The sequence below is a fragment of the Pseudomonas sp. LBUM1664 genome, assembly GCF_059695895.1.
This window is the reverse complement of the sequence record NZ_CP166791.1, coordinates 626,974-1,088,346: the sequence shown is the minus strand read 5'-3', so window position 1 is coordinate 1,088,346 and position 461,373 is coordinate 626,974. Positions and strand designations below refer to the sequence as shown.

At 59.5% G+C, this 461,373-nt stretch carries 413 protein-coding genes, 14 tRNA genes, 6 rRNA genes and 10 pseudogenes (2 of these 443 cut by a window edge); 169 read left to right on the top strand and 274 right to left on the bottom strand.

Features of this window, described 5'->3' with window-relative positions; all coding sequences use genetic code 11:
* On the bottom strand, window positions 1-243 hold the start of the coding sequence (hemA, locus tag ACA047_RS05095; RefSeq protein WP_497357227.1) for a glutamyl-tRNA reductase. It extends 1,047 nt beyond the left edge of the window; only the first 243 of its 1,290 coding nucleotides appear in the window; it begins with the start codon at window positions 241-243; its stop codon lies off the left edge, out of view.
* A gap of 172 nt (window positions 244-415) precedes the next feature.
* On the opposite strand from hemA, the gene ACA047_RS05090 reads away from it, so the two are divergent.
* The 9 genes from ACA047_RS05090 to ACA047_RS05050 all read left to right on the top strand — a co-directional run bounded on the left by ACA047_RS05090 (window position 416) and on the right by ACA047_RS05050 (window position 7,813).
* The gene (locus ACA047_RS05090; protein WP_497357225.1) at window positions 416-2,140 is read left to right on the top strand and encodes a tetratricopeptide repeat protein; all 1,725 of its coding nucleotides are present in this window, start codon (window positions 416-418) and stop codon (window positions 2,138-2,140) included.
* Between the two features lie 4 nt (window positions 2,141-2,144).
* On the top strand, window positions 2,145-2,762 hold the full coding sequence (gene lolB / locus ACA047_RS05085; RefSeq protein ID WP_497357223.1) for a lipoprotein insertase outer membrane protein LolB: 618 nt from the start codon (window positions 2,145-2,147) through the stop codon (window positions 2,760-2,762).
* Between the two features lies 1 nt (window position 2,763).
* A complete protein-coding gene (ispE, locus tag ACA047_RS05080) occupies window positions 2,764-3,615 on the top strand; it encodes a 4-(cytidine 5'-diphospho)-2-C-methyl-D-erythritol kinase (RefSeq protein ID WP_497357221.1) in 852 nt (283 codons plus the stop codon).
* A 36-nt stretch (window positions 3,616-3,651) separates the two neighbouring features.
* A tRNA-Gln gene (locus tag ACA047_RS05075) sits at window positions 3,652-3,726 on the top strand.
* A 46-nt stretch (window positions 3,727-3,772) separates the two neighbouring features.
* Window positions 3,773-4,714, top strand: a complete 942-nt coding sequence (locus ACA047_RS05070) for a ribose-phosphate pyrophosphokinase (RefSeq protein WP_003171603.1) — start codon at window positions 3,773-3,775, stop codon at window positions 4,712-4,714.
* A 143-nt stretch (window positions 4,715-4,857) separates the two neighbouring features.
* A complete protein-coding gene (locus tag ACA047_RS05065; protein ID WP_497357219.1) occupies window positions 4,858-5,460 on the top strand; it encodes a 50S ribosomal protein L25/general stress protein Ctc in 603 nt (200 codons plus the stop codon).
* A 166-nt stretch (window positions 5,461-5,626) separates the two neighbouring features.
* Window positions 5,627-6,211, top strand: a complete 585-nt coding sequence (gene pth, locus ACA047_RS05060; protein WP_003185374.1) for an aminoacyl-tRNA hydrolase — start codon at window positions 5,627-5,629, stop codon at window positions 6,209-6,211.
* A gap of 22 nt (window positions 6,212-6,233) precedes the next feature.
* Window positions 6,234-7,334 (top strand): redox-regulated ATPase YchF, encoded by a 1,101-nt coding sequence (ychF, locus tag ACA047_RS05055; protein ID WP_497357217.1) that lies wholly within the window; start codon window positions 6,234-6,236, stop codon window positions 7,332-7,334.
* Window positions 7,335-7,531: 197 nt separating this feature from the next.
* Entirely contained in the window at window positions 7,532-7,813 is a 282-nt protein-coding gene (locus ACA047_RS05050) for an Arm DNA-binding domain-containing protein (RefSeq protein WP_497357215.1), read from the top strand.
* A 59-nt stretch (window positions 7,814-7,872) separates the two neighbouring features.
* On the opposite strand, the gene panB (ACA047_RS05045) is transcribed toward ACA047_RS05050, so the two are convergent.
* Genes panB (ACA047_RS05045) through ACA047_RS05015 form a run of 7 tightly spaced genes read right to left on the bottom strand, consistent with a single transcriptional unit; the run spans window position 7,873 to window position 14,916 of the window.
* Window positions 7,873-8,697 carry a 3-methyl-2-oxobutanoate hydroxymethyltransferase gene (gene panB / locus ACA047_RS05045; RefSeq protein WP_497357213.1) on the bottom strand — a complete coding sequence of 275 codons (825 nt, stop codon included), beginning with the start codon at window positions 8,695-8,697 and terminating at the stop codon, window positions 7,873-7,875.
* Between the two features lie 42 nt (window positions 8,698-8,739).
* Window positions 8,740-9,537, bottom strand: coding sequence for an alpha/beta fold hydrolase (locus ACA047_RS05040; RefSeq protein ID WP_497357211.1), 798 nt, complete (start codon window positions 9,535-9,537; stop codon window positions 8,740-8,742).
* Window positions 9,534-10,742, bottom strand: coding sequence for an MFS transporter (locus ACA047_RS05035; RefSeq protein WP_497357209.1), 1,209 nt, complete (start codon window positions 10,740-10,742; stop codon window positions 9,534-9,536). Before ACA047_RS05035 ends, ACA047_RS05040 begins: the two co-directional genes overlap by 4 nt.
* A gap of 6 nt (window positions 10,743-10,748) precedes the next feature.
* On the bottom strand, window positions 10,749-11,930 hold the full coding sequence (locus ACA047_RS05030) for an acyl-CoA dehydrogenase family protein (protein WP_497357207.1): 1,182 nt from the start codon (window positions 11,928-11,930) through the stop codon (window positions 10,749-10,751).
* Between the two features lie 40 nt (window positions 11,931-11,970).
* A complete protein-coding gene (locus ACA047_RS05025) occupies window positions 11,971-13,098 on the bottom strand; it encodes an acyl-CoA dehydrogenase family protein (protein WP_497357205.1) in 1,128 nt (375 codons plus the stop codon).
* Between the two features lie 29 nt (window positions 13,099-13,127).
* Window positions 13,128-13,388 carry a phosphopantetheine-binding protein gene (locus tag ACA047_RS05020; RefSeq protein ID WP_497357204.1) on the bottom strand — a complete coding sequence of 87 codons (261 nt, stop codon included), beginning with the start codon at window positions 13,386-13,388 and terminating at the stop codon, window positions 13,128-13,130.
* Entirely contained in the window at window positions 13,375-14,916 is a 1,542-nt protein-coding gene (locus ACA047_RS05015) for an AMP-binding protein (protein WP_497357202.1), read from the bottom strand. The genes ACA047_RS05020 and ACA047_RS05015 overlap by 14 nt, the downstream gene beginning before the upstream one ends.
* Window positions 14,917-15,008: 92 nt before the next feature.
* Here ACA047_RS05015 and ACA047_RS05010 point away from each other — a divergent pair, with 92 nt between their 5' ends.
* Both ACA047_RS05010 and ACA047_RS05005 read left to right on the top strand, forming a co-directional pair.
* The gene (locus tag ACA047_RS05010; RefSeq protein WP_497357200.1) at window positions 15,009-15,938 is read left to right on the top strand and encodes a LysR family transcriptional regulator; all 930 of its coding nucleotides are present in this window, start codon (window positions 15,009-15,011) and stop codon (window positions 15,936-15,938) included.
* A 97-nt stretch (window positions 15,939-16,035) separates the two neighbouring features.
* Window positions 16,036-16,743, top strand: a pseudogene (locus ACA047_RS05005) (OprD family outer membrane porin); the annotation flags it as partial.
* Window positions 16,744-16,751: 8 nt separating this feature from the next.
* Here the strand turns inward: ACA047_RS05005 and ACA047_RS05000 are convergent.
* Window positions 16,752-16,913 carry a hypothetical protein gene (locus ACA047_RS05000; protein WP_497357198.1) on the bottom strand — a complete coding sequence of 54 codons (162 nt, stop codon included), beginning with the start codon at window positions 16,911-16,913 and terminating at the stop codon, window positions 16,752-16,754.
* A gap of 375 nt (window positions 16,914-17,288) precedes the next feature.
* Here ACA047_RS05000 and ACA047_RS04995 point away from each other — a divergent pair, with 375 nt between their 5' ends.
* Window positions 17,289-17,474 carry a hypothetical protein gene (locus tag ACA047_RS04995; RefSeq protein WP_497357196.1) on the top strand — a complete coding sequence of 62 codons (186 nt, stop codon included), beginning with the start codon at window positions 17,289-17,291 and terminating at the stop codon, window positions 17,472-17,474.
* Window positions 17,475-17,987: 513 nt separating this feature from the next.
* On the opposite strand, the gene ACA047_RS04990 is transcribed toward ACA047_RS04995, so the two are convergent.
* The gene (locus ACA047_RS04990; protein WP_497357194.1) at window positions 17,988-18,560 is read right to left on the bottom strand and encodes a LuxR C-terminal-related transcriptional regulator; all 573 of its coding nucleotides are present in this window, start codon (window positions 18,558-18,560) and stop codon (window positions 17,988-17,990) included.
* 152 nt (window positions 18,561-18,712) lie between these two features.
* Here ACA047_RS04990 and ACA047_RS04985 point away from each other — a divergent pair, with 152 nt between their 5' ends.
* Genes ACA047_RS04985 through ACA047_RS04975 form a run of 3 tightly spaced genes read left to right on the top strand, consistent with a single transcriptional unit; the run spans window position 18,713 to window position 22,814 of the window.
* A complete protein-coding gene (locus ACA047_RS04985; RefSeq protein ID WP_497357192.1) occupies window positions 18,713-19,888 on the top strand; it encodes an acetyl-CoA acetyltransferase in 1,176 nt (391 codons plus the stop codon).
* Between the two features lie 2 nt (window positions 19,889-19,890).
* Window positions 19,891-21,432, top strand: coding sequence for a class I adenylate-forming enzyme family protein (locus tag ACA047_RS04980; RefSeq protein ID WP_497357190.1), 1,542 nt, complete (start codon window positions 19,891-19,893; stop codon window positions 21,430-21,432).
* A 41-nt stretch (window positions 21,433-21,473) separates the two neighbouring features.
* Entirely contained in the window at window positions 21,474-22,814 is a 1,341-nt protein-coding gene (locus tag ACA047_RS04975; RefSeq protein ID WP_497357188.1) for an MFS transporter, read from the top strand.
* A gap of 274 nt (window positions 22,815-23,088) precedes the next feature.
* Here ACA047_RS04975 and ACA047_RS04970 read toward each other — a convergent pair.
* Window positions 23,089-23,327, bottom strand: a pseudogene (locus ACA047_RS04970) (IS66 family transposase); the annotation flags it as partial.
* Window positions 23,318-23,461, bottom strand: a pseudogene (locus ACA047_RS04965) (LysR family transcriptional regulator); the annotation flags it as partial. The pseudogenes ACA047_RS04965 and ACA047_RS04970, both read right to left, overlap by 10 nt.
* Before the next feature lie 410 nt (window positions 23,462-23,871).
* On the opposite strand from ACA047_RS04965, the gene ACA047_RS04960 reads away from it, so the two are divergent.
* Complete coding sequence (locus ACA047_RS04960) at window positions 23,872-25,263, top strand: aminotransferase-like domain-containing protein (RefSeq protein ID WP_497360228.1); 1,392 nt, start codon at window positions 23,872-23,874, stop codon at window positions 25,261-25,263.
* Window positions 25,264-25,266: 3 nt separating this feature from the next.
* Here the strand turns inward: ACA047_RS04960 and panB (ACA047_RS04955) are convergent, their stop codons facing one another.
* Window positions 25,267-26,082: a 3-methyl-2-oxobutanoate hydroxymethyltransferase gene (gene panB / locus ACA047_RS04955; RefSeq protein WP_497357186.1), complete on the bottom strand. Its 816-nt coding sequence runs from the start codon at window positions 26,080-26,082 to the stop codon at window positions 25,267-25,269.
* A gap of 305 nt (window positions 26,083-26,387) precedes the next feature.
* Here panB (ACA047_RS04955) and ACA047_RS04950 point away from each other — a divergent pair, with 305 nt between their 5' ends.
* The 3 genes from ACA047_RS04950 to ACA047_RS04940 all read left to right on the top strand — a co-directional run bounded on the left by ACA047_RS04950 (window position 26,388) and on the right by ACA047_RS04940 (window position 30,605).
* A complete protein-coding gene (locus tag ACA047_RS04950) occupies window positions 26,388-27,701 on the top strand; it encodes an MFS transporter (RefSeq protein ID WP_497357184.1) in 1,314 nt (437 codons plus the stop codon).
* Window positions 27,702-27,764: 63 nt separating this feature from the next.
* A complete protein-coding gene (locus tag ACA047_RS04945) occupies window positions 27,765-29,168 on the top strand; it encodes an amidase (protein ID WP_497357182.1) in 1,404 nt (467 codons plus the stop codon).
* A gap of 78 nt (window positions 29,169-29,246) precedes the next feature.
* Complete coding sequence (locus ACA047_RS04940) at window positions 29,247-30,605, top strand: OprD family outer membrane porin (RefSeq protein ID WP_497357180.1); 1,359 nt, start codon at window positions 29,247-29,249, stop codon at window positions 30,603-30,605.
* 81 nt (window positions 30,606-30,686) lie between these two features.
* Here ACA047_RS04940 and ACA047_RS04935 read toward each other — a convergent pair whose 3' ends face one another.
* The gene (locus tag ACA047_RS04935) at window positions 30,687-31,163 is read right to left on the bottom strand and encodes a tautomerase family protein (protein ID WP_497357178.1); all 477 of its coding nucleotides are present in this window, start codon (window positions 31,161-31,163) and stop codon (window positions 30,687-30,689) included.
* 95 nt (window positions 31,164-31,258) lie between these two features.
* On the opposite strand from ACA047_RS04935, the gene ACA047_RS04930 reads away from it, so the two are divergent.
* Window positions 31,259-32,221 (top strand): GlxA family transcriptional regulator, encoded by a 963-nt coding sequence (locus tag ACA047_RS04930; protein WP_497357177.1) that lies wholly within the window; start codon window positions 31,259-31,261, stop codon window positions 32,219-32,221.
* Window positions 32,222-32,271: 50 nt separating this feature from the next.
* Here the strand turns inward: ACA047_RS04930 and ACA047_RS04925 are convergent, their stop codons facing one another.
* Entirely contained in the window at window positions 32,272-32,880 is a 609-nt protein-coding gene (locus ACA047_RS04925) for a LysE family translocator (protein ID WP_497357175.1), read from the bottom strand.
* A gap of 94 nt (window positions 32,881-32,974) precedes the next feature.
* On the opposite strand from ACA047_RS04925, the pseudogene ACA047_RS04920 reads away from it, so the two are divergent.
* Window positions 32,975-33,884 (top strand): annotated as a pseudogene (locus tag ACA047_RS04920) (LysR substrate-binding domain-containing protein).
* A 104-nt stretch (window positions 33,885-33,988) separates the two neighbouring features.
* Here the strand turns inward: ACA047_RS04920 and gstA are convergent.
* Complete coding sequence (gene gstA / locus ACA047_RS04915) at window positions 33,989-34,600, bottom strand: glutathione transferase GstA (protein WP_497357173.1); 612 nt, start codon at window positions 34,598-34,600, stop codon at window positions 33,989-33,991.
* Window positions 34,601-34,720: 120 nt separating this feature from the next.
* On the opposite strand from gstA, the gene ACA047_RS04910 reads away from it, so the two are divergent.
* Window positions 34,721-35,665: a transcriptional regulator GcvA gene (locus tag ACA047_RS04910; protein ID WP_497357171.1), complete on the top strand. Its 945-nt coding sequence runs from the start codon at window positions 34,721-34,723 to the stop codon at window positions 35,663-35,665.
* Between the two features lie 72 nt (window positions 35,666-35,737).
* Here ACA047_RS04910 and ACA047_RS04905 read toward each other — a convergent pair whose 3' ends face one another.
* The 3 genes from ACA047_RS04905 to ACA047_RS04895 form a co-directional block, all read right to left on the bottom strand.
* Window positions 35,738-36,325 (bottom strand): hypothetical protein, encoded by a 588-nt coding sequence (locus tag ACA047_RS04905; RefSeq protein WP_497357169.1) that lies wholly within the window; start codon window positions 36,323-36,325, stop codon window positions 35,738-35,740.
* Between the two features lie 4 nt (window positions 36,326-36,329).
* The gene (locus ACA047_RS04900) at window positions 36,330-36,773 is read right to left on the bottom strand and encodes a DUF3592 domain-containing protein (RefSeq protein ID WP_497357167.1); all 444 of its coding nucleotides are present in this window, start codon (window positions 36,771-36,773) and stop codon (window positions 36,330-36,332) included.
* Between the two features lie 157 nt (window positions 36,774-36,930).
* Window positions 36,931-38,148 carry an MFS transporter gene (locus ACA047_RS04895; RefSeq protein WP_497357165.1) on the bottom strand — a complete coding sequence of 406 codons (1,218 nt, stop codon included), beginning with the start codon at window positions 38,146-38,148 and terminating at the stop codon, window positions 36,931-36,933.
* Between the two features lie 330 nt (window positions 38,149-38,478).
* Between ACA047_RS04895 and ACA047_RS04890 the strand changes: the two genes are divergently transcribed.
* Entirely contained in the window at window positions 38,479-40,536 is a 2,058-nt protein-coding gene (locus ACA047_RS04890) for a methyl-accepting chemotaxis protein (protein WP_497357163.1), read from the top strand.
* Between the two features lie 103 nt (window positions 40,537-40,639).
* Window positions 40,640-40,716: transfer RNA gene (locus ACA047_RS04885), tRNA-Met, on the top strand.
* Between the two features lie 160 nt (window positions 40,717-40,876).
* On the opposite strand, the gene ACA047_RS04880 is transcribed toward ACA047_RS04885, so the two are convergent.
* Window positions 40,877-41,362 carry a GNAT family N-acetyltransferase gene (locus tag ACA047_RS04880; protein WP_497357161.1) on the bottom strand — a complete coding sequence of 162 codons (486 nt, stop codon included), beginning with the start codon at window positions 41,360-41,362 and terminating at the stop codon, window positions 40,877-40,879.
* A gap of 126 nt (window positions 41,363-41,488) precedes the next feature.
* Window positions 41,489-42,229 carry an SDR family oxidoreductase gene (locus ACA047_RS04875; protein WP_497357159.1) on the bottom strand — a complete coding sequence of 247 codons (741 nt, stop codon included), beginning with the start codon at window positions 42,227-42,229 and terminating at the stop codon, window positions 41,489-41,491.
* Window positions 42,230-42,377: 148 nt separating this feature from the next.
* On the opposite strand from ACA047_RS04875, the gene ACA047_RS04870 reads away from it, so the two are divergent.
* Together ACA047_RS04870 and ggt are read left to right on the top strand one after the other, a co-directional pair.
* Window positions 42,378-42,677 (top strand): DUF2867 domain-containing protein, encoded by a 300-nt coding sequence (locus ACA047_RS04870; RefSeq protein ID WP_497357157.1) that lies wholly within the window; start codon window positions 42,378-42,380, stop codon window positions 42,675-42,677.
* A 134-nt stretch (window positions 42,678-42,811) separates the two neighbouring features.
* A complete protein-coding gene (gene ggt / locus ACA047_RS04865) occupies window positions 42,812-44,650 on the top strand; it encodes a gamma-glutamyltransferase (RefSeq protein ID WP_497360226.1) in 1,839 nt (612 codons plus the stop codon).
* Between the two features lie 23 nt (window positions 44,651-44,673).
* Here the strand turns inward: ggt and ACA047_RS04860 are convergent, their stop codons facing one another.
* The 4 genes and pseudogenes from ACA047_RS04860 to ACA047_RS04845 form a co-directional block, all read right to left on the bottom strand.
* Window positions 44,674-44,892 carry a helix-turn-helix domain-containing protein gene (locus ACA047_RS04860; protein WP_497357155.1) on the bottom strand — a complete coding sequence of 73 codons (219 nt, stop codon included), beginning with the start codon at window positions 44,890-44,892 and terminating at the stop codon, window positions 44,674-44,676.
* Window positions 44,893-44,899: 7 nt separating this feature from the next.
* Complete coding sequence (locus ACA047_RS04855; RefSeq protein WP_497360224.1) at window positions 44,900-45,454, bottom strand: DUF2975 domain-containing protein; 555 nt, start codon at window positions 45,452-45,454, stop codon at window positions 44,900-44,902.
* A gap of 93 nt (window positions 45,455-45,547) precedes the next feature.
* Window positions 45,548-45,976: pseudogene (locus tag ACA047_RS04850) on the bottom strand (methyl-accepting chemotaxis protein); the annotation flags it as partial.
* A 111-nt stretch (window positions 45,977-46,087) separates the two neighbouring features.
* Window positions 46,088-46,774 (bottom strand): annotated as a pseudogene (locus tag ACA047_RS04845) (PAS domain-containing protein); the annotation flags it as partial.
* Between the two features lie 304 nt (window positions 46,775-47,078).
* Between ACA047_RS04845 and ACA047_RS04840 the strand changes: the two are divergent.
* The 3 genes from ACA047_RS04840 (at window position 47,079) to ACA047_RS04830 (ending at window position 50,473) form a co-directional block, all read left to right on the top strand.
* Entirely contained in the window at window positions 47,079-48,497 is a 1,419-nt protein-coding gene (locus ACA047_RS04840) for a short-chain fatty acid transporter (protein WP_497357153.1), read from the top strand.
* A 112-nt stretch (window positions 48,498-48,609) separates the two neighbouring features.
* Entirely contained in the window at window positions 48,610-49,770 is a 1,161-nt protein-coding gene (locus tag ACA047_RS04835) for a hypothetical protein (protein ID WP_497357151.1), read from the top strand.
* Between the two features lie 175 nt (window positions 49,771-49,945).
* Window positions 49,946-50,473 (top strand): SET domain-containing protein, encoded by a 528-nt coding sequence (locus ACA047_RS04830; protein ID WP_497357149.1) that lies wholly within the window; start codon window positions 49,946-49,948, stop codon window positions 50,471-50,473.
* An 11-nt stretch (window positions 50,474-50,484) separates the two neighbouring features.
* On the opposite strand, the gene can is transcribed toward ACA047_RS04830, so the two are convergent.
* Window positions 50,485-51,129 carry a carbonate dehydratase gene (gene can, locus ACA047_RS04825; RefSeq protein WP_497357147.1) on the bottom strand — a complete coding sequence of 215 codons (645 nt, stop codon included), beginning with the start codon at window positions 51,127-51,129 and terminating at the stop codon, window positions 50,485-50,487.
* Between the two features lie 132 nt (window positions 51,130-51,261).
* On the opposite strand from can, the gene ACA047_RS04820 reads away from it, so the two are divergent.
* Window positions 51,262-51,669, top strand: coding sequence for a serine kinase/phosphatase (locus ACA047_RS04820; protein WP_497357145.1), 408 nt, complete (start codon window positions 51,262-51,264; stop codon window positions 51,667-51,669).
* A gap of 65 nt (window positions 51,670-51,734) precedes the next feature.
* Here ACA047_RS04820 and rimI read toward each other — a convergent pair whose 3' ends face one another.
* Window positions 51,735-52,187: a ribosomal protein S18-alanine N-acetyltransferase gene (gene rimI / locus ACA047_RS04815; RefSeq protein WP_497357143.1), complete on the bottom strand. Its 453-nt coding sequence runs from the start codon at window positions 52,185-52,187 to the stop codon at window positions 51,735-51,737.
* Window positions 52,180-52,965, bottom strand: a complete 786-nt coding sequence (locus tag ACA047_RS04810) for an energy transducer TonB (RefSeq protein WP_497357141.1) — start codon at window positions 52,963-52,965, stop codon at window positions 52,180-52,182. The genes rimI and ACA047_RS04810 overlap by 8 nt, the downstream gene beginning before the upstream one ends.
* Window positions 52,966-53,146: 181 nt before the next feature.
* Here ACA047_RS04810 and mksB point away from each other — a divergent pair, with 181 nt between their 5' ends.
* Genes mksB through mksF form a run of 3 tightly spaced genes read left to right on the top strand, consistent with a single transcriptional unit; the run spans window position 53,147 to window position 57,955 of the window.
* The gene (mksB, locus tag ACA047_RS04805) at window positions 53,147-54,427 is read left to right on the top strand and encodes an Mks condensin complex protein MksB (protein WP_497357139.1); all 1,281 of its coding nucleotides are present in this window, start codon (window positions 53,147-53,149) and stop codon (window positions 54,425-54,427) included.
* Entirely contained in the window at window positions 54,417-55,118 is a 702-nt protein-coding gene (gene mksE, locus ACA047_RS04800) for an Mks condensin complex protein MksE (protein ID WP_018604588.1), read from the top strand. Before mksB ends, mksE begins: the two co-directional genes overlap by 11 nt.
* Window positions 55,115-57,955 (top strand): Mks condensin complex protein MksF, encoded by a 2,841-nt coding sequence (gene mksF / locus ACA047_RS04795; protein ID WP_497357137.1) that lies wholly within the window; start codon window positions 55,115-55,117, stop codon window positions 57,953-57,955. The genes mksE and mksF overlap by 4 nt, the downstream gene beginning before the upstream one ends.
* Window positions 57,956-58,046: 91 nt before the next feature.
* On the opposite strand, the gene ACA047_RS04790 is transcribed toward mksF, so the two are convergent.
* The 14 genes from ACA047_RS04790 to ACA047_RS04725 all read right to left on the bottom strand — a co-directional run bounded on the left by ACA047_RS04790 (window position 58,047) and on the right by ACA047_RS04725 (window position 73,422).
* Entirely contained in the window at window positions 58,047-60,350 is a 2,304-nt protein-coding gene (locus ACA047_RS04790) for a PqiB family protein (RefSeq protein ID WP_497357135.1), read from the bottom strand.
* Complete coding sequence (locus ACA047_RS04785; protein ID WP_497357133.1) at window positions 60,343-60,966, bottom strand: paraquat-inducible protein A; 624 nt, start codon at window positions 60,964-60,966, stop codon at window positions 60,343-60,345. The genes ACA047_RS04790 and ACA047_RS04785 overlap by 8 nt, the downstream gene beginning before the upstream one ends.
* The gene (locus ACA047_RS04780; RefSeq protein ID WP_497357131.1) at window positions 60,953-61,612 is read right to left on the bottom strand and encodes a paraquat-inducible protein A; all 660 of its coding nucleotides are present in this window, start codon (window positions 61,610-61,612) and stop codon (window positions 60,953-60,955) included. The genes ACA047_RS04785 and ACA047_RS04780 overlap by 14 nt, the downstream gene beginning before the upstream one ends.
* 149 nt (window positions 61,613-61,761) lie before the next feature.
* Window positions 61,762-61,877 (bottom strand): 5S ribosomal RNA (gene rrf / locus ACA047_RS04775).
* Between the two features lie 153 nt (window positions 61,878-62,030).
* Window positions 62,031-64,922: ribosomal RNA gene (locus ACA047_RS04770) — 23S ribosomal RNA — on the bottom strand.
* 235 nt (window positions 64,923-65,157) lie between these two features.
* Window positions 65,158-65,233: transfer RNA gene (locus ACA047_RS04765), tRNA-Ala, on the bottom strand.
* A 30-nt stretch (window positions 65,234-65,263) separates the two neighbouring features.
* A tRNA-Ile gene (locus ACA047_RS04760) sits at window positions 65,264-65,340 on the bottom strand.
* A gap of 81 nt (window positions 65,341-65,421) precedes the next feature.
* A 16S ribosomal RNA gene (locus ACA047_RS04755) occupies window positions 65,422-66,958 on the bottom strand.
* The 16S, 23S and 5S rRNA genes sit together here with 2 tRNA genes alongside, the layout of an rRNA operon.
* A 485-nt stretch (window positions 66,959-67,443) precedes the next feature.
* Entirely contained in the window at window positions 67,444-68,064 is a 621-nt protein-coding gene (gene msrQ / locus ACA047_RS04750; protein ID WP_497357129.1) for a protein-methionine-sulfoxide reductase heme-binding subunit MsrQ, read from the bottom strand.
* A complete protein-coding gene (gene msrP / locus ACA047_RS04745; protein ID WP_497357127.1) occupies window positions 68,064-69,077 on the bottom strand; it encodes a protein-methionine-sulfoxide reductase catalytic subunit MsrP in 1,014 nt (337 codons plus the stop codon). The genes msrQ and msrP overlap by 1 nt, the downstream gene beginning before the upstream one ends.
* A 63-nt stretch (window positions 69,078-69,140) precedes the next feature.
* A complete protein-coding gene (gene pssA, locus ACA047_RS04740; protein ID WP_497357125.1) occupies window positions 69,141-69,998 on the bottom strand; it encodes a CDP-diacylglycerol--serine O-phosphatidyltransferase in 858 nt (285 codons plus the stop codon).
* Between the two features lie 143 nt (window positions 69,999-70,141).
* Entirely contained in the window at window positions 70,142-71,158 is a 1,017-nt protein-coding gene (gene ilvC, locus ACA047_RS04735; protein WP_003185459.1) for a ketol-acid reductoisomerase, read from the bottom strand.
* A gap of 45 nt (window positions 71,159-71,203) precedes the next feature.
* Complete coding sequence (gene ilvN / locus ACA047_RS04730; protein ID WP_003176102.1) at window positions 71,204-71,695, bottom strand: acetolactate synthase small subunit; 492 nt, start codon at window positions 71,693-71,695, stop codon at window positions 71,204-71,206.
* Window positions 71,696-71,697: 2 nt separating this feature from the next.
* Window positions 71,698-73,422 carry an acetolactate synthase 3 large subunit gene (locus ACA047_RS04725; RefSeq protein ID WP_497357123.1) on the bottom strand — a complete coding sequence of 575 codons (1,725 nt, stop codon included), beginning with the start codon at window positions 73,420-73,422 and terminating at the stop codon, window positions 71,698-71,700.
* A 402-nt stretch (window positions 73,423-73,824) separates the two neighbouring features.
* On the opposite strand from ACA047_RS04725, the gene ACA047_RS04720 reads away from it, so the two are divergent.
* A complete protein-coding gene (locus tag ACA047_RS04720; protein ID WP_497357121.1) occupies window positions 73,825-74,247 on the top strand; it encodes a DUF4124 domain-containing protein in 423 nt (140 codons plus the stop codon).
* Between the two features lie 6 nt (window positions 74,248-74,253).
* On the opposite strand, the gene ACA047_RS04715 is transcribed toward ACA047_RS04720, so the two are convergent.
* The 3 genes from ACA047_RS04715 to mrcB are packed head-to-tail and all read right to left on the bottom strand — an operon-like array spanning window position 74,254 to window position 77,634.
* Complete coding sequence (locus tag ACA047_RS04715; RefSeq protein WP_497357119.1) at window positions 74,254-74,583, bottom strand: YqcC family protein; 330 nt, start codon at window positions 74,581-74,583, stop codon at window positions 74,254-74,256.
* On the bottom strand, window positions 74,583-75,299 hold the full coding sequence (locus tag ACA047_RS04710; protein WP_497357117.1) for a tetratricopeptide repeat protein: 717 nt from the start codon (window positions 75,297-75,299) through the stop codon (window positions 74,583-74,585). Before ACA047_RS04710 ends, ACA047_RS04715 begins: the two co-directional genes overlap by 1 nt.
* 16 nt (window positions 75,300-75,315) lie before the next feature.
* Complete coding sequence (mrcB, locus tag ACA047_RS04705; protein ID WP_497357115.1) at window positions 75,316-77,634, bottom strand: penicillin-binding protein 1B; 2,319 nt, start codon at window positions 77,632-77,634, stop codon at window positions 75,316-75,318.
* Between the two features lie 117 nt (window positions 77,635-77,751).
* On the opposite strand from mrcB, the gene ACA047_RS04700 reads away from it, so the two are divergent.
* The 3 genes from ACA047_RS04700 (at window position 77,752) to ACA047_RS04690 (ending at window position 80,245) form a co-directional block, all read left to right on the top strand.
* Window positions 77,752-79,308, top strand: coding sequence for a bifunctional aminoglycoside phosphotransferase/ATP-binding protein (locus tag ACA047_RS04700; protein WP_497357113.1), 1,557 nt, complete (start codon window positions 77,752-77,754; stop codon window positions 79,306-79,308).
* A 90-nt stretch (window positions 79,309-79,398) separates the two neighbouring features.
* A complete protein-coding gene (locus tag ACA047_RS04695; RefSeq protein WP_497357111.1) occupies window positions 79,399-79,740 on the top strand; it encodes a pentapeptide repeat-containing protein in 342 nt (113 codons plus the stop codon).
* Between the two features lie 232 nt (window positions 79,741-79,972).
* Entirely contained in the window at window positions 79,973-80,245 is a 273-nt protein-coding gene (locus ACA047_RS04690) for a TfoX/Sxy family protein (protein ID WP_232201597.1), read from the top strand.
* Between the two features lie 246 nt (window positions 80,246-80,491).
* Here ACA047_RS04690 and ACA047_RS04685 read toward each other — a convergent pair whose 3' ends face one another.
* The 4 genes from ACA047_RS04685 to ACA047_RS04670 are packed head-to-tail and all read right to left on the bottom strand — an operon-like array spanning window position 80,492 to window position 84,041.
* Complete coding sequence (locus ACA047_RS04685; protein ID WP_497357109.1) at window positions 80,492-81,340, bottom strand: ChaN family lipoprotein; 849 nt, start codon at window positions 81,338-81,340, stop codon at window positions 80,492-80,494.
* A gap of 21 nt (window positions 81,341-81,361) precedes the next feature.
* Window positions 81,362-82,129: a heme ABC transporter ATP-binding protein gene (locus tag ACA047_RS04680; RefSeq protein WP_497357107.1), complete on the bottom strand. Its 768-nt coding sequence runs from the start codon at window positions 82,127-82,129 to the stop codon at window positions 81,362-81,364.
* Window positions 82,129-83,112, bottom strand: a complete 984-nt coding sequence (locus tag ACA047_RS04675; protein WP_497360222.1) for a FecCD family ABC transporter permease — start codon at window positions 83,110-83,112, stop codon at window positions 82,129-82,131. The genes ACA047_RS04680 and ACA047_RS04675 overlap by 1 nt, the downstream gene beginning before the upstream one ends.
* 50 nt (window positions 83,113-83,162) lie before the next feature.
* Window positions 83,163-84,041, bottom strand: a complete 879-nt coding sequence (locus ACA047_RS04670) for a heme/hemin ABC transporter substrate-binding protein (RefSeq protein ID WP_497357105.1) — start codon at window positions 84,039-84,041, stop codon at window positions 83,163-83,165.
* A gap of 170 nt (window positions 84,042-84,211) precedes the next feature.
* Between ACA047_RS04670 and ACA047_RS04665 the strand changes: the two genes are divergently transcribed.
* On the top strand, window positions 84,212-84,529 hold the full coding sequence (locus tag ACA047_RS04665) for a Rieske (2Fe-2S) protein (RefSeq protein WP_497357103.1): 318 nt from the start codon (window positions 84,212-84,214) through the stop codon (window positions 84,527-84,529).
* On the opposite strand, the gene sfsA is transcribed toward ACA047_RS04665, so the two are convergent.
* Window positions 84,485-85,240 (bottom strand): DNA/RNA nuclease SfsA, encoded by a 756-nt coding sequence (gene sfsA / locus ACA047_RS04660; protein ID WP_497357101.1) that lies wholly within the window; start codon window positions 85,238-85,240, stop codon window positions 84,485-84,487. The genes ACA047_RS04665 and sfsA overlap by 45 nt on opposite strands.
* Window positions 85,240-86,412 carry a pyridoxal phosphate-dependent aminotransferase gene (locus ACA047_RS04655; RefSeq protein ID WP_497357099.1) on the bottom strand — a complete coding sequence of 391 codons (1,173 nt, stop codon included), beginning with the start codon at window positions 86,410-86,412 and terminating at the stop codon, window positions 85,240-85,242. Before ACA047_RS04655 ends, sfsA begins: the two co-directional genes overlap by 1 nt.
* Before the next feature lie 327 nt (window positions 86,413-86,739).
* Here ACA047_RS04655 and dksA point away from each other — a divergent pair, with 327 nt between their 5' ends.
* The 15 genes from dksA (at window position 86,740) to ACA047_RS04580 (ending at window position 106,654) form a co-directional block, all read left to right on the top strand.
* Window positions 86,740-87,183, top strand: a complete 444-nt coding sequence (gene dksA, locus ACA047_RS04650; protein WP_497357097.1) for an RNA polymerase-binding protein DksA — start codon at window positions 86,740-86,742, stop codon at window positions 87,181-87,183.
* Window positions 87,184-87,399: 216 nt separating this feature from the next.
* On the top strand, window positions 87,400-88,290 hold the full coding sequence (gene gluQRS / locus ACA047_RS04645) for a tRNA glutamyl-Q(34) synthetase GluQRS (RefSeq protein ID WP_497357096.1): 891 nt from the start codon (window positions 87,400-87,402) through the stop codon (window positions 88,288-88,290).
* A gap of 78 nt (window positions 88,291-88,368) precedes the next feature.
* Complete coding sequence (locus ACA047_RS04640; RefSeq protein WP_003176118.1) at window positions 88,369-88,545, top strand: hypothetical protein; 177 nt, start codon at window positions 88,369-88,371, stop codon at window positions 88,543-88,545.
* The gene (locus ACA047_RS04635; protein ID WP_497357094.1) at window positions 88,529-91,483 is read left to right on the top strand and encodes a sensor histidine kinase; all 2,955 of its coding nucleotides are present in this window, start codon (window positions 88,529-88,531) and stop codon (window positions 91,481-91,483) included. The genes ACA047_RS04640 and ACA047_RS04635 overlap by 17 nt, the downstream gene beginning before the upstream one ends.
* Window positions 91,484-91,505: 22 nt before the next feature.
* Complete coding sequence (locus ACA047_RS04630) at window positions 91,506-92,939, top strand: sigma-54-dependent transcriptional regulator (RefSeq protein WP_497357092.1); 1,434 nt, start codon at window positions 91,506-91,508, stop codon at window positions 92,937-92,939.
* 716 nt (window positions 92,940-93,655) lie between these two features.
* On the top strand, window positions 93,656-95,053 hold the full coding sequence (locus ACA047_RS04625; protein ID WP_497357090.1) for a polynucleotide adenylyltransferase PcnB: 1,398 nt from the start codon (window positions 93,656-93,658) through the stop codon (window positions 95,051-95,053).
* A 3-nt stretch (window positions 95,054-95,056) separates the two neighbouring features.
* The gene (gene folK / locus ACA047_RS04620) at window positions 95,057-95,542 is read left to right on the top strand and encodes a 2-amino-4-hydroxy-6-hydroxymethyldihydropteridine diphosphokinase (RefSeq protein WP_497357088.1); all 486 of its coding nucleotides are present in this window, start codon (window positions 95,057-95,059) and stop codon (window positions 95,540-95,542) included.
* A 276-nt stretch (window positions 95,543-95,818) separates the two neighbouring features.
* On the top strand, window positions 95,819-96,619 hold the full coding sequence (gene panB / locus ACA047_RS04615) for a 3-methyl-2-oxobutanoate hydroxymethyltransferase (RefSeq protein ID WP_497357086.1): 801 nt from the start codon (window positions 95,819-95,821) through the stop codon (window positions 96,617-96,619).
* Entirely contained in the window at window positions 96,616-97,476 is an 861-nt protein-coding gene (gene panC, locus ACA047_RS04610; RefSeq protein ID WP_497357084.1) for a pantoate--beta-alanine ligase, read from the top strand. The genes panB (ACA047_RS04615) and panC overlap by 4 nt, the downstream gene beginning before the upstream one ends.
* Window positions 97,477-97,657: 181 nt before the next feature.
* Entirely contained in the window at window positions 97,658-98,038 is a 381-nt protein-coding gene (panD, locus tag ACA047_RS04605) for an aspartate 1-decarboxylase (RefSeq protein WP_003228271.1), read from the top strand.
* Window positions 98,039-98,296: 258 nt separating this feature from the next.
* Window positions 98,297-99,961: a glucose-6-phosphate isomerase gene (pgi, locus tag ACA047_RS04600; RefSeq protein ID WP_497357082.1), complete on the top strand. Its 1,665-nt coding sequence runs from the start codon at window positions 98,297-98,299 to the stop codon at window positions 99,959-99,961.
* 242 nt (window positions 99,962-100,203) lie between these two features.
* The gene (gene acs / locus ACA047_RS04595; RefSeq protein ID WP_497357080.1) at window positions 100,204-102,141 is read left to right on the top strand and encodes an acetate--CoA ligase; all 1,938 of its coding nucleotides are present in this window, start codon (window positions 100,204-100,206) and stop codon (window positions 102,139-102,141) included.
* 146 nt (window positions 102,142-102,287) lie between these two features.
* Entirely contained in the window at window positions 102,288-103,304 is a 1,017-nt protein-coding gene (locus tag ACA047_RS04590) for a class I SAM-dependent rRNA methyltransferase (RefSeq protein WP_497357078.1), read from the top strand.
* Between the two features lie 118 nt (window positions 103,305-103,422).
* Window positions 103,423-106,356 carry a DUF748 domain-containing protein gene (locus ACA047_RS04585; protein ID WP_497357076.1) on the top strand — a complete coding sequence of 978 codons (2,934 nt, stop codon included), beginning with the start codon at window positions 103,423-103,425 and terminating at the stop codon, window positions 106,354-106,356.
* 1 nt (window position 106,357) lies between these two features.
* A complete protein-coding gene (locus ACA047_RS04580; RefSeq protein ID WP_497357074.1) occupies window positions 106,358-106,654 on the top strand; it encodes a DUF2845 domain-containing protein in 297 nt (98 codons plus the stop codon).
* A gap of 300 nt (window positions 106,655-106,954) precedes the next feature.
* Here ACA047_RS04580 and ACA047_RS04575 read toward each other — a convergent pair whose 3' ends face one another.
* Window positions 106,955-107,308, bottom strand: coding sequence for a BON domain-containing protein (locus ACA047_RS04575; protein WP_497357072.1), 354 nt, complete (start codon window positions 107,306-107,308; stop codon window positions 106,955-106,957).
* A gap of 290 nt (window positions 107,309-107,598) precedes the next feature.
* Entirely contained in the window at window positions 107,599-108,009 is a 411-nt protein-coding gene (locus tag ACA047_RS04570; protein ID WP_497357070.1) for a pilin, read from the bottom strand.
* 223 nt (window positions 108,010-108,232) lie between these two features.
* Between ACA047_RS04570 and pilB the strand changes: the two genes are divergently transcribed.
* The 5 genes from pilB to yacG are packed head-to-tail and all read left to right on the top strand — an operon-like array spanning window position 108,233 to window position 112,857.
* Window positions 108,233-109,933, top strand: coding sequence for a type IV-A pilus assembly ATPase PilB (pilB, locus tag ACA047_RS04565; RefSeq protein ID WP_497357068.1), 1,701 nt, complete (start codon window positions 108,233-108,235; stop codon window positions 109,931-109,933).
* A gap of 2 nt (window positions 109,934-109,935) precedes the next feature.
* Window positions 109,936-111,153, top strand: coding sequence for a type II secretion system F family protein (locus ACA047_RS04560; protein ID WP_497357066.1), 1,218 nt, complete (start codon window positions 109,936-109,938; stop codon window positions 111,151-111,153).
* Between the two features lies 1 nt (window position 111,154).
* Window positions 111,155-112,024 carry a prepilin peptidase gene (locus ACA047_RS04555; RefSeq protein ID WP_497357064.1) on the top strand — a complete coding sequence of 290 codons (870 nt, stop codon included), beginning with the start codon at window positions 111,155-111,157 and terminating at the stop codon, window positions 112,022-112,024.
* A gap of 12 nt (window positions 112,025-112,036) precedes the next feature.
* On the top strand, window positions 112,037-112,660 hold the full coding sequence (coaE, locus tag ACA047_RS04550) for a dephospho-CoA kinase (protein WP_497357062.1): 624 nt from the start codon (window positions 112,037-112,039) through the stop codon (window positions 112,658-112,660).
* Complete coding sequence (gene yacG, locus ACA047_RS04545; RefSeq protein WP_497357060.1) at window positions 112,657-112,857, top strand: DNA gyrase inhibitor YacG; 201 nt, start codon at window positions 112,657-112,659, stop codon at window positions 112,855-112,857. Before coaE ends, yacG begins: the two co-directional genes overlap by 4 nt.
* On the opposite strand, the gene ACA047_RS04540 is transcribed toward yacG, so the two are convergent.
* Together ACA047_RS04540 and ACA047_RS04535 are read right to left on the bottom strand one after the other, a co-directional pair.
* Window positions 112,854-113,069, bottom strand: coding sequence for a hypothetical protein (locus ACA047_RS04540; RefSeq protein ID WP_497357058.1), 216 nt, complete (start codon window positions 113,067-113,069; stop codon window positions 112,854-112,856). The genes yacG and ACA047_RS04540 overlap by 4 nt on opposite strands.
* A 63-nt stretch (window positions 113,070-113,132) precedes the next feature.
* Window positions 113,133-113,819, bottom strand: coding sequence for an energy-coupling factor ABC transporter permease (locus ACA047_RS04535; RefSeq protein WP_497357056.1), 687 nt, complete (start codon window positions 113,817-113,819; stop codon window positions 113,133-113,135).
* A 143-nt stretch (window positions 113,820-113,962) separates the two neighbouring features.
* Here ACA047_RS04535 and ACA047_RS04530 point away from each other — a divergent pair, with 143 nt between their 5' ends.
* The 4 genes from ACA047_RS04530 (at window position 113,963) to ACA047_RS04515 (ending at window position 116,755) form a co-directional block, all read left to right on the top strand.
* On the top strand, window positions 113,963-114,589 hold the full coding sequence (locus ACA047_RS04530; protein ID WP_497357054.1) for a DUF1780 domain-containing protein: 627 nt from the start codon (window positions 113,963-113,965) through the stop codon (window positions 114,587-114,589).
* Window positions 114,586-115,113 (top strand): MOSC domain-containing protein, encoded by a 528-nt coding sequence (locus tag ACA047_RS04525; RefSeq protein WP_497357052.1) that lies wholly within the window; start codon window positions 114,586-114,588, stop codon window positions 115,111-115,113. The genes ACA047_RS04530 and ACA047_RS04525 overlap by 4 nt, the downstream gene beginning before the upstream one ends.
* Window positions 115,114-115,165: 52 nt before the next feature.
* On the top strand, window positions 115,166-115,339 hold the full coding sequence (locus ACA047_RS04520) for a DUF3094 family protein (protein ID WP_039593877.1): 174 nt from the start codon (window positions 115,166-115,168) through the stop codon (window positions 115,337-115,339).
* Between the two features lie 117 nt (window positions 115,340-115,456).
* A complete protein-coding gene (locus ACA047_RS04515) occupies window positions 115,457-116,755 on the top strand; it encodes an NAD(P)/FAD-dependent oxidoreductase (protein WP_497357050.1) in 1,299 nt (432 codons plus the stop codon).
* Window positions 116,756-117,055: 300 nt separating this feature from the next.
* Here the strand turns inward: ACA047_RS04515 and ACA047_RS04510 are convergent.
* From ACA047_RS04510 to rluD, 7 genes are all read right to left on the bottom strand, one after another.
* A tRNA-Pro gene (locus tag ACA047_RS04510) sits at window positions 117,056-117,132 on the bottom strand.
* Window positions 117,133-117,226: 94 nt separating this feature from the next.
* Window positions 117,227-117,302, bottom strand: a tRNA-Lys gene (locus tag ACA047_RS04505).
* 5 nt (window positions 117,303-117,307) lie between these two features.
* Window positions 117,308-117,384, bottom strand: a tRNA-Pro gene (locus ACA047_RS04500).
* Window positions 117,385-117,391: 7 nt separating this feature from the next.
* Window positions 117,392-117,467: transfer RNA gene (locus ACA047_RS04495), tRNA-Asn, on the bottom strand.
* Window positions 117,468-117,879: 412 nt separating this feature from the next.
* Complete coding sequence (gene clpB / locus ACA047_RS04490; protein WP_497357048.1) at window positions 117,880-120,444, bottom strand: ATP-dependent chaperone ClpB; 2,565 nt, start codon at window positions 120,442-120,444, stop codon at window positions 117,880-117,882.
* A gap of 129 nt (window positions 120,445-120,573) precedes the next feature.
* On the bottom strand, window positions 120,574-121,299 hold the full coding sequence (pgeF, locus tag ACA047_RS04485) for a peptidoglycan editing factor PgeF (RefSeq protein WP_497357046.1): 726 nt from the start codon (window positions 121,297-121,299) through the stop codon (window positions 120,574-120,576).
* On the bottom strand, window positions 121,296-122,258 hold the full coding sequence (rluD, locus tag ACA047_RS04480; RefSeq protein ID WP_497357044.1) for a 23S rRNA pseudouridine(1911/1915/1917) synthase RluD: 963 nt from the start codon (window positions 122,256-122,258) through the stop codon (window positions 121,296-121,298). Before rluD ends, pgeF begins: the two co-directional genes overlap by 4 nt.
* Window positions 122,259-122,409: 151 nt before the next feature.
* Between rluD and ACA047_RS04475 the strand changes: the two genes are divergently transcribed.
* From ACA047_RS04475 to ACA047_RS04460, 4 genes are all read left to right on the top strand, one after another.
* Entirely contained in the window at window positions 122,410-123,426 is a 1,017-nt protein-coding gene (locus ACA047_RS04475) for an outer membrane protein assembly factor BamD (RefSeq protein ID WP_497357042.1), read from the top strand.
* A gap of 163 nt (window positions 123,427-123,589) precedes the next feature.
* The gene (locus ACA047_RS04470; protein WP_497357040.1) at window positions 123,590-123,823 is read left to right on the top strand and encodes a PP0621 family protein; all 234 of its coding nucleotides are present in this window, start codon (window positions 123,590-123,592) and stop codon (window positions 123,821-123,823) included.
* Window positions 123,813-125,402: a sensor histidine kinase gene (locus tag ACA047_RS04465; protein WP_497357038.1), complete on the top strand. Its 1,590-nt coding sequence runs from the start codon at window positions 123,813-123,815 to the stop codon at window positions 125,400-125,402. Before ACA047_RS04470 ends, ACA047_RS04465 begins: the two co-directional genes overlap by 11 nt.
* Window positions 125,399-126,745 carry a sigma-54-dependent transcriptional regulator gene (locus ACA047_RS04460; RefSeq protein WP_497357036.1) on the top strand — a complete coding sequence of 449 codons (1,347 nt, stop codon included), beginning with the start codon at window positions 125,399-125,401 and terminating at the stop codon, window positions 126,743-126,745. Before ACA047_RS04465 ends, ACA047_RS04460 begins: the two co-directional genes overlap by 4 nt.
* 187 nt (window positions 126,746-126,932) lie before the next feature.
* Here ACA047_RS04460 and ACA047_RS04455 read toward each other — a convergent pair whose 3' ends face one another.
* From ACA047_RS04455 to ACA047_RS04420, 8 genes are all read right to left on the bottom strand, one after another.
* On the bottom strand, window positions 126,933-127,298 hold the full coding sequence (locus ACA047_RS04455; RefSeq protein WP_135847230.1) for a DUF6124 family protein: 366 nt from the start codon (window positions 127,296-127,298) through the stop codon (window positions 126,933-126,935).
* Between the two features lie 531 nt (window positions 127,299-127,829).
* Window positions 127,830-128,930 (bottom strand): glycine oxidase ThiO, encoded by a 1,101-nt coding sequence (gene thiO, locus ACA047_RS04450; protein ID WP_497357034.1) that lies wholly within the window; start codon window positions 128,928-128,930, stop codon window positions 127,830-127,832.
* A 56-nt stretch (window positions 128,931-128,986) separates the two neighbouring features.
* Window positions 128,987-129,388, bottom strand: coding sequence for a type IV pilin protein (locus ACA047_RS04445; RefSeq protein ID WP_497357032.1), 402 nt, complete (start codon window positions 129,386-129,388; stop codon window positions 128,987-128,989).
* Between the two features lie 10 nt (window positions 129,389-129,398).
* Window positions 129,399-132,512 (bottom strand): pilus assembly protein, encoded by a 3,114-nt coding sequence (locus ACA047_RS04440; RefSeq protein ID WP_497357030.1) that lies wholly within the window; start codon window positions 132,510-132,512, stop codon window positions 129,399-129,401.
* Window positions 132,499-132,978: a pilus assembly PilX family protein gene (locus tag ACA047_RS04435; RefSeq protein ID WP_497357028.1), complete on the bottom strand. Its 480-nt coding sequence runs from the start codon at window positions 132,976-132,978 to the stop codon at window positions 132,499-132,501. Before ACA047_RS04435 ends, ACA047_RS04440 begins: the two co-directional genes overlap by 14 nt.
* 11 nt (window positions 132,979-132,989) lie before the next feature.
* Window positions 132,990-133,703, bottom strand: a complete 714-nt coding sequence (locus ACA047_RS04430; protein WP_497357026.1) for a PilW family protein — start codon at window positions 133,701-133,703, stop codon at window positions 132,990-132,992.
* A complete protein-coding gene (gene pilV, locus ACA047_RS04425) occupies window positions 133,700-134,158 on the bottom strand; it encodes a type IV pilus modification protein PilV (protein WP_497357024.1) in 459 nt (152 codons plus the stop codon). The genes ACA047_RS04430 and pilV overlap by 4 nt, the downstream gene beginning before the upstream one ends.
* Window positions 134,155-134,628 carry a GspH/FimT family pseudopilin gene (locus ACA047_RS04420; RefSeq protein ID WP_497357023.1) on the bottom strand — a complete coding sequence of 158 codons (474 nt, stop codon included), beginning with the start codon at window positions 134,626-134,628 and terminating at the stop codon, window positions 134,155-134,157. The genes pilV and ACA047_RS04420 overlap by 4 nt, the downstream gene beginning before the upstream one ends.
* A gap of 128 nt (window positions 134,629-134,756) precedes the next feature.
* Between ACA047_RS04420 and ACA047_RS04415 the strand changes: the two genes are divergently transcribed.
* A complete protein-coding gene (locus tag ACA047_RS04415; protein ID WP_497357021.1) occupies window positions 134,757-135,251 on the top strand; it encodes a GspH/FimT family pseudopilin in 495 nt (164 codons plus the stop codon).
* Here the strand turns inward: ACA047_RS04415 and ispH are convergent.
* The 6 genes from ispH to murJ form a co-directional block, all read right to left on the bottom strand.
* A complete protein-coding gene (ispH, locus tag ACA047_RS04410) occupies window positions 135,248-136,195 on the bottom strand; it encodes a 4-hydroxy-3-methylbut-2-enyl diphosphate reductase (protein WP_497357019.1) in 948 nt (315 codons plus the stop codon). The genes ACA047_RS04415 and ispH overlap by 4 nt on opposite strands.
* 109 nt (window positions 136,196-136,304) lie before the next feature.
* Window positions 136,305-136,742: an FKBP-type peptidyl-prolyl cis-trans isomerase gene (fkpB, locus tag ACA047_RS04405; RefSeq protein WP_497357017.1), complete on the bottom strand. Its 438-nt coding sequence runs from the start codon at window positions 136,740-136,742 to the stop codon at window positions 136,305-136,307.
* Window positions 136,735-137,247, bottom strand: a complete 513-nt coding sequence (gene lspA / locus ACA047_RS04400) for a signal peptidase II (RefSeq protein ID WP_497357015.1) — start codon at window positions 137,245-137,247, stop codon at window positions 136,735-136,737. The genes fkpB and lspA overlap by 8 nt, the downstream gene beginning before the upstream one ends.
* On the bottom strand, window positions 137,240-140,071 hold the full coding sequence (gene ileS, locus ACA047_RS04395; protein WP_497357013.1) for an isoleucine--tRNA ligase: 2,832 nt from the start codon (window positions 140,069-140,071) through the stop codon (window positions 137,240-137,242). Before ileS ends, lspA begins: the two co-directional genes overlap by 8 nt.
* A 13-nt stretch (window positions 140,072-140,084) precedes the next feature.
* Window positions 140,085-141,023, bottom strand: a complete 939-nt coding sequence (ribF, locus tag ACA047_RS04390; protein WP_497357011.1) for a bifunctional riboflavin kinase/FAD synthetase — start codon at window positions 141,021-141,023, stop codon at window positions 140,085-140,087.
* A 129-nt stretch (window positions 141,024-141,152) separates the two neighbouring features.
* Complete coding sequence (murJ, locus tag ACA047_RS04385) at window positions 141,153-142,691, bottom strand: murein biosynthesis integral membrane protein MurJ (RefSeq protein ID WP_497357009.1); 1,539 nt, start codon at window positions 142,689-142,691, stop codon at window positions 141,153-141,155.
* A 254-nt stretch (window positions 142,692-142,945) separates the two neighbouring features.
* Here murJ and rpsT point away from each other — a divergent pair, with 254 nt between their 5' ends.
* The gene (gene rpsT / locus ACA047_RS04380; protein WP_003185593.1) at window positions 142,946-143,224 is read left to right on the top strand and encodes a 30S ribosomal protein S20; all 279 of its coding nucleotides are present in this window, start codon (window positions 142,946-142,948) and stop codon (window positions 143,222-143,224) included.
* A gap of 119 nt (window positions 143,225-143,343) precedes the next feature.
* Here rpsT and ACA047_RS04375 read toward each other — a convergent pair whose 3' ends face one another.
* From ACA047_RS04375 to rplU, 5 genes are all read right to left on the bottom strand, one after another.
* The gene (locus tag ACA047_RS04375) at window positions 143,344-143,808 is read right to left on the bottom strand and encodes a CreA family protein (RefSeq protein ID WP_497357007.1); all 465 of its coding nucleotides are present in this window, start codon (window positions 143,806-143,808) and stop codon (window positions 143,344-143,346) included.
* Window positions 143,809-143,817: 9 nt separating this feature from the next.
* Window positions 143,818-144,936 (bottom strand): glutamate 5-kinase, encoded by a 1,119-nt coding sequence (gene proB / locus ACA047_RS04370; RefSeq protein ID WP_039593901.1) that lies wholly within the window; start codon window positions 144,934-144,936, stop codon window positions 143,818-143,820.
* 203 nt (window positions 144,937-145,139) lie between these two features.
* Window positions 145,140-146,363 (bottom strand): Obg family GTPase CgtA, encoded by a 1,224-nt coding sequence (gene cgtA / locus ACA047_RS04365; RefSeq protein WP_497357005.1) that lies wholly within the window; start codon window positions 146,361-146,363, stop codon window positions 145,140-145,142.
* A gap of 190 nt (window positions 146,364-146,553) precedes the next feature.
* Window positions 146,554-146,811: a 50S ribosomal protein L27 gene (gene rpmA / locus ACA047_RS04360; RefSeq protein ID WP_003176049.1), complete on the bottom strand. Its 258-nt coding sequence runs from the start codon at window positions 146,809-146,811 to the stop codon at window positions 146,554-146,556.
* Between the two features lie 35 nt (window positions 146,812-146,846).
* Window positions 146,847-147,161, bottom strand: a complete 315-nt coding sequence (gene rplU / locus ACA047_RS04355; RefSeq protein WP_003176051.1) for a 50S ribosomal protein L21 — start codon at window positions 147,159-147,161, stop codon at window positions 146,847-146,849.
* 239 nt (window positions 147,162-147,400) lie between these two features.
* Here rplU and ACA047_RS04350 point away from each other — a divergent pair, with 239 nt between their 5' ends.
* The 3 genes from ACA047_RS04350 (at window position 147,401) to ACA047_RS04340 (ending at window position 149,295) form a co-directional block, all read left to right on the top strand.
* Window positions 147,401-148,369: a polyprenyl synthetase family protein gene (locus tag ACA047_RS04350; RefSeq protein WP_497357003.1), complete on the top strand. Its 969-nt coding sequence runs from the start codon at window positions 147,401-147,403 to the stop codon at window positions 148,367-148,369.
* A 123-nt stretch (window positions 148,370-148,492) separates the two neighbouring features.
* Complete coding sequence (locus tag ACA047_RS04345; RefSeq protein WP_497357001.1) at window positions 148,493-148,834, top strand: zinc ribbon domain-containing protein YjdM; 342 nt, start codon at window positions 148,493-148,495, stop codon at window positions 148,832-148,834.
* A gap of 203 nt (window positions 148,835-149,037) precedes the next feature.
* A complete protein-coding gene (locus ACA047_RS04340; RefSeq protein ID WP_497356999.1) occupies window positions 149,038-149,295 on the top strand; it encodes a PA4570 family protein in 258 nt (85 codons plus the stop codon).
* Window positions 149,296-149,421: 126 nt separating this feature from the next.
* Here the strand turns inward: ACA047_RS04340 and bamJ are convergent, their stop codons facing one another.
* The 4 genes from bamJ to ACA047_RS04320 form a co-directional block, all read right to left on the bottom strand.
* On the bottom strand, window positions 149,422-150,039 hold the full coding sequence (bamJ, locus tag ACA047_RS04335) for a BamJ family beta-barrel-assembly machinery protein (RefSeq protein WP_497356997.1): 618 nt from the start codon (window positions 150,037-150,039) through the stop codon (window positions 149,422-149,424).
* Between the two features lie 206 nt (window positions 150,040-150,245).
* Window positions 150,246-150,734 carry a TIGR00645 family protein gene (locus tag ACA047_RS04330; RefSeq protein ID WP_497356995.1) on the bottom strand — a complete coding sequence of 163 codons (489 nt, stop codon included), beginning with the start codon at window positions 150,732-150,734 and terminating at the stop codon, window positions 150,246-150,248.
* Window positions 150,735-150,864: 130 nt separating this feature from the next.
* Window positions 150,865-151,206 carry a PA4575 family protein gene (locus tag ACA047_RS04325; RefSeq protein ID WP_497356993.1) on the bottom strand — a complete coding sequence of 114 codons (342 nt, stop codon included), beginning with the start codon at window positions 151,204-151,206 and terminating at the stop codon, window positions 150,865-150,867.
* 274 nt (window positions 151,207-151,480) lie between these two features.
* Window positions 151,481-153,919 carry a Lon protease family protein gene (locus ACA047_RS04320; protein ID WP_497356991.1) on the bottom strand — a complete coding sequence of 813 codons (2,439 nt, stop codon included), beginning with the start codon at window positions 153,917-153,919 and terminating at the stop codon, window positions 151,481-151,483.
* A 275-nt stretch (window positions 153,920-154,194) separates the two neighbouring features.
* Here ACA047_RS04320 and ACA047_RS04315 point away from each other — a divergent pair, with 275 nt between their 5' ends.
* The 4 genes and pseudogenes from ACA047_RS04315 to ACA047_RS04300 all read left to right on the top strand — a co-directional run bounded on the left by ACA047_RS04315 (window position 154,195) and on the right by ACA047_RS04300 (window position 157,667).
* The gene (locus tag ACA047_RS04315) at window positions 154,195-154,683 is read left to right on the top strand and encodes a DUF3015 domain-containing protein (protein ID WP_497356989.1); all 489 of its coding nucleotides are present in this window, start codon (window positions 154,195-154,197) and stop codon (window positions 154,681-154,683) included.
* Window positions 154,684-154,772: 89 nt separating this feature from the next.
* Complete coding sequence (locus ACA047_RS04310) at window positions 154,773-156,626, top strand: Lnb N-terminal periplasmic domain-containing protein (RefSeq protein ID WP_497356987.1); 1,854 nt, start codon at window positions 154,773-154,775, stop codon at window positions 156,624-156,626.
* A 113-nt stretch (window positions 156,627-156,739) separates the two neighbouring features.
* On the top strand, window positions 156,740-157,096 hold the full coding sequence (locus ACA047_RS04305) for a hypothetical protein (RefSeq protein ID WP_497356985.1): 357 nt from the start codon (window positions 156,740-156,742) through the stop codon (window positions 157,094-157,096).
* A 71-nt stretch (window positions 157,097-157,167) separates the two neighbouring features.
* Window positions 157,168-157,667 (top strand): annotated as a pseudogene (locus tag ACA047_RS04300) (GreA/GreB family elongation factor).
* 214 nt (window positions 157,668-157,881) lie between these two features.
* Here the strand turns inward: ACA047_RS04300 and ettA are convergent.
* Window positions 157,882-159,546 carry an energy-dependent translational throttle protein EttA gene (gene ettA / locus ACA047_RS04295; protein ID WP_123344840.1) on the bottom strand — a complete coding sequence of 555 codons (1,665 nt, stop codon included), beginning with the start codon at window positions 159,544-159,546 and terminating at the stop codon, window positions 157,882-157,884.
* A 270-nt stretch (window positions 159,547-159,816) separates the two neighbouring features.
* On the opposite strand from ettA, the gene ACA047_RS04290 reads away from it, so the two are divergent.
* Together ACA047_RS04290 and glyA are read left to right on the top strand one after the other, a co-directional pair.
* Window positions 159,817-163,665 (top strand): sensor domain-containing protein, encoded by a 3,849-nt coding sequence (locus tag ACA047_RS04290; protein ID WP_497356983.1) that lies wholly within the window; start codon window positions 159,817-159,819, stop codon window positions 163,663-163,665.
* Window positions 163,666-163,822: 157 nt separating this feature from the next.
* Window positions 163,823-165,076, top strand: a complete 1,254-nt coding sequence (gene glyA, locus ACA047_RS04285; protein WP_497356981.1) for a serine hydroxymethyltransferase — start codon at window positions 163,823-163,825, stop codon at window positions 165,074-165,076.
* 151 nt (window positions 165,077-165,227) lie between these two features.
* Here glyA and yjiA read toward each other — a convergent pair whose 3' ends face one another.
* The 3 genes from yjiA to ACA047_RS04270 form a co-directional block, all read right to left on the bottom strand.
* Window positions 165,228-166,196 carry a GTPase gene (gene yjiA, locus ACA047_RS04280; RefSeq protein WP_497356979.1) on the bottom strand — a complete coding sequence of 323 codons (969 nt, stop codon included), beginning with the start codon at window positions 166,194-166,196 and terminating at the stop codon, window positions 165,228-165,230.
* A gap of 147 nt (window positions 166,197-166,343) precedes the next feature.
* The gene (locus tag ACA047_RS04275; protein ID WP_003201656.1) at window positions 166,344-166,541 is read right to left on the bottom strand and encodes a YbdD/YjiX family protein; all 198 of its coding nucleotides are present in this window, start codon (window positions 166,539-166,541) and stop codon (window positions 166,344-166,346) included.
* A 16-nt stretch (window positions 166,542-166,557) separates the two neighbouring features.
* On the bottom strand, window positions 166,558-168,624 hold the full coding sequence (locus tag ACA047_RS04270; RefSeq protein WP_497356977.1) for a carbon starvation CstA family protein: 2,067 nt from the start codon (window positions 168,622-168,624) through the stop codon (window positions 166,558-166,560).
* Window positions 168,625-168,782: 158 nt separating this feature from the next.
* Here ACA047_RS04270 and ACA047_RS04265 point away from each other — a divergent pair, with 158 nt between their 5' ends.
* The gene (locus ACA047_RS04265) at window positions 168,783-169,139 is read left to right on the top strand and encodes a PilZ domain-containing protein (RefSeq protein ID WP_497356975.1); all 357 of its coding nucleotides are present in this window, start codon (window positions 168,783-168,785) and stop codon (window positions 169,137-169,139) included.
* A gap of 77 nt (window positions 169,140-169,216) precedes the next feature.
* Here ACA047_RS04265 and radA read toward each other — a convergent pair whose 3' ends face one another.
* The 3 genes from radA to ACA047_RS04250 all read right to left on the bottom strand — a co-directional run bounded on the left by radA (window position 169,217) and on the right by ACA047_RS04250 (window position 172,885).
* On the bottom strand, window positions 169,217-170,584 hold the full coding sequence (gene radA / locus ACA047_RS04260) for a DNA repair protein RadA (RefSeq protein WP_497356973.1): 1,368 nt from the start codon (window positions 170,582-170,584) through the stop codon (window positions 169,217-169,219).
* Between the two features lie 59 nt (window positions 170,585-170,643).
* A complete protein-coding gene (locus ACA047_RS04255) occupies window positions 170,644-171,171 on the bottom strand; it encodes an ankyrin repeat domain-containing protein (RefSeq protein WP_497360220.1) in 528 nt (175 codons plus the stop codon).
* 172 nt (window positions 171,172-171,343) lie between these two features.
* Window positions 171,344-172,885, bottom strand: a complete 1,542-nt coding sequence (locus tag ACA047_RS04250) for a catalase (protein WP_497356971.1) — start codon at window positions 172,883-172,885, stop codon at window positions 171,344-171,346.
* Between the two features lie 285 nt (window positions 172,886-173,170).
* Here ACA047_RS04250 and mscL point away from each other — a divergent pair, with 285 nt between their 5' ends.
* Window positions 173,171-173,584 (top strand): large-conductance mechanosensitive channel protein MscL, encoded by a 414-nt coding sequence (gene mscL / locus ACA047_RS04245; protein ID WP_497356969.1) that lies wholly within the window; start codon window positions 173,171-173,173, stop codon window positions 173,582-173,584.
* Window positions 173,585-173,674: 90 nt separating this feature from the next.
* Here the strand turns inward: mscL and ACA047_RS04240 are convergent, their stop codons facing one another.
* Window positions 173,675-174,451, bottom strand: coding sequence for a ferredoxin--NADP reductase (locus tag ACA047_RS04240; protein ID WP_497356967.1), 777 nt, complete (start codon window positions 174,449-174,451; stop codon window positions 173,675-173,677).
* Between the two features lie 289 nt (window positions 174,452-174,740).
* Here ACA047_RS04240 and ACA047_RS04235 point away from each other — a divergent pair, with 289 nt between their 5' ends.
* Entirely contained in the window at window positions 174,741-175,454 is a 714-nt protein-coding gene (locus ACA047_RS04235; RefSeq protein ID WP_497356965.1) for an autoinducer binding domain-containing protein, read from the top strand.
* Window positions 175,455-175,635: 181 nt separating this feature from the next.
* Window positions 175,636-176,760 (top strand): methyltransferase, encoded by a 1,125-nt coding sequence (locus tag ACA047_RS04230; protein WP_497356963.1) that lies wholly within the window; start codon window positions 175,636-175,638, stop codon window positions 176,758-176,760.
* Between the two features lie 40 nt (window positions 176,761-176,800).
* Here the strand turns inward: ACA047_RS04230 and ACA047_RS04225 are convergent, their stop codons facing one another.
* From ACA047_RS04225 to ACA047_RS04215, 3 genes are read right to left on the bottom strand one after another with little or no spacing between them, the layout of a single operon-like run.
* Window positions 176,801-176,965: a DUF2474 domain-containing protein gene (locus tag ACA047_RS04225; protein WP_497356961.1), complete on the bottom strand. Its 165-nt coding sequence runs from the start codon at window positions 176,963-176,965 to the stop codon at window positions 176,801-176,803.
* A gap of 22 nt (window positions 176,966-176,987) precedes the next feature.
* The gene (gene cydB, locus ACA047_RS04220; RefSeq protein ID WP_497356959.1) at window positions 176,988-177,995 is read right to left on the bottom strand and encodes a cytochrome d ubiquinol oxidase subunit II; all 1,008 of its coding nucleotides are present in this window, start codon (window positions 177,993-177,995) and stop codon (window positions 176,988-176,990) included.
* 3 nt (window positions 177,996-177,998) lie between these two features.
* Window positions 177,999-179,435: a cytochrome ubiquinol oxidase subunit I gene (locus ACA047_RS04215; RefSeq protein ID WP_497356957.1), complete on the bottom strand. Its 1,437-nt coding sequence runs from the start codon at window positions 179,433-179,435 to the stop codon at window positions 177,999-178,001.
* A gap of 404 nt (window positions 179,436-179,839) precedes the next feature.
* Between ACA047_RS04215 and ACA047_RS04210 the strand changes: the two genes are divergently transcribed.
* Complete coding sequence (locus ACA047_RS04210) at window positions 179,840-181,078, top strand: MFS transporter (RefSeq protein WP_497356955.1); 1,239 nt, start codon at window positions 179,840-179,842, stop codon at window positions 181,076-181,078.
* Here ACA047_RS04210 and ACA047_RS04205 read toward each other — a convergent pair.
* From ACA047_RS04205 to ACA047_RS04195, 3 genes are read right to left on the bottom strand one after another with little or no spacing between them, the layout of a single operon-like run.
* The gene (locus ACA047_RS04205) at window positions 181,075-183,276 is read right to left on the bottom strand and encodes a xanthine dehydrogenase family protein molybdopterin-binding subunit (protein ID WP_497356953.1); all 2,202 of its coding nucleotides are present in this window, start codon (window positions 183,274-183,276) and stop codon (window positions 181,075-181,077) included. The two genes, ACA047_RS04210 and ACA047_RS04205, sit on opposite strands and share 4 nt — an antisense overlap.
* Window positions 183,276-184,277 (bottom strand): FAD binding domain-containing protein, encoded by a 1,002-nt coding sequence (locus ACA047_RS04200; RefSeq protein WP_497356951.1) that lies wholly within the window; start codon window positions 184,275-184,277, stop codon window positions 183,276-183,278. The genes ACA047_RS04205 and ACA047_RS04200 overlap by 1 nt, the downstream gene beginning before the upstream one ends.
* A complete protein-coding gene (locus ACA047_RS04195) occupies window positions 184,274-184,807 on the bottom strand; it encodes a (2Fe-2S)-binding protein (RefSeq protein WP_497356949.1) in 534 nt (177 codons plus the stop codon). The genes ACA047_RS04200 and ACA047_RS04195 overlap by 4 nt, the downstream gene beginning before the upstream one ends.
* 191 nt (window positions 184,808-184,998) lie before the next feature.
* On the opposite strand from ACA047_RS04195, the gene ACA047_RS04190 reads away from it, so the two are divergent.
* Window positions 184,999-185,277 (top strand): type II toxin-antitoxin system RelE/ParE family toxin, encoded by a 279-nt coding sequence (locus tag ACA047_RS04190; protein ID WP_497360218.1) that lies wholly within the window; start codon window positions 184,999-185,001, stop codon window positions 185,275-185,277.
* Between the two features lie 14 nt (window positions 185,278-185,291).
* Window positions 185,292-185,579: a HigA family addiction module antitoxin gene (locus tag ACA047_RS04185; RefSeq protein WP_497356947.1), complete on the top strand. Its 288-nt coding sequence runs from the start codon at window positions 185,292-185,294 to the stop codon at window positions 185,577-185,579.
* Window positions 185,580-185,585: 6 nt separating this feature from the next.
* Here the strand turns inward: ACA047_RS04185 and ACA047_RS04180 are convergent, their stop codons facing one another.
* Both ACA047_RS04180 and ACA047_RS04175 read right to left on the bottom strand, forming a co-directional pair.
* On the bottom strand, window positions 185,586-186,152 hold the full coding sequence (locus ACA047_RS04180; RefSeq protein WP_497356945.1) for a DJ-1 family glyoxalase III: 567 nt from the start codon (window positions 186,150-186,152) through the stop codon (window positions 185,586-185,588).
* A 112-nt stretch (window positions 186,153-186,264) separates the two neighbouring features.
* A complete protein-coding gene (locus ACA047_RS04175; RefSeq protein WP_497356943.1) occupies window positions 186,265-186,720 on the bottom strand; it encodes a DUF4879 domain-containing protein in 456 nt (151 codons plus the stop codon).
* A gap of 204 nt (window positions 186,721-186,924) precedes the next feature.
* Here ACA047_RS04175 and ACA047_RS04170 point away from each other — a divergent pair, with 204 nt between their 5' ends.
* From ACA047_RS04170 to ACA047_RS04155, 4 genes are all read left to right on the top strand, one after another.
* The gene (locus tag ACA047_RS04170; protein ID WP_497356941.1) at window positions 186,925-188,220 is read left to right on the top strand and encodes an NCS2 family permease; all 1,296 of its coding nucleotides are present in this window, start codon (window positions 186,925-186,927) and stop codon (window positions 188,218-188,220) included.
* Window positions 188,217-189,296 (top strand): tRNA (uridine(54)-C5)-methyltransferase TrmA, encoded by a 1,080-nt coding sequence (gene trmA, locus ACA047_RS04165; RefSeq protein ID WP_497356939.1) that lies wholly within the window; start codon window positions 188,217-188,219, stop codon window positions 189,294-189,296. The genes ACA047_RS04170 and trmA overlap by 4 nt, the downstream gene beginning before the upstream one ends.
* Window positions 189,297-189,604: 308 nt before the next feature.
* Complete coding sequence (gene aroQ, locus ACA047_RS04160; RefSeq protein ID WP_497356937.1) at window positions 189,605-190,045, top strand: type II 3-dehydroquinate dehydratase; 441 nt, start codon at window positions 189,605-189,607, stop codon at window positions 190,043-190,045.
* 5 nt (window positions 190,046-190,050) lie between these two features.
* The gene (locus ACA047_RS04155) at window positions 190,051-190,902 is read left to right on the top strand and encodes a shikimate dehydrogenase (RefSeq protein WP_497356935.1); all 852 of its coding nucleotides are present in this window, start codon (window positions 190,051-190,053) and stop codon (window positions 190,900-190,902) included.
* A 58-nt stretch (window positions 190,903-190,960) separates the two neighbouring features.
* On the opposite strand, the gene ACA047_RS04150 is transcribed toward ACA047_RS04155, so the two are convergent.
* Window positions 190,961-191,638, bottom strand: coding sequence for a TetR/AcrR family transcriptional regulator (locus ACA047_RS04150; protein ID WP_497356933.1), 678 nt, complete (start codon window positions 191,636-191,638; stop codon window positions 190,961-190,963).
* Window positions 191,639-191,739: 101 nt separating this feature from the next.
* A complete protein-coding gene (quiC, locus tag ACA047_RS04145; RefSeq protein ID WP_497356931.1) occupies window positions 191,740-193,641 on the bottom strand; it encodes a 3-dehydroshikimate dehydratase QuiC in 1,902 nt (633 codons plus the stop codon).
* A 269-nt stretch (window positions 193,642-193,910) separates the two neighbouring features.
* Here quiC and ACA047_RS04140 point away from each other — a divergent pair, with 269 nt between their 5' ends.
* Window positions 193,911-195,248, top strand: coding sequence for an MFS transporter (locus ACA047_RS04140; RefSeq protein ID WP_497356929.1), 1,338 nt, complete (start codon window positions 193,911-193,913; stop codon window positions 195,246-195,248).
* Between the two features lie 60 nt (window positions 195,249-195,308).
* Here the strand turns inward: ACA047_RS04140 and ACA047_RS04135 are convergent, their stop codons facing one another.
* Entirely contained in the window at window positions 195,309-196,187 is an 879-nt protein-coding gene (locus tag ACA047_RS04135) for a DMT family transporter (RefSeq protein WP_497356927.1), read from the bottom strand.
* Between the two features lie 94 nt (window positions 196,188-196,281).
* Window positions 196,282-197,058: an IclR family transcriptional regulator gene (locus ACA047_RS04130; protein WP_497356925.1), complete on the bottom strand. Its 777-nt coding sequence runs from the start codon at window positions 197,056-197,058 to the stop codon at window positions 196,282-196,284.
* Window positions 197,059-197,298: 240 nt separating this feature from the next.
* On the opposite strand from ACA047_RS04130, the gene ypfJ reads away from it, so the two are divergent.
* Window positions 197,299-198,189 (top strand): KPN_02809 family neutral zinc metallopeptidase, encoded by an 891-nt coding sequence (ypfJ, locus tag ACA047_RS04125; protein WP_497356923.1) that lies wholly within the window; start codon window positions 197,299-197,301, stop codon window positions 198,187-198,189.
* Window positions 198,190-199,137 (top strand): alpha/beta hydrolase, encoded by a 948-nt coding sequence (locus tag ACA047_RS04120; RefSeq protein WP_497356921.1) that lies wholly within the window; start codon window positions 198,190-198,192, stop codon window positions 199,135-199,137.
* A gap of 70 nt (window positions 199,138-199,207) precedes the next feature.
* Here ACA047_RS04120 and ACA047_RS04115 read toward each other — a convergent pair whose 3' ends face one another.
* From ACA047_RS04115 to ACA047_RS04105, 3 genes are all read right to left on the bottom strand, one after another.
* Window positions 199,208-199,801 (bottom strand): HAD family hydrolase, encoded by a 594-nt coding sequence (locus tag ACA047_RS04115; RefSeq protein WP_497356919.1) that lies wholly within the window; start codon window positions 199,799-199,801, stop codon window positions 199,208-199,210.
* A complete protein-coding gene (gene tesB / locus ACA047_RS04110; protein ID WP_497356917.1) occupies window positions 199,798-200,667 on the bottom strand; it encodes an acyl-CoA thioesterase II in 870 nt (289 codons plus the stop codon). The genes ACA047_RS04115 and tesB overlap by 4 nt, the downstream gene beginning before the upstream one ends.
* A 105-nt stretch (window positions 200,668-200,772) precedes the next feature.
* Window positions 200,773-201,342 carry a GNAT family N-acetyltransferase gene (locus tag ACA047_RS04105; protein ID WP_497360216.1) on the bottom strand — a complete coding sequence of 190 codons (570 nt, stop codon included), beginning with the start codon at window positions 201,340-201,342 and terminating at the stop codon, window positions 200,773-200,775.
* A 73-nt stretch (window positions 201,343-201,415) separates the two neighbouring features.
* Here ACA047_RS04105 and ACA047_RS04100 point away from each other — a divergent pair, with 73 nt between their 5' ends.
* The gene (locus ACA047_RS04100; protein WP_497356915.1) at window positions 201,416-202,336 is read left to right on the top strand and encodes a histone deacetylase family protein; all 921 of its coding nucleotides are present in this window, start codon (window positions 201,416-201,418) and stop codon (window positions 202,334-202,336) included.
* A gap of 226 nt (window positions 202,337-202,562) precedes the next feature.
* Window positions 202,563-203,798 (top strand): TIGR03862 family flavoprotein, encoded by a 1,236-nt coding sequence (locus ACA047_RS04095; RefSeq protein WP_497356913.1) that lies wholly within the window; start codon window positions 202,563-202,565, stop codon window positions 203,796-203,798.
* 131 nt (window positions 203,799-203,929) lie between these two features.
* On the opposite strand, the gene rhlE1 is transcribed toward ACA047_RS04095, so the two are convergent.
* The 5 genes and pseudogenes from rhlE1 to ACA047_RS04070 form a co-directional block, all read right to left on the bottom strand.
* Window positions 203,930-205,267: an RNA helicase RhlE1 gene (rhlE1, locus tag ACA047_RS04090; RefSeq protein WP_497356911.1), complete on the bottom strand. Its 1,338-nt coding sequence runs from the start codon at window positions 205,265-205,267 to the stop codon at window positions 203,930-203,932.
* Window positions 205,268-205,351: 84 nt separating this feature from the next.
* Window positions 205,352-205,743 (bottom strand): annotated as a pseudogene (locus ACA047_RS04085) (EamA family transporter); the annotation flags it as partial.
* A 200-nt stretch (window positions 205,744-205,943) separates the two neighbouring features.
* Window positions 205,944-206,555, bottom strand: coding sequence for a 3'-5' exonuclease (locus ACA047_RS04080; protein WP_497356909.1), 612 nt, complete (start codon window positions 206,553-206,555; stop codon window positions 205,944-205,946).
* Window positions 206,556-206,577: 22 nt separating this feature from the next.
* Window positions 206,578-207,057 (bottom strand): LabA-like NYN domain-containing protein, encoded by a 480-nt coding sequence (locus ACA047_RS04075; protein WP_008012653.1) that lies wholly within the window; start codon window positions 207,055-207,057, stop codon window positions 206,578-206,580.
* Window positions 207,058-207,185: 128 nt separating this feature from the next.
* Window positions 207,186-207,959, bottom strand: a complete 774-nt coding sequence (locus tag ACA047_RS04070) for a DUF2076 domain-containing protein (protein WP_497356907.1) — start codon at window positions 207,957-207,959, stop codon at window positions 207,186-207,188.
* Window positions 207,960-208,140: 181 nt separating this feature from the next.
* Between ACA047_RS04070 and ACA047_RS04065 the strand changes: the two genes are divergently transcribed.
* Together ACA047_RS04065 and ACA047_RS04060 are read left to right on the top strand one after the other, a co-directional pair.
* Window positions 208,141-208,803, top strand: a complete 663-nt coding sequence (locus ACA047_RS04065) for a DUF7847 domain-containing protein (protein WP_497356905.1) — start codon at window positions 208,141-208,143, stop codon at window positions 208,801-208,803.
* Window positions 208,804-208,891: 88 nt separating this feature from the next.
* Complete coding sequence (locus ACA047_RS04060; protein WP_497356903.1) at window positions 208,892-209,971, top strand: endonuclease/exonuclease/phosphatase family protein; 1,080 nt, start codon at window positions 208,892-208,894, stop codon at window positions 209,969-209,971.
* 153 nt (window positions 209,972-210,124) lie between these two features.
* Here the strand turns inward: ACA047_RS04060 and hrpB are convergent, their stop codons facing one another.
* Complete coding sequence (gene hrpB, locus ACA047_RS04055) at window positions 210,125-212,641, bottom strand: ATP-dependent helicase HrpB (RefSeq protein ID WP_497356901.1); 2,517 nt, start codon at window positions 212,639-212,641, stop codon at window positions 210,125-210,127.
* A 95-nt stretch (window positions 212,642-212,736) separates the two neighbouring features.
* Between hrpB and pmcY the strand changes: the two genes are divergently transcribed.
* Window positions 212,737-213,156 carry a periplasmic Zn2+ metallochaperone PmcY gene (gene pmcY, locus ACA047_RS04050; protein ID WP_497356899.1) on the top strand — a complete coding sequence of 140 codons (420 nt, stop codon included), beginning with the start codon at window positions 212,737-212,739 and terminating at the stop codon, window positions 213,154-213,156.
* Between the two features lie 28 nt (window positions 213,157-213,184).
* Window positions 213,185-214,081: a cation diffusion facilitator family transporter gene (locus ACA047_RS04045; RefSeq protein ID WP_497356897.1), complete on the top strand. Its 897-nt coding sequence runs from the start codon at window positions 213,185-213,187 to the stop codon at window positions 214,079-214,081.
* Between the two features lie 66 nt (window positions 214,082-214,147).
* Here ACA047_RS04045 and ACA047_RS04040 read toward each other — a convergent pair whose 3' ends face one another.
* Complete coding sequence (locus ACA047_RS04040; RefSeq protein ID WP_497356895.1) at window positions 214,148-215,131, bottom strand: DUF6515 family protein; 984 nt, start codon at window positions 215,129-215,131, stop codon at window positions 214,148-214,150.
* A gap of 417 nt (window positions 215,132-215,548) precedes the next feature.
* Here ACA047_RS04040 and ACA047_RS04035 point away from each other — a divergent pair, with 417 nt between their 5' ends.
* Together ACA047_RS04035 and ACA047_RS04030 are read left to right on the top strand one after the other, a co-directional pair.
* Window positions 215,549-216,028 carry an Lrp/AsnC family transcriptional regulator gene (locus tag ACA047_RS04035; RefSeq protein WP_025215622.1) on the top strand — a complete coding sequence of 160 codons (480 nt, stop codon included), beginning with the start codon at window positions 215,549-215,551 and terminating at the stop codon, window positions 216,026-216,028.
* Window positions 216,029-216,129: 101 nt separating this feature from the next.
* Complete coding sequence (locus ACA047_RS04030) at window positions 216,130-216,339, top strand: DUF2788 domain-containing protein (protein WP_007937369.1); 210 nt, start codon at window positions 216,130-216,132, stop codon at window positions 216,337-216,339.
* Here the strand turns inward: ACA047_RS04030 and ACA047_RS04025 are convergent.
* The 4 genes from ACA047_RS04025 to ACA047_RS04010 all read right to left on the bottom strand — a co-directional run bounded on the left by ACA047_RS04025 (window position 216,334) and on the right by ACA047_RS04010 (window position 222,834).
* Complete coding sequence (locus ACA047_RS04025; RefSeq protein WP_497360214.1) at window positions 216,334-216,900, bottom strand: pseudouridine synthase; 567 nt, start codon at window positions 216,898-216,900, stop codon at window positions 216,334-216,336. The genes ACA047_RS04030 and ACA047_RS04025 overlap by 6 nt on opposite strands.
* 148 nt (window positions 216,901-217,048) lie before the next feature.
* The gene (gene amn / locus ACA047_RS04020) at window positions 217,049-218,548 is read right to left on the bottom strand and encodes an AMP nucleosidase (protein WP_497356893.1); all 1,500 of its coding nucleotides are present in this window, start codon (window positions 218,546-218,548) and stop codon (window positions 217,049-217,051) included.
* 177 nt (window positions 218,549-218,725) lie between these two features.
* On the bottom strand, window positions 218,726-220,375 hold the full coding sequence (locus ACA047_RS04015) for an acyl-CoA dehydrogenase family protein (protein ID WP_497356891.1): 1,650 nt from the start codon (window positions 220,373-220,375) through the stop codon (window positions 218,726-218,728).
* 74 nt (window positions 220,376-220,449) lie between these two features.
* Entirely contained in the window at window positions 220,450-222,834 is a 2,385-nt protein-coding gene (locus ACA047_RS04010; RefSeq protein WP_497356889.1) for a 7TM diverse intracellular signaling domain-containing protein, read from the bottom strand.
* 418 nt (window positions 222,835-223,252) lie between these two features.
* Between ACA047_RS04010 and ACA047_RS04005 the strand changes: the two genes are divergently transcribed.
* The 4 genes from ACA047_RS04005 to ACA047_RS03990 all read left to right on the top strand — a co-directional run bounded on the left by ACA047_RS04005 (window position 223,253) and on the right by ACA047_RS03990 (window position 226,776).
* The gene (locus ACA047_RS04005) at window positions 223,253-224,050 is read left to right on the top strand and encodes a hydroxymethylpyrimidine/phosphomethylpyrimidine kinase (protein WP_497356887.1); all 798 of its coding nucleotides are present in this window, start codon (window positions 223,253-223,255) and stop codon (window positions 224,048-224,050) included.
* Window positions 224,051-224,067: 17 nt separating this feature from the next.
* A complete protein-coding gene (gene thiE / locus ACA047_RS04000) occupies window positions 224,068-224,694 on the top strand; it encodes a thiamine phosphate synthase (RefSeq protein ID WP_497356885.1) in 627 nt (208 codons plus the stop codon).
* Window positions 224,695-224,720: 26 nt separating this feature from the next.
* Window positions 224,721-226,004 (top strand): glutamate-1-semialdehyde 2,1-aminomutase, encoded by a 1,284-nt coding sequence (gene hemL / locus ACA047_RS03995; protein WP_497356883.1) that lies wholly within the window; start codon window positions 224,721-224,723, stop codon window positions 226,002-226,004.
* 217 nt (window positions 226,005-226,221) lie between these two features.
* The gene (locus ACA047_RS03990) at window positions 226,222-226,776 is read left to right on the top strand and encodes a tetratricopeptide repeat protein (RefSeq protein WP_497356881.1); all 555 of its coding nucleotides are present in this window, start codon (window positions 226,222-226,224) and stop codon (window positions 226,774-226,776) included.
* Between the two features lie 138 nt (window positions 226,777-226,914).
* On the opposite strand, the gene ACA047_RS03985 is transcribed toward ACA047_RS03990, so the two are convergent.
* Window positions 226,915-227,244 (bottom strand): DUF1820 family protein, encoded by a 330-nt coding sequence (locus ACA047_RS03985; protein ID WP_003185742.1) that lies wholly within the window; start codon window positions 227,242-227,244, stop codon window positions 226,915-226,917.
* Window positions 227,245-227,377: 133 nt separating this feature from the next.
* Between ACA047_RS03985 and miaB the strand changes: the two genes are divergently transcribed.
* From miaB to lnt, 5 genes are all read left to right on the top strand, one after another.
* Window positions 227,378-228,706 carry a tRNA (N6-isopentenyl adenosine(37)-C2)-methylthiotransferase MiaB gene (miaB, locus tag ACA047_RS03980; protein WP_497356879.1) on the top strand — a complete coding sequence of 443 codons (1,329 nt, stop codon included), beginning with the start codon at window positions 227,378-227,380 and terminating at the stop codon, window positions 228,704-228,706.
* A gap of 204 nt (window positions 228,707-228,910) precedes the next feature.
* Window positions 228,911-229,921 (top strand): PhoH family protein, encoded by a 1,011-nt coding sequence (locus ACA047_RS03975; protein WP_497356877.1) that lies wholly within the window; start codon window positions 228,911-228,913, stop codon window positions 229,919-229,921.
* A complete protein-coding gene (gene ybeY, locus ACA047_RS03970; protein ID WP_497356875.1) occupies window positions 229,914-230,372 on the top strand; it encodes an rRNA maturation RNase YbeY in 459 nt (152 codons plus the stop codon). Before ACA047_RS03975 ends, ybeY begins: the two co-directional genes overlap by 8 nt.
* A 40-nt stretch (window positions 230,373-230,412) precedes the next feature.
* Window positions 230,413-231,252: a CorC family transporter gene (locus ACA047_RS03965; protein ID WP_245138152.1), complete on the top strand. Its 840-nt coding sequence runs from the start codon at window positions 230,413-230,415 to the stop codon at window positions 231,250-231,252.
* Window positions 231,253-231,279: 27 nt separating this feature from the next.
* Window positions 231,280-232,803 carry an apolipoprotein N-acyltransferase gene (lnt, locus tag ACA047_RS03960; protein ID WP_497356873.1) on the top strand — a complete coding sequence of 508 codons (1,524 nt, stop codon included), beginning with the start codon at window positions 231,280-231,282 and terminating at the stop codon, window positions 232,801-232,803.
* A gap of 142 nt (window positions 232,804-232,945) precedes the next feature.
* On the opposite strand, the gene ACA047_RS03955 is transcribed toward lnt, so the two are convergent.
* Together ACA047_RS03955 and ACA047_RS03950 are read right to left on the bottom strand one after the other, a co-directional pair.
* Entirely contained in the window at window positions 232,946-233,707 is a 762-nt protein-coding gene (locus tag ACA047_RS03955) for a YdcF family protein (RefSeq protein ID WP_497356871.1), read from the bottom strand.
* Between the two features lie 103 nt (window positions 233,708-233,810).
* Window positions 233,811-234,131 carry a hypothetical protein gene (locus ACA047_RS03950; RefSeq protein WP_497356869.1) on the bottom strand — a complete coding sequence of 107 codons (321 nt, stop codon included), beginning with the start codon at window positions 234,129-234,131 and terminating at the stop codon, window positions 233,811-233,813.
* Window positions 234,132-234,411: 280 nt separating this feature from the next.
* Here ACA047_RS03950 and leuS point away from each other — a divergent pair, with 280 nt between their 5' ends.
* From leuS to ACA047_RS03925, 5 genes are all read left to right on the top strand, one after another.
* Window positions 234,412-237,018 carry a leucine--tRNA ligase gene (leuS, locus tag ACA047_RS03945; protein WP_497356867.1) on the top strand — a complete coding sequence of 869 codons (2,607 nt, stop codon included), beginning with the start codon at window positions 234,412-234,414 and terminating at the stop codon, window positions 237,016-237,018.
* Between the two features lie 90 nt (window positions 237,019-237,108).
* Window positions 237,109-237,714, top strand: coding sequence for an LPS-assembly lipoprotein LptE (locus tag ACA047_RS03940; RefSeq protein ID WP_497356865.1), 606 nt, complete (start codon window positions 237,109-237,111; stop codon window positions 237,712-237,714).
* A 53-nt stretch (window positions 237,715-237,767) separates the two neighbouring features.
* On the top strand, window positions 237,768-238,805 hold the full coding sequence (holA, locus tag ACA047_RS03935) for a DNA polymerase III subunit delta (RefSeq protein WP_497356863.1): 1,038 nt from the start codon (window positions 237,768-237,770) through the stop codon (window positions 238,803-238,805).
* 179 nt (window positions 238,806-238,984) lie between these two features.
* A complete protein-coding gene (arfA, locus tag ACA047_RS03930; protein WP_260958219.1) occupies window positions 238,985-239,149 on the top strand; it encodes an alternative ribosome rescue factor ArfA in 165 nt (54 codons plus the stop codon).
* Between the two features lie 72 nt (window positions 239,150-239,221).
* A complete protein-coding gene (locus tag ACA047_RS03925; RefSeq protein ID WP_497356861.1) occupies window positions 239,222-240,544 on the top strand; it encodes a lytic murein transglycosylase in 1,323 nt (440 codons plus the stop codon).
* A gap of 46 nt (window positions 240,545-240,590) precedes the next feature.
* Here the strand turns inward: ACA047_RS03925 and ACA047_RS03920 are convergent, their stop codons facing one another.
* The 13 genes from ACA047_RS03920 to ACA047_RS03860 form a co-directional block, all read right to left on the bottom strand.
* Window positions 240,591-241,541: a S66 peptidase family protein gene (locus ACA047_RS03920; protein ID WP_497356859.1), complete on the bottom strand. Its 951-nt coding sequence runs from the start codon at window positions 241,539-241,541 to the stop codon at window positions 240,591-240,593.
* 786 nt (window positions 241,542-242,327) lie between these two features.
* Window positions 242,328-243,350, bottom strand: coding sequence for a lipoyl synthase (gene lipA / locus ACA047_RS03915; protein ID WP_497356857.1), 1,023 nt, complete (start codon window positions 243,348-243,350; stop codon window positions 242,328-242,330).
* A 1-nt stretch (window position 243,351) separates the two neighbouring features.
* The gene (lipB, locus tag ACA047_RS03910; RefSeq protein ID WP_497356855.1) at window positions 243,352-243,999 is read right to left on the bottom strand and encodes a lipoyl(octanoyl) transferase LipB; all 648 of its coding nucleotides are present in this window, start codon (window positions 243,997-243,999) and stop codon (window positions 243,352-243,354) included.
* Complete coding sequence (locus ACA047_RS03905; RefSeq protein ID WP_123343933.1) at window positions 243,999-244,274, bottom strand: DUF493 domain-containing protein; 276 nt, start codon at window positions 244,272-244,274, stop codon at window positions 243,999-244,001. The genes lipB and ACA047_RS03905 overlap by 1 nt, the downstream gene beginning before the upstream one ends.
* Before the next feature lie 80 nt (window positions 244,275-244,354).
* Window positions 244,355-245,512, bottom strand: coding sequence for a D-alanyl-D-alanine carboxypeptidase family protein (locus tag ACA047_RS03900; RefSeq protein ID WP_497356853.1), 1,158 nt, complete (start codon window positions 245,510-245,512; stop codon window positions 244,355-244,357).
* Between the two features lie 169 nt (window positions 245,513-245,681).
* Window positions 245,682-246,707 carry a septal ring lytic transglycosylase RlpA family protein gene (locus tag ACA047_RS03895; protein WP_497356851.1) on the bottom strand — a complete coding sequence of 342 codons (1,026 nt, stop codon included), beginning with the start codon at window positions 246,705-246,707 and terminating at the stop codon, window positions 245,682-245,684.
* Entirely contained in the window at window positions 246,707-247,717 is a 1,011-nt protein-coding gene (gene mltB, locus ACA047_RS03890) for a lytic murein transglycosylase B (RefSeq protein ID WP_497356849.1), read from the bottom strand. Before mltB ends, ACA047_RS03895 begins: the two co-directional genes overlap by 1 nt.
* A 17-nt stretch (window positions 247,718-247,734) precedes the next feature.
* Window positions 247,735-248,838, bottom strand: coding sequence for a rod shape-determining protein RodA (rodA, locus tag ACA047_RS03885; RefSeq protein ID WP_497360212.1), 1,104 nt, complete (start codon window positions 248,836-248,838; stop codon window positions 247,735-247,737).
* 31 nt (window positions 248,839-248,869) lie between these two features.
* The gene (mrdA, locus tag ACA047_RS03880; RefSeq protein ID WP_497356847.1) at window positions 248,870-250,765 is read right to left on the bottom strand and encodes a penicillin-binding protein 2; all 1,896 of its coding nucleotides are present in this window, start codon (window positions 250,763-250,765) and stop codon (window positions 248,870-248,872) included.
* Window positions 250,766-250,775: 10 nt separating this feature from the next.
* Complete coding sequence (gene rlmH, locus ACA047_RS03875) at window positions 250,776-251,243, bottom strand: 23S rRNA (pseudouridine(1915)-N(3))-methyltransferase RlmH (RefSeq protein ID WP_003185785.1); 468 nt, start codon at window positions 251,241-251,243, stop codon at window positions 250,776-250,778.
* 9 nt (window positions 251,244-251,252) lie between these two features.
* Complete coding sequence (rsfS, locus tag ACA047_RS03870; protein ID WP_497356845.1) at window positions 251,253-251,747, bottom strand: ribosome silencing factor; 495 nt, start codon at window positions 251,745-251,747, stop codon at window positions 251,253-251,255.
* A gap of 71 nt (window positions 251,748-251,818) precedes the next feature.
* Window positions 251,819-252,535, bottom strand: coding sequence for a nicotinate-nucleotide adenylyltransferase (gene nadD / locus ACA047_RS03865; RefSeq protein WP_497356843.1), 717 nt, complete (start codon window positions 252,533-252,535; stop codon window positions 251,819-251,821).
* Window positions 252,504-253,775: a glutamate-5-semialdehyde dehydrogenase gene (locus ACA047_RS03860; RefSeq protein WP_497356841.1), complete on the bottom strand. Its 1,272-nt coding sequence runs from the start codon at window positions 253,773-253,775 to the stop codon at window positions 252,504-252,506. The genes nadD and ACA047_RS03860 overlap by 32 nt, the downstream gene beginning before the upstream one ends.
* A gap of 197 nt (window positions 253,776-253,972) precedes the next feature.
* Between ACA047_RS03860 and ACA047_RS03855 the strand changes: the two genes are divergently transcribed.
* Both ACA047_RS03855 and ACA047_RS03850 read left to right on the top strand, forming a co-directional pair.
* Window positions 253,973-254,659, top strand: a complete 687-nt coding sequence (locus tag ACA047_RS03855) for a DNA-3-methyladenine glycosylase (protein ID WP_497356839.1) — start codon at window positions 253,973-253,975, stop codon at window positions 254,657-254,659.
* Between the two features lie 221 nt (window positions 254,660-254,880).
* Entirely contained in the window at window positions 254,881-256,197 is a 1,317-nt protein-coding gene (locus ACA047_RS03850) for a bifunctional DedA family/phosphatase PAP2 family protein (protein WP_497356837.1), read from the top strand.
* A gap of 54 nt (window positions 256,198-256,251) precedes the next feature.
* Here ACA047_RS03850 and ACA047_RS03845 read toward each other — a convergent pair whose 3' ends face one another.
* Genes ACA047_RS03845 through ACA047_RS03835 form a run of 3 tightly spaced genes read right to left on the bottom strand, consistent with a single transcriptional unit; the run spans window position 256,252 to window position 257,937 of the window.
* On the bottom strand, window positions 256,252-256,842 hold the full coding sequence (locus ACA047_RS03845) for an LON peptidase substrate-binding domain-containing protein (protein WP_497356835.1): 591 nt from the start codon (window positions 256,840-256,842) through the stop codon (window positions 256,252-256,254).
* Between the two features lie 10 nt (window positions 256,843-256,852).
* Window positions 256,853-257,569 (bottom strand): LrgB family protein, encoded by a 717-nt coding sequence (locus tag ACA047_RS03840; RefSeq protein ID WP_497356833.1) that lies wholly within the window; start codon window positions 257,567-257,569, stop codon window positions 256,853-256,855.
* Window positions 257,566-257,937: a CidA/LrgA family protein gene (locus tag ACA047_RS03835; protein ID WP_497356831.1), complete on the bottom strand. Its 372-nt coding sequence runs from the start codon at window positions 257,935-257,937 to the stop codon at window positions 257,566-257,568. Before ACA047_RS03835 ends, ACA047_RS03840 begins: the two co-directional genes overlap by 4 nt.
* Window positions 257,938-258,128: 191 nt before the next feature.
* Between ACA047_RS03835 and ACA047_RS03830 the strand changes: the two genes are divergently transcribed.
* From ACA047_RS03830 to ACA047_RS03820, 3 genes are all read left to right on the top strand, one after another.
* On the top strand, window positions 258,129-258,584 hold the full coding sequence (locus ACA047_RS03830; protein ID WP_497356829.1) for a MaoC family dehydratase: 456 nt from the start codon (window positions 258,129-258,131) through the stop codon (window positions 258,582-258,584).
* Window positions 258,585-258,686: 102 nt separating this feature from the next.
* A complete protein-coding gene (locus tag ACA047_RS03825) occupies window positions 258,687-260,405 on the top strand; it encodes a C13 family peptidase (RefSeq protein ID WP_497356827.1) in 1,719 nt (572 codons plus the stop codon).
* A 27-nt stretch (window positions 260,406-260,432) separates the two neighbouring features.
* The gene (locus tag ACA047_RS03820) at window positions 260,433-261,074 is read left to right on the top strand and encodes an oxidoreductase (RefSeq protein ID WP_497356825.1); all 642 of its coding nucleotides are present in this window, start codon (window positions 260,433-260,435) and stop codon (window positions 261,072-261,074) included.
* Window positions 261,075-261,248: 174 nt separating this feature from the next.
* Here ACA047_RS03820 and ACA047_RS03815 read toward each other — a convergent pair whose 3' ends face one another.
* From ACA047_RS03815 to ACA047_RS03800, 4 genes are all read right to left on the bottom strand, one after another.
* Entirely contained in the window at window positions 261,249-261,533 is a 285-nt protein-coding gene (locus ACA047_RS03815) for a YceK/YidQ family lipoprotein (protein ID WP_497356823.1), read from the bottom strand.
* Complete coding sequence (ubiX, locus tag ACA047_RS03810; RefSeq protein ID WP_440799682.1) at window positions 261,526-262,173, bottom strand: flavin prenyltransferase UbiX; 648 nt, start codon at window positions 262,171-262,173, stop codon at window positions 261,526-261,528. Before ubiX ends, ACA047_RS03815 begins: the two co-directional genes overlap by 8 nt.
* The gene (mpl, locus tag ACA047_RS03805; protein WP_497356821.1) at window positions 262,170-263,519 is read right to left on the bottom strand and encodes a UDP-N-acetylmuramate:L-alanyl-gamma-D-glutamyl-meso-diaminopimelate ligase; all 1,350 of its coding nucleotides are present in this window, start codon (window positions 263,517-263,519) and stop codon (window positions 262,170-262,172) included. Before mpl ends, ubiX begins: the two co-directional genes overlap by 4 nt.
* A gap of 216 nt (window positions 263,520-263,735) precedes the next feature.
* Window positions 263,736-265,640 (bottom strand): sigma-54-dependent Fis family transcriptional regulator, encoded by a 1,905-nt coding sequence (locus ACA047_RS03800; RefSeq protein ID WP_497356820.1) that lies wholly within the window; start codon window positions 265,638-265,640, stop codon window positions 263,736-263,738.
* 394 nt (window positions 265,641-266,034) lie between these two features.
* On the opposite strand from ACA047_RS03800, the gene exaC reads away from it, so the two are divergent.
* The 10 genes from exaC to ACA047_RS03750 all read left to right on the top strand — a co-directional run bounded on the left by exaC (window position 266,035) and on the right by ACA047_RS03750 (window position 276,428).
* Complete coding sequence (gene exaC / locus ACA047_RS03795; RefSeq protein ID WP_497356818.1) at window positions 266,035-267,555, top strand: acetaldehyde dehydrogenase ExaC; 1,521 nt, start codon at window positions 266,035-266,037, stop codon at window positions 267,553-267,555.
* A gap of 272 nt (window positions 267,556-267,827) precedes the next feature.
* Entirely contained in the window at window positions 267,828-269,198 is a 1,371-nt protein-coding gene (gene eat, locus ACA047_RS03790; RefSeq protein ID WP_497356816.1) for an ethanolamine permease, read from the top strand.
* A 160-nt stretch (window positions 269,199-269,358) separates the two neighbouring features.
* On the top strand, window positions 269,359-270,753 hold the full coding sequence (locus tag ACA047_RS03785; RefSeq protein ID WP_497356814.1) for an ethanolamine ammonia-lyase subunit EutB: 1,395 nt from the start codon (window positions 269,359-269,361) through the stop codon (window positions 270,751-270,753).
* 27 nt (window positions 270,754-270,780) lie between these two features.
* Complete coding sequence (eutC, locus tag ACA047_RS03780) at window positions 270,781-271,605, top strand: ethanolamine ammonia-lyase subunit EutC (protein WP_497356812.1); 825 nt, start codon at window positions 270,781-270,783, stop codon at window positions 271,603-271,605.
* 106 nt (window positions 271,606-271,711) lie between these two features.
* Window positions 271,712-272,173 (top strand): GNAT family N-acetyltransferase, encoded by a 462-nt coding sequence (locus ACA047_RS03775; protein ID WP_497356810.1) that lies wholly within the window; start codon window positions 271,712-271,714, stop codon window positions 272,171-272,173.
* A gap of 322 nt (window positions 272,174-272,495) precedes the next feature.
* Complete coding sequence (locus ACA047_RS03770; RefSeq protein ID WP_497356808.1) at window positions 272,496-273,143, top strand: DedA family protein; 648 nt, start codon at window positions 272,496-272,498, stop codon at window positions 273,141-273,143.
* A 6-nt stretch (window positions 273,144-273,149) separates the two neighbouring features.
* Window positions 273,150-273,962, top strand: coding sequence for a M90 family metallopeptidase (locus ACA047_RS03765; protein WP_497356806.1), 813 nt, complete (start codon window positions 273,150-273,152; stop codon window positions 273,960-273,962).
* 111 nt (window positions 273,963-274,073) lie between these two features.
* Window positions 274,074-274,601 carry an inorganic diphosphatase gene (gene ppa, locus ACA047_RS03760; RefSeq protein ID WP_354339288.1) on the top strand — a complete coding sequence of 176 codons (528 nt, stop codon included), beginning with the start codon at window positions 274,074-274,076 and terminating at the stop codon, window positions 274,599-274,601.
* A 195-nt stretch (window positions 274,602-274,796) separates the two neighbouring features.
* Window positions 274,797-275,528, top strand: a complete 732-nt coding sequence (locus ACA047_RS03755) for a LexA family transcriptional regulator (protein WP_497356804.1) — start codon at window positions 274,797-274,799, stop codon at window positions 275,526-275,528.
* A 609-nt stretch (window positions 275,529-276,137) separates the two neighbouring features.
* Window positions 276,138-276,428 carry a hypothetical protein gene (locus ACA047_RS03750; RefSeq protein ID WP_497356802.1) on the top strand — a complete coding sequence of 97 codons (291 nt, stop codon included), beginning with the start codon at window positions 276,138-276,140 and terminating at the stop codon, window positions 276,426-276,428.
* A 122-nt stretch (window positions 276,429-276,550) separates the two neighbouring features.
* Here the strand turns inward: ACA047_RS03750 and ACA047_RS03745 are convergent, their stop codons facing one another.
* Entirely contained in the window at window positions 276,551-276,910 is a 360-nt protein-coding gene (locus ACA047_RS03745) for a DUF6124 family protein (RefSeq protein WP_497356800.1), read from the bottom strand.
* A gap of 608 nt (window positions 276,911-277,518) precedes the next feature.
* On the opposite strand from ACA047_RS03745, the gene ACA047_RS03740 reads away from it, so the two are divergent.
* Window positions 277,519-278,430 carry a restriction endonuclease gene (locus ACA047_RS03740; protein ID WP_497356798.1) on the top strand — a complete coding sequence of 304 codons (912 nt, stop codon included), beginning with the start codon at window positions 277,519-277,521 and terminating at the stop codon, window positions 278,428-278,430.
* A gap of 163 nt (window positions 278,431-278,593) precedes the next feature.
* On the opposite strand, the gene ACA047_RS03735 is transcribed toward ACA047_RS03740, so the two are convergent.
* The 23 genes from ACA047_RS03735 to tssA form a co-directional block, all read right to left on the bottom strand.
* On the bottom strand, window positions 278,594-278,953 hold the full coding sequence (locus ACA047_RS03735; protein WP_497356796.1) for a DUF6124 family protein: 360 nt from the start codon (window positions 278,951-278,953) through the stop codon (window positions 278,594-278,596).
* 595 nt (window positions 278,954-279,548) lie between these two features.
* Window positions 279,549-280,823 (bottom strand): glycoside hydrolase family 68 protein, encoded by a 1,275-nt coding sequence (locus ACA047_RS03730; protein ID WP_497356794.1) that lies wholly within the window; start codon window positions 280,821-280,823, stop codon window positions 279,549-279,551.
* Window positions 280,824-281,300: 477 nt separating this feature from the next.
* Window positions 281,301-281,660, bottom strand: coding sequence for a DUF6124 family protein (locus tag ACA047_RS03725; protein WP_497356792.1), 360 nt, complete (start codon window positions 281,658-281,660; stop codon window positions 281,301-281,303).
* 621 nt (window positions 281,661-282,281) lie between these two features.
* Window positions 282,282-282,971: a two component system response regulator gene (locus ACA047_RS03720; RefSeq protein WP_497356790.1), complete on the bottom strand. Its 690-nt coding sequence runs from the start codon at window positions 282,969-282,971 to the stop codon at window positions 282,282-282,284.
* Entirely contained in the window at window positions 282,952-286,086 is a 3,135-nt protein-coding gene (locus ACA047_RS03715) for a response regulator (protein ID WP_497356788.1), read from the bottom strand. The genes ACA047_RS03720 and ACA047_RS03715 overlap by 20 nt, the downstream gene beginning before the upstream one ends.
* Window positions 286,083-290,018, bottom strand: a complete 3,936-nt coding sequence (locus ACA047_RS03710) for a type VI secretion protein IcmF/TssM N-terminal domain-containing protein (protein ID WP_497356786.1) — start codon at window positions 290,016-290,018, stop codon at window positions 286,083-286,085. The genes ACA047_RS03715 and ACA047_RS03710 overlap by 4 nt, the downstream gene beginning before the upstream one ends.
* Complete coding sequence (locus ACA047_RS03705; protein ID WP_497356784.1) at window positions 290,018-290,686, bottom strand: DotU family type IV/VI secretion system protein; 669 nt, start codon at window positions 290,684-290,686, stop codon at window positions 290,018-290,020. Before ACA047_RS03705 ends, ACA047_RS03710 begins: the two co-directional genes overlap by 1 nt.
* Window positions 290,683-292,065: a type VI secretion system baseplate subunit TssK gene (gene tssK / locus ACA047_RS03700; RefSeq protein WP_497356782.1), complete on the bottom strand. Its 1,383-nt coding sequence runs from the start codon at window positions 292,063-292,065 to the stop codon at window positions 290,683-290,685. The genes ACA047_RS03705 and tssK overlap by 4 nt, the downstream gene beginning before the upstream one ends.
* Before the next feature lie 61 nt (window positions 292,066-292,126).
* The gene (tssJ, locus tag ACA047_RS03695) at window positions 292,127-292,741 is read right to left on the bottom strand and encodes a type VI secretion system lipoprotein TssJ (protein ID WP_497356780.1); all 615 of its coding nucleotides are present in this window, start codon (window positions 292,739-292,741) and stop codon (window positions 292,127-292,129) included.
* Window positions 292,738-293,328: a hypothetical protein gene (locus tag ACA047_RS03690; RefSeq protein ID WP_497356778.1), complete on the bottom strand. Its 591-nt coding sequence runs from the start codon at window positions 293,326-293,328 to the stop codon at window positions 292,738-292,740. The genes tssJ and ACA047_RS03690 overlap by 4 nt, the downstream gene beginning before the upstream one ends.
* A 177-nt stretch (window positions 293,329-293,505) precedes the next feature.
* Window positions 293,506-293,913 (bottom strand): DUF4150 domain-containing protein, encoded by a 408-nt coding sequence (locus ACA047_RS03685; RefSeq protein WP_497356776.1) that lies wholly within the window; start codon window positions 293,911-293,913, stop codon window positions 293,506-293,508.
* A gap of 10 nt (window positions 293,914-293,923) precedes the next feature.
* A complete protein-coding gene (locus ACA047_RS03680; protein ID WP_497356774.1) occupies window positions 293,924-294,571 on the bottom strand; it encodes a DUF3540 domain-containing protein in 648 nt (215 codons plus the stop codon).
* 10 nt (window positions 294,572-294,581) lie between these two features.
* Window positions 294,582-295,517 (bottom strand): pentapeptide repeat-containing protein, encoded by a 936-nt coding sequence (locus ACA047_RS03675; RefSeq protein WP_497356772.1) that lies wholly within the window; start codon window positions 295,515-295,517, stop codon window positions 294,582-294,584.
* Window positions 295,518-295,540: 23 nt separating this feature from the next.
* Complete coding sequence (locus ACA047_RS03670; protein ID WP_497356770.1) at window positions 295,541-298,531, bottom strand: type VI secretion system Vgr family protein; 2,991 nt, start codon at window positions 298,529-298,531, stop codon at window positions 295,541-295,543.
* Window positions 298,532-298,632: 101 nt separating this feature from the next.
* The gene (locus ACA047_RS03665; RefSeq protein ID WP_497356768.1) at window positions 298,633-301,419 is read right to left on the bottom strand and encodes a DUF2169 family type VI secretion system accessory protein; all 2,787 of its coding nucleotides are present in this window, start codon (window positions 301,417-301,419) and stop codon (window positions 298,633-298,635) included.
* The gene (gene tssH, locus ACA047_RS03660) at window positions 301,409-304,132 is read right to left on the bottom strand and encodes a type VI secretion system ATPase TssH (RefSeq protein WP_497356766.1); all 2,724 of its coding nucleotides are present in this window, start codon (window positions 304,130-304,132) and stop codon (window positions 301,409-301,411) included. Before tssH ends, ACA047_RS03665 begins: the two co-directional genes overlap by 11 nt.
* Entirely contained in the window at window positions 304,133-305,140 is a 1,008-nt protein-coding gene (gene tssG, locus ACA047_RS03655; protein ID WP_497356764.1) for a type VI secretion system baseplate subunit TssG, read from the bottom strand.
* Window positions 305,104-306,819 (bottom strand): type VI secretion system baseplate subunit TssF, encoded by a 1,716-nt coding sequence (gene tssF / locus ACA047_RS03650; protein ID WP_497356762.1) that lies wholly within the window; start codon window positions 306,817-306,819, stop codon window positions 305,104-305,106. Before tssF ends, tssG begins: the two co-directional genes overlap by 37 nt.
* A gap of 3 nt (window positions 306,820-306,822) precedes the next feature.
* Entirely contained in the window at window positions 306,823-307,242 is a 420-nt protein-coding gene (gene tssE / locus ACA047_RS03645; protein ID WP_497356760.1) for a type VI secretion system baseplate subunit TssE, read from the bottom strand.
* A gap of 71 nt (window positions 307,243-307,313) precedes the next feature.
* The gene (locus ACA047_RS03640) at window positions 307,314-307,802 is read right to left on the bottom strand and encodes an Hcp family type VI secretion system effector (protein WP_497356758.1); all 489 of its coding nucleotides are present in this window, start codon (window positions 307,800-307,802) and stop codon (window positions 307,314-307,316) included.
* 158 nt (window positions 307,803-307,960) lie between these two features.
* Window positions 307,961-309,445 (bottom strand): type VI secretion system contractile sheath large subunit, encoded by a 1,485-nt coding sequence (tssC, locus tag ACA047_RS03635; protein ID WP_497356756.1) that lies wholly within the window; start codon window positions 309,443-309,445, stop codon window positions 307,961-307,963.
* Between the two features lie 3 nt (window positions 309,446-309,448).
* Entirely contained in the window at window positions 309,449-309,946 is a 498-nt protein-coding gene (tssB, locus tag ACA047_RS03630) for a type VI secretion system contractile sheath small subunit (protein WP_497356754.1), read from the bottom strand.
* Between the two features lie 99 nt (window positions 309,947-310,045).
* On the bottom strand, window positions 310,046-311,611 hold the full coding sequence (gene tssA, locus ACA047_RS03625; RefSeq protein WP_497356752.1) for a type VI secretion system protein TssA: 1,566 nt from the start codon (window positions 311,609-311,611) through the stop codon (window positions 310,046-310,048).
* A 562-nt stretch (window positions 311,612-312,173) separates the two neighbouring features.
* Between tssA and ACA047_RS03620 the strand changes: the two genes are divergently transcribed.
* Entirely contained in the window at window positions 312,174-313,190 is a 1,017-nt protein-coding gene (locus ACA047_RS03620; RefSeq protein ID WP_497356750.1) for a helix-turn-helix domain-containing protein, read from the top strand.
* Here the strand turns inward: ACA047_RS03620 and ACA047_RS03615 are convergent.
* From ACA047_RS03615 to ACA047_RS03555, 13 genes are all read right to left on the bottom strand, one after another.
* Entirely contained in the window at window positions 313,185-314,462 is a 1,278-nt protein-coding gene (locus ACA047_RS03615; protein WP_497356748.1) for an MFS transporter, read from the bottom strand. The two genes, ACA047_RS03620 and ACA047_RS03615, sit on opposite strands and share 6 nt — an antisense overlap.
* A gap of 1,337 nt (window positions 314,463-315,799) precedes the next feature.
* Window positions 315,800-317,347: an IS66 family transposase gene (gene tnpC / locus ACA047_RS03610; RefSeq protein ID WP_201189251.1), complete on the bottom strand. Its 1,548-nt coding sequence runs from the start codon at window positions 317,345-317,347 to the stop codon at window positions 315,800-315,802.
* An 81-nt stretch (window positions 317,348-317,428) separates the two neighbouring features.
* Window positions 317,429-317,764, bottom strand: coding sequence for an IS66 family insertion sequence element accessory protein TnpB (gene tnpB, locus ACA047_RS03605; protein WP_201189253.1), 336 nt, complete (start codon window positions 317,762-317,764; stop codon window positions 317,429-317,431).
* Window positions 317,761-318,093 carry an IS66-like element accessory protein TnpA gene (gene tnpA / locus ACA047_RS03600; protein ID WP_207203826.1) on the bottom strand — a complete coding sequence of 111 codons (333 nt, stop codon included), beginning with the start codon at window positions 318,091-318,093 and terminating at the stop codon, window positions 317,761-317,763. Before tnpA ends, tnpB begins: the two co-directional genes overlap by 4 nt.
* Before the next feature lie 73 nt (window positions 318,094-318,166).
* Entirely contained in the window at window positions 318,167-318,517 is a 351-nt protein-coding gene (locus ACA047_RS03595; RefSeq protein ID WP_497356746.1) for a DUF6124 family protein, read from the bottom strand.
* A gap of 654 nt (window positions 318,518-319,171) precedes the next feature.
* Window positions 319,172-320,176, bottom strand: coding sequence for a hypothetical protein (locus tag ACA047_RS03590; RefSeq protein WP_497356744.1), 1,005 nt, complete (start codon window positions 320,174-320,176; stop codon window positions 319,172-319,174).
* 229 nt (window positions 320,177-320,405) lie between these two features.
* Window positions 320,406-321,818, bottom strand: a complete 1,413-nt coding sequence (locus ACA047_RS03585; RefSeq protein WP_497356742.1) for an aldehyde dehydrogenase family protein — start codon at window positions 321,816-321,818, stop codon at window positions 320,406-320,408.
* Entirely contained in the window at window positions 321,815-322,873 is a 1,059-nt protein-coding gene (locus tag ACA047_RS03580; RefSeq protein ID WP_497356740.1) for a homoserine dehydrogenase, read from the bottom strand. Before ACA047_RS03580 ends, ACA047_RS03585 begins: the two co-directional genes overlap by 4 nt.
* Before the next feature lie 356 nt (window positions 322,874-323,229).
* Window positions 323,230-323,667, bottom strand: coding sequence for an Lrp/AsnC family transcriptional regulator (locus tag ACA047_RS03575; RefSeq protein WP_497356738.1), 438 nt, complete (start codon window positions 323,665-323,667; stop codon window positions 323,230-323,232).
* 9 nt (window positions 323,668-323,676) lie between these two features.
* Window positions 323,677-325,056, bottom strand: a complete 1,380-nt coding sequence (gene thrC, locus ACA047_RS03570) for a threonine synthase (RefSeq protein ID WP_497356736.1) — start codon at window positions 325,054-325,056, stop codon at window positions 323,677-323,679.
* Window positions 325,057-325,072: 16 nt separating this feature from the next.
* Window positions 325,073-325,963 carry a LysR substrate-binding domain-containing protein gene (locus tag ACA047_RS03565; RefSeq protein ID WP_497356734.1) on the bottom strand — a complete coding sequence of 297 codons (891 nt, stop codon included), beginning with the start codon at window positions 325,961-325,963 and terminating at the stop codon, window positions 325,073-325,075.
* 60 nt (window positions 325,964-326,023) lie between these two features.
* Window positions 326,024-327,454, bottom strand: a complete 1,431-nt coding sequence (locus tag ACA047_RS03560) for an amino acid permease (protein ID WP_497356732.1) — start codon at window positions 327,452-327,454, stop codon at window positions 326,024-326,026.
* A gap of 151 nt (window positions 327,455-327,605) precedes the next feature.
* Window positions 327,606-328,868, bottom strand: coding sequence for a cystathionine gamma-synthase family protein (locus tag ACA047_RS03555; RefSeq protein ID WP_497356730.1), 1,263 nt, complete (start codon window positions 328,866-328,868; stop codon window positions 327,606-327,608).
* Window positions 328,869-329,192: 324 nt separating this feature from the next.
* Between ACA047_RS03555 and ACA047_RS03550 the strand changes: the two genes are divergently transcribed.
* The 6 genes from ACA047_RS03550 to ACA047_RS03525 are packed head-to-tail and all read left to right on the top strand — an operon-like array spanning window position 329,193 to window position 334,936.
* Window positions 329,193-329,816: a CDP-alcohol phosphatidyltransferase family protein gene (locus ACA047_RS03550; protein ID WP_497356728.1), complete on the top strand. Its 624-nt coding sequence runs from the start codon at window positions 329,193-329,195 to the stop codon at window positions 329,814-329,816.
* 10 nt (window positions 329,817-329,826) lie between these two features.
* Window positions 329,827-331,584 carry a bifunctional alpha/beta hydrolase/class I SAM-dependent methyltransferase gene (locus ACA047_RS03545; RefSeq protein ID WP_497356726.1) on the top strand — a complete coding sequence of 586 codons (1,758 nt, stop codon included), beginning with the start codon at window positions 329,827-329,829 and terminating at the stop codon, window positions 331,582-331,584.
* Entirely contained in the window at window positions 331,584-332,927 is a 1,344-nt protein-coding gene (locus ACA047_RS03540; protein WP_497356724.1) for a phosphatase PAP2/dual specificity phosphatase family protein, read from the top strand. Before ACA047_RS03545 ends, ACA047_RS03540 begins: the two co-directional genes overlap by 1 nt.
* Complete coding sequence (locus ACA047_RS03535; protein ID WP_497356722.1) at window positions 332,917-333,372, top strand: hypothetical protein; 456 nt, start codon at window positions 332,917-332,919, stop codon at window positions 333,370-333,372. The genes ACA047_RS03540 and ACA047_RS03535 overlap by 11 nt, the downstream gene beginning before the upstream one ends.
* 9 nt (window positions 333,373-333,381) lie before the next feature.
* Window positions 333,382-334,002: a lysophospholipid acyltransferase family protein gene (locus ACA047_RS03530; RefSeq protein WP_497356720.1), complete on the top strand. Its 621-nt coding sequence runs from the start codon at window positions 333,382-333,384 to the stop codon at window positions 334,000-334,002.
* A gap of 1 nt (window position 334,003) precedes the next feature.
* Window positions 334,004-334,936: a phosphatidate cytidylyltransferase gene (locus ACA047_RS03525; RefSeq protein WP_497356718.1), complete on the top strand. Its 933-nt coding sequence runs from the start codon at window positions 334,004-334,006 to the stop codon at window positions 334,934-334,936.
* 206 nt (window positions 334,937-335,142) lie between these two features.
* Here the strand turns inward: ACA047_RS03525 and ACA047_RS03520 are convergent, their stop codons facing one another.
* The 6 genes from ACA047_RS03520 to ACA047_RS03495 are packed head-to-tail and all read right to left on the bottom strand — an operon-like array spanning window position 335,143 to window position 345,344.
* Window positions 335,143-335,976, bottom strand: coding sequence for a YfaP family protein (locus tag ACA047_RS03520; protein ID WP_497356716.1), 834 nt, complete (start codon window positions 335,974-335,976; stop codon window positions 335,143-335,145).
* Between the two features lie 3 nt (window positions 335,977-335,979).
* Complete coding sequence (locus tag ACA047_RS03515) at window positions 335,980-337,599, bottom strand: DUF2300 domain-containing protein (protein ID WP_497356714.1); 1,620 nt, start codon at window positions 337,597-337,599, stop codon at window positions 335,980-335,982.
* Between the two features lies 1 nt (window position 337,600).
* Window positions 337,601-342,169 carry an alpha-2-macroglobulin family protein gene (locus ACA047_RS03510; RefSeq protein ID WP_497360210.1) on the bottom strand — a complete coding sequence of 1,523 codons (4,569 nt, stop codon included), beginning with the start codon at window positions 342,167-342,169 and terminating at the stop codon, window positions 337,601-337,603.
* Window positions 342,166-342,825: a DUF1175 domain-containing protein gene (locus ACA047_RS03505; RefSeq protein ID WP_497356712.1), complete on the bottom strand. Its 660-nt coding sequence runs from the start codon at window positions 342,823-342,825 to the stop codon at window positions 342,166-342,168. Before ACA047_RS03505 ends, ACA047_RS03510 begins: the two co-directional genes overlap by 4 nt.
* The gene (locus ACA047_RS03500; protein ID WP_497356710.1) at window positions 342,810-344,519 is read right to left on the bottom strand and encodes a DUF2138 domain-containing protein; all 1,710 of its coding nucleotides are present in this window, start codon (window positions 344,517-344,519) and stop codon (window positions 342,810-342,812) included. Before ACA047_RS03500 ends, ACA047_RS03505 begins: the two co-directional genes overlap by 16 nt.
* A 36-nt stretch (window positions 344,520-344,555) precedes the next feature.
* Complete coding sequence (locus ACA047_RS03495; protein WP_497356708.1) at window positions 344,556-345,344, bottom strand: YfaP family protein; 789 nt, start codon at window positions 345,342-345,344, stop codon at window positions 344,556-344,558.
* A 276-nt stretch (window positions 345,345-345,620) separates the two neighbouring features.
* Between ACA047_RS03495 and ACA047_RS03490 the strand changes: the two are divergent.
* From ACA047_RS03490 to ACA047_RS03470, 5 genes and pseudogenes are all read left to right on the top strand, one after another.
* A pseudogene (locus tag ACA047_RS03490) lies at window positions 345,621-346,742 on the top strand (Fic family protein); the annotation flags it as partial.
* 210 nt (window positions 346,743-346,952) lie between these two features.
* The gene (locus ACA047_RS03485; RefSeq protein ID WP_003185917.1) at window positions 346,953-347,195 is read left to right on the top strand and encodes an exodeoxyribonuclease VII small subunit; all 243 of its coding nucleotides are present in this window, start codon (window positions 346,953-346,955) and stop codon (window positions 347,193-347,195) included.
* Window positions 347,192-348,079 carry a (2E,6E)-farnesyl diphosphate synthase gene (ispA, locus tag ACA047_RS03480; RefSeq protein WP_497356706.1) on the top strand — a complete coding sequence of 296 codons (888 nt, stop codon included), beginning with the start codon at window positions 347,192-347,194 and terminating at the stop codon, window positions 348,077-348,079. Before ACA047_RS03485 ends, ispA begins: the two co-directional genes overlap by 4 nt.
* A gap of 115 nt (window positions 348,080-348,194) precedes the next feature.
* Window positions 348,195-350,093, top strand: a complete 1,899-nt coding sequence (dxs, locus tag ACA047_RS03475; protein ID WP_497356704.1) for a 1-deoxy-D-xylulose-5-phosphate synthase — start codon at window positions 348,195-348,197, stop codon at window positions 350,091-350,093.
* A gap of 143 nt (window positions 350,094-350,236) precedes the next feature.
* Window positions 350,237-352,120 carry a TonB-dependent receptor domain-containing protein gene (locus tag ACA047_RS03470; protein ID WP_497356702.1) on the top strand — a complete coding sequence of 628 codons (1,884 nt, stop codon included), beginning with the start codon at window positions 350,237-350,239 and terminating at the stop codon, window positions 352,118-352,120.
* A 105-nt stretch (window positions 352,121-352,225) separates the two neighbouring features.
* Here the strand turns inward: ACA047_RS03470 and ACA047_RS03465 are convergent, their stop codons facing one another.
* From ACA047_RS03465 to nrdR, 12 genes are all read right to left on the bottom strand, one after another.
* Window positions 352,226-353,023, bottom strand: a complete 798-nt coding sequence (locus ACA047_RS03465; RefSeq protein ID WP_497356700.1) for a cobalamin-binding protein — start codon at window positions 353,021-353,023, stop codon at window positions 352,226-352,228.
* Window positions 353,023-353,442, bottom strand: a complete 420-nt coding sequence (locus ACA047_RS03460; RefSeq protein WP_497356698.1) for an MFS transporter — start codon at window positions 353,440-353,442, stop codon at window positions 353,023-353,025. Before ACA047_RS03460 ends, ACA047_RS03465 begins: the two co-directional genes overlap by 1 nt.
* Complete coding sequence (gene ribA / locus ACA047_RS03455; protein ID WP_497356696.1) at window positions 353,439-354,056, bottom strand: GTP cyclohydrolase II; 618 nt, start codon at window positions 354,054-354,056, stop codon at window positions 353,439-353,441. The genes ACA047_RS03460 and ribA overlap by 4 nt, the downstream gene beginning before the upstream one ends.
* A 109-nt stretch (window positions 354,057-354,165) precedes the next feature.
* Entirely contained in the window at window positions 354,166-354,924 is a 759-nt protein-coding gene (locus tag ACA047_RS03450; protein ID WP_497356694.1) for a substrate-binding periplasmic protein, read from the bottom strand.
* Between the two features lie 11 nt (window positions 354,925-354,935).
* Window positions 354,936-355,439 carry a phosphatidylglycerophosphatase A family protein gene (locus ACA047_RS03445; protein ID WP_210641313.1) on the bottom strand — a complete coding sequence of 168 codons (504 nt, stop codon included), beginning with the start codon at window positions 355,437-355,439 and terminating at the stop codon, window positions 354,936-354,938.
* On the bottom strand, window positions 355,436-356,419 hold the full coding sequence (gene thiL / locus ACA047_RS03440) for a thiamine-phosphate kinase (protein ID WP_497356691.1): 984 nt from the start codon (window positions 356,417-356,419) through the stop codon (window positions 355,436-355,438). Before thiL ends, ACA047_RS03445 begins: the two co-directional genes overlap by 4 nt.
* 18 nt (window positions 356,420-356,437) lie before the next feature.
* A complete protein-coding gene (nusB, locus tag ACA047_RS03435) occupies window positions 356,438-356,938 on the bottom strand; it encodes a transcription antitermination factor NusB (RefSeq protein WP_047229742.1) in 501 nt (166 codons plus the stop codon).
* Window positions 356,935-357,411, bottom strand: a complete 477-nt coding sequence (gene ribH, locus ACA047_RS03430) for a 6,7-dimethyl-8-ribityllumazine synthase (RefSeq protein ID WP_003206025.1) — start codon at window positions 357,409-357,411, stop codon at window positions 356,935-356,937. Before ribH ends, nusB begins: the two co-directional genes overlap by 4 nt.
* Window positions 357,412-357,506: 95 nt before the next feature.
* The gene (gene ribBA, locus ACA047_RS03425; RefSeq protein WP_497356689.1) at window positions 357,507-358,601 is read right to left on the bottom strand and encodes a bifunctional 3,4-dihydroxy-2-butanone-4-phosphate synthase/GTP cyclohydrolase II; all 1,095 of its coding nucleotides are present in this window, start codon (window positions 358,599-358,601) and stop codon (window positions 357,507-357,509) included.
* 16 nt (window positions 358,602-358,617) lie between these two features.
* Window positions 358,618-359,280 carry a riboflavin synthase gene (locus tag ACA047_RS03420; protein ID WP_497356687.1) on the bottom strand — a complete coding sequence of 221 codons (663 nt, stop codon included), beginning with the start codon at window positions 359,278-359,280 and terminating at the stop codon, window positions 358,618-358,620.
* Between the two features lie 45 nt (window positions 359,281-359,325).
* Window positions 359,326-360,456: a bifunctional diaminohydroxyphosphoribosylaminopyrimidine deaminase/5-amino-6-(5-phosphoribosylamino)uracil reductase RibD gene (gene ribD / locus ACA047_RS03415; RefSeq protein ID WP_497356685.1), complete on the bottom strand. Its 1,131-nt coding sequence runs from the start codon at window positions 360,454-360,456 to the stop codon at window positions 359,326-359,328.
* Complete coding sequence (gene nrdR, locus ACA047_RS03410) at window positions 360,453-360,917, bottom strand: transcriptional regulator NrdR (RefSeq protein ID WP_013694316.1); 465 nt, start codon at window positions 360,915-360,917, stop codon at window positions 360,453-360,455. Before nrdR ends, ribD begins: the two co-directional genes overlap by 4 nt.
* Before the next feature lie 129 nt (window positions 360,918-361,046).
* On the opposite strand from nrdR, the gene ACA047_RS03405 reads away from it, so the two are divergent.
* The 3 genes from ACA047_RS03405 to trxA all read left to right on the top strand — a co-directional run bounded on the left by ACA047_RS03405 (window position 361,047) and on the right by trxA (window position 363,233).
* On the top strand, window positions 361,047-361,517 hold the full coding sequence (locus ACA047_RS03405) for a YbaY family lipoprotein (protein WP_497356682.1): 471 nt from the start codon (window positions 361,047-361,049) through the stop codon (window positions 361,515-361,517).
* On the top strand, window positions 361,514-362,167 hold the full coding sequence (locus tag ACA047_RS03400) for a class I SAM-dependent methyltransferase (RefSeq protein WP_497356680.1): 654 nt from the start codon (window positions 361,514-361,516) through the stop codon (window positions 362,165-362,167). The genes ACA047_RS03405 and ACA047_RS03400 overlap by 4 nt, the downstream gene beginning before the upstream one ends.
* A gap of 193 nt (window positions 362,168-362,360) precedes the next feature.
* A complete protein-coding gene (gene trxA, locus ACA047_RS03395) occupies window positions 362,361-363,233 on the top strand; it encodes a thioredoxin (RefSeq protein WP_497356678.1) in 873 nt (290 codons plus the stop codon).
* Window positions 363,234-363,342: 109 nt separating this feature from the next.
* On the opposite strand, the gene ACA047_RS03390 is transcribed toward trxA, so the two are convergent.
* Window positions 363,343-363,693 (bottom strand): hypothetical protein, encoded by a 351-nt coding sequence (locus ACA047_RS03390; RefSeq protein ID WP_497356676.1) that lies wholly within the window; start codon window positions 363,691-363,693, stop codon window positions 363,343-363,345.
* Between the two features lie 131 nt (window positions 363,694-363,824).
* On the opposite strand from ACA047_RS03390, the gene ACA047_RS03385 reads away from it, so the two are divergent.
* The 5 genes from ACA047_RS03385 (at window position 363,825) to ACA047_RS03365 (ending at window position 367,934) form a co-directional block, all read left to right on the top strand.
* Window positions 363,825-364,406: a DUF2796 domain-containing protein gene (locus ACA047_RS03385; RefSeq protein WP_497356674.1), complete on the top strand. Its 582-nt coding sequence runs from the start codon at window positions 363,825-363,827 to the stop codon at window positions 364,404-364,406.
* Window positions 364,407-364,500: 94 nt separating this feature from the next.
* On the top strand, window positions 364,501-365,211 hold the full coding sequence (locus ACA047_RS03380; protein WP_497356672.1) for an ABC transporter ATP-binding protein: 711 nt from the start codon (window positions 364,501-364,503) through the stop codon (window positions 365,209-365,211).
* Between the two features lies 1 nt (window position 365,212).
* The gene (locus ACA047_RS03375) at window positions 365,213-366,478 is read left to right on the top strand and encodes an ABC transporter permease (RefSeq protein ID WP_497356670.1); all 1,266 of its coding nucleotides are present in this window, start codon (window positions 365,213-365,215) and stop codon (window positions 366,476-366,478) included.
* Between the two features lie 11 nt (window positions 366,479-366,489).
* Window positions 366,490-367,008, top strand: coding sequence for a DUF3299 domain-containing protein (locus tag ACA047_RS03370; RefSeq protein ID WP_497356668.1), 519 nt, complete (start codon window positions 366,490-366,492; stop codon window positions 367,006-367,008).
* Window positions 367,009-367,235: 227 nt separating this feature from the next.
* Window positions 367,236-367,934 (top strand): OmpW/AlkL family protein, encoded by a 699-nt coding sequence (locus ACA047_RS03365; protein WP_497356666.1) that lies wholly within the window; start codon window positions 367,236-367,238, stop codon window positions 367,932-367,934.
* A gap of 122 nt (window positions 367,935-368,056) precedes the next feature.
* On the opposite strand, the gene pgnE is transcribed toward ACA047_RS03365, so the two are convergent.
* Window positions 368,057-368,986 (bottom strand): UDP-N-acetylglucosamine epimerase PgnE, encoded by a 930-nt coding sequence (pgnE, locus tag ACA047_RS03360; protein ID WP_497356664.1) that lies wholly within the window; start codon window positions 368,984-368,986, stop codon window positions 368,057-368,059.
* Window positions 368,979-369,863: a sugar nucleotide-binding protein gene (locus ACA047_RS03355; RefSeq protein ID WP_497356662.1), complete on the bottom strand. Its 885-nt coding sequence runs from the start codon at window positions 369,861-369,863 to the stop codon at window positions 368,979-368,981. Before ACA047_RS03355 ends, pgnE begins: the two co-directional genes overlap by 8 nt.
* A gap of 300 nt (window positions 369,864-370,163) precedes the next feature.
* Here ACA047_RS03355 and ACA047_RS03350 point away from each other — a divergent pair, with 300 nt between their 5' ends.
* On the top strand, window positions 370,164-374,477 hold the full coding sequence (locus tag ACA047_RS03350) for a DEAD/DEAH box helicase (protein ID WP_497356660.1): 4,314 nt from the start codon (window positions 370,164-370,166) through the stop codon (window positions 374,475-374,477).
* A gap of 72 nt (window positions 374,478-374,549) precedes the next feature.
* On the opposite strand, the gene ACA047_RS03345 is transcribed toward ACA047_RS03350, so the two are convergent.
* Window positions 374,550-376,640 carry a mechanosensitive ion channel family protein gene (locus ACA047_RS03345; protein ID WP_497356658.1) on the bottom strand — a complete coding sequence of 697 codons (2,091 nt, stop codon included), beginning with the start codon at window positions 376,638-376,640 and terminating at the stop codon, window positions 374,550-374,552.
* A gap of 320 nt (window positions 376,641-376,960) precedes the next feature.
* On the opposite strand from ACA047_RS03345, the gene ACA047_RS03340 reads away from it, so the two are divergent.
* The 4 genes from ACA047_RS03340 to ACA047_RS03325 are packed head-to-tail and all read left to right on the top strand — an operon-like array spanning window position 376,961 to window position 380,976.
* Window positions 376,961-377,887, top strand: a complete 927-nt coding sequence (locus tag ACA047_RS03340; protein ID WP_497356656.1) for a DUF72 domain-containing protein — start codon at window positions 376,961-376,963, stop codon at window positions 377,885-377,887.
* The gene (locus tag ACA047_RS03335; protein ID WP_497356654.1) at window positions 377,884-378,693 is read left to right on the top strand and encodes an endonuclease/exonuclease/phosphatase family protein; all 810 of its coding nucleotides are present in this window, start codon (window positions 377,884-377,886) and stop codon (window positions 378,691-378,693) included. The genes ACA047_RS03340 and ACA047_RS03335 overlap by 4 nt, the downstream gene beginning before the upstream one ends.
* A complete protein-coding gene (gene clsB / locus ACA047_RS03330; protein WP_497356652.1) occupies window positions 378,690-379,988 on the top strand; it encodes a cardiolipin synthase ClsB in 1,299 nt (432 codons plus the stop codon). The genes ACA047_RS03335 and clsB overlap by 4 nt, the downstream gene beginning before the upstream one ends.
* The gene (locus tag ACA047_RS03325) at window positions 379,975-380,976 is read left to right on the top strand and encodes a lysylphosphatidylglycerol synthase domain-containing protein (protein ID WP_497356650.1); all 1,002 of its coding nucleotides are present in this window, start codon (window positions 379,975-379,977) and stop codon (window positions 380,974-380,976) included. The genes clsB and ACA047_RS03325 overlap by 14 nt, the downstream gene beginning before the upstream one ends.
* Window positions 380,977-381,104: 128 nt before the next feature.
* On the opposite strand, the gene ACA047_RS03320 is transcribed toward ACA047_RS03325, so the two are convergent.
* The 3 genes from ACA047_RS03320 to ACA047_RS03310 form a co-directional block, all read right to left on the bottom strand.
* On the bottom strand, window positions 381,105-381,863 hold the full coding sequence (locus tag ACA047_RS03320) for an alpha/beta hydrolase family protein (protein WP_497356648.1): 759 nt from the start codon (window positions 381,861-381,863) through the stop codon (window positions 381,105-381,107).
* Window positions 381,853-382,962 (bottom strand): DUF3182 family protein, encoded by a 1,110-nt coding sequence (locus ACA047_RS03315; protein WP_497356646.1) that lies wholly within the window; start codon window positions 382,960-382,962, stop codon window positions 381,853-381,855. The genes ACA047_RS03320 and ACA047_RS03315 overlap by 11 nt, the downstream gene beginning before the upstream one ends.
* A 196-nt stretch (window positions 382,963-383,158) precedes the next feature.
* Window positions 383,159-384,157, bottom strand: a complete 999-nt coding sequence (locus ACA047_RS03310) for a GlxA family transcriptional regulator (protein ID WP_497356644.1) — start codon at window positions 384,155-384,157, stop codon at window positions 383,159-383,161.
* Window positions 384,158-384,255: 98 nt separating this feature from the next.
* Here ACA047_RS03310 and ACA047_RS03305 point away from each other — a divergent pair, with 98 nt between their 5' ends.
* Window positions 384,256-384,810 carry a cysteine hydrolase family protein gene (locus ACA047_RS03305; RefSeq protein WP_497356642.1) on the top strand — a complete coding sequence of 185 codons (555 nt, stop codon included), beginning with the start codon at window positions 384,256-384,258 and terminating at the stop codon, window positions 384,808-384,810.
* A gap of 127 nt (window positions 384,811-384,937) precedes the next feature.
* Here the strand turns inward: ACA047_RS03305 and ACA047_RS03300 are convergent, their stop codons facing one another.
* Complete coding sequence (locus ACA047_RS03300; protein ID WP_497356640.1) at window positions 384,938-388,243, bottom strand: ATP-binding protein; 3,306 nt, start codon at window positions 388,241-388,243, stop codon at window positions 384,938-384,940.
* 277 nt (window positions 388,244-388,520) lie between these two features.
* On the opposite strand from ACA047_RS03300, the gene ACA047_RS03295 reads away from it, so the two are divergent.
* Window positions 388,521-390,443 (top strand): MAC/perforin domain-containing protein, encoded by a 1,923-nt coding sequence (locus ACA047_RS03295; RefSeq protein WP_497356638.1) that lies wholly within the window; start codon window positions 388,521-388,523, stop codon window positions 390,441-390,443.
* A 106-nt stretch (window positions 390,444-390,549) separates the two neighbouring features.
* Complete coding sequence (locus ACA047_RS03290) at window positions 390,550-391,404, top strand: hypothetical protein (RefSeq protein WP_497356636.1); 855 nt, start codon at window positions 390,550-390,552, stop codon at window positions 391,402-391,404.
* 22 nt (window positions 391,405-391,426) lie between these two features.
* On the opposite strand, the pseudogene ACA047_RS03285 reads toward ACA047_RS03290, so the two are convergent.
* From ACA047_RS03285 to ACA047_RS03275, 3 genes and pseudogenes are all read right to left on the bottom strand, one after another.
* Window positions 391,427-391,519: pseudogene (locus ACA047_RS03285) on the bottom strand (helix-turn-helix domain-containing protein); the annotation flags it as partial.
* Window positions 391,520-391,550: 31 nt separating this feature from the next.
* A complete protein-coding gene (locus ACA047_RS03280; RefSeq protein ID WP_497356634.1) occupies window positions 391,551-393,935 on the bottom strand; it encodes a glycoside hydrolase family 31 protein in 2,385 nt (794 codons plus the stop codon).
* Window positions 393,932-395,248: an MFS transporter gene (locus tag ACA047_RS03275; protein ID WP_497356632.1), complete on the bottom strand. Its 1,317-nt coding sequence runs from the start codon at window positions 395,246-395,248 to the stop codon at window positions 393,932-393,934. Before ACA047_RS03275 ends, ACA047_RS03280 begins: the two co-directional genes overlap by 4 nt.
* 211 nt (window positions 395,249-395,459) lie before the next feature.
* Here ACA047_RS03275 and ACA047_RS03270 point away from each other — a divergent pair, with 211 nt between their 5' ends.
* A complete protein-coding gene (locus ACA047_RS03270) occupies window positions 395,460-396,527 on the top strand; it encodes a LacI family DNA-binding transcriptional regulator (RefSeq protein WP_497356630.1) in 1,068 nt (355 codons plus the stop codon).
* Window positions 396,528-396,760: 233 nt separating this feature from the next.
* On the opposite strand, the gene ACA047_RS03265 is transcribed toward ACA047_RS03270, so the two are convergent.
* Both ACA047_RS03265 and ACA047_RS03260 read right to left on the bottom strand, forming a co-directional pair.
* Window positions 396,761-397,285 carry a single-stranded DNA-binding protein gene (locus ACA047_RS03265; protein ID WP_497356628.1) on the bottom strand — a complete coding sequence of 175 codons (525 nt, stop codon included), beginning with the start codon at window positions 397,283-397,285 and terminating at the stop codon, window positions 396,761-396,763.
* A gap of 9 nt (window positions 397,286-397,294) precedes the next feature.
* Complete coding sequence (locus ACA047_RS03260; RefSeq protein ID WP_497356626.1) at window positions 397,295-398,692, bottom strand: MFS transporter; 1,398 nt, start codon at window positions 398,690-398,692, stop codon at window positions 397,295-397,297.
* A 179-nt stretch (window positions 398,693-398,871) separates the two neighbouring features.
* Here ACA047_RS03260 and uvrA point away from each other — a divergent pair, with 179 nt between their 5' ends.
* Complete coding sequence (gene uvrA, locus ACA047_RS03255; protein ID WP_497356624.1) at window positions 398,872-401,706, top strand: excinuclease ABC subunit UvrA; 2,835 nt, start codon at window positions 398,872-398,874, stop codon at window positions 401,704-401,706.
* 160 nt (window positions 401,707-401,866) lie between these two features.
* On the opposite strand, the gene bfr is transcribed toward uvrA, so the two are convergent.
* The 56 genes from bfr to tyrS form a co-directional block, all read right to left on the bottom strand.
* A complete protein-coding gene (gene bfr, locus ACA047_RS03250) occupies window positions 401,867-402,331 on the bottom strand; it encodes a bacterioferritin (RefSeq protein WP_497356622.1) in 465 nt (154 codons plus the stop codon).
* Window positions 402,332-402,488: 157 nt separating this feature from the next.
* On the bottom strand, window positions 402,489-403,937 hold the full coding sequence (locus tag ACA047_RS03245) for a catalase (RefSeq protein ID WP_497356620.1): 1,449 nt from the start codon (window positions 403,935-403,937) through the stop codon (window positions 402,489-402,491).
* Window positions 403,938-404,159: 222 nt separating this feature from the next.
* Window positions 404,160-404,546, bottom strand: a complete 387-nt coding sequence (gene rplQ / locus ACA047_RS03240) for a 50S ribosomal protein L17 (protein WP_003186009.1) — start codon at window positions 404,544-404,546, stop codon at window positions 404,160-404,162.
* Window positions 404,547-404,588: 42 nt separating this feature from the next.
* A complete protein-coding gene (locus ACA047_RS03235) occupies window positions 404,589-405,590 on the bottom strand; it encodes a DNA-directed RNA polymerase subunit alpha (RefSeq protein ID WP_003186012.1) in 1,002 nt (333 codons plus the stop codon).
* A gap of 22 nt (window positions 405,591-405,612) precedes the next feature.
* The gene (rpsD, locus tag ACA047_RS03230) at window positions 405,613-406,233 is read right to left on the bottom strand and encodes a 30S ribosomal protein S4 (protein WP_497356618.1); all 621 of its coding nucleotides are present in this window, start codon (window positions 406,231-406,233) and stop codon (window positions 405,613-405,615) included.
* 18 nt (window positions 406,234-406,251) lie between these two features.
* A complete protein-coding gene (gene rpsK / locus ACA047_RS03225; protein ID WP_002555466.1) occupies window positions 406,252-406,641 on the bottom strand; it encodes a 30S ribosomal protein S11 in 390 nt (129 codons plus the stop codon).
* Between the two features lie 30 nt (window positions 406,642-406,671).
* Window positions 406,672-407,028: a 30S ribosomal protein S13 gene (rpsM, locus tag ACA047_RS03220; RefSeq protein ID WP_003186020.1), complete on the bottom strand. Its 357-nt coding sequence runs from the start codon at window positions 407,026-407,028 to the stop codon at window positions 406,672-406,674.
* Between the two features lie 130 nt (window positions 407,029-407,158).
* Entirely contained in the window at window positions 407,159-407,275 is a 117-nt protein-coding gene (gene rpmJ / locus ACA047_RS03215) for a 50S ribosomal protein L36 (RefSeq protein WP_002555468.1), read from the bottom strand.
* Window positions 407,276-407,305: 30 nt separating this feature from the next.
* Window positions 407,306-408,634 carry a preprotein translocase subunit SecY gene (gene secY, locus ACA047_RS03210; protein ID WP_030140491.1) on the bottom strand — a complete coding sequence of 443 codons (1,329 nt, stop codon included), beginning with the start codon at window positions 408,632-408,634 and terminating at the stop codon, window positions 407,306-407,308.
* Complete coding sequence (rplO, locus tag ACA047_RS03205; protein WP_063324140.1) at window positions 408,635-409,072, bottom strand: 50S ribosomal protein L15; 438 nt, start codon at window positions 409,070-409,072, stop codon at window positions 408,635-408,637. It abuts the gene before it with no gap.
* 3 nt (window positions 409,073-409,075) lie between these two features.
* On the bottom strand, window positions 409,076-409,252 hold the full coding sequence (rpmD, locus tag ACA047_RS03200; RefSeq protein WP_003186033.1) for a 50S ribosomal protein L30: 177 nt from the start codon (window positions 409,250-409,252) through the stop codon (window positions 409,076-409,078).
* 2 nt (window positions 409,253-409,254) lie between these two features.
* A complete protein-coding gene (gene rpsE, locus ACA047_RS03195; RefSeq protein ID WP_003186035.1) occupies window positions 409,255-409,755 on the bottom strand; it encodes a 30S ribosomal protein S5 in 501 nt (166 codons plus the stop codon).
* Window positions 409,756-409,758: 3 nt separating this feature from the next.
* A complete protein-coding gene (rplR, locus tag ACA047_RS03190; RefSeq protein ID WP_003186037.1) occupies window positions 409,759-410,109 on the bottom strand; it encodes a 50S ribosomal protein L18 in 351 nt (116 codons plus the stop codon).
* A 10-nt stretch (window positions 410,110-410,119) separates the two neighbouring features.
* Window positions 410,120-410,653: a 50S ribosomal protein L6 gene (gene rplF, locus ACA047_RS03185; RefSeq protein ID WP_003176412.1), complete on the bottom strand. Its 534-nt coding sequence runs from the start codon at window positions 410,651-410,653 to the stop codon at window positions 410,120-410,122.
* A gap of 11 nt (window positions 410,654-410,664) precedes the next feature.
* Window positions 410,665-411,057, bottom strand: a complete 393-nt coding sequence (gene rpsH / locus ACA047_RS03180) for a 30S ribosomal protein S8 (RefSeq protein WP_003186040.1) — start codon at window positions 411,055-411,057, stop codon at window positions 410,665-410,667.
* Window positions 411,058-411,267: 210 nt separating this feature from the next.
* Window positions 411,268-411,573, bottom strand: coding sequence for a 30S ribosomal protein S14 (gene rpsN / locus ACA047_RS03175; protein WP_003186042.1), 306 nt, complete (start codon window positions 411,571-411,573; stop codon window positions 411,268-411,270).
* A gap of 13 nt (window positions 411,574-411,586) precedes the next feature.
* Window positions 411,587-412,126, bottom strand: coding sequence for a 50S ribosomal protein L5 (gene rplE / locus ACA047_RS03170; protein ID WP_003186044.1), 540 nt, complete (start codon window positions 412,124-412,126; stop codon window positions 411,587-411,589).
* A gap of 20 nt (window positions 412,127-412,146) precedes the next feature.
* A complete protein-coding gene (gene rplX / locus ACA047_RS03165) occupies window positions 412,147-412,461 on the bottom strand; it encodes a 50S ribosomal protein L24 (RefSeq protein WP_007896770.1) in 315 nt (104 codons plus the stop codon).
* A gap of 11 nt (window positions 412,462-412,472) precedes the next feature.
* Window positions 412,473-412,841 (bottom strand): 50S ribosomal protein L14, encoded by a 369-nt coding sequence (gene rplN, locus ACA047_RS03160; RefSeq protein ID WP_002555479.1) that lies wholly within the window; start codon window positions 412,839-412,841, stop codon window positions 412,473-412,475.
* 23 nt (window positions 412,842-412,864) lie between these two features.
* On the bottom strand, window positions 412,865-413,131 hold the full coding sequence (gene rpsQ / locus ACA047_RS03155; RefSeq protein ID WP_003176419.1) for a 30S ribosomal protein S17: 267 nt from the start codon (window positions 413,129-413,131) through the stop codon (window positions 412,865-412,867).
* Window positions 413,132-413,133: 2 nt separating this feature from the next.
* The gene (rpmC, locus tag ACA047_RS03150; RefSeq protein ID WP_002555481.1) at window positions 413,134-413,325 is read right to left on the bottom strand and encodes a 50S ribosomal protein L29; all 192 of its coding nucleotides are present in this window, start codon (window positions 413,323-413,325) and stop codon (window positions 413,134-413,136) included.
* On the bottom strand, window positions 413,325-413,738 hold the full coding sequence (gene rplP, locus ACA047_RS03145) for a 50S ribosomal protein L16 (RefSeq protein WP_003186052.1): 414 nt from the start codon (window positions 413,736-413,738) through the stop codon (window positions 413,325-413,327). Before rplP ends, rpmC begins: the two co-directional genes overlap by 1 nt.
* 12 nt (window positions 413,739-413,750) lie before the next feature.
* Entirely contained in the window at window positions 413,751-414,437 is a 687-nt protein-coding gene (gene rpsC / locus ACA047_RS03140) for a 30S ribosomal protein S3 (RefSeq protein ID WP_003176422.1), read from the bottom strand.
* A gap of 13 nt (window positions 414,438-414,450) precedes the next feature.
* A complete protein-coding gene (gene rplV, locus ACA047_RS03135; RefSeq protein WP_003103908.1) occupies window positions 414,451-414,783 on the bottom strand; it encodes a 50S ribosomal protein L22 in 333 nt (110 codons plus the stop codon).
* An 11-nt stretch (window positions 414,784-414,794) separates the two neighbouring features.
* Window positions 414,795-415,070 carry a 30S ribosomal protein S19 gene (rpsS, locus tag ACA047_RS03130; protein WP_002555486.1) on the bottom strand — a complete coding sequence of 92 codons (276 nt, stop codon included), beginning with the start codon at window positions 415,068-415,070 and terminating at the stop codon, window positions 414,795-414,797.
* Window positions 415,071-415,086: 16 nt separating this feature from the next.
* A complete protein-coding gene (rplB, locus tag ACA047_RS03125; protein ID WP_003186055.1) occupies window positions 415,087-415,911 on the bottom strand; it encodes a 50S ribosomal protein L2 in 825 nt (274 codons plus the stop codon).
* A gap of 14 nt (window positions 415,912-415,925) precedes the next feature.
* Window positions 415,926-416,225, bottom strand: coding sequence for a 50S ribosomal protein L23 (gene rplW / locus ACA047_RS03120; protein WP_002555488.1), 300 nt, complete (start codon window positions 416,223-416,225; stop codon window positions 415,926-415,928).
* Entirely contained in the window at window positions 416,222-416,824 is a 603-nt protein-coding gene (gene rplD, locus ACA047_RS03115) for a 50S ribosomal protein L4 (RefSeq protein WP_003186057.1), read from the bottom strand. Before rplD ends, rplW begins: the two co-directional genes overlap by 4 nt.
* A gap of 12 nt (window positions 416,825-416,836) precedes the next feature.
* Window positions 416,837-417,472 carry a 50S ribosomal protein L3 gene (rplC, locus tag ACA047_RS03110; RefSeq protein WP_003186059.1) on the bottom strand — a complete coding sequence of 212 codons (636 nt, stop codon included), beginning with the start codon at window positions 417,470-417,472 and terminating at the stop codon, window positions 416,837-416,839.
* Between the two features lie 80 nt (window positions 417,473-417,552).
* Window positions 417,553-417,864, bottom strand: a complete 312-nt coding sequence (gene rpsJ / locus ACA047_RS03105) for a 30S ribosomal protein S10 (protein WP_003186070.1) — start codon at window positions 417,862-417,864, stop codon at window positions 417,553-417,555.
* 156 nt (window positions 417,865-418,020) lie between these two features.
* A complete protein-coding gene (tuf, locus tag ACA047_RS03100) occupies window positions 418,021-419,214 on the bottom strand; it encodes an elongation factor Tu (RefSeq protein WP_215000987.1) in 1,194 nt (397 codons plus the stop codon).
* 30 nt (window positions 419,215-419,244) lie between these two features.
* Window positions 419,245-421,350 (bottom strand): elongation factor G, encoded by a 2,106-nt coding sequence (gene fusA / locus ACA047_RS03095; RefSeq protein ID WP_283554439.1) that lies wholly within the window; start codon window positions 421,348-421,350, stop codon window positions 419,245-419,247.
* Window positions 421,351-421,380: 30 nt separating this feature from the next.
* Entirely contained in the window at window positions 421,381-421,851 is a 471-nt protein-coding gene (rpsG, locus tag ACA047_RS03090; protein WP_003186074.1) for a 30S ribosomal protein S7, read from the bottom strand.
* Between the two features lie 102 nt (window positions 421,852-421,953).
* Window positions 421,954-422,325 carry a 30S ribosomal protein S12 gene (rpsL, locus tag ACA047_RS03085; RefSeq protein ID WP_003186084.1) on the bottom strand — a complete coding sequence of 124 codons (372 nt, stop codon included), beginning with the start codon at window positions 422,323-422,325 and terminating at the stop codon, window positions 421,954-421,956.
* Between the two features lie 216 nt (window positions 422,326-422,541).
* Complete coding sequence (gene rpoC, locus ACA047_RS03080) at window positions 422,542-426,741, bottom strand: DNA-directed RNA polymerase subunit beta' (RefSeq protein WP_497356611.1); 4,200 nt, start codon at window positions 426,739-426,741, stop codon at window positions 422,542-422,544.
* Window positions 426,742-426,805: 64 nt separating this feature from the next.
* Entirely contained in the window at window positions 426,806-430,879 is a 4,074-nt protein-coding gene (gene rpoB, locus ACA047_RS03075; protein ID WP_497356609.1) for a DNA-directed RNA polymerase subunit beta, read from the bottom strand.
* A gap of 220 nt (window positions 430,880-431,099) precedes the next feature.
* Entirely contained in the window at window positions 431,100-431,465 is a 366-nt protein-coding gene (rplL, locus tag ACA047_RS03070) for a 50S ribosomal protein L7/L12 (protein ID WP_497356607.1), read from the bottom strand.
* Window positions 431,466-431,543: 78 nt separating this feature from the next.
* Entirely contained in the window at window positions 431,544-432,044 is a 501-nt protein-coding gene (rplJ, locus tag ACA047_RS03065) for a 50S ribosomal protein L10 (protein WP_122566146.1), read from the bottom strand.
* A gap of 199 nt (window positions 432,045-432,243) precedes the next feature.
* Window positions 432,244-432,939 carry a 50S ribosomal protein L1 gene (rplA, locus tag ACA047_RS03060; protein ID WP_019693883.1) on the bottom strand — a complete coding sequence of 232 codons (696 nt, stop codon included), beginning with the start codon at window positions 432,937-432,939 and terminating at the stop codon, window positions 432,244-432,246.
* Window positions 432,939-433,370, bottom strand: a complete 432-nt coding sequence (gene rplK, locus ACA047_RS03055) for a 50S ribosomal protein L11 (RefSeq protein ID WP_003176435.1) — start codon at window positions 433,368-433,370, stop codon at window positions 432,939-432,941. The genes rplA and rplK overlap by 1 nt, the downstream gene beginning before the upstream one ends.
* 117 nt (window positions 433,371-433,487) lie before the next feature.
* Entirely contained in the window at window positions 433,488-434,021 is a 534-nt protein-coding gene (nusG, locus tag ACA047_RS03050; protein ID WP_497356603.1) for a transcription termination/antitermination protein NusG, read from the bottom strand.
* A 9-nt stretch (window positions 434,022-434,030) separates the two neighbouring features.
* Window positions 434,031-434,399 carry a preprotein translocase subunit SecE gene (secE, locus tag ACA047_RS03045; protein ID WP_419708338.1) on the bottom strand — a complete coding sequence of 123 codons (369 nt, stop codon included), beginning with the start codon at window positions 434,397-434,399 and terminating at the stop codon, window positions 434,031-434,033.
* A gap of 45 nt (window positions 434,400-434,444) precedes the next feature.
* Window positions 434,445-434,520 (bottom strand) — tRNA-Trp (locus ACA047_RS03040).
* 53 nt (window positions 434,521-434,573) lie between these two features.
* Window positions 434,574-435,767, bottom strand: a complete 1,194-nt coding sequence (tuf, locus tag ACA047_RS03035) for an elongation factor Tu (protein WP_497356600.1) — start codon at window positions 435,765-435,767, stop codon at window positions 434,574-434,576.
* A gap of 84 nt (window positions 435,768-435,851) precedes the next feature.
* Window positions 435,852-435,927: transfer RNA gene (locus ACA047_RS03030), tRNA-Thr, on the bottom strand.
* Window positions 435,928-435,953: 26 nt separating this feature from the next.
* Window positions 435,954-436,027, bottom strand: a tRNA-Gly gene (locus ACA047_RS03025).
* A gap of 25 nt (window positions 436,028-436,052) precedes the next feature.
* A tRNA-Tyr gene (locus ACA047_RS03020) sits at window positions 436,053-436,137 on the bottom strand.
* Window positions 436,138-436,279: 142 nt separating this feature from the next.
* Window positions 436,280-436,726 carry a hypothetical protein gene (locus ACA047_RS03015; RefSeq protein WP_497356598.1) on the bottom strand — a complete coding sequence of 149 codons (447 nt, stop codon included), beginning with the start codon at window positions 436,724-436,726 and terminating at the stop codon, window positions 436,280-436,282.
* Window positions 436,727-436,733: 7 nt separating this feature from the next.
* Window positions 436,734-437,483 (bottom strand): pantothenate kinase, encoded by a 750-nt coding sequence (locus ACA047_RS03010; protein ID WP_497356596.1) that lies wholly within the window; start codon window positions 437,481-437,483, stop codon window positions 436,734-436,736.
* Window positions 437,473-438,429: a bifunctional biotin--[acetyl-CoA-carboxylase] ligase/biotin operon repressor BirA gene (birA, locus tag ACA047_RS03005; RefSeq protein WP_497356594.1), complete on the bottom strand. Its 957-nt coding sequence runs from the start codon at window positions 438,427-438,429 to the stop codon at window positions 437,473-437,475. Before birA ends, ACA047_RS03010 begins: the two co-directional genes overlap by 11 nt.
* Window positions 438,430-438,562: 133 nt before the next feature.
* A 5S ribosomal RNA gene (gene rrf / locus ACA047_RS03000) occupies window positions 438,563-438,678 on the bottom strand.
* A gap of 153 nt (window positions 438,679-438,831) precedes the next feature.
* Window positions 438,832-441,723 (bottom strand): 23S ribosomal RNA (locus ACA047_RS02995).
* A gap of 235 nt (window positions 441,724-441,958) precedes the next feature.
* Window positions 441,959-442,034: transfer RNA gene (locus ACA047_RS02990), tRNA-Ala, on the bottom strand.
* Between the two features lie 10 nt (window positions 442,035-442,044).
* A tRNA-Ile gene (locus ACA047_RS02985) sits at window positions 442,045-442,121 on the bottom strand.
* 123 nt (window positions 442,122-442,244) lie between these two features.
* Window positions 442,245-443,781, bottom strand: a 16S ribosomal RNA gene (locus ACA047_RS02980).
* Window positions 443,782-444,274: 493 nt separating this feature from the next.
* Window positions 444,275-445,474 carry a tyrosine--tRNA ligase gene (gene tyrS, locus ACA047_RS02975; protein WP_497356592.1) on the bottom strand — a complete coding sequence of 400 codons (1,200 nt, stop codon included), beginning with the start codon at window positions 445,472-445,474 and terminating at the stop codon, window positions 444,275-444,277.
* Window positions 445,475-445,684: 210 nt separating this feature from the next.
* Here tyrS and ACA047_RS02970 point away from each other — a divergent pair, with 210 nt between their 5' ends.
* Together ACA047_RS02970 and ACA047_RS02965 are read left to right on the top strand one after the other, a co-directional pair.
* Complete coding sequence (locus tag ACA047_RS02970; protein WP_497360208.1) at window positions 445,685-447,112, top strand: peptidoglycan DD-metalloendopeptidase family protein; 1,428 nt, start codon at window positions 445,685-445,687, stop codon at window positions 447,110-447,112.
* Window positions 447,113-447,115: 3 nt separating this feature from the next.
* Window positions 447,116-448,207: an anhydro-N-acetylmuramic acid kinase gene (locus tag ACA047_RS02965; RefSeq protein WP_497356590.1), complete on the top strand. Its 1,092-nt coding sequence runs from the start codon at window positions 447,116-447,118 to the stop codon at window positions 448,205-448,207.
* A gap of 73 nt (window positions 448,208-448,280) precedes the next feature.
* On the opposite strand, the gene erpA is transcribed toward ACA047_RS02965, so the two are convergent.
* Window positions 448,281-448,631: an iron-sulfur cluster insertion protein ErpA gene (erpA, locus tag ACA047_RS02960; protein WP_003177727.1), complete on the bottom strand. Its 351-nt coding sequence runs from the start codon at window positions 448,629-448,631 to the stop codon at window positions 448,281-448,283.
* Window positions 448,632-448,786: 155 nt separating this feature from the next.
* On the bottom strand, window positions 448,787-449,821 hold the full coding sequence (gene argC, locus ACA047_RS02955) for an N-acetyl-gamma-glutamyl-phosphate reductase (RefSeq protein ID WP_497356588.1): 1,035 nt from the start codon (window positions 449,819-449,821) through the stop codon (window positions 448,787-448,789).
* Window positions 449,822-449,955: 134 nt separating this feature from the next.
* On the opposite strand from argC, the gene hemJ reads away from it, so the two are divergent.
* The 6 genes from hemJ to coq7 all read left to right on the top strand — a co-directional run bounded on the left by hemJ (window position 449,956) and on the right by coq7 (window position 454,400).
* Window positions 449,956-450,387: a protoporphyrinogen oxidase HemJ gene (hemJ, locus tag ACA047_RS02950; RefSeq protein WP_497356586.1), complete on the top strand. Its 432-nt coding sequence runs from the start codon at window positions 449,956-449,958 to the stop codon at window positions 450,385-450,387.
* 36 nt (window positions 450,388-450,423) lie between these two features.
* Window positions 450,424-451,392 (top strand): NAD(P)H-dependent flavin oxidoreductase, encoded by a 969-nt coding sequence (locus ACA047_RS02945; protein ID WP_497356584.1) that lies wholly within the window; start codon window positions 450,424-450,426, stop codon window positions 451,390-451,392.
* Window positions 451,393-451,444: 52 nt separating this feature from the next.
* The gene (locus tag ACA047_RS02940; protein ID WP_497356582.1) at window positions 451,445-452,407 is read left to right on the top strand and encodes a DUF805 domain-containing protein; all 963 of its coding nucleotides are present in this window, start codon (window positions 451,445-451,447) and stop codon (window positions 452,405-452,407) included.
* 61 nt (window positions 452,408-452,468) lie between these two features.
* Entirely contained in the window at window positions 452,469-453,257 is a 789-nt protein-coding gene (locus ACA047_RS02935) for an SDR family NAD(P)-dependent oxidoreductase (RefSeq protein WP_497356580.1), read from the top strand.
* A gap of 82 nt (window positions 453,258-453,339) precedes the next feature.
* Window positions 453,340-453,678 carry a histidine triad nucleotide-binding protein gene (locus tag ACA047_RS02930; protein WP_497356578.1) on the top strand — a complete coding sequence of 113 codons (339 nt, stop codon included), beginning with the start codon at window positions 453,340-453,342 and terminating at the stop codon, window positions 453,676-453,678.
* A gap of 74 nt (window positions 453,679-453,752) precedes the next feature.
* The gene (gene coq7, locus ACA047_RS02925) at window positions 453,753-454,400 is read left to right on the top strand and encodes a 2-polyprenyl-3-methyl-6-methoxy-1,4-benzoquinone monooxygenase (protein ID WP_497356576.1); all 648 of its coding nucleotides are present in this window, start codon (window positions 453,753-453,755) and stop codon (window positions 454,398-454,400) included.
* A 94-nt stretch (window positions 454,401-454,494) separates the two neighbouring features.
* Here the strand turns inward: coq7 and speD are convergent, their stop codons facing one another.
* Window positions 454,495-455,289, bottom strand: a complete 795-nt coding sequence (speD, locus tag ACA047_RS02920; protein WP_135847443.1) for an adenosylmethionine decarboxylase — start codon at window positions 455,287-455,289, stop codon at window positions 454,495-454,497.
* 238 nt (window positions 455,290-455,527) lie between these two features.
* Complete coding sequence (locus ACA047_RS02915) at window positions 455,528-455,950, bottom strand: OsmC family protein (RefSeq protein ID WP_003206127.1); 423 nt, start codon at window positions 455,948-455,950, stop codon at window positions 455,528-455,530.
* A gap of 231 nt (window positions 455,951-456,181) precedes the next feature.
* On the opposite strand from ACA047_RS02915, the gene crp reads away from it, so the two are divergent.
* On the top strand, window positions 456,182-456,826 hold the full coding sequence (gene crp / locus ACA047_RS02910) for a cAMP-activated global transcriptional regulator CRP (RefSeq protein ID WP_497356574.1): 645 nt from the start codon (window positions 456,182-456,184) through the stop codon (window positions 456,824-456,826).
* Here the strand turns inward: crp and ACA047_RS02905 are convergent.
* Genes ACA047_RS02905 through ACA047_RS02890 form a run of 4 tightly spaced genes read right to left on the bottom strand, consistent with a single transcriptional unit; the run spans window position 456,823 to window position 460,014 of the window.
* Window positions 456,823-457,524, bottom strand: a complete 702-nt coding sequence (locus ACA047_RS02905; protein ID WP_497356572.1) for a lipoate--protein ligase family protein — start codon at window positions 457,522-457,524, stop codon at window positions 456,823-456,825. The two genes, crp and ACA047_RS02905, sit on opposite strands and share 4 nt — an antisense overlap.
* Window positions 457,525-457,528: 4 nt before the next feature.
* Window positions 457,529-458,365, bottom strand: coding sequence for an indole-3-glycerol phosphate synthase TrpC (gene trpC, locus ACA047_RS02900; protein ID WP_497356570.1), 837 nt, complete (start codon window positions 458,363-458,365; stop codon window positions 457,529-457,531).
* Window positions 458,362-459,411, bottom strand: a complete 1,050-nt coding sequence (trpD, locus tag ACA047_RS02895) for an anthranilate phosphoribosyltransferase (protein WP_497356568.1) — start codon at window positions 459,409-459,411, stop codon at window positions 458,362-458,364. Before trpD ends, trpC begins: the two co-directional genes overlap by 4 nt.
* Before the next feature lie 9 nt (window positions 459,412-459,420).
* Window positions 459,421-460,014: an aminodeoxychorismate/anthranilate synthase component II gene (locus ACA047_RS02890; protein ID WP_497356566.1), complete on the bottom strand. Its 594-nt coding sequence runs from the start codon at window positions 460,012-460,014 to the stop codon at window positions 459,421-459,423.
* Window positions 460,015-460,432: 418 nt separating this feature from the next.
* On the opposite strand from ACA047_RS02890, the gene estP reads away from it, so the two are divergent.
* Window positions 460,433-461,373: the 5' portion of an esterase EstP gene (gene estP / locus ACA047_RS02885; protein WP_497356564.1), read on the top strand. 967 nt of this gene lie beyond the right edge of the window; 941 of the gene's 1,908 nt are visible here — the first part of the coding sequence; its start codon is at window positions 460,433-460,435; the stop codon falls past the right edge of the window.

Sequence of the window (461,373 nt, the reverse complement as noted above, 5' to 3'; positions counted from 1 at the left end):
CTCTTCAAGGCTCAGATCGTGATATTCGGCCAGCCAGCGCAGCACCACATCAGCCGAAAGATGATCCCGTTCTATATAAAGCTCGCTGCGATTGCAGGTAGAGAGGATCGCAGCTTCGCGGCTGTCGGTAAGTCGGCAGAGCTGCTGCAAGGCCTCAACCAGCTGCTCAGGCGTAAAGGCCACGCGCTCGCGGACGTCTACTGAAGCAGTCTTGTGGTTAATACCGAGTGCAAGGAAGGCCATTCAAGGTCGCTGATTGTGACGAGAAGCCGACAATTGTCCTACTTCGCCAGATTCAGAACAACCACTCGATATCTATCGCCCCGGCCCTTACCGTAAATCGACGGGGCGGTTATGTTTGACCGAAGGCTTGTGTCATGATGATCCGACCGCAGGTTAGTCGTCCTCTTCCTATATGAATAGATCTTCCGCGTTGCTCCTCGCTTTTGCCTTGCTCAGCGGTTGCCAGTCCATGGCTCCCGTTTCGACGGACGGTACGCCACCGGTCGAAGACAGCACGCAGGCCCCCGAAAAACCCAAGGTCTACGGCTCGTTCAGCGAAGAAACCATCTTCAGCCTGTTGAGTGCCGAGCTGGCGGGCCAGCGCAATCGTTTCGACATTGCGCTGGACAACTACGTGACCCAGGCCATCAACACTCAGGACCCGGGCATCTCCGAACGGGCGTTTCGCATCGCCGAGTACCTTGGGGCCGATCAGGCCGCGCTGGATACCGCACTGATCTGGGCCAAAAATGCCCCGGACGACCTTGAAGCGCAACGCGCCGCCGCCGTGCAACTGGCGCGAGCCGGGCGCTACGACGACGCCATGGTGTATATGGAGAAGGTCCTGCTGGGCAAGGGCGACACCCATTTCGATTTTCTTGCGTTGTCCGCGGCCGATACCGACCAGGAAACCCGTAACGGCTTGATGAAAAGCTTCGATCGCTTGCTGCAGCGTCACCCGAACAACGGCCAGCTGATTTTCGGCAAGGCCCTGCTGCTGCAACAGGACGGCGACACCCAGGGCGCCCTCACCCTGCTCGAAGACAACCCGCCGGAAGCTGGCGAAGTGGCGCCGATCCTGCTGCGCGCACGCTTGCTGCAAGGCTTGAACCGCGGCGATGAAGCCCTGCCGCTGCTGAAAAAAAGCATCAAGAAATACCCGGACGACAAGCGACTGCGCCTCACCTATGCCCGCATGCTGGTAGAAAACAACCGCATGGACGACGCCAAGGTCGAGTTCTCCAGCCTGGTCCAGCAATACCCTGAAGATGACGATTTGCGTTATTCCCTGGCGCTGGTTTGCCTGGAAGCCAAGGCTTGGGACGAAGCCAAGGGCTACCTAGAAGACCTGATCGCACGGGAAAGCCACGTCGACTCGGCCCACTTGAACCTGGGTCGCATTGCCGAAGAACGCAACGACCCCGAGAGCGCGCTGATCGAGTACGCCCAGGTCGGCCCGGGCAACGACTATCTGCCGGCGCAGTTGCGCCAGGCCGATATTCTGATAAGCAACGGTAAAACGGCCGACGCCCAGAGCCGCCTCGCCGTACAGCGCGACTCCCAACCGGACTACGGTATCCAGTTGTATTTGATCGAAGCCGAAACCTTGTCGGCCAATAATCAGGGCGACAAAGCCTGGAACGTGCTGCAACAAGCCTTGAAGCAGTACCCAGACGATCTGAACCTGCTGTACACCCGCGCCATGCTGGCGGAAAAGCGCAATGACCTGGCCCAGATGGAGAAAGACCTGCGCCTGATCATCCAACGCGATCCAGACAACGCCATGGCCCTCAATGCCCTCGGCTACACCTTGTCGGATCGCACCACCCGATACGATGAAGCCAAGGTGCTGATCGAACAGGCCCACCAGATCAATCCGGAAGACCCGGCGGTGCTCGACAGCCTCGGCTGGGTGAACTTTCGCCTGGGCAACCTCGACGAAGCCGAACGCCTGTTGCGTCAGGCCCTGGAGCGCTTTCCCGACCAGGAAGTCGCCGCTCACCTGGGCGAAGTCCTGTGGGCCAACGGCAAACAACGTGAAGCACGGCAGATCTGGAGCAGGTTCCTCAAGGACCAGCCTGACAGCCCCATTTTGCGCAGCACCATCAAACGCCTGACCGGATCAGAGACCCTTTAAGATTATGCTTTTGCGCCACTTCATCATGTTCAGCTTTATCGCCCTGCTCGCCGGCTGCGCGGGCTTCGGTGCCCGTGAATCCGTCCAGGGCCATGGCAACCCGGCCCAGTGGCGCGAGCACAAGGAACAACTGAGCAGCCTCGACGGCTGGCAGATCGACGGCAAGATCGGCATTCGCGCACCGAAAGACTCGGGCAGCGGCACGTTGTTCTGGTTGCAACGCCAGGACTACTACGACATTCGCCTGTCCGGCCCGCTGGGTCGCGGCGCGGCCCGGCTGACTGGCCGACCAGGCCAGGTCTCGCTTGAAGTCGCCAACCAGGGTCGCTATGACGCGACCACACCCGAAGCCTTGCTGGAAGAGCAACTGGGCTGGAAATTGCCAGTCTCCCATCTGACCTGGTGGGTGCGCGGGCTGCCGGCACCGGACAGCAAAAGCCGCCTGACCCTCGACGCCGACAGCCGCCTGTCGAACCTGGAGCAGGATGACTGGCAAATCGAATACCTGAGCTATGCCCAGCAGAACGGCTACTGGCTGCCCGAGCGAATCAAACTGCACGGCAGCAACCTCGACGTCACACTGGTGATCAAGCAATGGCAGCCGCGCAAGCTGGGGCAATGACATGACCGCTGCACGCCTGACCCTGCCCTCCCCGGCCAAGCTCAACCTGATGCTGCACATCCTGGGTCGTCGACCAGACGGCTATCACGAGTTGCAGACGATTTTTCAGTTTCTGGACTACGGCGACGAAATCACCTTCGCCGTGCGCGACGACGGCGTGATTCGCCTGCACACTGAATTCGACGGGGTCCCCCACGACAGCAACCTGATCGTCAAAGCCGCGAAAAAACTCCAGGAGCAATCCGGTTGTTCGCTGGGCATCGATATCTGGATCGAAAAAATCCTGCCCATGGGCGGCGGTATCGGTGGCGGCAGTTCAAATGCGGCGACGACTTTACTGGGGCTCAACCATCTGTGGCAGTTGGGCTGGGACGCGGATCGCCTCGCGGCCCTGGGCCTGACCCTGGGCGCCGACGTGCCGGTTTTCGTGCGCGGCCACGCGGCTTTCGCCGAGGGCGTCGGGGAGAAACTCACCCCGGTAGAACCCGAGGAACCGTGGTACTTGGTACTGGTGCCGCAAGTATCTGTAAGTACAGCAGAAATTTTTTCAGATCCGCTGTTGACACGTAACTCTCCTCCCATTAAAGTGCGCCCCGTTCCCAAGGGAAACAGTCGGAATGACTGCTTGCCGGTGGTAGCAAGGCGTTATCCAGATGTTCGTAACGCTTTGAATTTGTTAGGTAAATTTACCGAAGCAAAACTCACCGGAACTGGAAGTTGTGTGTTTGGGGGCTTCCCAAGCAAAGCTGAAGCTGATAAAGTCTCGGCCCTTCTTACAGAGACCCTTACAGGGTTTGTAGCGAAAGGAAGCAACATTTCGATGTTGCATCGCAAGCTGCAAGGTCTGCTCTAAAGGAATCGAGTGCTCGGCACTCGCAGCAACAGATACAGGGGCGTCGCCAAGCGGTAAGGCAGCAGGTTTTGATCCTGCCATGCGTTGGTTCGAATCCAGCCGCCCCTGCCATTTTCCTATACTCATCCAGGTTACCCTCAGCCTTCAGGTACTGCGCGTGTCCAAGATGATGGTCTTTACGGGGAACGCTAACCCCGATCTGGCTCGGCGCGTAGTGCGTCAGCTGCATATCCCTCTCGGTGACATTTCTGTCGGTAAGTTTTCCGACGGCGAAATCACTGCCGAGATCAATGAAAACGTTCGCGGTAAAGACGTTTTCATTATTCAGCCGACTTGCGCTCCGACCAACGATAACCTGATGGAACTCGTCGTGATGGCTGATGCCTTCCGCCGTTCCTCGGCTACTCGTATCACTGCTGTTATTCCTTACTTTGGTTATGCCCGTCAGGATCGCCGTCCGCGTTCCGCACGTGTGGCAATCAGCGCGAAAGTCGTGGCTGACATGCTTACCGTAGTCGGCATCGATCGTGTTCTCACGGTTGACTTGCATGCTGACCAGATTCAGGGCTTCTTCGATATTCCCGTGGATAACATCTACGGCTCCCCGGTTCTGGTGGATGACATTGAAGATCAGCGCTTCGAAAACCTGATGATCGTGTCCCCGGACATTGGTGGCGTCGTGCGTGCACGGGCTGTTGCCAAATCCCTGGGCGTGGATCTGGGTATCATCGACAAACGTCGTGAGAAAGCCAATCACTCCGAAGTGATGCATATCATCGGCGACGTCGAAGGGCGTACCTGTATTCTGGTCGATGACATGGTTGATACCGCCGGCACCCTGTGCCACGCGGCCAAGGCCCTGAAAGAGCATGGCGCTGCCAAGGTCTTTGCCTACTGCACACACCCTGTGCTGTCGGGTCGAGCGATCGAAAACATTGAAAATTCCGTGCTGGACGAGCTGGTGGTGACCAATACCATCCCGCTGTCTGCTGCTGCACAAGCCTGTGCGCGTATCCGTCAACTGGATATCGCACCGGTTGTTGCCGAGGCGGTTCGCCGCATCAGCAATGAAGAATCGATCAGCGCGATGTTCCGCTAAGGGCCCTGCCCTTGCCGTGACATCTCGTTGACGAAAAGCGCCCCGCCCCGGCATTGACTGTCGGGGCGGGGCTTTTTTGCCCATATCGCCTTTAGCGCTGGTCGCAAACGCTGGGGCGAATGTGGTTATTTTGGAGATACAACATGAACGATTTTACCCTGAATGCTGAAGTGCGTTCCGACCTGGGGAAAGGTGCGAGCCGCCGCCTGCGTCGTCTCGCGAGCCTGGTTCCAGCTGTAGTCTACGGTGGCGACAAAGCCCCTGAGTCCATCAGCATGCTGGCCAAAGAAGTTGCCAAACTGCTCGAAAACGAAGCGGCTTACAGCCACATCATCGAGCTGAACGTTGGTGGCACCAAGCAAAACGTCGTAATCAAAGCTCTGCAACGTCACCCGGCCAAAGGCCACGTGATGCACGCTGACTTCGTACGCGTAATCGCTGGCCAGAAACTGACCGCTATCGTGCCTGTACACTTCGTCGGCGAAGCTGCTCCGATCAAGAAAGGCGGCGAAGTTTCGCACGTTGTTGCGGAAATCGAAGTGACTTGCCTGCCGAAAGACCTGCCTGAATTCATCGAAGTCGATCTGACTGACGCCGAAATCGGCACGATCATTCACCTGTCCGACCTCAAAGCCCCTAAAGGCGTTGAATTTGTTGCCCTGGCACACGGCGATGACAAGGCTGTTGCCAACGTCCACGCTCCACGTGTTGCTCCAGAAGCTACTGAAGAAGGCGCTGCAGAGTAATTTCACTCTGTCGCCGGAGTGACCGGAAACATCGCGGACTGGAACGTAGCGAGACAGCGGGCGAGAACGCGAAGTTTACTTAACGGTAGATCCGCCATTTTCGTCCACTGTCGCAACACCGTCTGATCGCGACATTGTTATCCACACTCCAGGAAGGGCCCCTATCGTGACTGCCATTAAACTGATCGTTGGCCTGGGAAATCCAGGCGCTGAATACGAACAGACCCGGCATAACGCAGGGGCCCTTTTTGTTGAGCGCATCGCGCACGCACAAGGCGTCAGCCTGGCGGCCGATCGCAAATATTTCGGCCTGACCGGGCGCTTCTCGCATCAGGGTCAGGATGTTCGTCTGTTGATTCCCACCACCTACATGAACCGCAGCGGCCAGGCCGTGGCGGCATTGGCCGGTTTCTTTCGCATCAAGCCCGAAGAAATCCTGGTGGCTCACGACGAGCTCGATCTACCTCCGGGCGTCGCCAAGCTCAAGCAAGGCGGCGGTCATGGTGGTCACAATGGGTTGCGCGACATCATCGCGCAACTGGGCAATCAGAATACCTTTCACCGCCTGCGGCTCGGCATCGGCCACCCGGGTGTTGCCAGTATGGTTTCAAATTTTGTCCTGGGTCGTGCGCCTCGCGCCGAACAGGAAAAACTCGATGCCAGCATCGATTTTGCCCTCGGCGTGCTGCCGGATATCCTCGCCGGTGAATGGAACCGTGCGATGAAAAACCTGCACAGCCAGAAGGCCTGACACTTATCCGAGGGGAAACACCATGGGATTCAATTGCGGCATCGTCGGCCTGCCTAACGTCGGCAAGTCCACCCTGTTCAACGCCCTGACCAAATCCGGTATCGCGGCCGAGAACTTCCCCTTCTGCACCATCGAGCCGAACACCGGCATCGTGCCGATGCCGGATCCGCGCTTGGAAGCATTGGCGGCTATCGTCAACCCCAAGCGCATCCTGCCGACGACCATGGAATTCGTCGACATCGCAGGCCTGGTGGCCGGTGCCTCGAAAGGTGAAGGCCTGGGTAACAAATTCCTGGCCAACATCCGCGAAACCGATGCAATCGCCCACGTGGTGCGCTGCTTTGAAGATGAGAACGTGATCCACGTCTCCAACAGCGTCGACCCGAAACGCGACATCGAAATCATCGACCTGGAACTGATCTTCGCCGACCTCGACAGCTGCGAAAAACAGCTGCAGAAAGTCGCCCGCAACGCCAAGGGTGGCGACAAGGATGCAGTCGTCCAGAAAGGCCTGCTGGAGCAGTTGATCGCTCACTTCACCGAAGGCAAGCCTGCGCGCAGCCTGATGAAGAAAATGAGCACCGACGAGAAGCTGGTGATCAAGGGTTTCCACCTGCTGACCACCAAGCCGGTCATGTACATCGCCAACGTTGCTGAAGACGGCTTCGAGAACAACCCGCACCTGGACGTGGTCAAGGCCATTGCCGAAGAAGAAGGCGCCATGGTCGTTCCGGTCTGCAACAAGATCGAAGCGGAGATCGCCGAGCTGGACGACGGCGAAGAGAAAGACATGTTCCTCGAGGCCCTGAGCCTGGAAGAGCCTGGCCTGAACCGAGTGATCCGCGCCGGTTACGAAATGCTCCATCTGCAAACCTACTTCACCGCGGGTGTCGAAGAAGTCCGCGCCTGGACCGTACGCGTGGGTGCCACCGCCCCGCAAGCCGCTGGTGTGATCCACACCGACTTCGAAAAAGGCTTCATCCGCGCCGAAGTCATCGCCTACGCCGACTTCATCCAGTACAAGGGCGAAGCCGGTGCCAAGGAAGCCGGTAAATGGCGTCTGGAAGGCAAGGAATACATCGTCAAGGACGGCGACGTGATGCACTTCCGCTTTAACGTCTAAGGCTTCTACTGAACCTGAGTGAACCGTACTGAACCTGAAACTGGCCTGAGGCCCTTGTTTTTAGAGGGGGCTGCCAAATATCTAGAGCTCAGTGCGGTTCAGCAAGGGTGATAGTGTTCTAGAGAAAAGCGGGGTGGCATCAGGGGTATCACGATTTCTGGATGGGGGTATTTTCTTCATCTCTCACGGATACCCAAATGCCTAAAGACCTAATCACAGACGCTAAAGTACGCACTGCAAAGCCCGCTGCCGCCCCTTACAAGCTTGGGGATGGCGGCGGGCTTTTTCTTTTGGTGCAGCCAAGCGGTAGCAAGCTATGGCGATGGAAATTTCGACTCGATGGCAAGGAAAATGTTTTTGCTATCGGCTCTTACCCAGAGATTGGTCTTGCCGAGGCGCGCTCAGAACGGTACACAGCTCGCAAACTGACGAAGCTTGGACTTCCTCTATCAGTGCGCGCGCAACCCCTTAAGGTCTGAGTTTTAAGAGGGTGTAGCTCGGACGCTTACCTAGCATTCTGAGTTAAGCAGTATTAATGTCAGCGTTTCACTCCAAAGCAGTGCGAGAGTTCAGGAAAGCAGCCATTGCGGACATCCGATGCGTACTGGCCCACTGCATCGCTGATAACAGCATGGGCATCGACATAACGTTTAGCGAAACGCGGTACGAACTCACCGCCAAGACCCAGGATATCTTCGATCACCAGCACTTGGCCATCGCAAGCGGGCGAGGCCCCGATTCCGATCGTTGGCACGCGCAGTACCTCGGTTAACTCTCGGGCTAGCGGCTCTGCTACCCCCTCCAGCACGATGCAAAAAGCACCTGCTGATTCCATCGCCGTGGCTGCATCACGGATAGAGTTCGCCGATTGATCGTCCATACCTTGGGCTCGGAACCCACCCATGGTGTTGACAAACTGAGGCATCAACCCGATATGCGCTATCACTGGAATGCCTCGTTCCACCAGAAACTGCACGGTGGGCGCCATGACCGCACTACCTTCCACCTTTACCGCTGCGATATTCGCCTCCATCATCAACCGCGCTGCACTGCGGAAAGCCTGAGCCGGTGATTCTTGGTAGGAGGCGAACGGCAGATCAGCCACTACACACGCGCGGCGTGTAGCACGCACTACCGCGCGACTATGTTGTATCGCCTGATCCAATGTGAAATCCAGCGTGTTGGGCTGCCCGTAGGCAACCATCGCGGTCGAATCACCCATCAGGATAACGTCAACAAATTCGTCAACAATCTCAGCGATCGATCGATTGTGCGCGGTCAACGACACGATCTTGCGTTTGCCCTTGTAAGCCCTGATATCTGGTACGGTTAGACGGCGGGTTTCACTGACTGCGGTACTCATGAAGTTAGTTCCTCGCGAAAATAGCGTTGAAGGGAAGACCTCTTAAAACGACGCTGACGCCAAGTCGGCTTTGGGCGACGCGCCCGTCATCTGGTCAAAGAATTCGACTATCAGATCAAGTGTGTGCTCCGTCTGATCAAGATGCGGCGAGTGTCCGCAATCGATCAGGCAATGCTGGGTGACAACTCCGGGTATCTTCCGTTGAATCGCGCTCAGTTGCGCCAGCGTTCCGTACTCGTCCCGATCTCCCTGCAGCAACAAGACCGGGCAACTAATATCGGCCAAGCATTGCTCAATATTCCAGTCACGAAAATGATCGGCCAACCAGACATCACTCCACCCCTCAAATACTGCTTTGGGATCGGGATGAAACAGAGCGAGTTGTCGTTCCAGGTTCCCGGTCAAGAACGATTTTCGCGCGACGTCAATGCCGCTCAATGTGATGGATTCGACGAAAACATGTGGAGCAAGTAGCACCAGCCCCGCAACAGGAGATTTGCTCGCATGGAGCAACGCGATGGAAGCGCCATCGCTATGACCAACCAGCACTGGATTACGAAGCTCCAGTTTTTCCAGCAATTCAGGCAATACCTGCTGCGCCTCCACGTGCATATAGTCTGAACGGCGTGGCAGATCCGCTCGAAACGAGTGACCGTAGCCATAGCGGCTATAAGTGAGCACTCGGCGTCCGGTCATTGCTGCCAGTCGATACGGGAAACGTCGCCACATCGCAATGCAACCGAGCCCCTCATGCAGCAATACAAGCGGAGGACGATCTGACTCACCGTCGATCAGCAAATAATCAATTTCTCCGCCATTCAGTGAGATCGTCGCCATCATTCACCCCCTACCGCAATAGCCAAACCGGGTTCCGGTGCCGGGCCAAGCCCCAAAACCGCACGGCTGCTGAAAATCACCAATATCGTCACTAATCCGCCGAACAGGCCTATGGTTGAAGACATATCCCATACGGACAAAAGCAAGCCCACCCCGACCACGGGCACAATCAATCCCAAATATGCCGCGACGAAAAAGCCCGAACTGACTTCCGCAATACGATCGGCAGGAGACAACATCGTCACCAACCCCAGACCTCCGCGGAGCACCATACCCGCGCCCATCCCTCCCAACACCGCCCCCCCCAGGAACAAAGATAAGGATGCAAAATGAAATGTCAGCCATACACAGGCCAAAGCCAAGGGCAGTAGCAAAACACCCACTGGAACTACTCGACGGGGCGACAATCGCAACACCAACAACTGGCTAATGGCAGCACTGCAAAAAGTCAAAAATACAATGCCTCCGCTCAACAGAAGGCCACTGTGATGCAATCCAACAGCGAGGAAACGACCTGCCAGTGCTGCGAACAAGCCAAGAAAGCTAAATCCGCACAGCACCGACATCGCCACGGCCATAAAGGCTTGCCGCATCTCACTCGGTATCCGCAATCGCTGCAATCGTAACGGTGGGCGAGAACCTCCATGCATCACTGTTTCGGGTAGCCATGGCAACAGCACACTTGGCAACAGCATGAACAGCAGTGCTATATAACTGGCATGGAGCGGATGCGCCGCATTCTCTGCCACCCAGCCAGACAGTAACGCTCCAAGCCCTAGACCACTCATGTTGCTCAAGCTGGAGATCAGAGCCGCGAGTGACCGATTACATAGCAACTCGGTCAGATAGGCAGTCGTGGCACCCACCATCAACCCTACTGCCATCCCGGACAATACTCGTCCAACGAACAAACCGGCTAACGTGGGCCAGAGTAAAAAACTCAACAGACTGGCAAATGTCAACCCGATCCCGAGCCCCAGCACTGCTCGTCTGCCCAACAAATCAGACAATCGACCAAACACCATCAGTTTGAACAGGATGGCTAGTGCGTAGGACGCGAATACCAACGTCACCACAAATGGAGACAAGCCTAATTGCGTGGCATAGAGCGGATACAACGGCGTCGGCAACGTACCCACCATCATTACCACCAACAACAGATAAGTGCTGAGCCAGGCGGCGCGTCCGAATTGGGTTGGAATTCGCATGAGCCACTACCAGTTAATCTGTCGTGCATCGAACAGATTAATCCCCAGTTGGGCCTTGCCTAAGTATTCCAGACAGTCCATTGGCTTGGCCGGCATAACACTGCAAAAGAACGATTCGCGCAGGAATCGTTCCAGCGGTCGGCTACGATTCAATGTGCTCGCACCACAAATCTTAACCGCCGCCATTGCCATCTTCGGCGCAAGCTCACCGATGAAGTACTTAGCAGCATGCACAGCGGCATTCGCCTCTATCGTTCCGCGCCGTTGCACGATGAGTGTGCCAGCCTCATTCAGCAACGCTCGACCCGCGTGTAATTCAGCCGATAGCCTGCCTACTTCCTGATGGATCGCGCTAGATTCAAGTTGGGAAGGCGTGGAACGCACGGCCTCGGTGATGTGTTGCAGCAACGCAGTAGCAATCCCGAGATAAACACCGGTATAACCGGAAATCATCCAATGAGGCTCACGTACCAGCTTGAATAAAGACATCCCTTCGACTGCCAGAAACAAACGCTGGCGGGTCAAAAGCACATTTTCAAAAGTCATGCTGGCGGTCTGGGTACCATTCATGGCAAACCCGTCCCAAACTTGGCCGTAACGCACACCTTCGTCATTGCGACCGACCACGAAGTGGCTGATTTCGCTGTCGCTGTCGTTACCCTCAGGTTTTGCCGTTACTACGATATAGTCTGCAGCGCCTGCCAACGACACGAAAGACTTGTTGCCATTGAGCAGGAAACCGCCTTCATGCGGGCGGTAATGTGTCTGGATACCTCGTAACCGCGCACCACTACCCAGCTCTGACGTTGCAGATGCAAACATCTTGTTGTGCGATATCACCTCATCAAATACCCAGGAGCGAAAGGCATCCGCAGCCGCTGACAGCGATTTCCCCGCCGACTCACATAACGAGCCAAGCGCCACATTGTGCATATTGAATCCCAGCGCAGTTGCCGCGTCATACTGAGCAAGTCGCGCCAGAACCTGGCTATATTCCAAATAATTTAGACCCGCCCCCCCAGCCTCGCGAGGGATCAGCAACCCCAACAGACCAGACTCCTTGATCAGTTGATAGCTCTCGCTACTATCCGATTGTTGGTTATCTACCAACGGAGCCAAGTCGACGAGCCGTGTACCGATGCGATCCACCAACGTGAGAATTTCATCGATTTGATGTGGCAAAGCCATATGCGTTGACCTTATGTATATGATTCAAAAACTCTAGCGCTCAGTTCTCGACTGGCAAACCAGCCTGGCGCGCCACGCTGATACGTAGCAGATCGTTCGCCCCCGCATAGGTCATTGAAGCCAATGGACTGATGAGATCGATCGCCCGACCGGAATCGGCGATGTAAGAACGCACACCACCTAACTGGGCTGCCAATTGCGACAGCCGCGTAAAGTCTTCAGAAACCGATATCTTCACCATCGCAGCCTCACCACTCAATTGACGGATAGTCACTCCGGCATCGATGCGCCGCGCAATGCCGTATAGCAATTTTCGCGAACGATAAAGAGCCATGCTCATGTCGGCCACATGCCCGGCCACCAAGTGGCTGGAACCCATGGATCTTCCAAAATGACTTCGATCCCGGCTCCACTCCACCGTCTGAACCAGCATCCTGCGCATGGGTCCCAGCGCATACCCCATGAGGAGAGCTCGCTCCCAGGTCGTAGTCGCGGTCAATACAGAGAAACCCGCCCCCTCGCCTCCCAACAGGCTGTGCTCCTCCAACCGCACACCGTCAAAGGTCAACACGCCCATCGGTACACCGGGCAATGCGGCCTTGTTCAGCGGCTCACTACGCAATACGCCCGCATCCGACAGGTCAACTAGTGCGACTGATAAATCGAATGGTGATCGCCCCTTACCGGTACGAGCGAACACCAAAGCGTGATCTGCTACCGGGGCAGCGGTAATGAAGCGCTTCTCGCCCGTCAACCGATAACTACCGTCCGCCTGACGTTCAGCCACGGTTTCCATCGACATCGGATCACTACCGCCATGCGCTTCAGTCAGCGCGTGACACAACAGCGTCTCCCCATCTTCCAGGCCTGCCAGTTGTTTCCGCTGCTCGGTATTCAGCCAAGTCTGCATGGGCAATTGCATACCGAACAACTGTGAAGCGAGTGCATAGCAAAGGGCAGGACTCACGCCGCTCATGCCCAATCCTTCCATCACGGCGAGCTTGTTTGTCACCGTGCTATTGGAAGAACGCAGCAGCCCTGTAGCCGCTGCCAACAACCATTGCTCGCGGAAGGTTTTTCCTTCCAACTTAGGCAGCAAAGCCTCCCCTTGGATGCAGCTCTCCTGCACCGTTTGTTCAACTATCTTGTCTTCGTCTCTGAACAGCATCACTCGCCCTCTCTGTTATCGGCACAGACTCAAGCGAGCTCGACCAGGCTGGCTTCAATTACAGCCCATAGCGCGGCAGGCGTGCGAAATGAAGCTGCGACGACTTTGTTTTCAGGGAAAGCTATCTCGAACTTTTTCTCAACGTCGACGACAATGGATATGATCGTGAGAGAGTCCAACCAGCCTTCCTCCAGTAACGCCGTATCCGGTACCACAGTAAGGTCTGCACCTTGGTATTGCGTCAGCAGATTTGACTGAATCAGCGAGCACAGCGTTTCAATGTTCTTCATTACCTATCCCTTCCATGTTTACACTCAACATGCTCAAAGCACGTCGATCTATTTTGCCGTTGGCAGTGGCTGGCAGCTTTCGCGCCATACGAACTCCATCCGGTCGCATCCTCTTCGGCAATGCTCCGCTCAAGCCGCGAACAATGTCATCACGACCTGCACCAGCACTCACCACATGTACCCAGATCTCGCAATCCGGCTCTGTACCTTGGCGAGCCACAACTGCGGCAGTTTCAACGCCCGGCAATGCCAATACCGCACTTTCTATGTCCAGAAGATCAATGCGGTGGCCGCGACGCTTCACCTGATGGTCACGTCGACCTTGCAGATGAAAGCGACCATCCGCCGCCTGATACCCGATATCCCCCGTGCCATAGGCCAACCTTTCCACTCCATCGCGGAAATACACTGCACGGCGGGCATCGCGACATACGCCATCAACCAAATAACCAGCGAACACCGTCGGCCCTGCAACGAAAATCTCACCCTCCGACGCTGCGCGACCGTCGTCACCGATGATTTCGACTTCCACTCCATCAATCGCCCAACCGATCGACGGCAAAACCGTCTCGATACTCGGCAAACTCACCTGTTCTGCGGTGCACACATTGGTTTCCGTAGGCCCATACAGGTTGTAGAACGGCAAGTCGGGGAATGCAGTCAGATAGCGCTTAAGCAGTTGTGGCGGGAACGGTTCACCCGCGTACAACGCAGCGCGTAGTGCAGACGGCCTCGCTTGCTCAATCCCGCCCTGCTGTAGCAGCATCTGATACAAGGTGGGTACTGCGTAGAACACTGAGATACACTGCTCACCCAGCCAACGCGTCACATCGCGAGGAAAAGTCTTGAGATAGTCTGGCAACAGGCAAAGACAGGCTCCAGCCAGTGCGGTCGAGAATAGATCGAAGGTCGTCAGATCGAATGTGAGTGCCGCTTGTGATCCAACACGGTCCTCACAGTCCAGAGCAACTGCGCGTGCCGCCCAGGCAGAAAAATGTAGGACGTTGGCATGGGACAGGCATACACCCTTGGGCGCGCCGGTACTGCCTGATGTAAACAAAACATAGCCACCCTCGCACCCGGCATGTCGAAGTGGTTGTCCTCGCAAGGGGAATAGCCATAGCCCGCCCACTGTGCGAGCGTCGCCAGACTGACCATGAATGGAAACCACCTTAGATGCTGCTGCTTGGCTTGCAGGGGTAGCCAATAAAAAATCCAGGTCGGCGTTGGCCAACATCCGTGCGCCCCGTTCTGCGGGGTCCTTGACATCCATCGGAGCTACTAATGCCCCCTGCCTTAATGCGGCATAAATCGCCACAACAGCGGCTGCGCTCTTCGCAATATAGATGCCTATTCGATCACCGGCATGCACTCCTTCTGCACGCATCAACTCGCATAATTTATTAACCGCTTCGTTCAGTTGTTGATAGTTGAATGACGCGTCTTCCGCTTGTAGCGCGGGCCTCTGTGGATAGCGCTGTGCAGCTTCAACCAGCGTCTGATCAAGCCGAATACAATCATTGAACAAGGTTGGCCTCTACTTCTGATTTGACGTTCCCCGTCTTGGCATCCGGACGTTTTGGAGGACGTATAGTAGGAGGATTTTTCCAACCAGAGTGAGTGAACAATTTTTATAAACTCTATGCGGAAATGGAATACAAGATGGATCTGAAGAACTTGCGCTATTTCGTGGAAGTGACAGAGCATGGAAGCTTCTCGAAGGCATCCCACAATATTCACGTCACCCAATCGGCGCTTAGCAAAGCCGTTCAATTGCTCGAAGAAGAACTGGGTACGACGCTATTGGTTCGCAGCCGTCCAGGCGTGCCGTCACGCTTGACCCCGTCGGGCGAAGTGGTATTCCACCACGCCAAAGGATTACTGAGCCGCAGCAAGCAAATGCTGACCGACGTAAGCTTGCTTAATAGCCTCGTCACCGGCGTCCTTCGGCTGGGGCTACCTCCTTTAGGTAGTACCGATCAAGTAGCGGTCGTGTTGACCGAGTTTCGGCGACGCTTTCCCCAAGTGGAACTCCAATTGCGTGAACAAGGAGGACAAGCCCTGGAAGAGGCCGTTCGCAAGGGCGAGATAGAACTGGCTATCAGTCTGCGACCAGAGGGCGACGACCTGGCTTGGCTTCCGATTTGTGAGGAGCCACTCGTTGTCGTCCTGCCGCCTCGCCACCCACTCGCCAGCCGCCATCGACTGACGCTGCCAGATTTAGCGTATCACCCATGGGTACAGCTACAGGGTGCCTCTATCCTCAATCACCGCATTAAGCACTGTTGCCCTGCTCTGGACGTCAGCCGTCTACAGACAGCCAAGAGCGACAACCTGGCCTTTTGCCTGTCATTAGTGGCCGCGAATGCAGGCCTGATGGTATTACCCAGGCTATTGGCTCAACACCATATCCCGCCAGGCGTGGAAATCGTCCCGCTCGAATGCACCGAACTGCAGTGGCAACTCGTCGTAATCTGGCGCAAAAACGCACAGCTGTCGGTAGCTGCACAGCAATGGCTTGAACTGTTGGCAACCGACGCTGGCCAATAATTTGGCAAATCTTCTCCGTAGCCCCCCGCGCTAAAAAACAAAGGTCTATACAGATGTGACCCAGCGCTTTTGCTGGACAGCGGACGAACAAATTCCCGGCAACCGCGCCTACAGTGGCGCGCTCATCAGCTACCTGGGGGCTACGGTCAAACCGGGTTATGGGCTGGAAGCCAGTGTCTACGCGTCGCGTTTCGAAGACATGTGGGACCAGACCTACGTCGGCGTTACGCACCGCATGGGCGACCCAGGTGATCTGGCCCTCAAGACCGCCTTCAACTACTACCACACCAGTGATTCAGGCAAGAAGAACCTCGGCTACATCGACAACAACGCCGCCAGCCTGGCCTTCACCGCCACTCACCTGACCCATAGCCTGACGCTTGCCTGGCAGCAAGTATTCGGCAACGAGTACTTTGACTATGTGTGGGAATCCACTGGCAACTACATGGCCAACTCGTTATACGCGGACTACAACGGCCCCAACGAAAAGTCCTGGCAACTGCGCTACGACCTGGACTTCACGACCTACGGAGTCCCTGGTCTCACCGCCAGCCTGTGGCACGCCAAAGGCTGGGACATCGACGGCGACCGCTACGGCCGCAATACCGGCTACAACGTGCGCGGCCTGGACGACGCGAAACACAACGAAAACGGTTTGATGCTGGGCTACATCATCCAGTCCGGAAAACTCAAAAACTCGGTGCTGCGCACCATCGTCTACAACCACCGCGCCAGCGGCGGGCAGATTGACGGCAGTTACGACGAGTTCCGCATCGTCGCCAACGTGCCGATCAACCTATTCTGAGGCTCAGTTCAGCGAACACAGTGCTGCATCGCACCCGCCATCGTTTCCTGGCACTTGAGCACCGCCACCGAACGGGGACGGTTGCGGTATACGCAGAGGTCGATGCGAATGCATCCGAGGCTCTCATCAGCAATCGACACGGCCACCAGCCCATCATCCAAGTCCCGCATATCTGCCTCTACCTAGGGCAGAGTCAACACCGCAGCCCGTTGTCGGGCCAGGCTCTTTTGCACCTCCAGGGGACTAGTGGTGAATACGGGTTCGAGCGTTGCGAAATTGCACTCCACTTGACCACCCGTTTGCGTTCGACCTGACCTGTCATTTTCATTCGTTCTAAAGGCTTCTGCTGAACCTGAGTGAACCGGACTGAACCGGACTGAACCTGAAACTGGCCTGAAACCCTTGCTTTTACAAGGGACTGCCAAATATCTAGAGCTCAGTGCGGTTCAGCAAGGGTGATAGTGTTCTAGAGAAAAGCGGGGTAGCATCAGGGGTATCACGATTTCTGGATGGGGGTATTTTCTTCATCCCTCACAGATACCCAAATGCCTAAAGACCTGATCACAGACGCTAAAGTACGCACTGCAAAACCCGCTGCCGCCCCTTACAAGCTTGGGGATGGCGGCGGGCTTTTTCTTTTGGTGCAGCCAAGTGGTAGCAAGCCAAAAGAAATTCGCCCCGTACTGGAAGCTTGTAAAACCTCCGGGGCATGGGCGGCTATTCATGTGTAAGTTGTAGATGCGATTGCAGGTGATTGCTTAGGGTTGCATTGCAGCTCAGAAATCTCCCGAGAGCCCCCATTACTGGGGGCTTTCGCATTTCTACACCTTGCATAAAATTGCATGAGCATGCAGAGAAAAAGCGACTACACCGGTGTATATGATGAAAGAATCCTGAGAAAACGAGTCATTCCATGCACACCGACTCTCACTGCCGGGCTGCAAAACCAAGAGACAAGCTGTACCGCATCGATGTTGCTTTAGAGCATTTGTCGGCAGAGGAAAAATCATCGTTGGTCGAATTGTTATAGGAACAGCGCCCTCCTCTCCCCGATCACAAACGATACCAAAACCCGGCTGCGAGCTCTGGATAGAGCTGCGTCAGATGCAAGACGCTTAGCCATGATCCTCGAATGAGTGAACGGTGAGCGACATAGAGTGCCTTAGGTTGAGCTAGGAAAACCACCGACCTGTACCACAGTGGTTTACGGATGTCATTTCCACTGACGGAACATAATGTGCCCGTCAACTCACAACAATAATCTTCGAAACCAGCTCCGCGCTGTTCTTGGCCTGTAGCTTTTTCATCAGGCGTGCGCGATGGACTTCCACGGTTCTGTGGGAAATCGCCAGTTTTTTTGCCACTTCCTTGCAGGTCAGTCCATTGACGATGTGCATCGAGATTTCTCGTTCGCGGGGCGTGAGATTTACCGTCGCGTGGTGCGGTCGGTCCATGCGTTCGAAGTGCCAAACCATCAGTTTGAACGGATCGTCCAGAGTCAGGGTATAGCCGTGGGACCTGGCCCAGAACACCTCGCCGCTTTTGTGTTGCATGAAGCGTTCATCGGAGTAGGAGCCGCTCTGGCTGTTGAGCAACCAGTTCTGGCAGCGGTTGCCGATGCAATTGTAATCCGCCTGGGAGGGATAGATCAGCAGGGTCAGATCCCCCAGAAGCTCCGCGCGATCGTAGCCGAACAGCTCCAGAAATGCCTCGTTGCAGTCGAGCATCACTCGGTTGCCGGTGATGAGCTGCGGGGCGGGTGACACCTGGAACGCCAGACGTTCAAGGTCTTTGAGTTGCTTTGAGAAGACGGTCATTGGGCATCCTGCCTCGACTTACAATCCCTTAATAACGACACCGTGGGTCAGTGCGGTTACTTATGCGTGTACGTAGTTGCACGAACTAGCGAGCGATCCGGGCAGTAGGTCATTGTAATGAATACCTGATCCAAGCACAGAAGAAAATCACCATGCCCCATTCCGTTTCCATCGTCGCTGCCGCTCACTCCCGTTTTGGTCGTCTGGACGGTTCTACGCTGGAAGACCTTATCGTGCAGGTTACCCGCGAAGCCTTAGCGGATGCCGCCATCGACGCCTCAGAAGTCGGCGCCCTGTTCCTCGGGCATTTCAATTCGGGGATGGTTGCGGATGGTTTTCCCGCTTCATTGATGCTGCAAGCCGACGCAGGCTTGCGCTTCAAGCCTGCCACCCGCTGTGAAAACGCCTGCGCCTCGGGCTCGGCGGCGATTCACGCAGGGATCAACGCGATCCTCTCAGGCTCTGCTGAGCTGGTATTGATCGTGGGCGCCGAGAAGATGACTTCCAACTCTACAGCCGAGGTCACCAAGGCCTTGGCCGGTGCCGGTTATCAGAACGACGCCCAAGAGGCCGGGCTCAGTTTTCCGCAGTTGTTCGGCCTGGCTGCGCAACAGTACCGTGACCGCCACCAGTGCCCGATGGCATCGATGGCCGCCATCGCCACCAAAAACCACTCCAACGCCATGGCCAACCCCTTGGCGCAGATGCACCGGGCCATGGATTTCGAACATTGCAACAACGTGTCCAAAACCAATCCGTATGTGGCGCAGGCGCTGCGTCTGACCGACTGTTCGCTGATCAGCGATGGGGCTGCCGCCATTGTGCTGGCCTCGTCCAGGCGAGCCAGGCAGTTTCGTCGTGAGGTGCTGATTCGCTCGGTGGCTCAAGTCAACGATTTCCTGCCGATTGCCCAGCGTGACATCATCGCGTTTGAAGGCCCACAGCGTGCGATCCATTCGGCTTTGCGGGGGGCTAATGTCACCTTGGGCGATCTGAGTTTTGCCGAGGTCCATGACTGTTTCACCATTGCCGAACTGCTGATCTACGAAGCCATGGGCCTGTCCCCCAAAGGCGAGGGGCACCGAGCGCTGGATGACGGTATTGTGCGGGCGGGCGGGCGTTTGCCGGTGAACCTGTCTGGCGGGCTCAAGGCCAAGGGGCATCCTGTGGGCGCCACGGGGGTATCGATGCACGCTATGGCCTTTTGGCAGTTGACGGGCGAGCCTATCGGCCTGGCCGTGCCGAACCCCGAGTTCGGTCTGTTGTTCAACATGGGGGGCATGGCGGTCGCCAATTATGCCTCGGTGCTTCAGGCTCACAGGGCTTGAGCATGAACATTGCCAACTGGCTGAACGATGCCGGCCGACGCTGGCCAGAACGTCCAGCGTTATTTAAGGGACAGCGGCAGGTCGCCGATTACGCCACGTTTGCCGCTCATGTCCGGAGTCGTGCCGCGCAGCTCATAGACGAGCACGGCATTGCGCCCGGCGACCGTGTGGCGCTGTTCATGAAGAACAGTTGCGAATACCTCGAATTACTCTATTGCGTCTGGTGGATTGGCGCGGTCGCGGTGCCGATCAACTGCAAGCTGCACCCTGTTGAAGCTGGCTGGATCGCCAACGATGCGCAAGCCCGTCTGATCTTCACCGAGGGCGGTAAGGTGTTCTCGCCCGAGATGTTGCCGCAAGGCTGTCGTGAACTGAATGAAGCGGACAGTGTGGTGTGTGCCTCGTTCGATGCGACGACGTTGGAAGATCCTTGCTCTCGTGATACCGATGACCTTGCCTGGCTGTTCTACACCTCCGGCACCACCGGGCGATCTAAGGGGGTGATGCTGTCCCACGGCAACCTGACGGCCATGTCGCTGTGTTATCCGCTCGACGTTGATCCGGTCAGTCCGGATGATGCAGTGGTGTACGCGGCCCCGATGTCCCATGGCGCCGGCCTCTACAACTTTATCCATGTGCGTTGCGGGGCTCGCCATGTTGTCCCCGAATCCCGTGGTTTCAAGGCCGACGAGCTGTTCGAGCTGGCGAGCGGGCTGCGCGATCTCATGCTGTTCGCCGCGCCAACCATGGTCAAGCGCATGGTTGAACAGGCTCGGCGCCAAGGCTACGGCGGCGACGGGATCAAAACCATTGTCTACGGTGGCGCGCCGATGTACCTGAAGGATCTGCAAGAAGCGGTCGAGACCTTTGGCGCGAGACTGGTGCAGATCTATGGTCAGGGAGAGAGCCCGATGACGATCAGCGCTTTGTCGCGTGATTTGATCGCGGATCGAAACCGTCCCGACTGGGCGTCTCTGGCAGCTTCCGTGGGGCGGGCACATTCGTGTATGGAGATCAGGATTCTGGACCCTGAGCACCGGCCGTTGCCTCCCGGCCAGTCAGGGGAAATCGCCGTGCGTGGTCCCACCGTCATGCAAGGCTACTGGCGCAACGACGCGGCGACTCGCCAGACCTTGGTGGATGGCTGGCTGTTAACCGGCGACATCGGCTTTCTTGATCACGCGGGTTATCTGACGCTCACCGATCGCTCCAAGGATGTGATCATTTCCGGCGGCTGCAATGTGTACCCTCGGGAAGTAGAAGAAGTGTTGGCGCAGCACCCGGAAGTATTTGAAGTCTGTGTGGTTGGCGAGCCGGATGTGCTGTGGGGGGAATCGGTGGTAGTGTTCATCGTTCCCCGTTGTGCAGGATCGCTCGATGAGTCTTTGCTCAATGCATGGTTCGTCGACCGCATGGCGTCATTCAAAAAACCGAAGAAGTACGTGTTTTGCACGGAGCTGCCCAAGAACAGTTACGGCAAGATCCTCAAGACCGAGCTGCGCCTCTGGTTGAAGGAGGTCGCGAACGGCACTGCAGTTCCCTGAGTTGTGTTTCCCATGGATAAAATCAGACAGGAGTCCCTCACGTGGGCATTCAACAGAAAAACCCGGCTCGGCAACGGCGTCGGGCGTTTATAGGTGCAACGTCCGGCCACCTGATCGAGTGGTACGACTACGGCGTCTATGGTTTTCTCGCCGTCTATATCGGCAAGGCGTTCTTCGTCTCAGATGACCCGACCACCAGCCTGCTCGCCAGTTTTGCGGCTTTTGCCTTGAGCTTTTTCATCCGGCCGCTGGGGGGACTGTTCTTCGGTCCGCTGGCGGACAAGATCGGTCGGCGCAAAACCCTGATCACCGTGCTGGTGATGATGGCCGGTTCGACCTTCTTGCTGGGGTTGCTGCCGACCTATGCCTCGATAGGGATTGCAGCGCCGATCATTCTGGTGTTGATCCGCTGTGTACAGGGCTTCTCGGCCGGTGGCGAGATCGGCACCATCACCAGCTTCATCTCCGAGTACGCCGGGCCTGGGCGACGCGGCTTCGCCACATGCTGGTTGATGGTAACGGCGGTGCTCGGACTGTTACTGGGCGGTGCCGTGGCCAACGGCATGACCTGGGTCATGGGCGCTGACCTGATGCAAGCCTGGGGTTGGCGCATTCCGTTTCTGATTGCGGCGCCTCTGGGGCTGATCTCGATGTACATTCGCCTGAAGCTCGAAGACAGTCCCGAGTTCCTGGCTTTGCAGCGTACGGGGGAAACCTCCAAGGCGCCTCTGCGAGAAGTCTGGCAGTGGAAACGGGCGATTGCCCTGGTGTTCTTCATCATTACCCTGCACAGCTCGATCTTCTATCTGGTGCTGACCTTTGTCTCGACTTACATGTCGAGCATCCTCAAGTTCGACAGCGGCACGACCTTACTCTATGTCTTTGTTGCCAGCCTATCGGCCGCAGTCGTCATGCCATTCGGCGGCGCGTTCACGGATAAGTACGGGCGTAAGCCGTTTCTGCTGGTGGTCGGTACTCTGGCCACCTTGGCGATGTACTGGCTCTTCAAATCGGCCCCCACGGCGACGCCTGCGTCGTTTATCTACCCGTTGATGGCGGTGGCCATCCTGTTCGGCCTTTACGCCTCGTCGACTTACGCGTTAATGAGCGAGTTGTTGCCCACCCGAATCCGCTCCACCGGTATTGCCGTGGCGTACAACATTCCGGTGGCGGTATTCGGCGGTAGCGCACCGCTGATTTCAACCTGGCTGATCAAGGTGACTGGAGACATCACGTCGCCCTGGTACTTTTACATCGGCACGGGGGTGGTGTCGCTGATTGCGCTGGTGCTGTTGCGCAAGGAGGATTTTGTCGCCTGCGCAAATCCCGCCAAGGTGCCGGGCGTTGGGCGAGCCGATATGTCGTTGGCCCCCGCGCCTTGAGCACGTGAGCGAGCAAGCGCTGCCCAGTTCCTTTATTGCGGCCGGCGGCGCTAAAGCTGTGGATCTCGGAGAAATCAGCATGCACGAATTTCTGGATACCTTTGATGATCAGATGCAGAAACCCCTAGCTTAGACAGCATTTCCCCTGGCCTGTACGATTGTGCTCTGTCCGGTTCGCCTGGTTAAACGGGTATCCACTTATGTGGGCAGTTGGCCGATCTCACTCACCGGCCGGCGCGTCAGCACATTTTTGAGATAGGCATAGGGATCATGCCCATTCATTGAGACTGTAATCCAGAGCTTTGGCGATAGCCGACCCTTCGGGCACAAGATCGCGCTGGGCCAACATCCAGGTATGTAGTGCGTCGATAATGGCCGCCGCTTTTCCCTGACGTATTCGCCAGCGATCTTCGTCGGTCATTTTCCGCACTAGCCGTTCAATTTCATACCGCCAATTGAGTGGAGCGCCCGCTCGGCCAGTTGGCCTTTATTCGTCACGTGCAGATCAACGATGGCTCGACCAGATGCGCTGTGCGTACAGCAATGCCTGCCACACCGCGGACTATCTTGTGAAAGTCGGTTGTTACCAACAGCTCCATCGAGCAACGCGGGTGACGTAAACGACCCGCGGCCTCCAACACGCAAGCGCAGACAGCTGACGTTGGCGCCGCACAAGGTGTATACGGGAATGACTATAAACGCCATAAAACTTACGAAGGAACCATGTTTAAAGGTCTGCAGCCTAAACTCACGCTTTAACGTGTGATTAACGTCTAACGGTGACCGTGGATTTACACGGATCACGATAGACTCAAAAAATCCCCGTAATCACTCGATGATACGGGGATTTTGCTTATGGCCCCCCCCTCCTCCAGTGTGAGCCGCAAGGTTGACTACGCTACCCAGGGGTTCGGCAACACGGGATACGCTGCCGAGTTATGCAAGAATGGTGGTATTGGCAATCACTACAGGGATTGAAGAGCATGCCATTTTCTCTCGAGCATCATCTGTCCAGCGTCGTCGTGAGGCGGTCACACAGGAATTCCAGCAAGTGACCCTGGAGAGCATCAAAGATGCCTCCTTCGCCTATCAGGCGGTGTACCGCTACCTTGTCGAGTTAATCGAGACCACCCGTTCGGAACGTGAACAGCAATTGCCGTCCTTGCGGCAACTGGCCCGGCGCCTGAACGTGTCGGTGTCGACGACCAAGTACGCCTATTCGCTTCTCGAGGACGAGGGGCGGATCTATGCCAAGCCCAAATCCGGTTATTTCACCAAGGCGATGCCGTCCCCCTTATTGAGCGAGGGCTCGCCTAACCTGCTAGACAACGTGTTTTCCAACGCACGCCAACCGGGGATGCTGGCCCTTAGCAGCGACGCGCCGGCGATGCTGTTGTCGCTGGTAAACCCGCTGTTGATGATGGAACGCGAGCTGGCCCGACAATACCCGCGCTCCCACGCGCCGCTCTACCAACCGTTCGGCGAACCCGAGTTGCGCGGCGCCTTGGCCGACCGCTACACCCGTTCCACTCATTGCTACTGGCAGGCCGAGCACGTGTATATCGGCTCGGACCAGCGCAGTGTGCTGGAGTTGTCCCTCAGCGCCCTGAATCTGGATGGCACTGTGGCGCTGGTGGAGTCGCCGTGCTCATGGGCGATCCTGCGCCAATTACAGGCGGCAAAGATTCGCGTGATCGAAGTACCCCTCGGCGAGGATGGACGCTTCAACCTGCCCTCGCTCCATGAACTGCTCAGGCGCGAGCCGATCCGGTTGGCGGTGCTGTCGTCAACCGTGAATATTCCCCAGGGCAACCTGATGCCAGCGCAGGATAAACAGCAGATCTGTCGCTGGCTGGCAGAACGGGATGTCTGGCTGTTCGAAAACGACAGCTACGGCGAGTTCTACTTTTCCCCCAAGCCCGCCCGCTATCGCGATTTTGCCGATCCGGAAAAACTGCTGGTGTTCTCGACCTTCGACAAGATCATCGGCTCGGAAGCGCCCTACGGTTATGTACTGTGTCGTCGACATGGGCCGCAATTGCATCGGCTATTTTGGGAACGCGCGTTTCGTCTGTCGCCAATTCGCCAGAAAGCAATCGCCAAACTTTTCAGTTCCAAGCGCATAGACCAACACTTGATGGTGCTGCGGGCGATGTTGCTGGACCGAATGAAACGGATGAAGGCCCTGCTGGAGGAACACGGCGATGGCCAGTTACGGGTTGTCGTCCCGCAAGGCGGCGCAACATTCTGGCTCGAAGCCATACGTTCGGTGGACATGCAGCGGGTGTTCGAGCGCTTGCTGGCCCAGCGCATCGTTATCGCCCCCGGGGAAATCTTCAGCCAGCAGGGGGCTTGGCGGCACCACTTGCGCCTGAGCTACACCCTCGACTGGAGCAAGGATATTCCCCAGGCCCTGAAGAAACTGGCCCAGGCTATCAGCGAAGAGTAGTCGCTAGAGCCCGTAGCAATGCCGCACTTCAGGGAAGCGGCCATCGCGCACCTCTTCGGCATAACGCTCGCAAGCCTCGCGAATCACGGCGCCGACATCGGCGTACTGTTTGACGAAGCGCGGCACCCGCTCGCCGCCCATACCCAGCACGTCCTCGGTCACCAACACTTGGCCGTCGCAGGCCGGTGAGGCGCCGATGCCGATGGTGGGCACTTTCGACTCCAGGGTGATTTGCCGGGCCACGCCTTCGGCCACACCCTCGAGCAGCAGACTGAAAGCTCCAGCTTCGAGGTTGGCCCGAGCATCTTCGGCAATCACCGCGCCGGCTTCGGCGCTCAGCCCCTGGGCCTTGAACCCTCCCATGACATTGACGAACTGCGGCATCAGCCCGACGTGGGCCATGACCGGAATACCACGCGCCACCAAAAACTCGACAGTACCGGCAAGGGCCTTGCTGGCCTCCAGCTTGACGGCATCGCAACCGGTGCGCGCCAGGACCTGGGCGCAATTGCGAAAAGCCTGCTCGTTAGATTCCTGATAGCTGCCGAAAGGCATGTCGGCGATGACACAAGACAGGCGTGTACTGTCGACCACGGCCCGGGTGTGACCGATGGTTTCTTCGAGCTGCATGCTCAGCGTCGAGGACCGACCATAGCCGACCATTGCAGTGGAGTCACCGACCAGAATGAAATCGACGATAGGGTCGATCAGACGGGCAATAGAGCTGGAGTACGCCGTCAAGGATACGATTTTCTGCTGGCCCTTCATCGCGACCAGTTGCGGAACCGTCAATCGTTTAGTACGGGTATGAATGCTCATCAGTGTCTTCCTGTGGTGATTGAAAACCCCGCGGGATTAAAATCGGCGAAATTACGCTGAGTTTCTTCCATGGCCCGCTCAGTGCCCAAGCTCAGGAAGCGCCCGATTATTGGTTAACCACAAGAAAACTCAATGTACAGATTTGCGCTAAAAAGCAACCCAGATGCATTGTCTGGTTGTCCCAACCGGTAATTGGATGGACCATTGCCCGCTACATACGTGATGGCATTCTCCGAACAGCACGGCCTGTTCAAGGCTTGGTTTCGAATGCTTTCAGGCGCGATTTTTCATATTAGAGTCCCTTTATGACGGCCCATATTTATCCACAATCCGGTCGCTTTTCCCGGTCTGACTACAAGACCCTGGGCCTGGCGGCGCTGGGCGGTGCACTGGAAATCTACGATTTCATCATCTTTGTGTTCTTTGCCCTGACCCTCAGCCAGTTGTTCTTTCCGCCAGAGATGCCTGAGTGGCTGCGCTTGCTGCAAAGCTTCGGGATTTTCGTCACTGGCTATCTGGCACGCCCGTTGGGCGGCATTCTGATGGCGCACTTCGCTGATCGGGTGGGGCGCAAGCGGGTGTTCAGCCTGAGCATCCTGATGATGGCGTTACCCTGCCTGTTGATCGGGGTCATGCCGACCTATGAACAGATCGGTTACTGGGCGCCCTTGATCCTGCTGCTGTTGCGGGTGCTGCAAGGTGCCGCGGTAGGCGGCGAAGTGCCTAGCGCCTGGGTGTTCGTGGCCGAGCATGCCCCAGATGGGCATCGTGGCTACGCCTTGGGTGTGTTGCAGGCCGGGTTAACATTTGGCTATCTGCTGGGAGCACTGACGGCGACTCTCCTGGCGCGGCTCTACAGCCCCGCCGAGATCCTCGACTTCGCCTGGCGTTACCCCTTCCTGCTGGGCGGTGTATTCGGAGTGATCGGGGTCTGGCTGCGGCGCTGGCTGAGCGAAACCCCAGTGTTCATGGCCTTGCAGGCGCGCCGTGAGATGGATGCGGAGTTGCCGTTGCGTACGGTGTTGCGCGATCACCGCAAGTCCATCCTGCCGGCGATGCTTCTGACCTGCGTGTTGACGTCGGCGGTGGTAGTGCTGGTGGTGATCACCCCGACCGTCATGCAAAAAAGCTTCGGCATGAGTGCCAGCCATACGTTCGCGCTGAGCAGCCTGGGCATTGTGTTCCTGAATATCGGCTGTGTGCTGGCTGGATTACTGGTGGACCGGATCGGCGCCTGGCGCGCGGTGCTGGTTTACAGTCTGCTGCTACCGGCAGGGACGGCGGTGCTCTACGCCAGCCTGATCAGTGGCGGCTACGGGATCAGCGTGGCCTATGCCCTGGCCGGCCTGACCTGCGGCGTGGTGGGCGCGGTGCCCTCGGTCATGGTGGGGTTGTTTCCGACTCGGATCCGGGTGTCTGGCATCTCTTTTACCTACAACATTGCCTACGCACTCTGGGCCAGTACCACGCCGCTGTTGCTGATCGGACTGATGCCGTGGAGCCCTTGGGTCTGCGTAGGCTATTGCGTAATCATGGGTACCGTCGGGGCCCTCACGGCATTGTTCTTCGGTGTTCGCTCAGCCTCCTCGGCTGACGTTTCGGTGGTTCCAGGCGCTTGAGCCTGGCCCTTTCGCGCCGCCGGTTGCGGCGCTTGCCCCTGAATATCAAGGACGGCTATCGGCATGAACTACGTCAACGATTTGCATGATCTACCGGCGGTGCAACTGTTGGCGTTGTTCGCCAGCAAGGCGCTGTCGCCTCTGGAGTACTACGATCATTTGCTGGCCCACATCGAGCGCTGGGAACCGCATATTAACGCGTTGTACGCCTTTGACCCGCAACGGGTCCGGGAACAGGCGGCCGCCGCTAGCGAGCGCTGGAGCCGGGGCCGACCCCGAGGCCTGCTCGATGGTGTGCCCGTGACGCTCAAGGAGTTGATCGCGACGCAAGGCGACTGTATTCCCCTGGGTTGCGCCGCCACCGAGTTGATCCCGGCCACATTCGACGCGCCACCGGCGGCGCGGATGCGTGAGGCCGGGGCGATTATCCTGGGCAAGACCTCGGTGCCGGACTACGGCATGTTGTCGTCGGGGCTGTCGAGTTTTCACGGTGTGACACGCAATCCCTGGAACTTGGCGAACAATCCCGGTGGCTCCAGTGCTGGCGCCGCGGCAGCCGCAGCGGCCGGCTATGGTCCGCTGCACGTCGGCACCGACATCGGCGGTTCGGTCCGATTGCCCGCAGCATGGTGCGCCTTGGTGGGGTTCAAGCCGACACTGGGGCGCATCCCCATCGACCCGTATTACACCGGCCGTTGTGCCGGGCCCATGACCCGCAGCATGGATGACTGCGCACTGATGATGCGCTACCTGTCCCTTCCCGATCCGCGGGATGCCACCAGCCTGCTGCCGGAACAAGGCGATTGGGGGCTGGAACCGCTATCGGTCCAAGGGCTGAAAATCGGTCTGATGCTCGACCCCGGCTGCGGCATTCAACCGGACGAACAGGTGTGCTCGGCGGTCCGGGAAGCGGCTCGCCTATTCGAAAGCCAGGGCGCCCAAGTACGTCAGATCAAGCCACTGATGGATCGTACCCTGCTCCAAGGCCTGGACCATTTCTGGCAGGCGCGACAGTGGAGTCAGTTGCAGGCCCTGAGCCCCGAGCGGCTCGATCAGGTCTTACCCTATATTCGCGACTGGGCGGCAGCGGCCCAGAACCTGACCGCCGTGCAGGCGGTTGAGGGGTTCAACCAGACGTTCGAAATCCGCCGCCGGGCAGCCGAGGTCTTTCATGATGTCGACCTGGTGCTATCGCCGACCAACCAGGTCAATGCCTTTGCGGCGCAATGGGCCTCGCCCACCAATGACCCGCGCCTGCCGTTCGAGCACATCGTCTTCACCGTGCCGTGGAACATGGGCGAGCAGCCGGCGCTGTCGATCAACTGCGGTTTCACCGACCAAGGCATGCCGATCGGCCTGCAGATGATCGCCCCGCGCTTCGCTGACCAGTGGTTGCTCCAGCTCGGCAAGGCCTATGAAAACTGGCGCGGCCCGATTCAACACTGGCCCAAGCCGCCGTCCCTCTGAAGCGTTTTGTCTCCCTCACCGTAAAAGGCGCCTGGAGTGGCAGCGTGCGCCTGGTTTTTTCTCTAAAGGCTTATCGAAATGGATTTTCGTGTACTTCTAATGGCCGGCGTAACCGTCGGCAGCCCTTTGCTTGCAACCGCGAGCGAAGCCGTGACCACGCAAGCCGAGGCTCCGGGATTTATCGACGGCAGCCATTTGGGGCTGAACTTGCGCCATTACTATGCCAACCAGCACACCCGACGTTCTACCTACCTGGGGATCAAGAAAGCCGATGGCCTGGAGCGGACCCGCATCCGTGAAACCTGGGTACAGACCGCGATGCTCAACTACAGCTCCGGGTATACCCAAGGGACAGTCGGTTTCGGGCTGGACGCCTCATTGTTCAGTGCCGTCAATCTGGAGCGCGGACATGGGCGTGTCGCCAATGGTGGCGATCGGGTGCTGGTGGACAGCGATGGCGATGCGCTGCCGACTTGGAGCCGATTGGGTATCGGTGATCTGCGGCTGCGTTTTTCCAGCACTGAAATCAAGACCGGTCGCTTGCTCACCGAGAACCCGATTCTGCGCTACAAGGACAATCGCGCCCTGCCCTCGAGCTTTCAGGGCGTAGGCCTGTTCAGCCATGAACTCGATTGGCTGTCATTGCAGGCTGGCAGCTTCGAACGGGCGATTCCACGCACCGGTACTGGCAGCGAAAAACTCACCACCACCTTCGGCAACCGGGCGTATTCGGGGTCACGTATTTCCTACCTCGGCGGGATGGCCAAGACCCCTTACGGCCTGGACGTCAGCCTCTACGCTTCACGCTTCGAGGACATGTGGCAGCAGTCCTACCTGGGATTGACCCAATTGATTGGGGATCGGCGCCAGATAGCGCTCAAGACCGCACTGAATTACTACCATACCGAAGACCAGGGCGAGCAGCGCCTGGGCTATATCGACAACGACGCCTTCAGCCTGGCGTTCACCGCATCGCACCTGGCCCACAGCCTGACCCTGGCCTGGCAGCAGGTGTTCGGCGACGAGTATTTCGACTACGTCTGGGAGTCCACGGGCAACTACATGGCCAACTCCTTGTACTCGGACTACAACGGGCCGAACGAGAAGTCCTGGCAACTGCGCTACGACCTGGACCTGGCGTCCTTTGGCGCGCCCGGCCTAACGACCAGTCTGTGGCACGCCAAGGGTTGGGACATCGACGGCACCCATTACAGCGGCGACCGTAACGGGCGCAATACCGGTTACAACGTGCGGGGCCTGGACAACGCCAAACACAATGAAAACGGTTTAGTGGTGGCGTACACGGTGCAATCGGGCTCGTTGAAGAACGCGGTGTTTCGCACCATCGTCTACAACCATCGGGCCACCGGAGGGCAGATCGACGGTAGTTACGACGAGTTCCGCCTGGTGGTTAATCTGCCTGTGTCGATTTTTTGAAGCGGCTCACCAACACCGACTATCGGCTGTAGATTCAGCCGATAGACGCCAGGAAAACGGACCTTCGCTCTCCTCAGTTCTCTACAGCGCTGTGTCTGCAGGAATGCCACTCTCCTGCTGAGAGAGGTGTCCATAGCCGGCCGCGCGGGTGAAGTCGGCCAAATGCCAAACATCGCCATTCGCCCCCCAGGTTCCATCAATAACATCTTGAACCTGTATTGAAGTCAGCAATTGGCGCTGATCGTCCGTTGCAAGGCTCGATTTTATTGCGCAATGCAATTCACGTACGTAGCGCTGGCGCATGGGTGCATCCAGTACGCCGGCAGGCACCTTGACGATCACAATGCAGGGGATAACCCGGGCATGAGGAGCCACGCCCCCGCACAGCCATTGAGCCGCCTGGACTTCCTCGATGAGCACCCAACACAAGCCACGCTGCTGAGGGGCATCGCCCATGTGTTCATTGGCCATCGCCACGTCGCTCACGCTTCGAAGTAGTTGTTGACGCTGGGTCTCATTAAAAGCGCCGGTAGGCACCTTGATCAGGATGTTGGGCATGACGAAACCTCGTTGTTGACTGGAGGCGCCATTGGGCCAGTGATCACTGCGCTCGAAAAGTGACCGATTTACCATCTTTCGGGCATAATCGGACAATGTACGATTTCACTATTCTCGTCTTTCCCGCAGCGTTCGCCTCAAGCGTCGCGGCCACCTTGGACATCCTCGCCACCGCAGCAACACTTGCGCAGCGGCGAGGCCTTGCCGTGCCACGCTGGCGAGTTTGTGGACCGCAGCCAGGGCTGATTACGCTAGGGCACGGCATGCTATTGCAGGTCGACGAACTGGCTACAGACGTCGAGGACAGCTCTTGCTGGGTCATTCCTGGCCTTGGCATCAGCGACTTCGATGCGCTGCTCAATCGTCTTGATGAAGACTGGGTATCTCAGACGCTGCCAGCGCTGAGGGCGCATGTGACCCAAGGCCATGAAATTGCAGCCTCATGCTCGGCTGTCTTTCTTCTACATGCCGCTGGATTGCTGGATGGCCGACAGGTGACGACCTCCTGGTGGCTCGCCCCTCAGCTGTCGAACATTGCGCCTCATTGCATTGTCGATCCAAATGTCATGGTGCTCTGCGACCCGCCCCTGACGACCGCGGGCGCAGCCTTCGCGCAGACCGACCTGATGCTGCATCTGTTGCGCCGGCGTCTGTCGCCGGAACTCGCCGACTACGTGGGCAAGGCCCTTCTACTCGATGGTCGACAGTTGCAGTCCCCTTTCATCAACCCCGCGATCATGGCCCAAGGCAATACGCTGGTGGCCAACCTCACCGCCTACATAGAAGCACGGCTGCCCCATCCGCCCAGCGTCCCGACGCTTGCGGCGTACGTCGGCATGTCCGAGCGAACACTGTCCCGACATGTTCGAAAAGCGACCGGCCTTCCAACCCGACATTTGATCCAACGCGTGCAACTGAACAGGGCCCGCGTCCTGCTGGAAACCAGCAGGTACTCCGTCGAGTCTATCGCCGAGCAGGTGGGGTACCAGGATGCCACTGCCCTACGGCGACTGATGCGTCGCCTGTTAAACGCGTCGCCCAAACAATTGCGCCAGTGAGCGCTACTCCCGCAAGTCTCGCCCGCCGAAGTCCAATCATTCAAGTCTGTCTATCTACCGGCCGAAGCCATCAGCACGCCGAAGCAAAAGAAGGTGATGCCCGAGAGTTTGCCGACCATCCTGGCGCCTTTGCTCGTGCCGAGCCAGCCTCTCGCGCCGCTGGCCATGAGGGCATATCCGGTATGAACGAGTACGACGAGCAAGCTATAGGACGACACCAGCAAGAAGAACTGGCTGTAGTAGTTACCCTGCGGTTTGATGAACTGAGGGAATACTGCGAGAAAGAAGAAACCGGCCTTGGGGTTCAGCAACTGGATCGACAACGCCTCGACGAATCGACGCCACGGACGCGACGACGTGACCTTGAGTTCGGGGATAAAAGTCTTCGTACGCCACATCTTGAATCCCAAGTGCAACAAGTACAGGGCGCCGATGTATTTGAGAAGGGTGAACGCAGTGGCCGAGGTGGCCAAAATCAGCCCTACGCTACTGGCGCAAATACCCGCCACGACAAAAGCGCCTGACGCGATACCGAAGATACCTGGCAGCGAACCGATCCAGCCATGACGCAGAGCGTTGGAAATCGTCAGTACCACGCCAGGACCGGGGCTGAGCACTGTAAGGGTCGCCAGAATTAGAAACAGCCCGTAACTCGCCATGAAACACTCCACTCAGTCCGACCCTCAGAGTGGCGTGAAGCAAGAACGCTGACAAACGCTTTAATTGCGCCTTGGATGTGACTAAATTAGACACATGATTTCCGATCTCCCGCCCTTGAACGCCGTCCGTGCCTTCGCCGCTGCCGCTCGTCATCAGAGTTTCAGTCGTGCAGCCGAAGAACTGCATGTCAGCCACAGCGCCGTCAGCCGTCAGCCGTCATATCAAGCTGCTCGAAGAACACCTGGGCGTGTTGCTTTTCGAGCGTCGAACCCGACAATCCCTGCTCACGGTGGCCGGCCGGACGTTTTATGAGCAGGTCAGCGTGGCCCTGGCGCAGATCGCTAACGCCGCCACCGCCCTGACCCGAGGCGCTTCGCTGCGCAAGGTGACCATCAACGTGCGCCCATCCTTTGCGGTGCGATGGCTGATCCCGCGGCTGCCAAACTTCATGGCGCTGTATCCGGATATCCAACCCGAAGTCGTCACCAGCACCCTGCCACCGGATCAATCGCGCGAAACATTTGACGTGGTGATTCGCCGTGGACAGACCGGATGGTCATCCAATGTACAACCACATCTATTGCTGGAAGATGACTTGATACTGGTCGTCGCGCCCTCGCTGCTGCAAAGCCTGCCGCTACACAGCGCCCACGATCTAGTCCAGCACACACTGTTATCAGGCAGAACTCGCAACAGCGATTGGCAAAAATGGGCCGAGTACGCTGGGATCGCTCAATTGCACAATCAACCGACCCTGCAATTCGATCACATGCACCTGGTGTTGCAAGCCGCCGTCGATGGACTCGGCATGGCCTTGTGTCCGACGTCATTGCTGGGCAAGGACTTGTCCACCGGGCGCCTGATCTGCCCCTTTCCCTCCTTGCGCCTGCCATTGACCCGCTATTACTACGGCGTCTCCCAGGAGCCGGCGGCCGACACACAGGTCTTTATCGACTGGATGTTTTCCCACGTCCATCAGGACGCGACAGCTCGCGCGTCATGAACCCCAGACCAACCCTGATCATTGCTAAAACCTGGATTCATAACACCTGAACCCTATGACTTCTGGTTTAACGTGTAGCGGTGGCCATGGATCTACACGGTTTTTTAAACCGGCAACGTCGCCTCTTCCGCGGCAATGGCGGCCTGGACACTGGGACGAGCTTCGATTCGCTCCATGAACGACGCCAACACTGGCCAGTCTTTGATCTCGATATTGAAGAATGGCAACCATTTGAGAACGGTGAATAAATAACCATCGGCCAGGCCGAAGGTGCCCATCAGGTAGTCCTGCTGTGCCAGCGCCTGAGTCAGGTACTCAAAACGCTTGAACAGCTTTTGTTTGAAAATGGTCTTGGTTGCCTCTGGAATATCGGCGTTAAACAGCGGAGCACAGCCGCTGTGAATTTCTGACGCAATGAAGTTCATCCACTCCTGCAGGCGAACCCGTTCCCAGGTGCCATTGGCCGGTGCCAGCGTGTGACCGGGAACAAGATCGGCCAGATACTGAACGATGACAGGGCCTTCGGTCAGCACGCTCCCGTTATCCAGCACCAAGGCTGCTACGTAGCCCTTGGGGTTGATATCCAGGAAGCTCAGCCCGTCAGCGGTTTGCTTGGTCTGGTTGTTAACCCGGATCAATTCAAAAGCGATGCCCAGTTCACGCAGCACGATGTGCGGGGAGAGTGAACACGTCATGGGGGCGAAATACAGTTTCATAGCGATGTCCTTAGGGGGCGAGTCTTGAAACGACGCCAGAATCTACGCCCGCCAAAACATTTGCAAAGGACATCTTGAGTGCTAGCTTATGACAAAATCTCATGAGCGCTACAAAGCCTTATGCTTGCCAAAATCCCCTCTCTAAACGGCTTGAAGGCATTCGAGTGCGCCGCCCGGCACATGAGTTTTACCAAGGCTGCCGAAGAATTGAACGTCACTCAAACAGCAATTAGTCACCAGATTCGTCGCCTTGAGGATGAACTGGGGGTTCGACTGTTCTTAAGACTCAAAGACGGCTTGGCCCTGACCAGCGAAGGTCATTCATATTTCCCCGGCGTTCGCGCAGCCTTTCATGAACTGCGGTACGCCACCGAAAGGTTACTGGACACCCGCAATAACAGCGTCTTGACGATCAGCACGCTGGTCTCATTCGCGTCCAAATGGTTGTTGCCTCGCTTGGCGTCATTTCAGCAAGCATTCCCTGATATTGATGTGCGTGTCACGGCGTCCACAGAATTGGTGGACTTTCGCAAAGGCGGAATCGACGCGGCCATTCGTTACGGTTTCGGTGAGTGGAAGGGCTTGCACGCCGACTGGCTGATGTCCGATGAGATTTTCCCGGTGTGCAGCCCCAAGTTACTCGAAGGCCCAAAAGCCTTGAAAAGCCCGGCGGATCTGGCTCATCAGACTTTGTTGCAGGTCAGCGGAGTGACTCGTAATGACTGGAACACCTGGTTGAGCGCCGCCGGCCAACCGCAGAAACTGGCTCAAGGGACAAGACTGACCTTTGACCTGGCAATGATGGCCGTGCAGGCCGCCATTGATGGTTTAGGCGTTTGTATCGGACGCTCGACTTACGTTGATGACGACCTGAGGGCCGGCAAGTTGGTCGCACCGTTCGATCTTAAATTGAAGTCCGACCTCGGCTTTTATCTTGTCACGCCTCTGGAGATGGCTAATTCGCGGAAGGTTGTAGCCTTTAGAACCTGGCTGATCAATCAGGTCCGAGATTCGGAAAACGCTCAAAGCGCATCAACCCGTCACAAGCAAGTCCATGCCCCTTGACCCGCCAGGTTCACTACATTCACCAGGTGCTACGGAACGGATCCAAGGGGTGGCTTGAGGCCCGATTCGCGACTAGAACAGATAGCCTATGTAGATCGCGGCGCCACCACCGGCCTGCACGCCAACGTTCATGCCAGCCATGACCAGCGCCCCCTTGGCCGACTGCGCTAACCGCCGGCTGACCATGGTGGAAGCGATGAGCGAGGTCGCCGGGTTGGCGTTCAGAGCCACCGACAACGCCAACAATTTGGGATCAAGCCCGAACAACAGGGCCGTAGCCGAACCGCCGGCCACCAGACCCGCCCCCACTTCGGTGTACATGCAAGGCCCGGTGATGTCGTCACTGGTCAGGTCACGATTGACCAGGGCGTCGCTGACAAACACCTTGCCAAAGCTGGGAAAAGCCTCCGCCGCGCCGGCTCCACTCACGCCTTTACCCTTGATCTGGATATTGATCTTGCCAAAACGCGGCAGCCGCGCGCCAAATCCGACACCCACTCCGACACCGCCGTAGCGGTAGCTGACGTCCTCGCCCTGGGGCGAACGCAAAATGATCGAACCACCACTGCCCGCCACCATGACCACGGTCAGACCGCCGCCGCTGGCGGTTTGATATTGCCAACGGCTTTCATTGACCGGGATTGGGATGTTGTAGCTCATACGTTCAAAGTCCTTTATGTGAATGAACCGCACCGCGACCGCGCTGACGAATGGCTTTGGCTAGACCGACAAAGGTGAACACCAGGCCCAGGCAACCCAGTACCCCGGAAGGCCCCCACAGTGCGCCCGAGTCATCGACGATGGCGCTGTTAGCCGGCTGCTCGGGCAGGTAATACACCCGCACCGGCTGATTCTGCTGATAGCCGAAGATAAAGCTGCCCTGGGGGTAGGAAATTTTTTCACCACTGCCGGTGGTGAAGGCGATCTCAGGATGCGAACCACCGGCATTCAAGTGGCTGACGATGCCATCGGCGGTCTGTGCGCGGGCGAGAAACGCGCGTCGGTCAAGGGTGAGATCGACAGTAATGCCCAACAAGACGATACCAATCAGGGCAAACAGCAGCCCCAGCAGTGTCTTCCCGATGCGTGACGGAGTGATGTTAGCCATGGCTTGTCTCGGTATTCGTCCATGAAAGAGGGCGGTGAGGATAACAAGAAGCCTCGCTATACCGCATCCCCGGCAAAATTGTTCAGCCTCCTACGGGGCCAGGAGGATGAGTGGGCAACCAGCGAACTGCCCACTCATCCCCACAAACCCCGTACAGTCAGTTTTTCCGGGTCCTGGGCAGGAAAATCGCCAGCACCCCGAACAACGGCAGGAACGAGCACAACCAGTACACATACTCGATGCCATGGATGTCCGCCAGATACCCCAGCAACGCAGCACCAATCCCGCCGAAACCGAACATCAGCCCGAAGAACACACCGGCGATCATCCCGACGTTGCCTGGCACCAGTTCCTGGGCATACACCACAATGGCCGAGAACGCCGAGGCCAGGATAAAGCCGATCACCACGCTGAGAATGCTGGTCCACAGCAGGTCAACGTGAGGCAAGAGCAACGTGAACGGAGCGGCCCCCAGGATCGAGAACCAGATCACCGCCTTGCGCCCTATCCTGTCGCCGATCGGGCCGCCGAAGAAGGTTCCCGCCGCCACCGCACCGAGGAACAGGAACAGGTGCAATTGCGAGGAGGCCACCGACAGACCGAACTTCTCGATGAGGTAAAAGGTGAAGTAACTGGTGAAACTGGCCATGTAGAAAAACTTGGAAAATATCAGCAGCGCCAGCACCACCAGCGCACTCAAGACCCGGCCTTTGGATAAACCGTGAGTGGCCGCCTGGCCTTGCTTGAGCTTGAACAGATTCAAGTGGTTGGCGTACCAGCGGCTGATGCGGTACAGCACGAACAACGCAAACAGTGCGAACAACCCGAACCAGGCCACATTGGCTTGCCCGTAGGGAATGATGATCGCGGCCGCCAGCAAAGGGCCGAGTGCCGAACCGGCGTTACCACCCACCTGGAACGTCGACTGTGCCAGGCCGAAACGCCCGCCCGAGGCCAGTCGGGCGACTCGCGAGGCTTCTGGGTGAAAGGTCGAAGAGCCAACGCCGATCAACGCGGCGGCCAGCAGAATCAAGGCAAAACTGCCGACCATGGACATCATCACGATGCCGATCAGTGTGCACACCGTTCCGGCCGGCAGCAACCAGGGCTTGGGGTGCCGGTCGGTGTGATAACCGACCCAGGGCTGCAGCAAAGAAGCAGTCAACTGGAAGGTCAGCGTGATCAAGCCAACCTGGGTGAAGGTCAAGCCATAACTGGCCTTGAGCATCGGATAAATAGACGGCAGCACCGCCTGGATCAGGTCGTTGATCAAGTGCGCCAACGCCACCGCACCGATAATGCGCATGACCAATGGGCTGCTTTGGGGCGTGGCGGGTATCGACGTCGTGTCGACCTGGGCATTGCTGGTAGCCATGGGGAGTTCCATACGACAGAGAGGTGCACACAGGCAGGTCGATTAATGTGCCATTTTTCGATGCAGCAAGGCTATCCCCTTAGCCTGCTATCGACCTGAAAAAAATGCCGACAACCAAGGTGATAGCGTAACGCCATGGTCTGAATCTTGCCTTGTTATAAAGTCAACAACGCGGCCCCTTACAAAGGGGACCGAGAATGGGAAGTTTCGCTACAGAGCTGGCCTACAGAGCCGATTTGGACAAACTTTCGAGGCCTTTTAAAAGGACATCTGTTCGACACTGTGTCGAAACGCACAAAAACAGTGCGAGGTGTTCAGGGGAGTATGGGCATGCAGGCTTTTCTATCACCGGGAATCAGGTTGCTGGGACGTTTCGGCTTCGCCCGAAAATTCCAGCTATTGTTCCTGCTTTTCATTCTGCCGCTCATGGGCAGCCTGTGGCTCATTGGGCAGGACTATCGCGACAAACTCAGCCTGATTTCCGGAGAACGTGCCGGGGTACGCCAGTTGCTGGCCCTGGATAACCTCGACAACCTACTCGCCGCCCAGCGCAACCGCGCGGCCCGTTGGCGAGCCACGGAAACCAATCGGCAGCCAACACCCGCAACGCTTGCGGCGATGGCGGCTTTCGATGCCGTGCAACCGGCGCTCAACCAAGCCGCCAGCGACCTGGGCACAACCTTGCAAACCGAAGGTGCCGAAGCCGACACCCTCGCCCGCCATCAAGCCCTGCAGACCAGTCTCAACGGCCTGGACTCCAAAAGCCTGGGCGCCGTGGGCTGGTGGCCGGACGGTTATGACCGTTTCACTGCGGCCCTCAGTGCACTGCAAGCCTTGCGCGAGCAGATCGTCATGGACAATCGCCTGACCCTCGCTTCCTGGCTGGAAACCTACCTGCTGACCCAGATCTCCACCCAGCAGACGCCGGACCTGATCGAACGAGTCGGTCGCCTTGCCAGCGTTGGCCAGGCCTCCGTGGTGTCGGGCCAGTTCACCTTGCAGAGCCGCCTGCAACTGCGGGACCTGCGCAGCCGCATCGGTGACGCCCGGGATCAACTGGTCAAAACCGGTGCACTGCTGGAAATACGCCTACCCAGCGAGCTGCAAACCTGGGCCGGACAATACCAAAGCAGCCTCAAGCATCTGGAAACAGGCCTGAAAGTGCTGGATGACGGGGTGTTCGGCGGCTCCATCAACCTCAAGCCGGAAGACTTCGAGAAACACATGGACGCCCTCTTGACAGATCTGGCCGCCTTGCGCCAGCAGTCCCTGGTGGCGCTGGATACACGCCTGGAGCACTACCATGATTCGGCGATCCGCCAGTTCACAGTGGTAGCAACGGTGCTGGGTTGCTTGCTGTTGGCCGCGCTCTACCTCTTCGTCTGCCTGCAAGCGTCCATCCGCCGCAGTACCAGCGGCATCACCTTGTTGGCCGAAGCCCTGCGTGACGGCAACCTCAGCCTGCAAGTGCCGGTGCAGGGCCGCGATGAATTGGCGGCCATCAGCACCGCCCTCAACGTCGCCGTGGTGCAGTTGCGCAACAGCCTACTGGGGGTGGACCACGAGACGTTGCAGTTGAGCAACGCTGTGCGCACCCTCAACACTCACTCCAGCGGCGCCTTGGGAGAAGTCGAGGCCCAGCAGATACAGATCAGCCAGATCGCCGCCGCCGCGACGCAACTGGCCGCCACCTCTCAAGGTGTAGCGAGAAGCTGTGAACAGGCTTCCGACAGCGCCCAGCAGACCCGGCGCATCGCCGCCGACAGCAGCCGCGACAGCCTACGCACCACGGCGAGTATCCAGCAGCTCAACCAGCGGCTCAATGACACCGCCGCCGCCCTGGGCAGGGTCAGTGAACAGGGGCAGCAGATCCAGCTGGTGGTCGACACCATCCGTGGCGTGGCCGAGCAGACCAATCTGCTGGCCCTCAATGCCGCCATCGAAGCCGCTCGCGCCGGGGAACAGGGCCGTGGCTTCGCGGTGGTGGCCGATGAGGTGCGCAGCCTGTCGCAACGCACGCAGACCTCCACGCAGCAGATTGCCGGCACCGTCGACAGCCTGCGCGCCACGGTCAATGAAGCCGTCAGCCTGATGGAAGCCGCTTGCGGCCAAGCCCAGACCGACGCGCAAGCCGTCACCAGCCTCGGCGAACGGCTGGGAGAAATTGCCAGCGCCGTGCAAAGCGTCACCGACACCCTGGCGCAAATCGCCACCGCCGTGGAGGAACAGGCCAGCACGGCCGACGAGGTCAGCGGCAATATCCAGCAGGTCGACCAGGCGGCCATGCGCTTGCTCGAAGGCGCACGGGCCGTGAACCTGGCCGCGGACACCCTGAGCCAGGGCAGCCAGGCCCTGAGCGCCAACACGGGGAGATTTCAGCTCGGCTGACAGGCACTTGCAGCGAGGATGGATAAGCGGTTGAAAGCGCAGAGAAATATTTCAGATTTACGCTTGACACATCTTCGTAGCCAGAGAATAATGCGCGCCACTTGGCTACATAGCTCAGTTGGTTAGAGCATAGCATTCATAATGCTGGGGTCCGGGGTTCAAGTCCCTGTGTAGCCACCAAGTACTAAAAACGGCTTATCGAAAGATAAGCCGTTTTTTTATGCCTTGAGAAAAGCACTGTGGCTACCACTGCAAGATTTTTTTGATCCGCCGTGGCGAGGGAGCTTGCTCCCGCTGGGCTGCGCAGCGGCCCCTTTTGTGAGTGCTTCGCACCAGAAAGCTAAAAAAGCGCAGCCATACTCAACGCGTCCACATAATCGCCATCTCGATAGGCGAATTTTTTATGTGTGCCTTCCACTGTAAAGCCATGCTTCTTATAAAGCGCAATGGCAGGCTCGTTATCAGTGAATACGGTTAACTCCAAACGCGTTATGTTCATCCAGCGCGAAGCGGTCGTGGTCAGCTCTTTTAACATCGCGCCACCAATACCCCGACGATGATAGTTATCGCAGACTCCCATCCAGAAATCAGCCACGTGCTGCCTACGCCCCTGAAACCGATATAGCATCGCACAGCCAACAACCACGCCATCTTGCTCAGCGACCAGAGACAGCCCGGAAGAAACCCGGTTCTCAACCAGCTTCTTGATATCATTGGTTGATTGATATGGCATTCGAAGCGTCCACCAACGAAACGCCGGCTGTTCAAATATCTGAGCCAATGAGGTCCAGTCGCTATCAGCCATGGCACGTACGATCAAGCTCATGCTATCAAGTCCTCTTTCATACCGACTTCAAGCACCTGCCCACCAGATAAGATAATTATCTTTTCAGCATCCACGACGGCCTCCCGTTTGCGTTTTTACCTGTTTAATAGCTGCGACCCAACTTCATCAGCGCATCGTCAAGCCACCATCGACTGCATATTGGCTTCCGGTTACGTAGGATGAATCATCCGACAGCAGAAACAACGCAACCGCCGCCGCCTCGGCAGCGGTACCGACTCTCCTCAACGGCAACTGATTGACCAATCCATCTTCGAACTGCCGGCGGATTTCGTCGGACATGAAGTTTCGAAAGTTGGTATCAATCGGTCCCGGAACCAGCACGTTGACCCTGATCCCCCGCGCGCCCAATGCCGCAGCACAGCAACGAGCCATCGAAATCATCGCCCCTTTGGTCGCCGCATAGACGCTGGCCATAGGGGCTGACTCATAGGCCGAGGTCGAAGACGTCAACACAATGGACGCATTGGGAGAAAGCAGGTCCGTCAACTTGGCGATTTGAAGCAGCGGTCCCCGTGCGTTGGCGTTCATCATCCGATCGAAAAACTCTGCATCCGTGTCCTCGATCGATCCCACTTGCGCGTAGCCGGCATTCAGCCAAAGTCCGTCAAGCCCACCCATTTCTCTGACTTTATCCGCCAGTTGTTGTGTCGCTGCCGGATCCGAGACATCGTTTTTGAATACCAAGGCATCGGCAGGAAGAATATCCGCGGCTTCTTCCAAATGCTGACGGCTAATACCCGTGACAGCCACCAAGCCGCCCTCGTCAGTAATACGCTTGGCGCCCGCCAGCCCCATACCACTGGTCCCCCCAGTAATCAAAATGCGTTTGCCAGAGAATCTGCCCACAAGTCTTCCTCCACGTTTAATGTGAAACTCAATGCCAGTGGTAGTATCGCGCAATTGGATCCATTTGCTGTCGCGACTTGGCAGACGCCCCTCTAGTTTGCGTGCTGCACTTCGCTATCTTCGCCCTCCCTAGGTTGCCCCGCTAGGGATGACGCCGACTCATGGGTTCCAGGCGCATAAACATCTGTCGGCCACCGTAATGAAAGATGATCAGCTGGATTTCTTCACCGTTGCGTCGATAAGCCCGCAAGAGCTTGAGCTTCAGTTGAATGATCGGCACTTCACCGTTTCAGTCTCGATTTATCTGTCAGAGCATCAGCCAGTACAGACCCTCTACGTTACATCAACAGTTACCCCCAACTCCCCCATGGGGAAATGGTATGTAAGGGGCATCGCGCCCTTCCACCGTGCGGTAGTGAAGACCCTGCTCAATCGTCTGGGTGAATAGTCAGTTCACATCACGATATGGATGAAGTTGCCGATCTGCACCAATCGGTGCCATCAGAAGCCGTCCTCCAATACGCCATTGCCCCTATCCGCCCATGCCGATACAGTCCTTCGTTTCAACCAAGGAAGGAGTGCATCGTGCTCAGACCCAACCTCAACCGCCTGTCAGCCGCTTCTCTGCTGGCTGTCGCTCTGATGCTCGGCGCCTGTAAGGCCCCACCCTCCTCCACAACCACCCCGGCATTACCCTCCGCGCCGGAAATCACCTCCGGCTACCGCACCGACCTGCAGACCCGCCACGCCGACAAGCACATGGCCGCCGCAGCCAACCCTCTGGCGGCGCAGGCCGGGCGGGAAATGTTGCGGCGCGGAGGCTCGGCCATTGATGCGGCGATTGCGATGCAGGCGGTGCTGACCCTGGTGGAGCCGCAATCCTCCGGCATCGGCGGCGGTGCGTTCATTGTGCTGTGGGACGGCAAGGCCGTGCGCACCTATGACGGTCGCGAAACGGCACCGGCCGGCGCCACCGAAAGACTTTTCCTGCAAGCTGACGGCAAACCCATGCCCTTTACCGCCGCGCAAATCGGCGGTCGCTCCGTGGGTACGCCGGGGGTGTTGCGCGCGCTGGAACTGGCCCATCGCAAACATGGCCGCCTCAAATGGGCGACGCTGTTCGAGCCAGCCATCGCACTGGCGGAACAAGGCTTCGCAATTTCGCCCAGGCTGCACTCGATAATCGCTACCGACCCGTCCTTGCCGGGCTCACCAGACATGGCCGCGTACTTCCTGAACGCCGATGGCAGCCCGAAAGCGGTCGGCACAGTACTGAAAAACCCTGCATTGGCCAACGTGCTCAAACGCATCGCCAGCGAAGGTCCCGATGCGTTGTACAAAGGGCCGATTGCCGAAGAGATCGTCGCCAAGGTGCAGGGGCACGCGAACTCCGGCAGCCTTTCGCTGAACGACCTCAAGGGCTATACCGCCCGCGAGCGCGCGCCGTTGTGCACCGACTACAAGCGCTGGCAAGTCTGTGGGATGGCGCCACCGTCTTCGGGCGGCATCGCCGTGGCACAGATCCTCGGGACATTGCAGGCCCTGGAGCAGCGCGATAGCCACGCGGCCCTCGGCCCCTTGAAACCGCTCAAGACCGATAAACCCGCCGGCATCGAGCCCGCGCCCGAAGCGGTGCACCTGATCGCCGAAGCTGAACGCCTGGCTTACGCCGACCGCGCCCAATACGTGGCCGACTCGGACTTTATCCCGGTGCCGGTCAAAGGCCTGGTCGATCCAAATTATCTGGCCAGCCGCGCCAGCCTGATCGGCCCACGCAGCATGGGCGTCGCCAAACCCGGCACGCCGCCGGGCATTCAAGTGGCCTACGCGCCGGACCGCTCGCCCCTGCGTATTTCCACTTCGCAAGTGGTGGCGGTGGACGATCAGGGTGGCGCCGTGTCCATGACCACCACGGTGGAATCGGCATTCGGTTCGCATTTGATGGTGCAGGGTTTCATGCTCAACAACCAGATGACCGACTTCTCATTCATACCTGAAGAGAACGGGCAAAAAGTCGCCAACCGCGTCGAACCCGGCAAACGCCCGCGCTCGTCCATGGCACCGACCCTGATCTTCGATCGCCAGAGCGGTGCGCTGCTGGCCGCTGTCGGTTCACCGGGCGGCTCGCAAATCATCGAGTACGTCGCCAAATCGGTGATCGGCCTACTGGACTGGAACCTGGACCCACAAACCGCCATCAACCTTCCCAACTTCGGCAGCCGCAACGGCCCCACCGAACTGGAACAAGGCCAGTTCAGCCCGACGCTGATCCAGGCGCTGAAGGATAAAGGCCACACGGTGAGTGAGATCGACATGACCAGCGGCACCCAGGCGATCGTCCGGGTGCGTGATGCGCAAGGGAAAACATCACTGGCCGGCGGGGCGGATCCGCGGCGAGAAGGAGAAGCGCTGGGGGATTGATCGAATGCCTGGCTCGGACGAAATCATTGCAACTCGCTCTCCGGCTGGTAGATCAACAGATCAGCGGGCTGACATTGTAGATAGTTGCAAATGGCTTCGAGGGTAGCCAGGCGTATGCCCTTGACCTTTCCTTGTTTCAACAAGGAAAGGTTGGCCTCAGTAATGCCTATGGCGGCGGCCAGGTCTTTGGATTTGACCTTGCGCCTGGCCAGCATCACATCAAGTTGAATAACGATGGGCATGGGCATCTCAAACGAAAGTTTTGTTTTCTGAATCGACTTCACTGGCCTGGGACAATATCCGGGCAATGATTGCAATGCACGCTGCAAGAAACAAAGCGACAAAGGACGGGGCGGTAATACTGAGGGTAAGCAATCGCTGGCCGACCGGCGCATTGATCGTCACCAGCAGACTGAGAAAGGGCTCACACAGGAAATCCAACAGCACCCACACCGCGACTGCGCGGCCTGCATTCCCCAGATAAACGGCTGCTTCGCTGGAAAAGTACTGCCCTTGGGCATAACGCTTGAAGAGCTGCCGCAAATTGGCCAACCCGGCCGCCAGGGCCAGCAAAGGGATGCTCGACAAAAGGATCCCGCCAAGGCACTGCCAACCTGTCAACTGCATCGCCTCTCCAGACAAGCTCGACAGCTGGCGCTCGGTCAGGGCAAAACCCAGACCGTAGTGTGATGCGACCTCAGGAAACAGCCAGGCCGCGGCGTTGACCACCATCATCGAGACAATGAAAACAAGCGTTATGGCAGCCATACGTTGGCTGTACAGGGCGAGACGACTTGAACACATGTGAGGCTCCAGCAGAACAAAAGGAGCGCAAAACATAGCCACAAAATTATCGTAAAACAATAATTAATATGTAAAAAACGATAAGTGCATGCCTCAAGTCGACAACTGATTGGCAAACTGGCTCACCGCATCGACCACTTTCTTCGCCCCGTCCTGGATCTCGACAATCACCGTCCCCGCCTCGGCGGCCAGGGCCAGGCCCTGTTCGGCCTGGTGCTGGCCGTCGGTCATCAGCGCCACGGCGTTGCGTGCCATGTCCTGGTTCTGGCGAACCACACCGACGATTTCATCGGTCGCCTGGCTGGTGCGCGACGCCAGTTGCCGCACTTCATCTGCCACCACCGCAAAGCCTCGGCCCTGCTCACCGGCCCGGGCCGCTTCAATAGCGGCGTTGAGCGCCAGCAGGTTGGTCTGTTCGGCGATGCCGCTGATGGTCTTGACGATGGTGCCGATCACCAGGGACTGCTCATTTAACGCCTCGATGCCTTCGCCGGCGGTCTGCATGTGCCGGGCCAGGTCGCGCATCACGTCCACGGCCTGGGTCACGACGGTGGTGCCGCGCTGGGCGCAACTGTCGGTTTGCAACGAGGTGCTGTAGGCAATGTTGGCCGCCTCGGCAACGGCTTTTTCCTGGTTGACCTGGTCAGTGATGTTCGTGGCGAACTTAACCACTTTATAAAGTCGCTCATTGGCATCGAGTACCGGGTTATAGGACGCTTCCAGCCACACCTCACGGCCGTTGCTGTCGATACGCTTGAAGCGGCCGGCCACGAACTCACCGCTGTTCAGGCGTTTCCAGAACTGCTCATAGGCCGCGCTGTTGTATTCCTCAGGCTCGCAAAAAGTGCGGTGGTGCTTGCCCTTGATCTGCGCCAGGCTGTAGCCCATGGCGTTGAGGAAGCGGTCATTGGCCGTGAGGACGTGACCGCCCAGGTCGAACTCGATCACCGCCGTCGAACGCACCAATGCGCCGATGAGGTTTTCATGCTCGCGTGAGCCTTCGATGGTGCGAGTCAGGTCACTGGAATACATTGAAAAATACCGGACGCGCCCGTCAGCAGCCCATACTGGCTGGACGATCGAACGCAGCCAGGCTTCCTGGCCATTGCCTCGCAGCAGGCGCACGGCGCCGGAAAAATGCTCGCCACGGGTCAGCGCCGACGTGAAGCGAATTTGGAACTCGTTGGATTTCAAATAAGCCGGAGCCAGTTCTTGGACAGGCCGGCCAATCAGGTCCTGGCTCTTGTAATGCATTTCATCGAGAAAGTTCTGATTGACCGTTTGCACCCGCCCGTCGGAATCCAGGGTGAGGGCCAGCATTTCGCGGTCCAGGCTTTCCTTCACCTGCATAAGGCTGGACAGTTCTTGGCGAAGAGCCGACAGCTCCTGCTTCAAGCGATTGTTGAACATGGACATGCTCCGACAACAGGAGGGTAAGTGGCTTGTTCTCTTACCATCGGCTCAGCGATTTTTTTCTAAAGCCATAGGCGGGTCTTAAAAATATTCATGGGCTCTCAAACCCTGATAAACCTCCCATGGTCATTGGATTGTTCTACCGTTGGCGCTAACAACTGTGGCCTTACCGCTCCAAATACCCATAACCATAAAAACCGAGGTAATTGCCGTGACCACCGACATCGAAGACAGCCGTTCCGCCCGCTTCGCCTTGCGTTGCTCCAGTTTTGCCGAGCGCTGGTTCCCCGACTCCTGGGTCTTTGCCGCGCTGGCGGTACTGGTGGTCGCGCTGGCCACACAGTTTATCGGCGCCACGCCCACCGCGGCCGCCATGGCGTTCGGCGACGGCTTCTGGAGCCTGATCCCGTTCACCATGCAAATGGCCTTCGTGGTGATCGGTGGTTACGTGGTCGCCAGCTCGCCGCCCGCCGTCAAGCTGATTGATCGCTTGGCACGCATTCCGAAAAATGGCCGCTCCGCGGTGGCCTGGGTGGCACTGATTTCCATGGTCGCGTCGCTGCTCAACTGGGGCCTGTCGCTGGTGTTTGGCGGCCTGCTGGTACGAGCCCTCGCCCGACGCACCGACCTGAAAATGGACTATCGCGCCGCCGGCGCTGCCGCTTATCTGGGCCTGGGCGCGGTGTGGGCCCTGGGGTTGTCTTCGTCGGCCGCGCAATTGCAGGCCAATCCGGCTAGCCTGCCGCCGTCGATTCTGTCGATCACCGGCGTCATTCCTTTCACCCAGACCATTTTTCTCTGGCAGTCCGGGGTGATGTTACTGGCGCTTATCGTCGTTTCGTTGATCATCGCCTACGCCACCGCCCCTGGCCCGAACAGCGCCCGTGACGCCGCCGCTTGCGGGATCGACCCCAGTTTCAGCATGCCGGCATTGCAGCCTCGCACCCGCCCCGGGGAGTGGCTGGAACACAGTCCGCTGCTGACCATCGCCCTGGTGCTGCTGGCCGCCGGCTGGCTGTTCCACGAGTTTTCGACTAAACCGGCGATCAGCGCCATTTCCGGCCTCAATACCTACAACTTCCTGTTCCTGATGCTCGGGGCGTTACTGCACTGGCGGCCGCGCAGTTTTCTCGATGCCGTGGCCCGTGCGGTGCCGACCACCACAGGCGTATTGATCCAGTTCCCGTTGTACGGCTCGATCGCAGCACTGCTGACCACGGTCAAGGGCAGCGACGCTCAGACGTTGGCCCACTACATATCGACCTTTTTCGTACAGATCGCGTCCCATGACACCTACGCCTTGTTGATGGGCATTTACTCGGCGGTACTGGGCTTCTTCATTCCGTCGGGCGGCGGCAAATGGATCATCGAAGCGCCTTACGTCATGCAGGTGGCCAACGACCTTAACTATCACCTGGGCTGGGCGGTGCAGATCTATAACGCCGCCGAAGCGCTGCCGAACCTCATCAACCCCTTCTATATGCTGCCGCTGCTGGGCGTCCTGGGGTTGAAGGCCAGGGACCTGATCGGTTTTTCCTTCGTTCAGCTACTGGTGCACACGCCGCTGGTGCTGGTGCTGCTATGGGCATTGGGGACGACACTGACCTATTTACCGCCGGTGATGCCATAAAGCCATAAAAAAGGGCCGATATTTGCTTCGGCCCACTTTTTCTTCGGTTCGGTCTGTTTCAGTATGGGGGCGCCCTGTTTCGAGGGGCTCACACGCTGAAAAGGATCTGAGCATGTCCAAACTCGTAGTACTTCCTCTTGCCGCCCTGGCCTTCAGTGCCGCCGCCCACGCCGTCGACATAGACGTACAGCTTGGCAGCACCGAACGTGTTACCCGCCTCTTCGCTTATCCCAACAACTGCAACGTCATTTGCTTTCGCGACTGGACGCTGGAACAGACGGTCGAGCATTACCTGACCCAAAGCCTGCAGCGCGACGGCTACAGCACGGCCAAGGTCAGCGTCAAAAGTAATAACGATAAGGTCTATGCCCACATTACCGAGGTACCCAAAGGTTATGGCCAACCGCTGACTGCGCTGCTCGACGCCGGAGACTTGGCGTACAACGGCGCCACAAAACTTAACGGCGATAAAAAATGGGCCTACAACTGGTACCTGTTCCTGCCACTGGGCATGGCCCTGGAAAATCGCAAAAGTGTCGAGTTGCTGCACTTCCCACCGGATTACTCCCTGACCCAGGCCCAGGACTATCTGGAATCGGCCACCACCAATCGTTGGGCCACACTGCTGACCGTCAACGGCATTGCCGCTGAACAGACGCCGGCCTACCAGACCATCATCGACATCGCGCCCATCGCGGCCCCGTCCAATGCCGGCCAGACGTTGGAGGGTGTCTACGATTATTTCAACGACTACCAAACCACCATGGTCAAGCAAGTCAGTCAAAGTGCTAGCGGAGCGGCGCTGCCGATGGTGGCCTTCGGCGCTCCCGTTCGGAACTGGATCAAGACACAGTACGGCCAGACCGTGGGCGTGCTGGGCCTGGCAACCATAAACCCGACTGGGGACGTCAAGGTGCCGGTCCTGGGCTCCAACCATCCGAGCTATATCTGGTACGCCGCCGACCCGGAAAACTATGGCGGTGACGAAGCCAAGGCGGATGCAGCAGGCTTGAAAGTCATGGGCCAGGACCTGAGCACTGCGTGCTGGCAGGCCGGCATGGGCAGCAAACCAGGCACCGACCCGACTGCACAGTTGAACCAATGCACGCAGACCTGGCAGGTGACCCAAAAGGAGAAAACCTGTGAGCTGTTCTATACCTCGGTTCGTAAACTGACCCAGGATGAGGCAGAGAAAAAATGCGCGACGCCTGCGATCAAATCGCAACTGCCGCAACTGAAGGTGCCCATGCCGTTGCCCACTGACTCGGTCTAAACCGTAAGGGCTTTCCCGCGTAAGCCTGCTCTCACGCGGGAAAGCGTCTTTGGCTCCTGTCAGAGTCGACAGTAGATGTCGCTTTCGACTTGGGCGAAGCTATCCGCCCCAGAGCGACCGTTGGCAGGATCGCCAGCGTCAGGAAGTCGAGCGTCCTAAACCGACAAGGACCGTCATGACCCCCTCCATTGCAGATAGAACCCGCTCAAAAAACCGGGATTGCATCTACCCTGAAAAAGAACTCAGCACCCGCCTGGGTTACCCATCGATCCGCGATTTCGAAGTGATTCAAACGACAAACGGGCGCAGCAATGGGATCGTCGCCAGAAAAAGTTTCGTCCCCATGGAGCGCATGTGCAGGGTATCGGGGCTTATCGTGAGCCGCCGACGCCTGCACACGCTGCAGATCTTGCCGGACATACACATGTATGACCCGCGCTTCGCTGGATTGCTGCTGCACTCTTGCAACCCGAATGTCTATCTCGACATGAGCGAACTGTGGTTATGGTCGCTGACCCACATCCACGAAGGTGACTACCTGACGATGGATTACGCCAGTACCGAACAGAAACTCTATCGGCAGTTCGCCTGCCGGTGTGGCTCCTCCAACTGCCATGGCTGGATCACCGGCTATGACGAATCGCCCAACGAGCAGGGAATGAAGTTTCTAAAGCACTGGCGTCATCGCTGCCATCGTGACTGAAGCCCTTTAGATCAGGGCGCACTCACCGGACGCAACCGATACTGCGGCGGCAACTGCTCAAAGCCGCTGATCGTGGTGTCCAGGCTTTTCCAGCGCCCATCCTTGATGCCGTAGATGCAGCCATGAATCGACAGGCTCTGCCCACGGTGCCAGGCGTTCTGCACGATACTGGTATGACCGACGTTGGCCACCTGCTGGATCACGTTGAGTTCGCACAAGCGATCCACACGCTCTTCTTCGGTCGGCAGTTTTGCCAACACTTCGCGGTTCTCGTAATACAGGTCGCGAATCGAACGCAGCCAACCGTCGATCAGGCCCAGTTGGCGGTCTTGCATCGAGGCACGTACGCCGCCACAGCCGTAATGGCCGGTGACAAGGATGTGTTTGACCTTGAGCACGTCCACCGCATATTGAATCACCGACAGGCAGTTGAGGTCCGTGTGCAGCACCACGTTGGCCACATTGCGGTGCACGAACAGATCACCTGGCAGCATGCCGACGATCTCGTTAGCCGGCACACGCGCATCGGAACAGCCGATCCACAGGTACTCCGGGGTTTGCTGACGGGCCAGCTTGGCGAAGAAGTCAGGATCCTCCTGCTTGATCGCATCGGCCCAGCGCGCGTTGTTATCAATCAGATCTTGTAATTCGTTCATGCTGTCTAGCCCTCGAGAATAGTGCGCAACTTTGACAACAGACCACCTGTCGAGGTCACGTCGATGATGCCGTTGGAATTCTCGGCATGGCTGCGGGTCCACCCAGTAGGATCCACAGTATGAGGAATTACCATGAATGATTCACGACGTCCTTTCGATGCGGTGCAACCGGAACCCATCGACGACAACGAAGACCGCATGGGCTCGATGCATGAACTGGAATTCGACGACAAAGAGCCCAGCGCGAAAATCGGTGATGAACTGCCGGAAAACGAACAGCTGATGCCTCGTGAACGCGTCCACGAAGCGGGCCTGACGGGGGCTTCCACCGATGATCACGAACCTACCGAAGACGACATGAGCCCGGAGATACTCATCCGCGAAGACGGCGCCCGGGACGCCCACGAGGCCGGTGACGATGGTCAGGCCGATTGGGATCTGAGCGTGGTGGATGAAAACGATATTGGCGGGGGCGATGGACTGGACGAAGCGCAAATGGCGGATATCGATCCGTTGGATGGCAGCGCTAAGCGAACCTGATCGCTATGCAGGACTGCCGCCATCGCGAGCAGTTCAGTTAGCGAAGATGCTGGCCACGTGACGTTTCAATCCACCAGCGTGCAAGCCATGACGACCGCATCCTCACGCCCACCCACAGCCGGGTAATAATCCCGCCGACGACCAATTTCATTAAAGCCATACCGCTCATACAGCCGGAACGCCGTGCGGTTGCTGTCGCGCACTTCCAGGAAGCACTCACGCGACTCGGCCTTGTAGGCAATGGACATGAGATGCTCAAGCAGGCGCAAGCCCAGGCCACGGCCCTGATTTTCAGGCTTGACGGTGATATTGAGCAGGTGGGCTTCATCCAGGATGATCTGCACCACGCCATGACCCACTTGCTGCTGGCCTTCGAACATCAACCAAATCTGGTATTTGCCCAAGCCGTCGAGAAATATCCCTCGGGTCCAGGGGTGGCTGTAGGCCGCATATTCGATTTTCAGTACAGCGTCGAGGTCCGCCTCGGTCATCGGGCGGAACGATACAGCGTCACTCATTCGATTCTTTCCAACGCGCCATCAGCCGGCGCATGGCTTGCCAGACATCAGCCTTGCGCTGTGGCGTTTCCATTAACAGTTCCAACCCGGGCAACGCCCAGGCCGAGCCCAGGCCTTCGACCTGCAGTTCGCGATTGAACGCTTCGGCATCCGCCTCGCCGGCAAACTTCACCGCCGGCAGGCCAATCAGCCACAGACACACGCAAGGCTGGTCTTCGAGTCGCGCCGAAACGAACCCCTGGACGAAATCCCGCGCTGCTTCCGGCCCCTGATCCATCATTCCGCGAGACAACAGCGGCCAGCGCACCGGTTCGCCGATGATTTGCGGGCTGTCCGGCAGGCCGGCGGCGCGCAACATATCCTTGAGCAGCAGATACGCCGGATCGCGGCTTTGGAAGGGTTCGCCCGTGGGCAGCTCCACCAACAGCAAGCAGCGACCGGCCCGCAGCAATTGCAGGGCGAAACGCGGTGGCGCGACGTGGGCAACCCTGACCGGGGCCGGCGTATCTTCGGGGTCTTCGACCGGTTTGGCGTTGGTGCGGGTCGAGGCCAGGCTCGGGCGTGGCACCTCGATTTTCGGCCGTTCGACCACGGGCGCCACCGGTTCGGCAACTGTCTGGGCCACAGGCGCAGCCAGAGCTGGGGCGGTTTCTACCGGCTCGGGCGTTTCCAACAGCTCGGGCCGCGACGGGGCGGCAAACGGCAATTCGGTGCGCGGCAGCCAGTTGACCACCTGCATGGCGGTCAGATAGGCGCGGCGACGGGACTCGATAAGCAAGGGTCGGCCACTTGTGGATAACTGAAAGTGGGAGGGATTCTACCGCCCTTCGACGCGGATCGCTTCCCCGTTGATTCAATAGTTGATCGATACAAAACGACAGTCCGTCTCAGGGGTGAATCGCAACCGGCCCGATGCAGTACAATCGCCGCTTTTAATTGCCAACCCGACGGCCATTGCGATGATCGAACCCAAGCGCGTCTTGCGCGCCCTCGCTGAACACTGGGCATTGCTGGAACCTTTGTGCGAGCACTTCGACCAAGGCACCCTGAGCCTCAACGAATTGCGTTCACAGCTGGCCGCCCAACAACTGGACAGTACGCCCCAGGACATCACCAGCCTGCTGGATGTGTGGATCCGTCTGGACATCCTTGTGCCAGTGGCGAAAAGCCCGAACCGCTTCGAGCTCAACGCCCAGATCCATGACTTCCTCGCCTACCTGCGTCGCGAGCACCGCCTGGGCCTGTGCCTGGAGATCGAAGCCTACCTGCGCCACCTCGAGCGTCTGGCCGGTTACATCCAGGACGCCTTCGACATACGCGACGGCAACGACCTGGCCCGCCAACTGCGCCTGCTGGACATGCGCGTGCGGGACGTACTCAAGAAACTCGCCAACGATGAACAGGCCCTGGTGGCCGTCGCCGAACGGGCCAAAACCAGCGACCGGCAGATCCCGCTGCGTCAACGCTACGCTGAAGTGCTGGCGACCTGGGACGAATACGTCGAGCCGATGATCCAACTGGTGAACGCCGACGGTGCGTTCGAGCAAGGTGTGCGCAAGGTTGAGAATGTGCTGTTGCGCATGCTCACCGAACAGCAGCGTCTCGGCCACCTGGTGGACGACGACATGCTGCTGCGCACCCACGCGCGCATCCTCGAAATGCAGACCAGCGCCCAGCTGACTCTGCGCCATGCCCGTGAATTGCTCCTGCCACTGCGCGAAGAGGCCCGCCGCCACAACGCCGTGACCCGTGGCGCCGCCCTGGCCCTGGCGGCCATTCGCCGCAAAGGCATTGATGCCGTGCCGCAGGCCGCCATGCCGCTGTTCACCCGACCGCAAAGCACCTTCCTCGGCAGTGCCAGCCAAGTCGAAGCCTACGTGTACGCCCTGGCCCGTTTCGAGCCGAAACCGGCGCGCTTCCCCAAGTCCCACAAGACCCACAAGGGCGGCGAAGCCCCGCGAGCACCGCGCACTGTGCGCGAAATGGTCGAGCGTTGTGAAGACGCCCTGCCGATGCCGGACCTGATGACCTGGCTGCTGGAGCAGGAACCAGACGGCGCCACCGACGAATTGCTGTACTGGTTCTCGCGCCTGTCGCGGGAAAAACGTTTTAAGCGCGAGCGTCTGGAACGCCGCGAATACCACACTCACGAGCATCAGGTCAGCCTGCGCTCCTTCGCCCTGCTCTCGGCCCGGGACACCGCCGCCGAGGATTCTGCGAGCATTCCCCATGCATCTTGATCTATCCGAACTGTCCCAGCTGGCGCCGATCTTTCGCGAGCTGTTCAAGGGCTACCACGTCAGCCGCCGCGACCCGGAGCTGTACGCGCAACTGTCGAACTTCCAGGACCAGTACCGCACGCTGTTCAAGGCCCTGGGCTTCGAGCTGGTGTGCGATACCCGTGGTTTCTACTACTTCGTGCCAGACCTGGCCGCCGCGGCGGTGAACAAAACCGCCCAGCGCCTGGCGCTGTTCACCTTCATCCTCGTCGAGCATCTGGCCGACCAGGGCCGCGACCCGATCGCCGTGCTCGACGGTGGCAGCCTGGGCCGTGATGAGCTGCCTTCGTTGCTGGAAAAGTACCGCGACCTGTTCATCCAGGCCGAAGTGCAGACCCAGGAAGAGCTGGAAGAAAAAATCATGCGCCGCATGACCCAACTGGGTTTTGCCAGCGAAGAAAACGGCGTGTACCGCTTCCTGCCGCCGATGCACCGGTTCCTCGACGTCTGCCTGTCGGTCCAGCAAGACCGCGACCTGGCCGCCAGCCTGCACAGCGTGCTGCCGTTGCCCGTACCGGTACTGATCGACGAAGACAGCGACGAGAAGCTGCTGCAAACCGACGACCCGCTGGACCTTAGCCCCTTTGATGCTGAGAGCGAAGAAGACGCACTGGCCCGCGCCATTGCCGAAGAACAGGAGACCGACGCATGAGCAAGGAACGCTACGGCATCCGCCGCTTTGCCCTTTTGAACACCGCCGGTTACAGCCTCGGCTTGTTTCCGCTGGAAGAACCGCTCTCGGTGTACGGCGCGAACAACCTCGGTAAATCCGCCTCGATCAACGCCTTGCAGTTCCCGATCCTGGCGCGCATGTCGGACATGAGCTTCGGCAAATACAGCCTGGAACAATCCCGGCGCTTCTACTTTGCGTCGGACACCAGCTACATCCTGGTAGAAGTTGCCCTGCCCCACGGCCCGCACGTCATTGGCGTGGTCGGTCGCGGTCCTGGCGGCGGTTTCGGTCACCAGTTCTTTGCCTACGCCGGCAAACTGGACCTGGCTCACTATCAGAAAAATGACACCTGCCTGCGTCAGAAAGAGCTGTTCACCAACCTGGAGCGCGAAGGCCTCAAAGCCTACGAACTCAAGCCTGATGAACTACGGCGCCTGCTGGTGGGTGGTCACACCTCGATCCCGCTGGACCTGACACTGATCCCGCTGCGCTCCACCAGCGAGCAAAGCCTCAAGACCTTCCGCGCGTTGTTCATCAACCTGTTGCACATGCGTGAAATCACGGCGGCCAAGCTCAAGCAACTGTTCCTCGACGCGTTCGAGCACAGCCTGCGCTCCGGTAGCGTGGATTACATTGCCGCGTGCGAAGAAGCTTTCCGCGACGTACGACGCATGGAACAGGACTACAACTCTCTGGTGGCGGCCGGCCCATTGGTGGAAGCCTTGGCCAATGGCGTGAAGCAGCGCGAAATACTGCGCGGCAAACTGCATCGCCTATCGCCATTGCTCGACTCGCTGCTGGGCACTTGGTCGGACTACGCCAGTGCGCGCAAGGAAGAGCTGACCATCCAGGCCGAACACTACCGCAACGAACAGGACTCGCTGCAGAACGACCAGCGCGGCGGCACTCAGGAGCTGATGCGTCTGGAGCGGGAAATCAGTGGCATCCAGCGCTGGATCGGCGAACTGTCGGTGCTCAAGAATCGTTTTGCGCTGGTGGATGACGTCAAGGTCCTGGAGCAACAACTGCTCGCGGCCAAGGACGCCCACGACGAACTGGCCGGTGCCCTCGCCCAGTCCCGGCAGTTCAGCGCCGAAGACCTGGAAGAGCGCCTGCGGGATCTGGAAAAACGCCTGAAGTCGGTCAAGCAGCAACTCGATCACGCCGACAACAACAGCTACGCCCGCCTGCGGGAAGAGTTCTCGCAGCAGGACGTCGAACGCCTGATGCGTCTGTTCAACAGTGCCCTGTTCAGCCTGCCACTGGGCGAGCACGGGATTGCGCTGGACGAAAATGGCGACTGGGTCAAATCCATGGAGCTGATCCTCGACGGCTTCAAGGGTGAGCGTTTCGAAGTGCCGGGCCTGTCCATCGACTTGTCCCACATCGAGCCGCCGGCCCTGCAAGCCCTGGCCGACCGCGCCGCGCTGCGGGACCAGAAAGAGCGCCTGGAAAAAGAACTCAAGCAGCTCAAGACCCAGCAAGCCGTGGCCGCCGACCGAGCGGCAAGCAAGACCCAGACCGAAGCGCTGTACCAGCAGGTCCTGGACGCGCAAAAAGCCCTGGAAGACTTCCGTCGCACCCAGACCCTGAGCGCCGAAGAAGGCGAGAAGCTCGAGCAACTGGCACAGATGGAAGCCGCCCAGGACGAGCTCAAGCGTTCCAGCGACGCCTTCACCGAACGCGTCCAGCAGCTGTCCGCCAAGTTGCAACTGGTGGGCCGGCAGATCGCCGATATGGAAGCCAAGCAACGCACCCTCGACGACGCCCTGCGCCGTCGTCAATTGCTGCCGGCGGACCTGCCGTTCGGTGCGCCGTTCATGGACCCGGTCGACGATTCCATGGACAACCTGCTGCCGCTGCTCAACGACTATCAGGACAGCTGGCAAGGCCTGCTGCGGGTCGATGGCCAGATTGAAGCGCTGTATGCCCAGGTGCGCCTCAAGGGCGTGGCCAAGTTCGACAGCGAAGACGACATGGAGCGGCGTCTGCAGTTACTGATCAACGCCTATGCCCACCGCACCGACGAAGCCCTGACCTTGGGCAAGGCGCGCCGTGCGGCGGTCACCGACATTGCCCGGACCCTGCGCAACATCCGCAGCGACTACGACAGCCTCGAGCATCAACTGGCGCTGTTCAACCGCGAGATTAACAAGCGCCAGGTGTCCAACCTGCAGAGCTTCCGTATCGTCCTGGCACCGAACAAGGAAGCGCTCAAGCACATCGACCAGATCATCCACAGCGCTGGCCAGTACGAGGAAGGCGAGACCTTGTCGGTGTTCGACCTCAGCCAGAGCGCCGAGCAGGACAACAAGAACGAAGAAGCCAAGGAATACCTGGCACGCCTGGTGGCAGCGAATCACAACCAGCTCGGCCTCAAGGACCTGTTCGAACTGGCGTTCGAGATCACCAAGGTCAACGGCCAGCCAGTGATCCACACCGACATCGACGGCGCGGCTTCCAACGGCACCACCATGACCATCAAGGCGCTGACCAACATGTATTTGTTGCTGCACCTGATGGACCGCGAACAGGCCGGGCGCGTGCGTCTGCCGTACTACCTCGACGAAGCCGCGGACATCGACGAGAAAAACCAGGCCGCGCTGCTGGAAACCAGCTTGCAGCTGGGTTTCGTGCCGATCCTGGCCAGTGTGAAGCCGCAAGTGTGCGCCAGTGTGGCTATCGACCTGGAGGGTGGTAGCGGCCCGAACGGCATCTACATCGACGAAGCGGACTGGAAATACATCCGCCGTCACGATGCGGTGAAAGCCACGGTGAATGCTCAGGCCGATGAGCCGGAGCTGGATCCGGTGTGATGTGAATAGCCGGACATGAAAAAGGCCGCGATCCAATGGATCGCGGCCTTTTTTGTGGGTAAGCACAACTCAGTGACACACCCAACAACCGTCACTTACCGAGATTGATCTTCGGCGCCCAGGTCAGCCATTCATCCTCAAACTTATCAAACAGCGGGAAGGTCTGCTCCGGTCGCGCCGGGTTGCCCATCCGCTCGCCATCCGGCGTGGCGAAAGCGATGCCGCCCTGGATCAGTGTCTCAAGTGATTCGGTTCGCACCGTCGCCCCTTTGAATAAACCGAAGTCCATGCCGAAGCCGCTGGTATTCCAGAACCGCGTGCCGCTACGCACCAGTGGCGCATACTTGGGTTCGATCAGGACATGGATCAACACCCGGTCCGCCGTCTGACCCAATTCATAACCGGTCACCTTGCCCACGGTAATCTCGCGGTAAGTCACCGGCACGCCGGTCTTCAACGAACCACGGCGGGCCGCGCTCAACACCAGGCTCAGACCGGCTTCGGGCGCAGCGCTTTGCGGCGGGTTGGCCAAGGCCACGAAGCTTTTCTGTGGCCCCTGACTTTTCACCGAAGGCTGCACTTCGATGTATTGGCCGGTTACCAGCGTCTCCAGGTTCGACGTCTTCATCAACCCCAGCTCAGGTTTGACCACCCAAAACTGAGTACCGACCCGAGCAATACGCTCCGGCACTTCGGTGATGCGCGCGGTGAGCAGTACCGATTGCAAATCGGCGCTGAGATCCACATCCTCGATCTTGCCCACATCCAGCCCTTTGAAGCGCACTGGCGTGCCGCTGCGCAAACCGTCGGCGCGATCAACCTTGATCGTCACCACGGTGCCCTTCTGTTGCGCGGCCTCACGGTCTCCAAACAGGCGGAAACGTGGGATGCGCCTTTTCAATGGCACATTGGGCTCCGGTGTCTCGAAGGAAATACCGCCGGCCATCAGGCTTTGCAGAGATTCACTCTTGACCTGGATCCCACCCGTCAAACCACCCGAGAGGGTAATGCCACTGGCGTTCCAGAACCGAGTCGAACCGTTGACCAGTCCTTCGTATTCTTTCTCGATGTGCACACCGATGATCAATTGCTTTTTAGTGCGAGAGAACTGGTAGCTCTGCACCGACCCGACCTTGACCTGCTTGTAGAGAATCGGGCTGCCAACCTCAAGCGAGCCAAGATTTTCGGTGAGCAAGACCAAGTGTAGCCCGGGTGAACGCAAGTCCAGCGGCGGTGCCTTCGCCCTCGCTTCGAACTCGCGTTGCGGCGCACCGCCCTTGTCACCCGGCCGCACGGCAATGTAGTTACCCTTGACCAGTGCTTCCAGGCCCGTGATACCCGCCAGGGAAATCGATGGCTTGACGACCCAGAACTGAGTGCCGGTAACCAGGTATTCTTCGGCCAATGGGTCCAGGGTCAACTCAGCGGTAGCGCTGGACAAGTCCGGGTCGATCTTGAGGTTCTTCAGGCTGCCGACCTGGATGCCTTTGTACATCACTGGTGTACGACCAGCCTGTAGCCCTTCGAAGTCGCTGAGTTTGACCTTCACGCGGATACCGGCAGCGGCCGCGTCAAAATCTTCGTAAAGACGAAACGGGAGGCTTGGATCCGTGGGAGGACTATCTTTACGGCTTTCTGGCGTGGCGAACGCAATACCACCGGCCACGATGCTGGCCAAGGATTCGCTACGTACCTTGACGCCCGACAGGCTGGCATCAATGCTGATGCCGCTGGCGTTCCAGAAGCGCGTGTGTTTACGCACCAGGCTGGCATAGGTCGGTTCGATGAAGACCTTGATCTCGACCGTGCCCTGGTCCTCGGACAGCTGATAGCTTTTCACCTGACCGACTTGAATCTGCTTGTAGAACACCGGGCTGCCACGGTTCAACGAACCCAGCCGGTCGGCCTTGATGGTCAGGTGCAGGCCCGGCTTGGCGTCCGACAACGGCGGCTCTTCGGCCAGGGCTTTGAATTTACGGATCGACTCCCCTTCACCTGGACTGATGGCCACGTAGTTACCCGATACCAGGGTTTCCAGGCCGGTGATGCCGGCCAAGGTCACGCTCGGTTTGACCAGCCAAAAACGCGTTCCAGTCTTGAGGTATTGCTCGACGTCCTTGTTCATCTCAATGGTCGCGACCACACCTTTCGAGCTGCCTTCGTCATCTAGCGTGAGGGTCTTCACTTTGCCGACCGGCATGCCTTTATAGACGACTTCAGTTTTGTTGACCTGAATGCCTTCGCCGCTCTCAAAGCGCACGTTGATCTCAATTCCGGTCTCGTTATAAGCCCGCCAGCCGAGCCAGCCGCCTATGATCAAGGCAATCAGCGGCAGTACCCAGATGGCCGACCAGTTCGAAGCCGGTCGAGTTTTAGCGGTAGGCAAATCAGTCATGGTCGTCATCCGACTCCGTGTTATCCCAAATCAGTCGGGGATCGAAGGTTACTGCGGCAATCATTGTCAAAATCACTACGCTGGAAAAGGCGATCGCGCCGAAACCGGCTTCGACACTGGCAAGCCGCCCGAAATTCACCACCGCCACCAAAATGGCAATCACGAAAATATCCAGCATCGACCAGCGGCCAATGAATTCGATGAAACGGTACATAAGGATGCGTTGCCGTGCAGACATGGGCTGGTGCCGCTGCACGGAAAACAGCAACAAGGCGATACCCACCAGTTTGAAGGTGGGTACAACGATACTGGCGATGAACACCACGGCGGCAATCGGAATCATGCCGTGTTGTACCAGCTCGATGACACCGGACATGATGGTGCTCGGAGCGCCCTGCCCCAGCGAGTTGATGGTCATGATCGGCAACATGTTGGCCGGGATGTAAAGAATCGCGGCAGTGATCAACAACGCCCAAGTCCGCATCAAGCTATTCGGGCGACGGGGATGAACCCGTGCGCCGCAACGGGTACAAGTTTGTCTATCGGTGTCAGCATCCTGCCGATTCAACTCATGGCATTCAGTACAAATCAGAATGCCTGCATCAATCGCCCGCATGTGCATCCTCTCCTGATAACGCTTGCCAGATCTGGTGCGGCGACATCACCACCTCTAGCCAGACTTGAACCAACAACAAACTGACGAAGCACACCAGGCCAAGGCCTACGGTTATGGCCGCCATGTCTGCCAACTTGACGATGGCCACCAGCACGCCCATGAGGTAGACCTCGAGCATTCCCCAGTCTCGTAAGTGGTGATAAATGCGATACAGCAATAACCCGAAACTACGGCCGATGTTCCAGCGGATAGTCAGTAACACAGCCAACTGACAAAGCAGCTTGAGTAGCGGAATGCCCATGCTGCACAGGAACACCACCACCGAGACGCCTTGCATGCCAGTATCGAACAGACCGACCACGCCACTCCAAACGGTGTCCTGAGAAGACTGCCCGAGCAGATTGAGTTGCATGATGGGTAAAAAATTTGCCGGCACATACAAGAGCAGAGCAGCGATGACCAAGGCAAGACTGCGTTCGACCACGTTGTGCCGGTGAGCATAGAGTTCATACCCACAACGAGGGCATTCGGCTTTTTCACCACGGGCCAGCTGAGGCTTGCGCATCAACAGGTCGCACTCATGGCACGCCACCAGATCGTTCAGGGGCAGATCTGACAACCGATGAGTGTCTGACGGATCGGGCATAAAGAGCTCTGGCTCAGCTAAGGTGGGGCTATTCTAGTGTTCCGGCTCGGAAATAACTGTGCAAATTTTGTCACGAGCTTCGTACACTTTTTATCGCGAGCAAAACAAAACCCCTACCTGCATCAGCAGATAGGGGTTTCGGAATTTAATCTTGACGATGACCTACTCTCACATGGGGAAACCCCACACTACCATCGGCGATGCATCGTTTCACTGCTGAGTTCGGGATGGGATCAGGTGGTTCCAATGCTCTATGGTCGTCAAGAAATTCGGTAGCCGGCGCGTGTCTAAACACGTTCCAGCGAATGGGTATGCGATAGTTTGTGTGTTTGCCTCGAACTTTCGGTTCATGTCGTCTTCACACACCGCAATCTGCTGCTCTGTGTTAAAGAGCCGATGCAAATTGCTTGGGTGTTATATGGTCAAGCCTCACGGGCAATTAGTACAGGTTAGCTCAACGCCTCACAGCGCTTACACACCCTGCCTATCAACGTCGTAGTCTTCGACGGCCCTTCAGGGGACTCAAGGTCCCAGTGAGATCTCATCTTGAGGCTAGTTTCCCGCTTAGATGCTTTCAGCGGTTATCTATTCCGAACATAGCTACCCGGCAATGCCACTGGCGTGACAACCGGAACACCAGAGGTTCGTCCACTCCGGTCCTCTCGTACTAGGAGCAGCCCCTCTCAAATCTCAAACGTCCACGGCAGATAGGGACCGAACTGTCTCACGACGTTCTAAACCCAGCTCGCGTACCACTTTAAATGGCGAACAGCCATACCCTTGGGACCGGCTTCAGCCCCAGGATGTGATGAGCCGACATCGAGGTGCCAAACACCGCCGTCGATATGAACTCTTGGGCGGTATCAGCCTGTTATCCCCGGAGTACCTTTTATCCGTTGAGCGATGGCCCTTCCATACAGAACCACCGGATCACTAAGACCTACTTTCGTACCTGCTCGACGTGTCTGTCTCGCAGTCAAGCGCGCTTTTGCCTTTATACTCTACGACCGATTTCCGACCGGTCTGAGCGCACCTTCGTACTCCTCCGTTACTCTTTAGGAGGAGACCGCCCCAGTCAAACTACCCACCATACACTGTCCTCGATCCGGATAACGGACCTGAGTTAGAACCTCAAAGTTGCCAGGGTGGTATTTCAAGGTTGGCTCCACGCGAACTGGCGTCCACGCTTCAAAGCCTCCCACCTATCCTACACAAGCAAATTCAAAGTCCAGTGCAAAGCTATAGTAAAGGTTCACGGGGTCTTTCCGTCTAGCCGCGGATACACTGCATCTTCACAGCGATTTCAATTTCACTGAGTCTCGGGTGGAGACAGCGCCGCCATCGTTACGCCATTCGTGCAGGTCGGAACTTACCCGACAAGGAATTTCGCTACCTTAGGACCGTTATAGTTACGGCCGCCGTTTACCGGGGCTTCGATCAAGAGCTTCGCGTTAGCTAACCCCATCAATTAACCTTCCGGCACCGGGCAGGCGTCACACCCTATACGTCCACTTTCGTGTTTGCAGAGTGCTGTGTTTTTAATAAACAGTCGCAGCGGCCTGGTATCTTCGACCGGCGTGGGCTTACGCAGTAAATGCTTCACCCTCACCGGCGCACCTTCTCCCGAAGTTACGGTGCCATTTTGCCTAGTTCCTTCACCCGAGTTCTCTCAAGCGCCTTGGTATTCTCTACCCAACCACCTGTGTCGGTTTGGGGTACGGTTCCTGGTTACCTGAAGCTTAGAAGCTTTTCTTGGAAGCATGGCATCAACCACTTCGTCACCCAAAAGGTAACTCGTCATCAGCTCTCGGCCTTAGAATCCCGGATTTACCTAAGATTCCAGCCTACCACCTTAAACTTGGACAACCAACGCCAAGCTGGCCTAGCCTTCTCCGTCCCTCCATCGCAATAACCAGAAGTACAGGAATATTAACCTGTTTTCCATCGACTACGCTTTTCAGCCTCGCCTTAGGGACCGACTAACCCTGCGTCGATTAACGTTGCGCAGGAAACCTTGGTCTTTCGGCGTGGGTGTTTTTCACACCCATTGTCGTTACTCATGTCAGCATTCGCACTTCTGATACCTCCAGCAAGCTTCTCAACTCACCTTCACAGGCTTACAGAACGCTCCTCTACCGCATCACTTGCGTGATACCCGTAGCTTCGGTGTATGGTTTGAGCCCCGTTACATCTTCCGCGCAGGCCGACTCGACTAGTGAGCTATTACGCTTTCTTTAAAGGGTGGCTGCTTCTAAGCCAACCTCCTAGCTGTCTAAGCCTTCCCACATCGTTTCCCACTTAACCATAACTTTGGGACCTTAGCTGACGGTCTGGGTTGTTTCCCTTTTCACGACGGACGTTAGCACCCGCCGTGTGTCTCCCATGCTCGGCACTTGTAGGTATTCGGAGTTTGCATCGGTTTGGTAAGTCGGGATGACCCCCTAGCCGAAACAGTGCTCTACCCCCTACAGTGATACATGAGGCGCTACCTAAATAGCTTTCGAGGAGAACCAGCTATCTCCGAGCTTGATTAGCCTTTCACTCCGATCCACAGGTCATCCGCTAACTTTTCAACGGTAGTCGGTTCGGTCCTCCAGTTAGTGTTACCCAACCTTCAACCTGCCCATGGATAGATCGCCCGGTTTCGGGTCTATTCCCAGCGACTAGACGCCCTATTAAGACTCGCTTTCGCTACGCCTCCCCTATTCGGTTAAGCTCGCCACTGAAAATAAGTCGCTGACCCATTATACAAAAGGTACGCAGTCACCCAACAAAGTGGGCTCCCACTGCTTGTACGCATACGGTTTCAGGATCTATTTCACTCCCCTCTCCGGGGTTCTTTTCGCCTTTCCCTCACGGTACTAGTTCACTATCGGTCAGTCAGTAGTATTTAGCCTTGGAGGATGGTCCCCCCATATTCAGACAAAGTTTCTCGTGCTCCGTCCTACTCGATTTCACTTCTAAGATCCTTTCGCGTACAGGGCTATCACCCACTATGGCCGCCCTTTCCAGAGCGTTCCGCTAAAATCAAAGAAGCTTAAGGGCTAGTCCCCGTTCGCTCGCCACTACTAAGGGAATCTCGGTTGATTTCTTTTCCTCAGGGTACTTAGATGTTTCAGTTCCCCTGGTTCGCCTCTTGCACCTATGTATTCAGTACAAGATAACCATCTTATGATGGCTGGGTTCCCCCATTCAGACATCTCCGGATCAAAGTCTGTTTGCCGACTCCCCGAAGCTTTTCGCAGGCTACCACGTCTTTCATCGCCTCTGACTGCCAAGGCATCCACCGTATGCGCTTCTTCACTTGACCATATAACCCCAAGCAATCTGGTTATACTGTGAAGACGACATTCGCCGAAAATTCGCGATTAAACTCACAAATTTTACCTTAGCCTGAGCCATCACCAGTGAAAGTGATGTTCAGTCTATCTTTCTATCACATACCCAAATTTTTAAAGAACGAACTAGTCAAAGACTAGAAATCAACATTCACCATCACCTTGATCGAATGCTCATTTCTAAGCTTTATACAATCGAAGCAGTAGTGGTGGAGCCAAGCGGGATCGAACCGCTGACCTCCTGCGTGCAAGGCAGGCGCTCTCCCAGCTGAGCTATGGCCCCGTATTTCTACAGGCGTTTCCCACACAAAATTGGTGGGTCTGGGCAGATTCGAACTGCCGACCTCACCCTTATCAGGGGTGCGCTCTAACCAACTGAGCTACAGACCCAATTTAGGGCTGCTTCTATCGTCTTCTTCAATGAATCAAGCAATTCGTGTGGGAGCTCATGGAGCAGCTGCGGTCGTCGATTAAGGAGGTGATCCAGCCGCAGGTTCCCCTACGGCTACCTTGTTACGACTTCACCCCAGTCATGAATCACACCGTGGTAACCGTCCTCCCGAAGGTTAGACTAGCTACTTCTGGTGCAACCCACTCCCATGGTGTGACGGGCGGTGTGTACAAGGCCCGGGAACGTATTCACCGCGACATTCTGATTCGCGATTACTAGCGATTCCGACTTCACGCAGTCGAGTTGCAGACTGCGATCCGGACTACGATCGGTTTTGTGGGATTAGCTCCACCTCGCGGCTTGGCAACCCTCTGTACCGACCATTGTAGCACGTGTGTAGCCCAGGCCGTAAGGGCCATGATGACTTGACGTCATCCCCACCTTCCTCCGGTTTGTCACCGGCAGTCTCCTTAGAGTGCCCACCATTACGTGCTGGTAACTAAGGACAAGGGTTGCGCTCGTTACGGGACTTAACCCAACATCTCACGACACGAGCTGACGACAGCCATGCAGCACCTGTCTCAATGTTCCCGAAGGCACCAATCTATCTCTAGAAAGTTCATTGGATGTCAAGGCCTGGTAAGGTTCTTCGCGTTGCTTCGAATTAAACCACATGCTCCACCGCTTGTGCGGGCCCCCGTCAATTCATTTGAGTTTTAACCTTGCGGCCGTACTCCCCAGGCGGTCAACTTAATGCGTTAGCTGCGCCACTAAGAGCTCAAGGCTCCCAACGGCTAGTTGACATCGTTTACGGCGTGGACTACCAGGGTATCTAATCCTGTTTGCTCCCCACGCTTTCGCACCTCAGTGTCAGTATCAGTCCAGGTGGTCGCCTTCGCCACTGGTGTTCCTTCCTATATCTACGCATTTCACCGCTACACAGGAAATTCCACCACCCTCTACCATACTCTAGCTCGACAGTTTTGAATGCAGTTCCCAGGTTGAGCCCGGGGATTTCACATCCAACTTAACGAACCACCTACGCGCGCTTTACGCCCAGTAATTCCGATTAACGCTTGCACCCTCTGTATTACCGCGGCTGCTGGCACAGAGTTAGCCGGTGCTTATTCTGTCGGTAACGTCAAAACACCAACGTATTAGGTTAATGCCCTTCCTCCCAACTTAAAGTGCTTTACAATCCGAAGACCTTCTTCACACACGCGGCATGGCTGGATCAGGCTTTCGCCCATTGTCCAATATTCCCCACTGCTGCCTCCCGTAGGAGTCTGGACCGTGTCTCAGTTCCAGTGTGACTGATCATCCTCTCAGACCAGTTACGGATCGTCGCCTTGGTGAGCCATTACCTCACCAACTAGCTAATCCGACCTAGGCTCATCTGATAGCGCAAGGCCCGAAGGTCCCCTGCTTTCTCCCGTAGGACGTATGCGGTATTAGCGTCCGTTTCCGAGCGTTATCCCCCACTACCAGGCAGATTCCTAGGCATTACTCACCCGTCCGCCGCTCTCAAGAGGTGCAAGCACCTCTCTACCGCTCGACTTGCATGTGTTAGGCCTGCCGCCAGCGTTCAATCTGAGCCATGATCAAACTCTTCAGTTCAAACATCTTTGGGTTTTGAGAAAACCCTAAACTTGGCTCAGCAATCGTTGGTTACATCTTTGATTTCTCGCGGAGTAACTTGCGATGCTGATAATCTGTTGACTAGCAGTCTGACTCCACAAGCACCCACACGAATTGCTTGATTCAGTTGTTAAAGAGCGGTGGGTTGAGTCTTTCGTCTCAACCGAGGCGCGCATTCTACAGCGCCTGGTGTTGCTGTCAAGCGGTTATTTTAAGAAGTTTTCAAAGTTTCCTCTGCAACTTCAACCACTTGCGCTTCTGATCTCTCATCAGCGGGAGGCGAATTCTACAGCGTTACTCGCTGCTGTCAACACCTCTTTTTCAACCCCTTCCAGGCTTCGATGAACTGAAGCGGGCCGCTGTCGAAAACCGTGTAACTCATTGAAACTCAAGGAGTTTTCCGTTTCGACTGCGCCGGAAGTGGGGCGAATTATAGACTTCCAGAATCTGCCGTCAAGGACTAATTACACTTTTGTTGCAGAAGGAATCTTGCGCCCCATTAAACGTGGGATCCGGCGCATAACCGGAGGAATCCTCAGCATCAACAGGACGGCACCTATAAAGGCATACATCGACCATTCTTTCAGATCCGCCCGTACGATCCACAGCATGTGCAGCAGACCAAGTCCCAGAATCAGATAAACCAGGCGATGCAGCTTTTTCCAGCGCACGCCAAGCCGCCGCTGGCTGTAGCGATTGGATGTGATCGCCAGCGCCAACAAGCCGAGGAACCCAAGCGCCCCAACGATAATGTAAGGACGCTTGCTCAGCTCGACGCCCAGCTGCGACCAACCGAATCCCAGTATGAACGCCGCATACCCACTCAGATGCAGCACTACATAAGTAAAGCACCACAACCCCAACTGGCGCCTGACCGCGATCCACCCCGCCCATCCCGTCAGTTTCTGCAGCGGCGTCATGCTCAAGGTGATCAACAACAAGATCAGCGTACCCAACCCAAGCCGATCCACCAGTACCTTGCCCGGGTCAGGACCCAACGTGCTCATCAACGCCTGGTAAAGCCAGAGTAACGGCCAGACCGCCGTCACAACGAAGACGCCGACTCGCCATGCTGGAAAACGCATCAGTAGTCCTTCCTCAAGTCCATTCCTGTATATAAAGAAGCGACTTCATCCTGATAGCCGTTGAACATCAATGTATCGCGAACATTGGGACTGAACAGCCCGCTCGGCAAACGACGTTCGTGCGCCTGAGTCCAGCGCGGGTGATCGACCGTCGGGTTAACGTTGGCATAGAAGCCGTACTCGTCGGACGCAATGCTTTGCCAGGTCGTCTTGGGCTGCTCGCTAACCAAGCTGATGCGCACAATGGACTTCACACTTTTGAAGCCGTACTTCCACGGCACTACCAACCGCAACGGCGCGCCGTTCTGGTTCGGCAACTCCCGCCCGTACATCCCTACCGCCAGGATTGCCAACGGGTTCATCGCCTCGTCCAGTCGCAAACCCTCCACATAAGGCCAGTCGATCAGGGCGAAGCCGGAGCGTTGTCCGGGCATGGTCTTGGGGTCTTGCAGGGTTTCGAAACGGATGTATTTAGCCTTGGAGGTTGGCTCGACTTGTTTGAGCAGCGCAGAGATGGGAAAGCCGATCCAGGGAATGACCATCGACCAGGCCTCGACACAGCGTAGGCGATAGATTCGTTCCTCCAATTGATAAGGCTTCATGAAATCTTCCAAGCCATAACGTCCCGGCTTGCCCACCTCCCCGTCCACCACCACGCTCCAGGGTTCGGTTTTCAAGGATCCGGCATTCGCCGCCGGATCACCCTTGTCGGTCCCGAACTCATAGAAGTTGTTGTAATGCGTGGCGTCTTTGAACGGTGTGACGGGCTCATTCTTGACCGTGACCGCGCCCCATTGGGTGGACGGCAGTTTCTCGGCAAACCAGGACGGCGCCTTACCGGGCTCGACATCGGCATAACGCGCCGCATCGGCAGCACTGGCCCAACGCGGCAGACTGCTCACAGCGAGGCCCGCCATGGTTGCACCGAGCATTTGACGACGGGATAGATAGAGGGATTCAGGCGTGACGTCCAATTCAAGGCAGTCGGACGACTTGGGGATCTTGATCAGCATGACAACTCCGCAGTATTGGAGGGCAGGTGCACCAATAGACTGCGGAGTATGGGGGAAATTACATCACTCGGCGCTTTTGTGGCGACGCAGGCGCAACAGGTATTGAACCGGGCCGGAAGCCGCGTAGCCGAGGAATATCAGCAGCAGAATACGCGGCGGATCACTGAAGACCACCGCAAATACCAGCACCACCGCCAGAATCGCAACGAACGGCACGCGCCCCTTCAGATCCAGCTCCTTGAAGCTGTTGTACTTGATGTTGCTGACCATCAGCATCCCGGCCGCCGCTACCAGCAGCGCCACCAGGAACGACATCTTCGAACCCTGGATGCCGTAGTCGCTGAACGCCCAGACGACACCCGCTACAACACCCGCAGCGGCCGGGCTGGCCAGGCCGATGAAGTAGCGTTTGTCAGCCTTGCCGACCTGTGTATTGAAGCGCGCCAGGCGCAACGCTGCGCCCGCCACATAGATGAAGGCGACCATCCAGCCGACCTTGCCCATGTCTCCCAGCGCCCAACCGAACGCCAGCAAAGCCGGGGCCACGCCGAAAGCGACCATATCGGACAGCGAATCGTATTCGGCACCGAACGCGCTCTGGGTATTGGTCATACGGGCCACGCGCCCGTCCAGACCGTCGAGCACCATGGCGACAAAGATCGCAATGGCGGCGAAGGCGAAGTAACGACTCGCCCCCGCACTATCGCCGGCGCTCAATGCGGCCTGGGCGCTCATGGAGTTGATGATGGAATAGAAACCGGCGAACAGGTTCGCGGTGGTGAACAGATTCGGCAGCAGATAGATGCCACGATGCCGGACCTTACGGCCTTCAGCGTCATGACCTTCTTCGACGTGCTCATCGATGGGCAGCAGGCTTTCGGCGTCAGGAGCCTGGTTTGGCTCGTCGGGACGTTCGCTCATGGACAGTACCTTGCAACGGTGTGAAAAATTCGACAGGTGTCTGGGACGACGGTTCGGCCGCAAACGATGCAGCTTTATACCAGAAGCCACCGCCCAAACGAAAAAACGCGGCCAGGGCCGCGTTTTTCGATCAAGCTCGCGACTTAGTTCTTGGCTTTGTCGACGATCTTGTTGGCACCGATCCACGGCATCATCGAGCGCAGTTGCTCGCCGATGATTTCGATACCGTGGGCAGCGTTGTTACGGCGCTTGGCGGTCATCGAAGGATAGCCAGTGGCGCCTTCGCTGATGAACATCTTGGCGTATTCGCCGTCCTGAATACGTTTCAGGGCGTTGCGCATGGCCTGACGGGACTCGGCGTTGATCACTTCCGGACCGGTCACGTACTCGCCGTATTCGGCGTTGTTGGAGATCGAGTAGTTCATGTTGGCGATACCGCCTTCGTACATGAGGTCAACGATCAGCTTCAGTTCGTGCAGGCACTCGAAGTAGGCCATTTCCGGCGCGTAGCCAGCTTCAACCAGGGTTTCGAAACCGGCTTTGACCAGCTCGACAGTACCGCCGCACAGAACGGCTTGCTCGCCGAACAGGTCGGTTTCGGTCTCGTCCTTGAAGGTGGTTTCGATGATGCCGGTACGACCGCCACCAACGCCAGCTGCGTAGGACAGCGCCACGTTTTTAGCGTTGCCGGACGCATCTTGATAGATGGCGATCAGATCAGGGATACCGCCGCCCTTCACGAACTCGGAACGTACGGTGTGGCCCGGAGCCTTCGGCGCGATCATGATCACGTCGAGGTCAGCGCGCGGCACAACCTGGTTGTAGTGGATCGCGAAACCGTGGGAGAAGGCCAGGGTGGCGCCCTTCTTGATGTTTGGCTCGATTTCGTTCTTGTACAGCGCAGACTGGAACTCGTCCGGGGTCAGGATCATGACCAGGTCGGCGGCGGCAACGGCAGAAGCCACGTCGGTGACTTTCAGGCCATGGGCCTCAGCCTTGGCAACGGTGGCCGAGCCTTTACGCAGGCCGACGGTCACGTCAACGCCGGAGTCTTTCAGGTTGCACGCCTGGGCGTGGCCCTGGGAGCCGTAACCGATGATGGCGACTTTCTTGCCCTGGATGATCGACAGGTCGCAGTCTTTATCGTAGAAAACTTTCATGAATTTCCCCTATATCCGGCCGTTCAGGCCATTCGCTAATTTGGTTTAGATGCTCAGTACTTTGTCGCCACGGGCAATCCCGGTGACGCCACTGCGTACAGTTTCCAGAATCGAGGCAGTGCCGATCGATTGAATGAAGCTGTCGAGCTTGTCGCTGGTACCGGTCAACTGAACGGTATAGACGCTGGCGCTGACATCGACGATCTGCCCACGATAAATATCGGTAGTGCGTTTGATCTCGGCGCGCTGGGCGCCGGTGGCCTTGACCTTGACCAGCATCAGCTCGCGCTCGATGTGAGCACTTTCCGACAGGTCCACCAGCTTGACCACCTCGATCAGCTTGTTCAGGTTTTTAGTGATCTGCTCGATGACTTCATCGTGGCCCACGGTGGTCAGCGTCAGACGCGACAAGGTCGGGTCTTCGGTTGGCGCCACGGTCAGGCTTTCGATGTTGTAGTTGCGCTGCGAGAACAGGCCCACTACACGAGACAGCGCACCCGGTTCGTTTTCCAGAAGCAGGGAAATAATATGCCGCATGATTAGGTACGCTCCGTCTTGCTCAGCCACATATCGCGCATGGAGCCGTCTTTGATCTGCATCGGGTAGACGTGCTCACTGGTGTCAACCGAAATATCGATCACCACCAGACGATCTTTCATGGCGAACGCTTCCTCCATCTTCGACTTCAAATCTTTCGATTCGGTGATACGCACGCCGACGTGACCATAGGCCTCTGCCAGCTTGACGAAATCAGGCAGCGATTCCATGTAGGAGTGCGAGTGACGGCTGCCATAACTCATGTCTTGCCACTGGCGAACCATACCCAACACGCCGTTGTTCAGGATAACGATCTTCACCGGCAAACCGTATTGCAGACAGGTGGACAGTTCCTGAATATTCATCTGGATACTGCCTTCGCCGGTGACGCAGGCAACGTCAGCCTCCGGAAAGCTCAACTTGATACCCATGGCCGCCGGGAAACCGAAGCCCATGGTGCCCAGGCCACCGGAGTTGATCCAGCGGTTGGGCTTGTTGAACTTGTAATACTGCGCAGCGAACATCTGGTGCTGGCCCACGTCGGAGGTCACAAAGGCATCGCCCTTGGTCACTTCGCACAGGGTTTCGATCACAGTCTGCGGCTTGATCACACTGCCGTCGCCCTTGTCATAAGGGAACAGCCCACGATCGCCACGCCATTCATCCACCTGCTTCCACCAACTGGCCACGGCTTCCTTGTTCGGAGCCTCGCCGATTTCCTTGAGAATGGCGACCATTTCGGTCAGCACGCTCTCGACAGGGCCGACAATCGGCACATCTGCCTTGATGGTCTTGGAAATGGACGCCGGGTCGATGTCGATGTGGATGATCTTGGCGTTCGGGCAGAACTTCGCCGGGCCGTTGATAACACGGTCATCGAAACGCGCGCCGACCGCCAGGATTACATCGGCGTGGTGCATCGCCAGGTTGGCGGTGTAGCTGCCGTGCATGCCGAGCATACCGATGAACTGACGATCCGTGCCTGGGTAGGCACCCAGGCCCATCAGGGTATTGGTGACCGGCAGGTTGAGCATTTTCGCCAGCTCGGTCAGTGGCGCGGAGCCACCACCGAGGATCACACCGCCCCCCGAATACAGCACCGGACGCTTGGCCGCCAGCAGCATTTCGGCTGCCTTGCGGATTTGCCCGGAGTGACCGCGCACAGCCGGGCTGTAGGAGCGCAGCTTGGCTTTTTTCGGGAAGATGTATTCGAACTTCTCGGCCGGGTTGGTCATGTCTTTGGGGACATCGACCACCACCGGGCCCGGACGACCGGACTCTGCCAGGTAGAAGGCTTTCTTCATGACTTCCGGGATTTCCGAAGCGTGCTTGATCATGAAGCTGTGCTTCACGATCGGCCGGGAGATACCGATCATATCGGTTTCCTGGAACGCATCGGTGCCGACCAGGGTGCTAGGCACCTGACCGGAGATGATCACCATCGGAATGGAGTCCATGTAGGCGGTGGCGATACCGGTGATGGCGTTCGTGGCGCCAGGACCGGAAGTCACCAATACCACGCCAGCCTTGCCGGTGGCACGGGCATAGCCGTCAGCCATATGGGTCGCCGCTTGCTCGTGACGAACCAGGATGTGGGTCACTTCCGGTTCTTTGAACAGGGCATCATAGACATGAAGAAGAGCACCACCGGGGTACCCGTAAATATATTTGACGCCTTCGTCACGCAAAAAGCGGACGAGCATCTCACCGCCAGATAAAAGCTCCACGTTGTTCACCTCTAAAACGCCAGAATACCGACCCGCAAAAAAGGGGACGGGTCTTAATAGGTTTACTTCTCGGCAGAGCATGAGCGACGGTGGTCGCCGACTACGTCAGCACTGACTGAGCAAGTATTGGGAGCGTCCCAAGTGTTGCGGGCCTTTCCCACCCAGCGCGAGGTAACGCGTTGCGGGTGTAACAGGTCGGCGCGGATGTGCGCCTCATGATCTGCCGAGTGGGCCTGCTTCTGGCAGTCCCTCTACAGCGGACTTTGGATTCTTCTGTTTCGCCTTCTGCAAGTCAAGTCGTCAATGTGCTTTATTCGAAGTAAGCGCATGAGAACGCAAGAAAAAACCTTTAAACGGCAACTGTGTTAGCTTCAATTGCGCAACCCAAGACAAGGAAACAGCATGCGAATGTTCTTCTTGACGGCCAGCCTGCTGGTTGGCCTGAGCCCGATGTGCATGGCCGGTCAGGTCTACAAATGGGTGGATGCCCAGGGGGTGACCCACTTCGATGCCCAGCCGCCCCAAGGCGCAGAGGCCACGACCGTGATCAAGCCCTCTCCGTCCGTCGCAAAACCACCAGCGCCAGCGCCTGCTGGAGTCATTGGCGACCAAAAGGCCATCGATCAACAGGTAAAGAAACAGGTTGCCGAGCAAGAAGCCCAGCTCAGGACGTTCTGCGAGCAGGCCCGGACCAACCTGGCACAACTGCAGAACAACCCGAGAGTACGCGAAGACGTGGAAGGGGAAATGCGCCGCCTCACGGACGAAGAGCGGCGCCAGCGAATCGGCGAAACCCGCAAGCAGATCGACGAGCACTGCCAGTAACGGCGGTCAGCCGACGTCGATGATCAACTGGTCGAACTGCGCCAACAGCCGCTGCAATTTAACGCCCTGCCCTGGCCGCTGGGCGTAGACCATTTCAGCCATGGCAAGGATGCCCGAGGCGCTGGGCAGCGGCAGGTCATTTTCCAGGATGGCTTTCATGCGCGACAGGAAAATCCATTGCAACCATTGCTCGAAGTCCAGGGTGTCGACCGCGAACGGTTCGACACTGGCCAACGCTTCGGCCGAAGGCGAAACACTGCTCCACCAGCCCTGGACCCGCAGTTCCCGCTCGATCAGCAGCAACTGATCGGCAATCTGAGGCAAGCGCGTATCCATCAGAGCGAAACCTTGGCCTTCTGACGGGCCAGTGCCGCACCAGCAGAATCGCCTTGTTTCTCACGGGCCTGGGCGATCAACTCCCACAGGCTGGCCTGAAGTGCCGGACGACCGCTGGTGAATGTCAGGCCGCGACGGGCAAGTTGTTCGGCTTGCGGCGCATCGCCCTGGGCCATGCGCACCTGGGCCAGGCGATAAAGAACCTGAGGTTCGCGCGGCGCGACACGCTGGGCACGCTCCAGGCTGGAAGAGGCACCGTTGAGATCACCACCGGCCTGCTGCTGTTGCGCGGTGGTCAGCAGGGCCAGCACCGGCCCATCCAATTGCTCATCGGCGGACAACCCACCCGAACTGGCCGACGGGACTCTGCTCGGTGTCGAAGGCATGCTGTAGCTGCCCTGATCGATCGGCGAAGTCTCGATAGGCCCCGGCGTGATGGGGCCCGGCGTGATCGGCGTGCTGCTGATCGGTGTCGACGTCGTGGCGCCACCGGGCACCATCACTACGACACCGGTGTCGCCCTGAGGGATCGCCTGGGTCTGGCCCTGCACCGGCCGTTTCACTGTCGTTTGACGGAAACCGCCGTTGGCCGAGATCCGCTCACTGTTGGAAACAGCAGTCCCGGAGTCGACAACCGGAATCGAACCGCGCTGTACGCTAGAGCAACCACTGAGCAAAGCCACGGCAGTTACCGCTGGAATCAACCACTTGTTCACTTGAAACCCTCTTTGCTTAATGCATCCAGTCTTTGACCCAATCCATCACCGATTCGGCGGGATTTGTCCCGCCACAGGCTGCACCGGGTGGCGGTTCGCTGCCGCGAATATACGGCATCTGCACCGCGCCCGGGCAATTGGCGTCGGAGCCTTGCCCAGTGCGCGAATCGACCCAGGCTTGAACGATGTTGTCCGGCTGCGGCATGTCCAGCGGCAACGGGTCGGCCTTGCGCATGAAACTGGTCCAGACCTGCAATGCGCCGGTGGCACCGGTGAACGGGGTCTTGCCGTTGTCGTCGCGTCCGAGCCAGACCACGGCTAGCAGGTCCTGGCTGAAACCGGCGAACCAACTGTCGCGCGAGTCGTTACTGGTACCGGTCTTGCCCGCCAGGGTCAGGGTCCGGGGCAGCACGTTATAAACCGAACTGCCGGTGCCTTCGCGCATGACCCGCTGCATGGCGTTCTGGATCAGATAAATGGAGGCCGGATCGAAACGCTGCTGGATCTGGAACGGATAACGCTTGAGCGGCTCGCCATCGGCGGTGAGCACGCTGCGGATCCCGCGCATCGGCGTGTTGAAGCCGCCGTTGGCCAGCGTCTGGTACATGGCTGCCACTTCGATTGGCGTCAGGCCGCCGGCCCCCAGCAACATCGACGGGAAGGCCGGGAATTCGCGGCTTACACCCAGACGCGCGAGGGTCTTGAGCACGTTTGGCACGCCCACTTCCAGCCCGAGGCGAGCCGTCGAGAGGTTGTAGGAGTGAGCCAGCCCCTGGTACAGGAACACCGTGCCGTGGGAGCGGCGATCATAGTTCTGCGGCTTCCAGACCTGACCGTCTGCGCCCTTGACCGAGAATGTCTCATCCGACAGCCAACTGGTCAGCGTGTACTGGCTCGGCTTTTCCAGGGCGGTGAGGTACACCGCCGGCTTGATCAGGGAACCGATCGGGCGGACCGCATCCAGGGCCCGGTTGAAACCGGCAAAGCTGGCCTGGCGGCTGCCGATCATGGCTTGGACTTCACCGGTTTCCGGGTTGGTCACCACCATGGCGGCTTCGACGTCCTCGGCGCCCTTGCGCCCGGCCAGCCGTTTGAACGTGTCCTCGACCGACGCTTCGGCCTTCATCTGCAGGATCGGGTCGAAACTGGTGAAGATCCGCAGGCCTTCTTCGGTCAAGTCTTCGTCGCGGTAGTCTTCACGCAGTTGACGTTTGACCAGGTCGAGGAAACCGGGGAACGAGCTGTCCGCCAGACTGCCGCGCGTGGTCACGCCCAGCGGCATCTTCTTCGCCGCTTCGACTTGCTCGGCCGTCGCCACGCCCTGTTGCTGCAGCAGGTCGAGCACCAGGTTGCGCCGCTCAAGGGCACGCTCCGGATTACGACGCGGGTTGTAGGAAGACGGCCCCTTGACCATGCCCACCAGCAATGCCACCTGATGCAGTTTGAGCTCGGACAACGGCTGGCTGAAGAAGAACTGGCTGGCCAGACCGAAACCGTGCACCGCCCGCTGGCCATCCTGACCGACGAACACCTCATTGAGGTACGCCTCGAGAATTTCCTGCTTGCTGTAATGCAGCTCCAGCAACAGCGCCATCATGGCTTCGGTGAGCTTGCGGCTCAGGCTGCGTTCGTTGGTCAAATAGAAGTTCTTGACCAGTTGTTGGGTCAGCGTACTGCCGCCCTGGCGCATATGGCCCGAGGACGTGTTGACCCAGACGGCCCGCGCAATCGACTTGGGCGAGACACCAAAGTGATGATAGAAATCGCGGTCCTCGACGGCGATCAGCGTATCGAGCAGGAACGGCGGCACCTGGTCGATCTTGATCAGGATCCGGTCTTCGAGATTCTTGGGGTACAGGCCACCGATCAGCAACGGCTCAAGGCGCACCACCGACAGGCTCGCATTATTGGCGCCCGTCAGCGCAGCCACATAGTCGCCGGAGAAACGCACCCGCACCGGTTGCGCCTGTTCCATGCCCTCATAGAACTGGAAGCCACGGGTATTGAGGTCGACGGTATTGCCGTTGACCGAGGCCGCGCCTGGGCCATTGGCCACGCTCTCACGGCGATAGCCCAAGGCATCGAGTTCGGTCAGGAAATCGTCCCGGCTCAGCTTTTGTCCGACGAACAGCTCCAATGGCCGTGCATAGACCTTGGCCGGAATGGTCCAGCGCTTGCCGGAGAACTTCTCCTGGACCACCGCATCGAGATAGACCGCAAAACCGGCGAGCACGACGAGGCCCACCAGGCTGAGTTTAAGGGCCCAGCCCAGCCAGGGCCGCAGGCGGCTGGCGGGTGGTTTCTTGGGGTTACGGGGGGATCGGGTACGAGTCATGGCGGCGGATTATACGCACTTTGCCGCGGTTCAACATGAGCCCGGCGAGGTTTGCGTTAACGGCGCTTGCCGCCATAATGACGGCCTTGAATTTTTCCAGACTCCGAAGGATCGCCCGTGAGCCAATCCCTGATCGCTGCCCTGCAAAACCCAGCCCTTTACCCGCATCCCGTCGAAGGGTTCCAGGTTATCGAAACCCACATTTCCTGGGTATTGCTCACCGGGCCTTACGCCTACAAATTCAAAAAACCGGTCAACTTTGGCTTCCTCGACTTCACCAGCCTCGAGGCACGCAAGCATTTCTGTGGCGAAGAGCTGCGCCTGAACCAGCGCCTGACCCAGGACCTGTACTTGCAAGTGCTGCCGATTACCGGCAGCGCCGAAGCGCCACAACTGGGTGGCGACGGCCCGGCCATCGAATACGCCTTGAAGATGCGTCAGTTCCCGCAGAGCCAACTGCTCAGCACGCTGCAAGCCAACGGCGAACTGACCACCGCGCACATCGACGAAATGGCCGCACAGATCGCCCAGTTTCACCTCTCCACACCCACAGTGCCCGCCGAAAACGACGCTGGCACTCCGGACAGCGTGATGGCGCCGGTACGGCAGAATTTCGAACAGATCCGTCCATTCCTCAGCGACAAGGCTGACCTGTTGCAACTCCAAGCGCTGCAAGCCTGGGCTGAAAGCAGCTTCGAACGCCTCAAGCCGCTGTTCACCCAGCGCAAGGCCGAAGGTTTCATCCGCGAATGCCACGGTGACATCCACTTGGGCAACGTCACCTTGATCGATGGCAAGGTGGTGATTTTCGACTGCATCGAGTTCAACGAGCCATTCCGTTTCACCGACATCTACGCCGACACGGCATTCCTGGCGATGGACCTGGAAGACCGTGGCCTCAAGTCGTTGGCGCGGCGTTTTGTCAGCCAATACCTGGAGCTGACCGGCGACTACCAGGGCCTGGAACTGCTGAACTTCTATAAAGCCTACCGCGCCTTGGTACGCGCCAAGGTCGCGCTGTTCAGCATGCCGGCCGAAGCCGATCCGGTGCAACGCGCCACCACCCTGCGTCAATACCGTAACTACGCCAACCTGGCCGAAAGCTACAGCACCATTCCTTCGCGCTTCCTGGCCATTACCCACGGTGTTTCGGCCGTCGGCAAAAGCCACGTCGCCATGCGCCTGGTGGAAGCGCTGGGGGCCATCCGTCTGCGCTCGGACGTGGAGCGCAAGCGCCTGTTCGGTGAGCAGCAAGTGCCAAACGACCCACAGGCCGGCATCTATAGCAGCGACGCCAGCAGCGCCACCTACACCCGCCTGCATGAAATTGCCGATGTAATCCTGCGCGCCGGGTTCCCGGTGGTGGTCGATGCCACTTACCTCAAGCGCGATCAGCGCGACGCCGCGGCGAAAGTTGCCGAAGCCACGGGCGCACCGTTCCTGATCCTCGATTGCAACGCGCCGCAAGCCGTCATCGAAACCTGGCTGGCGCAGCGTCAGGCTGATCAAAAAGACCCATCCGACGCAAACCTGGCCGTTATCGCCGCACAACAGGCCAGCCGTGAAGCCCTCACCCCGGCGGAAATCCTCTGCAGCAAACGGGTCCAGACCAACGAAAGCGGTACGCTCGATGTCGTGGTCGCGCAAATTCGCCAGCGCTTACCAGGCTTGTAAAAACTATTTCGGCCGTGGGGCCTTCCCTGCCTTCACGGCCGTCAAATAGTGGCACTATACTGGCGTCATAAAACCAACAGGTGATGTGACATGAACCAACCCAAGCTTCTCAGCACCCCGCTTTATGCCTTGCTGCGCAAAGACGATATTGCAGGCTTCAACAAGGAACGGCCTCAAGGTCCGGTCGACATGTGCGGCGGCGATTTTCGTGGCCTGGATCTGCGGGAGTTGAACGCAGACGATATTGATTTCACTGACGCTTACTTTCGCTCCGCCGATTTACGCGGCATCGACTTTCGTAAGTCGTCACTGGAAGGCGCGAGCCTGGCCCATGCGCAAATATCCGGCGCCTACTTCCCGTCCGAACTGCCCGCCGACGAGATCCTGATGTCGATGAACTTCGGCACCCGGCTGCGCTACCGTACTCGCTGATCCTGTGGAAACCGGGTAGGCCAAACGAGGCAGACCTGCTGCAGACCGAATTGAGCTCCAGCGCCCCTGCCTGCGCTGGACGATGCATCTTGCTGCAACTTCCCGACTATCGTGCGTAATGCATTAGAAGCTTTTGCAACGAATCCCACCAAAGAATCACGCTTTTCCTACTGACCGCTACACTGCTCAGAGGCTTGCCCACTGCACCAATCGGCCGTCGCAAGGAGGCTCGATGAATGATGAATTGCAACACTTGAAAAATTTGGGCAAGACCTCAGCCCAGTGGCTGCATGCCGTGGGCATCCACAGCGCCTCGGATTTACGCCGGCTCGGAGCAGTGGACGCCTACCGCGCAGTACGTACTCGCGGCTTCAGGGCTTCCAAGGTATTGCTGTACGCCATCGAGGGCGCGTTGATGGATGTGCATTGGAACGACATTCCTGCCGAACGCAAGGAAGCCTTGAACAAGCAGTTGGACGCCATTTCGACACGCAACAAAGCCTGACGCCCCCTTTGTTTGCAGACGCTACGCCGTAGATACCCAGGCGATTTCGGCGAATCGAAAAACAATGTTTGACATGGTAATGAGAATCGCTATGATTACCACATCCAGTCGCGAGACTGGTCGATATTTGAACAGCCCTTGGTTCGGACTCTCAGATATCTCCTCATCAGGCTAATCACGGTTATTTGACCCGGCTTTTGCCGGGTCTTTTTTTGTCTGTAGCACCACCATTTCCGTAGGATCGCCTCAGCCCTTGGTGTTTTCACGCATCTGCGCGCAGTAATCCTGAGGCGGTGTGGCCGGGGTGTACCAAACGTAATCCGCCATGGGCGATGTAACGTCGCTGCCCTCCTCGGCCAGCATCAGGACTACCGGCGCTTGGCGAGCGCCAAGATCCAGCGCATGCAGCGGCACGCCGACATCCTTTCGCCCATGCCAGGCACCGGCAAATAACAGAGCAGGCGTCGGCGCAGCCAGCAAACGTTCGGCCATTCGCCGGTCACGCTGTTGCTGGACGGCCAGCATCGCTGGCATTTGCGATTCCGGCAGCAGGCCACAGTGGGATTCGCGGATCTGCTCCAACAGCGCATCCCTCACAGTGACCGCATTGGCGCGAGCACCACTCAAGCCCGGTGCTTGTCGATAGAAGCGTTGGATTTCGACGGCGTCCAGATTGGCGGCCAGCAGCGGGTAGTGTTGCGCCAGGGCGAACTCGACAACAGGCCCATACAAACTCCAGTCCCAGCCCGGCGACCAACCCAGGGCGTTGGGCAGATCCGTTGGCAAGGTGGGTAACTGGCGGACCGCGTCGACCCGTGGCTGCTGTGATGGCGTCAGCATCTCCAGCAGCAGACTGCCTTGGGCCCGCTGCCCGGCCAAGGCCTGAAGCAGCCATAGCTGCAGCGCGTGGTGATCTCGATTGTCGTGTTGCTCGCCCACCACCACCCGAGGCGCCTGCGCCAGGCGTTCGACCAACGCCTGCGGCGTGAGGGCCTGGCCGTTGTGCAAATCCAGAATCCGCCCACTGACCGGGGGCGGTGCAATGCTCTGACAAGCCGTCAGGACACTCAATGCCAGAATCAGGATCAGGCGCACGTCTACATCCTCAAGGTGCCCTCAGCGGGCAATGATCAATGGATGCCCGCGCTCCGGGTGGGGTTGCACCAGCACTTCCAGGCCAAACACCGCTTTGAGCGGCTCCGGGCGCAGCACTTGTTGCGGCGTGTCCAGGGCCACCGGCCGGCCGGAGGCGAGCAATAACAGGCGATCACAGTAACGCGCCGCCAGGTTCAGGTCATGCAGGATCACCAGTACAGCTGCGCCGCGATCAGCGAACTCACGTACCGCTTGCAGGATGGTGTGCTGATGCAACGGATCGAGCATCGAGGTCGGCTCATCCAGCAACAACGTTTGCCCCGCTTCCCCCGGCCACAACTGCGCAAGCACCCGAGCCAGATGCACGCGCTGGCGCTCACCCCCGGACAACGCCAGGTAACTGCGACCGTGCAAATGCGCCGCGTCTGTGGCTTGCAGCGCCAGGTCGACGATTTGCCCGTCACGCACCCGACCACTCTGATGAGGCAGACGCCCCATGCCAACCACTTCTGCTACGCGGAACGCAAAATCCAGGGTCGAGGATTGCGGCAATACCGCCAGGCGACGGGCGCGCTCGGCGCCGTCCCACTGGGCCAGTGGCCGATCATCGAGCCAGACCTGTCCCTGGGCCGGACGTAATTCGCCGCACAGGCTCGCCAGCAAGGTACTTTTACCGGCGCCGTTGGGTCCGAGCACACCGAGCACCTCGCCCGGGTGGAGTACCAGATCGACATCCGCCAGCACGGTTTTTCGGCCACGGTGAATGTGCAGGTTCTGCGCTCGCAACATCACGCGCGCCCTCGCAGCAATAAATAAAGAAAGAACGGCGCCCCGATAAATGCCGTGACGATGCCGATCGGCAATTCCGCCGGAGCTAAAGCCAAACGCGCCACTAAGTCGGCGAACAGCAGCAGGCTTGCCCCCGCCAGTACTGAAGCCGGCAGCAACACACGATGGTCGGGCCCGACCATCAGCCGCACCAGATGCGGTACCACCAGCCCGACAAAACCGATCATGCCCGCAGCCGCCACCGCCGCGCCGACACCCAGGGCGGTGCAAAACACCAGCTCACGCTTGAGCCCTTCGACATCGACGCCCAAATGGGCGGCTTCGGATTCACCCAATAACAATGCATTGAGCGCCCGAGCCCGACGTGGCAGCCAGAGCGCCACGCCAGCGCTGACCAGCAACAGCGGCCACAACCGCGCATAGCTGGCCCCGTTCAGACTGCCCAGGTTCCAGAACGTCAGGGTGCGCAGGGTCGCGTCGTCCGCCAGATAGGTGAACAGGCCGACTGCCGAACCGGACAGTGCGGTCAGGGCAATACCGGCCAGGAGCATGGTCGCAACGTGAGTCTGGCCGTTGCGCCGACCGAGACGATAGACCAGCGCCGTGACTCCAAGCCCACCGAGAAACGCACACAACGACAACACGTACGGGCCAAACGCTTCGGGTAACCCACCCAACGCCGAGCCACCAACAATGGCAAAGGCTGCGCCCAGCGCCGCGCCGCTGGACACGCCCACCAGGCCCGGATCGGCCAGCGGGTTGCGGAACAAACCCTGCATCACCACACCGGACAACGCCAATACCCCGCCCACCGCCAAACCCAGCAAGGTACGCGGCAAACGGATCTGGCCGAGGATCAGCTCGGCCTGCTCCAGGCCATCGCTGGCCACCGGCAAACCCAGCAGACGCAACGCGGCCCGCAGGGTATCGAACAGAGGCAAGCTCACCGGCCCCAGGGCCAGGGACAACCAGATCGCCAACAGACACAACAGGCTCAGGCCGACGAACAAGGTGCGCGGTTTGACCAACGGGGTCATGGCGTCTTGGCCGACTCGGTCGGATAAAACCCGGCCGTCAGTTTCACCAGGCTTTGCGGCAATCGCGGGCCCAGCCCGCCGACCAGCAACGTCGGGTCAAGCTCGATAACGCGCCCGTCCCTGGCGGCTTGGGTCGAGGAGAGAATCGGGTTTTCCTTGAACAGCGCCGTGCGAGCTTCATCGCCGCTCAAGGCGCGATCGGCGAATACCAGCACTTCAGGGCTCAGGCTGGCCAGGGCTTCCACGGAAAATGGCTTATAACCGCTGTGGGTCGCCAGGTTTTGCCCACCCGCCTGCTGCAACAGCCAGTCGGCGGCAGTACCCTTGCCGGCGACCAGAGGCTTGCCGCCGGCGCTCGCCACCAACAGCAACACGCCGGGAGCCTTTTGCTTGAGCTGGACTTCATTTACCCGGGCTTTTTGCTGGTCGAGCTGCTGTTGATAGCTGTCGAACAGTTGCGCAGCCTGAGGCTCGGCTCCCAGCAGTTGACCCAGGTGCCGCAAATTGCCCTGCAGGGTCGGCAGATCAGGTGTGGCCGAGAACAACTCAACCTTTACCCCGGCACTGCGGATCTGCGACAGCACCGGTGGCGGTCCCATTTCTTCGGTGCCCACCAGAATCTGCGGACGCAGGCTTAGCACGCCCTCCGCCGACAGCTGTCGCTGATAGCCGATGCTGGGCAAGGCTCGCAAGGATTCGGGATGCTGGCTAGTGGTGTCCACACCCACCAGTTTCGATTCGCCACCCAGCGCACTGACCCACTCCGACAATGCGCCGCCGGCACTGACCCAGCGTTGCGGCAAATCGGCCGCGGTGGCCCCCTGGTTGATCAGCAGTGCGACACAGAGCGCAGCAACGCGGATATTCAAGCGCATCAGGCAGCTTCCTCAAAGACGTTTTTCACAGCATGGGCCCGCCAGCCCAAGTATCCTCAGACCCTGCGAAGGAGGCGCCATTTGATAATTGTTTTCATTTAGCCGTCAAGCGTGAACATTTCCAGACACATCAAGCCATGAGAGATCCCACAGGTTTACCGAGGACACGCATGAAGTTTCTTTGCACCGCCACCGAATTGCCCGACAACGGCAGTCGCGGCTTTGACATCGATGGACGCAAGGTGCTGGCCGTGCGACGTGCAGGCCAGGTTTATGTTTATCTCAACCGCTGCCCGCACCGCGGTGTGCCACTGGAGTGGAAAGCGGACCAGTTTCTCGACCCCAGCGCCAGCCTGATCCAGTGCGCCACCCATGGCGCACTGTTTCTGATCGAAAACGGTGAATGCGTGGCCGGGCCGTGTGCCGGGCAGTTCCTGGCTGCGTTAGACAGCCGGGAGGACGCGCAAGGCATCTGGGTCGAGCTGTAGGGGTTCGAGCAGCACCGGCAATGGACGGTCTACCCACATGTGCTCGGGCGTCAGCGTGGCCCCATAGGCCAGCACCTCCACACCCGCTGCCACCGCGTCGCGCAACGCGGCCGCGTACACCGGGTCGATTTCCTGTGCCGGGCGCACCGCGTCGATGCCACTCAGGTTCACACAATACAGTTGCACCGCCCGTACACCTTCTCGGGCCAGGCACGCCAGCTCCCTCAAATGTTTGGCGCCACGCGCCGTCACCGCATCGGGAAACGCCGCCACATTCGTGCCATCGAAACCCAACGTGACGCTTTTAACCTCGACCCAGGCCGAGCGATGGTCGTAGTCCAATCTAAAATCGATACGACTGTTTTCCACGCCGTAAGCCACTTCACGCTTCAGCCCGGTAAAGCCGTTCAGTTCGCTGATGACCCCGGCACGCAATGCCTCTTCGATCAAGCCGTTGGCCCGCGCAGTATTGATGCAGGCCAACCGCCCCTGAGGGGTTTCGCCTATTTCCCAAGTGCCGGGCAATTTGCGCTTGGGGTCGCTGGAGCGGCTGAACCAGACGCGCGCGCCTTCAGCCATGCAATTGAGCATCGAGCCCGTGTTAGGGCAGTGAATGGTCAGCAGTTCGCCATGAACGGTCTCGATATCGGCGAGAAAACGCTTGTAACGTCGAATCAGTCGACCTTCTTCCAAAGCAGGAGAAAAACGCATCAGCCTTGCCAGCTCCGCAGTCCGCGCGCGATCCGATCCACCGCTTCCTGTAACCGCGGCAGGCTCTGGGTGTAGGCGAAACGCACATGGTGGCCGGCCTGATAGCGTCCAAAATCCAGCCCCGGCGTAAACGCCACGTGTTCGGTTTCCAGGAAATGCTGGCAGAACGCAAAGGCATCGCCGCCGAATGCGCTGATATCGGCATAGAGGTAAAACGCGCCTTGCGGCTCTACCGCGATACCGAAACCCAATTCACGCAAGGCCGGCAGCAGAAAGTCGCGACGCAGCGCGAACTCGGCACGACGCTGCTCGAAGATTGCGATGGTGGCAGGTTCAAAACAGGCCAGGGCCGCGTACTGAGCCATGCTCGGTGCGCTGATGTAGAGGTTTTGCGCGAGCTTCTCCAGCTCACCGACGGCCGCCGAAGGGGCCACCAGCCAGCCAAGCCGCCAGCCGGTCATGCCGAAATACTTGGAAAAACTATTAAGGACAAAAGCATCGTCGTCGACTTCCAGTACGCTGGCGGCGTCGGTGCCGTAGGTCAAGCCATGATAGATCTCATCCACCACCAGATGGCCGTTGTGCCCCTTGATTGCCTTGGACAGCCCGGCCAGCTCGTCCCGGGTAAGAATCGTCCCGGTCGGGTTGGCTGGCGACGCCACCAAGGCGCCGACGCTGTGCTGGTCCCAATGCCGGTCCACCAGGTCCGGCGTCAGTTGGTAACGCACGTCGGGGCCAACCGGCACCAATTGCGCCGCGCCTTCCACCAGGCGCAGGAAGTGACGGTTGCAGGGATAACCGGGGTCGGCCAACAGCCAATGCTTGCCCGGGTCCACCAGCAAGGCGCTGGCCAGCAGTAACGCGCCGGACCCGCCCGGGGTGACCAGGATGCGCCGGGGATCGATGTCCACCCCGTAGCGCTGGTCATAAAAACCGGCGATGGCTTCGCGCAGTTCGGGAATGCCACGGGCGGCGGTGTAACGGGTCTTACCCGCAGCCAAGGCGGCCTGGCCCGCCCGGATGATCGGCTCGGCCGTGGTGAAGTCCGGCTCGCCGATCTCCAGATGGATGACGTCGTGCCCCGCGGCCTGCAATTCGTTGGCACGGGCCAGCAGCGCCATCACATGGAAAGGTTCGATGGCGCGGCTGCGCGCGCTATAGGGCTGAGCCATTAGCCTTCCTTCAACAGAAAAAAGAACCGATTCTACCCAACCCTGGAACAAGCGTGAGCCTAAAGCGGTCTGATCCCGTGGATTGCTGGAAATGACTCCAGCGATTGGCCCAGGCTTGACTAGAATCAAGCATTGAGCAGGATTGCAGCTCCACCGAGCCGTACCCGAACCCCGCTTGCAAGCCCCGGCCGCCGCAGGCTCGACAACCGGGAGTAGCGCGGCCCGATTTGATCTGGTAAGTTCGCCCGCTTGCAGCCGCAGGGCCGGCAGGTGTCGGTGATGGAGCAATCCTGCGTAGTGGATTACAAGAGTAGAGGCGGTCCATTCATGCCCACCCAAGCAAAGCAGAATCAACCTCAGTCGCTCAGCGGGTTTGAGCCGTATGTACCGAAGGCCGGCGAGGAGTACATGGGCGCCCCCATGCGCGCGCACTTCACCAAGATCCTGAATAAGTGGAAACAGGACTTGATGCAGGAAGTCGACCGTACCGTTGATCACATGAAAGACGACGCGGCCAACTTCCCCGATCCGGCCGACCGTGCTAGCCAGGAAGAGGAATTCAGCCTCGAACTGCGCGCCCGTGACCGTGAACGCAAGCTGATCAAGAAAATCGACAAGACCCTGCAACTGATCGAAGACGAAGAATACGGTTGGTGCGAGTCCTGCGGCGTCGAGATCGGCGTCAAGCGACTGGAAGCACGTCCGACCGCCGACATGTGTGTCGACTGTAAGACCCTGGCGGAAATCAAGGAAAAACAGGTCGGCAAGTAATCGCCGGGCTGTTACAAAAAACGGAGCGTTCATACGCTCCGTTTTTTGTTTCTGAAACCTTGATACCCCCTGAACCTTGCAATCCTTTTGTGGGAGCGGGCTTGCTCGCGAAAGCGATAGAACATTCAACATCTGTGTCAACTGACCCACCGCATTCGCGAGCAAGCCCGCTCCCACAATGTGCTTCTGCCGGACCAGAGCTAGTAACATTCCCCCATGACTGCCACCGCCCCCTACATCGGCCGCTTCGCCCCCACGCCCAGCGGCCACCTGCACTTCGGTTCGCTGGTCGCCGCGCTGGCGTCGTATCTGGATGCCCGGGCCGTGGGCGGGCGCTGGCTGTTGCGCATGGAGGACCTCGACCCGCCACGGGAACAACCGGGCGCACAAGCGGCGATTCTCAAGGCGCTGCAAAGCTACGGGTTTGAATGGGACGGCGAGATGGTCCGCCAGAGCGAGCGCCATGAGGCCTACGATCAGGTCATCACTCGGCTGTTCAATCAGGGCTTGGCCTATGCCTGCACCTGTTCGCGCAAACAACTGGAGGCGTATCAGGGCATTTATCCGGGGCTGTGTCGCAACGCCGGGCACGGCACCGACGACGCCGCCATCCGTCTGCGCGTTCCTGAGCTTGAGTACCACTTCACCGACCGGGTCCAAGGCGAGTTCCGCCAGCATCTGGGCCGCGAGTCCGGTGACTTCGTGATCCGTCGTCGCGACGGGCTCTACGCCTATCAACTGGCCGTGGTGCTGGACGACGCCTGGCAAGGAGTGACCGATATCGTTCGCGGCGCCGACCTGCTGGACTCCACACCGCGCCAGTTGTACCTGCAAGAGCTGCTTGGGCTGGCACAACCGCGTTACCTGCACGTGCCGTTAATCACCCAGCCGGACGGGCACAAGCTCGGCAAATCCTACCGCTCGCCACCGCTGGCGGCCGATCAGGCCTCGCCGTTGCTGCTGCGGGCATTGCGCGCGCTGGGCCAGCAACCGGGGCCCGAACTGGCCGATGCCAGCCCACGGGAACTGCTGGATTGGGGCATTCGCCACTGGGATGCAGCCAAGATCCCGCGCACACTGACCCTGCCCGAAGCGCAAATACGGTGACGGCCCTTGCAGCTTGGCGCCCATCCGTTACCATCGCCACACGTTTTCGGGCACGCCCATAAATTAAGAGAGGCCGGGATGTACATCTATCGCTTGGTCCTGCTCCTGGTAGTGGGGATTTATCTGTTCTCCCCGGCCATCATGGATTGGTGGATCGACGCCACGGGTGCCTGGTATCGGCCGTATCTGCTCTGGCTGATCCTGATTGTCGTGACCTTCATCCTGCAGAGCCAAAAAGATGCCGATGAGCTTTAGCCTGACCGAGATGATCCTGATCAGCGCGGCCTACCTGGCAGTGCTGTTCGGCGTGGCCTGGATCAGCGAACGGGGCATGATCCCACGGGCGATCATCCGCCACCCGCTGACCTACACCCTGTCGCTGGGCGTCTATGCCAGCGCATGGGCGTTCTATGGCACAGTCGGGCTGGCCTATCAATACGGCTATGGTTTTCTGTCCAGCTACCTCGGTGTGTCAGGGGCATTCCTGCTGGCGCCGGTGCTGCTCTACCCGATCCTGAAAATCACCCGCACCTACCAACTGTCGTCCCTGGCCGACCTGTTCGCGTTTCGTTTCCGCAGCACCTGGGCCGGCGCGCTAACCACAATTTTCATGCTGGTGGGCGTGTTACCGTTGCTGGCCCTGCAAATCCAGGCGGTGGCCGACTCCATCAGTATCCTGACCCGTGAACCGGTGCAGCACCGGGTCGCGCTGAGTTTCTGCGCCCTGATCATTCTGTTCACGATTTTCTTCGGTTCGCGGCACCTCGCCACCCGGGAGAAACACGAAGGCCTGGTGTTCGCCATTGCCTTCGAGTCGGTGATCAAACTGATCGCCATCGGCGGCGTCGGCCTCTATGCCTTGTACGGCGTGTTCGATGGCCCGCAACAGCTTGAGCTTTGGCTGCTGCAGAACCAGACCGCCCTCGCCGCCCTGCACACCCCCCTGCAAGAAGGGCCGTGGCGCACGCTGTTGCTGGTGTTCTTCGCTTCGGCGATCGTGATGCCGCACATGTACCACATGACCTTCACCGAAAACCTCAACCCACGCTCACTGGTAAGTGCGAGCTGGGGCCTGCCACTGTTCCTGCTGCTGATGAGCCTGGCCGTGCCGCTGATCCTGTGGGCCGGGTTGAAACTGGGGGCCAGTACCAATCCGGAATATTTCACCCTGGGCATCGGCATCGCCGCCAACAGCAAGGCCCTGGCGTTGCTGGCTTACATCGGTGGCCTGTCGGCGGCCAGCGGCCTGATCATCGTCACCACGCTGGCGCTGTCGGGCATGGCCCTCAACCATCTGGTGCTGCCGCTCTACCAGCCGCCGGCCGAAGGCAATATCTACCGCTGGCTGAAATGGACTCGTCGGGCACTGATCGTCGCGATCATCATGGCCGGCTACGGTTTCTACCTGATGCTGGGTGAGGGGCAGGACCTGGCCAACCTGGGCATCGTCGCGTTCGTCGCCACCTTGCAATTCCTGCCCGGCGTGCTGTCGGTGCTGTATTGGCCGACCGCCAACCGCCGCGGCTTCATTGCCGGGTTGCTGGCAGGGATCCTGGTATGGCTGGTCGCCATGCTGTTGCCGCTGCTGGGCAACTTGCAGGGTTTCTATATTCCGCTGCTGAACATGATCTACGTGCTCGACGACACCAGTTGGCACATGGCAGCCATCGCCTCGCTGGCGGCGAACGTGTTGATGTTTACCCTGATCTCACTGTTCACCAACGCCAGCAGCGAAGAGGCCAGCGCCGCCGAAGCCTGTGCGGTGGACAACGTTCGTCGCCCACAACGCCGCGAATTGCACGCCGCCTCGCCACAGGAATTCGCCACGCAACTGGCCAAGCCGCTGGGCGCCAAGGCCGCGCAAAAGGAAGTCGAACAGGCCCTGCGCGATCTTTACCTGCCATTCGATGAACGCCGCCCTTACGCCTTGCGCCGACTGCGGGATCGGATCGAAGCCAACCTGTCCGGCCTGATGGGCCCCAGCGTGGCCCAGGATATGGTCGAGACTTTCCTGCCTTACAAGGCCGGTGGCGAGAACTATGTCACTGAAGACATTCACTTCATTGAAAGCCGCCTCGAGGATTACCACTCGCGCCTGACCGGCCTGGCCGCCGAACTGGACGCCTTGCGTCGTTATCACCGTCAGACCTTGCAGGAGCTGCCGATGGGCGTGTGCTCCCTGGCCAAGGACCAGGAAATCCTGATGTGGAACAAAGCCATGGAAGAGCTGACCGGGATCGCGGCCCAGCGCGTGGTCGGTTCACGCCTGAGCACCTTGGGCGACCCGTGGAAAGGCTTGCTGCAAGGGTTCATCGACCTGCCGGACGAGCATCTGCATAAACAACACCTGGCCCTCGACGGCCAGACCCGCTGGCTGAACCTGCACAAGGCGGCGATCGACGAGCCGCTGGCGCCGGGCAACAGTGGCCTGGTGCTGCTGGTGGAAGACCTGACCGATACCCAGATGCTCGAAGACAAGCTGGTCCACTCCGAGCGGCTGGCGAGTATTGGCCGGCTGGCCGCCGGGGTGGCCCACGAGATCGGCAACCCGATCACCGGCATTGCCTGCCTGGCGCAGAACCTGCGCGAAGAGCGCGAGGACGACGGCGAGTTGACGGAAATCAGCGGGCAGATCCTCGAACAGACCAAACGCGTGTCACGCATCGTCCAATCGCTGATGAGCTTCGCCCATGCCGGCGGTCACCAGCACAACGATGAGCCCGTGTGCCTGGCCGAAGTCGCCCAGGATGCCATTGGTTTGCTGGCCCTCAACCGGCGCAATTTCGAAGTGCAATTTTTCAACCTGTGCGACCCGGATCATTGGGTCGACGGCGATCCCCAGCGGCTCGCCCAGGTGCTGATCAACCTGCTGTCCAACGCGCGGGATGCCTCACCGGCCGGCAGCGCGGTGCGGGTCAAGAGCGAAGCCAGCGAGCACACGATCGACCTGATCGTCGAAGACGAAGGCAGCGGTATCCCACAGAACATCATGGATCGATTGTTCGAACCTTTCTTCACCACCAAGGACCCTGGCGAAGGCACCGGTCTGGGCCTCGCACTGGTCTATTCCATCGTTGAAGAGCATTATGGACAAATCACCATCGACAGCCCGGCCGATGTACAAAGCCAACGCGGCACCCGTATCCGGGTGACCCTGCCGCGTCATGTCGAAGCGACGTCCGCTGTGAACTGAGACCGTCGAGAGAATCGAATCAATGCCGCACATTTTGATCGTCGAAGACGAAACAATTATCCGCTCCGCCTTGCGTCGCCTGCTGGAACGCAACCAGTACCAAGTCAGCGAAGCCGGTTCCGTGCAGGAAGCACAAGAGCGTTTCAGCATCCCAACGTTTGACCTGATCGTCAGCGACCTGCGCCTGCCCGGCGCCCCCGGCACCGAGCTGATCAAGCTCGGCCAGGGCACGCCGGTGCTGATCATGACCAGCTACGCCAGCCTGCGCTCGGCGGTCGACTCCATGAAAATGGGCGCGGTGGACTACATCGCCAAACCGTTCGACCACGACGAAATGCTCCAGGCCGTGGCCCGCATCCTGCGCGACCGACAGGCGGCGACCAGCAACCCACCGGAACCGACGAACGGCAAAATCGCAGCCTCCGCAAAAGCCGGTGCCAGCAACAATAACGGCGAAATCGGCATCATCGGCTCTTGCCCGCCCATGCAGGACCTGTACAGCAAGATCCGCAAAGTGGCGCCGACCGATTCCAATGTCCTGATCCAAGGCGAATCCGGTACCGGTAAAGAACTGGTGGCTCGTGCCCTGCATAACCTGTCTCGTCGGGCCAAGGCCCCGATGATCTCGGTGAACTGCGCGGCGATCCCTGAAAGCCTGATCGAATCCGAGCTGTTCGGCCACGAGAAAGGTGCGTTCACCGGTGCCAGCGCCGGGCGTGCCGGGCTGGTGGAAGCGGCGGACGGTGGCACACTGTTCCTCGATGAGATCGGCGAGCTGCCACTGGAAGCCCAGGCGCGGTTGCTGCGGGTGCTTCAGGAAGGCGAGATCCGCCGGGTCGGCTCGGTGCAGTCGCAAAAAGTCGACGTACGCCTGATCGCCGCCACTCACCGGGACCTCAAGAGCCTGGCGAAAATCGGCCAGTTCCGTGAAGACCTGTATTACCGCCTGCACGTGATCGCCTTGAAGCTGCCGGCACTGCGCGAGCGTGGTGCGGACGTCAACGAAATCGCCCATGCTTTCCTCGCCCGCCAGAGCGCTCGGGTCAACCGCACCGACCTAAAGTTCGCCCCGGATGCCGAACAGGCCATTCGTCATTACGCCTGGCCGGGTAACGTTCGAGAGCTGGAAAACGCGGTCGAGCGGGCAGTGATCCTGTGCGAGAGCCCGGAAATCTCCGCCGACCTGCTGGGCATCGACATCGAGCTGAGTGATCTGGACGATGAAGAGTTCATCGGCCTGGCCCCTCAACAAGGTTCCGCCAACAACACCAGCCACGAGCCGACCGAAGACCTGTCCCTGGAAGACTACTTCCAGCATTTCGTCCTAGAACACCAGGATCACATGACCGAGACCGAACTGGCGCGCAAGCTGGGCGTAAGCCGCAAGTGCCTGTGGGAACGCCGCCAGCGCCTGGGTATTCCGCGACGCAAGACCGGGGTGGCCAGCGAAAGCTGACGTGCGCGGGTAACACCGCCAGATGTGAAAAAACTGTTACCTCAGCTTTTTCACGTAACAGAAGCCGGGGTTTACGGTAACGAAACCCCGGCTTTTTTTCGCCCTGAAAAAACCGGAATAACCATAGAACCCCCGGTTTCGCTGGGCTTTTCAAAAGTTGGCACGCACCCTGCTATAGCTTTGGTACAAGAACAATAACAAGCAATGTACACGACAATAAAAATAAGACGAATCGACTCACGCACAATAAAAACAAGACGGCGAGAGGCGTAGCTAACTGATTCTTTTGGAGAGGCGTTGTATTTGGGGCTTGCCCCACAACCAGGCCGAGAACAATAAAAAGCTGTCTCAAGACAGATGCCTGAACTGGTTGGATCGATTGATCACTGCAACACAGCGACCAAAGCAATCCGTTTGCTCTTGGCTCCCGATTGGGAGAGTCACGAAGGGAAAACCTCGTGACGCGGGCACTCAATAAAAACAAGAAGCCCGAAACCAATAATAAAAACGAGCATGCAACTAATTCTGGGGGAGCTTCGGCTCCCCTTGTGGTTTCTGTCATTCCCCTTCCCTGAAGCCTACAAGGTTTGTCGCTAGAAGCTTGCAGCTCAAAACTGCTCCGTCCTACACCATCCCCCGACTAAATGCTAGAATCCCCGCCCATCATGCGGTCATTCTTTGTTTTTGGCCGAATATTCCTTCAAACAGTGCATCCCATGCTGAAGAAGCTGTTCCAGTCATTCCGTTCTCCCTTGCGTCGTACGCAACACATTCGCAGCACGCCTGAAGTGCTCAACAGCGGCCAGCATTCATTGCAAAAGGCCCAGTTCAGCCGTTATGCGGTGAACATCGTCGAACGCCTGCAGAACGCCGGGTACCAGGCTTATCTGGTCGGCGGGTGCGTGCGCGACATGTTGCTCAACATCACGCCCAAAGATTTCGACGTCGCCACCAGCGCCACGCCGGAACAGATACGGGCCGAATTTCGCAATGCGCGGATCATTGGCCGGCGCTTCAAGCTGGTCCACATCCACTTCGGTCGCGAAATCATCGAAGTGGCGACTTTCCGCGCCAACCATCCGCAAAACGATGAGGAAGAAGACAGCAACCAGTCTTCTCGCAACGAGAGCGGGCGCATCCTGCGCGATAACGTCTACGGCACGCTGGAGGAAGACGCGCAACGCCGCGACTTCACCATCAACGCCCTGTATTACGATCCGGTCAGCGAACGCATCCTCGATTTTGCCAATGGCGTTCACGATATCCGCAATCGCCTGATCCGCCTGATCGGCGATCCCAAGCAGCGTTACCAGGAAGACCCGGTGCGGATGCTGCGGGCCGTGCGCTTCGCCGCCAAGCTGGATTTCGGCATCGAGAAACACAGCGCCGCGCCGATTCGCGAACTGGCCCCGATGCTGCGGGAAATCCCTTCGGCACGCCTGTTCGAGGAAGTGCTCAAGCTGTTCCTGTCGGGCAACGCGGCAGACACCTTCGAAATGCTGGTGGACCTGCAACTGTTCGACCCGCTGTTCCCGGCCAGCTCCGAAGCGCTGGAGCACAACCCGACCTACACCCACACCCTGATCAGCGAAGCGCTGATCAACACCGACCTGCGCATCAAGCAGAACAAACCGGTGACCCCGGCCTTCCTGTTCGCCGCATTGCTCTGGCCCGCCCTGCCGGCCCGGGTGCTGCGCCTGCAAGACCGTGGCATGCCGCCGATCCCGGCGATGCAGGAAGCCGCCCACGAACTGATCAGCGAACAGTGCCAGCGCATTGCGATTCCAAAACGCTTCACGATGCCGATCCGCGAGATCTGGGACATGCAGGAGCGCCTGCCACGGCGCAGCGGCAAACGTGCCGACCTGTTGCTGGACAACCCACGTTTCCGCGCCGGCTACGACTTCCTGCTGTTGCGCGAAAGCGCCGGCGAACAGACCGATGGCCTGGGCGAATGGTGGACCGACTACCAGGACGCCAACGACAGCGAGCGCCGCGAGATGATTCGTGAGCTCAGCGGCAAGGAAGACGGCGCCAGTGGCCCGCGCAAGCGGCGTCGCAGCAGCGGTGCCAAGCGTAAACGTGCCGGTGCTCCGAGCGCTTCGGGCGAGTAAGCGATGGAACGCGTCTACATCGGCATGGGCAGCAACCTGGCCGAACCCACCGCACAATTGCGCAGCGCCATCCAGGCGCTGGCGCAACTGCCCGAGACCCAACTGGCGGGGGTTTCAGCCTTTTATCAAAGCGATTCCCTGCTGCCGGGCCAGCCACGCTACACCAATGCGGTGGCGGTGCTGGACAGCCGCCTTGCACCGCTGGACCTGCTCGATGCGCTGCAAGCCATCGAAACCGGGCAAGGTCGCAAACGCCTGGAACGCTGGGGCCCGCGCACTCTGGACCTGGACATTCTGCTGTTCGGCGAACGCCTGATCGACGACCCCCGTCTCAAAGTCCCCCACTGCCACATGCAGGCCCGGGCCTTCGTGCTGTATCCGCTGGCGGAGCTGGCGCCCGCCGACCTGCGCCTGGCCGATGGGCGCCTGCTCAAGGACCTGCTTGCCGCGTGCCCGTTTGCGGGCCTGGAACGCTTGCCCCCTAACTGACGAAGATCACCCCCTGCTCGCGCCCACAGGGGGTGGTGTCAGGCACCTCCCGTCAAGCTGAAACGCATCAGTAACCCCGGTAACACACGGCGGTAACACATCCAATTGACTTCCCGAGTGCTCCTCACGACTATAGGCGTCCCGTTGCCGCCAACGCGGCGCTAAAGGGCGCAATCCAGGCCTTACAAGCACCACGCATAGAGGGTGCGCCTGTATAAATGACGAATCATGCGCGTTACTCGCAGTAGTTCACGAGCGCCTAATGAGGACTTTTTCATGCCAGCTATTACCCTGACCACGCTGCAAGGTCTCAAGCAAAAAGGTGAAAAAATCACCATGCTGACCTGCTATGACGCAACTTTCTCCCACACCTGCAACGAGGCCGGTGTCGAAGTATTGCTGGTGGGCGATTCCCTCGGCATGGTGCTGCAAGGTCACGACAGCACGCTGCCGGTGACCACCGCCGACATGGCCTACCACGTGGCCGCCGTCAAACGCGGTAACACCGATGCGATGATCCTCGCCGACCTGCCGTTCATGGCCTATGCCACCCTCGAACAAACCATGACCAACAGCGCCCAGCTGATGCAGGCCGGCGCCCACATGGTCAAAATAGAAGGTGCGTTGTGGCTGGCCGATTCGATTCGGCTGCTGGCCGAGCGTGGCATCCCGGTGTGCGCGCACATGGGCCTGACACCGCAATCGGTGAACATCCTCGGCGGCTACAAAGTCCAGGGTCGCAATGAAAACCAGGCGCGGCAGATGCGTGCCGATGCGATTGCGCTGGAGCAGGCCGGGGCCGCGATGTTGCTGCTCGAATGCGTGCCCAGCGAGCTGGCTGCAGAAATCACCCAGGCGGTGAAGATCCCGGTGATCGGGATCGGCGCCGGCAGCGCCACCGACGGCCAGGTGCTGGTGCTGCACGACATGCTCGGGCTGTCGATCACCGGCCGCGTGCCCAAGTTCGTGAAGAACTTCATGGTTGGGAAAACCACCATCCAGGCCGCCCTGGGCGCTTACGTTGCCGAAGTCAAAGCGGCGACCTTCCCAGGCGTCGAACACGGATTTTCCGCATGAACACCGTTAAAACCGTACGCGAACTGCGGGCCGCCGTGGCCCGTGCCCGCAGCGAAGGCAAGCGCATCGCCTTCGTGCCGACCATGGGCAACCTGCACAGCGGTCACATGGCGCTGGTGACCAAGGCAGCGCAACGGGCCGACTTCGTGGTGGCGAGCATTTTCGTCAACCCGCTGCAATTCGGCGCCGGCGAAGACCTGGACAAATACCCGCGTACCCTGGCGGCCGACCAGGAGAAGCTGCTCCAGGCCGGCTGCCACCTGCTGTTCACCCCAAGCGTCGATGAGATGTACCCCGACGGCATGACCGGACAAACCCGGGTCAGCGTCCCGCAATTGTCCGAAGGCCTGTGCGGCGCCAGTCGGCCGGGGCATTTCGAGGGTGTGGCGACGGTGGTCAGCAAGCTGTTCAACATGGTCCAGCCTGACCTGGCGGTGTTCGGTCAAAAAGACTTTCAGCAGCTGGCAGTGATCCGCGCGCTGGTCCATGACCTGAACATGCCGACCCAGATCATCGGCGAACCGACCGTTCGCGCCGAGGACGGCCTGGCGCTGTCGTCGCGCAATGGTTTCCTCAGCCCTGAGCAGCGCGCCGTCGCGCCATTGGTCTATCGCAGCTTGAGCCAGATTGCCGAAGCGATCAGGCAGGGGCAACGGGATTTCCCGGCGTTGGTTGCCGAGCAAATCAAGCAACTCGAAACCGCGGGCCTGCGTCCCGATTACCTTGAAGTCCGCCATGCCCGAACCTTGCGTCCGGCCACGAGCGAAGACCGCGACTTGGTGATTCTGGTAGCCGCCTTCCTGGGCACCACGCGGTTGATCGACAACCTGCACCTGGACCTCGACGCAACCGCCTGAACCCACAACCGCCCTAATGTGGGTGGGCCCTGTGGGAGCAGAGCTTTGCTCCCACAGGGCTAGCTCCCACCGGGGTTGTGCGCGGTCTTACAGACTGCATTCGCACATCCCTCATGTATTGCCGCCTCCAAAGCCTTCGGGCAAACTGCCCGCCGTTCGGATCCGACCAAAGGAAACATTCATGCACGCCATCATGCTCAAGGCCAAGCTGCATCGCGCCGAAGTCACTCACGCCGTGCTCGATTACGAAGGCTCCTGCGCCATTGATGGTGAGTGGCTGGACCTGTCGGGTATCCGTGAATACGAACAGATCCAGATCTACAACGTAGATAACGGCGAGCGCTTCACCACCTACGCCATCCGTGGCGAGGAAGGTTCGCGAATGATCTCGGTCAACGGCGCAGCAGCGCATAAGGCCAAGGTGGGTGACCGCGTCATCATCTGCGCCTACGCCCACTACAGCGAAGCCGAACTGCTCAACTTCAAGCCACGCATGCTGTACATGGCGCCGGGCAACGAGCTGAGCCACACCAGCAATGCCATCCCGGTTCAGGTTGCCTGATCGAACCCGAGCATCACCACTCCCTTTATGCCAGGAAGGCCGAATCGGCCTTCCGTCTGTCGGCCCCTTCCCAAGCCTGTTGTTAAAAAAGTACCGGGAACCGGTCTGACAAAGCCAAGACAGATCGCAACGCGAGGTTTACTGTAGTCGCCCTGCGCCCAGAGATCGTGTCGACGCAGTGTCCGGACGCCCGCCTCAAGCCGCGCCGGAATTTTTAGTGTACAAAAGGCCGTTCAAGTAAAAAGGAAACCCGCAGCGATGGCGTATTACCGAACCCCTCATGACGTGACCGCTCTGCCTGCCTGGCAAGCGCTGAATGACCACCGCAAAGCCATGCAGGATTTCAGCATGCGCGAAGCGTTTAATGCCGATCCGCAGCGTTTCAGTCAATTCACCCTGTCGAGCTGTGGCCTGTTTCTCGACTACTCAAAAAACCTGATCAACGCCCAAACCCGCGACCTGCTGGTGGGCCTGGCCAATGAAGTCGACCTCAAGGGCGCGATCAAGTCGCTGTTCGAAGGCGAAATCGTCAATGCCTCCGAAAACCGCCCAGCCCTGCACACGGCCCTGCGTCGGCCGGTGGGCGATAAATTGCTGGTGAACGGCGTCAACGTGATGCCGGACGTGCACAAAGTGCTGAACCAGATTACCGATCTGGTGGGCCGCATTCACGACGGCCTGTGGCGTGGCTACACCGAGAAGCCGATCACCGACGTGGTGAACATCGGCATCGGTGGCTCCTTCCTCGGCCCGGAACTGGTGTCCGAAGCGCTGTTGTCCTACGCGCAAAAAGGCGTTCGCTGCCACTACCTGGCAAACATTGACGGCAGCGAGTTCCACGAGCTGACCATGAAGCTGCGCGCCGAGACCACACTGTTCATCGTCTCGTCGAAATCCTTCAACACCCTCGAAACCCTGAAGAACGCCCAGGCCGCCCGCGCCTGGTACCTCGCCCAGGGCGGCTCCGAAGCGGAGCTGTATCGCCATTTCATCGCTGTATCGAGCAACAACGCGGCCGCCGTGGCCTTCGGCATCCGCGAAGAAAACATCTTCCCGATGTGGGACTGGGTCGGCGGGCGTTACTCGCTGTGGTCGGCCATCGGCCTGCCAATCGCCCTGGCCATCGGCATGTCGAACTTCAAGGAATTGCTGTCCGGCGCCTACTCCATGGACCAGCATTTCCAGAGCGCACCGTTCGAGCAGAACATGCCGGTGCTGCTGGCGCTGTTGGGCGTGTGGTACGGCAACTTCTGGGGCGCGCAAAGCCACGCGATCCTGCCGTACGACCATTACCTGCGCAACATCACCAAACACCTGCAGCAATTGGACATGGAATCCAACGGTAAAAGCGTGCGCCAGGACGGTACGCCGGTGTCTACCGACACGGGCCCGGTGATCTGGGGTGGTGTCGGTTGCAACGGTCAGCACGCTTACCACCAGTTGCTGCACCAGGGCACCCAGTTGATCCCGGCCGACTTCATCGTGCCAATCGTCAGCTTCAACCCGGTTTCTGACCATCACCAGTGGCTGTACGCCAACTGCCTGTCCCAGAGCCAGGCACTGATGCTGGGCAAAACCCGCGCCGAAGCCGAAGCCGAGCTGCGGGACAAGGGCGCGAGCGAAGAAGACGTGCAGAAACTGGCGTCCCATAAGGTGATCCCGGGCAATCGTCCGAGCAACACCCTGGTGGTCGAACGCATCAGCCCACGCCGCCTCGGCGCACTGGTGGCGCTGTATGAACACAAGGTGTTCGTGCAAAGCGTGGTCTGGGGCATCAACGCCTTCGACCAGTGGGGCGTGGAACTGGGCAAAGAACTGGGCAAAGGCGTCTACAACCGCCTGGTGGGCAGCGAAGAAACCCCGGCCGATGACGCCTCGACCCAGGGCTTGATCAACTACTTCCGCGGGCGTCATCGCGGGTGATAGTCTGAGAGGGCGGCTCACCCGCCCTGTCGCTTTTCGTTCAGGACAGTTCCTACGGCCCGGGTTACCCGCAAACCGTGGGGTACACGGCACTGTAGGAGCGGCCGAAGGCTGCGATCTTTTGATCTTGATCTTTCACTTGGCGCTCAAGTGCATTGAGAGAAAAGATCGCAGCCTTCGGCAGCTCCTACGACGGTCGTGCAGCTCCCCTCTTGTCGCAAAAACAAGAATAAGGAACCGTCATGTTCGATATCAGCCAGTACCCCCAAGCCGATGCCGTCCGCCGGGCTGCGCTACTGAGTCAGGACCAATACCAGCGGCTCTATAAAGAATCCATCGAACACCCCAGCGCCTTCTGGGCCGAGCAGGCCACGCGCTTTCTCGACTGGATGACGCCCTGGCAAACCGTCCAGCGCTATGACCTCAAGATCGGCGACGCCACCTGGTTCGCGGGCGGCAAGCTGAACGTCAGCGCCAATTGCATCGACCGACATCTGGCAACACGTGGCGACCAGACGGCGATCATCTGGGAAGGTGACAACCCCGCCGAATCTGCACAAATCACTTACAAAAAACTCCATCACCATGTTTGCCGCCTGGCTAACGTGCTGAAAAATCGCGGCGTGAAGAAAGGCGACCGAGTCTGTATTTACATGCCGATGATTCCGGAAACGGCCTACGCCATGCTCGCCTGCACCCGTATCGGTGCGGTGCATTCGGTGGTGTTCGGCGGCTTTTCGCCGGATTCGCTGCGCGATCGGATTCTCGACGCCGATTGCCGCACCGTGATCACAGCTGACGAAGGCGTGCGCGGGGGGCGCTTTGTGCCGCTCAAGCGCAACGTCGACAAGGCGCTGGAAAGCTGTCCGAATGTCAGCACCGTACTGGTGGTCGAACGCACCCAGGGGGAGGTGAACTGGGTCGAAGGTCGTGACCTGTGGTACCACCAGGCCATGCACGACATGAGCGACGACTGCCCTCCCGAACCGATGGACGCCGAAGACCCGTTGTTCATCCTCTATACCTCCGGCAGCACCGGCAAACCCAAGGGCGTGCTGCACACCACCGGCGGCTATCTGCTGCAAGCGGCGATGACGTTCAAGTACGTCCTGGACTACCGCGACAACGAAGTGTTCTGGTGCACCGCCGATGTCGGCTGGGTCACCGGCCACAGCTACATCGTCTACGGCCCGCTGGCCAATGGCGCCACCACATTGATCTTCGAAGGTGTGCCGAGCCACCCCAGCAGCTCACGCTTCTGGCAGGTGATCGATAAACATCAGGTCAACATTTTCTACACCGCCCCGACCGCCCTGCGCTCGCTGATGCGCGAGGGTCCCGGACCGTTGCAGGAAACGTCCCGTAAAAGCCTGCGGTTGCTCGGCACTGTCGGTGAGCCGATCAACCCGGAAGCGTGGGAATGGTACTTCAACGTGGTAGGCGGGCAGCGCTGCCCGATTGTCGATACCTGGTGGCAGACCGAAACCGGCGGCATCATGCTCAGCCCGCTGGTGAGTGCCCCGCGGCTCAAGCCGGGCTGCGCCACCCGGCCGATGTTCGGCGTGCAGCCCGTGCTGCTGGACGACGTGGGCAAGGAAATCACCGGCGCCGGCAGTGGGGTGCTGGCCATCAAATCCAGCTGGCCGGGGCAGATTCGCAGCGTCTACGGCGACCATCAACGAATGGTCGACACCTACTTCAAGCCCTACCCCGGCTATTACTTCACCGGCGACGGCGCCCGTCGCGACGAAGACGGCGATTACTGGATCACCGGGCGCATCGACGATGTGATCAACGTTTCCGGGCACCGTATCGGCACCGCCGAGGTGGAAAGCGCCTTGGTGCTACACGACAACATCGCCGAAGCGGCGGTCGTCGGTTACCCCCATGACCTCAAGGGCCAGGGCATCTATGCCTTTGTCACGCCGATGAACGGGGTCGAGGCCAACGACGAGTTGAAGAAGCAATTGCTGGCCCACGTCAGCAAGGAAATCGGCAGCTTTGCCAAACCGGAACTGATCCAGTGGGCGCCAGCACTGCCCAAGACCCGTTCGGGCAAGATCATGCGGCGCATCCTGCGCAAGATCGCCTGCAACGAGCTCGACAGCCTCGGCGACACCTCGACCCTGGCCGACCCCAGCGTCGTGGAGGGGCTGATCGACAAGCGCCTCAATCGCTGAGCCAGACGACTCGGTTCCCCTGAGGCACCGAGTCCCTGTGGCGAGGGGATAAATCCCCTCGCCACAGATAAAACCCTCGCCACAGATGGGCGTCTGGCCCATAACTGCTAAACTCCCGCGCTTCATTTCTTTAAGGCGCGCCCGGCATGTCTTCCTTGAATCAGGCGCTGCGCGCCGCCCTCGACCAACGTCAAGACCTGCTCGGCCAATTGCACCCGCAAGGCACTGATTGCTATCGCCTGTTCCACGGCAGCCAGGAAGGCGCGCCCGGCCTGACCATCGACCGCTACGGCCCGCAACTGCTGGTGCAGAGCTTCCATCAGTCGCTGGAACGCGATGCGTTGCTGCAACTGCACGGCATCGTCAATGAATGCCTGGGCCTGGACACCCTGCTGGTCTACAACGACCGTGCCCGGGGCAATTCGCGAATCGACCGCCAGGATACGGTGTATCAGGCTGACGACGCAGCCCTGCAAGACCTGGTCGGCCATGAATGGGGCCTGAACTATCGCGTTCGCGGGCGCCATGCCGGGCAGGATCCCTTGCTGTTTCTCGACCTGCGCAACGCCCGGGGCTGGGTCAAGGAACACAGCCGAAACAAAAGCGTGCTGAACCTGTTCGCCTACACCTGCGGCGTAGGCCTGAGCGCCGCGGCCGGTGGTGCGCGGGAGGTGTGCAACCTGGACTTCGCCGAAGGCAACCTGGCGGTCGGGCGCGAAAACGGCCTGCTCAACCCCGATTTGCCAACCATGGAATTCGTGCAATCGGATTACTTCCCGGCGATCCGCCAACTGGCCGGCCTGCCCATCAGCCAGCGACGCGGGCAGAAGTTGCCAAGTTACGTGCGCCTGGAGCAACGCCAGTACGACCTGGTGCTGCTCGACCCGCCGGCGTGGGCCAAGAGCGCGTTCGGCACTGTCGACCTGTTGCGCGATTACCAAAGCCTGCTCAAACCGGCACTGCTCAGCACTGCCGACAATGGCGTACTGATCTGCTGTAACAATCTGGCAAAAGTCTCCATGGATGATTGGCGCGAACAGGTGTTGCGCTGTGCGGAAAAAACCGGCCGCCCGGTGCGCGAATGGAGCGTGCTGACGCCCGGCAGCGATTTCCCCTCGCTGGACCAGCAACCGCCGCTCAAGACCCTGATCCTGCAACTCTGAGCCCGCTCCTGAATTCTTACGGCGAAAACGGACAAATCTCATAAATCACAGTGGCTTCGGAACCGTAAACGCATGCCATACTCCAAGGCATTCCGATTCAGACTAGATGAAGCCACACATGCCCAAAGGATTGATTCGCGCTTTCGGCGCCCTGTTGACCGCACTGGCCCTCTACAGCCTGTTGGGCTTTCTGATATTGCCAGGCGTCGCCTTGCGGATCGCCAATCAACAACTGGCCGAGCATGCGACGGTGCCGGCCCAGATCCAGCGCATCGAACTCAATCCTTTCAGCCTTGAAGTCACCCTTTGGGGCCTGACTGTCGGCGAACCGGGCAAGGAACAGGTCGGCTTCGAACGGCTGTACGCCAACCTGCAACTCGACAGCCTGTGGTCCGGCGCCCTGCACCTGGTCGACATCGAGCTGGACAAGCCCAAGACCGAGGTCGTGTTCGCCAAGGACGGTCAGTTGAACCTGTTGGGGCTGTTCAAGCTGCCGGCCAGCGAACCAACGCCTGCCGATCCCGAGGCCAAGCCGTTTCCCCTTAGGGTCGAACGAATCAAATTAGCCGGCGGATATGTGCACTTCCAGGACTTGCGGCCCAGCGAGCCCATCGAGTTTCTTTACGACACCCTCGATTTCGAGCTGAAAAACCTCAGCACCCTGCCCGACGACAACGCCGACATGACCCTGGTGGCCGCGGGCCCTGAAGGTGGGCAGATCGATTGGAGCGGCAATTTCAGCCTCACGCCGATTGCCTCCGAAGGCAAACTCAAAGTCACCGGCGGGCAGATGAAAGCCTGGTGGCCCTACGTGCGCGACGCGTTACCGCTGGCACTGGAAAACGGCGTGCTGAACCTCAGCACCGACTACAAGCTCAACCTGGCCAAGGGCACCGAACTGCTGCTCAACAACGTGGCCGTCAGCATCGCGCCCTTCTCCCTCAAGGCGCCCGATGGCCGCCCATTGGTGAAACTCGAACGCCTGGATATCAGTGAAACCACGGTAGACCTGGCCAAACAGCAAGTGATAGTGGGCAAGATCCGCAGCCAGAAGCTGGAAACCTGGGCCGCTCGCGAGGCAGACGGGCAACTGGACTGGCAGAAACTCTTCGCCAGCCAGCCGGCCAAACCCCAGGTCAAGGTCGAGCCGGCGTCGGCTCCGGCAGCCGCCGATTCGCCTCAACCCAAACCCGAGACACCGAGCAAACCGTGGCAGGTGTTGTTGAAGGACGTGCAACTGCGCGACTACCAGGTGCATCTGGCCGACCGCCAGGCGCAGCCAGCCGTGGCACTGGAAGTCGGCCCGCTGAACCTCGACTTGCAGAACTACGACACCCTCAATGGCTCACCCTTTACCCTCAAGCTGGAAACAGGCCTGGGTAAACAGGGCAAGATTCTGGCCGATGGCGAAGTCAACCTGAACCCGGTTACCGCCAGGCTCAAGGTCAAGACCCAGGACATCGACCTGCGGGTCGCCCAGTCGTACATCAACCCGTTCATTCGCCTGGAGCTGCGCTCCGGGATGCTCGGCAGCGATCTGGCGGTAGACCTCAAGAGCACCGAGCCGCTGGCATTCACGGTCACCGGCCGCGCGCAGGTCGATCAACTGCACACCCTCGATACCCTCAAGACGCGCGACTTCCTCAAGTGGCAGCGTCTTGTGCTCGAGGGCCTCAACTATCAGCACGGCGACAGCCTGTCCATCGACAAAGTCAACCTGTTCCAGCCTTACGCGCGCTTCATGATCAACGACGACCGCACCACCAACGTCGATGACCTGCTGATCCCGCAACCGGCTGACAGCGGTACAAAAAACACGGCTGCCAAACCAGCCTCCCAGGAAAAACCCCTCGGCATTCACGTCGGCGGTATTGCCATCAATGACGGCTCGGCCAACTTCGCCGACTTCAGCCTGACGCCCAATTTCGCCACCGCCATCCAGCAGCTCAACGGCGAGATCGGCACCATCGACAGCCGCCAGGCCAAACCGGCCAGCGTGGACATCAAGGGCAAGGTCGACCGCTACGCACCTGTCACCATCAAAGGTGCGGTCAACCCCTTCGACCCGATGGCCAGTCTCGACATCGCCACCAGTTTCAAACGGGTCGAGCTGACGACCCTGACGCCCTACTCCGGCAAGTTCGCCGGTTATCGCATCCGCAAGGGCCGGCTCAATCTTGACCTGCATTACCGGATCACCAAGGGCCAGCTCCAGGCCGAAAACAAAGTGGTGGTCGAGCAATTGCAGCTGGGGGAAAAAGTCGACAGCCCGGACGCCGTGAGCCTGCCGCTCAAACTGGCCATCGCGCTGCTCAAGGATTCCGAGGGCAAGATCTCCATCGAACTGCCGGTTACCGGCAACCTCAACGATCCGCAATTCAGTGTCATGCCGATTGTCTGGCAGACCCTGCGCAACCTGGTGGTTCGGGCGGCTCAGGCGCCGTTCAAACTCATCGGCGGGCTGGTGGCCGGTGGCGGTTCGCAAGACCTGGGCAATGTGTCGTTCGCGCCGGGCTCCAGCGACCTGAGCAAGGAAAACGAAGGCGTACTGCTCAAGCTGTCCGAGGCCCTGGGCAAACGCCCGGAACTGCGTCTGGAGATCGAGGGCACCGCCGCCGAAAGCAGCGACGGCCCGCTCCTCGCCGCCCAGCGTCTGGAGCGCGAATACCAGTACAACTACTACAAGATGCTGCAACGCCGGGGCGACAAAGTACCGGCCCAGGCTTCGCTGCTGCAGGTGCCCGAAGATGAAAAGGCCCCACTGCTCGAGGGCATCTATCGCACCCGTCTCAAGACCCAGCCGCCAGCCGAATGGGCGCAACTGGATAAAAAAGCTCGCACCGACAAACTGCGTGAAGGCGTGATCAAGTTCTGGAGCGGCAGTGACGTACTGTTGCGCCAACTGGGGCAGGAACGGGCCGGCAGCATCAAGGACTTCCTGGTGGACAAGGGCCACTTGGCCGACGACCGTGTGTATTTCATCGACGCCAGCCTGGGCCAGGCCGAAAGCGACGGGCGCGTGATCACCCTTCTGCATCTGGATGCCGAATAAGTTGAAGCATCTGTACGGGCTCAGCCTGGGTTTTCTGCTCGCCACCGGCCAGGCGTTGGCTGCCGATACGCTGCGCTGTGGCAGCCAGCTGATCAGCGTCGGTGATCGTTCAAGTGAAGTGCTGCAAAAATGCGGCGAGCCTGCGGCGCGGGATGATCTGGGCTATAAGCGCAGCGTCAATCGCCGGGAAGAATACCCGGTGGAAGAATGGACCTACGGCCCCAACAACGGCATGTATCAGTACCTGCGTTTCGAGGGCAACCGGCTGGTGCAGATCACCAGCCAGCGCGGGCGCTGAGCTTGTCCAGGACAATGTGTTTGATGTGCCGCCGCCATCGCGAGCAGGCTCGCTCCCACGGGTTTTGGTGAACCTATGGGAGCGAGCCTGCTCGTGATGGCGGCAACCCGGTTCTTCAGTCTGGTCCGCAATCTGGCGGCAGATTGATCCATCCCAGAATAGAACAGGCCCCCGGCACGAATGACGGGGGCCTGTAATGGCCACGTCCGTGTGGCCTTCGCATGAACTCCAAAGCAACGGCAGACGTATATCTGAGCCCGCTTGCCGTGCCTTCTCCCGTTCAGGCGAGAAGCTTGAGCCTTATTCGGCTTTCAGGCCGTCAGCCGATACGGCTTTGACGCCTTTGATCTTTTTGGTAATAGCCACGGCAGTGGCCTTCTGAGCATCGGTCACGGCAACAGTCGAAGACAGGGACACAACGCCTTTATTGGTTTCCACTTTGATGTCAGTACCTGGAATGCCTTTTTCGGTAACCAGGTCGGCTTTGACCTTGGTGGTGATCCAAGTATCAGAGGTGGCTTCTTTGGCCTCCGTCACTTCGCCAGCAGCCAGCAGCATCGGAGCCTGAGTTGCTTGAGTGGTCTCGGCGAATGCGCTAGCCATGGTCAGGGTCAGAGCGGTAGCGGCGGCGGCAGTGATAGCGAACTTCTTCATACGAGTAACTCCTGTTTTTCTCAAAAACTGCCGGACGTGCATCCCGGCAGGGTTGTCAGGAGTAGTGCGAACGTTGTGCCAGTTTTGAAATTTAAAACAATTCCTTTTAAATCATTGAGTTAAGCGAAGCGGTGATTTTCATAATCATGCAAAATGCAAGACTCACTGATTCTGGACATGCAAGTTGCAGGTTTTGGCGTCCTTCTAAGCTTATGAATTTCAGAGGTTTTCTGTGGTGAGGGAGCAAGCTCCCTCACCACAATCAAGCGAAAACCGACATCAGGGACCTGCTAAACACCCGTGCAGTTTTTCGGCAGGTATTCCTGGGCGGCCGTGGAGGCACAGCTCCAAACTCCCGTTGCCGAACGGCTGAAGGTGATCGTTTTACCCAGTATGGGCGAAGACGCATTAAGGATTGTGCAAACGATACTGCCCACTCCGGTCGAAGCAACGCCTGAAGCAGTCATCGTGCAGTTGCTGGTGGGCGATGTGCCGCCAATGTTGGCCAGCGTTGGGTCTGTGCCTTGATTCATGACGTCCTCGAACGGCACCTGCAACGCGGAGGCCTCCGCCAGACCCGCCGTCACCTTAGCCCGAGACTGGTACTTGGAATATTGCGGCAACGCAAACGTCGCCAGAATGCCGATGATCGCCACAACGATCAGCAGTTCGATCAGGGTAAAGCCACTCTGCTTATTCATAGACATCTCCAATGCATGAGGTGAATCTCATGACCTGAAGCGACCGTTGCACGGCACATGCCAACCTTCCCGGTCCCGCCAGCAGGGGGGTTCAACCAGCACGACTCCTGCGTCCTACCCCAACAACCGCACTATCTGACGTTTTTTGTCACCCTTCCCCGCTGGTTTGGCGTCGATGCTTGACTAGGCTATAAGTCATGAACTGTCTGCGTCCGGTACTCCCATGAATGACATCGCCCTAAGCGGCCTGACCAAGCAATTGGTGCTGGCCGAACTGATCACCGAGCAAAATGCGCAGCAAGCGTACCAACAGGCCCAACGCAATCGCATACCTCTGATCAGTTATCTGGTGCAAAACAAACTGGTCCAGAGCCGCCAGGTCGCAGAAATCGCCTCGGAACATTTCGGCGTCGCCCTGCTGGACCTCAACAGCCTGGACAAAGAAACCCAGCCCACTGGCCTTGTCAGCGAAAAACTGGTGCGCCAACATCACGCCCTGCCGCTGTGGCGGCGCGGCAACAAGCTGTTCGTGGGGATCTCCGACCCCACCAATCACCAGGCCATCAATGACATCCAATTCAGTACCGGCCTGACCACCGAAGCGATCCTGGTGGAGGACGACAAGCTCAGCGACGCCATCGAGAAGTTTTTCGAATCCAGCAACACGGGCCTGGAAGGAATGGGCGATGTCGACCTCGACGGATTGGACATCGAGTCGATCGACGACCACAAGCAAGACTCCATAGCCAGTCAGGACACCGACGACGCGCCGGTGGTGCGGTTCGTCAACAAAATGCTGCTGGACGCGATCAAGGGCGGCTCCTCCGACCTGCACTTCGAGCCCTATGAAAAAATCTACCGGGTGCGGGTGCGTACCGACGGCATGCTGCGGGAGGTGGCCCGGCCACCGATCCAATTGGCCGGCCGCATCGCCGCGCGCCTCAAGGTCATGGCCAGTCTTGATATCTCCGAACGGCGCAAGCCCCAGGACGGCCGGCTGAAAATGCGCCTGTCAAAAACCAAGTCCATCGACTTCCGGGTCAACACCCTGCCCACGCTTTGGGGCGAAAAAGTGGTGATCCGGATCCTCGACCCGTCCAGCGCGCAAATGGGCATCGATGCCCTGGGCTACGAGCCGGACCAGAAAGAGCTGTACATGGCGGCCCTCAAACAGCCCCAAGGGTTGATCCTGGTGACCGGGCCGACCGGCTCGGGCAAGACCGTGTCGCTCTACACCGGGCTGAATATCCTCAACACCGTGGACATCAACATTTCCACCGCTGAAGACCCAGTGGAAATCAACATGGAAGGCATCAACCAGGTCAACGTGAACCCACGCCAAGGGCTGGATTTCGCCCAGGCCCTGCGCTCGTTCCTGCGTCAGGACCCGGACGTGATCATGGTTGGCGAAATCCGTGACCTGGAAACCGCCGAAATCGCCATCAAGGCAGCCCAGACCGGGCACTTGGTGCTCTCGACCCTGCACACCAACAGCGCCGCCGAAACCCTGATCCGGCTGCACAACATGGGCATCCCGGGTTTCAATATCGCCACGGCGGTACACCTGATCATTGCCCAGCGACTGGCGCGCAAACTGTGCCCACATTGCAAGAGGGCCATCGAGATTCCCGAGGAAACCCTGCTCAAGGAAGGTTTCCCCCGGGAACGCATCGGCTCGTTCACGATCTATGAGCCGGTCGGTTGCGAACAGTGCAACCTTGGCTACAAAGGGCGCGTGGGGGTTTACGAAGTGGTCAAGAACACACCCGAGCTGCAACGGCTGATCATGGCCGAGGGCAACTCGCTGGAAATCGACCTGCAAATGCGCAAGGACGGTTTCAATGACCTGCGCACATCAGGGCTGTTCAAAGCGATGCAGGGCATCACCAGCCTCGAGGAAATCAACCGGGTCACCAAGGATTGAACATGGCGGTCAAGGCAGTAAAAACCGATGTTTACACTTGGGAAGGCAAGGACCGCAAGGGCACCAAAATGACCGGCGAGCTGACCGGCCAGAGCCCGGCCCTGATCAAGGCCCAATTGCGCAAGCAAGGCATCAACCCCGAGAAGGTGCGCAAGAAATCCACTTCGATATTCAGCAAGGGCAAACGCATCAAGCCCCTGGACATTGCCCTCTTCACCCGCCAGATGGCAACGATGCTCAAGGCCGGCGTGCCCCTGCTACAAGCGTTCGACATCATTGGCGAAGGCTTCGACAACCCCAACATGCGCAAGCTGGTGGACGAGGTGAAACAGGAAGTCGCTGCCGGTAACAGCTTCGCCGCGGCGTTGCGCAAGTGCCCGCAGTACTTCGACGAGTTGTATTGCAACCTGGTGGACGCCGGCGAACAGGCCGGCGCCCTGGACACGCTGCTGGATCGGGTCGCGACCTACAAGGAAAAGAGCGAAGCCCTCAAGGCCAAGATCAAGAAAGCCATGACCTACCCGGCGGCCGTGGTGCTCGTTGCAGCCGTGGTCACGGGCATCCTGCTGGTCAAGGTCGTGCCGCAATTCGAATCGGTGTTTGCCGGGTTCGGCGCAGAACTGCCGGCCTTCACGGTGATGGTCATCGGCCTGTCGGAGTTCATGCAGCAATGGTGGTGGCTGCTGCTTGGCGGGCTAGTGGGTGCATTTTTTGGCGTGAAATACGCCCTCAGGCGCTCCCAGGGTTTTCGTGACTGGCGCGATAAATGGCTGCTCAAGCTGCCACTGATAGGCACCTTGATGTACAAATCCGCCGTGGCCCGCTACGCCCGGACGCTTTCCACCACATTCGCCGCCGGCGTGCCGCTGGTGGAAGCCCTGGATTCGGTCTCGGGCGCCACCGGCAACGTGGTGTTCAAACGGGCGGTGCAGCGCATCCGCCAGGACGTCTCGACGGGCATGCAGTTGAATTTTTCCATGCGCACCTCAGGCATATTTCCGAACCTGGCCATCCAGATGACCGCCATCGGCGAGGAATCTGGTGCGCTGGACGACATGCTCGACAAAGTGGCGAGCTTTTATGAGGTCGAGGTGGACAACCTGGTGGACAATCTCACCAGCCTGATGGAACCGTTCATCATGGTGGTCCTGGGGGTGGTCGTCGGCGGCCTGGTGGTTGCCATGTACCTGCCCATCTTCCAACTCGGCTCTGCGATCTGACATGCCCCTGACCGAATTCTTCGTGCTTTATCCCCTGGCCTTCGTGCTCATTGCGTTGCTGCTCGGGCTGATCATTGGCAGTTTTCTCAACGTGCTGGTGTGGCGCCTGCCAAAGATGCTCTCGCGGGAATGGCGCCTGCAGGCCCATGACCTTCTGGGCCTGCCTGCCGAAGCACCCGGCCCGGTCTACAACTTGATGCTGCCCCATTCCCAATGCCCCCACTGCGGTCACCGCATCCGGGCCTGGGAAAATATCCCGCTGCTGAGCTACCTGATATTGCGCGGTCGCTGTTCCAACTGCGCTACGCCCATCAGCAGGCGTTACCCCCTGACCGAACTGGCCTGCGGCGCCGTGTCGGCGTTCGTCGCCTGGCATTTCGGTTTTGGCTGGCAGGCCGCGATGGTGATGGTGTTTAGCTGGGGCCTGCTGGCAATGAGCCTGATCGATGCCGAACATCAATTGCTGCCCGATACGCTGGTACTGCCGTTGTTGTGGCTGGGCTTGATCGTCAACAGCTTCGGGCTGTTCGTCTCCTTGAGCCAAGCGATGTGGGGTGCGGTGGCCGGCTATCTGGTGCTGTGGTCGGTGTTCTGGGTATTTAAATTGATCACTGGCAAGGAGGGCATGGGCTACGGGGATTTCAAGCTGCTGGCGATGCTGGGAGCCTGGGGGGGCTGGCAAATCTTGCCGTTGACGTTGCTGCTGTCGTCGCTGGTGGGGGCCGTTGTCGGGGTGATTGTGCTGCGCATGCGTGATGCTCCAGTGTCGACGCAGATCCCCTTCGGGCCCTATCTGGCAATTGCCGGCTGGATTGCCTTGCTCTGGGGTGGTCAAATAACCGACTTCTATTGGCAGTCTGTCGGTTTCTAATGTCGATTTCTTATGAGTAGCCCCGTGGAAAAACCCTGGATTCTCGGCCTGACCGGAGGCATCGGCAGTGGCAAAAGCGCGGCGGCCCAGCACTTTATCGACCTGGGCGTGCACGTCGTCGACGCCGATCACGCCTCGCGCTGGGTGGTCGAACCGGGGCGCCCGGCGTTGGCAAAAATAGCCGAACACTTCGGCCCAGGCGTATTGCAGGCCGACGGCACGCTGGACCGAGCGGCCCTGCGTAAACTGATCTTTGAAAATGCCGAGGAACGCCGCTGGCTCGAGGCGCTGCTGCATCCGCTGATCGCCGAGGAAATCGCTCATCATCTGGCCCAGGCACAATCGGCCTACGCGATTCTGGTATCGCCGTTGTTGATCGAGTCGGGGCAGTACACCATGACTCAGCGGATTCTGGTGATCGATGCGCCGGAACAATTACAGATCGAACGCACCTTGCAGCGCGACCAGACCAGCGAGCAGCAGGTCCAGGCGATTCTCAAGGCCCAATCCAGCCGCCAGGACCGCCTGAGCCAGGCCGACGACGTGGTGGTCAACGACCGCGACCTCGCTTGGCTGCACAGCGAGGTCGAGCGCCTGCATCACTTTTACCTTACTTTGCGTGGAGGCCAGTCATGAGCCAAACCCCAACCGTCGATTGCCCAACCTGTGGCGCCCCTGTGGAATGGAGCATGGAGAACACCTTCCGGCCGTTCTGTTCTGATCGCTGCAAACTGATCGACCTGGGCGCCTGGGCGTCGGAAGAACACAAGATTCCGGTCAGCCCCGATGCCGAGGATGACCTGTTCAGCGAAGATTTCGAGCCTCGCCATTAAGGCCGCATGAAACCGTAGTCCTGCTCATCGTCGAGATTCTCCGCCAGGAAGCTCAATTCATCGGCCAAATCTTCAACGCTGCGCACTGTCTTGCTCTGCTGCACGATCGCACTGAGCAAGGCACGCAGGCTCAAGCCCGGGTCAAAGCCGATTTCCACGGCCGCATCGTGGCTGCGCCTGATCTCTTGTCTCGCCCACTCATAAACACTCATGGTTGTGCTCCTGGAAGTTTTCCAGAGCATGAAGGGCGTGTGGCTGCGCAGCCTTGATGTGAATCAAGGCTTGTCGTCATCCTTCCAGGGCGCCGACAGATAACGCGTGCGGTTGAAGGTCTCCAGCCATTCGGGGCTGAACACCACCAGCGCACTGACCACCATGCCGTTGATGAATGCCTCGGGAAAAATGATCAGCCAGAGGTAACCAACGAAATCTTCCAGCCAGTAAGGCATGGCGAACACGCCGTCATACCACAGCAAACCGAGCCCCAGCAGCAGGCACAACAACGCCGAAAGCGCGGCGGCGAGAAACCCCGAACAGAAGATATACACGAACAGATTACGCGGCTGAGCGCGCTCCACCAGGACGGCGCAGCACTCGGTGACCAGCACCGGCAAGAGGACCAGCAGCGCACCGTTGATGCCCACCGCCACCATGTCCTGGCGGCCCAGCAGCACCAGCGCAAGCTGGGCTAAAAGGCCACCCAAGATCGCCAGCGGCCAGTCCAGCAGCAGCGTCACGGCAGTCATGCCGATGAAGTGATACGAGACGCCGGTATCGAAATCCCGTCGCACCAGCCACAACATGAACAGCGCCAACACCGTGCCGAACAGCAAGTGCTGGCGACGGCTGTCGGTGAACAGCTCGACCCACGGCGCCCGCGACACGGCCCAGACCAACACCGGCACATAAACCAGCCAGCCGACCGCCAGGGTCTGCGGTGAGAGCAGTTCGGCACCGATCATGGGGCTACTCCTTTCGCTTGCCCTTGCATCAAATTGAGGGTGATTGCCTCGGCGATTCAAGTCTGCAGTCTACACCCCCCATAATGCCCAATAATCAACGCAACGCTTTCAGCTTGTCGCAATAGAACGCTAAGCTTGGGCTCATGGATGATTCCGATTATTTACGCCTGCTCACCATCGCGGCCGAGCAAGCCAACGCCTTTCTCTCCAATGCCCGCAAATGGGAGCGTGAGCGTTGGGTCTGCCAGCGTCTGCTGCAAGGGCTGAACGTGCCCTATCGCGCCGACGAGTTCGCCCCCGCAGGGGAGCCGCCAGACGTACTGTTTCGTGATGCCAATTTCGAGGTTTTTTTCGTCCTCGACGAAGGTCGTCGCCTCAATGACGAATGGCGCGACGAGCTGCAACGCCGCCGCAGCGCGTTTTCCCTGAGCCAACTGGTGCGCCGCGAAGCCAAGCCCAGGCGGATCCCGGCCAATGAGTTCCTGCTGAGATTGGCCCCGACCTTACGCAAGAAAGCCCACAACTACACCGAACGTGGCATGGACCTGGGGGAGCTGGACATCATCGCCTTCGCCAGCCTCAAGCGTGAAGTGCTGGACCTCAACAGCCATTTCCCGCCGCCGACCGAATACCTGCGCCAGGGTTGGCGTTCGCTGTCCCTGGTGGGGCCGACTTTCGCCCGGGTGCTGTTTGCCCACCCCGGCGCGCCGGACTTCCTGCGGGGTAACCTGGGACGCAGTATTGTGTTTGATGTCGGGATCAGCCTGTGAGCCCGTTGCAGGAACTGATTGCCGCTGTGCCGCAGCAAGGCCGCGTACGCTGGATTGGCGTGCGACCACAGGGCCATGCGCCAATGATTGAACTGGACGCCGTGGAGGCACGCCTGGAAGCCGGCCTGACGGGCGACCATGCCCGGCCCGGCGCACGCAATGCGCGGCAAGTGACCTTGATTCAGTGGGAACACCTGGCCGTGATCACTTCACTGATGGGCCGCCCGGCCGATCGTCCCGTACTGCCACAAGCGCTGCGCCGCAACATTGTGGTCAGCGGTATCAATCTGTTCAGCCTCAAGGGCCGGCGCTTTCGCATTGGCCAGGCCATTTTTGAAACCACCGGTTGGTGCCAGCCGTGTGCGCGACTGGAGCGCAACCTTGGCGAAGGCACGTTCCAGGCCGTACGCGGCCATGGCGGAATCACCGCACGGGTGTTAAACAGTGGAATCATTCGCTTGGACGACAGCTTGAGCGTCGAACCCGTTCCGGCGAGCGGCTACGCTGCTTTCAATGCCGGATAACCGGACGCTGTAACGCCTACACATTTCGCAACGTCTACCTGACGAGGCCTTTATGACCAGCCGCCTGAACCCAGATGACCAGAAGCATGTCGAAGAGTACCTGCAACTGTCCCAGCACCGAGTCGAGCGCCGGCCTTTCCGGCCGTGGATGCTCCTGGTGGTGGTGCTGGCCATCACCATTGGCCTGGGCCTGTTGAGCCGACTGATCAGTTACCTGACGCTATGAGCAGGTGTCGTGCCTCACAAATACTGTTCCTTTTTGACGGCGTCTGTTGTTGTCATGCTGCGTTGCCGCTCGCGCGGGCAACGGCACCGATTTCCTTTAGCCTTGCGAGATATCCCCATGACTCATCGTATTGTCATCGTTGGCGGCGGCGCCGGCGGTCTGGAGTTGGCTACCCGTCTGGGTAAGACTCTGGGCAAGCGCGGCACGGCCAGTGTGATGCTGGTCGACGCGAACCTGACCCACATCTGGAAACCGCTGCTGCACGAAGTGGCTGCCGGCTCCCTGAACTCCTCCGAAGACGAACTCAACTATGTAGCCCAGGCGAAATGGAACCACTTCGAGTTCCAGCTCGGGCGCATGAGTGGCCTGGACCGTGAGCAAAAGAGAATCCAGCTGGCCGCCACCTATGACGATGCGGGCGTGGAACTGTTGCCGGCCCGGGAGCTGGGTTACGACACCCTGGTGATTGCTGTCGGCAGCACCACCAATGACTTCGGCACCGAAGGCGCGGCGCAGCATTGCCTGTTCCTCGATACCCGCAAACAGGCCGAGCGCTTCCATCAGCAACTGCTCAACCATTACCTGCGCGCCCACGCCGGCCAGACCGATGTGGTAGAGCGCATCAGCGTCGCTATCGTCGGTGCCGGTGCCACAGGTGTCGAACTGGCAGCCGAGCTGCATAACGCCGCCCATGAACTGGCGGCCTACGGCCTGGACCGGATCAAACCGGAAAACATGCAAATCACCCTGATCGAAGCCGGGCCACGGGTTCTGCCAGCATTGCCGGAGCGCATCGGCGCACCGGTGCACAAGACCCTGGAGAAACTCGGGGTCAATGTCATGACCAACGCCGCCGTCAGCCAGGTAACTGCCGACAGCTTGATCACCGTCGATGGCAACGTGATCGACGCGAGCCTGAAAGTCTGGGCCGCCGGGATTCGCGCACCGGACTTCCTCAAGGAAATCGACGGGCTGGAGACCAATCGGATCAACCAGCTGCAGGTGCTGCCTACGCTGCAAACCACCCGCGACGAGAATATCTTCGCCTTCGGTGACTGCGCCGCCTGCCCGCAACCGGGGAGCGACCGCAATGTTCCACCTCGCGCCCAGGCGGCACACCAGCAGGCATCGCTGTTGGCAAAATCGCTGAAGCTACGGATCGAAGGCAAGGCGCTGCCCCACTACAAATACACCGACTACGGCTCGCTGATTTCGCTGTCGCGTTTCTCGGCGGTGGGCAATCTGATGGGCAACCTCACCGGCAGCGTGATGCTCGAGGGCTGGCTGGCGCGGATGTTCTACATATCGCTGTACCGCATGCACCAGATGGCGCTGTACGGCATGTTCCGCACGGCAATGCTGATGCTGGGCAGCAAGATCGGGCGCGGGACTGAGCCCAGGCTCAAGTTGCATTGAGGCCTGACTGAAGAACGAGCCTGCCAGCGATTTCGCTGAATCAGCAGCATGGATGTTGACTGACACACCGTTTTCGCGAGCAGGCGCGCTCCCACATCTGATCGCATACTCATGAACCTACTCGGCTACCTGTGGGAGCGAGCCTGCTCGCGATGACGGCAGTGCAGTCTATATCCAAGCTCGGGCCGGTCCATTGTTCCGAGCCATCGCTCGATCAAAAGTTATACGATGATTTGAAGCGTGTGTTTTTTTCACAGGCAAAAAAAATCCCCGTATCTTTCGATACGAGGATTTTTAATATGGTCGGGGTAAGGGGATTCGAACTCCTGACATCCTGCTCCCAAAGCAGGCGCGCTACCGGACTGCGCTATACCCCGGTAAAAAAAAGGCGACCTTTACAAGTCGCCTTCTTCGATCAGCGCTTTTGGCCTCTGATCTTAAGATTCGATTCCAGCAAGCTGGTTTCAAAAATGGTGGGTCGTGTGGGATTCGAACCTACGACCAATTGGTTAAAAGCCAACTGCTCTACCAACTGAGCTAACGACCCAAAGATGGTCGGGGTAAGGGGATTCGAACTCCTGACATCCTGCTCCCAAAGCAGGCGCGCTACCGGACTGCGCTATACCCCGATTGAAATGGCTCCGTGACCAGGACTCGAACCTGGGACCCAATGATTAACAGTCATTTGCTCTACCGACTGAGCTATCACGGAACTGATATTTCAAGTTACAACGTTGAAGCTAGCTTCAACCTCTTCTACCCGTCTACATCGCTGCGTTCGTGTGTCTGAGGCGCGCTATTCTACAATCTTAAAAACCTCTGTCAACCCCTTAAATTGCTTTCAAGACAATGATTTGCAACTTATTTTGGATTCGTTCTCAGGGAGAAGTAACCCTTGGGGTGACGTACTGCGGGGCGCACTTTACAAGCCTTTTCCTTTGAGTTCAACGGCCTGATGAAAAAAATGGCCTCGCAAAGCGAACACCGGTGAATCAGAAAAAGTTCAAGGGTCGTGGCGAGGGAGCTTGCTCCCGCTGGGTCGCGTAGCGGCCCTTCAAAAGCGAGGAGTGCTCCGCCCTCCAGCGGGAGCAAGCTCCCTCGCCACAAAAGCTCCGGCAGTCGACTCAGTTGAAGACGATTTCGTCGTTCTCCACGGTGCCGGTCACGGTTTCGCCTGGCATGAAGCGACCGGACAGAATCAACTGCGCCAGCGGGTTTTCGATCCAGCGCTGGATCGCCCGTTTGAGCGGCCGTGCGCCATAGACCGGGTCGTAGCCTACCGCAATCAATTTGTCCAAAGCCTCGCTGCTCAGTTGCAGCTTCAGCTCGCGCTCGGTGAGACGACTGCGTAGACGACCCAGCTGGATCTCAGTGATGCCAGCGATCTGATCACGGGCCAGCGGCTCGAAGATCACCACTTCGTCGACGCGGTTGATGAACTCCGGCCGGAAGTGGGTGGAAATCGCATCCATCACGGCGGCGCGTTGTGCCTCGCGGTCACCGACCAGCTCCTGGATCTGCGCCGACCCCAGGTTGGAGGTCATGACGATCACCGTGTTGCGAAAGTCCACCGTGCGCCCGTGGCTGTCGGTCAGGCGCCCATCCTCCAGCACTTGCAGCAGGATGTTGAACACGTCCGGGTGGGCCTTCTCGACCTCATCGAGCAGGATCACCGAGTACGGCTTGCGACGCACAGCCTCGGTCAGGTAACCGCCCTCTTCATAGCCGACATAACCCGGTGGCGCACCGATCAGGCGTGCCACGGAATGTTTCTCCATGAACTCGGACATGTCGATGCGCACCATGGCCTCTTCCGTGTCGAAGAGAAACTCGGCCAGTGCCTTGCACAGCTCGGTTTTACCGACACCGGTCGGGCCGAGAAACATGAACGAGCCGCTCGGACGGTTAGGGTCCGACAGCCCGGCACGGGACCGGCGCACGGCGTTGGAAACCGCCACCACCGCTTCTTCCTGACCAATCACGCGCTGGTGCAGCAGGCTTTCCATCTTCAGCAGCTTGTCGCGCTCGCCTTCAAGCATTTTCGACACCGGAATACCGGTCCACTTGGAGACCACTTCGGCGATCTCTTCTTCAGTGACCTTGCTGCGCAGTAACTGATTTTCGCTCTTGCCGTGCTGGTCGACCATTTGCAGGCTGCGCTCCAGGTCCGGGATCACCCCGTACTGCAGCTCGGCCATGCGGTTGAGATCACCTTTGCGGCGGGCCGCTTCCAGTTCCTGGCGGGACTGTTCGATCTTTTGCTGGATCTGCGCCGAGCCCTGGACTTCGGCTTTCTCCGAGTTCCAGATCTCCTCGAGATCGGAATACTCGCGCTCGTGACGAACGATTTCTTCCTGCAACTTCTCCAGACGTTTCTTCGCCGCTTCGTCGCTTTCTTTCTTCAACGCCTGGGATTCGACCTTAAGCTGAATCAGGCGCCGCTCCAAACGGTCCAGCACTTCGGGTTTGGAGTCGATTTCCATGCGGATGCGGCTGGCGGCTTCGTCGATCAGGTCGATGGCCTTGTCCGGCAATTGGCGGTCAGTGATGTAGCGGTGGCTGAGCTTGGCTGCCGCGATGATCGCACCATCGGTGATCGCCACTTTGTGGTGAACCTCATACCGCTCCTTAAGGCCACGCAGGATGGCGATGGTGTCTTCTTCGCTCGGTTCCTCCACCAGCACCTTCTGGAAGCGCCGCTCAAGGGCCGCATCCTTCTCTATATATTGGCGATACTCGTTGAGCGTGGTCGCGCCGACGCAGTGCAACTCGCCACGGGCCAGCGCAGGCTTGAGCATGTTACCGGCGTCCATCGAGCCTTCGCCCTTGCCCGCACCGACCATGGTGTGCAGCTCGTCGATGAACAGAATGATCTGCCCTTCCTGCTTCGACAATTCATTGAGCAAGGATTTAAGCCGTTCCTCGAACTCACCACGGTACTTGGCACCGGCGATCAGCGACCCCATGTCCAGGGACAACAGGCGCTTGCCCTTGAGACCGTCCGGCACTTCGCCGTTGATGATGCGCTGGGCCAGGCCCTCGGCGATGGCGGTTTTACCCACGCCGGGCTCACCGATCAACACCGGGTTGTTCTTGGTGCGACGTTGCAAGACCTGGATCGTGCGGCGAATTTCGTCGTCGCGGCCAATCACCGGGTCGAGCTTGCCTTCTTCGGCGCGCTTGGTCAGGTCGACGGTGTATTTGTCCAGCGCCTGGCGGGATTCCTCATGGTTGGCGTCATTTACTGCTTCGCCGCCACGCAGGTTATTGATGGCATTCTCCAGGGCTTTCTTGCTCACGCCCTGGCCGAGCAACAACTTGCCGAGCTTGCTGTTCTCGTCCATGGCGGCGAGCAGCACCAGTTCGCTGGAAATAAACTGATCGCCCTTCTGCTGGGCCAGGCGGTCGGCCTGATTGAGCAGCCGCGCCAGATCCTGGGACATATTCACGTCACCTGTAGGATTCTGGATCTTGGGCAACTGGTCGAGTTCTTTGGCCAGCTCTTTGCGCAGGCTGTTGACGTCAAAGCCCACCTGCATCAGTAATGGCTTGATGGAGCCGCCCTGCTGCTCGAGCATGGCCTGCATCAAATGCGCCGGTTCGATACCGGGATGGTCCAGACCGACAGCCAGGGATTGGGCATCGGACAAGGCCAATTGTAATTTGCTGGTTAAACGGTCAATACGCATGGGTCACCTTCCTTTTGAGCAGGCCGGACCAAAAAACATCCTGAATGAAGAAACCTGCCAGATACCGTTATAGATGCGGTCGATTCTGGAAGTTTCAAGCAGGGTGCCCTTGATGCAGATCAGGGAAGTCTAGCGTTCGATCCAGACCAGGGAGGCGAATCGACCGGTGCGCGAGTTGCGGCGGTAGGAAAAGAAGCGTGGGTCGGTCACGGTGCACAGACCGCCACCGTAGACCTCCGTGACACCGCGTGCCGCCAGCCGCAGACGTGCCAGCGCATAGATGTCGGCCAGGAACTTGCCAGCGTTGTGGCTCGGTACAAAGGCTTGTGCCGCCAGGGCCAGCTGCGTGACGAAGGCTTCACGCACCTCAGGCCCGACCTCGAAAGCCTGTGGGCCGATGGCTGGACCGAGCCAGGCGAGGATTTCCTCGGGTGGCACTTGGAGGCTATCGAGGGTGGCTTCCAGCACGCCATTCGCCAGCCCGCGCCAACCGGCATGGGCCGCCGCGACGCGGGTGCCGGCACGGTTGCAGAACAACACGGGCAAGCAGTCCGCTGTCATTGCCGTGCAGGCGATACCTGGCGTAGCGGTCCAACTGGCATCGGCGCTGGCGACCTGGGCCGGGTCAGCCTCGACCACGACAACCCCGTGGACCTGTTGCAGCCAAGCCGGACGTATGGCGAATCGATCGGTGAGGCGACGGCGGTTTTCGGCGACGGCGGTGGGGTCATCGTCAACATGGTCGCCGAGGTTGAGGCTGTCGAACGGCGCCAAGCTGACGCCGCCCGTACGGGTGGTGACGCAGGCCTTTACCCGGGCCGGCACGGGCCAGTCGGGTATCAGCCAGTCATTCATCCGATGAACGCCTCGCGGTCCTGCTTGAGCAACGTCAGCAGCCAGACGAAGTCATCCGGCAACGGCGATTCCCAGCTCATGCGCTTACCGGTGGTCGGATGGTCCAACTCCAGGAAGCGTGCGTGCAACGCCTGGCGCGGGAAGTTTTTCAGCGACTCGACCATCGTCAAGCTGGCGGCCGGCGGAATGCGGAAACGACCGCCATACGCAGGGTCACCCACCAATGGGAAGTTGATGTGGGCCATGTGCACACGGATCTGGTGGGTACGACCGGTTTCCAGCTTGACCCGCACGTGAGTGTGGGAGCGGAAGCGTTCGAGCACGCGATAATGGCTAACCGCCTGCTTGCCGCCCTCCATCACCGCCATGCGCTGGCGCTGCTGGCCGTGACGGCCGATCGGGGCGTTGATCTTGCCGCCGGCGGTTACAACGCCGATCACGATGCATTCATAGATACGGCTGACACTGCGGCTTTGCAGTTGTGTGACCAGCTGTGTCTGCGCCTGAATGGTCTTGGCCACCACCATCAGACCGGTGGTGTCCTTGTCCAGGCGGTGCACGATGCCGGCGCGGGGCACATTGATGATGTCCGGCACGTGGTGCAACAAGGCGTTGAGCAGGGTGCCATCAGCATGGCCGGCCGCCGGGTGCACCACCAAGCCCGCAGGCTTGTTGATGACCAAGATGTCGTCGTCTTCATAGACGATGTCCAGCGCGATGTCCTGGGCGACCCATTCACCCTGGGCCTCCTGCTCAGCGGTCAATTCAAGAATGGCACCGCCATGGACGATGTCGCGTGGGCGGATTAGCGCCCCATCCACCGTCAGGCGGCCGTCCTTGATCCAGGCGGAAAGGCGCGAGCGCGAGTGCTCAGCGAATAGTTGTGCGGCGACTTGATCGAGGCGTTGGCCGCCCAATTCGGACGGCACCTCTGCGCGAAGTTCTATTTTATCGGACATGCTCGGACTAGGCGTCGGCACAGCCTTTGGTTTCGGCTGCGCGCTTGTGGTTAAATACGGCGTCTTTTGCCCCGAGGCTTTTCAACGGGGCGCTCATCATAACAGGACGGCCCCGCCCAAGACAGCGGCCGTCATAGGGACGCAAGCCGCCATGCAAGTGAAACACCTGCTGCTGATCGCCATCCTCGCGTTGACCGCTGCTTGCTCGTCTAAGGAAGTCGTAGACGAAAACCTGAGCGAAGTCGAATTGTACCAACAGGCGCAGACCGACCTGGACAACAACAGCTACACCAGTGCCACAGCGAAGCTCAAGGCCCTGGAGTCGCGTTATCCGTTCGGTCGTTACGCCGATCAGGCCCAACTGGAGCTGATTTATGCCAACTACAAGAACGCCGAGCCGGAAGCTGCGAAATCCGCCGCCGAGCGTTTCATTCGTCTGCATCCGCAGCACCCGAACGTCGATTACGCTTACTACCTCAAGGGCCTGACCTCCTTCGACCAGGACGTCGGCCTGCTGGCGCGCTTCCTGCCGCTGGACATGACCAAGCGTGACCCGGGTGCCGCGCGCGACTCCTACAACGAGTTCGCCCAGCTGACCAGCCGCTTCCCCAACAGCCGCTATTCGCCGGACGCCAAGCAGCGCATGATCTACCTGCGCAACCTGCTGGCTTCCTACGAAATCCACGTAGCGGACTACTACCTGACCCGTCAGGCCTACGTTGCCGCCGCCAACCGTGGCCGCTACGTGGTGGAGAACTTCCAGGAAACCCCATCGGTGGGTGACGGCCTGGCAGTGATGACCGAGGCGTATCAGCGTATGCACCTGGACGACCTGGCTGCCAGCAGCCTGGAAACCCTCAAGCTGAACTACCCGAACCACCCCTCCTTGGCCGACGGCCAATTCACCCCGCGGGTTGATGAAGCCGACAACCGTTCGTGGCTGAGCAAGGCCACCCTGGGCCTGATCGAGTCCAGCCCACCCCTGCCGCCGGGCGAAACCCGCGCCAACCAGGACGTGCAGCGCCAGTTCCTGGATGCCAAGGCAGCCATTCCGAACGATCTCAAGCCCAAGGACGAGAACGGCGACGTGATCGAAGAAGCAGAGCCTGAGAGCAAATCCACCGAACGCTCCTGGTTCAGCCACCTGACCTTCGGTCTGTTCGACTGAGGTCAAGACGCTGATCATTCCCACGCTCCTGCGTGGGAATGCATGCCGTGACGCGGAAAGGGAGACCCGATGGTCTCCTTTTTTGTGCCTGGATTTTATTGCGCTGTGCGCCGTTCCTGTCCTTGGCTAAACTGCCGGATCATTAGCCAAAAAGCCGCCCATCATGCTTCGTTTACTGTTCTGGATCGCCCTGATTGCCGCCGCGGTATGGTTCTGGCGCAAGTTCAAGGGCGCCTCCTCCGCGCCGAACGCCCCTCGGGAGCAGGACGCACCGCCCATGGTTCGTTGCGCCCATTGTGGCGTACACCTGCCTCGCGACCGGGCGCTGGCCCTCGAACAACAGTGGTATTGCAGCCAGGCTCACCTAGAGCAAGGCCCGGGCAATCGTGAACGTTGAGGCGTTAAGCCCGCGCGTCAAACAGACGCAGCGCCTGCTGCGTCTCTATCACCTGTACCGTTTAAGTATCGGCATCACCCTGGTGCTGCTGATCTCCAGCAACATGGACAACCGTTTGCTGGAGTTCGCCAACGACGACTTGCTGCGCAGCGGCAGCTGGTTGTACCTGGTGTTGAACATCCTGTTGGTGGTGTTCCTGGAAAACACCCGCAACCCTGCCCGACTGTTCGGCCTGGCACTCACCGACGTGCTCTTGCTCTCGTGGCTGTTCTTCGTCGCGGGCGGTGCCCCCAGCGCCATCGGCAACCTGCTCATCGTCTCGGTAGCCATCGGCAATACACTGTTGCGTGGCCGAATCGGCCTGTTGATCGCCGCCGTTGCCACGATCGGCATCGTCGGGTCGAGTCTCTTCCTTGGCCTCAGCGACTCGAGCGGTCCCAGCAGTTACTTGCAGGCAGGCACCCTCGGGGCGTTATGTTTTGCTGCTGCATTATTGGTACAAGGCCTGACCCGGCGACTGGAAGCCAGTGAAACCCTGGCCGAGCAACGAGCCAGCGAAGTGATCGGCCTCGAAGCGCTCAACGCACTGATCCTGCAACGCATGCGCACCGGCATTCTGGTGCTCGACCGCCAGCGCCGGGTGCAATTGGCCAACGAAAGTGCGCTGAACCTGCTGGGCATGCACGATCTGATCGGCCAGCAGATCGACGACTACTCCAGCGCCCTGGTCGAACGCCTGCAACTGTGGCTGAACAACCCCAGCCTGCGCCCGCAAAGCCTGACCGTTACGGGCACAGGCCTGACACTGCAACCAAGCTTCATTGCCCTGGGGCATAACGATCAACACCAGATCCTGGTGTTTCTCGAAGACCTGGCCCAGGTTGCCCAACAGGCCCAGCAGTTGAAACTCGCCTCGCTCGGGCGCCTCACTGCCGGTATCGCCCATGAAATCCGCAACCCCTTGGGCGCGATTAGCCACGCGGCACAATTGCTGCGCGAATCCGAGGAACTGAACGAGGCAGACCGGCGTCTGACGCAGATTATTCAAGATCACTCCCAACGAATGAATCGCGTCATTGAAAACGTCCTGCAACTGTCCCGCCGCCAGCAAACCACGCCCCAACGCCTGGACCTGCGGACCTGGCTCGACCAATTCGTCCGGCAGGCCCGCGAAAACACGGCCGAGCACCAGCAGTTGCACCTGAGCATCGCCCCCGGAGACTACATCACGCTCATGGACCCCGGCCAGTTGACCCAAGTGCTCGATAACCTGCTGCGTAACGCCTGGCGCCACAGCGCGCTGGGCCATGAAGAGGCCGAAGTCTGGCTGAAACTGTTCACTGACCCCCACAGCCAGTTGTCCACACTGGACATCATCGACAACGGCCCCGGCGTGTCACCGGACCAGCAAGCGCATTTGTTCGAACCCTTCTTCACCACCAGCAGCCAGGGCACCGGCCTTGGGCTCTATCTGTCCCGTGAGCTGTGCGAAAGCAACCAAGCCCGCCTAGACTTCAAACCACGCCAAGGCGGCGGCTGCTTTCGCATCACTTTTGCTCACGGACGGAAACAGATTTGAATACACGCTCACGGCAACGAATCCTGATCGTCGACGACGAACCGGACATCCGCGAACTCCTGGACATCACCCTGGGCCGGATGAAACTCGACACCCGCAGCGCCAAAAACCTGGCCGAGGCCCAAGCCCTGCTGACGGGCGAAGCGTTCGACCTGTGCCTGACCGACATGCGCCTGCCCGATGGCACCGGCCTGGAACTGGTGCAACACATCCAGCAACGTTACCCCCAACTGCCTGTGGCGATGATCACCGCCTACGGCAGCCTGGAAACCGCCATCGACGCCCTCAAGGCCGGAGCCTTCGACTTCCTGACCAAACCGGTCGACCTGGGTCGGCTGCGAGAGCTGGTGACCAGCGCCTTGCGCCTGCCACCGGTCGCCACGCCGGTCACGACCATCGAGCGCTGCCTGCTGGGTGATTCGCCACCGATGCGCAGCGTGCGCAAACAGATCGAAAAACTGGCTCGCAGCCAGGCACCGGTCTATATCAGCGGGGAGTCGGGTTGTGGCAAGGAACTGGTCGCACGGCTGATTCACGATCAGGGTCCCCGCTCCAACCAGGGTTTTGTGCCGGTCAACTGTGGGGCCATTCCCACGGAACTGATGGAAAGCGAATTTTTCGGCCACCGCAAAGGCAGCTTCAGCGGCGCCATCGAAGACAAACCCGGGCTGTTCCAAGCCGCCCATGGCGGAACCTTGTTCCTTGATGAAGTGGCCGACCTGCCCCTGGCGATGCAGGTCAAACTGTTGCGGGCGATCCAGGAAAAAGCCGTGCGCGCTGTCGGAGGCCAACAGGAAGAAGTGGTGGACGTACGGATTCTCTGCGCCACCCACAAGGATCTGGACGCCGAAGTCGCCGCCGGGCGCTTTCGCCAGGACCTGTACTATCGGCTGAACGTCATCGAACTGCGCGTGCCACCCCTGCGTGAACGCCGTGAAGACATCGAGACACTGGCCAACCACATGCTCCAGCGCCTGGCGGCCAACACCGGCAGCCCTGCGGTAAAGCTCCATCCCCAGGCCTTGGACGCCCTCAAAAGCTACCGTTTTCCAGGGAATGTGCGGGAACTGGAGAACATGCTCGAACGCGCCTACACCCTCTGCGAACACCAACAGATCGAAGCCGACGACCTGCGCCTGGCCGAAGGCAATGGCACCCCCGACACCGGCAACCCCGATTTGATGCAGGTCGACAACCTGGAAGACTACCTGGAAGACGTCGAGCGTAAGCTCATCCTCCAGGCCCTGGAGGAAACCCGCTGGAACCGCACGGCGGCGGCGCAGCGGTTGAAGTTGTCGTTTCGGTCGATGCGGTATCGGTTAAAGAAGTTGGGGTTGGATTAAAGCGCGGTCCTGAAGCCCCTACTTACCCCGTGGCGAGGGAGCTTGCTCCCGCTGGGCTGCGAAGCAGACCCGAACCTGACATCTCGGAGTGTCAGGTTGATCGAGTCGCTGCTTTTGGGGGCTGCTGCGCAGCCCAGCGGGAGCAAGCCCCCTCGCCACAGGTTCTGTGTTTGCCTTGGCAGCTCTTCTAGCCTTGCGCCACCGGCACCTGTTTATCCAGAACTCGATTGGCCAACAACTCGCTCAGCTCAATCAACTGCTGCACTCCCAAGGCAACATGTCGCCGCGAGCCTTCGAGCTCGAAGGCCAGGTCGCTGACCGTTGCGTTGGCAGAGGCCAGGGTTTCGCTGAGGTTGGTGAGGAGGCATTCGGTGTCGATGCTGTCCACGACAGTGAATAGCTGGTTTGAGGCGGGTTTCTTTTTGGCTTCAGGTTTTGGGCCGAGGTAATAGTCGAGGGCGCGCTGGGCGGCTTCATCGAGTTTTTGAGAATCGAGCCCGCCATGGGCTGACGAGGGATCGGTTTCGGGGGGATTGGGTGTGACTTTGATCATCGTGCATCTCCAAGTTTTGGAGCTGCCACCGATCGCCGCGACGCGATTGGGAGTGGCAGCTGTACGCAGGTTCGCGGACCGAACTTGGAGCCTCCGGCATACCCGAAGGTATCCCACGCACAGCCAGCCATGACGGAACGACAAATACCGAAGCACTGTCGTCGACTGGAATTATGCACCAAGTTAGCGGGCCGCGACGCCCGGACGCTGAATTGGCAGCGACGGAAAAAGGTTAACGAGAGACCTTCCCACCCGGCAACCGCCAGAACTCGTCGGAAAATTCGGTTTGAATTAGGACCTTGTCCGACCATTCCCACAAAGCCAGGTCGGCTGTGAAGGCGGTGTGTATATCCGTTTCTTCGATAACGGCTGCTTATGGTTCCGCTCTTACAGCGGCTCACTTTTGAGAAGCGCGAAAGTGACCCGCCGTAAGAGCGGAACCATAAGCGGCCGTTACCGCAGCAATGGATATGTACTCGATCAACACACCGCCGTCGCGAGCAAGCCCGCTCCCACAGGAAAAACCGGACCTTACAAGCGCCCCGCCGGCGCATAAGGCACAGGATCAATCACCGGCTCACGCCCCAACATCAGATCAGCAAACAACCGACACGACGCCGGCGCCAACACCAACCCATTGCGATAATGCCCACAGTTCAACCACAGCCCCGCAAACCCCGGCACCTCGCCGATATAAGGAATACCTTCAGGCGATCCAGGCCGCAACCCAGCCCAATGCCCAACCACCTCAGCCCCCGCCAGCGCCGGAATCAGCTGCTGGGCCGAAGCCTTCAGACTCTCCAGCGCTTTATCGGTCGGGGTCTTGTCAAAGCCTTCACGCTCCAGCGTGCTGCCGACCAAAATATGCCCGTCGCGACGCGGGATCGCATAACGCCCCTTGGCCAGGACCATGCTCGACAGAAAATCCGACGCGCACTTGTACAAAATCATCTGGCCCTTGACCGGCTCGACCGGCAATTTCAGCCCCAGGGTCTTGAGCAGCTCACCACTCCAGGCGCCAGCCGCCAGCACCACCTGATCGCCACGAATCTGCCCCGCAGAACTGTTCACCCCCACCACACGCTCGCCATCGCGAATGAACCCGCTGACTTCGCAGTGCTCATGAAGCGTGACATTGGGCAACGCCAGCAATGCAGCCTTGAGGGATTTCACCAACCGGGGATTACGTACGTTGGCCACGTCGGCCATGTAGATCGCCCGGGAAAAACCCGAGCCCAGCACTGGCACCGCATCATGGACGGCCGAAATATCCACAGCCCGCAGCGGACGCCCTTCCCGCTCCGCCCAGGCCAGCGCTTCGACCTGATCGTCCAGGTCCAGCCAATACAGACCGGTGACATACACTTGCGGATCGACCCCGGTAGCCGCAAACAGACGCTGACCCAGTTGTGGATAAAAATCCTGCGACCAATGGGCCAGCGCGGTGACCGCCGGGCTATAGCGCCAGGGGTATAGCGGCGAAACGATACCGCCGCCAGCCCAGGACGCCTCCCGGCCGACACTGGAGCGGTCCAGTAGCACCACACGTTGCCCTTCGCACGCCAGATTGAACGCCGTCAGCAGGCCGATGACTCCGCCGCCGACAATCACCACTTGCTGTTGCCTGGTCATGTTCTGATTCGACTCATAAGACAGGGGGCGCAAGACAGCGCCCGAATAAAAGAAACTCAGCGGCCCCAGCAATCCTTGGTGGTCAGCCCGGCAGCGGCGTTGAGCATGCCGCGTACGCCGGTGTTGTTGATCGTGAAATCACCGCATTTGTCCGTTGCCATCGACGAGCCGCTCTTGCGCACGGCGGTCAGGGTAAAACTCTGGTCCGCCAGCGTCGGGGTAATGGTGTAGAACGTGTTGCCACTGCTCAGGCCGGTCGCGTTGGTGTAGACGTTATTCTTTGAATAGTAGCGCTCGAGAATTTGCGCCTGTTCCGACAAGAGGCCGGCGATTTCGGTGCGTCGACCCTTTTTCATGTATTCGGTCAGGCTCGGATAGCCGATGGTGATCACAATACCGATGATCGCAATCACGATCATGATTTCGATCAAGGTGAAACCCTGGTTGGATTTGCGCATTCCTTATCTCTCACTGTATTTGCCGCCACATGATACGACGGCTGCCGCTAGCGGATTTTCCCAGCAGGTTGGTGATACCGCCGCCGGAGTCGTTCACGATCATGTTAGTGGTCCCGTCGGCGCTGACAACGGCGCTCAAGGTCGGGATACCGCCAGTGAAAACCACCCCGCTGGAGATCGTGTCGAGGCTATTGAGCGAGCCGTCACCGTTGGTATCGAGCACCGCATAGTTGAGCATCTTACCGCTGAATGCATCCAGCTCGATCAGTTTGCCAGTACCAAAGCTGGCGCAGGGGTCGGTGGTGTCCACCGCGGCAGTGGTGAAGACAACGCGCCCAAGCACCAGAGTGGCTGCGTTGATCACCCGCTCCCCGGTCAATGCGTTGTTGTACACCAAAGGCAGGTACCAGCCCTTTTTCGCCGGATAAGTCACGTCGGTCTGGCTGGTGGTCACGTACTGCCCCGAGCTGCCTGAAAATACGCCAGTGATCGATTGGGCCTGCAGGCTCGATACCGTGATTTGCCCCGCACCGCCGGTGGCGTCCCAAATGGAGTAGAACGCTTGCAGATCCTTGCTGAGTTTGTCCGCCGCCTCGTTGAACTTGCCGGTGCCGAAAAAGACCTGGGTGCCACCCTGGGAATTGTCTGCCAGCAGCGGTTGAGCGGTGATCGGCTGGGTCGCGCCACCGGGCGCGGTGAACAACGGTTGGCCGGCAAACGCCACACCCCAGGTGGTTGGGGACGTGCCGCTGAGGTCGAACTTCCACATCCGGCCTTTCAAGTCGCCACCGTACGCAGCCTGCACCACGCTCTGGGAGTTGATCCGAAGCTTGACCGATGACAGACCGTTATCGGTTTCGCTGCTGTTGATGACGATTTTTTTGATCAGCGAACCGTCGCGGATATCCACCACGTACAACGCCGCGACACCGCTGTTGCTGCCGTAGCCGTTGGAGATAAACGCAGCCCAGCGACCGTCCGCAAGTCGGGCGACTTCGGGGCGGGCGTAGGCGTAGCCCAAATCGTTGAAGGCGTTAGCCGTGTTGGCAACGGTCGGCGCACTGATTTCCCACAACGCCCGAAACACATTCCCCGCCGCTGCATCGAACAGCTGGACCGCGTAGAACGCTTTGCCCCCGGCCCCGGTCCCGCCCAGGGCCACCGTCTTCCAGGCACTCCCCAGTTGCGCATCGAATACGCCGATCTGCCCATCCACCAAAAACTTGTGGCTCACGCCATTGATGTAGTTGGTGTCGGCGATGTCCTGCAGCGATGGCAGCACGCTTGAGGGCATATAGGCGTAGCGCCGCGTACCGTTTGTGCTGTTGATGACGCTGAAGAAACCGTCATTGGCGTTTACCACCAGGCTGGTGTTCATGTTCGCCGCTTTGGTCGTCAGGTAAGTGCTGTAGCTAGTGTCGTTCACCAGATCCGAGGCGGTCTGGTCATTGGGCGATGCCAGCACCAGCGGTGAGTTGATAATGTCCCCCAGCAATACGCTACGCACCTTCAGGCCGGTTTTATTGACGCCCTTGCTCCACTCCACCAGATCGTTGCCAGTGATCCCCGTGGGCAGGTTCTGGTTGAGGCTGGTTTGCTGGGCCGCTGAAAAGTTGCCGTAGGCCAGGGTCACCGGCACATTGGTCGCGGTGTTCCACGATTGGTAGATCGGAGCCGTAGCGCCCGGCACGATAGCGGTGTCGGTGGTCCATTGCACCGCCGCCGTATTGACCGTCCCCGTAGAGGTGAAGCCGAACGCGCGGAGGGTGCCGCGCCAGTCCTTGGGGTCATAAGTGGTCTGGTAATAACTGGAGGTGCTGGACAACGTGGCACCGTTGGTGGTGCCGCCGCCCCCGGACCCGGCCTTGGAGGTGATGTCGCTCAAGGCCGATGATAGGGCCGAGCTCAACCCTTCGCTGTCCGTCGCCTGGTAATACTTGCCTGTGCCGTAGCGGGCGGCATCGGACAACATCTGATTGGTGGCCGTAAACCCCACGGTGTAGGTGTTGAGGTATTGCCGGGGGAAATCCGTCGCGTCCCAGCTCTTGCCGGTCGCGTCGGTGCCGGTTGAGCGCATGTCGATGTCGAAGGCGAACTTGGCGATGTCGTCCAGGTAAAGCGTGTCGCCCTCGCCGTCACCATTGAGATTGGCGCCATCGCTGTTGCTGCCGCTGATGCCGCTATCCCAGTTCGGCAGCCGGGCCAAGCCCAGCGGGTCGTTGGTGGGGAACGTTCGGTCAAAGGTGGGCAATCCATCAGTGATCACCACACCGAAGTTTTTCTGGCAACGGTATTGGATCGGGCTGGTGTAAGTGCTCGGTGTGCCGTTGTAATACGGCGCCATGCCCCTGAAGTAACGGGTGATTTCGTAATAGCTCTCGGCCAGTGGCGTATTCGCGACAGCACCCAAACCGTTGATCGCGTTGATCAGGGCGCTGTAGTTGCTGTTGGCCTGGGTCTGGGTCACGCTGCCGCTGACAGGCGAGAGGTCGCTGACTGAACGGGCGATGTAGCCCCCAGGACCGGAGTTGCTACTGTTGGGCGGGTTGAACGTGGCAAGGCCAATGCGCAATGCCCGGTTGCTGGCGACCAGATCGTTGGAGACATCCCGCGCCACGTTGATTCGATAATCATTGGGGATCGTGCCGGTGGTGAAGTCTCGGTTCGAGCCGTTGGCCAGGGTCACCAGATACGCCAGGTACTTACCGGTGTAACGGGTATCGCCGCTCCCTACAGGGTCCGGCAGCCGCAGACAGATCCGGCCAAGGCTGGGTCGATAGAAACCGTACCAGCCAGACGAGCAACCGCCACGAAACAGACTCGATAACAGGATGTTCGAGTCGGTCGGATCCAGCTCAGTATCCCTATCGTTGCAGTTGTTACTGGCGCCGCATACATAAGTGCGCGTTTGCACCGCCGTCGGATCAAACCCCGACGCCCAGATAATATTATTCATACTCCCCGAATCATCGATCAGCAGCATCACGTTCGGCGTCACGGCGCCCGCGCTTAGCAAAGGCGAGTCCGAAGGCGTGAAAGCATAGGCCGGGGCTGCCAGGTAAAGGCTGAGCAGCACGCCCCAAAACGCCTGCCTCCCGTCGCGGCGCACCTTAGTATTTCGCATAGATGCTCTCCACCACACTGCGCTGGTTATTCCCCAGCACCGCCACCGCCGTGATCCGGTAAAGCGTCGCCGACGTATTGCTGGGCACATTGACCGCCGCGAGCGTGGTGCCGATGTTCTGCACGCCATAAAACCCGCCAGGAACGGCAATCCACGTCACCCCCGACAACGAATTGCGCCCGGCCGCCGTGAGAGTCGCCGACTCCGCCGGCGGTGCACATTGAGTCGTGGTGGTACAGACCGGCAGCGAATAAGTCCCGACCTGCACCGCACTCTCACCGAGCCTCAGCGCAGCCTCGGCCACTTGAAAGGATTGGTTGCGCAGCATGACGCTGCTGGTCATTTTTTCCTGAAGCGTGGCGCTCTGCATCGACGACAGGCCGATCAGCGTTAACAGCAGCAGAAACACCAGGCTGACCAGCAATGCCATGCCACGCTGGCGATGCTTGATGGGCGTCGGATTCATCAAGCGCCCCCTCACAAAAGCCGGTTGCGCAAAGCGGCAACCACGTTGAAGGTCTGGTCGCGCACGTTGTTCTTCGGATCGAAGAGCGTCAGGGTCAAGCGCACGCTGCGGATGCGCGCCGGGTCGGAAGGGTTGCCGCTATAGCTTGAAGCCGCGATATCCGTCGCGCCGCTGGCCACGCCGAACGTCACGTTGAACGTCCGGACGTTGTCTACCAGCACCGCCTGGGTCGGGTTGCCGGCACCCGTGCCCATCAACAACTGGTTATTGCTGAAGCTGTAGATCAGCCGCCGGATCGGGAAGGCCAATTGCCCGGTCGCCGGTACCCGCACACCGGTGTAGGCGGTTGCCGAGGTGCGGCAGTCGGAGACGACGGTCCAGGTCGGCACACCGCCGCCGCTGCCCACATCTGCCGTTACCAGGGTCAGTTTCAAATTGGCGTTGTCCCAACGGATCGGCGTGACCTGGCTGGCATTGAAATCCCCCGCAGAAGAAGCGTCGGTAACGGTCCCCAGGCAACCGAACATGCCCACCATGCGAATTTCCTGGACCATTTTGCTCAGGGCAAACCGCGCATCCTCTTGCATCACCGCTGCGGCGCCCTGGCTGATGTAGGTGTTTTTGGCCGCAATGAAAATCTGCACGACACCCAGCACGACGACCAGGCTGAGCACCAGGGCGATCATCAACTCGATCAGGCCGAATCCCCGGCAATGTCTATTCATGGTGTTGCCACCGGATCGACGGCGACGCGGCTGGTCAGCACAAAGCTGCGCCGCGACTCGGCTGCGTTTGTCGTGTTGGCGGCCCGGGCATCGTCCCAGGAAATGGTGATGGTGTAGACCCGCTGACTCAGAGCGATGGTGCCGGTGGCCGTGGCGCCGCCAAAGGCGATGATGTTGGTCTTGAAGTCGTAAAGATCCTGGTCCCGAGCCACGCTGAGATTCGGCGAGCCAGGCGGCGTGACGGTGTAGTCGGCACCGGTATTGGCACGAATGCGATCCAGTATGTCGTAGGCGATGAAGCTGGCCTGGCTGGTCATGCGCGAGCTGTCGGTGTACTTGAGGGCATTGAGCTGAATCATCGCCGCCCCCAGCAAGCCCACGCCGAGAATCAGCAATGCCACCAGCACCTCGATCAGCGTCATGCCCTCCTGTGCCTTTTTACTGCAATCCTTCATCCGCAACTTCCACCCAATACGATTCTTCCATTGAGGCAGACACTCAGCGTCCTGCTCTGCGCGCCCCGTACATAATTGAAACTCACCGGTGTGGCCGGCGCCGCCAACCCGCCGAGGTTGTTGAAATCAATGTTGGTCACGTCTGAGGTTAGCGTCAGAGTCGCACCGCTGCTCATTGCTGGAACAACCCGCAATACATTGGGCGCAGTGCCCGTGCTGTCATACACCGTCAATTCGCCGCGCCATACGTTGCCCTGCGCCGTGGGGCGAATCCGTGTCGTGACGCCACGGTCGATCGCTTCCATGCGAGCAAAATTCAGCGCCCGGCGCAGGTCGCCGATCTCGGTATCCGCCTTGGTGCTCTGCATCGATCCGGTAAACGCCGGCACCGCCATGGTGATCAGGATCAGCAGCACGCCGAGGGCCACCAACACCTCAATCAGCGTGAAACCTTTTGTACGAAGATCCATCGATGCCCTCCGTTGCCGTCGGCTATACCTGCTTCTACACGCTAGAACAAACAGCTGCCGCGTGTGCGGTTGTTTCGGTTTACGGCGCACGGATCGCGCCGCTTAACGCTCTCCAGGGAGGAGACGTCATGCACCAACAGGGTTTCAGCCTGATCGAACTGCTCATGGGACTGGCGATTGCGGCAATTGTTCTGCCGTGGGTCGGCGCAAGCTATACATCGCTGATCGAAGCCACAGAACGCAAAGACGCCGCGCAGTTACTGGCCAGCGGTCTGCGTAGCGCCCGCAGCGAAGCCATCGTGCGCAACCGGACAGTCGTAATCAGAGGGATAGACAACGATTGGGGCCGGGGCTGGCGGATCACGCTGGACGACAAAGAGAAGACATTACTGATGGAGCGCAGCGGCCGCGCTCGCGTGATTGGCAACTGGCCAGTGAAGCGTTCGGTGAGGTTCAGCAGCCAAGGGGAAGCGTTACTGCCCAGCGGCGCATTCCAGGCCGGTACGCTGCATGTTTGCGCCAAACGCGAGCCGCTCAGCCACCATCAGGTGGTGTTGGCCCGTACCGGCCGCGTCAGCCTGCGCAGCGAGAAAGCCGAGCAGGCGTTGTGCGAAAAGACTTAAAGCAAGGAACGGACGCGTAGCTCTTTTGGCATGGAGAAGGTGATGTTCTCCTCGCGACCGGCCAATTCATCGGCACCGGTTGCACCCCAGGCCTGCAATTGCTGGATCACGCCGCGCACCAATACTTCCGGCGCTGACGCACCCGCAGTGATACCGATACGCTCGACGCCGTCGAACCAGCTGCGCTGCATGTCCTCGGCACCGTCGATCAGGTACGCCGGAGTGGCCATGCGCTCGGCCAGCTCACGCAGGCGGTTGGAGTTGGAACTGTTCGGGCTGCCGACGACCAGGACCACATCGCATTCGCTGGCCAGTTGCTTGACCGCGTCCTGGCGGTTCTGGGTGGCGTAGCAGATGTCGTCCTTGCGCGGGCCGCCGATGGCCGGGAAACGGGAACGCAGGGCGTCGATCACTCGACTGGTATCGTCCATGGACAGGGTGGTCTGGGTGACAAACGCCAAACTCTCAGGGTTACGTACCTGCAAGGCAGCAACGTCGCTCTCGTCCTCGACCAGGTAGATCGCGCCGCCATTGCTGGCATCGTATTGGCCCATGGTGCCTTCGACTTCCGGGTGGCCCGCGTGGCCGATCAGGATGCATTCGCGGCCGTCACGACTGTAGCGCGCTACCTCGATATGCACCTTGGTCACCAACGGGCACGTCGCGTCGAACACCTTCAGGCCACGGCCGGCGGCTTCGGTACGCACCGCCTGGGAAACCCCATGGGCGCTGAAGATCACGATGACGTCGTCTGGCACCTGATCCAGTTCCTCGACGAAAATCGCCCCACGGCTACGCAGGTCTTCGACGACGAACTTGTTGTGGACCACTTCGTGGCGCACGTAGATCGGCGGCCCAAAGACTTCCAGGGCGCGGTTGACGATTTCGATCGCCCGGTCCACACCGGCGCAGAAGCCACGGGGGTTGGCGAGTTTGATTTGCATGCTGTGCCTCGTGTCTTGCGCGCAAGAAATTGAATCAATGCAATTCAGTGTGGGAGCAAGCTCGCTCCCACAGTAAATCGAGTATCGGCAGGAACTGCCTGCCAACCCTTTAAAGCGCCTTAACGTCGATAATTTCCACTTCGAAGCTCAAGGTCTTGCCCGCCAGCGGATGGTTGAAGTCCACGGTGACCTGGGCGTCGTCAAACGCCTTCACCACACCCGGCAGCTCGGTATTGGCCGCGTCATTGAAGATCACCAACAAGCCCTGGGACAGTTCCATGTCTTGGAACTGGGAGCGTGGCATGGTCTGCACGTTTTGCGGGTTGGGCTGACCAAAGGCGTTTTCCGGTGGAACAACCACGGTGCGCTTGTCGCCGGCCTTGAAACCGAAGATCGCCGCTTCGAAACCTGGCAGCAGGTTGCCGTCGCCAACCTTGAACACGGCCGGGGCCTTGTCGAAGGTGCTGTCAACGGTGTCGCCGTTTTCCAGGTGCAGGGCGAAGTGAAGCTTCACTTCAGTGTTTTGAGCGATACGCTGCTCAGTCATGGACGGCTTCTCCGGTTTTCTTGCTCTTGAACATGTCCAGGGCGAGCATCACGGCGCCCACGGTGATGGCGCTGTCGGCAAAGTTGAACGCCGGGAAATACCAGCGGTTCTGCCAATGCACCAGGATGAAATCGATCACGTGGCCCAGGGCAATCCGGTCATAGAGATTGCCTAGCGCACCACCGAGCACCAATGCCAGCGCCACCGCCAGCCAGGTCTCGTCGCGGCCCAGGCGTTTGAGCCAGACCACCAGCACGCCGCTGACCACGACGGCGATCAGGGCAAACAACCAGCGCTGCCAGCCCGAACTGTCGGCCAGGAAGCTGAACGCCGCACCCGTGTTGTAGGCCAGCGTCCAGCTGAAATAGTCGGGAATGACCACGATCTGCTGGTACATGGTCAACGAGTTTTCGAAGTAGAACTTGCTGGTCTGGTCGATGACCAACACCAGCACGCTCAACCAGAGCCAGCTCAGCCGTCCGAAACGGCTCGCCACATTAGGCATAGTGACGAACCTCACCGGTGCCGCTGATGTTATCGACACAACGACCGCAGATTTCCGGGTGCTGTGGGTTCACGCCGACGTCTTCGCGGCAGTGCCAGCAACGGGCGCACTTGACGAAGCTCGACTTGACCACCTTGAGTTTCAGGCCGGCCACTTCGGTGGTCACCGCATCGGCCGGTGCCTGTACCAACGGGGCGACACTGGCGGTGGAGGTGATCAGCACGAAGCGCAGTTCGTTGCCCAGCTTGGCCAGGTCGACGCCCAGGGCTTCTTCGGCATAGAGGGTCACTTCGGCCTGCAGGTTGCCACCGACGGCCTTGGCCGCGCGCTGGATCTCCATTTCCTTGTTGACCGCCACCTTGACCGCCATGACCCGGTCCCAATAGGCCCGATCCAGCTCGAAGCCTTGCGGCAATTCGGTCAGGCCTTCGTACCAGGTGTTGAGCATCACCGATTCGTTGCGCTCGCCTGGCAGGTACTGCCACAGCTCGTCAGCAGTGAACGCCAGGATAGGCGCGATCCAGCGCACCAGCGCCTCGCTGATGTGGAACAGCGCGGTCTGGCACGAACGACGCGCCTTACTGTTGGCGCCGGTGGTGTACTGGCGGTCCTTGATGATGTCGAGGTAGAAACCACCGAGTTCCTGCACGCAGAAATTGTGGATCTTGGAATAGACGTTCCAGAAGCGGTATTCGCCGTAGTGTTCCTGCAATTCACGTTGCAGCAGCAGGGCACGGTCCACCGCCCAGCGGTCCAGCGCGAGCATTTCTTCGGCCGGTAGCAGGTCGGTGGCCGGGTTGAAACCGGTCAGGTTCGAGAGCAGGAAGCGTGCGGTATTACGGATCCGCCGGTAGGCGTCCGCACTGCGTTGCAGGATCTGCTCGGAAACGGCCATCTCGCCGGAATAGTCAGTGGACGCAACCCACAGACGCATGATGTCGGCACCCAGGGTGTCGTTGACCTTTTGCGGCGCGATCACGTTGCCCAGGGACTTGGACATCTTGCGACCGGACTCGTCGACGGTGAAGCCGTGGGTCAGCAACTCGCGGTACGGCGCGTGGTTGTCGATGGCGCAACCGGTCAGCAACGACGAGTGGAACCAGCCGCGATGCTGGTCCGAACCTTCCAGGTACAAGTCGGCACGCGGGCCAGTCTCGTGGCCCATCGGGTGCGAGCCGCGCAGCACGTGCCAGTGGGTGGTGCCGGAATCGAACCAGACGTCCAGGGTGTCGCTGATCTTGTCGTACAGCGGCGCTTCGTCGCCCAAAAGCTCAGCAGCGTCCATTTTGAACCAGGCTTCGATGCCTTCGACTTCGACGCGCTTGGCAACGATTTCCATCAGTTCGACGGTGCGCGGGTGCAGTTCGCCGCTTTCCTTGTTCAGGAAGAACGGGATCGGCACGCCCCAGTTGCGCTGGCGGGAGATGCACCAGTCCGGACGGTTGGCGATCATCGAATGCAGGCGTGCCTGGCCCCAGGCCGGAACGAACTGGGTGTCTTCGATGGCTTTGAGCGAACGCTGGCGCAGGGTGTCGCCGGTGACTGGCTGCTTGTCCATGCCGATGAACCACTGCGCAGTGGCGCGGTAGATCAGCGGGGTCTTGTGACGCCAGCAATGCATGTAGCTGTGTTCGATGACGGTGGTGTGCAGCAGCGCGCCGACTTCGGTCAGCTTGTCGATGATGGCCGGGTTGGCTTTCCAGATGAACTGGCCACCGAAGAACTCCAGCGATGGCACGTACACGCCGTTGCTTTGCACCAGATTGAGGATGTCGTCGTTGACCATGCCGTATTTCTTGCAGGTCACGAAGTCGTCAACCCCATAGGCCGGAGCGGAGTGAACCACGCCGGTGCCTGAACTCAGTTCCACGTAGTCGGCCAGGTACACCGGCGACAGGCGGTCATAGAACGGGTGACGGAAATTGATCAGTTCCAGTGCCGAACCCGCAGCGGTGGCCAGCACCGAGCCTTCGAGGTTGTAGCGAACCAGGCATGATTCGACCAGCTCTTCGGCCAGCACCAGCAGCTTGTCACCCACGTCGACCAGGGCGTAGCTGAATTCTGGATGGACGTTCAGCGCCTGGTTGGCCGGGATGGTCCACGGGGTAGTGGTCCAGATCGCGATCGAGGCCGGTTTGGCCAGCTTGCCCAGGCCGAAAGCGGCGGCGAGCTTGTCTTCATCGGCGATCGGGAACGCGACGTCGATGGTCGACGACTTCTTGTTTTCGTACTCGACTTCCGCCTCGGCCAGGGCTGAACCGCAATCAAAGCACCAGTTCACGGGCTTGAGGCCCTTGAACACGAAGCCGCCCTTGACGATTTGCGCCAAGGCACGGATTTCGCCGGCTTCGTTCGTAAAGTCCATGGTTTTGTACGGGTTGGCGAAGTCACCCAGCACGCCGAGGCGGATGAATTCGGACTTCTGCCCTTCGATCTGCTCGGTGGCGTAGGCACGGCAGAGTTCGCGAGTCTTGTCCGCGCCCAGGTTCTTGCCGTGGGTCACTTCCACCTTGTGCTCGATCGGCAGACCGTGGCAGTCCCAGCCCGGGATATAAGGCGCGTCAAAACCCGACAGGGTCTTGGAACGGATGATCATGTCTTTGAGAATCTTGTTCAGCGCGTGACCGATGTGAATGGTGCCGTTGGCGTACGGAGGGCCGTCGTGCAGGACGAACTTCGGACGATCCTTGCCAATTTCGCGCAACTTTCCGTACAGGCCAATGCTGTCCCAACGCTGCAGAATCTGTGGTTCGCGCTGAGGCAGGCCGGCCTTCATAGGGAAGGCGGTGTCCGGAAGGTTTAGCGTGGCTTTATAGTCGGTCATTTAAGGCTCTTCATTAGCGATTGGCGCTGGTTGCGACAAGGGCACGGGCGGCGGCGATATCGGCATGGATCGCCGTCTTGAGCGCCTCCAGAGAGGCAAAACGCTGCTCTTCACGCAGCTTATGGTGGAAAACCACCGTCAAACGCCGGTCATATAGATCGCCGGCAAAATCCAGAACATGTACTTCGAGATGGGCGTTGCCATCCCCCTGGACCGTAGGCCGTACGCCGATATTGGCGACACCGGGCCAAGTCTTGCCGTCGATCTCGACACTCACCAGGAACACTCCGGTCAGCGGCACACGACGGCGCTTGAGTTGCACGTTGGCCGTCGGCGTGCCCAATTGGCGCGCCAACTTCTGCCCGTGCAGGATCCGCCCGGCAATCCGGTACGGCCGGCCGAGCAGGCGCTCGGCCAATTCGAAGTCGGCAGCCGCCAGGGCATTGCGCACTTGAGTGCTGCTGACGCGCAAGCCATCCATCTCGACGGTCTGTGCCGCTTCAACGGTGAAGCCTTGGACGATACCGGCCTGTTGCAGGTAATCGAAATCCCCTACCCGGTCGCAACCGAAACGAAAATCGTCGCCCACTTCCAGATGTTTCACGCCCAGACCGTCCACCAGGATGGTGTCGACGAACTCGGCGGCGCTGAGCTTGCTCAGACGCCGGTTGAAGGCCAGGCACAGGACCCGGTCGACGCCTTCGGCGGCCAGCAGTTGCAGTTTGTCCCGTAACCGGGCCAGACGGGCCGGGGCGGTGGCAGGATCGAAACATTCCCGGGGCTGCGGCTCGAAAATCACCACGCAGCTCGGCACGCCCAATTCCAGCGCACGCTCGCGCAACCGCGCCAGGATAGCCTGGTGGCCACGGTGAACACCGTCAAAGTTGCCAATAGTGGCGACACAGCCCCGATGCTGGGGGCGCAGATTGTGGAGGCCTCGAACCAGCTGCATAACGCGCTTCTTGCTCATAAAGTGGTCGATTATAACCACACCCGGCGGCCGACGACAGGCAACACCGTAACCCAAAGTGATCGAGCCGACAAAACTGCTGTCCGGCTCGGGATTAGCGAGGGCAAACCCTCAGGTCAAGGCCTTGCGATTGAAGTCGCGCAGACGGAAACCCATCAGCAGCAACATGCCGAAATACGCCACCACGCCGGCGGCGACCAGCGCGCCCAGGCGCAGGAAACGCTCGAGCATTTGCCCTTCGCCCCAGGCCGGCATGAAATGCATCGCCCCAAGCAGGACCACCGACATCACTGCCACGGCGACCAGCAGCTTGAGGCCGAACTTGCCCCAGCCCGGCTGCGGCTGATACATCTTTTGCTTGCGCAGTTGATAAAACAGCAGCCCGGCGTTGAGGCAGGCGCCGGCACTGATCGCCAGGGCCAGGCCGGCGTGCGCCAGCGGACCAATCAGCAACAGGTTGAACAACTGGGTCATTACCAGGGTAAAAATGGCGATTTTCACCGGCGTGCGAATGTTCTGTTGCGCATAGAAGCCCGGCGCCAGCACCTTGATCACGATGATCCCGAGCAAGCCCACCGAATAAGCGACCAACGCCCGCTGGGTCATCGAGGCATCGAATGCATCGAACTGGCCGTACTGGAACAACGAAACGGTCAGCGGCTCGGCTAGGATCCCCAGCGCCAGGGAACAAGGCAATACCAGCACAAAGCACAGGCGCAGGCCCCAGTCGAGAATGCGCGAGTACTCCTGGCGGTCCCGGCTGGCGTAGGTCTTGGCCAGGGTCGGTAACAGAATCGTGCCCAAGGCCACGCCCAGCACGCCGGACGGCAACTCCATCAGTCGGTCGGCGTAATACATCCACGACACCGAGCCGGCCACCAGGAACGAGGCGAAAATGGTGTTGATGATCAGGGATATCTGGCTCACCGAAACCCCAAGGATCGCCGGCAGCATCTGCTTCATCACCCGCCACACGCCGCTGTCGCGCAGGTTCAGCCGCGGCAGCACCAGCATGCCGATCTTTTTCAGGTGGGGCAGTTGATACAGCAATTGCGCCAGCCCCCCCACCAATACCGCCCAACCGAGGGCCATCACGGGGGGATCGAAATACGGCGTCAGGAACATCGCAAATACGATCATGCTGACGTTGAGCAGGGTCGGCACGAAGGCCGGCACGGAAAAGCGGTTCCAGGTATTGAGGATCGCCCCGGCCAGGGACGACAGGGAAATCAGCAATATATAAGGGAACGTCACCCGCAACAGATCAGTGGTGAGCTGGAATTTTTCCGGGGTGTCGGTGAACCCCGGCGCCGTGGCCCAGATCACCCATGGCGCGGCGAGCATGCCGGCAATCGTGACCAGCGCCAGCACCAACGTCAGCAGACCCGTGACGTAGGCAATGAACGTGCGGGTCGCCTCGTCGCCCTGCTGGTTTTTATATTCCGCCAGAATCGGTACGAAAGCCTGGGAAAATGCCCCTTCGGCGAAGACCCGCCGCAGCAGGTTGGGCAATTTGAAGGCGATAAAGAAGGCGTCGGTGGCCATCCCGGCACCGAATATCCGTGCAATCAGCGTGTCACGAACGAAGCCCAGGACCCGGGAAATCATTGTGATAGAGCTGACGGCAGCCAACGATTTGAGCAGATTCATGAAAAGAGTTTTTGCCTGTCGATAAACAGCAGGCGAACAACGCGCCCACTTATGCGATACTCCGCGCCGCTAAACAGCACAGAGCCAAAGCCCGCGAGTTTACAGGTCGCACGCCGGAAAGAAATCCTTCGGTGCGCTGCACCTGCCATTCAGCGGAACGCGTCACCCGCCCTTGACAAGACTTCAACTCATCGGCATGATTCGCGGCCTATTTTGTTTGCTATTTCCCAAAAAGTCTTTCGAGGAGCTCGACGGTGGCCAACACACCTTCCGCCAAAAAACGTGCAAAACAGGCTGAGAAGCGTCGCAGCCACAACGCCAGCCTGCGTTCCATGGTCCGTACCTACATCAAAAACGTAGTTAAGGCTATCGACGCAAAAGACGCTGAAAAAGCTCAAGCTGCTTACGTTCTGGCTGTGCCAGTTATCGACCGCATGGCCGATAAAGGCATCATCCACAAGAACAAGGCTGCTCGCCATAAGAGCCGTTTGAATGGCCACGTAAAGGCCCTGAACGTTGCCGCTGCTGCCTAAGCGACGCGCTCGTTAAAAAACCGACCTCAGGGTCGGTTTTTTATTGCCTGTGATTTGGCCGAACACACAGACAAAATGTGGGAGCGAGCTTGCTTGCCCCCCACATTGGTCGGTGTCAGTTATTGAGGACGAGTCCAGGGCAAGATCGGAATCGCCGTCACCGCGTTCTGCGGGCTGCCCTCGATCACACGGTCGCTGTAGACCAGGTACACCAGCGTGTTGCGCTTCTTGTCGAGGAAACGCACCACCTGCATGGTCTTGAACACCAGCGAAGTGCGCTCCTTGAACACTTCTTCGCCATCCTTGAGCTCACCTTTAAAATTGATCGGCCCGACCTGGCGGCAGGCAATGGACGCCTCGGCACGATCCTCGGCCAGGCCCAGGCCGCCTTTTACGCCGCCGGTCTTGGCCCGCGACAGATAACAGGTCACCCCGTCCACCTTGGGGTCATCGAACGCCTCGACTACGATCCGGTCGTTCGGCCCAACAAACTTGAACACGGTCGACACCTGGCCGATTTCCTCAGCCGAAGCCAGCAGCGGCAATGCCAGCAGCAAGCCAATCAATCCTTTTGCCAAACCCATGATTTTTCCTTAGACGAGGATCAGGTTGTCACGGTGAACCAGTTCCGGCTCAGCCATGTAACCCAACAGACCGACAATCGCATCAGACGACTGACCGATGATTTTCTGTGCTTCCAGTGCGCTGTAGTTGGCCAGGCCTCGGGCAATCTCGCGACCATCCGGCGCCACACAGACCACCATTTCGCCACGGCGGAAACTGCCCTGGACCAGCTTGACGCCCACTGGCAGCAGGCTTTTGTTGCCTTGGGACAAGGCCGACACGGCGCCGGCGTCCAACACCAGCGTGCCACGGGTTTGCAGGTGCCCGGCCAGCCATTGCTTGCGCGCCGCCAGCATACCGCGTTCGGGCGAGAGCAAGGTGCCGATGCGCTCGCCCGCCTTGAGACGATCCAGCACCCGTTCCAGCCGACCACCGACAATGATGGTGTGCGCCCCGGAGCGCGCCGCCAGACGCGCGGCACGCAGCTTGGTCTGCATGCCGCCACGCCCCAACGCACCACCGGTACCGCCCGCGACAGCATCCAGCGCCGGGTCGTCGGCGCGGGCTTCGTAGATCAGCTTGGCATCGGGATTGTTGCGCGGATCGGCATCAAACATGCCGTCGCGATCCGTGAGAATCACCAGCAGGTCCGCTTCCACCAGGTTCGCCACCAATGCCGCCAGGGTGTCGTTATCACCGAAACGGATCTCGTCGGTGACCACCGTGTCGTTTTCGTTGATCACCGGGATGACTTTCAGCTCCACCAGCGCCCGCAAGGTACTGCGGGCATTGAGGTAGCGCTTGCGGTCGGACAGGTCGTCGTGGGTCAGTAGAATCTGCGCCGTATGGCGACCGTGCTCGGCAAAGCTCGATTCCCAGGCCTGTACCAGCCCCATCTGGCCGATGGCGGCAGCAGCCTGCAATTCGTGCATCGCGCTGGGTCGCGACGTCCAGCCCAAACGGCTCATACCGGCTGCCACGGCCCCCGAAGAGACCAATACCAGCTCGACACCGGCCTCATGCAAGGCCACCATCTGCTCGACCCACACCGCCATTGCCTGGCGATCCAGACCCTTGCCATCCGCCGTCAGCAGTGCACTGCCGATCTTCACGACCCAGCGCTGCGCACCCGTCACCTTGCTCCGCATCATCTTCAACCTTTGCCAGCGAGCGGCGCGACCCAGCGCCGCCCATGGGATTATTCGTATTTGCGTTCTACAGATACCAAAACGCCGCTCGAATGAGCGGCGCCTTGGAAACCGGCTGACTGCGATGATAACACCGCGCCTCGCCGGATGAACTGTCATCGCGGGCAAGCCTTGCTCCCACAGGAGCTCGACTTGCCGCAGAGTCAGTCGCGAACGTAGATGATTTCCGGACCGTCTTCGTCATCCACGTCTTCTTCGTCCCAATCATCGTCACCGATGTCATGGACCGATTTCACGCCACTGCGACGCAGGGCACGCTGGTCATCCAGCGCCTGCAGTTGGGCGCGAGCCTCGTCTTCGATGCGTTGGTCGAGTTCAGCCAGCTCTTGCTTGTAGACCGGGTCATTGGCCAGACGATCAGCGCGATCTTCCAGATAACGCATGATGTCGTGGCACAGGCGCTCGGTGCCTTCTTTGGCAATGGCCGAGATCACATAGACCGGACCTTCCCACTCCAGACGATCGACGATCTCCTTGACCCGCTCCTCATGCTCTTCTTCAAGGATCTGGTCGCACTTGTTCAGCACCAGCCAGCGGTCGCGATCGGCCAGGGCCGGGCTGAACTTGGTCAGCTCGCTGACGATGACTTCAGCAGCATCGGCGGCATCGGTGTCATCCAGCGGCGCCATGTCCACGAGATGCAGCAAGAGGCGAGTACGGGACAAGTGCTTGAGGAAGCGAATCCCCAGGCCAGCACCGTCTGAAGCGCCCTCGATCAGCCCCGGAATGTCCGCGACCACGAAGCTCTTCCAGCGGTCGACGCTGACCACGCCCAGGTTCGGTACCAAGGTGGTGAACGGGTAATCGGCGACTTTCGGCTTGGCAGCCGATACCGAGCGAATGAAGGTACTTTTACCGGCGTTCGGCAGACCCAGCAGGCCCACGTCGGCCAGCACTTTCATTTCCAGCTTCAGGTCACGCTGTTCGCCAGGCTTGCCTGGCGTGGTTTGACGCGGCGCACGGTTGGTACTGGATTTGAAACGGGTGTTACCCAGGCCGTGCCAGCCACCGTGGACTACCAGCAGACGCTGGCCAGCCTTGGTCAGGTCGCCAATGACTTCCTGGGTGGCGGAGTCGATCACCGTGGTGCCGACCGGCACGCGCAGGACCAGGTCTTCGCCTTTTTTACCGGTGCAGTCGGTGCTGCCGCCGTTGGAACCACGCTCGGCATCGAAGTGCCGGGTGTAACGGTAGTCCACCAGGGTGTTGAGGTTTTCGTCGGCGAGCATGTAGATCGAGCCGCCGTCACCCCCGTCACCACCGTTGGGACCACCGTTTTCAATGAATTTTTCCCGACGAAAACTCATGCAACCATTGCCGCCATCGCCGGCCTTTACTCGAATCGATACTTCATCAACAAACTTCATGACACACGCCTCTCGCCATACGGACGAGCCAAAAAAACAAGACATAAGACTCTTGCAAAAATGAGCGCAGCGACCTGATTACACGCCCCAATTGCAGCGCCGACAGCCCATACAAACAGTTTTGCAAGAGACTCACCCCACAAACGAAAAAGCCCCGTCGCAAGACAGGGCTTTTCCAGCGATCTCGCAATTAAGCTGCGACAACGCTCACGTAACGGCGGTTGAACGCGCCCTTTACTTCAAACTTGATCACGCCTTCGATTTTCGCGAAGAGGGTGTGATCTTTACCCATGCCAACACCGTAACCGGCGTGGAATTGGGTGCCGCGCTGACGCACGATGATGTTGCCCGGAATGATCTTCTGGCCGCCATACATCTTCACGCCAAGGCGTTTGGCTTCTGAGTCGCGACCGTTACGGGTACTACCACCAGCTTTTTTGTGTGCCATGAGTTCAATTCTCCTAGTGAGGAATTAGGCTGAAATTAAGCCTGAATACCGGTGATTTTGATCTCGGTGTACCACTGGCGGTGGCCCATACGCTTCATGTGGTGCTTACGACGACGGAACTTGATGATGCGGACTTTATCGTGACGACCTTGGGAGATCACTTCAGCCACAACGGTCGCGCCAGCAACAACTGGAGCGCCGATATTCACGTCATCGCCATTGGCGACCAACAGAACGCGATCAAAAGTCACGGATTCGCCGGTAGCGATTTCCAGTTTTTCGATCTTCAGGTATTCACCTGGGGCGACCTTGTATTGCTTGCCACCAGTAACAATTACTGCGTACGACATGGTATTTCTCCGATAATCCTGCTCACCCAGCGCTTTATAAGAAGAGGTATTGGCTGGCATGGCTGCATGGGCTGGAAGGCCCGGATGCAATTGCGTAAGGCAGGTGCTGCCCAGGAAGTTCAGGGTGCGCGATTGTACGCAAGCCAACGAAGCGTTGCAAGTAGCCGTCCATCGCGCCTTGACAGGTCTGGGTGGGGGTCCTAGCATGCCGCGCAACCCTTCTGGAGCACCTGTCGCTGATGCAACCCCAAGCTTTCTACCGCGCGGTGGCGGACGATTTTAGCGCCGTCGACGGCATCATCAAGAAGCAGCTGACTTCCCGAGTGCCGCTGGTATCGAAAATCGGCGACTACATCACTTCAGCTGGTGGCAAGCGCCTGCGTCCTTTATTGGTGCTTTTGTGTGGCAAGGCCCTGGGCCGCGAAGGCGACGATATGCGCCTGCTGGCCGCCACCATCGAGTTCCTGCACACCGCGACCCTGCTGCATGACGACGTGGTCGACATGTCCGGCATGCGCCGTGGCCGCTCGACCGCCAATGCCATGTGGGGCAACGCCCCGAGCGTACTGGTGGGCGATTTTCTGTATTCGCGCTCGTTCGAAATGATGGTCGAACTGGGCTCGATGCAGGTGATGAAGATCCTGTCCCAGGCCACTCGCATCATTGCCGAAGGCGAAGTGCTGCAGTTGTCCAAGGTACGCGACGCCAGCACCACGGAAGAAACCTACATGGAAGTCATCCGCGGCAAGACCGCGATGCTCTTTGAGGCTTCGACCCACAGCGCCGCTGCCCTGGCCGGCGCCACCGCCGAGCAGAGCGAAGCGCTGCGCACCTTTGGCGATCACCTGGGCGTGGCTTTCCAGCTGGTGGACGACCTGCTGGACTACAAGGGCGACGCCGAGACCCTGGGCAAGAACGTGGGTGACGACCTGGCCGAAGGCAAGCCGACCCTGCCGCTGATCTACACCATGCGCGAAGGCACGCCTGAACAGGCGGCGCTGGTACGCAAGGCAATCCAGAAAGGCGGGATCGAGGACCTGGAGAGCATTCGTGAAGCAGTTGAAGCTTCCGGCTCGCTGGAATACACCGCGAAACTGGCGCGGGACTACGTCGCCCGCGCAATCAAATGCCTCGATGCCCTGCCGGCCAGCGAATACCGCGATGCACTGGTGGAATTGAGCGAGTTTGCGGTCGCCCGTACTCACTGACCCAGCCCCAGTTTTTTGTGACAAGGGAGCTTGCTCCCTCGCCACAAGGGCATCGCCCCTTTTTTGCCATAAAACCCTATATAATGTGCGCCCTTTTGCCATCCTGATACCCAAGGAACCTTAGTGAGCACGTTGCCACCCTGCCCTCAATGCAATTCCGAATACACCTACGAAGACGGTACTCAACTGGTCTGCCCGGAGTGTGCCCACGAATGGTCTGCCAGCGGCGAAGCTGAAGCGACTTCCGATGACACAGTGAAGAAAGATTCAGTCGGCAACGTCCTGCAGGACGGCGACACCATCACCGTGATCAAGGACCTCAAGGTCAAGGGCACGTCGCTGGTGGTCAAAGTGGGCACCAAGGTCAAGAACATCCGCCTGTGCGAAGGTGATCACGACATCGACTGCAAGATCGACGGCATCGGCCCGATGAAGCTCAAATCCGAGTTCGTCAGAAAAGTCTGAGCCTTCTGTATTCCATCCCACGCTCCGCGTGGGATGGTGCTTCACCCTCCCCGCCTCAGCCCCATTTTCCACATGCTAGCCAAGCGCCAGCCGTTTGGATCTGACACGACCCACCGTCAGAAAACGAAACGGAACACCAATAGAGACTTGCTATTTAGCGAATAAGAATTATTCTCATCGAACCTTCAAAGGAGATGAGAACCATGACTTATTTAATCGATGCCTGGCTGGACCGCCCACATCCCTACCTCAGGATCCTGCATCGGGAAACCGGGGAAGTCTGTGCGGTGCTTGAAGAAGAAGCCTTGAATGAGCTGCAGGACCAGGGAGACCTGGACATCAATAGCCTGAACTCCAGCGAGCCGCTGGTGCTCAAGGAGCTGGTGCGCAATCTGTTCCTGTTCTGCTATGCCCGGGCGTTGCGCCCCACTGGCGACTTCAATGGCAAGTTTCACGGATGAAACACGCAAACCCTGTGGGAGCGAGCCTGCTCGCGAGGCGGTGTGTCACTCAGCATCGATATCGACTGACTAACCGCCATCGCGAGCAGGCTCGCTCCCACAAAAGTCTGTTTAAGCGTTGATGCCTTACAGAACGTCCAGCAGCTCGACGTCGAACACCAGTACGCTGTGCGGCGGGATGCTGCCAACGCCTTGAGCGCCGTAGGCCAGCTCGCTCGGCACGTACAGGCGCCATTTGCTGCCAGCGTTCATCAGTTGCAGCGCTTCGGTCCAGCCTGGGATCACACCGCCAACCGGGAATTCGGCTGGCTGGCCACGATCGTAGGAGCTGTCGAATACAGTGCCGTCAATCAGGGTGCCGTGGTAATGAGTACGCACTTGGTCTTCACGGGTCGGCTTGGCGCCTTCACCCTGAGTCAGCACTTCAAATTGCAGGCCCGAGGCCAGGGTGGTGATGCCTTCGCGCTGAGCGTTTTCAGCCAGGAATGCACGGCCTTCGCCAGCAGCGGCTTCAGCCTTGGCGGCGGCTTCGGCCTGCATGATTTCGCGGATGACTTTGAAACTGGCGGCCATCTCGTCCTGGCCCACACGGCTCGGCTTGCCGGCGAAAGCGTCGGTCAGGCCAGCCAGGATCGCATCCAGGCTGACGCCCGGTGGCGGGTTGTCGCGCAGCTGGTCGCCCAACTGACGGCCAATGCCGTAGCTGACGCGGGTTTCGTCGGTGGACAGGTTAACTTCGGACATGGTGCTGCTCCGCTGTGCGGACGGCTCGGGATTTTGCCGTGCGTGACACAGCGCCTCCCGGAGCGCCCGGAACCAAAAGGGCGAGCAGACTAGCACAGATGCCGTGGCGGATGACGAGCCCCCCCCATCAAAGCGTCGCCGCCAAAAACGACAACGCCCGCCTGCTTCTCAACAGACGGGCGTTGCATCACGGCGACAAACGGACCTCAGTGCTTGGTCAGTTTGTCCAGGTAGCCCATGGCAAACGCCGACACCACGAAGGTCATGTGGATGATCACGTACCACTTCAGGTGCTCGGGATCAACGTTCTTGGCGTCCATGAAAATGCGCAGCAGGTGAATGGAGGAAATGGCCACGATCGAGGCCGCGACTTTCATCTTCAGCGATGAAGAGTCCATGGTGCCCAACCAGTTGAGCTTTTCCTTGTCGTCGGCGATGTCCAATTGCGAGACGAAGTTCTCGTAGCCGGAAATCATCACCATCACCAGCAGACCGCCCACCAGCGCCATGTCGATCAGCGACAGCAGCACCAGGATCAGATCGGACTCGGCCATGGAAAACACGTTGGGAATGACGTGAAAGACCTCCTGGAAGAACTTCAGCGCCAGGGCCAGCAAGCCCAGGGAAAGCCCGAAGTAGATCGGCGCCAGCAGCCAACGGGAGGCGTACATTGCATTTTCGATAAAGCGTTCCATTGAGTCTCACACCAGGGCTGAAAAATCGCGGCGAGTATATCAGCCACGACTTGCCCCACAAACGCCGGCCCCTCCTTGAACCCTGCCCTGGTGTCATCACTTCACTGCCGGAGCCCGTCCGACGGTGCTTTCAATGCAGCGGGCGAAACTCGAAGCCGCCAACACTGCGACAACGCCCCCCATTGATTTCACGCAGTTGGGCTTGCATGTGCAGGCACCAGATTTGCGGGTCGTCGGCCAGCTCATAGCCGTACAACGTCAGGCTTTGAACGATGTTGTCGAGGGTGGATTCTGCAGCGTTAGGGCCAGAAAACGGGCCCTGGGCTTTAATGGCGGAAGGTTGTTCACCGGCCATTCCGGCGGCAAAGAGCAAGGTCCACATACCGGCATCACCCGCCAGCGGGCGAATGGCGCATTCGATACGGGTCACAAGGCCCAGGCATTGACGAGTAAGGCAAAGGTTGCGCGACATGGCGGCGCCCCTCGATAGATCCGGTATTCAGCCCAGGAGGAGGCTGTTTCGATCCGATGATGATGGCTCTCGCTATCCTTGAGCGGAGAATAGAAGAAAAGTTCCGGCCACAAGCGAATCCGGAACCAGAATACGCCGAATGGTCAAAGTGTGAAGATTGACGCCAAGGTGGCGGCACCTCCCGGGATAATCCCCTTAAAAGCATCACCGCCAACCCAATGTGGGAGCAAGCTTGCTCGCGCCCACATTGGAATGGCAGGGAAACCGAAAAACATCAGGCCGGTTTGGCCTCCATCAATGCCTGCTGCGCCAATTCCTTCTCCGCTTCCTTGATGTCGTCTTCGCTGATCATCTCCGCGATCACCCGCAGCCGCTCCACCACGCGGGCGTTGACGCTGCCCTCCGGGAACTCACCGTTTTCATCCGGCTCACCGGCAGGCTCACCCACCAGCAGGCTCAGGGCTTCGTCGGCCTGGCGCACCGCATAGACGTGGAACAGCCCGGCTCGCACGGCAGCCAGCACTTTCTCGTCGAGCATCAGGGTAGCAACGTTGGCCTGGGGAATGATCGCCCCTTGCTCGCCGGTCAGCCCACGGGCTTCGCAGAGGCGGAAGAAGCCTTCGATCTTCTCGTTGACCCCGCCCACCGCCTGCACTTCACCGAACTGGTTGATCGAGCCGGTAATGGCGAAGCACTGCTTCAACGGCGTCTTCGACAAAGCCGAAATCAGCGTACAAGCCTCCCCGAGGGATGCGCTGTCGCCATCCACATAACCGTAGGACTGCTCCAGGGCGATACTGGCCGAAATCGCCAGCGGGAATTCCTGGGCATAACGACTGCCCAGGTAACCGGTGAGAATCATCACACCCTTGGAGTGGATCGGCTGGCCAAGGTTGACCTCCCGTTCGATGTCGACAATGCCACTGCCGCCCGGGTACACCGTGGCGGAAATCCGCGCCGGCACACCGAACGCCGAGTCGCCCACCTCCAGCACCGTCAACCCGTTGCACTTGCCCACGGCTGCGCCGTCGGTGTCGATCAGGATGATCCCCGCCAGCATATCGTCGAGGATCCGCGCCGAGACGCGCCCGGTACGGGTGGCCTTGGCCTTGAGGGCGCGTTCGATGTGGCCGGCGTCGGTCATCTCGTCACTGGCCAGTTGACGAATGAAATCCGCCTCGCTGACCAATTGGAACAGATCGCCGATACGCGCCGACAAGCGGCCCTGGTGTTCGGCCAGACGAGCACTGTAAGTGGCCAGGCGCGCGACCGCATCGGCGGTCAGCGGGGCCATGCCCTCTTCCGAAGTACGGGTCTTGAGCAACTGGGCGAACTGCTCCAGGCTCTCGTCCCCCATCGGGATGTCTTCGTCGAAGTCCACCAGCACGCGAAACATTTCCTGGAAGTCCGGATCCAGGTCCTGCAAGGCGTAGTAGAGCTGGCGGGCACCGATGATCACAACCTTGACCTGCAACGGAATGTGCTGCGGCGTCAGGGTCACCGTGGCCAGTCGGCCCAGCTCGCCCAGCGGCGATTCCATTTTCAGCTTGCGCGATTGCAGCGCCCGCTTGAGCGCATCCCACACGAACGGCTCGCCGAGCATTTTTTCTGCTTCAAGGATCAGGAAACCGCCGTTGGCCCGGTGCAAGGCACCCGGTCGCAGCTGCCGATACGTGGTGTAGAGCGCGCCTTGATCGGTGCTGTATTCGATGCGCCCAAACAGGTTGTCGTAGGTGGGGTGCGGCTCAAATACCACCGGCGCGCCACCGCTGGACGGATGCCCCACCACCAGGCTCGGGGCGTATTGCTCCTCCAGCAGCTTGCGGGCGATGGCGTCAGTCTTGCTGTCGTCCACCAGCTGCTCGACCACGGTCTTGAGCAAATAGACCTGCATCGCTTGCAAATAACCGCAGACTGCCGCGTTCTCCGCGTACTTCTCCGACAGCGGCGCCAGCAAGGGCTGCAGGGCCAGGGTGATGGTTTCTTCGTTGAGCTGGCGCAACTGGTTGCTGGACTCGCGCTTCCACTGCGGCAGGCTGGCGAGTTCTTCGTTCAGGCGCTCTTCCAGACCGGAAATGTCTTCATGGAAACGCTCGCGCTCGGCCTCTGGCAGTTGGGCGAATTCCGCCTCATCCAGAGCCTTGCCTTCGCTCATCGGCGTGAAGGCGATGTTGCTGCTGTCACGGTACAGCGCGACATCCTTTTCCAACGCCAGGCGCTCGATCACATCGAGGGCGCGGTCATAGCGCTGGTTGAAGGCGCGGTCGATGGCGCTTTTTTTCTGCTGGTAGGACGGGTGCTCGAACACCGCCGGAAAGGTCGCCAGCAGGTTGTCGATCAGGCCATTGATGTCGGCGATGAAAGCACCGGCAGTGCCCGACGGCAGCTCCAGGGCACGGGGTTCGCGGGGCTCATCGAAATTGTTGACGTAGACCCAATCCGCCGGGGTCTGCAGGCGCTTGCCTTCGGCCTTGAGATAGCGTTTGACGAACGAGAACCGGCCGGTGCCGGGCTCACCCATGACAAATACGTTGTAACCGGGGCGTGGCATGGCCACGCCGAACTGCAAGGCTTCGACCGCACGTTCCTGGCCAAGCACACCGCGGAAGGGCTCCAGATCATTGGTGGTAGAGAAGCTGAACTGTTCAGCGGAAAACGGACGGGTCAGCGCTTCGGGCGCTAGACGCAAGCTGGCAGCAACAGGATCAGGCATCGGGCTTCCTTACATCAGGCGGGGCAGATAGCGGCATTCTGGCGCTGCCTGTACCTGACTGGCAAGGAGCGCCTCAGGCCAAAGCATAGTCGAGGGGCAAACCTGGAGCGCTGGCCCGTAAATGAGTGAGTTAAAGCAATGTTTGTGCAAAAAGTCACGGAACCCTTGGATCGTGCCTAAACTCCAAATTGCGCGGCTGGAACAATAACCGGCCCACTGGCAGCTGTAGGGGCCAGACCCTGTCCATTGGTATGCACATACAAGAGAACATAGCTATGAAACGGATTCTTCTCGGTACTCTCTTCACCGCTGTATCCATTAACGCCATGGCTCAGGCACCGGGCGGCCCGGATTGCGGCTGGGGCAATATGCTGTTCGAAGGTCAGCGTGGCACTCCGGCTCACTTCCTGGCATCCACCACCAACGGCACTTCTGGCAACGCCACCTTCGGCATGACGTCCGGCACCAACGGCTGCTCGACCAACGCGGCACTGACCTACGGTGGCAAGTCCTGGCTGGCCATGAACGGCATGATGAACGAGCTGTCCGAAGACATGGCCAAGGGTCAGGGCGAAGCGCTGACCACCTACGCCGTGGTACTGGGCGTAGCGCCGCAAGATCGCGAGCATTTCGCTGCTGTCACCCACGAGCACTTCCAGCAGATCTTCAGCAAGGCTGACGTGACCGCAGAAGACGTGCATACCAATACCCTGGCCGTACTCAAAAGCGACCCTCGCCTGGCCAAGTACGCGACTCAAGCTTAAGCTCGACAACACTCGCTCCTCCCGGGGAGCGGGTTTTTCTTTTTGGGGCCCCTTTCGGTCTTTATTTTCGACTTTCCAAGTAGCTGACTATGCTCAAACGCCTTGCCTGGCTGGCGCTCTGTGTGTGCGCTCCGCTGTCCGCCGCGCCTCATGTCGACCCTCAACGTTTGCAGCAACTGGCCAATGACCGATTCTGGATTTCCCTGGGCCATTACGAAACCGCCAAGCTCGGCGGCTGGCGCAGCTATATCAGCGACAAAAAATTCTTTCTCGCGCCCGACGGCAATGCACACCCCGACCGTGAACTGACCGCCACGCTACAAGCACTGTACGGCCCGGCCAGCGCCGGCCAGCAGCACGCCCAATGCGTGTATCCGGCACGTACACGCTGGCTGAAGGCGCAGCTCAACCTGACGGATCTGCCGGCGGTCAACTGCAGCGAATTCACCCAATGGTTCAAGGATGTAGCGCCCCACAGCGCGGTGTTGATTTTCCCGGCCGCCTACCTGAACAGCCCTTCTTCGATGTTTGGCCATACCCTGCTGCGCATCGACCAGGCCGATGTGCAAAGCGACAAGACTGCCCTGCTCAGCTATGCGATCAATTTCGGCGCCTACATCGAAGGCTCGGACAACAGCATTCTCTACGCCTGGAAAGGCTTGATGGGCGGGTATCCCGGCCTGTTCGCCCTGGTGCCATACCAGGAAAAACTCTCCGAGTACCGTAGCCTGGAGAACCGCGACTTGTGGGAATACCGCCTCAATCTGAGCCAGGCGGAAACCGAGCGCATGGTTGAACACGTCTGGGAACTCAAGCAGATTCAGTTCGACTATTTTTTCTTCGACGAAAACTGCTCCTATCGCCTGCTCGAATTGCTGCAAGTGGCCCGGCCCAGCCTGCGCCTGACCGAACAATTCCCGCTGACGGCGATTCCCACCGACACCGTCAAAGCCGTGAAAGAAGCCGGGTTGGTGGAGAGCATCGAATATCGACCGTCCCGTGAACGGGAACTGCTCAGCCGCGCCGAACCGCTCACCGACGATGAACAACAATGGGTGCTGAAAGTCAGCGCCGATCAGCAACAACTGCAAACGCCTGGATTCAAGGCATTACCGCGCGGGCGCCAGGCGCTGATCATCGATGCGGCCTACCGCCTGGAGCGCTATCGTGCCAACGGCCAGGAACGTGACCCGCAACGCGCCCAGCGCAGTTTCGAACTGTTGCGAGCGATCAACCAGAACCCCGCGCCGGAACTCGACATTCCACGTCCGGGCCTGCCCGAGGATGGCCACGAGTCGCGCACCTGGCAGGCCGGTCTCGGCACACGGGGCGACCGGGCGTTCGGCGAGTATGGCCTGCGCATGGCCTATCACGACCTCAATGACAACGCCGAGAGTTTCCCGCTGGGGGCACAGATCGAAATCCTGCAATTGAAGCTGCGCCAGTACGAAGGCAATGACTGGCAGTTACAGCAACTGGACCTGGCGACCATTCGCTCCCTGACCCCGCGCAACGAGCTGCTGCAGCCGCTGTCCTGGCAGGTCACCGGCGGTCTGGAGCGGGTGCCGGGCAAGCATGACGATGAAACGCTGGTCAGCCACGTCAACGGCGGGGCCGGTGGGACTTGGGCCCTGGGCGAAGACGTACTGGGCTTTGCCCTGGGCACGGTGCGGGTCGAACACAACAACGACTTCGCCCAGTTCATCGCCCCTGCCACCGGGTTCAACAGCGGTGTGCTGTGGAAAAACCCGCTGGGCAACCTGAGCCTGGAAGCCAAGGGCGACTATTTCATCAACGGCGAAGTGCGCCGCAGTCTGAGCCTGAATCAACAGTGGGAATTGTCCCGCAACCTCGGCCTGCGCCTGAGCGCCCAACGGGAGTTCAGCCACCTGGCCTCTCCAGAAAATGAAGTGATGCTAGAGGTCAAGTGGTACCACTATTGACCGAGTGATGCGCACGCCCATAAGCCGCGAACAGATTAATCACAGCGCTTTCACACCCGCCTGACGAATCCACTTCTAAACTTTTGGATAAGTGGATTCAGCAGGAAGGCAAGATGAGGCGCGCGGTAGTGGTATTGGGTGTGTTGCTGTTGCTCGGCGGCTGTGAAACCACCCACGAAGAGCTGATCGCCCGAGGTTATCCACCGGCATTCGCCGATGGGTTCGATGACGGTTGCAGCAGCGGCCGGCAAGCGGCCGGTGTGATCTCCGGCCAATTCAGGAAAGACGTGCCACGTTACCTCAAGGACGCACGCTATGCCGAAGGCTGGAGCGATGGCTTTCGTCAATGCCAGGCCATGCGTGAAAGCGAGGACCGGGACGCCTACCGCGAACGTCATTGGGACGAGCGCGAACGAGCCTGGCAGCAAGAAAAGGATCGAGGCGCCGCCCGGGCTTATCGTTCGCAGTGAGTCGCGAACAGACATCCGTCGAAACCAAAAGCCTGCGACCATGGCCCAAACTCCAATAGAGGAGCAATGCCATGAGTCGCGCCTTCGTCAACGAAGACAACGCCGCAGCCCAGGCCGATCAGCCGGTCGAACGCCAGGTCAGTGCGCAACCCAATTACGTCACGCCCGCCGGTTTCGTCCAATTACAGGGCCGAGTCGCCGAGTCGCCGAGTTGCAGGCGTTGCGTAGCCAGCAGTCGGACAAGGGCGATCAAGCGGACAAGCAACGTATCGCGGACATTGAACGGGACCTGCGGTATTTCAACCAACGCCTGCAAAGCGCACACGTCGTTACGCCGACTTCATCCGATCAAGTGCGAATCGGGCACTGGGTAACCTTCGTCGACGATCAGGATCACGAGCAGCGGGTGCAATTGGTGGGTGAAGACCAGGCCGATGCAGCCAGTGGGCTGATCAACTGGGGTTCGCCATTGGGTCAGGCGTTGCTGGGAGCGAAGGCTGGGGATGAGGTGATCTGGGAACGACCGGTGGGAGATCTCGCCATCGAGGTAGTTGCGATAGCGCTCAACTAATTTCTCTGCCCGGCGCAATCAGTTCCCGACATCAGCCTGCTGACGGGAATATCGGGCGTAGGCTATGCCTTGCTGTATCAGATTGCTCCAACCCTTCCCAACATGCTCTCACTCGATTTCGCCGTGCCCACGTAAGCCCGCTCCCACAGTAGGATGGCGCCCATAAAAAAACGGAGCCTTTCAAAGGCTCCGTTTTTATTCAACTCACCACGAATCAGGCCAGTTTCTTGTGCCGTACGCGGTGTGGCTGGGCAGCGGCTTCGCCGAGGCGTTTCTTGCGATCGGCTTCGTACTCGGTGTAGTTGCCTTCGAAGAACACCGCTTGCGAGTCGTCTTCGTACGCCAGGATGTGGGTCGCCACGCGGTCGAGGAACCACCGATCGTGGGAGATCACAATGGCGGCGCCCGGGAAGTCCAGCAGGGCCTCCTCCAGGGAACGCAGGGTTTCGACGTCAAGGTCGTTGGACGGTTCGTCGAGCAGCAGGACGTTGCCGCCCTCCTTCAAGGTCAGCGCCAGGTGCAAGCGACCGCGCTCACCACCGGACAAGTCCTTGACGAACTTCTGCTGGTCCCCGCCCTTGAAGTTGAAGCGGCCGACGTAAGTGCGCGACGGGATTTCATAGTTGCCGATGCGGATCTGGTCGGAACCGTCGGAAATCTGCTGGAACACGGTCTTGCTGCCGTCCAGGTCTTCGCGGCTCTGGTCGACGCAGGCCAACTGCACGGTTTCGCCGATTTCGATGCTGCCCGAATCCGGTGTTTCCTTGCCCATCAGCATGCGGAACAACGTGGATTTACCCGCACCGTTACCACCGATCACGCCGACGATGGCGCCTTTTGGCATGGAGAACGACAGGTTGTCGATCAGCACGCGGTCGCCATAGCCCTTGGTGACGTTCTTGAATTCGATGACCTTGTCACCCAGGCGTGGACCGGCCGGAATGTAGATCTCGTTGGTTTCGCTGCGCTTCTGGAATTCCTGGGACTGCATTTCCTCGAAGCGTTGCAGACGTGCCTTGGATTTGGACTGGCGGGCCTTGGCGCCTTTGCGCACCCACTCCAGTTCTTCCTTCATGGCTTTTTCATGGGCCGACTGCTGCTTGGATTCCTGGGCCAGACGATCGGATTTGGCTTCCAGCCAACCCGAATAGTTGCCCTCGTACGGAATACCCGCGCCGCGGTCGAGCTCCAGGATCCAGCCAGCGACGTTGTCCAGGAAGTAACGGTCGTGCGTGATCGCAACCACGGTGCCCGGGAAATCGTGCAGGAAGTGTTCGAGCCAGGCGACGGAATCGGCGTCCAGGTGGTTGGTCGGTTCGTCGAGCAGCAGCATGTCCGGCGCGGACAGCAGCAAGCGGCACAGGGCCACGCGGCGTTTTTCACCGCCGGACAAGTGTTCGACCTTCGCGTCCCAGGCTGGCAGGCGCAGCGCATCGGCAGCGACTTCCAACTGACGGTCCAGGTTGTGACCATCACTGGCCTGCAGGATCGCTTCGAGTTTGGCCTGTTCGGCGGCGAGCTTGTCGAAATCGGCATCCGGCTCGGCGTAGGCGGCATAGACCTCGTCCAAGCGCGCCTGGGCGTCCTTGATCACGCTGACCGCTTCCTCGACCACTTCACGTACGGTCTTGGTCGGGTCCAACTGAGGCTCCTGAGGCAGGTAGCCGATATTCAGGTCCGGCATCGGACGGGCCTCGCCGTCGAATTCGTTGTCGACGCCGGCCATGATTTTCAGCAGCGTGGATTTACCCGAACCGTTGAGGCCCAGCACGCCGATCTTGGCGCCAGGGAAGAACGAGAGTGAAATGTTTTTCAGGATTTCCCGCTTCGGCGGAACAACTTTGCTCAGCCGATGCATGGTGAAGACGTATTGAGCCATGGTGAACCTAGCGTCAGTGACAGGTGAAAAGAACGACCCAGGCCATGCGCTGCGCAGGCACTTGATGGTCATCAACGCCTGGGGCAGATAAAGCCTGGGGATCTGGAGCTGGAACGCTCTTGTTTGACCGGCAAAGCTACCTCAACCGTCGGTCAAGGTCCAGCCACCAAGGGCTGGCACTTTGCCACAAGTCAAGGCATGCTAGCCGTCCGTCGGATGTCCGGCTTATAGTGCACCTTGCGCCAGTCCAGCAAACTGCAGGATTACAGCTTGTCCAAAGTCACGCCGACCCTGTCCCCACGCGCACCGGCAGCTGTGCCCGGCTCGCCCCTGCGTGGAACATTGAAGGGTGCGCTGGCTACTTTGGTGCTGCTGTTGCTCGGCTTACTTTTCTGGCAGTTGCTCGACCAGTTGCGCGAAACCCAACAGCAACAACGCCAGTACACCATCGACTATACCGCCGATCTGGCCGCGCAAGTCAGCCTGAACATGGCCCTGAACGCGCAAATCGCCCTCAACCTGCTACCGATCGTCGAACAACCGCAAAGTGCCGACGAACAGCAGGCCCTGTTGCGCAAACTCCAGCAATCGCTGCCTGAACTGCGCAGCCTGGCGCTGCTGAGCCCTTCCGGCAAAGTGCTCAGTGACAGCGCCGCCCAGAGCAAGGACGCCGACTATCTGGGCGAACTGGTGCGTCGCAGCCGTGCCCAGGCCTACTATTTCAGCAATGCCGAAGACGGCTCCGTGGTGCATCTGCTATTGCACCAGGCCGCCGGCAGCACCCGCGGTTACTGGGTTCTGCGTCTGACCCCGAACTTTTTCTTGACCCTGACCAAGCAAGCCGATACGGGCTTGCGCCCGCTGTGGCTGGTGGAAAACCGTCTCAACCAGCAAATTATCAGCCGCGACGAAAGCCTGCCTTCGGCCAGCCCTACCCGTCTGTCCCCGGATGACCTGAGCAACACCGTGCTGACCGTGCCCTTGAGCAGCAGCGACTGGCAACTGCGTGGGTTGTTCGACCGACGTCAGGTGATCGAGCAACTGCTGCCGGCCTTCATCGGCAAATGCCTGCTGGGCCTGGCGTTTTCGTTACTGCCGGTGATCGCACTCCTGAGCATGCGCCGGCGCCAGCGCCAGTTGCATGAAGGTCGTCGTCGCTACCAGGATATTTTCGAAGGCACCGGCGTGGCCCTGTGCGTGCTTGATCTGTCGGGGCTCAAGGCCTTCTTTGAAAAGGCCGGCCTGCACAGTGGCGAACAGTTGCGCGCCTGGGTAGAAGACCCACACCAGCTCGAACAACTGCGCCAGGAAGTTCACGTCACCGAAGTCAATCAGATGGCGTTGAAGCTGCTCAACGTCGACTCTTGCGAACAGGCCTGGCACTTGCTGGTCGGCAAGGGCCCTGAGGACAGCAACCCCGTAGGCTCGAAACTGCTCCAAGCGCTGCTCGACCAGCACAAACAGCTGGAACTGGAAATCAAGCTCCAGGACGCCCATGGCCGCGATCAGCATCTGTGGCTGGTACTGCGCCTGCCCGAAACACTGCAGAACTATAACGCCGTCATCCTGAGCATCAGCGACATCACCAGTCGCAAGCTGATCGAACTCTCGCTGCTCGAGCGCGAAGGCTTCTGGTCCGACGTGGTGCGCACGGTGCCGGATCATCTCTACGTGCAAGACGTCATCAGCCAGCGAATGATCTTCAGCAACCATCACCTGGGCCACACCCTGGGCTACGATCGCACCGAGCTGCAGCAGATGGGCGAGTACTTCTGGGAAATCCTGCTGCACAGCGACGACGCCGATCACTACCACAGCCTGCGCCAGGAACAACGGCAGGCCGGGTATTTGAAACTGCTGCAATGTCAGCTGCGCTTTCGTCATCGCAACGGCAAATGGCGGCGTTTCGACATTCGTGAACAAGCCCTGGCCCGGGACCGGCACGACCAAGTGACGCGGATCATCGGCGTGGCCAAGGACATCACCGAGCAGATTGAGGCCAGCGAATCGCTGCGCGACAGCGAACAACGCTACCGGATGCTCGCCGAAAGCATCAGCGACGTGATTTTCTCCACCGACAACAAGTTCTCGCTCAACTATGTCAGCCCATCTGTACAAGCAGTACTGGGCTACACCGCCGACTGGATCTTCCAGAACGGCTGGCAATCGACCATCGCCAACCCGCAGCAACTGACCGGCATCTACACCCTGATGGACCAGGTCAGCAAGGCCCTCGACAAGCCCGAGCAACTGGCCGAGCTGCGCAACCAGATGCAGACCCAGCTGTTTCTGTTCGACTGCCTGCGTGCCGACGGGCGCAAGATCCCCATCGAGCTGCGGCTGGTGCTGGTGTGGGATGAGCACGGCGCATTCGAAGGTGTGCTCGGCGTAGGCCGCGACATCAGCCAGCAGCGGCGCGCCGAAAAAGATCTGCGCATGGCCGCCACGGTATTCGAGCATTCGACTTCGGCGATCCTGATCACCGACCCGGCCGGCTACATCGTCCAGGCCAACGAAGCCTTCAGCCGCGTCAGCGGTTATGCGGTGTCGCAAGTGCTGGACCAGTTGCCCAACATGCTGACCGTGGACGAGCAGCAGGAAGCCCACCTGCGCTATGTGCTCAAACAGTTGCAACAGCACAGCACCTGGGAAGGCGAAGTCTGGCTCAAGCGTCGCAATGGCGAGCACTACCCGGCCTGGGTCGGTATCACGGCGGTGCTGGACGATGAAGGCGACCTGGCCAGCTACGTGTGTTTCTTCAGCGACATCAGCGAACGCAAGGCCAGCGAGCAGCGCATTCATCGCCTGGCCTATTACGACGCCCTGACCCATCTGCCCAATCGCACGCTGTTCCAGGATCGCCTGCACACCGCGCTGCAATCGGCCGAGCGGCAGAAGAACTGGGTGGTGCTGATGTTCCTCGACCTGGACCGCTTCAAGCCGATCAACGACTCACTGGGCCACGCCGCCGGCGACCGAATGCTCAAGGAAATGGCCACGCGGCTGCTGGGTTGCGTGGCCGATGACGACACCGTGGCGCGCATGGGCGGCGACGAGTTCACCCTGCTGCTGCAACCCCGCGCCAGCCGGGAAATGGCGCTGAACCGGGCGATTACCGTAGCCGAGCAGATCCTCGCCAGCCTGGTCCGGCCATTTGTGCTCGAAGGTCGGGAGTTCTTCGTCACCGCCAGTATCGGTATCGCCCTGAGCCCCCAGGATGGCAACGAGCTGAGCCAGTTGATGAAGAACGCCGACACGGCCATGTATCACGCCAAGGAGCGCGGCAAAAACAACTTCCAGTTCTATCAGGCCGACATGAACGCCAGCGCCCTGGAACGGCTGGAACTGGAAAGCGACCTGCGCCATGCCCTGGAGCAGAACGAGTTCGTGCTGTATTACCAGCCGCAGTTTAGCGGCGATGGCAAACGTTTGACTGGCGCCGAAGCCCTGCTGCGCTGGCGGCATCCGCGCCGTGGTTTGGTGCCGCCGGGGGACTTCATCCCGGTACTCGAAGAGCTCGGTCTGGTGGTGGATGTCGGCGACTGGGTCATCAGTGAAGCCTGTCGCCAGCTCAAGACCTGGCACCAGGCCAAGGTCCGGGTGCCAAAGGTCTCGGTCAACATTTCGGCCCGGCAGTTCTCCGACGGCCAGCTCGGCACGCGCATCGCCAATATCCTGCGCAGCACGGGCTTGCCGCCGGCCTGCCTGGAGCTGGAACTGACGGAAAGTATTCTGATGCGCGAGGTCAGCGAGGCGATGCAGATTCTGGCCGGCCTGAAAAACCTGGGCCTGAGCATCGCGGTGGATGACTTCGGCACCGGCTATTCGTCGCTCAACTACCTCAAGCAATTCCCCATCGACGTGCTGAAGATCGACCGTACTTTTGTCGATGGCCTGCCGTCCGGCGAACAGGATGCCCAGATCGCTAGGGCGATCATCGCCATGGCCCACAGCCTGAACCTGGCGGTGATCGCCGAGGGCGTCGAAACCCACGAGCAACTGGACTTCTTGCGCGAACATGGCTGCGACGAAGTCCAGGGCTACCTGTTCGGCCGCCCGATGCCGGCTAACCGGTTTGAAGCGCAGTTCAGCAATGATGCGCTGTTCATGCTTGACTGAGGCCTTGTACTGTCTGTGCCCGCGATGAGGCCGGCACAGGCACCGCCCCTCTTGTGTGAATCCCATTCGTCCGCGACATGACGTCCTTTCATATGCCTTCCAAAAGCGGTTGGGGTAGAATGCCCCCCTTTTCTGCCCCCGATCCTTGAGGACCGCCATGTTCAGCCGTGATTTGACTATTGCCAAGTACGACGCCGATCTCTTTGCCGCCATGGAGCAAGAAGCTCAGCGCCAGGAAGAGCACATTGAGCTGATCGCTTCGGAAAACTACACAAGCCCCGCGGTGATGGAAGCTCAAGGCTCGGTACTGACCAACAAGTACGCCGAAGGCTACCCAGGCAAGCGCTACTATGGCGGTTGCGAGTTCGTCGACGTGGTCGAGCAACTGGCCATCGACCGCGCCAAAGAACTGTTCGGCGCCGATTACGCCAACGTCCAGCCGCACGCGGGCTCCCAAGCCAACGCCGCCGTCTACCTGGCGCTGCTGTCGGCCGGTGACACCATCCTGGGCATGAGCCTGGCCCACGGCGGTCACCTGACCCACGGCGCCAGCGTTTCGTCCTCCGGCAAGCTGTACAACGCCATCCAGTACGGCATCGACGGCAACGGCCTGATCGATTACGACGAAGTCGAGCGCCTGGCCGTCGAGCACAAGCCGAAAATGATCGTGGCCGGTTTCTCTGCCTACTCGCAGATCCTCGACTTCCCGCGTTTCCGTGAAATCGCCGACAAGGTCGGTGCTTACCTGTTCGTGGACATGGCTCACGTAGCGGGCCTGGTCGCCGCTGGCGTCTACCCGAACCCGGTGCCGTTCGCCGACGTGGTCACCACCACTACCCACAAGACCCTGCGCGGTCCACGTGGCGGCCTGATCCTGGCTCGCGCCAATGCCGACATCGAGAAAAAGCTGAACTCCGCCGTATTCCCGGGCGCCCAGGGTGGCCCGCTGGAGCACGTGATCGCAGCCAAGGCGATCTGTTTCAAGGAAGCGCTGCAACCTGAGTTCAAGGCTTATCAGCAGCAAGTGGTGAAAAACGCCAAGACCATGGCCGGCGTGTTCATCGAGCGCGGCTTCGACGTGGTCTCCGGCGGTACCGAAAACCATCTGTTCCTGCTGTCGCTGATCAAGCAAGACATCTCCGGCAAAGACGCTGACGCGGCGCTGGGCAAGGCGTTCATCACCGTGAACAAGAACTCGGTGCCAAACGACCCACGCTCCCCGTTCGTCACCTCCGGCCTGCGCTTCGGCACCCCAGCCGTGACCACCCGCGGCTTCAAGGAAGCCGAGTGCAAGGAACTGGCCGGCTGGATCTGCGACATCCTGGCCGACCTGAACAACGAAGCGGTGATCGACGCCGTTCGTGAGAAGGTCAAGGCTATCTGCAAGAAGCTGCCGGTATACGGCGCTTAATAAGCCCGCTAAACCGCTGTTAAAAAAGGCCCGCATCGAAAGATGCGGGCCTTTTTCATGCGCTTGTCTCGTCCTGAATAAGGTTTACACCTTCTGACTTTTCTTCAGGAGGTACCAATGGATTCAGGGAAAAGGCGCAGACACCGGGACGTCAAAGTAGCGCAGCCTCGAAGCCTGCGCGGATTTTCTCTTCCGGCAGCTCATCGGCAATGAATACGATCACGCTTTCCCGGGCTTCGCCTGGAGCCCATTCGGTGTCCCAATCAAAACCGTACAGCTTGAGCACGCCCTGGAACACCAGCCGACGGGATTCGCCCGCGATGTTCAGCACGCCCTTGTAGCGCAGCAACTGCTTGCCGTGCTCTTCCAGCAACTGGTTCATGAACTCGCTGAGTTTATCGATATCCAGCGATTTATCGGTACGAAGCACGAGGCTGCTGATGCGATCACCCGTGGTTGCCTTGCCGACCGGTCGTAAGCTGAACCCGGCGCCCAGGTCGGCATTGAGATTGAACCCGCGGATGTCGAGCAGTTCGGCCAGGTCGATCTTGCCGTGTTCGACCACCCGAATGGGCGCCCGCCGGTTGATGCGAGTCAGGCGCTCGCCAAGGGCTTGGACATGGGCAGCGTCCACCAGATCGGTCTTGCTCAAGAGCAGGCGGTCGGCAAACCCGACCTGGGCCTGGGCGATGGCTTGGCTCAGGTGGAGCTCGGCGTGAGCGGCATCCACGAGGGTCAGAATCCCGTCGAGGATGTAGCGCTCGCGCAAGTCCTCGTCGATGAAGAAAGTTTGGGCCACCGGGGCCGGGTCGGCGAGGCCGGTGCACTCGATCACCAGGCGGTCGAAGGCGATCTCGCCGCTGTCCAGCCGTTCGAGCAACAAATACAAGGCTTTGGTCAGGTCCGTGTGGATGGTGCAGCACACACAGCCGTTGGCCAGGGTCATGACTTGCACCGGCTCGTCGCCCAGCAGCTGGGTGTCGATACCGGCATCGCTGAATTCGTTTTCAATCACGGCGATTTTCAGGCCGTGCTCGGCCTTGAGCAGATGGCGCAACAGCGTGGTCTTGCCGGCACCGAGGAAGCCGCTGAGGATGGTGACCGGGATGGGAGAGGTCAAACTGAATCTCCTGTTTAGAAATTAAAGAAGCACACAAAACAACTGTGGGAGCGGGCTTGCTCGCGAAGGCGGTGTGTCAGTCAACATCAATGCCACTGACCCAACGCCTTCGCGAGCAAGCCCGCTCCCACAGGGGATTACCTCACTTCAACAACACTTGGGCCCACCCTTGCCGCCGTAACGGGCCTCCTGGCGTTCCCGAAAGAACGCCTCGTAGTCCATCAGCGGTTTGTCCGGGTGTTTGGTTTGCATGTGCTCGACGTAATTGTCGTAGTCGGGCATGCCGACCATCAGGCGCGCGGCCTGACCGAGGTATTTACCGAGGCGACTCAAGTCATTGAACATCGTTGCAATCCTCGATTCAGGCGTCCGGCAAGGCCTGGAATGGCGCTTCTTTATCCGTGCGTTCCTTCGTGCCCCAGGCGGCGATGCCGACCTTGAGCGCGTAGAACAGGATGCTGAAGACCACGAACAGGAACAACACCGTCAGCGTTGCGTTGGTGTAGGCGTTGAACACCACGTGCTGCATCTGCTCGATGTTCTTGGCCGGAGCCAGGATCTGGCCGGCGGCCAGGGCATCGTTGTATTTGCGCGCCAGGGCCAGGAAGCCGATCGCCGGGTTGGCGTCGAACAGCTTGATCAGGCCCGCCGTGGTGGTGCAGATCAGCAGCCAGGCCGCCGGCAGCAGCGTGACCCAGATGTAGCGCTGGCGCTTCATCTTGATCAGCACCACGGTGCTGAGCATCAGGGCGATACCGGCCAGCATCTGGTTGGAGATGCCGAACAGCGGCCACAAGGTGTTGATGCCGCCCAGCGGATCGATCACGCCCTGATACAGCAGATAGCCCCACAGCGCCACACAACCGGCGGTGGCGATCAGGTTCGCCGGCCAGGATTCGGTGCGTTTGAGCGACGGCACGAACGAGCCCAACAAGTCCTGCAGCATGAACCGCCCGGCACGGGTGCCGGCGTCCACCGCAGTGAGGATGAACAGCGCCTCGAAGAGGATCGCGAAGTGGTACCAGAACGCCATGGTGTTCTCACCCGGCAGCACCGAGTGCAGGATCTGCGCGATCCCGACCGCCAGGGTCGGCGCACCGCCGGCACGGGCCAGGACGGTGGTTTCGCCGATGTCCTTGGCCACCGCTTGCAGCGCCTCGGGGGTGATTGCAAAGCCCCAGCTGCTGACAGTCTGCGCCACGGCCACCACGTCACCGCCGACGATGGCCGCCGGGCTGTTCATGGCGAAGTACACGCCTGGCTCGATCACCGACGCGGCGACCATGGCCATGATCGCCACGAAGGACTCCATCAGCATGCCGCCGTAACCGATGTAGCGGGCGTTGGTTTCGTTATCCAAGAGCTTGGGCGTGGTGCCCGACGAGATCAGCGCATGGAACCCCGAGACCGCGCCGCAGGCGATGGTGATGAACAGGAACGGGAACAGCCCGCCCTTCCACACAGGTCCCGTACCGTCGGTGAACTGGGTCAGCGCCGGCATTTTCAGCTCGGGCATGGTCACCAGGATGCCGATGGCCAGGGCGATGATGGTGCCGATCTTGAGGAAGGTCGACAGGTAGTCCCGTGGCGCCAGGATCAGCCACACCGGCAGCACCGCGGCGACAAAGCCATAGCCGATCAGCATCCAGGTGATCTGGATCCCGGTGAAGCTGAAGGCCTTGGCCCAGACCGGGTCGGCGGCAATCTGCCCGCCCAGCCAGATCGAGCCCAGCAGCAACAGCACGCCGATGAGCGAGATTTCACCGATGCGGCCCGGGCGGATGTAGCGCATGTAAATGCCCATGAACATCGCAATCGGGATGGTCGCCATCACCGTGAAGATGCCCCACGGGCTCTCGGCCAGGGCCTTGACCACGATCAGCGCCAGCACCGCGAGGATGATGATCATGATCAGGAAGCAGCCGAACAGCGCAATGGTCCCGGGGATGCGGCCCATTTCTTCACGGACCATGTCGCCCAGGGAGCGACCGTTGCGGCGGGTGGACAGGAACAGGACCATGAAGTCCTGCACCGCACCGGCCAGTACCACACCGGCGATCAGCCAGAGCGTGCCGGGCAGGTAGCCCATCTGCGCCGCCAACACCGGCCCGACCAGCGGCCCCGCACCGGCAATGGCCGCGAAGTGGTGGCCGAACAGAATGTGTTTGTTGGTCGGGACATAGTCCAGGCCATCGTTGTTGAGCACGGCGGGGGTGGCCCGGCGCGCATCGAGTTGCATCACGTTGTTGGCGATGAAGAGGCTGTAGTAGCGGTAGGCGACCAGGTAGATGGCCACGGCTGCGACGACGATCCAGAGGGCGTTAATCGCCTCGCCTCGGCGCAAGGCCACGACGCCCAGGGCGCACGCTCCTACGACGGCCAGCAGTAGCCAGGGTAGGTGGCGTAGCAGGCTATTATTGTTTTTCATTTTTATATTCCGGCCAGGGTGGACAAGAAAGATAGCCACCGGAGTTTAGCGCTAACGAGCATAAAGGCCATACCCGACATTCGTCTGTCGCCAGCCGAACGGTGACGATCACGCATCAGTTGGGTCTATAGTCATTGAATCTTCAGAGGGAATGCGTGATGAGCGATCGCCGCCGCTTCGTACGAATCGAATTCCATGCCAAAACCGAACTGAGCCAGGGCTCATTCACCTGGCCGGTGAAACTGCTGGACCTGTCCCTCAAGGGCCTGCTGATCGAAAAACCCGAGCCCTGGCTCGGTCACCCCGAAGAACCCTTCATTGCCGACATCCACCTGAGCAATGAGGTCGAGGTGAAGATGGAGGTTCGGCTGACTCACGACGACCATGGGCACTTGGGTTTTGTCTGCAAACATATCGACCTGGACTCCATCGCGCACCTGCGCCGGCTGGTGGAGCTGAATCTGGCGGATAACGATGAGCTGGAACGGGAATTGGCGGCGTTGATTCAGATCTGAACAGCCCTAAGCCCCTGTGGCGAGGGAGCTTGCTCCCGCTGGCCTGCGCAGCAGGCCTCAGATCTGAGATCACGGTGCTATTCGAACAACGCATCCAGCGCCTGTTCCAGGCGTGTCACGGCAATGATCTGCAACCCCGGGGGGGCTTCCTTCGGCGCGTTGCCCTTGGGCACGATGGCGCGCCTGAAACCGTGCTTGGCCGCTTCCTTGAGTCGCTCCTGGCCACTGGGCACCGGCCGGACCTCGCCCGACAGCCCGACTTCGCCGAATACCAGCAGATCATGGGGTAACGGACGATTGCGCAGGCTGGACATGACCGCCGCCATCAGCGCCAGGTCGGAGGCGGTTTCCAGCACCTTGACCCCGCCGACGACGTTGAGGAAAACATCCTGGTCGTGAGTAGGAATGCCACCGTGTCGATGCAGGACGGCCAACAACATGGCAAGCCGATTCTGATCCAGCCCCAGGGTGACCCGGCGCGGGTTCGCCAGATGACTGTCATCCACCAGCGCCTGTACTTCCACCAGCATCGGACGGGTCCCTTCCCACGTCGCCATGACCACACTGCCCGGCACTTCTTCCTGGGCACGCGTCAGAAAGATCGCCGAAGGGTTTGAGACTTCTTTCAGCCCTTTGTCGGTCATGCCGAACACGCCCAGTTCGTTGACGGCGCCAAAGCGATTCTTCACCGCCCGCAACAAACGCAGGCGACCATCGGACTCCCCCTCGAAATACAACACGGTGTCGACCATGTGCTCCAGCACCCGCGGCCCCGCCAGCGCGCCTTCCTTGGTCACGTGGCCCACCAGGAAAATCGCCGTGCCGCTCTGCTTGGCGTAGCGCACCAGCAACGCCGCGCTTTCGCGCACCTGGGACACGCCGCCCGGGGCCGATTGCAGCTGCTCGGTGAAAATCGTCTGGATCGAGTCGATCACCATGACTTTGGGTTTTTCCAGGCGAGCCGTGGCGATGATGGTTTCGATGCAGGTCTCGGTCATGACCCGCAACTGGTCCTGGGGCAGCCCCAACCGTCGGGCCCGCATGGCGACTTGCTGTTGGGATTCTTCACCCGTGACGTACAGCGCCGGCATGCGAGTAGCGAGGTTGCACAAGGTTTGCAGCAGGATGGTGGATTTGCCGATGCCCGGGTCCCCGCCGATTAGCACCACCGAACCGTCCACCAGGCCACCGCCCAGTACGCGATCCAGTTCACCGGAACCGGTGGAAAAACGCGGAATCTCTTCAACGCTGACTTCAGCCAGGGTCTTGATCTGCGCCTGCTGACCGGCCCATCCCGTACGGCCGGTGGGCGCCGCGGCGCCGCCACTTTCCACCATGGTTTCGGTCAGGGTGTTCCAGGCCCCGCATTCACTGCACTGGCCAGCCCATTTGGGAAAGGTCGAGCCGCACTCGGTGCAGCCGTACATGCGCTTTGCCTTGGCCATCTGAACTCCCGGAGAAAAACCGCGATGATAGCCCAGCTAGCTGCACAGACCACCAGGGATCAACGCGCAACCGGCATTCTGATTTCACCATTGGCCAGATTCGTCGCGGTATTGCCCAAAGGATCCGTGGCCTCCAGGTCCGCGCCCTTGGCCTTCAGGGCATCGAGCAACTCGGCGCGCTTGAACAGGCCGGCGTACATCGCCGCGGTCTGTCCTGCACCGTTGCGCTGGTCCGGGCTGCAATCGGTGGACAATAGACGGCGCGCGATCTGCACCTCGCCCTTGAAAATGGCGCCCATCAGCGCCGTGTTGCCGCGCTTGTCCTGGGCGCAGGCATCGGCGCCGGCAGCCAGCAGCCGCTCCACCGCATCGCCATGGCCGTGGTACGCCGCCAGAATCAGTGCGGTGTAACCCTTTTCATCCTGGGTATTGAGCGAATAACCGGCCTCGATAAAGGTCTCGAGCATCGGCACATCGCCCCGACGGGCGGCGTCAAAATAATAATTTTGCAACTGTTCTTGTACAACAGCCGGGTCGGCGGGCACAGGCTGATCGGCCCATACGCTCAATGACCAGGTTGCGAGCATCGAAAACAGGAAGTTACGCAGCATGACGTCTCCTTGGCGCAAGGCTGTAGATGCTGGGTTGTGGGAGCATGGCTTGCCCGCGAAGCAGACGACTCGGTCTGGCTTCAGACCGCAGCGTCTGCTTCGCGAACAAGCTTTGCTCCCACAGGTTATGCACTTGCCGGACTGTGGATCAGTCGCTCAGTTTTTCCGCCAGGGCCTTGACCCGGGCCAGATCACCTTTGGCAACGCGGGCCACGCCAGTGCCGTATTCCGGGTCAGCCTTGTAAAGGAACGACAGGATGATGTGTTTGCTCTCATCATCGGTGGTCGCCAACGAGCCGCCGAAGTTTTCGATCAGGTCATTGCGCTCCTTCTGATTAAGCGAACGGTACAGATCACCGGCCTGCTTGAAGTTCTGCTCGCGCTGGATCTTCGCCTGCTGCGTACTGCCGGTCAGCGCCGTCTGGCTGTAGCGTGCCGCTGGCTGCTCCTCACGCTGCATCAGGCGGCTTGGCTGATAATTCACCCCGGTGCTGGTGCTGCCCGGGTTCATCGCGCCGTCCTGGTTACCATTGTTCACCGCTACCTTGGGGGCGTTGATCGGCAGCTGCAAAGCATTGGCGCCTATCCGGTACATTTGCGTATCGGCATAGGAAAACACTCGCCCCTGGAGCAAACGATCTTCCGAAGGCTCGATACCCGGTACCAGATTGGCCGGCGCCATCGCCACCTGTTCGGTTTCCTGGAAAACATTCGCCGGATTGCGGTTCAAGACCATCTGCCCGACTTTGCGCTCAGGCACGCCCGGCCAGATTTTGGTCGCGTCCAGTGGATCGAAGTCAAACGTGGCCAAGTCTTGTGGGTTCAAAACCTGAACGTACAAATCCCACTTCGGAAAATCGCCTTTATTAATATGACTGACCAGATCATTGGTCATATGACTGTAATCTTGCCCCTGAACTTTCACGACTTCTTTCGGATCGAGGTTTTTCAGCCCCTGCAAACTTTTCCAATGAAACTTCACATAGTGAATTTCACCCTTGGCATTGACCAACTTGTAGGCATGCACACCATTACCGTCCATTTCACGATAACTGGCCGGTGTGCCGGAGTTGGAATACAACTCGGTCAGGGTGCGGGTGGCTTCCGGAACATGGGAAAAGAAGTCGAAACGGCGCGAGTCGTCATCCAAGTTGGTCCGCGGGTCGGGTTTGAACGCATGGACCATGTCTGGAAACTTGATAGCATCGCGGATGAAAAAGGTCGGGAAGTTATTACCCACCAGATCCCAGTTCCCCTCGGCGGTGTAGAACTTTGTGGCAAAACCACGGGGGTCGCGCAGGGTTTCCGGAGAATGATTGCCGTGCACCACGGCAGAAAAACGCACAAACACCGGCGTGACCTGACCACCCGCGAAGACCTTGGCCTTGGTCAGGTCGCTGAGGTCGTCGGAAACCGTGAAGGTGCCATGGGCGCCGGTACCACGGGCATGCACCACGCGTTCGGGGATGCGCTCGCGGTCGAAGCGCTGGAGCTTCTGGATCAGTTGCACGTCTTGCAACAGGGCCGGGCCATTGGGACCCGCCGTTTGCGAGTTCTGGTTGTCACCGACCGCCGCACCATTGTCCCGAGTCAGGGTGGCAGCGTTGACGGACAAGGACAGCAGGCCAGCGGTCAGTACAACAAGAGCGTGGCGGGGGGCAAAAGCCCCTCGGCCAAGGGAGGTGTTCATAGACGTTTCCTCTGATGTTATAGAGCGCATCCATGTGCGCCTTTCAGAGGCTAATGCTCGAAAAAGGAAAACCTAAATAGAAATACCGTACCGCTCTGATAGAAAAAACGTTGTGGGGGATTGGTCTGAAACCGCGTATCACGCGCGATTGATGGCACTTTGTAAACTTTTTGCTGGGTGCCGGGTCGATAAACTGCAAGCTTTGTAAGCAGACATGTCGAGCGGGACGCATTTGACTGATTTACACTGCCAGTATCAATCTCATCTGTCACAAGGAACAACTCAATGGGCGTGCTAAGCGAGTTCAAGGCCTTCGCGGTCAAAGGCAATGTCGTCGACATGGCTGTCGGGATCATCATCGGTGCCGCTTTCGGCAAAATCGTTTCGTCATTTGTTGGCGATGTGGTCATGCCACCGATTGGCCTGCTGATCGGTGGAGTGGACTTCAGTGACCTGGCCATCACGCTCAAGGCCGCCCAAGGTGATGCGCCTGCGGTTATGCTGGCCTACGGTAAGTTCATCCAGAGCACCATCGACTTCATCATCGTGGCGTTCGCCATTTTCATGGGCGTGAAGGCCATCAACCGCCTCAAGCGCGAAGAGGCCGTAGCCCCCAGTTTGCCGCCCGTTCCGACCAAGGAAGAACTGCTGCTGGGCGAGATTCGCGACCTGCTCAAGGCGCAGAACGAACGGCCCTGAACACGCCTGCCTTAAAAACGGCACCCTTGGGCCAATGCCGGTCAGCCAAGCGAAATAGCGACGAGCATGAGTCCTTGGGACGCCATTTTTTTACCAGTAGTTCTCCACCGCCACCTGGCCTGGCCGACGGGTGAGGCTCAGTTGCAGGCCCCGGGTCTTGAGCAACTTGCGCGTGTCGTCGATCATTTGCGGGTTGCCACACAGCATGACCCGCGAATGCTCAGGCGTCAGCTCGACGGCCGCCGCCCGTTCCAACTCGCCACTGTCGATCAGCGCGGTGATTCGCCCGCTGAGCGCATCCGGATGCTGCTCACGGGTGACGGTCGCAATGAAACGAAACTTATGAGCGTACCCGGCCAGATAGTCGCGCTGAGTCAACTCTTTGATCAGGTCCTGATACGCCAGCTCCCGCGCCTCGCGCACGCTGTACACCAGGATGATCCGCTCGAATTTCTCCCAGGCTTCAAAATCCTGGAGAATCGATAGAAACGGCGCAACCCCCGTCCCCGTGGACAACAGCCACAAATCCCGCCCGTCAACGAAACGGTCCAGCGTCAGATAACCGAAGGCGTGGCGGTCTACCAACAGGCTGTCGCCTGGCTGTAAACGACTGAGTTCACTGGTGAATTCCCCCCCCGGAACAACGATGGAAAAAAACTCGAGGAATTCGTCGAACGGCGAAGACACCATGGAGTACGCCCGCCACACGGTAGTGCCGTCCGCTTTGGCGACCCCCAGCCGGGCGAACTGACCTGCATGAAAACGAAAGCCGCAATCCCGGGTGGTACGTAACGTAAACAAATGAGGGGTCAACGGTCGAACGTCGAGCAAGGTTTGACGGGTGAACTTCTCTGTGTTGTCGGTCATGAGCCACTCCAATGAGACAAGGATCACAGTGTCCCGCAAAGTGAGCACCTTAACCACTGACAGTGAGTGGTGGCATTGAGTCATAAGTGCTCCCCAGCACTTTTAATCCTCTACTTAAGTTGTACAAATACACATCAGCTGTAAAAACAATTAGCTAAACAATGCGTTTCCTTCAATAAAGACTCTGTAAGCAAAAGCAAAAAATCTAAGTATAAAGTAGGAATAGTCCTACACTGGATTTTGCATCATGGATTAGATCCACACAGATGAGTCAACCCAGGAGAGAGCGATGGACAAGTGGAAGGACTTACAGCTTAGGAAATTATCCTGCGAGAAAGACTTGCAGACGGCCTATCGTCTGGTCCTCAATTTCTTTAATAATCAGGGCTTTGAATTCTGCGCATTTGCTGCCTATTCCGGGAGCCCCGATAAGTACACCAGCAAAGTGAACCTGAATAATTACCCTTATGGATGGGACAGGTTATATGAACAAAACGGATACGCCACGAAAGACCCAGTGATAGCACACTGCAATCAATCCCCCCTACCCATTCTGTGGAATGAAAACGTTTTTGCCCAAGTACCCACGTTATGGCGCGAACTTAATCGACAGGGACTCAAACACGGTTGGACCCAAGCCGTTCATGACGAACAGGGTGCACATTGCAGCCTGTTCAGCCTCGCTCGGACTCATTGCCCCATTGATATCGAGGAGCATTATGGAAATCTCGGCTACGCCATCTTCGCCAGTCAACGATTGCATGCACTGGCGAGCAAGAAATTGTCTGACGCCGTCGCAATCACGCAGAAATGTCATTTGTCACCGAGAGAGATCGAAGTATTGAGATGGTCTGCCGAAGGGAAGACCGCGTCGGAAGTGGGCCGAATTCTTTGTCTTTCCGAACGCACCGTGAATTTTCATGTCTGCAGTTGCATGCGAAAACTGAACGTCAGCAACAAAATTTCAGCAGTGGCCAAGGCGGCCCACATCCACGTGATCTGAACAGCTGAGCGGCATCGCTGGTGCTGAAAAACCCGCGAGTAATGTGCACCAAAAAAACGTACCATTTACGGCTCCACTTGAATGATGCCACTTCTTACACGCGGCGCAGTTCATTCAGGCGGTCCCGCTGAGACACCTGCCTCGGGCAGCGGGACATTCGTTGATTTCCAGAGTCCCAGCCATGCCCTTGCTCGACAGCCCCTTCGCCCAACTCGACCTGATCCGCCAACCCGAACAACAGAACGAACCGCTGCAAGCCTTCGACGCGGCCGATGAATACCTGCTCGCGTATCTGGCCGAACAACAACCGGCCGCGGCGACTCGGGTTCTGGTGCTCAATGACGGTTTCGGCGCCCTCGCGGCCAGCCTGGCCGGCAAGGTTGAGGTCATCAGCAGCAGCGACTCGTTCCTGGCCTTGCAAGCGCTGGAGAAAAACCTGGTGCGCAACGGCCAGCCCTTCGATGCAGTGCCGACGTTGCCGGCCAGCGAACCGTTGACCGGGCCCTTCGACCGCGTGCTGATCAAAGTGCCGAAAACCCTGGCTCTGCTGGAAGAACAACTGATTCGCCTGCAAGGCCAACTGGCCCCTGGGGCCCAGGTGATTGCCGGTGCGATGGTCAAGCATCTGCCCCGGGCTGCCGGTGACTTGCTGGAGCGCTACATCGGCCCGGTGCAGGCCTGCCTGGCGGTGAAAAAGGCTCGTCTGCTGATCGCTACACCCGACACCAAAATCCCTGCCGTATCGCCCTACCCCACCCGATACTGGCTGGACGAGCCGAAGATCGAACTGCTCAACCACGCCAATGTGTTCTGCCGCGAAGGCCTGGACATCGGCACCCGAGCATTCCTGCCGCATCTGCCAAAAAACCTCGGTACGGCCAACGTCGCGGACCTGGGATGCGGCAACGGCGTGCTGGCAATCGCCAGTGCCCTGCAGAACCCTGAAGCCCACTACACCCTGGTGGACGAGTCGTACATGGCCGTGCAATCGGCGGCCGAGAACTGGCGAGCCGCCCTGGGCGAGCGCGAGGTGACCCTACGGGCGGATGACGGCCTGGCCGGGCAAGAGGCGCAATCACTGGATGTGGTGTTGTGCAACCCGCCTTTCCACCAGCAGCAAGTGGTGGGCGACTTCCTCGCCTGGCGCATGTTTCAGCAGGCTCGTGAAGCCCTGGTCGTCGGCGGCGCGCTGTACATCGTCGGCAACCGGCACCTGGGTTACCACAGCAAACTGGCGCGGCTGTTCCGGGGCGTCGAGCAAGTGGCCGCCACCCCGAAATTCGTGATCCTCAAAGCCCGCAAATAAATCGTCTTCTGTGGGAGCAAAGCTTGCCCCCACAGGGAAATCAGTGGGTGGTCAGGCCGGCGGCGTTCATGAACATCCGCATCAGGCTGGCGACGACAAATAGCGCCAGCACACTGCCGGCCCAGATCATTGCCAGCCAGCCGAGCCGCTGCCAGAGCGGTTTCCTGTCGGCGGCTTCGATGTCTTTCAAATCAGGTTTGGCCATCCTCAACGCCCTCGCAGGTCGATCAATGGTAACCGTCGTCGTGGGTCACCTTGCCGCGGAACACGTAGTAGCTCCAGAAGGTGTACACCAGGATCAACGGGATGATGAACAACGTGCCGACCAGCATGAAGCCCTGACTTTGAGGCGGTGAAGCGGCGTCCCAAATCGAAATGGACGGCGGCACGATGTTCGGCCACAGGCTGATGCCCAGCCCGCTGTAACCGAGGAAGATCAACACCAGGGTCAGGATGAACGGCGTGTAGTTGGCGTTGCGGGCGACCGCGCGAAACAACCCGTACATGGTCACCAGCACCAGGATGGGGACCGGCAGGAACCAGAACAGGTTCGGCAGGGTAAACCAGCGGGCCGCAATATCAGTGTGGGCCAACGGTGTCCAGATACTGACGATACCGATCACCGCCAGCACCACGAACGCCAGTGGCCTGGCCAGGTCATGCATCTGTTCCTGCAACTTGCCTTCGGTTTTCATGATCAGCCAGGTGCAACCGAGCAAGGCATAGGCGGCAATTAACGCCAGGCCACAGAACATCGTGAACGGCGTGAACCAGTCCAGGGAGCCGCCGGCGAACTGGCGATTGACCACCGGGAATCCGTCAATGAACGCGCCCAACGCCACACCCTGGAAAAAGGTCGCCGTCAGCGAACCGCCGATGAACGCCTTGTCCCAGAGGTGCCGCTTCTCAGCCTTGGCCTTGAAGCGGAACTCGAAGGCCACACCTCGGAAGATCAGGCCGATGAGCATCAGGATCAACGGCAGATACAGCGCCGAAAGCACCACCGAATAGGCCAGTGGAAAAGCCCCGAACAGACCAGCACCGCCCAACACCAGCCAGGTTTCGTTACCGTCCCAGACCGGCGCCACAGTGTTCATCATCACATCGCGGTCGCGCTCGCCCTTGACGAAGGGAAAGAGAATGCCGATCCCCAGGTCGAAGCCGTCCATGACCACGTACATCATGATGCCGAAGATGATGATCACGGCCCATATCAGCGGAAGATCAATACCCATGACTCAATTCCCCTTGTTCGAGCGGTCGGTTTGGTCCAGGCCTTCGCCGTCATCGGCGGCGGACAATGGACGGGCCGGGGTGCGTTTCTGGCCGGGGCCGCCATCGCTCGGCTCGGCTTCGTGGGCCTCCGGCCCCTTGCGCACCAGGCGCATCATGTAGCTCAGGCCTGCACCGAACAGCGCGAAATACACCACGACGAACAACACCAGGGTGATGCTCATCTGCGCGAAGCTGTGGCCCGACGAAGCATCGGCCGTACGCATCAAGCCGTAGACCACCCAGGGCTGACGACCGATTTCAGTGGTGAACCAGCCCGCCAGGATCGCGATCAACCCGGACGGGCCCATCCACAGCACCATGTAGAGGAACGGGCGAGATTGGTAGAGCCGGTCGTTGCGGCGCAGCCACAGGCTGCACAGGCCAGTGAAAATCATCAGCAGACCCAGGCCCACCATGACCCTGAACGACCAGAACACGATGGTCGAATTCGGTCGGTCCTCAGGCGGGAATTCCTTGAGGGCCGGGACTTGTTTGTCCAGGCTATGGGTCAGGATCAGGCTTCCCAGGTAGGGGATTTCCACGGCGAACCGGGTCTTCTCGGCCTGCATGTCCGGCCACCCGAACAGGATCAGCGGGGTCGGCTCATTGCCGACGTTCTCCCAATGGCCCTCAATAGCGGCGATCTTCGCCGGTTGATGCTTGAGGGTGTTGAGGCCATGGAAGTCGCCGATGACTGCCTGTATCGGCGCCACCAGCAAGGCCATCCACATCGCCATCGACAGCATTCGGCGGATGGCCGGGGTATCGCGACCGCGCAGCAAATGCCAGGCCGCCGAGGAGCCAACGAAGAACGCCGTGGCGACAAACGCCGCGGTGGACATGTGCAGCAAGCGATAAGGGAACGAGGGGTTGAACACCACCGCCAGCCAATCCACGGGTATCACTCGGCCATCGATGATTTCGTAGCCCTGTGGGGTCTGCATCCAGCTGTTGGAGGACAGGATCCAGAAGGTCGAGATCAGCGTACCGATGGCCACCATGACCGTGGCAAAGAAGTGCAGGCCACGGCCGACGCGATTCCAGCCGAACAGCATCACACCGAGGAAACCCGCTTCGAGGAAGAACGCCGTGAGCACCTCATAGGTCAGGAGCGGCCCGGTCACCGCACCGGCGAAGTCCGAGAAACTGCTCCAGTTGGTGCCGAACTGATAGGCCATGACCAATCCGGACACCACGCCCATGCCGAAGTTGACGGCAAAGATCTTCGACCAGAAGTGGTACAGATCGCGGTAGGTGTCGTCGCGGGTCTTGAGCCACAGGCCTTCGAGTACCGCCAGGTAACTCGCCAGGCCAATGGTGATGGCCGGGAACAGGATGTGGAACGAGATGGTGAACGCGAATTGGATTCGGGCGAGATCGAGCGCCTCCAAACCGAACATAAGTTTTCCTCTGTCAGGTAACACCGGCTGCGGGTGGGGCTTGCATCACAATCCCCAGGAATATGGAGTGCAGTGCATTTCAATCGTTCTTTTTAAAACCGTCACGACGCAGGACTCTGGCCCGAAGGCCGCCAGCACAACGCCCCGAAGGGAATTGACCTGGATCAAACAATGATCAAAGAGTAGCCGCATTATTGCCGATGAACGGCGTGGTCTTTTGTCGCGTGACAGGTTGTCCCAGTACCGCAATCCTGCTCCCTCGCCACAGGTGCCCGGCGTATTCCCGGGCCAAACAGTTTCCCCCGGTGAAAATAGATGTTTGGCTAACTATTTTTACGCCCATCGCAACTTCCTGTTACAGCTCGGTGATAATCTCGATACCCTCGTCACCGGACCCGTTATAGATGCCCAGCCAAGCGCCGTTGCTGCTCCGCCACCATCGCCCCTTCATCGCCTTCTGGCTGGCCCGGATATTTACCGCCAGCGGCTTCCAGATGCTCACCGTGGCCATCGGCTGGAACCTCTACCAACTGACCGGCAATGTATTGGACCTGGGCCTCGTAGGGCTGGTGGAATTCGCCCCTCGCGTGCTGTTCATCCTGCACACCGGGCACGTGGCTGATCGCTATGACCGCCGCAAGGTCGCGGCTATCTGCCAGTCGTTGCAGGCGATGATTGCCCTGGCGCTGGCCATCGGCAGCGCCACCGACCATGTCACGCGCGAGATGATCTTCATCCTCGCCTTCCTGCTGGGCGCTGCCCGCTCTTTCGAAATGCCGGCCACCCAGGCGCTGCTGCCGAGCATCGTGCCAGCCGCGCTGTTTCCCCGTGCCGTGGCCGCCGCGCAGTCGGCCCAGCAATCAGCCACCATCGTCGCCCCGGCCCTCGGCGGCTTGCTCTACGCCTTGGGCAGCGTCTGGGTTTATGGCCCGACCGTGCTGCTCTACGTCATCGCCTGCGGCCTGATGCTCAACCTGCCCGCTCGGCAGGCGCCGCTAAACAAAGGCAAGGCGACGATGGATTCATTGCTGGCCGGGATTCGCTTCATTCGCAGCCGCCCGGACATTCTTGGGGCGATTTCCCTGGACCTGTTCGCGGTGTTGCTGGGTGGCGCGACGGCGCTGCTGCCAGTGTTCGCCAAGGACATTCTGCTGACCGGCCCCTGGGGACTAGGCCTGTTGCGTTCGGCGCCGGCGGTCGGGGCCTTGCTGATGTCGCTGTGGCTGGCGCGGTTTGCCGTGGAGCGCAAGGTGGGCCGGGTGATGTTCACCGCAGTGGGCGTGTTTGGCGTCGCCACCATTGCGTTCGGCCTCTCCACCTCGCTGTGGTTTTCTCTGGCGGTGCTGGTGGTGCTGGGCGCGGCGGACATGATCAGCATGGTGATCCGCGCCTCCTTCGTACAGCTGGAAACGCCGGATGAAATGCGCGGCCGGGTCAGCGCGGTGAACGGGTTGTTCATCGGCGCCTCAAACCAATTGGGCGAATTCGAATCCGGCCTGACCGCCCACTGGTTCGGCACGGTGCCGGCGGTGGTCATGGGCGGCGTCGGCACGCTGGTGGTGACCGGGGTCTGGATCAAACTGTTCCCGACCCTGGCCTACCGCGACCGAATGCATGAACCGGTGGCCGAAGCCAAAGCCTAAAGTAACTTGTCGAGGGTGATCGGGAAGTCCCGCACCCGTTTGCCGGTGGCATGGTAAATCGCATTGGCCACCGCCGCCGCCACACCGACGATGCCGATTTCGCCGACGCCCTTGGACCCGAGGGCATTGACTATCTGGTCGTGTTCATCGACAAAAACCACGTCAATGTCGCCGATGTCGGCATTGACCGGCACATGATACTCGGCCAGATTGTGGTTCATGTGGCGACCCAAGGCGTGGTCAGTCAGGGTCTCCTCGTGCAACGCCATGCCGATGCCCCAGACCACACCACCGAGGATCTGACTGCGAGCGGTTTTCGGGTTGATCACCCGCCCGGCAGCGATGGCGCTGACCACCCGATTGACCTTCACCGTACCCAGGTCCTCATCCACCAACACCTCGACGAACACCGCCGAGTGTGTGGCGGTGGCATAAGCCTGGCGCTTTTCGTCGGGCTCGGCGGTGACCTGAACCTGCAAGGGCGTCTCGCCGCTTTTTTGCGCCAGCTCTGCCAATGCCACACAGTCCGGCCCCAAACACAGCTGGCCGTCAGCGAAAGTCACTTGCTCCAGGGTGGCGCCGCTGAATGCCGGACAGGTCTGCCTCGCCACGGCCAGCAGTTTTCCCCTCAGGGCTTCACAAGCCTGTTGCACCGCGGTGCCCACCGACGAGACGGTGAACGAACCGCCCTGCAGCGGCGCAGTCGGCAGCGACGAGTCACCAAGGACAAAGGTGACATCTTCAAGCGAAACGCCTGACGCCTGGGCGGCGATCTGGGTCATGACCGTGTAGGTGCCGGTACCGATATCAGTGGTGGCGCTGCTGACGGTCAACTTGCCGTTGGCGTCGAGCGATGCTTGCGCGCTGGCCTTCTGCTGCATGGCCTCCCACACACCCCCTGCCATACCCCAGCCCACCAGTTGGCGGCCCTCGCGCATGCTGCGCGGTTCCGGATTGCGCTTGTCCCAGCCGAAACGGCGGGCACCCTGGGCGTAGCACTCGCGCAGCTCCTTGCTGGAATACGGCTTGCCTTCGTTCTCGTTACGCTCGGCGTAGTTAAGCAACCGCAGCTGGACTGGATCAATTGCCAGGGCACAGGCCAGCTCATCCATGGCGCATTCCAGGCCAATCAACCCCAGGGCGGCGCCGGGAGCGCGCATGTCCAGGGGCGTGTAGACGTCCAGCGGCACCAGTTTGTAGGTCAGCGCCACGTTGTCGCAGTGATAGAGCATGCCGCTCCACTCCACCACGTGCTCGGTGAAATCTTCGAAGCGCGAGGTCTGGCCGACGGCAGTGTGCGCCACGGCCAGCAACCGCCCGTTGGCCGCAGCCCCCAGTTGCACGCGCTGGAAGGTTCGCGGTCGATAGCCGAAGGTAAACATCTGCTGGCGCGTCAGACTGACCCGCACCGAACGTTTCAGGGCCAGCGCAGCCATCACCGCCAAGGGCAGTTGATATTGCGGCCGCAGCCCGGAACCGAAAGCGCCGCCGACAAACGCGGCAAACACGCGCACCTGTTCTTTCTCAAGCCCGAACACTTCTTGCACATAAGCCTGGCAGTTCTGCGTGCCCTGGGTTTTGTCGTGGATGTGCAGACGGCCGTCAGGTTGATACAGCACGGTGGAGGCATGAGGCTCCATCGGGTTGTGATGTTCGATCGGTGTGCTGTAGGACACATCCACACTGAGCGCCGCACTGGCGTACTCGCCCTGAAAATTCCCACGGGGCTTGGGCAATTCGGCCGGTGCCGGATGGGCTTCGTTTTGCAGGATGGTCAGATCGGTCTGATGGTCCTGGGCTTCGTATTCGATTTCAATGAGCGAACCGGCATAACGGGCCAGTTCGAGGTTTTCCGCCACCACCAGGGCCAGAGGCTGGCCGCTGTAACATACCTGGTCGTTGAACAGTGGCCGGAACGGCGAACCCTGCGCCGCGTCGGCGTCCTGATAAGGCTCGTCGTAGCTGGCAATCTTCGGGCGATTGGTGTGGTCGATCACCGCAACCACACCGGGCAGCGCCAAGGCTCGGGAAGCCTCGATGCGCAGCACGCGGCCACGGGCGATATGCCCGGACACGACGCTGCCATGCAGCAAGCCGTCTTCAGGGTATTCACCGGCATAACGGGCCTGGCCCGTCACCTTGAGCAGGCCATCGACCCGGTCCAGCGATTGCCCTATGGGTTTGCTCAGCGTATTCATCAGGCTTGTTTCCCCATCTGTGCAGCACCCAGAGCGGCATCGCTCAAGGCACGGACTATCGCCCGGCGCGCCAGCCTGACCTTGAAGCCGTTGTGTTCCAGCGGCTCGGCGTTTTGCAACAGCGCATCGGCGGCGGCCGTGAAGGTTTCGCGGCTGACGGTCTGGCCGATCAGCCAGCTCTCCACGGCCCGGTCGCGCCAGGGTTTGTGGGCCACGCCACCCAAGGCCAGGCGCGCCTGGCGGATCACCGGCCCGTCCAGCTCCAGCGCCGCCGCCACCGAGACCAACGCGAAGGCGTAGGAGGCCCGGTCACGAATCTTCAAATAGTGGTTATGTTCAGCGAACCCGGCGGCAGGCAACTCGATGGCGGTGATCAATTCATCATCGGCCAGTTGGTTATCCCGCTGCGGCGCATCGCCAGGCAGGCGATGGAAGTCGGCGAACTCGATGGTCCGCGCCCCACCTCGCCCCAGGACATGGACCACGGCTTCGAGGGCGGCCAGGGCCACGCACATATCAGAAGGATGGGTCGCGACACATTGATCGCTGGCGCCGAAAATCGCGTGGATCCGGTTCAAGCCGTTCCGCGCCGGGCAACCACTGCCGGGCTGGCGTTTGTTGCAGGGCACGTTGGCGTCATAGAAATAATAACAACGGGTGCGTTGCAGCAGATTGCCGCCGGTACTGGCCATGTTGCGCAGTTGCGGCGAAGCGCCCGCCAGGATCGCCTGGGAAAGCAGCGGATAGCGGCGCTCGATCCAGGGATGCCAGGCCAGGTCGGCATTGCTCACCAATGCACCGATCATCACGCCGCCAGAAGGGGTTTCGCTGAGGTCTGCCAGGGGCAATCCGGTGATGTCTATCAGGTGCGCGGGGCGGGTCAGGTTTTCTTTCATCAGGTCCAGCAGATTGGTGCCGCCGGCGATGAAGCGTGAGGCCGGGCTCGACAGCTCGACGGCCGCCTGCACGGTGACGGGCTTGGTGTATTGGAAGGGGTTCATTGAGCACCTCCCTGTTCCTGGCGCGGTTGGCAAAGTGGCAAGGCTTCTTCGATGGCATCACGAATGTTGTTGTAGGCGCCGCATCGGCAAAGGTTGCCGCTCATCATTTCGCTGATCTGCCCGCCGGTTTGCGCCCGGCCCTCGTTGGCCAGCCCCACCGCCGAACAGATCTGCCCCGGCGTGCAATAACCGCACTGGAACGCGTCGTGCTTGATGAACGCCTGTTGCATGGGATGCAATTGGTCATCGCCGGCCAGGCCTTCAATGGTGGTCAATTGCGCGCCGTCACACATCACCGCCAGGGTCAGGCAGGCGTTGATCCGCTTGCCGTCACGCAGCACGGTGCAGGCGCCACACTGGCCGTGGTCGCAGCCTTTTTTGCTGCCCACCAAATCCAGTTGCTCGCGCAACAGATCCAACAGCGTGGTCCAGGGCAACACCTGCAATTCACGCACCTGGCCATTGAGTGTCAAACGGATCGGATGACGGACGAAGGACACCTGCGTCGCCTCGGACAGGGTCGCGCTCATAAACACCTCACGGTTGGTCGTACACTCGCGGCGTTTTGGGAAACCGCTGTCATAAGGGGTACGACTTCGGGGTGGGGTGAGCGTTCAAGGCAATTGCGAAGCCGTGGTAACGCAAGAGGCACACATTTGTTCGGCATGTGCGGTAGATATGTACCGCATCGAGTGTAATGCATCGCCTTACACTTTATTCCATGATTAAATCCTTCCTACACAAAGGTCTTCGCATTTTTTATAACTCGGGCTCGACTCGTGGTATCCGGGCTGACCATGCGAAACGCCTGGCTCGCATGCTCCAATTCATGGACAGGGCGGCGGCCCCAAATGATCTGGATATCCCCGGATGGCGCCTTCATCCGCTCAAGGGTGAGCTGATTGAATATTGGTCGCTGAGCGTCTCGGGAAACTGGCGACTTATTTTTCGTCTTATCGGATCGGATATCGAACTGGTCGATTATCTGGACTACCACTGACAGGAGGCTGGAACATGCCCATGCACAATCCACCACACCCTGGCGAAACACTGCTAATGGATGTGTTGCCCGAACTGGGCATCACGGTCACCGAACTGGCGCGGCACCTCGGTTTCGCCCGACCTCACCTCTCTCGGGTGTTGCACGGTCATGCGCCTATCAGCCCCGATTTGGCCGTGCGCCTGGAACGCGCCGGAATCGGCAAGGCCAGGGTCTGGCTGGGAGTCCAGACAGACTATGACCTGTGGCAAGCCGAACAGCGCGAACAGCCTTTGATCAAACCCTTCCCACAGCACGCTTGATGCCTGTCAGGCCAACAACTCTGCCGCCACTACGCCCCTCACGCCCTTGCCACTGACTTGCTCTACCAGCGCCAACGCAAACGCCAGGGCGGCGGCCGAACCTTGGGCGGTGATGCAATTTCCGTCCACCACCACCGGCTGGTCCACGAAGCTGCAACCGGACAGTTGCTGGCTCACCGCGGGCAGGCAGGTCATGCGTCGCTGGCGCAGTACACCGAACGCCTGCAGCGCCAGGGCCGGGGCTTCGGCGATGGCGGCGAAGAAACGTCCAGCGGCGGCTTGGTCCTTGATCAATTGTTGCAGCGGCTGATGGGCCGCCAGGTGTTGGGCGCCGATGATGCCGCCGGGCAGGACGATCACGTCGAAATCCTGCACGAGCATGTCCACCAGCATGCCATCGGCGGTCAAGCGCGTGCCGCGGGCACAGGTCAGCATCCGCCGCCCCTCGATACTCGCCACCACCACTTCGACCTGAGCCCGGCGCAGTACATCGATCAGGGTGACCGTCTGCAGGTCGTCGACACCTTCGGCGACGGCAATCAGGGCTCGGGGGATCTTGGTTCCAGGAATCATGGGCGCTCTCCGCTGGGTGGTTTGCGTAGTGTAGGAGCTGCCGAAGGCTGCGATCTTTGGATCTTTGGATCTTTCGCTTGAGACTCAAGTGTCAGGGGTAAAGATCGGTGGGCTATTTGATGTACAGCTGGGTCGACATCCGATTGCCCGGTGCGTTGATCGACGTGTTGCTGAAGGTGAAGGTGCCTTCCTGCTTGCCCTTGAGATTGAAGATGTACAAGTAGCCGACGATTTTGGTTCTGGCGGAACAATCGTTGAGGTTGCCATTATTGAACGCACACACCGGCGAGCGGGTGCCGCCGATTTCGAAGCCGTCCAGCGTGACGTGGGGCTGACGGCCATAACCGACCTCCAGCACGTAGACCTTGATATTCGGGCCGCTGTGATCGCAACGGGTCTGCTTTTGCCCTTGGGCAATGTCTTCGAAGCCACAGGCCGGCGATTCGACCTTGAGCACCTTGACCTCGCTCAGGGGCGGCGCCGACGCAGCATTGACGGCCTGCCCGGGCAACCACAGGCCCAGCGCGCACCCCACTGCGGCCGCCAATTTTTTATTCATGCGATACATATATACCTCCCGGAACCGCGCGCAGTATGGCCCACTTGGCGCGTTGGCAAAACATCGACGACGATCGCAGCCACAGCGCCACGCTGCTGGTATGATGCGCGGCTTTTTCCGACCCACAGAAAATTCCCGGGCGCCCCTGGCGGTCTGTGCTTTGCTGTTGAGGTCAATACATTCACGGCGCCGGACGCGCCACGGGGAGCAGACATGCTGGAAAGGCTGTTTCAACTCAAGGCACACAACACCAACGTGCGAACCGAGATTCTGGCGGGCGTCACGACCTTCCTGGCCATGGCCTACATTCTGTTCGTCAACCCGAGCATCCTCGGCGAAACCGGAATGGACAAGGGCGCGGTGTTCGTCGCCACCTGCCTGGCGGCGGCCATCGGCTCCACGGTCATGGGCCTGATCGCCAACTACCCGATCGCCCTCGCGCCGGGCATGGGCCTGAACGCCTTCTTTACCTACACCGTGGTCCTGCACATGGGCCACACCTGGCAAGTGGCGCTGGGCGCGGTGTTCATTTCCGCCGTGCTGTTCTTCCTACTGTCGATCTTTCGCATCCGCGAGTGGATCATCAACAGCATCCCGCTGCCCCTGCGCTCAGCCATTGCCGCCGGTATCGGCCTGTTCCTGGCGCTGATCGCCCTGAGCAACGCCGGCATCGTGGTGAAGAACCCGGCCACCATGGTCGGCCTCGGCGACTTGAAGCAACCGGCTCCGATCCTCGCGACCCTCGGCTTTGTCCTGATCGTTGCCCTCGAAGCACTGAAAGTGCGCGGGGCGGTCCTGATCGGCATCCTGGCGGTCACCATCGTCTCGATCCTGATGGGCTTCACCCCGTTCGGCGGCGTCATCTCCGCGCCACCGTCCCTGGCCCCGACATTCCTGCAACTGGACATCAAGGGCGCCCTGGACATCGGCCTGGTCAGCGTGATCTTCGCCTTCCTCTTCGTCGACCTGTTCGACAACTCCGGCACCCTGATCGGCGTCGCCAAGCGCGCCGGGTTGATGGGCAAGGACGGCCACATGCCGAAGATGGGCCGCGCACTGATCGCCGACAGCACCGCCGCCATGGCCGGTTCGCTGCTGGGCACCTCCACCACCACCAGCTACATCGAATCGGCGGCGGGCGTCAGCGCTGGCGGCCGCACCGGCCTGACCGCCATCGTGGTGGCGATTCTGTTCCTGCTGGCGCTGTTCTTCTCGCCGCTGGCCGCCAGTGTCCCGCCCTTCGCCACTGCGCCGGCCTTGCTGTTCGTGGCCGTACTGATGACCTCGGGCCTGGCGGAGATCGACTGGGACGACATCACCGTCGCCGCCCCAGTGGTGATTACCGCCCTGGCGATGCCGTTCACTTATTCCATCGCCAACGGCATCGCTTTCGGCTTCATTGCCTGGACCGCCATCAAACTGGTGTCCGGGCGCGGCCGTGAGCTGAACCCGGCGCTGGTCATCCTGTCGATTCTGTTCGTGATCAAGTTGGGTTGGTTCAACGCATGACTTTTGATGCCCAGGCCTACGCCGCTCAGCTCCAGGACAAGGTCACCCGCTTGCGTGACCTGCTCGCGCCATTCGATGCACCGGAGCCTGCGGTGTTCGACTCACCGCTGAAAAACTTCCGCCTGCGGGCCGAGTTCCGCCTGTGGCGCGAAGCCGGCGAACGGCATTACGCGATGTTCTCCCAGGACGATAAGCGTACCCCGATCCTCATCGAGGAATTTCCCATCGCCAGCCTGCGCATCAACCAGTTGATGCCGCAACTCAAGGCGGCATGGCAGGCCAGTGCGCTCCTGAGCCACAAGCTGTTCCAGGTGGAGTTCCTGACCACCCTGGCCGGCGATGCGATGATCACCCTGTGTTATCACCGCCCACTGGACGAGCACTGGCACGCAGCGGCCTCGAAACTGGCGAGCGACCTGGGCGTCAGCATCATTGGTCGCTCCAAGGGCAAACGGGAAGTGATCGGCCATGATTACGTGGTGGAAAAACTCGACGTGGGCGGCCGTACCTTCAGCTATCGCCAGCCTGAAGGCGCGTTCACCCAGCCCAACGGCACGGTAAACCAGAAGATGCTCAACTGGGCTTATGAAGCCTTGGGGGATCGCAGCGACGATCTGCTGGAGTTGTACTGCGGCAACGGCAACTTCACCCTGCCCCTGGCAACCCGTGTGCGTAAGGTGTTGGCGACCGAAATCAGCAAGACTTCGGTGAACGCCGCGCTGAGCAACCTCAGCGAAAACGCCGTGGATAACGTAACGCTGGTGCGCTTGTCGGCCGAAGAACTGACCGAAGCCCTGAACGAAGTCCGCCCGTTCCGGCGCTTGCACGGCATCGACCTGAAAAGCTACGAATTCGGCAGCGTCTTCGTCGATCCGCCCCGCGCGGGCATGGACCCGGACACCTGCGAACTGACCCGGCGATTCGAGAACATCCTCTACATCTCGTGCAACCCCGAAACCCTCGCCGCCAACATCGCGCAACTGCACGACACTCACCGCGTCACTCGCTGCGCGTTGTTCGATCAATTCCCCTGGACCCATCACATGGAATCCGGGGTGTTGCTGACTCGGCGTTAAGCATTGCACCAGCCCCTGTGGTCAGGGGTTCATTTGTGGCGAGGGGATTTATCCCCGCTGGGCTGCGAAGCAGCCCTTGAGCCTTCTGTCTTGTCTGGCATTTTGCGAGCGCTGCGCACTCGATCGGGGATAAATCCCCTCGCCACAGTTTCCATCCCCAATTATCGAGCCTGAAGGCCGTGTTCGATCATCGAACACTTATTGGCCGATGACGGCGGCTTTATTTGACCAAATTAACCATTTAGTACAATTTATCTCCACCGGCTGAAACCCGCCGACACCAACAATAAAAATGTGGAGAAACTGCGATGCCACCGATCGTTCTGGTGCTCAACGGCCCGAATCTGAACCTGCTCGGCACCCGCGAGCCGGCGACCTACGGCCACGAAACCCTGGCTGATATCTCGGCACTCTGTGGCCGCGCTGCGGAAGAATTCGGCCTGGCGGTGGAGTTTCGCCAGACCAACCAGGAAGGTGAACTGCTGGACTGGATTCACGGCGCCCGTGGCCGGTGTGCCGGTATCGTCATCAACCCGGCGGCCTGGACCCACACATCGGTGGCAATCCGCGACGCCCTAGTGGCCAGTGAAATCCCGGTGATCGAAGTTCACCTGTCCAACGTCCACGCCCGCGAAACGTTCCGCCATCACTCCTTCGTCTCATCCGTCGCCATCGGCGTGATGTGCGGGTTTGGCAGCCATGGTTATCGCCTGGCCCTTGAACATTTCAGTCAGCGGTTGAAGGGTTGATGAGCATGTCGAATATCACTGTGCTCGCCGGCCTGATCGGCGCGGGCATCCAGGCGTCTCGTACGCCTGCCCTTCATGAGCATGAAGGCGATGCCCAGGGCATGCGTTACCTCTATCGGCTGATCGACCTCGATGCATTGAAACTCGACAGCGGTGCCTTGCCCGATTTGCTGGTGGCCGCCGAGCGCATGAACTTCACCGGCCTGAACATCACCTTTCCCTGCAAGCAGGCGATCATCGCGCTGCTGGATGAGTTATCACCCGAGGCCCGAGGCATCGGCGCAGTGAATACCGTGGTGTTGAAGGATGGCAAGCGCATCGGCCACAACACCGATTGCCTGGGGTTTGCCGAAGGTTTTCGCCGCGGCCTGGGTGATGTTTCGCGCCGGCACGTGGTCCAGATGGGTGCCGGTGGCGCTGGCGCGGCCGTTGCCCACGCGCTATTGGCAGAAGGCGTAGAGACGCTGAGCATTTTTGATGTCGAGGTGAGCCGTGCCCAGGCGCTGGCCAACAACTTGAATCAACACTTCGGCGCTGGCCGCGCCCGGGCCGGGCATGATTTGCCCACCGCCATGGCCGAAGCGGACGGCCTAGTGAACACCACCCCCATGGGCATGGCGAAACTGCCGGGCATGCCGGTACCGGTCGAACTGTTGCGCGGCCAATTGTGGGTCGCGGAAATCGTGTACTTCCCACTGGAAACCGAACTGCTGCGCAACGCCCGCGCCTTGGGTTGCCGCACGCTGGATGGCGGCAATATGGCGGTGTTCCAGGCGGTGAAGGCGTTCGAACTGTTCAGTGGCGTCGTGCCGGATGCGCAGCGGATGCTGGAGCATTTCCAGAGCATGAATCACTGAAAGCCCGGTGATAATCCCTTGTGGGAGCGAGCCTGCTCGCTCCCACATAGATTCAGAGTCAGGCCTGTAGATAGCGCAACACCGAGTCGCAAACCATCTGCCGATGCCGCTGCTTGATCGCCTCATCCGACAGGTCGATCTGGAAAATCTCACCGAACGTCTGGCGGTTGGACACCCGGTAAAAACAGAACGAGCTGATCAGCAAATGCACATCCAGCGGCTCAAGGCCGGCGCGAAACACGCCCTCTTCGGCGCCCCGACGCAAGATCACGCCCAGGGAATCAAGGATGGTATTGGTCATCGCCTTGATCGTGCCTGAATGCTTGACGTATTCGGCGTTGTGGATGTTCTCGATGCAGACGATGCGCACGAAATCCACGTTGCGGTCATGGTGGTCGAAGGTGAACTCCACCAGGCGCCGAATAGCATCGACCGGGGCCAGCTCCGCCAGGTGCAAGCGGCTCTCGGTGTTGCGGATATCACCGTAGAGCTTTTCCAGCACCTCGACGTATAACTGCTCCTTGCTGCCGAAGTAGTAATAGATCATGCGCTTGGAGGTGTGGATGCGTTCGGCGATGGCGTCGACCCGGGCCCCGGACAGGCCCTGCTGGACGAACTCGACGATGGCTTCCTGAAGAATGTTTTCCCGGGTTTTCTCCGGGTTGTTCTTGCGACTCTTGCGCGGCGGGACGACAGGTTCGTCGAGGACTGCGCAAAGCTCTGAATTTATAGTCATTGTGGGCTCACGACCATCACTGCACAGCTGGCGATTATGGGCCGGACCGTGCAGTGAAGGAAGTCACGGCGTTGCCCTTTACGGCTGCATTTACGATTTCCCTACAACTTGGCATGCCGCAAGCCACCACTACGAGACTTGGCCATGGCCGCCAGCCGTACCGCGACGTTGGCCGCGCCGTAACCGGCATAACCGTTCTTGCGTTGAATGATCTCAAAGAAAAACCGCCCTTCGAACGGCTCTGTATAGACGTGAAACAACTCGCCGCCCTGGGCATCACGGTCGTACAACACGTTGAAATACGCCAGTTCGCTGAGAAACTCCTCGTCGAAATCGAAGCGCGCCGCCAAGTCGTCGTAATAATTGAGCGGAATGTCCAGCAACGGCACGCCGGCCTCTTTGGCGCGGCTGACCTGGGCGAAGATGTCATCGCAGTCGAAGGCGATGTGATGCACGCCGGAGCCGCGATAACTCGACAGCGCGTGTGAGATCGCGGTGTTGCGGTTCTCGGAAATGTTCAGCGGTAGCCGGATCGAACTGCAGCGACTACGCAGGGCGCGGCTTTTTACCAGACCGTACGGGTCGGGCAACACCACTTCATCGTCGGCTTCGAAATCCAGCAGGCTCTTGTAGAACAGCACCCAACTGTCGAGGCTGTCGGCCGGCAGCGCCATCGCCATGTGGTCGATACGCTTGAGGCCAGCCCCGATGACAGCACCGGGCTGCAGGTTGAAGTCGGTGCCATAAACGTCAGCCTCCTGGTCCACCAGGTAGATCAGGCTGCCGTCCGGCGCTCGCACCGCCGCCAGCTCCAATTCGTTGGGCCCCACCAACCCGCGATAGGGTTGGCCCTTGTAGGCCACGGCCCGTTCCAGGGCGCTGGCGCTGTTTTTGACCCGCACGGCGGTGGCGCACAGCGACGGTCCGTGGGCTTCGAAAAAGCTGTGGGCGAAGGAATACGGCTCGCCGTTGAGGATCAGGTTGATATCGCCCTGGCGCAGCAGGCTCACGTTCTTGGAGCGATGCTGACCCGCCTTGACGAACCCCAGCCGTTCCAGCCAGTGGGACAGCTTGGCACCGAGGTTATCGTCGACGGCGAACTCCAGAAACTCAATGCCGTTGTATTCGCTGGCCGGCGGTGTGGCGAACAGGATATCGGCGTTGCTGGTAGGCGCAGCTTCTTCGGCCAGGCGTTGACGGGTTTTTTCTTCCAGGTACAGCAGCGAACGCAAACCGTCGGCGGCGTTGGCCCTTGGCGGTGCGGCGCGGAAACCGTCGTTGAAGATCTCCAGCGACAGCGGCCCGGTGTAGCCGCTCTTGATGATCGGCGCCAGGAAGCCCGGCAAATCGAACTCGCCCTGGCCGGGGAAGCACCGGAAATGCCGGCTCCACTCCAGGACATCCATCGCCAGGATCGGCGCGTCTGCCATTTGCACGAAAAAGATCTTGTCGCCGGGGATCTCGGCGATGGCACTCGGGTCGCCCTTGAGGGACAAGGTGTGGAAGCTGTCGAGCAACACACCCAGGCTTGGATGATCGGCTTGGCGCACGATGTTCCAGACCTGTTGATAAGTATTCACGTGCCGGCCCCAGGCGAGCGCCTCGTAGCCGATGCGCAGGCCGCGCGAACCAGCACGTTCAGCCAGCAACCGCAGGTCATCGATCAAAATCCGTTCATCGCCGACGCTGTCGGCCGAGGCGTTGCTGCACACCAGCACCAGGTCGGTGCCCAGTTCCTGCATCAGATCGAACTTGCGCTCGGCCCGCTCCAGGTTGCGCGCCAGACGATCGCGACGGCAGCCTTCGAAGTCACGAAACGGCTGGAACAACGTAATGGCAATACCCAGGTCGGCGCACATCTGCCTGATTTCCCGAGGGCTGCCGTCGTAGTAGAGAAGGTCGTTCTCGAAAATCTCTACCCCGTCAAAACCGGCGGCGGCAATGGCTTCGAGTTTTTCCGGCAGGGTACCGCTCAAGGATACGGTGGCAATGGAACGCTGCATGACTTCGGCTCCCGGGACAGGCATCGGCTACAGAAGGTGCGCCGCTTTTGAAGGAATGAGTCGATTATTGAGCTGCCGGTTTCTTTCAGCAATTAATATGTACCATCCAGTTAGTTTTATGGGCGATTATCGAACAAAATGCCTTTTGCCGAATTGACGATTTTTTGTCCGCTGCGCACCATCGGCACCACATTGACGCGGGCCCTGGCCGCTGGCATCAATGGACAGACCCAGACCAATCATAAGAATTTCAAAAACGGGTATACGCTATGATTCCTTCCCAAAGTTCCCGCATGGCTCCAAGCCTGAGTACCACGACCGGTGGTATCGGCGACAAGATCCATGGCGCCCTGGCCGTGGGCAAAACCCGTTGGGGCATGCTCGCCCTGGTGTTTTTCGCCACCACCCTGAACTACATCGACCGCGCCGCCCTGGGCGTGATGCAGCCTATTCTCGCCAAGGAAATGAGCTGGACGGCGATGGATTACGCCAACATCAACTTCTGGTTCCAGGTGGGCTACGCCGTCGGCTTCGTGCTGCAAGGTCGGCTGATTGACCGGATCGGCGTCAAGCGCGTGTTCTTCTGCGCCGTGCTGCTCTGGAGCCTGGCGACCGGCGCCCATGGCCTGGCCACATCGGCGGTGGGCTTTATGGTCTGCCGCCTCATCCTGGGCCTGACCGAAGCGGCCAACTACCCGGCCTGCGTGAAGACCACGCGGCTGTGGTTCCCGGCCGGTGAACGGGCCGTGGCTACCGGTATTTTCAACGCCGGGACCAACGTCGGCGCGATGTTCACCCCGATGTTGCTGCCGCTGGTCCTGCACGTCTGGGGCTGGCAGGCTGCGTTCCTGTGCATGGCCGCGCTGGGCGGGATCTGGCTGCTGTTCTGGGGCCTGAAATACTTCAACCCGGAAGATCACCCCACCGTCAAACAGTCGGAACTGAATTACATCCAGGCCCAAGACGAACCGGACCAGTCCCGCGTGCCCTTCTCCCGAATCCTGCGCATGCGTGGCACCTGGGCGTTTGCCCTGGCCTACGCGATCACAGCACCCGTGTTCTGGTTCTACCTCTACTGGCTGCCGCCGTTCCTGAACCAGCAATACAACCTGGGCATCAACGTGACCCAGATGGGCATCCCGCTGATCATCATCTACCTCACCGCCGACTTCGGCAGCGTGGGCGGCGGGATCCTGTCTTCGTTCCTGATCGGTCGCGGTCTTAATCCGATCAAGGCACGACTGGTCTCCATGCTGCTGTTCGCCTGCTGCATCATTGGCGTGATCATGGCCGCTGGCACCAGCAGCCTTTGGGTGGCGGTGTTTGCCATCTCCCTGGCCATCGGTGCACACCAGGCCTGGACCGCCAACATCTGGAGCCTGGTGATGGACTACACGCCCAAACACATGATGAGTACGGTGTTCGGTTTCGGCGGCATGTGCGCGGCCATCGGCGGGATGTTCATGACCCAGTTGGTGGGCCACATCCTCACGGTGACCAATAACAACTACACCGTGCTGTTCACCCTGATCCCGGCGATGTACTTCATTGCCCTGACCTGGTTGTACTTCATGGCGCCGCGCAAGATCCCAACCCTGGAAAACTGATCCATCCCCCGCTGTGGGAGCAAGCCTTGCTCCCACAATTAACCTCCTCCACAGGTCCGTTTACCCCCGCCGCTGTTGCCACGCCGCCGCCAACCCACTGAGACAAATCAGCGCGATGCCGACCACCGTAGTCAGCGTCGGCGTGTGGCTGAACAGCAACCAACCCAACAGGCCGGCAAACACGATCTGGCAATACCCGAACGGCGCGAGCAGCGCCGGGGCGGCATACCGGAAGGCCTGGGTCAGCATCAGGTGCGCCGTCATCCCACAGGCGCCCAGCGCCAACATCATCACCCCGTGCAGCAAGCTTGGCACTTGCCAGAAGAATGGCACCAACGCGCTCATCACCAACGTATTACACAGGCCGGCGAAGAAGTTGCTGGTGGTGGGGCTGTCGATCTCGCTGAGCTTGCGCGTGAGCAGTTGATAAAAACAGAAAAACAGCGCTGAACAGAACGGCAACAACACCGCCGGGGTGAACAGATCCCCGCCGGGATGAACAATGATCAACACCCCAATAAAGCCGAAGATCACCGCGATCCATTGGCCGCGCGTCACGTGCTCGCCGAGCAATGGCACCGACAACGCAGTGACCAGTACGGGAGCCAGGAAGTTGACCGCGGTCGCCTCGGCCAAGGGGATGTACAGCAAAGCCGTGGTGAAGAACAGACTGGTGCCCAACAGGCACAACGCCCGAGCCAGCTGCCACAACGGGCGCTTGGTACGCAGGACCCGCAGCCCCGAGCGCGGCAGGAAAATACCCGCCATCAACAGGGTATGCACCAGATAACGGGCCCACACCACCATGATGATCGGATAGAAGCCCGAAAGGTATTTTGACAAGGCGTCATGGCTGGAGAACAGAAACGTCGCGACCAAAATAAGCAGGATGCCCTTGAAGGCCTGATTGACGCCGGAAAGCGGAGTGCTGAGGGTCATGTAAGAATCCTGCATTGCGTGATAGGTGACAGCGAAGCCTGCTTGCGACTAACGAGACCGCGCTCGCACATGTTCAATACCTGAGGCTGCGGATTCAGCTGAACAACTCCGAGGCCTGACTGGCTTGCGACAACTCCTCGGTAAACGCCAACAAGGTCGGTGCCAGTTCATGCAGCCTCGCCCGTGTCATCCGCGCGCTGGGCCCGGCAATGCTGAGCACGCCGACGACCCGGCCATCCAACGGATGATGGACCACTGCGGCAATGGCTGAGGTGCCGACCGCTGAGCTTTCCTCGACACAGGCATAACCTTGTTCACGCGCCAGGCGAAGGTATTCGAGCAGTTCAGGCGTGCTGCGCGGCGCGTTTGGCCCCACGTCCGCTGGCATTTGAGCAGCCTGGCGTTCCACCAGTGCCAGAGCCTCGGCGTCGCTCATGCACGCCAGCCAGGCATGGCCCGACGCGGTATAGAACAACGGCGCCTCGCGGCCCATGTCCGGGTCGTACCGTAAGCCGGACCGCGCGCCCTGGGACTTGGCGATCCAGGTCTGGCGCTCCCCTTCGATGACCCCCAGACGCACCAGTTCGCCGGTTTCCCGGGCCAGCCGATCGAGCACTGGCTGCACAATGTCCGCGCCACTGCGCGACAGGTAGCGAAAGCCCATGGCGACCAGCCTGGTCGACAGGTGATAACGCAGGTTCTCAGGATTCTGACGCACGTAACCCAGGCGCATCAGTTCGGCGAGCAAGCGGTGCGTGGCGCTCTTGGGGATCTGCAATTGCTCCGCCAACCCTAGCAGCGGCCAGCCACGGGGATCGCTGGCGAGACTTTCCAGCACATTGAAGACCCGTTCGATTTGACTGCCAGCCATGGGGATATCCAGATGAAATGTCTGTCGATTCTAAAATATTCAAAGTGTAATGCAAATTCTGGAACCGAATATGAATTTGTCCCTGATGAACCAAAACCCGCGGCGATTGCCTGAACGCTTCAGACATGTCGCGCACCCTGAGCCCCAAAAGCTAGACTTACCGCAAATGTCTGTCCGTGAACTGGCAGCAATCCCACTCAGCGGCAACACTCTTCACACGGTCAATCAGAGGATTCCCACATGTTATGGAAAAAAGGTCGCCGCAGTGACAACGTGGTGGACGCCCGCGGCGACGGTGGCGGAGGCGGCGGTGGGATGCGTTTCGGCGGCGGCAAGGGGTTGAGCCTGACGGCCATCATCCTGATCGTCGGCATCGGCTGGATCACCGGCCAGGACCCCATGCAAATCCTCGGGCAACTGACCGGGCAAATGGACCAGACGTCTGCTCCCGCCTCCTCACAAACCCGCCAGGCGCCACCGGCCAATGACGAACAGGCTGAATTCGTCCGTTCGATTCTGGGTGACACCGAAGACACCTGGGGCCAGGTTTTCCAACAGGCCGGGCGCCAGTATCAGCAACCGAAACTGGTGTTGTTCAGTGGCCGGGTCAATTCGGCCTGCGGCCTCGCATCTTCAGCCACTGGCCCGTTCTATTGCCCGGCGGACCGGCAGGTCTACCTGGACATGAGCTTCTTCAAGGAAATGTCCCAACGCTTCTCTGCCGCGGGGGACTTCGCCCAGGCCTACGTCATCGCTCATGAAGTCGGACACCATGTGCAGACCCTGCTCGGTGTGTCGGCGAAAATCCAGGAAGCTCGCCAGCAAGGCCGGCAGATGGAAGGCGACGGTGGTTTGCTGGTGCGTCAGGAGTTGCAGGCCGATTGCCTGGCGGGCGTCTGGGCCAACCATGCGCAAAAACGCCTGAACTGGCTTGAACCAGGCGACATTGAAGAAGCCTTGAACGCCGCCAATGCCATCGGCGATGACCGCTTGCAGCAACAAGGCCAGGGCCGCGTGGTGCCGGACTCCTTTACCCACGGCACCTCGGCACAACGGGTTCGCTGGTTCAAGGCCGGGTTCGCCCAGGGCCAGGTCGGCCAATGCGATACCTTCGCGGCGAAAGCCCTGTAAATGAAGTGGGGCACATTGATTGCACTGGTGCTGTGCTGCACCTGTGCCCAGGCAGACGAACATGGCGTGAAGGTCGTCGCGCAAGGACGACTGCAACTCAAGGGCGGCGCCATGGCCGTCGCCGTGAGCCCGCCCCCTGCGTCTATCCAGCGCGTGCTGATAATCCTCCATGGCCGGCTACGCAATGCCGACACCTATTTGCACAGCGCCGAAAAAGCCGCCGAGCAGGCCGGTCAACTGGCCACGACCCTGATCATCGCCCCGCAGTTTCTTAACGAACAGGACGTAGCTCGCCATCAGTTGCCCAATGACATCCTGCGCTGGCAAGGCAACAACTGGATGGCCGCAGGCTTATCCACAGGACCGAATCCGGTCAGTTCCTTCCAGGTCCTCGACGACATCGTTGCCCGAGTCAGTGACCGGCAGCAATTTCCCGAAGTGAAGGAGATCGTCATCGCGGGCCATTCCGGCGGCGCCCAGGTGGTCCAGCGCTATGCCCTGCTCGCCCACGGCCAATACCGGATCAATCCGCGTTTTGTCATCGCCAATCCGTCGTCCTATGCCTACTTCGACGCACAACGCCCCATGGCTTTCGACCCAGCCAGCTGCCCCGGCTTCAATCACTGGAAATATGGCCTGCAGAACCTGCCTGACTTTGCCGCCGGGCAAACGCCTGCGCAACTGGAAGGAAACTACGTCAAACGCGACATCGTTTATCTGCTCGGGCAACTGGACATCGACCCACAACATCCAGCGCTGGATAAAAGCTGTGAAGCGCAAACCCAGGGGCCGTATCGGTTACTGCGCGGCCATTACTTTTTCGACTACCTGACTCGACGCCACCCAGAGGGGCTGAATCAGCGGCTGATCGAAGTGCCCGGGGTGGGGCATGATGGGGATGGGATGTTCAATTCAGCGGAGGGGCAGAAGGCTTTGTTCAGTCAATGAGCCTTGCGTCGGCCGGGAAGGCCCCTTCGCGAGCAAGCCCGCGAAGGCGGTTAGTCAGGCCACACAACTCTCAAGCCGAAAGCATCCGCCGCAACGCCCCACAATCCCGAGCATGCCAATCAGTCAGCTCCGGCCACGGATTGTCCAGCAGGTTCACCAGTACCGTCCGCGCACCCGCTGCACGGCCACAGTCCAGGTCGAAGCGGTAATCGCCCACCATCACCATGGCCTCGGGCGCCACATTCCAGGCCTCGGCCAGCTTCAACAGACCGCCAGGATGAGGCTTGGGCGGCGCTTCGTCGCGACCCAGCACATCCTCCACGGCAAAACAGTCCGCCAGGCCAATGGCCTCGAGGGTCACATGGGCCAGCTCGCGGGCGTTACGGGTCAGGATACCCAGGCGATGGCCACGCCCCGCCAGTTCTCGCACCAACTCAACCGCCCCCGGCGCCGGCTTGGAGCCCAGCGCCAGGTCCCGTTCGTGTTCCAGCAGCCAGGCATGTTTGGCCGCAGCTTCGTCGGCCGGTAACGCCGCCAGATGGGTGAGGATGTCGTCTTCGGCCGGGATCGCCAGGGCCACGCGGATCGCCGCAAAATCATGCACGGCGACGGTCAGCGTGCCATCCATGTCGAACACCCAGTGCCGCACATCGCACAAACTCATGCCCAGTCCTTGCGATGGCGGATCAGGCCTTCCTGGGTGACCGATGCCACCAGTTGCCCGGCGCGGTTGAACACGCTACCACGGGAAAAACCGCGGGAATTGCCGGCCCACGGGCTGTCCATGGCGTAGAGCAACCAGTCATCGGCGCGCAGGTCGGCGTGGAACCACAACGCGTGGTCAAGGCTGGCGACCTGCATATCTTTGTGCCACACCGACTTGCCATGGGGCAGCAGCGAAGTGGTCAACAGGCCAAAGTCCGACGCGTAGGCCAGCAGGTATTTGTGCAAGGCCGGCGAATCCGCCAAGGCACCATCGGCCCGGAACCACACATACTTGACCGGATCGGCCGGTTGCGGGTTGTAAGGGTCTTTTTCCGTGACCGGGCGCACCTCGATCGGCTTGGGGCACAGCAGTTTTTCACGCATGTGCTCGGGTAGCAGGTGCGCTCGCTGCTGGGTCAATTCCAGCTCGGACGGCAGGTTCTCCGGCCCGACGACTTGCGGCATGGCACTCTGATGCTCGAAGCCCTGTTCGTCGTACTGGAATGACGCACTGCAAGTAAAGATCGGGTTGCCCTTCTGGATGGCGGTTACCCGGCGAGTACTGAAGCTGCCGCCGTCACGTACCCGGTCCACTTGGTAGACCACCGGCAACGCCGCGTCACCCGGACGCAGGAAATAACCGTGCATCGAATGCACATGACGGGCCTGCTCCACGGTCTGGCTGGCCGCCGACAACGACTGGCCCAGCACCTGGCCGCCGAACAGTTGGCGGAACCCCAGGTCCTGGCTGCGACCGCGAAACAGGTTCTCTTCGATCGGTTCCAGGGTCAGCAGGTCAACCAGATCTTCCAGCACGTGGCTCATTTCAGACTTTCCTCACACAGCGCAATACCGCGCAGTCTGTGCTGCGGCGGTGGATCGATTGTTGGCCCGGGCCATTCAGGCGGGCAGTGTAAACGTCCGTGTCGGCTAACCGTGCAGTGTCTGTAGCCACTGCTCACGGTTGATGCGATAGAGCACATGGTGACGCAACGGGTGATCGACTGCGAGTTTTGGGTGCTCGAAGTCGTCAACCGGGTCATGGTGCATGCCGATGGCCTGCATGACCTTTTGCGATGGCAGGTTATCGACAGAGGTGAATGCCACCACTTCGTCTACCGCCAACTGGTCGAAGGCACAACGCAATGCAGTCCATGCCGCTTCACTGGCATAACCCAGCCCCCAGTGCTCCCGGGCCAGGCGCCAGCCGATCTCGATTGCCGGAGTGAAATGCGCGTCGAACCCAACCACACCCAGCCCGGTAAAGCCAATGAAGGCCCCGGTGTCCTTGCGCTCCAGCGCCCACAAACCAAAACCATGCTCGGCAAAATGCCCACGCACGCGCCCGATCAGCGCCGCGCTTTCCAGACGGCTCAGGCGCGCCGGAAAATAACGCATCACCTGCGGATCGGCAGACATGGCGGCAAATTCCGACAAGTCATCATCGCGCCACTGCCGCAAAATCAGCCGCGCACTTTCCAGTTCCAGTATCGGCTCCATCATCACTCCCTTCCCATCCCCCTGAGTCTACATCGCTGGTAGGATCCGTCACTCAATCACCGCTGAAAACACCATGCCGCTGCCGCTTATCTATCACGAAGACTACAGCCCCGAATTCCCGGCGGAACACCGTTTCCCCATGGATAAATTCCGCCTGTTGCGCGATCACCTGGTCGACAGCGGCCTGACCCGCGACGCCGACCTGCTGCGCCCCTCGCTGTGCCCGCCACAGATCCTGGCCCTGGCCCACGACCGCGCTTATATCGAACGCTACATGAGCGGCGAGTTGTCTCGCGAGGACCAACGGCGACTTGGCCTGCCCTGGAGCGAAGCCCTGGCCCGCCGAACGGTACGCGCCGTGGGCGGTTCGCTGCTGGCGGCCGAACAGGCACTCGAACATGGCCTGGCCTGTCACCTGGCCGGAGGCACCCATCACGCCCACTACGACCACCCGGCCGGGTTTTGCATATTCAATGACCTGGCGGTGATCAGCCGGTATTTCCTGGCCAGCGGCCGAGTTTCGCGGGTGCTTATTTTCGACTGCGATGTGCATCAGGGCGACGGTACCGCCCGAATACTCCATGACACCCCGGACGCAGTGACAGTTTCCTTGCACTGCGAAAAGAATTTTCCTGCACGCAAGGCTCACAGCGACTGGGACATTCCGTTGCCGATGGGCATGGAGGATGCCGCTTACCTGAAGGTGGTGGACGATGCGCTCAACTACCTGCTGCCGCTCTACCAGCCCGACCTGGTGCTGTACGACGCCGGGGTCGATGTACACAAGGACGACGCCCTCGGTTATCTGAAGCTGACAGACGAAGGCCTCGCCGCCCGGGACGAGAGCGTCATGCGCCACTGCCTGGGACGGGACATCCCGGTGGTCGGCGTGATCGGTGGCGGGTACAGCAAGGACCGTCAGGCCCTGGCCCGACGCCACGGGATCCTGCACCACAGCGCCCAAAAGGTCTGGGAGTCATCAGGTTGTCATTGAAAGCTGGTCGCGTTACCCACAATGCCTGTGGAACGGCCTGTGGATAACCCGTAGGAGCTGCCGAAGGCTGCGATCTTTTGATCTTGATCTTTCGCTCACGACTCAATTGTCTGGGACAAGATCGCAGCCTTGCTTCGCTCGACAGCTCCTACGGAGATTACCGACCTCAGTTCATGTGAACCGAGCTGATAGAATGCCGTCCCTGATCCGCCAGACATAGCTCGCCATGACCCAAGCCGCCAAGCCTTCCGCCCCAAACGTCGCCATCATCGGCGGCGGCCCTGCCGGTCTGATGGCGGCCGAGGTGTTAAGCCAGGCCGGTATTCAGGTCGATCTGTACGACGGCATGCCTTCGGTGGGCAGGAAGTTTCTGCTGGCCGGTGTCGGTGGCATGAACATCACCCACTCGGAAGCCTTCCCGGCCTTTGTGTCCCGCTACGCCGAACGCGCGCCGAATATCGCCCCACTGCTGCGGGCATTCGGCGCGGATCAATTGTGCAAATGGATTCACGAACTGGGCATCGACACCTTTGTCGGCAGCTCCGGGCGGGTGTTTCCGACCGACATGAAAGCCGCCCCGCTGCTGCGTGCCTGGCTCAAACGCCTGCGCGATGCCGGCGTGGTCATCCACACGCGCCATCGCTGGCTCGGCTGGAACCCCGACGGCAGCCTGCGAATAGCGGCCCCGGACGGTGAAAAAAAACTGCAGCCCAACGCGACATTGCTGGCGCTGGGCGGCGGCAGTTGGTCACGCCTGGGCTCCGACGGTGCCTGGATGCTGCCGCTTCAACAGCGCGGCGTAGTCCTTGCGCCATTGCAGCCGAGTAATTGCGGATTCGAAGTGCAGGCCTGGAGTGATCTGATGGTCAGCAAATTCGCCGGTGCCCCGCTGAAAAACATCGCCATTGGCCTGAACGATGATGTGCCGCGTCTCGGCGAATGTGTGATCACCAGCACGGGCATCGAGGGCAGCCTGATCTATGCCCTGTCGGCACCGATTCGCGAAGCCATCAACCAACACGGCAGCGCGACGATCCATCTGGACCTACTGCCGGGACGGCCTGTGGACAAAATCCACCAAGCACTGAGCAAACCTCGCGGTTCACGCTCGATGGCCAAGCACTTGCATAGTCAGTTGGGGATCGACGGGGTCAAGGCCGCGCTGTTGCGCGAACTCACGCCTGCCGGTTGTTTCTCTGAGCCGGCGCAGCTGGCCCAGGCGATCAAGGCCTTGCCGGTTGCCCTGGTGAAAACCCGACCCTTGGACGAAGCCATCAGCAGTGCCGGCGGCGTGACCTTCGAAGCCCTGGACGAACGCCTGATGCTCAAGCAGCTACCCGGCGTGTTCTGCGCCGGGGAAATGCTCGATTGGGAAGCGCCGACTGGCGGCTACCTGCTGACGGCCTGCTTTGCCAGCGGCCGGGCGGCAGGGTTGGGGATGGTGGAATTCTTGAAGGGTTGAATCCGTGGGAGCTGACGAGTGAAACGAGGCTGCGATCTTTCTCCAGACAGTTGAATCTCGAGCGAAAGATCAAAAGATCGCAGCCTCGCTTCGCTCGACAGCTCCTACAGGTCCCCAGGAGGCCTTTGATTTCAAGGCTTACGCTTACGCGGCCCAGTATTGAACACCGGCACTTTTCGCACAGGCTTGACCGAAGGTTCCACGGGCGAGGAGTCGCCGCTGTCCACCCACTTACCCAGGTTGCGCTTGCCGCCACCGCCCGAGGTTTTCGGTTTCTTCGGCTTTTTCGGTTTTTTGATGACCTGGCCACTGGCATCGGTGTCCGGCACCCTATGCTCAGGCTCGAAATCCTGCTCCATCTGCCGGGACAATGTCTGACGGGTCAGGGTTTCGATGGCTGACAGCAGATTCACTTCATCGGCACAGACCAGGGAAATCGCTTCCCCAGTGGAGCCCGCCCGGCCGGTACGGCCGATACGGTGGATGTAATCCTCGGCAACGATTGGCAGGTCGAAATTCACCACCAGCGGCAAGTCTTCGATATCCAGCCCACGGGCAGCGACGTCAGTGGCGACCAGAATCTGGACCTCGCTGGCCTTGAAACGGTCCAGTGCCCGCTGACGAGTGGCTTGAGGTTTGTCGCCGTGAATGCCATCGGCGTTGACGCCCATGCCCTGGAGTTTTTCAACCAGTGCATCAACGCCGTTGCGGGTTTTGGCGAATACCAGCACCTGTTTCCAGTGGTTCTTGCGCATGAGGTGGATGAACAGCTCCGGCTTGCGCTTCTTGTCCACCGTCACCACCCATTGCTTGACGGTGTTGGCGGCCACGTTGCGCGGGCTCACTTCGATGCTCAGCGGGTCGTTGAGCATCTGCCCGGCCAGCAAGCGGATCGCGTCGGAGAAGGTGGCCGAGAACAGCAGCGTCTGACGCTTTTTCGGCAGCGCCTTGTAGATATTCGCCAGCTCCTCGGAAAAGCCCAGGTCGAGCATGCGGTCGGCTTCGTCCAGCACCAGGGTTTGCAATTGATTGAATTTCAGCGCGTTCTGTCGGAACAGATCGAGCAAGCGCCCCGGGGTGGCGACCAGCAGATCAACGCCTTTGCGCAGCTTCATCATCTGCGGGTTGATGCTGACACCGCCGTACACGGCGTAAGTGCTCAGCGGCAGGTTTTGGGCGTATTGGCTCACGCTTTCATGGACCTGTTCGGCCAGTTCACGGGTCGGCACCAGAATCAGCGCCCGCACCGAGTTGGCGGTGACCTTCGGCCCTTCGGTGGTCAGCAACTGCAACAGCGGCACGGCGAAACCGGCCGTCTTGCCGGTGCCGGTCTGGGCCGCGGCCATCAGGTCGCGACCGGCCAGCACCGCCGGCATGGCTTGGGCCTGCACCGGGGTCGGGGTCTGGTAACCGAGCGTCTCGAGGGCGCGCAGCAAGGGTTCGATCAGGCCAAGGGTGGCGAAAGTCATGGAAGTACCGTAGGAAAAATCAGCGCAAGGTGTGCAATGCGCGGCAGTTTACCCTAATTCAGGATTGGGCCGGGGCAGGCTTGGAATCCCCGTCCATTCCAGACGCGTATTACGTGCGCCCCAGAAATACCCGCAGAGCAAGGTAAACAACGGCACCGTCGCCACGGCCAGCGCCGCTACCCCAGACGCGACGCCCGTGTGCTCGGCGACACTGACCGCGCCGTTGCCAAAACTGAGCAACATCACGCCAATGATGGCCCCAGCCTTCCATTGCGCCCAGGTCGGCGCCGGCGCCCCGCGCCAGCGCAGGAAGGCATACATCAGCGTCCCGGCGATCACAAAACGAATCCCCCCAACAACAACGGCGGCCAATACGCCACCCCAATACGAATCACCAGATAAGTCGAACCCCAGATGACGCACAAGGCAAAAAAGGCAGCGATCAACGGCAGAGGGAAACGACGTGGGCCAGGCATGGTCAGCTCGAAGTCGGGTCAATGAGAGCCGAATTCTAGAAAGGCGACAGATGGAAAAGTAAGCTACAAAACCCGCTTATCCCACCCATACACTTTTCAAAATACGAGGATCAGCACCCTTGAAAAACGGGTGCAGCTGGAAGGGAGTGGCTAAATAAACCATCCAAGACAGTTGCTCCCACAAGTGTTTTGCGGTGCTTCTAGAACCCGCGATGACGCTTGAGATGCTCGTTGATCTTCGCCGCCGGCACTTTCTGCAAGCTGCACAGCAAATCATGGGACAGCTCCCGCAACCCGTGCTTTTTGCGCAGTTCCGAGGCCAGGTGCGCGGTGAGGTTGGCGGCCATTTCGGCGTCGGCCATGGCCCGGTGAGCCTGGCCGGTATGGGGTAGGCCGGCGAAAGCGTTGAGCGTACCGAGCTTGTGGTTTGGCGCCGCCGGCATCAGGCGGCGGGCCAGCAACAGTGAACAGGCAAAGTTTTGCAGGCGGGTGCGTTTGATTCGCCCGAGTTCAAAGTCCCAGAACTTCTGGTCGAACGCGGCGTTATGAGCCAGCAACGGTGTAATACCGACGAACTCATTGACCTCGTTCATCACCCGCTCGGCCGACGGCGCGCTGCGCAGCATCGCGTTGCTGATGCCCGTCAGTTGCTCGATGAAGGCGGGCACCCGTACACCAGCGTTCATCAGGCTCTGGTAGCGATCCACGATTCGGCCTTGCTCAAGAATCACCACAGCGATTTCCGTGGCCCGGCAACTGCTGCTCGGTGTGATTCCGGTGGTTTCAAAGTCGATGACTGCGATGCGTTCCAAACCTGTCTGAACTCCGTAAAAATCAATTCTTGAGCAGCAACGCGCCTTCGATGGGCACGTAGCGGCTGGCGGCGCGGATCAGCGAGTTGGCCGTCAGCCCCGGCACGCCATAGGCCACCGCCTGCACGCCGTGCTTACTGATGATGCGTTCGAGCAGCATGTCGAAATCACCGTCACCGGAGGCCAGCACCACTTCGTCGACATGATCGGCGGCGTCCATGATGTCGAGCGTGATGCCCACGTCCCAGTCGCCCTTGGCCGAGCCGTCGCTGCGCTGGATGTAGGGCTTGAGCTTCACGATGAAACCCAGGTTGCGCAGGATCTGCTGGAATTGCTGCTGCTTGCTGTCACCGCGATCGATCGCATAGGCGTAGGCCTCGACGATCTGCCCTTGCTTGCTGACATCGGCCCACAGCGCGGCGTAGTTGAAATGGCAACCATAGGCCTGGCGCACGGTGTAATAGAGGTTCTGGACATCGGCGAACACTGCGATTTTTTTCACCGCGTTTCCTCTTGAATGCACAAGCACGCAGACCACCTGGTCCGAAAAGTCGCCCAGTATGCCAGTCCGAAGGATTGTTCCGCGAATAATCGGCCCGAGGCGCCAGGGCGCCCCGGACGAATGGCAAGTCAGACGAAGGAATCGTCGTCGCCGAAGAAAGACGAATCGTCGCTGTTGTCCGCGTCGCTGAAACCATCCTGGCCGCTGTCGTAGGTATCGTTGCCGGCCACGCGTTGATCATCGCCCCAACCGCTATTGCCGTTGGACGTGTCGTTGACCGGTTGGGCCGGCTCTTCCTTGATGACTTCGACGATTTCCTGAGGCTGTTGACCGCTGTGGAACAGACTACTGATGCCTTGGGCCAGCATCACGCCACCGGCCACGCCCGCCGCGGTTTTCAGGGCGCCGCCCAGGAAGCTGCTCGCCGCCGGGGCCTGCTGTTGTGGCGCGCCATAGTTGGCCGGTGGCGCCTGGAAGTTCTGCTGGGGCTGGGCATTAAAGGAAGGCCGTGCCGGTTCGCGCCAGCCGCCACCGCTGGAAGCCGGGGCGCTTGGGGCGCTTGGGGCGGGTTCTGGCCGTGAATCACGGTTGCTGCCACCAAAAATACTCGAGAGGAAACCACCGCCCCCGCTTGGCGCCGGGGCCTGGCTGCGGGCCTGTTGCAGGTCGGCCTGCAATTGCTCGACTTGCTGGGTGAGCTGTTTGTTCTGCTCGTCCAGACGTTTGATCGCGGCTTCTTGCACCAAAATCGCCTGAGCCATGAAATAGCCCGCCGCGGGCTGGCTCGCCAGGTGCTCCTTGATCCGCGCCTCGGCCTGGGCGTCACGCGGGGCTGAATCCTTTTCGGCCTGTTGCAGCCGTGAAAACAGTCCATCGATCAGGGTTTGTTCTTCGCTGTTCATGGCGACCTCATTAGATTGCCGGATAGAAAACCATGCCAATCCCAAAGGACTGGCGCCAACCAGTAATGGGGCTCGCCTGGAAGGTTTCAATAGTCTTTACCAGATGTTTACGTTTGCTTGTGCAGGCGTCTGATCGGTTAAGTTAAAGTGTCCGACCGCTTTGTAAGTGCGATACCGACTCATGAATCCGTTTGACGTGCTGCGCGACTCTTTGTATTTCTTCAAGCGCCATCTGGGCCGGATCGCCCAGTTGTGCCTGCCGCTGGTGATACTCGAGGCCATGCTGCAACAAGGGCTGGACAGCGCCGTCGGCCCCGAAGGCTTTCCCGGCTATAGCGTGATCCTCGGGCTGCTGCTGTATCCGCTGTACACGGGCGCGTTGATCCTGTTCCTCGATGCCCGCAGTCGCGGTGAGTCGCCGCGCGCCCGTGACCTTCTCGCAACGGCCCTCACCCTGTGGCCGCGCTTTGCCTTGCTGACCGCCCTCAATACGCTGCTGATTCTGGTCGGCATTTCGCTCTATCTCCTGCCGGGCCTGTGGTTGATGGTCACCCTGGCCTTCAGCGAATACCTGTTGGTGCTGAGGGGCCTGGCACCACTGGCAGCGATGAAGGAAAGCCTGCACCTGACCCGCGGCAATTTCTGGCGGATCCTGTTGTGCATTCTCTGTGTGATGGGCCCGCTGTGGCTGCTCAAGGGCGCCAGCCTGTCGGTGTACCCGTCCCCTCAGAACCCTTTGATCAGCTTGCTGATCGACAGCACTCAGAGCTTCCTGCAATTGTTCACCAGCGTGGTGCTGTTCCGGATGTTCATGCTGATTGCAGAAAAGCCTGACAATCGCTGACGACACTGCGACGACGCTGGGCATGGGCTTGAGAACCGCTCTCGGTTATGCTCGGGATCACTTTCGCGTATCGCCCATAAGCCGAGCCATGACCCGTCTATTGCGCTACACCCTGCTGAGCCTGTTGTTGATCCTCAGCCTGGCCGCCCTGTCGGTCTACGGCCTGACCTGGCGCCCACATCCCCGGGAAGCCTTGCCGGTCAGTTGTGCCGCCAATGCCGCGCCACTGATGCCCGGCCAGGCCTTGAAGGTGATGACCTGGAACGTCCAGTTCCTGGCCGGCAAGCGCTACGTGTTCTGGCACGACCTGGCCCAGGGCGACGACGAAAAACCGACCCTGGAAGACATGGCCTTCAGCCTCGACGAAGTGGCACGGGTCATTCGCGACGAACAACCGGATATCGTGTTACTTCAGGAACTGGACAATGGCGCCAAGGCCAGCGACTACCAGAACCAGCTCAAACTGTTGCAGGAGCGGGTGGCCGACCTGTACCCGTGCAACACCAGCGCCTTCGACTGGAAAGCCGATTTCGTGCCCGACCCACACATCTTTGGCAGCGTCGGTCGTCAACTGGCCACGCTGAGCCGCTACCGCATCGACCACGCCGAACGGGTGCAACTGCCGGTGGCCGAGGCGAACTTCATCAGCCGGCAGTTCCAACCGAAAAATGCCTTGTTGGTGAGTTACCTGCCGCTGATCGACGGTGGCCAGTTGGCGGTGCTCAACACCCATCTGGAGCGGGCCACACAGCCCGATGAAACCGCGCAGAACCAAGTGGCCGCCGTGACCAAGGCCTTGGATAAACTCGAATCCGCAGGCACGCCATGGCTGATTGGGGGGGACTTCAACCTGCTACCCTTGGGCCAGTACCGGCGCTTGCCTTCCGAGCAGCGCACGCCCTATTCCGCCGACAGCCCTCTGCACCTGCTGTGGGATAAATACCCGATGATCCCCACCAACAACGAGGCCAGCGGCATTGACCGCGAGCACTGGCTGACTCACTACCCGAACGACCCCGGCCTCAATGGCCCCGACCGTACCGTCGACTACCTGTTCTACAGCCCTCGGATCAAGCGGGTCGAAGCCCAGGTGCGGCAGGACGATACCTTGCGTATCTCCGACCACTTGCCGGTGATTGCGCGGTTTCTGTTGCCGGCTGCGCCGTGATTTGAACCCACGCTCGCCTCAGGACCAATGTGGGAGCGGGCTTGCTCGCGAAAGCAGTCTTTCAGTCAGCACAGATACTGAATGTGCCGACGCTTTCGCGAGCAAGCCCGCTCCCACAGGGGGGGTGTGTTTGATCCAAAATCTGTGCTCAGGTCACTTACGCGGCTTGACCCGCGCCGTCGCCTCCGCCACCAGTGGATCGTCCGGCCAGTAATGCTTGGGATAACGCCCCTTGAGGTCTTTCTTCACCTCGACATAGGTGCTGCGCCAAAAGTTCGCCAAATCCTGGGTCACTTGCACCGGCCGTCGTGCCGGTGACAGCAAGTGCAACTTGACCGCCTGCCGGCCGCCCGCGATACGCGGGGTGTCTGCCAGGCCGAACAGCTCCTGCAAGCGCACCGCAAGAATCGGTGGATGCTCGCTGTAGTCCAGTCGAATCGATGAGCCCGAAGGCACGCTCAAATGATGGGGCGCCAGTTCATCCAGGCGTTGCGGCAAGGGCCAGGGCAACAGGTTGTGAACAATGCTCGACAAGTCCAGGTTGGCGAAGTGACTGAGGCGCGACACCCGCCCCAGATACGGCATCAACCAGTGCTCGAGTTTGCCTAGCAACGCCCCATCGCTGACATCTGGCCATTCGCTCTCACCCTTGGCGTCCAGATCAAGCCGACGCAGCAGCGCCACCCGTGCTTGCCATTGCCGCAACTCCGGGGTCCAGGGCAGCAGCTCCAGGCCTTTGCGCCGTACCAGGGTTACCAGCGCCTGGCTGCGGGCCGACTCATCAAGGCCGGTCAACGGCTCGCGGCTGAGTACCAGTTCACCGACTTTGCGCTGACGCTCGGCCCGCAGCACGCCTTCACGCTCGTCCCAATCCAGTTGATCCACGGTGCGCACCTGTTCGGCCAGCACCGACTCGAACAGCACCGGGTCGAAATCCGTCGCCAGGTAGATCCGCTCTTCCCGCTGGCCCTGGCGGCTGCCCAGGTCGGCGATCACCAGCCACGGCTGTTTCATCAAGCTGTCGGCCTCGGCAAACAACGCCGCACGACCGTTGGCCAGACGATATTCCGCCCCGCCGGGCCGCCGCTGTTGCGCAACGCGATCTGGATAGGCCAGGGCCAGCAGCGCACCGAGCCAGCGCGGATGCTCGGGATCGGCGACGGCTTTTTCGGCCTTGCCCCGCAGGTAACCGCGATATTGCCGGGCCAGTTGCCGCGCCCGCTGCACGCCGCCCTGAGCGCCGCGCGCCGCCCGCTCTTCGCCGGACAGCACCACAAGACGACTGTGCAGGTCCGCGCCGGCGCCCCTGAGGATGTCTCGCTCGCCCAACAGCGCCGCGACGTTGCACGCCATGTCCGCCAACCCCAGCGTCTGACCGCGCAACAGCAAATGAGCGATACGCGGGTGGGCGGGCAGTTCGGCCATCGCCTGGCCGTGGCGGGTCAGTTGCTCGCCGTCCAGCGCGCCCAGGCGCTGCAGCAGATCTTGCGCCTGTGCATACGCGGCGGCTGGCGGGATGTCGAGCCAGACCAATTGCTGCGGCGTCACACCCCAGCGCCCCAGTTGCAGGGCCAACCCGGCCAGGTCCGCCGACAGAATTTCCGCGCTGCCATAAGCGGCCAGTTGTTCGTGCTGATCTTCGGACCACAACCGGTAACACACCCCCGGCTCCAGCCGTCCGGCCCGGCCGGCCCGCTGCGTGGCGCTGGCGCGGGAAATGCGCTGGGTGTCGAGACGGGTCATGCCGCTGCCCGGATCGAAACGCGGCACCCGGGCCAGACCGGCATCGATCACCACCCGTACGCCGTTGATGGTCAGGCTGGTTTCAGCGATGTTGGTGGCCAGCACCACTTTGCGCTGGCCGGGTGGCGCGGGGTCGATGGCGGCGCGCTGCGCCGCAAGGTCCAGTTCACCATGCAGCGGACACAGCAGCACGTTGCCACCCTCGCCCAAGGCATCGGCCAGCTGCTGATGGACACGACGGATCTCCGCTTGCCCGGGCAAGAACACCAGCACACTGCCGGTTTCGTCATGCAGTGCTTCCAGCACGGTCTGTACCAGTCGCGGCTCGATGAATTCGCCGGGCTGGAATGGACGGCCCCAACGCACGGTCACCGGGAACATGCGCCCTTCGCTGCGCAAAATCGGCGCATCGTCCAGCAACCCGGCCAGACGCTCGCCTTCCAGGGTGGCGGACATCAACAGGATCTTCAGCGGCTGCTCTTCGCGAAACAGCTCTCGACCATTGAGGCTCAACGCCAGGGCCAGGTCGGCATCGAGGCTGCGCTCGTGAAATTCGTCGAAAATCAGCAACCCCACGCCCTCCAGCGCCGGATCGTCCTGCAAGCGGCGGGTGAGGATACCTTCTGTGACTACTTCAATACGGGTCTTGGGCCCCACCTTACTGTCGAGGCGAATCCGATAGCCGACGGTTTCGCCAACCTTTTCCCCCAGCTCACTGGCCAGCCGTTCGGCCGCTGCCCGCGCCGCCAGACGCCTGGGTTCGAGCATCAGGATGGTCTGCCCGGCCAGCCAGGGCTCATTCAACAGGGCCAAGGGAACGCGGGTGGTTTTACCGGCACCGGGCGGTGCTTCGAGCACGGCTTCGTGGCGCAACACCAAGGCTTGACGCAGGGCGGGTAAAACTTCATCAATCGGCAAAGAAATCATGCTGGCTCCAAAACAGAGGGCCGAGTATAACGGCGAACTGTTTAGCGTGGTCTGGACTCCAACCCGCAACACATTTACCTGCTCAGGAGATTGCTATGCGTATTCCCTTTCGCGTGATCGGCGGCGTTCTGGTCGCCACCCTGCTGACCCAGGTCAGCGCCTGTGGCTCGATCTTCTATCCGGACCGTCGCGGCCAGATCGATGGCAAGATCGACCCGGCCATTGCCGCGCTCGACGCCGTCGGCCTGCTGTTCTACATCATCCCCGGTTTGATTGCGTTCGCCGTGGACTTCGCCACCGGTGCGATTTATTTCGAACCGGGCAAGACGGCCCAGATCGCACCGGAAAAACTCAAACCGGCCATCAATGCCGACGGCAGCGTCGATAACCACAAGCTGCAAGCGATCCTGGAAAGCGAACTGGGCCGCAGCTTCCCGCTGGACGACCCACGGCTGATCCAGCATAAGGGCAGTGCGCAGCAATTGGCCGCCCTGGGTCTCAAACCCTCCGCGTAACAGGCGCCACAGAAGGAACGACCGCGTCATGACCACCAGCACCGAACACGCTCGCCTGCTACGCTTGGCCACCCGCGCTTCGGTGGCTGTGGCACTCATCCTGGTGGTGGCCAAGGCGCTGGCCTGGTGGCTGAGCGGGTCGGTGAGCATGCTCGCCGGCCTCACCGACTCGGCGCTGGACGGCGTGACTTCGCTGCTCAATCTGCTGGCGGTGCATTACGCCTTGCGCCCCGCCGACGATGACCATCGCTACGGTCATGGCAAGGCTGAATCCCTGGCCGGCATGGCCCAGGCGCTGTTTATCGGTGGCAGTGCCGTGTTGATCGCGTTGCAGGCGTTCGAGCGGCTCAAACACCCGGTCCCGGTGGACGCTCCCTGGCTCAGCGTCGGCGTGATTGTATTTTCCCTGGGGCTGACGCTGGCACTGCTGGCGTTGCAACATCGGGTCATCCGCGCCACCGGCTCCAACGCCGTACGCGCCGACTCGCTGCACTATCGCTCCGACCTGTTCCTCAACGCCAGCATCCTGGTCGCCCTGGTACTGGCCGGGTTCGGCTGGTCTCAACTCGATGCCTGGTTCGGTCTGGGCATCGCCGCGTACATCCTATGGAGCGCCATCCAGATCGCCCGGGAAAGCTTCGCGGTGCTGATGGATGAGGAGCTGCCGCCCGACGTCAGCCAGCACATGCTGGCATTGGCCTGCGCCGTACCCGGCGTACTGGGCGCGCATGACCTGCGCACGCGCATCTCTGGCAACCACTGGTTCGTGCAACTGCACCTGGAATTGCCCGGGGAACTGACCCTGTCGGTGGCCCACGGCATCAGTGACCAAGCGGCCGACGCCATCCATAGCGCCTATCCGAAGGCTGAAGTGCTGGTCCACGCGGACCCGTCGGAAGTGGTCAAAGGCGCCAGTCAAACATAGAACCTGTGGCGAGGGATTTATTCCCTCGCCACAGGAGCAGGTGTCAACCCGACTCGCTACCAAGCCTCAGTAATTCACCTGATACCCACGACTACTCAGGCAACTACCCTGGACCTGGCGATAGGTCTGCACCACTTCCTCTGCCGGCCGGTAAGTGACGTTGCGTGGATCGAAACCGCTCTTCTGCACCGCCCAGAGATAACACTCGTAGCCGTCCTGATTGATCTGCTCGGGGGACTGGCCGTTAGCCGGGTAGGCCACTACGTCGTAGCCATTACCTTGGGGTTGAGGTTGCGGATTGGCCACCGGCGTCGGGACCACGACGTATTCCTGAGTGTTGGCTTCGTAGGTGTAATAGGCGCCTGCGGCGAGGAAAAACAGTGCGCTGCCGACCCATACTTCCCGGGCGTAATCGGGCAGATAACGGGTCCGGATGCCCGGCGGCGGCTGCACCACGACGTAGCGCGGCCCCTGAGGGCGATACCAGTAGCCGCCCGAGAAGAAATAGTCACTGCCGCGATAAGGCACACGATAGTTGCGATCCGGGAAACGGTCGATCACGTACCCCGGGCGATATTGCGGCCCAGGCCCCCAACCGTTGCCATGACCGTCCGGCCGACCGGGCCAGCGCTGATGGCCAGGGCGTGGCCCGCCGTTCGGATAACCCTCGTTGCGGCGTGGGATATCGCGGTTATAGCCAGGTTGCGGTTCGCGGGTCTGGCTCACGCTGTCAGGCCGGCCTTGGATCGGCAGGTGATTGCCAGGTTGCTGCTGCGGCGGGCGACCGTGGCCGTTGGGGTCTTGCGGCCCCCGGTTATTGGGCTGACCGCCCTGACGCTGGGCGCCGGGTTCAAACTGCCGGCTGTTGTCGCCGCGAATGATTTCCTTGCCTTGGGGCCGGGGCTGTCCTGGCTGTCCTGGCTGCCCTCGCCCCTCCTCACCACGACCGCCTTCCGGGCCACGATATTGCTGATCGTCGGCGACTCCCTGCGCACTGACACTCGCACACAACAGACCAACACCTGCCAAACGCCAGATGCGCGACTTCATCTTATTCCTCACCACAGTTCAGGACCTGATAACTAAGACTGGAAAAGCCCAGGCCGGTTCTGCAACAGATTATCAGTCACGGGGTTTATTTCGCAGGCATTAAAAAAGGGAGACCCGTCGGCCTCCCTTTGAGAACTTCGTCCGTGCGCGACGCTTTTGACGTCGGCTCACCTCACGCCGTCTTCTGGACAGTGTGCAGCTCGGGGGTCTGCCAGACACCGGTGGGTGCTGCGACCGCAGCCGGCCTGATCGGGCGGGCTGCACTGGACTGTTTTGTCCGAGCAGTGATCTTGGTAATAAGCATAAGCCTGAGGCGCCGACAGATAATTGCTAAGATTGCTCGAATAAACACCACTTGCGCAATTTTTAACCCTGGATGGATAATCCACCGCAATTATCAAGATAAAGGCCCGACCGATGAGCAAACTCGACCGTTACGACCTGAGCATTCTGGCGGAATTGCAGCGCGACGCGCGCATCTCCAACCAGGAACTGGCCGAACGCATCGGCCTGTCGCCCTCGCCCTGCTCGCGGCGGGTAAAGCAGTTGGAGGACGATGGCTACATCACCCGCCAGGTCGCCCTGCTCGACCGTAAAATGCTGGGCCTGAGCCTGACGGCCTACGTGCTGATCGGCATGGACCGCCATACGCCCGAGCGCTTCGAAAATTTCGAAGCCGCCATCCGCAACTTGCCACAAGTGTTGGAATGCAGCCTGGTGACCGGCATGGACGCGGACTATCAGCTCAAAGTGGTGGTGCCGGACATGGACCACTACCAGAAACTGCTGCTGGGGCACCTGACCCGGATCGATGGCGTCACCAGCGTGCGCTCCAGTTTTGTGCTGAACCAGGTGCTTAACAGCACCGAGCTGCCGTTGACTCATCTGCGTAGCTGAGGAATGACTGCGACACACCGCCGCACGTCGATCCTCCAGCGCCACCCCATGCCGTATACTCGCCCCGCCTTTTTTAACCCCACCCACGCCGGAGTGTCTCGATGGATCCTGCCGTTTTCGAAGAATGGATGATGACCGGCCTGGTCAGCATCCTGATCATTTTCATGGGTTTCATCGTCTGGGATCTGGCGAAGAAGTCCAAGGCCGGGCGCTTCGGTTCGTTCATTCTGTTTTTCGTACTGGGACTCGGCGTGGCGGCGTTTGTCATCAAGAGCGTGGTGATCGGCCTGATCGAGTCCGGGACGTTATAAGCGCGCCGGCACTTCTTTCCACTGGCCCTGATCAAGCCCTTCGATCGTCCAGTCGCCGATCCTGACCCGCACCAGGCGCAGTGTCGGCAAACCCACCGCGGCAGTCATGCGTCGCACCTGGCGGTTACGCCCTTCGCGTATCACCAACTCCAGCCAGCTCGTGGGCACGCTTTTACGAAAGCGCACCGGCGGGTTGCGCGGCCACAATTGCGGTTCGTCCAACTGTCGCGCCTGGGCTGGCAAGGTCATGCCGTCGTTCAGCTCCACGCCATCACGCAAACGCTGTAACTGTTCGGCACTCGGCTCGCCTTCCACCTGCACCCAATAAGTCTTGGCCAATTTGTGCCTGGGGTCGGCAATGCGCGCCTGCAATTGCCCGTCGTTGGTGAGCAACAACAAGCCTTCGCTGTCGCGATCCAGCCTTCCGGCCGGGTAAATGCCAGGTACGTCGATAAAATCCTTGAGCGTGGCCCGCCCTTCTGCGTCGCTGAATTGCGTCAGCACATCGAAGGGTTTGTTGAACACAATCAGCTTCGGCTCGGCCGGCGGGGCCTTGGCCACACGGCGCGGGGCGCAAGCTTGCGGCTTCGGGCCAGGGCGGCGGGAAGCGGGGCGTGGAGGACGGGGCATGGCGAACAACATCTAACGGTCAGGGCCGACCATGCTAGTGGCCCGACCGTTAAATAACCACTGCCCCGTCAATACGACATCAGCGAAACGGCGGCTCGTCGAAGCTGCGCAGTTTGCGCGAGTGCAACGAGTTGAGTTCATTACGCAACAGATCCAGCGCCGCGATACCGATTTTCAGGTGCTGGTTGACCGCGCGTTCATAGAACGCGTTGGCCGAACCCGGCAGCTTGATCTCACTGTGCAGCGGTTTGTCCGAAACACAAAGCAACGTGCCATACGGCACCCGCAGGCGATAACCCTGGGCGGCGATGGTGCCGCTTTCCATGTCCACCGCCACGGCGCGGGACAGGTTGATCAACGGACGTTCCTGGGCCCAGCGCAATTCCCAGTTGCGATCGTCGTAGGTCAGCACGGTGCCGGTGCGCAGGCGCTTTTTCAGCTCATCGCCCTTTTCGCCGGTGATGTTCGCCGCCGCCTGCTGAAGCGCCATCTGCACTTCGGCCAGGGCCGGAATCGGAATATTCGGCGGCACCACACGGTCGAGGATGCCATCACGACGCATGTAGGCGTGGGCCAGCACGTAGTCGCCGATGGTCTGGGACTGCCGCAGCCCGCCGCAGTGACCGATCATCAGCCAGCAATGCGGCCGCAGCACGGCCAGGTGATCGGTGATGTTCTTGGCGTTGGACGGGCCGACACCGATGTTCACCAGGGTCACGCCATGGCCATCGCTGGCCTGCAGGTGATAGGCCGGCATCTGGTAGCGGTGCCAGACCACGCCCGCGGCGATGGCCGACGCTTCGCCATGATCCATGTTCTTGTCGATGATCACGTTGCCCGGCAGGACCATGCGCACAAAACGCGGGTCGCTGCGCAACTGCTCCAGGCCATGGACGATGAACTGGTCCACATAGCGGTGATAGTTGGTCAGCAGGATCCACGGCTGCACATGGCGCCAATCGCTACCGGTGTAATGCACGAGCCGGCGCAGGGAAAAGTCCACACGGGCGGCATCAAACAGCGCCAGGGGCAGCGGGTCGGTGTTTTCCCAGTCATAGAGACCGTCGGCGATGCCATCGGTGGCGGCCGACAGGTCGGTGCTGGGGAACACCCGCGCCAGCACCGCGGCGGTTACACCGGAGCCGGCCAGCTCATCGCCCTGCTCCACCACGTACGGGTACGGGATATTTTGCTCGCTGACACCCACTTCCACGGTGACGGTAAAGTCATGCATCAACGGGACAAGCTGTTCCAGCAGGTATTTACGAAACGCGGCAGGATGGGTGACGGTAACGCTGTAAGTGCCCGGCAACTGGACCTTGGCATAAGCGCGCGTGGTTTGCGGAACCTCGCCATGGCACTGGTAAGTCAGGCGCAGCGCGGGATAGCGAAACACCGCACGTTGCTCGGCATCCGGCTCGATGCGGTCCTTGAGATAACGCTTGAGCGCCTGGTTCAGCGCGGTGGTCGCACGCTCGTGCAGGGCAGCCAGCCGGTCCACGGCTTGCTCGGCGGTTTGAACGACAATAAACGCTTCGGTCACGATCAGCTTCCTGTGTTCTGACTTGCAGGCCTTCATCTTGCCTGCATCGTCGTCCGACGGGAACAGTGGCGTATTGGGCGCTCTCGATCATTCACCGATAACTCCTGTGGGAGCGAGCCTGCTCGCGATTGGCGGAGCGTCAGTCAGTACATGTATTGAATGTGCCGACGCCATCGCGAGCAGGCTCGCTCCCACAAGGGGTTCGCGGTCCTCCTAGAACCCTTGAGGTGTGGAGCGCGCGACGATGGCCTCTACATTCAAGCCTCTCGGCAAGGCGCCATATGCCCGGCCTCCCGAACCAAGGCGGCTGGCGATAAAGGCATCGCTGATGTCGCTGTTGCCCGCCTCGAGCAACAGCTTGGCTTGCAGGCCGACGGCGATGTTTTCAGTCAATTGTCGGGCGCGGTATTGGATGTCATCGGTGTCTTTGAACGCTTCGTGCAGTTGATCGATGTGAGCAGCCAGCCGCTTGTCGCCGTGGCCATCCCCCAGTTCGGTAAACAACACTTCCAGGACGCCGGGTTCCTTGGACAGGGCCCGCAACACATCCAGGCACTGCACGTTGCCGGAGCCTTCCCAGGTCGAATTGACCGGCGCTTCCCGGTACAGCCGGGGCAGGATGCTGTCTTCCACGTAGCCTGCACCGCCCATGCATTCGGCGGCCTCGTTGATCATCGCCGGGGCGCGTTTGCAGATCCAATACTTGCCCACCGCTGTCACCAACCGCGCAAATTTAGCCTCGCGCTCGTCACTCAAGTGGTCCAACGCCCGGCCCATGCGCAGGCTCAGGGCCAGGGCGGCTTCGCTTTCCAGCGCCAGGTCGGCGAGCACGTTTTGCATCAGCGGCTGCTCGCTCAACAACTTGCCGCCGACCCTGCGGTGCGCGCAGTGGTGACTGGCCTGGGTCAGGGCCTGGCGCATCAGGGCGCTGGAGCCGACCATGCAATCGAAACGTGTCATGGCAACCATCTCGATGATCGTCGGCACACCGCGCCCCTCTTCACCGACCATCCAGGCCAAGGCGCCCCGGAACTCGACTTCGCTGGAAGCATTGGAGCAGTTACCCAGCTTGTTTTTCAGCCGCTGGATGTAGAACTGATTGCGGGTATCGTCCGGACGATGGCGCGGCAGCAAGAAGCAGGTCAGGCCCTTGTCGGTATGAGCCAGGGTCAGAAATGCATCGCACATCGGCGCCGAACAGAACCACTTGTGCCCCACCAATTCATAAGCCTGGCCCGGGCCGCCGGCGCCCACTGGGTAAGCCTTGGTGGTGTTGGCCCGCACATCGGTGCCGCCCTGTTTTTCGGTCATCGCCATGCCGAGGGTGACGCCAGCCTTGTGGGCCATGCCGACATTTCGCGGATCGTACTCGGTGGCGAGCACCTTCGGCAGCCAGCGCTCGGCCAGGTCTGGTTGCACGCGTAGCGCCGGAACGCTGGCGAAGGTCATGGTCATCGGGCAGCCGGTGCCGGCTTCGGCCTGACTGTGAAGATAAGTCATCGAGGCACGCGCGACGTGGGCGCCGGGTTGCGGCTGGGCCCACGGCAGGCTGGGCAGGCCATGTTCGACGGCGGTGCGCATCAACTGGTGATAAGCGGGGTGGAATTCCACCAGATCGATGCGATGACCGTAACGGTCGTGGCTGGAAAATACCGGCTTGTTCTGATTGGCCAGAAACCCCGCCTCCATCAGCGGCCCGCCGGCCAACGCACCATACGCGTCGATCCGAGCCTGCGCCCAACCCGCGCCGAAACGCTGCGACCACTGCTGCAGCGGCAGGTCAATGCGGTACAGGTTGGCGCCGTCCAGGGACGGCGGCTGATTGGTGACCTCATGGGTTTCGGCGAACTGATGCAGGTTCATGACGGGGCTCCTCAGCCGGCCAGCAGAGGTTCAGTTAAGCACCGCCCTCAGGCCGAACAAAGTGTCATATGCGCCTAAATGTCGGCGCTTTCACCCTGCCCCGGACAAAGCACCCGTCGCTGCAGAGCCGCCTGCAATGCCTCGAATTTCACCGGTTTGCTCAGGTAATCGATCAAGGTGCCGGATGGGCAGCACTCCTGGCCCACGCTCGGGCTGACCACCAGCACCGGCAAATCCTCACAGCCCGACATCGCGCGGATCTGACAGCAGACCGATACGCCGTCCAGCGGCGGCAACTGACAATCGAGCAGCACCGCGTCAAAGCTCTCGCCCTGCAACAAATCGAGCGCCGCGCGACCGCTGTCGGCGGTGCGCACTCGATAACCGAGCTTGAGCAACATGCCGCGCATCACCAATTGATCGATGCTGTTGTCATCCGCCAATAGCACCGTGCAATCCTGAGGCAGGCGCGAACCCTGACGTTCACTGAAAGAAGATGGTGCAGAGGCGGCCGCTGGCAAGGCAACTTCAAACTCGACGTCCAACTGAAAACGACTGCCGCGACCGGGCTCGGAGGTGTGAGTCAGACGCCCGCCCAACAGCTCCACCAATTGCCGGCAGATCGCCAGGCCCACGCCGAGGCCGCCGTACTCGCGGGTCATTGAGCCGTCGAGCTGGAAGAAACGCTGGTACAGGGTCGCTTCCCCAAGGTCGGTGAAACCGATGCCGGTGTCGATCACAGCGAAGGACAGTACCGACCGATCGAACTCCGACGGCCTGCCGCTGACGCGCAACGCAAGCCCCCCAACCCGGGTGAACTTGATGGCGTTGTCCAGCAGGCACTCCAGGCATTGGGCCAGCTTGCCGCTGTCGCCGAGCAAACGGTCCGCCAGGCCAGGGGCCACCTCGACCTTGAAATCCAGCCCCTTGGCCGCGGCATTGGCACCGAACTGCACCCGCAAGGCATCGACCACCCCACGCAGGCTGAACGGCGCCGAATAGACCTTGAGCTTGCCGGCCTGCAATTCGGTGAGGGTGAGGATGCCGTTGACCATGCGCATCATGTCCCGCGCAGAACCGGCGGCAGTTTGTTGATATTGGGTCAGCTCCTCGTCCATTTCGACGGTTTCCATCAACTCCAGAGAACCAATCACCCCATTCATCGGCGTCCGCAGTTCATGGGTCAGGGTGGCGAGGAATTCGTCCTTGAGCTTGTTGCTGTGGGCCAGTTGCTGGTTGAGCACTTCGAGTTTCTGCCCGGCGTCGAACAGGGTCTGCGCCTGCTGCTCGCGCATGGCATTGATCCGGTCGGCCAGGGCCAGGGACAACAGCGCCACTTCGATGGCAGAGCCGATCTGGCTGGCGTACATGGTCAGGAATATGTTCGGCAGATAACCGAGCACCATCATGGTGTTGACGATGCCCCCCAGCAGAAACGCCGACCAGGCAATAATGAAATACCGCGCTACCCGCAGACCGCGCCACCAGGCAAACAGCCCGGCGGCGAAGATCACCACTGTGAACACCAGCGCCAGGGCCGTCGCCAGGCGCAGCGCCAGGGCGTAGCTGGTCATCAGCGACAGGCCCACCACCACCGCGCTGTAGGCGATCAGCGCCAGCAGCAGCCGATCAAGCCAGCGGCTGTGTTGGGCGGTTTGCAGGAAGCTGCGGGCGAACTGGCTGCCAAACAGGCCCGCACACCCGATGAAGAACGGCGTCGCGGCATTGGCCCACCAAGGGTTGTCCGGCCAGAAATATTCCACGGCCGCGCCGTTGACCGACAGCTGATACAAGCCGAACGAAGCGATATAAAAGATGTAATAGAGGTAACTGGTGTCCCGTACGCTCAGGTAAATGAACAGGTTGTAGACCACCATCCCCAGCAGCACGCCATAAATGATACCCAGCACGTACAAGCGCACCGGTTGCTGTTCGAGATAAGCGGTACTCGACCACAGCGTCAGCGGTGCCTGGATCGAACCCTGGCTTTGCAGGCGCAGGTACACGGTCTGCTGTTGATCGGGCTTGAAGTCCAGGCTGAACAGGTAGTTGTTCTGGCGAATTTCACGGCTGACGAACGGCAATGCATCACCCGTCTGGCGAACCAGGCGATACGCCCCTGCGGCATCCGGTAGATATAGATCGAGGTGGTCCAGCGGCGGATACGCCAGCTCCAGCAGCCAGGTGCGCTGGGCGTTCGGATTGCCGGGGCGGTAATGCAGGTCAATTTTCAGCCAGAACGCCGATCGCGAGTAACCGGCGTTCAGCGTGGCTTTGTCATGGGGTTTGAAGTCACCCGCCGCAGCGTAGCCCAAGACATCCTCGATGGACGCCGTGCCGTTCGCATCTTCGAACACGTGCAGGGCATGGCCCAAGGGCAGGCTTCGGGTGGTCTCATCGAACTCGACGGCGCTTGCCAAAGGGGACAAGCACAGTAGCAATATCAGCAAATAGCGCATTCAAGCCCCAGCGTGGCCTATCCGGTTGAGTCAGGAAGCCCCCCATTCCCTGAGTAGACGTAAAACCGGCATTACCTGTTATTGGTTGGATCCATCCCTAGCATAGCCGTTGATGGCCAATTTGCACCATGGAAATTTTTCCCACAGAAGGCTCTAGGACGGGCGTCTCAGCGCCAAGCATTGAGATAGAGCTGTTGCTTTTGGTCAGAATGAAATCTTGACCGATGAATAACCGTGGCGAGGGAGCTTGCTCCCGCTCGGGCGCGAAGCGGCCGCATTTTCTTTTGGAGGCGCTTCGCACCTCAGCGGGAGCAAGCTCCCTCGCCACAACGAGCCCACCCGTGCCAGCGCAGGCACCGCACAAAACCCTCAGCGTCCAATCACCGATAAAACAGGTTTGGTGGTAAGCTCGCGCACCATGAATATCTACAGCTCTCGCCCCGTTGTCCTCTGTCTCTCCGGCCACGACCCCAGTGGTGGTGCCGGTTTGCAGGCAGATATCGAAGCCCTGCTCGCCCAGGGTTGCCATGCCGCTCCAGCCGTTACCGCGTTGACCGTACAAGACACGGTGAACGTGAGCGATTTCCGCGTGCTCGATCGGGAGTGGGTCCTGGCGCAAGCCAATGCCGTGCTCAACGATTCGCAAGTGGCGGCCGTCAAGCTGGGGATGCTCGGCTCGCTGGAAATGGTCGACACCGTGGTCGAACTGCTCCAGGCGCACCCGCACCTGCCGATGGTCTGCGACCCGGTGCTGCGCGCCGGCGGTGGCGGCCGACTGGGCAAGGATGAAGTCGGCTACGCCATGCGCGAACGCCTGCTGCCCCTGGCAATCATCGCCACTCCCAACCTGCCTGAAGCGCGCATCCTCGCTGAACTGCCCGAGGGCAGCGCCGATGAGTGCGCCGAAAAATTGCTGCCCTTCGTCAAACACCTGTTGATCACTGGTGGTCACGGCGACGAACATAAAGTCCATAATCGCCTGTACAGCCGCGACGGCCGCCGCGAAACCTTTACCTGCCAGCGCTTGCCCGGCAGCTATCATGGTTCCGGCTGCACCCTGGCCAGCGCCCTGGCCGGTCGGTTGGCTCAGGGTGAGCAGCTCGCCAGCGCGGTACAGACTGCACTGGATTACACCTGGCGCACCCTGCGCGATGCCGAACAACTGGGCAAAGGCCAGTTCGTACCGCGTCGCCTGCCGCTGGATTTCTGCTCGTAGCACCGGAGGCCTGTGGAATGAAATTACGTGGCCTTTACGCCATCACCGATAGCCAGTTGCTGGCTGGCAAATTTCTCGCCTATGTAGAAGCAGCGCTGGAAGGTGGCGTCACCCTGCTGCAATACCGCGATAAAAGCAGCGACGAGGCCCGACGCCTGCGAGAAGCCGAAGCGTTGCGCAACCTGTGCGAGCGCTACAAGACCCCACTGATCATCAACGACGACGCCGAACTGGCCGCGCGCCTGGGCGTCGGCGTACACCTGGGCCAGACCGATGGCCCGCTAGCGCCGGTACGGGCACTGCTCGGGCGCAAGGCGATCATCGGCTCCACCTGCCACGCCAGCCTGGCATTGGCCGAACAAGCCGCCGCCGAAGGCGCCAGCTACGTCGCATTTGGGCGGTTCTTCAATTCCAACACCAAGCCCGGCGCGCCCAGCGCAAACCTTGAACTGCTCGAACAGGCCCGTATCAAACTGCATATTCCGGTGTGCGCCATCGGCGGTATCACCCTGGAAAACGCCGCCCCGCTGGTGGCCCACGGTGTCGACCTGCTGGCCGTGGTCCACGGCCTGTTCGGCGCCGACAGCACCGGGGAAGTGACGCGCCGCGCTCGCGCCTTCAACGATCTGCTGCAGATCAAATAGTCCATTTCCGATTTCGAGAGCCCACCATGTCCCGTTCCGAAACCCTGTTTGCCAACGCCCAGAAACACATCCCCGGCGGCGTGAATTCCCCCGTTCGTGCGTTCAAGAGCGTCGGCGGCACCCCGCTGTTCTTCAAACACGCCGAAGGCGCGTACGTGACGGACGAAGACGATAAGCGCTATGTCGATTACGTCGGTTCGTGGGGCCCGATGATCCTGGGTCACAGCCATCCGGACGTACTGGATGCGGTGCGCAAACAGCTGGTACACGGCCTGTCCTACGGCGCCCCGACCGCGATGGAAACCGAGATGGCGGACCTGGTCTGCTCGATCGTGCCGTCGATGGAGATGGTGCGCATGGTCAGCTCCGGCACCGAGGCAACCATGAGCGCGATCCGCCTGGCGCGGGGTTTCACCGGTCGCGACAGCATCATCAAGTTCGAAGGCTGCTATCACGGCCACTCCGACAGCCTGCTGGTCAAGGCCGGCTCCGGCGCACTGACCCAGGGCGTGCCGAGCTCGGCTGGCGTACCGGCGGCGTTCGCCAAACACACGCTGACCCTGCCGTTCAACGACCTTGAAGCAGTCGAGAAGATGCTCGGTGAAGTCGGTCGGGAAGTGGCCTGCATCATCGTCGAACCGGTGGCCGGCAACATGAACTGCGTACCACCGGCACCGGGCTTCCTCGAAGGCCTGCGCAGCCTGTGCGACCAGCATGGCGTGGTGTTGATTTTCGACGAAGTGATGACCGGCTTTCGCGTGGCCCTCGGTGGCGCCCAAGCCCATTACGGTGTGACGCCGGACCTGAGCACCTTCGGCAAGATTATCGGCGGCGGCATGCCGGTGGGCTGCTTCGGCGGCAAACGCGCCATCATGGAATGCATCGCGCCGCTGGGCCCGGTCTACCAGGCTGGCACGCTGTCGGGCAACCCGCTGGCCATGGCCGCAGGCCTGACCACGCTGCGCCTGATCAGCCGCCCGGGCTTTCACGCCGAGCTGACCGACTACACCACCCGCCTGCTCGACGGCTTGCAAGTGCGTGCCGACGCGGCCGGCATTCCGTTCGTGACCACCCAGGCCGGCGGTATGTTCGGCCTGTATTTCAGTGGTGCCGATGACATCGTGACCTTCGAAGACGTGATGGCCAGCGACGCCGACCGGTTCAAGCGCTTCTTCCACCTGATGCTCGACGGCGGCGTGTACCTGGCGCCGAGTGCGTTCGAGGCCGGCTTCACCTCCATCGCCCATGGCGAGGCCGAGCTGAAGATCACCCTCGACGCCGCCGAGCGGGCCTTCGCTGCGCTGAAGTAAGCGTGTGGATCACTGACGCTGGCTGACGCCGGCGTCAGTGATTGCCGACAACCTCCGCGCCTTTTCCTACGTATTTACCCATGAAGCAGCCGTTGGCGTTCACTCGCAGCAGAAAAACGAGTAAAGACTTTGTAAGGATGGCCCTGCTTATTTCATAATGCGCGCTTATTGGATCCCCCGGAGGGTCCGCGCGCCCCTCAGAGGTAAGTCGATTCCCATGAACCGCACCGGCCGCACCCTTGCCCTGGGCTGCCTGTTGCTCCTTCAGCCCCTGCTCGCGAATGCACAGGCAGGCGGCAACTCGTTGTTGATCCCGGCGCTGGGCCGTTGCACGCTCAACACCCAGCCACAAGATCTCGCACCGGCACTCGACGCCTGTCAAAAAGCGGCGGACGCAGGCGATGCACAGGCGCAATACGAGTTGGGCGAGTTCTATTACGACGGCAAGGCTGCGCCGCGCGACCTCAAGCTAGCCCTCGACTATTTCGAAAAAGCCTCGCTGCAAGGCCATGCCCAGGCGCAATTCAAGCTCGGCGGCATGTTCTTTCATGGCGAAGGCGTGCCGGCCAATAATGTTCAGGCTTATATCGTCTTGAAGATGGCTGCGGTCAACGGCGCCGAAGACGCCCTGGACACCGCTGACGAAGTTGCCGAGCAGATGCCCCGCGAAGAGCTGGAAGTGGCGACCCAGGTGCTGGGGCAGATCTTCCGCAAATACCTGATGGAATTGCAGAACGCCGATGGGCGCACGCCCTTTTCGCCACTGCCCTGAGTTCACCCCGGGACTTGTGGCTAGGAACTTATTGTGGCGAGGGAGCTTGCTCCCGCTGGGCTGCGAAGCAGCCCCATAAATCTTGGGAGCGCTGCGCACTCCAGCGGGAGCAAGCTCCCTCGCCACAAGAGCTACATGTTACTTCTCAGGCATCGGCATCGGAAATGGCATCACATTGCCAACCGCGCCGCGGGCTTCGCTGATTTTCGGGGTGCCCAGGCGTTCGACTTCGTCGATACGCACGATCGAATGCATCGGCACGAAGCTGCGCACTACGCCTTCGAACTGCGCCTTGAGCTTTTCTTCGCTCGGATCGACGACCACTTGCGTGCGCTCGCCAAAGACGAATTCTTCCACTTCCAGGAAGCCCCACAGATCACTTTGATAGATCTGCTTGGCGTACATTTCGAACACCTGGCCCTGGTTGAGGAAAATCACCTTGTAGATTGGAGCTTCACGTTTGGTCATGGCTGGCGAAACACATCGGAGGGTAAAAATAAGGGCGCAAACTATAGCATAGCCACTGCTCGCGCAGCGGTAGGAACCCAGGGACTTGTTCCCTATAATGCGCGGTTCTTTGAATCACGTGAGACCGAGGTCCATGGCCAAGAAGCTTTACATCGAAACCCACGGTTGCCAAATGAACGAGTACGACAGCTCGCGCATGGTCGATCTGCTGGGTGCACACCAGGCCCTGGAAGTCACCGCCCGCGCCGAAGACGCGGACGTGATCCTGCTCAACACCTGCTCGATCCGCGAACGCGCCCAGGACCGGGTGTACTCCCAGCTAGGCCGCTGGCGTGAACTGAAGCTGGCCAACCCGGAAATGGTCATCGCCGTGGGCGGTTGCGTGGCCAGCCAGGAAGGTGCGGCCATTCGTGATCGCGCGCCCTATGTGGATGTGGTCTTCGGCCCGCAGACCCTGCACCGCCTGCCCGAGATGATCGACGCCGCGCGCATCACCAAACTGCCGCAAGTGGACGTTTCGTTCCCGGAAATCGAAAAATTCGACCACCTGCCCGAACCACGCATCGACGGCCCGAGCGCCTACGTGTCGGTGATGGAGGGGTGCAGCAAGTACTGCACGTTCTGCGTGGTGCCCTACACCCGTGGCGAAGAAGTCAGCCGGCCGTTTGACGACGTGATTGCCGAAATCATCCACCTGGCGGAAAACGGCGTGCGCGAAGTGACGCTGCTGGGACAGAACGTCAACGGCTATCGCGGCCTGACCCATGACGGGCGCCTGGCGGACCTCGCCGAACTGATCCGTGTCGTGGCGGCTGTCGACGGCATCGACCGCATTCGCTACACCACTTCGCACCCGCTGGAGTTCTCCGACAGCCTGATCCAGGCCCATGCCGAGGTCCCTGAGCTGGTCAAGCACCTGCACCTGCCGGTGCAATCGGGTTCCGACCGGATCCTGGCCGCCATGAAGCGCAACCACACGGCGCTGGAGTACAAATCCAAGCTGCGCAAGTTGCGCGCGGCGGTCCCGGGGATCTGCATCAGTTCGGACTTTATCGTGGGTTTTCCCGGCGAAACCGAGAAAGATTTCCAGCAGACCATGAAGCTGATCGAGGACGTGGGTTTCGACTTCTCCTATTCGTTCGTCTACAGCCCTCGCCCCGGCACCCCGGCGGCTGACCTGGCGGACGACACGGCTGAAGAAGTGAAAAAGGAACGGCTCAACGCCTTGCAACATCGCTTGAACCAGCAAGGTTTCGAGATCAGCCGACAAATGGTCGGTTCCGTCCAGCGGATTCTGGTGACCGATTACTCGAAAAAAGACCCAGGCGAGTTGCAGGGACGGACCGAAAACAACCGCATCGTCAACTTCCGCTGCGACACCCCGGCCCTGATTGGCCAGTTCGCCGACGTGCACATCGACGCCGCGCAACCGCACTCCCTGCGCGGTTCGCTGGTCCAGTAGCAACTCTGTTCACTGTGAGAGCAGAACTTGTGGGAGCAAGGCTTGCCCGCGATACAGGTGCCTCAATTCTTGAGAAACCGAGTTGTATTCATCGCGGGCAAGCCTTGCTCCCACAAGATTGCCCCGTTTAAGAGCTTTCGCACCCAGCTTCCTGGCGTTATCCTTGGTTTCATCTTAATTGCCCCAGGGCGGCTAAAAACGACCTTGAACGCACCCATCGAACCACATCGCTTTATTCTCGAGCCCTTTGAGGCTCGCCGCTTCGCCAATCTGTGCGGGCAATTCGACGAGCACCTGCGCTTGATCGAACAGCGCCTGGCCATCGAGATCCGCAACCGCGGAAACCAGTTCGAACTGATCGGCGAACCCAAACACACCTCCTCAGCAGAAAACCTGCTGCGCCGTCTCTACCGGGAAACCAAGGGGAGCGAGCTGTCGCCGGATACTGTCCACCTGTTCCTGCAGGAGTCGGCTGTCGAAGAACTCGACAACCACGCGCCCTCGGAACCTGCCGTGGCCCTGCGCACGAAGAAAGGCATGATTCGCCCTCGCGGCTTGAATCAGCAGCGCTACGTGAAGGAAATCCTGGCCAACGACATCAACTTCGGCATCGGCCCGGCCGGCACCGGCAAGACTTACCTGGCCGTGGCCTGCGCCGTCGATGCGCTGGAGCGCGAACAAGTGCGGCGCATCCTGCTGGTGCGTCCGGCGGTCGAAGCGGGTGAAAAACTCGGCTTCCTGCCTGGCGACCTGGCCCAGAAGATCGACCCGTACCTGCGCCCGCTCTATGACGCGCTGTACGAAATGCTCGGCTTCGAATATGTCGCCAAACTGATCGAACGCCAGGTCATCGAGGTCGCACCGCTGGCGTACATGCGCGGTCGTACACTGAACAACAGCTTCATCATCCTCGACGAAAGCCAGAACACCACGGTCGAGCAGATGAAAATGTTCCTGACCCGGATCGGCTTCGGCTCCACCGCCGTTATCACCGGGGACATTACCCAAGTCGATTTGCCCAAGGGCACCAAATCCGGCCTGAACCATGTGATCCAGGTGCTCAAGGACGTCCCAGGCATCAGTTTCACGCATTTCATGCCCAAGGACGTCGTGCGCCATCCATTGGTGCAACGCATTGTCGAAGCCTACGAGCGCTTCGAGAATCGCGAGGATGAAGACATGCCCGCAAGCAAAGGCAACCGCCACAATGCTTGAACTCGACCTGCAACTGGCCAGCGAGCACGCCGTCCCCAGTGAAGCCCAGTTCCGTCAATGGTGCGAGCTGGCCCTGCGCCAGCGCAGTGCCGACTCGGAGCTGACGATCCGCCTGGTGGAGGAGCCCGAAGGCCGCGAACTGAACCACACCTGGCGGCAGAAAGACTACGCCACCAATGTGCTCTCGTTCCCCGCCGACGTGCCGGATGAACTGCTCGACATCCCGCTGCTGGGCGACCTGGTGATCTGCGTCCCGGTGGTGGAACGTGAAGCCGCCGAACAAGGCAAGCCCCCTGAGGCCCACTGGGCCCATCTGGTCATTCACGGCTGTTTGCATCTGCTTGGTTACGACCATATAGAAGATGACGAAGCCGAAGAAATGGAAGCACTGGAACGAACGTTGCTTGCAGAGCTGGGTCATCCCGATCCCTACGCCGGCGACGAAGACTGATACATCAACCTGTAACAACAAAGGATTCAGAGTAATCGCTATGAGCGAAGATCGATCGAGCAACGGGCATAAGTCATGGCTGGGCAAGCTCACCCAGGCTTTTGCCCATGAGCCGAAAAACCGCCAGGAGCTGCTGGAGCTGCTGCGCGATGCACACCAGAACAAATTGCTGGACAGCGAAGCGCTGGCCATCGTCGAGGGCGCCATCCAGGTCGCTGACCTGCAAGTGCGGGACATCATGGTCCCGCGCTCGCAGATGGTCAGCATCAAGGCGACCCAGACACCCCGCGAATTCCTGCCCGCCGTGGTCGACTCGGCTCACTCGCGCTACCCGGTCGTCGGCGAGAGCCATGACGACGTCATGGGCGTGCTGCTGGCCAAGGATCTGCTGCCGCTGATCCTTCAGGAAAACGGCGACAGCTTCAACATCAAGGATTTGCTGCGTCCGGCCACCTTCGTGCCCGAGTCCAAGCGCCTGAACGTGCTGCTGCGTGAGTTCCGCGCCAACCATAACCACATGGCCATCGTCATCGACGAATACGGCGGTGTGGCCGGGCTGGTCACCATCGAGGACGTGCTCGAGCAGATCGTCGGCGACATTGAAGACGAGCACGACGTCGAGGAAGACAGCTACATCAAGCCCCTGCCCAGCGGCGATTTCCTGATCAAGGCCTTGACGCCGATCGAGAATTTCAACGAATTCTTCGACAGCCAATTCTCCGACGATGAGTTCGATACCGTCGGCGGCCTGGTGATGAGTGCTTTCGGGCACTTGCCCAAACGCAACGAAACCACGGAAATCGGCTCCTGGCGCTTCCGCATCCTGAATGCCGACAGCCGTCGGATTCACTTGCTGCGCCTGTCACCCATTGCCCGATAAACCCTTCGAGACCCGCTAAGGATACAAATGCGCTGGATAACCCGCCCCGGCTGGCCCGGTAACCTGCTGGCCGTGGTGGCCGGTGCGATCACCACCCTGGCCCTGGCGCCGTTCAATGTCTGGCCGCTGGCACTGCTGGCGGTGGGGTTGTTCTACGCCGGCCTGCGCGAGCTTTCGCCTCGCCAGGCCCTGGGCCGTGGCTGGTGCTTCGGTTTTGGCCTGTTTGGCGCCGGCACCAGTTGGATCTACGTCAGCATCCATAACTTCGGCGGCGCCTCGGTGCTGCTCGCCGGGCTGTTGATGCTGCTGTTTGTCGCTGCCATCGCCTGGTTCTTCGCCCTGCCTGCCTGGTTGTGGGCCCGTTGGCTGCGTCGTAACGAGGCCCCACTGGCCGACGCCTTGGCTTTCGCGGCGCTGTGGCTGGGCCAGGAAGCCTTTCGAGGCTGGTTCCTCACCGGGTTCCCGTGGCTTTATTCCGGTTACAGCCAGCTCGACGGCCCGCTGGCCGGCCTCGCGCCGCTGGGCGGGATGTGGCTGATTTCCTTCACCCTGGCCCTGACCGCCGCGCTGCTGTACAACGCGCCCCGGTTGATCCGCACCGGGCGTAAAGGTTTTATCGCGGCGGGAGTGGTGCTGCTGGCGGGCCCATGGGTGGTCGGCATGGCACTCAAGGGCCATGCCTGGACCAGCCCCTCGGGCGACCCGCTGAGCGTCGCGGCGATTCAGGGCAACATCGAACAAAGCATGAAATGGGACCCGGAGCAGCTCAACGCGCAATTGGCGCTGTACCGCGACATGAGCTTTGCTTCCAAACGCGTTGACCTGCTGATCTGGCCAGAAACTGCGGTCCCGGTGCTCAAGGAGTCAGCCCAGGGCTACCTGGACATGATGGGCAGCTTCGCCGCCGATCGGCATTCGGCGTTGATCACCGGCGTACCCATTCGCCAGTTGGTGCGCCATGAAAAGCGTTACTTCAACGGCATCACCGTGGCCGGTGAAGGTGACGGTACTTACCTGAAGCAAAAACTCGTGCCGTTCGGCGAGTACGTGCCGTTGCAGGACCTCTTGCGTGGTTTGATCGCGTTCTTCGACTTGCCCATGTCGGACTTCGCCCGGGGCCCGGCCGACCAGCCGTTGTTGCAGGCCAAGGGTTACCAGATCGCGCCGTTCATCTGTTATGAAGTGGTGTACCCGGAGTTTGCCGCCAGCCTCTCGGCTCGCAGCGACTTGCTGCTGACCATCAGCAATGACACCTGGTTCGGCACCTCGATCGGCCCGTTGCAGCACCTGCAAATGGCGCAGATGCGCGCCCTGGAAGCCGGTCGCTGGATGATCCGCGCCACCAACAACGGCGTGACCGGCCTGATCAACCCCTTCGGCCAGATCACCACCCAAATCCCGCAATTCGAACGCGGCATCCTGTACGGCGAAGTGGTGCCGATGCACGACCTGACGCCGTACCTGCAATGGCGCTCGTGGCCGCTGATCATTTTGTGCGTGTTATTGCTGGGTTGGGCGTTGGTAGCGAGCCGGATGGCCAAGACGGTCTAAGGCCCTTTGGCAACCCCCTGTGGCGAGGGAGCTTGCTCCCGCTGGGGCGCGCAGCGGCCCTGTTTTTTTGGGGTCTGCTGCGCAGCCCAGCGGGAGCAAGCTCCCTCGCCACAACTGCGTTCATTGCGAACATTTCGTGCTTTCAGCGGTAAAACAACCAATACCCCACCCGCCCCACCGCTTCGTTCATCAACTGCCCGGACTGCCAGATCGACTTGAACTCCGGCATCCAGCCGCCAAACGGCCGGGCATTGTCTTGCCCCAGAAAGCCCATCGGTGCCGGCACCACTTCAAATCCTGACCGTTCGAAACTCGAGACCGCCCGTGGCATGTGCCACGCGTGGGTCACCACCACGACCCGTCGGATACCTGCCGGCAGCAGGATTTCGGCGCTCATCCGGGCGTTTTCCCAGGTCGTGCGGCTGCGTTCTTCCTGCCAGCGTACGGTCACGCCGAAATCGTCCTGCATCGCATCGGCCATCAGCCTCGCTTCACTGGGTGGGGTACCGTAGTGCAAGCCACCCGAGGTCAGCACCGGCAAACCGGAAACCTTGGCCAGTCGCGCCGCATAACGCTGGCGCTCCAGCCCAATGCCGGTGGGCTGGTCGGTGCCCCAGGCCGGGTCACCGCGCTCGCGGCCCGAGCCGAGCACCACGATGGCGTCGGCATGCTGGGCCAGGGTCGCCCATTCGCTACGTGGCAACGGCGGTTCACGCTCCAATGCCTTGGCCCCCCATTGCACCACCACGGGCAGGCTCATCAACCAGAAACCGCCAAGCCCCACGAAAAAACACACGCGGGCCAGGCGCGGTCGGGAGTTGCGCCACCACCAGGCAAGCGCCAGCAGCAGCAACAGAATGCCGGGCGGCAATAGAAGTTGTTTGATGAAATAGCGAAACGGCATCGGGCATCTCCTTAGATGCCCGAAGCCTAGGTGGGTTGACGCAAAGCGACAACAGATTCGAAAAAACCCCGAATCAAAAAAAGCGACACGCGTGAATCCGGCTTTACTTGAACTGCAGTGACCGGATCTTTACAGCATCCTTGTCAGGCGTCCGGTCCTTGAGCCACACAACCTTGGCCGAACGGGGCGCATCGAGACGCTTGAGTACCTGAGCCCCACTGGTGGGGGCTTGGTGTCCGACCTGTTCGAGGTAAGCCTCGACCAGTTCGAACTCTGCGGGGCTCAAACCGCGCAGCTCCAGCTCTGCCGGGCGCTCATCACGCAAGCGTCCGGCGGTTCTTGCAGCGTCCAGGGCTACCCCGAGACGATCGATCAGTTTTTCGTATAACTCAGGCGTACTTACTTTTCGTTGTGATTCAACCATCCCTCACCTCATTGAAGATAAGACTCACTCCCCATTGAGAAGCTTAGCTTCGTTAAGCAAACCGGCAGGACGCCGCGACAAACGGCCCCGGCCAGTGGGCAACAGTACCCCGGCACGCAATCAGGGTTTCCCTCGGCAGAGCGCGGTCATGTATGCTACGGCGCTTCCTGTAACTCCACTTCCAGCTCCGCTGGGCATCGAAAACGCCGCATACGGCGTTGTCTGCGTCCAGCCTGGCAACGAAGAGGATTGGGCCACCCCATTCAGTACAAAAGTAGCCATGCACGAACACTACCAACCCCGTGAAATCGAAGCCGCCGCCCAGTCGTTCTGGGACGAGCAAAAGTCTTTTGAAGTCAGTGAACAGCCAGGCAAGGAGACCTTCTACTGCCTGTCGATGTTCCCTTACCCCAGCGGCAAGCTACACATGGGGCATGTGCGCAACTACACCATCGGCGACGTGATCTCCCGCTATCAGCGCATGCAAGGCAAGAACGTCCTGCAACCCATGGGTTGGGACGCCTTCGGCATGCCGGCGGAAAACGCCGCGATGAAGAACAACGTAGCCCCCGCCAAGTGGACCTACGAAAACATCGCCTACATGAAAACCCAGCTGCGCAGCCTGGGCCTGGCGGTGGACTGGTCCCGCGAAGTCACCACCTGCAAGCCTGACTACTACCGCTGGGAACAATGGCTGTTCACCCGCCTGTTCGAAAAAGGCGTGATCTACCGCAAGAACGGCACGGTGAACTGGGACCCGGTGGACCAGACCGTACTGGCCAACGAGCAAGTGATCGACGGTCGCGGCTGGCGCTCCGGCGCGCTGATCGAAAAACGCGAAATCCCGATGTACTACTTCAAGATCACCGCCTACGCGGATGAGCTTCTGGAGAGCCTCGACGAACTGACCGGCTGGCCTGAGCAGGTCAAGACCATGCAGCGCAACTGGATCGGCAAGTCCCGGGGCATGGAAGTGCAGTTCCCGTACGACGTCGCCTCCATTGGCGAAGCCGGCAACCTGAAGGTCTTCACTACCCGTCCGGACACGCTGATGGGCGCCACTTATGTCGCCGTGGCCGCCGAGCATCCATTGGCGGCCCTGGCCGCACAGAACAACCCCCAGCTGCAGGCTTTCATTGCCGAATGCAAGGGCGGCAGCGTCGCCGAAGCCGATGTCGCCACGCAAGAGAAGAAAGGCCTGCCGACGTCGCTGTTCGTCGAACACCCGCTCACCGGCAAGAAACTCCCGGTGTGGGTCGCCAACTACGTACTGATGCACTACGGCGATGGCGCTGTAATGGCAGTGCCAGCCCACGACGAGCGCGATTTCGAATTCGCCCACAAGTACAACCTGCCGGTCAAAACCGTGGTGCGTACCAGCGCCGGTGACCAGACGCCGGCGCCGTGGCAAGACGCCTACGGCGAACACGGCGAGCTGATCAACTCCGGCGAGTTCAACGGCCTGGACTTCGCCGGCGCGTTCGACGCCATCGAAGTGGCCCTGATCAAGAAGAACCTCGGTGCCTCCCGCACCCAGTTCCGCCTGCGGGACTGGGGCATCAGCCGCCAGCGCTACTGGGGTTGCCCGATCCCGATCGTGCACTGCGACACCTGCGGTGACGTACCGGTGCCGGAAGATCAACTGCCTGTGGTGCTGCCGGAAGACGTCGTACCCGACGGCGCCGGTTCGCCCCTGGCGCGCATGCCCGAGTTCTATGAGTGCAGCTGCCCGAAATGCGGTGCACCGGCCAAGCGTGAAACCGACACCATGGACACCTTCGTCGAGTCCTCGTGGTATTACGCCCGCTACGCCTCGCCACACTATGAAGGCGGCCTGGTGGAAAAATCCGCGGCTGACCACTGGTTGCCGGTGGATCAGTATATTGGCGGCATCGAACACGCCATTCTCCACCTGCTCTACGCACGCTTCTTCCACAAGCTGATGCGCGACGAAGGCCTGGTGAGTTCCAACGAGCCGTTCAAGAACCTGCTGACCCAGGGCATGGTGGTCGCCGAGACTTACTATCGTCGCGAAGCCAACGGTGCCTACACCTGGTTCAACCCGGCCGACGTCGAGCTCGAACGCGACAGCAAAGCCAAGGTTATCAGCGCCAAGCTGATCGCAGACGGCCTGCCGGTGGAAATCGGTGGCACCGAGAAGATGGCCAAGTCGAAGAACAACGGCGTCGACCCACAGTCGATGATTGACCAGTTCGGCGCAGACACCTGCCGCCTGTTCATGATGTTCGCCTCGCCACCTGACATGAGCGCCGAATGGTCCGACTCGGGCGTCGAGGGCTCGCACCGTTTCCTCAAGCGCGTCTGGCGTCTGGCTCAAGCCCACGTCACACAGGGCCTGCCGGGCAAACTGGACGTCGCCAGCCTGAACGACGAGCAAAAAGCCATTCGCCGCTCGATCCACCTGGCCATCAAGCAGGCCAGCCATGACGTCGGCCAGAACCACAAATTCAACACCGCCATCGCCCAAGTGATGACACTGATGAATGTCCTGGAAAAAGCCGCGCAAGGCACCGAACAGGATCGCGCACTGGTTCACGAAGGCCTGGAAGCCGTGACGCTGCTGCTGGCTCCGATCACTCCGCACATCAGCCACGCGCTGTGGAATCAGCTGGGTCACGCTGACCCGGTGATTGACGCCCGTTGGCCGGTGGTGGACGAAACCGCGCTGGTGCAGGACAGCCTGACCCTGGTCATCCAGGTCAATGGCAAGCTGCGCGGCCAGATCGAAATGCCAGCCACCGCCACTCGCGAAGAAGTCGAAGCTGCTGCACGGATCAATGAAAACGTGTTGCGCTTCGTCGATGGCCTGACGATTCGCAAAGTGATCGTCGTGCCCGGCAAACTGGTCAACATCGTCGCAAGCTAATTGGATCGGGCGCCCGGCCATGGGCCTGGCGCCGAATTTAACCTGCGGGGTCGCACTGTCGGCCCATAGGGTTTCAAGGGGAGCAACAAGATGATCAAACGTAATTTGCTGGTAATGGGCCTGGCGGTCCTGTTGAGCGCCTGCGGCTTCCAGCTGCGCGGCACCGGCACCACCGACCTGGCTATCACGGAGCTGGACCTCAGCGCACGCGACGCTTACGGCGCCACCGTGAAAATGCTGCGCGAAACGCTGATAAGCAGCGGTGTGAAGGTCTACACCGGAGCGCCCTACAAGCTGGTACTGACCAGCGAACAGCAAAGCCAGCGCAGCCTGAGCTATGCCGGTGCCGGCCGTTCGGCCGAGTACGAACTGACCAACGTGCTGAACTATGAGATCCGCGGTCAGAACAACCTGTCGCTGCTGGAAGACAAGCTCCAGGTGCAGAAGGTCTACCTGCACGATGGCAACAACATCACCGGCTCCGACCAGGAGTCGATCCAGGTGAGTGCCGAAATGCGTCGTGACCTGGTGCAACGCATGATGCTGCGCCTGCAGCAACTGACCCCAACCCGGTTGGAACAGCTGCAACAGACTGCCGACGCCCGTGCCAAGGCCGACGCCGACGCGCTGGAAGCGGCACGCAAGGCTGAAGCGGAAACCCCGCGACAGTCGCCGATGCAAATCCCGGCTGAATAAGCCTTGCGGGGCGCTCCGGCGCCCCGCTCGCCTTCGCTTATGAACTGTATTTTATGAAGCTGGCCCCCGCTCAACTCGGCAAACACCTGCAAGGCGCCCTCGCGCCGGTCTACATCATCAGTGGCGATGACCCGCTGCTGTGCCAGGAAGCCGCCGACGCCATCCGCTCTGCCGCCCGCCAGCAAGGCTTCGACGAACGCCAGGTGTTCGCCGCCGACGCCAGTTTCGACTGGGGCACGCTGCTGCAGGCTGGGGCGAGCATGTCGCTGTTTGCCGAAAAACGCCTGCTGGAACTGCGCCTACCGTCCGGAAAACCCGGCGACAAAGGCGCTGCCGCCCTGATCGAATATTGCTCACGGCCGGCCGAAGACACGGTACTGCTCATCAGTTTGCCAAAACTCGACGGCAGCGCGCAGAAGACCAAATGGGGCAAAGCCCTGGTCGAAGGCCCGCAGACCCAGTTCGTGCAGATCTGGCCGGTGGGCGTCAGCCAACTGCCCAACTGGATCCGCCAGCGCCTGTCCCAGGCTGGCCTGTCAGCCAACCAGGACGCCGTGGAGCTGATTGCCGCGCGGGTCGAAGGCAACCTGCTGGCCGCCGCCCAGGAAATCGAAAAGCTCAAGCTGATGGCCGAGGGTGGGCAGATCACCGTGGAAACGGTACAGGCCGCCGTGGCCGACAGTGCGCGCTTCGATGTCTTCGGGCTGACCGATGCGATCCTCAACGGCGAAGCCGCCCACGCCCTGCGCATGCTTGAAGGCCTGCGGGGCGAAGGCGTCGAGCCACCTGTGATCCTCTGGGCCCTGGCCCGGGAGTTGCGCTTGCTGGCTAACCTGTCGCTGCAATACAGCCAGGGCGTACCGTTGGACAAAGCCTTCAGCCAGGCTCGCCCGCCCGTGTGGGACAAACGCAAACCGCTGATGAGCAAGGCGCTGCAACGCTATTCGGCACCGCGCTGGGCGCAATTGCTGTTAGAGGCCCAGCGCATCGATGCGCAAATCAAGGGTCAGGCAGCCGGCTCGCCGTGGATGAGCCTGAGCCGGTTGACACTGTTGATGGCCGGCCAGCGGCTGGCGTTGCCTGCTGAATAAAAGATCGCAGCCTCCGGCAGCTCCTGCAATGGAAATGCATACCTCTGTAGGAGCTGCCGAAGGCTGCGATCTTTTCCGCTCTTGATCCTACAAATATCACCTCCATTTACCCTATAGACAGCCCCCCGACTCTGCCCCATGATTTGCCCCGCAAAACCTACCCCACGAGAGATCCGACCATGAGCAAAAAGCCATCCAAGCATGGCCCCAACAAGGCCAAATCCATCATCGCCCAGCCCTTGTTCCGTAGCCGTCAGGAACGACCCACCAAGGGCAAAGGCAGCTACCGCCGCGAAGCCTTCCAGTCTGACAACTGGGAGGCTTCTTGCTTTCTGGCAGCTTGAAACACCCGGACAAGCCCTACCCCCCTTTCGCATGATAAGGTCAGCACCTGATTTGTATTTCTGGATCCGTGCATGCCCTTTTGTCTTTCTCGTCGTTGGCCGCTGCGCCAATTGATTATTGCCGCAAGCGTCGCCCTGCTTGTCGCCTGCGCCGAAAAACCCACCGCCGCCGACGCTCAACCACTCCAGACCGCCCCTGTCGTCGCCGCTCCGGCCATCGTGCCGCCCGTGGTGCCAACGGGTGAAGACCTGGCCATTGCGCCCACCCAGACCTTCGCCGAATGGCAGGCCGGGTTTCGCAAGGAAGCGCTCGCCGCCGGGATCCGTGCCGACCTGTTCGATCGCGCCTTTATCGGCGTGAGCCCGGACATGAGTGTGATCAAGGCCGATCGCAGCCAGCCGGAATTCACCCGGCCGGTGTGGGAATACCTCGATGGCGCATTGTCGCCGCTGCGGGTACGTAAAGGTCAGGCGCTGATCGACCAGTATGCTGAGATCCTGCAAAGCATCGAACAACGCTACGGCGTCGATCGCCAGGCTTTGGTCGCGGTATGGGGCATGGAAAGCAACTTCGGTCAGTTCCAGGGCACCAAGTCGGTGATCAATTCCCTGGCAACCCTGGCCTATGAAGGACGGCGCCCAGGCTTTGCCCACGCGCAACTGATCGCCGCGCTGCAAATCCTGCAACAGGGCGATATCGCACCGGAAAAAATGCTCGGCTCCTGGGCCGGCGCCATGGGCCAGACCCAGTTCATTCCCACCACCTACAACACCCATGCGGTGGATTTCGACGGCGACGGTCGCCGCGACATCTGGGGCAGCGCCACCGACGCCCTAGCCTCGACTGCACACTACCTGCAAAGCTCTGGCTGGCAACGCGGCCAGCCGTGGGGCTTCGAGGTGCGGCTCAAAGAAGGGTTCAACTACCCCTTGGCCGATGGCGCAACCCGCAAGCCCGTCTCCGAATGGCTGCAACTGGGTGTCAGCCTGCCCAACGGCAGCCAGGTTCCGGCCGGTGCCGAACACTTGTCGGCGGCCCTGCTGCTGCCGGCCGGCTATCGCGGCCCGGCGTTCCTGGTGCTCGACAACTTCCGCGCCATCCTCAAGTACAACAACTCTTCGTCTTACGCATTGGCGGTGAGCCTGCTCTCAGAGCGCTTCGCCGGCGCGGGGCTGATCGACGGCCAATGGCCCAAGGACGACCTGCCCCTGAGTCGCAGCGAACGCATCGAACTGCAGACGCTGCTTGGCAAGCATAACTACGATGCGGGCAACCCCGACGGCATCATCGGCGCCAACACCCGCAAGGCAATCCGCAGCGCCCAGCAGTCGTTCGGCTGGCCGGCGGACGGGTATCCGACGCATCAGTTGTTGGAAGGGTTGCGTAGCCGCTGAATCGCCGCATGGCTGAAGACGCTATCGCGAGCAGGCGATAAATAATCTAGCGCTTGACCACCACATCCTGCTCCAACACCAGCGTCTTCTCCCCCGCATCCAGCCTGACCAACGCTCCCATGGGCAACGTCAGGTTCGGGTCGCAGTGCCCGCTGCGCCACCCGGCAAGCACCGGGATACGCAGCGGCTCGAAGGTCTGCTTGAGTAGCCGCTCCAGCGCAACGCTGTCCACCCCTGCGATATCCCCCACCAGCACCCCGCGCAATTTCGCCAGGATGCCCGCCAGATGCAGGTGGGTCAGCAGCCGGTCGATGCGATACAACGGCTCGTTGATGTCTTCAATGAACAGGATCACACCCTCGGCGTCGATCTGATAGGGCGTGCCAAGTGTGGCCGCAATCATCGACAGATTACCCCCCAGCAAACGCCCATGGGCAATGCCAGGCTCGACGGTGGTCAAGGGATAAGCTGCGGGATGACTCAGCACGCTGCCCGCTTTCAACTGCCCACGCAGCAGGCTGAAAAACGAGGTGACCGTCGGTGGCTCCTTGTCGCCCAAGAGATCAGCATTGAGCAGCGGCCCGTGAAAGGTGACAAAGCCTGCGTAACGGCTGATGGCCAGGTGCACGGCGGTGATGTCGCTGTAGCCAACGAACGGTTTGGCGTTGCTGCGCAAGAGATCGAAATCGATGCGATCCAGCAGACGCGGCGTGCCGTAGCCACCGCGCAGGCAAATGATGGCATCGACCTCAGGGTCGGCGAAGGCCGCATGCAGATCGTTGAGCCGCACTTCATCGCTGCCGGCGAGGTAGCCGTCCTGTTCATAGACACCGGGGAACACCCGTAGACCGTAGCCACGGGCGCGCATCCACTGTATGGCCGTGTCCGTGTCCAGCGCGGCAGGGCCGGCGGGCGCGATCACAGCGATCAGCCCTTCGGACGGTAGCGCCGGAACCGGTTGATGCGGATAAAGGATGTGGGTGGGTCGAGCGGTCATCCAATGGATCTCCCGGTTTTGAAGTCGTGCTTACGTGTGTATATCCGTTGCTGCGGTAACGGCCACTTAGGGTTCCGCCCTTACGGCGGCTCACTTTTGGAAGAGCGCCAAAAGTAACCAAAAACGCTCTGCCCCACCACTCGGCACCTCGCTTAGGCTCGGTGTGCCCTCACTCCGACATCGCTCCGTGGGCCGCCGCGAAGGGCCATCCATGGCCCAGCGCGGCTATCCCGGCATCCATGCCGGGATGCCCACTGCGCAATGCCTGCGTTCGGCCAGCGTGGTTTAACGGGGCGCCCAGATCAAGATCAAGATCCAAAGCAAAGCAAAGCAAAGCAAAGCAAAGCAAAGCAAGAGCGGGGCACTTCCAGTATCTATGTAGCTGAACCACCGCTATCGCGAGCAGGCTCGCTCCCACAGGACGAACGCGCTCACATCAAACCAGGCCGGCTGTCAGGCCGCCTCGCTTTTGATTTTTATCTTGGGCGCCCCGTTAACCACGATGGCTGAACGCAGGCGTTGGTTCGTGGGTAACCCGGCATGGATGCCGGGATAGCCGCGCTGGGCCATGGATGGCCCTTCGCAGCGGGCCCACGAACCAATGCCGGAGTGAAGGCATGCCGAGCCTAGGCGAGGCACCGAGTGGTGGGGCAAGAGCGTTTTGCTTACTTTTGCGCTCTTCAAAAGTGAGCCGCCGTAAGGGCGGAACCCTAAGTAGCCGTTACCGCAGCAACGGATATACACACCGCCCCCTGTCCCACCGCCCCCCAAAATCCCACCGCTAAATCAGGCCCCCAACAACTCAGCCTTAACCAGCTTCGCCTGCTCATCAGCATGATACGAAGAACGCACCAACGGCCCGGAAGCAACGTTCTTGAAGCCCATCTTGTACCCTTCCTCGGCGAACCAGGCAAAGGTATCCGGATGCACAAAACGCTGCACCGGCAGGTGACTACGCGAAGGTTGCAGGTACTGGCCCAAGGTCAGCATGTCGATGTCGTGTTCGCGCATGCGCTTCATGACTTCGATGACTTCCTCGTCGGTTTCGCCCAGGCCCAGCATCAGGCCGGACTTGGTCGGAATGTGCGGCATCATCTGCTTGAAGCGTTGCAGCAGGGTCAGCGACCACTGGTAGTCCGAACCCGGACGCGCGGCCTTATACAGGCGCGGCACGGTTTCCAGGTTGTGGTTGAACACATCCGGCGGCTCGGCAGCGGTGATTTCCAGGGCGATGTCCATGCGGCCGCGGTAGTCCGGCACCAGGGTTTCCAGCTGCACGTTCGGCGACAGTTTGCGGATCTCGCGGATGCAGTCGGCAAAGTGCTGGGCACCGCCGTCACGCAGGTCGTCGCGGTCCACCGAGGTGATGACGACATACTTGAGTTTCAGGTCGGCGATGGCGATGGCCAGGCTCTCTGGCTCGTTCGCGTCCAGTGGCTTCGGACGGCCGTGGCCGACGTCACAGAATGGGCAGCGACGGGTGCAGATGTCGCCCATGATCATGAACGTGGCGGTGCCGCCGGAGAAGCATTCGCCCAGGTTCGGGCAGGACGCTTCTTCGCAGACGCTGTGCAGCTTGTGTTTGCGCAGCAGGGCCTTGATACGGTCGACTTCCGGGGAAACCGGGATGCGCACGCGGATCCAGTCGGGTTTCTTCGGCAGTTCGGTGGTCGGGATGATCTTGACCGGGATGCGTGCAACCTTCTCGGCGCCGCGTAGCTTGACGCCGGCCTCTACCTTGGCACGCGGGGCCGGACGCTCGGTAACATCCAGCGTCGGGATCATGGTTTGCACTGCATCAGTAGTCATATCAGTCGATTCCGCCCGTGAGGGTCGTCTGCTCAGCATAGTCGAGGTGTTTGACGAGCTGCGCGCGCAGCCGGGCACTTACCTCGGCAAATTCAATCGATCCTGTGTGATCGCGCAGCTGGGTCATCGCCAGCCCCGCATAGCCACAGGGATTAATCCGTCGAAACGGCTCCAAGTCCATGTCCACGTTCAACGCCAGGCCGTGAAACGAACAACCGTGGCGGATCCGCAAACCCAGGGAGGCAATTTTCGCCCCATCGACGTAGACACCCGGCGCGTCCGGCTTGGCCGTCGCTGTCACACCGTAGCTGTCCAGCAGCTCGATCAGGCATGTTTCCATGCGCGTGACCAGTTCGCGTACACCGAACCCCAGCTTGCGCACATCCAGCAACAGATAAACGACCAACTGGCCGGGGCCATGGTAGGTCACCTGCCCGCCCCGGTCGACCTTCACCACCGGGATATTCCCCGGCAGCAACAAGTGCTCGGCCTTGCCGGCCTGCCCCTGGGTGAATACCGGCGGGTGCTCCACCAGCCAGACTTCATCGTCAGCGGTGTTGCCGCGTTCGTTGGTAAAGCGTTGCATGGCATGCCAGACCGGTTCGTAAGCCATCCGGCCCAGCTCGCGAAAGCCCAGCGTGCCCGGCATCACAACACCATGTGCACGAAACCGGTCGCTCGCAGCTCGCTGTTGATGTCGTAGAGCTGTTCCTGACCGGTAGCAATGATGTGCAACTGAATGGTCGTGTACTTGCCGTTGGTACTCTGGCGCTCGGCCAGGGTCTTGTGGTCAACGGTGGCATGTTTTTCAAGGATTTCGATGATCCTGTCCTTGAAGCCCACACCGGTGTCGCCGATTACTTTGATCGGATAATCCGCGCAGGGAAATTCGATCTTTGGCGCCTTTACTTCTGAGTCTGTCATGGCGTAACGGCCTCGTAAGCCGTGGTAACGAACATGGCCCCGCACCAGTTGGGAACGGGGCCATGCAGGTCAACACTGAATCAGTTGAACAAGCCGTAGAAGAATAGACGGATGCTATCCCACATGCGGCGCAAGATACCACCTTCCTCGACCGCGTCCAGAGCGATCAGGTCGGCGCTGTGCACCACTTTGTCGTCCAGTTTGACTTCGACTTTACCGATCACATCGCCCTTGGCGATAGGTGCGGTCAGTTGGGGGTTCATGGTCATGCTGGCAGCGAGCTTCTTGAGCTGGCCTTTAGGCAGAGTCATGGTCAGGTCCTGGGCCAGACCGGCCTTCACCTGGTTGCTGGTGCCTTTCCAGACCTGGGCCTGAGCCAGCTCGGTGCCTTTCTGGTAGAAGGTCTGGGTTTCGAAGAAGCGGAAACCGTAAGTCAGCAGCTTCTGGGTCTCGGCGGCACGGGCCACTTCGCTGCTGGTGCCGAAAACGACGGCGATCAGGCGCATGCCGTCACGAACAGCCGAAGACACCATGCAATAGCCGGCTTCGTCGGTGTGGCCGGTCTTCAGGCCATCGACGGTCTTGTCGCGCCACAGCAGCAGGTTGCGGTTAGGCTGCTTGATGCCGTTCCAGAAAAATTCTTTCTGGGAGTAGATGGCGTAGTGCGCCGGGTCTTCGTGGATGATCGCCCGCGCCAGGACCGCCATGTCGTGAGCCGAGGAGTAGTGCTCGGGGTTCGGCAGGCCGGTGGGGTTCATGAAGTGGCTGTTGGTCATGCCCAGGTCGGCGACGGTTTTGTTCATCATGTCGGCGAACGCATCTTCGCTGCCGGCGATGTGCTCGGAAAGAGCGACGCTGGCGTCGTTGCCGGACTGGATGATGATGCCGTGCAGCAGATCGCTGACGGTCACTTGCGAACCAACCTTGATGAACATCCGCGAACCGCCGGTGCGCCAGGCGTTTTCGCTGACGGTCACAGGATCGTTTTCACCGATCTGGCCGCGACGGATTTCCAGGGTCGCGATGTAGGCGGTCATCAGCTTGGTCAGGCTGGCCGGTGGCAGGCGCTGGTCACCATTGTTCTCCACCAGCACGTTGCCGCTGCTGGCATCCATGAGCACGTAGGATTTGGCCGCCAGTTGTGGGGGCGACGGCATCATCTCGACCGCGAACGCGGCAGGTGAGAGAAGCAGCGGGACTAGCAGGCAAAGGCGTTTGGCAAAGGTGGTGATGTTCATCCGTCTCTCGAAATCGCTAATGGAAACTGCCCGGAGGCAAAACTAAACAGGCAACCTTCTAACGGGTTGCCGCGTATTTAAGCTGCTCACTCACATCCCTTGCCGGGCTTTTGTTATGCGTAGAGCCAACAACCTGACCCGCTCAAACCGCAAGCGGGCCTTCAATCAATCATTCCGCGGTGACCAGGCTCGGTGAGCCGAGATTGGCCAGGCGTACGCTGTTCTGCACTTGCTGGACTTCACCCGGAGAACCGATCGGCCCCAGGCGCACCCGATGCAGTGTCTGCTGGTTGCGCACGATCGAGCTGATGAACACCGGAGCGCTCACCATCGAGCTGAGCTTGGACCTGAGCAGTTCTGCAGCGTCCGGGTTGGCGAACGCGCCCACTTGCAGATACTGGCCAGACGCTGTTGCAGAAGCGTTTTTTTTTGCGTCGATCTGTACAGGCACCACGGCCGCAGCGTGTTGTTGCGGCGGCGGCGTCCACTGTTCAACCGTACCGGTGGAAGCCGTCACGGTCGGCGCGGCATTTTGCGCCACTTTCGGCTCGTTGAGCATCAAAGGCGCCGGACGGCCTCGCTGGGCCCACCACTCCTGCGGGTCGATCCCTTCGACCTTGACCCGCGCGGTACCGATTTCAGCGTAACCGAGCTTTTTCGCCGCCGCGTACGACAGGTCGATGATGCGGTCGGAATAGAACGGCCCACGGTCGTTGACCCGCAGAATCACGCTCTTGTTGTTGTCCAGGTTGGTCACCCGGACATAACTGGGCAACGGCAACGTCTTGTGGGCCGCACTCATGCCATACAGGTCATACACCTCGCCATTGGCGGTGTTCTGGCCATGAAACTTGGTGCCATACCAGGACGCCGTGCCCGAAGCGACGTAGCGCTTGGAGTCAGACAGCGGGAAATAGGTCTTGCCCAGCACCGTATACGGGTTGGCCTTGTAGGGACCGGTGTGCAGGGTCGGCGTCGCGTCGGGAATGCGCGAGACGTCCACGTCCCACCACGGCGCGCCATCCTTGTGGGCCCGGTTGATGTCCAGACCCGGCATGGCGCGCACGGCGGTAGCGGTTTTCTGGGTCGGTGCGCGGCTGGTCGAACAACTGACGACCAACAGCGACAGCGCGGCCAACGCCACGAATTTCAGGGGCTTGGCTTTCAGGGGTTGATAGGTAGGCAATGCCCGCATTATTTGACGCCCCGTGCTTTGACCAGCTCTTCAGACAGTTGATGCACGGCCATGGCGTACATCACACTGCGGTTATAACGCGTAATCGCGTAGAAATTCTTCAGGCCCATCCAGTACTCAGGGCCCTGCTCGCCTTCCAGGCGCATCGCGGTGACCGGCATGTCGTCACGCAGCGCATCATGACTCGACCAGCCCAACGCCCGCAACTCCCCGACGGTTTTCGTCGGTTCGATGCCCTCGGTCAGGCCCTCGTCCACGTGGTCGCCCCGAACGTCGGCGCGGCTGACAACAGGCTCGCCGGCCACCCAGCCGTGACGCTTGAAATAGCTGGCAACACTGCCGATGGCATCGGTCGGGTTGGTCCAGATATTAATGTGGCCGTCGCCGTCGAAGTCCACCGCGTAGGCCCGGAAACTGCTGGGCATGAACTGCGGCAGGCCCATGGCTCCGGCGTAAGAGCCCTTGAGGGTCAGCGGATCGAGCTGTTCTTCGCGGGCCAGCAGCAGGAACTCACGCAGCTCCTTGCGGAAAAACTCGGCGCGCGGCGGGTAATCGAAACCCAGGGTCGACAGCGCGTCGATCACCCGGAAATTCCCGGTGTTGCGGCCAAAGAAGGTCTCGACACCGATGATGGACACGATGACCTGGGCCGGTACGCCGTATTCCTGTTCGGCACGGCTCAGGGCGGCCTCGTGCTGACGCCAGAAATCCACGCCCCGGGCGATACGCGCCTCGGTAATGAACATCGGCCGGTACTCGCTCCACTGCTTGACCCGCTCGGCAGGCCGGGAGATCGCATCGAGGATCGACTGCTTGCGTTCGGCCTCGCGGAACACCCCCATCAGCTGTTCACCGGCAAAACCGTAGTCGCGGGTCATTTCACCGACGAATTCGGCCACTTGCGGCGAGCCTTCATACTCGCCAGCCAAGGTCTGCGGCGCACCGCCCAGGAAGCCGACCAGACCGATCCACGGCGCATACCGCGTCGACCAGCCACGCATTGCTTGCATTGAACTCTTCACCTTATTCAAACCTGCGCGATCCACTTGCGATGGGTATGGATCGACATCAAGACCCCAAACGCTGACAGTAGCGTCACCAGCGAAGTTCCTCCGTAGCTAATGAATGGCAACGGCACCCCCACGACCGGCAACAAGCCACTGACCATACCGATGTTGACGAAAACATAAACAAAAAACGTCATGGTCAGGCTGCCCGCGAGCAACTTGCCGAACAATGTCTGGGCCTGGGCAGTGATCACCAGGCCACGGCCGATCAATAGAAGGTAAATCAGCAGCAGCACGCAGATACCCACCAGGCCGAACTCCTCGCCCATGACGGCGATGATGAAGTCGGTGTGGCTTTCCGGCAGAAAGTCCAGGTGTGACTGGGTGCCCATCAGCCAGCCCTTGCCAAATACCCCGCCGGAGCCGATGGCGGCCTTGGACTGGATGATGTTCCAGCCGGTGCCCAGCGGATCGCTTTCCGGGTCGAGGAAGGTCAGGACGCGCTGCTTCTGGTAGTCGTGCATCACGAAGTACCACATCGCTACCGACACCGGTATGGCGGCAGCAATCACGCTGAGAATCCAGCGCCAGCGCAACCCGCCCATGAACAGCACGAAAGCACCGCCGGCCAGGATCAGCAGCGAGGTGCCGAGGTCCGGCTGGCGCACGATCAGGATGAACGGGATACCGATCAGCAACAGGCTGATGCACACGTGCTTGAGCTGCGGCGGCAAGGTGCGCTTGGACAGGTACCAGGCGATGGTCGCCGGCATGATGATTTTCAGGAATTCCGAAGGCTGGAAGCGGATCACCCCAGGGATGTTGATCCAGCGCGTGGCACCCATGGCGTTGTGGCCCATCACGTCCACCACCACCAGCAGGCTGACCCCAATCACATAGGCCAGCGGCACCCAGCGCGCCATGAACCGCGGTTCGAGCTGGGCAATGACGACCATCGACACCAGGCCAATGCCGAACGAAGTGGCCTGCTTGGCCAGCAGATCCCAGCTCTTGCCGCTGGCCGAATACAGCACGAACAGGCTGCCGGCGGCCAGCGTCAGCAGCAGGATCAGCAACGGGCCGTCGATGTGCATACGCTGCAACAGCGTGGCACGACGGCGCATCACGTCTTCGCTGGAGAGGATCCGGTCGAAATTATTCATCATGGGCAGTAGCCTCCGCAGTGGTGGGGCTTGCGTACTCAGGCTTGAGCTGGCCGTGCTCGTCCAACAGCCAGGCGTCCATGATCTGGCGCACCACTGGCGCGGCCACGCCGGAACCGGACTCACCGTTCTCGACCATCACCGCCACAACGATTTTCGGGTTGTCGGCCGGCGCAAAACCAACGAACAAAGCGTGGTCGCGGTGACGTTCCTGAACCTTGGAGCGGTCGTACTTCTCGCCCTGCTTGATGGCAACGACCTGGGCCGTACCACTCTTGCCGGCAATGCGGTATTGCGCGCCGATGGCCGCTTTGCGCGCGGTGCCCCGGGCACCGTGCATCACCTGTTGCATGCCGTTGTTGACCTTCTGCCAGTCCGACGGATTGTGCAGGATGATATCCGGCATCGGGTTGGGGTCTACCGGTTTCTGACCTTCAATGGTCTTGGCCAGGTGCGGGCGATACCACTTGCCCTTGCTTGCCACCAAGGCCGTGGCCTGGGCCAGTTGCAGCGGCGTCGCCTGCATGTAGCCCTGACCGATCCCCAGAATCAGGGTTTCGCCGGGGAACCACGCCTGGCGACGGGTCACTCGCTTCCACTCCCGGGATGGCATCAGGCCGGGTGATTCTTCGAACATGTCCAGGGACACTTTCTGACCGATGCCGAACTTGCCCAGGTAGGACGACAGCCGATCGATCCCCAGCTTATGGGCCAGGTCATAGAAGTAGGTGTCGTTGGACCGCATGATCGCCGTTTCCAGGTCCACATAGCCGTCACCGGTGCGGTTCCAGTTGCGGTACTTGTGGTCATAGTTGGGCAGCATGTAGTAACCAGGGTCGAAGACCCGGCTCGAGGCGTTCACCACGCCGGAGTCCAGGCCGGCAATCGCCACCGCCGGCTTGATGGTCGAACCCGGCGGATACAGGCCACGCAGCACGCGGTTGAACAATGGCCGGTCGATGGAATCGCGCAACTCGGCGTAGGCCTTGAAGCTGATGCCGGTGACGAACAGGTTCGGGTCGAAACTCGGCTGGCTGACCATCGCCAGGACCTCGCCGGTGTTCGGGTCCAGTGCCACCACCGCGCCACGCCGCCCGCCCAGCGCCGCTTCGGCGGCTTCCTGCAACTTGATGTCCAGGCTCAGGACGATGTCCTTGCCGGGAATCGGGTCGGTGCGCTTGAGCACCCGCAACACGCGGCCACGGGCGTTGGTCTCGACTTCTTCGTAACCCACCTGGCCGTGCAGCTCGGGCTCGTAGAAGCGCTCGATGCCCGTCTTGCCAATGTGGTGGGTGCCGCTGTAATTGACCGGATCGAGGGTCTTTAGCTCTTTTTCGTTGATCCGTCCCATGTAGCCGACCGAGTGGGCAAAGTGCGACCCCTGGGGATAATGCCGCACTAACTGCGCCACCACCTCGACGCCGGGCAGGCGGAACTGGTTCACGGCGATCAGGGCGATCTGCTCTTCGGTCAGTTCGAACAGGATCGGCACCGGCTCGAACGGGCGCCGCCCCTGGCGCATGCGCTTCTCGAAGATCGCCCGGTCCTCGGGCGTCAGCTGCAACACCTCGACGATGACGTCGAGCACCTGCTGCCAGTCGCCGGATCGCTCGCGGGTCATGCTCAGGCTGAAGCTGGGCCGGTTATCGGCCACCACCACGCCATTACGGTCGAAGATCAGCCCGCGAGTCGGTGGAATCGGCTGCACATGCACACGGTTGTTTTCCGACAGGGTCGAGTGGTACTCGTATTGAATCACCTGGAGGAAATACAGCCGCGCAATCAGCACACCGATCAGCGCCACCACCGTGATGGCGCCGAACACGACCCGGCCCCGCACCAGACGGGCGTCTTTTTCGTGGTCCTTGATGCGGATCGGCTGAGGCATGAGGGCAGGATTACTTGTGGTAAGGGTGCCCGGACAGGACTGTCCAGGCACGATACAACTGTTCGCCGATCAGAATCCGCACCAGCGGGTGCGGCAACGTCAACGGTGACAACGACCAACGCTGATCAGCGCGGGCACAGACTTCCGGCGCCAGCCCTTCCGGGCCACCGACCATAAAATTGACCGTGCGCGAATCCAGCCGCCAGCGATCGAGCTCGACCGCCAGTTGCTCGGTGCTCCAGGGCTTGCCGTGGACTTCGAGGGTGACGATCCGCTCGTTCGGCCCGACCTTGGCCAGCATGGCTTCGCCTTCCTGACGGATAAAGCGCGCCACGTCGGCGTTCTTGCCACGGGTGTTGAGCGGAATTTCCACCAGTTCCAGGGCCAGCTCGGAGGGAAGACGCTTGGCATATTCATGCCAGCCTTCTTCCACCCACTTGGGCATGCGAGAACCGACAGCGATCAGGCGCAGTCGCACAGCGGTCCCTTATTGCTGGTCTTTGTTGAGCTTGGTGAAATGCTCATGGGTGTTTTCCGGGCTGTGATGCGCGGCGCTGGCCGAACGGCTCTGCTCGGCACCGGCCCACAGGCGCTCCAGGTCGTAGAACTGGCGCGCCGAGGCGGTCATCATGTGCACGATGACGTCGTCCATATCCAGCAGCACCCAGTCGCTGTCGCCCTTGCCTTCTTCACCCAAAGGCTTGACGCCCTGAGCCTTGACCGCTTCACGGACCTTATCCAGCATCGCGCCGATCTGGCGGTTGGAGGTACCTGTCGCGATGATCATGAAGTCAGTGATGCTCTGCTTTTCACGAACGTCGATCACCTGAATGTCCTGGGCCTTGACGTCTTCCAGGGCCGCTACGGCAACCTTGACCAGCTCTTCGCCAGCCAGTACCACACCAGTGTGAGCCTCTACGGGCAGCGGAGCGCTCTTGAACGTGCCTTTGCGCTTTACTTTATTTACGTCTTTGTCAGTCATATAAAACTCGTTTTGCTCGTATGTTCGGGCGCTTCGTTACACGCATTCACGTGCCTTGAAGCGCACCTCTTTCAGTTCGACGCACGGTAAAGCCCGTGCGCATCGATGTAGGCCAGGACCGCGTCGGGCACCAGGAAACGTACCGACTTACCGCTGGCCAGCAGTTGACGGATCTGGGTGGCGGATACCGCGAGCGGCGTCTGCCAGACGAATGCAATCTGTCCGCTCGGCCCTTTCAGGGCCAGCGGGTCGCTCACCGAGCGTGCCGCCAGCAGGTTGCGCAAGGCATCCGGCGGCTCGCTGTCGGCATCCGGGCGTTGCAGCACCAGGATGTGGCAATGCTGGAGCAACTCTTCCCAGCGATGCCAAGTGGGCAGGCCGCAAAATGCGTCCCAGCCCAAAAGCAGAAAAACCTGGGCATCAGCGGCCAGTTCGGCCCGCATCAGCTCCAGGGTGTCGATGGAGTAGGACGGTTTGTCCCGCTGCAATTCGCGGGCGTCCACCACCAGCGGCGCCACACCGGCCACCGCGCACTCGACCATCGCCAGACGGTCCTGCGCCGATACCTGCGGCGTATCCCGGTGAGGCGGCCTGGCGCTGGGCGTCAGGCGTAGCTCATCGAGGGCCAGGGCATCGGCGACTTCCAGGGCACCGCGCAAATGGCCGATGTGCACCGGGTCGAACGTGCCGCCCAGGATACCGATGCGCCGGGGCGGGGTTGTCGTCACAGCGGCTGACGGGTCGAGATCGCCCAAGTCAGACCGGCTCCTGTCCGCGCAACTGGCCATCACCGACCACGATGTACTTCTCGCAGGTCAAACCTTCGAGGCCTACCGGACCGCGGGCGTGCAGCTTATCAGTAGAAATGCCGATCTCGGCACCCAATCCGTATTCGAAGCCGTCGGCGAAGCAGGTCGGGGTGTTGATCATCACCGACGCCGAGTCCACTTCGGCCACGAAGCGCCGGGTTTCGCCCAGATGTTCACTGACGATGGAGTCGGTGTGGTGCGAGCCGTGGCGGTTGATGTGTTCGATGGCCTGATCCAGCCCGTCGACCACACGAATCGACAGGATCGGCGCCAAATATTCAGTGTTCCAGTCTTCCTCAGTGGCCACAGCCGCCTCGATGATCGCCCGGGTGCGCTCGCAACCGCGCAACTCGACGCCTTTTTCGCGGAACTGGGCCGCCATCGACGGCAGGAAGTCCTGGGCAATGGCCTGGTCCACCAGCAGCGTTTCCATCGCGCCACAGATGCCATAGCGGTAGGTCTTGGCGTTGAAGGCGATGCGCTGGGCTTTCGGCAATTGGGCGTGGGCACTGACGTAAACGTGACAGATGCCGTCCAGATGCTTGATCACCGGTACGCGGGCGTCGCGGCTGACCCGTTCGATCAGGCCTCTACCACCACGGGGCACGATGACGTCGACGAATTCGGGCATGGTGATCAGCGCGCCGACTGCGGCGCGATCGATGGTTTCCACCACTTGCACCACGGCCGGCGGCAGATCGGCTTCGGCCAGGCCGCGCTGGATGCAGGCGGCAATGGCCCGGTTGGAGTGAATCGCCTCGGAACCGCCACGCAGAATGGTTGCGTTACCGGACTTCAGGCACAGGCTCGCGGCATCGATGGTCACGTTCGGCCGCGACTCGTAGATGATCCCGACCACGCCCAGGGGCACGCGCATCTTGCCGACCTGGATACCCGACGGCCGATAGCTCATGTCACGGATCGCCCCGACCGGGTCCGGCAGCGCCGCCACCTGGCGCAGACCGACGATCATGCCGTCGATGCGTGCCGGGGTCAGCGCCAGACGCTCGAGCATCGCCGGCTCAAGCCCATTGGCCCGCCCCGCGGCCAAGTCCAGCTCATTGGCGGCAGACAACTCGGCGCGAGCAGCGTCCAGCGCATTGGCGGCGGCTTGCAGGGCGCGGTTTTTCTGCGCGGTGCTGGCACGGCCGATGATGCGCGACGCTTGGCGAGCAGCGCGACCCAGGCGGGTCATGTAGTCAAGAACGGACTCAGTCATGGTCTGTGTGGTCTTGGCGTTGAGGAAAGCGGCAGATTATAGCTGTCGTATCCCCGGACTAACAGCAGGACTGACAGCATGGACTCACAGGGGTGACCGGCGGAGATCAAAACCTGCAGAAATTGCCGGTGTTCAGCGGTGATTAAGCTTTCCATTGCTATCATCGCGGCTCCTTTGGCCTCCCTTCGTCCATCGCCATGACCGATTTGTCGCACCCGCCATTGCCCAACGCCTTGCCCCATGGTTTTTTTGACCGCGATGCCCAGGTGCTTGCCCGGGACCTGCTGGGCAAAGTCATTCGCCACAAGGTCGGCGACCTGTGGCTCAGCGCGCGGATCATCGAGACCGAAGCGTATTACTTCGCTGAAAAGGGCAGCCATGCTTCGCTGGGCTACACAGAAAAGCGTAAGGCGTTGTTTCTGGATGGCGGCCACATCTATATGTACTACGCCCGGGGTGGCGATTCGTTGAACTTCAGCGCCCAGGGCCCCGGCAATGCGGTGCTGATCAAATCGGCGTACCCGTGGGTCGACGCTATTTCCGGGCCGGCAAGCCTGGCGCAGATGCTGCTGAACAACCCCGACGCCCAGCACCGCCCGCGCATGCCGCAGAAACTCTGTGCCGGCCAGACCTTGCTGTGCAAGGCGCTGGGCCTGAAAGTGCCGCAGTGGGACGCCAAACGCTTGGACCCCGAACGCTTGCTGGTGGAAGACGTGGGGGTGCCGACGGTCAATGTGATCCAGACCACCCGCCTGGGCATCCCGACGGGGCGAGACGAGCATCTGCTGTATCGCTTCGTCGACGCCGCCTACGCACCATGGTGCACCCGGAACCCGCTGCGTCGCGGACAGGTCGAAGGTCGCGATTATTTTTTGCTTTCCTGAATCAATGCAACACAAATACCCCTGCGGGAGCTGAGCTTGCTCGCGATAGCGTCGGCTCAGTTGAATTCATGCTGACTGACACACTGCTATCGCGAGCAAGCTCGGCTCCCACAATTGATCTTCAGTGATCGGTTTTTCGTTCGCAGCAGATCACATGTGGGAGCAAGCCCGCTCCCACAATAAAAAATGCAGGCTACTCAATACTCAATGGAGTTGTTTTTATGGGCCCATGGCTCGATAGCGTCACCGGCTGGCTGACCGTCAACCCGCAATGGCTGGCAGTGGCGGTGTTCATCGTCGCGTGTGTGGAGTGCCTGGCCATCGCCGGGTTGATCGTGCCAGGTACCGTGCTGTTGTTTGCGATCGCGGTGCTGGCCGGTAGCGGTGCGTTGCCCCTGGGCGAGACGCTGCTGCTGGGCCTGTTGGGTGGCTTGCTTGGGGACCTGGTGTCGTACTTCCTGGGCAGGCATTTCCACCAGAATATCCGGCGCCTGCCGGGGCTGCGGCATCACCCGGAATGGATGAGCGCAGCGGAAAACTATTTCCAGCGCTACGGCATTGCCAGCCTGCTGGTGGGCCGTTTTATCGGCCCGTTGCGACCGATGTTGCCGATGGTGGCCGGGATGTTCGACATGCCCTTCCCGCGCTTCGCCGCCGTCAGCCTGCTGGCCGCGACAGGCTGGAGCGTGGCGTATCTGCTGCCGGGCTGGGCCACCGGGGCGGCGTTCCGCCTGCCGCTGCCCGAAGGCTTCTGGCCACAGGCCGGTGTCGTGATCGGCAGCATCGCGGTGATGATCGGGCTAAGTGTCAACAGCAGCATGCGTCGTCATCGTCACGCCACGGCGCTGATTGCGGGCCTGGGCCTGGCGATCCTGATCGGCCTGTTCATTGGGTTTCGCTACCTGACGGCATTCGATCAGGGCCTGATGACCCTGGTCCAGGAGCATCGCAGCTCGACGCTGGATGAAATCGCCGTGACCTTCACGGTCATCGGCGAATTCCGCTACATGCTGATTTTCAGCACCTTGGTGACGGTGTTGCTGCTAGTGGCGCGCCAGTGGCGGCAGGGAATCTTTGCCGGCGCCACGATGCTGCTCACGTCCCTGGCCAATACGGGCAGCAAGCAGTTCTTCGCCCGTGTGCGCCCGGAAATACTGACCGACCCGCTGACCAGCTACAGCATGCCCAGCGGCCATGCCTCCGGCTCATTCGCGCTGTTCCTGGCCCTCGCCGTACTGGCCGGGCGCGGACAACCGCCACGCATGCGCCTGACCTGGCTGTTGCTGGGCTGTTTGCCGGCGCTGGCGATTGCCCTGTCGCGGGTGTACCTCGGGGCCCATTGGCCGAGCGATGTCATCGCCGGCGCCATGCTCGCGGCCTGCGTCTGCGCAGCCGTCCTGTGGTTGAGCCAGCGCCAGACCCCGCTGCCGGCCATGCCGCCGAAAGTCTGGTGGCTGATCCTGCCGGCGCTGGTGGCCGCGTTCAGCTTCTTCGCCCTGCGGCATCTGCCCCATGCGATGTTGCGGTACGCCTATTGAGGCCGGGAGTCAGCTATCGCGAGCAGGCTCGCTCCCACAAGGAGATGTGGCTCGTCAGGCGAAGAGTTCGCCCTGCAACTCATCGAGCAAGGCCTGAATGGCATCCAGGCGCTGCTGGGGATCATCGAGTTGCAGCAGGTCGATCTTGTCCAGTTCATTGAACGGCAACAGGTAGGCCAGTTGATTGGCCAACGACTGCTGGCCGGTCGCTTCGGTGCCCATGTTCAACGCCTCGACCATCGGGTGCTCGGCCAAGGCCTTGAGCAGCGCGACCAGATCGGCATCCTCGTCCTGCAGTGGTTGCTCCGGCTCGTCTTCCAGCCACTCGACCTCAGCGACCGTCAGTTGATCAGGCTGGACGCTGCTGGCGTGCACGATAAAACGTCGCCCCCCTTGCACGCGAATGCCCAGCAGACCGTTGTCCTGCTGGGAGAAGTCAGTGATTCGCGCCTCACAGCCTACCCGCGCGTAGCCGTCAGGCGCGGTGCCGACTTCCTCGCCATCGAGGATGCACACCACCCCGAACCCTTCGCCCTTTTTCATGCAGCGCCCGATCATGTCGAGGTAACGCGCCTCGAAAATCTGCAAATCGAGAATGCAACCGGGGAACAGTACGGTGTTCAACGGGAAAAGCGGCAAGCTCATAACCAGTTCCTTAGACCGTCATCGACACTACTAACGGCAGTAACACTGCCGTGGCCACGCCCATCAGACTCATCGCCAGCGCCGCAAAAGCACCGCACTCTTCGCTTTCCTGCAACGCCACGGAAGTGCCAACCGCATGGGCCGTCAGGCCCAAAGCCATGCCCCGGGCCTCAGGGCTATGGACTCCCAACTTCGTCAGAATGCTCGGGCCCAGAATCGCCCCCAGCACGCCAGTAATCAATACAAACACCGCCGCCATGGCTGCCACACCGCCGATCTGCTCGGCCACCAGCATGGCGATCGGTGAGGTCACCGATTTAGGCGCCATGGTCATCAGAATCATGTGCTCGGCGCCGAAGCTCCAGCCCAACACCACCGCAGAGCCGGTGGCGAACACCCCGCCTATCACCAGCGTAGTAAAAATCGGCCAGAACAATTGCCGGATCCGCCGCAAGTTCAAATACAGCGGCACCGCCAGGGCGACCGTGGCCGGGCCCAGCAGAATGCTGAGGATTTCGGTGCTCTTGCGGTACTCGGCGTAGCTGATACCACAGCCGACCAGCACGCCGATCAGCAATAGCATCGACATCAGCACCGGTTGCAGGAACACCCAGCGGGTCTTTTCGAACGCCGCCAGCACCAGTTGATAGGCACCCAGGGTGATGCCAATACCGAACAGCGGATGGTGGATCACCGAGGTCCAGGCGCCCTGCCAATCGAGGATCATTGGGCATCCTCCGGGGTTGGGGCCGGGGCATGGCGCCTGGCCAGGCGCTGCATCAGCACACCGGCAAACGCCATGGACAAGACCAGCGACAACACCAGCGCACCCACGATGGCCCAGAAATCGGCGGCGATGGCCCGGGCATAGACCATCACCCCCACCGCGGGAGGCACCAGCAGCAACGGCAGGTACCGCAGCAGGCTGGCCGCGGCCAGGTTCAATGGCTCACCGACTTCGCCGCGGATAATCAGATAGCCCAACAGCAGCAGCAGGCCAACGATGGGCCCCGGCAACACAGGCAGGAACAAATGATTGATAGCAGTGCCGAGCAATTGGAACAGCACCAGCCAGGTCAGGCCCCGTAGCAACATCCGCTCTCTCCCCCACAACACGTACCCAGTAAATGCGCCCGCATTATATAAGCACGCCCGCGCTATGGGTCGGCATTCGTAAAAAGCATGGTCAGTGACCTTCCCGGCGCGTCATGTTGATCTACAGTGGTTGTCCGGGGACGCCGATCCCCGTTCCAAACGATAAACCGATGACACCAAGGAGAGTCTCAATGCCCTACGTTCCCGTTGCAGCACTCAAAGATTATGTCGGCAAGGAACTTGGACGTTCCGACTGGCTTACCATCGATCAGCAGCGAATCAACCTGTTCGCCGAAGCCACTGGCGACTTTCAGTTCATCCACGTCGATCCGGTCAAGGCCGCACAGACCCCGTTCGGCAGCACCATCGCCCACGGTTTCCTGTCGCTGTCGCTGATGCCCAAGCTGATGGAAGACATCCTGATCCTGCCCGAGGGCGTGAAGATGGTCGTCAACTATGGGCTGGACAGCGTGCGCTTCATCCAACCGGTGAAGGTTGATTCCAAGGTCCGGCTCAAGGTCGACCTGGTGGACGTCACCGAGAAGAAACCCGGCCAGTGGCTGCTCAAGGCCACCGCCACGCTGGAAATCGAAGGCTCGGAAAAACCGGCCTACATCGCCGAGCCCCTGTCGCTCTGCTTCGTATAAACCTTTGCGGTGGCGAAACCGCTCAGGCAGTTTCGCATCGCGTCCCTATATCTCACACGCATAGCTGCGGCATACTCGTCGCCTGATTATCTGGATTCCGTTATGCGTTCACTTGCACCCCTGGCTCTGACCCTGTTGCTTACCGCCTGTGGCGACGGCGAATCGCTGTTGCCTCCCGATGCACGCCTGCCCGACGGCGGACGCTATCGCGGCGACCTGGTGGACGGGCTGCTGCAAGGCCAGGGGCGCATCGACTACCCCAATGGCAGTTGGTACGCCGGCCAGTTCGATAAGGGCCAGTGGCACGGCACCGGCGAATGGCATGGCAGCAATGGCGAGGTCTATCGCGGCCAGTTCGAGCAGGGTCTGTTCCACGGCCAAGGCAGCCTGAACACACCAAGCAGCAGCTACACCGGCGGCTTCAAGCAAGGCCGGCGCGACGGTGAGGGGACGCTCAAAGAAAACGGCATGACCTACCGCGGCGAATTCAAGGCCGACCGGTATTCGGGCCTTGGGCGCCTTGAACTCGAAGACGGCAGCCAATACCAGGGGCCCTTCGCCAACGGCAAGCCCAACGGTGAAGGCCAGCGCTTCGATGCCAGTGGCAACCAGTTCACCGGGCACTTCGTCGATGGCCAGCTCCAGGGCAAGGGCACCTTCAACAGCGCCGACGGCGATGTCTACATCGGCGGCTTCAAGAACAACCAACTCAGCGGTCGCGGTCGTTACGAAAACGCCGACGGCGATGTCTGGATCGGCCAGTTCAAGGACGGCGCGCTGACCGGCAAGGGCGAACTGATCGGCGCCGACGGCAGCCATTACCTCGGTCAATTCAATGACTGGCGCTTTACCGGCCAGGGCCGCCTGAACCTGCCCGACGGCAGTTTTTACATCGGCCAGTTCGAAAGCGACAGCTACCACGGGCGCGGCACACTGGCGCTGACCGACGGCACGGTACAAAGCGGCACCTGGGCCAACGGCCAGCGGGTGCGCGACGCTGACGGCAGGCTGCTGCCGGATGTGCTCGAACTCGGTTTGCTGGCCCAGGGACGCCTGCTGGACGATGCCTTGGCCAATATCCCGGCGTCGACGCCGGCGGTGGAGCTGTACAGCCTGACCCTGGGCGGCGACGGCAAGCAGAGTGTGTTCCTGCGCGAATCCGACTACGTCGCCAACATGCTCGCCAGCCGTTTCGGTGCATTCGGGCAGATCCGCCTGGTGAACCACCGCGATCACCTCGCTGACCGGCCCATGGCCACCCGCGAAAGCCTGCGCCGCGCCGCCCTCACCCTGGCCGAACGCAGCGGCCCGGAAGACCTGATCTTCATCTACCTGACCAGCCACGGCACCAGCGAGCATGAACTGGTACTCGACCAGCCGCGCATGGAGCTGGCCGACCTGCCCGCCGACGAACTGGCCGCCGTGCTGGCGCCGCTGAAGAACCGCGACAAAATCGTGGTGATCTCAGCCTGCTATTCCGGAGGTTTCATCCCGGCGCTCAAAGATGAGCGTACGCTGATCATGACCGCCTCCCGGGCCGACCGGGTGTCCTTTGGCTGCTCCGAGGAGGCCAACTTCACCTATTTCGGCGATGCGCTGTTCGCCCAGGCGTTGAACCAGACCGACGATCTGGAGCAGGCTTTCAAACGGGCCAAGGCCACCGTTGCCGAACGGGAGCAGGCGGATAATTTCGAAGCGTCCGAGCCGCAGATCTGGGCGCCCAGAACCGTTCTCTCTCATTGGCAACTGCTGCGCAAACAACAGGCGCGAAAAGCATTGCAAAGTGCTGCAGTGAACGACGGGGCCACAAAGAGCAACTAAGCTGAACCGTATCAAGGGGGAAACACCATGTACTTGACGCCTCAGCATGTTTTGCTCGCCGGAGCCACCGGGCTGACCGGGGAACATCTGCTGGATCGGCTGCTCAACGAGCCGACCGTCACACGTGTATTGGCGCCCTCTCGCCGGCCGCTGGCCGATCATCCTCACTTGGAAAACCCGGTCGGTGAGCCGTCAGCGCTGTTGCCACAACTCAGTGGCCAGGTGGACATCGCCTTCTGCTGCCTCGGTACGACCCTCAAGAAGGCCGGCTCCGAACAGGCGTTTCGCGCAGTAGACCTGGACCTGGTGGTGGCTTTCGCCAAACGTGCCCGGGAGCTGGGCGCACGGCACCTGATCGTGATCAGCGCCCTGGGCGCCGACGCGAAGTCATCGATCTTCTACAACCGGGTCAAAGGCGAAATGGAAGCGGCGCTCAAGGCTCAGGACTGGCCGCAACTGACCATCTGCCGCCCTTCCCTGTTGCTGGGCGAGCGCACCGAACCACGGTTGGCCGAACAACTGGTCGGCCCCCTGTCGCGGCTCATCCCAGGCAAATACCACGGCATCGAAGCCTGCCAACTGGCCCGCGCCATGTGGCGCCTGGCGCTGGAAGAACAAGCCGGAGTGCGGGTGGTGGAGTCGGATGAGTTGCGTAAGTTGGGCAAGTGACCGGTCAGCGCTATAAGGCGATTCACTGAATGTAGGTGAACCATTGTGGCGAGGGAGCTTGCTCCCGCTCGACTGCAAAGCAGTCGCCTGCGCAGTCGAAGCAACAAAAAGCTTAGGGCTGCTTCGCAGCCCAGCGGGAGCAAGCTCCCTCGCCACAGGGTTTCGTGTTGTTAGTTACAACCCACCCGACGCCTGAAACCTCACGCCTATCACCGTCAACAACGACAACGGCAGCAACAAGGTGTCCAGCAACGCGCTGGCCGGCAGATCAACGCCAGGGTAACTCGGGGCCTCGGCGCCGAAGCGGTCCATGGCGCAGCAGCCACCGTTGAGGGCGTAGAGGTCCAGGCGAGTCCCCGAATACACCACCGGCGCGCCGGGCTTGGCGGCGTCGAGGGTGCGGGCGGTGGCGCAGCCGGTCAATTGCAGCACCAGCAACACCACCAACAGCTTATTCATCGCTGCTCAAATGATGCTCGCCCCAACGCGGCAACATGTCTTGGGGGATGTTCAACAGATTGAGAATTCGCGCGACCACAAAATCGATCAGGTCGTCGATGGTCTGCGGCTGGTGATAAAAGCCCGGCGAGGCCGGCAGGATGGTCACGCCCATGTTCGACAGCTTGAGCATGTGCTCCAGATGAATGCTCGAATACGGCGCCTCCCGAGGCACCAGGATCAACTGGCGGCGCTCCTTGAGCGTGACGTCGGCGGCCCGTTCGATCAGGTTGTTGCAGGCGCCGGTGGCAATCGCCGAGAGCGTCCCGGTGGAACACGGCACCACCACCATGGCCGCTGGCGCGCCGGAGCCCGAGGCCACCGGCGACATCCAGTCTTCCTTGCCGTAGACACGAATCTGCCCCGCCGCCGCACCGGTGTATTCGGTGAGGAAGGCCTGCATCATCTGGGTCTTGGGTGGCAGGGTCACGTCGGTCTCAGTGGCCATCACCAATTGCGCGGCTTTGGAGATGAGGAAATGCACCTCGCGGTCTTCCCGCACCAGGCAATCGAGCAGGCGCAAACCGTACTGGGCGCCGGAAGCACCGGTCATCGCCAGCGTGATGCGTTCGGGGCCATTGCTCTCCAAGCGAGTGTTCATTGCAGCGCCTCGGCCAGTTTGCCGTGCAGGCCGCCAAAGCCGCCGTTGCTCATGATCACCACGTGGGTGCCGGGCTGGGCCTGGCTCTTCACACGCGCGATGATACCTTCCAAAGAATCACTGACAATCGACGGCACGCTGCACAACGCGGCGGTGGCACCCAGGTCCCAGCCCAGGTTGGCCGGCGCATACCAGATCACCTGATCGGCATCGACCACGCTTTCGGGCAAGCCGTCGCGGTGGGCGCCAAGCTTCATGGAGTTGGAGCGCGGCTCGATGATGGCAATCAGCGGCGCATCACCGATGCGCTTACGCAAACCGTCCAACGTGGTGGCGATGGCGGTCGGGTGGTGGGCGAAGTCGTCATAAATGGTGATGCCGCGCACTTCGGCGACTTTCTCCATCCGACGCTTGACGCTTTTGAACGCGCTCAAGGCGGCAATGCCCATGGACGGCACCACGCCGACATGACGAGCCGCCGCGAGGGTGGCCAGCGCGTTGGCAACGTTGTGCTGGCCGGTCATGTCCCACTCGACCACACCGTGGGACACGCCTTCGAACATGACTTCGAACTGCGAACCGTCGTCCTTGAGCAACTTCACTTGCCATTGCCCGCCCGTGCCGGTGGTTTGCACCGGGGTCCAGCAGCCCATCTCGATCACGCGCTGCAACGCAGGCTCGGTGGTTGGGTGGATGACCAGGCCTTCACTTGGGATGGTGCGCACCAAATGGTGGAACTGTCGCTCGATGGCCGGCAGATCGGGGAAGATGTCGGCGTGATCGAACTCAAGGTTGTTGAGGATCGCCGTTCGCGGCCGGTAGTGGACGAATTTCGAGCGTTTGTCGAAAAACGCGCTGTCGTATTCGTCGGCCTCGATCACGAAGAACGGCGTACCGCCCAGGCGCGCCGACACCGAGAAATTCTGCGGCACGCCGCCGATCAGGAAACCCGGGCTCATGCCCGCGTGCTCCAGCACCCAGGCGAGCATGCTGCTGGTGGTGGTCTTGCCGTGAGTACCGGCCACGGCCAATACCCAACGGCCCTGCAACACGTGATCGGCCAGCCATTGCGGCCCGGACACGTACGGCAGGCCTTTGTTGAGCACGTACTCCACCGCCGGGTTGCCCCGGGACATGGCGTTGCCAATGACCACCAGGTCCGGCGCCGGATCCAGTTGCGCCGGGTCATAACCTTGGGTCAGCTCAATGCCCTGGGCCTCCAACTGAGTGCTCATCGGCGGGTAGACGTTGGCGTCGGAACCGGTCACGTGATGGCCCAGTTCCTTGGCCAGAACAGCCATCGAACCCATGAAAGTGCCGCAAATACCGAGAATATGGATGTGCATAGTCGACCTCGTAAAACATGGCCGCAGGTTAGCGTAGGGAGGGGGAAATCGCACCTTGTGTTTGAGCCCCAATACACAGACGGGCTTCTGTGGGAGCAAGGCTTGCCCGCGATAGCGGTGGGTCAGCTTGCATTGGATGTTGAATGTGCCGCCGCCATCGTGAGCAGGCTCGCTCCCACAGTTGACCGCATTTCTTCAGGACGGATGCGACGCGGTTCAGCGGGCAATGGCGTGTCTGCGCAGTTTTCGATAAAGGGTGTTGCGGCTGATGCCCAGTTGTTCGGCGGTGTGGGTCATGTGCCAACGCTGGCGCTCCAGCGCATCGAGCAGCGCCATACGCTCGGCATCGTCCAGCGGCCGCTGCGCCACCACTTCAAGCACCACCGGCGGACTCTGGCGAATCATCGCCGGCAAGTCCTCCAGCCCGATCCGCCCGCCGTCGCACAACGCAGCCAGCGTGCGCAGCACATTACGCAGCTGCCGCACGTTGCCCGGCCAGTCGAACCCCAGCAGCGCCCGGCGCGCCGGCTCATCAATCGACACGGCCTCAGCGCCCGCCTCTTCGGCCAGCAGAAAATCCAGCAACTGGGATTTGTCGCTGCGTTCGCGCAACGCCGGCAAGGGGATTTCCAGGCCATTGAGCCGGTAGTACAAATCCTCGCGAAAACTGCCGTCCTGCACACGATCGAGCAGTTGGCGGTGGGTGGCGCTGATGATTCGCACGTTCACCGCCTCGGGTTCGCCACCGATGGGCACCACCTGGCGATCTTCCAGCACCCGCAGCAAACGGGTCTGCAAGGCCAGGGGCATGTCACCGATTTCATCGAGGAACAGCGTGCCGCCGTCGGCCTGTTGCAGCTTGCCGCGCATGCCTTCCTTGCGGGCCCCGGTGAAGCTGCCGCCGCGATAACCGAACAGTTCGCTCTCGATCAGGCTTTCCGGAATGGCCGCACAGTTGAGGGCAACAAAGTTCTTTGCGGCGCGCTGGCTGGCCTGGTGCACCGCCTTGGCAAAAGCTTCTTTGCCGGAGCCGGTTTCGCCGTGGATGAGCAGCGGTACATCGCGCTCGAACACCCGCAGCGCCTTGCGAAAATGCTCTTGCAACAGCGCATCCCCCAGGCAGATGCCCGGCAGCCGTGCGGGCTCGACGGCTTTAAGCACCGGCGCAACCGGGACCGGCACGCTGCGGGGCTGGCCACGCAGCACGGCGAACAAGTGGCGCCCGTCACGGGTACGCAACGGCCAACTGGCGCTGGCATGGGCGCTGGCGCGGCCCAACAGGTCGTCCAGCGAGCACTCGAAAAAGGCCTCCACCGGCTGGCCCAGCAAGCCGCCGCGAATATGCCCCAACAGGTTCAGCGCGCTCTGGTTGACGGCGCTGATCCGCCCTTCACCGTCGAACGCCAGCAACCCTTCGCTGAACAACCCCACGGACTCGGCCTGCAAGTGAAAACGCAGCAGCCATTGGTTGTCGAAGCAGCGCAGGAAATAGCAGCTCTCGATCATCTTCGCCGAGAGGTTGACCAGTGCCATGGTGTGGAACTGGCTCTGGCGTGAGACATCCGGCCGAGCCGAGGACACGTCGAGCACCGCCAGCAGTTCGCCATGGGGGTCGAAGACCGGGCTGGCCGAGCAGGTCAGGCCGGTGTGGCGCCCGCGAAAGTGTTCTTCCTGGTGGATGGTCAGGGCCTGGCGCTCCACCAGGCAGGTGCCGATGCCGTTGGTGCCTTCGCAGGCTTCGCTCCAGTCGGCGCCGAGCCAGAGGCCGGCACGCTCGAAAATCTTGCGTTCGCGGGGAGCGGTGACGCAGTTGAGGATCACGCCCCGAGCGTCGGTCAGCAGCACCGCGTGGCCGGCGCCGGAGAGCTGCTGATGCAGGCTGGTCATCTCAGTGCCGGCGATGTGCAGCACCTGTTGCAGACGTTCGCGGCTTTCCAGCACTCGGCCATGCTCAAGCACCGTCGGCGCCAGGTTCTGGGCCGGGTCGAGGTGATAGTCCTCCAGACACCGCAGCCAGGAACGGGCAATCGACGGATCGCTGCCGGGCCCCTGCAAGCGGGCCTTGCCTTGGGTGACCGTGAGGACTTGCCGGGCATGGCGACTCAAATGGTTGCTGTGCATTTCTTATTATTCTCCCCTGAAGGTTGCGACCTTACTGGAGCAACTGTCGAACACTATCTCTGGAACACCAATCTTGTGGCGAGGGAGCTTGCTCCCTCGCCACAAAAGCGCTTTTGCCATAGCGCGATCACCTCGGCTCAGCATCCTCCAGCCCAACTCCCAATGCAATGCTGGCGCGACCCGCCAGTCACAAGCTGTCTCACAAATGGCACAAAGTGTCACACCCCCTGTATCGCATTCGTCACACAACGCCTCCGTTTGTCTGGCAAAACCCTCCTAAACCCTTGATTCACCGGCTCTGCAAGGCAGTGGCCCAACCTTTGCTCTAGGCTTAAATACCAGCGCTGAATTTGCGCGGCTCCCTTATAAGCACAAAAGCCAAGGAGAACTCATCATGCGTTATGCTCACCCCGGTACTGAAGGCGCTATCGTTTCGTTCAAGAGCAAATACGGTAACTACATCGGCGGCGAGTTCGTCGCGCCTGTCAAAGGTCAGTACTTCACCAATACTTCGCCGGTCAACGGCCAACCCATTGCCGAATTCCCGCGCTCCACGGCCGAAGACATCGAAAAAGCCCTGGACGCCGCCCACGCTGCCGCTGATGCCTGGGGCGCCACCTCGGCCCAGGCACGCTCGCTGGTCCTGCTGAAAATCGCCGACCGCATCGAACAGAACCTAGAAGTGCTGGCGATCACCGAATCCTGGGACAACGGCAAGGCCGTGCGTGAAACCCTCAACGCCGACATCCCCCTGGCCGCCGACCATTTTCGCTACTTCGCCGGTTGCATCCGGGCCCAAGAAGGCAGCGCTGCCGAGATCGACGGCAACACCGTGGCCTATCACATTCATGAACCGCTGGGCGTGGTCGGGCAGATCATCCCGTGGAACTTCCCGCTGCTGATGGCCGCCTGGAAACTCGCCCCGGCCCTGGCCGCCGGTAACTGCGTGGTGCTCAAGCCCGCCGAGCAAACCCCGCTGGGCATTTGCGTGCTCATGGAACTGATCGGCGACCTGCTGCCGCCTGGCGTGCTGAACGTGGTGCAAGGCTTTGGCAAAGAAGCCGGTGAAGCCCTGGCCACCAGCAAGCGCATCGCCAAAATCGCCTTCACTGGCTCCACCCCGGTGGGCTCGCACATCATGAAATGCGCGGCCGAGAACATCATCCCGTCCACCGTGGAGCTGGGCGGCAAATCGCCGAACATCTTCTTCGAAGACATCATGCAGGCCGAGCCGAGCTTCATCGAAAAGGCTGCCGAAGGCCTGGTGCTGGCGTTTTTCAACCAGGGCGAAGTCTGCACCTGCCCATCGCGCGCATTGGTGCAGGAATCGATCTACGACGAATTCATGAAAGTGGTGATGAAGAAAGTCGAGCAGATCAAACGCGGCGACCCGCTGGACACCGACACCATGGTCGGCGCCCAGGCGTCCGAGCAGCAATTTGACAAGATTCTTTCGTACCTGGAAATCGCCCGGGGCGAAGGCGCCGAGCTGCTGACCGGCGGCAAGGTGGAAAAACTCGAAGGCAACCTGGCCAGCGGTTATTACATCCAGCCGACCCTGCTCAAGGGCACCAACAAAATGCGCGTGTTCCAGGAAGAAATCTTCGGCCCGGTGGTGAGCATCACCACGTTCAAGGATGAAGCCGAAGCCCTGGCCATCGCCAACGACACCGAGTTCGGCCTCGGTGCCGGCCTGTGGACCCGCGACATCAATCGCGCCTACCGCATGGGCCGGGCGATCAAGGCCGGTCGCGTGTGGACCAACTGCTACCACCTGTACCCGGCCCACGCTGCGTTCGGTGGCTACAAGAAGTCTGGCGTCGGTCGTGAAACCCACAAGATGATGCTCGACCATTATCAGCAGACCAAAAACCTGCTGGTGAGCTACGACATCAATCCGCTGGGGTTCTTCTAGCCATTGGGGCGAGACAGGTCGTTCTGTTTCGCCCTATAGCCCTATAGATAGCTATCGCGAGCAAGCTCGCTCCCACAGGGACTGTGGGTAACTCTCTTTCTGTGGGTTGGCCCAAATCCACTGTGGGAGCGGGCTTGCTCGCGAAGGCGCCCTCACTGAACACACCGAAATACCGCCCTGCCGTTCTGGCATGGCCATTGCGTGCCCGCTCTACAGCAACGCCACACCCGAAAGTCCAACAGATCAAACAATAAAAAAGACAGCGAGGACTTATGACTTCTACCACCCAACTCAAACCCACACTCGGCACCCTGCATTTATGGGGCATTGCCGTCGGCCTGGTGATTTCCGGCGAATACTTCGGCTGGAGCTACGGCTGGGGCACAGCAGGGACCCTGGGGTTTCTCGTCACCGCGCTCATGGTAGCGTTGATGTACACCTGCTTCATCTTCAGTTTCACCGAACTGACCACCGCGATTCCCCACGCCGGCGGGCCTTTTGCCTACAGCCGACGGGCCTTTGGTGAGAAAGGCGGGCTGATCGCCGGGATCGCCACGCTGATCGAATTCGTCTTTGCGCCGCCGGCCATCGCCATGGCCATCGGCGCCTACCTCAACGTGCAATTTCCGGAACTGGACCCCAAGCTCGCCGCAGTCGCCGCCTACGTGGTGTTCATGACCCTGAACATCCTGGGCGTCAGCATCGCCGCCGCTTTCGAGTTGGTGGTCACCGTGCTGGCGGTCGCCGAACTGCTAGTGTTCATGGGTGTGGTCGCGCCGGGGTTCAGCGTCAGTAACTTCGTGCTCAACGGCTGGTCCGGCGCCAATGAATTCACCCTCGCCTCGATCCCGGGCATGTTCGCGGCGATTCCCTTCGCGATCTGGTTTTTCCTGGCCATCGAAGGCGCGGCCATGGCCGCCGAAGAAGCCAAGGACCCGAAACGCACGATTCCCCGCGCCTATGTCAGCGGCATCCTGACCCTGGTTTTCCTGGCCATCGGTGTGATGATCATGGCCGGCGGCGTGGGCGACTGGCGCACCCTGTCGAACATCAACGACCCGTTGCCCCAGGCCATGAAAGCCGTGGTCGGCAACAATTCGACCTGGATGCACATGCTGGTGTGGATCGGCCTGTTCGGCCTGGTGGCGAGCTTTCACGGCATCATCCTCGGCTACTCGCGACAGTTCTTCGCCCTGGCCCGGGCCGGTTACCTGCCGCGCGGGTTGGCCAAGCTGTCGCGCTTCCAGACCCCGCACCGGGCGATCCTGGCCGGTGGCGTCATCGGCATCGCGGCGATCTACAGCGATGGCCTGGTCAACCTGCAAGGCATGAGCCTGACGGCGGCGATGATCACCATGTCGGTGTTCGGCGCCATCGTGATGTACATCATCAGCATGCTCAGCCTGTTCAAATTGCGTAAGACCGAACCGAACCTGGAACGCACCTTCCGGGCGCCGGGCTACCCTGTCGTGCCGGGCATCGCGTTGTTCCTGGCGGTGGTGTGCCTGGTGGCGATGGCGTGGTTCAACACCGTGATCGGGCTGGTGTTCCTCGGTTTCATGATTGTCGGCTACCTGTATTTCCAACTGACCGCCAAGCAACGCTCCGATGCCCCGGCGGACGCTATGCTCACAGGTATCTGAAGTTGCACCGGCGCCGGGCCGAGTGCCCGGCGCCTGCCATTTATAAGTGCACGCAGTTCCCTCCCCGTGTGGGAGAGTTCTGTGGGAGCAAAGCTTGCTCCCACAGGGTTGGATCTGCGGTGTATTTAAGTTATTTAGAGAATCAGGAGGACACCGCCCCATGGCCGCATTCGCCCATTCCGTCGGCGCCCAGACCTATCGCTTCGACAGCCTCAAAGACCTGATGGCCAAGGCCAGCCCGGCACGTTCCGGGGATTTTTTGGCCGGTGTCGCGGCGCTCAACGATGGCGAACGCGTGGCCGCGCAAATGGCGTTGGCCGACTTGCCACTCAGCCATTTCCTGCAGGAAATGCTGATTCCTTACGAGGCCGACGAAGTCACCCGGCTGATCGTCGACACTCACGATAAACAAGCCTTCACCGCCGTCAGCCACCTCACGGTCGGCGACTTTCGCGACTGGCTGCTCAGCGACGCGGCCGATGAACAGAGCCTGCGGGCATTGGCCACGGGCCTGACGCCGGAAATGGTCGCAGCGGTGTCGAAGATCATGCGCGTGCAGGACCTGGTGCTGGTGGCGCAGAAAATCCGCGTGGTGACGAAATTTCGCGGCACCCTCGGCCTGCGTGGGCGGCTGTCCACACGCCTGCAACCCAACCACCCCACCGACGAACCGGCCGGGATCGCCGCGAGCATTCTCGACGGCCTGCTCTACGGCAACGGCGACGCCATGATCGGCATCAACCCAGCCACCGACAGCACGGCGTCGATCTGCGCCATGCTGGAAATGCTCGACGCCATCATCCAGCGCTACGACATCCCGACCCAAGGCTGCGTGCTGACCCACGTCACCACCTCCATCGAAGCGGCGAACCGGGGCGTGCCCCTGGACCTGGTGTTCCAGTCCATCGCCGGCACCGAAGCGGCCAACGCCAGTTTCGGTATTAACCTGAACATACTCAAAGAAGGCTACGACGCCGGGCTGAGCCTGAATCGCGGCACCCTGGGCAAAAACCTGATGTATTTCGAAACCGGCCAGGGCAGCGCTCTGTCGGCCAACGCCCATCACGGCGTGGATCAACAGACCTGCGAAACCCGGGCCTACGCCGTGGCGCGCCATTTCAACCCGTTTTTGGTGAACACCGTTGTAGGCTTTATCGGCCCCGAGTACCTGTACAACGGCAAACAGATCATCCGCGCCGGCCTCGAAGACCACTTCTGCGGCAAGCTGCTGGGGGTGCCGATGGGCTGCGACATCTGCTACACCAACCACGCCGAAGCCGACCAGGACGACATGGACACCCTGCTGACCTTGCTGGGCGTGGCCGGCATCAACTTCATCATGGGCATCCCCGGCTCCGACGACATCATGCTCAACTACCAGACCACCTCGTTCCACGACGCCCTCTACGCCCGCCAGACCCTGGGCCTGAAGCCGGCGCCGGAATTCGAACAATGGCTGGCCAACATGGGCATCTTCACCCAGGCCGACGGCCGGGTGCAGTTCGGCGACAACCTGCCACCGGCGTTCCGTCACGCCTTAGCACATTTGGGATAAGCCGCATTTTGGATGAGTGACCTGCCGATGGACAAACCTCCAGTAGATTCGCAAAACCCCTGGCTGCAACTGCGCCGCCTGACCCCGGCGCGCATCGCCCTGGGCCGCACCGGCACCAGCCTGCCGACCCAGGCGCAACTGGACTTCCAGTACGCCCACGCCCAGGCCCGGGATGCCGTGCACCTGGCGTTCGACCACCAGGGCATCCACGCGCAACTCAGCGAACGCGGCCGCGAAAGCCTGTTACTGCACAGCGCGGCCACCGACCGAAACAGCTACCTTCAGCGCCCGGACTTGGGGCGGCGGCTCGACGACGCTTCCGCACAAACCCTGCAAGACCACGCCGCGGCCCATCCCGGCGGCGTAGACCTGGCGATTGTGGTGGCCGACGGCCTGTCGGCACTGGCGGTACACCGCCATACCCTGCCGTTCCTGGCGCGACTGGAAGAACAGATCGCCGCCGAAGGCTGGTCGGTTTCGCCGGTGATTCTGGTGGAACAGGGCCGGGTGGCGGTGGCCGATGAGGTGGGTGAACGGCTTGGGGCGAAAATGTCGGTGATTCTGATTGGCGAACGCCCTGGCCTGAGTTCTCCCGACAGCCTGGGCCTCTATTTCACCTACAACCCCAAGGTTGGCCTGACTGATGCTTATCGCAACTGCATCTCCAACGTCCGGCTCGAAGGCTTGAGCTACGGCATGGCGGCCCATCGCCTGATTTACCTGATGCGCGAGGCCTGTCGCCGACAGCTCTCGGGGGTCAATCTGAAGGACGAAGCCCAGGTTCAGACGCTAGAGTCGCAAAACGGTGACGATATGAAAGGTAATTTCCTACTGATGCCGCCCAAAAGCTGATGCATCTACCCGATTGCGTTTTCGTTGCGCTTTCAGGCAGCATCCAAGCACGGCAAAGCGCCGTTGTAGTCAGAGTATCTGTCGACCTTTGCAGACGAGACCTACCATGCGGATTATCCAAGCAACCCTGGAACACCTGGACCTGCTGACCCCATTGTTCGTCAAGTACCGGGAATTCTATGGCTCGCTGCCATACCCGGATTCGTCCCGGGCTTTCCTCGAAAAACGCCTGCGCCGCAAGGAGTCGGTGATCTACCTGGCCTTGCCCGATGACGACGACAACAAACTGATGGGCTTTTGCCAGCTCTACCCGAGCTTCTCATCGCTGTCCCTCAAGCGCGTGTGGATCCTCAACGACATCTACGTCGCCGAAGACGCCCGCCGCCAACTGGTGGCCGACAACCTGATCCGCACCGCGAAAAAAATGGCCAAGGAAACCCACGCCGTGCGCATGCGCGTCTCCACCAGCAGCAACAACGCAGTGGCGCAGAAAACCTACGAGTCCATCGGCTTCAAGGAAGACACCGAGTTCAAGAACTACGTGCTGCCCATCAGCGATGAACTCTGATCGGCCAGGAGGGAAGTCAGCACACAGATATATCTGTGGGAGATATCTCTGTGGGAGCAAAGCTTGCTCGCGATAGCGGCCTGTCAGGTGACATCAATGCAGGCTGAATCACCGTCGTCGCGAGCAAGCTTTGCTCCCACAGGGTGTTTCACCCTGCACGACGCCACGACATTCCCAGCTACAAACTCGACATACGTATCACCCTCGAGCCCGTATAATGCCGTTTTTTCCGGCTTGTAAGAAAAAGCTACACACTCTGTAGCCATACTCAAAGCCTGACCCACCAGCCTGCCACGTCGGGCCGTCATCACAGGTGCTTTGCATGGACTTCAATCCTCTCGACCTCATTCTGCATCTCGATGTGTACCTCGACATGCTGGTGACCAACTACGGGACGTGGGTCTACGCCATCCTGTTCCTGGTGATCTTCTGTGAAACCGGCCTGGTGGTGACACCGTTCCTGCCCGGAGATTCGCTGCTGTTCATCGCCGGCGCCGTGGCGGCCGGTGGCAGCATGGACCCGGTGCTGCTGGGCGGCCTGCTGATGCTGGCGGCGATCCTCGGCGACAGCACCAACTACCTCATCGGCCGCACCGCCGGCGAGAAGCTGTTCAGCAACCCCAACTCAAAAATCTTCCGTCGCGACTACCTGCAACAAACCCACGACTTCTACGACAAGCACGGCGGCAAAACCGTGACCCTGGCGCGCTTCCTGCCGATCATCCGCACCTTTGCCCCCTTCGTCGCCGGCGTGGGGAAAATGCCCTATGCGCGCTTCTTCGGCTTCAGCGTCCTCGGCAGCATCCTGTGGGTCGGAGGCCTGGTCACCCTCGGCTTCTTCTTCGGCAACGTGCCCTTCATCAAGCAGAACCTGTCGCTGCTGGTGGTGGGCATCATCTTGCTGTCGCTGCTGCCGATGATCATCAGCCTGGTCCGCAGCAAAATGGGCCAGCGCGCCTCGAAAGCCTGATCCCTCATGTGGTCCCTGAGCAGCTGGCGCCGTCAACGCACCCTCGCCAAACACCCCGTCGCCGAGGACACCTGGCAACGGGTGCGCCACCAGCTGAGCTTCCTCGACGGCATCAGCGCCGCCGAAGACCAGTGGCTGCGTGAAGCCTGCGTGTTGTTCCTGCAGGACAAACACCTGACCGCCCTGCCCGGCGTCGAACTGCACCAGGAACAACGCCTGCTGCTCGCCGCCCAAGCCCAATTGCCGCTGATGCACCTGGGCGAGCTGAACTGGTACCAGGGTTTCCACGAAATCGTCCTCTACCCCGAAGACTTCCTCAGCCCCCAGCGCCACCGCGACGCCAGCGGCATCGAGCACGAATGGGACGGTGAACACAGCGGCGAAGCCTGGCCGCAAGGGCCGATCATCCTGGCCTGGGCCGGGGTGATGACCAGCGGCGGCTGGGACGGCTACAACCTGGTGATCCACGAACTGGCCCACAAACTCGACATGCTCAACGGCGACGCCAATGGCCTGCCGCCGCTGCATGCCGACATGCGGGTCAGCGACTGGGCCGAAGTCATGCAACAGGCCTTTGATGACATCAACCGCCAACTGGACCAGAACCCAGACGCCGAAACCCTCATCGACCCCTACGCGGCGGAAAACCCCGCGGAGTTCTTCGCCGTCACCAGCGAATACTTCTTCAGCGCCCCAGACCTGCTGCATCAGGCGTATCCACGGGTCTACGAACAGCTCAAGGCCTTCTACCGCCAGGATCCGCTGGCCCGGCTGCGGCAACTTCAGGCCGAAGATCCGGTCTATCAGGCGTCATACTAAGGTCTCTAAGACCCTGGTAACGTGGCATCGACGGCCGAATATGCCTATAATCGCCGCCACTTTTTGGTCAATCCGACCAGTCATTTGGTCAACTAACGGGGGCACCGCCCAATGAGCTACAGCAAGATTCCGGCTGGCAAAGACCTGCCAAACGACATCTACGTCGCGATCGAAATCCCGGCCAACCACGCCCCGATCAAATACGAAATCGACAAAGACAGCGATTGCCTGTTCGTTGACCGTTTCATGGCCACCCCGATGTTCTACCCGGCCAACTACGGTTTCATTCCCAACACCCTGGGCGACGACGGTGACCCCCTCGACGTGCTGGTCGTGACCCCTTACCCGGTTGCCCCAGGCTCGGTCATCCGCGCCCGTCCAGTCGGCATCCTGAACATGACCGACGACGGCGGCGGCGATGCCAAAGTCATCGCAGTACCGCACGACAAACTGTCGCAACTGTACGTCGACGTGAAGGAATACACCGACCTGCCACCGCTGCTGATCCAGCAGATCGAACACTTCTTCGCGAACTACAAAGATCTCGAAAAAGGCAAATGGGTCAAGATCGAAGGCTGGGCCGGTGCTGACGCCGCCCGCGAAGCGATCACCAAATCGGTTGCCGCCTACAAAGGCTGAGACTGAATTTGAAGAAGAACCCCGGTTTGCACCGGGGTTTTTTATGCTTTAATGGTGCTTAATACGAACTTGTATTAATACCGTTTATCTACGTTTACCCAATCCCTTTCAAATCCTGCAAACGGAAAGATCGTCTTATAAATTTGAACGACATGTTTATTGCTCAAAACACCGTCGCCCCTAAACTTTCCGTTTATGAAAAAGATCTCCAGTGGCGACCGCTTCAGAGCCCTTCTTAAAGAAGCCCACATCCGATCCGCCGACTTCGCGAAGTTATACGGCGTGAAATCGCAGCACGTGAACAACTGGTTCAACCGTGGTATCCCGCCAGGGCGCATCCACGCCATCGCCGGCCTGCTGACCGTCAGCCCACAATGGCTCGCCAACGGCGAAGGCCCGCAAACCCCATTGGGCCTCGGGCCCGGCAACACCTACGACGCCGCCGAAATCCAGGGCGTCTACAGCGTGCTGGAACCCACGGACATCGAACTGCCCTTCTACAAGGAAGCCCCCATCGCCCCCGGCGAAACCAAAACCCACGTCATCGAAATCCCCGACCAAGCCATCCGCCTGCCCCGCAGCCACCTCGAAACCCTCGAGATCAACCCCAGCGATGCCATCTGCACCAGCATGGTCGGCGACAGCATGGCCGAACGTATCGACGACGGCTCCACCCTCGCCATCGACCGCGGCCTGACCCAAATCATCGACGGCCAAATCTACGCCCTCGAACACGACGGCATGCTGCGCATCAAATACCTGCACCGCGTCCCCGGCAACCGACTGCGCCTACGCAGCCACAACAGCACCGCCTACCCCGACGAAGTCTTCAGCGTGGAGCAGATCGAAGCGCAAAACATCAAGGTCATCGGCTGGGTCTTCTGGTGGTCAACCCTCAACAAACAGCGGCCGCCGGTGTTTGATTGAACGCAGCTCCCCGTGGCGAGGGAGCTTGCTCCCGCTGGGCTGCAAAGCAGCCCCCTGCTCTTCTACTAACCACCCATAACCCAATGATTCAAAACACAACTTACCCCTGGAATTCCCCCCAAAACCCGCTTACCCTCCGCCCCACATTTGCGAGCCCACGCCTCGCACCGACAAGGCAGATCACTTTCTGACCAAGTCCCACAGCCGGCCGCAAGAGCCGGGTGTACGTTTTGAAGGCTGGTGAGGTTTGTCAAAAACGAGCTGAATTAGTCAACGAGAAGCCGGCCATAAGCCGGCTTTTTAATGTCTGGTCGAAAGCCCTTTTATTTAGTGTCTGCAGCGCTGACATTTTTCTTGGCCTCCTTCCTGGGTGCCGTAAAAATCACCGATACGACGTCGCCCCCCACAAATCCCTCAACGATTCTGCTCTCGTGCATCCGATAACACATTGCTCGCCTCAAGAAAAATACTAGCCCGCCGATACCGCCAACGGAGACTCAAGTGTTGCTTCTGAGGCTCGCTCAGCGAATCGTTACAAGCTGCTTGGGAAGCAATCTCAATCGGTAATAGGAAATGTAAGGCGGTAGCCTTCAACAAGGAGAAGTAGACATGAAATATATCGGTTCTGCAGTGCTTAGCTTGGTGGCTCTTTGTGCTGGTAGCGCTGTGGCTGAGGAGAAGCCGTTCGCACATCAGTTCGATTGCCCTGCCAGCGGATGCAAGTTGACGTGCCAATCGATTGCTGCAGGCAGTAGCCCTTTTGGTTTGTCTGCGAATACGTTGACGGTTACGTTCTTGTCCAGCGGAGTGGCAATCTATGACGCCGACAAAGGGGCAATCGGTAAGCAAATGCTTAGCGTGAATCTCAATCAGGTTGCCTGTACCGTTGAGTCACGATGAGGAAACAATTACGAATCCATTGATGGGGGTCGAGGCGGACACTGAGCCTCTGATTTCTTGATCATAAAAAAGGTCTTGCCCTGCAAGACCTTTTTTCATACCTGGGGCAAGCGCTTCCCTTATTACCTTACCTCAACAATATCCAAAGCCCGATTCGCCAACAGTTCACTCACCTCAATCACCTGCAAAATCCCCATCGCCACATGCCGTCGCGATCCTTCCAGATCAAACGCCAAATCACTGATCATGGCGTTAGCCGAAGCCAAATTTTCACTGAGATTGGCAAGCAGACATTCCGAATCAACATCCGGTGCGATACGGAAGATGGTGTTGGGCTTGTCAGACGTTTCGTTCTTCGGCGTAGGCTTCAGGTAGTAATCCAACGCCCGGTCGGCAGCATCAACAAGCTTATTGTTACGAGCAGACTGAGCGCGAGACACATGCTCATCTGCAGTCGGAGGGTTCGGTGTAATTTTGACCATAGCCTTAACTCTCTTTGGTGAGGCCACGACCCTCTCGCTGCTAAACAAGTGGGCGGCAGCTGTACGCGGGTTAGCAGACCGACGAGTTAAGAAATCGGCGCGCCCGAGGGCGCCCCACGCACAGCCACCATCAAGTGCAGGGATGGGAATACCTGACTGATGAAGCTTGATGCGACTCAACTCGACGGGCTGCTAAACCCGATCACTGATGGGCAGTGACAGGATCAAAACTACCGACGCGGCCAAGGGCGCACAAGCCGGCGGATTCTGGCGTAGTTGTAGGCAATGGCGCAAGACAACGTCAGCCGCCCCCAGATCCAAATCGAACTAATAAACACCGCGCGGCCTCACGCCCAACGTAAATACGAGAGGATAACGTGTCGCTGTTTTTCGATTTTTTCGACATGACGGGCTCCTGCACAATTGCCAGTTCGAAAATTTTCCGACAGTCACAGCCCTCAGTCCCAGGACAGAGGACAGTGACGTCAAGCTCCCCCTCGCCCTGTTCAAATAACGCCGGTTCACTATTAGGGTAAAGGTCTGGGCGCACGACAACCAGGATCCGCACCTGCTTTAATAGACTTCGGCAACTGAACAGGAAGTTACTTATGCCCATCCCGGACTTTCAGAGCGTCATGCGACCGATACTGGCCACCGTCGCCGACCATACTCCGCTAGCTCTAAGCGAACTTCGCGAGCGCATCGCTAACGAGTTTCAGCTCAGCGAGGAGGAGCGCAGCGAACGCCTGCCTTCCGGCAAGCAAACGGTCATTAACAATAGAGTCGGTTGGGCGCGCACCTATCTGAATAAGGCGGGGCTGCTGAGCATTCCGGCAAAGGGACTGGTGCAAATCACCGAACGCGGTCGAGAGGCGCTGAACAGCGGGCCGGCACGTATTACCGTTAGGTGGCTCAAGCAATACCCTGAATTCGCCGCATTCCATACGACCAGTCCCGCCGATGACCCAGCGTTAGCCTTGCAGAGCGAACCGGTCGAACAAGCTACTCCCGACGAGCAACTGGCCGCAGCACACCAGGCGCTAACGCAATCATTGGCGGATGAACTGCTGGCCCTGGTGCGTGCAGCTTCACCAACTTTTTTCGAGCAACTGGTAGTCGATCTGATGATCGCCATGGGCTACGGTGGCTCACGCAAGGAAGCAGGGCGCGCGACGCAACAAACCAACGACGACGGCATCGACGGCATCATCAAGGAAGACAAGCTCGGCCTGGACGTCATCTACTTGCAAGCCAAGCGCTGGACCAACACCGTACACCGCCCAGAAATAGATAAGTTCATCGGTGCCCTCACCCGCCAACGTGCCCGTAAGGGTGTGTTCATTACCACTTCGGACTTTTCCAACGGAGCCCGCGAGGCCGCCATGAGCCTGGACATCAAAGTGGTTTTGATCGATGGGCTGGAGCTGGCGCGGCTGATGGTCGAAAACAATCTAGGTTGTAACGTCAAGCAGGTTTACGAAGTAAAGCACTTGGATAGCGATTACTTCGTGGAAGATTGACCCAGTCGGCTTGCCGGTCACCGCACCCACTGATGTCCTGCTGACGCACACAATTGTCCAACAGGTTGTTGGACAATCTGGGCGTGCTTCGGGACTCTCACATACAAAAAGGTCTTGCCAAGCAAGACCTTTTTTACGCCAGGAGGGCAGCTAACGCGCCGCTCTACCTCTCCTCAACAATATCCAAAGCCCGATTCGCCAACAGCTCACTCACCTCAATCACCTGCAAAATCCCCAACGCAAAATGCCGTCGTGATCCCTCAAGACCAAACGCCAAATCACTGATCATGGCATTCGCCGAAGCCAGGTTCTCACTGAGATTGGCAAGCAGACATTCCGAATCAACATCAGGCGCAATACGGAAAATAGTGTTGGGTTTGTCAGACGTTTCGCTCTTCGGCGTAGGCTTCAGATAGTAATCCAACGCCCGGTTCGCAGCGTCATCAAGCTTATTGTTACGAGCAGACTGAGCGCGAGATACATGCTCATCTGCAGTCGGAGGGTTCGGTGTAATTTTTGCCATCGACTTCGGTTCCTGTAAGTGATGCTGCAACCACCTCGCGACTAAACGAAAGGGCGGCAGCTGTGCGCAGGTTAGTCGACCGGTGAACCTAAGAATCCCGGCGCGCCCAGGGGCGCCCTGCGCACAGCCACCATCAATACAGGAACAGCACAGCCTGTCCGACGGGACTTGGTACGCCTTAGGTTGAGACGGGCGACTAAACCCGATCACTGATACTCAGTGACAGGACTCAAACTACCGACGTCGTCCAAGACGCACAAGCCGGCGGATTCTGGCGTAGTTGTAGGCAATGGCGCAAGGCGATGTCGGTCGTGGCTAGTCTCATGGAGCCACGATAAACAGCTGGCTGGAATGTTGCTGATGCAACGATATCGCGAGCAAGCTCGCACCACAGAGGAGCTTGTGTACATACGTCGCTGGGGAATGCATTCGCAACCGACTGCATCCTTGCAGCCAGTCGCGAAGAGGGTTACGACTCGTTGTTCAATGGGGCTTGCGAGCAACATCGCAATGAATCAGGCGGGATATCTCGATCATATCCACAACGGGTTTTTCATCGACCTCAAACCCGCTGCCTGAAACCCCTGCGTTGCTATTACTTGAGCGTGACGTCGAGCATCGGCGGGATGTAACCGTAGTCGTACTCGGCCACCACGAACGTCTGCTGCCCTTTTATTTTCATGCCCACCGTTGGTGCCTCAGTGCCACCAACACGAATCTGCGTGCCGGTTTCGTCGGTCGGTATGTTGTCGATAAAGGAGGTCACCAGGCCGTTTGGCATCACATAGTGCGAGTAGGTCTGGAATGGCTGAGAGGACGGGTTGCCCAGCACCAGGCCGGAACCGTTCAACGGCACGTAAGGGCCGAACAGCGAGTCCGCGACAAAACCGTACACGCCGTCCGGCCCGGTCACACCGTCGGCATAGGTGAAGGTATGGCTAATCGTGAACAGGTAGTACTTGCCATCCTGGAACACGAAGTGCGGACGCTCGGTCTGGTCGTTTACCCCCACGGCTGTCAGCAGTGGCGGCAACATTTCCCAGTCGTCACCGTCCGCGTCGCGGGCTACGGCGATGCCAACACAGGCGGTCTGGAAGCGCGAGTTGCCGACATCTTCATAACCCGGCGGCACATCGCCGATTTCCGCCTCTCCCACCTTGTGCGAGCCGCGCTCACCGGCCACGTTACCCTCGAACAGCATGTACAGCTTGCCATCTTTCGGGTCGCGGAATGGCCATGGGTCGCGGAAACCCCAGAAAGCGTTTTGTGCTTCGGTCTGATACATCTTGCCGTCGGCCTCGAACAGCGGCTTGACCTTCTCGAAGCCGACCATGCTGACACCATGTTCAGTGGTCACCACCCGACCACGCACTTTGACGATGGTCGCGCCCGGGGTGACGGCGGTGTAATACAGGTCCACTTCACCTCGGTCGTTCAACAGAATCGGCGTACCGGCCCATTCGCGAGCGGTCGGCGAAACCCCTTCGGCCATCACACGGCCACCGAATTCCCAGTTCTTGCCGGTACGAGAAAACCAGTAGTACATCTTTGCCCGACCGTGACGATCGTTCCAATCGCGGAGGATGTCGTAGTTACCGTTCTCGTCAAGGTACTGCGGGTCGTTTGGATGACGATCGGCAGTCAGAGTGAAGATCACCGACCAGCCATCGACGGACGTCACGTTACCGTCCAAGTCGCGCAGGGGCATGGTGTCCCAGATAAACACGTCGTTGTTCAATACCGGGAAATCCGCGCTGACCAGCGGCTGAGTGGTGGTGGGATCATCCGCCCGGACTTTCAACGCATCAGCGCGGGTCCAAAGGCTGGGTTGATGGGGTGTTACACCGAATTTTTCAGTGTTGGTTTTCATAAGTTAGTGCCTCGTCCATGAATGGATTCAAATAAATAGTGATTTAGAAATACTGTATGCACATACAGTGAAGCCACCTTATAGAGGCTCACCCATGCGGGTCAAGGAAAAAATGCATTTGTGCATATTTTGGTTTTTTCTTTGAGCTGATACGTTTCAGCCGTGAGCGTTTCGAGAAGTTCATTCGTGGGAATGATCGCCGACGTTGCCTGCACACTCGGTGCTCTGAAGCGCTATTCGGTGGAAGGCGCACGTAACCGGGCAATGGGCGGAAGCAGTGCATGGAGGGAACGGATCGCCGTGTTCTGCTCGCGAAGTGGTGAATCAGTGGCACTGATGTTGATTGGTATCGCTATCGCGAGCAGGCTCGCTCCCACAGGGGGTGTGCGAAATGCCTGCTTTGACGAAGCTCGGCCACAAAAAAAGGCCTTGCTCTGCAAGACCTTTTTTCATACCTGGGGTAAGCGCGACCCCTTGTTACCTCATCTCAACAATATCCAAAGCCCGATTCGCCAATAGTTCACTCAGCTCAATCACCTGCTGAATCCCCAACGCAACATGCCGTCGCGACCCATCCAGATCGAACGCCAGATCACTGATCATGGCATTCGCCGAAGCGAGGTTTTCGGTGAGATTCGCAAGCAAACATTCCGAATCAACATCAAGCGCGATACGGAAGATGGTGTTGGTCTTGTCAGACGTTTCCTTTTCAGGCGTAGGGTTCAGATAGAAATCCAACGCCCGGGTGGCAGCGTCGTCGAGCTTCTTGTTTCGGCTCGATTGAACGCGGGATGCAGGTTCGTCTGTAACTGGAGGGTTCGGTATAATTTTGACCATAGCCTTAGCTCTCTTTGGTTGAGGCTACGACCCGCTCGCTGCTAAACGAAATGGGTGGCAGCTGTACGCGGGTTAGCAGACCGACGAGCTAAGAAATCGGCGCGCCCGAGGGCGCCCCACGCACAGCCACCATCAAGTGCAGGGATGGGATACCTGACTGATGAAGCTTGATGCGACTCAACTCGACGGGCTGCTAAACCCGATCACTGATGAGCAGTGACAGATCCAAGTTACCGACGCGGCCAAGGGCGCACAAGCCGGCGGATTCTGGCGTAGTTGTAGGCAATGGCGCAAGGCGGTGTCGGCTGGGGGGGTGTCGGGGGTTGCTGACTTATTTGTCTGATATACCGCCATCGCGAGCAGGCCGCCGTTTGATCCTGAGCCTGCGCTTGACAGTCCCCGACAGCGGAAATCCAACAGGTCAGCTGAATCCGAAACAAGTCGAAAACCTGACCAGACCTGGCCCCCAAGAAAGTCGGGCAACACATCGTTAAATGCAGCACAGAACAACTAATCATGACCGGCGCATGCGTTCATGATCAGGCACGCTCAGGAACTAGCCCCCACTATGAAACAGCTTCCCAGCGGGCAAGAAAAGCCACGCCCTATGACATTAAAAAGTTACTGAGCCTCCCCAAGAAGGCCAAGCCGATAAGCCCACTGCACGATGTCGGCGGAGTTATGAGCGTCGAGTTTTTTCATCAGATTGAGGCGATGTGTTTCTACGGTTTTTAAGCTGATACACAGAACTTGCGCAACATCGCGGTTGCGTGAGCCTTCGGCGACGAGCTTGAGGACTTGTCGTTCTCGCTCGGTCAAGGTAATGCCGCTGACGGTTTGACCGCTTCGCAGTGCAGCGACTTGTGCGGCATCAAGGCCTGGGTCGATATAGATTTTCCCAGCGCGCACCTGTTTGATGGCTTGCAGCAGATCGTCGCGACGACTGCGTTTGAGTACGTAGCCCATCGCACCGGCCTCAAGCGCCAGGGCGGCGTTATGCTCGGAGATGGTGGAGGTCAACGCGATGATCTGTATGTCGGGCCAACGCTTGCCGATCAGGGTGAGAGCCGAAACGCCGTCGAGCAACGGCATGTTCAAGTCCATCAGCACCAGGTCGGGCTGCAAGGTGCGGCACAGGGCAATGGCTTGCTGACCGTCCTCGGCCTCGCCCACTATTGTGACCTGACCTTCGTCGGCAAGCAGAGCACGAAGCCCCTCACGAATCATGGCGTGGTCATCGACCAGCAATAAACGGCATTCGGGCATCTTCAGACCATCCGGTTCAAAGGGGTCAAGGCTGACGGGCAGCAAGGGTCAAACAGTGCATTTCCAGTTGCAGCAGCGTTGCATTAATTGTCGCAACGTCGTCCTCCAGCCCCGCTCGCTCCAGCGAAGCGGCAGCCTCCTCCAATGCCGTTTCACCGAACTGTCCGGCGCTGCCTTTTAGGCTATGGGCGACACGTGCAGCTTCGGCATGGTCGGCCAGTCCTATAGCGGTCTTGACTCGGGCCAGCAATGTCTGGCAATCCTCGCTGAACAACCGCTGCAGGCGTGGTGATCGCAATGGGTCGTGCGTATCGGGCTGTGGCGCTTTGGGTTGAGCCAACAGTGGCAAGGGTGATTCCTGTGCTCGCAAATCCATCTTGCGTCCTAACTGCCGGGCAATCACTGTCGTGATCGCATCGAACAATTGCACCGGAAGAACAGGTTTGGCGAGGTAGTCGTTGGCGCCAGCTTCAATGAACCGTTCACGATCACCGCTCATGGCATTGGCGGTCAGGGCAATCACGTAGACTTCATCATCCAGCGCTCCGGATTGTCCCGAACGGAGCAGTCGAACTGCCTCCATTCCATCCATCCGGGGCATCTGGCCGTCCATCAGCACCGCATCGAAAATCCGCTGTCCGAGCATGCTCAGGGCTTCGACACCATCGCAGGCCAAGCTGACCCTGTGGCCGAAACGTTCCAGGAACAGTTGCGTGATTTCCCGATTGGTAGCGATGTCATCGACCACCAGGAAGTCGAGGCTGTAGTCATGGCGCTCAAGCGCTCGTAAAGGTGACGGTACGTCGTTGAGCGTCGGTGTCGCGCCGCTTTGTACCTGGCACAAGGTCCGATAAAAATGCTGACGACGCACGGGTCGGGTCACGCACGCGGCCAGCCCCCAGGCACGCAGTTGATCAGCATCGGGCAGCGACTCGACATGAGTGGCCATCAGCACAATACGCGCAGAGGCTAACGGCGCACTGGCACGGCAGATTCCCGCAAATTCAATCCCATCGACCAGAGGCAGACGCCAGTTGACCAATACCAGATCGAACATGACGCCCAACTGCGCCTGCTCATGCATTAACCGCAACGCATCATCTGCACTCGAAGCCCCTTGGCACAGCACCTGCCACTGGCCCAGGATACCCATCAACGCCTCACGCTCCTCGCCGTGTTCGTCAATCACCAGGGTCCGCAGCCCCCATAGCCGCGAAACGTCGGCCACCCGGACCGGGCATTGCGGCAATGGCAGCGTCAGGCTGAACGTGGAGCCAACATCCGGCTGACTCTGTAACTCAATGCCGCCGCCCATAAGCCCGGCCAGGCGCTGACTGATCGACAAGCCCAAACCGGTACCGCCGTAATTGCGGGTGGTGGAAGCGTCAGCCTGGAGAAAGGCGTCGAACACGGCCTCCTGCGCAGAGGCCGCGATGCCTATGCCAGTGTCGACCACCTTGAATCCAAGCCGATCACCTTCTGCACGCCAGACCGCCAGACGAATCGAGCCACTGGCTGTGAACTTGACGGCGTTACTCAAAAGATTGAGCAGAATCTGCCGAAGCCTCCACGGATCACCCATCACCTGTTCCGGAACATCGGAGGCGATGTAGCAGATCAGACGCAAACCCTTTTCGGCCGCACGAGCCGCCAATAGCTCAATGACTTCTTCAACCACCTCGGTCAGATCAAACTCAATCTGTTCAATGGTCAAGTTGCCGGATTCGATTTTGGAAAGGTCCAGAATGTCACTGATCAGCGCCAGTAGCGCTTCGGAGTTTTCCCGTATGACGGTGACAAAGTATTGCTGTTGCGGGCTGAGCAGCGTATCGGCGAGCAGGTGATTCATGCCGACCACCGCATTCATCGGGGTGCGAATCTCATGGCTCATATTGGCCAGGAACTGGCCTTTGAGTTGGTTGGCCTGCTCGGCGAATTGCCGTGCGGCCTGTAGTTCATTGGTTCGTACTTCGACCAGATTTTCCAGCCCCGCCTGCTGAGCCTCTAATGCATCCAGAAGGCTGTTGTAAGCGTTGGCAAAGCGCCCAAGTTCATCTTCACGCGTCACTGGCAGACGACGCGACAGGTCATCACCATCCGCCGTGAGTTCGATTTCCCGGGCAAACAAGGCCAGCGGTCGTGCCAGTTGCCGGCGCAATACCAACAGTAATCCCAGAGTCAGCAGGATAAAGCCGATTATCGCAAACGGCACTTCCCCCAGAATCAGACCCAGAGCACCAGCGCGAAGTTGAGCTTGCGGATAAAGCGTCAGCAAATACCAGTCCGGCTGACTAAGACGGGCGATCACCATTGGCGAATCGTCAAAATAACCGATCTGCGGAAAATCGGATTGATCCGAAAAGCCAGCCAGCAGCGTCTTCAAATCGTCTTGAGAGACAGCGCTCATCGAGTTCCCGGAAAGGTCGGCCACCCTTCGTCCATGCGCATCCAGCAACAGACTCGGGTACCCACTGAGCAACTGCTCGATACGGCTCAGGCGATCATCAAGCTTCAACTCATACCCGGTCATGAACAGAGGCTTACCCCAAGCATCCCTGGAAACGACCGCCACGCTGAGCAATTGCTGGTCGAGCAATGCATCGTGATAGGGCCCGGACCAAACAACTTCGGGGCCATTTACTTCTAACTGGTTGAACAGCTCACGCAACTGAACAGCACGGTTCTGGACAAAGCCTGCCGGGATATCGACCTGCGTAGAGAAGGCCGCACCGGCATCCGGGAAATAGAAAAACGTATCAACGGTCATTGCTTGCCCCGCAGTACCGAAAGCTTCAGCCGCAGAGGCTGCCCGTGCCAGCTTATCAATGACTACAAGGTTGTCTGCGTCGCTTTGTAGTGACTGGTTGAGTACCCAGTGCATGGTGCTGCGCTGGAAGATATTGCTGCCAAACTCATTGGCCGAACCATTGTTCCAGCGGGTCATGAGCCGCTTTGCACCCTCTTGCGCGTCGCGAAAATCATCGTTATCGACACTGGACAGCAAGCGCAGACGCTGACTGAGATCATTCAGCGCCTCGTTTTGCAATTGCTCAAAGGTTCGCCAGGCGCTGAGCCCGGCGGCCACGCACCAGCTCAGGCCCAGGACCAGTGCCAGCACACAGGTAATACGCAGCGCCAGGGAGCGTCTCCAGCCCGTCATCGCATGCCGACTTTGCCAGAGGCGGTACTCTCAAGTTTCGCAACAACGCCCATCTTGCGTGCAACATCTCGAATCGCCAGTTGCGCAACTGCATCGTCACGCAACGACACCACCAGCAAGCGATGCGCCGGTTCTCCAGTTGCGGTTTGTGCTGCTTCACGTTGGGTCGCAAACCCCAGCGTGCGCAATTGCGCCTCCAGGTTTCTCATGCGTATTTCGTTGTCGTAGACGCCAAGGTCCAGACGCAGCCCCTCGCCGGCAGCCAGCCCGGTATCCACGGGTCGCGGTGTCCAGCACCAAGCGATCTGGGTGGGCGGCTGAATATTGGCGACACCTTGCTGAGCCGGCGATCCAAGCGCTGAAAGACTCACATTCATGGCGGCCGCCTGGGCCTCCATCGCCATCAGCTGCTCAGCAATGGCTTTCAGGCGTTCATCGAGGGTATCGACCTGAAACTGCAGCTCATCGGCTTTGGCGTATTTCTCCAGCAACGCCTGTTCACCCTCTTGGCGATAGGTCAGTTGGATGCCGATCAGGTTTTCGCTGCCCATCAGATTGCGCTGGCTCGGGAAATCGGCAGCAGTGAAGGTGTGTTGGCCGCCATTGAACAATCTCAGGAAGTCCACGAAGGCCCGATCACCTGTCCAGTGCCGGGTCAGCTTGAAGTTAGCAAAACTGATCTCCAGTGAGACATCCGCACAAGCCCCTGGCGCCCAGACGAAGCTGGCGCTGGTGGGGAAGTTGAAGTTATCCAGGACCGTCGAATGACCGTTGCACTGCAGCGTCAGACGCGTCTGCTGGGGCAAGGACCGGGCGCCGAGATTGACCTGAGACGGCGAGGCAGAAAGCTCCACCACCGCAGCCGTGGCCTGCAGCGTTGCAATGCTTTGCTTGAGGTCGGCCCGTTGCGCCACGAGGGTTTTCTGCTCGGCATCCAGCGCCTGCTTGCTTTGTTGCTCGGTCGCCTGCTGGGTCTGGCTTTGCCGCTGGGCGCTGGTCAGATCGTTCTGGGCATGCTGCATGCGACTGACGTAGGCGTAAAAGGCCCCCGTCAAAGGGATCTGGACGCCCAGGGATTCCCGACCGCTGTAGCGCTGCACATCGCGCTGCACGAAGGTTTTCACCGGGCCACTCATAAAGGCAGGGAGCTGACCGCGATCACCGTACAACAGCTCGTTGAGCATGACGGGGTCGTGAACGCCCTGGATCGAACTGAGTAATTGACCGCTCCAGTCACTTTGGAGACGACAGGCCGCCACTTGCGCAATGTAGTGCAAGGAGAAATCCAATTGACCGGTCACCAGCGACCAGACCACATCTTCACGCGGGTCCGTTGTCTTCAGCGCTTGAATCATGGCGCTGCGAATACGGTCCGCTTCCCAAAGGGGCGCGGATTTGACCGCAGGATCGGCACCAAAACCCCAGGTGTCGAGGGCGACCTGAAAGGCTTGTGCGTCGTTTTTCTGCAGATCGGTAACCACACCCGCCATCAACTGTTGAAATTTAGCCATGGCACGTGTCTGAGCCAGTTCATCGCGCAGCCCATTGACACCACTCTCGATCGACCCGCCGTTGACCATGCCTTTGAGCACATCACCGCCCAGCGCGTTGGTCACCTTGAAATTACTCAGTGCACCCGATTCCGCCTGCAAATCGTTGTTATTGGCGAGTTTGAGCAAGCGGTCCATCGACACCGCACGGTTCACCCAAGGAGCCCGGTGCTCGACCGGAATCAACTCGAAACGCATGGCGCTGCGATGCAGAAGCATGAGGAAAGGATCGCTGGGAGTAGCCACAACACCGAGGGCTTGCTGCCAGTCACTGCGGGTTTTCAGGCGGGTCTGCGCGCTGAGCAAGCTGCCCTGTATAAACCGATACCAGGCATCCTGAGTATCGCTCTGATACTGATCCAGAAACTTCACCCGCTGCGCCTTCCACAGCGTCTGGTCACGGCTGGCGCGACCCAGTTCGTCGAAGAAACCAAGTATCGCGTTGTGTCCTTGTGAGGTATAGGCCTCAGAAAGACTCAAGCTTGGGTTATCAGTATCGGTCCAGTATTCGCTGAGCAGCATGGGTTGCAGATCGTCTTGCAGCTCAGCCCAAGCCGTCAGCCAGGACAAGTCACGCGACTCAAGCACCATACTTTCGAGCTGCCCCAGCAAAGCAGCACGCTGGCTCTGCATCTGCGGTATATCGGTTTGCCATTCCAGATAGGAGCGATAGCTGGTCCCCAGGGTGATCAATTGCCCAGCGCTGATCAGGTCTTTAGTACCGTAGGCCAGGTTCAGGAACCCCACCTCTGATCCTGGCATCGGCAAGTTACTCATCGACTGATTGTTGAGCCGTGCGTCGAGCAGATTGATACGCCGCACCAGGAACTCTGCATAAGCGGCAATCAACCGAGGGTTACCGCTGTTTAATGCATTGCTGAGGTTTTGTGAAATGAAGCCATCGAAAACCGGGTTACGTATCTGGCTGTCGAACAGCTTTACGTAATCAGCACGGTAGTGTTCCTGCACCTGCTCGATATGCCGTGAGAACGGCAGTAACGAACGCCATCCACCCTGCTGTTCATCAGACAAATTGATCAGCGCTTGCCGGAAAAGACGCAACGCATCCAGATCGGTCTCCAATCCACCGGCAAAGGCAGATGGAGCCGGTGGTTCATTGAGCGCTTCGGTGAGCACTGCTTGGGTATGACGGTCAGCATAGACCAACAGCACACCAAACCCGATGCACAATCCCAACCATGCAATCACTGCGGCGTGGGCCAACAGCCGCCGCCAGCGACGCCAACTGTCGATGGTTTGATACGCGTGACGCTGCCCTGGCAATAGCTGCCCCAGTAGCTCGTGGCTGAACCAGCCCTCCTCTTGCGCGTCACAATCCTGCCCTTGCGCGGTGAAAAACAGCCCGCACAGCAGAGGTGGTTCGCTGTAGGGATTGGCGTCAAAGGCCGGCAGCAGCAGCTTCCCAAGGCGCGGACGCAAATCACCGATGCGTTCCGGCAGGCTGAAGGCCTCTTTGTCAGGCAGGCCGCGTACCCCAAGCTCTATGCGCAGATCAGACAGGCGCTGACCGAGTCCGCTGAACATTTCATCGAGAAAAGCACCCGCGCCAGTGCGATGCTGGCTAAGCAAACCAAATGACTGTTCACGTTGTATGGGCGTAAGTGCTGTACCCCATTGCGCGAAACCCGGCACGGCTTCAGCACCCGTGATGATGAAATATACCGGCAGCCGTGCGCCGAACACTTTTACCAGGTCATCAAGACGGCGACGCAGATTGTGTCCCTGTTCGGCCAGACGCTCATCGGAATCTGTCAGCAAGCGTTTGCTATCGATCACCAGCAGCACGCCGTTGAGCGGTTCCCGACGCCGCGAACGCAGCAACCAGTAAAGCAGCCGCCGCCATTCCGCGCCGACGTCGCTGTTACCCTCGGCCATGCGTCCTGCCGGGTCAATGATCACCCCACGCTCAAGGAACCACCAATCCAGTGTCCCGGTCGCCTGCTGGCCCCCGCTACTCGAACGCAATGCCGAGGTCAGTCCGCTGTTGTGCAGAAGACTGCTTTTACCGCTGCCACTCTCGCCCAGCATCAGAAACCAGGGCAGCACATACAGAGGGGAACCCAAGCGGCTCAGCCGTGACTCGCGCAGCATGCGCACACCACGGCTCCAGTCCTGATCCAGGTTGGGCGCCTCATCCTGACGACTCGTTGGCAACTCGCTTTTCATTCGCGCCCGTAAACGCCAGGCGTGCCAGCGGCGTCCGATCCAGCCCAGCGCCAGGAACGCCAGTACAGTCCCGATAAAGATCAGCGGTACATACCACAGTGGCCAGTCCTCATAGAGTGCCAACGCCCATAACCACAGGACAAAGGCTGCCAGCAGCAGCACCCACAGCATGAAGATCCCGGCTTTCTTTAACATCAGCGCATCTCCAGCAGTTGACTGACTTGTCGACTCAGCGAGAGATCGAAACTGATGTAAAGCACGGTCAACACAATCAGGGGAATGCCAATCAGCAGAAGCAACGAAATACCGGGCAAGCCACGGCGCACCACGCGAGTGCGCTTCGGCAGATGGTCTTCGGGTTGTTCAAAAAGGTGGCTGGAGGCATCCAGCGGCTCCATTTTGTGATCAAGGATGATCCGCTCCAGCAGCAACCGACGGTACTGGGCCAACTCGCCTCCCGGACGGGTCGCATATCGACCTTCAAAGCCACTTAACAAGGCCAACCCGAATACTTCCCGGGCCTGCACCGCGGCCTCGGGCAGCGCTTCCAGACGCTGAAAGAACTCAACACCGGCACGGCTGGTGGAAAAGTAATGACGTTGCAGCGGTGCACGACGCCACTGCGCTGAACCGGGCCACTCGCCAGACATGGCCGTTTCGTCGATCCAGGCCACTACTGCGAACAGCGCCTCGCGCACTTCAGCTTCAGCAAAGTGTAATTCCCGGGCATGGTTCGCGGCGGCATCAAGCAGTGCGATCAGCATCGGTGAAAGGGAGTCATAGGATTGGGCCGGATCAATGAAGCCTTGCTTGGCAGCATCGAAAATCGGCGTCCAGCAGCCAGCAAGTCGGGGACTGGTCATGAGCGTACTACCACCAGATCAATGACCAGATCAGCCAATGGCTGTGGCAGAAAGAACGCCGCCTGACGTTCGCCTTGCAGCGTTTCCCAGCCGTCACTCAGTGTTTCCAGACGGAAATACAGCGCACCTGCTACACGCGGCAAGCCTTGTGGCGGTACTTGTAGATAAATCATCTCGACGCCTGGCAGGGCACGGTTGATCAGCCCTTCCATGACGCTGACGGCACCCAGTTTGCCATCCAGCGGCAGGCTCTCGGCCAGCCAGACCGGGTCGACCGCGCTGCGTGCCACCAGGAAGTATCGATGACGCGGGCCAAAAAAGGCGTCCGGCAATTCGGCCTGATAGAAACCTTCAGAGGGTTGCAAACGCACAAGCAATTCGGAACCGATGCTGATTTCATTAAGCAGCAGGCCGATCAATGCCGCCAGGGCAATGGTCGCAGCCCCCGCCTCTTCATGTTTGTAGGGCGGGACCAGCAAGCGGCCATCCGGGGTTTCACCGAGCATATCGCAGACGTCGGAGAACAGACTCAACTCACCCACCAGTTGGCGAAGGGTGCCGTATAACTGCCAGGGCGAGACCTGCGGTGTTTCCATCAGATGAGTCAACAACGGACCGTAGCGATTCAGCACAGCCAGGGCCATTAAATGATTCACCTGGGCACCGTCGAAATCCCCCCGCCGCGACTCACCCGGCTGTTTGTATACCGACAACTGCCGAGCCCTGCCGACCAGCTCGTCGCGTACCTCACGCAAGGTTTGCAGGAGCATCGGTGACGCCGCGAGATTGACTGACGGTGGCACATAGCGCTGCGCAGGTCGCACACGGTCGCCGTCCAGCTCAAGGCGGGCTATCGGCAGCAATTCATAGCTACTCAAATGCTCCAGCTCGTCTTCCCAGAACAGGCGCAGCACGTAGGACATTGAGCGCACCCGCGCTTCCGGAGAATTGCCGAGACGGTCGCCGATCACTTCCGGGTCAGCGGCCACCACGAAGCGTGCTTCGGCGCGGGAGCCGTCTGCCAGAGTCTCGAACACTTGCGCATTGGCATCGCCTGGCAGCAAGCGGCGCAGCCCCACAAACAACGTGCGACCGCCATTGAATTCACCCAGGTCAAGGGTGCGCGACTCCAGCACCGCATTACCCGGATATTCAGCCAATGCGCCTTCGGGGAAGCGCACCGACAATTGATCCAGCAGGCACTGTTTGGCAACCAACGCGGACTCGTTGATTTTCAGGGAGATCAAGCCCCACGGGTAAGGATGGTTCAACTCCGTGGTGCGGGTCAGACGATGCTCGATACGCGCGTCGTTCTGCTGAAAATGCTGAGGCTGCAGAAACAAGCCCTGATGCCAATACAACAACTGATCGATATTCATAGGGCTCGCGTTCGGGCAAAAGATGGGGAAGGTGGTAGCGGCAAAGCTCAATATAAAAAGGTCAGTCCTGGGCGCCCGGCAGGCGCACCTCGCCCTCTCGGGGCTGCACCGGCTTGGGCAACGCAAGGCGACTTTCCTTGCCGCGCAACAGCGCATCGGGCCCTAACAGCAAATCGATGGCAATGGGCTGCGGCGTAGCGGCCCAGGTCTTGCTGAACCAGCCGGTGGAAGTGACATCGACGCCGATCTGATACAGCTTGGCGCTGCGCGTCGGGTCCAGATGGGCGTAGCCCGCAGCGATCCCGACCATCTTTGCGCCCTCAAGCCTTGGCAGGCTCAACTGCTTGCTTTGACCTGGCTCGATGAACAACCGGGTAAAGCCGATCATCCCGGTCGGCGCGCTGTTCATCAGCAACAGGCTGCTCAGTTGCTGGGAGCTGCCGGTGTAGGCCGAAAACGCACTGATCTGATCGAACTGGGTAACCACCACCATCAAGTTGTGGGCCTGGCCGTCGTACTGATTCAGGTCGTTGTCCGCAGTGAAAGTCAGCTCGATGGCGTTTTCGGCGTAGCCCCACTTCAGCTCACTCAGGGCCTTTTGTTCCGGCGTCATTTCCTGGCTGCTGCAGCCGACAAACATCAGGCACATCGCTAGATATAAGAGTGTTCTCTTCATGTAAACACCATGACCTTGGTCTGACTGGGCTTGCTGACCCTACCGATCGTGTTATGGGCGTTATGTAAACCACTGGACATGGTCGCCATGCGCCCCCAGGCAGAGCCACGGGTGGTGTTTTTCTCGCCACGAATGAACGGGAAGCTGACCTTGTAGCGACCATGCTGGTTGAGTAACGGGGTGCTGCTCTCATCACCATCGACGATGGCGCTGAGCAAACCTTGCACGCTAGGCTTGGGCGTCACGCTCGGCGTGCGGAGCTGCACATCGCTGGGCAGTGCGATGAACCTGGCCAGTACCACTCGGTAATAGTGGTAGACGGTGTCGGCATCCAGATAGTCAACTGCCGTCACAATGCCGTGATAGGGATGCGGCATACCCCGGTCGTCACTCAGGGTCAGAACCGCTCGATCACCGAGCAAGGCTTCATCATTGAACAGTGGATTGATCGTCGCCAACCGCACTTCAAAGCGATCAGGCTGCGAAAGGCTTTCTTCGCCGCGCCATTGCTGTACCCACAGTTTTTCCAGCAGCAATGACGGCGCAAGGCTGGAAAACGAACACAGTGCCAAATCAGTGAGGGACATCGATCCATCCTTTCTTGAAGATGAGAACAGAGCCCGTGACCACAGGGACCCTCTACAGCATTACTTTATGCCCCCGACAGAGGCCTAACCTTCAGGCAAACACCTGATCGCTTCGGCTTGCACCTTGCTGATCGGCCATTGCCGCGGCAACACGTCGGACAGTCGCCCGAACCAGACTCACGCCATGACAGTCACAAAGACCTGGCTACCGGCCGATACCACACCGTTCGTATTGCCCGGCGTTCCGTTCTGCATGGTTTGCGTCGTCACCCGAACGGCAGGTTTACCGCCGACCATGACTTTGGTGCTGCCATCGGTAAAGGTCATTTCGCCCATGTTCTTGCCACTGACCAATCCACCTTGAGTGCCGGCCTCATCACCGCTGCTGGTGGTCACTTTGCTCTTCTGGTTAAGTGCTGGCATACCTGCCACCAGCACCTCATTCACCAGCCCGCCCGGATCGGCCATGCTGGTATCCGCGATATTGGGATAGGGCATCGGCACAGGTCCGGCTGGTGAGGGGGTTTTGCAAATATCGGGTTGCGAAGACGTGGCAATGGCCCCGCCGTTATTGAGCATGTACATGGCGCCTCTCCTAACCCAGCTTGATGTGTTTGGCATCCACGGCAACAGCCACGTCGGCGAACAGGTCCAGCGTTTCTGCGCGAACACTCCAGTCACCCTCGACCCGTTGGCGCAACGAACCGTTGCTCAGCTCCTCATGGCCCTGCACCTGTCGTCGACTGTCGCCGTATTGAGCATCGTGGCGAGTTACCTTTTGGCTGAGGTATTCGACGTGCTCATCAAGCGCCTGCCAATGACTCTCAAAGCGATCGCCGGTAACGCTCAACCGATCGACACGGATGTCGGTCTTGTTGAAACACGCCGAACTGGCTTGCGCGGCGACCTCCAGGTTCGCTCCCGCATCCAGCTCCACGCCGTCACGCGCCTGGATATTCAATGCGCCTGCCCCCACGTTGAGATACAAATCCCCTGGCACCCGTAACTCGCTGCACTGCGCCTGGCTGCGCTCAAGCACGCTGAGGATGTAGCCCTGATCGCCCGACAGCGAAATCAACACGCAATCTCCCACGGCCGGCTGCAACAGGCAGCCCATGGCGGGCTTCAACCAGTAACGATGGCCTTCAGCACTGACCACACCAAAGCGTTCGCCCTCGACAGCATTGATTCGCACATGGCGCAAAGTGGCGGGTTGATCAATAAATTGCAGAGCTTCATGCATGGGAGAGCACCTATAAAAGGGGTTGCCAGCGCTGCGCTGCGAGGCGTTCGCTGTCTTCGGGACGAATGGAGGTACGGTCGGCGTCGCGCCAGTCGCAGCCATCGAGTTCAGCAGCGTGAAAGTCCGTGCCATCAAGATTGGCTTTAACGAACGAAGCCTGGGCCGCTTTCATCGCCTGGCATTGGGCGTGCTGCAACGATGCGTCGGTGAACAGGCTACCCGTCATATCGGCCTTGTTGAGATTGGCCCGGTCCAGGCAGGCCCCAGTGAAGTCTGCCGACGCAAGTTGCGCCTCGCTGAATATTGCCTGCTTGAGCTGGGCTCCTACGAACCGCAGGTTTGCACCACTGCATTTATAGAAAGAAGTTGATCGAGTATTAATGGCTTCAAAATCAGCGCGCACAAACACTGACTGGTCGAATGCGCAACGAACGAGTCGGGCTTGAACAAAACTGGCACTGTCAAACCGACACTGAATCATCCGCACTTGATGCCAATCGACATTTTTCGCCTGAAGCTCGTCGAAAGTACAACCTTCCCATTGGCATTGCTCAATGCTGAGGCCGGACAACACCCACTGACCAAACACCCCCTCATAAAAGCTGATGCCCCGCAGTTCAGCACCACTGAAGTCCGGCAATGCCGCAGTGCTGCGTAGCCAGCGCCCGCCGCTCAGCCGGGCACCGACAAAACGCGCACGATCCAGTGTGCAATCCGTCAGCGTTACGGCCTCAAACTGGCAATGGGAAAAGTCCACATCGCTCAACTGGCAACCGCGCCATTGACTGCCACTCAGGTTGGCTCCACTGAATATTGCGCCACGAGCGTCCACCCGCTCAAAACGGGCTTCATCCAAATCAACACCGCGATAATCGCCCCCGGCCAAGACCAGGTCACGCAACGGTTCGGCTTGAGCCAAACGGATGCGCAATTCGTCAGCGGTCACACAGGATGCCTGTTCAACGCAGATCATTTGGGCAACTGCCCTTTGGAGAAGGCAACTGCCCCGTCAGCAGCCGTTTTGATACCAGGCCCCGCTGCGGCCGCAACAGAAGTTGCGGCCGATACCACGGCTTTGCCTGTGCTGACAGCAGCATAGCCAGCGGCTGCTCCAGCCAATATTACGCCCCCCAACCCTTTGGAAGGGCCGTCCTCCATGCGTTTGACGATTGGGCCGCTGATCGAAGCATCCGGGGCCTTGGGGACAAGCAGCGCCATAGCTGCGTCATAAACGTCTTTGACGCCTTGTGCAGTGTGAAGCACCATCTTCAACAACTCTTGCGCCTCGTAAAGCTTGTCCGCCAGACCCGACGATAGCGCCACTGGGCTTTTGAGAGCGCTCGCCTTTTTTTGCAAATAGGCACTTTGAACTTTCAGCACCGCACCATTCAGTGCCGCAGCCTTGTTAAGGTTTTTGGTCATATCAGAGCGTTCGTCTTTATATTTAGCCTGATGGTCCTTTTCGAATTTTTTTGATTGAGTATCCACAGGGACTATTTTCAAGGCAGCCCCCTCATTCGTCTTGGCCGCGTTCAATTCATCGCACGACATACTCTTGGTCGCCACGCTGTTCGAGATGATTGATGTTTTGACATTCATCTCCTTCTCGACCAGCACTGTCTCCTTGACCAGCAAACTGCCGGCAATCACCACATGACCATCCAGCACGATCGGGTACGAGCTCGACGTTTTGATCACGATGCCTCGGCTATCAAGGGTAATGGTCTGGTCATTCCCCCTGACGGTCAGCGAATTGATACCGGTCAGCCCCCCGGTATCGGTCACGACATTGAACAGGGTCGTATCAATGGTGGTAATCACCGTATCCAACGCAAAACTGGTCGACTTGATCCTGTGTACTTGCGATGCCTCCATCCTGTGGCGGTCAAAGCGATACCCATCGCCTTCATTGACATCGGCCTTGGTACCGCGCTGGTTGTAATTAAGCACCGTCTCGTGATTGGTATAGTCTTGCTTGTCGGTGCCTTTACTGACTGTGCGCTGAGTCGTGGCGGTATTGAGTTGCGCCGAATACGTCGCGTCGCTTTGGCCTGCACCTGCCACCGATAGGCTCGCCCAGGTTTTCCAGGTGCCCAGAAAATCGTCTAAAGCTGGTATCTTCCGCCCGCCAAACGCATCAAAGTTATCATCACGAATTTTCTTGCCCACCACGATGTCTGAAACCTTGGCATCTCCGGCTTTGCCTATGCTTAAGCGATAAACATCGCCCACATAGTGGCTGTACGTATCGGAGGCGAACTCCATATGTGCTTTCGTGCTTAAGTGCGCACCTTGAAAAGCACCAAGCCCCAACGCCAACCGGCTCTCGGCAATGGGCGAGCCCATGGTGAACTTGGTGCCCAGCGCACTATCGTCAGCCACAAGATAATTGCCGCCGGGGCTGGAAAAGCCACGTTGCGTAAGGTTTCGTTCTGTCACCGGATTAGGGTTCTCGGCGTTGGGAACCGTGCCGGTAATCACCGGGCGATCCGGGTCGCCGCCGAGAAACGCCACCAGCACTTCTGCCCCGTTGAGAAGCGGCAGGTTCAAGCCATGATGGGTACCGCTGGACAGGCTCGCCATTCGCAACCATGCAGAACCGTGCGTGGCATCATGACTGCTTCTCACGAATGGAAACCTGACCTTGTAACAGCCGTTCTCATTCAACAGCGGCTGGCCGCTGTTATCGCCTTCAATAACCGCACTGAACACACCGCGAATATTGGGTTTCGGCGTGTCGCAGGCAGGGCGATACTGCACGCCGGCAGGTAAGGCTACAAAACGCGTATCGGAATGTTTGTGATCGTCGTTATAACTGTGCTCCAGGCCGGGCACGGGCTGGCTGCCTTCATGCTGCACCTCGATCACCTGGTAGGCGTCATTGAGTTGCGCCCGTGGATGCATCGCGAGCCGCATCAAATAACCGGCTCTCAGACCTGTAGCACGGCCATTGCCGTGGAACTCCCGGGTCCTGCAACCTAGCGCTTGCGCGCGGCGTTTAGCTAGCCATTTGCCCTCCAGCACAGACCCGAAATGCTCGCCATACAGACCATATTCTCCAAAATAGGCTTTGAATGGCTTTGTCACGATAGCCTGTGTAGCACCCACGCCGGTAAGTAGGCTCGCCTCGGCAACCGATGAATCGGCAAACAACTCCAGTTTCGGACTAGCCCCGGAGAAATCCTTGAGAATGACATTCTGACTCTGGCTTATTGATCGGCGCTTGAAAGACCGGGCCAGCGCCTGTCGTGTTTCGACATCCAGACCACGATCCAGCGGCTGGTAGTTCACCACTGTCTCAGTCTTGGGCTGAAAACGCAGATCATCACAGAACACCAACATTTCTTTTTTGGCACCCTGCACGAAGAAATAGTAAACGCCGTAGTGCTCAAGCAAACGAGAAAGAAACGTAAAACACGTTTCTTCGAACTGACAGGTAAAGTTGATGGCGACGTAAGTATCGTCATGTAGTTGAAGATAGTAATCACTGTCTTCAGTGATAGCCGCCAAACTGTCCGACGAGCAGGGCTCTATCAAATCTGCAAGGCGAAGAACATCACGGATGATTGAATTCAGCGATGCGCCGACCCACACCTCGGAAAAACGAAACTGGCGCAACAGCGACATGCGTGGCTCCAGGACCACGCGAAAAAAGTAGTGGTCGCCGTAGCTGTCCAGTTGCTCCACGTCGGTGACAAAACCGTGATATGGCTGTGGTTTACCCACCGCATCCGTTATTGAAAGCGTGGCCGGCTGCAAGAGCATGGCTTCATCGTCCAACAGAGCATCCTGAGTCGTCAGGCGAATCTCGAACCGGTAAGGACGCGACAACGCCTCAGTGCCCTGCCAATCGACTACCCGCAGAGTCTGCCCCGTCAAACCTTCACTGGAAAAACTGCACAGTGCAACGTCCGAGGCAGAGATCTGCGACGTCACAGATGTGACCCACTCATTGGGCATGAGGTAGTTCTCCACGAATAAAAAAAGTGATGATCAGGCGCAAGCCCGATGCGAAGTGCGCAGCATCTGAGCAGGCAAGCGAAAAAACTGGTTCACAGACATCACACACGGGCCAAGTCCTCCATCAGACGACAGCGAGTGAGCAATGCGGATTCAAGCTGAACGCCCACCCCCTTGGCGCCCTCGCTAACAACCCCATGAAGATTGGCACCGCGTAGATCTGCCCCTGCCAGATTGACTTTGCGCAGACTTGCCTCCAGCAGATTGGCCGAAACCCAGCTGATACCGCTCAAGTCACTGGCGGTAAAATCGGCATCACGCGCATCAACGCGATAACCCGTGCTGCCGCTCATATCGCAGTGCGAGATAAAAGCGCCCGCCAGACAGGCACCGCGAAAACTGGACTGGGTCAACGTCGCATGCTGCAAACTCGCACCACCAAGATCCGCACCGTCAAACCGCGCCGAGGGCAATTGACAGTCCAGATCCAGGCGCCACTGGCTTAGAGACGCATCACTCAGGTCGACATTGGCACCTTGAACGCCGGACCAGGAAGCACCCTGCAAATCTGACCGAGCTAAATTTGCGGCATCCAGCAGGCAGCTTTGAAACTGGGTTTTGCGACCTATCGCATTCACCAGCGAGACGCCACTCAGGTCACAACTCAGCCAGCGCGAACCGCTCCAGTCGCCGGTTTGTAACCGGGCATTCAAGAAACTGCACTCGACCCACTGCGTCTGCTGTCCTTCGACGCCCTCGAAATCGGCACCATCCAAACGGCACTCAAGGCCATAAACCTCCTTGAAGCTCGCCTTGCCCGCGCGGACACCCTGCAGCGTGCAGCGCTCAAACAGGGCATCATCGAAGCGACTGGCCTGCAGATCAGAGCTAGCCAGATCGCAGTCAATGAAGTGGCTGGCACTCAAGTCCGCTCCCACCATGGACACGCCACTCAATTGGCAGCGCTCGAATACGCAATGACGCATTGAGGCGTCATTCAGATTCATCCCCGCGAGGTCAAGCGCTACAAACCTCTGTTCATCAAGCGGCCATTTATCTTTGAGGCTGGCCGCCAGCAACTCTCGGGTCCACTCATGGGGTGTAGGTGCTGGCAAATCGTCCGTTTGCCCATGATGCGCAGGTGGCGCCTCGGTGGCCTCTACGCCCTGTGCCAGCGCATCCCGGGCTTTGACCTGGGCCAGTAGTTGCGCTGCGGGAATGCCAAGCTCATTGGCCGTTTGCTCTACATATTGCTGCAAGCTCGCCTCTAGCTCAGCAACCGCCTCGTCCAAATGAGTATCACTGAACAGCGTATCGATTTGCGCCTTGGCCACAGAATCATCAGCAGACAATCCGGACGCTTCGATTTCGCTGAGCAAGCCCGCTGCGGGTTTGTCCAGTAGCGCCGCCAAGTCTTCGACCTGCCGATGCAACGCGGCTTCGTTATCAGCAATCAGGTTTTCTACTCGGTTCGGGCCTGCCAACGCCTCGATTTTCGCTTCAAAAACGCTCGCATCCACGAACGCCAGAATGTCATCTGCCGGCGGGGGCGGAACAGCCGCTACCGGTTGCAGCTTGGTTGAAAACACGTTGCTGACCGTTGCAAGCGACATTTGCAGCTTGGGCAAGTAAGCCGTCAGGTTACGTGTCATTGCTTCTGTGGCTTGAGTGAGCATGGCCGGATCAGCCAGCTTTTCTGCCTGTTCAGCCAACGCCAGATGCTTGTCGTGTTCAACACTGTAGGCGCTGAACTCAGACTCAAGCTTAATACCCAGCTGCGCCAGCTCCTTCGGCTGTTCAAGCGCAGGCTCCGGCGCCGGGGAATGCGCCCCGGACTCAGCGTCAACAGGGTGCGACCAAAGCTCGGCAATCCACTGCTCACGACTTTTTACCGGCTCGGCGGCGCGTTCGCAGCCCACCGAGAGTGCGAGAAGATCGTCACCGTCAATATCCCGCACTTGAATGTGCGCACGATAGAGCAGCAACACACGCTCGACATCTGGAAACAACCACAGTGTATCCAGCTCCAGGCGCGGTTCCTCAACGCGGTGTACCAGCGCAATAGCCGACTTTGCCGCGAGTGAGTCCAAAGGCTCGCGCTCAACGAACAAACGCGGCCGTAACCCCGGCAAGCGGCCTCTAATCTCGGCATGCTGCGGATGCATGCCCGCCACCGACCAGGCTTCGGCGCCTGTCCAGTAACCGGCTTGCACCTGATCCTGGACAACCTCGTCGAACCAGCGTGAGTCCGTATCCAGCGGCAGAAACGGCGCACGCTGGCGGGTCCAGGCCTGATCACAGCAGCCCATGAAAACGTGCCGCTCCCTGGATTGCGGCAGCAGTGGTAAGAAACTCGCCACCGGCGCAGCTTCACCAGGGGCACGCAAAGGAACCCTCTCGCTTTCGATCTGCGGCAGCGCCAGGCCTTCGGCCTTGTCCGGAGTCAGCGTATAACCAATGCCCTGTGGGTTGTCCGGACTATCGGCAGCACCATAAGCGTGCTGCAAGTCCACAGGAACGCGGGTCAACTCACCACAAACAACAGGGCCCCAGCCAAGCAGCCCCTTGCGCCATTGTCGAGGCGGATGTACATGCAGTGTCTTGCTCAATGAGCCCACATTCACCCGTACCGCCATACCTGCCTGTTGTGCGGCGGTTAAAGCATAGGCACTGCCCTGCACGGCAAAGGTGCCGTGCATTTTTTTCAGACCGCGATCAAAGGGCTGGTCGGCAAACCGCTCAGCCAGCCAACCCTGAGCGTCATCAGCCGCGACCAGCGTTTGGTCGGCGTTGCAGATCAACCCAACAGTCACCGCCACGCAAGGACCTTGCGCATTGCGATCTCTGGTGATCAGCAACAGACTGGCATCGCCGTAGTTAAGCTGCATAATTCCCAGACTCTACCGGAAGACCAACTTCGCTTGCTGCCACGGCAGTGATCAGCCATTCGCCGTTGGCATCTACCGCCACATGCAACCCAGCCAGAGGACGCTGATCGGCAATCGCCCCCAGCAACACGTCGGACAAACGCGGTGTCAGGCTTTTGCGCAGAATGAAATCGATATTGCGCGCCCCGCTCTCCACTTCTGTGCAGCGAGCGGCGATGGCATCGGCGACCTCCTCGGAAAACGTCAGGCGTACTTTCGACGAGGCCAGCAGGCGCTCGCTGAGCCGGCCCAGCTTGAGGCGCACGATGCCTGCCAGTTGTTCGCCACCCAGGGTGAAGAACGGCACGATGGTCATGCGCGCCAGCAGCGCGGGTTTGAAATGCCGGGACAGGGTCGGTCGGATCTTTTCCGCCAGGGTGTCCGGATCGGGACGCCCGTCGACGCACAGGTTCTGGATCTCTTCGGTGGCCAGGTTGCTGGTCAGCAACACCACGGTGTTGGAGAAATCGATCTGCCGCCCTTCGCCATCGGACAGGCTGCCCTTGTCGAAGACCTGATAGAAAATGTTCACCACGTCCAGGTGGGCTTTTTCCACTTCATCGAGCAGCACCACCGAATACGGACGCTTGCGCACCGCCTCGGTCAACATGCCACCCTCGCCGAAGCCGACATAACCGGCGGGCGAGCCCACCAGACGGCTGACGGTGTGCTTCTCCTGGTACTCGCTCATGTTCACCGAGATCATCGCCTGCTCGCCGCCGAACAAGTGTTCGGCCACGGCCAAGGCGGTTTCGGTCTTACCGACACCCGATGGGCCGACCAGGAGGAATACGCCCAACGGCTGTTGCGGATCGCGCAGGCCGGATTGCGCGGCCTTGAGGATTTCCGCGATCTGCTCGACGGCCGTGTCCTGACCGCGGATGCGCATCTTGATGTTGTCGGCCAGGGCCAGGACGCCGCCCGCCGCATCGCGCAGCACTTTGCCCAGCGGCACGCCGGTCCAGTCGGAGACGACCTTGGCGATGGCGTCTGGATTGACCTCGGTGAACAGCAACGGCTCGTCGCCTTGCAGCGCCGCCAAGGCTTCGCGGGCCTGCTCCAGCTCCGACTGACGCTCGTCCAGAGAACCCAATACCTGAGCCATTTCGCCTTCAGCGGGCGTGGGCAGATCGTCCTCTTTCAACGCCAGTTGTTTGCGAGCATCCAGCACTCGGACCGCCGCTTCGCGCTCGGCGAGCCAACGATTTTCCAGCGTCATGCGACTGTCTTCAACGCCGGCCTGCTCGTCGGCAATATCGGCCAGACGCTGATCTTCCACTGGAAAACCGTTGGCACGGTCGCGCTCAAGCGCGGTCAATTCACGGGCCAGACCGGACAACTGCCGCTCCATACGCTCCAGTTCCGCCGGTTTGATGCCCAGGCCGATCCGAACCCGGGCGCTGGCGGTGTCGAGCAAGTCCACGGCCTTGTCCGGCAGTAAGCGCCCGGTGATATAGCGATCCGATAATTCGGCGGCGGCAACGATGGCGTCATCACGCACGCTGACACCATGGACTTTTTCGTAATGGCCCTTGAGTCCACGCAGGATCAGCACGGCAGTCTTGACGCTCGGCTCATCCAGTTTGACCAGTTGAAAACGGCGAGCCAGGGCCGGGTCTTTTTCGAAGTATTTCTTGTATTCCGACCAGGTGGTAGCCGCGATCGTGCGCAGCTCGCCACGGGCCAACGCGGGTTTAAGCAGGTTGGCCGCATCGGAACCACCTGCCGCGCCGCCAGCACCGATCAACATATGTGCTTCGTCGATGAACAGGATCACCGGCGTGGTGGAGGCCTTGATCTCTTCGATGACGCCACGCAGTCGGTTTTCAAACTCGCCCTTGACGCTGGCGCCCGCTTCCAGCGCACCCAGGTCAAGGCTCAGCAGGCGAGTATTTTTCAGGAAGTCCGGCACCTCATTCTGGCTGATCAACAACGCCAAGCCTTCCACCACCGCAGACTTGCCGACACCCGGCTCGCCCACAGCTATCGGGTTGTTTTTACGACGTCGAGCGAGGATGTCGATCATCTGACGGATTTCATCATCGCGACCGAAAATCGGATCAATGCGCCCCGCCGCCGCCTTGGCGGTAAGGTCTTCGCAAAAGCGTGCGATGTTATCTTCGGCAGCCGGTGCAACGCCGCCAGCGCTGGCGACTGTCGAGGAGGCCGAGCCGATTTGCAGGCTGTCCAGCGGACCTTCACTGGAGCCGCTCAGCAGGTGAGCGAACTCACCGGTCAGGGCATCGCTGGAGATGGGTTTGAGCATTTCGCCGTAGCGCGTGCCGGCCGTGTAATAACCCAGACGGCAAACCAATGCCAACAACAGCGAGCCACCGCGAATACGTCCGGTCCCCACCACCAACGAAGCGATCAGCCAGGCGTCCTGAATCCATTCGGTAAGCAGGCTGGCGAACACCGGGCGTCCTGGATTGCCGTTCTTGAGTTGGGTCAGGCCATCGTCAAGCAGCGCCCGTAAACGCAACGGGTCGATTTCAAAACGGGTCAAGATGCGAGTGACGTCGGCATTCGGATCTTCCAGCAACTGACGCAGCATGTGCTCCAGGGATATCTCGTAATGAGTGCGCGCCAGGGTCAGTCCCGCCGCATTCTCCAAGGCTTTGGTGCCATATACATTCAGCCGTGCGAACAGCGGTTTGAGTTCTACCTGAATCATCTATCGAATCCTCTCTTCGAGCATTGGTCCGTGTTCGGCCGCCAGCATGAATACAACGTCGTCTTGCGCGTTCCCGTTGCCGAGCCAAGTATCCAGACCCAGCTGTTGCCAACCCTGTCCGAGCGAAGCACATTGCTGCTCATCAGGCGCAAGCAACATGACCAACCGACTGAGCAGCGGCGTCTGCAAGTACAACGCCACCAGCCTTTCGAGCTTTTGATACAGCACTTGCCCCGGCAAAAGGTCGTGAAAACGCTGGGCACCCAATGAGCTCAGGCGAATATCCAGCGTGCCGCTACGGTCCATGACCTCGCGTCCGAGCAAGCTGTTTTCACCCAGCACACCGCACTGCATTCCCAGGTAGGTACGCGCTGAACGATCGATGCGCAGCCGTGTCTCGACACAAGGAACAACTTCCACAGCGACATCACTGAGTACGGCTTTCACCAACTGCTGCAGGCCAAGGGCGGAGCGTGGGTGCTGATTGAACACACCGGCATACCGCAGTAAATCCACGGATTGGTCCCGCAGTTCAGGACGCGCTTGGGCAACACCGATCAAGGCCTGTAGTTGGCGCAGGCTCTTGACGTCACGTCGCTCGGTGACGTCGATCCAGATGCGATGTTTTTCCCAGGCCCGAAGCAGCAGCGGATAGAGCGCGGCATGCAAAATGTCGAGAAAATCGCGACCAGCCGAATGACCCTGCAATTGCTCGTCGATCAGGTCTTCGGTGTAAAAAGTTGGCAGCGGCGAGGTGACGCCATACAGCCCAAAAAAATTGACCTCTATGCGATAGCGACCATCATCGTCTTGCTCGATCTGCTCAATATCACGCTGCGCAAAGCCAAGCCCCAGATGGGGTCGGACCCGCACATTTTCGGCGAACGCTTGATCGCTGGGGAAGCGCAGTCGCAGCAGGCGCAAAGCCTGGAAAAACCCGAAATCGCCGCCGTCATCAAGCAACGGATCGGTCACAGCAGGCGTTGGTGCCCGATCTTCGCTGGCCATTGCAAGGTCTCGTGGTGAACGCTGTCGAACAGCGTGAAAGCGGTAAAGCTGTTGACAGCCGTACAGCCAGCGAAAAACTCGTCGAGCACACAACCGAACAGATAGAAATTGCCGGGACTCAGAAAGTGATCACCGCGACACTCGACTCGTACCACGCTGCCTTCAATGGGCAACCCACGGATAAAGCGCCGTTCGTGGGTCACTGTGACGTTTTCGATGGCATCAATACGCTGCTGATTGGCGTCTTGGGCACCCTCGCCGATGCTTGGCAGATAAGCCGCCAGCAGTCCACGCAAGTAATCGCGATCGGCCAGACGAAAGTGATTGGCATTAAGCTGCGAGAGCATTCGCCACAGTAGTTTGTCGTCGAACTTCGGTGGTTGGCAGGGTGTGATCCCGCGGATGCTCTTGAACTCCACCCTGGGTGGAGTGTTGTCCGTGGGCTGGTTCAAATCCCCCGGGCGCAGGCTTTCAGGCAACTTGCCATTGGTACACAACAAGCCGATAGACAGCGTCACTTCAACCGGCACTATGCCTTCGCGGTAGGGCAGGCTCAGATAATGGTCGTACCCATGAGCGTCGATACTTGAAGACCGGATGCGCAAACTGTAGGTGTCGTTTTGCGTAAAGGTATTGAACGGCTCCAGCGGTCGCTCGCCTCCGCCGGCCGAGTACGCGCTGACCTTAAGCACAGAATGAATCCGCATGCTCATGCGCTGGCCATGATCGGCGGGCTGGATGCGATACTCGACTTGCTTGTGGTCGATACGTAAGGGGTGCGCCTCCTGCTCGAACAGATTAATCGCCGGCGTGACTCCCATCATGAAACTGTTGGCGGACAAATTGGGCGCCCAGTCCGGCAGGTTTTCAAACATCAAGCGAACGCTGAAATGCCCATCCTTACCTCGCGAGCGCCACTGTTTGAACCCCGCCAGTTCCACAAAAAGAAATTTCTCTGGCAGGGCAAAGTATTCCTGCAGGCAGCGATAAGCAGGGTGAGCCGTGTCGGGAAATGGCAACAACGGGTTGCCTGCATCAAATCCCAGCCCGCGCAAATACCGTGCAGGCAACACGGTCAGGGGTTGACCTGCCGCGCAGATGCGAATCTCGCTCAGGTTCAGCTGTAACAGGCGCAGTAACTTGCTGCCATCCGCCAGGCCGTCGCCTAAATAGAAACGCAGACTGTCCGCCTGCCAATCGTTTGGATCGGCAGTGGTAAAAGCAAAATTCAACATCAGACTGCGTGCTTCGCCGTTACCGCCATCCCAGCACGAGCCCAACAGTTGAAGCGGTTCAAGGTCCACCGCCGCCGTGCTGCGAAAGCGCACTCGCTGTCCATCGACGGGTATCGAGGCGACTTCACATCCTGACTCGATGTGCGTGACTTGTTGCAACGCTCCACGAGGCTGAAATTGCAACAGAGTCAAGCAAGGCAATGGTTGCAGATAATGGGGATATAGCAGCTGCGCCAGTTCCTGAATGAACTCAGGAAACTCGTCATCCAACCGTTGACGAACCATCCCGGTAAGAAATGCCACGCCTTCAAGCAAGCGTTCGACATCCGGATCATTAGCTGAGTCCACGCCCAGCAGGGGTGCCAGGGCCGGGTTGCGGCGGGCAAACTCATCGGCCAGACGCCGCAGGCTATGGAGCTCACTTTGATAATGGCTGTTGAGCATGACTTAGTGCATCGCCAAGGACACGCGACCATCTGAAGAAACTCGCGTTGCCAGATGGATAGGAATGTCGCGGTCATTGATCGCCACCAGACCATCGAGACTGAAGCTCAGAGACAACACGTCCTGGCTGCCTTCGGCGACCAGGATGCGCGGTGACTTCAGTCGAGGCTCATAGCGGGCAATCATGCGGGTCATGTTCTCGATGATTTGCGTCGTCTCGCCGGTCGCAAACGAACCGGCCAGATTGGTGAAATCAGGTACGCCAAAGTCGGCGTCGATTGGTACGCTACCGCGCTTGGTATTCAAGATGCGTTGCAAGTGCTGAACGATGGACTGCGTCAGAGTTTCGGCCTGAGCCAAGTGCGAGCGACTAGTTTCGCCCTGCATTCCGATGATGCGTTCCAGTAATCGTTTTTCTTTCAACGCCCTGTACCTTCTAAAATTGAAAGACCGCCGCCCTGAAGCAGAGCGACGTTGAACGACTTGAACCTTGTTTACGCCTTCGGCGCCAACCACGAATCTTCGGCTTCGATGCCGTCCGGCTCCCAGGTCCAGACGATTTTTTCGTAAGTGATGCCGATGTCTTCCATGTGGCCCATTTGCTTGAACTCAGGGCTCAACACGTTTGGTACCCATGTGCGCGAGGAGACCAGCACCGCATTGCTCAGGGTGATGGTGTAGTACTTTTCTTCGGTGCCTTTGGGCGAGATTCGATAGAACTCAAGCGCGACGGTCTTGAGCTGTTCACCGGAGGTCAGGGCTTGCAGTATTTTTGGCGAAGCCTTATCGATTTCCTTGGTCAAGGTCATACCCTGGTGAACGCGCTTGCCTGCTGGCAGGCCGGTTTGCGGGTTTTTCGGAATATCGATCAAGTGCTCAACAGCCTGGATGAGGATCTTCGCCTCATGACCGGCAACCGTACTGGAACCTTCAATCTTGCCTTGGTTCTGGCCTTCGATACTCAAGTAGCATGGCATTGGCATAACGGGTACTCCGGGTTAATCAGCTAGTTTTCAGGCACCGATCAGAACATCTGGCCTGGGTCGTTGCGTTGAATCCATCGTAGGGAACTCCCGAGGTAATGACCCTCGGGTGAACACCTGAACGAGCGACATTTCTATCGCCCGTTCACGCAGCCAAATCAGCTCTTGTCGAGCTTGCCCACCAGCGAAAGCGTGAAAGAAGCGCCCATGTACTTGAAGTGCGGACGAACTTTCAAACCGACGCGGTACCAGCCTGGATCCCCTTCAACATCGCTGACGGTAATGTCCGCCTGGCGCAGTGGACGGCGGCTACGCACTCCGGCGGCCGGGTTGTCCATGTCGGCCACGTATTGGCGAATCCAGGTGTTGAGTTCCGATTCCAGATCGCCACGCTCTTTCCAGGTGCCGATGTTTTCGCGCTGGATGACCTTGATGTAGTGCGCCAGGCGGCTGACCACAAAGATGTAAGGCAGTTGGGTACCGAGCTTGTAGTTGAGCTCGGCTTCCTTGCCTTCTTTATCATTGCCAAAATATTTAGGCTTCTGGCACGAGTTGGCGGAGAAGAACGCCGCGTTATCGGTGTTCTTGCGCATGGTCAGCGCGATGAAGCCCTGCTCGGCCAGCTCGAACTCGCGGCGCTCGGAAATAAGCACTTCGGTTGGAATCTTGGTCTGAGTCTCACCCATGGCCTCGTAGTTGTAGACAGGCAAATCGCCGACGGTGCCGCCACCCTGCGGACCGATGACGTTGGCGCACCAGCGATACTGGGCAAAGCTGTCGGACAAGCGGCTGGCGAACGCGAACGCAGCGTTACCCCAGAGGAAGTCCTTGTTCCCGCCACTGACGCTTTCGTTGTAGCGAAAGGTTTTGGCCGGGATCGTGTCTTCGCCATAGGGCGTGCGCAGCAGGAAGTGCGGCAAGGTCAGACCAACGAAGCGCGAGTCGTCGCTTTCGCGAAAGGCGTTCCATTTGGTGAACTGCGGCCCTTCAAAGACCGCTTGCAGGTCCTTGAGGTTAGGCAGATCGGCGAAGCTATCGATGCCAAAAAACTTCGGACCTGCCGACGCAATGAACGGTGTGTGGGACATTGCCGAAACAGCTGCGACCGATTGCAGCAACTTCATGTCCTGCGGGCCTGGATTGAACTCGTAGTTACCGATGATCGAGCCAAATGGCTGACCACCGAACTGGCCGAACTCAGCGGTATAAACAGCCTTGTATAGACCCGAACGAGTAATTTCCGGCGCGTCTTCGAAATCTTCGAGCAGCTTTTCCTTGGACACGCTGAGAATTTCCAGCTTGTTGTTCTCGCGAAAATCAGTACGGTCGACCAGGAACTTCAGCGACCGCCACGAAGACTCAAGCTTCTGAAATTTCTCATTGTGAATGATGGCATCGACCTGACGGCAAAGCTTGGCATCCAGAGTGGCGATCATGTCGTCGATCAGACCCGCGCTGACTTTCTCCGTCTGGCGAGCCGGTTCGAGCAGTTCGGTGACGAAGGCTTCGAGCCCTTGACGGGTGACGGCGTAAGCTTCATCGCCGGGCTTGACACGGGTAGCCTCTACCAACTGATCCAGCAGGGAAACCGACTCAACGGCTTGCCCGGCGCTGCTCGCGGCCTGGCTTTTTTCTTCGCTCATGGGTTATTCCTTGTCCTTGACGCCGAGTTCCGAGAGCAAACGCTCGCGAGCACCGTCATCGTTCATCAGGGCCTGAAGTTGCTTGCGAAATTCCGGTAGGTTGCCCATTGGGCCTTTCAAGGCTTTGAGCGAATCACGTAGGACAATCAGCTGCTGCAATTCGGGAACCTGAGCAACAATGGCGTCAGGCTCAAAGTCGCGGATGGACTGAAAGCTCAACGACACGGGGATCTGCTCATCTTCCGGCGCGTTTTCCGACAACCGATTGGGCACCGCCAGTTGCAGGCTCAGGTTCTGCCCCTTGAGCACGTCAGTGAAATTGTCTTTATCCACGCGAATCGGTTTGAGGTCTTCAACCGGCGTATCGTCATCACGCAAGGTGAAGTCGCCGATGACCAACTGCTTCAGCGGCAGCTCGACCTGCTCTTGAGCGCCACCGGTGTCGGAGCTGTAAACAATGTTGACGCGCTCTTTGGGCGCGACCGAACCTTCACTAGCCATTTAATCCCACTCCTGTTTAGCGGGCACGCTCGACGCGGCCGTTGAAAAACCCGCGGCATGGATATGCACACGTCTATCGGGCGTTGCATTTGGCTTATTTCAACTCGCCTGTGGGCTGGCCAGACGCCAGAAAGCAGGCAAATCCATTGCGGCCAATTGCTGCGTCCATATCGCTTTGGAACCACCGTCTTCATGGCTCAAAGCCAGCTCCAACAATGGCCGTACAAGATCGGGCTCCCAACGGTCCAACCCTTGCTCTTTCGCTTCTTGCAGCAATACATCAACCGCCACTTGCAGTTGGGCGCGGGGATCAAAACGCTGCAGCAATAAACATTGAGCGCAGCGCAAGCGGAACCGGTCACGGCCGCCACCGATCTCACGCAGGTTGTCCTGCAGGCGATTCATCGCATCGCTCAGCCGGCCATCGGCAGCCTCATGTGCAGCCTCATCAATCAGCGTTTGTAAGGCATCCCCAGCACTAGAACGGGTTGCCGGAGCCAGTCCTTCAAGCCAGTTGCGTGTCGTGCCATCCGCAAATGGCTGGCCGTCGGCGAATGTCAGTTCGGCCAGCGCCGGAATCCGGGTCAGGAAATGCCGAGTCTCCAGAGCCAGGCTTGCAACCCCGGCCAGAGCACCGGTCCCAAGACGGGAAAGCGCCGCGTGACTGGCGCGATTGAGATCCAGCCAGAATGGATAAGTGTTAAGTCGGCCTTCGCAAAAGCGCAAAATGTCGAGCGGCTCGCCAACGCTTTGCAGACGGTTGAAACCCTCGAATTCCGCTTCAGAAGGTGCCGGTAAGCGCGTCGTATTCCCTTGGGATGGCGGCGCCTGCTCCACAGTGGTCCAGGCTAACTGGCGATTCAGGCGAAAAAGCAGCGGCAACGTTGTCCGCGAATCCAGACAAAAACCAATTAGCGGCATCAAAGAGGCGAACACGCCATTGATTGCGTTTTCGATGGCGTCATCGTTTTCCAGGCTGCCCAATGGCTGCACGGGAGCGAGCGATGGCGGTGCCTTGACGGACGTCAACGCAGGACGCGCGACCTGAGTCGATGACGGGGGGCCTTCATTTGTCTCAGGCGTTGCAGGTTCTGCATCTGACGTAATAACTGTCGGCGCAACAGCGGCTTGTACGGGCAGTTGTGAAAGACGGCGGCGCAACGTAAAGAAACCGGGGCCCTCAGCGTCCCGATCACGCCATAGGGTGTCTATCGCATCCCAGTCTTCGAGCAAGGCTGCCAGTTGATCGCCCGGCACCGGTTCGAAACTTTCGTCGACCTTGACCGTGAGCCATTCAAGCATCCACTGAGCCTGGTTACGCCGGGCGCGCAGCCGCGCTGGTGGTGGCGTCAGCGTATCCCAATACAACTCAAGCATTTGGCGCAATACATGCACACCGGTAGCCAGGCCCGATATACCTTTGATCGTAGTCCAGGCACATAAAAGCCAGACCGCCGCATTTATATCCTTGCCCTCGTCTCTTAGTACATGGGCACATGAATCAGCCACTACGTGCCAATCGACTCCGGACTCGGCGTTAATATTGGTCAGCTTTTCTACTTCGCTTTGCGCAAGCGAAAAAGCAGCGCCCTCCCGAGGATTCGCCCCCGCCGGGTTAGCAATACTGATCGCGAACGATCCCAACTCCCGATCAAGACAACTCATCCGTTATTCCTGCTACGTCACAAACTGCTCGGTGCATCGCCATGTGCGCAAAAATTGCCATCGATGCGTTGATATAACAGGTGAAAGTGGCTTGCCCGTCAGTTGCAAAATAATGGTCTTTTTTCGCGCTTGGCCACATCAGGTGAACACCTGAACTGACCAGCCTTTTAACTGATTGCGCTCAGCACACCTCGAAGACCTCAAGTGACTGCCGCTGCAGGCTCGCTCTTTTTTTGCGAGCAGAAACCAACGTAAACCGTTACCCGCCGATCGCTCTGCAATCCAATTTTCGAAGGAATTTATCAGATGCCTTCCGCACGGCTTGACCCTACGTTGCAGTTTTTGAACTATTTTTCAGGGTTGTTGTATCGAGTACATGGGTACAAGGGCCGGGCGCGGTAGACAATGACAACGCATTGCCCGTACATTGCCGACATAATGGGTGTCACAACATAAGCATTGTGGTTATTCACCACCACTGGCGCTGAGCATCGATTCGTAGAAATTCCATCCCCCAGGATCAGGCATTGATGAACGTGATCATTTGCTCAGCAGTGAAACTATGAACAGTCCAACACCCACTCAAAACTCGCGCCAAGTTGGTGCACTGCGAAACCCCGATCATTTCGATGTAGCTACCGAACCAGTTGCCAATCAGTTATTGGCATGGCGTCATCGTGTCGGTCATGTCATCGACGTTCTGCCATCATCCAGCGCCGTGGACCTTCCGTTCAAAGCATCAATCGACCTGTACAAACTGGGTGACCGAGTGTTCACCGATTGTTCAAGCGACAATTTGCTGCTTGATCGCTCGGTCGCACGTATCTCCACGGACAGCATGCGCGACTACGTGTTTCAGGTGTATACCAAGGGCGGCGTCGAGTGCATTGAGGGTGCAGGCCTGAAAAGTCGAAGCCCTGTGTCGGCCAGTATCATGGCTCTGGATTTGAATCAGCCGATACGCATGCATCGTAGTCGTTGCCGAGTACTGACCTTTTTCGTCCCTCGCCAGATCGTTGAACAGGCACTGCCACATGCCGAGTCCATCCATGGACGTGTCTTCGAAAATAAAACCCCGCTGACTCGACTGATGATCGAGCACGTAGTTGCGTTGTCAAAAAGCTTCCCGAACATGAATGAAAACGACGCCACCCTCGCATTCGATACCTCTATCCAGTTGATGCTCGGGGCCTTTGCTAAACAGGCAAAACTAAGCGGCAACATTCGGGCGGCAGCGCGCAGCGCAATATTCGATAAGGCCAGGCGTTATGTGAAAGAGAATTTGTACCAGCCTTGGTTGACACCGGAGAGTGTACTTGCCGCACTACAACTTCCCCGCGCAACGGTGTATCGCCTTTTTCAACATGAAGGTGGGCTGGGCCGCTACATCATACATTGCCGTTTGCGTGAAGCCGCCAATGAAATAGTGCACTATCCCGACAGACAGATTATTGAAATCGCCTATAGTTTAGGGTTTAACAGTGCCTCGGACTTTACCCGAGCGTTCCGTCGACATTATGGAATGTCGCCACAAGACCATCGCTTTCTGGTCATACGGAAAATGGGCGAGGGTTTATAGCCCGACTTTACCGCGTTCAGACTGCGAAATGTCTTTTGCAGCAGTGGGGAAAGTGACTAATGCAAATAAGCTGATCATCATAGCCCCCAGCAAATACCATGCAGGTGTCATTGGATTGTGGGTAGTGCCAATCAGCCAAGTCACAAAAAATGGACTGAACGCGCCAAAGATAGTCACGCCGAGGCTGTAAACCATCGACATTCCCGTGGCCCGGTGATGCTGGGGGAATGATTCCATGATCATCACGGCAGTCACACCATTATTACCCATTGCCACAACCGAATAGCCGGCAATTACCAGCATGGATGCCAACTCGCCGACACCTTGGGTCAAAACGAGAAACACTGGATACACCAACACGATGCTAACAAGCATCGTCACATACTGAATGGGCTTTCGCGCAAGATAGCGATCTGCGATACGCGCAAACAAGGGTGCGGCGATAAATAGCATTGAGCTCGCCAGGCATGCCGAAAGCAGGCTCATGGTAGGCGACATCCCCAGAGTGCGGACCAGATAGGTCGGCATGTACAGCACCATCAGATACATGCTCGCCGTCGGTGTAGCGATCAGCAAAATCCCAAGCAGCAGTGGGGAACGGTACAACTTTAGCAAGACTCGAAACGATGGCCGCTGCATGCCAGGCTGAACGGTATCGATCATAGTGCGCCGAATAAACCAACCGATCGGAGCGATCAATAACCCGAAAATAAAAGGGATGCGCCAGCCCCAGGCCATTAGTTGCTCGGGAGTCAGCAATGACGTCGTCGCAGCGCCTACCAACGCCCCCACCAACGCAGCCGCAGCCTGACTGGCGGAGCGCCAACTGACCAGATAACAGCGTTTACCCTTGGGAGCCAACTCCATCAAGACCGCAGAAGCAACGCCGATCTCGCCACCGGTTGCGAAACCTTGCAGCAAACGCGCGCCCACAATAAGCAGCGTAGCCGTGACGCCCATAGACTCATAGGTCGGCATGAAGGCAATCAATGCAGTTCCTGCCGCCATCAACAGATTGGAAACATTAAGCCCCGCTTTGCGCCCTTTACGATCGGCAAGATTGCCGATCACGATCGCACCCAACGGCCTCATGGTGAAACCGATACCGAAGGTCAGCAACGACATCAGTAGGGAAGATAGTGAATTATCCGATGGAAAAAAAAGTCGTCCTATTATCACCGCAGAAAAACTGTAAACCGTGAAATCGTAGATCACCAAGCCGTTGCCGATAACGATCGCAAATACGACATTCTTCGATTGCCGAGTAGCCATCGGCACTGCGTTAGATGCAAGACTCGACATAATCAGTGGGACCTAATCGGGTAAACCGACACCAAAAGTGGACAGACTTATCTTTCCGAATCCTGAGCGTATCTGACTTCTCCTTCCATGAACGCTTTCAGCGCAGCAAAGAAGCAAAAAATAAATCCGTCCTCCCCCTTTTTTTCTGAGAGCTCATCGCTCCAGGCTCTCGGCCACAAAAAAGGTCTTGCTATGCAAGACCTTTTTCATACCTGAGGGCAATCAATCCCCCGCCTACCTCACCTCAGCAACATCCAAAGCCCGATTAGCCAACAACTCAGTATGCGTCCGGGCATCCCGTCTTGCACCCTGGGAGAGCAGGAAAACAGAGGTAACACATGGGTCAGTTCGTATAATTACATTAGACGGTGTTTTAACTGATTTCTGTCCCCCAAATTTGGCACTGATTCGAGAGTGTTTTCAGCCACCCTCCATCGGTTTGCCGGAATTCAATTGGCCATGTTTTAGCTTTGGCTTGGCCCCCCTTGCGTGACCAGGCAACCGGAGCCCCATGCTGGTTTGACCAGTGCAGGCGTGAATGAACCTGAATTGGGTCCATGTGCGCCACGACAATATCGCCTTCGGTGCGATATGAGTGCTGATCTGGGTTGTGTCGGGGCGTTAGGGGTGGCGTCCGGGTTGAGATGGTGTGGCGTAGGTGCGTCTACGGTGCTTTCAGTTGAAAGTCGTCGAGAAATAGACGGTGTTTTTTAGGTGCGGATTAGGGCTCGCTGAGTGCTCAGTGGGTGCTTATAAGGGTTGGGTGAGTGTGGTGCGGGGCGTTCCTGGGTTTATATGGATCGGTGATGGTGCCGGTCGGGGCAGAGCGCGCACCCAAAGCACCCAAACTGCCAAGAAGGATGTTGACGGAGGGAAGCCTGCTCGGTTCCCTCCGAAAATAGCTGAGTTGTCCGAGAATTTTGCGGAACAGTTTCGTGTGTCGATCATCACGAGAGGCGACACGTTGCTGCACCTGATTGACCACTACATACGGCGAACCTTCGACAACGGGCGGAGGATGCCGCCTCAAGTTTGCAAAAGGCTATCGACCTCTTCCCCGTTGTTAGCGAAGGGCTTCGCTACCCCGTCAAGGTCACCAGGAGCGCCGGGAAATCTCTACCTTGCGCTCAGAAGCAAAGGTGGTGGCACAGACTCGTTGGCCTGGCTGATGGAAATCGAAACGGGGCAGCTATCCGCATATTGATTCCATTGATTGGCCAGGCGGGTGCAGAACAGATGCTCGATGCGCTGAATAAAGTGCAGGAGGTTTCGGATGAAAGTGCGGCCGGGCATACCGTCTTGCGCAACTAAACCGGTTGCCATCTATGCGGCAGCAGTTCGGCAATCGCACTCGCCCGCTGCGTCGGCAGGCGCGTGAGGACGTCCTTCAAATAAGCATACGGATCATGTCCGTTGAGCCGTGCCGATTGGATCAAGCTCATGATCGCGGCTGCACGTTTGCCACTGCGCAGTGACCCAGCGAACAGCCAATTTTTGCGACCTAACGCCCATGGCCGAATCTGGTTCTCGGCCCAATTATTGTCAATGGGTACGGCACCGTCATCGAGATAGCGCGACAGCGCCGTCCAACGTTTGAGGCTGTAATCCAGAGCCTTGCTAATAGCCGAGCCGTCGTGCACGAGCTGGCGCTGGGCGATCATCCAGGCATGCAAAGCGTCCATCACCGGTACGGCTTTTTCTTGCCGTATTCGGCGGCGTAAATCCGGTTCCAGGTCGCGGACTTCATGCTCTATTTCGTACAGCCGCTGGATGTACCTCAAGGCCTGCTCGGCAAGCTGGCTCTTGTTGGTGGCGTGCAGCTCGAAGAACTTGCGCCGCGCATGAGCCATGCAGCCGATCTCGGTCACGCCGAGTTCAAAGCTGGCCTTGTAGCCGCCAAAATCATCGCAGACCAGCTTGCCCTTCCAGTCTTGCAGGAAGTTGCGGGCGTGTTCTCCGGCGCGGCTAGGGCTGAAGTCGTAAACCACCGCCGCCAATTCCGAGAACTGGCTGGTGGCGTAGGCCCAGACATAGGCTCGATGGGTTTTCTTCGCACCCGGCGTGAGCATCTGCACCGGCGTTTCATCGGCGTGGATTACGCCATGTTCGAGGACAGTATTACGCAGGGCATCGACCAGCGGCTGTAACTGCACGCCACAGTTGCCGACCCATTGCGCCAGGGTCGAACGCGCGATAGCCAAACCGGCTCGACCAAAAATCGATTCCTGGCGATAGAGCGGTAGATGGTCGGCGAACTTCGCGATCATGACGTGGGCCAGCAGCCCCGCGGTCGGGATGCCTTTGTCGATGACCTGCGCCGGAACCGGTGCCTGGATCAGGGTTTCGCACTGATCGCAGACCCACTTGCCACGGATGTGCCGCTCAACGGTGAACACGCCCGGCGTGTAGTCGAGTTTCTCGCTGACATCCTCGCCGATACGCTTGAGAGCGCAGCCGCACTGGCAATGGCTGTTGTCGGGTTCGTGGTGGATCAGAGTGCGCGGAAACTGCGGCGGCAAGGCGGTGCGTTTAGGTTTTTGCCGAACCTCGGTCGAAGCGGGAGCAAGTTTCAGCGCTTCAAGTTCAGCCTCGATGGCCGCAATGTCGGTGTCGATCAGGTCATCGAGCAGGCTGGCTTGATCCGGGCTCAGTTGCTCGCTGCGCTTGGCAAACTTGAAGCGCTTGAGTTGCGCAATCTCGTGGGTCAGCTTTTCGATAACCGTTTGGTCGCGGTGGATCTTCTTACCCATTGTCTCGATTTTCTGATCGAGACTCTCGACACGCTGCATCAACTGCGCCGCCAGAGCACGCAGTTGTTCAGGGTTTAGTTGGTCGAGATTGGGCAGTGAAGTCATGCCGCCGATTTTGCCAGAGCAGGCTAAAACCGACGATAGGCTCATCGGACAATTGCACGGCCTGGGTGGCCATGGCAGGTGTTATACGATGGAAATCGCGCTGCCAGGCCCGACTCTTTGCCAAGGCAAACCCAGCACCAGGGCATGTAGCTGTTCGGCACCCAATTCTATCTGAGAGCCGTGTCGAGAACCCGGCCAGAAGAACTTGCCTTGATGCAGGCGGCGCGCTACCAGCCAGATACCCAACCCGTCGTGCACCAGCACCTTGATGCGCGTGGCGCGGCGATTGGCAAACAGATAAGCACAGTGCGGCTGCGCCGCACCGAACACTGCAACCACCCGCGCCAGCGCGGTTTCGGTGCCGGCGCGCATGTCCATCGGCTCGGTGGCGAGCCAGATGGAGTCGATGCGGATCATCGCAACAGGTCTCGCAGAAAGGTGGCGCAGGCAGCGGCGCTTTCGGTCGGCCAGTTCACTTTCACGGTGCCGCGCGGGTGTGGGATTTCGAGGCAGATAGTCGATGACGCGGCTTGCGAATTTGCTCCGGCTAACTGCAAGGGCAGCGGAATGAAAGCAGGTTGCAGCGCCATGGCTTTCTGCGTTTGCACTCGAATCCATTTATGGACGAGGTTCGCGTTGAGGCTGTGGCTCAGCGCAACGCTGGCAATCGAGGCCCCGGGCTGGGAGCACTCTTGAATGACCTGGGCCTTGAAGGATTTGGAGTAGGAACGGCGTTGTGGCTGCATGAAAGACCCGCTTAAAAGGCTAGAAATGGTGTCCACTTAAATCAGGTGGACACCATCGCCTTTGGCGTCGGGGTCAGGAAGGTGTGTTGGCCGGACGCATACACAACTCACTCAGCTCAATCACCTGCTGAATCCCCAATGCAACATGCCGTCGCGACCCATCCAGATCAAACGCCAAATCACTGATCATGGCATTCGCCGAAGCTAGGTTTTCACTGAGATTGGCAAGCAGGCATTCCGAATCAACATCAGGTGCGATACGGAAGATGGTGTTGGGGTTGTCAGACGTTTCTTTCTCAGGCGTAGGGTTCAGATAGAAATCCAACGCCCGGGTGGCGGCGTCGTCGAGCTTCTTGTTGCGGCTCGATTGAACGCGGGATACAGGTTCGTCTGTAACTGGAGGGTTCGGTGTAATTTTGACCATAGCCTTAGCTATCTCTGGTTGAGGCTACGACCCGCTCGCGACTAAACGATTGGGAGGCAGCTGTACGCAGGTTAGTCGACCGACGAGCTAAGAAATCGGCGCGCCCGAGGGCGCCCTGCGCACAGCCACCATCGAGTGCAGGAATGGGAATACCTGACTGATGGACGCTTAAGCGACTTAGCAACGACGGGCGACTAAACCCGATCACTGATGAGCAGTGACAGATCCAAGTTACCGACGCGGCCAAGGGCGCACAAGCCGGCGGATTCTGGCGCAGTTGTAGGCAATGGCGCAAGGCGATGTCGGTCGCGGCTAGTCCCGGGGCGTCACGATAAACAGCTGGCCGGGATGTTGGGTTGATCATGTCGTCGAAAGTCGATTTTGAGTACACGGGGGGTGTCGTTGGTGGCGACATGATATTTGAGGGTTACGGGGGCTGACACACTGCTATCGCGAGCAGGCTCCCACAGGGGACTGTAGTGGGTTGAGGGTTTTGGATGTCCAGCGAATGGGCGGGAGAATGCAGGGATTACGCAAAAACCATTGGGCAGATGAGCAGACCTGCCCGAGTAAGCCTTGCCAACAGATCAATTTGCACCGGCTCTGGATTTCACATCCACCGCAGCTCTTTCGGCAGACGAGCTCTGGCTCGGTCTACGCAATCGCGCAAACAAAACTCCTGGCGCGACCGGCTTCAACACCCAACAAGCCTATTTCGGTTTCATCAATGGCTTGGAGTTGAACCAAGTTCATGCCTTCGCGCCGGTAAACTGAACTGCCCTCTGAATCAGCATGAACCACATACCCCCCATGCTTTACGCCTACACGAGTTTTATCGAGAGCAATACTGGCCGAGACCAGGATATGAAAATCCAGGGCGTTGTTCTTATGCAAAACCGTCGCGCCAATAAAGTGCTCTGCGCATATTTCCAAAGCGAGTTGCAGCCCATGGACAGCAGGGGTTTCTCGATAACTGCCCGGCATGAATATCTTATCGTCCCAGAACTGCGCGCTATTCAGTTCTTCCAGCCCATCGTTTCCTATATTGGGGTAACGTTTATGCTGGTAAAAAACGTTTCCATTCCAAAAGATGAAGCCTGTATTTCTAACGATTCCGTCGCTGGCTTCTGAACCTTCTGTGTCGATTTTTGCAATCCGCTCCTTCGTAGCCTTTGCATAATCGCCATAAATCCCTTTGTTCATGAGGTCCCGCTCCGGGATTTCATTCACAACCGCATCCATTTCCGCACCATATTTTGCCTTGTTGATATTTCTGGCCTGCCCCCATGATTTCAACTGCTTGGTTTCCCTTTTCAGCATCCTGGAATCTGGGCGCAACATTGATTTGAACCAAAGCGTCGTGCCTGGGACCAGTATCAGCCATGGATTTCTCTTTGAAATATCTACCAATGTTGCCCGGATGATTTCTTTTTCTTCCTCCGAAATAAACGAGACAGGCATTTCCTTGGAGAAAAGATACTCGGGGGCGACGACAAGGCAATAATCCAGTTTATGTCGATCGACATGTTTGGCGAAGGCAGTTCTCGCCATGTACAGCAAAGCCCCGATTCTAAGCTGTATGCAGAGAAGACTATTCTCGACGGGGACTCTTAATCTGCGTGTATCGAAGTCCCAGACCACCACCAGCAAGTTCGGCATCTTTTCCTCCCGCCTGGCTGCTGAGCGGTGCCGCAAGCCGGATTGGCCGCATCGTGTGGGAAGGCACTTGGCGCATTTTCCAGGAAAATTCAGCTTAGATGAGTCAGGACGATTTGGCCGACAGCCCCTGAAAAATGTTTGTGAAACACGAGACTCGAGGCCCTTGGGATGCTGCCAAAAAAACATCGGGCAGGTGTCCAAACCTGCCCAATGCCAACGAACTGACGAATCACCCCAACGTATTCAAACAAACCACCTTCGGCTGTGTCATTTCCTCATAGGCAAAGCGCACCCCTTCCCGGCCCAAACTGCCGTACTTGGAACCGCCAAACGGCATGGCATCGAAACGAAAATCAGAAGAGTCGTTGATCATCACGCCCCCTGCCTCGATTCGCCGCGCAGCGCTCATAGCGGTGGCGAGGTTGTTGGTGAAGATCCCGGCATGCAAGCTGTAATCAGGTTCGTTGGCCAGGGCGATGGCTTCATCAAACGTCTCAAACGGCTGCAACACCACCACCGGGGCGAAGGCTTCGTTGCGCCAGAGGCGGCTGGTGTGGTCGACGTTTTCCAGTACGGTGGCGGCGTAGCAGGTGCCTTGGCGGCGGTGGCCGCAGAGTAAGGTGGCGCCTTGTTGCAGGGCTTCGTTCACGACTTGTTCGGCATTTTGCGCGACTTGTTGGGTGATCATTGGGCCGATGTCGGTGTTGGCGAGCAGTGGGTTGCCGACCACCAGGGCTTGGGCCTGGTTGACGAAGCGTTCGCGGAAGGCTGCGTAGATCGGCGCGTGGATCAGCAGGCGTTGGGTGCCGATGCAGTTTTGGCCGGCGGCCCAGAAGGCGCCGGAGACGCAGCTTTCGACGGCGGCGTCGAGGTTGCAGTCGCCCATGACGATGACGGGGGCGTTGCCGCCGAGGTCCATGGCGAGTTTTTTCAGGCCGGCGCTGCGGGCGATTTGTTCGCCGGTGACGAAGCCGCCGGTGAAGGAGATCATTCGCACGTCGCGGGCGGCGACCAGGGCTTTGCCCAGTTCCGCGCCGCCGGTGGCAACGGTGACCACCGTTTCTGGCAGGCCGGCGGCGACCAGGTACGACACCAGTTTGAGGGCCGACAACGGCGCCAGCTCGGACGGTTTGAGGATCACCGCGTTGCCGCCGGCAATGGCGGGGCCGAGTTTGTGGGCGACCAGGTTCAGCGGGTCGTTGTAAGGGGTGATGGCGACGATCAGGCCCAGGGGTTCGCGGGTGAACCAGCCTTGGCGCGATTCGGCGCCTTCGTAGGCATCGAACGGCACCACTTCGCCGGCGTTTCGCTTGGCTTCTTCGGCGGACAGTTTGAGGGTGTTGATGCAGCGTTTGACTTCTTTTTCGGCCTGTTTGAGGGTCTTGCCGGCTTCGTCGACGATCAGCCGGGCGAAGGCTTTGGCATCGCGTTCGATGTTCAGTGCCGCTTGTTCGAGAATGCTTGCGCGGCGATGACGGGGTAGCGCGGCACACGCTCGCGCACCGCTGCGCCCGGTCTCGAGCAACTGTGGGACTTGCGAGGCGCAGACATCCGCGACGGTGCCAACGACGCTGCCGTCAAACGGGTTGAGGACTTCGATGTGCGGCTCGACGACCGCCAGGGCCAGACGGGAGACGTTCACAGGCTTTGCTCCTGTTTGCGCGCAGCAGATTGATGGATGTTGATGATGTCCGAGAGCAACGCGAATGCGGTTTCCGTACGCCCGGCGCCCGGTCCTGAAACCGTCACGGCGCCGAGCAATTCGGAGGTGAACGACACGGCGTTGGTGGCGCCGCTGACGCTGGCCAGCGGATGATCGTTGTTCAACAGGCGCGGTTCGACACGGGCGCTGATCGAACCATCGGCCTGGCGCGTGGCCGCGCCAATGAGCTTCCAGCGCGCGCCGTTTTGCCGGGCTTTTTCAATGTCGTCGAGGCCGAGGGAGGAAATGCCGCTGCAGGTGACGTCGTTGACGGTGAGTTTGGCATCCAGCAGTTCGTTGGCCAGGATCACCACTTTGAGGCGCACGTCATGCCCTTCGACATCTGCTGTCGGATCGGCTTCGGCGTAGCCCAATGCCTGGGCTTGGCTGACCGCTTCGGCGAACCCCAGCCCGCCTTCCATACAGGTGAGCACAAAGTTGGAGGTGCCGTTGAGAATGCCTTCGAAACCGACGATCGAGCTGCCGGCCAGGGACTGCTTGGCCAGGCGAATAACCGGCGTGCCACTCATCACCGAACCTTCGTATTCAAAGGCGACGTTGTTGCGCCGGGCCAGTGCTTTGAGCTCGGCGCCGTGCAAGGCGATGGGGCCCTTGTTGGTGGTGACCACATGCTTGCCGCGTTCCAGCGCCCAGCGGCAGAACGAGGTGGCCGGCTCGCCGTCCACCGGGTTGGTGAAGGTGGCTTCGGCAATGATGTCGGCGCCGCAATCCTTGATCACCGCCTCATTCAGGGCATCGACTGTGCCACCGGGCAGTTGCGCCATGGCGCCTTTAACGGCCGGCAGTTTGGCCAGCGACGCGGCGTCGAGGCCGTGGCGGTCCATCACCGAACCGAGGAACAGGTCGGTCACGCCGACGATTTTCAGGGTGAAACCCAGTTCGGTTTTCCAGCTTTCGTTTCGCTCGGCAATCAGTTGAGCCAATGCCCGGTTCACACCGCCGAAGCCGACCAGCGCCAGTTTGTATTCAGTCATTTTTGTTATGCCCTTGATCCGGGTGATGGGTTGTTGGGATCTAGGTTAGGGGCCCAGGCAGGGCAGTGAAATAGGTCAATTTGCTCTATTTTATGGGCGTTTTGACCAGGGTTTGGGCGAAGCGTCAGGTATGGAAAAAAACCAATGTGAGTTGGCTTTGCAGTCAGGTTGACGCGGTCCATTTGTGGTGAGGGAATACCTGTGGCTGGGGTTGATCTGTGGCGGCTAGCATGACTTTGTGGGAGCGAGCCTGCTCGCGATAGGGCCATGTCAGTCAACATTGATGTCGGCTGGTCTACCGCTATCGCGAGCAGGCTCGCTCCCACAGGAGGTCATCGCTTAGACGGATAACGGGGCTAGACCACCGACGACAGCACAAACGAAGTCACGGTGTTTTCCACCCCGGGCAACGCGGAGATTTCCTTCCAAACCTTATGCACCCGCTCCGGGTTCGCAGCGCCGACTCGCAGCATCAGGTCGAATTCGCCGCTCATCACATCGCACTGGAGCACTTCCGGCATGGCCTGCAGGGCCTGTAACACTTCCGCACCGCGCATGCGGTCGTAGCGGTAGACGAAGATCACCGCGTTGATGTTCGAAGACGCTTGCCCGCCCTCCCCCGTGCGCACGGTGTACCCCTGGATCGCGCCGTCGCGTTCGAGCCGTTCGATGCGCTGGCGCACGGCGTTGCGTGACAGGTTGACCTTCGCCGCCAGCTCGGCGTGGGCGGCCCGGGCGTTGAGCCGGAGTTCGGCGATGATGCGTTCATCGAGCGGGTCCAGAATTCGCTTCACGTGGCCTCCTTACAGCGCGCCGAGCAGTTGGTGGAGGGTGTCGAGGTCGTCCGGTTGAATCCGGTAAATCTGCGCCGCGCCATACTCTGCGGGCGGGAGGTGTTGCGCCGCTATGCTGATCCCCAGTTCGCCTAGCAGCACCGCCGATTTGGCCGGTGAGATTTCCCCCAGGGTCACCATCGGTGCCACCAAACTTCGGCGGTACAACCGGGCCGCGAGAACGCCGGTGGCGGTATGCGGGTCGATGACGTAACCGGTGTCGCGGTACAGCGAGGTGATTTCCTCCAACGTCTGCTCATCCGTGACCGCGTAAGAGTCGATGATCATCCGCGCCTGCAACCAGAACTCGTTGGCGATGGTCATCTCGCCGCTGGTTTCAAAGGTTTCCATCAGCGCGCTCACCGCCTGAGCGTCATGCCCGTAGAGCTCCCAAAGAAACCGTTCCAGGTTGGAAAAGATCGACAGGTCCATGGCCGGCGACAAGGTCTTGTTGGCGCGCAACCTGGAGTAGTGGTTCTTCAGGAAAAACTGATGCAACGCATCATTCTGGTTGGTCGCCACGATCATCTGGGTGATCGGCAAGCCCATTTTCTGCGCGATGTAGCCGGCATAGACTTCGGCAAAACTCGCCGCCGGCACGCTGAAACCGATGGGGCGCTGACCGCCGCCCAATTGCAGCACGGCGTGGAAATAAAACACCAGCTGCGCCATGACACTGACCCAGTTGCTGGAGTTGAAACTGATCGCCTCGTGCCGGGTGCACGGCCATTGCCGGAACAGTCGGGTGATGAGGGTCTGGCACTCGTCGAAGCTGCCATTGACCGCGAACTGATGCACCCTGGGATGCGCCACCGCTTGCAGGTGCTGGAGTTGTTCTTGCGGGACGCCAGCCTCCGGGTAAATCACCACCACGTCGGTTTCATCGCAGTGTTTGAAGGCCTCGATGGCGGCCAACCCGGTGTCGCCGTTGGTGGCGCCGATCACCACCGCGCGACGCTGGCGTTTGCGCAAAAAATATTGCACCAGCCGCGCCTGCAACTGCGCGGCAAAATCCTTCGAGGAACGGGTCGGCCCGTGGAATAGTTCCAAGACCCACTCGTTGCGATCCACCTGATGCAAGGGCGCGAGGGAGCGATGGCTGAACTGGCTGCCAGCCTCCTTGAGCACACGCTTGAAGTCGGCCTCGGCGATCGCCTCGCCGACAAACGGGCTCATCACCCGATAGGCCAATTCGTCATAGGGCAAGGTCGACCAGTTGGCGATGTCCTGGGGTTCAAACTGCGGCAGCTCAAGCGGTACGAACAGCCCGCCGTCCTCGGCAATGCCAGACAACACGACCTTTTCAAAATCAACCTGCACAGCCGAATTCCGGGTACTCACATAGCGCATGGTTGGCTCCGGCCATTTATTTATAACGATGTGCCTGCTCGACCAGCCAGGTGGAAAACATCACCGCGTCAGGGTGCTGGTCGGCCCCAGAACCGCGTACCAGGTAGAACGACTCGCTGGCTTCGATGCGCTGGGTGAAGGGCTCGACCAGCCGCCCATCTTCAAGCAGATCAGCCACCATCGACGAGCGAGCCAGGGCGATCCCCTGCCCCAGTTCGGCCATGCGCAAGGTACAAACCAGCGTGTCGAACTGCATGCCCGTCGAAGAATCAACGCTGTCCGCACCGACCATGTTCAGCCAATACCCCCAGCCCTCTTCGTAACCCAGCACATGGAGCAGCGGATGGTTCGCCACGTCCGCCGGCACCCGCAGTGGCGAGCTCGCCATCAGGGCGGGCGAGCACACCGGAAACAGCGTGTCCCAAGTCAGTCGCTGCGACACCAGGCCGGACCATTGGCCATGGCCCCAGCGAATTTCCATGTCGTCTTCACCGTCCAGCTCCTTGACCCAGATGTTGCTGATGTAGCGGATGTCGACCTGTGGATGGGCCTGGCGAAAGCCCACCAGTTTGGGTGCCAGCCAGTGCACGAAAAACGCCAGGCTGCCGCGCACCTTGATCGGCCGGCGCTTGTGCTGGCCAAAAATCTCGTTGGTCCCCACCGCCAGTCGAGTGATCGCGTCCTGCACAACCGGCAGATACGCCTGGCCTTCCTCGGTCAGCCCCAGGCCTCGGGGCAAGCGCTTGAACAGCGCCACCCCCAGATGGCTTTCCAATTGGCGGATCTGCTGGCTGACCGCCCCCTGGGTCAAAAACAGCTCTTCGGCGGCGTGGGTGAAGTTCAGGCAACGGGCAGACACCTCGAATGCCCGCAGCCAGTTCAATGGGGGTAACGTCTTTTGCTTCATGGTCTGGACCTCGTTGACACCCCTTGCACCGAGCACGCTTGCCCGCCCCGTCGACGGCGGCTAGAACGCATCGGACGGTTGTGCCAAGAGGCCGACCGACAAGCGTCGCTCGCGGCTTTTGCGGGTAATGTAATACACGAAATAGCACCAGGCGATGAACGGCAAACCGAAGTACAGCGCCACCCGCTGTTCAGGGTCGAAAGCAATCCCGACACACGCCAGGCTGCAGCAGACCAGCGCCCCCAGCGGCACCCACGGATAACCGCGGACGCGGAACTTGAGGTCGCGAACATTGCCGCCATTGGCCACATAGTGACGACGAAACGCCATCTGGCTCGCGGCGATGCTCATCCACACCACCACCACGGCCAAACCGGAGATCGACACCAGCGCCAAGTAGATGGTGTCGGCGGCAAACACGCTGCTGAGCAACGAGGCGGCGCCACCGGCCATGCTGACGATAATGGCGTTGAGCGGTGTGCCCATGCGGGTCAGGGCCGAGAACTGCTTGGGCAGGTGGCCTTGGTCGCTCAAGGTCCAGAGCATCCGCGAGGCGGCGTACAAACCGGAGTTGGCGGCCGACAACAAGGCACTGATGATCACGAAGTTCATGATGTCGGCGGAGTACGGAATCCCGATGTAGGTAAACACCGTGACGAAGGGGCTCTCCACCAGCCCGGCCTGCTCACGGGGTAACAAAGTCGCCAGGACGAAAATGGTCCCCACAAAAAAGATTGCCAGGCGCAACACCGTGGTGCGAATGGCACGCGGCACATTGCGCTGGGGGTCTTTGGTTTCACCCGCGGCGATGCCGATCAGTTCAGTGCCGGAAAACGCAAAGGAGACCGCCAGTAATGTCATGGCAATCGGCATGAAACCGGTAGGAAAAAGTCCCTCGCGCGTGAAGTTGCTCAACCCGATGCTGTGAGCCTGATCGATATGCAGCAGGCCGAGAATGGCGCCACCGCCGATCAGCAAAAACACCACCACGGTCATCACTTTGACCAGGGATAACCAAAACTCGGTCTCAGCGAACAAGCGCACCGAGATCACGTTGGTCAGGAACACCAAGCCTGCGAACAGCGCACTCCAGATCCATACGGGCGTATCCGTAAACCATCGCGACATCAAAATGCCCGCCGCGGTGAATTCAGAACCGATCGCCACCGTCCAGGTCAGCCAGTACAGCCACGCCACGGTGTAGCCGGTGCCGGGGCCGAGATAACGCGTGGCATAGGTGCTGAACGAACCGGTTTCCGGCATCTGCACCGCCAATTCGCCCAAGCACATCATCACCATGTAAACCATGAGTGCGCCGATGATGTAGGCGATCACCGCCCCCAAGGGACCGGCCTGGTTAACGGTGTACCCGGACGTGAGAAACAGCCCGGTACCAATGACGCCACCCAATGCCAACATGACAATATGGCGCGTCTGCATTTCCTGTTTAAAACCGGCACGCGTGATGAGTTGTTGTTCTTTTATGGACATGGTTGTTCTCATGAAAGTGGTCAGGGCGCGGATTAACGTCTGCGATAAGTTACGCGGCAGCGTAAAAACAGGTCGCCACTAAGCTTTATTATTATTCCTATTCATGAACTCCCCACTAACGGCCTTGTTGCGGGGTATCAACGTTCTAACTTCAGTTTGCAGTCTCGGTGCATGTTTCATTTAATTGGGGGTTTAGTTCATTCCGCGTTTTTTTGACAAAGGCGAACGCCTGCTTCAGATCGTCCAGTAGATCGTCGGTGTCTTCGATGCCGACAGACACCCGCACCAGCCCTTCGCAGATGCCCAGGGCCAGGCGTTCCTCCAGCGTGTTCTCGACGTGGCTGGTCGTCCGGGCCGGGCCGTAAATGGTTTCCACCGCGCCAAGATTGCCCGCGCAATGGGCGAAGCGCAGACGCGGCAAGAGCACCTTGACCGTGTCCATGCCACCGACCAGAACAAAGCTGACGATGGCGCCGAAGCCGGACATCTGCGCGCACGCCACCGCATGGTTCGGGTGGCTGGGCAGGCCGGGATAATTGACCGACGCCACCAACGGTTCGGTGCAGAGGTACTCCGCCAGGACACGGGCACTGCATTGCTGCTGACGCATGCGCAGCACCAGCGTTTTCATGCCTCGGATGATCATGTAGGCCGAGAACGGGTCGAGCGTCGCCCCGTTGATTTCCCGATAGTGCCGAACCTTGGCCATCAAGGATTCGCTGCCGCACACCAGGCCGCCGAGCACGTCGCCATGGCCACTGAGGAACTTGGTCGCGCTGTGGATGACCACGTCAACACCCAAGGCCAGCGGGTTCTGATTCAGCGGCGTGGCGAAGGTGTTGTCCGCCACCACCACGGCGCCGACACGCTTGGCCGCCGCCACCAGACGCGGGATATCGAGTATTTTCAGGGTCGGGTTGGTCGGCGTTTCCAGGTACACCAACTGGCAACCCTTGGCGATTTCACGCTCGATCTCCTCGTGATCGAACGTCTCGCACAAGGTCACCGCCACGCCCATGCGCGGCAGGAACTCTTCGAAAATCTTGTTGGTGCCGCCGTAACTGTCCTTGGTCGACACCACCCGGTCGCCATGGGCCAGGAAGGTGTAAAGCACACTGCTGATCGCCGCCATGCCGCTGCTGAAAGCCACGGCAGACTCGGCCATTTCCAACTCGCCAATTTTTGCTTCTAGAGTCTCGACCGTCGGGTTGCTCATGCGGCTGTAGATAAAGCCTGGCGACTTGCCCAACGCGACGTCGTACCAAACGTCGATGTCGTCGTAACCGTACGCGGCGCTGACCACGATGGGTGTTTGAGTGGCGTTGTAAGGGTGCCTGACTTGCTCCCCACCCCAGACCGCCCGGGTTCCCGCTCCCGCGTTATCAAGCCCTGCGTTGTCAGGTTTATTGTTCATTACGGCTACTCACACTAAGGGGGTGAATGTTGAGCCATTCACCGGGTCTGGGGGCCAATATATTGAAAAGCAGCGCGCCCGAGAAACGATGTTATCGGTGCCAAAGGACTGCTTTTTTTAATGGCTGAGTGCGACAAGTAAACCGATAAACCTGTGGGAGCGGGCTTGCTCGCTCCCACATTGGCGATGCTTTGCACAGGTAATTTCGTTTTAGATGCCTACCCGCACTCATTCTCAAGAAATACCCGCCAGCCCCCCCTCAACCTGTCGTAATCTCGCACCTGAACAAGCCCAGCCCCGCAACCGGCCGAGATCTCACCCCAAATGCCCTCCATCTACCAACTCAAACCCGCCTTCCAAAACCTGCTCCGTCCCACGGTCCAACGCCTCTTCAACAACGGCATCACCGCCAACCAAGTCACCTTGCTCGCCGGCATCGTTTCCGTGCTGGTGGGGGCGGTCATCGCCTGGTTCGCCAGTCATCCATGGATATTCGTGCTGGTGCCAATCTGGATGTTCCTGCGCATGGCATTGAACGCGGTGGATGGCATGTTGGCCCGGGAGTTTGGCCAGCAGTCGCACCTGGGCGCCTACCTGAATGAGCTATGCGATATCATCGCCGACGTTGCCTTGATCCTGCCGTTTGCCTTGGTTCCCGATGCCAGTCTATTGCTCGTGTTGTTGGTCACGCTGTTGGCGTTGTTCAGCGAATACGCCGGTGTGTTGGGGGCGATGGTGGGGGCTTCGCGGTGTTATGACGGGCCCATGGGTAAAAGTGATCGCGCCTTTGTGTGCGGCGTGTTGGCGACCGGTATTGCCCTGGGTTGGCTCGGGGCGCTCTGGGTCAATGGCGTGATGGCGGTGGTGGCCGCCCTGCTGGTTTATACCTTGGTCAATCGGGTGCGTCATGGCCTGGACCAAGTGACGGAAAACGCTCCCTCAGCATAAGGAAGTTGCAATGCGCCAAGCCCAGGAATTGACGTTCACCACCCACGATGGCGTGGCCTTGTTCTACCGGCACTGGCCGGCCGTCGCGGCGGATCCGGGCGAGCCCCGTCAGGCTGTGTTGTTGTTTCACCGGGGTCATGAACACTCCGGGCGCATCGCGCATCTGGTGGATGAGCTGGATTTGCCCGGGTTCGACTTTTTTGCCTGGGACGCACGCGGCCATGGCCAGTCGCCTGGCGCCCGGGGCGACAGCCCGAGTTTTGCTACCAGTGCGCGGGATGTGCAGACGTTCTGCGATCACATCGGCGCGACGCATCAGATTGACGAGGCGAACATCGCCGTGGTGGCGCAAAGTGTCGGGGCGGTGATCGCGTCGACCTGGGTCCACGACTACGCGCCGCGCATTCGCTCGCTGGTGCTGGCGTCGCCGGCGTTCAAGGTCAAGCTCTACGTGCCTTTCGCTCGCCCGGGCCTGGCGCTGATGCGCAAGTTTCGCGGCAATTTTTTCGTCAACAGCTACGTCAAGGCAAAATTCCTCAGCCATGACCCGGAGCGGGTGGCGTCCTACGACAGCGATCCGCTGATCACCAAAGCCATTTCGGTGAACGTGCTGCTGGGCCTGTACGAAGCCGCCGACCGGGTGGTAGCCGATGCCCGGGCGATTCAGGTGCCGACGCAGCTGTTGATCTCCGGTTCCGACTTTGTGGTGCATCGCAAACCCCAGGAGCAGTTCTTCGAGCGGCTGGGCAGTGTGCACAAGGAAAAACACATCCTGCCGGGGTTCTTCCACGACACCCTCGGCGAGAAAAACCGAGCACCGGCCATTGCCAGTGCCCGACGTTTCATTCTGCAAAACTTTGCACGACCGCTGAACCGCCCGTCCCTGCTCGATGCCGATCGCCTGGGCGCGAGCTGCGCCGAGTCCGAATCCCTGGCAACGCCCCTGCCGCACAATTCGCCGCGCGACCTTTACTGGCGCATGACCCGCGCCAGCATGCGCGTTGGCAGCACGTTGTCGGCCGGGGTCAAATTGGGCTTCGACACCGGGTTCGACTCCGGCAGCACCCTGGATTACGTCTACCGCAATCGCCCCACCGGCACCTCGCCGCTGGGCAGAATGATTGACCAGAACTACCTGAACTCCATCGGCTGGCGCGGCATTCGCCAGCGCAAATTGCACGTCGAAGAACTGCTGCGCCTGGCCATGGGCAAGCTGCGCGAGCAGAGCCGCGAGGTGCGCATCGTCGACATCGCCGCCGGTCATGGCCGTTATATTCTCGAAGCGCTGCAAGGCGTCAGTCCGTTGCCCGAGTCGATCCTGCTGCGCGATTACAGCGACATCAACGTGCGGGACGGCAGTGCGCTGATTCTCGAAAAAGGCTTGGGCGACATTGCTCAATTCGTCAAAGGTGACGCCTTCGACCGCCAGGACCTGGCGGCCCTGGAGCCAAAACCGACCCTCGCCGTGGTGTCCGGCCTGTATGAGCTGTTTCCTGATAATCAGCTGGTGGGCGGCTCGCTGGCCGGCCTGGCCGAAGCCGTGGAGCCCGGCGGTTACCTGGTTTACACCGGTCAGCCGTGGCACCCGCAACTGGAACTGATCGCCCGCGCCCTCACCAGCCACCGCGCCGGGCAGGCTTGGGTCATGCGTCTGCGCAGTCAGGCCGAAATGGACCAATTGGTTGAGGCCGCAGGGTTTCGCAAGATCACGCAGCGGGTCGATGAATGGGGCATCTTCAGCGTTTCGCTGGCTCAGCGAGTGCAATGATGAGCGCTGTCATCGCACCGGCCCGCGAGCCCGCGCTGCTGAAACCGGCGGTGCTGTGGTTGCTGTTGTTGGCGCCGCTGTTCTTCAGCACCTATGGCTTCGCCACGTGGGTCACGTCCCAGCGTGACGACGTCGGCAGCCTGGTGTTCGGTTGGGAAAGCCACATGCCGTTCATGGCCTGGACCATCGTGCCCTACTGGTCGATCGATCTGCTTTACGGCCTGTCCCTGCTGCTGCCCACCCGCCGCGAAGAACTCAAGCGCCATGCCTTGCGCCTGCTCACGGCGCAGGCGATTGCCGTCAGTTGCTTCCTGATCTGGCCGTTGCGCTTTACCTTTGCCCGGCCGGAACTGGATGGCGTATTCGGTTGGCTGTTCGACGTGCTGGCGGGCTTCGACAAGCCGTTCAATCAAGCGCCGTCGCTGCACATCGCGTTGCTGGTGGTGCTCTGGGTCTGCTATCAGCGGCACCTGCAGGGCCTCTGGCGTTGGGTGATGCACGGTTGGTTCGCGTTGATTGGCGTGTCGGTGCTGACCACGTATCAACATCACTTTATCGACCTGCCTACCGGCGCATTGGCCGGTTGGCTGTGTGTCTGGTTGTGGCCACTGGATCGGCCCAGTCCACTGCACAGTGCGCGTCTGACTGGGGACCGCACCCGCCTGCAATTGGCGTTGCGTTATGGCTTGGGGGCTGCGGCGTTTTTCATTCCGGCGTTTGCCTTCGGCGGCGCTTGGCTCTGGTTGATCTGGCCGGCGGTGGCGTTGCTGTTGGTTGCGCTCAATTACCTGGTGTTCGACGCCAGCGGCTTTCAGAAGCGTGCCGATGGCCGGTTGAGCCCGGCGGCGCGTTGGTTGTTGGCGCCTTATCTGGCGGCGGCGTGGGTCAATTCCCGTTGCTGGACGCGCAAGCATCCGCTGCCGGACCAGGTGGCGGATAACGTCTGGCTGGGGCGAGTGCCCACGCCGATGGAGTTAAAGGACAGCGCGTTTACCGGGGTGCTCGACCTCTGCGCTGAATTGTCCATGGACAGCACTGGCATTGCCTATCACTCGTTGCCGGTGCTCGACCTGACGGCGCCGACGGCCGAGCAGTGCCTGAAGGCTGCGCAGATCATTGAAAACCTGCGCCAGCAAGGGCCGGTGCTGGTCTGCTGCGCCTTGGGTTATTCGCGCAGCGCCACCGCTGTGGTTGCCTGGTTGCTGCACACGGGTCGGGCGGCGAGCGTTGATGCGGCTATCGTGCAAATCCAGCGAGTTCGCCCGCGCGTTGTTCTGCATCCAGCGCACCGTCGGGCGTTGGCGCAATTATCCACAGGGCTGGGAGATGAGCATGAGCAGTGATATGGAACTCCACACCGTGGCGAGTCTGTTGCGGCGGGGGCATTCGCTGGATCAGCTTTCCACCGGGCTGACGCTGCTGGCGGCGCTGCTGGGATTGGGGCAATGGCTGGTGGGCGTCATCGACCCTTGGTTGCTGCTGTTGAGCGCCGTACTGTTCGTTCTCGGCGTGCTGCAAAAATACTGGGCGTTGCGCGTGGCGTTTGATGCCGATCTGTTTCAGCGCGTGGCGGACGGTACCCAATCGCTGGCCGAGCGAACCTATACATTGGATCAAGCCCTCACCTCGCTTGGCCTGCAACCGGCCGAACGCGCCGGCCGTCTCTGGACAGAACGCCGGCATGGCGCGTTGTTGCTGTTACGGCGGCAATCGCGGTTGCTGGCCGCACAAGTTGTCTTGACGCTGGGCTTCATCCTGGCCAGTCCCTGGCTAGCTTTCTCAGGATAAGGAATCCTTATGTTCGAACCCGTGGTCGCCAACCTCATCACCTCCGCAGCCCGCATGGTCACGGGCGCTCGCAGCCTGTGGCTCGGCTGCGCGCCGCAGCCCGTGCAGCGGATCTACTTCGCCAATCACAGCAGCCACGGTGACTTCGTGCTGCTCTGGGCCTCACTGCCGCCGGCGCTGCGCAAGCTTACTCGCCCCGTCGCCGGCGCCGACTACTGGCAAACCAGCCCGGTGCGTCGCTACATCATCAACCGGGTGTTCAATGGCGTGCTGGTGGACCGCGAGCGCAAGGACCCTTCGTACAATCCACTGCAGCCGATGCTCGAAGCCCTGGAGAACGGCGACTCGCTGATCATCTTCCCCGAGGGCACGCGCAATCCGGAGGAAGGCCTGCTGCCGTTCAAAAGCGGGATCTACCACTTGATGAAAAGTCACCCCGAAGTCGAAGTGATCCCGGTGTGGATCGCCAACCTCAACCGTGTCATGCCCAAGGGTCGTGTACTGCCTTTGCCGCTGTTATGCACCACCAGTTTCGGCGCGCCGCTGTGCATCGAAGACGGTGAGAGCAAAGCGCAATTTCTTGAACGCAGCCGCGCAGCGCTGCTGGCACTGGCCCCGGAGCACGTCTGACATGGATAGATATACCCTGATGTTGTTTAGCGGGATCGGCGCGATTCTGCTGCTGGCCTCTGTGATCGGCTTCATTCTCAAGCTACGGACAAAAGGCGCGCCGAACTCGGTCATCGATAACCTCAACGCACGGATCAATGCCTGGTGGATCATGGTGCTGGTGATCGGCATTGCGTTCTGGCTCGGCAACGCCGCGGTTATCCTGCTGTTCTACGCCGTGTCGTTCTATGCCCTGCGCGAATTCTTGACCCTGACGCCGACCCGGCGCAGTGACTATCCCGCGTTGGTGGCCGCGTTCTACCTGGCGCTGCCGCTGCAATACCTGCTGATCTACTTCGATTGGTACGGGCTGTTTTCGATCTTTATCCCGGTTTATGTGTTCCTGCTGCTGCCGATCCTGGCGTCCCTGGGGGGCGACAGCACGCACTTTCTGGAGCGCGCCTCCAAGGTTCAGTGGGGGCTGATGATCGCGGTGTTCTGCATCTCCTTCGTGCCGGCCCTGCTGACGTTGGACATCGCCGGTTTCGAAGGACGCAACCTGTTGCTGATCGCTTATCTGGTGATCGTGGTGCAGCTGTCGGATGTGCTGCAGTACGTGTGCGGCAAGTTGTTCGGCAAGCACAAAATAGCGCCGAACCTGTCACCGTCGAAAACCACCGAAGGCTTTGTCGGCGGCATCCTCCTGGCCTCGCTGATCGGCGGCGCGCTGTGGTGGATCACACCGTTCAATCCATGGCAGTCGTTCCTCATCGCGTTACTGATCAACCTGCTGGGTTTTGCCGGCGGCATCGTCATGTCGGCGATCAAACGTGACCGCGGCGTCAAGGATTGGGGCCACATGATCGAAGGCCACGGCGGCATGCTCGACCGGTTGGACTCGGTGTGCTTCGCCGCGCCGATCTTCTTCCATCTGGTGCGGTACTGGTGGACCTGAAAAAACTGTGGGAGCGAGCCTGCTCGTGATAGGGGCATGTCAGTCAACATTGATGTCGATTGACACACTGCCGAGTGCTCTTGTGGCGAGGGAGCTTGCTCCCTCGCCACGGTTTTGTCTGTGGCTGGCCGACGAGCGAAAATCGAAGGTTGCCGAGAGGAAGGAGCAGTTGCTGAGTTGTCCAACAGCCGTTGGACAATTACCCCTTATGGATAACTAAAACTCTTAACCAACGTCAATTCCCCCACCGCCCGCATCGGCACCACGAAGGTTTCCATCTTCTCGCTCGGCGTGCCCTCTTGCGTGATCACGGTGACCTGCGCCGTGGTCAGGGCTTGTTGCGCTTGCGCCACTTGTTCCCCGCCCTCCTCGCTGTCTTCCTCGCTGCGATAACCGCCGCCGTAGTAGTTCACATACACCAGGTACTGGCCTTTGATCGGCGCAGGCATGGCGAAGATTTCCGGGCCGTAGCCGGTGGTGACGTCGACGTCGAGGGCGGCGCCGTTGGGAGCGACGCGGTTGCCGTACCAGATGTGGGCGCCGTCCGGGGTGATAAGGTGCAGGTCCAGGTCGGTGCCGTCGCTGTCCCAGGTCAGCAATACCCGCAGTTTGGCCGGGGTGGCGCCGCCGCTGGTGTTGAGGAATTGCGTGCGGTGGCGTTGCTGGCCGTCGGGGCTGCGCACTTCGACGCTGTTGCTGCCGTTGGGGAACGAGAATGGCCGGTCGAAGCGACCTTGCGGGTCAAGTTTCAGCGGCAGGCTCACGCCGTTGACGATGAGCTGGCCCGGCTCGCGGGTGTCCTTGGGCGTTCCTTTGATCTGGCCGGTGATGCGGGCGGTGTTGGCCTGGCCCTGGGGCGTATTGACCGACGAGGCCGGGTAGTTGACGGTCTGGCTGAAGTTTTCGCCTTCACCGCCCGGCGCACCGCTGCGCCAGCCGCCGACCGGGGTGTCGAGCTTGATGTTGTCGGCGGCAATGGCCGGTGGCAACGCGGTCAGGGCGCAGAGCAACAGCAAGACCTGTGGATAACGGAGTGTCATGGTCTATTCCAGCAAGAGGTGACGGGCGAGCCCTTCGATATAGGTTTCGTCCTGGCCGTTGGGGTGAGCTTCGAAGGCCAGGTGCAAATATTCATGAGTCAGGTCGAGGCGGTCTTGAAGCGACAGCACGCCGCGCACATAAATGCGCTGGCGTTCACGGTCGACATAAGGCCGGCCGAAGGCGACGCGGCAAACCGCGAAAGAGCTGATCTCGTTGTAGCCCACTTCGCTTTCCAGCCGAGAACGCCAGCCACGCCGTTGCTTCATCAGCCAGTCCTGGGCGGCGGGCAGCGCTTCGCAGGACGCCACCGGATTGTCCCAGCGGCTGAGGCTCGCGCGTGGATAGGCATGGAGCAGGATGGCGTCGTAGCGCTGGCCGCCGTTGGCTTGCTCGACGGCTTGCAGCCAGGACAATTTGTCCGGGCCGGCTTGGTCGGAGTGATAAGTGACATCGGTACCGGCCAAGACCAAGTCGCTGGTCCAGGCGGCGATGGCGCGGGTTTCAGGCGCTGCCGGGCGCGGGGCGACGCGCTGGCGTTGGCTGCTGTCATCGATGCTCAGGCAATCGCCGTTACGTTGGGCGTTTTGCAGCAGGTAAGTGCGAATCGCCACGGCCAACGCCTTGGCGGCTTCGACGGGTTCGGCCTTGGCTTCGCGCTGCAGGACCCGGGCGACGTACTCCTCCCGATCCAGTCGCGCCACCAGTTTGCCGGGTATCAGGAACAGCTCGCCATCGCTGTGGATATCCAACTGGTTGCCGTTAGCGAATTCGACGCGGTAGTCGCCACGCAGTTGACCCGGCGTGGCTGGCCGGTCGCCCGACATCACCCGTTGCAAGGGATAACGGGCGAACAGGCCCACTTCCACGCAGCGCCCTGTTTCTGCCGGCCAGCGGGACGGCAGTGCCGCAGCCAATCCATCGCCGTAAACCTTCAAGACCTGCTGACTGGTGCCGCGTCCACCGGCCCAAACAGGCGTGCCGTCGGCCAGCCAACCGGCGAAACCGCCCTGGCGGGACGAAGGCCCCTGATCACCCAGCCAGCTCCAGGTCTTGACCCGCAGACGACTGCCCAACTCGCCGACCAGTCGCCCGTCCGCCGCGTTGAGCACCACGTCCAGCAGCACCCGACGGGCCTGGTCCTGGGCCGGCAATGTTGCCAGCGCCTTGAGCAGTTCAGCGACGCGAACCTGTGTCTGAGGCTGCAAGGTCGGCAAGTCCAACAGCCATGCAGGCGCTTGGCGGGCCTGCCAGTAATCACGCCAACGGGTGGCCGAGAGCCCGAGCCGCTGCGGTTCGAAATACAAGCCGCAGGATTTCACCAGCGCCTGATCGCGCCCGATACTTTTCCCGGCGCTGCAGCAATAAACCTCTTCTTTCGACTCACCCCGGCACTCATAAACCGGCTCGCGGGCGTCGGTGTCCACCAGCCAGGCATAGACGAACAGTTTCCACAGACTGCCCAGCGGTGCCTGCAAGGTGTCGGGCAGCGGCTGGCGTTCCAGCACCTGTGTCTGGCTCACACGCAGCAGCTGACCGTCGAAGGCCAGGCGCAACGGCTCGTCCTGCGCTGTCGCCAGTGCAGGGATCAAGCACAGCAGCCACCCAACCCACGGCCTGCGCATGTCAGTTGACCGTGACCTGACCGAGCGCTGGTTTCTGTTCCCGGGCCTGATGTTGCGGCGCGTAGACCTGAGTGAAGCGCACCGGCGGCAAGGAGAACTGGCCCTTCTGGGAGAAGCGCACCAGGTGACGCAGGCGCAATTCGCCACTGAGGGCATCCACCGGCACCGCGTAAGCCATCTGGCCTGGCTCGAAGCGCGCCTTTTCCAGGGAGGTCGGTTCGCTGTCGGCTTTGCCCATCAACTGGATGCCCCAGGTGGTGCGTTCCACGTCGGCGCCCGGCGGCAGCGGTACTTCGAGCATGCCGTAGCGCAGCGGTGTCGGGGCTTTGCTGGTGATGATCACTTCATCCAGATAGAGGCTGTCACTGGACAACGGTTTATTGCCCACGGCTTCGAGCTTGAAGGTGAAGGCCTCGTCGCCCGGCACCAGACGCGACAGGCGACGGGTGATGGACACCGCCATCGGCGCCACGGGCGGCTGCTGACTCTGGAAGCTCAGTGCCGCTTGCAGTGGACGCTCCTGGGCACCGGTCAGCGTCAGCAGGGTCGGCAACTGCGCGCCCTGCCATTGCCAGTAGGTTTCACCGGTGACGCCTTGCTTGGCTGTCCAGCCTTCGCCCGGGGTCAGCGCCACGGCTGGCGAGGCCTGTTCGATGCTGCGTTGCAGCCAGGTCAGGGCCAGGGCTCGTTCCAGGGTGGACTGTTGCGGCAGCACGCGTTCCAGCAAGGCAGTGGAGCGAGCCTGATCGAAGGTTTGCAACGACAGCACCAGGGCCTCGACAAACGGCTGGGAGCTGAGGTCCAGTTGCTGTTGCGCGGCGTCCACCTGACGGCTGAAGGCCGCCGGCAATGGCACCTTCGCCTGTTTGGCGAGGGATGCGGTCAGGACGCGGGCACTGGCCAACCCAAGGGCCGAATCCGGGGCGTTCATGACCAGGCTGTCTTCACCGCTGTCCATCACGCTCTCGGTGCTGTCTTCGCGGGCCTTCGCCAGGTCGTCCATCAGGCCGCTGAGCAAGGTGTTCACCGGCAGTTGCATCTGCTTGGCGAACGACAGAATCAGCGCACGCTGCAACAGCGGCGTATCACCGGCCTGCTTGGCGTAGACCTCCAGCACCCGCTGCCAGTGTTCCGGCGGCAGGCTCAAGTCCAAGGCTTTGCTGGCGTACCAGTCGGCGTAATAGGCGTAGGCGGTGAGGAACGCATCCGGCTCGCCGTCCTGCCCCCACCAGGTGAAGCTCGCCGATGGCCCAGCCATCTGCACCAGACGCAAGCGGCTGTTCTGCATGATCAGCCGCAAGCGGTCACGAATCTGCGGATTCGCGGCCAGAGTCGGGTAGGCAATACTCAACGGCAGCAGACGACTGGCGGTCTGCTCGACGCCGCCGTAGGGGTAGCTCAACAAATCATCCAGGGCCGAACGGAACAGCGCTTGCGGGCTGTCGTCCAGGCGCAGGCGGATATCGCTGGCGTCGGCAGGCAGGGTCAGCGGTGTGTCGCCGCTCGCCACGTCGAGACGCTGGCTCTGGGTGACTTGCCAGCCGTTGCCGCTGGCGTTCAGGCGTACGGCCAGGGTGTCCTGGGTTTCGCCGTTCACCTGCAACTGGACGCTCAAGTCGCCGCTGCTCAGCTCCATTGCCGGCAGTGCCACGTAGTTGATGCCGTTTTTCAGGTCCGCCACCACGCGCTGTTCAGCACCGGCGTAACGGATCAGCAGTTCAGTCTTCACCGGTTTTTCGGATTGGCTGAACGCGAACAGGCCCATCTGCGGTTTGTCGCCGCTGCGGAATCGGGTCGGGCCGCTCCATTTCAGGTACAGCGGTTTTTCCGAACCGATGAATTGCTTTTTCTGACCCACCTGACCGTCGTCGGAAATGGCCCGAGCAGTGATGCGCCAGCGGGTCAAGGAATCCGGCATTTTGAAGGTGAAGCGGGCCTTGCCGCTGGCGTCGGTGACCAGCTCCGGTTGCCACGCGGCGGTGTCCACGTCTTCACGACGGGGCCGCTCCAGTACCTTGACGCCGCGCTCGCTGCGGTTGGCCTTGCCGGGCGCGCCTGGGCTGCCCGGCAGTGCCACGTCGTAGCTGATGAACGACAGGCTGGCACTGGTGCGCACGTTGTTGCGACGCGGGTGATAGAAGAACTGGTCGATGGTCGGGGCCACTTCCGGTTGCAGGGCGTAGATCATTTCGTCCACAACGCTGACGGTCAGGTGCGCCGGGATTGCCTTGCCGGCGAACTGGGTGCTCAGGTCAACCGTCACCGTGTCGCCAGGCCGGTAGGTGGCTTTATCGGTGACGACGGCGACGTCGATCTGCGGCGCAACCACCTTGATACCGGCGTTCTGGAAGCTGTACTGGCCGCCCTTGGTGTACAGCACCGAGAACGTCATGTTCGGCGCGAAGGCGTCCTTCACTGGAATGCGCACGCGGTATTGGGTGTCGCTGAGCTTTTCCATCTTCAGCCAGTCACTGCCCTTGGACAGCAACGCCGTGGCCTCGACCTTGTCCCGCTCAAGCGACAGCAGCGCATCGCTGACCGGTTCCGGGAAGGTGATCAGCGCCAGGGCTTCGTCACCGGCCTTGTATTCGGCTTTGTCGAGGACGATTTCAACGGTGCCCGGCACTGCCTTGATGCCTTCGCCAGTCACCGCATGAGCCGCAGCACCAATGACTCGGCCATGGTCGTCCTTGAGCGTCAGGTTGTAGGTGCCGGGGCGGTCGAAGGTCAGGCTGAAACCCTTGTCCTTGGCCGCCAGCTTGCCTTCGCCGGTGGTTTGGTCTTCCAGCCGTACCCAGCCATAACTGCCCGGGGTCACGGCTTTGGCTTGGTCGTTGCCGCCTTCATTGGCGTAGCTGAACGAAACCTTCTGGCCGGCGGCACTGAAGCGCTGGGGTGCGCTCAGGCGGAAATTCGCGGCACCACGGTCAATGAGAATTTCCTTGGTGGTCTTGACCCGATACGCCGCGCCATCGCTGGCAAACACGGTGAGTGTGTAGCGGCTCGGCTTGTCGGCGGCCGGCAGGTCGAGCTCGGCGTTGCCCTGGTCATCGGTGGTCACTTCGCTGCTGGTCAGCTCTACCGGGAATTGCCCCAGGTATTGCAGCTCGTTATCCACCATCGACAGTTGCTGGGCCCGCAGGCTCAGGCTCACCGTGGCATTGGCCACGGGCTTGCCGTCCGGGTACAGCAGCACGAGTTTGCCCTTGACCGGTTCACCGGTACGGTAATCCTGTTTGGCAAGGTTCAGGGCGATTTCGAAGTGCGGCTTGATGTATTCGGCCACGCGAAAGGCGCTGCTGTAGAGCTGGTCCTTGTAGCTGAAACGTAATTCATAGCCGCCGGCCACGGCGTTTTCCGGCAACTGGAAACGGCCTTGGGTGCCGGCCTTGGAGTCCAGCTTCAGGGCCAGGGTTTGCAGCGCGGTGCCAGTGGCATCCAGCACGCTGACATTGACGTCGGCGGCCGCCGGTTGCACCGAGTCACGGGCATTCTTGAATTCACGTCCGACGATTTTCAGCGACACCCAATCCCCCGGCCGATACAGCGGCCGGTCGGTGAAGGCGTAGAGTTTGGTGTCGTAGATTTCGCTGTCGTAGTAGAAGTTTTCGGAAACAAATACCCCGCCCTCCTCGTCCTCGCCAATGACGAACGAACGCTCAGGGCTGACGTGTTTGAGGCGCAGCAAGCCGTCTTCATCGGTGGCACCGCTGCTCATCACGCCCAGGCCGTCGGTCCACAGCACGTTGACCTTGGGCACCGAACGGCCTTCATGCTTGCGTGCGGCCCAGACCAGCAGTTCGTCGCCAGCAATCTTGCTCACTGCCACGGTGTTGGAAACGAAGACCATGGTGGTCGCCCGGTATTTGCCAATCAACGCTTCCACCAGGTACAGGCCCGGCTTCAACTGACCCAACGGCACGTAGACGTTGCCCGGCGCGACGCTGACGAACTCACTGGACGAGCCGGCCAGGTTGACGCCCGCCGGCGGTTGGATCGGCTTGGCCTGCCACAGCGGATAACGGAACTGGCTGACCACCGGCAAGCCCGGGATCAAGGCGAATTGTGGCGGTGCGTCGTACGGGGTCGGCGCCACCATGGCATCGCCCATCTTCAGTTCCGGCACTTCTTCGGTGACCTGTTGGCGGGACTCGTAGGAGAACGCCCGTTGCATCACCCGACGGGACTTGCGATACCAGCTGTCCCACAGGTACGCGAGGGTGTTCGACAGGCCTTCGCCCTTGAACTGGCCGTCGCTGACCACCCGGTGCAGGTTCTTCTGGCGCTTGAGGAAATCCAGCGGTTTGTCGATGCGATAGACCCGTATATCGGCGCCACCGTAGGGCTCCATGCGGAACCGGCGGTAGTCGCGGCCCGGGGCTTCGAGGCGGACCATGGCCTGCTCATCGCTGGCAAAACTGCTGTCGGCCAGCAGGAAGAAGCTTTCACCGGCCACCGGTGTGTAGCCGCTGGGCTCTACCGTGTCCTCGGCATGAGTGATTGGTGCCAGCAACAAGGCAAATAGCAGGGGCAGTTTTGAACACAAGCGCAGCATGCGGGCACCGGTCATTGGGAGAGAAAGCTGAGTCGATAGACGCCGATGAAGTTGGGGTTGGCTGCGTCGGGTATCCATCGGGTGTCCTTCCAGTTCATGAGTTGTTGCAGGCTTGCGGAGCGCATGCCGTTGTCGGTTGGGGTGGTGGTGCCGGTGTGATAGGCGATGTAGCGGCCCATCCAGATCATCAGGTGCTGGTCGTCGCCCTGATCGAAGAACATCAGGTCGCCAGGGCGGGCCTGGGCCACGTCACGGCCCACCAGGTGGCTGTTGAACTGGATCAGCTTGATGGCGTTGACGTAGGGCCCGACCTTGCCGCCGCCCTGTTGCCATTGCTGGGCCAGGCGCCGCTGGGCGTCGCTCAGCTGCAATTCTGGCGGCAGGTAGCGGTTGGACAGGCCATTGCTGCGCAACCATTTGTCATCGTGGACTTTCAGCGCCTCGTTGGCGGCGAAGCGCACCAGCCCGGCACAATCCTGCTGATACCAGCGCGGACTCGGGCCCTTGCTCAGTTGCTCCTGGGCGATGCGCACGAACCAGGCGCGAAAGACCTGGGATTGCTGCACATCCAGCGACGGCTTCTCCGTGGCAAACGCCTGAGCGCCCAGCAGCAGCGCCAGCATCAACGCCAATCCGGGGTTGCGGATCAGCCCTGTCACAGCGCTTTCCATTCCAGCGGCAGCCACTGCCAGTGACCGTCCGGCTCGCTGCCTTCAGGCAACGTCAGGGCGTATTTACCGTAGCCGCCGAGGGTGCGCAGTTTCGGGATCAGGTAGGTTTGCGCGGCGTTGTAGAACACCGGCTCCATGTCCTGGGGCAGGCTGTCGAGCGTCTCGCGTTGCATCAGTTGCGCCATGGCGTCCGGGCCGAAGTAGACCGGCATCAGCAGGTCCTTGGGCACCACGTCGGCCATGGGCGGGAAGCGTTTGTCGAGGGTGCCGAGGGCCTTGTCCACCAACTTGTCGTCGAGGGAAAACAGCAAGGTCGAGCCGTGACGCGCCAAACTCACGCGCATGAACGCCTTGCCGGTGATCGCATCGGGCTGCTGCGCTTCCTTGGCCAGGTACGGGCCGAAGTTGGAGCTGACCTGACGTTGCCACTGATGCATCGGGCCTTCCTGCTTTTCAACAACAGGGAACGCATGTTCGGCGACGTTGTTTTCATAGGCGCCTACCATCGACCCGAACAGCTTACCCAGGTCGGCGTCGAGCTTGCCGTCGTCTTCGTTCAGGCTCGCCACCAGCAGCGGCGTGTACAGTCGCGAATCGGCGTACCAGCAGAGGCCCGCCGCGCCGGCCATATGGTCGACCATGGCTTGGGCCGCTTGGTCGTCGGCGCCGAGTTTCACCAGCAACGGTTTCTGTTGTTCGGCGGCCAGGGGCAAGGCAACGCAGGCACTGGCGCCCATGGGCATGGCTTGCCAGATCGGTTTGAAATCGAAGTCCGGCTGGTTTTCCAGCTCATCCATGGCCAGGAAGCTGTGCCAACCCTTGTCGTCCATGTCGAAGCGCAACCCGGCGAAGTTCGGGATGAAACGCTGGTAGCCCATGGCAAGAACGCTGGCGTTGACCGAAATCCGTTGCTTCACTTCTGGCGCCTTGGGCGGCAGGCCGAAGGCTTCGGGGAAGAGTTTTTCACCGGCCAGCAGCGCTTCGAGGGCCTGGGTCGAGACCATGCCGCGTTCATCGGTAGGACCATTGCCCTTGTCGTAAAGCTTGGTCGGATTCGACAGCACGACCATCTTGTCGCCATGGGAAGCGAAGACCAGGGATTTGCTGGCGTTATAGCTCAGTTGGTAAAGCGCGACCTCGTCGCCGCCCACCTTCAAGTCGCCGAGCTTACTCAACTGGGTGTCATCCAAGGCCACTTTCGCCAACGGCTCCAGCACCTTCGCCAACCCGCCGCGATCCATTACCAGCAGGAAATCCTTGAGACGCCCGTCGGCACCACGCCACAGCGCCACATCGGCCGGCTGGTCGAAAAGCGCCTCGATCAGGCTGTCCTGCAGCTTGAGGTCATGCTCGTAGATGATCCGGCGCAGGCTGCCGATCAGCCCGAGGCGGTCGGCATGGGCCTCGTAATAAAAGACGAAATCTTCGGTGAGCGTGGCCTTGAGGAACGGCACCGCCAGCAGGTCCTTGGGCAACTGGCTCAGGGAATGGGCTTCGAGCAAGCCGTCGGGGCGGCTCAGGCCGAGCTTTTCCAACGCCAACTCCATGGGCGGCGCCTTGGGCTTGTGTATGAACCAGCCCAACCCGGCGGCGACACCGGCCACCAGGCACAGCCCGATCAGCATCGCCGGCCAACGGCGCACAGGTTTGGCGACAGGTGTCGGCTCGGTTGGGGAAGCAGTGTTGTCGCTCATATTCACAAGGGCCTATTCATCCGTGGAGCGGAATACTTAGTAATTGAAAGTCTTGACCAGCAACAGATCGCCAATGGCGCGCAGGGGCACGACAAAGGTTTCGCGTTTTTCATCGACGGTGTTTTCGTTGAGCACCAGGTTGATCTGCGAGGTAATCACCTCGTTCTGGTTGCTGGTTTCCTCGAAGTTATAGCCGCCGCTGCCGTAGTTGCCCCAATAGTTCACGTAGACCAGATACGTGCCGTGCATCGGCGCGGTCATGGTGAACATCTCCGGGCCGGGGCCATCGACGCCATCCGGGTCGAGGCCGCCGCCGTTGGTCAGCGCCGGCTGGCCGAAGAATGCATGCTGGCCGTCGGGCGTAATGATGTGCAGGTCCAGTTCGGCCTTGGGGTCGTCCCAGCCCAGCACCACGCGGATCTGCGCCGGGGTTCGCAGGTTGTTGGCCTCATAGAACTGCACGCGCTTGAGGGACTGGCCTTCGGAGCTGCGCACCTCGACGCTGTTGGAACCGGCACCGAACGCATAGGGCCGGGCGAAACGCCCTTCATCGTCGGTATAGAGATTCAGTGGATTGCCGTTGACCGCCAGGCTGTGGGGCGCACGGGCCGTGCCCATGGCCTTGAGCCGGCCTTCGATCATCGTGCGATTGCGCTGCACGCCACGGTCGATGGGCGGTGTGGGGTAGGCGACCTGAGGGTTTTCAGTGCGATCGAGCAAGCCGCTGTAACGCCAGCCGCCCACCGGCTCCGACAGCTCGGCCGAAGGCGCGGCCCACACCAGCGGCGCGGCGAACAGCACGATCAACAGTGAAAGAAAACGCATGTATGCCTCCTGCCATGCATGACGTAACCCGACGCCCTTCCTCGGCGCTGCCTGTCATTGTTCGGGTTTCGTCTGGAGGCCCCGTTGCAAGGGGCCGTAGATGGCGCGAAGGTTAGCGATTCGGCGGATTATTCACAATCGGGCAACGGGCGATTCTGTGTGGGAAATCACGTCTTGAGAGTGGCGTGAGCCGAATAGCGAATTTATTCGGCTCATAAAATGAGCCGAATAGCGCTATTATTCGGCTCATTCTCTTTCGGACAGACTTCATGGCTCCTCTGGCAGCAGCCCGACTGGCCCGACTTTCGCTGGCAAGCTGAAGCATTGGCACCGCTGCTACGCGAATGCGTGCAGACCCAGGGCCAACTGCTGGGAATGACCAGCGCGGTCACGGCTTCGCTCAGCGCTCAGAATGAGTTGGACGCGTTACTGCAAAATATCGTGACCTCTTCGGCCATCGAAGGAGAACAATTGAATGTGGGTTCGGTGCGATCGTCCTTGGCCCGACGCCTGGGCCTCGAACAGGTCGGCGACAACCCGGTTAGCACGCGCAGTGAAGGCTTGGCGAATTTGCTGCTGGACGCGACCCGGCATTTCAATCAGCCACTGACTGTCCAGCGCCTGCTGGAATGGCATGAATGGTTATTCCCTGATCAAGCGGGTGACCTTGCCCATCGAGAGATCCGAGTGGGTACGCTGCGCGGTGACGAACCGATGCAAGTTGTCTCAGGCAGGCTGGATCGACCCACCGTTCACTTCCAAGCACCGCCTCGTCAAGGCCTGGAGCAACAGTTACAGACGTTCGTCGACTGGTTCGAGGCTAGCCGTCATCAGGCCGAACTCGATCCTTTGCTGCGTGCTGGCATCGCCCATTTCTGGTTTGTCACTCTGCATCCGTTCGACGATGGCAATGGTCGCCTGACCCGCACCCTCACCGATCTGGCACTGGCCCAAGGGGAGGCCCAGGCGATCCGTTTCTATGCCATGTCTGCAAGCATTCTCGATGACCGCTGCGGTTACTATCGAATCCTGGAGACGTGCCAGAAAGCCACGCTGGACATTACTCCGTGGCTGACGTGGTTTCTGCTGACGCTGTTGCGCAGCCTTCAGCAGGCCATCACCCGGATCGAAAGTGTGCTGTACAAGGCAAGGTTCTGGCAGATTCATCGCGCAAGCGCACTTACGCCTGAACAGATCAAAGTGCTCAACCGACTGCTCGATGGCGGTGAAAAAGGCTTCGAGGGCGGTATCAGTGCGGCTCAATACCAGGAGGTGGCAAAGGTTTCCAAGGCCACGGCGACCCGTCATCTGGCGCAGATGCTGGAGAAAGGTTGCCTGGAACGAATGCCAGGTGGCGGGCGTAGTACTCGATACCGCGCGAGTTATCCAGACGCATAGGATCACTTGTGGCGTCGCATCCGGATGAACCCTCGAAGGTTTGGGGCCGCTGTGCGCCCCAGCGGGAGCAAGCTCCCTCGCCACAAAAGCGAGTCTACCGCAGCCTGTTCTATCTCATCCGTCCCGCTTCGATTCCCACCCCTTGATTTGCCCCAATACCCCATGTCTGCTAGTGTCGCGCCGGTTTAACAGTCAACCGGAATAGCCGCCATGGCCCGCAAAAAAGCTGCACTGGATTTCGAACAATCTCTGGCCGACCTGCAAACGCTGGTCGAACGGCTGGAGAACGGAGAATTGTCGCTGGAAGACTCGCTGACCGCCTTCGAGCAGGGTATCGGCTTGACTCGCGACTGCCAGGCGGCGCTGGCCCAGGCCGAGCAGAAGGTGCAATTGCTGCTCGAGCGCGACGGCGAGCTGACCGAAGAGCCTTTCGACGCGGAACAACCTGAATGATCGGCGCGTATCAGGCCGGCAGTCAGGCCCGGGTCAACACTGCCCTGGACACGCTGTTCACCGCTCCGAGCCCTGAACTGGCACGTCTGTATGAAGCCATGCGCTACAGCGTAATGAACGGCGGCAAGCGTGTGCGGCCGCTGCTGGCCTACGCGGCGTGCGAAGCGCTGGGTGGTCAAGCCGAGCAGGCCAACGGCGCAGCTTGCGCGGTGGAGCTGATCCACGCTTACTCCCTGGTCCATGATGACTTGCCGGCCATGGACGACGACGACCTGCGTCGCGGCCAGCCAACCACTCACAAGCAATTCGACGAAGCCTGCGCAATCCTCGCTGGCGACGGTTTGCAGAGCCTGGCCTTCAGCGCCCTGCTGGATCCGGCCCTGAGCAATTGTTCAGCGCAGATTCGCCTGGACATGGTCAGTGCCCTGGCGCTGGCGGCTGGCCCCGCCGGAATGGTCGGCGGCCAGGCCATCGACCTCGGTTCGGTGGGCCTGAAGCTGGACCAGAGTGCGCTGGAATACATGCACCGGCACAAGACCGGCGCCTTGATCGAGGCCAGCGTCAGGCTCGGTGCCCTGGCCAGCGGCCGGGCCACGCCCGAACAGCTGCAAGCCTTGCAGACCTACGCCCGGGCCATTGGCCTGGCGTTCCAGGTGCAGGACGACATCCTCGACGTCGAAAGCGATACCCAGACCCTGGGTAAACGCCAGGGCGCCGACATCGCGCGTGACAAACCGACCTACCCGGCCCTGCTCGGTCTCGACGCGGCCAAGGCCTATGCCCTGGAGTTGCGCGACCAGGCCCTGGTCGCGCTGCGACCCTTTGACGCGGCGGCCGAGCCGTTGCGCGACTTGGCGCGGTATATCGTCGAACGACGCAGCTGACACGGGGCCAACCCCTTACAGACAGCGTATCGGCCAAGTTCCGGCCAACGCGTGGGCAGCTTGCGATGCATAAGGTAAACTGCCGCCTCTTTCTATACCTATAACGATTCGCCTGATGCCCACGACGTTTCAAGAGATTCCCCGCAAACGCCCGACCACGCCGCTGCTGGACCGCGCCAACACGCCGGACGGCCTGCGTCGCCTGGGTGAAGCCGAGCTGGAAACCCTGGCCGATGAGTTGCGCCAGGAACTGCTCTACACGGTCGGCCAGACCGGTGGGCACTTCGGTGCAGGCCTTGGCGTCATCGAGCTGACGATCGCGTTGCATTACGTGTTCGACACCCCGGATGACCGTCTGGTATGGGACGTCGGGCATCAGGCCTACCCGCATAAAATCCTCACTGGCCGGCGTGAGCGCATGGGCACCCTGCGTCAGAAGGACGGCGTCGCGGCGTTCCCGCGCCGTTCCGAGAGCGAATACGACACCTTTGGCGTCGGGCACTCCAGCACGTCCATCAGCGCCGCCCTGGGCATGGCGATTGCCGCCCGTCTGCAAAACAGCGACCGCAAGGCCATTGCCGTGATCGGCGACGGCGCACTGACGGCGGGTATGGCTTTCGAAGCGTTGAACCACGCGCCGGAAGTCAACGCCAACATGCTGGTGATCCTCAACGACAACGACATGTCGATCTCGCGCAACGTCGGCGGGCTGTCCAACTACCTGGCAAAAATCCTCTCCAGCCGCACTTACGCCAGCATGCGTGAAGGCAGCAAAAAGGTCCTGTCGCGCCTGCCCGGCGCCTGGGAAATCGCCCGCCGCACCGAAGAATACGCCAAGGGCATGCTGGTGCCCGGCACGCTGTTCGAAGAGCTGGGCTGGAACTACATCGGCCCCATCGACGGCCACGACCTGCCCACACTGATCGCCACCCTGCGCAACATGCGCGACCTCAAGGGCCCGCAGTTCCTGCACGTGGTGACCAAGAAAGGCAAAGGCTTCGCCCCGGCGGAAGTCGACCCGATCGGCTACCACGCCATCACCAAGCTCGAACCGCTGGATGCCCCGGCCGCCGCGCCGAAAAAGGCCGGCGGGCCTAAGTATTCCAGCGTGTTTGGCCAATGGTTGTGCGACATGGCAGCCGCTGACCCGCGCCTGGTGGGCATCACCCCGGCGATGAAGGAAGGCTCGGACCTGGTGGCCTTCAGCGAACGCTATCCGCAGCGCTATTTCGACGTGGCGATTGCCGAGCAGCACGCCGTGACCTTCGCCGCCGGCATGGCGTGTGAAGGCGCGAAACCGGTGGTGGCGATCTACTCGACCTTCCTGCAACGCGGTTATGATCAGTTGGTTCATGACGTCGCGGTGCAGAACCTCGACGTGCTGTTCGCCATCGACCGCGCCGGCCTGGTGGGCGAAGACGGTCCGACCCACGCCGGCAGCTTCGACCTGTCGTTCCTGCGCTGCATCCCCGGCATGCTGGTGATGACCCCGAGCGATGAAAACGAGCTGCGCAAAATGCTCACCACCGGCCACCTGTTCAATGGCCCGGCGGCGGTGCGCTACCCCCGCGGCACCGGCCCGAACGCGACCATTGAAGCCGACCTTGAACCGATTGAAATCGGCAAGGGCGTGATTCGCCGCCAGGGCAAGCAAACCGCCCTGCTGGTGTTCGGCGTGCAGCTGGCCGAAGCCCTGAAAGTCGCGCAGACCCTGGATGCCAGCGTGGTGGACATGCGCTTCGTCAAACCGCTGGACGAAGCCTTGGTGCGCGAGATGGCCGCCAGTCATGAACTGCTGGTGACCATCGAGGAAAACGCCATCATGGGCGGCGCCGGTGCGGCGGTCAGCGAATTCCTGGCCCGGGAAAACATCCTCAAGTCGGTGCTGCACCTGGGCCTACCGGACACCTACGTCGAACACGCCAAGCCTGCGCAGATGCTGGCCGAATGCGGGCTGGACGAGGCCGGGATCGAAGCGGCCGTGCGTCAGCGGTTGCAGCTGCTGGGGCTGTAACTCCAGCACACCGAACCCTGTGGGAGCGAGCCTGCTCGCGATGACGGTCAATCAGTCGACAGCTATGTTGACTGAGCCACCGCTATCGCGAGCAAGCTCGCTCCCACATTGTTTTTGTGTGAATCAAGCATGATGGGAACCCCATGAAACCCCTGCGCCTCGCCCTGACCCTCTCCCTGCTACCGGCCACCGATCTTCTGGCCGACACCTTCGAACGCGATCAAGCCCTGACACTTCCAGACGTGCTGATCAGCGCCAATCGCCAGGTCGAGGCCCGTAACGACAGCAGCGCCGCCAATACCGTGTTCACCCGTGACGATATCGAGCGCCTGCAACCGACCAGCGTCACTGACTTGCTCAGTCGCGTGCCAGGGGTTCAGGTGGCGCCACTGGGCGGGCGCGGCAGCCTGCCGGGGATTTACATTCGCGGCACCCAATCAGCTCAGAGCCTGGTGCTGGTGGACGGCCAGCGCATCGGCAACGCCACCTCCGGCGACAGCAACCTGCAACACCTGAACATCAACCAGATCGAACGGGTGGAAGTGCTGCGCGGTTCGCGCTCGGTGATCTACGGCGCCGATGCAGTGGGCGGGGTGATTCAGATTTTCACCCGTCGCGGCAACGAACAAGGCCTGCAACCGCGCCTGCATCTGGGTTGGGGCAGCCACCAGACCTGGGAGCGCAGCCTGGGCCTGTCCGGTGGCGACGAGCAGACCCGCTTCAGCCTCGGCGCCAGCCTGGACGACACCGTCGGGGCCAATCGGACCCATGAGTCCTACGCCAGTGACCGGGACGACGACGCCTACCGCAACCAGTCTTTGAGACTGAGCTTGAGCCACGTCGTCAACGATGACCTGGAAATCGGCCTGAACCTGCTGGATAACCGTGGCAAGAGCGAGTTCGACAACCCGTTCGGCCGCTTCGACCCGAACACGTTCGAGTCGCTGCCCCAGCAGCCCTACAGTGAGTTTGCGGTGAGCAGTTTCAGCAGCTACGTGGACGGGCGGATCAACGACGCCTGGAAATCCCGTCTCGAACTGGGTCATAGCGAAAATCGTGAGAAAACCTTCGACAAGCTCAGCGACGTCCGGGAAGTGTTCAACACCTACCGCGACTCGCTGACCTGGCAGAACGACGTGACGCTGAACGCCCGCAACAGCCTGATCGTGGGCGCTGATGGGTACCAGGACCGGGTCAACAGCAGCACGCCGTTCGACGAAGACAGCCGCTGGAACCGCGGGGTGTTTATTCAGCACCGCTTGCGGGCCGAAGCGTTCTCCACCGAGCTGGGCCTGCGCCGCGACCAGAATCAGCAGTTTGGCGGCCAGAATAGTTGGAGTGGCACCTTCACCCTGCCGATGAACCCGGACAACGACCTGTTGCTGACTTACAGCGAAAGCTTTCGCGCGCCAACCTTCAACGACCTCTACTACCCGGACTTCAGTAACCCGAACCTGAAGCCCGAGACCGCCAAAAGCTACGAGCTGCAATGGCGCAGCCAACTGAGCAACAGCGCCCGCCTGGAGGCCTCGCTGTACCGCACGGACCTGGAGGACGCGATCATTTTTGGCAGCAACTCACGCCCGCAGAACGTCGCCTCGGCGCGGATCAACGGTTTTGAAGCGGCCCTCAGCCAGGAACTGTTCGGCTGGCAGAGCAACCTAGGCCTGGCCATCATCGACCCGCGGGACCGCGACAGCGGCCACACCCTGGCCCGCCGCGCTCGCCGGACCTTGAATCTGGACCTGGACCGGCAATTCGACCGACTGGGCCTGGGCGCCACCTGGCAAGCGGTAAGCAGCAGCTACGACGATGAAAACAACCGCAATGCATTGAGCGGCTATGCCTTGCTTGGGTTGCGCAGCAGCTGGGCGTTGACCCGGGAGGTGAAGCTGGAAATGAAGGTGGATAACCTGCTGGACAAGGGCTACAGCCGGGCGCTGTACAGCCATGATGGGGGCCAGTATGGGTATCGGGAGGAAGGTCGGGCTTGGTTGTTTGGGGTGACTTGGACGCCGGGGCTCTGATCCAAGTTGTGTTTGGGCGGGCGTCATCGCGAGTAAATACAAAATCGGAGTTCGCCACAAATCCCCTGTGGGAGCGAGCCCGCTCGCGATTGGGCGCGCCGCGGTTTACCTGTCCGGCGCAATCAGCCCGCACAACCCAGCCGTCGCCTCGATCATCTGCCCACTGGGCCGCTCCAGGCCCTTGTCACTGACCCGCAACAAACGCCCCTGCGCCACCGCCGCCAACTGCGGCCAGGCTTTCCAGGCATCGAGCTGTGCCTGCTCCGTGGCCAGAATGATCTGCGGATTACGCTGTAGTACCGACTCCACACTCACCTGCGGCGCCGGCAGGCTCAGATCGGCAAAGACGTTATGCGCGCCGCACACCGCCAAGGCATCGCTGATGATCTGCCCACCACCGACGGTGTACAGCGGTCGGTCCCAGACCTGATAGAACACCGGCAACGGCGTGTCACGCCGGTAACGCTGACGCAATGCTTCAAGGCGCCCGCGCAACTGCGCCGCTCGCTGCACGCCCCGCTCCGGGCGACCGAGCTGCATGGCGATGTCTTCGATTTGTGCGATGAGTTGCTCGAGGCTGTGGGGCTCGGCGACGTAGACAGCAATGCCCAACCCCTTGAGCTGTACACGCTGGGCCGGGCCAACGCTGCCAGGCCAGAGCAGGAGCAGATCGGGCTTGAGGCTGAGCAAGCGCTCCATGTCCAATTGCCCGTAACGACCCACGGAGGGCAGGTCTTTGAGCACCGACGGACGATCACCAGCATCCAGCACGCCGACCAAGAGGTCGACGGAACCCAGTTCAACGACGATTTCCGATAGCGAGGGCGCCAGGCTGACTACACGTGAAGCCGCAGTCGTCGAAGCACTGACGGCCAGCAGTAGAACCGCCAGCCAGCGGTTCATCAGCCGAGCTGACGCGGGATGCGATACAGGTAGAACAGCACCGCAGAGGACAACGCCAGCAGCATCAGCGGCACGGCTTCCAGGCCGACGAACACCGCCAGGGTGCCGATCCAGGCCGGTAGCCCAGCGGCCAGGAAGGCCGCACGACGCCGGGCCGCCAGTGCAATCCAGGCTTGAGGCTCTTCTGGCGTGTCGAGGGCTTGCTGAGTGGCAATCAAGGCGTGTTTATAAACGCCGAAGAATCGCAGGCTGACAAACATGGACGCCACGCCGGCGATAAACAGCGGCATCGCCAGCACCGGCAGAATGGCTTCGCCCTGACCAAAGACTGCGTTGATCACGAACAGCGGCACCAAGGCCAGGGCCAGGTATTGCCACCAACTGACGGCCAGTCGCCGCCGGACCTGGCCACGCGTCACGCCCGGTCGACCTCGCCCTGATGCTCGTTGCCCATCATATGGTCGAGCTTGCTGGCCTTGGTCGCCAGGTAGAGTTTGTTGTGCGGGTTATGACCGGTGTGCAGCGGCACGCGCTCGGCCACCACGATGCCCATGTCGGTCAGTGCCTTGACCTTGCGTGGGTTGTTGGTCATCAACCGCAACGACCTGACGCCCAGGTGTTGGAGCATGGGCAGGCAGATGCTGTAGTCACGCAGGTCGGCGGCAAACCCGAGGCGCTCGTTGGCTTCCACGGTATCGGCGCCGCCATCTTGTAATTCATAGGCACGAATCTTGTTCAGCAGGCCGATGCCGCGACCTTCCTGACGCAGGTACAGCAGCACGCCTCGGCCTTCACGGGCAATGGCCTGCAACGCCGCTTCGAGCTGTGAACCGCAATCGCAGCGCTGGCTGAACAGGGCATCGCCCGTCAGGCATTCGGAATGCAGGCGGCCGAGCACCGGGGCACCGTCGGCGAAATCACCCAGGCTCAGCACGACGTGCTCGCGGCCAGTGGCTTCATCGAGAAAACCGTGCATGGTGAATTGCGCAAACGGCGTTGGCAGCTTGGAAGCGGCAACAAAAACGACAGGCACCGGTGTGCTCCTGATCTAGTACTGGAGAGTCGCAGAGGCGGGCATTGTAACAGCACGTTCCTACAGACGCTTAGGCTGAATTATCGGCCATAACCATCGAAAAGATTGATTACGACTTGGGTGGTTTACCGTTCTCGTCAAAAGGATAAGGTTGCTTCCAACGTTCGAAAATCGGCTTCAGTTGGCCGGTTTTCACCAGCACCTCCATGCGCTGGTCGAAAAACGAACGCAGCGCCCTTCCGTTTTCGTTGTTGGCAAAGCCTAAGTACAACGGCAAGTTGATCAGCGGCGAGAGTTTGAACTGCTGAGGATTATCAGTCTTGGCGAGCATCTCCTGGAGTTCCATCAACCCATCGACATAAAAATCGGCACGATCGTGGGCCAGCATCGACAAGATACCCACTGTACGGTGGACTTCATTGAAACGCCGGATGTTGGGCAGGTAGTTGTTGTATTCGTACCCGCGCATCCATACCAGCCGATAGTTGCCAATCGTTGCCAGCGTGGGCGTCGGTTTGGAGGCCAGCCCCAGGGCATAGATGTGATCGATGTCGTAGTGCCAGCGGGGATAAAGCACCCCTTCGGACTCATCGCGATAGGCGCCGACCTGCACATCGACTTCGCCACGCTGCACCAACCCGATCGAACGGGTATAGGGCACGCTGCGGATCTCCAGCTTGACGCCTTCGGGCTCGAACACCTTACGCACGATGTCCCAGCCCATGCCCTGGCCATCGGCCTGGGTGTAATCGGCCCACTCCTCGCTGGCCGCCCGGACCTTGCCGGGCAGCGGCGCCGAGTCGGCCACCCGAACGCCGAGGCAGGATCCTAAACACAGCAATAGCAACAGTGCGCGGCTCACGCCCATGCCTGGCTCCCTCAGGTGAAACACCACACCAACCCTTGCATTGCCAGCCAGGCGAAGACCCCGGCCAGCACGTCGTCGAGCATGATTCCGACACCGCCGTGTACATGCCGGTCGATCCAGCGGATTGGCCATGGTTTGAGAATGTCGAAGAAGCGGAAGACCAGGAACCCCGCCAGTAGCCAGTACCAGCCCTCTGGCACTAACCAAAGAGTGATCCACATGCCGACCATCTCATCCCAGACGATGCCTTCATGATCGTGCACCCGCAGATCGTCCGCCACCTTGCCGCACAGCCAGAAGCCAAACAGCATGGTGACGCCGAGCATCAGCCAGTAGCCCCAGTCTGGCAACATCTGCCACAACGGTATGAAGGGTAGCGCAACCAGCGAACCCCAGGTGCCCGGCGCTTTAGGCAAGGTACCCGAGCCGAAGCCGAATGCCAGGAAATGCCAGGGATTTCGCCAGACCGAGGGCGGAACGAATTCTGCCGGGACCTGGTTGGGATGATCTGTCACGGTGTCTCCCGAAAATGTTGATAGCCCCGTATAGATGGGGTGATGTCGCGCCCAAGGCTGTCGAGCAGCATGACGCCTTGCCCGGCCATGACGCTGCCGATCACGTGGATCGGCCAGCCCTCGGCCTGTAATGCCGCCAATCGGACCGGTGGCAGGGCGAATAGCAACACGTAATCGTCACCGCCGCTCAGTGCCGCATCCGCAGCACCCGACCGGCCAAGGAACGTTACCAAAGCGTTGGACAGCGGCAGTCGCTCCCGTTCAACTTGTAATACCACCCCGGACGCCAGTGCGATATGCCCGCAATCGGCCAGCAGCCCATCGGAAATATCCATCGCCGCGCTGGCCTTGCCCCGCAGCGCCTGGCCCAAGTCGATCTGCGGCCGTGGTGACCAATAATGCGCCAGCAGCGGCTCGGCGACAGCAGATTCGGCGTGGCGTTGGCCGAGCACCAGCGGCAATGCACCGGCAGCATTGCCCAGATCACCGCCGACACACAACAGATCGCCGGGCTGCGCGCCACTTCGGGTCAGCGCCTGGCCGGACGGCACGCGGCCGAATACCGTCATGGTCAGGCTCAACGGCCCGCGAGTGGTGTCGCCGCCCACCAGCGCTACACCACAAGCCTGGGCCATCTGGTTCAAACCACGGGCATAGGCTTGCAGCCAATCGGCGGTCACCGTCGGCAAGGTCAGGGCAAGGGTAAATGCCAAAGGGGTGGCGCCCATGGCGGCCAGGTCACTGACCGCCACGGCCAGCGAGCGCTGGCCGAGCAGGAACGGGTCGCAAGGGTCTGGAAAATGCACACCGGCCACCAGCGTGTCGGTGGACACCGCCAACTGTTCCCCAGGGGGAACGGCCAGCAAGGCGCAATCGTCGCCGATCCCCAGCGCAACGCCTTCGCCGCCCTCGCCGCCCTCGCCGCCCTGAGCACAAGGCGCGGCAGCGAAGTAGTCACGGATTAGCTCAAATTCGCCCATAGCCGCTGCAAACGCCAATCAGCGCTTGAACGCCTTCACTTCAGCTTCACGCAGACGCGGGGCCAGCTTGTCGAGCACGCCGTTGACGAACTTGTGGCCATCGGTGGAACCGAAGACTTTCGCCAACTCGATCCCTTCGTTGATCACCACGCGGTACGGTACGTCGACGCGCTGCATCAGCTCCCAGGTGGACAGGCGCAAAACCGCCAGCTCAACCGGGTCCAGCTCTTCGATGGTCAGGTCCAGGCAAGGTGCCAGGGCGATGTCGATCTCGGTCTTGTGCGCAGGAACCCCGTGCAGGATCTCGCGGAAATACGCGCCATCAACATCGCTGAAATCGTTATCGACCCGAAATTGGGCTTCGATCTCGTTCAACGACTGCTTGGCCATGTGCCATTGATACAGCGCCTGGGTCGCGAGCTGACGGGCTTCGCGGCGCTTGACGCTTTTCGAAGGCTTGCCGGCATCGGCAGGCTTGGGATCGCGCGGGTTGAAACGATCGCTTTCGTCGCTAATCACTTGGCCTCCAACTGCGCCAGCAGGCTAACCATTTCCAGGGCGGACAGGGCAGCTTCGGCACCTTTGTTACCGGCCTTGGTGCCGGAACGTTCGATGGCTTGCTCGATGGAATCAACGGTCAGCACGCCGAAGGCGACCGGCACACCGAACTCCATGGACACCTGGGCCAAGCCCTTGGTGCATTCGCCAGCCACGTATTCGAAGTGCGGAGTACCGCCACGAATGACCGCGCCCAAGGCGATGATCGCTGCATATTCGCCTTTTTGAGCGACTTTTTGCGCAACCAGCGGAATTTCGAAGGCGCCAGGCGCACGGATGATGGTGATGTCGCTTTCGCTCACGCCATGGCGAACCAGGGCATCGACCGCACCGCCGACCAGGCTCTCAACCACGAAGCTGTTGAAACGGCCTACTACCAGAGCGTAGCGGCCTTTAGGGGCGATGAAGGTACCTTCGATGGTCTTCAGGGTCATTCGTCAGATCTCTTAAAGAGCCGGAGCGCGTTCGATACGCGCTCCTTAGTGGTATTAGCAATATTAGCGAATACAGCGCCGGAAAAACCGGGTGATTATTCGGAGGGCACGTATTCTACAACTTCCAGATCGAAACCGGATATCGCATTAAACTTCATCGGTGCGCTCATCAGGCGCATTTTGCGCACGCCCAGGTCACGCAGGATCTGCGAACCGGCGCCGACCGTGCTGTAAGTGGTCGGTTTTTTCAGCGGCAACTGCTGCTCGCCGGTTTCGCGAATGTGCGCCAACAGCACGTCGCCATCGAGCGGGTGCCCGAGCAGCAACACCACGCCACTGCCGGCCTCGGCCACGGCGGCCATGGCGGCCCGCAGGCTCCAGCGGCCAGGTTGCTTGACCATCAGCAGGTCGCGCAGCGGGTCCATGTTGTGCACGCGCACCAGGGTCGGTTCTTCAGCGCACACGGTGCCCAGGGTCAATGCCATGTGCACGTCGCCTTCCACCGAATCGCGGTAGGTCACCAGGTTGAAATGGCCCAGTTCGCTGTCCAGCGGCTGCTCGGAGATCCGCTGAACGGTACGTTCGTGGATCATCCGATAGTGAATCAGGTCGGCGATGGTGCCGATCTTGATGTTGTGTTCGGCGGCGAAGGCTTCCAGTTCCGCGCGACGCGACATGGTGCCATCGTCGTTCATCACTTCGCAGATCACACCGCTGGGCTCGAAACCCGCCATGCGCGCCAGGTCGCACGCCGCCTCGGTGTGGCCGGCGCGGGCCAGGGTGCCGCCGGCCTGGGCCATCAGCGGGAAGATATGGCCGGGGCTGACAATGTCTTCAGCCTTGGCATCTTTCGCGGCGGCGGCCTGCACGGTGCGCGCACGGTCAGCGGCGGAGATACCGGTGGTCACGCCTTCGGCGGCCTCAATGGACACGGTGAACTTGGTGCCGAAGCCGGAGCCGTTGCGCGGCGCCATCAGCGGCAGCCTCAGCAGCTCGCAGCGCTCGCGGCTCATCGGCATGCAGATCAAGCCACGGGCGTGCTTGGCCATGAAGTTGATGTGTTCGGCCTTGCAGCACTCGGCAGCCATGATCAGGTCGCCTTCGTTCTCGCGGTCTTCGTCATCCATGAGGATGACCATCTTGCCTTGGCGGATGTCTTCAACCAGCTCTTCGATGCTATTGAGCGCCACGCGGCACCCCCTTGGGTCAGGATTTGAGGTAGCCGTTGGCGGCCAGAAAGCTTTCAGTAATGTTACCGGCGGCCGGCTCTGCGGCTTTGTTGCCCAGCAGCAGGCGCTCCAGGTAACGGGCCAGCAGGTCGACTTCCAGGTTTACCCGGCGACCTGGCTGATACGAGGCCATGATGGTTTCGCTCAAAGTGTGCGGAATGATCGTCAACAAAAACTCGGCACCATCCACCGCGTTGACCGTCAGGCTGGTGCCATCGACGGTGATCGAGCCTTTATGGGCGATGTACTTGGCCAGTTCTTTCGGGGCGCGGATGCGAAATTCCACGGCCCGGGCGTTATCGGTGCGCGAGACCACTTCGCCGACGCCGTCGACATGCCCGCTGACCAGGTGCCCACCCAAGCGGGTGGTGGGGGTCAGGGCCTTTTCCAGGTTGACCGGGCTGCCGCTCTTGAGATCGTTCATCGCGGTGCAATCAAGGGTTTCGCGGCTGACATCCGCCAGAAAACCATTGCCCGGCAGTTCGACGGCGGTCAGGCACACGCCGTTCACGGCGATGCTGTCACCCAGTTTGACGTCGCTCAGGTCGAGCTTGCCGGTTTCGACGTAGACCCGAACGTCGCCGCCCTTGGGGGTGAGTGCACGGATGCTGCCGATGGATTCGATGATGCCGGTAAACATGGAGTCCTCCTCGAGAACGGGCCGCCGCTTAGCGAGAGCCGGGAATTATACGCGGGCCAGAACGGGAACGGCGATGACTCGCCAGTCATCGCCCACGGCGCGAATTTCGGTGATTTTGAGTTCCGGGGCGTCTTTGATCTGCGCCAGCGGCCAGTCCAGCAACGGCCGCGCCGAAGAGCCCAGGAACTTGCCGGCGATAAAAATCTGGAATTCGTCCACCAGCCCTTGCCGGGCGAACGCGCCCGCCAGGCGCGGGCCGGCTTCCACCAGTACCTCATTGACGCCACGGGCTGCCAGCTCAACCAGCAGGCGACGCAGATCGACCTGGCCGTCTTCGCCCGCCACGATCATGCATTCGGGACCGTTGGCGTACTGTTCTTCCACCGCCATGCAGGTAGCGACCAGCGCCGGGCCGGCCTTGAAAAATGCTGCGTCCAGCGGCACACGCAGACGTCCGTCCACCAACACCCGCAGCGGCGGGCGGCTCATGACCAGCGCGGTCTGCTGCGCATCCAGCCCGAGTTCATCGGCGCGCACCGTCAGGCGGGCATTGTCGGCCAGCACCGTATCGGCGCCGGTCAGCACCACGCTGGCCTGGGCCCGCAGACGCTGTACCGCCGAGCGCGCGGCGGTGCCTGTGATCCACTGGCTTTCGCCGCTTTCCATGGCCGTGCGGCCATCCAGACTCATGGCGAGTTTGACCCGAACAAACGGCAGGCCGTGCTCCATGCGCTTGAGAAAACCCTGGTTGAGCGTGCGCGCTTCGCCTTCGAGCACGCCGCTTTCAGTGGCGATACCCGCCTGGGCCAGCCGTTGCAAGCCGCGACCGGCGACTTCCGGGTTCGGGTCCTGCATCGCTGCCACCACCCGTGCTACGCCGGCGTTGACCAGCGCATCGGCGCAGGGCGGTGTACGTCCGTGGTGGCTGCAAGGTTCGAGGGTCACGTAGGCCGTAGCCCCTCGGGCCAGCTCACCGGCGGCGCGCAGGGCATGGACTTCGGCATGGGGTTCGCCAGCACGGATGTGCCAGCCTTCGCCAACAACCTGCCCATCACGCACAATCACGCAGCCGACGCGAGGATTGGGGTGGGTGGTGTAGTGGCCGCGCCGCGCCAGTTCCAGGGCGCGGGCCATGTAATGGGCGTCGAGGACGGCCTGCTGCGCCGAGGTGGTCATTCTTTCACCGGTTCGCGGGCCAGGCGGTCGATTTCTTCGCGGAACTCGTTCAGGTCCTGGAAGCGGCGGTACACCGAGGCGAAACGGATGTAGGCGACTTCATCGAGCTTCTGCAGCTCGGCCATCACCAGCTCACCGACCACCAGGGATTTGACCTCGCGCTCGCCGGTCGCCCGCAACTTGTGCTTGATGTGCACCAGTGCGGCTTCCAGGCGCTCGACGCTCACCGGACGCTTTTCCAGGGCGCGCTGCATGCCGGCGCGCAGTTTTTCTTCGTCGAACGGCTGACGGCTGCCGTCGGTTTTGATCAGGCGCGGCAACACCAGCTCAGCGGTCTCGAACGTCGTGAAACGTTCACCGCAGGCCAGGCATTCGCGCCGGCGACGGACCTGTTCGCCTTCGGCGACCAGTCGCGAATCGATGACTTTGGTGTCGTTGGCACCGCAGAAGGGACAGTGCATGGTGGCAGGCAACAAAAAAAGGGAGGGCCATGGTAGCGCATCCCACTGGCAAGACAAGCCATAGGGTTTACGGTATACAGACGGGCTTACCGTCAGATCCACGGAATTCACCATTTGCTGGAGCCACACATGCCGCTACGTTCGCTCATTTTGCTCAGTTGCTTCAGCCTGCTGATGGCGTGCAGCAGCGACGCCCCCAAGCCCGCCGCACCTGCTCCCGCACAGACCCCTGCGCCAAAGCAGGCCCAGGAAAAAGCCCGCCAGGCGGCCGAACTGGGGCCATTGCCCGCTTATCAGCGGGAATTGAGCGGCACCTTGCAAGGCGTACCGGCCGGGGCCGAGGTCGAACTGGCGTTGCTGGTGATCGATGACCAGGACCGTCCGCAGCAGTTGCTAGCCAGTTCCAGCCTGATCGGCAACAACCTGGCCCTGCCCTTTCGCCTGCGCTTCAACCCCGAAGCCTTCCCGGTCGGCGCCCGCGTGGAACTGCGCGGCCGCGCCAGCCAGTCCGGTCAACTGATCCTGCACTTGCCGGAACAACGCATCACCCAACCGACCACCCAGGCGCTGGGATCGTTGCAATTCGTAAAAGCGCCATGAGTGCACCGCAAGACCTGCAACAGGCGTTGAGTGAATTGCTTGGAGACGCACACCTGGTGGCCTGCCCGCTGCCAGGCACTGACCTGAAACTGTGGCTGATCGACGGCGACAACATGGACCGTGCCTTCAGCCCGGAAGAAACCCGGCGCATCCTCCATGAGCCACCTTACTGGAGCTTCTGCTGGGCCAGCGGCCTGGCGATGGCGCGCTACCTGGCCGAACACCCGCAGTGGGTCGAGGGCAAGCGGGTGCTGGATTTCGGCGCCGGCTCCGGCGTGGCGGGCATCGCGGCAGTCAAGGCCGGGGCGGTGGAAGTGGTGGCCTGCGACCTGGATCCGCTGGCAATTGCTGCGTGCCGGGCCAATGCGTTGCTCAATGGTGTAGCGCTGAGTTATTCGACGGACTTCTTCGCCGAGGCCGATCGCTTCGACCTGATCCTGGTCGCCGACGTGCTCTACGACCGAGCCAACCTGCCACTGCTGGACCAATTCCTCAGCCGCGGCCGCGAAGCCCTGGTGGCCGATTCCCGGGTGCGGGATTTCCAGCATCCGCTCTACCGGCGCATCGAAATGCTCCAAGCCATGACCCTGCCGGATCTGGCCGAGCCTGAAGAGTTTCGGCATGTGAGCCTGTACCACGCGCGGCGTTAGCCTCAAGGGCATCGCGAGCGGGCTCGCTCCCACAATTGTTTTGTGGCGTACTCAAACACTGTGACCTGAACAAATCCCCTGTGGTAGCGAGCCTGCTCGCGATATCGGCCTATCAGGCACCACAAGGCCCCGCTTTCAGCCACCCCCACCAAGCCGTATAGTTGCCCCATTCAAGCGTTTTACGAGACTCCCCATGACCCAGGACACGCCATACATCTTCGACGCCACCACCGCCGATTTCGATCAGTCGGTGATCGCCAACTCTTTCCACAAACCGGTGCTGGTGGATTTCTGGGCCGAGTGGTGTGCACCGTGCAAAGCGCTGATGCCGATGCTGCAAACCATTGCCGAGAGTTACCAGGGCGAATTGCTGCTGGCCAAGGTGGACTGCGACATCGAGCAGGACATCGTCGCTCGCTTCGGCATCCGCAGTTTGCCCACCGTGGTGCTGTTCAAGGACGGCCAGCCCGTTGACGGGTTCGCCGGCGCCCAGCCGGAGTCGGCGGTGCGGGCGATGCTCGAACCCCACGTGCAGATGCCGCCTCCGGCCGCCGCCGACCCGTTCGAACAGGCTCAAGCGCTGTTCGACGACGGTCGTTTCGCCGACGCCGAAGCCCTGCTCAAGGTGTTGCTGGGCGAAGACAACACCAACGCCAAGGCCCTGATCCTGTATGCCCGCTGCCTGACCGAACGCGGCGAGCTGGACGAAGCGCAGACCGTGCTCGACGCGGTGAAAAGCGATGAGCACAAGGCCGCGCTGGCCGGCGCCAAGGCGCAGATCCAATTCCTCGGCCTGGCCAAGCATCTGCCCGACGCCGCCGACCTCAAGGCCCGTCTGGCGAAAGACCCGCTAGACGATGAAGCGGTGTATCAACTGGCGATCCAGCAACTGGCGCGTCAACAGTACGAAACGGCCCTCGACGCGCTGCTCAAGCTGTTCATCCGCAACCGCAGCTACAGCGAAGGCCTGCCCCACAAGACGCTGCTGCAAGTGTTCGAACTGCTGGGCAACGATCATCCACTGGTGACGACCTATCGTCGCAAGCTGTTCGCGGCGTTGTACTGACTAACACCACGCATCTGTAAGAGCTGCCGAAGGCTGCGATCTTTTGATCTTTCGCTTGAGACTCAAGCGTCAGGGGTAAAGATCGCAGCCTCGCTTCGCTCGACAGCTCCTACGGGCTTTCGTGCCAGCTGTAGAGCGGTGTGTCGCCACCGCTGATGACTTTTACATCCGGGCTATGGCGCAAGCGCACCAACAGGCGCTTGCCCGCCGACGCACTGCCGGTCAGACCTTCGAGCTGTTCCAGCAGGTCCGGCCCGCTCAATTGCCCGGCCTTGTGCAGCAACTCCTTGGCGATCTGCCACAAGGCATCGTCCTGGTTGGCCGGCTTGGCCGCAGGCGCTGCCATGCCATCGGGCTTGACCGCTTGCAACTGCGCGCCGAGCTGCGCCCAGTCGCCCTCATCCATTTCGATCGACAAGTCCACCGGCCAATCGCCGACGGTTCCGCGTATCCGCAACATCACCGTGCTCCTGAATATTTCATCTGCGCATGCTCCCATGGGCCTTGCGCGACGCCAAGCAGACGGTCAAACTCTCCGCACTTTCGTTATAAGATTACATAACAGAATATTCACGTTATCGGAGACTTGTCATGCGCCGTCTGCTTCTTGCCCTGCCGTTCGCCCTGCTGCCATTGGCTGTCGCTCACGCGGCTGTCGAGCATGATCATGACCATGAGCACGGCAGCCTCGGCGCCCATGAACACGGCGTCGGCCGACTGAACGCTGCATTGGACGGCCAGACCCTGGAGCTGGAACTGCAAAGCCCGGCGATGAATCTGGTGGGCTTCGAACACGCCGCCACCAGCGACGCCGACAAGGCCAAGGTTGCCGCGGTACGAGCACAACTGGAAAAACCGCTGGCACTGTTCAACTTGCCGGCCGCCGCCAAATGCAGCGTGGCCCAGCAAGACCTGGAGAGCCCGCTGTTCGGTGATGAGCCCGACCACGAAGACACTGACGAAGACGCCGATGGCGACGAACACCACGAGCACAGTGAAATCCATGCCAGCTACCAGTTCACCTGCGCCGCGCCTGGCGCCTTGACGAACCTGGACCTGGCGACACTGTTCAAAACCTTCCCGGCCACCCTGAAGATTCAGGTACAACTGATCAGCCCAAGCGGCCAGCAAGGCGTGGAAATCATGGCCAACGCGCCAACCCTGAAATTCTGATTCACTGCAAACCCCATGTGGGGCGGGCTTGGTGGGAGCAAAGCTTGCTCCCACAGATATTCCACAGGTGTTGCATTACCTTGAAACCACAAACATGACCCAAGCACTCATCGAACTGTCCGACCTGGGCTTCAGTTGGCCCGGGCATCCGCCGTTGCTGGATATCCCGGCGTTTCGCCTGGAGGCCGGCGAGACGCTGTTTCTAAAGGGCCCCAGCGGCAGTGGCAAAACTACGCTGCTAGGGCTTTTGGGCGGTGTGCAAACGCCGGATCGCGGCAGCATCCGCCTGCTCGGCCAAGAGCTCACCGAACTGGGCGCAGGCAGTCGCGACCGCTTTCGCGTGGACCACACCGGCTACATCTTCCAGCAATTCAATTTGCTGCCGTTTCTCTCGGTGCGCGAGAACGTTGAACTGCCCTGCCACTTTTCCAAGCTGCGTGCGCAACGGGCCATCCAGCGCCACGGCAGCGTCGATCAAGCCGCCACCACGTTGCTGGCCCACTTGGGGCTGACCGATCCGAACCTGCTGGAACGCCGCGCCGACTCGCTTTCCATCGGCCAGCAGCAACGGGTTGCCGCCGCCCGGGCGTTGATCGGCCAACCCGAACTGGTGATCGCCGACGAACCGACTTCGGCCCTGGACTACGACGCCCGGGAAAATTTCCTGCGGCTGTTGTTCGCTGAATGCCGTGAGGCCGGATCAAGCCTGCTGTTCGTCAGCCACGACCAGAGCCTGGCGCCGCTGTTCGACCGCAACCTCTCGCTGGCCGATCTCAATCGCGCCGCCACGCCCATCGAGGTCTGAGATGTATTTGTTCCGTCTAGCCATGGCCAGCCTGGCGAACCGCCGTTTCACCGCAATCCTCACCGCTTTCGCCATCGCCCTGTCGGTCTGCCTGCTGCTGGCGGTCGAGCGGGTGCGCACCGAAGCGCGGGCCAGCTTCGCCAGCACCATCAGCGGTACCGACCTGATCGTCGGCGCCCGCTCAGGTTCGGTGAATCTGCTGCTGTACTCGGTGTTTCGCATCGGCAACGCCACCAACAACATCCGCTGGGACAGCTTCGAACACTTCGCCAGCAACCCGAAAGTGAAGTGGGCGATCCCCATGTCCCTTGGTGATTCCCATCGCGGCTATCGGGTGATGGGCACCACCGAGGCCTACTTCGAGCATTACCAGTACGGCCGCCAACAACACCTGGCGCTGGCCGATGGCCGAGCCTTCGCCACCGATCCATTCGAAGTGGTGCTCGGCGCCGAAGTGGCCCAAGCGCTGCACTACAAGCTTGGCGACAAACTGGTGCTGGCCCACGGCGTGGCGGCGATCAGCCTGGTCAAGCATGACGACAAGCCCTTTACCGTGGTCGGTATTCTCAAGCGCACCGGCACCCCGGTAGACCGCACGCTGCACATCAGCCTCGGCGGCATGGAAGCGATCCACATCGACTGGAAGAACGGCGCGCCAGCCCAGGGCAATGCCCGCATCAGCGCCGACCAGGCCCGCAACATGGACCTCACACCCCAAGCGATCACCGCGTTCATGCTTGGCCTCAACAGCAAGATTTCCACTTTTGCCTTGCAGCGCGAGATCAATGAATTCCGTGGCGAACCCCTGCTGGCGATCCTCCCCGGCGTGGCATTACAGGAATTGTGGAGCCTGATGGGCACGGCGGAAAAAGCCTTGTTCGTGATTTCGCTGTTCGTGGTGCTGACCGGGCTGATCGGCATGCTCACGGCGATCCTCACCAGCCTCAACGAGCGCCGGCGGGAGATGGCGATCCTGCGTTCGGTGGGTGCGCGACCGTGGCACATCGCGACCCTGCTGGTGCTCGAAGCCTTCGCCCTGGCGCTGGCCGGAGTGACCGGCGGGCTGGTCTTGTTGTACATCGGCATCGCTGCCGCCCAGGGTTACGTGCAGTCAGCCTATGGTTTGTATCTGCCACTGGCCTGGCCGAGCGAATATGAATGGACGCTCATGGCTGGCATCCTGATCGCCGCCCTGCTGATGGGCAGCGTGCCGGCCTGGCGCGCCTATCGCCAATCGCTGGCCGACGGCCTGTCGATCCGTTTATGAGGACATTCAAAATGCCCCGCGCGCTGCTTGTGCTGTTGATGATGGTCGCCCTGCCGCTGTGGGCGGCCGAGCCGAGGGACCTGGCCTGGTCGGAGATGATCCCGCCGGACGCGCCGCCGGAAGTGCCGAACATGACCCCGCTGCACGACCTGTCGAAGATGAGCGATGCCCTGGCTGCCGAATCCGCGCCGGCGGCCAAGCAGGACTTGCCCAACGCGCCGGTGGTCAAGTCCCTCGACGGCCAGCAGATTCGTTTGCCGGGCTACATCGTGCCGCTGGAAGTCAGTGAGCAAGGCCGTACCACGGACTTTTTACTGGTGCCGTATTTCGGCGCCTGCATCCACGTGCCGCCACCGCCATCCAACCAGATCGTGCATGTGAAAAGCGAAGTCGGGGTGAAACTCGACGAGTTGTACCAACCTTACTGGGTGGAAGGGCCGATGCAGGTCAAACCGTCCACCAGTGAACTGGCCGATGCCGGGTATCAGATGGAGGCGCAGAAGATTTATGTGTATGAACTGCCGGAGTGAATCCGGGGGTGATGTGTTGCCGATAGCCATCGCGAGCAGGCTCGCTCCCACATTAGATTGGCGGTGAACACAAATTTTGGACCCGGCACGCCCCCCTGTGGGAGCGAGCCTGCTCGCGAAGGGGCCCTCAAGGACTCCTCATCACCGTTTCATTGAGCTGCGTCAAAAGATCCCTCCAGACGCGTTCGTACCATGGGACATACATTTCAATATCCCCTGGAGCCCCCATGAACAAGTCCTTGCTCAGCGCTTCCCTCATTGCGCTCGCGCTCGCCGCCCCACTCGCCCAAGCCCACACTACCGGCGACATTATCGTTCGCGCCGGTGCCATCACCGTCAATCCGGGCGACGACAGTTCCAGCGTCAAGGTCGACCGCGGCCCACTGGCCGGTACCAACTTGGGCGGCAAGGCGACCGTTGGCAGCGACACGCAGCTAGGCCTGAACTTTGCCTACATGCTTACCGACAACCTGGCCATCGAACTGCTGGCGGCCTCGCCGTTCGAACACGACGTGAAAGTCAAAGGCACCTCCCTGGGCGCGGCCAACAACAAACTCGGCACGATCAAGGAACTGCCGCCGACCCTGAGCCTGGTCTACTACCCGCTCAACGCCAAGTCGGCTTTCCAGCCTTACGTCGGTGCCGGTATCAACTACACTTGGATCTACGACGAACACGTCAGCAGCGAAGCCGCCGCCAACGGTTTCAGCAACTTCCGGGCGAGCAACAGCTGGGGCCTGGCGGGGGAAGTGGGTGCCGACTACATGTTGACCGAGCACATCATGATCAACGGCCAGATTCGCTACATCGACATCAATACCACCGCTTATGTCGACAACAACGCCGTGGCCAGCGGTACCCGGGTCAAAGTGGATGTCGATGTAGACCCATGGGTCTACATGGTGGGCGTGGGTTACAAGTTTTAACCTCTGCGCAATGGCAAGGTGACAACACACCCAGCGGCGATGCGATCGTTCCTACGCTCTGCGTGGGAACGATCAAATGAAAAAGGCGCCCCTGAGGCGCCTTTTTCGTGGCAGCTGGAAACTCAGCGCCCCAACAACCGCGCCAGCCCCACGCTCATCGGTGTTTGCTGTGGAAAGCTGAAGCGTTCCAACAGGCGACGATTGTTGGCCCGCGAATGGCGGATGTCGCCGGAGCGTGCCGGGCCGTAGCTGATCGGCGGCAAATCCCCCACCACCACCGCCAGCGCCTGGAGCATCTGCTTGAGGGTCGTGGCCTGGTTCCAACCGACGTTCACCGCCCCCACGTCCACTTCGGGCTTTTCGATGGCCTGCACCAGCAAGTCCACCAGATCTTCGACGTAGACAAAATCCCGAGTCTGCTCGCCGTCGCCGAACACGGTGATCGGCAGGCCTTTGTGCGCCCGCTCGCTAAAGATGCTGATGACCCCGGAATACGGTGAAGACGGATCCTGGCGCGGGCCGTAAATGTTGAAGAAGCGGAACACCACCGGCTCCAGATCATGCTGGCGGCGATAGAAATCAAAGTAGAACTCGCTGGCCAGTTTGTCCGAGGCGTACGGCGTGAGCGGAGCCTTGGGGGTTTCTTCGTCGATGGACTGGCCTTCGCCGTTGTTGCCGTAGACCGCGGCGCTGGAGGCGAACAGCACCCGTTTCACACCGGTCTGACGCATGGCTTCGCAGACATTCAGGGTGCCGATGAAATTGCTCTGGTGAGTACGCACCGGGTCATCCACCGAGGCTTGCACCGAGGCCACCGCAGCCAAGTGCGCCACGGCGCTGCAACCGGCCATGGCCCGGGCAACCAGGGCCGCATCGGCCACGTCGCCTTCGATCAGTTCAACGGCGGGGTTGTCCAGCGGCAGGTTGCTGCGCTTGCCGGTGGATAGGTCATCGAGGATGCGTACCGAATGCCCCTTGGCGAGCAACGCGTCGGTCAGGTGCGAACCAATGAAACCAGCGCCGCCGGTGATTAAAACAGGGCCTTCAGCCATGGCGATAAAACCTATCCAGTAAGCCCGGGAGTGCCGCGCGCCAGGCGCGGGGCTTGATTCCGAAAGTGTGCAGAATTTTCTTGCAGGCCAGCACCGCGTGCTGCGGTTCTTCCGCTGCGTCCGGCCTTGCGGCGTGAGCCTGGGGGGTGGGCGATTCGATTGCCAGAGGATGCAGGGCGCGGGCTTCGGTGAGAATCGCCTGGCCCAGCGCCAACGGCGTGGTCGCCTCGTGACCGGCGTAATGATAGGTGCCCCACAGCGGCGCCGCGCAATCGAGTTGCTTGAGCACCGAGATGATCACCCGCGCCGCGTCGTCCACTGGTGTCGGATTGCCCCGACGGTCGTCGGCCAAAAGCAGCTCTTCGGGCAGTTCGGCCCGGCCCAGGAAACGCCCCAGAATGCCGTCGGCGCTGTCGTCCAGCAGCCAGCCGAAACGCAGCAGCACATGTTGCGGGCATGTGGCGCGCACGCTTTGCTCGATCCGCCACAACGCCTGGCCGCGCAGGCCCAAAGGCACCGGTTCGTCCTTTTCGCTGTAGGCGGTGGCGCGAGAACCGTCGAACACGCGATAGCTCGACGGTTGCAGCAAAACAATATTGTGGTGCTGGCACAGCTCGGCAAGGCGCTCGACCGCGCGCTCCTGGCTGGCCAGGCGCTGCTCGCTGACGGCCTCGGCCTGAAACCAGTCGAAGTAGTACGCCAGGTTGATCAAGGCGTCCGGCCGGGTGTCGTCGAGCAGTTGAGTCAGGCTCGCGGCATCCCAGCCGTCTTCGGGGGGGCGGGGGGCAAGAAAACCGATGTCTTCTTCCGCACCGAGGCGAATCAGCGCCTGCCCAAGGGCATTTCCGCCGCCCAGTAACATAAGGCGCATTCGCATAAAGTCAGCAGGCCCAGTCTGTTGGCACAAGAATTTGGTCGATAACGCCCGCAGGCGTTACCGGAATCGTTGCATTTTGCGGGTTTAGTGCGCAACCGTCATCCGTAAAGTGCAGATCTGGTATTTGTGTAAGGTTCACAGGCCCCATCGCGAGCAGGCTCGCTCCCACAGTTGACCGAGTTTCTTCAGAAGGAATACGGTCGAATGTGGGAGCGAGCCTGCTCGCGATGGGGCCCAGCCAGGCAATGCATAGCCCGGAGGTACTTGCATCTTCCCCGCCCCACCCGCATAACTGCCCACATGAATCTGCCTCTTGCAGCCGACCACGCCATGGCAGGCTTTCACCCCGCCGTGCGCGCCTGGTTCAGCCAGACATTCGCGGCGGTCACCGCCGCCCAGGCCCAGGCGTGGCCGTTGATCGGCCAGCGCCGTTCGACCCTCGTCGCGGCCCCCACCGGCTCGGGCAAAACCCTGACGGCGTTTCTCGCCGTGCTCGATGACCTGGTGCACCGTGGCCTGGAACACGGCGGCCTGCCGGATCAAACCCTGGTGGTCTACGTCTCGCCACTCAAGGCGTTGAGCAACGATATCCAAATCAACCTGCAAGACCCGCTGGCCGGCATCACCGAACAGCTGCGGCAGATGGGCCTGCCGCCCTTGCACATCACCACCGCCGTGCGCACCGGTGACACGCCGCAGAAAGAACGCACGGCGATGCGCAAGACCGCGCCGCATATCCTGGTGACCACCCCCGAATCACTCTACGTGCTGCTCGGCTCCGATTCCGGCCGGCAGATGCTCGCCAGCACCCGCACGGTAATCGTCGACGAAATCCACGCCATCGCGGCCAGCAAACGCGGCAGCCACCTGGCCTTGAGCCTGGAGCGCCTGCAAGCGCTTTGCGCCGAACCACTGATGCGTATTGGCCTGTCTGCCACGCAAAAGCCCATCGAAGCAGTGTCGCGCTTTCTCGTGGGCCACGGACGAACATGTGAAATCGTCGACATCGGCCACGTCCGCCCCCGGGATCTGGACATCGAAGTGCCACCGGTGCCGCTCTCGGCGGTGATGGCCAATGACGTCTGGGAACTGGTCTACAACCGCCTTGCCGAGCTGGCCCGGGAACATCGCACCACGCTGGTGTTCGTCAACACCCGACGGCTCGCCGAACGCTTGAGCCGTCATTTGAGCGAACGCTTGGGCAAGCACGCCGTGGCCGCCCATCACGGCAGCCTGGCCAAGGAGTTTCGCCTCGATGCCGAACAACGGCTCAAGCGCGGCGAATTGCAGGTGCTGATCGCTACCGCCTCTTTGGAACTGGGCATCGATATCGGCGATGTCGACCTGGTGTGCCAGATCGCCTCACCGCGCTCGATCTCGGCATTCCTGCAACGGGTCGGCCGCTCCGGCCACCAGGTGGGCGGCACACCCAAGGGACGCTTGTTCGCCACCACCCGCGACGACTTGATCGAATGCGCCGCCCTGCTCGATTGCGTGCGCCGCGGCGAACTCGACATCCTGCACATCCCCAAGGCACCGCTGGATGTGCTGGCCCAGCAGATCGTCGCCGAAGTCAGTTGCCAGGAATGGCAGGAACAGGCGTTGCTGGACACTTTGCGCCGCGCCTCGCCCTACGCGGAACTGGACGACGACCACTACCAGGCGTTGCTGCACATGCTCGCCGAAGGCCTCAATAGCCGTCAGGGCATGCGCAGCGCGTACCTGCACCGAGACGCCGTCACCCGCACCCTGCGCGGGCGCCGTGGCAGCAAGCTGACCGCCGTGACCAGCGGCGGCACCATCCCGGACAACGCCGACTACAGCGTACTGCTCGAACCCCAGGGGCTGAACATCGGCAGCGTCAACGAAGACTTTGCGGTGGAGAGCATTGCCGGCGACGTGTTCCAGTTGGGCAATACGTCCTATCGCATTATTCGCGTCGAGACCGGCCGCGTGCGGGTCGAGGACGCCCAGGGCCAGCCGCCGACCATTCCGTTCTGGCTCGGCGAAGCCCCCGGGCGCAGCGATGAGCTGTCCCTGGCCGTGGCCCGCCTGCAGGCGCAGCTTGACCCACTGCTCGGCGCCACGCCGGGCAATCTGCAACCAGCCCTCGACTGGCTCACCGGCACCTTGCGGCTGAACCAGGCCAGTGCCGAACAATTGGTGGACTACCTGGCCCCGGCACGCCTGGCCTTCGGTGCCCTGCCCTCCCAGGACACCCTGGTGATGGAGCGGTTTTTCGACGAGTCCGGCGGCACCCAGTTGATCATCCACACGCCATTTGGCAGCCGCATCAACCGCGCCTGGGGCCTGGCCCTGCGCAAGCGCTTCTGTCGCACCTTCAATTTCGAATTGCAGGCCGCCGCCAGCGAAGACGCCATCGTGCTGTCGCTGTCCACCAGCCACAGCTTCGAGCTGGACGAGGTCTGGCGCTACCTCAACAGCCACAGCGCCGAACAGATATTGATCCAGGCGGTGCTGGACGCGCCGTTGTTTGGCGTACGCTGGCGCTGGAATGCCGGCGTGGCCCTGGCCTTGCCGCGCTACACCGGCGGGCGCAAAGTCGCCCCGCAGATCCAGCGCATGAAAAGCGAAGACCTGATCGCCAGCGTGTTTCCGGACCAGATCGCCTGCCTGGAGAACCTCGCCGGCGAACGGGAAGTCCCTGACCATCCGCTGGTGGAACAGACCCTCGACGATTGCCTGCACGAAGCCATGGACAGCGAAGGCTGGCTGGCGCTGTTGCGGCGCATGGAAGCGGGCGAGATTCGCCTGATCAGCCGCGACCTGCCCGCGCCCTCGCCCCTGGCGGCGGAAATTCTCAGCGCCCGGCCCTACACCTTTCTCGACGACGCGCCCTTGGAGGAGCGCCGCACCCAAGCGGTGATCAACCGCCGCTGGAGCGATCCGCAATCGACCGACGACCTCGGTGCACTGGACACCGAGGCCATCCAGGCCGTACGGGACGAAGCCTGGCCCGCGCCCACCCGCCTCGATGAAATGCACGAAGCGCTGATGAGCCTGGCCTGCATCGCCGACAGCGAAGCCAGCGCCCACCCGTCGTGGCTGGACTGGTTGCAGACACTGGCCGAGCGCGGCCGCGCCAGCCATGTGCAGATCAGCGCCGAACGCGGCCTGTGGGTGGCGCTGGAACGGCTGACCTGCCTGCAAGCGATTTATCCACAGGCCCAATGGCAACCGCCGCTGACGCCCTTGGCCGGTTTCGATGGAGCCTGGGACAGCGACGCCGCCGTGGTGGAAGTGCTTCGCGCGCGGCTCAGTGCCTTTGGCCCGCTGCCGTTGAAGGCGATCGCCTACCCGCTGGGATTGTCGACCCCACAGGCCACCCAGGCCCTGGCACAACTGGAACAGCAAGGTTACGTGCTGCGCGGTCGGTTCACGCCGGGCACCGGGCAGGAGGAATGGTGCGAGCGGCATTTGCTGGCGCGTATCCACCGCTACACCGTCAAACGCCTGCGCCGGGAAATCGAGCCGGTGATGCTGCAGGACTTCATGCGGTTTCTGTTCGACTGGCAGCATCTGTCGCCGACCACTCAGGGCCGGGGCAACGCCGTGTTGCCGTCGATCATCAGCCAGTTCGAAGGTTACCCGGCCGCCGCGTCGGCCTGGGACAGCGACCTGCTGCCGGCGCGGATCAAGGACTACTCATCGAGCTGGCTCGATGAGCTGTGTCGCAGCGGCAAGCTGGTGTGGACGCGCCTGAGTGCTCGCCAGAAGCCCTCCGCCAGCGCCCTGCGCAGCACGCCAATTGTGTTACTACCGCGCAATCAGGTTGCCCTTTGGAGCAGCCTGACCGAGCAAGCGCCGGTCAGCGAACTGTCGCCCAAAACGCAAAAAGTCCATCAGGCCCTCAGCGAACACGGCGCGCTGTTTTTTGATGAACTGCTGCACGAAGCCCACCTGTTGCGCAGCGAACTGGAAATCGCCTTGCAGGAACTGGTGGGCGCCGGGTTGGTGAATGCCGATAGCTTTGCCGGGCTGCGAGCGCTGATCACACCCGCCAGCAAACGCCAGGCCCGCAGCAGTCGGCGCGGGCGCGGGGCGTTCGTCGGTGGCATGGACGACGCCGGGCGCTGGGCCTTGTTGCGGCGCAGTGCGCCCATACCCGAGGAAGGAAACCGGCCCGCGGCCACCCCACCCGAGACACTGGAACACATCGCCATGACCTTGCTGCGCCGCTACGGCGTGGTGTTCTGGCGCTTGCTGGAGCGAGAAGCCGATTGGCTGCCGAGCTGGCGCGAGCTGCTGCGTACCTTTCATCGCCTGGAGGCGCGGGGCGAAATTCGTGGCGGCCGGTTCGTCAGCGGGCTGGCGGGCGAACAATTCGCCCTGCCCGAAGCCATCCCGGTACTGCGCGAAGTCCGTCGCCGCCCCACCGATGGCAGCCTGGTCGCGGTGTGCGGCGTCGACCCACTGAACCTGGCCGGCACCCTGCTGCCAGGGGCGAAAGTGCCGGCGCTGGCGAGCAATCGGCTGGTATACCGCGATGGTTTACCGGCGGCGGCGCAGATTGCTGGCAAGCAGCATTTGTGGCTGGAATTGGATGCCCAGAGCATGGCTGAGGTGAGGAACAAACTCATCCAAAAAAATTGAGGGTGTCTGGACTGGCCTCATCGCGAGCAGGCTCGCGATGAGGCCATCAGCCCCGCCACAAAACCTGATCAATTATTGAGGCTGATCAGGCACCTCACCCCCCTCTTCTTTCGGCTCATCCCCCAACCGCCGCGGCATCATCACCTGCTGTGGATAAGTCTGCGCGAAATGCACCGCAGGGGCGTTATCCACAAGCTTCTTCAAGCGCTGGTTGAACGCCCGGCTCACCGCATACTGCCCACCGGACACGGTGCGGAACTGGGCGGTGAGCACCACGCCGTTGAGGTCCATCTTGTCCACGCCGAACACGTCCAGCGGCCCTTGCAGGTTGAACTTGAGAAACGGATCGTCCGAGATCGAGTGCCCGGCTTCTCGAATCAGTTCAATGGCTTGGTCCACGTCAGTGTCGTAGGTGAACTGCACCGAAAAAAACGCATAGGCGAATTGCCGAGACTGGTTCGTCACGGCCTTGATCTGGCCGAACGGCACCGAATGCACGAAGCCCTTGCCGTCGCGCAGGCGCAGCGTGCGGATGGTCAGGCCCTCCACGGTGCCGGCATGGCCGGAGTCGAGCACCACCCAGTCGCCGATGGACAGCGTGTCTTCGATGATGATGAACAGCCCGGTGATCACATCCTGCACCAGTTGCTGCGAACCGAAACCGATCGCCAACCCCACCACCCCGGCACCCGCCAGCAATGGCGCGACGTTGATGCCCAGGTTGGCCATGGTGGTAATCGCGCAAATCACCACCAGGATGATTTTGATCGCGTTGCGCAGCAACGGCAGGATGGTTTTGATCCGAGTGCTGGGTTGGCGCGCCCCACGCTTGTTGAGCGGCGGCTTCAAGGCTTCCTGGATCGCCGTATCGAGCACCACCCACGCAAGCCAGGTCATCAGGAAGATAAGACCAATGCGGCTGAGGGAATCGCTGATGGCCCGCCCTACGGCGTTGCGCGAGGCGAACTCGAACAGCGAAATACCCCAGATCCGCCCGAGAATTTCAATGGACGCCACCGCCATGACAATCCGCAACAAGGCGTGCAACAGGCTCAGCAGCCGCCCCTTGTAGGCACTGTTACGCTGGATGACTTCGGCCTTGGGCGACTTGAACACATGCTGGAACACCGTGCTGAGGAACACCATCGCGATCAGCAGGATGGTGGTGAATATCGCGCAGCGCAGGGCCTTTTGGTTGTCTTCGCCGACACCGATCAGGCTCACCGCCGACACCAGCACCATCAACAGGATCGGCCAATACCAGAGCCCGGAAAAAATCCGCAGCGACTCCTGCAAGGCCGGCTGCTTCAAGCGCTGGGCCAGCGGTCGGTTGCGAATCAGGTGCGCCACCGGTCGGCGCATGCGAATCACCAGCCAGCCAAAGATCACCGAGGCGAACAATCCGGTGAATACCGCGACGCTGCTGGTGATGTTGCCGCCCAGTTGCCGGGCGATCTGCGGGCTGGTCAGGGCATCGCTGAGGGCGGCGAGAAAACCGATCATGAACAGCGGCCGAGGGCTGAAACGGCGAATGATTGCCACCGCCCGGCGTTTGTGGCCGGCGTTGAACATCACGATCACGCACAGCAGCACCGAGGTGGAGAAAATGCCGCTGCTGGTGGCGTAGGCAAAACACAGCGCAAGGGCGCGACCGAGCGATACCTGCAGGAAGTGGCTGACGTACAGGGCCAGCGGCAGACAGACCAGCGCCGGTACCGTGTAGGCCAGCAGGTAACCGAGCAAATCCCGAATGCGTTGACGGGTGCGCAGCCAACGGCCCCGACCAAGGCGTCGCACCAACAGCCGCGCAGCCGCCCAGATCAGTGCAAAGCTCCCCAGCCAGACACTGGAAAGCAACAGGAAATCCCCCGCCACCCGCCAGGACGAACGGGAAGTCTGGTCCACCAGCCGGTCCACCTCATCCGCCGCCCTGTCCGCCCGCAGACGCCAGGCATCGACCAGGTTCTGGTTGAGGTCGAGCTGGTCCTGGACGTCATCGATGCTTGAACTGATAGCCCCCAACAAACCGCCCTGCACCAGCGGCTTGGATTCGGCGGTGGCGTCACTGGACGCCGTGGCGTCGGGGACGGCGGCGGCCCCGTAGGCGAGGCTGCCAGTCATTGCCAGCAAGACCAGCAGGAATGCGGTACTCAATCGAGACAAAACGCGAGGCTCCTTTACGGGTTAGGTAAAGAACTGATCCGTAACGGGCGGGCAAGTTCGGTGGGAGGCCGACACAAACCTGTGGCGAGGGGATTTATGTGGGAGCAAGGCTTGCTCGCGAAACAGGCACCTCGATTTCTGAAAGGCCGCAGATCCTCCATCGCGGGCAAGCCTTGCTCCCACACAGCGGGGATAAATCCCCTCGCCACAGTTACTTCACCGTCTGCTCCACCGCCGGTAAGCCCATCGAAACTTTCTGCGCCGCGCGGCAGTCATCAAAAGACAGCAGCGGTACGAGGTCATTGGCACGGGAGGGACACATGACGGCGATCCACATTGGCATTTCCGGTTGGCGTTACACGCCTTGGCGGGGGGATTTCTACCCTAAGGGGCTGACCCAAAAGCGTGAACTGCAATTTGCCTCGCGAGCGGTCAACAGCATCGAAATCAATGGATCGTTCTACGCCCTGCAACGCCCCGAACGGTATGCCCAGTGGTACGCCGAGACGCCGCCCGGCTTCGTGTTCAGCGTCAAGGCGCCGCGTTTCATCACCCACATCAAGCGCCTGCGGGACGTTCATAAACCGTTGGCCAACTTCTTCGCATCCGGGGTCCTGGAGCTCAAGGAGAAACTCGGCGCCATCCTCTGGCAGTTTCCCCCAAGCTTCAAATTCGACCCCGAGCTGTTCGAGGACTTTCTCAAGCAACTGCCCCACGACACCGAGGCAGCCGCTGCCCTGGCCCGGGAGCACGAGCCGCGCCTGGACGGCCACGCCAGCACCCAGACCGACAAGAAGCGCCCGCTGCGCCACGCCGTCGAGATCCGGCATGAAAGCTTCGTCGACCCGCACTTCATCACCTTGCTCAAGCGCTACGACGTCGCGCTGGTAATCGCCGATACCGCCGGCAAATGGCCCTATCGTGAAGACGTCACCAGTGACTTCGTCTACCTGCGCCTGCACGGCGCTGAAGAACTGTACGCCAGCGGCTACACCGACGCGGCCCTGAAACGCTGGGGCGAGCGCATAGAGGCCTGGAGCCACGGCACGCAGCCCGGCGACGCCCATCTGATCGACCCGAAAAAGAAGCCCCGTGCGCGCAAGAGCCGGCAAGTGTTCTGCTATTTCGACAATGACATCAAAGTTCGCGCGCCCTATGACGCGCGCCACTTGCTGGAACACTTCGAGCTGGACAAAGACCTCGCCACCGCGCCCGGTGTGCGCCCAGCCGAAGGGGTCTTGCCATGAGCATTCCAGAATCCACCGAGGCGACCCGCGAGCCGACCCAACATCCGGCGCAACACCTCGACCGGGTCAGTCGTTTCACCGTCCTGACGGTCAACACTCACAAGGGGTTCACCGCCCTGAACCGCCGCTTCATCCTGCCGGAACTGCGCGAGGCGGTGCGCAGCGTGGCCGCCGACGTGGTGTTCTTGCAGGAAGTGCACGGCACCCACGAACACCACCCTCAGCGCTACACCAACTGGCCGAGCATGCCGCAATACGAGTTTCTGGCCGACAGCCTCTGGCCGCAGTTCGCCTACGGGCGCAACGCGGTGTACCCGGCGGGCGATCACGGCAACGCGCTGCTGTCGAAATTCCAGATCGTGAGCCACGACAACCTGGACGTGTCCATCAGCGGCCATGAAAGCCGCGGCATGCTTCACAGCGTGCTGCGTCTACCGGGCGACGGTCCGGAAATCCATGCCATTTGCGTCCACCTGGGGCTGCGCGAAGGTCATCGTATCGAGCAACTGAAGCTGCTTTGCCAGCGCTTGAGCGAACTACCGCCCGAGGCGCCAGTCATCGTCGCTGGCGACTTCAATGACTGGCGCGGCAAGGCCAGTGAACTGCTCGAACCTTGCGGCCTGCGAGAAGTGTTTGCCGAGCAGTTGGGCAAACCGGCCCGCAGCTTTCCCGCGCGCCTGCCCATCCTGCGCCTGGACCGCATCTATGTGCGCAACCTCAAGGCCCGTCATCCCAAGGTGTTGAGCGTACGACCCTGGTCGCACCTCTCCGACCATGCGCCGCTGTCGGTGGAGATCGAATTATGAGTGCGACGATGAACAAGGCAGCCGTGGAACAGGTCGAGGTTCCACCCACCGAGCGCGATCCGACGCTGGCCGGCATGGAATACGGTTGGCACGGCAACAACCGCGTCACGCTCCTGGAAAACGGCGAGGAATATTTCCCGAGGGTCTTCGAGGCCATTCGCCGGGCCGAGGAAGAAATTCTTCTCGAAACCTTCATTCTGTTCGAGGACAAGGTTGGCAACGAACTGCGGGACCTGTTGGTGGACGCCGCCCACCGCGGTGTGCGCATCACCGTCAGCCTCGACGGTTTCGGTTGCGGCGAGCTGACCACCGAGTTCCTGGCGTCGTTAAGCGAAGCGGGGGTGCGTTTGCAGATTTTCGACCCGGCGCCCCGGCACTTGGGGATCCGCACCAACTGGTTCCGCCGCCTGCACCGCAAGGTCGTGGTGGTGGACGGGGTGATCGCGTTTATCGGCGGGATCAATTTTTCCGCCGACCACCTCGCCGACTTCGGCCCCGAAGCCAAGCAGGATTATTCCGTGGAAATCAAAGGCCCGGCGGTGGTGGATATCCATCACTTCGCGCTGTTGCAGAGCGGCCGGCCTTCCCGGGCCAAATATTGGTGGCAACGCCGCCGCAGCCGTCGCAACGAGTTGGCCTTCAATGATCATGACGGCCAGGTGCGCCTGGTCTATCGCGATAACCATGAGCATCAGACCGACATCGAAGAGGTTTACTTGCAGGTGCTGCGCAGCGCCCAACGACGGGTGGTGATCGCTAATGCTTATTTCTTTCCCGGCTATCGACTGCTGCGTGAGATCCGCAATGCGGCACGTCGTGGCGTGGAGGTGCGGCTGATCCTGCAGGGCCAGCCGGACATGATGATCGCCAAGCTCGCGGCGCGGATGCTTTACAGCTATCTGCTCAAGGCCGGCGTGGTGATCTACGAATATGGCGAGCGGCCGCTGCACGGCAAGGTCGCCCTGGTGGATGAGGACTGGAGCACCGTCGGTTCGAGCAATCTGGACCCGCTGAGCCTGTCCCTGAACCTGGAGGCCAACGTGCTGATCCGCGACCGGGCGTTCAATCGTGAATTGTTCGAGCGACTCGACTTCCTGAGCCGCAACCATTGCACCGTCATGCCCGAGAATCCCACCCCCCGGGGCCTGCTGTGGCGCATGACCATCGGGTTCATGGTGTTCCACTTTTTGCGCCACTTTCCGGCCTGGGCCGGCTGGTTGCCGGCCCATAAACCGCGCCTGAAACCCTTTTCGCCGTCGACGACGGTTCGGAGCCCATTCCATGAACCACTCTGACGCGCACACCGTGCCAAGTGATGTCCACGTCCAGGAAGACGCCAAACCCAAGTCACGCTGGCACCGCTGGAAAAGACCGCTGACCCTGGCCTTCTTCCTGCTGCTGATCGCGCTGTTCACCACTCTTGCCCGGCGCATCGACTGGTCTGAAGTGTTCACCACCCTGGCCGACTTCAAGCTTCGCACCTTGCTCATCGCCGCCGCGTTGACCGTCGCCAGCTTCATTACCTACGCCTGCTTCGATCTGATCGGCCGCACCTACATCCGGCAAAAACTGGGTTGGCGGCAGATCTTGCCGGTGGGCGTGATCAGTTACGCCTTCAACCTCAACCTCAGCGCCTGGGTCGGCGGCATCGCCATGCGTTACCGGCTGTATTCACGGCTGGGGGTCAGCAACGGCAACATTGCCAAGATCCTCGGCCTGAGCCTGGCCACCAACTGGTTCGGCTACATGACCCTGGCCGGGGTGGTGTTCAGCAGCGGCCTGGTGACGATGCCACCGGGCTGGAAACTGAGCAGCAATGCGCTGCAAGGCGTGGGCGTGCTGTTGTTGGTGGTGAGCGCCGGCTATCTGGTGGCCTGTCAGTTTTCCAAGCGGCGGGCCTGGACGATTCGCGGCATGGAAATCAACCTGCCGTCCCTGCGCATGGCCGTACTGCAACTGGCGCTGGGAGCGTTGAACTGGTCGTTGATGGCCGCGGTGATTTTCACCTTGCTGCCGAGCAAGCTGGACTACCCGGTAGTGCTCGGGGTACTGCTAATCAGCAGCATTGCCGGGGTGATCACGCACATCCCGGCGGGGCTTGGGGTGCTGGAGGCGGTGTTTATTGCGCTGCTGCAGCATGAGGTTTCGCGGGGCAGCCTGCTGGCGGGGCTGATTGCCTACCGGGCGATCTACTTCATCCTGCCGTTGCTGATCACGGTGCTGATGTACTTGGTGATTGAGGCGAAGGCGAAGGCGTTGCGGGTCAAGCCTGGGCTCAAGTGATGAAGAGCGCCTGAGTTATAGGTTGCCTGGGCTGGCCCCTTCGCGAGCAAGCCCGCTCCCACAGGGGTTATGGAGATTCATGTGGGAGCGGGCTTGCTCGCGAAGAGGCCAGTCCTAACACCACAGAACTACCGCTCCTGAATAATGCTCAACCGCTCTCCCACCACCATTTCCGTGATCCAGTCCACCAGGATCGAGGTGTAAGCCTGCTGTGACACGGGGTCGCTCAGGGCATGGTCGGCGCCGTCGATGATCCGATGGGTCAGCGAATGGGTCTGCTGACACGCAGCGCGGTAGCTCATGATGGTGGCGTGGGGCACATGGTCGTCGGTCTCGGACTCCACCAGCAACACATCACCGGTGAACTGCGAACACGCGTGCAAGGCGCGATTGGTGTCGGCGTGCACCAGGGTGCTGCGGTAATCCAGCAGGTCGGTTTTATCCAGCTCGCGCTTGGGCGTGTGCCATTGCTCATCGCGGTACAGCGCCGGTACGCGCAACGCCAGCCAGCGCACCGGCCGCAGTGAGGTCAGGATCGAAGCCAGGTAACCGCCGTAGCTGGTGCCCACCACTGCAATCGCCGAGGTGTCCAAGGCCGGGTGAGCGAGCAGCCGATCATAGGCCGCCAACAGATCCCGCAAATTATCTTCCCGTGTGACCCGGGCCAAGGGAATGCCCGCGCCTTTGGTATGCCCGCGCAAATCAAAGGTCAGGCACACGCAGCCCAGGCCGGCGATGCCCTTGGCCCGTTCCAGGTCGCGCTCCTGGCTGCCGCCCCAACCGTGCACGAACAACACGCCGGGCACTTTCGACTTGGGGCTGAGGAAGGTCCCGTTCATCCGTTCATCGTCGATCTCGATCTGAATGGTTTCGCTTCTAGCCGTCATAGGAATGAACCGTTACGTATTTGAGAAGGAAGTCTCCATTGTGCGCCGCGCCGCGATACACCTCCTTGGCCCCTGGCGGCAACGGTTGGTCGATGTAGGTCTCCACCGAGGACACCCGGACTGCGCTGGTCGAGGGATCCTCGACGAACACCTGCAACGCCGCGAGCTCCGCGCTGCTGGCCCCGCCCATGCGCCATGACTGTTCCAGCACGCCGCCACGGGGCTGGCCGCCGACATCGAGGCCTTGGGCGATGTCGTAGTTGCGCCGCGAGGCAAAAAAGCGCGGATAAGCCTGGATGGCAGCGTCGTCAAACACTTGCGCCAACCGCACCGCTTCACGCACATCGTCGGGCAGGTCGAGCCTGAGCAACTCGATGTAGCCACCCTCCACCACCAGCAGATCCGAGCCGCCGTACACCTCCAGCCCCTCGCTGTCGCGGGTCAGGTGTTGCACCCCGCAATAACTCAAGACCTTGCCGTTGATGAAGCTCTGGCCGACGCTCTGGGTCTGGACCTCACTGAGGTTCTGCTCCAGCACCACGCCATCGCGAAACAGCGCCTGGACCTCAGGCTCGGCGACGATTTCATCGAACTGCGCCAGGTTCTGGATCACCCGTTGATCGCGCCCCGCACTGGCATGGATCGGCTTGAAACGGATCGGCCCTGCGCACAGCAGATGCTCGGCAGCCGGGCGCGCATCCTGGAGCGAAAAAACACTCACGCCATCAAGCACCGCGCCCTGGGTGAGCTTGGCAAACAGCGCTGACCAACCTTGGGGGGCGACCGCATCCTTATTCAGCAGACCGTGGGTAATCGCCTTGGTGCAAATGAAATCATGCTCGACGTAGCCGCCCCATAAATCCTCGGCCCCCTTTACACCCAACCGCCGCGCAGCCTCTGCACCAATCAGGGTTTGCGTAGGCAACAGATACAGGTCGCGCCCGGCATGGTGCTGCTCGTCATAAGTGCCGCCGTACTCAAACCCCAGGATCTGCGCCAGCCAACGGGCCAAGGCACGATTGGTTTCGACTTCATGGAGCGGTGCGTGAGGGTTGACCGAATGGGCCACTACCGTTTTGTTGCGATTGATCGATGTCATGCGTTGCCCTTTTACCTGTGCTCGATGCACTGTAGGTAAAGGGGTGCAGAGATCAAGCCAACGGGGGAGCAAGGGACGGATGGTCAAGGAAACAGCGTAGCGCGGGGAAAAGATGGCACCTGGCCCGTTTCATTCTGCACGACCATCAGCAGGCATCCGGCAAATTGCACGACGGCAGGAGCACACACAAATGGATTCACTGCGGCTTTGAAACACCCCCAGGCGTGACCCCAAACTTCGCCCGATAATCACTCGGCGCCAACCCGGTAATTTTCTTGAATGTCGCTCGAAAAGCGCTCGGGTCCTGGTAACCGACGGTCCAGGCAATGTGGTCGATGGTGCCATTGGTGAATTCCAACATTTCCCGGGCCTTGCCAACCCGCAGGTGCTGGCAGTACTCGGTGGGCTTGAGTCCGGTGGCGGCGCGAAACCTGCGCAGGAACGTGCGCTCTTCCAGCCCGGCCCATTCGGCCATTGCACCGAGGGATACGTCCACCGCACCGGTGCCTTGCAACCAGTGCTGAACCTTGAGGATCGCCGCGTCGCCATGCCCAAGAATCGGCGCAAAGTTACTGCCGCACTGGCTTGCGCTGTCGCTGTGCTCGATCACCAGAAATTGCGCCGTGCGCGTGGCGATGCTGGGCCCGAGCAGGCGGTCAACCAACCGCAACCCCAGCTCCGACCAGGCCATCAGCCCGGCCGTGGTGATCAGGTCGCCGTCGTCGACGATGGGTTTGTCGGCGTTGAGTTTGATCTTCGGGTAACGCGCAGCAAAAGCCTTGGCCGAGGTCCAGTGGGTCGTGGCGCTGCGCCCATCGAGCAGGCCGCTTTCGGCCAACAGAATCGAACCGACACACACCCCGCCCAACACCGTACCGCCAGCGTGCTGCGCGCGCAGCCAGGCCAACAGCGCCTGGGAGGCCTGCCCCTCACTGAAACCGGCGATGGACGGCGGAATCAGCAACGCAGCCAGCTTGCCCTCAGGGCCAGCCTCGCTGTCGAACACTCGCAGCGGAATCTCGCCGTTCTGCGCCCGCCAGTGGCTTACCCGCAGTCGCGCCAGTTGCGGGCTGGCCTGCTCGGCGGCGATCCGCTGCGCCACGGCGAACAGATCGGTCAAACCATGCACCGCCGCCAATTGCGCGCCGGGATAGATGAGCACCCCGAGTTCGGCGATTGCCCTTTGCTGCGCCATTGTCAGTTTTCCCTCGCTTATTGTCGTTGCGGCCAATCCTCGAATCGCCGGTAAAAGCCAATACTGGCTTCACACCCAATGTGATCGAGGAAGCCTCCATGTCCAAGCAAACGCTCATCGTAGTCGATATCCAGAACGACTACTTCCCCCAGGGAAAATGGCCATTGGTCGGTGCCGAAGCCGCCGCCGATAATGCCGCAAGGATGATCGAAGCCTTTCGCCAGGCCGGGGATCAAGTGGTGCACATCCGCCACGAATTCACCTCCGACTCCGCGCCGTTCTTCACCCCGGGCTCCGAAGGCGCGCAGTTGCACCCCAAGGTGCTCAACCGTGCCGATGAGCCAGTGGTGCTCAAACACTTCGTCAACTCGTTTCGCGAAACCGAACTGCAATCGATCCTCGACCAGCACGGCATCGAGCAACTGGTGATCGTCGGTAGCATGAGCCACATGTGCATCGACGGCGTCACCCGCGCTGCGGCAGACCTGGGCTACGGCGTCACGGTGATCCACGATGCCTGCGCCACCCGCGACCTGGAATTCAACGGCCTCGTTGTCCCGGCGGCCCAGGTACATGCGGCCTTCATGTCGGCCCTGGGGTTTGCCTATGCGAGTGTGGTGAGCACTGAGCAGTTTTTGGCTGCCGACCGCTGAGTTACGCTGCGCACAGCAAACGGCAAGCCTAAAAAAACCGCGCCTCGTAACCGAAGCGCGGTTTTGAAGAGGCGCTTAAAATGCCCGCCATTCAGGCTCCGATCTCAGTAAAACTTGAGCACTGCGGTCATAAAAGAACCTGCAGTAACCTCGGCATCGTCGCCACAAAGCCCATCTGCTGCGCTTCGCGCTGAAGCCCTCGTAACTTCTCTGCGCTCCCTTGATCACCGCCGCGCAACCACTGCCCAGCCACACCGATCAACCGCACATGATGGCTGACCCACGCGCACGACGCGGACTCGGGCAATGTCGCCATCTGTTGCCCATGCCAAATCGCCTGTTCATTGTTCCCCGCCAACAGGCAGATTTCAGCGGCGGCCACTCGAAAGCGTAACGCGTTATGGGCCAGGCAGGCCCGGGTGAGCAGAGCCTCCCCCTTCAAGAGTGCCTGCTCGCAAAGCTGCGTATCGTCGACCATCAGCGCCAGGCTGCCGTAGACCCAAGGTCCGATGTAACGCTGCAACTCGAAGCGTTCAACCAGACTCGCCGCGTCCATGATCAATGCCTGCGCCAGCCCGCGCTCGCCCCGATGCAACGCCACCCGCGCCAGCCCTTCCAGCAAGATCGCTTCGAAACGGCTGGCGCCAAGGTTGCGCGCAAGCGCCAAGGCGCAGGTCAACTCTTGCTCTGCCAACGCGTCCTGAGCGCTTGCCACCAGCACCCAGGCAGCGGTCAGCCGTGAGAAAACTTCTGCTCGATGATTGCCAATCTTGCCGCTGCGTTCGATGGCATCCGTGGCATCGCGCAATGCCTGTTCCGGCTGCCCCAGATAAAACTGCGCCGATCCCCGCGCACTGCGATTACCCGCCTCCACATACACCAGCCCATTGCGCTCGCACAGACGTACGCATTGATCGAAGACTTCGTAGGCGGTCTGCATGCGCCCTTGTGCGTAGTACGAATCACCGATCCCACTCAGGGCCTTGGCCTCGATTTCCAGATGCCTACCGATACGCGCAAAGGACAAGGCCTCTTCATGCAGCCGGCGACACTCTGCATAGTTGCCGCGCGGGAAATAGATGTTGCCGCGAAGGTGAAACAGCCGGGCCAGGGCCGTATCTGCCTCCATGGCCCGGGCGATGGGCAACATCTCTTCAATCAGACGTTCTTCCTCGTCCAGGCAATCGAGCGTATTGAGGACCGCCGCAAGTTCCAGCGCTGACTCGATCTGATCTTGCGATTGTTCAGCCAAAGCCAGCGCCCGCTGAAAATGCTCCCGCGCTTCAACGGTCTGGCCCAGGCCGGAACAGGCCTGGCCGCACAACAACGCGAGCGGAAAATTGCTGCGCGTGCGCTCGACAAACACAGCGCATTGACGGGCCAGCGCAAGAACGCTGTCGTACTGACAGGCGAGTCGTTTTTCGCTCATGGCGGCCAACAGCGCGTCGAACGCAGCCGGATCATTGGCCCTGAGCAAGTGCTGGGCGTAGAGAACCCGGTCGCGCTCGCGGTAGAGGCTCGCCACCTCACGATGCAACTGCTCACGAAGGACCACCGGCATCGCATCGTAGAGACAGTGCATGACCAGATCGTGGACAAACAGATAGCTACCCGACTCAACTTCGCGCAGCAGCCCCTGGCGCATATCCGCCGTCGGAAAATAATCCGGCTGCCCCAGCGCTTCGCGCCAGAGCGTGAGTTCGAACCTATTGCCCAGGACCGCGGCGTAATGCAGGGCGCGACGTTGGTCGGGGGCCAGCTTGTCAAAGCGGGTCTGGACCAAATGCCGCAGGCTGTCGGGGAAAACGCCCTCCTGACTCGACAACAATTGCGTCAGGTACAGCGGATTGCCCTGGGCGCGTGTGACGCAGTCAGCCCGGTAGCGCGGATCGACATCGCTGAATTGATCCGCCAGGACGGTGGCCTCACGTGCCCGGATCGGCGCGATGTCGAGCAGACTCATAGGGTTACTGGAATGCGCACGGATGTGGCTTTCCAGCGGGTCACCTTCGGGGCGGGACGTCAGCAGCCAGACGACCGGCGCCTCATCCGTGGCGTTGAGCAGTTTGCCCAGCATCGCAAACAGCGCAGCGTCGCCCCAGTGCAAGTCTTCGAGGCAGATCAACAAAGGTTGTTGCACCGCGATTCGCAGCAACACCTCAAGCAAAGCGTGGAACAGCCCTTGGGTGCGGGCCTGGTTGCTCATCGCGGCATACAAGATGGGCGCCTCGGCAGACGATACGCCCGTCAGCACCTGCAGGAACATTAGGTGCTCGGGGGCCACTTTCAGGCGCGACAACGCGGCCTCCAGTAGCGCCCCGCGGATCGGGGTCGATCCGCCCAGACCGAGCAGACTGCTCACCAACTGCCCCAAGGGCCAGAGGCTGTTGTCCATGCCGAAATCCAGCACATCGCCGCGATGACAGGCAAACCCACACTGCCGGGCCATTTCGAAAAATTCGCTGACCAGGCGGCTCTTGCCAATACCCGCCATGCCACGCACGTAGACCACATGCCCGTCCTGGCACTCCTGGGTGGCCTCGATCACGCCCTTGAACTGCAACAACTCAATGGCCCGCCCTACCAATGGACGCGGCGCGTTTTCGTCGAGGCTGCGCAGGCGCAAGCATTTTCGATACGCACCAAACTCATCGTCGGTGGGCGAAAACTCAAATCGGGCAGCGAGTTGTTCGAGCAAGTTCTGCGCAACATACACCGGCGCGTGGCCATGGCGATCAGACAACGGCTGTTGCGCAAGCAAGATGGCTTCAGCGTGCAGCTGCGTCGCTTCGGCACTCAGGCGCACGAGCCGCAGCAATAAGGCATGCCCCGGCTTCACGAATTGTTCTCGGCTCAGCGCCAGCGCGCATAACAGACCTCGCTCGCTATCACTGCGATACGCTTGCGGAGAACCGAACTGGGCGATCACCACACCCTGCGTCGTACCCAGAGGAACGCCACCGAACTGACGGACCAGGCGCTCAATTTCGTCCGCGAGCACCAAAGGGACCGCCTCTGGCAGCCCATCGATGCAAAAGGACAGCTCCAGCACATAGCGGACGACGGCCTCATCGATCTGCTTCAGCGCCTGTTGCGCAAAAGCCGTCTCGTGCAAGTCGGTAATCGTCTGTTCGATTTCGACCAGGGCCGCCGAGACGGGGTCTCCCAACAGTGCGCTCACATCAACCCCGAAGGCCGTAGCCAGGTGTCGGGCCGTGCGGTAGAGCACCGGTTTGCCGGTTTCGGCGCGCTTGATGGAGGCGATTGACACGCACAGGTGTCGGTTCAGGCAGGCTTCGGCCAAGGTTTCCTGGCTCAGGCCATGCTGTTTGCGCAGCCCTTTCAACGACCCGGCGTCGAGTAGGACACGGCCGTCGGACACCAAGGTATCGCGCTTGGGCAAGGCAGGAAACGCGTTGTGTCTGGAGTCCATGTTGATCGCCCCGGCCGCCCCTTGCACCCTGGGCAAGCACGCCAATTTTGAATACCGATCCTATATCGGTAACAGCACTCCCGAGATTGAGGCCAGCGGCAGCTGATCGAGTGTACTCCTGCGCATCGGCGGCGTTAACGGGAGGATGGCTATTTGCCTGATACCAAACTGATACCAGACTGACACCGCTCTGGACTGTCCGCTTATGGCGCGCCTCCAGATACTGAACCCATCAATTGGAACCAATTGATACAACCTGAGCGATGGGAGAAAGGCGATGAACGATGGACTGAAGGGCAGCTCGAGCAACGATCCGCGAGATATCGGCGGCTCGCAATTATTGGGTCGCGGACTGAACCGGCTCGATTGGGCCGGTGAGAGCAACGAATGCCAGAAAGTCGGTGATACCGAATCGGGCAAGCGTGCCGTGCCGTACAAAAGCACGTTTTACAACGTGGGCAAAAACGTCACCATGAGCACGGTCACCAAGGAAGACTACGCCACCGAGACGTTTTCCTCCCGCGACGAGTACGAAAAACATATCCAGTTGAGTGTCGAAGCCTCCGGCAAATATGGCGCCTTTTCCGCCGGCTTCAAAGCCACCTTTGGCAGCGATATCAAAAAGCTCGAAGAGCGCGAAGCCGTGCTCTACAGCCACGCGGTGCGGTTATGGAAATTGACCTTCGAGGTCAACCCGGCCAACACGACTGACAACTTCAAGACGCGCATCGGCGAACTGCCCAAGGCCTTTGATCCGCGCGATCCGAAGCCGTTTTTCAACTTCTTCGTCGATTTCGGCGCCGATATCGTCAACGAGGTCATCGTGGGTGGCTCGCTGAACTATGCGATGACCGCGCTCAAGACTTACCTCAGCCAGACCAACACCCTTGATGCGATGGTCAAGGCCGAATACGGCGCATTCGTCAGCGGGAGCGCTTCGACCGCGATCTCGGAAACGATCAAGAAAAACGTAGCCCATCGCAACGCCAACCTGACCACCCAGGGCGGTACGCATTCGATCAATTTCAATGCGGTGGACCCGAGCAATTGCAACGCCGACTTCGGCAAATGGCGTGAATCGCTGCCCGATGATCCCAAGGTCGTGGAGGTGAAACTCGCCCCGGTCTATCGCTTCATCAAGGAAGGCGATACCCGTACGGCACTGGAACAGGCTTACCAGTGGTACACCAGTTACAAGGCGGAAATCGAGGCAAACTGGCAGGAGTCGGTGGTGGTTCTCGGTCGCTCCGATCGGCAAATAACCCCCAGAGGCACGGCGACAGGCCCCGCCCTGCGAATGGTGTTCATCGATAACAAAAACAAAGACACCAGCGAAAGCTTTCACTACCCACCCGCAGCAAATGCGTCCTCCACGGACTTTGAACAGTTCTGGGATGCACTGGCCCTGCTGCTCAAACAAAAAAGCGGCCACAAGTTGCTGATGGCGACTGAGCGCTGGCCCCGCGACGCACGCTACTACCCGACGCGCGCCATGCGTGAAGCCCTGCTGCTCAATGGCGCCAGCGACACGGCGCTCAACCGTTGGGACACGCTGACCAAGAACATGCAGCCCAACCCTTCGTCCGGCCTGACCTATGTGCTGGCCGGGAACGACTTCGAAGTGCCCGGCGTCGACGGTCTCATCGCCGGTTTTGGCCAGCCAGGCAAAGGCCTCAACCCAACGGTGAAGGTCAAGGCGCGCCTTTCCCACGACTCATTTGGCAAAGTCAAACTGGTGCAAACGGAAAAGACCGAGGAAGACCCGCGCACCGTGCTGTACATCGTGCGCAACAACACCGGCGACAAACCGGCACTGGCCACCGATCCACAAAACAAGACCCGCATCGCCATGCAAACGCCGGACAGGTACAACCCTGGGCAATTCTGGTACATGCCCGAGCTGGAAAAACCCTATCCCGAAATCAACCACCCAGTGTTGCTGATCAACTACGAGACGGGCACTTGCCTGCAAGGCATGTATGACCAGGCCGACTGCCGACTCAAACCCATTGAACCGGGTCGTCAGCAGGACGACGTGATCTGGGATCGACGTGGCGATGGGGTGTTTCATCTATTGATGGTCTACTACTGGATGGACGCCTTGTGCCTGACCCAGGTTGAAAAACGCGCCGCCGTCAGGCCTTGGCGCGCACCGCACGGCATGGACTGGTTGCGCGAACAGCACCACCCATACAGTTGATGTCGAGCAGACTCAGCCGATCCGGCCCTGGCGCCGGGTCGGCGGGTTTCCAACAGGCGATTGACCGCCTTTCCTGCAGCCCTCTTGCGTGAGTGGTCTATATACGATGCAAGTCTTCAACTGCGTTCCCTTTATCGGCGACGGCGTGGAATCGGCGCTCGATCCCCGCCAGTTTCCCTATCTGTTCAATGACCATGGGCTGGCGCAGCCAAGTGCCCAGGTGCGCGGCAACCTGATCCCCCTCAGCCCCGAGAACCCGACCCTGTCGCTGGGCACCCGCTACTCCGGCATCAGCTGGAAAGACCGTGAGGTGCCAACGAGCACTGGTTCCTACAGGATCAAGGCATTCGACTTCCACGCCAAGGAAGTGCATTACGAAGCCATCTGGGCAACGAAGGCTACGGCACAAGCCTTCGGCATGACCTTGCTCGGAAACGGCGAATGCATGCGTTTTGAATATGACCAACTGATTCTGGGCCAATACACCTACGGCAAATGGGCGGGCCACCAATCGCCCTACCTGGGGCCGGCGCGCCAGCGTGAGCTGCTGACATACAACCCGACCGACCTCGAATATCACAACTTCCCCCACGCATTTTTTTCCCGCTACGGGCGCCTGCCACTGGTAATCAGCGTCGCCCGCTGGCGGCCTGCGTCGAGAGAGATCTATCTGGCCGACCTGTGGCTGCGGCCCGGCGATGCACTGGTTCTACCGCCCAAGCATTACCCCGACATCACGCCCAGTGACACGCACGACGTGGAAAACTGGCCGGACGTCGTAGACATGCACGGCAATCGAAACTCAGCGCTGGCTTGCTGGTTCCAGGAAGGTGAGGACTGTTTGCTGACCGAGACAATCCTGGCCAATTCGACCTTGATGAATTCCCAGGTGGGCAAACCGCACTATCACGAAGAGAAGACGCCCACGCGGCATGAGTTGCCGGCGGACTATCGGGCGTGAAGGGTATGAGGGGCGTACAGATTCAGGCGCGACTGTTACGGAAGCTGCCGGGCGTCACGCCAACCACTTTCTTGAACGCCCGGGCCATATGGCTCTGATCGAAGAAACCGCAAGCCTGGACCGGGAGGGCAAGCCTTCTTCGGAAATCAATGAAGTTTATGGTCCGCAATTTCGGCCAACTTTAACGCGCTGCCGCTATTGCCATTGATTCTCAAGGTTCTCGCATCCGTGACCTTCAAGGACACCTCAAGCTGCTCCCACGCCGGACGAAAATCCCCTGTTTTAGATATCTTCAAATCAATGAAGTCCAGGGCATATTCAATGGTCCATCTGATCACAAGGCTATTTCCGCTTTTCCAGCCATGACTGATGCCGTCATCTTCAAATAAAACGCCGCTGGAGGAGCCTGAAGGTGCAGGAAAAATCACCAGCTCGCGATGCCGATCAAGAGAGGGGTCATTAAGCTTGTGGCATTCACCGGCCGGTATCGCAGCACCCCCTCTCACCAACAATGGCAAACGTTCCAAAGGCGCATCCAAAGAAACGGATTGGCCGCCTTCGTACCAATCACCTGTATGCCAGTCGCACCATCCTGTCGCGTTCAGGGGTAGCCACACCTCGCGCTCGCGTACGCCTTCCTCTACGACGCTAGCGACGAGGAGGTCTCGGCCCAGCAGGAACTCGTCGTTTTCTTCGAACGTTTGAAGATCGTACTCGTGGTCAAGAAACGTAGGTCGCAAAATGGGCTCATCCTCGTTACTCGCTTGCCACAGTAAGGTATAGAAATAAGGCATCAGCCTGTATCTGAGCCGAATGGCGTCACGGACCGCATCGGTAACCGTTGGATGCATCCATGGCTCATTGACGGTGCCATCGTCGTTCCAGGAGTGAATGGTGAAACGGGGATGCATCACGCCATTCTGGACCCAACGAACAAACAGCTCGGGATCCGGCTTATTACCGGAGAACCCACCTACATCGTGCCCCACGTTGTACAACCCCGACAGGCTCATACCCAAGCCCATGCGGGTGTTGTAGCGGATGGTATTCCAGTTGGTTCGGTTATCACCGCTCCAGGTCTGAACATAGCGCTGCATACCGGCACAACCTGAGCGTGAGATGAGGTAGGGCCGCTCTGACGGTGAGAACCGCTGTTGTGCCTCTAAAGACGCTCTCATCATCAGCAATGCCATGACGGGCCGGATATGTTTGATTGCTATCTCGCGCCCGAAGCCTTGGCAGCGCGCCTCGCCGTCCCACACTTCAAACTCATTGTTATCGTTCCACGTACATTCAATACCTAGTTCCAAAAGCTGTGACGTGACATTTGACTGCCACCAACTAATAGCGTCCGGATTGGTGAAGTCCAGATGGGAACCTTCATCGTCCCAGAAGACCGACCGCTCTGGCCTGTCGTGTTCAGAATCGGTAATGAACATCTTTTGACTGGCTACCTCGGCGTAGCGCGGATGGTCCTGCAGGAGACAAGGCTTGATGTTGGCAATCAGTCTGACCCCTGCATCACGGTATGCCTGAGCAAGCGCCTTTGGATCCGGGACTTTTTCAGAGTTCCAGTTGAACACATAGCGTTTTTCGCCAATGGACGTATACCCGGATGACAGTTGAAAAGAGTCACAGGGAATATCGTGCTGACGGCAGAGATCAAGAAACTCAAGCAACTGTTCCTGTGCATTTTCGGCATCGGTGTAATGCATGGTTGAGCCGCTGTAGCCCAGGCTCCATTTAGGCAGAAACAATGTGCGTCCGGTCAGACGAACGAAAGACTTCGTCACGTCCAGTATGCGGGGGCCTGCAAGTACCCAGTAGTCGAGGTCCCCGGCATCCGCTGTGTACCGACGATAGGGCCGGTGATAATTATCCAGCTCGTTACCCAGATCAAATAGGCTGGTGTTCAGGTTGTCATAAAACATCCCGAAGCTTGCGTGTTCCTGGTGCGTGATGACAAAGGGAATATGCTTGTACAGGGGGTCGGTACTCGCAGCGTCATATCCCATTGCATCCAGATTACGCATTTCAAAACGCCTGCCGGTGCGATTCAAATCGCCGGTTTTTTCGCCGAGCCCGTAGTAGCGATGTTCAGGCGCGCGAAGCTGGTAATGCTCTACGCCATCACCATGAGCGTTAAGCGAATACGCACCGGTGGGCCGATCCGAGACCAACGGTCTCCAGGTTTGGCCATCATGGTATTCCCACTGTAACCACAGCGGATGATTCACAGTGATGCGTAGTTTTTTGGTCGTGAGCACCAATCGATCCTGAAACTCTTCGACCCGGTACGCGGGCAAAGAAAAATCAGCGACAGACTCGCGGGGCCGGCCCTCCCAGGCGACGTCCTCCCGAGGCGCAATACTCCAGGTCCGATCCAGTGCCAACGTGCCTGCCCGCATAAGCAGAACACGCGCCAAACCGTCTTCGAGAATATAGATTCTGAATAGATGTCGGTCCTCAACCAGGAGCTCGATGTAGCCTTTTTCCTGGGCCTGTAACGCCCAGACTTTAAGTGATTTCATCGTGCACGCACCGCTTTAGGTTTGGAGGTTCTGTCTGCGATAAACAAAATCATGAAAAATGCACCTATAAAATCAAAGAGCCCCATTGCAATGAACAATGGGTTGAATCCTATTTTGTCCACGCTGACACCGATGATCAGCGAGAAAATAAAGCTGGCAATCCAGGCGCATGAGCCTCGCATTCCGTTAACAGTCGCCAACTCATCTCGATCAAACGTTTCGACTACCAGTGCACTCAACATGCACGAAATAATCTGGTGGCCAAAACCTCCGACGGAAATAAGCGCAATCGCAACATAGGGGTCTTCCACCTGAGTCATCACGGCTAACGAAAACATCAGGAACGCACCCGTGATTGAACTGGCGACTATTGAGTTCACCCGCGTGCATTTGAAAATCCGATGGTAAGCACGTGATAGATAGCCGCTTGCAATACTGCCGAGGTCCGCCGCCAGAAAGGGAACCCAAGCAAACAATACGATTTGCTTCAGGTCCATTCCTCTTTCATTGGCCAGGTACAGCGGCACCCAAAAACTCATCACTGCCCATGCGGGTTCTGCCATGAAGGCGGGAAGCGCGATACCGTAAAACCGTTTGTCCCGGCCAATCTTTTTCAACGCTTTAAAAAATGGCATTTGCTGGCCGATTTTTTCGCCGTCTTGTTGAATATGCTCTAACTCATTGGGCGATAAGCGCGGGTGGATATTGGGGGCGTGGTAGAGCCATCCCCAGACGGCGGCCCAGATCAGGCCGATCCCTCCTGAAATTAGAAATGCGCCCTGCCAGCCCAGAGATACATGGGCCACGTAGATGATGGGAGGGGCGAGCATGGCCCCCAAAGAAAACCCAACCCCGGCCCAGCCTGCGGCGATAGGTCGTTCTTTTTTTGGAAACCAGTCCCCTATCGCCTTGGCATTCGCAGGTGTAGCCGCTGCCTCCGAGGCCCCCATAAAAAAACGCAGAATCGCCAGGTGTACCCAACTCACAGCCCCGGCATGAAGAAGGCACATCACCGACCATATGACGGCGCATACCACGAAGCCGAGTTTGAGCCCGATAGCATCGATCAGCCATCCGCAGATGGGTTGGAAAATTGTATAAGCAAGTTGGAAAGAGGCGACCACCCACGAGTATTGTTCAGTTGACATGCTGAACGTGGTTTTTAACTCCGGCGCCAATATGCCTAATGAATTGCGAGTTATATAGTTTACGGTAACGCCGAGCAAAAACAGGGAAAGCATCCACCAACGCAGGTGAGGGATGGATTTTTGCTTGGCCGAAAGTCGAGCATTGCGTTCGATATCGATAGTCATCAACTCTTCGCCTGTCACCGGATTTTCCGGCGTTTTGTTTTTATTTGAGGCTTAACGCTATGGCAACGGCTCCTGATAGGTACAGGAGTAACAATGTATAAATTTACATTTTCCTCAATTATGGCGTGACAGATACCCAAGGACGCTAGGATGGGTGGCCTTTTTCTGCTATGAAAGCCTTTACATAAATTGTCTCAATGGATAAGCCACGATGGGAAAATTACGCATAGCGGAAATCGCGGCACAGACTGGCCTGTCCATAGCGACGGTGTCGCGGGTGCTTGCCGGTAAATCAAATACCCGCCCGGCGACGAGACAAAAAGTGTTGGCTGCAGCTCGTCAGCACGGCGTGATGGAAGACCTCGCCAATGGTCGTTTCCTGCTCAACGGGCTGACCATCTTCGCGCCCTCGCGCGCCTTCAACGTGCGCTCTGATATTTTCTACTACAAAGTTATCCAGGGCATCACGCAGGCGGTCGCGCAGCATGATGTCCGAGTCCGCTACTGTGAGCTCGAAGAGGTCGATAGCGACGCATTACTGTTTTTGGAAAAGATGAACCAGAAGGACACCGATGCCGCGATCCTGATTGGTATTGATGACCCGCACATACACCAACTTGCAGCCGATCTCAGCAAGCCGACTGTGCTGATCAACTGCATTGATCGCAGCATGCGCCTGCCCTCGATATCGCCCGACCACTTTTTAATCGGTCATTTTTCGATTAATTATCTATTTCAGATGGGCCACCGAAATGTGCTAACCCTCCAGTGTCTCAGGCGATACACGATGGACCTTCGAATGCGTGGAATTCGTGACGCATGGAAGGAGCAGAATCTCGAGTTTGTCGAAGCGAAACATCAAATAATTTCCGAAGGCTTCGGCAGTGCTGAATCTGAAGCGCGGGTGGCGGCCTTCATGGCAAATTGCGCACCTGACGACCGACCGACGGCCATCCTGGCCGGGGGTGACTTCATGGCAGCCGGGGCAGTTAAAGCACTCCAGAGTGCTGGCTTGAGGGTTCCTCACGATGTTTCAGTGATGAGCATGGACGGGTTCAACCTGGCGGACATCAACGATGTACCGCTCACCACGCTTCACGTACCCCGCGATGAATTAGGTGCAGAAGCAATAAGGGTATTAAGACAGCAGCTTTTCGAACCGCGATCTCCTTGCGGTAATCTTCTTCTCGGCGGGCAACTCATCACCGGCAGCTCAGTGCGGCGCATCAAGCACAGCGCCAAGCAAACGCCTGTCTATCAGAAGATTATTTATGATTAATTCATTTCGTAACGCTTATTTTGTCCCGAAAGGTGCCGCCCCCTCCTCCCTTCCATCCCCCCCACCTTTACATTGCGTGCTTGTGGAAAATCGCAGCTCAGCTTTACACAGGGCGAAAAAAAACCCTCCAGGCTTTACAGCGAAGAGGGTTTTCATCTGACTCTAAAGATCAGCGAGTAAAGAGTTTCAACTCCAAAAAACCCGCTTACCTTTACAACTAAATTTTATGTAGGTTAGAACGGAATATCATCATCAAAGCTGTCGAAATCCGGAGCCGGTTGCGGCGCGGCCTGTTGTGGGGCCGGGCGTTCGCGTTGTGGCTGTGGAGCCGACTGCTGTGGACGAGGCGCTTGCTGACGCGGGGCCGGGGCCGACTGCTGGTAATTGTTGCCGGCAGCTTGCTGGTCGCCCTGTGGACGGCCGCCCAGCAGTTGCATGGTGCCTTGCATGTCGACCACGATTTCAGTGGTGTAGCGCTTGATGCCGTCTTTTTCCCACTCGCGGGTCTGCAGTTTTCCTTCGATGTACACCTGCGAACCCTTGCGCAGGTATTCGCCGGCGATCTCGGCCACTTTGCCGAACATCGACACGCGGTGCCATTCGGTTTTCTCGACCTTCTGGCCGGTCTGTTTGTCGGTCCACTGTTCGCTGGTCGCCAGACTCAGGTTGGTCACGGCGTTGCCGTTAGGCAGGTAGCGAACTTCGGGATCCTGGCCGCAAGTACCGACCAATATGACTTTGTTAACCCCACGGGCCATAACGTTCTCCTAGGCTTCGCACGTGGTCGGGGCCGGGTTGTTCACCAGGCGCTCGAGCGTCGCACGATCCAATAATTCGGTGTCCAGTTTGATATAAACGGCCGCTTCGTCGGCGACCACCACTGCATCGGTTACTCCAACGACGGCCTTAAGGCGCTCGGTCAGGCCTGCTTCGCGGATGGCTTCGGGCGACAACGGCAAGCGCAGGCTCGTCACATACGGAGGTTCGCGCATGGTAACAGCAAAAACGAGCCAAAGTGCAGCCAGCGCGGCGCAACCCAGGAACACAACCGACAAACCGCCATGTTGGAACAACCAGCCGCCAAGGCTCCCGCCCAACGCCGAACCCAGGAACTGGCTGGTGGAATAAATCCCCATCGCCGTGCCCTTGCCACCCGCCGGTGAAACCTTGCTGATCAGCGACGGCAGCGACGCCTCCAGCAAATTGAACGCAGTGAAGAACACCACCGTCCCGATCACCAGGGCCCGCAGGCTATCACCGAACTGCCAGAAGAATAGCTCAGTGAGCATCAGCGTCACGACGGCGCCGAGCAAAACTCGTTTCATTTTGCGTCGCTTCTCGCCATAGATGATGAACGGGACCATGGCGAAGAACGAAATCAGCAATGCAGTCAGGTAGACCCACCAATGCTGTTCCTTGGGCAGGCCGGCCTTCTCGACCAAGGCCAGCGGCAAGGCAATGAAGCTGGACATCAGCATCGCGTGGAGCACGAAGATGCCCAGGTCCAGACGCAGCAGGTCCGGGTGCTTGAGCGTCGGGATCAACGCCTGGCGAGCCACCCCGGATTCGCGGTGCTGCAACGGCCCGGTGGCGCGCGGCACCATGAACGCCACGATCAGGATGCCCACCAACGCCATGGCACCGGTCGCCAGGAACAGGCCCGACAAGCCAAAGGCACGGGTCAACAAGGGGCCTACGACCATGGCGACAGCGAACGACAGACCGATCGTCATGCCGATCATGGCCATGGCCTTGGTCCGATGCTGTTCGCGGGTCAGGTCTGACAGCAGCGCCATGACGGCCGCGGAAATAGCCCCAGCGCCTTGTAGGACTCGTCCGGCGATCACGCCCCAGATCGAATCGGCATTGGCCGCCAACAAACTGCCAAGGGCGAAGACAATCAAGCCCAGATAAATAATGGGACGTCGGCCGATGCGGTCGGAAATGATGCCGAACGGGATCTGGAAAATCGCCTGGGTCAGGCCGTAAGCGCCAATCGCCAACCCGATGAGGGTCGGGGTCGCGCCCGCCAGATCCATGCCATAGGTCGCCAGCACCGGCAACACCATGAACATGCCCAGCATGCGGAAGGCGAACACCAGGGCCAGGCCGCTTGCTGCGCGGGTCTCGCCGCCACTCATGCGTTCGCTGTGGGGATCGTGCATGGAAAAACCTCATGTGAACCGGCGGCGATTCTACCAGTCCCATCGATTGAGAGGGTATATGGCGACCGTTTGCCGCGCAGTCTTCACGTATGGCTGAAAACTCACTTTCAATAGTGTGCATCCATCCAGTATTTGCCCGTATACTCCTACGTTTTCGACGCCCGCCGAGCGAGGCCACTTTGGACAAGATCCTGATTCGTGGGGCCCGTACCCACAACCTGAAGAACATCGACCTGACCCTGCCACGGGACAAACTGATCGTCATCACCGGCCTGTCCGGATCCGGCAAATCATCCCTGGCCTTCGACACCCTGTACGCCGAAGGCCAGCGGCGCTATGTCGAGTCGCTGTCGGCCTACGCCCGGCAGTTCCTGTCGATGATGGAAAAACCCGACGTCGACACCATCGAAGGCTTGTCGCCGGCGATCTCCATCGAACAGAAGTCGACCTCCCATAACCCGCGGTCGACGGTCGGCACCATCACCGAGATCTACGACTACCTGCGCCTGCTGTATGCGCGGGTCGGTATTCCCCGCTGCCCCGACCACGACATTCCCCTGGAAGCCCAGACCGTCAGCCAGATGGTCGACCTGGTACTGGCCCAACCGGAAGGCAGCAAGCTGATGCTGCTGGCGCCGGTCATCCGCGAGCGCAAGGGCGAGCACCTGATGGTGTTCGAAGAGCTGCGCGCCCAGGGCTTCGTGCGGGCCCGGGTCAACGGCAAGCTCTGCGAACTGGACGAACTGCCGAAGCTGGATAAACAGAAGAAGCATTCGATCGATGTGGTGGTCGACCGCTTCAAGGTCCGGGCCGATCTGCAACAGCGGCTGGCCGAGTCCTTCGAGACCGCGCTGAAACTGGCCGACGGCATCGCCCTGGTGGCGCCGATGGACAACGAACCCGGCGAGGAAATCATCTTCTCCGCACGCTTTGCCTGCCCGATCTGCGGCCACGCCATCAGCGAGCTGGAGCCCAAGCTGTTTTCCTTCAACAACCCGGCCGGCGCCTGCCCGACCTGCGATGGCCTGGGGGTCAAGCAGTTCTTCGACACCAAGCGCCTGGTCAATGGCGAACTGACCCTGGCCGAAGGCGCGATTCGCGGCTGGGACAGGCGCAACGTCTATTACTTCCAGATGCTCGGGTCGCTGGCGGCCCACTACAAGTTCAGCCTGGACGAGCCGTTCAACGAGCTGCCCGCCGATCAGCAGAAATTCATCCTGCACGGCAGCGGTTCGCAGAATGTCGACTTCAAATACTTGAACGACCGCGGCGATATCGTCAAACGCTCCCACCCGTTCGAAGGCATCGTTCCGAACCTGGAGCGGCGTTACCGCGAGACCGAATCAGCAAGCGTGCGCGAAGAACTGGCCAAGTTCCTCAGCACCCAGCCCTGCCCCGATTGTCGTGGCACCCGCTTGCGTCGGGAAGCGCGACATGTGTGGGTCGGTGAAAAGACACTGCCGGCGGTGACCAACCTGCCGATCGGCGATGCCACCGATTACTTCGGCGGCCTGAAACTCACCGGCCGTCGGGGTGAGATTGCCGACAAGATCCTCAAGGAAATCCGCGAGCGGTTGCAGTTCCTGGTGAACGTCGGCCTGGATTACCTGACCCTCGATCGCAGCGCTGACACCCTGTCCGGTGGTGAAGCCCAGCGTATTCGACTGGCCAGCCAGATCGGCGCCGGCTTGGTGGGGGTGATGTACATCCTCGACGAGCCGTCCATCGGCCTGCACCAGCGGGACAACGACCGGCTGCTCGGGACCCTGAAACATCTGCGGGACATCGGCAATACGGTCATCGTGGTCGAGCACGACGAAGACGCAATCCGCCTGGCGGATTACGTGGTGGACATCGGCCCAGGCGCAGGCGTGCATGGTGGGCATATCGTCGCCCAGGGCACCGCTGAAGAAGTCATGGCGCACCCCGACTCCCTGACGGGCAAATACCTGTCGGGCCGGGTCAAGATCAAGGTTCCGGCCAAGCGTACGCCGCGCAACAAGAAGCTGTCGTTGAGCCTCAAGGGTGCCCGTGGCAACAACTTGCGCAACGTCGACCTGGAAATCCCGATCGGCCTGCTGACCTGCGTCACCGGCGTGTCCGGCTCCGGCAAATCGACCTTGATCAACAACACCCTGTTTCCCCTCAGCGCCACGGCCCTGAACGGCGCCACCACACTGGAAGCTGCCGCCCACGACAGCATCAAGGGCCTGGAGCATCTGGATAAGGTCGTCGACATCGACCAGAGCCCGATCGGCCGCACGCCGCGCTCCAACCCGGCGACCTATACCGGGCTGTTCACGCCGATCCGCGAACTGTTCGCTGGCGTGCCGGAGTCCCGTTCGCGGGGTTACGGGCCGGGCCGGTTCTCGTTCAACGTCAAGGGTGGGCGTTGCGAAGCCTGCCAGGGCGATGGCCTGATCAAGGTGGAAATGCACTTCCTGCCAGACATCTATGTGCCGTGTGACGTGTGCAAGAGTAAGCGCTACAACCGTGAAACCCTGGAGATCAAGTACAAGGGCAAGAACATCCACGAAACCCTCGAGATGACCATCGAGGAAGCCCGGGTGTTCTTCGACGCGGTGCCGGCACTGGCGCGCAAGCTCCAGACGCTGATGGATGTCGGCCTGTCGTACATCAAGCTCGGGCAGTCGGCAACGACGTTGTCCGGCGGTGAAGCCCAACGGGTCAAGCTGTCCCGTGAGCTTTCCAAGCGCGACACCGGCAAGACCTTGTACATCCTCGACGAACCGACCACAGGCCTGCACTTCGCCGATATCCAGCAATTGCTCGACGTGCTGCATCGCCTGCGCGACCACGGCAACACCGTGGTGGTGATCGAGCACAACCTGGACGTGATCAAGACCGCTGACTGGCTGGTGGACCTGGGGCCGGAAGGCGGCTCCAAGGGCGGCCAGATCATCGCCGTAGGTACACCTGAGCAAGTGGCCGAGATGAAGCAGTCCTACACCGGTTACTACCTCAAGCCGTTGCTGGAGCGTGATCGGGACTGATTTCTCCCCGGACACAAAAAAGCCCCTGTCATCTCCGCGATGACAGGGGCTTTTGGATTTCTGTGGGAGCGAGCCTGCTCGCGATTAGCGGCGTGCCAGTCACATCTCTGCTGGCTGATTCACCGCTATCGCGAGCAGGCTCGCTCCCACAATGACCTCATCAGAATTGCGATTGCAGGTAGTTCTCCAACCCGATCAACTTGATCAGACCCAACTGCTTCTCGAGCCAGTAGGTGTGATCTTCTTCGGTATCGTTGAGCTGAATGCGCAGGATCTCGCGAGTCACGTAGTCGTTGCGCTGTTCGCAGAGCTCAATGCCTTTGCACAGCGCAGCGCGGACTTTGTATTCCAGGCGCAAGTCGGCGGCGAGCATGTCGGGCACGGTGGTGCCGATGTCCAGGTCATCCGGACGCATGCGTGGCGTGCCTTCGAGCATCAGGATCCGGCGCATCAACGCATCGGCGTGCTGTGCTTCTTCTTCCATCTCGTGGTTGATACGTTCGTAGAGCTCGGTAAAACCCCAGTCCTCGTACATCCGCGAGTGGATGAAATATTGATCACGGGCTGCCAGTTCGCCTGTCAGCAGCGTGTTGAGGTAATCGATTACGTCTGGGTGACCTTGCATCGCCCTACATCTCCACAAGCTTTGAAGGCTCTAGTTTGAACCAAGCTGATTGCCAGGTCACTGGCTCATCGCAACAAAAGCGAAGAAAATCCGAGAAAACAGGGTGAAATAACGCAAAAACCGCCCAAATGAGGGCGGTTCTGCTTCTCGTTTAGACTTAGTTAAGCTGTACACCCAGCGCTTTTGCGATGCCTTCTCCATAAGCGGCGTCCGCCCGGAAGAAGTGCTGCAACTGACGGTCAACGACATCCGACGACACACCGCCCATCGCGCCAGCGATGTTGCTGATCAGCAAGGCCTTCTGCTCATCGTTCATCAACCGGAACAGCGCACCGGCGTGGCTGTAGTAGTCGGTGTCTTCGCGATGATCGTAACGACCCGCCGCCCCATCGAGGGCCAGTGCCGGCTCGGCATAACGCGGGGCCTGCTTCGGCGTCTCGATGTAGCTGTTAGGCTCGTAGTTCGGTGCCGCACCGCCATTGTTGCCAAACGCCATGGCGCCATCGCGCTGGTAGGTGTTGACCGGGTTGCGCGGGGCATTCACTGGCAATTGCTGGTGGTTGGTACCGACGCGGTAGCGGTGCGCATCGGCGTAGGCGAATACACGGCCTTGCAGCATGCGATCCGGTGAAAGGCCAACGCCCGGCACCATGTTGCTCGGCCCGAACGCCGCCTGCTCGACCTCGGCAAAGTAGTTCAGCGGGTTACGGTTGAGTTCGAGTTCACCGACTTCGATCAACGGAAACTCTTTCTGCGACCAGGTTTTGGTCACGTCGAACGGATTCTCGTAATGCGCTGCTGCCTGAGCCTCGGTCATGATCTGGATGCAGACACTCCATTTCGGAAAATCACCGCGCTCGATCGCATTGAACAGGTCACGCTGAGCGTAATCCGGGTCAGTACCCGCCAGACGCGATGCCTCGGCCGGTGCCAGGTTCTTGATCCCCTGCTTGGTCTTGTAGTGCCACTTCACCCAGTGACGCTCACCTTGGGCGCTGATCAGGCTGTAGGTATGGCTGCCGAAGCCGTGCATGTGACGGTAGCCATCAGGAATGCCACGATCCGAGAACAAAATGGTGACCTGGTGCAACGCCTCAGGCGAGTGCGACCAGAAATCCCACATCGCCTGGGCGCTTTTCAGGTTGCTTTGCGGCAGACGCTTCTGGGTGTGAATGAAGTCTGGAAACTTCAGCGGATCGCGAATGAAGAATACCGGCGTGTTGTTGCCAACAATGTCCCAGTTGCCTTCCTCGGTGTAGAACTTCAATGCAAAGCCACGTGGGTCGCGCTCAGTGTCGGCAGAACCGCGCTCACCACCCACGGTGGAGAACCGCAGGAAGGTTGGCGTTTGCTTGCCGACCGACTCGAACAACTTGGCGCTGGTGTATTGAGTGATATCCCGAGTAACGGTAAATGTGCCGTAAGCACCCGACCCTTTGGCGTGCACACGGCGCTCGGGAATGTTCTCGCGGTTGAAATGAGCAAGCTTCTCGATGAGGTGGAAATCGTCGAGCAACAGAGGGCCGCGCGGGCCGGCGGAACGTGAGTTCTGGTTATCGGCGACAGGAGCGCCGCTGGCGGTCGTAAGCGTTTTGGTCTGGCTCATGTTCAATCTTCCTAGGTCGGTCTTCGAACTGCCGGCTAATCGGCTGGAAAGGAGTATCGAACATGTTAGTGACAGTATCCAAATTCATTAAATCATGGGTATCGATAGTAATTATCTAACAGCGATGCCTTGCCAATAGCGAAGCCAGGCAAAGCGTCATTTCACTTTTCGACCGGACACAAAAAACCGGGCACAAGGCCCGGTTTTTTGTATGTCGCAGTCTTACTCAGCGGATACAGCTTCACCGCTGGTAGCACGATCAACCAACTCGACGTACGCCATAGGCGCGTTGTCGCCAGCGCGGAAACCGCACTTGAGGATGCGCAGGTAGCCACCCTCACGGGTAGCGTAACGCTTGCCCAGGTCGTTGAAGAGCTTACCAACGATAGCTTTCGAACGAGTACGGTCGAAAGCCAGACGGCGGTTAGCCAGGCTATCTGTCTTGGCCAGAGTGATCAGCGGCTCAGCAACGCGGCGCAGTTCTTTGGCTTTCGGCAGTGTAGTTTTGATCAGCTCGTGCTCGAACAGCGACACCGCCATGTTTTGGAACATGGCCTTGCGGTGTGAGCTGGTGCGGCTCAGGTGACGACCACTTTTACGATGACGCATGGTTCATTCCTTACCAAACACAACGTTCGGTGATTACGACGATCAGGCAGTCGCCTTGTCGTCCTTCTTAAGACTTGCAGGCGGCCAGTTGTCGAGGCGCATGCCGAGGGACAGACCGCGGGAGGCCAGAACGTCCTTGATTTCAGTCAAGGATTTCTTGCCAAGGTTCGGAGTCTTCAACAGCTCTACTTCGGTACGCTGAATCAGGTCACCGATGTAGTAGATGTTTTCCGCCTTAAGGCAGTTAGCCGAACGTACAGTCAGTTCCAGATCGTCAACCGGGCGAAGCAGGATCGGATCGATCTCGTCTTCCTGCTCAACAACCACTGGCTCACTGTCACCTTTGAGGTCGACGAACGCAGCCAACTGCTGTTGCAGGATGGTTGCAGCGCGGCGAATGGCCTCTTCAGGATCCAGGGTACCGTTGGTTTCCAGATCAATAACCAGCTTGTCCAGGTTGGTACGCTGTTCGACACGGGCGTTTTCCACCACGTATGCGATACGGCGAACCGGGCTGAACGAAGAGTCAAGCTGCAAGCGACCGATGCTGCGGCTTTCGTCTTCATCGCTCTGACGCGAGTCTGCCGGTTCATAACCACGACCACGAGCTACGGTGAGCTTCATGTTCAGGGCGCCGTTAGACGCCAGGTTAGCGATTACGTGATCGGGGTTAACGATCTCGACATCATGATCCAGCTGAATATCGGCAGCGGTAACCACCCCCGAACCCTTCTTCGACAAGGTCAGCGTAACTTCGTCACGACCGTGCAGCTTGATAGCCAGACCTTTAAGGTTCAACAGGATTTCAATTACGTCTTCCTGTACACCTTCGATGGCGCTGTACTCGTGGAGCACACCGTCAATCTCGGCCTCGACTACTGCACAGCCGGGCATAGAGGACAACAAGATGCGTCGCAGCGCGTTGCCCAGGGTGTGGCCGAAACCACGCTCGAGAGGCTCGAGTGTGATCTTGGCGCGGGTTGGACTGACAACCTGCACATCAATATGGCGGGGTGTCAGGAACTCATTTACCGAAATCTGCATGGATGCACCTATTTTCTAGCCCTTACTTGGAGTAGAGCTCGACAATCAGGCTTTCGTTGATGTCGGCGGACAGATCACTGCGAGCAGGAACGTTCTTGAAAACGCCCGACTTCTTCTCAGTGTCTACTTCTACCCATTCTACGCGGCCACGTTGGGCACACAGATCGAGAGCTTGGACAATGCGAAGTTGGTTTTTTGCTTTCTCGCGAACAGCAACCACGTCACCAGCACGAACCTGGTAGGACGGAACGTTTACGGTCTGACCGTTAACGCTGATCGACTTGTGCGATACCAGCTGACGAGATTCGGCACGAGTAGAACCGAAACCCATACGGTATACAACGTTGTCCAGACGGCATTCGAGCAGTTGCAACAGGTTTTCGCCGGTTGCACCTTTCCTGCCAGCAGCTTCTTTGTAGTAGCCGCTGAATTGACGCTCGAGAACGCCGTAGATACGACGGACCTTCTGCTTTTCACGCAGTTGGGTGCCGTAATCGGACTGGCGACCGCGGCGTTGGCCGTGGATACCAGGTGCTGCTTCAATGTTGCACTTCGATTCGATCGCGCGCACGCCGCTCTTCAGAAAGAGATCGGTGCCTTCGCGACGAGCGAGTTTGCATTTTGGACCAATGTAACGAGCCATTCTTTACAATCTCCTGGATTACACGCGGCGCTTCTTCGGCGGACGGCACCCGTTGTGCGGGATTGGCGTCACGTCGGTGATGCTGGCGATCTTGTAGCCACAGCCGTTCAAAGCGCGGACTGCGGATTCACGACCTGGACCTGGACCTTTGACATTGACGTCGAGGTTTTTCAGGCCGTATTCCAGCGCAGCTTGACCAGCACGCTCAGCAGCTACTTGAGCAGCGAACGGGGTGGACTTGCGGGAACCGCGGAAACCCGAACCACCGGAGGTAGCCCAGGAAAGAGCGTTACCTTGACGGTCGGTAATGGTCACGATGGTGTTGTTAAAAGAAGCATGGATGTGGGCGATGCCATCAACCACTGTCTTTTTAACTTTTTTACGAGGACGAGCAGCAGGTTTTGCCATGATTAAATTCCTGTCGATTCGCTGGGGCGATTACTTGCGGATCGGCTTACGCGGACCTTTACGGGTACGCGCGTTGGTCTTGGTACGCTGACCGCGTACTGGAAGACCACGACGATGACGCAGACCGCGATAGCAACCGAGGTCCATCAAGCGCTTGATTTTCATGTTGATTTCGCGACGCAGGTCACCTTCAGTGGTGAACTTCGCCACTTCGCCACGCAGCTGTTCAATCTGCTCGTCGCTCAGATCTTTGATCTTTGCCGCTGGGTTGACCCCAGTCACTGCACAAATTTTCTGTGCAGTAGTGCGACCAACACCATAGATGTAGGTCAGCGAGATAACAGTATGCTTGTTATCTGGAATGTTAACGCCTGCAATACGGGCCATTCAGTGGGACTCCAATTGACAGCTACCTACGCCCCGGAAGCCAAGAAATAGGGCGCGAGATAATATCGCTGTAATAACAAATAATCAACCCGGCAGCGCACTAGCTGCCGGGCTTAAAGCACAATCACACTCAGCCTTGGCGCTGTTTGTGACGCGGTTCCGCGCTGCAAATTACCCGAACAACACCTTCGCGGCGAATAATCTTGCAGTTGCGGCACAGCTTTTTCACCGATGCACGAACTTTCATCACCAACTCCTCGAACCTTATGGACGCTACTCAGCGCAACATGCCGCTGCCGTAGCCCTTCAGGTTGGCTTTCTTCATCAGGGATTCGTACTGGTGCGAAACGAGGTGCGATTGTACTTGGGACATGAAGTCCATCACAACCACGACCACGATCAGCAACGAGGTCCCGCCAAGGTAGAACGGTACGTTTGCCGCAACCACCAGGAACTGGGGAAGCAGACAGACGGCCGTCATGTAAAGAGCACCGAACATGGTCAAGCGAGTCAGAACGCCATCAATGTAGCGCGCAGACTGCTCACCTGGACGGATGCCCGGAATAAAGGCACCGGACTTCTTCAGGTTTTCCGCTACGTCTTTCGGATTGAACATCAACGCCGTATAGAAGAAGCAGAAGAAAATAATCCCTGCACTAAACAGCAGAATATTCAACGGCTGACCAGGAGCGATCGACTGCGAGATGTCCTGCAACCAGCCCATACCTTCAGACTGGCCGAACCAGGCACCCAACGAAGCCGGGAACAGCAGGATGCTGCTCGCGAAAATAGCCGGAATTACGCCGGCCATGTTCACCTTCAACGGCAAGTGGCTGGTCTGCGCAGCAAACACCTTGCGGCCCTGCTGACGCTTGGCGTAGTGAACAGCAATACGCCGCTGACCACGCTCAATGAACACCACGAAGCCGATAATCGCTACTGCCAGCAAACCGATGGCAACCAGGGCGAAGATGTTGATATCACCCTGACGCGCAGACTCGAAAGACTGCCCAATTGCTCTCGGAAGACCGGCGACGATACCTGCGAAGATCAACATCGAGATACCGTTGCCAACACCACGCTCAGTAATCTGCTCACCCAGCCACATCATGAACATCGCGCCTGCCACAAACGTGGTTACCGCGACGAAATGGAAGCTAAAGTCACCAGTGAACGAAACGCCCTGCCCCGCCAGACCAATGGACATGCCAATGGCTTGAACGAGGGCGAGAACGACAGTGCCGTAGCGGGTGTACTGGCTGATCTTGCGACGGCCAGCTTCACCTTCCTTCTTCAACTGCTCCAGCTGCGGGCTGACGGCTGTCATCAGTTGCATGATGATCGATGCCGAAATGTACGGCATGATCCCCAGCGCAAAGATGCTCATCCGCTCCAGCGCGCCGCCGGAAAACATGTTGAACAAGCTAAGAATGGTCCCCTCATTCTGTCGAAACAGGTCCGCGAGTCGGTCCGGGTTAATACCTGGAACCGGGATGTGTGCGCCTATTCGGTAGACGATAATCGCCAGGAACAGAAAACGCAGACGAGCCCAGAGTTCAGACATACCGCCTTTGCCGAGCGCAGAGAGAGCACCTTGCTTAGCCATTTATTCCTCGAACTTGCCGCCAGCTGCTTCGATAGCCGCACGCGCACCTTTGGTGGCGCCGATTCCCTTTCCGATGGTGACAGCACGAGCAACTTCGCCCGACAGCATGATTTTCACACGCTGTACGTTCTGGTTGATCACGTTGGCATCCTTCAGGGACTGCACGGTGACGATGTCGCCTTCCACTTTAGCCAGCTCGGACAGACGCACTTCTGCGCGGTCCATGGCCTTCAGGGAAACGAAACCGAACTTCGGCAGACGACGATGCAGCGGCTGTTGACCGCCTTCAAAGCCTGGAGCAATGGTGCCACCGGAGCGGGAGGTCTGACCTTTGTGGCCACGGCCACCGGTCTTGCCCAAACCACTACCGATACCACGGCCCGGACGATGCTTTTCGCGACGGGAACCCGGCGCTGGACTCAGATCATTGAGTTTCATCGATTAACCCTCGACACGCAGCATGTAGTAAGCCTTGTTGATCATCCCGCGATTCTCGGGAGTATCCAGGACTTCTACAGTGTGACCGATGCGACGCAGACCCAGACCCTTAACGCACAATTTGTGGTTAGGGATGCGGCCGGTCATGCTTTTGATCAGCGTAACTTTTACGGTAGCCATGATCAGAAGATCTCCTTGACGCTTTTGCCACGCTTGGCGGCAATGGATTCAGGAGACTGCATTGCTTTCAAACCCTTGAAAGTGGCGTGAACCACGTTTACTGGGTTAGTCGAGCCGTAGCACTTGGCCAGAACGTTCTGAACACCAGCAACTTCGAGGACAGCACGCATAGCGCCGCCAGCGATGATACCGGTACCTTCAGAAGCAGGCTGCATGTACACCTTCGAAGCGCCATGGGCAGACTTCATTGCGTACTGCAGAGTGGTGCCGTTCAGATCAACCTGGATCATGTTGCGGCGAGCAGCTTCCATTGCCTTCTGGATCGCAGCAGGCACTTCACGCGACTTGCCACGGCCGAAGCCAACACGGCCCTTACCATCACCCACCACGGTCAACGCGGTGAAAGTGAAGATACGGCCGCCTTTAACGGTTTTGGCTACGCGGTTAACTTGAACCAGCTTCTCGATGTAGCCTTCGTCGCGCTTTTGGTCGTTATTTGACATAACTTAGAACTCCAGCCCAGCTTCACGAGCAGCATCAGCCAGCGCCTTGACGCGGCCGTGGTACTTGAAGCCAGAGCGGTCGAAAGCCACCTGCGAGACGCCAGCGGCTTTAGCACGCGTAGCGACCAGCTGGCCAACCTTAGTGGCCGCGTCGATGTTGCCAGTGGCGCCATCACGCAGTTCTTTATCCAAAGTCGAGGCACTTGCCAGGACTTTGTTGCCGTCGGCCGAAATGACCTGGGCGTAGATGTGCTGCGACGAGCGGAACACGCAGAGACGCACGACTTCGAGTTCGTGCATTTTCAGGCGTGCTTTGCGAGCGCGACGCAGTCGAGTAACTTTTTTGTCGGTCATTTGCTATGCCCTACTTCTTCTTGGCTTCTTTACGACGGACGACTTCGTCCGCGTAGCGCACACCTTTGCCTTTGTACGGCTCTGGTGGACGGAAGTCGCGGATCTCGGCGGCCACTTGACCTACCAGCTGCTTATCGATGCCCTTGATCAGGATATCGGTCTGGCTAGGAGTCTCAGCGGTGATGCCTTCCGGCAGTTCATAATCCACTGGATGCGAGAAGCCAAGAGCCAGATTCAGCACTGTGCCTTTTGCTTGCGCCTTGTAACCAACACCGACCAGCTGGAGCTTGCGCTCGAAGCCTTGGCTTACGCCTTGGACCATGTTGTTTACCAACGCACGAGTGGTACCAGCCATTGCGCGAGTTTGTTGATCGCCATTGCGAGCAGCGAAACGCAGCTCACCAGCTTCTTCAACGATCTCAACGGACGAATGGATGTTCAGTTCGAGAGTGCCCTTGGCACCCTTCACCGAAAGCTGTTGGCCTGCGAATTTGACTTCGACACCGGCTGGCAGCTTAACGGGGTTCTTAGCGACGCGTGACATGCTTATCCCCCCTAGAACACAGTGCAAAGAACTTCGCCGCCGACACCGGCAGCGCGCGCAGCACGATCCGTCATCACACCTTTGTTGGTGGAGACGATAGACACACCGAGACCGCCACGAACTTTTGGCAGATCATCGACGGACTTGTACTGACGCAGGCCTGGACGGCTAACGCGCTTCACTTCCTCGATGACCGGACGGCCTTCGAAGTACTTCAGCTCGATGGACAGCAGAGGCTTGATTTCGCTGCTGATCTGATAACCCGCAATGTAACCTTCGTCCTTCAGGACTTTGGCAACAGCTACCTTCAATGTAGAAGATGGCATGCTTACGACGGACTTTTCAGCCATCTGGGCATTACGGATTCGAGTTAGCATGTCCGCTAACGGGTCCTGCATACTCATGGGCTAGACGCTCCTAATACACAAAAAATTAGCCTCGCGGCTACTACGTGTCGCCGAGCGCATCCGCGCGAAAAAAGCACGGGCTCAGGCGAGCCGGGTATTCTAGACACACCCCACAAATGAATCAAGCCCCAAAAGGGGCTTGATTCAAGTTCAAGGTCACCGGCGGTCAGGATCTTGCGATCCCGAACACCGAGACTCTGATAGTGCTTACCAGCTGGCTTTAACCAGACCTGGAACGTCACCACGCATTGCAGCTTGACGCAGCATGTTACGGCCGAGGCCGAACTTGCGGTACACGCCGTGCGGACGACCAGTCAGGCGGCAGCGGTTACGCATGCGCGAAGCGCTTGCGTCACGTGGCTGCTTCTGCAGTGCTACGGTAGCTTCCCAACGCGCTTCTGGACTTGCGTTCAGATCAACGATGATAGCTTTCAGCGCTGCACGCTTGGTGGCGTACTTGGCAACAGTGAGCTGACGCTTCAGCTCACGGTTTTTCATGCTCTTCTTGGCCATTTTCCTACTCCAATCAGTTGCGGAACGGGAATTTGAAAGCGCGCAGCAGTGCGCGACCTTCGTCATCCGTCCGAGCAGTGGTGGTCAGGGTAATGTCCAGACCGCGGAGAGCATCGATCTTGTCGTAATCGATTTCCGGGAAAATGATCTGCTCTTTAACGCCCATGCTGTAGTTACCACGACCATCGAAGGACTTGGCATTCAGGCCGCGGAAGTCGCGAACCCGAGGCAGGGAGATCGACAGCAGACGATCCAGGAACTCGTACATACGCTCACGGCGCAGGGTCACTTTGACGCCGATCGGCCAACCTTCACGGACTTTAAAGCCAGCGATGGATTTCCGAGCGTAAGTCACAACGACTTTCTGACCGGTGATCTTTTCCAGGTCAGCAACAGCGTGCTCGATGACTTTTTTGTCACCGATCGCTTCGCCCAGACCCATGTTCAGGGTGATTTTGGTAACGCGCGGAACTTCCATCACGTTCGAAAGCTTAAGTTCTTCCTTAAGCTTCGGTGCGATTTCCTTCCGGTAAATCTCTTTTAGTCGTGCCATGGTCTTCTACCTAGCAGTGTTCAAGCATCAACCGCTTTTTGGGTCGACTTGAAGACACGAATTTTCTTACCGTCTTCTACTTTGAAACCAACGCGGTCAGCCTTGTTGGTTTCGCCGTTGAAAATGGCGACGTTGGAAGCGTGCAGTGGCGCTTCTTTCTCGACGATACCGCCTTGTACGCCCGACATCGGGTTTGGCTTGGTATGACGCTTAACCAGGTTCAGACCACCGACGACCAGACGGTCATCAGCGAGAACCTTAAGCACCTTACCGCGCTTACCTTTGTCTTTGCCGGCGATCACGATGATCTCGTCGTCACGACGAATCTTTTGCATGTCGGATCTCCTTACAGCACTTCTGGGGCGAGCGAGACGATCTTCATGAACTTCTCAGTACGAAGTTCACGGGTCACTGGCCCAAAGATACGGGTGCCGATCGGCTCTTGCTTGTTGTTCAGAAGAACAGCAGCGTTGCCATCAAAGCGGATAATGGAGCCATCAGCACGGCGAACGCCGTGACGAGTGCGGACTACAACAGCAGTCATCACTTGGCCTTTTTTCACCTTACCGCGAGGAATTGCTTCCTTCACGGTAACTTTGATGATGTCACCGATACCAGCGTAACGACGATGGGAGCCACCCAGCACCTTGATGCACATAACGCGGCGAGCGCCGCTGTTATCGGCCACATCGAGCATGGATTGAGTCTGAATCATATAATTTCTCCGACCCCTAGTCCTTAGACTTCCACAGCGCGTTCGAGAACATCAACCAGCGCCCAAGACTTGGTCTTGGCCAAAGGACGAGTTTCACGAATAGTGACTTTGTCGCCGATGTGGCACTGATTGGTTTCGTCGTGCGCGTGCAGCTTAGTCGAACGCTTAACGTATTTACCGTAGATCGGGTGCTTAACGCGACGCTCGATCAGAACGGTGATGGTTTTGTCCATCTTGTCGCTGACAACACGGCCAGTCAGCGTACGGACAGTTTTTTCGGCTTCAGCCATGATCACTTACCTGCCTGCTGGTTGAGCACAGTTTTCACGCGAGCGATGTCACGCTTAACTTGCGAGAGCAGATGAGACTGCCCCAACTGGCCAGTTGCTTTCTGCATACGCAGATTGAACTGGTCGCGCAGCAGGCCGAGCAGTTGCTCGTTCAGCTGCTGTGCTGATTTTTCACGAAGTTCATTCGCTTTCATCACATCACCGTCCGTTTAACAAAGGAGGTGGCGAGCGGCAGCTTTGCAGCAGCCAGGGCGAAAGCCTCACGCGCCAGCTCTTCAGAAACACCCTCGATTTCATACAGGACTTTGCCTGGCTGAATCTGGGCAACCCAGTACTCCACGTTACCCTTACCTTTACCCATCCGAACTTCGAGTGGCTTCTTGGTGACAGGCTTGTCCGGGAATACACGGATCCAGATCTTGCCGCCACGTTTTACGTGACGGGTCAGAGCACGACGCGCTGACTCGATCTGACGAGCGGTGAGACGACCACGAGCAACAGACTTCAGCGCGAACTCGCCGAAGCTGACTTTGCTACCGCGCAATGCCAGACCACGGTTGTGGCCGGTCATCTGCTTGCGGAACTTCGTACGCTTTGGTTGCAACATTTGGCGTACCCCTTACTTAGCAGCTTTTTTACGAGGCGCTGGTGCTTGTGGTTTCAGCTCTTCTTGGCGACCACCAATTACTTCGCCTTTGAAGATCCAAACCTTTACACCGATCACACCATAAGTGGTGTGAGCTTCGTAGTTGGCATAGTCGATGTCGGCACGCAGGGTGTGCAGTGGCACACGACCTTCGCGATACCATTCAGTACGTGCGATTTCAGCACCGCCGAGACGACCGCTCACTTGGATTTTGATGCCTTTGGCACCAATGCGCATTGCGTTCTGTACAGCGCGCTTCATAGCGCGACGGAACATGACGCGACGCTCCAGCTGCTGAGCTACGCTCTGCGCAACCAGCATACCGTCGAGCTCCGGCTTGCGGATCTCTTCGATATTGATGTGCACAGGCACACCCATTTGCTTGGTCAGGTCCTGACGCAGTTTCTCAACATCTTCACCTTTCTTCCCGATAACGATACCTGGACGAGCGGTGTGGATGGTGATACGTGCAGTCTGAGCCGGACGATGGATATCGATACGGCTGACGGACGCGCTTTTTAGTTTGTCTTGGAGATACTCACGCACCTTCAGATCAGCGAACAAATAGTCCGCATAAGTCCGACCGTCTGCGTACCAGACGGAGGTGTGCTCCTTGACGATTCCCAGGCGAATGCCAATGGGATGTACTTTCTGACCCATCTCTTCGACTCCGTTACTTGTCAGCAACCTTGACAGTGATATGGCAAGACCGCTTGACGATGCGATCAGCACGGCCTTTGGCACGTGGCATGATTCGCTTCAGCGAACGCCCTTCGTTGACGAAAACGGTGCTGACTTTCAGGTCATCAACGTCTGCGCCTTCGTTATGCTCGGCGTTGGCTACGGCCGACTCCAGCACTTTTTTCATGATCTCGGCGGCTTTCTTACTGCTGAAAGCCAACAGGTTGAGCGCTTCGCCCACCTTCTTCCCGCGGATCTGGTCGGCGACCAAGCGGGCTTTCTGGGCGGAGATTCGAGCGCCCGACAACTTAGCGGCTACTTCCATTTCCTAACCCCTTAACGCTTGGCTTTCTTGTCAGCCACGTGCCCACGATATGTGCGGGTACCGGCGAACTCGCCCAGTTTGTGGCCGACCATGTCTTCGTTCACGAGAACTGGGACGTGCTGGCGACCGTTGTGTACTGCGATGGTCAGACCGACCATTTGTGGCAGGATCATCGAACGACGCGACCAGGTCTTAACTGGTTTGCGATCGTTCTTTTCCGCCGCCACTTCGATCTTCTTCAGTAGGTGAAGATCAATAAAAGGACCTTTTTTCAGAGAACGTGGCACTGTCGTATCCCTCTATTTACTTGCGACGACGGACGATCATTTTGTCGGTACGCTTATTACCACGAGTCTTCGCGCCCTTAGTCGGGAAGCCCCATGGCGATACCGGATGACGACCACCAGAGGTACGACCTTCACCACCACCATGTGGGTGGTCAACCGGGTTCATGGCAACACCACGAACGGTTGGGCGAACGCCACGCCAGCGCTTGGCACCAGCTTTACCCAACGAACGCAGGCTGTGCTCGGAGTTCGAGACTTCGCCCAGGGTCGCACGGCATTCAGCCAGTACTTTACGCATCTCACCAGAACGCAGACGCAGGGTCACGTAGACACCTTCACGAGCGATCAGCTGAGCCGAAGCACCAGCGGAACGAGCGATTTGCGCGCCTTTACCTGGCTTCAATTCGATGCCGTGTACGGTGCTACCAACTGGAATGTTGCGCAGTTGCAGAGCGTTGCCCGGCTTGATCGGCGCCAAAGCACCTGCGATCAGCTGGTCGCCAGCGCTCACGCCTTTAGGGGCGATGATGTAGCGACGCTCGCCATCTGCGTACAGCAGCAGAGCGATGTGAGCAGTACGGTTTGGATCGTATTCGATACGCTCGACGGTGGCAGCGATGCCATCCTTGTCGTTGCGACGGAAGTCGACCAGACGATAATGCTGCTTATGACCACCACCGATGTGACGAGTGGTAATACGGCCATTGTTGTTACGACCACCAGACTTCGATTTTTTCTCGAGCAGCGGTGCGTGAGGAGCGCCTTTATGCAGCTCCTGGTTGACCACCTTGACCACAAAACGGCGGCCAGGGGAAGTCGGTTTGCATTTAACGATTGCCATGATGCACCCCTTCCTTACTCAGCACTGCTGCTGAAATCGAGATCTTGGCCTGGCTGAAGGGAGATAACTGCCTTCTTCCAGTCATTTCGCTTGCCCAGACCGCGAGCAGTGCGCTTGCTTTTACCCAGAACGTTCAGGGTAGTCACGCGCTCTACTTTCACGCTGAACAGGCTTTCGACGGCCTTCTTGATTTCCAGCTTGGTTGCGTCGGTCGCAACCTTGAAAACGAACTGGCCTTTCTTGTCTGCCAGAACCGTAGCCTTCTCGGAAACGTGCGGGCCAAGCAGAACTTTAAATACGCGTTCCTGGTTCATCCCAGCAGCTCCTCGAATTTCTTCACGGCCGACACGGTGATCAACACCTTGTCGTATGCGATCAGACTGACCGGATCGGAACCTTGCACGTCACGAACATCAACGTGTGGCAGGTTGCGAGCAGCCAGGTACAGGTTCTGATCAACAGCGTCAGACACGATCAGGACATCAGTCAGGCCCATGCCGTTCAGCTTGTTCAGCAGATCTTTGGTTTTCGGTGCTTCAACAGCGAAGTCCTGAACCACGACCAGACGATCAGTACGCACCAGCTCAGCAAGGATGGAACGCATTGCTGCGCGATACATCTTCTTGTTCAGCTTTTGGGAGTGATCCTGAGGACGAGCTGCGAAAGTAGTACCGCCGCCGCGCCAGATTGGGCTACGGATAGTACCGGCACGAGCACGGCCAGTACCTTTCTGACGCCATGGGCGCTTACCGCCACCAGAAACGTCGGAACGGGTCTTTTGCTGCTTGCTACCTTGACGGCCGCCGGCCATGTAGGCCACGACTGCTTGGTGAACCAGCGTCTCGTTGAATTCGCCGCCAAATGTCAGTTCGGAAACTTCGATCGCTTGAGCGTCATTTACATTTAATTGCATGTCAGCTTCCCCTTAACCGCGAGCCTTGGCTGCTGGACGTACAACCAAGTTGCCGCCAGTAGCGCCAGGAACAGCGCCCTTGACCAACAACAGATTGCGTTCAGCGTCCACGCGCACTACTTCGAGGGACTGCACGGTCACGCGCTCAGCGCCCATATGACCGGACATTTTTTTGCCCTTGAATACACGACCAGGAGTCTGGCACTGGCCGATAGAGCCTGGAACGCGGTGGGATACGGAGTTACCGTGGGTATTATCTTGCCCGCGGAAGTTCCAACGCTTGATCGTACCCTGGAAGCCTTTACCCTTGGACTGACCGGTTACATCAACCAGTTGACCAGCAGCGAAGATTTCAGCGTTGATCAGATCGCCGGCCTGGTACTCGCCTTCTTCAAGACGGAATTCCATTACGGTACGACCAGCGGCAACGTTCGCCTTAGCGAAGTGGCCAGCCTGAGCAGCTGTTACACGCGAAGCACGACGCTCGCCGACAGTGACTTGCACTGCACGATAGCCATCGGTCTCTTCAGTTTTGAACTGGGTGACGCGATTCGGCTCGATCTCAATGACCGTGACCGGAATGGAGACACCTTCTTCGGTGAAAATACGGGTCATACCGCATTTACGACCGACTACACCAATAGTCATGTTGTAAACCTCATGAGTGTACGGGGCTTTCACCCGCTATGGCCGCCCATTTCAGAGCGTTACACGACTAAGACCGAGTCTTAGCCGAGGCTGATCTGCACTTCCACACCGGCCGCAAGATCAAGCTTCATAAGAGCATCAACGGTTTTATCCGTTGGCTGGACGATGTCCAGAACACGCTTATGAGTACGGATCTCGTACTGGTCACGCGCGTCTTTGTTGACGTGCGGGGAGACCAGAACGGTGAACCGCTCTTTACGGGTAGGCAGTGGAATTGGACCACGCACTTGAGCACCAGTACGTTTCGCGGTTTCCACGATTTCCTGGGTGGATTGGTCGATCAGGCGATGGTCGAAAGCCTTCAACCTGATACGGATTTGCTGATTTTGCATTGGATTTCAGACTCCGGCTGCTATTCCCACCGAGCGCAATACGCCCGTTAAAAGGAGGCGCAATTCTATAGACGACCCATATAGGTGTCAACCCAATAAAAAAGCCCCCGCTAAGCGGGGGCTTTTTCAACTCATCAAAGCTTACTCAAAAAGAGCTTACTCGATGATTTTGGCTACGACGCCAGCGCCGACGGTACGACCGCCTTCACGGATAGCGAAACGCAGACCGTCTTCCATCGCGATGGTTTTGATCAGGGTGACAACCATTTTGATGTTGTCGCCTGGCATTACCATTTCAACGCCTTCCGGCAGTTCGCAGTTACCGGTCACGTCAGTGGTCCGGAAGTAGAACTGTGGACGGTAGCCTTTGAAGAACGGAGTGTGACGACCGCCTTCTTCTTTGCTCAGAACGTACACTTCAGCTTCGAACTTGGTGTGCGGCTTAACCGAACCTGGCTTAACCAGAACCTGGCCACGCTCAACGTCGTCACGCTTGGTGCCGCGCAGCAGTACGCCGCAGTTCTCGCCAGCACGACCTTCGTCGAGCAGCTTACGGAACATTTCAACACCGGTGCAGGTGGTGACGGTAGTGTCACGCAGACCAACGATTTCCAGTGGATCCTGAACCTTGACGATACCGCGCTCGATACGACCAGTTACAACAGTACCGCGACCGGAGATCGAGAATACGTCTTCGATTGGCATCAGGAACGGCTTGTCGATAACACGAACTGGTTCTGGGATGTAGCTGTCCAGAGTCTCCACAAGCTTCTTGACAGCAGTGGTGCCCATTTCGTTGTCGTCTTGGCCGTTCAGAGCCATCAGAGCCGAACCGATGATGATCGGAGTGTCGTCACCTGGGAAGTCGTAAGTGCTCAGCAGATCGCGCACTTCCATCTCAACCAGTTCCAGCAGCTCAGCGTCGTCAACCATGTCAGCCTTGTTCAGGAAGACAACGATGTACGGAACGCCAACCTGACGGGACAGCAGGATGTGCTCACGGGTTTGTGGCATCGGACCATCAGCGGCCGAGCAAACCAGGATAGCGCCGTCCATCTGGGCAGCACCGGTGATCATGTTCTTCACATAGTCAGCGTGACCTGGGCAGTCAACGTGAGCGTAGTGACGAATCGAAGAGTTGTACTCAACGTGCGCGGTGTTGATGGTGATACCACGAGCCTTTTCTTCCGGAGCGCTGTCGATTTTGTCGAAAGCAACAACGGCCGAACCGAAAACTTCGGAGCAGACGCGAGTCAGAGCAGCAGTCAGAGTGGTTTTACCGTGGTCAACGTGACCGATGGTGCCAACGTTGACGTGCGGTAGGGAACGATCAAATTTTTCTTTAGCCACGACAATTAACTCCTTGCCTAAAGGGCTGAATCAGCCTTGTTTTTTGGTAACAGTCTCGACGATATGCGACGGAGCTGTATTGTATTTTTTGAATTCCATAGAGTAGCTTGCGCGACCCTGAGACATGGAACGAACGTCGGTCGCGTAACCGAACATTTCACCCAACGGAACCTCGGCACGAATGACCTTGCCGGAAACCGTATCTTCCATACCCAGAATCATGCCACGACGACGGTTAAGGTCGCCCATGACATCACCCATGTAGTCTTCAGGCGTAACGACTTCTACTGCCATGATCGGCTCGAGCAACTCACCACCGCCCTTCTGGGCCAGTTGCTTGGTTGCCATGGAAGCAGCCACCTTGAACGCCATCTCGTTGGAGTCGACGTCGTGGTAAGAACCATCAAACACAGTTGCCTTCAGGCCGATCAGCGGATAGCCGGCAACAACGCCGTTCTTCATCTGCTCTTCGATACCCTTCTGGATCGCCGGGATGTATTCCTTCGGAACCACACCACCCACGACTTCGTTCACGAATTGCAGACCTTCCTGACCTTCGTCAGCCGGTGCAAAACGAATCCAGCAGTGGCCGAACTGACCACGACCGCCGGACTGGCGAACGAACTTGCCTTCGATTTCACAGTTCTTCGTGATGCGCTCACGATAGGAAACCTGAGGCTTGCCGATGTTGGCTTCGACGTTGAACTCACGGCGCATCCGGTCAACCAGGATGTCCAAGTGCAGCTCGCCCATGCCAGAGATGATCGTTTGACCGGTCTCTTCATCAGTCTTAACGCGGAAAGATGGATCTTCCTGAGCAAGTTTGCCCAGAGCGATACCCATTTTTTCCTGGTCATCCTTGGTTTTTGGCTCAACGGCAACCGAAATAACCGGCTCCGGGAAGTCCATGCGAACCAGAATGATTGGCTTGTCGCCGTTGCACAAAGTCTCACCCGTGGTGACGTCCTTCATGCCGATCAAGGCCGCGATGTCACCAGCGCGCACTTCCTTGATCTCTTCGCGGGCGTTTGCGTGCATTTGCACCATACGACCCACGCGCTCTTTCTTGCCTTTTACAGAGTTGATCACGCCGTCGCCGGAGTTCAACACACCCGAGTAAACCCGGACAAAGGTCAAGGTACCCACGAATGGGTCGGTAGCGATCTTGAACGCCAGAGCCGAGAACGGCTCGCTGTCGTCTGCATGACGCTCCAGCTCGATAGTCTCGTCATCCGGGTCGGTACCCTTGATGGCAGGAATGTCGGTCGGCGCAGGCAGGAAGTCGATCACGGCGTCGAGAACCAGGGGAACACCCTTGTTCTTGAAGGAGGAACCGCAAACAGCCAAGACGATCTCGCCGGCGATGGTACGCTGACGCAGAGCAGCCTTGATTTCCTCATTGGTGAGCTCTTCACCCTCGAGGTACTTGTTCATCAGCTCTTCGTTGGCTTCGGCCGCAGCCTCAACCATGTTGCCACGCCATTTTTCGGCTTCTTCCAGCAACTCGGCAGGAATGTCCTTGCGAACAGGAACCATACCCTTGTCAGCATCGTTCCAATAGACCGCTTGCATGTTGATCAGATCGATCTGACCCTGGAAGTTGTCTTCGGAACCGATAGCCAGTTGGATCGGCACCGGAGTGTGACCCAGACGCTGTTTGATCTGAGCGATCACGCGCAGGAAGTTGGCACCAGCACGGTCCATCTTGTTCACATAAACAAGACGTGGAACGCCGTATTTGTTGGCCTGACGCCATACGGTTTCCGACTGAGGCTCAACACCCGAGGTACCGCAGAACACAACCACAGCGCCGTCGAGTACACGCAGGGAACGCTCAACTTCAATGGTGAAGTCTACGTGGCCCGGGGTATCGATGACGTTGAAGCGGTGCTCATCCTTGTACTGCTTCTCGGAACCCTTCCAGAAAGCGGTAATGGCAGCAGAAGTAATGGTAATACCACGCTCCTGCTCCTGCACCATCCAGTCGGTGGTCGCGGCGCCATCATGCACCTCGCCCATCTTGTGACTTTTGCCGGTGTAAAAAAGGACGCGCTCGGTGGTGGTGGTTTTACCAGCATCCACGTGAGCAACGATACCAATGTTACGGTAGCGGTTAATCGGTGTAGTACGAGCCATAAAGCCCTCGCAAATTGAGTGACGCTAAAATTAGAAGCGGTAGTGCGAGAAAGCCTTGTTGGCTTCAGCCATACGGTGCACGTCTTCACGCTTCTTAACAGCAGCACCTTTACCTTCAGCAGCGTCCAACAGTTCGCCAGCCAAACGCAGAGCCATAGACTTCTCACCGCGCTTGCGGGCGAAGTCTACCAACCAGCGCATTGCCAGGGCGTTACGACGGGACGGACGAACTTCGACCGGAACCTGGTAAGTAGCACCGCCTACACGGCGCGACTTCACTTCGACCAGCGGAGCGATGGCGTCGAGAGCTTTCTCGAAGATTTCCAGGGGATCGCTGTTCTTGCGTTCCTTAACTTTGTCCAGTGCGCCATAAACAATACGCTCGGCAACGGCTTTTTTGCCGCTTTCCATTACGTGGTTCATGAACTTGGCGAGAATCTGGCTTCCGTATTTCGGATCGTCCAGAATCTCACGTTTGGCTGCTACGCGACGTCTTGGCATTGATAAGCCCTCAAACGGTCTTCAGGTTAGCCCGGGACAGCTAATGCGTGCCCGACCTTACTCTTATCGACTCAATAAAATGAAAAACTGTAAAACGGCCGATTATTTCGGACGTTTGGTACCGTACTTCGAGCGACCCTGGTTACGACCTTTAACGCCGGAAGTATCCAAAGAACCGCGAACGGTGTGGTAACGAACACCTGGCAAGTCTTTTACACGACCGCCGCGGATCAGTACCACGCTGTGCTCTTGCAGGTTGTGGCCTTCACCGCCGATGTACGAGGAAACCTCGAAACCGTTGGTCAGACGCACACGGCATACTTTACGCAGTGCCGAGTTAGGTTTTTTCGGCGTGGTGGTATACACACGGGTGCATACGCCACGACGTTGCGGGCAGTTCTGCAGCGCAGGCACGTCGGATTTCTCGACGATACGCTTACGCGGCTGACGTACCAGCTGGTTGATAGTTGCCATCTACTAGCTCCACTGTTGTCTTGCGACGCTATTGTCTTACAAGAAAAGCAAAATGGCAGGAACGAATTCCCGCCAAATTTAGGGGATCAAGAGTCTAAAGAGGATCTTGTCCCCAGTCAAGGCAAGGCCCCGACCTCCCCGCCCGCCGGATCTCGACAATTTGTCTCGAACCGCCGAACGGGATGACCAGGGCCAGGCACTTAATTACCGCAGAACTCAGTTACCACTCGAGTTCAGTGCTTCGGTCAGTGCAGCTTCCACTTCACTGGCGCTTACGCGCAACGGCTTGTCTGCTTCACGACGACGCTTACGTTCGCTGTGATAGGCCAGACCGGTACCAGCCGGGATCAGACGACCCACGACCACGTTTTCTTTCAGGCCGCGCAGGTAATCGCGCTTGCCGGTTACCGCCGCTTCGGTCAGTACGCGAGTGGTTTCCTGGAAGGAAGCCGCCGAGATGAACGATTCGGTGGACAACGACGCCTTGGTGATACCCAACAGCACGCGAGTGAACTTGGAAACGAATTTCTCGTCGCCAGCCAGACGCTCGTTCTCTACCAAAACGTGAGTCAATTCCATCTGGTCGCCCTTGATGAAAGTGGAATCGCCGGATTCAGCGATTTCAACTTTACGCAGCATCTGACGCAGGATGGTCTCGATGTGCTTGTCGTTGATCTTCACGCCTTGCAGACGATAAACGTCCTGGATCTCGTTCACGATGTACTTGGCCAGCGCACTCACACCCAGCAGACGCAGGATGTCGTGTGGATCGCTCGGGCCGTCGGAGATAACTTCGCCGCGGTTTACCTGTTCGCCTTCGAAGACGTTCAGGTGACGCCACTTCGGAATCAGCTCTTCGTACGGATCGCTACCGTCGTTCGGGGTAATGACCAGACGGCGCTTGCCCTTGGTCTCTTTACCGAACGCGATGGTGCCGCTGACTTCAGCCAAAATCGAGGCTTCTTTCGGACGACGAGCTTCAAACAAGTCGGCAACACGCGGCAGACCACCGGTGATGTCACGGGTTTTCGAAGTCTCTTGCGGAATACGAGCGATAACATCACCGATCGCGATTTTCGCACCGTCCGCCACGCCGACCAAGGCGTTGGCAGGCAGGAAGTACTGAGCAATTACGTCGGTACCCGGCAGCAAGAGATCCTTGCCGTTGTCATCAACCATCTTCACAGCAGGACGGATATCTTTACCGGCAGCTGGACGGTCTTTAGCGTCGAGTACTTCAATGTTGGTCATACCGGTCAATTCGTCAGTCTGACGCTTGATCGTGATGCCTTCTTCCATGCCCACGTAGGTCACGGTACCTTTCATTTCGGTAACGATTGGGTGAGTGTGCGGATCCCACTTGGCCACGATTGCGCCAGCGTCGACCTTGTCACCTTCTTTCACCGAAATCACAGCACCGTACGGCAGCTTGTAACGTTCGCGCTCACGACCGAAGTCATCAGCGATCGCCAGCTCACCGGAACGGGATACAGCCACCAGGTGACCGTCCACGCGCTCAACGTGCTTCAGGTTGTGCAGACGGACAGTACCGCCATTCTTCACCTGAACGCTGTCGGCTGCGGAGGTCCGGCTTGCCGCACCACCGATGTGGAACGTACGCATCGTCAGCTGGGTACCCGGCTCACCGATGGACTGGGCAGCGATAACGCCGACCGCTTCACCGATGTTCACCTGGTGACCACGAGCCAGGTCGCGACCGTAGCACTTGGCGCAGATGCCGTAGCGGGTTTCGCAGCTGATCGGCGAACGTACGATCACTTCGTCGATGCTGTTGAGCTCGATGAACTCGACCCACTTTTCGTCGACCAGGGTGCCAGCAGGAACGATCACGTCCTCGGTACCTGGCTTGAATACATCACGGGCAATGACACGACCCAATACGCGCTCACCCAGCGGCTCTACAACGTCACCGCCTTCAATGTGCGGAGTCATTACCAGGCCGTGCTCGGTGCCGCAATCGATCTCGGTCACCACCAGATCCTGCGCGACGTCTACCAGACGACGTGTCAGGTAACCGGAGTTCGCCGTTTTCAACGCGGTATCCGCAAGACCCTTACGAGCACCGTGAGTGGAGATGAAGTACTGAAGTACGCTCAAACCTTCACGGAAGTTAGCTGTAATTGGGGTCTCGATGATGGAACCGTCCGGCTTGGCCATCAGGCCACGCATACCGGCGAGCTGACGGATCTGCGCAGCAGAACCCCGTGCGCCCGAGTCGGCCATCATGTACATCGAGTTGAAGGATTCCTGATCGACTTCGTTGCCATGACGGTCGATGACTTTCTCTTTCGAGAGGTTGGCCATCATCGCCTTGGATACTTCGTCGTTCGCCTTGGACCAGAGGTCGATCACCTTGTTGTACTTCTCGCCCTGGGTTACCAGGCCGGAGGCGTACTGACTTTCGATCTCTTTCACTTCTTCGGTGGCAGCACCGATGATGCGGGCTTTTTCATCCGGGATAACGAAGTCGTTAACACCGATGGAAACGCCGGAAATGGTCGAGTAGGCAAAACCGGTGTACATCAACTGGTCAGCGAAGATCACGGTCTCTTTCAGACCAACCACGCGGTAGCACTGGTTGATCAGCTTGGAGATCGCCTTTTTCTTCATCGGCAGGTTGACGACATCGTAGGACAGGCCTTTTGGCACAACTTGATACAACAACGCACGGCCAACAGTAGTGTCGACGATACGAGTGCCGCTCACGCTGCCACCATCACGGTCGTTGACGGTTTCGTTGATACGCACTTTGACCTTGGCGTGCAGTGCGGCTTCGCCAGCACGGAACACACGGTCAACTTCCTGCAGATCCGCGAACACACGACCTTCGCCCTTGGCGTTGATCGCTTCACGAGTCATGTAGTACAGACCCAATACAACGTCCTGCGACGGAACGATGATTGGCTCACCGTTGGCTGGCGACAGGATGTTGTTGGTGGACATCATCAACGCGCGCGCTTCGAGCTGGGCTTCCAGCGTCAGCGGTACGTGCACGGCCATTTGGTCGCCGTCGAAGTCGGCGTTGTACGCAGCACAGACCAGCGGGTGAAGCTGGATAGCCTTACCTTCGATCAGTACCGGTTCAAACGCCTGGATACCCAGACGGTGAAGGGTCGGTGCACGGTTGAGCAGCACTGGGTGTTCGCGAATTACTTCGGCGAGAACGTCCCAAACCTCTGGCAGCTCGCGCTCGACCATTTTCTTGGCCGCTTTGATGGTGGTCGCCAGACCACGCATTTCCAGCTTGCCGAAAATGAACGGCTTGAACAGCTCCAGAGCCATTTTCTTAGGCAGACCGCACTGGTGCAGACGCAGGGTCGGACCTACGGTAATTACCGAACGACCCGAGTAGTCAACACGCTTACCGAGCAAGTTCTGACGGAAACGACCTTGTTTACCCTTGATCATGTCAGCCAGGGATTTCAGAGGACGCTTGTTGGAACCCGTGATAGCGCGGCCACGACGACCGTTGTCGAGCAGTGCGTCGACAGCTTCTTGCAACATACGCTTTTCGTTGCGCACGATGATGTCCGGAGCGGACAGATCGAGCAGGCGCTTCAAGCGGTTGTTACGGTTGATCACTCGACGATACAGGTCGTTGAGGTCGGAAGTCGCGAAACGACCGCCATCAAGCGGAACCAGTGGACGCAGATCTGGCGGCAGAACCGGCAGAACGGTCAGCACCATCCACTCTGGCAGGTTGCCGGACCCCTGGAAGGCTTCCATCAACTTCAGACGCTTGGACAGCTTCTTGATCTTGGTTTCGGAGTTGGTTTGCGGAATTTCTTCGCGCAGACGGCCAATCTCGTGCTCCAGGTCGATCGCGTGCAGCAGCTCACGGACAGCTTCGGCACCCATGCGGGCATCGAAATCGTCGCCGAACTCTTCCAGCGCTTCGAAGTACTGCTCGTCGTTGAGCAGTTGCCCTTTTTCAAGGGTGGTCATGCCCGGGTCGATAACGACATAGCTCTCGAAGTAGAGAACACGTTCGATATCACGCAGGGTCATATCCATCAGCAGGCCGATACGGGACGGCAGCGATTTCAGGAACCAGATGTGAGCAACCGGCGAGGCCAGTTCGATGTGCGCCATGCGCTCACGACGAACTTTTGCCAGCGCAACTTCAACGCCGCACTTCTCGCAGATCACACCACGGTGCTTCAAGCGCTTGTACTTACCGCACAGGCACTCGTAATCCTTTACCGGGCCAAAGATCTTGGCGCAGAACAGGCCGTCACGTTCAGGTTTGAACGTACGGTAGTTGATGGTTTCCGGCTTTTTAACTTCACCGAACGACCACGAACGGATCATCTCAGGCGAGGCCAATCCAATACGGATGGCGTCGAACTCTTCGACTTGACCCTGGTTTTTCAGCAAATTCAGTAGGTCTTTCAAGGCCTTTCCTCCTGGCGGAGCAGAGAGCGGGCAGAACAGCCCCGCTCTCGATTCGCGTCACGTGTTATTCGGTTTCCAGATCGATATCGATGCCGAGGGAACGAATTTCCTTGATCAACACGTTGAAAGACTCGGGCATGCCCGGCTCCATACGGTGATCGCCGTCCACGATGTTTTTGTACATCTTGGTCCGGCCGTTCACATCGTCCGACTTCACTGTGAGCATTTCTTGCAGAGTGTAAGCGGCACCGTATGCTTCCAGTGCCCAGACCTCCATCTCCCCGAAACGCTGACCACCGAACTGCGCCTTACCACCCAGCGGCTGCTGGGTAACCAGGCTGTAAGAACCGGTAGAACGAGCGTGCATCTTGTCGTCTACCAAGTGGTTCAGCTTCAGCATGTACATGTAGCCAACAGTAACCGGGCGCTCGAACTTGTTGCCGGTACGGCCGTCGAACAGCTGCATCTGGCCGCTTTCTGGCAGGTCTGCCAGTTTCAGCATGGCCTTGATTTCGCTTTCCTTGGCACCGTCGAACACCGGAGTAGCCATTGGAACGCCACCGCGCAGGTTCTTCGCCAGATCCAGGATTTCCTGGTCGGAGAAGGTGTCCAGCTCTTCGTTGCGCCCGCCGATCTCGTTGTAGATCTCGTGCAGGAACTTACGCAGATCAGCCACCTTGCGCTGTTCTTCGATCATACGGTTGATCTTCTCACCCAGACCCTTGGCTGCGAGGCCCAGGTGGGTTTCAAGGATCTGACCAACGTTCATACGCGAAGGTACGCCCAACGGGTTGAGGACCACATCGACCGGGGTGCCATTGGCATCGTGCGGCATGTCTTCAACCGGCATGATCACGGAGACCACACCTTTGTTACCGTGACGACCGGCCATCTTGTCGCCCGGCTGGATGCGGCGACGGATTGCCAGGTAAACCTTGACGATTTTCAGCACGCCTGGAGCCAGGTCATCGCCCTGCTGCAGTTTGCGCTTCTTGTCTTCGAACTTGTCGTCCAGCAGACGGCGGCGATCAACGATATAGGCCTGGGCCTTCTCGAGCTGCTCGTTCAGAGCATCTTCAGCCATGCGCAGTTTGAACCACTGACCATGCTCAAGACCGTCGAGAACTTCGTCGGTGATTTCCTGACCTTTCTTCAGGCCTGCGCCGCCTTCGGCCTTATGGCCTACCAGAGCGGAGCGCAGACGCTCGAAAGTTGCGCCTTCAACAATACGGAACTCTTCGTTCAGGTCCTTGCGGATCTCGTCGAGTTGAGTCTTCTCGATGGACAGTGCACGAGCATCGCGCTCAACGCCGTCGCGGGTGAAGACCTGTACGTCGATGACGGTACCCTTGGTGCCGGTAGGCACACGCAGGGAGGTGTCTTTAACGTCGCTGGCTTTTTCACCGAAGATGGCACGCAACAGTTTCTCTTCCGGAGTCAGCTGGGTCTCGCCTTTCGGAGTGACCTTACCGACCAGGATGTCGCCTGCGCCTACTTCAGCACCTACGTAAACGATACCGGCTTCGTCCAGCTTGTTCAGTGCAGCTTCACCCACGTTCGGGATGTCTGCAGTGATTTCCTCTGGGCCAAGCTTGGTGTCACGGGCCACACAGGTCAGTTCCTGGATGTGGATCGTGGTGAAGCGGTCTTCTTGAACAACACGCTCGGACAGGCAGATGGAGTCTTCGAAGTTGAAGCCGTTCCATGCCATGAACGCGATGCGCATGTTCTGACCCAGTGCTAGTTCACCCATATCGGTGGACGGGCCGTCGGCCATGATGTCGCTACGCTGAACCCGATCACCCTTGCTCACCAGCGGACGCTGGTTGATGCAGGTGTTCTGGTTGGAGCGGGTGTATTTGGTCAGGTTGTAGATGTCGACACCGGCTTCACCCGTTTCAACTTCGTCATCGGCAACACGAACCACGATACGGCTGGCATCAACGGAGTCGATCACGCCGCCACGACGAGCCACGACGCAAACGCCGGAGTCACGGGCTACGTTACGCTCCATGCCGGTACCTACCAGCGGCTTGTCAGCACGCAGGGTTGGTACAGCTTGACGCTGCATGTTCGAACCCATCAACGCACGGTTGGCGTCGTCGTGCTCGAGGAACGGGATCAGCGACGCTGCAACCGAAACTACCTGCTTGGGCGATACGTCCATCAAGGTGACGTCTTCCGGCGCCTTGACGGTGAACTCGTTCAAGTGACGAACAGCTACCAGCTCGTCGATCAGGACTTTCTTGTCGTTCATCGTGGCCGAAGCCTGAGCGATCACGTGATCGGCTTCTTCGATGGCGGACAGGAACACGATCTCGTCGGTGACCAGAGCGTCTTTCACCACACGGTACGGGCTTTCCAGGAAGCCGTACTGGTTGGTGCGCGCATAGGCGGCCAGGGAGTTGATCAGACCGATGTTCGGACCTTCCGGCGTTTCAATCGGGCATACACGGCCGTAGTGAGTCGGGTGTACGTCACGAACTTCGAAGCCTGCGCGCTCACGGGTCAGACCGCCCGGGCCGAGTGCAGAGACACGACGCTTGTGAGTGATCTCGGACAGTGGGTTGTTCTGGTCCATGAACTGAGACAGCTGGCTCGAACCGAAGAACTCTTTCACCGCCGCAGCCACTGGCTTGGCGTTGATCAGGTCTTGCGGCATCAAGCCTTCGCTTTCAGCCATCGACAGACGCTCCTTGACCGCGCGCTCTACACGCACCAGGCCAACGCGGAACTGGTTCTCGGCCATTTCGCCTACGCAGCGAACACGACGGTTACCCAGGTGGTCGATGTCATCGACGATGCCTTTGCCGTTACGGATGTCGACCAGAGTCTTGAGCACCGCAACGATGTCGTCTTTGTTCAGCACGCCCGAACCTTCGATCTCGGTACGACCGATACGACGGTTGAACTTCATCCGGCCGACCGCAGACAGGTCATAGCGCTCAGGGCTGAAGAACAGGTTGTTGAACAGAGTCTCGGCTGCATCCTTGGTTGGCGGCTCGCCAGGACGCATCATGCGATAGATCTCGACCAAGGCTTCCAGTTGGTTGCCGGTGGAGTCGATCTTCAGCGTGTCGGAGATGAACGGACCGCAGTCGATATCGTTGGTGTACAGAGTTTCGATGCGAACGACCTGGGCCTTGGCGATTTTCGCCAGGATCTCAGTGTTCAGCTCGGTGTTGCACTCTGCCAGGATCTCGCCGGTGGCTGGATGCACGATGACCTTGGCCGTGGTGCGACCCAGGACGTAGTCCAGAGGCACCTGCAGCTCTTTGATCCCGGCCTTTTCCAGCTGGTTGATGTGGCGAGCAGTAATACGACGACCCTGCTCGACAATAACCTTGCCTTTGTCATCCAGGATATCGAGGACAGCGATTTCACCGCGCAGACGCTGAGGCACCAGTTCCAGGCTGAGGTTTTCACCCTGCACGTGGAAGACGTTGGTGGTGTAGAACGCGTCCAGCACTTCCTCGGTGGTATAGCCGAGCGCACGCAGCAGTACCGATGCAGGCAGCTTGCGACGACGGTCGATACGCACGAATACGCAGTCTTTCGGGTCGAACTCGAAGTCCAGCCACGAACCGCGGTAAGGAATGATGCGCGCGGAGTAAAGCAGTTTGCCGGAGCTGTGCGTCTTGCCACGGTCGTGGTCGAAGAACACGCCCGGAGAACGGTGCAGCTGGGAAACGATTACACGCTCGGTACCGTTGATTACGAAGGTACCGTTCTCAGTCATCAGGGGGATTTCACCCATGTAGACTTCTTGCTCTTTGATGTCCTTGATCGCTTTGTTCGACGATTCTTTGTCGAAAATGATCAGGCGCACTTTTACCCGCAAAGGTACGGCGTAAGTTACACCGCGCAATACGCATTCTTTGACATCAAATGCCGGTTCGCCCAGGCGATAACCGACGTACTCCAGCGCAGCATTGCCGGAGTAGCTGATGATCGGGAAAACGGATTTGAAGGCCGCATGCAGGCCCACGTCGCGGAACTGATCTTTAGTCGCTCCCGCTTGCAAGAATTCACGATACGAATCCAGCTGGATGGCCAGGAGGTACGGCACATCCATGACGTCCGGCAACTTGCTAAAGTCCTTGCGGATACGTTTTTTCTCAGTATATGAGTAAGCCATCAGCGTTCCCCAGCTTGGTCACCTGCTTGTTTGGCCCCTCCCGACGGGAGCAGCCAGAAAATCGTGCAAACCCCATGGTTTGCGCCACCACATCGGGTGGTTACAGCTCGCTATCAGCACCGACCCAGTCGGCTGCCAGTAACGGAAAAAGGCCGGTGGCAAGAGCCACCAGCCATCAGCCTGTCGCTTAACGCTCGGGCTGGAGACGCAAAGTCGATGCTTACTTCAGCTCGACTTTAGCGCCTGCTTCTTCCAGAACAGCCTTGGCTTTGTCAGCTGCGTCTTTCGAAACAGCTTCCAGAACCACGCCAGGAGCGCCGTCAACTACAGCCTTGGCTTCTTTCAGGCCCAGACCGGTCAGTTCACGCACTGCCTTGATCACGTTAACTTTCTTCTCGCCAGCTTCGGTCAGCATGACGTTGAATTCGGTTTGCTCTTCAACAACGGCAGCAGCAGCAGCTGGACCAGCGGAAGCAGCGGCAGCGGAAACGCCGAATTTTTCTTCGAAAGCTTTGATCAGCTCAACAACCTGCAGAACGGACATTTCAGCTACGGCGTTGAGGATATCGTCTTGAGAGATAGACATGACTCTAATTCCTAAATTGGGGGACGGCCTACGCGGCCATCGAAATAAACAAAAAAGCGCGAGAGAAAATGCTCAGCCTTAGGCTGCGGCAGCTTCTTTTTGCTCGCGAACTGCAGCCAGAGTACGAGCCAGCTTGCTGGTAGCGCCTTGAATCACGCTCATCAGCTGCGAAATGGCTTCGTTGCGGGTCGGCAGTGTTGCCAGTACATCGATCTGATTAGCTGCGAGGAACTTGCCCTCGAACGCAGCTGCCTTGATCTCGAACTTGTCCTGACCCTTGGCGAATTCCTTGAACAAACGGGCAGCAGCGCCTGGATGATCCTTGGAAAACGCGATCAGGGTCGGGCCAGTGAACACGTCGTTGAGAACACTGTATTCAGTGCCAGCAACAGCGCGCTTGAGCAGGGTGTTACGTACAACACGTACATAAACGCCAGCTTCACGAGCCTCTTTACGGAGTCCGGTCATTGCGCCTACTGTTACGCCACGGGCATCAGCCACGACAGCGGACAGAGCGACTTTGGCAGCCTCGTTGACTTCAGCGACGATGGCCTTCTTGTCTTCGAGATTAATTGCCACGGGTTTAACTCCTGCTTGTTACCGTTTCATTCGGTCGAAACCGAATGTCGTTTTGGTGTCTGATTCGGTAAGGAACCGGGAGCACCATCTGCGTAGGCTTGTGGTTTAAGACTTGCGTCGCCTACGGTCTTGGACAGCCCCCGCCAGGCAGGGACCCCAATTTTTCGATTGGCGCAATCGCTTGCGCCAACCTTATGTCTTACGCGTCGAGCGAGCCTTGGTCGATGACCAGACCTGGGCCCATGGTGGTGCTCAGGGTAACGCGCTTGACGTAGATACCTTTCGAAGAAGCTGGCTTGATACGCTTCAGATCAGCGATCAGGGCTTCAACGTTTTCCTTCAGCTTGACGGCGTCGAAGCCAACCTTGCCAACGGAGGTGTGAATGATGCCGTTTTTGTCGGTGCGATAACGAACCTGACCAGCCTTGGCGTTTTTAACCGCGGTGGCTACGTCTGGCGTTACGGTGCCGACTTTAGGGTTAGGCATCAGACCACGTGGACCGAGGATCTGACCCAACTGACCTACAACGCGCATGGCATCCGGGGATGCGATCACTACGTCATAGTTCAGGTCGCCGCCCTTCATTTCAGCAGCCAGATCGTCCATGCCTACGCGATCAGCGCCAGCAGCCAGAGCAGCTTCAGCTGCTGGGCCCTGGGTGAAAACGGCAACACGAACGGTCTTGCCAGTGCCGTGTGGCAGCACAGTAGCGCTACGAACGACCTGGTCGGATTTACGTGGGTCAACGCCCAAGTTTACAGCAACGTCGAACGACTCGCTGAACTTGACAGTCGACAGCTCAGCCAGCAGAGCGGCGGCGTCTACAAAGTTGTAGGCCTTGCCTGCTTCGATTTTGCCGGCGATAGCCTTTTGGCGCTTGGTCAGCTTAGCCATTACACACCCTCCACGTTAAGGCCCATGCTACGAGCAGAACCGGCGATAGTACGCACGGCTGCATCCATATCAGCTGCCGTCAGATCCGCGTTTTTGGTTTTCGCGATTTCTTCCAGCTGAGCACGGGTAACGGTGCCAACCTTAACGGTGTTTGGACGAGCGGAACCGCTGGTCAAACCTGCAGCCTTCTTCAGCAGAACCGAAGCAGGGGTGCTTTTTGTTTCGAAGGTGAAGCTACGGTCGCTGTAGACAGTGATGATCACTGGAGTCGGCAGACCTGGCTCAAGACCCTGAGTACGGGCGTTGAAGGCCTTGCAGAATTCCATGATGTTCACACCGTGCTGACCCAGAGCAGGACCAACGGGTGGGCTTGGGTTAGCCTGAGCGGCCTTCACTTGCAGCTTGATGTAAGCGGTAATTTTCTTGGCCATGAGGCACTCCAATTACGGGTTCGAACGCCTCGAAAGGCTCCCCGGTTACTTGCGCGTTTATCCCAGTGACGACAAAACCCCACAGCCTAGGGCTGCGGGGTTGGGATGCCTGCTCAATCAGACCTTTTCGACCTGACTGAACTCGAGCTCTACCGGAGTAGAGCGACCGAAAATGAGCACTGCCACTTGGATCCGGCTCTTTTCGTAGTTAACTTCTTCAACCGTGCCGGTAAAATCAGCAAACGGCCCGTCATTGACGCGTACCATCTCACCTGGCTCGAACAACGTCTTCGGCTTCGGCTTGTCGCTACCATCAGCAACGCGACGCAGAATCGCTTCTGCCTCTTTATCTGTAATCGGCGCAGGCTTATCAGCGGTACCGCCAATAAAGCCCATCACCCGAGGGGTATCCTTGACCAAGTGCCAAGTCCCTTCGTTCATATCCATTTGTACCAGCACGTAGCCCGGAAAGAACTTGCGTTCACTTTTGCGTTTCTGGCCATTACGCATCTCAACCACTTCTTCAGTGGGGACCAGAATCTCGCCAAAGCCGTCTTCCATGCCAGCCAGCTTGACGCGCTCTACCAGCGAGCGCATAACATGCTTCTCGTAACCCGAGTAAGCATGCACAACGTACCAACGCTTAGCCACGGGACACCCTTAGCCAACAATCAAGGAAACAAGCCAGCCGAGCAGGGAATCAAGCCCCCACAACAGCAACGCCATTACCAGAACAACAGCCACAACGATCAACGTGGTCTGCGTGGTTTCTTGGCGAGTCGGCCATACGACTTTACGAATCTCGGTGCGAGCTTCCTTAGCGAGTACAAAGAAAGACTTGCCCTTGGCTGTTTGCAGGCCTACAAAGGCAGCAACAGCAGCAATAACAAGCAATGCGAGTACACGGTACAGGATCGGCGAAGCAGAGTAGTACTGATTGCCAACAACGCCAACGACCACCAAAGCAACTACCACTAGCCACTTGAGCAGATCGAAGCGAGAGCCTTGAGCTTCAGCTTTAGGAGTCATCTATGAAGATCCTGTGAAAAGAAAGCCAGACACACCGAGTGAATCTGGCAGGTCAGGAGGGAATCGAACCCCCAACCTACGGTTTTGGAGACCGTCGCTCTGCCAATTGAGCTACTGACCTAAAACAAAATCAGGCCGACCATTATGCCGGCCTGAAAAAGACATTACAACTGTTTACTCGATGACTTTGGCTACGACGCCAGCGCCGACGGTACGACCGCCTTCACGGATAGCGAAACGCAGACCATCTTCCATCGCAATGGTCTTGATCAGGGTGACAGTCATCTGGATGTTGTCACCCGGCATTACCATTTCGACACCTTCCGGCAGCTCGCAGTTACCGGTCACGTCAGTGGTCCGGAAGTAGAACTGTGGACGGTAGCCTTTGAAGAACGGAGTGTGACGACCGCCTTCTTCCTTGCTCAGAACGTAAACCTCTGCGGTGAACTTGGTGTGCGGCTTGACGGTACCCGGCTTGACCAGAACCTGGCCACGCTCAACGTCGTCACGCTTGGTACCGCGCAGCAGTACGCCACAGTTCTCGCCAGCACGACCTTCATCAAGCAGCTTGCGGAACATTTCAACGCCAGTACAGGTAGTTTTCTGAGTATCGCGCAAACCAACGATCTCAACTTCTTCCTGGATACGGACGATGCCACGCTCAACACGACCAGTCACAACAGTACCGCGACCGGAGATCGAGAACACATCCTCGATTGGCATCAGGAACGGCTTGTCGATAGCACGCTCTGGCTGTGGGATGTAGCTGTCCAGAGTCTCCACAAGCTTCTTGACAGCAGTGGTGCCCATTTCGTTGTCGTCTTGGCCGTTCAGAGCCATCAGAGCCGAACCGATGATGATCGGAGTGTCGTCACCTGGGAAATCGTAAGCGCTCAGCAGATCGCGCACTTCCATCTCAACCAGTTCCAGCAGCTCAGCGTCGTCAACCATGTCAGCCTTGTTCAGGAAGACAACGATGTACGGAACACCAACCTGACGAGACAGCAGGATGTGCTCACGAGTTTGCGGCATCGGACCATCAGCGGCCGAGCAAACCAGGATAGCGCCGTCCATCTGGGCAGCACCGGTGATCATGTTCTTCACATAGTCAGCGTGACCTGGGCAGTCAACGTGCGCATAGTGACGCACGGCCGAATCGTATTCAACGTGAGCGGTGTTGATGGTGATACCACGAGCTTTCTCTTCCGGGGCGCTATCGATCTTGTCGAAGTCAACCTTGGCCGAACCGAAAACTTCGGAGCAGACACGGGTCAGAGCAGCTGTCAGCGTGGTTTTACCGTGGTCGACGTGACCAATGGTACCAACGTTGACGTGCGGCTTGTTACGTTCGAACTTTTCCTTAGCCATCGAAATCACCCCTAGGAGAAGAATTTAGCAAGTCACATAAGCCATTAAAACAAAGGCAGATATTTTCATATCTGCCTTGTTATATGGAGCTCTTGAGCGGATTTGAACCGCTGACCTCACCCTTACCAAGGGTGTGCTCTACCAACTGAGCTACAAGAGCAAAACTCTTTGCACAACCTGTAAACTTGGAGCGGGTAGCGGGAATCGAACCCGCATCATCAGCTTGGAAGGCTGAGGTTCTACCACTAAACTATACCCGCGAGAGCTTGCAGCCCACGCTAAAAATGGTGGAGGGGGAAGGATTCGAACCTTCGAAGTCGTAGACGTCAGATTTACAGTCTGATCCCTTTGGCCGCTCGGGAACCCCTCCTAAGCGAGCCGGCATTCTATATTATGCCAGCCTTCTGTCAAGCATTTTCTCATTAAAAACCTGAGGTTAGCTGCGTTGACTACGCTCCGCATCGTTAACCGTTAAAGGTCTTCACTGCGAAGCGGGCGCCATTCTATGCAAACTACCCAGCGGGTGCAACCCCCTCGCATGGCATTATTTTATGTTTTAACTCATTGAATTCTTTAGAAAGGTTTTGAAGCAGCGTTTCATTCACCTTCCCCGCACTGTCCGGCAAAACCTGAACCCAAAATCCTCCAGCCTCAGGCGAGCTCACCGCAGCAGCACGAGCCCCAACACCCAATACCGTCAGTCGCTGCTCCAGCTGCCTGGCCACTTCCGGACGAACAAAACCACCCAAATAGACACATGTCTTCTGCGCCTCACCGGACTTGCTGGAGTCGCGCCTGACAAGCGCGTCCGCCGTTTCACTCAAGAGATGAATATCCTGCTGCGAGCCGCGGTACAAACTCAGCGGAGTAACATCTTTTGCGCGAAGCGGGGCCTCCTGCTGATGCCAGACGTAGTAGAAGACATTCAAAACCAGCAACAACAGAAACAGCCACCGCATAGAAACCTCAAGACAAAGGACAGGCCATCGCCAAACCGACAAAAACCAGGTCAGGCACCACCCTGGCATCAGGGACAACCCCGGAAACCAGATTGGCATCCCCTCCCGTGAGGAACACCACGAAATCCTTTCCCCAATATTCCTGCGCCAACTCAAGCTGAGTCAGAACAAACCCTCTGAGCATCAGCATGCAACCACGCTCGACCGCTTCGACAGTCGCACGACCAGGAGCGAGACTCTCATGAGCTCGCTCAGCCGCCGTATCGTCATAACGAATTCGCCGAGTATGGGTACGCAATTGATTACGCATCAAAGGCATGCCAGGGCAAATAAACCCCCCGAGATGCTCACCGTCCGCTGCCACGAAATCCGCTGTAATGGCCGTGCCAAAATCGAGTACCAGACATGCCCCTGAAGCAAGATGGAACCCACCGAGCAGCGCTAGCCATCGATCGAGCCCCAACCGCTCGTAATCCTCATAACCGTTTCTCACGCCCGCCATTTCCCGAGTGGGCACAGCGCGGGCCACCGACAGTCTAAATACATCCACCAGCGAAGCGACTAACGAATCAGTCTCTTCCGGAGTCCTCACGCTCACAAGGCGGCACTTTTTGAGCTGAAATTTCTCGGCATCGCTCAAGCTCGCCAGCAGATCGCTGTCAGAACTGACCACTCCACCTTCGACCGGCGTCACGCCATCGGAGCGAAGGACACGCCACTTGATAAAGCTATTGCCGCAATCGAGCTCAAGAATCATCACGCAACCTCAAACTGAGCTCACCACCGCTAAAGACTTTTTCCACACCCTCTACCTTCAAACGCAGCGCGCCCTGGCGATCAATACCCATCACAACGCCGTCAATTTGATTAATACCGGCAATCAATGATACAGCTCGCCCCTGCCAGAGATGGTAGCGCTCCCATTCCGACTGGATCGCAGCAAACCCTGATGCATGGTGAAGCCTCAGATACTGCTGAAGCTTCGCTGCCAAACGCGCAACTAATTCATTCCGATCAAAATCCCTGCCCGCTTCAAGGCACATGGATGTCCATTGCTGGTCGACCTCATCGGTCGATCGCATATTCACATTAACCCCTACACCCAGGACCACGTGGCAAACATCCGCCGGATCCCCTACCAACTCGAGCAAAATACCTGCGATTTTTTTCTCACCAACCAGGACGTCGTTAGGCCACTTCAACCCCGCCTCCGCTATCCCCATATCACGCAAGGCGTGCATGACAGCCAGTCCGACGACGAGGCTGAGCCCTTCGATCTGTCGCATTCCACCATCAATGCGCAATACCAGGCTGTGGTAGAGATTGTCGGCAAACGGACTGACCCATTTACGGCCGCGACGACCACGACCGGCTATCTGCCGCTCAGCTAAAACCATGAATGGCGCTTCCATTCCGCGCTCTACAGAGCGCAGCGCCTCGGCGTTAGTGGAGTCAATGGAATCGAATATATGAATAGGCCATTCGCATAGCTCTTTTGCGCCGATCTCAGCCGCATCTAAAAGCAACAGCGGCTTAGCCAACTGATACCCCCTGCCTCGAACCTTATGGACAGACAACCCTAACTCTGCCTCCAGGTGCTGCAATTGCTTCCATACAGCGCTGCGGCTGATACCCAGCGCAGCACCCAGCGCCTGGCCCGAATGGAAGCGACCATCCTTCAGAAGTTTTAGCAACGTGAGCATGCGAACTGCGCCCTGAGAATGAGGCCCGCATGATAGCCATGCGCAAGGCAGTTGCATAGAAACACAAAATGCCTTTCCTGCGGGCAAAACAAAACCCCTACCTGCATCAGCAGATAGGGGTTTCGGAATTTAATCTTGACGATGACCTACTCTCACATGGGGAAACCCCACACTACCATCGGCGATGCATCGTTTCACTGCTGAGTTCGGGATGGGATCAGGTGGTTCCAATGCTCTATGGTCGTCAAGAAATTCGGTAGCCGGCGCGTGTCTAAACACGTTCCAGCGAATGGGTATGCGATAGTTTGTGTGTTTGTCTCGAACTTTCGGTTCATGTCGTCTTCACACACCGCAATCTGCTGCCCTGTGTTAAAGAGCCGATGCAAATTGCTTGGGTGTTATATGGTCAAGCCTCACGGGCAATTAGTACAGGTTAGCTCAACGCCTCACAGCGCTTACACACCCTGCCTATCAACGTCGTAGTCTTCGACGGCCCTTCAGGGGACTCAAGGTCCCAGTGAGATCTCATCTTGAGGCTAGTTTCCCGCTTAGATGCTTTCAGCGGTTATCTATTCCGAACATAGCTACCCGGCAATGCCACTGGCGTGACAACCGGAACACCAGAGGTTCGTCCACTCCGGTCCTCTCGTACTAGGAGCAGCCCCTCTCAAATCTCAAACGTCCACGGCAGATAGGGACCGAACTGTCTCACGACGTTCTAAACCCAGCTCGCGTACCACTTTAAATGGCGAACAGCCATACCCTTGGGACCGGCTTCAGCCCCAGGATGTGATGAGCCGACATCGAGGTGCCAAACACCGCCGTCGATATGAACTCTTGGGCGGTATCAGCCTGTTATCCCCGGAGTACCTTTTATCCGTTGAGCGATGGCCCTTCCATACAGAACCACCGGATCACTAAGACCTACTTTCGTACCTGCTCGACGTGTCTGTCTCGCAGTCAAGCGCGCTTTTGCCTTTATACTCTACGACCGATTTCCGACCGGTCTGAGCGCACCTTCGTACTCCTCCGTTACTCTTTAGGAGGAGACCGCCCCAGTCAAACTACCCACCATACACTGTCCTCGATCCGGATAACGGACCTGAGTTAGAACCTCAAAGTTGCCAGGGTGGTATTTCAAGGTTGGCTCCACGCGAACTGGCGTCCACGCTTCAAAGCCTCCCACCTATCCTACACAAGCAAATTCAAAGTCCAGTGCAAAGCTATAGTAAAGGTTCACGGGGTCTTTCCGTCTAGCCGCGGATACACTGCATCTTCACAGCGATTTCAATTTCACTGAGTCTCGGGTGGAGACAGCGCCGCCATCGTTACGCCATTCGTGCAGGTCGGAACTTACCCGACAAGGAATTTCGCTACCTTAGGACCGTTATAGTTACGGCCGCCGTTTACCGGGGCTTCGATCAAGAGCTTCGCGTTAGCTAACCCCATCAATTAACCTTCCGGCACCGGGCAGGCGTCACACCCTATACGTCCACTTTCGTGTTTGCAGAGTGCTGTGTTTTTAATAAACAGTCGCAGCGGCCTGGTATCTTCGACCGGCGTGGGCTTACGCAGTAAATGCTTCACCCTCACCGGCGCACCTTCTCCCGAAGTTACGGTGCCATTTTGCCTAGTTCCTTCACCCGAGTTCTCTCAAGCGCCTTGGTATTCTCTACCCAACCACCTGTGTCGGTTTGGGGTACGGTTCCTGGTTACCTGAAGCTTAGAAGCTTTTCTTGGAAGCATGGCATCAACCACTTCGTCACCCAAAGGGTAACTCGTCATCAGCTCTCGGCCTTAGAATCCCGGATTTACCTAAGATTCCAGCCTACCACCTTAAACTTGGACAACCAACGCCAAGCTGGCCTAGCCTTCTCCGTCCCTCCATCGCAATAACCAGAAGTACAGGAATATTAACCTGTTTTCCATCGACTACGCTTTTCAGCCTCGCCTTAGGGACCGACTAACCCTGCGTCGATTAACGTTGCGCAGGAAACCTTGGTCTTTCGGCGTGGGTGTTTTTCACACCCATTGTCGTTACTCATGTCAGCATTCGCACTTCTGATACCTCCAGCAAGCTTCTCAACTCACCTTCACAGGCTTACAGAACGCTCCTCTACCGCATCACTTGCGTGATACCCGTAGCTTCGGTGTATGGTTTGAGCCCCGTTACATCTTCCGCGCAGGCCGACTCGACTAGTGAGCTATTACGCTTTCTTTAAAGGGTGGCTGCTTCTAAGCCAACCTCCTAGCTGTCTAAGCCTTCCCACATCGTTTCCCACTTAACCATAACTTTGGGACCTTAGCTGACGGTCTGGGTTGTTTCCCTTTTCACGACGGACGTTAGCACCCGCCGTGTGTCTCCCATGCTCGGCACTTGTAGGTATTCGGAGTTTGCATCGGTTTGGTAAGTCGGGATGACCCCCTAGCCGAAACAGTGCTCTACCCCCTACAGTGATACATGAGGCGCTACCTAAATAGCTTTCGAGGAGAACCAGCTATCTCCGAGCTTGATTAGCCTTTCACTCCGATCCACAGGTCATCCGCTAACTTTTCAACGGTAGTCGGTTCGGTCCTCCAGTTAGTGTTACCCAACCTTCAACCTGCCCATGGATAGATCGCCCGGTTTCGGGTCTATTCCCAGCGACTAGACGCCCTATTAAGACTCGCTTTCGCTACGCCTCCCCTATTCGGTTAAGCTCGCCACTGAAAATAAGTCGCTGACCCATTATACAAAAGGTACGCAGTCACCCAACAAAGTGGGCTCCCACTGCTTGTACGCATACGGTTTCAGGATCTATTTCACTCCCCTCTCCGGGGTTCTTTTCGCCTTTCCCTCACGGTACTAGTTCACTATCGGTCAGTCAGTAGTATTTAGCCTTGGAGGATGGTCCCCCCATATTCAGACAAAGTTTCTCGTGCTCCGTCCTACTCGATTTCACTTCTAAGATCCTTTCGCGTACAGGGCTATCACCCACTATGGCCGCCCTTTCCAGAGCGTTCCGCTAAAATCAAAGAAGCTTAAGGGCTAGTCCCCGTTCGCTCGCCACTACTAAGGGAATCTCGGTTGATTTCTTTTCCTCAGGGTACTTAGATGTTTCAGTTCCCCTGGTTCGCCTCTTGCACCTATGTATTCAGTACAAGATAACCATCTTATGATGGCTGGGTTCCCCCATTCAGACATCTCCGGATCAAAGTCTGTTTGCCGACTCCCCGAAGCTTTTCGCAGGCTACCACGTCTTTCATCGCCTCTGACTGCCAAGGCATCCACCGTATGCGCTTCTTCACTTGACCATATAACCCCAAGCAATCTGGTTATACTGTGAAGACGACATTCGCCGAAAATTCGCGATTAAACTCACAAATTTTACCTTAGCCTGAGCCATCACCAGTGAAAGTGATGTTCAGTCTATCTTTCTATCACATACCCAAATTTTTAAAGAACGAACTAGTCAAAGACTAGAAATCAACATTCACCATCACCTTGATGGAATGCTCATTTCTAAGCTTTATACAATCGAAGCAGTAGTGGTGGAGCCAAGCGGGATCGAACCGCTGACCTCCTGCGTGCAAGGCAGGCGCTCTCCCAGCTGAGCTATGGCCCCATAACAAAATTGGTGGGTCTGGGCAGATTCGAACTGCCGACCTCACCCTTATCAGGGGTGCGCTCTAACCAACTGAGCTACAGACCCAATTTCGAGCTTGTAACTGTTAGCCATGAGCTATCAGCTTGGAGCTTAAAGCTGCTTCTATCGTCTTCTTCAATGAATCAAGCAATTCGTGTGGGAGCTCATGAAGCAGCTGCGGTCGTCGATTAAGGAGGTGATCCAGCCGCAGGTTCCCCTACGGCTACCTTGTTACGACTTCACCCCAGTCATGAATCACACCGTGGTAACCGTCCTCCCGAAGGTTAGACTAGCTACTTCTGGTGCAACCCACTCCCATGGTGTGACGGGCGGTGTGTACAAGGCCCGGGAACGTATTCACCGCGACATTCTGATTCGCGATTACTAGCGATTCCGACTTCACGCAGTCGAGTTGCAGACTGCGATCCGGACTACGATCGGTTTTGTGGGATTAGCTCCACCTCGCGGCTTGGCAACCCTCTGTACCGACCATTGTAGCACGTGTGTAGCCCAGGCCGTAAGGGCCATGATGACTTGACGTCATCCCCACCTTCCTCCGGTTTGTCACCGGCAGTCTCCTTAGAGTGCCCACCATTACGTGCTGGTAACTAAGGACAAGGGTTGCGCTCGTTACGGGACTTAACCCAACATCTCACGACACGAGCTGACGACAGCCATGCAGCACCTGTCTCAATGTTCCCGAAGGCACCAATCTATCTCTAGAAAGTTCATTGGATGTCAAGGCCTGGTAAGGTTCTTCGCGTTGCTTCGAATTAAACCACATGCTCCACCGCTTGTGCGGGCCCCCGTCAATTCATTTGAGTTTTAACCTTGCGGCCGTACTCCCCAGGCGGTCAACTTAATGCGTTAGCTGCGCCACTAAGAGCTCAAGGCTCCCAACGGCTAGTTGACATCGTTTACGGCGTGGACTACCAGGGTATCTAATCCTGTTTGCTCCCCACGCTTTCGCACCTCAGTGTCAGTATCAGTCCAGGTGGTCGCCTTCGCCACTGGTGTTCCTTCCTATATCTACGCATTTCACCGCTACACAGGAAATTCCACCACCCTCTACCATACTCTAGCTCGACAGTTTTGAATGCAGTTCCCAGGTTGAGCCCGGGGATTTCACATCCAACTTAACGAACCACCTACGCGCGCTTTACGCCCAGTAATTCCGATTAACGCTTGCACCCTCTGTATTACCGCGGCTGCTGGCACAGAGTTAGCCGGTGCTTATTCTGTCGGTAACGTCAAAACACCAACGTATTAGGTTAATGCCCTTCCTCCCAACTTAAAGTGCTTTACAATCCGAAGACCTTCTTCACACACGCGGCATGGCTGGATCAGGCTTTCGCCCATTGTCCAATATTCCCCACTGCTGCCTCCCGTAGGAGTCTGGACCGTGTCTCAGTTCCAGTGTGACTGATCATCCTCTCAGACCAGTTACGGATCGTCGCCTTGGTGAGCCATTACCTCACCAACTAGCTAATCCGACCTAGGCTCATCTGATAGCGCAAGGCCCGAAGGTCCCCTGCTTTCTCCCGTAGGACGTATGCGGTATTAGCGTCCGTTTCCGAGCGTTATCCCCCACTACCAGGCAGATTCCTAGGCATTACTCACCCGTCCGCCGCTCTCAAGAGGTGCAAGCACCTCTCTACCGCTCGACTTGCATGTGTTAGGCCTGCCGCCAGCGTTCAATCTGAGCCATGATCAAACTCTTCAGTTCAAACATCTTTGGGTTTTGAGAAAACCCTAAACTTGGCTCAGCAATCGTTGGTTACATCTTTGATTTCTCGCGGAGTAACTTGCGATGCTGATAATCTGTTGACTAGCAGTCTGACTCCACAAGCACCCACACGAATTGCTTGATTCAGTTGTTAAAGAGCGGTGGGTTGAGTCTTTCGTCTCAACCGAGGCGCGCATTCTACAGCGCCTGGTGTTGCTGTCAAGCGGTTATTTTAAGAAGTTTTCAAAGTTTCCTCTGCAACTTCAACCACTTGCGCTTCTGATCTCTCATCAGCGGGAGGCGAATTCTACAGCGTTACTCGCTGCTGTCAACACCTCTTTTTCAACCCCTTCCAGGCTTCGATGAACTGAAGCGGGCCACTGTCGAAAACCGTATAACTAATTGAAACTCAAGGAGTTTTTCGTTTCGACTGCGCCGGAAGTGGGGCGAATTATAGACGTCTAGAATCTGCCGTCAACAGCTATTTTCAGCTTTATTCGGATTTCAGCGTAATACGCGCGAAAGCCTTCTTGCCGGCCTGGCACACATGGGTAGTACCCAGCTCATATATATAGGTGCGATCCACAACCTCACCATCTATACGCACACCGCCCGAACCAAGGAGGTCTCGCGCCACTGCCGCATTCTTGACCAGGCCCGCCTTATTAAGGACAGCCGCGATCGGCATATCCTCAGTAGCGGTCAGCTCGATCTCGGGCAGATCATCCGGCAGCTCGCCGTCCTTCATGCGATTACCCGCCGCACGGTGAGCATTGGCCGCAGCCTCCTCACCATGGAAACGGGCGACGATCTCTTCGGCCAATTTGATCTTGATATCCCGCGGATTGGCCCCGGCCTCAACATCCGCGCGGAACGCATTGATCTCGTCCATGGAACGGAAGCTCAACAGCTCAAAGTAACGCCACATCAGCACATCCGGAATGGAAACCAGCTTGCTGTACATAACGCCTGGCGCTTCTTGAATGCCGACGTAGTTGCCCAACGACTTGGACATTTTCTTCACGCCATCCAGACCTTCCAGCAGCGGCATGGTCAAGATGCACTGAGCCTCCTGACCGTAACTACGCTGAAGCTCACGCCCCATCAACAGGTTGAACTTCTGATCCGTACCGCCGAGCTCGACGTCCGCACGCAATGCAACCGAGTCATACCCCTGCACTAGCGGATAGAGGAACTCATGGATGGCGATTGGCTGATTGGTTTTATAGCGCTTGTCGAAGTCATCGCGCTCGAGCATACGAGCCACGGTGTATTGGGAAGTCAGGCGAATGAAATCCGCCGGCCCCATTTGATCCATCCAAGTGGAGTTGAACGCCACTTCGGTCTTGGCCGGATCAAGGATCTTGAAGACTTGAGTCTTGTAGGTCTCGGCATTATCGAGGACCTGCTCACGGGTCAGCGGCGGACGCGTCGCACTCTTCCCGCTAGGATCACCGATCATCCCGGTGAAGTCACCTATAAGGAAGATGACCTGATGCCCCAGATCTTGGAACTGACGCAGCTTATTAATAAGCACGGTATGACCCAGGTGCAGATCAGGCGCCGTCGGGTCGAAACCAGCCTTGATACGCAACGGTTGCCCACGCTTAAGCTTTTCGATCAGCTCGGACTCGACCAACAGTTCTTCTGCACCACGTTTGATCAGCGCTAGCTGCTCTTCAACCGACTTCATAACAGACCCGCAAGGCTCAGATTCAAAGGGACCCAACCATACAATATCGCGCACCAAATACAAGGTTTGCCCGGCGCACGGACACCAATCCGCAGACAGAGCGTCCGCGGACTTGCTTCGAAGATGATTTGGTTATATTTTATACAGTTATTTCATCTTCATCATGTCATTCATCTTTTCCAATTCATCTTTTCAAAAGTCAAATTACCTATGACCACAGAACCGTCTAAAGCGCCGCCGCTTTACCCAAAGACCCACCTGCTCGCCGCAAGTGGTATCGCCGCCCTTCTTAGCCTGGCGCTCCTGGTATTTCCTTCCAGCGATGTTGAAGCCAAAAAGACGACCCTGAGTCTCGAACTGGAAAGCCCTGCTGAACAACTGACACAAGATCAAGACGCTGCCGAAGCCGTTCAAGCCACAAACGAGTCGGCCGCCTCCCCCTTCGCGCAAATCGAAAAAAATAGCCCTGAAGACACCACCGAGGCCGCCCAGGTTGCGCCCCCAGTTGTAGAAGAGAAGAAAGAGAAAAAAGAGCCAGGCCACCGCGAGGTGATTGTTGCTAAAGGCGACACGCTCTCCACGCTCTTCGAAAAGGTTGGCCTGCCCGCGACTTCGGTTCATGAGATTTTGGCCAGTGATAAGCAAGCCAAACAGTTCACTCAGCTGCAGCACGGCCAGAAACTTGAATTCGAGCTCAACCCAGACGGACAGTTGACCAACCTGCACACCAAGTTGAGCGACCTTGAAAGCATCACCCTGACCAAAAACGACAAGGGTTATGTATTCAACCGTGTTACCGCCAAGCCTACCGTGCGCTCGGCGTACGTTCATGGCGTCATCAACAGCTCATTGTCGCAGTCGGCCGCACGCGCTGGTCTTTCCCATAGCCTGACGATGGACATGGCCAGCGTATTTGGCTACGACATCGACTTCGCCCAGGATATTCGTCAGGGCGACGAGTTCGATGTTATCTACGAACAGAAAGTGGTCAATGGAAAGAGCGTTGGCACCGGCCCGATTCTTTCCGCACGCTTCACCAATCGCGGCAAGACCTACACCGCGGTGCGCTACACCAATAAACAAGGTAATAGTAGCTACTACACCGCCGACGGCAACAGCATGCGCAAGGCATTCATCCGTACACCGGTTGATTTCGCTCGCATCAGCTCAAGATTCTCCGCAGGCCGCAAACACCCGATCCTGAACAAGATTCGCGCGCATAAAGGCGTCGACTATGCCGCCCCTCGTGGCACGCCAATCAAAGCCGCCGGTGACGGCAAAGTATTGCTGGCCGGACGCCGCGGTGGTTACGGCAACACCGTGATCATCCAACACGGCAACACCTACCGTACGCTGTACGGCCACATGCAGGGCTTCGCCAAAGGCGTAAAGACTGGCGGCACCGTCAAACAAGGCCAGGTGATTGGTTATATCGGTACTACCGGCCTGTCCACCGGACCGCATTTGCACTATGAGTTCCAGGTCAACGGCGTTCACGTCGATCCCCTGGGCCAGAAACTGCCGATGGCCGACCCGATCGCCAAAGCCGAGCGCGCCCGCTTCCTGGCTCAAAGCCAACCATTGATGGCTCGTATGGATCAAGAGAAAGCCACCATGCTGGCCTCGAGCAAGCGTTAAGCCATGACCCTCTATATCGGTGTGATGTCCGGAACCAGTCTGGACGGCCTGGATATCGCGCTGATCGAACTGGCTCCGGCGATCAAATTGATCGCCACGCACTACATCCCCATGCCCGACTCCCTGCGCGCCGAACTGCTCGGTCTGTGCAGCAGCGGGCCCGATGAGATCGCCCGCTCCGCCATTGCCCAGCAAAACTGGGTAACGCTGGCTGCACAGGGTGTCCATACCCTACTCGAGAAACACAATCTCAAGCCTGAAGACGTAAGGGCTATCGGCAGCCACGGTCAGACCATTCGCCACGAACCCGCTCGCGGCTTTACCGTGCAGATCGGCAACCCCGCACTGCTGAGCGAATTGACCGGCATTACCATTGTCAGTGACTTTCGCAGCCGCGATGTGGCCGCCGGCGGGCAAGGCGCTCCGCTGGTCCCGGCGTTTCACGAAGCATTGTTCGAAGAACGAGTCGGCAATCGCGCCGTGTTGAATGTCGGCGGCTTCAGCAATCTCAGCCTGATAGAGCCCGAAAAACCCGTGGCCGGTTTCGACTGTGGCCCCGGCAACGTCTTGCTCGACGCCTGGATACATCAACAACGGGGTGAGCATTTCGATCGCGACGGCCAATGGGCCGCCAGCGGGAAAGTCGCACCAGCCCTGCTCAAGGCGCTGCTTAGCGACCCCTTCTTTGTTACTCAGGGCCCGAAGAGCACGGGGCGAGAGGTGTTCAACCTGCCCTGGCTGACTCAACACCTGTCACGCCTGCCAGCGTTCGCCGCTGAAGACGTGCAAGCCACGCTGCTCGAACTGACGGCCCTGACCATCGTCGAATCACTGCAAAGTGCCCAGTCGCAGACGCAGGAGTTGCTGGTCTGCGGCGGCGGCGCGCACAACCAGACGCTCATGAAGCGCCTGGCCGATTTGCTTCCGAACGCCAAGGTCAGCAGTACCGCGGCTTACGGCGTAGACCCGGACTGGGTGGAAGCCATGGCCTTCGCCTGGCTGGCCCATTGCTGCCTTGAAGGCATTCCAGCGAATCGCCCGAGCGTTACGGGCGCCCGAGGCCTACGCGTACTCGGCGCCATCTACCCCGCCTGAACCCTATAATGCCCGGACAACAAAACGCCGCAGGGCCGTAAGGCACTGCGGCGTTTTGTTGTATGAGCAGCGATCAGATCGAGAACGAAGAACCGCAGCCACAGGTCGTGGTGGCGTTAGGATTCTTGATCACGAAACGCGACCCTTCCAGACCTTCCTGATAATCCACCTCGGCGCCCGCCAGGTACTGGAAGCTCATCGGGTCGACCACCAGACTGACACCTTCGCGCTCGACGATGGTGTCGTCTTCGGCCACTTCCTCATCGAAAGTGAAGCCGTACTGAAAACCTGAACAACCACCGCCCGTCACGAATACGCGCAGCTTCAAACGATCATTACCCTCTTCATCGACCAGGCTCTTCACCTTGTGCGCGGCACCGTGGGTGAATTGCAAAGCCGTGGGGGTGAAGGTTTCGACGCTCATGCTGACTATCTCCCGGCGCTTACGCCGCCATAATGCGTGATGGCAGGCATTATCCGCTTCTCCTAGAAAATTGGTCAACTATTTGAAGAGCAGCGGCAAGCTACAAGTTTAAAGCTGCAAGCTTGTAGCTTAAAGCTTGCAGCTTGTAACTGCAGTTAAGGCAACATCCCGGCATGGGACAGACCCAGACGCTCATCCAGCCCGAACAGGATGTTCAGGTTCTGCACGGCCTGGCCGGACGCGCCTTTGACCAGATTATCGATAACCGACAACACCACCACCAGATCGCCATCCTGCGGACGATGCACGGCAATCCGGCAAACGTTCGCACCGCGTACGCTACGGGTTTCCGGATGGCTGCCGGCTGGCATTACGTCGACGAACGGTTCGTTGGCATAACGTTTTTCGAACAACGCTTGCAGGTCCACAGAACGATCGACGACGGTTGCATAAAGGGTAGAGTGGATTCCGCGGATCATTGGGGTCAGGTGCGGCACGAAGGTCAGACCGACGTCCTTGCCCGCCGCCCGACGCAACCCCTGGCGAATTTCCGGCAGATGGCGGTGACCTTTGACCGCGTACGCTTTCATGCTCTCTGAGGTCTCGGAATACAGCGATCCGACACTGGCACCACGCCCGGCGCCACTGACACCGGACTTGCAGTCAGCGATCAAACGCGAAGCATCGGCAAGGCCGGCCTCGAGCAAGGGCAGGAACCCCAGCTGCGTTGCAGTCGGATAGCAACCCGGTACCGCAATCAGCCGTGCCTGCCTGATTTTTTCGCGATTGACTTCCGGCAGCCCGTAGACCGCTTCATCCAGCAGATCTGGCGCGCCGTGGGGCTGGCCGTACCATTTGGCCCATTCGTCGGCGTCCTGCAAGCGGAAGTCTGCCGACAGGTCGATGACCTTGGTACCCGCGGCCAGCAGCTCGCCTGCCAGGGCGTGGGCGACACCGTGAGGCGTGGCGAAGAACACCACATCGCAGGCGCCGAGGGTCTTGATGTCCGGAACGCTGAACGCCAGGCCGTCGTAGTGGCCTCGCAGGTTCGGATACATGTCGGCGACGGCGAGGCCAGCCTCGGATCGGGAGGTAATGACCACCACCTCAGCTTGCGGATGCTGTGCCAACAGACGCAGCAGTTCGACACCGGTGTAACCCGTGCCGCCGACGATACCGACCTTGACCATAAACCTGCCCTCAACGAACCCACTGGAAAGCCGTCGATGATAGGGGCCACGCGGCTCGGCGACAACCGCCAAGGTGACGTGTGGCCGCTCTAACCTCTACTATCGGGCCACCGTGAATCTGGGAATAACTAAAAATGCTCTATCTGTGGCTCAAAGCACTTCACATTGTCAGCATGGTCTGCTGGTTCGCCGGCCTGTTCTACTTGCCTCGGCTGTTTGTTTATCACGCTCAAAGCGAAGACAGCGTCAGCAAAGAACGCTTCTGCGTCATGGAGCGCAAGCTGTATCGAGGCATCATGGGCCCGGCGATGATCGCCACCCTGGTGTTCGGCATCTGGCTGCTCAGCCTCAACGCCGGCGCTTACTTCACTCAAGGCGCCTGGATGCACGCCAAGCTGACACTGGTGGTGTTACTGATCGGCTACCACCATATGTGCGGTGCCCAGGTGAAGCGCTTCGCCCGTGGCGAAAACACCCGCAGCCATGTCTTTTATCGCTGGTTCAATGAGGTGCCGGTTCTGATATTGCTGGCTATTGTAATTCTGGTCGTCGTTCGGCCGTTCTGACTTTCAATCGGCACTACTTTATCCGGGGTACTTCCAATGTCGCTGCCCGCTCTGCTTGAACAACGTTTGCGCCTGCCCGTCGTGGCGGCGCCGATGTTCCTGATTTCCAATCCACAGCTGGTACTGGCCTGCTGCCGAAACGGCATCGTCGGCAGCTTTCCGGCGTTGAACCAGCGCGAAAGCAGTGGGTTCAAGGCCTGGCTGGAAGAAATCGAAGCGGGCCTGGCGGCACTGGAAAATCCGGCACCCTACGCTGTAAACCTGATTGTTCATCACAGCAACCCGCGGCTTCAGGCCGACCTGGCCATCTGCATCGAACACAAGGTGCCGATTGTCATCACCAGCCTGGGCGCGGTGAAGGAGCTGGTAGATGCCGTTCACGGTTATGGCGGCCTGGTATTCCACGACGTGACCACGCGCCGTCATGCCGAGAAAGCCGCCGAGGCCGGAGTCGATGGCTTAATCGCCGTTGCCGCTGGCGCGGGTGGTCACGCCGGGACTTGGAGCCCATTCGCGCTGGTCGCCGAAATCCGACAGTTCTTCGATAAAACCCTGCTGCTTGCCGGATGCCTGAACCACGGTCATCAGATTCTGGCCGCACAATTACTCGGCGCGGATTTGGCCTACTTCGGGACACGCTTTATCGGCACGACCGAAAGCCATGCGCCGGACGCGTATAAAGAGATGTTGCTCACATCCAGAGCCGCAGACATCGTGCATACTCCTGCTGTGTCCGGGGTGCCGGCCAGCTTCATGCGCCAGAGCCTTGAAAACGCCGGTTTCGACCTGGCCGCCCTGCAAGGTAAAGGCGAGGTCGCTTTCGGTTCGAAACTCAAACCGTTGAACGATGAAGCCAAGGCCTGGAAAACCGTGTGGTCCGCAGGCCAGGGCGTGGGTGAAATCCATGATTTGCCCAGCGTCGATCAGTTGGTGGCTCGCCTGGATGAAGAATACCGCCAGGCGCAAGCCCGCGCGACGCAGCTTGGCGGCCAATGGCCCCGCTGAAACCAACCGAATCCAAACAGATACTTAACCTTCCAAGACAAGGATGCCTGGCATGAGCGAAACCCGTTTCAACATCGTATTCGACGGAGCCCTGATGCCAGGCGTCGATACCACCACAGCCAAACTCAACCTCGCCGAGCTATTCAAAAGCGATGTCAGCGCCATTGAACGACTGTTCAGTGGCCGTAAGGTGGCGCTTAAAAGCAACCTGTCCCAGACCGAAGCGCAGAAGTACCTCGAGGCGCTCAACAAGAGCGGGATCGATGCACGAATCGAAGCCGAGCCTTCCCTTGAGCTGAACCTCGGTGAGGTACAGGAATCGCCACAGCAATCGGGCGCACGTCACCCGGATTCAATCATCGACCCCGTCTCCCCTTACGCGCCGCCTCGGGCTGAAGTCGGTGAAGCACTTGCCGAGTACAGCACGCTCAAGCCCTTCAGCTTCGACGGACGTATCGGGCGTCTACGGTTCCTGGCCTGGACCATGGTCTTGACACTGGCCATGATGCCTGTAATCGGCGTGGCCTTTTGGTTCAGCCTGTCATGGCTCCTCGTATCCAACTCGCTGGCGGCAATGATCGTCGGCGGGCTGGTGGGGGTGGTCATCGCGCTCGGCTTTGCTTATGTAAGCATCCAGTTCAGCGTCCAGCGTCTGCATGACCTCGGCTGGTCCGGGTGGCTGTGGTTGCTCAACCTGGTGCCATTGGTGGGCAGCATCTTCCCGCTCGTGCTCATGTGTGCGCCTGGCAATACCGGTGCGAATCGCTATGGCCCGCCGCCGCCGCCCAACAGCACTGCGGTCAAGGTACTTTCGTGGCTGTGGGTCGTCTTGATCGTGCTGGTTTTCCTCGGTGCACTGGCTGGGGCTTTCAGCGGTATCGGAGAGGAACTCGAGAGCAGCTCCCTGAGCAGCTATGAAAGCAGCGAGTCCAGCGACAATGCCACCGAAGAACCCGCTGTCGAAGCAGCCGAGCCCGCCTCGCCTTCTGTAGACTATGAAGAAGAGGAACAATAAGCGCGCTTCGTGCCGGTGACAGCTCAGTCCACGGCGGCGGGCCGCTGCGATGGAGAACTGCATGACCCGTTATGCTCTGATCACTGGCGCTTCCAGTGGCATCGGCCTGGCCATGGCCGAAGCGCTGGCCCGGCGCGGCCGCGACCTGATACTGGTGGCTCGACAGCGTGATCGGCTGGAAAGTATTGCAATAGAGCTGACTCAGCGATTTGGCGTGGAGGTGCTGTTCCGGGCTTGTGATCTGGGGGAGCCCCTCAGGCTTTCAGGTTTTCTGCTGGAGCTGGAGGAAGGCGAACGACAGATCGATTTGCTGGTCAATTGCGCCGGCATCGGTACCAGCGGTCCGTTCCTGGGCCAGGACTGGATGACCGAACAGGACCTGATCGAAGTCAACATCCTCGCTCTGACACGTCTTTGTCACGCAATAGGCAACAGCATGGCACTGCATGGCGGCGGCCAGATTCTGAACGTTGCGTCGATCACCGCATTCCAGCCTGGGCCATGGATGAGTACTTATTACGCCAGCAAGGCCTATGTGCTGCACTTCTCCGAAGCCCTGCGGGTCGAACTGAAAAAATGCGCGATCAAGGTATCAGTACTTTGCCCAGGGCCAACCCGGACCGGCTTTTTCGCCAAGGCGCAAATGGATGAACAGAAACTCATCGACAGCAAATTGCTGATGAGCCCGGAGGAGGTTGCGCTGTATGCCGTGCGAGCGCTGGACAGGAACCGGGCCATCATCATTCCCGGGCGCCGCAATCGCTGGCTCGCTGCGCTGCCGCGACTTGGGCCGCGATGGCTGGTTCGCAGCATCGTCGGCATGGTCAACAAAGCCTACTGCCCACGCTGAATCCCCTGCGAAGTTAAAAGTCCGCCTCGCCAACCGAGCCTTCAGTACACTTGTGCTCGACTAGCCCAATGGAGAAACCGCTGTGGATACTCTGTTTACCAAGATCATCAACCGGGAAATCCCGGCCAAGATCATTTACGAGGATGACCAGGTTCTGGCCTTCCACGACATCGCCCCACAGGCACCCGTGCATTTCCTGGTTATTCCAAAAAAACCGATCCGCACGCTCAACGACCTGAGCGAGGAAGACAAAGGGCTGGCCGGGCATATTCTGTTGACGGCCCAGCGTCTGGCGCTTGAATTGGGTTGCGAGGAAGGTTTTCGCGTGGTGATGAACTGCAATGAACTGGGTGGGCAGACCGTCTATCACATTCATATGCATGTGCTGGGGCAGCGCCAGATGAACTGGCCGCCGGGTTGATCCCCCTGACCCAACGCAAATTTTCAGCGGCCAATTGGGTTAAACTGGCCGCCGTGATTTTCCCGGAGGTAAGCATGACTACCCAACGTCACTACTCGCCGATTGACCGTCTCCTGCTGCAAGCCGATACCGCGATGCGTACGCTATTGCCCTTCAGTGGCCAGCCGTACCGCCCATCACCGGCAATTGTGCAGCCGGACGTGCAAATGAGTGACGAGCAAACTCGCCACGTCGCAGGACTGATGCGCATTAACCACACCGGCGAAGTCTGCGCCCAGGCGCTGTATCAGGGCCAGGCGCTGACGGCGAAGCTGCCGCAGGTGCGTGAAGCGATGGAACATGCCGCCGAGGAAGAAGTAGACCATCTGGTCTGGTGCGAACAACGCATTCGCCAGCTGGGCAGTCATACCAGCGTCCTGAACCCGTTGTTCTATGGGATGTCATTCGGAATCGGCGCAGTAGCCGGGCTCATCAGCGACAAAGTCAGCCTCGGCTTCGTTGCGGCGACCGAGCATCAGGTGTGCAAGCACTTGAATGAGCACCTGGAGCAACTGCCGGCCGAAGATGAAAAGTCCCGGGCGATTCTGGAACAGATGCGCGTGGATGAAGAGCACCACGCCGAAAGTGCGCTGCAGGCCGGCGGCTTCCGTTTTCCGGCCCCGGTGAAATTCGGCATGAGCCTGCTGGCCAAGGTCATGACCAAGAGTACTTATCGGATCTGACGGTGATTGTGCGCTCGATGGCTCGTCCGCACTCCTACAGAAACTAAAAAAGGCGACTACCCGCCGGTAGTCGCCTTTTTTTGTACCCGAAACTTCAGCGCGGCATGTTGCGCGCGTAGAAGATTTCCAGCATTTCGTGTTTCACACGCTCTTCCACCTGGTCACGCTGTTCAGTAGACAGGTTGCTGGTGGCGTCGCCAAACAAGTAGTTGTCCAGCTCGAAGTCCTTGAGCAGCATTTTGGTGTGGAACAGGTTTTCCTGGTACACGTTCACGTCGGTCATCTGATACGCGTCGCGAGTGTCTTCGGAGAGGTAGTTCTGAATCGAATTGATCTCGTGGTCGATGAAGTGCTTGTGGCCTTCAACGTCGCGGGTAAACCCACGCACGCGGTAATCCACGGTCACGATGTCCGACTCGAACTGGTGAATCAGGAAGTTGAGGGCCTTGAGCGGTGAAATGACGCCACAGGTCGACACATCAATGTCCACACGGAATGTCGCGATACCGTCCACCGGATGTATTTCCGGGTAGGTATGTACCGTGATGTGGCTCTTGTCGAGGTGGGCCAGGATGATTTCGGGCAACGGGCCCGGAGACTCTTCGATCTGGCTGTCGGTCGGTGTCACCGGCTCTTCCGAGATCAGAATGGTCACGCTGGCGCCTTGGGGTTCATAGTCCTGACTGGCGATGTTCAGGATGTTGGCACCAATGATATCGACAACTTCCGTGAGGATCTGCGTGAGGCGCTTGGCGTTGTACTCTTTATTGATGTACTCGACGTAGGCCTGCTGGTCTTGCGGGGTTTCCGCATAGCAGATGTCATAGATGTTGAAGCTCAAGGTCTTTGTCAGGTTATTGAACCCATGGAGCTTGAGTTTGCTTTTCACCGTTTAAAAACTCTCTATGTATTGCGGCCCGGCCGCGTGATCAAGCATGCCCGTCAGATGCGAACGACGCACCTGCGTAGGACGGTTAACACCTCTTCGCGATGGCGATTTTGGTTGTCTGTCCAGACAGGGACCGGCCGAAAGACCGATCACTGCCCTGAAAAAAGTGGCGCATTATGCAGACGTCGGCTTCTGACCGCCAGAGCTTGCACTGCATTTGTGATGGTTGGATGTCGATTCAACCCAATTCGATGATTTCATAATCGTGGGTGATTTCAACACCGGCGGCGCCGAGCATGATCGAAGCCGAACAGTATTTTTCGGCGGACAGCTCAATCGCACGCTTGACCTGGGCTTCCTTCAGGGCACGCCCCTTCACCACGAAGTGCATGTGAATCTTGGTAAAAACTTTCGGGTCTTCGGTGGCGCGCTCCGCTTCCAGGAAGGCTTCACAACTTTCGACGGCCTGGCGGGACTTTTTAAGAATGCTGACCACGTCGAAGTTACTGCAACCGCCTACGCCCAGCAGGAGCATCTCCATCGGCCGAACACCCAGGTTCCGACCACCAGCCTCTGGCGGACCGTCCATGACGACCACATGACCGCTGCCTGATTCACCGAGGAACATGGCTTCGCCAGCCCATTGGATGCGTGCCTTCATCGCCAAGACTCCACTGTTAAAAAGGGGGGCGCCAGCTTAGCACAGCCCCTCTCATGACAGTCTCTGTCGTAGGACGCCTGATGGGGTGCATGTAGGTAAATTCTCAAATCAATTGGGAGTGCCTCTGTTAAGCTGGCGCCGACTCGCTGGCGTATGGCCAGCTATTGGCCAATGCCATCGCACCCCATAAAAATCAAACCACTACACCGCGCAGTCTTTCGGGATACAACCATGGTTGCCATTACTCCCACGTTAAAGATCAAAAACCTCGACAAACTCTTGATGCATTGTCAGCGTCGCCGCTATCCAGCCAAGCACAACATCATTTGTGCGGGCGACCGTTCCGACACGCTGTTTTTCATCATCAAGGGCTCGGTCACCATCTTGATCGAGGATGACGACGGTCGGGAGATGATCATCGCCTACCTCAATTCCGGGGATTTTTTCGGCGAACTGGGGTTGTTCGAACAGGCAGGCAAGGAACAAGCGCGCAGTGCCTGGGTACGGGCGAAGATTGAATGTGAGGTCGCGGAAATCAGCTACAGCAAATTCCGGGAACTGTCGCTGCAGGACCCGGACATTCTTTACGTACTCAGCGGACAAATCGCACAGCGCCTGCGTAACACCACCCGCAAAGTGGGCGACCTCGCCTTCTTCGACGTGACCGGTCGTGTCGCTCGCTGCCTGCTGGAGTTGTGCAAGCAACCCGATGCCATGACCCACCCGGACGGTATGCAGATCAAAGTGACCCGCCAAGAAATCGGTCGGATTGTCGGCTGCTCTCGGGAGATGGTCGGCCGCGTGCTCAAGGACCTGGAGGAACGCAACCTGGTCAATGTCAAAGGCAAGACCATGGTGGTATTCGGAACGCGCTAGGCGCCGAGCAGCGTCGTCAGCATTTTCCGATATAGCACCTCAAGCCGCTCCAGCGGCTGAGGGACCGGGAATTTTTCACGCAAGGCGATGTGGCTCTCGGCACGCACGCGCTGCTCCAGGCCACAGGCTTCATTGAAGCGATTGACCGCAGCGACCATGGACTCGCGCTCGTTCTCCAGCAACAGCGCTCCATGTACCAGGCCCACCGGGCGTTGACCGCCCTTGCTCTGGCGCCAGCGCTGAGCGGTACCGACCATTTTCCGGCCGTCGAGATTGACGTTGAATCGCCCGTCGCAGAACGCCCCCTCCACCTCTCCCAACGAAGCCACCCCGCCCAACTCATCCAGCAGTTGGCAGACGGGATCACACAACCGGCGATAGGCGGTCTCGATCCGTCCATGATCGCCTTCGCTGCGCGGTGGTGCGTAGACCAGGGCGATATTGACGGTAGCGGCTGACTGAGGCACCGGCTCCCCGCCTGTTTCGCGCAGCAGCACCGGCCAGCCGCTGGCCGCCGATACTTCACAGGCGCGCTCGAACCCCGGCAGGCGGCTCAAGCGGCGTGGCATGACCAACGCACGGTCATTGGGTTGCCAGAACAACAGGCCGAACTCAGCATCGCCCGCGCAGATACTGGCCAGCAGATCCTGTTCGGCCTGCAGGCCGGCTTCGACGGTCAGAGAAATCACTGGCGACATCGAATCAGTCCAGTGTCGAACCGCTTATCGGGAGGCCGCGCTCAGGGAAGAACAGACGTTGCAGTTCCGTACCCGGGTTTTCTGCCCGCATGAACGCTTCGCCCACCAGGAAGGAGTACACATCGCTGACTTCCATCAGCTCGACATCGGCCCGGTTGAGGATGCCGCTTTCGGTGATGACCAGGCGATCACGCGGGATGCGCGGCAACAGGTCCAGGGTGGTTTCCAGGCTGACTTCGAAGGTGTGCAAGTTGCGGTTGTTCACGCCGACCAACTTGGTATCGAGGGTCTTCAGGGCCCGCTCCAACTCTTCGCCGTCATGGACTTCCACCAGGACATCCAGGCCCACACCTTTGGCAACAGCCGCCAGCTCAGCCATTTTCACGTCGTCGAGGGCGGAAACGATCAACAGTATGCAATCAGCGCCCAATGCCCGAGCCTCGACAATCTGATACGGGTCGATCATGAAGTCCTTGCGGATCACCGGGAGCTTGCACGCCGCCCGCGCCTGCTTGAGGTAGTCGTCGGCGCCCTGGAAAAAATCGACATCGGTCAGCACCGAAAGACAGGTCGCGCCGCCCTTCTCATAGCTCTTGGCGATGTCGGCGGGGACGAAGTGTTCACGAATCACGCCCTTGCTGGGAGAAGCCTTTTTGATTTCGGCAATCACCGCCGGCTGCTTTTTCTTGGCCTGATCGATCAGCGCCTTGGCAAAACCACGGGGCGCATCCGCTGAGCGCGCGAGGTTTTCCAGCTCGGCCAGGCTGACTCGAGCACGGCGCTCGGCCACTTCCTCAGCCTTGCGAACCAGAATGTTTTCCAGAACCGTTGGCACACTCATCCTTCGTTCTCCACTTTGAATACGGCGGTAAATGCACCCAGTTCTTCGAGTTTTTCCCTGGCCAGGCCAGTGTGCAACGCATCATGGGCCAGTTCCACGCCTTGCTTGAGGCTGCTGGCGTGGTCGGCGGCGTACAACGCGGCGCCGGCATTGAGTACGATCATTTCAGCGGCCTTCTGGCCGTTTTCGGTCTTGCGACGCCCCAAGGCATCGCGGATCAGCTCCAACGACTGCGCCGGACTGTCAACCGCCAGGCCATGCAGGCTCTGGCTTTTCATGCCCAGGTCTTCAGGTTCGACCCAATACTCGCTGATCTGATCATTTTTTAATTCAGCCACAAACGTTGGCGCCGCCAGGCTGAATTCGTCCAGGCCATCTTTCGAATGGACCACCAGCACGTGCTTGCTGCCCAGCCGTTGCAGGACTTCGGCCAATGGCCGGCACAACGCCTGATTAAATACACCCACCACCTGATGTTTCACGCCGGCCGGGTTCGTAAGCGGGCCGAGCATATTGAACATCGTGCGCAGGCCCAGCTCACGACGCGGAGCGGCAGCGTGCTTCATGGCGCGGTGGTGAGTCTGGGCAAACATGAAGCCGATGCCGACGTTGTCGATGCAGCGTGCGACCTGGACCGGGGTCAGGTTCAGGTAGATGCCGGCCGCTTCCAGCAAGTCGGCGCTGCCGCTCTTGCCTGAGACCGCGCGGTTGCCGTGCTTGGCAACGGTGCAGCCGGCCGCCGCGACGACGAATGCCGAGGCGGTGGATACGTTGAAGATATTGGCCCCGTCGCCGCCGGTGCCCACCACATCCACCACGCCGTCGAGGGTCTTGAGTTCGACCTTGTCCGCCAGCTCGCGCATGACCGAGACCGCGCCGACGATTTCATCGATGCTTTCGCTCTTCATGCGCATGGCCATCATGAACGCGCCAATCTGCGCATCCGTGCATTGGCCGGTCATGATTTCGCGCATCACGTCGCTCATCTCGTCGGTGCTCAGGTCGAGATGGCCGACGATACGGCTCAGGGCTGTCTTGATATCCATGAAAAGTCCTTAGCGCGTGCCGCCGGTTTGTTTGAGGAAGTTGGCGAACAGCTCGTGACCCTGTTCGGTGAGAATAGACTCGGGATGAAATTGCACACCCTCGATATTCAGCGTCTTGTGACGCAGCCCCATGATTTCATCCACCGAACCGTCTTCGAGCTGGGTCCAGGCGGTCAGCTCCAGGCAGTCGGGCAGGGTTTCGCGCTTGACGATCAGGGAGTGGTAGCGGGTCACGGTGAGGGGACGATTCAGGCCTTCGAACACGCCCTTGTCCTCATGGAATACCGGGCTAGTTTTACCATGCATGACTTGTCGGGCACGCACGACATCGCCACCGAACGCCTGGCCGATCGACTGATGCCCCAGGCAAACGCCCAGGATCGGCAGCTTGCCGGAGAAATACTTGATGGCTTCGATGGAGATGCCTGCTTCGGTCGGGGTGCAAGGACCGGGCGAGACCACGATGCGCTCAGGTTTGAGGGCTTCGATTTCGGCGATGGTCAGTTCGTCGTTGCGCACAACCTTGACCTCTGAGCCCAGCTCGCCGAGGTACTGCACAACGTTGTAGGTAAAAGAGTCGTAGTTATCGATCATCAGCAACATGGCGTAAGCAACCTATTGAATTCACTGACTTTAAATACAGCCTTCGGAGAGTGACCCGCGCGGTGCTGCGCTTGGCAAGGTGTGTGATGCGCCAGCGAAGCGGCTTTCAAGCAGGTAAAGAAGGCAAATCGGTACAGGTCCGGCAAGGCCGGCGGAGAACGTTCAGGCGCGCCAACGCCAACGGGCGTGTGCCTTGATCATTTGATCCAGAAGTTTGCTGACAATCGACACAGGAGAAGTCTCGTTCATACGTTCCGGCACAGTAGCTTAGCTTGGCGGAGCACGCAATATGACGGGCCCGAAGGACTTGTAAACAATCGCGAGGTTCTCGGATGGTGGCATAGAGCAGGACTTTTTTGGTACTTTCGTTTCGTCTTTGTAACAACAATAAAACAAAAATACAGAAACGGACTTTCACATGATCAAACACACGCTGTTCGTACCAATTGCCGGCTGCCTGCTGGCAATGGCCTGCGCCCAGGCGAATGCCGCTCCCAACCCTTATTCGAGCTTCATCGTCTTCGGTGACAGCCTCAACGACGCCGGCCAGTTCACCGACTCGGGCGGTCCATCCGGGGCGACTGAACGCTATACCAACCGTACCGGCCCGTTCTATACCGATGGCAGTGGCGAAGTCTATTCCGCCAACTCCACCCAGTTGCTCGGCGGACGGCTGGGCTTTTCCGACGACGAAACCGCCGCCTCCACCTCGGCGGTGCGTGCCAGCGAGGGCCTGGCGGACGGCAATAACTGGGCCGTGGGCGGTTATCGTACCGACCAGATCCTCGACTCGATCACCAGCGTTTCCGACACCGGCGAGCGCAGTCGCGACGGTTACCTGGTGGCCAACGGTCTGCGCGCCGACCCCAATGCGCTGTATTACATTTCCGGCGGCGGTAACGATTTCCTTCAGGGCCTGGTACTGAACACCACACAGGCACAGGCCGCCGCGGATCGCCTGGCCGATAGCGTCCAAGTGCTGCAAACGGCCGGAGCCCGTTATGTGATGGTCTGGCTGCTGCCCGACATTGGCCTGACCCCGGCTCTCAATGGCAGCCCTTTGCAAGACGCATTTTCCCAACTCAGCGAGCAATTCAACCAGCAACTGGTCACGCGACTGCAAGGCATCGATGCTGAGATTATCCCGCTGAACATTCCGCTGTTGCTGAAGGAAAGCTTCGCCGATCCAGCACGATTCGGCCTCGCTACCGGCGAGAACCTTACCGGGACCTGCTTCAGCGGCAACGGCTGCACGGAAAACGCCACTTATGGCATCCACAGCGCGACGCCGGACCCCAGCAAACTGATCTACAACGACTCGGTCCACCCCACCGAGGCCGGACAAAAACTGATCGCCGA

Excerpts from the sequence above, each read along its gene's own strand:
- ACA047_RS05090 (WP_497357225.1), top strand. The coding sequence starts at position 416 with ATGAATAGATCTTCCGCGTTGCTCCTCGCTTTTGCCTTGCTCAGCGGT.
- lolB (WP_497357223.1), top strand. The coding sequence starts at position 2,145 with ATGCTTTTGCGCCACTTCATCATGTTCAGCTTTATCGCCCTGCTCGCC.
- ispE (WP_497357221.1), top strand. The coding sequence starts at position 2,764 with ATGACCGCTGCACGCCTGACCCTGCCCTCCCCGGCCAAGCTCAACCTG.
- ACA047_RS05065 (WP_497357219.1), top strand. The coding sequence starts at position 4,858 with ATGAACGATTTTACCCTGAATGCTGAAGTGCGTTCCGACCTGGGGAAA.
- ychF (WP_497357217.1), top strand. The coding sequence starts at position 6,234 with ATGGGATTCAATTGCGGCATCGTCGGCCTGCCTAACGTCGGCAAGTCC.
- ACA047_RS05050 (WP_497357215.1), top strand. The coding sequence starts at position 7,532 with ATGCCTAAAGACCTAATCACAGACGCTAAAGTACGCACTGCAAAGCCC.
- panB (WP_497357213.1), bottom strand. The coding sequence starts at position 8,697 with ATGAGTACCGCAGTCAGTGAAACCCGCCGTCTAACCGTACCAGATATC.
- ACA047_RS05040 (WP_497357211.1), bottom strand. The coding sequence starts at position 9,537 with ATGATGGCGACGATCTCACTGAATGGCGGAGAAATTGATTATTTGCTG.
- ACA047_RS05035 (WP_497357209.1), bottom strand. The coding sequence starts at position 10,742 with ATGCGAATTCCAACCCAATTCGGACGCGCCGCCTGGCTCAGCACTTAT.
- ACA047_RS05030 (WP_497357207.1), bottom strand. The coding sequence starts at position 11,930 with ATGGCTTTGCCACATCAAATCGATGAAATTCTCACGTTGGTGGATCGC.
- ACA047_RS05025 (WP_497357205.1), bottom strand. The coding sequence starts at position 13,098 with ATGCTGTTCAGAGACGAAGACAAGATAGTTGAACAAACGGTGCAGGAG.
- ACA047_RS05020 (WP_497357204.1), bottom strand. The coding sequence starts at position 13,388 with ATGAAGAACATTGAAACGCTGTGCTCGCTGATTCAGTCAAATCTGCTG.
- ACA047_RS05000 (WP_497357198.1), bottom strand. The coding sequence starts at position 16,913 with ATGCGGGACTTGGATGATGGGCTGGTGGCCGTGTCGATTGCTGATGAG.
- ACA047_RS04995 (WP_497357196.1), top strand. The coding sequence starts at position 17,289 with ATGCCTAAAGACCTGATCACAGACGCTAAAGTACGCACTGCAAAACCC.
- ACA047_RS04990 (WP_497357194.1), bottom strand. The coding sequence starts at position 18,560 with ATGACCGTCTTCTCAAAGCAACTCAAAGACCTTGAACGTCTGGCGTTC.
- ACA047_RS04985 (WP_497357192.1), top strand. The coding sequence starts at position 18,713 with ATGCCCCATTCCGTTTCCATCGTCGCTGCCGCTCACTCCCGTTTTGGT.
- ACA047_RS04980 (WP_497357190.1), top strand. The coding sequence starts at position 19,891 with ATGAACATTGCCAACTGGCTGAACGATGCCGGCCGACGCTGGCCAGAA.
- panB (WP_497357186.1), bottom strand. The coding sequence starts at position 26,082 with ATGAGCATTCATACCCGTACTAAACGATTGACGGTTCCGCAACTGGTC.
- ACA047_RS04950 (WP_497357184.1), top strand. The coding sequence starts at position 26,388 with ATGACGGCCCATATTTATCCACAATCCGGTCGCTTTTCCCGGTCTGAC.
- ACA047_RS04945 (WP_497357182.1), top strand. The coding sequence starts at position 27,765 with ATGAACTACGTCAACGATTTGCATGATCTACCGGCGGTGCAACTGTTG.
- ACA047_RS04940 (WP_497357180.1), top strand. The coding sequence starts at position 29,247 with ATGGATTTTCGTGTACTTCTAATGGCCGGCGTAACCGTCGGCAGCCCT.
- ACA047_RS04935 (WP_497357178.1), bottom strand. The coding sequence starts at position 31,163 with ATGCCCAACATCCTGATCAAGGTGCCTACCGGCGCTTTTAATGAGACC.
- ACA047_RS04930 (WP_497357177.1), top strand. The coding sequence starts at position 31,259 with ATGTACGATTTCACTATTCTCGTCTTTCCCGCAGCGTTCGCCTCAAGC.
- ACA047_RS04925 (WP_497357175.1), bottom strand. The coding sequence starts at position 32,880 with ATGGCGAGTTACGGGCTGTTTCTAATTCTGGCGACCCTTACAGTGCTC.
- gstA (WP_497357173.1), bottom strand. The coding sequence starts at position 34,600 with ATGAAACTGTATTTCGCCCCCATGACGTGTTCACTCTCCCCGCACATC.
- ACA047_RS04910 (WP_497357171.1), top strand. The coding sequence starts at position 34,721 with ATGCTTGCCAAAATCCCCTCTCTAAACGGCTTGAAGGCATTCGAGTGC.
- ACA047_RS04905 (WP_497357169.1), bottom strand. The coding sequence starts at position 36,325 with ATGAGCTACAACATCCCAATCCCGGTCAATGAAAGCCGTTGGCAATAT.
- ACA047_RS04900 (WP_497357167.1), bottom strand. The coding sequence starts at position 36,773 with ATGGCTAACATCACTCCGTCACGCATCGGGAAGACACTGCTGGGGCTG.
- ACA047_RS04895 (WP_497357165.1), bottom strand. The coding sequence starts at position 38,148 with ATGGCTACCAGCAATGCCCAGGTCGACACGACGTCGATACCCGCCACG.
- ACA047_RS04890 (WP_497357163.1), top strand. The coding sequence starts at position 38,479 with ATGCAGGCTTTTCTATCACCGGGAATCAGGTTGCTGGGACGTTTCGGC.
- ACA047_RS04880 (WP_497357161.1), bottom strand. The coding sequence starts at position 41,362 with ATGAGCTTGATCGTACGTGCCATGGCTGATAGCGACTGGACCTCATTG.
- ACA047_RS04870 (WP_497357157.1), top strand. The coding sequence starts at position 42,378 with ATGACGCCGACTCATGGGTTCCAGGCGCATAAACATCTGTCGGCCACC.
- ACA047_RS04860 (WP_497357155.1), bottom strand. The coding sequence starts at position 44,892 with ATGCCCATCGTTATTCAACTTGATGTGATGCTGGCCAGGCGCAAGGTC.
- ACA047_RS04855 (WP_497360224.1), bottom strand. The coding sequence starts at position 45,454 with ATGTGTTCAAGTCGTCTCGCCCTGTACAGCCAACGTATGGCTGCCATA.
- ACA047_RS04835 (WP_497357151.1), top strand. The coding sequence starts at position 48,610 with ATGTCCAAACTCGTAGTACTTCCTCTTGCCGCCCTGGCCTTCAGTGCC.
- ACA047_RS04830 (WP_497357149.1), top strand. The coding sequence starts at position 49,946 with ATGACCCCCTCCATTGCAGATAGAACCCGCTCAAAAAACCGGGATTGC.
- can (WP_497357147.1), bottom strand. The coding sequence starts at position 51,129 with ATGAACGAATTACAAGATCTGATTGATAACAACGCGCGCTGGGCCGAT.
- ACA047_RS04820 (WP_497357145.1), top strand. The coding sequence starts at position 51,262 with ATGAATGATTCACGACGTCCTTTCGATGCGGTGCAACCGGAACCCATC.
- rimI (WP_497357143.1), bottom strand. The coding sequence starts at position 52,187 with ATGAGTGACGCTGTATCGTTCCGCCCGATGACCGAGGCGGACCTCGAC.
- mksB (WP_497357139.1), top strand. The coding sequence starts at position 53,147 with ATGATCGAACCCAAGCGCGTCTTGCGCGCCCTCGCTGAACACTGGGCA.
- mksE (WP_018604588.1), top strand. The coding sequence starts at position 54,417 with ATGCATCTTGATCTATCCGAACTGTCCCAGCTGGCGCCGATCTTTCGC.
- mksF (WP_497357137.1), top strand. The coding sequence starts at position 55,115 with ATGAGCAAGGAACGCTACGGCATCCGCCGCTTTGCCCTTTTGAACACC.
- ACA047_RS04790 (WP_497357135.1), bottom strand. The coding sequence starts at position 60,350 with ATGACTGATTTGCCTACCGCTAAAACTCGACCGGCTTCGAACTGGTCG.
- ACA047_RS04785 (WP_497357133.1), bottom strand. The coding sequence starts at position 60,966 with ATGCGGGCGATTGATGCAGGCATTCTGATTTGTACTGAATGCCATGAG.
- ACA047_RS04780 (WP_497357131.1), bottom strand. The coding sequence starts at position 61,612 with ATGCCCGATCCGTCAGACACTCATCGGTTGTCAGATCTGCCCCTGAAC.
- msrQ (WP_497357129.1), bottom strand. The coding sequence starts at position 68,064 with ATGCGTTTTCCAGCATGGCGAGTCGGCGTCTTCGTTGTGACGGCGGTC.
- msrP (WP_497357127.1), bottom strand. The coding sequence starts at position 69,077 with ATGCTGATCAAGATCCCCAAGTCGTCCGACTGCCTTGAATTGGACGTC.
- pssA (WP_497357125.1), bottom strand. The coding sequence starts at position 69,998 with ATGAGCGAACGTCCCGACGAGCCAAACCAGGCTCCTGACGCCGAAAGC.
- ilvC (WP_003185459.1), bottom strand. The coding sequence starts at position 71,158 with ATGAAAGTTTTCTACGATAAAGACTGCGACCTGTCGATCATCCAGGGC.
- ilvN (WP_003176102.1), bottom strand. The coding sequence starts at position 71,695 with ATGCGGCATATTATTTCCCTGCTTCTGGAAAACGAACCGGGTGCGCTG.
- ACA047_RS04720 (WP_497357121.1), top strand. The coding sequence starts at position 73,825 with ATGCGAATGTTCTTCTTGACGGCCAGCCTGCTGGTTGGCCTGAGCCCG.
- ACA047_RS04715 (WP_497357119.1), bottom strand. The coding sequence starts at position 74,583 with ATGGATACGCGCTTGCCTCAGATTGCCGATCAGTTGCTGCTGATCGAG.
- mrcB (WP_497357115.1), bottom strand. The coding sequence starts at position 77,634 with ATGACTCGTACCCGATCCCCCCGTAACCCCAAGAAACCACCCGCCAGC.
- ACA047_RS04695 (WP_497357111.1), top strand. The coding sequence starts at position 79,399 with ATGAACCAACCCAAGCTTCTCAGCACCCCGCTTTATGCCTTGCTGCGC.
- ACA047_RS04690 (WP_232201597.1), top strand. The coding sequence starts at position 79,973 with ATGAATGATGAATTGCAACACTTGAAAAATTTGGGCAAGACCTCAGCC.
- ACA047_RS04680 (WP_497357107.1), bottom strand. The coding sequence starts at position 82,129 with ATGTTGCGAGCGCAGAACCTGCACATTCACCGTGGCCGAAAAACCGTG.
- ACA047_RS04670 (WP_497357105.1), bottom strand. The coding sequence starts at position 84,041 with ATGCGCTTGAATATCCGCGTTGCTGCGCTCTGTGTCGCACTGCTGATC.
- ACA047_RS04665 (WP_497357103.1), top strand. The coding sequence starts at position 84,212 with ATGAAGTTTCTTTGCACCGCCACCGAATTGCCCGACAACGGCAGTCGC.
- sfsA (WP_497357101.1), bottom strand. The coding sequence starts at position 85,240 with ATGCGTTTTTCTCCTGCTTTGGAAGAAGGTCGACTGATTCGACGTTAC.
- ACA047_RS04655 (WP_497357099.1), bottom strand. The coding sequence starts at position 86,412 with ATGGCTCAGCCCTATAGCGCGCGCAGCCGCGCCATCGAACCTTTCCAT.
- dksA (WP_497357097.1), top strand. The coding sequence starts at position 86,740 with ATGCCCACCCAAGCAAAGCAGAATCAACCTCAGTCGCTCAGCGGGTTT.
- gluQRS (WP_497357096.1), top strand. The coding sequence starts at position 87,400 with ATGACTGCCACCGCCCCCTACATCGGCCGCTTCGCCCCCACGCCCAGC.
- ACA047_RS04640 (WP_003176118.1), top strand. The coding sequence starts at position 88,369 with ATGTACATCTATCGCTTGGTCCTGCTCCTGGTAGTGGGGATTTATCTG.
- ACA047_RS04635 (WP_497357094.1), top strand. The coding sequence starts at position 88,529 with ATGCCGATGAGCTTTAGCCTGACCGAGATGATCCTGATCAGCGCGGCC.
- ACA047_RS04630 (WP_497357092.1), top strand. The coding sequence starts at position 91,506 with ATGCCGCACATTTTGATCGTCGAAGACGAAACAATTATCCGCTCCGCC.
- ACA047_RS04625 (WP_497357090.1), top strand. The coding sequence starts at position 93,656 with ATGCTGAAGAAGCTGTTCCAGTCATTCCGTTCTCCCTTGCGTCGTACG.
- folK (WP_497357088.1), top strand. The coding sequence starts at position 95,057 with ATGGAACGCGTCTACATCGGCATGGGCAGCAACCTGGCCGAACCCACC.
- panB (WP_497357086.1), top strand. The coding sequence starts at position 95,819 with ATGCCAGCTATTACCCTGACCACGCTGCAAGGTCTCAAGCAAAAAGGT.
- panC (WP_497357084.1), top strand. The coding sequence starts at position 96,616 with ATGAACACCGTTAAAACCGTACGCGAACTGCGGGCCGCCGTGGCCCGT.
- panD (WP_003228271.1), top strand. The coding sequence starts at position 97,658 with ATGCACGCCATCATGCTCAAGGCCAAGCTGCATCGCGCCGAAGTCACT.
- pgi (WP_497357082.1), top strand. The coding sequence starts at position 98,297 with ATGGCGTATTACCGAACCCCTCATGACGTGACCGCTCTGCCTGCCTGG.
- acs (WP_497357080.1), top strand. The coding sequence starts at position 100,204 with ATGTTCGATATCAGCCAGTACCCCCAAGCCGATGCCGTCCGCCGGGCT.
- ACA047_RS04590 (WP_497357078.1), top strand. The coding sequence starts at position 102,288 with ATGTCTTCCTTGAATCAGGCGCTGCGCGCCGCCCTCGACCAACGTCAA.
- ACA047_RS04585 (WP_497357076.1), top strand. The coding sequence starts at position 103,423 with ATGCCCAAAGGATTGATTCGCGCTTTCGGCGCCCTGTTGACCGCACTG.
- ACA047_RS04575 (WP_497357072.1), bottom strand. The coding sequence starts at position 107,308 with ATGAAGAAGTTCGCTATCACTGCCGCCGCCGCTACCGCTCTGACCCTG.
- ACA047_RS04570 (WP_497357070.1), bottom strand. The coding sequence starts at position 108,009 with ATGAATAAGCAGAGTGGCTTTACCCTGATCGAACTGCTGATCGTTGTG.
- pilB (WP_497357068.1), top strand. The coding sequence starts at position 108,233 with ATGAATGACATCGCCCTAAGCGGCCTGACCAAGCAATTGGTGCTGGCC.
- ACA047_RS04560 (WP_497357066.1), top strand. The coding sequence starts at position 109,936 with ATGGCGGTCAAGGCAGTAAAAACCGATGTTTACACTTGGGAAGGCAAG.
- ACA047_RS04555 (WP_497357064.1), top strand. The coding sequence starts at position 111,155 with ATGCCCCTGACCGAATTCTTCGTGCTTTATCCCCTGGCCTTCGTGCTC.
- coaE (WP_497357062.1), top strand. The coding sequence starts at position 112,037 with ATGAGTAGCCCCGTGGAAAAACCCTGGATTCTCGGCCTGACCGGAGGC.
- yacG (WP_497357060.1), top strand. The coding sequence starts at position 112,657 with ATGAGCCAAACCCCAACCGTCGATTGCCCAACCTGTGGCGCCCCTGTG.
- ACA047_RS04540 (WP_497357058.1), bottom strand. The coding sequence starts at position 113,069 with ATGAGTGTTTATGAGTGGGCGAGACAAGAGATCAGGCGCAGCCACGAT.
- ACA047_RS04535 (WP_497357056.1), bottom strand. The coding sequence starts at position 113,819 with ATGATCGGTGCCGAACTGCTCTCACCGCAGACCCTGGCGGTCGGCTGG.
- ACA047_RS04530 (WP_497357054.1), top strand. The coding sequence starts at position 113,963 with ATGGATGATTCCGATTATTTACGCCTGCTCACCATCGCGGCCGAGCAA.
- ACA047_RS04520 (WP_039593877.1), top strand. The coding sequence starts at position 115,166 with ATGACCAGCCGCCTGAACCCAGATGACCAGAAGCATGTCGAAGAGTAC.
- ACA047_RS04515 (WP_497357050.1), top strand. The coding sequence starts at position 115,457 with ATGACTCATCGTATTGTCATCGTTGGCGGCGGCGCCGGCGGTCTGGAG.
- clpB (WP_497357048.1), bottom strand. The coding sequence starts at position 120,444 with ATGCGTATTGACCGTTTAACCAGCAAATTACAATTGGCCTTGTCCGAT.
- pgeF (WP_497357046.1), bottom strand. The coding sequence starts at position 121,299 with ATGAATGACTGGCTGATACCCGACTGGCCCGTGCCGGCCCGGGTAAAG.
- rluD (WP_497357044.1), bottom strand. The coding sequence starts at position 122,258 with ATGTCCGATAAAATAGAACTTCGCGCAGAGGTGCCGTCCGAATTGGGC.
- ACA047_RS04475 (WP_497357042.1), top strand. The coding sequence starts at position 122,410 with ATGCAAGTGAAACACCTGCTGCTGATCGCCATCCTCGCGTTGACCGCT.
- ACA047_RS04470 (WP_497357040.1), top strand. The coding sequence starts at position 123,590 with ATGCTTCGTTTACTGTTCTGGATCGCCCTGATTGCCGCCGCGGTATGG.
- ACA047_RS04455 (WP_135847230.1), bottom strand. The coding sequence starts at position 127,298 with ATGATCAAAGTCACACCCAATCCCCCCGAAACCGATCCCTCGTCAGCC.
- thiO (WP_497357034.1), bottom strand. The coding sequence starts at position 128,930 with ATGACCAGGCAACAGCAAGTGGTGATTGTCGGCGGCGGAGTCATCGGC.
- ACA047_RS04445 (WP_497357032.1), bottom strand. The coding sequence starts at position 129,388 with ATGCGCAAATCCAACCAGGGTTTCACCTTGATCGAAATCATGATCGTG.
- ACA047_RS04440 (WP_497357030.1), bottom strand. The coding sequence starts at position 132,512 with ATGCGAAATACTAAGGTGCGCCGCGACGGGAGGCAGGCGTTTTGGGGC.
- ACA047_RS04435 (WP_497357028.1), bottom strand. The coding sequence starts at position 132,978 with ATGAATCCGACGCCCATCAAGCATCGCCAGCGTGGCATGGCATTGCTG.
- ACA047_RS04430 (WP_497357026.1), bottom strand. The coding sequence starts at position 133,703 with ATGAATAGACATTGCCGGGGATTCGGCCTGATCGAGTTGATGATCGCC.
- pilV (WP_497357024.1), bottom strand. The coding sequence starts at position 134,158 with ATGAAGGATTGCAGTAAAAAGGCACAGGAGGGCATGACGCTGATCGAG.
- ACA047_RS04420 (WP_497357023.1), bottom strand. The coding sequence starts at position 134,628 with ATGGATCTTCGTACAAAAGGTTTCACGCTGATTGAGGTGTTGGTGGCC.
- ACA047_RS04415 (WP_497357021.1), top strand. The coding sequence starts at position 134,757 with ATGCACCAACAGGGTTTCAGCCTGATCGAACTGCTCATGGGACTGGCG.
- ispH (WP_497357019.1), bottom strand. The coding sequence starts at position 136,195 with ATGCAAATCAAACTCGCCAACCCCCGTGGCTTCTGCGCCGGTGTGGAC.
- fkpB (WP_497357017.1), bottom strand. The coding sequence starts at position 136,742 with ATGACTGAGCAGCGTATCGCTCAAAACACTGAAGTGAAGCTTCACTTC.
- lspA (WP_497357015.1), bottom strand. The coding sequence starts at position 137,247 with ATGCCTAATGTGGCGAGCCGTTTCGGACGGCTGAGCTGGCTCTGGTTG.
- ileS (WP_497357013.1), bottom strand. The coding sequence starts at position 140,071 with ATGACCGACTATAAAGCCACGCTAAACCTTCCGGACACCGCCTTCCCT.
- ribF (WP_497357011.1), bottom strand. The coding sequence starts at position 141,023 with ATGCAGCTGGTTCGAGGCCTCCACAATCTGCGCCCCCAGCATCGGGGC.
- murJ (WP_497357009.1), bottom strand. The coding sequence starts at position 142,691 with ATGAATCTGCTCAAATCGTTGGCTGCCGTCAGCTCTATCACAATGATT.
- ACA047_RS04375 (WP_497357007.1), bottom strand. The coding sequence starts at position 143,808 with ATGGGTTTGGCAAAAGGATTGATTGGCTTGCTGCTGGCATTGCCGCTG.
- proB (WP_039593901.1), bottom strand. The coding sequence starts at position 144,936 with ATGCGGAGCAAGGTGACGGGTGCGCAGCGCTGGGTCGTGAAGATCGGC.
- cgtA (WP_497357005.1), bottom strand. The coding sequence starts at position 146,363 with ATGAAGTTTGTTGATGAAGTATCGATTCGAGTAAAGGCCGGCGATGGC.
- rpmA (WP_003176049.1), bottom strand. The coding sequence starts at position 146,811 with ATGGCACACAAAAAAGCTGGTGGTAGTACCCGTAACGGTCGCGACTCA.
- rplU (WP_003176051.1), bottom strand. The coding sequence starts at position 147,161 with ATGTCGTACGCAGTAATTGTTACTGGTGGCAAGCAATACAAGGTCGCC.
- ACA047_RS04350 (WP_497357003.1), top strand. The coding sequence starts at position 147,401 with ATGCAACCCCAAGCTTTCTACCGCGCGGTGGCGGACGATTTTAGCGCC.
- ACA047_RS04340 (WP_497356999.1), top strand. The coding sequence starts at position 149,038 with ATGACTTATTTAATCGATGCCTGGCTGGACCGCCCACATCCCTACCTC.
- bamJ (WP_497356997.1), bottom strand. The coding sequence starts at position 150,039 with ATGTCCGAAGTTAACCTGTCCACCGACGAAACCCGCGTCAGCTACGGC.
- ACA047_RS04330 (WP_497356995.1), bottom strand. The coding sequence starts at position 150,734 with ATGGAACGCTTTATCGAAAATGCAATGTACGCCTCCCGTTGGCTGCTG.
- ACA047_RS04325 (WP_497356993.1), bottom strand. The coding sequence starts at position 151,206 with ATGTCGCGCAACCTTTGCCTTACTCGTCAATGCCTGGGCCTTGTGACC.
- ACA047_RS04320 (WP_497356991.1), bottom strand. The coding sequence starts at position 153,919 with ATGCCTGATCCTGTTGCTGCCAGCTTGCGTCTAGCGCCCGAAGCGCTG.
- ACA047_RS04315 (WP_497356989.1), top strand. The coding sequence starts at position 154,195 with ATGAAACGGATTCTTCTCGGTACTCTCTTCACCGCTGTATCCATTAAC.
- ACA047_RS04310 (WP_497356987.1), top strand. The coding sequence starts at position 154,773 with ATGCTCAAACGCCTTGCCTGGCTGGCGCTCTGTGTGTGCGCTCCGCTG.
- ACA047_RS04305 (WP_497356985.1), top strand. The coding sequence starts at position 156,740 with ATGAGGCGCGCGGTAGTGGTATTGGGTGTGTTGCTGTTGCTCGGCGGC.
- ettA (WP_123344840.1), bottom strand. The coding sequence starts at position 159,546 with ATGGCTCAATACGTCTTCACCATGCATCGGCTGAGCAAAGTTGTTCCG.
- glyA (WP_497356981.1), top strand. The coding sequence starts at position 163,823 with ATGTTCAGCCGTGATTTGACTATTGCCAAGTACGACGCCGATCTCTTT.
- ACA047_RS04275 (WP_003201656.1), bottom strand. The coding sequence starts at position 166,541 with ATGTTCAATGACTTGAGTCGCCTCGGTAAATACCTCGGTCAGGCCGCG.
- ACA047_RS04270 (WP_497356977.1), bottom strand. The coding sequence starts at position 168,624 with ATGAAAAACAATAATAGCCTGCTACGCCACCTACCCTGGCTACTGCTG.
- ACA047_RS04265 (WP_497356975.1), top strand. The coding sequence starts at position 168,783 with ATGAGCGATCGCCGCCGCTTCGTACGAATCGAATTCCATGCCAAAACC.
- radA (WP_497356973.1), bottom strand. The coding sequence starts at position 170,584 with ATGGCCAAGGCAAAGCGCATGTACGGCTGCACCGAGTGCGGCTCGACC.
- ACA047_RS04255 (WP_497360220.1), bottom strand. The coding sequence starts at position 171,171 with ATGCTCGCAACCTGGTCATTGAGCGTATGGGCCGATCAGCCTGTGCCC.
- ACA047_RS04250 (WP_497356971.1), bottom strand. The coding sequence starts at position 172,885 with ATGAACACCTCCCTTGGCCGAGGGGCTTTTGCCCCCCGCCACGCTCTT.
- mscL (WP_497356969.1), top strand. The coding sequence starts at position 173,171 with ATGGGCGTGCTAAGCGAGTTCAAGGCCTTCGCGGTCAAAGGCAATGTC.
- ACA047_RS04240 (WP_497356967.1), bottom strand. The coding sequence starts at position 174,451 with ATGACCGACAACACAGAGAAGTTCACCCGTCAAACCTTGCTCGACGTT.
- ACA047_RS04235 (WP_497356965.1), top strand. The coding sequence starts at position 174,741 with ATGGACAAGTGGAAGGACTTACAGCTTAGGAAATTATCCTGCGAGAAA.
- ACA047_RS04230 (WP_497356963.1), top strand. The coding sequence starts at position 175,636 with ATGCCCTTGCTCGACAGCCCCTTCGCCCAACTCGACCTGATCCGCCAA.
- ACA047_RS04225 (WP_497356961.1), bottom strand. The coding sequence starts at position 176,965 with ATGGCCAAACCTGATTTGAAAGACATCGAAGCCGCCGACAGGAAACCG.
- cydB (WP_497356959.1), bottom strand. The coding sequence starts at position 177,995 with ATGGGTATTGATCTTCCGCTGATATGGGCCGTGATCATCATCTTCGGC.
- ACA047_RS04215 (WP_497356957.1), bottom strand. The coding sequence starts at position 179,435 with ATGTTCGGTTTGGAGGCGCTCGATCTCGCCCGAATCCAATTCGCGTTC.
- ACA047_RS04210 (WP_497356955.1), top strand. The coding sequence starts at position 179,840 with ATGCCCAGCCAAGCGCCGTTGCTGCTCCGCCACCATCGCCCCTTCATC.
- ACA047_RS04205 (WP_497356953.1), bottom strand. The coding sequence starts at position 183,276 with ATGAATACGCTGAGCAAACCCATAGGGCAATCGCTGGACCGGGTCGAT.
- ACA047_RS04200 (WP_497356951.1), bottom strand. The coding sequence starts at position 184,277 with ATGAACCCCTTCCAATACACCAAGCCCGTCACCGTGCAGGCGGCCGTC.
- ACA047_RS04195 (WP_497356949.1), bottom strand. The coding sequence starts at position 184,807 with ATGAGCGCGACCCTGTCCGAGGCGACGCAGGTGTCCTTCGTCCGTCAT.
- ACA047_RS04190 (WP_497360218.1), top strand. The coding sequence starts at position 184,999 with ATGATTAAATCCTTCCTACACAAAGGTCTTCGCATTTTTTATAACTCG.
- ACA047_RS04185 (WP_497356947.1), top strand. The coding sequence starts at position 185,292 with ATGCCCATGCACAATCCACCACACCCTGGCGAAACACTGCTAATGGAT.
- ACA047_RS04180 (WP_497356945.1), bottom strand. The coding sequence starts at position 186,152 with ATGATTCCTGGAACCAAGATCCCCCGAGCCCTGATTGCCGTCGCCGAA.
- ACA047_RS04175 (WP_497356943.1), bottom strand. The coding sequence starts at position 186,720 with ATGTATCGCATGAATAAAAAATTGGCGGCCGCAGTGGGGTGCGCGCTG.
- ACA047_RS04170 (WP_497356941.1), top strand. The coding sequence starts at position 186,925 with ATGCTGGAAAGGCTGTTTCAACTCAAGGCACACAACACCAACGTGCGA.
- trmA (WP_497356939.1), top strand. The coding sequence starts at position 188,217 with ATGACTTTTGATGCCCAGGCCTACGCCGCTCAGCTCCAGGACAAGGTC.
- aroQ (WP_497356937.1), top strand. The coding sequence starts at position 189,605 with ATGCCACCGATCGTTCTGGTGCTCAACGGCCCGAATCTGAACCTGCTC.
- ACA047_RS04155 (WP_497356935.1), top strand. The coding sequence starts at position 190,051 with ATGTCGAATATCACTGTGCTCGCCGGCCTGATCGGCGCGGGCATCCAG.
- ACA047_RS04150 (WP_497356933.1), bottom strand. The coding sequence starts at position 191,638 with ATGACTATAAATTCAGAGCTTTGCGCAGTCCTCGACGAACCTGTCGTC.
- quiC (WP_497356931.1), bottom strand. The coding sequence starts at position 193,641 with ATGCAGCGTTCCATTGCCACCGTATCCTTGAGCGGTACCCTGCCGGAA.
- ACA047_RS04140 (WP_497356929.1), top strand. The coding sequence starts at position 193,911 with ATGATTCCTTCCCAAAGTTCCCGCATGGCTCCAAGCCTGAGTACCACG.
- ACA047_RS04135 (WP_497356927.1), bottom strand. The coding sequence starts at position 196,187 with ATGACCCTCAGCACTCCGCTTTCCGGCGTCAATCAGGCCTTCAAGGGC.
- ACA047_RS04130 (WP_497356925.1), bottom strand. The coding sequence starts at position 197,058 with ATGGCTGGCAGTCAAATCGAACGGGTCTTCAATGTGCTGGAAAGTCTC.
- ypfJ (WP_497356923.1), top strand. The coding sequence starts at position 197,299 with ATGTTATGGAAAAAAGGTCGCCGCAGTGACAACGTGGTGGACGCCCGC.
- ACA047_RS04120 (WP_497356921.1), top strand. The coding sequence starts at position 198,190 with ATGAAGTGGGGCACATTGATTGCACTGGTGCTGTGCTGCACCTGTGCC.
- ACA047_RS04115 (WP_497356919.1), bottom strand. The coding sequence starts at position 199,801 with ATGAGTTTGTGCGATGTGCGGCACTGGGTGTTCGACATGGATGGCACG.
- tesB (WP_497356917.1), bottom strand. The coding sequence starts at position 200,667 with ATGAGCCACGTGCTGGAAGATCTGGTTGACCTGCTGACCCTGGAACCG.
- ACA047_RS04105 (WP_497360216.1), bottom strand. The coding sequence starts at position 201,342 with ATGGAGCCGATACTGGAACTGGAAAGTGCGCGGCTGATTTTGCGGCAG.
- ACA047_RS04100 (WP_497356915.1), top strand. The coding sequence starts at position 201,416 with ATGCCGCTGCCGCTTATCTATCACGAAGACTACAGCCCCGAATTCCCG.
- ACA047_RS04095 (WP_497356913.1), top strand. The coding sequence starts at position 202,563 with ATGACCCAAGCCGCCAAGCCTTCCGCCCCAAACGTCGCCATCATCGGC.
- rhlE1 (WP_497356911.1), bottom strand. The coding sequence starts at position 205,267 with ATGACTTTCGCCACCCTTGGCCTGATCGAACCCTTGCTGCGCGCCCTC.
- ACA047_RS04070 (WP_497356907.1), bottom strand. The coding sequence starts at position 207,959 with ATGAACAGCGAAGAACAAACCCTGATCGATGGACTGTTTTCACGGCTG.
- ACA047_RS04065 (WP_497356905.1), top strand. The coding sequence starts at position 208,141 with ATGAATCCGTTTGACGTGCTGCGCGACTCTTTGTATTTCTTCAAGCGC.
- ACA047_RS04060 (WP_497356903.1), top strand. The coding sequence starts at position 208,892 with ATGACCCGTCTATTGCGCTACACCCTGCTGAGCCTGTTGTTGATCCTC.
- hrpB (WP_497356901.1), bottom strand. The coding sequence starts at position 212,641 with ATGATTTCTTTGCCGATTGATGAAGTTTTACCCGCCCTGCGTCAAGCC.
- pmcY (WP_497356899.1), top strand. The coding sequence starts at position 212,737 with ATGCGTATTCCCTTTCGCGTGATCGGCGGCGTTCTGGTCGCCACCCTG.
- ACA047_RS04045 (WP_497356897.1), top strand. The coding sequence starts at position 213,185 with ATGACCACCAGCACCGAACACGCTCGCCTGCTACGCTTGGCCACCCGC.
- ACA047_RS04040 (WP_497356895.1), bottom strand. The coding sequence starts at position 215,131 with ATGAAGTCGCGCATCTGGCGTTTGGCAGGTGTTGGTCTGTTGTGTGCG.
- ACA047_RS04035 (WP_025215622.1), top strand. The coding sequence starts at position 215,549 with ATGAGCAAACTCGACCGTTACGACCTGAGCATTCTGGCGGAATTGCAG.
- ACA047_RS04030 (WP_007937369.1), top strand. The coding sequence starts at position 216,130 with ATGGATCCTGCCGTTTTCGAAGAATGGATGATGACCGGCCTGGTCAGC.
- amn (WP_497356893.1), bottom strand. The coding sequence starts at position 218,548 with ATGAAGGCCTGCAAGTCAGAACACAGGAAGCTGATCGTGACCGAAGCG.
- ACA047_RS04015 (WP_497356891.1), bottom strand. The coding sequence starts at position 220,375 with ATGAACCTGCATCAGTTCGCCGAAACCCATGAGGTCACCAATCAGCCG.
- ACA047_RS04010 (WP_497356889.1), bottom strand. The coding sequence starts at position 222,834 with ATGCGCTATTTGCTGATATTGCTACTGTGCTTGTCCCCTTTGGCAAGC.
- ACA047_RS04005 (WP_497356887.1), top strand. The coding sequence starts at position 223,253 with ATGAATATCTACAGCTCTCGCCCCGTTGTCCTCTGTCTCTCCGGCCAC.
- thiE (WP_497356885.1), top strand. The coding sequence starts at position 224,068 with ATGAAATTACGTGGCCTTTACGCCATCACCGATAGCCAGTTGCTGGCT.
- hemL (WP_497356883.1), top strand. The coding sequence starts at position 224,721 with ATGTCCCGTTCCGAAACCCTGTTTGCCAACGCCCAGAAACACATCCCC.
- ACA047_RS03990 (WP_497356881.1), top strand. The coding sequence starts at position 226,222 with ATGAACCGCACCGGCCGCACCCTTGCCCTGGGCTGCCTGTTGCTCCTT.
- ACA047_RS03985 (WP_003185742.1), bottom strand. The coding sequence starts at position 227,244 with ATGACCAAACGTGAAGCTCCAATCTACAAGGTGATTTTCCTCAACCAG.
- miaB (WP_497356879.1), top strand. The coding sequence starts at position 227,378 with ATGGCCAAGAAGCTTTACATCGAAACCCACGGTTGCCAAATGAACGAG.
- ybeY (WP_497356875.1), top strand. The coding sequence starts at position 229,914 with ATGCTTGAACTCGACCTGCAACTGGCCAGCGAGCACGCCGTCCCCAGT.
- ACA047_RS03965 (WP_245138152.1), top strand. The coding sequence starts at position 230,413 with ATGAGCGAAGATCGATCGAGCAACGGGCATAAGTCATGGCTGGGCAAG.
- lnt (WP_497356873.1), top strand. The coding sequence starts at position 231,280 with ATGCGCTGGATAACCCGCCCCGGCTGGCCCGGTAACCTGCTGGCCGTG.
- ACA047_RS03955 (WP_497356871.1), bottom strand. The coding sequence starts at position 233,707 with ATGCCGTTTCGCTATTTCATCAAACAACTTCTATTGCCGCCCGGCATT.
- ACA047_RS03950 (WP_497356869.1), bottom strand. The coding sequence starts at position 234,131 with ATGGTTGAATCACAACGAAAAGTAAGTACGCCTGAGTTATACGAAAAA.
- leuS (WP_497356867.1), top strand. The coding sequence starts at position 234,412 with ATGCACGAACACTACCAACCCCGTGAAATCGAAGCCGCCGCCCAGTCG.
- ACA047_RS03940 (WP_497356865.1), top strand. The coding sequence starts at position 237,109 with ATGATCAAACGTAATTTGCTGGTAATGGGCCTGGCGGTCCTGTTGAGC.
- holA (WP_497356863.1), top strand. The coding sequence starts at position 237,768 with ATGAAGCTGGCCCCCGCTCAACTCGGCAAACACCTGCAAGGCGCCCTC.
- arfA (WP_260958219.1), top strand. The coding sequence starts at position 238,985 with ATGAGCAAAAAGCCATCCAAGCATGGCCCCAACAAGGCCAAATCCATC.
- ACA047_RS03925 (WP_497356861.1), top strand. The coding sequence starts at position 239,222 with ATGCCCTTTTGTCTTTCTCGTCGTTGGCCGCTGCGCCAATTGATTATT.
- ACA047_RS03920 (WP_497356859.1), bottom strand. The coding sequence starts at position 241,541 with ATGACCGCTCGACCCACCCACATCCTTTATCCGCATCAACCGGTTCCG.
- lipA (WP_497356857.1), bottom strand. The coding sequence starts at position 243,350 with ATGACTACTGATGCAGTGCAAACCATGATCCCGACGCTGGATGTTACC.
- lipB (WP_497356855.1), bottom strand. The coding sequence starts at position 243,999 with ATGCCGGGCACGCTGGGCTTTCGCGAGCTGGGCCGGATGGCTTACGAA.
- ACA047_RS03905 (WP_123343933.1), bottom strand. The coding sequence starts at position 244,274 with ATGACAGACTCAGAAGTAAAGGCGCCAAAGATCGAATTTCCCTGCGCG.
- ACA047_RS03900 (WP_497356853.1), bottom strand. The coding sequence starts at position 245,512 with ATGAACATCACCACCTTTGCCAAACGCCTTTGCCTGCTAGTCCCGCTG.
- ACA047_RS03895 (WP_497356851.1), bottom strand. The coding sequence starts at position 246,707 with ATGCGGGCATTGCCTACCTATCAACCCCTGAAAGCCAAGCCCCTGAAA.
- mltB (WP_497356849.1), bottom strand. The coding sequence starts at position 247,717 with ATGCAAGCAATGCGTGGCTGGTCGACGCGGTATGCGCCGTGGATCGGT.
- rodA (WP_497360212.1), bottom strand. The coding sequence starts at position 248,838 with ATGCGCCGTCGTGCCACGCTGTTGCAGCGTATGCACATCGACGGCCCG.
- mrdA (WP_497356847.1), bottom strand. The coding sequence starts at position 250,765 with ATGCCTCAGCCGATCCGCATCAAGGACCACGAAAAAGACGCCCGTCTG.
- rsfS (WP_497356845.1), bottom strand. The coding sequence starts at position 251,747 with ATGACTGACAAAGACGTAAATAAAGTAAAGCGCAAAGGCACGTTCAAG.
- nadD (WP_497356843.1), bottom strand. The coding sequence starts at position 252,535 with ATGGCCAGTTGCGCGGACAGGAGCCGGTCTGACTTGGGCGATCTCGAC.
- ACA047_RS03860 (WP_497356841.1), bottom strand. The coding sequence starts at position 253,775 with ATGACTGAGTCCGTTCTTGACTACATGACCCGCCTGGGTCGCGCTGCT.
- ACA047_RS03855 (WP_497356839.1), top strand. The coding sequence starts at position 253,973 with ATGACCGATTTGTCGCACCCGCCATTGCCCAACGCCTTGCCCCATGGT.
- ACA047_RS03850 (WP_497356837.1), top strand. The coding sequence starts at position 254,881 with ATGGGCCCATGGCTCGATAGCGTCACCGGCTGGCTGACCGTCAACCCG.
- ACA047_RS03845 (WP_497356835.1), bottom strand. The coding sequence starts at position 256,842 with ATGAGCTTGCCGCTTTTCCCGTTGAACACCGTACTGTTCCCCGGTTGC.
- ACA047_RS03840 (WP_497356833.1), bottom strand. The coding sequence starts at position 257,569 with ATGATCCTCGATTGGCAGGGCGCCTGGACCTCGGTGATCCACCATCCG.
- ACA047_RS03835 (WP_497356831.1), bottom strand. The coding sequence starts at position 257,937 with ATGTTGCTACGGGGCCTGACCTGGCTGGTGCTGTTCCAATTGCTCGGC.
- ACA047_RS03830 (WP_497356829.1), top strand. The coding sequence starts at position 258,129 with ATGCCCTACGTTCCCGTTGCAGCACTCAAAGATTATGTCGGCAAGGAA.
- ACA047_RS03825 (WP_497356827.1), top strand. The coding sequence starts at position 258,687 with ATGCGTTCACTTGCACCCCTGGCTCTGACCCTGTTGCTTACCGCCTGT.
- ACA047_RS03820 (WP_497356825.1), top strand. The coding sequence starts at position 260,433 with ATGTACTTGACGCCTCAGCATGTTTTGCTCGCCGGAGCCACCGGGCTG.
- ACA047_RS03815 (WP_497356823.1), bottom strand. The coding sequence starts at position 261,533 with ATGAATAAGCTGTTGGTGGTGTTGCTGGTGCTGCAATTGACCGGCTGC.
- ubiX (WP_440799682.1), bottom strand. The coding sequence starts at position 262,173 with ATGAACACTCGCTTGGAGAGCAATGGCCCCGAACGCATCACGCTGGCG.
- mpl (WP_497356821.1), bottom strand. The coding sequence starts at position 263,519 with ATGCACATCCATATTCTCGGTATTTGCGGCACTTTCATGGGTTCGATG.
- ACA047_RS03800 (WP_497356820.1), bottom strand. The coding sequence starts at position 265,640 with ATGCACAGCAACCATTTGAGTCGCCATGCCCGGCAAGTCCTCACGGTC.
- exaC (WP_497356818.1), top strand. The coding sequence starts at position 266,035 with ATGCGTTATGCTCACCCCGGTACTGAAGGCGCTATCGTTTCGTTCAAG.
- eat (WP_497356816.1), top strand. The coding sequence starts at position 267,828 with ATGACTTCTACCACCCAACTCAAACCCACACTCGGCACCCTGCATTTA.
- ACA047_RS03785 (WP_497356814.1), top strand. The coding sequence starts at position 269,359 with ATGGCCGCATTCGCCCATTCCGTCGGCGCCCAGACCTATCGCTTCGAC.
- eutC (WP_497356812.1), top strand. The coding sequence starts at position 270,781 with ATGGACAAACCTCCAGTAGATTCGCAAAACCCCTGGCTGCAACTGCGC.
- ACA047_RS03775 (WP_497356810.1), top strand. The coding sequence starts at position 271,712 with ATGCGGATTATCCAAGCAACCCTGGAACACCTGGACCTGCTGACCCCA.
- ACA047_RS03770 (WP_497356808.1), top strand. The coding sequence starts at position 272,496 with ATGGACTTCAATCCTCTCGACCTCATTCTGCATCTCGATGTGTACCTC.
- ACA047_RS03765 (WP_497356806.1), top strand. The coding sequence starts at position 273,150 with ATGTGGTCCCTGAGCAGCTGGCGCCGTCAACGCACCCTCGCCAAACAC.
- ppa (WP_354339288.1), top strand. The coding sequence starts at position 274,074 with ATGAGCTACAGCAAGATTCCGGCTGGCAAAGACCTGCCAAACGACATC.
- ACA047_RS03755 (WP_497356804.1), top strand. The coding sequence starts at position 274,797 with ATGAAAAAGATCTCCAGTGGCGACCGCTTCAGAGCCCTTCTTAAAGAA.
- ACA047_RS03750 (WP_497356802.1), top strand. The coding sequence starts at position 276,138 with ATGAAATATATCGGTTCTGCAGTGCTTAGCTTGGTGGCTCTTTGTGCT.
- ACA047_RS03745 (WP_497356800.1), bottom strand. The coding sequence starts at position 276,910 with ATGGTCAAAATTACACCGAACCCTCCGACTGCAGATGAGCATGTGTCT.
- ACA047_RS03740 (WP_497356798.1), top strand. The coding sequence starts at position 277,519 with ATGCCCATCCCGGACTTTCAGAGCGTCATGCGACCGATACTGGCCACC.
- ACA047_RS03735 (WP_497356796.1), bottom strand. The coding sequence starts at position 278,953 with ATGGCAAAAATTACACCGAACCCTCCGACTGCAGATGAGCATGTATCT.
- ACA047_RS03730 (WP_497356794.1), bottom strand. The coding sequence starts at position 280,823 with ATGAAAACCAACACTGAAAAATTCGGTGTAACACCCCATCAACCCAGC.
- ACA047_RS03725 (WP_497356792.1), bottom strand. The coding sequence starts at position 281,660 with ATGGTCAAAATTATACCGAACCCTCCAGTTACAGACGAACCTGCATCC.
- ACA047_RS03715 (WP_497356788.1), bottom strand. The coding sequence starts at position 286,086 with ATGACGGGCTGGAGACGCTCCCTGGCGCTGCGTATTACCTGTGTGCTG.
- ACA047_RS03710 (WP_497356786.1), bottom strand. The coding sequence starts at position 290,018 with ATGTTAAAGAAAGCCGGGATCTTCATGCTGTGGGTGCTGCTGCTGGCA.
- ACA047_RS03705 (WP_497356784.1), bottom strand. The coding sequence starts at position 290,686 with ATGACCAGTCCCCGACTTGCTGGCTGCTGGACGCCGATTTTCGATGCT.
- tssK (WP_497356782.1), bottom strand. The coding sequence starts at position 292,065 with ATGAATATCGATCAGTTGTTGTATTGGCATCAGGGCTTGTTTCTGCAG.
- tssJ (WP_497356780.1), bottom strand. The coding sequence starts at position 292,741 with ATGAAGAGAACACTCTTATATCTAGCGATGTGCCTGATGTTTGTCGGC.
- ACA047_RS03690 (WP_497356778.1), bottom strand. The coding sequence starts at position 293,328 with ATGTCCCTCACTGATTTGGCACTGTGTTCGTTTTCCAGCCTTGCGCCG.
- ACA047_RS03685 (WP_497356776.1), bottom strand. The coding sequence starts at position 293,913 with ATGTACATGCTCAATAACGGCGGGGCCATTGCCACGTCTTCGCAACCC.
- ACA047_RS03680 (WP_497356774.1), bottom strand. The coding sequence starts at position 294,571 with ATGCATGAAGCTCTGCAATTTATTGATCAACCCGCCACTTTGCGCCAT.
- ACA047_RS03670 (WP_497356770.1), bottom strand. The coding sequence starts at position 298,531 with ATGCCCAATGAGTGGGTCACATCTGTGACGTCGCAGATCTCTGCCTCG.
- ACA047_RS03665 (WP_497356768.1), bottom strand. The coding sequence starts at position 301,419 with ATGCAGCTTAACTACGGCGATGCCAGTCTGTTGCTGATCACCAGAGAT.
- tssH (WP_497356766.1), bottom strand. The coding sequence starts at position 304,132 with ATGATTCAGGTAGAACTCAAACCGCTGTTCGCACGGCTGAATGTATAT.
- tssG (WP_497356764.1), bottom strand. The coding sequence starts at position 305,140 with ATGGCCAGCGAAGATCGGGCACCAACGCCTGCTGTGACCGATCCGTTG.
- tssF (WP_497356762.1), bottom strand. The coding sequence starts at position 306,819 with ATGCTCAACAGCCATTATCAAAGTGAGCTCCATAGCCTGCGGCGTCTG.
- ACA047_RS03640 (WP_497356758.1), bottom strand. The coding sequence starts at position 307,802 with ATGCCAATGCCATGCTACTTGAGTATCGAAGGCCAGAACCAAGGCAAG.
- tssC (WP_497356756.1), bottom strand. The coding sequence starts at position 309,445 with ATGAGCGAAGAAAAAAGCCAGGCCGCGAGCAGCGCCGGGCAAGCCGTT.
- tssB (WP_497356754.1), bottom strand. The coding sequence starts at position 309,946 with ATGGCTAGTGAAGGTTCGGTCGCGCCCAAAGAGCGCGTCAACATTGTT.
- tssA (WP_497356752.1), bottom strand. The coding sequence starts at position 311,611 with ATGAGTTGTCTTGATCGGGAGTTGGGATCGTTCGCGATCAGTATTGCT.
- ACA047_RS03620 (WP_497356750.1), top strand. The coding sequence starts at position 312,174 with ATGAACAGTCCAACACCCACTCAAAACTCGCGCCAAGTTGGTGCACTG.
- ACA047_RS03615 (WP_497356748.1), bottom strand. The coding sequence starts at position 314,462 with ATGGCTACTCGGCAATCGAAGAATGTCGTATTTGCGATCGTTATCGGC.
- tnpC (WP_201189251.1), bottom strand. The coding sequence starts at position 317,347 with ATGACTTCACTGCCCAATCTCGACCAACTAAACCCTGAACAACTGCGT.
- tnpB (WP_201189253.1), bottom strand. The coding sequence starts at position 317,764 with ATGATCCGCATCGACTCCATCTGGCTCGCCACCGAGCCGATGGACATG.
- tnpA (WP_207203826.1), bottom strand. The coding sequence starts at position 318,093 with ATGCAGCCACAACGCCGTTCCTACTCCAAATCCTTCAAGGCCCAGGTC.
- ACA047_RS03595 (WP_497356746.1), bottom strand. The coding sequence starts at position 318,517 with ATGGTCAAAATTACACCGAACCCTCCAGTTACAGACGAACCTGTATCC.
- ACA047_RS03590 (WP_497356744.1), bottom strand. The coding sequence starts at position 320,176 with ATGCCGAACTTGCTGGTGGTGGTCTGGGACTTCGATACACGCAGATTA.
- ACA047_RS03580 (WP_497356740.1), bottom strand. The coding sequence starts at position 322,873 with ATGACTGAATACAAACTGGCGCTGGTCGGCTTCGGCGGTGTGAACCGG.
- thrC (WP_497356736.1), bottom strand. The coding sequence starts at position 325,056 with ATGCGCTATGTGAGTACCCGGAATTCGGCTGTGCAGGTTGATTTTGAA.
- ACA047_RS03565 (WP_497356734.1), bottom strand. The coding sequence starts at position 325,963 with ATGAAGCAAAAGACGTTACCCCCATTGAACTGGCTGCGGGCATTCGAG.
- ACA047_RS03560 (WP_497356732.1), bottom strand. The coding sequence starts at position 327,454 with ATGTCCATAAAAGAACAACAACTCATCACGCGTGCCGGTTTTAAACAG.
- ACA047_RS03555 (WP_497356730.1), bottom strand. The coding sequence starts at position 328,868 with ATGAACAATAAACCTGACAACGCAGGGCTTGATAACGCGGGAGCGGGA.
- ACA047_RS03550 (WP_497356728.1), top strand. The coding sequence starts at position 329,193 with ATGCCCTCCATCTACCAACTCAAACCCGCCTTCCAAAACCTGCTCCGT.
- ACA047_RS03545 (WP_497356726.1), top strand. The coding sequence starts at position 329,827 with ATGCGCCAAGCCCAGGAATTGACGTTCACCACCCACGATGGCGTGGCC.
- ACA047_RS03540 (WP_497356724.1), top strand. The coding sequence starts at position 331,584 with ATGAGCGCTGTCATCGCACCGGCCCGCGAGCCCGCGCTGCTGAAACCG.
- ACA047_RS03535 (WP_497356722.1), top strand. The coding sequence starts at position 332,917 with ATGAGCAGTGATATGGAACTCCACACCGTGGCGAGTCTGTTGCGGCGG.
- ACA047_RS03530 (WP_497356720.1), top strand. The coding sequence starts at position 333,382 with ATGTTCGAACCCGTGGTCGCCAACCTCATCACCTCCGCAGCCCGCATG.
- ACA047_RS03525 (WP_497356718.1), top strand. The coding sequence starts at position 334,004 with ATGGATAGATATACCCTGATGTTGTTTAGCGGGATCGGCGCGATTCTG.
- ACA047_RS03520 (WP_497356716.1), bottom strand. The coding sequence starts at position 335,976 with ATGACACTCCGTTATCCACAGGTCTTGCTGTTGCTCTGCGCCCTGACC.
- ACA047_RS03515 (WP_497356714.1), bottom strand. The coding sequence starts at position 337,599 with ATGCGCAGGCCGTGGGTTGGGTGGCTGCTGTGCTTGATCCCTGCACTG.
- ACA047_RS03510 (WP_497360210.1), bottom strand. The coding sequence starts at position 342,169 with ATGACCGGTGCCCGCATGCTGCGCTTGTGTTCAAAACTGCCCCTGCTA.
- ACA047_RS03505 (WP_497356712.1), bottom strand. The coding sequence starts at position 342,825 with ATGGAAAGCGCTGTGACAGGGCTGATCCGCAACCCCGGATTGGCGTTG.
- ACA047_RS03500 (WP_497356710.1), bottom strand. The coding sequence starts at position 344,519 with ATGAGCGACAACACTGCTTCCCCAACCGAGCCGACACCTGTCGCCAAA.
- ACA047_RS03495 (WP_497356708.1), bottom strand. The coding sequence starts at position 345,344 with ATGCGTTTTCTTTCACTGTTGATCGTGCTGTTCGCCGCGCCGCTGGTG.
- ACA047_RS03485 (WP_003185917.1), top strand. The coding sequence starts at position 346,953 with ATGGCCCGCAAAAAAGCTGCACTGGATTTCGAACAATCTCTGGCCGAC.
- ispA (WP_497356706.1), top strand. The coding sequence starts at position 347,192 with ATGATCGGCGCGTATCAGGCCGGCAGTCAGGCCCGGGTCAACACTGCC.
- dxs (WP_497356704.1), top strand. The coding sequence starts at position 348,195 with ATGCCCACGACGTTTCAAGAGATTCCCCGCAAACGCCCGACCACGCCG.
- ACA047_RS03470 (WP_497356702.1), top strand. The coding sequence starts at position 350,237 with ATGAAACCCCTGCGCCTCGCCCTGACCCTCTCCCTGCTACCGGCCACC.
- ACA047_RS03465 (WP_497356700.1), bottom strand. The coding sequence starts at position 353,023 with ATGAACCGCTGGCTGGCGGTTCTACTGCTGGCCGTCAGTGCTTCGACG.
- ACA047_RS03450 (WP_497356694.1), bottom strand. The coding sequence starts at position 354,924 with ATGGGCGTGAGCCGCGCACTGTTGCTATTGCTGTGTTTAGGATCCTGC.
- thiL (WP_497356691.1), bottom strand. The coding sequence starts at position 356,419 with ATGGGCGAATTTGAGCTAATCCGTGACTACTTCGCTGCCGCGCCTTGT.
- ribH (WP_003206025.1), bottom strand. The coding sequence starts at position 357,411 with ATGACCCTGAAGACCATCGAAGGTACCTTCATCGCCCCTAAAGGCCGC.
- ACA047_RS03420 (WP_497356687.1), bottom strand. The coding sequence starts at position 359,280 with ATGTTTACCGGCATCATCGAATCCATCGGCAGCATCCGTGCACTCACC.
- ribD (WP_497356685.1), bottom strand. The coding sequence starts at position 360,456 with ATGACCACCTCGGCGCAGCAGGCCGTCCTCGACGCCCATTACATGGCC.
- nrdR (WP_013694316.1), bottom strand. The coding sequence starts at position 360,917 with ATGCACTGTCCCTTCTGCGGTGCCAACGACACCAAAGTCATCGATTCG.
- ACA047_RS03405 (WP_497356682.1), top strand. The coding sequence starts at position 361,047 with ATGCCGCTACGTTCGCTCATTTTGCTCAGTTGCTTCAGCCTGCTGATG.
- ACA047_RS03400 (WP_497356680.1), top strand. The coding sequence starts at position 361,514 with ATGAGTGCACCGCAAGACCTGCAACAGGCGTTGAGTGAATTGCTTGGA.
- trxA (WP_497356678.1), top strand. The coding sequence starts at position 362,361 with ATGACCCAGGACACGCCATACATCTTCGACGCCACCACCGCCGATTTC.
- ACA047_RS03390 (WP_497356676.1), bottom strand. The coding sequence starts at position 363,693 with ATGTTGCGGATACGCGGAACCGTCGGCGATTGGCCGGTGGACTTGTCG.
- ACA047_RS03385 (WP_497356674.1), top strand. The coding sequence starts at position 363,825 with ATGCGCCGTCTGCTTCTTGCCCTGCCGTTCGCCCTGCTGCCATTGGCT.
- ACA047_RS03380 (WP_497356672.1), top strand. The coding sequence starts at position 364,501 with ATGACCCAAGCACTCATCGAACTGTCCGACCTGGGCTTCAGTTGGCCC.
- ACA047_RS03375 (WP_497356670.1), top strand. The coding sequence starts at position 365,213 with ATGTATTTGTTCCGTCTAGCCATGGCCAGCCTGGCGAACCGCCGTTTC.
- ACA047_RS03370 (WP_497356668.1), top strand. The coding sequence starts at position 366,490 with ATGCCCCGCGCGCTGCTTGTGCTGTTGATGATGGTCGCCCTGCCGCTG.
- ACA047_RS03365 (WP_497356666.1), top strand. The coding sequence starts at position 367,236 with ATGAACAAGTCCTTGCTCAGCGCTTCCCTCATTGCGCTCGCGCTCGCC.
- pgnE (WP_497356664.1), bottom strand. The coding sequence starts at position 368,986 with ATGGCTGAAGGCCCTGTTTTAATCACCGGCGGCGCTGGTTTCATTGGT.
- ACA047_RS03355 (WP_497356662.1), bottom strand. The coding sequence starts at position 369,863 with ATGCGAATGCGCCTTATGTTACTGGGCGGCGGAAATGCCCTTGGGCAG.
- ACA047_RS03350 (WP_497356660.1), top strand. The coding sequence starts at position 370,164 with ATGAATCTGCCTCTTGCAGCCGACCACGCCATGGCAGGCTTTCACCCC.
- ACA047_RS03340 (WP_497356656.1), top strand. The coding sequence starts at position 376,961 with ATGACGGCGATCCACATTGGCATTTCCGGTTGGCGTTACACGCCTTGG.
- ACA047_RS03335 (WP_497356654.1), top strand. The coding sequence starts at position 377,884 with ATGAGCATTCCAGAATCCACCGAGGCGACCCGCGAGCCGACCCAACAT.
- clsB (WP_497356652.1), top strand. The coding sequence starts at position 378,690 with ATGAGTGCGACGATGAACAAGGCAGCCGTGGAACAGGTCGAGGTTCCA.
- ACA047_RS03325 (WP_497356650.1), top strand. The coding sequence starts at position 379,975 with ATGAACCACTCTGACGCGCACACCGTGCCAAGTGATGTCCACGTCCAG.
- ACA047_RS03320 (WP_497356648.1), bottom strand. The coding sequence starts at position 381,863 with ATGACGGCTAGAAGCGAAACCATTCAGATCGAGATCGACGATGAACGG.
- ACA047_RS03315 (WP_497356646.1), bottom strand. The coding sequence starts at position 382,962 with ATGACATCGATCAATCGCAACAAAACGGTAGTGGCCCATTCGGTCAAC.
- ACA047_RS03310 (WP_497356644.1), bottom strand. The coding sequence starts at position 384,157 with ATGGCGCAGCAAAGGGCAATCGCCGAACTCGGGGTGCTCATCTATCCC.
- ACA047_RS03305 (WP_497356642.1), top strand. The coding sequence starts at position 384,256 with ATGTCCAAGCAAACGCTCATCGTAGTCGATATCCAGAACGACTACTTC.
- ACA047_RS03300 (WP_497356640.1), bottom strand. The coding sequence starts at position 388,243 with ATGGACTCCAGACACAACGCGTTTCCTGCCTTGCCCAAGCGCGATACC.
- ACA047_RS03295 (WP_497356638.1), top strand. The coding sequence starts at position 388,521 with ATGAACGATGGACTGAAGGGCAGCTCGAGCAACGATCCGCGAGATATC.
- ACA047_RS03290 (WP_497356636.1), top strand. The coding sequence starts at position 390,550 with ATGCAAGTCTTCAACTGCGTTCCCTTTATCGGCGACGGCGTGGAATCG.
- ACA047_RS03280 (WP_497356634.1), bottom strand. The coding sequence starts at position 393,935 with ATGAAATCACTTAAAGTCTGGGCGTTACAGGCCCAGGAAAAAGGCTAC.
- ACA047_RS03275 (WP_497356632.1), bottom strand. The coding sequence starts at position 395,248 with ATGACTATCGATATCGAACGCAATGCTCGACTTTCGGCCAAGCAAAAA.
- ACA047_RS03270 (WP_497356630.1), top strand. The coding sequence starts at position 395,460 with ATGGGAAAATTACGCATAGCGGAAATCGCGGCACAGACTGGCCTGTCC.
- ACA047_RS03265 (WP_497356628.1), bottom strand. The coding sequence starts at position 397,285 with ATGGCCCGTGGGGTTAACAAAGTCATATTGGTCGGTACTTGCGGCCAG.
- ACA047_RS03260 (WP_497356626.1), bottom strand. The coding sequence starts at position 398,692 with ATGCACGATCCCCACAGCGAACGCATGAGTGGCGGCGAGACCCGCGCA.
- bfr (WP_497356622.1), bottom strand. The coding sequence starts at position 402,331 with ATGCAAGGTCACCCAGACGTAATCGATTACCTCAACACGCTGCTGACA.
- ACA047_RS03245 (WP_497356620.1), bottom strand. The coding sequence starts at position 403,937 with ATGAGCCAGACCAAAACGCTTACGACCGCCAGCGGCGCTCCTGTCGCC.
- rplQ (WP_003186009.1), bottom strand. The coding sequence starts at position 404,546 with ATGCGTCATCGTAAAAGTGGTCGTCACCTGAGCCGCACCAGCTCACAC.
- ACA047_RS03235 (WP_003186012.1), bottom strand. The coding sequence starts at position 405,590 with ATGCAGATTTCGGTAAATGAGTTCCTGACACCCCGCCATATTGATGTG.
- rpsD (WP_497356618.1), bottom strand. The coding sequence starts at position 406,233 with ATGGCTCGTTACATTGGTCCAAAATGCAAACTCGCTCGTCGCGAAGGC.
- rpsK (WP_002555466.1), bottom strand. The coding sequence starts at position 406,641 with ATGGCAAAACCTGCTGCTCGTCCTCGTAAAAAAGTTAAAAAGACAGTG.
- rpsM (WP_003186020.1), bottom strand. The coding sequence starts at position 407,028 with ATGGCCCGTATTGCAGGCGTTAACATTCCAGATAACAAGCATACTGTT.
- rpmJ (WP_002555468.1), bottom strand. The coding sequence starts at position 407,275 with ATGAAAGTTCGTGCATCGGTGAAAAAGCTGTGCCGCAACTGCAAGATT.
- secY (WP_030140491.1), bottom strand. The coding sequence starts at position 408,634 with ATGGCTAAGCAAGGTGCTCTCTCTGCGCTCGGCAAAGGCGGTATGTCT.
- rplO (WP_063324140.1), bottom strand. The coding sequence starts at position 409,072 with ATGAAACTCAATGATCTGAGTCCAGCGCCGGGTTCCCGTCGCGAAAAG.
- rpmD (WP_003186033.1), bottom strand. The coding sequence starts at position 409,252 with ATGGCTACCGTAAAAGTTACGCTGATCAAAAGCATGACCGGCCGCATC.
- rpsE (WP_003186035.1), bottom strand. The coding sequence starts at position 409,755 with ATGTCAAATAACGACCAAAAGCGCGACGAAGGCTACATCGAGAAGCTG.
- rplR (WP_003186037.1), bottom strand. The coding sequence starts at position 410,109 with ATGACCGACAAAAAAGTTACTCGACTGCGTCGCGCTCGCAAAGCACGC.
- rplF (WP_003176412.1), bottom strand. The coding sequence starts at position 410,653 with ATGTCACGCGTCGCTAAGAACCCCGTTAAGCTGCCAGCCGGTGTCGAA.
- rpsH (WP_003186040.1), bottom strand. The coding sequence starts at position 411,057 with ATGAGTATGCAGGACCCGTTAGCGGACATGCTAACTCGAATCCGTAAT.
- rpsN (WP_003186042.1), bottom strand. The coding sequence starts at position 411,573 with ATGGCCAAGAAGAGCATGAAAAACCGTGAGCTGAAGCGTCAGCTCACT.
- rplE (WP_003186044.1), bottom strand. The coding sequence starts at position 412,126 with ATGGCACGACTAAAAGAGATTTACCGGAAGGAAATCGCACCGAAGCTT.
- rplX (WP_007896770.1), bottom strand. The coding sequence starts at position 412,461 with ATGCAAAAGATTCGTCGTGACGACGAGATCATCGTGATCGCCGGCAAA.
- rplN (WP_002555479.1), bottom strand. The coding sequence starts at position 412,841 with ATGATTCAGACTCAATCCATGCTCGATGTGGCCGATAACAGCGGCGCT.
- rpsQ (WP_003176419.1), bottom strand. The coding sequence starts at position 413,131 with ATGGCTGAAGCCGAAAAAACTGTCCGTACGCTGACTGGCCGTGTTGTC.
- rpmC (WP_002555481.1), bottom strand. The coding sequence starts at position 413,325 with ATGAAAGCGAATGAACTTCGTGAAAAATCAGCACAGCAGCTGAACGAG.
- rplP (WP_003186052.1), bottom strand. The coding sequence starts at position 413,738 with ATGTTGCAACCAAAGCGTACGAAGTTCCGCAAGCAGATGACCGGCCAC.
- rpsC (WP_003176422.1), bottom strand. The coding sequence starts at position 414,437 with ATGGGTCAGAAAGTACATCCCATTGGCATTCGCCTGGGAATCGTCAAG.
- rplV (WP_003103908.1), bottom strand. The coding sequence starts at position 414,783 with ATGGAAGTAGCCGCTAAGTTGTCGGGCGCTCGAATCTCCGCCCAGAAA.
- rplB (WP_003186055.1), bottom strand. The coding sequence starts at position 415,911 with ATGGCAATCGTTAAATGCAAACCGACTTCCCCTGGCCGCCGTTTTGTG.
- rplW (WP_002555488.1), bottom strand. The coding sequence starts at position 416,225 with ATGAACCAGGAACGCGTATTTAAAGTTCTGCTTGGCCCGCACGTTTCC.
- rplD (WP_003186057.1), bottom strand. The coding sequence starts at position 416,824 with ATGCAATTAAATGTAAATGACGCTCAAGCGATCGAAGTTTCCGAACTG.
- rplC (WP_003186059.1), bottom strand. The coding sequence starts at position 417,472 with ATGACTATTGGTGTAGTCGGTCGTAAATGCGGTATGACCCGTATTTTC.
- rpsJ (WP_003186070.1), bottom strand. The coding sequence starts at position 417,864 with ATGCAAAATCAGCAAATCCGTATCAGGTTGAAGGCTTTCGACCATCGC.
- fusA (WP_283554439.1), bottom strand. The coding sequence starts at position 421,350 with ATGGCTCGTACTACACCGATTAACCGCTACCGTAACATTGGTATCGTT.
- rpsG (WP_003186074.1), bottom strand. The coding sequence starts at position 421,851 with ATGCCAAGACGTCGCGTAGCAGCCAAACGTGAGATTCTGGACGATCCG.
- rpsL (WP_003186084.1), bottom strand. The coding sequence starts at position 422,325 with ATGGCAACTATCAACCAGCTGGTACGTCAGCCGCGTAAGCGTATCGTC.
- rpoB (WP_497356609.1), bottom strand. The coding sequence starts at position 430,879 with ATGGCTTACTCATATACTGAGAAAAAACGTATCCGCAAGGACTTTAGC.
- rplL (WP_497356607.1), bottom strand. The coding sequence starts at position 431,465 with ATGTCTATCTCTCAAGACGATATCCTCAACGCCGTAGCTGAAATGTCC.
- rplA (WP_019693883.1), bottom strand. The coding sequence starts at position 432,939 with ATGGCTAAGCTGACCAAGCGCCAAAAGGCTATCGCCGGCAAAATCGAA.
- rplK (WP_003176435.1), bottom strand. The coding sequence starts at position 433,370 with ATGGCCAAGAAAATTACCGCTTACATCAAGCTGCAAGTGAAGGCCGCT.
- secE (WP_419708338.1), bottom strand. The coding sequence starts at position 434,399 with ATGACTCCTAAAGCTGAAGCTCAAGGCTCTCGCTTCGATCTGCTCAAG.
- tuf (WP_497356600.1), bottom strand. The coding sequence starts at position 435,767 with ATGGCTAAGGAAAAGTTCGAACGTAACAAGCCGCACGTCAACGTTGGT.
- ACA047_RS03015 (WP_497356598.1), bottom strand. The coding sequence starts at position 436,726 with ATGCGGTGGCTGTTTCTGTTGTTGCTGGTTTTGAATGTCTTCTACTAC.
- ACA047_RS03010 (WP_497356596.1), bottom strand. The coding sequence starts at position 437,483 with ATGATTCTTGAGCTCGATTGCGGCAATAGCTTTATCAAGTGGCGTGTC.
- birA (WP_497356594.1), bottom strand. The coding sequence starts at position 438,429 with ATGCTCACGTTGCTAAAACTTCTGAAGGATGGTCGCTTCCATTCGGGC.
- tyrS (WP_497356592.1), bottom strand. The coding sequence starts at position 445,474 with ATGAAGTCGGTTGAAGAGCAGCTAGCGCTGATCAAACGTGGTGCAGAA.
- ACA047_RS02970 (WP_497360208.1), top strand. The coding sequence starts at position 445,685 with ATGACCACAGAACCGTCTAAAGCGCCGCCGCTTTACCCAAAGACCCAC.
- ACA047_RS02965 (WP_497356590.1), top strand. The coding sequence starts at position 447,116 with ATGACCCTCTATATCGGTGTGATGTCCGGAACCAGTCTGGACGGCCTG.
- erpA (WP_003177727.1), bottom strand. The coding sequence starts at position 448,631 with ATGAGCGTCGAAACCTTCACCCCCACGGCTTTGCAATTCACCCACGGT.
- argC (WP_497356588.1), bottom strand. The coding sequence starts at position 449,821 with ATGGTCAAGGTCGGTATCGTCGGCGGCACGGGTTACACCGGTGTCGAA.
- hemJ (WP_497356586.1), top strand. The coding sequence starts at position 449,956 with ATGCTCTATCTGTGGCTCAAAGCACTTCACATTGTCAGCATGGTCTGC.
- ACA047_RS02945 (WP_497356584.1), top strand. The coding sequence starts at position 450,424 with ATGTCGCTGCCCGCTCTGCTTGAACAACGTTTGCGCCTGCCCGTCGTG.
- ACA047_RS02940 (WP_497356582.1), top strand. The coding sequence starts at position 451,445 with ATGAGCGAAACCCGTTTCAACATCGTATTCGACGGAGCCCTGATGCCA.
- ACA047_RS02935 (WP_497356580.1), top strand. The coding sequence starts at position 452,469 with ATGACCCGTTATGCTCTGATCACTGGCGCTTCCAGTGGCATCGGCCTG.
- coq7 (WP_497356576.1), top strand. The coding sequence starts at position 453,753 with ATGACTACCCAACGTCACTACTCGCCGATTGACCGTCTCCTGCTGCAA.
- ACA047_RS02915 (WP_003206127.1), bottom strand. The coding sequence starts at position 455,950 with ATGAAGGCACGCATCCAATGGGCTGGCGAAGCCATGTTCCTCGGTGAA.
- crp (WP_497356574.1), top strand. The coding sequence starts at position 456,182 with ATGGTTGCCATTACTCCCACGTTAAAGATCAAAAACCTCGACAAACTC.
- ACA047_RS02905 (WP_497356572.1), bottom strand. The coding sequence starts at position 457,524 with ATGTCGCCAGTGATTTCTCTGACCGTCGAAGCCGGCCTGCAGGCCGAA.
- trpC (WP_497356570.1), bottom strand. The coding sequence starts at position 458,365 with ATGAGTGTGCCAACGGTTCTGGAAAACATTCTGGTTCGCAAGGCTGAG.
- trpD (WP_497356568.1), bottom strand. The coding sequence starts at position 459,411 with ATGGATATCAAGACAGCCCTGAGCCGTATCGTCGGCCATCTCGACCTG.
- ACA047_RS02890 (WP_497356566.1), bottom strand. The coding sequence starts at position 460,014 with ATGTTGCTGATGATCGATAACTACGACTCTTTTACCTACAACGTTGTG.